Genomic DNA, 333354 nt, shown 5'->3' with positions numbered 1-333354 from the left:
CCGACTGAGCCGACTGAGCCGACTGAGCCGACTGAGCCGACTGAGCCGACTGAGCCGACTGAGCCGACTGAGCCGACTGAGCCGACTGAGCCGACTGAGCCGACCGAGCCGACTGAGCCGACTGAGCCAACGGAGCCAACGGAGCCAACGGAGCCAACGGAGCCAACGGAGCCGACTGAGCCGACCGAGCCGACTGAGCCGACTGAGCCGACTGAGCCGACTGAGCCCACTGAGCCGACTGAGCCGACTGAGCCGACTGAGCCAACCGAGCCAACCGAGCCAACCGAGCCCACGGAGCCGACTGAGCCCACCGAACCAACAGATCCCACCGACCCGACGGATGATGGCTCCGGCCTGATCACCTCGGTCAACGGCGTGCTGGCAACGGTTGCCGGCGGGACCGTGGTCGAACCGCTCACCAACCTGCTCGACAGCCTGCTCAACCCTGGCGATGGCACACTCTCGGCCGTCACTGGCATTCTGGAGGATCTGAGCAACACGGAGGCGGGCGCGCTCGGTCCATTGACCGAACTGGTCAATGGCCTGACCCTGATCCAGGACGAAGCGCTCAACCCGCTGCTGCTGACCCTCAATGACCTGCTGTCGGGTCTGAGCGGCAACAACCCGGGCGGCATCGGCGACGTTGTCGATGGCGTGCTGGGTGAAAACGGCCTGCTGGGCGGCCTGCTCGGCGAGAACGGCTTGCTCGGCGGGTTGCTGGCCACTGTGGGTGGATTGCTTGGCGGACTGCTGGGCGGCGGCTCCAGCCCCGCGCCTGACAATGGCTCCGGTCTGGTCACCAGCGTGCAGGATGTCGTCGACAGCCTGCTGGGCGGCACTGTGGCTGCGCCGGTCGGCGAGCTGCTGGACAACCTGCTCAACCCCGATACGGGGACACTGGCGGCCGTCACCGGGGTGCTCGAAGACCTCACCGCCGTCGATGGCGGCCCGCTGGGCGTACTCACCGAACTGGTCGCCGGCCTGACGCTGGTCGAGGACACGGCCCTGGAGCCGGTCATTGCCACCCTCAATGACCTGATCGCCGGTCTGGCCAATACCAACGGCGCCGGCGGCCTGCAGGATCTCGTCAGCGGCCTGCTCGGCGGTCTCATTCCCGGCGGCGGCGCAACCGATGGTTCCGGCCTGGTCACCAGTGCGCAGGATGTCGTCGACAACCTGCTGGGCGGCACTGTGGCTGCGCCGGTCGGCGAGCTGCTGGACAACCTGCTCAACCCCGATACGGGGACACTGGCGGCCATCACCGGGGTGCTCGAAGACCTCACCGCCGTCGATGGCGGCCCGCTGGGCGTGCTCACCGAACTGGTCGCCGGCCTGACGCTGGTCGAGGACACGGCCCTGGAGCCGGTGATTGCCCCCCTCAATGACCTGATCGCCGGTCTGGCCAATACCAACGGCGCCGGCGGCCTGCAGGATCTCGTCAGCGGCCTGCTCGGCGGCCTCATTCCCGGCGGCGGCGCAACCGATGGCTCCGGTCTGGTCACCAGTGCGCAGGATGTCGTCGACAACCTGCTGGGCGGCACTGTGGCCGAACCCGTGACACAACTGCTCGATGCCCTGCTCAATCCCGACGCAGGCGCGCTGGCGGCCGTCACCGGCGCGCTCGAAGCACTCACCAGTGTGGATGGCGGCCCACTGGGCGTGCTCACCGAACTGGTCGATGGCCTGACGCTGGTTGAAGACGTCGCCCTGGAGCCGGTGATTGCCAGCCTCAATGGTTTGCTGACTTCGCTGAGCGTCGACGGTCTGCTCGATGGTCTGCTTGGCAGCAACGGCGGTCTGCTCGCCGGCCTGCTGGGTGAGGAAGGCCTGCTCGGCGGCCTGCTGGGAGGCCATGGCGATCTGCTCGCCGGCCTGCTGGGCGACGACGGCTTGCTCGGCGGCCTGCTGGGAACAGGTGGCCTGCTCGGCGGATTGCTTGGCGGCAATGGCGACCTGCTGGCCGGCCTGCTGGGTAACGAAGGACTGCTTGGCGGCCTGCTCGGCGAGGATGGCCTGGTTGGCGGATTGGCGGGAAGTAATGGCGACCTGCTCGCTGGCCTGCTGGGCGACGATGGCCTGCTCGGCGGCCTGCTGGGAACGGGTGGTCTGCTCGGCGGATTGCTCGGCGGCAACAGCGACCTTCTCGCCGGTCTGCTGGGTGACGAAGGTCTGGTCGGTGGCTTGCTCGGCGAGGATGGCCTGGTCGCCGGACTGCTCGGCGGCAACAGCGACCTTCTCGCCGGTCTGCTGGGTGACGAAGGCTTGCTTGGCGGACTGCTGGGAGCGGGTGGGCTGCTCGGTGGCGTACTCGGTGGCGGCTCCGGCGGTCTGCTCGATGGCGTGCTGGGCGATGACGGCCTCGTCACCGGCCTGCTCGACACCGTGGTCGGCGAGGATGGCCTGGTCCCGGGTCTGCTCGGCGGCGGCACTGGCGGCCTGCTCGATGGCGTGCTCGGCGATGACGGCCTCGTCACCGGTCTGCTCGACACCGTGGTCGGCGAGGATGGCCTGGTCCCGGGTCTGCTCGGCGGCGGCTCCGGCGGCCTGCTCGATGGCGTGCTCGGCGATGACGGCCTCGTCACTGGCCTGCTCGACACCGTGGTCGGCGAGAGCGGCCTGCTCGGCGGGCTGCTGGGCGGCCTGCTCGGTGGCGCCAAGGCATCGGCCGCGACGCTGGCGCTGCCAATCAGCACCGCAGCCGATGCCGCGGCGGCCGAGCTGCAGCCCATCGCCCTGTCCATCGGCAGCCTGGCCGATAGCATCGCCGATGGCGCGCTGGGCACATCGCTGACGGAGCAGCTGCAGCACCAACTGGTGTGATCGAACCCGGGCGCGGCCTGTGGCCGCGTCCGCCATCCCGGCGCCGCGCGCCCATCCGGCCAGCTGCGATGCCCCGTTCCCCAAAGGAGAATTCCATGCCAACAACATCCCTGCGCTTGCTGGCACCGGTGCTTGCAGCCCTGCTGCTGGCGGCCTGTGCCTCCCCGCATGGCGGCAACAGCCGCGCCGAGCACCACTATGCCTTCGGCCAGCCGGCCGCACCCGCTTCAGGCGTGGCGCCCGTGGTGACCACCACCCCACAAGGTGTGCCAGGCCCGCAGCATCTGGCACAGCTGGTGTATTTCGACTATGACTCTTACTCCATCCGCACGCAGGACCGCAGCCTGATCGAAGGCCATGCGCAATGGCTGCGCCAGCATCCGGAGCGTTCGGTGCTACTGCGCGGCCATACCGACGTGCGCGGCGGCGCCGAATACAACCTGGCGCTGGGGCAGAAGCGTGCCGACGCCGTGCGCAATGCCCTGCAACTGCTCGGCGTTGCGCCAGCGCGCATCGAAGCCGTCAGCTACGGCAAGGAACAGCCGGCCGATCTCGGCACCAGCGAGGATGCCCATCAACGCAACCGTCGCGTCGAGTTCGACTACCGCTGATCGCGCATCGCCTTCGCCTTGCCAGTCCTGCCTGTCGCCGCGCCCATGTCCGCCCCGTCGCCCAGCTCCCGGCCCCGTCAGCCATCACCTGCGGACCAAGCACCCAGGAACTGGCCAATGGACGCGAGGCGTGCCGGGCCAAGCGCGGCCGAGAGCGCCCTGTCGCAGCAACTCGCCCAATGCCGGGATCATGTCGCGCGTCACGTCGAGCGGCTGCCCGAGCCCTATCCGGGCTGCGTGCTGTTCTTCAGCGTAGCCGCCGATGACGAGGATGCGCTTGTCTTCCATGTGCGCGGTACCACACCCGAATCGGCCTGGCGCGAAGGCGCCACCCGCATACGGCAGTGGGCCTGGGCACGCCAGAGCCATGCGCTGGCGCTGCGGGTGGACTGGGTGGAGGACATCACCTCGCTGCCCGTCCCGCCAAGGAGCGGCGCGCAAAGCTGCTTGCTGGCCATGGACGCGGCATTGGCGCTGGCCGATGCCGGCCTGGAGACAGCCGAGCTGCTGCACCGGCAATTGCTGGCACGTACCGCGCGAGCCTGGCGGCCCTTGTCCGGCAAGGTCGTTCAGGCCTGGCCTCAGCCCAGCCATCGCCCCTTGTTCGGTGGTGCATCCACGCCCGCGCTGCTGCTGCACCTGCGCGGCATCTTCAGCATGGACGGGCAGGCCCCGATATCCGTACCGGTACCGCATAGCCCATGGGCCAGCCCTGGCGCAGCGTGCCGCACTGCCTTCGTGGGGGCTGACGCGCCGGACACCGCAAAGCCGCACGGCTGCCTGTCTGCCGCGCGCCAGCTGCTGCTGCGCCAGCAGTCCGGCGGCGTCTGGCACAGTGCCCCTGCGCTGCGCGATCACCTCGGCATCACCTGCGCGTTGCTGCTGGCGCAGCAACATGCGCCAGATCCGGCGGGCCAGGCAGGCGTTCTGGCGGCACTGACGGCACTGGACGACATGCAGCCCCAGGAGCGGCAGGATCCACAGGATCCACTGACGGACAGCATGACGCTGCTGACCATCACGCAATGCATCCGCCATGCCCGCGTGGCTCTGGCCATTCCTTTCGACCAAGCGGCACGCCTGCAAACGCAGGCGGTGCGGCTGACGCAACGGCTGCAGTCCTGGCTGGCACGGCAGCCGACGCTGCCGAATACCGCGGAGCACGTCCCCACACTGGCTTGGGTGCGGCTGGCCCTGCATGGCGCGACGCCGCAGCCGCCCTGCGGCCACGACACCGGCACCCCGCCGCTGGTCTTCATCGCGCCGCTGATGCGCCAATGGCAGGCCAGCCCAGCATGCCTGAACGACACCTGGCTGTCCATGGGCCTGCACGCATGCGTGCAGGAGCTCGGCGGCAGCACCCTGCAAGACGGCATCGATCCGCACACGCTGACGCAGTGGCGAGCCTTCGTGCGGGAGCGGCTGGCGCGACTGCGTCAGAACACGCTGCGCCCCGAACTGGCCATCTATCTGCCCGCCCGCCTGCGGGGACAGGCCGTCTTCCTCGATACGGAAGACATGATGGAAGACATGGGCACGCGCGCAGCGCAAGTGCCCTCGCTCGTCCGCACCGCGGAGGGCACTGCCAGGCGTCTGCTGGCGCAACTCGCCAGTGAACGACTGCTGGCACTGCTGGAGCAGGCGCTGGAGCAACCGCCCGCGGCGGCCGGGCGCACTGGTACGCCCGCCACACAGCAGACCGGCAGCCTGGAGCCGCCGGCACAGCCGCCCATGCACTGGAGCGCCGAGGCGCTGGCCAGGCACCTGGGCGGACAGTGGGTGGCGACCGCCCCGCCCCAACAGCCTGCCGGTTGCCGCGGCATCGACACGACACGGGCACACCATCACCCTGGGGCGGCCGTGCTGGTACGCCGTGCCGGCGAAGCCTGCGGCGTTCCGCCCGCAGCCTTGCCCGCGCTGCAACCGGCGCTGCTGGTCAGCAGCAGTCCACAGGCCCTGCCGCAAGCGCCATGGCCGCTGCTGCATGTGCCTGCGCCGCGGTTGCCAGCCGGCCTGCGCGCCCTCGCTGCGGCGGCCCGCCAGCGCATCCACGCCCCGGTCATCGCGGTCACCGGCTGTGCCGGCAAGACATCCACGGCACGCATGATCGCGCACTGCCTGGGGGCCGATGCCTCCGCTCGCGCCGCCGCACTGCTGGCACAGGACACGGCGATCCAGATGATCAACTGGAGTGAAGCGGCCCCCTGCGCGCTGGTGGAACTGCCACTGCGCGATCTGGCTGCGGACCTGCCGCTGATTGCCCCCGATGTGCTGATCATCACCAATCTGCCAGAACCTGTGCCGGCCCCGGAAGGGATGCAGGCGGCAGATGCGCCGCTGCTGGCCATCCCGCCGGCGGCAACGGAGAATGGTGCCGCAACATGGCTGGCCCTGGCCGCCAGCCTGCTGCCGCAGGCCGCCACGCTGGTCTTCGAACTGCGGCCGGAACTGGCCGGCGCGCTGCCGGATGCGCAGGCCGGCGGCTGCCGCAGCATCACCTTCGGGACGCATCCGCAGGCGCGGCTGCGCCAGCTCCGTATCGAGGCGCGGCAACTGCATATCCAGACCGACGGGCAAACCCATGCCATCACGCTGCAGGCGCATGGCCGGCACATGGCACGGGACGCACAGGCCGTGCTGGCCGCCCTGCGGGCGCTCGATCGGCCGCTCGAACAAGCCATACCGCAGCTGGCCTACTGGCAACCCCTGCCCGGCAACGGTCAGCCAGAGCGGCTCGGCCACGGCATGGTGCTGCTCGACCACAGCGGCCATGGCCACCTGCTGTCGATCCAGGCCGGCCTGGCCCAGCTGGAGACACTGGCACCGCAAGCCCCACACCGCCTGGTGGTGCTGGGCAGCATGCAGGGCGATGACCACGGCACGGACGCGGCCATGCGTCTGCTGGCCGCCCTGGTGCGCAAGACACCGGCGCGACGGGTCCTGCTGCATGGCGAAGTTTGCCGCGGGCTGGTCTGCGCACTGGCGGATCTGCTGCACGTCAATTGGTATGAAGACCTCAACCAGTTGGTCTGCTCGCTGCTGCGGACCATGCGCGCCGGCGATGTGGTGCTCGTCGCCGGCGGTCCGGCAGCCAATCTCTGCATCGCAGCGGATGCCGTGCGCGACAACATCCACGCCGGTCAACCGCAAGAAAGTCATTCACAGCAATCCAGATGACTCCTTGATCCATGTCAAATTTTTATTTCAGTTGACATTTTTTTGATATATTTAACATACAAATTGACAATGTATTACATTCTGAGACAAGCTGGTTCTACCCCACGACACGACGCGCCATGATCAAGTACCTGCTGCCCAGCCGTCTGTTGCCGCAGCAGCCCTCCGAACAGGAGGCTGCTGCGGCGGGGGTCTATGCGGGTGCCATCGCAACGGCCTGCCACAGTGCCTGGCAGCACCTGCGCCGCGCCGCCTGGCTGTCGCTGCCCATCAGCCTACTGGGGCTGCTGCCTTCGATCTTCCTGCTGCAGGTCTACAACCGCGTCATCGCGCGCGGCGGCACCGCCACCCTCACCGCCATGGTCGCCGGCGTGCTGTGCTTCCTGGGCATCGAATGGTGGCTGCGGCGCCGGCGCGCCCGCGCATTGCGGGAGGCCGGTGCCGCCATCGACCACGACGTCTCGCAGGCCCTGATGCACTCGATGCTCCAGCGCCCGCTGCTGGCGCTGGAGCAGCGCCCGGCCAGCCAGTGGCTGCAGCTGTTCCGCGATGTTGGTGCGATGCGCGCAAGCATCACCGGCGGCCTTGCCAGCGCCATGCTGGACCTGCCGATGGCCCTGCTGGCGCTGATCGTCATCGGCATCATCGCCTGGCCGGTGCTGCCGGTGATCCTGGTGGCCATGCTCATCCTCGGCGTGCTGGCATGGTGGTGGGCCGACGAGGTGCGCAGCGGCCGCGTCGAGGAGATCGCCCAGGCCCGCAGCCTCGACCGCAACACCGCCGAGGTCTGCAACGCCCGCGCCACCCTCAAGGTGCTGGGCTACGACACCGCCGTGCGCCAGACCTGGCAAAGCGGCTACGACCACTGGCTGGCCGAGAGCTTCGCCAAGAACGGCGAGCTGGAGAATGCCCGCGAGGCCAGCCACATCTTGCTGACCTTCTTCTCCATTGCCGTCATCACCGTCGGCGCCATTGCCATCAACGCGCAATGGATGAGCATCGGCAGCCTGATGGCCGTCAACCTGCTGGCCAGCAAGGCACTGGCACCGATTGCGCAACTGGCGGGCAACTGGCGGTCGCTGGCGCGCTCCAACGAGGCCACGCAGCGCCTGCAAGCCGTGCTGGAGGAGCCCGTCGAACAGGCCAGCCAGGACCTGCAGCTGCCGCGCCCCAAGGGCCGGCTGCGGCTCGACCAGGCCAGCTTCCACTATCCCGATGGCCGCGCCACGCTCGAACAGGTGTCGCTGGACATCGGCCCCGGCGGGCTGCACGCCATCCTGGGGCGCAACGGCGCGGGCAAGTCCACGCTGGCCAAGCTGCTCGCCGGCCTCTACCGGCCCACCGAAGGGCGCGTATTCATCGACGAATACGACCTCGCGCAATTTCCCCGCGCCACGCTCGGCCAGTGGGTCGGCTGCCTGGCCCAGCAGGTCTACTGGTTCAGCGGCCCCATCATCGACGGCCTGCGCATGGTCAACCCCGAGGCGACCGACCAGCAAATCGTCACCGCCACCCAGCTCGCTGGTGCGCATGCCTTCGTCAGCCGGCTGCCGCAGGGCTACCAGAGCGTGGTGGGCGAAGGCGGGGCGGGCCTCTCGGCCGGGGAACTGCGCAAGCTCGCGCTGGCGCAGCTGTTCCTGCGCAACCCTTCGGTGCTGATCCTCGACGAGCCCAGCAACGACCTCGACTTCGACAGCGAAACAGCCCTGCTGCAGACGCTGCGCCAGATCGCCCGGCGCCACACCGTGATCGTCGTGACGCACTCGCTGCGCGTGGCCTCGGCGGCGCAGCACATCTACCACGTGCGCGGCGACGGGCACGTCGAGCAAGGCGGCCCGCAGCAAATGCTGCCGCGCCTCTTCGGCACCGCCCGGGCAGCCACGGGTGATTCCGGCGTCAGCGCCGAAGCTGGTGCAGACGCCGACACGGACGCAGACACCCTGCCCAGGGAGCTTGCCGCATGAAGCCACAGGCCCCACGCCGCACGGCCGACCTGCCGCAGGTACTGCACGCCCCTGGCCGCGCCGCGCCGCAGAACGGCGCAACGGCCAGCGCCCACCCGGGCAGCCGCTGGACGGCATGGCTGGCGCGGCCCGCCGGCCGCCGCGTGCTGGTGGCCGCGCTGGTGCTGCTGGTGCTCACCGGTCTGCTCTACCCGGTGGAGAACGTCGTCGTCGCCGCCGGCCAGGTCATCCCCTCCGACCGGGTGCAGTCCGTGCAGCATCTCGAAGGCGGCATCGTCACCGCCGTGCATGTGCGCGAAGGGCAGACCGTCAGCGCCAGCCAGCCGCTACTGGAGATCGACCTGGGCGGCAACAGCCTCAACCTCGAACAGCTCACCGCCCGCCAGGCCAGCGCGCGCGCTGCCAGGCTGCGCCTGACGGCAGAGAGCCTGGGCGAGCCGCTGGCCGCCGAGGATTTCCCGACCGAACTGGACCGCCAGATCGTGCGCGCCGAACTGGGCGCCTTTGCCGCACGCGCGCTCGAACACCAGGGCAGCCTTGCCGCCGCCCGCGCCGCCCTCGCGCAGGCGCAGGGCGAGGTGGCACAGGCGCAGGCGCGCATCCAGGGGCTGGAGACCAGCTTGCGCCTGCACCAGGAAGAAGCCGGCATTGCCAACCAGCTCGCGGCCGAGCAGCTCATCGGCCAGCTCGAAGTCATCGACAAGCAGCGCGCGCTCGAACAGGTGCGCACCGAACTGGCCGCCACGCGCCAGGGCCTGGCAAGCCACCACGCCAAGGTCGAACTGGCCAGGGCCAAGGTGCTGGAGACGCAGGGCGGCTACCAGCGCCGCGCCAGCGAAGAGCTGGCCGAAGCGGAGCGCGAGCTGCTCAGCCTCGCCGAAGACCTGGCGCGCGCACAGAACCAGCGCACCCGCACGGTGGTGCTGGCGCCCACCGACGGCATCGTCAAGGGCCTGCGCAGCGGCGGCGCCGGCTGGGTCGTCAAGCCCGGCGAGCCCATTCTGGAGATCGTGCCCGACAAGGACGAGATCATCGTCGAGGCGCGCCTGAACCCCTCCGACCGCGGCTACGTCCACGAAGGGCAGGACGCCAAGGTCAAGATCAGCGCCTACGACTTCCTGCGTTACGGCGCCGTGCCCGGCAAGGTGCGCCTGGTCGCGCCCGATGCCGACCAGGACCCCAACCAGCCCGGCACGCCCTCGTACTTCCGCATCCAGACCAGCCTGGCGCAGCCCTGGGTGGGCCGCACCGACAACCGCATCACCACCGGCATGCAGGCCGAGGTCGACCTGCTGCTGGGCCACGAGCCGTTCATCTGGTATCTGCTGCGGCCCGTGCTGCGCATCCAGAGCGAAGCCTTCCGGGAGCCATGAGCATGCACGGCCGCACACTCCCGCCCCCGACACCCCGCCGCCGCGCCAGGGCCTGGCTGGCTGCGGCCCTGCTGGCCGCCGGCCTGCCCGCCATCGGGCAGAGCATCCCGAGCACGCCACCGCCCGGGGCGCGCACCATCGCGCTCGCCCCGGCCAGCCTGCAACTGGCGCAGCAGCTCACCGCCACCAGCCTGGCGGACAGCGGCGCACGGCGGCGCCTGCTTGACGCGCTGCACGCCATGCTCACCGAGCACCCCGAGGTGCTCAAGGCCCGCGCCGCCTTCGATTCGGCCGGCCACGACCTGAACACGGCACGCGGCGAGCGCTGGCCCCGCCTGAAGATCGGCACCAACTCCGGCAGCGCCGACCGCAGCGGCAACCGCGAAAACTACAACGCCCTCAACGCCGAGGTGCGCATGAGCCTGCTCGACGGCGGCGCCATCGGCGCGGGCATCCGCTCGGCCGAATTCCAGCAGGCCGCGCAGGCCGAGGTGCTGCACGGCACGCGCCAGAACGTGCTGCTCGAAGCCCTCACCGCGCTGCTGGAGCTGCAGCGCTTCGAGGCCAAGGCCCGTATCGCCGGCGAATCGGCCGGCATCATCGCCCAGCTCGCGCGCATCGAGGAGCGCCGCGCCGAGCTCGGCGCCGTCGGCCGCAACGACCTGCGCCAGGCCGCCTCCCGCCAGGCCGGCGCGCGCGCCCAGCAGCATGCGCTGGAATCGCGGCGCGCCGAGGCCCTGGCACGCTTTACCCGCTACTACGGCTTTGCGCCGCGGGCCGAGGGCCTGCCGGCGCTGCAGGTGCCCGGCCACTGGTTTCCGCAGGGCGAGGCGCAGGCCCTGCAGGCGGCCGAGGCCAGCAGCACCGAACTGCAGGAAATCGCCCGCCAGGTCGAGCGTGCCCGCGCCGAGGTCGATCGCAGCAAGGCCCAGCGCCTGCCCACGCTGGACGCCGTGGTGGCGCGCAGCCACGACCCCAAGGGCGTGCTCTACAACGATGGCACCCGTTACGGCGTGGAACTGAACTGGAACTTCGGCAACGGCTTCGAGCTGCGCGACCGCATCCTCAAGGCGCTCAGCGAACTGCAAAGCCAGGAAGCGCAACAGGAAGCCGTGCGCCGCCAGGTGCAGGAGGCCGCCTCGGCCGCCTGGGGCCGCGTGGAATCCGGCCGCCAGCGCGAGGCGCAGCTCGCCGACGCCGTGCAGGAAGCGCGCGCCGCCTTCGAGGGCCGCCGGCGCCTGCTGGAAGTCGGCCGCGGCAGCCTCGCCCAGGTGCTCGACGCCCAGCTCGACATGCAGAACCTGATGCTCGACGAGGCCGATGCCGCCTACGACCAGCGCATCACCGAACTGCAGCTGGTGCGCACCACCGGCCAGCTGCTGCCCCCCGAGGTGGATGGCCAGTGGCTGGACGTGCTGTTCGCCCAGGCTCCGGAACCCGCTGACGGCGACACCGCCCCGCTGACATCCCCGATACCCGCCGCCGGCGCCGTGGCGCAGGCCGCCCCGCTCCCGCACCAGGCCCGGCGCCTGCAACTGCGCGCCGAACGCCAACTGCAACTGCCGCAAGGCGGCGCCACGCTGCTGGCGCGAGGTGGCTGGTAGCGAACACGTTTCCCGCAGCCGGCCGGTTTGCCCATCACCAGCCGCTGCTTCATGACCGATGGGTGTGTTTCAACCGAAAGGAAGATGCCATGACCGACATCATCAAGAACTTCTGGAATGACGAAGAAGGTGCTACGGCTATTGAGTATGGGCTGATTGCGGGGTTGATTGCGGTGGCGATTATTGCCACTGTCACGACCCTCGGAGGCAATCTAAATAGCATTTTTGAATGGATTAGCAATGCCCTAGGTGAGGTGGAAGAGCCGAGCTGAGGACCTTTCAAAGTATGTTTCTTGGACTTCCGTTCTTGGCATGGCTTATATGGCTAGCCGCCATTGCAGCTACAGACCTGCGTCTGCGCAAGGTGCGCAACTGGATGGTGCTGCTCGGCCTGGCAACGGGCCTGGCAGCGCTGTTCAGCAGCGCGCAGCCATTCCAGGTTTCGCCCTGGGGTGGCTTGCTCGGCGCAGTCGTGGCGTTTGCCGCGCTGCTGCCGTTCTATGCGCTGGGGTGGATGGGAGCCGGGGATGTCAAGTTTGCCGCCGTCGCCGGGCTGTGGCTGGGGTTCTCCCCCGCCCTGCTCGCGGTCTGGCTCATCGGCAGCCTGCTGGCTGGCGCCCACGGCCTGGCCGTGGTGCTCTGGCGTGCCCTGCAGCAACGGCCCGTGTGGCTGTGGCTGCAGGCGCACATCACCCCGCTGGGGCGACTGACCCCGCCGGCGTCGCTGCAACTCGATTTCACCAGCCGTCACCGCAGCCGCTCGATTCCATATGCCGGTTACATGGCCATCGCCGCCATCGCGCTGGTGTTCTGGAAAGGCGGAATGCCATGACGCAGCGACGCCATCGACCACACGCCGCATCCCCCATCCGAAGCCTGTGCCTTGCTGCCAGCGCCCGTGCATGTACCGCACAGGCCCTGACAGGAACGCACCGGCGGGAGGCCGAGCCGGAAGCCTTCCAGGCAAACGCATGCAGGAGAACATGACATGAACCTCACCAAGATCATTGCCGGCCTGCTGGTGGCACTGGCCATCGGGCTCGCCATTCTGGCCTGGATGCTCGGGCGCCAGCCGCAGCGCCCGGTGGCGCCACCGCCCTCGGCCGCACCCGCCATCACGCTGACGCCACGGCAGGAGCCCGCCCCCACGCATGACGTGGTGGTGGCCGCGCAGCCCATTGGCGCCGGGCATCGCCTCGCCGCCGAGGACCTCAAGGTCGTGCCCATGGGCGCGGCGGTGCCCGGCAGTTTCGGCAAGGTCGATGCGCTGCTGGGCCACACCACCGCGCTGGCGCTGCCGGCAGGCGCGCCGCTCTTCGAGCAGCACCTGCTCAACGGACTGGCGCTGCAACTGGAGCCGGGCCAGCGCGCCGTCTCGATCGCGGTCAATGAAGGCATGGCCGCCGGCCACCGCGTGCGCCCCGGTGATTTCGTCGACGTGTTCTTCACGCTCGACGGCAAGAAGGACGATACCCCCGTCGACACCCAGACGCGCCTGCTGCTGGCCCGCAGCCGCGTGCTGGCCTATGGCGGCGCCAGCGTGGAAAACCCGCCCTTGACCGACGCCCAGCGCCAGCAGCAGCAAGAGGAGCAGGCCAGGCAGGAGAGCAGCGCCGGCCTGGGCAGCGGCAATCGCCGCGCCAATGCCACGCGCGAAGACCCCGCGCAGCGCCCCGAGAACGCCAAGACCGCCGTGCTGGCCGTGCCGCTGGACGACGTGGAGCGCCTGGCGCTGGCCGAGAAGTACGGCCAGCTCACGCTGGCGCTGCGCCACCCGGACGACCTGGCGCAGCCCGACCCGGCGCTGTTTGCCGCCCTGCCCGCCGTGCTGCAGCCCGCCGCCGGCCGCCTCGCCAAGGGGGAGGCACTGCAGGGCATCGACCGCTCGGTGGCCGGCCTGCGCTTCGATGACCTGGCCACCGGCGGCGACGACAAGAACCGCAAGCGCGCCGCGCCGCCGCTGCTGCCCGCACCGAAGGTGCCGCAACCGCTGCAGGCGGCCCAGCAGCGCCGCCTGCAGGACGTCGAGATCCACCACGGCGCCAACGTGCAGATGGTGCGTTACTGAGTGATTGAAGAAAACCCGAGCGCGACGCAGGAGTGCCAGCATGACCCACACCATCCATCCCCCATCGGCATCAAAACTGGCGTCAGGACCCACATCAGGACCGGCATCCGTACCGACATCGGCGGGCGCCGGGCTCGCGGCAGTCACGCCACCGGCATTGCGCCATGCCCTGCGGCTGATGGCCGGCGGCGCGGTCACGCTGACGCTGGCAGTCTCGTCGCCCGGCACGCTGGCAGCGCGGGAACTCGCGCAGCCAGCCAGCCTCGCGCCATTGACCGAAACCGACCTGCGTGCGCAGGCCGTGCCGGTCGCGGAGACGCCAGCGCACGCCGGTGAAGCCTTCGACGGCCCGACGCTGCAGCTGACGGCGGGCCGCCAGCGCCTCTTGCAACCCGGTCATGCAGTGGGCCGCATCGCGGTGGGCGACCCGAACGTGCTGGACGTGAAAGTGCTGCGCGCCGCCCCCTCCGGCAACGGCAGCGCGGCCGGCAATCCCGGCGGCCCCGCCGCGGAGCTGCTGCTGACGGCCAGGACGCCAGGCAGCACCACGCTGGTGGTCTGGCCCGCCAGGGCCGGCAGCCTGCCGCAGAGCTGGCAGGTGCAGGTGCGCGCACAGCAGCTCATTCTGGAGCGGCAGCTGGCTTCGGTGCCGCAACATGCGCAGGCACTGGCCGAGCTGCGCCTGGCGGCCCCGCCCGAGACGGCCTTGCTCGATCGTTCGCAGATCGAGGTCAGGAGCAACACCGTGCAGGTGGACGTGCAGGTGGTGGAGTTCAAAAAATCGGCACTCAAAGAAGCGGGCATCAATATCTTCAGCGGTGGTCGCAATAACCACGGCTTCAGCTTCGGGGTATTTCAGCCTGGCACAAACACCACAGGCAGTTTCAGCACCGGAAATGCATCAGCAGGGATTGGTGCCAACGGCACATCGAACCAGTATTCGGGTAGCGGGCAAATATCCGCCTCTGTCGTAAGCGCCATGAATCTGGTACTCGGATTTGGCAAGGCATTCAATGGCGCAGGCATCGGCGTGCAAATGGGTTTCCTGGAAGGGAATGGCTTGGCTCGCGTTTTGGCACGTCCCACCTTGCTGGCGCACTCCGGACAAAGCGCCAGTTTTCTCGCCGGAGGTGAAATTCCAGTTCCAGTGCCCAGCAATGACGGCAACATCGCCATCGAGTACAAGGAATTCGGCGTCAAGCTGCAGCTCACACCCACCATCCTCTCCAATCAACGCATTGCGCTGAAAGTGGCTCCAGAGGCCAGCGATCTCGACTTCAGCTCTGGAGTTGCTGTCGGAGGAGTCTCTGTTCCAGCGATTCGTACCCGCCGCGCCGACACCATGGTGGAACTGGGCGATGGCGAGAGCTTCGTCATCGGTGGCCTCGTCAGCCGTTCGACCTCTTCCTATGTAGACAAAGTCCCCGTATTGGGCGACCTGCCGGTGCTGGGCGCCTTCTTCAAGAACATGAGCTACTCGCAGGAAGAGACCGAGCTGGCCATCGTCGTCACGCCCAGCCTGGTGCACCCGCTGCCTGCCGGCACCGACTTCGAGCGGCTGCTGCCCGGCGCCACGTCCGAGCGCCCGAATGCCTCGCAGGTTTGGGAGCCGTTCGTCGCCGGCGCGCTCAAGCCGGATGCTGCGCTGCCCGGCTTCTCCTACTGATGGATCGCGCCACGCCATGAACAAGCCCGTCACCTCGCCCCCAACGGCCGGTGCGCCCAACCATCCGGCACCGGACAGCGCCGCCACCAGCCCGCTGGCATCGCTGGAAACCCTGCTCGCCGCCCGGCCGGCGGCGGCATCGCCACTGGCCGCACCCGCGCAGACGGGCGATGCCCGCCCGCGCCCGCTGGAAGTGGTGCAGGCCAGCGCGGTACGCCCACCGGCCTGCCCCGACCTGGATGCCGATCTGCTGCTGGTCCATGCCGGCACGCCCGAGGGCGCGCTGGCGCAGACCTGGACGCGCCGCGTACTCGACGGCGCCCGGCTGCACACCGCCCGTTTCCAGGAGAACGTGGGCGAACAGGTGCAGCTGTTGCTGCCGCAGGTCGTGCTGATCCAGTTCGAGGCACCGGTGCTGGACCTCGCCACCCACCTGGTCGAGCGCCTGCGCATCTCGCACCCGCACCTGCCGCTGGTGGCCGTGGGCTGCATGAAGCACCCGCAGGCCACGCTGGCGGCCCTGCGCGCCGGCGTGCAGGACTTCATCGACCTCGACGGCAACGCGCAGGCGGCGCAGCAGGCCGTGCAGGAGCTGGTGCGCCGCACGCCCGCCACCGCCCAGGATGGGCACGACAGCGCGCCGCTGACGGCCATCCTCTCTGCGCGCGCCGGGCTGGGCAGCAGCCTGCTGGCCACGCACCTGGCCTGGTACCTGCAGCAGCGCATCGCCGGCGCCGGCACAGCGGCCAATGCCACCTCCGGCCTTGACGAGGGCGACGCCGCGCTGGAGACGCTGCTGATCGACCTGGGCAACCCGAGCGGCGACGACTCGCTGTACCTGGATGTCGGCAACGAATTCGACTTCATCGAGGCGGTGCACAACCTGCGGCGTTTCGACCGGCGCATGGCCTCGGCCGGCCTGGCCCGCCACGCCAGCGGGCTGCGCCTGCTGGGCCTGCCGCGCCAGCCGGGCCGGCTGCGCGAGATTTCCTACGCCGACGTCGATCTGCTGGTGCTGCGGCTGCGGCAGTACTTCACGCACGTGATCGCCGACCTGGGCGCGGTGCTGCAGACCAGTCTGGCGACCCGCGTGGCGCTGCGCGCCAGCCAGGTCTGGGTGGTGTGCGACCAGAGCGTGACCAGCGTGGTATCGACCGCGGAGCTGCTGGCCCAGCTGAGCGAGCAGAAGATCGAGCGCGGCCGCGTGCAGCTCATCGTCAGCCGCCATGACGCCCGGGTCGAGCTCGATGCCCAGCAGATCGCCCGGCAGCTGCAGCTGCCGCTGCTGGCAGTGATTCCGGAGCGGCGCGCGGCGCTGGCGCAAGCCATCAACCAGGGCCGGCTGCTGCCGGCCACGCTGCGCCGCGAGCCCTACGTGCAGGCAGTCGACCAGCTCGCCGGGCAACTGCTCGCCAGTCAGCACGGCCAGCACAACAAGGCCGGACCGCCGCCACCGGCCGGCGGCGGCACCGGTGGCCTGGCCCGATTCATCCAACGCCTGAGGAGCTGAGCGCCCCATGACTACCGAGGCATATTCCCCCCCCCTGGCAAACGCCCAGTCCAGCGCGTTCGAGAACAGCCCGCTGTACGCGGAGCTCAAGGACCGCGCCCACGAGCACCTGCTCAGCCGCATCGAGGAGCTGGGCGCCGAGTTCGGCCGCTGGTCGCAGGCGGCCATCGCCCAGTTCGTGCTGCTGGAGCTCGACAGCTTCATCCGCCTGCACTCGGTGCCCGTCAACGAACAGGAGGCGCTGCTGGTGGCGCGCGCGCTCACCCGCGAGCTCACGGGCCTCGGGCCGCTGCAGGACCTGCTCGAAGACCCGGCGGTCGAGGACATCCTGATCAACGGCCACGCCAACATCTATGTCTCGCGCGGCGGCATGCTGCAGCGCGAGAGCGTGCGCTTCAAGGACGACGAGCATGTGCTGCGCATCGTGCGGCGCATCCTCGCGCCGCTGGGCCGGCGCCTGGACGAATCGAGCCCGATGGTCGATGCGCGCCTGCCCGATGGCGGGCGCATCAACGTCATCATCGGGCCGCTGGCGATCGACGGGCCCTCGGTCTCGATCCGCAAGTTCAGGAAGGACCCGCTGACCCCCGCCGAGCTGGTGCAGCTGGGCACCTTCAACGAGGACATCTGCCGCATCCTGGAGATGGCGGTGCAGTCGCGCTGCAACATCCTCGTCAGCGGCGGCACCAGCTCGGGCAAGACCTCGCTGCTCAACGCGCTGGCAAGCTTCATCCCGGGCAGCGAACGCATCGTCTCCATCGAGGACACGGCAGAGCTGTCGCTCAACCACAGCCACGTGGTGCGCCTGGAGAGCCGCCCCGGCGGCTTCGACGGCACCGGCCTGGTGAGCATCCGCGACCTGCTGCGCAACAGCCTGCGCATGCGGCCCGACCGCATCATCGTCGGCGAAGTGCGCGGCGGCGAGGTGCTCGAATTGCTGCAGGCCATGAACACCGGCCACGACGGCTCGATGGGCACCATCCACGCCAGCTCGCCGCGCGAATGCCTCTATCGCGCCGAGATGCTGGCCGGCTTTGCGGGCTTCCAGGGCAGCGAGGTCAGCCTGCGCCGCCAGATCGCCAACGCGGTGGACTTCATCGTGCAGATCGGCCGGCTCTCCAACGGCCGCCGGCGCCTGCTCTCGCTGACCGAGGTCACCGGCATGACCGACAACATGATCTCCATGCAGGAGCTCTACCGCTACGAGCCCTACGTGGGCGCGGACGGGCAGGAGCAGGACCAGTGGGTGTCGCTGGGCATCTCGCCGCATTCGCCCAAGCTGCAGGCCTGGTGGCGCATGCAGCAACAGGCCGGCGGCGCCCGTTACTGAAACCGCGCGCAGTTGAAACCCCACACAGCAACCCATGAGGCCCTGAGACGATGACCCGCATTCACCCCGCCGTGCTGCTGATGCTGGCGCTGGCCCTGCTGCTGCTGGGCCTGGCGGTGTGGCTGTTCGGCCGCGCGCGGCGCCAGCAGCAGCTGCAGTCGGTCTCCAGCCACCTGCAGCGCAGCATCCACCAGCGCGCCATGGCCACGCCGGCGGGCGGCGCCAGGGTGGCCCAGCAACCGGTGCCGGGCCCGGGCCTGGGTCCGTCCATGCCACGCGGCAGCGCCACCGGGGCTCCGGCCGGCTGGCAGGCACGGCTGACCGAGGTGCTGGGGCTGGGCGCATGGGGCATCTCCAGCACCACCGTGCTGCTGCTCGCCGCCGTCGGGCTGGCAGTGCTGATCATCGGCGCGGCCCTCGCCGGGCCGACGGCGGCCATCCTGCTCACGGCCATCCATGCGCTGGTGACGGGCTTTTTCATCTGGCGCCGCGCCAGCGCGCGCCGCCAGCGCCTGCTGCAGCAGCTGCCGGGCTTCCTGGACAACATGGTGCGGCTGATCTCCATCGGCAACTCGCCGCATGCGGCCTTCCAGCTCGCCGTCGGCAATGTGCCCGCACCGCTGGGCGACGCGCTGCAGCAGGCCACCGCGATGCTCAGCGCCAACCCGGACCTGGGGCAGGCCATGGCACAGCTCGAAGGCCACTGGCGCCTGCCGGAGTTCGGCCTGCTCGCCGCCGTGTTCCGCATGAGCGTGCGCTACGGCGGCCGCGCCGACCTGGTGCTCGAGCGGGTGGCCGCCTACATCCGCGACCGCCAGGCGGCCGAGCAGGAACTGCATGCGCTGTCGGCCGAGATCCGCCTCTCGGCCTGGGTGCTGGCACTGCTGCCGATTGCCGTGGGTGCCTTGATCATGGTGCTCAATGCCGGCTATTTCCTGCGCATGTGGAACGACCCCAGCGGCCAGAAGATGATCCTGGTTGCCGCGGCGCTGGAAGCCTTCGGCGCCTTTTTGCTGTACCGGCTGGCACGCCTGAAATGAGGCGATGAGCACGCAATGGCAGGAGCACACCCCATGAACACCCCCGCATGGCGCCGTCCCCACCGGCGCATCGCATCGGCCTGGAGGCGGCGGCCATGACGCCCCGGCAGCTTTTCATCCTCAGCCTCGGCCTGGCGGCGCTGGGCGTGGCGCTGTGGGCCGCTGCGCTGCTGTGGCGCCTGTGGCGCTCGGCCAGGGCATCCGCGCACATCGGCCAGACCCTGCAGGCTCGCGAACAGGCAGCCCTGGCGCAAAAGGCCGCCGCGCTGGCCACCCCTTCGGGCGCCGCGCGCGACCAGCAACTCCTCAACCCGCTGGCCAGCGCCCGGGCCCCCGCCGGCGCCGCCGCAGGCCCCGAACTGGCTACCGGCCTGCAGCCACCGGCCTGGCTCGACAGTGGCGTTGCCCGCGCCTTGCTGGCCGAGGAGGATCGCAAGCTGCTCGACCAGGCCGGCATTTCGCCGCGCAATGGCAGCATGCTGTATGTGGCCAGCCGCGCCGTGCTGGCCGTCGCGCTGCCGCTGCTGGCCGTTGCCGTGCTGCAGCCCGGTGGCATGAAGGCCTTGATGGTGGGATTCTTCGGCTTCGGCATCGGCCTGATGGCGCCGAAATGGTATGTGCAGAACAGGGCCTCGCGCCGCCGCGAACAGGTGGTGGAGGAGTTGCCGCTGTTCGTCGACCTGCTGCGCCTGTTGCAGGGAGTGGGCCTGAGCATCGACCAGAGCCTGCAGATTCTCGCCAGCGAATTCGGCAGCGTGCTGCGCGTGCTCGGCGGCGAGCTGGCGCTGGCCAACCAGCTCTATGCCAGCGGCCGCAGCCGCGAGCAGTCCTTCCAGCGCCTGGCCAACCTCAGCGCCGACGACGACATGACCGCCGTCGTCAGCCTGCTGGTGCAGGTCGACCGGCACGGCGGCGCGGTGCAGGAGCCGCTCAAGCAATTCAGCATGCGCCTGCGCGAAAAGCGCCAGGCCGCGTTCAAGGAGAAGATCGGCAAGATCACCGTGAAGATGACCGGCGTGATGGTGCTGACCCTGCTGCCGGCGCTGCTGGTCATCACCGCCGGCCCCGGCTTCATGGCGGTGATCCGCTCGCTTTCGAAGATGGGAGGCAATGGATGATGCGACCGGCACACTCGACCTCAAGCTCGACCCGGTGCGGCACCGGCCTGGGCCTGCTGGCAGCATCCAGCGTGCTGCTGCTGGCTGGCTGCGCCGCCAGGGCGCCACAGGGCTATGGCGTGGCCCCCGAGCACAATACCGCCGCCCAGGCCCAGCAGCAACTGCAGGCCGCCGAGCAGGCCGCCAGGGTGGACACCGAACAGACCTACCTCGACCTGATCGTGCAAATGCAGCAGGCCGGTCAATGGTATGCATCACTGGCGCACACCGATGCCTTCGAGCAGCAGTACGGCCCGCGCCCCGAGGCGCGGCTGCTGCGCGCCGATGCGCTGCGCAACACGGGCCAGGCCGAGGCTGCCCGCACCACCTATCTCGGCCTGCTCGAAGGCGCCACCGCCGCCCGTGCGCGGCGTGGCCTGGGCCTGCTGCTGGCAGCGCAAGGCCATTACGCACAGGCCGTGCAGCAACTGGAGCTGGCACGCCGCCTCAACCCCATCGATGCCACCGTGCTCAGCGACATCGCCTATGCGCACATGCTCGATGGCCGGCTGGATGCCGCCCGCATCCCCATCCAGCAGGCCGCGCAACTGGCCCCGAACAACGCCCGCGTGCAGCTCAATCTGGCGCTGTTCTGGCTGGCCAGCGGCCATCAGGCAGAAGCCACCGCGCTGCTGCAGCGGCTCTCGCGCCCGCAGGGCAAGGGCGCCGCGCCGCTGATCGACCCGAACAGCCTGCCGGTGCTGCAGCAGCAACTGGCCCAGGTGCAACTGGCCGCGCAGGCCCGCTCGGCGGGTGTGGCGGGCGCAACAGGTGCGGCCAAGGCCGAGATCGCCGCAGCGGCCCCTGCAGCCCCCGTGGCCCCGGCCATCCGGGAGGCCAGCGCCGATGCCGATGGCGGCGGTGCAAACGCCGTGGCAACGAATGAATGACGCACGACGATCAAGGAGAACACCATGACCCATGCCACCTGCCGCCCGCTCCCCCACGCCTTGTCCCGTCCACAGGGCTTTGCGCCGAGCCTTGTCCTGGGCCTTGCGCTGTTGCTCGCCGGCACCGGCGCGCAGGCACAGCCGGCAGACCCGGCCGAGCCCTCCACCACGGCGGCGGAAGCGGCACTGACGCACTGGCCCGCCGCCGGTGACAGCGATGCCACCGCCGCGGCCACCCCCATCACGCAGCGCGCACCTTCCGAACGCACGCAGGTCGGCCGGGCCACCGACCACCTGCTGGCCATGCAGCGCGCCTCCCAGGGCAGCCAGCCGCGCCCCATCGACGGCGAACAGGCCAGCCGCAGCTACCAGCGCTACCTCCAAAGCTTCGAGACCAGGATTCCGGAGCACTACGAAACCGGCGTCGACACCGGCGTGGGAGACTGATGCCGCGCCCGAGCCCGGCAGAAAGCGAGTCGCACATGGCCTGCCAGAATCCGCCGCCCCTGCGGGGCACCCCTTCCCTTTCACTGCCAAACCTTCCACAGCAAGGGGCGGGGGCCGCTTCGTGGCCGCGCGCCGTGCGGGAGCGCGCTGGCGGCACCAGAGGCGGACCGGCTCGCGGACGCCAGCGCGGCGTCTATGCGCTGGAGTGGGCCATCATTTTTCCGGTGTTCTTCATGCTGCTGTATGCCATCATCAGCTATGGACTGGCGTTCCTGGTGCGCGAATCGATGCAGTTCGCCGCCGAGGATGGCGCCCGCGCAGTCCTGCGCTACCAAAGTGACCGGAACGCCCGTCTGGACACGGCCAGAGCCGTCGTGATCAGCCGCCTGGGCTGGCTGCCTGATGCCCTGCGGCCCACCACCGACACCATCAGCGTCAACATCTGCCACGTCGGCAACGCGGCCAGCTGCGCCCCTTCCCTGACCTGCGGCACCACGATCGCCGAACGCTGCATGGTCCAGCTCGACTTCAGCATCGCCTATGGCTCGGCGCCGCTGGTGCCGGGCCTAAGCCTGCTGGACATGGACATCCTCAATCCCGCCACGCTGTCGGCCAGCGCCAGCATCCTGGTCGACCGGGGAGGCTTCTGAGATGACCCGCAACGCCGCCCCATCCAACCGGAGGCCGCCACGCCAGCGCGGCGTGGCGGCCATCGAATTCGCCTTCATCGCCGCCTTGATGGCCCTGATGCTGCTGGGCCTGCTGGTGTACTGGCGCGTGCTGCAGGCGCAGCAATCGGTGACACGGGCCGCCGGCGATGGCGCGCGCATCGTGCAGAACCTGATTTATGGCGCGCTGCCCGGCCATGACATCACCGTCCCCGCCAGCATCCAGGCGGCCGCCGACGACGTGGTGAAAAGAAGCCTGCAGCACAGCGGCATTCCCGGCAACCCGCTGCAGGACACCACCGTCACGCTGACCGTCGGCACCGATGAAGCACGCCTGAACGTCAGCTACCGGCTGCCAGCGCTTTTCGGCAACACCGATGCAGATCCCCGGCCCATCCAGTTGGGCCACTGGGCACTGACGGAGCCGGCCAGCCTGCAGGCCAGCGCCCTGGTCTCGTTCACGCTGGCCACAGGAGGAGCGCCATGACCCATCGATACGCCCCTTCGGCACCTGTCCTGCGCCAGCTGCGACAGGGCCCGGCAACAGGCCAAGGCGGCTCCATCCTGGTCCAGTTCGCGCTGATCCTGGCCGTGCTGGTCGCCATCCTTGGCACCGTCGACATCGGCTACATGTATTACGCCAAGCGCGACCTGCAGCGCATCGCCGATCTGGCCGCCATCGAGGCGGTGCAGAACATCGATTACCAGAGTGGCGCCGGCGCCGGCAGCTGCATCGCCGCGGGCAACACCAGCATCCAGAACAACTGGCCCATCGCCGTGACCCGTGACGATGGCCAGACGAGCGTGACCTGCGGCAACTGGAACCCTGGCGAACATGCCGAACCACGCCATTTCGCTGCAGTCACCGCAGCCGGGCCGCTCAATGCCGCGCACGTCGTGGTGCAAGGCACCTCGCCGACCATTCTGCCTGGCCCCTGGAGCCGCACCATCGTGGCCGAAGCAGTGGCCAGGCGCAACGAACCGGTGGCGGCGTTTCAGGTCGGGGCGCAACTGCTGCGTTTCGACGAGGATGCACTGCTCGGCAGTCTGTTGGGAGCCGTCGGTCTCAGCATCGACGACCTGCGCCTGCTGGATTCGGACGGCCTGGCCAGCGCCAGGATCTCGCCGTCCGGCCTGCTGGATCTGCTCGGCGTGGATCTGGGCATCGGCGGCGTGGGCGTGCTGACACCCGATGGCGTCGCGGACATCGACAACATCACGCTGCTGAACATTCTGGATGCCTCGCTCGCTGCAGCCACCGACGACGCGCTGAACCTCGATCTTCAGGCGTTGCGCACCCGCATTCTCCAGCTTGGCCTGGGCAATGTCGTCATTCCCCTGGGCAGCAGCGAAAACACATCCGGTCTGTTTGCGTTTCTCGGCATAGGACGCGACGATCCGCTCGATGCCGCACTGGACGTGCAAATCGGCCTTGGAGACCTGATCAAGACAGCGATCGGCATCGCCGCCAACGGGCATGCGATCGAAGTGCCGGATCTCAACGTGGCCGGGCTGGTGCAAGCCAAGGCGAGCATTGTGGAGCCACCCACCATTGCGATCGGCCCTGTGGGAACCAAAGGCTACAGCGCACAGGTGCGCCTGTTCCTCGACGTCGATACGCAGAATCTGCTGGGCGGGGCCCTGAACTGGCTCCTGGAGGGCATTCTCGGAATCCGCGTCCATCTGCCGATCGCCGTCGATGTCGTATCCGCACAGGGGGAACTCACCGATATCCAGTGTCGCCGAATCCCCCAGACCATCGACATCGCCGTTGACTCGGCGGTTGCCAATGTCTGCGTCGGCAACATGTCCGAGGACAACATCATGTCGAACACCAATCGCTGCGACAGCTTCCTGGGCGAGGAACAGCTCGTCAAACTGCTGCATGCCCCCATTCTTTCGGGCAAGCTGCACATCCCGGCATTGAGCTACGTGGACGACACCACCGGCCTGGACATGCAAGTGGGCGACGAACGCGCAACACGGCCCAACGCGCTGGCATTGGGCGATACCGTCGACAACGTCGTGACAGGCTTGCTGAACCTGCTCAGCGGTCTGTTCCGGGATCCGGCGCCCACCATGGTCGGCGATTGGGAAGGGGCGCCATACAACGCCCAGAACACGATCGCGCTGATGGCGGAATTCTATTTGGAGGCCAGCAAGGACTCGGCCGGGTTCTATAACGTCGCCAATGTCTCGAATCTGGTGCTGTCAGGCTCTGGAAGTCCTGACCAGGATGGCTATATGCCACCACTGCTGACCTCGAATTTCGAGTTCAACAATGCCGTGGCAACGACGTGCCTGCTTGTTGCCTGCCCATCAGCCTGGTGGAACCGGGGCTCGTTCACGCAAGCGCTGCAGTCCTATACCAGCGTACCAGGAAGTCTCCTGGACCTGCTGGGCATCTCCACTTTTGACAACGGCTACCGAAGCTGCGCGGGCCTGCTCAGTTCATTGCTGAACTGGAATGGCTGCGTCAAGCACAACCTGACCCGGCTGCTTCAAAGCCACCAGGGCAGTCTGCATCCATTGAGCCCGAACAGTGCCACCATCGATTCGCTGATGGATCCGAACAGCAGCGCCGTCGCCTGCAACGGCGCGCTCTGCCTGCTGCTCAAGCCCGTTCTGCAAACCCTCAAACCCGTGCTCAACGGTGTTGGCGGTTTGTTGACGACCATACTGGACGATGCGCTCGGCCTCGAACTGGGCCGCACGGACATCAAGGCCCTGGCCATCGAATGCGACACCGCCCAACTGGTCTATTGATGACCCCCACAGAGAACACATGACAGAACGACAAGGAGACCCGCAGTGAATCTCGACGAACTGGTGATCTATGTCTGGGAAGGCCAGGCGGACATTGCCGAGCGGGTCGAGCGCTGCGTGCTCAACCTGGGCGTCGACGTGATCCGCGCCGACAGCCTGAACCTTCCCGCCGATTCCAGCGAGCTGGGCAACGCCATCGCCGTGGTCAGCGTGTCGGTGCTGGAGGGCGCACGCTTCACGCGCCAGGGCATCGAAGGCACCTTCGGCATGCCGGTGCTGTGGGTCAGCGCCAACCAGCGCGAAGTCAGCCCCGGCAGCTACGCGACGGAGTATTCGCACGTGCTGCCGTTCGACTTCACGGGCGCGGAGCTGCGCGCCATGCTGGTGCGCATCCTGCAGCGGCTGCAAAGCAACCGCCGGCAGGTGCAGCGCTCGGGCGACATCATCGCGGTCGCCGAATGCATGCAGCGCCTGCTGCACGACGTGGACACCTTTGCCGACTGCGAACACAGCGTACTCGTCATCGGCGAGACGGGCGTGGGCAAGGAGCGCATTGCCGAGCGGCTGCACGAGCGCAACAGCCGCTACGGGCAGGGCCCTTTCATCGTGGTCAATTGCGGTGCGATTCCGGACGGGCTGTTCGAGTCGCTGTTCTTCGGCCACGCCAAGGGCTCGTTCACCGGTGCGGTGGCGGCGCACAAGGGCTACTTCGAGCAGGCCAATGGCGGCACGCTGTTCCTCGACGAAATCGCTGATCTGCCGCTCTACCAGCAGGTCAAGCTGCTGCGGGTGCTGGAGGAGCGCACCGTCGCCCGGCTCGGCTCGGCCTCGCAGGTGCGGCTGGATTTCCGGCTCGTGGCCGCCACCAACCGGCCATTGCGCGAGATGGTGCGCGAGGGCGCGTTCCGCGCCGACCTGTTCTTCCGTCTGGCGGTGATCGAGCTGGCCATCCCCAGCCTGGATGAACGCGGCGAGGCCGACAAGCTGGCGATCTTCCGCAGCATCCTGCACCAGGTGATGGGTGAGGAGCTGCTGCAGGCGCTGGGCGAGCCGCCGTTCTTCATCCTCGATGCGGTGGCGCAGATGTACTTCCCCGGCAATGTGCGCGAGCTGCGCAACCTGGCCGAACGCATCGGCGTGACGGCGCGGCAGACGCGCAGCTGGACGGAGGGCGGCGCCATCCAGCGTCTGCTGGACCTGGCCCAGAACCTCGGCGCGCATCCGCTGGCGGCCTCTCCGGGCCATGAGCCGCTGCTGGCCGACCGCAGCAACTGGGACCTGGAGGAGCGCAACCGCATCATCGCCGCGCTCAACGCCAACGACTGGAAGCGCCAGAACACCGCGCAGCACCTGGGCATCAGCCGCAAGGTGCTGTGGGAGAAGATGCGCAAGTACCAGATCAGCGATGGCGAGCCGGAAGTGCCACTGCCGAATTGAGGATGGCCGGCGCGCACCCTGCGGCTCACACCCCGCGACTCACGCCCGGCGATTCACCCCTGCCGCTTCCTACGCATCCGGAAGCGGTGACTGCCCGTCCCGGCCCCGTCCCACACCACTGCCATGCCCGCACACCAACCCGTCATCGTCTTCGCCAGCGCCGTCTACCCCAGCCAGTACAGCCTGTTGTGCCGCCACCTGCGCGCCAGCGGCCAGGCCCGCAGCTGGTTCATGACCATGCCCGGCCATGCCAAGCGGCACGCCGCGGAATGCGAGCACCTGCTGGCATTCCGCCCGGACGGCAACATCGTCAAGCCGCAGGGCTATTACTACAGCGACAAGGTGGAACGCTCGGCGCGCATCTGCCGCGGCCTGCTGCAGGCGCTGCATGCCTTCGAGAAGCAGCACGGCCGCATCGACTGCCTCGTCACCCATTCGCTGTGGGGCGCGCCCAACTGGCTGTATGGCGAGCTCGATGCGGCGATCGTCAGCTACATCGAGTTCCCGAGCTACCGCGCACACGGCTGGGACGCCGCCTACCCGCCCGATGCCGGGCAACGCATGGCCGACCGCAACATGGAGATGCTGCATTTCCACCAGGTGCTCGGCAGCGACCTGACCATCGTACCCAGCGCCCATGCGCGCAGCCTGTTTCCACCGCTGCTGCAGGAGCGCATCGCGGTACAGTTCGAGGGCTTCGACATCCAGCCGCAGGAGGCCGGCACGCAGAGCGAAGAATGTGCCCGCAAACCTGCCGGAAACCATACCGGCAAACGGACGGACAAAGACTTCACGATCGGCTTTGCCGCGCGCGATCTCTCCAGCGCCAAGGGTTTCGAGACCTTCATGCGGCTGGTGGACCGGCTGGTGCGCGAGGGCGATGGAGAGGGTGTCCGCTTCCTGGCGCTGGGCGATCCCACCGCCGTCACCTATGGCTACGAGCAGCAGTGGGTGCAGCGGCGCTACAAGGGTGCGGTCGCCAGCTTTCGCGATCATCTGCTGAAAATCCATCCGGCCGCCAGCGTCGTGGAATTCCCCGGCCGCCTGCCCTATGCCGAGTTTGCCCGCACGCTGGCCACGATCGACCTCTTCCTCTACCCGCTGCGGCACGGCGTGGCCAACTGGGGCCTGATGGAAATCCTGGCGCGCGGCGGCTGCGTCATCGGCTCGAACTGGGGCTACGTGCCGGAACTCGTGCAGCACGATGTCAATGGCCTGCTACTGCCCGATGACGACGATGCCTGGCTGGCCGCCATTCGCGCACTGCGTGCCGACCCGGCCCGGCGTGCGCGCTATGCCAGCGCGGCGCGCGAGACCGGCCGGCGCTTTCACATCGACACCGTGGCCCCGCGCTTCATGGATTTGTTCCAGTTGGCCATGGCGAGGCACCGCACTCGGCGCCAGGAGCCATGACCCTGACGGCCTGCCAGACATCCGCGCCAGTATGCAATGTCTGGCCCATTCAACGAAAATCGGGTCACCTGATCGTGCGCTGCAAGGCACTGGCCGGAGTCGACGGCCGCACCCAGCCTGCGTTTTCCTACACCTTGTGCCGGAGTCTTTGTCATCATGAATACCCATCATCCCAATACCAGTCCGCCACGCCGCTGGCCCATCTGGATCGCCAGTTCACTGGTGCTGCTGTTCGGCCTGTTCCTCGGCATCGGGGGCGCCTATCTCGCCTATCTGGGCGGCAGTTGGTACTTTGTCCTCAGCGGGCTGGGCCTGCTGGTCTCGGCCGTGCTGATGTTCGGACGCCGCACTTCGGGCGCCTGGCTGTTCGCGCTGGTGATGGTGCTGACCATCGTCTGGGCCGTGGCGGACGCCGGGCTGACGTTCTGGCCCCTGGTCTCGCGCCTGTTCGCCTTCGGCGTGCTCAGCCTGCTGGTGGCGCTGGCCTGGCCGTCACTGGCGCGCGCCGCCGGTGCCACGGCAGTGGGACGCGGCTGGCTGGGCGTCTCGGCCCTGCTGCTGCTGGCGCTGGTGATCACGGCCGGCTATGCCTTCATGCCCGCGCCCATCATCGCCGCCACGCAGGCCGTGCCCGCCCCCACGCCCGTGGCCCCGGGACAGGCGCAGACCGAATGGCGCCACTGGGGCGGCACCACGGCCGGGGACCGCTTCGCGGCGCTCGACCAGATCAACAAGGACAACGTCAAGGACCTGCAGGTGGCCTGGACGGCACACACCGGCGACATTCCGCAAAGCACCGGCGCCGGCGCTGAGGACCAGAACACGCCGCTGCAGATCGGCGACACGCTGTACGTCTGCACCCCCTACTCCAAGGTCATCGCGCTGGATGTGGACACCGGCGCCGAACGCTGGCGCTTCGACGCCAAGGCCAAGGCGCCGAGCTGGCAGCGTTGCCGCGGCCTGGGCTACTACGAGGACGCCGGCGCACCGCCCTCGCCGCACGTCTCGGGGGTGTCGGTCGACATCGACAACGCCCAGCCGGGCGCCTGCTCGCGCCGCCTGCTGCTGCCGACGCTGGATGCGCGCCTGATCGCCATCAGCGCCGACAACGGCCAGCCCTGTGCCGGCTTCGGCAACCAGGGCACCGTCCATCTTTCGGCCGGCATGGGCGAGATCCCGTTCGGCTGGTACCAGCAGACCTCGACACCGCTGATTGCCGATGACCTGGTGGTGGTCGGCGGCCGCGTGGCCGACAACTGGTCCACCGACGAGCCCTCGGGCGTGGTGCGCGCCTTCGACGTGCACAGCGGCGAACTGGTCTGGGCCTGGGATTCGGGCAACCCCGAAATCACCGGGCTGCCGCCCGAAGGCCAGACCTATACGCGCGGCTCGCCCAACGTCTGGGCCGCCATGGCCTTCGACCCCGAGCTGGACCTGATCTACCTGCCCACCGGCAATTCCACACCCGACTTCTGGGGCGCCCAGCGCACGCCGGAGGAGGAGAAGTACTCCTCTTCCATCGTGGCCGTCGAGGCCAGGACGGGCCGGGTGCGCTGGCACTTCCAGACCACCCACCACGACCTGTGGGACTTCGACCTGCCAGCCCAGCCGCTGCTCTATGACGTGCCCAACGCCAACGGCGGCACCGATCCGGCGCTGGTCCAGGTCACCAAGCAGGGCGAAATCTTCATGTTCAACCGCGCCACCGGCGAGCCGCTGGCCGAGATCCAGGAGTTGCCGGTGCCGCAGGGCAAGCTCGAAGGCGAGCGTTATTCGGCTACGCAGCCGTTCTCGGTGGGCATGCCCTCCATCGGCAATGAAACGCTGGTCGAATCCGACATGTGGGGTGCCACGCCGCTCGACCAGTTGCTGTGCCGCATCAAGTTCAAGAGCCTGCGCCACGAAGGCGTCTACACGCCGCCGGGCCTCGATCCGGCGCTGCAGATGCCCGGTTCCCTGGGCGGCATGAACTGGGGCGGCGTTTCGGTGGACAAGACCACCGGCTACATGTTCGTCAACGACATGCGCCTGGGCCTCTTCAACTACCAGATTCCGCGCGAAAACATGCCCAAGAACGCCAGCGGCATCGAGATGGGCGCAGTGCCGATGGAAGGCACGCCATACGGCGCAATGCGCCAGCGCTTCCTGTCGCAACTGGGCGTGCCGTGCCAGAAACCGCCCTTCGGCACCATGACCGCCATCGACCTCAAGACCCGCCAGATTGCCTGGCAGGTGCCTGTGGGCACCGTCAAGGACACCGGCCCGCTGGGCATTCGCATGGGCCTGCCGATCCCGGTCGGCATGCCGACGCTGGGCCCCTCGCTGGCCACGCAGTCCGGCCTGGTGTTCTTCGCCGGCACGCAGGACTTCTACCTGCGCGCCTTCGATGGCGCCACCGGCCAGGAAATCTGGAAGGCCCGCCTGCCGGTGGGCAGCCAGTCCGGCCCGATGACCTACGTCTCGCCCAAGACCGGCAAGCAGTATGTGATCATCAACGCCGGGGGCGCGCGCCAATCGCCCGACCGCGGCGACTACATCATCGCCTACGCACTGCCCGGGCAGTAAGCGCCTTCCCATCGGGCGCGGCACGCGGCAGCTCCATGCCACGCCCCTCGCCCCTCCCCCTCCGACAACGCGGCGCCATGGCAGCCGCGTTTTTTTGCGCCGCCACTGCCCCCTGTCACCTGCGGGCGGACAGCACCATGGGCGGCTGCTAGTGTCGCGGGAATCATCACAAGGAGAGCACCGCCATGCCGCCCCGCTATCCCGACATGCCGCCCGCGCAAACCATCCACAGCAATGGCGTGCCCTTCTCGGTCCACGTCGCCGGCACGGGCCTGCCCGTGATACTGCTGCATGGCTTTCCGGAGCTGGCCTATTCGTGGCGCCACCAGATCGCCCCGCTGGTACAGGCGGGCTGCCAGGTCATCGTGCCGGACCTGCGCGGCTATGGCCACACCGGCACGCACGGCGCTTTGCATGACTACCGCATGGCCAATCTGGCACTGGACGTGACAGGCATTCTCGACGCACTGGGCGCAGCGCGCGCGGTGGTGGTCGGCCATGATTTCGGCGGCGCGCTGGCCTGGACGCTGGCGCGCGACCATGCCGACCGGGTGCTCGGTATCGCCTCGCTGAACACGCCCTACACCCGGCACACCGATACCGACCTGCTCGAGACGCTGAGGGCTCACAAAGGCCCAGGCAATTACATGGTGTTCTTCCAGCAGCCTGGCGCCGCCGAAGAATTGCTCGGCCGTGACGTGTACCAGACCTTCTCGGGCATGATGCGCCGCCCGGCCCTGTCGCTGCAGGCCTTCCGGCAAGGACCGGCGCATTGGCAGGCCTTGCCGGCCACGATTCTCGGCCAGGAGCCCGCACTCTGGGGCGAGCCTTTTCTGGATGCGCAGGAACTGGCGGTCTATGTCGACACCTACCGCGTGACCGGCTTCACCGGCGGCCTCAACTGGTACCGCAATCTGCGCCAGAACTGGCTCGATGGCGCGGGCACCGACGACCGGGTGCGCGTTCCGGCGCTGATGGTCAGCGCCGACCGCGATTTCGTGCTGCCGCCAGAAACCACGCGTGGCATGGAGCAGTACGTTCCCGATCTGGCGCGCCACACCATCGCCGACTGCGGCCACTGGACGCAGCACGAGCGCGCCGATGAAGTCAGCAGCACGCTCCTCGGCTGGCTGCGCCAGCGCCAGTGGCTGGCACCAGCCTGATGCGCTGGCTTCGACAGGTGTCAGGAAGGCCGCTGTTGCCTGGCAGGGCGCGGGCCCACAAGGGCTCCTTTCTCCAGCATCCTGGATTGCCGCTGGATGCCATGTGCTGGACGATGCAAGAACTGCGGCGATGACGCAGGGCAATATCGCCTCCACACCTGGAGCCAGGCCTCACAACCGCATCCGGATTTTTCTGGGCTGCCGATGCCTCACAGGCAGCCCAGAAACGCATCGGCGGAATGCCCCGATCCCCGAGCGCCAGCTGCCGCACAGGCAGCAGGGCAAGAACCGCGCAGGCCGCTGTTGCATCACTGGAACGAGACTGCAAGGGGACAGGCAGCAGTTCGATGTTTCAATCTCCAGGGGGCTGGCAACGCTCTGTCAACGCTGATTGAGCGGAGATCGCAATTCCAGGTCGATCCCAGGTGCGCAGCGACATGGGCACAAACGGGCCGCAAACCTTGCTGGAGATACAGATGATGTGTCCAGGTTGCTGATGCCCGGCAGCAAGAGGATCACCGAGAGGCATGCAGGACTATAGCCACCAAATTGAAGGCCGTCAGACAGCTTCGGCCTGAACGGATGCGCGACACATTGCGTGGACACGCCGCCAATACCTGCGACGCGAATCACGCAAGTATTTGATCTTCAAGATGGTGCCCGGGGCCGGAATCGAACCGGCACGCCTTGCGGCGGGGGATTTTGAGTCCCCTGCGTCTACCAATTTCACCACCCGGGCAGGCGTCAAGGGAGGCGATTATATGGCACATTTACGCCTATGCAATTCTCGACCATCGAAGACGCCATTGGCAACACACCGCTGGTTGCGCTGCAACGCATCGACATCGATGTCTGCCGCGCGCGCGGCAACACCATCCTCGCCAAGCTCGAGGGCAACAACCCGGCCGGCTCGGTCAAGGACCGCCCCGCGCTCTCCATGATCCAGCGCGCCCAGGAGCGCGGCGACATCCAGCCCGGCGACACGCTGATCGAGCCGACTTCGGGCAACACCGGCATCGCGCTGGCGATGGCCGCGGCCATCAAGGGCTACCGCATGATCCTGATCATGCCCGAGGACCTCTCCATCGAGCGCGCGCAGACCATGAAGGCCTTCGGTGCCGAACTGATCCTCACGCCCAAGAGCGGTGGCATGGAGGCCGCTCGCGATCTGGCCGACGCCATGGCGGCGCAGGGCAAGGGCGTGATCCTCAACCAGTTCGCCAACCAGGACAACCCGCGCATCCACTACGAGACCACCGGCCCCGAGCTGTGGCAGCAGACCGGCGGCACCATCACCCACTTCGTCAGTGCGATGGGCACCACCGGCACCATCACCGGGGTGTCGCGCTTTCTCAAGGAGAAGAACCCGCGCGTGCAGATCATCGGCGCGCAGCCGTCGCCGGGCTCGCGCATTCCCGGCATCCGCAAGTGGCCCGAGGAGTACCTGCCCAAGATCTACGATCCCAGCGCGGTCGACGAACTGGTGTCGGTGACGCAGGACGATGCCGAGGACATGGCCCGCCGCATGGCGCGCGAGGAAGGCATCTTCGGCGGCATTTCGGCCGCCGGCGCGCTGTGGGTGGCGCTGCAGATCAATGCCCGCGTGAACGGTGCCACCATCGTCTTCGTGGTCTGCGACCGCGGCGACCGCTACCTCTCCACCGGCGTCTTCCCCGCCTGATTTTTCCGGTCTGAATTTTGCGGGCTGATCCCCGCTCCCCGACAAAGCATGGAATACCAAGTCCGATACTGCACCCATTGCGCCACCGCGCTGCAATGGGTGACGGCCATGGAGGACAGCGGCCCGGTGCAGCGCCTGCGCTGCCCGGCCTGTGGCTGGACCCACTGGAACAATCCGACCCCGGTGCTGGCGGCCATCGTCGAGTATCAGGGCAAGGTGCTGCTGGCGCACAACGCGCTGTGGCAAGACCGCTTCTTCGGCATCATCACCGGATTCATGGAAGCGGGCGAATCACCCGAGCAGGGTGTCGCGCGAGAGGTCAAGGAAGAGACCAACCTCGACGTGCAAAGCACCGAGCTGGTGGGTGTCTGGGACTTCCAGCGCAAGAACCAGGTGCTGATTGCCTACCATGTTCTCGCCACCGGCGAGGTGCGCCTCTCGCCCGAGCTGACCGAGTACCAGCTGATCGAGCCGGCCCAGGTGCGCTGCTGGACCAGCAGCGGCACTGGACTGGCGCTGCAGAAATGGCTGCGTTCGCGCGGCTTCGAGCCCGAGGTGTTCGAGCGCAAGCCGCTGCGCATCAAGGAGGAGGGGCAGACCTCATGACCGATGCCGCCCTCGAAGTCGACGCCACCGGCCTGCGCTGCCCGCAGCCGATCCTGCGCGCCAAGCGGGCACTGAACACCCTGCAAAGCGGCCAGCGGCTGCTTGTGCTGGCCACCGATCCCGGCTCGCTGCAGGATTTCGCCGCTTTCGCCCGGCAGACCGGCAACACCTTGGTGGAGCAATCCACCGATGCCGCGGGCGTGCACCGCTTCGTGTTGCAGCGCCGCTGAAACCGGTTGCCTGCAGGCCTGCGGCCTGTCCATGTGGCACACGGCCCGCTCCCTGCCATCCCTGCTTCTGCCTGTGCCCTGGGTTCCGCCCCTGCCAACGCCAGCCCCTGCGCCCGGCAGCCAGGCCGGCGGCTTTGCGCCGCATCCCATCCCTTTTCGTTACAGAGATTCTTCATGTCTTCATTCCTGCACCCGCTTGTCCGACTGTTCCATCGCACCAACCTGGTCTCGCGCATTCTGATCGGTCTGGTGCTCGGCATCGCGCTGGCCTGGCTGGCGCCGCAGGCGGCATTGCAGGTCAGCCTGCTCGGCGAGCTGTTCGTGCTGGCGCTCAAGGCCGTCGCGCCCGTGCTGGTGCTGGTGCTGGTGGTGTCGTCGCTGTCGGCACACCAGTATGGCCAACCCTCCCACATCAAGCCGGTGCTGCTGATGTACCTGGTCAGCACCTTCTGCGCCGCCGCACTGGCAGTGGTGGCGAGCTTCCTGTTCCCGACCAGCCTGGAACTGGACATCGGCCCCGCCGAAGGCAATCCGCCGGGCAGCATCACCGAGGTGCTGCACGATCTGTTGGTCAATATCTTCATCGGCCCGGTGCAGGCCCTGAACACCTCCAACTACATCGCCATCCTGGCTTGGGCGGTGGCGCTGGGCCTGCTGCTGCGCCATGCCGCGCCCGCCACCCGCACCATGCTGCAGGATGTCTCCAAGGCCTTCACCGGCGTGGTGCAGGGGGTGATCGCGCTGGCGCCGATCGGTATCTTCGGGCTGGTGGCCAGCACCCTCGCCGCCTCGGGCTTTGACGCCCTGCTCGACTATGCGCGCCTGCTGGCCGTGATGATCGGCTGCATGCTCATCGTCACCTTCGTCATCAACCCGCTGATCGCCTACGTGAAGCTGCGCCGCAACCCGTACCCGCTGCTGATGATCATCCTGCGCGAGAGCGCCGTAACGGCCTTCTTCACGCGCAGCTCGGCCGCCAACATCCCGGTCAACCTGCGGCTGTGCGAGCGGCTCGGACTGGACAAGGACATCTACTCCATCACCATTCCGCTGGGCGCGACCATCAACATGGCGGGCGCAGCCATCACCATCTCGGTGATGGCGCTGGCTACCACCCACACGCTGGGCATCCCGGTGGATCTGCCCACCGCATTGCTGCTGTGCGTGGTCTCATCGCTGGCCGCCGCCGGCGTCTCCGGCGTGGCGGGCGGCTCGCTGCTGCTGATCCCGATGGCCACCAGCCTGTTCGGCATCGACGCAGAGATCGCCATGCAGGTCGTGGCCGTGGGCTTCGTCATCGGCGTGGTGCAGGACTCGTTCGAGACCGCGCTCAACTCGCACACCGATGTGGTCTTCACCGCCGCCGTCTCATACGCCAACCAGATCGCCGAAGTGCAGCGGGAAACAGCGCCAGGCGCCGCCGGGCAGACCGACTGAAGAGCGATTGACCGATTGACCGGGGTTCATGGCGAAGGCGGCTGCTCCTCCTGCCGGCCGGCCAGCCACTGGGGCACCTGATGCGGCGGCAGGGCCGCGGAGAACAGGTAGCCCTGCAGCACCGGGCAGCGGTGCTGCAGCAGCAGACTGCGCTGCGCTGCAGTCTCCACGCCTTCGGCCACCACCACCAGCCGGAGCTTGCGCCCGATCTCGATGATCGACGCCACCAGCGACTGCAGGCGCGGCGTCTCCAGGCTCTGGTCGATGAAGCTGCGGTCGATCTTGACCTCGGTGACCGGCAGTGCCACCAGGTTCGACAGGCTGGAGAAACCGGTGCCGAAATCATCCACCGACAGCCCCACCCCAAGCGCGCGGATGCGCCGGGCGACATCGATCATCTGCACATCCATGGTCAGCATGGAGTTTTCGGTGATCTCCACGGTCAGGCTGCTGCCCGGCAGGCCATGTTCGGATAGCAGGCCGGCGATGAAATCAGGCAACGCCGCATCGCGGAAATGGTGTGGCGAGAGATTGACAGACACCGACGGAATCGCCAGCCCAACGGCGCGCCATTGCGCCAGTTGCAAACAGGCTTCGCGCAGCGCCCAGTGGTCGATGGCCTCGATCAGGCCGAGGTCCTCGGCCAGTTCGATGAAAACCTCGGGCGAGACCTCACCGACGCTGTCGTCATGCCAGCGCGCCAGCGCCTCCATGCCGTGGAGCAAACCACTGCCGGCATGGACCTGCGGCTGGTAGTGCAACCGCAGCGTCTGCTGCGCAATGGCACGTCGCAGTGCCGCGCCCAGCTGCAGCCGGGTCTGCAGCATGCGGTCCTGGTGCGGACAGAAGAACTGGCTGCGGTCGCCACCGGCACGCTTGGCCCGGTACATGGCGGCTTTGGCATTGGCCAGCAGGTCCTCGCGATTGGCACCTCCATCGGGGTAATGGCTGATGCCCATGCTGACCGTGAGGTTCAGCTCCTGCTCAGCCACCTCGATGGGCTGCGCCAGCACATGGCGAATCTGGTCGGCCCGCAGCGCCGCCCCGTGCGCATCACAGTCGCCCAGCACCACGATGAACTGATCGCCTTCGGTGCGCGAGACAAATTCGCCAGCACCCAGGCAGCCTTGCAAGCGATTGGCCAGCTCGACCAGCACCCGATCGCCATGCGCATGGCCCAGCAAGTCGTTGACATCCTTGAAGCGGTCGACGTCGAGGCAGAAAAAGGCCATCTTGCTGCCACGCGGCGCGGCCAGCCACTGGTCGACCTGCTGGAGCAGGCGGCTGCGGTTGGGCAGGCCGGTCAGGCTGTCGAACTGCACCAGGCGCGCCATCTGCTGGCGCTGCTCCTCGCGCTCGACGGCCAGCGCGCACGGATCCAGGCACGCACGCACGACGCGCTCATGGAAAGCACTCGGACCACCACACTGCCGGGAATAAAGAGCCAGCGTGCCGGCCACGCTGCCGTCACGGCGCTTGACCGGATACGACCAGCAGGCCCGCAAACCGTGCTCCAGCAGGTGCGGCGCCAGCCCGCTCCAGAGCGGATCGCTGGCGATGTCCGGCGAGAGCACGCGCGCGCGCCGGGCCACTGCGGCGCCGCAACTGCCCACAGTGCTGCTGACCACCATGCCGGTGGTAGCTGCCACAAAAGGCGCAGGCAGCATCTGCACCGCCCAGGGCTGCAGGCAATGATCGGCGTCGACGCTCAACAGCGAGACCAGCACATCGGGCACGATGCCCTGGATGGCCTTGCAAAGGCGCTCGCCCCAGTCATCGAACGAGAGGTTGCTGACCAGCGCCTGGAACACATCGGCGCTCAGTTGCCGGATCTGCCGCTCCTCGGTGATGTCCGTGAGCATGTCGACCGAATAGCCATGCAGACCTGCCGCGGCATCCTCACAGCCGGGACATGTCATCGGCGCGGTGGCGATGCGAATCCAGATGTCCCGGCCGCTCTTGGTGCAGACCTGCATCTCGGCCTGAAAGCGGGTCTGTCCCCACGGCAGGCTGGCGTGCCTGACCCACTCCTCAGGCGGCAGGTTCCCGCTGAGCATCGTGCTCTCCGGATTGCGGCCCCGGACTTCCTCCAGCGTGTAGCCGAACATGCTGGTGAAGCTCGCATTCACATACACGATGCGGCGCCGCTCATCGAGCACCACCACCGGCTGTTCGCTGTGCTCCACGGCCATTCGCAACAGGCGCTCGACCATGCCTGCCGCACTGACGGCGTCCGGCTCGGCAGGCTGCAGCACCAGCAGGTCAAGACGGCCCGCGCCGGCACCAACAGAGATGATGGCAACGGAAACCACCTGCGGCACCGCCTCCTGCTGCCACAAAGGCACTGCCCTGCCACTGGCCAGCAGCGCGCGCGTCTCACTCCAGGTGCGAACGCCAGCGGCATCGGACAAGACCAGCCAGTCCTGCAGGCAGCGCCCCTGGAGGGCTGCCGCTGCATCACCCAGCAACCGGCAGGCCGCCCGATTCGCCTGTTGGATGTGACCGCCGCCGTCCAGCGCCAGCGCCGCCACCCCCAATCCATCCAGCGCCCGCAGTGCAACGCCAAGCCCGGTACCCCCGGGCAAAAGAACATCCATCTCCTCGGCCCCATCCTTTTCCTTGGACAGTCATCGCTGTCGGTATATAAGCAGCGAGTGCGCGCCGCCACGGAGGGCTCTTGCCCGCGCATGGCTCATGCCGCAGCGGCTCCACCAGGGCATGCGCCCCAGGCCGTCACGGACCATGCACCTCGCGGGTTTCGATTATCAATGCATTGACAATTGATGCACGAAAAAAAGCGTGCTTTCCTGCGTCTCTCATGCCAGAGAACCTGCAACGCCTGCAGGCATGGGCCCGTGCCTGCCCGAATTCAGCGTTTGCCAGTGTTGCGACCAGTGTGCAAGCGTGTATGCTTGCCAGTTACACATGGGCTGTGCATCCGGGCTGCCCGGCGTGCCGATGCGCCGCCGGTACCCGGAACCGCACGTCGCCCTACTTTTTTCCGCGAAAACCCAGGAGATTGTCATGACCCTCTTCCGACTGAAAAACATTGCTTCCGCACTGGCCGTCTGCGGTCTGTTCGCTGGCGCAGCCCATGCCGACACCATCAAGATCGCGGTCGTCGGCCCGACCACCGGCCCCGTCACCCAATATGGCGACATGGTCAAGGAGGGCATCCTGACCGCCGTCGAGCAGATCAACGGCGCCGGCGGTGTGCTGGGCAAACAGTTCGAGACCGTCAACATCGACGATGCCTGCGAACCCAAGCAAGGCCCGGTGGCGGCCAACCGCGTGGTCAACGACAAGATCGGCTTCGTGGTCGGTGGCGTCTGCTCGGGCGCCACCATCGCCGCCGCGCCTGTCTACAACGACGAAGGCGTGCTGATGGTCACCCCGTCGGCCACCGCGCCGGCCCTGACCGATGGCAAGGACTACGAATTCATCTTCCGCACCATCGGCCGCGACGACCAGCAAGGCCCGGCCGCCGCGCAGTTCATCATCGAGAAGATCAAACCCGCCAAGGTAGCCGTGCTGCACGACAAGCAGTCCTACGGCCAGGGCATCGCCGCGGCCGTGCGCGACGCGCTGCAGAAGGCGAACATCCCGGTGGCGATCTTCGAGGGCATCAACGCTGGCGACAGCGACTACTCCTCGGTGGTCACCAAGCTCAAGTCCGAAGGCGCGGATTTCGTCTACTACGGCGGCTACCACCCCGAGTTGGGCCTGCTGCTGCGCCAGTCGGCCGAGCAAGGCATCAAGGCCCGTTTCATGGGCCCCGAAGGTGCCGGCAACCCGGACATCAACGCCATTGCCGGTGACGCCGTCGAAGGCCTGTTGCTGACGCTGCCGGCCGACTTCTCGGCCGATCCTAAGAATGCCGCCATCGTCAAGGCCTTCGAAGCCAAGCAGCGCAACGCCAGCGGCGCTTTCCAGCTGACCTCCTACGCCGCCGTGCAGGCCATCGCCGAAGGCATCAAGGGTGCCGGCAGCGAGGAGCCGGAGCAAGTCGCCGCCTGGCTCAAGGCCAACTCGGTCGACAGCCCCATCGGCACCATCTCGTGGAATGAACAGGGCGACCTCAAGGCGTTCAACTTCGACGTCTACACCTGGCACAAGGACGGCAGCAAGAGCATCGCCAAGTAAGCCGCCGGCATGGCAGCAGCAGGCGCGGCACACCGCATGGTCTGCCCACCTGCACCCATCGCCACTCAAACAGGGCATATGGCCCTGTTTTTTTGCAGTTGACGCACCATGCCGCATCCATGCGATCCGCATGGGATGGCACGCTTATTGCGCAAAAGAGCTGTGGCGTATTGAATTGAAACAATGATTGCACCAATATGGTGCAATCAGGGTAATCCAGCCGGTGACACATCACACGGCGCCCCGCACAATACGCCCCACCGTTGTGCATTCCGCATCTGACTGCATCTGTTACAGGTTCCTTCTGGTGCATCCGGTCCCGTTTTTCAACACAGGAGTTCATGCCATGAAACTGACTCGCTTCGTTCCGACCCTCCTCTCCCTGGCTGCCTTGAGTATGGCCGGCGCGGCTTTCGCCGCCGATCCGATCAAGATCGGCATCCCGCAGCCCATGACGGGTCCCAACAAGCAGTACGGTGACCAGATCCAGGCCGGTGCGCTGACCGCCATCGACACCATCAACGCCGCCGGCGGCATCGATGGCCGCAAGCTCGAGCCGGTGCTGATCGACGATGGCTGCGAGCCCAAGCAATCCGTTCCGGCCGCCAACCAAGTGGTCAAGTCCGGCGCCAAGTTCGCCGTCGCCCACGCCTGCTCGGGCACGACGATTCCGGCCGTGCCGATCTACGAGGAAGAGCAGATCGTCGCCATCACCCCGGGCGCCACCAACCCGGCCGTGACCGACACCACCAAGCCGCACTTCTTTTTCCGCACCATCGGTCGTGACGACCAGCAGGGCCCCTTCGCCGCCCAGTACATTGCCGATACGCTCAAGCCCAAGAGCGTGGTGGTGCTGCACGACAAGCAGACCTATGGCTCCGGCGTGGCCACGCAGGTGCGTGACGCGCTGCAGAAGCTGGGCGTGAACGTGGCGCTGTTCGAGAGCATCAACGTCGGCGACAGCGACTACTCGGCCGTCATCACCAAGCTCAAGACGCTGAGCCCGGACCTGGTCTACTTCGGCGGCTACCACCCCGAGCTGGGCCTGCTGCTGCGCCAGGCTCGCGAGCAAGGTCTGAACGTGCAGTTCATGGGCCCCGAGGGCACGGCCAACCAGGATCTGGTGGCGATTGCCGGCCCGGCCATCGAAGGCCTGCTGGTGACGCTGCCGGCCGACTTCACCAAGCGCCCCGAGAATGCCGCCATCGTCAAGGCCTTCCATGATGCCAAGCGCGACCCGGATGGCGCCTTCCAGATGCCCGCCTACGCCGCCGTCGAGCTGATCGCAGCGGGCATCAAGGCGGTCGGTGACGACCCCGAGAAAGTGGCCGACTACCTGCACGCCAACAGCTTCGACACCTCCATCGGCAAGGTCGAATTCGACGCCAAGGGCGACTTGAAGGACTTCGAGTTCGCCGTCTTCCAGTGGGACAAGGACGGCGGCAAGAAGCAGCTCTGATGCGCTTTCCGATTGTCGGCGAGGCCGCGCTTCGCTGATAATCGCCCCCTCGTCCGGCGCTGCGGCACATTCCAGACTGTCCCGCAGCGCTGTTTCGTTGACCGGCAGGCCGCCGGCGCCACCCGCCAGCACCTCATGCTCGGAGCCGAAACCACCATGTCCGAACTCCCCCAAATCATCCAACAGATCTTCAATGGCCTCTCACTCGGAGCCATTTATGCATTGATCGCCATCGGCTACACCATGGTCTACGGCATCATCGGCATGATCAACTTCGCCCATGGCGAGATCTACATGATCGGAGCCTATGTCGGCCTCGTCACGCTGACGGCCATCGGCACCCAGAGCGGATTGCCGATTCCGCTCGTCATCGCGGCCATGCTGGTCGTGGCCATGGCCGTCACCGGCGTCTATGGCTTCACCGTCGAGCGGGTGGCCTACCGGCCGGTGCGCGGCGGCCCGCGCCTGGTGGCGCTGATCTCCGCGATCGGCATGTCGATCTTCCTGCAGAACTGGGTGGCGCTGGGCCAGGGCGCGCGCGACCAGGCCGTGCCCTCGCTGATCTCGGGTGCCGCGCAGTTCCACATCGGCGACTTCGAAGTCACCTTCCCCTATTCGCGCATGCTCATCATCGGCGTGACGGTGGCACTGATGATCGCTCTGACGCTCTTCATCAAGAATTCGCGCATGGGCCGCGCCTCGCGCGCCTGTTCGCAGGACATGAAGATGGCCTCGCTGCTGGGCATCGACACCAACCGCGTGATCTCCTTCACCTTCATCCTGGGTGCGATGCTGGCAGCCGTCGGCGGCGTACTGATCGCCATCACCATCGGCAAGCTCAATCCGTTCATCGGCTTCATCGCCGGCATCAAGGCCTTCACGGCGGCGGTGCTCGGCGGCATCGGCTCGATCCCCGGCGCCATGCTCGGTGGCGTGCTGCTGGGCCTGGCCGAGACCTTCGCTGCCGCCTACATTTCCTCGCAATACAAGGACATCGTGGCCTTCGGCCTGCTGGTGCTGATTCTGCTGTTCAGGCCCACGGGGCTGCTGGGCAAGCCTGAGGTGGAGAAAGTCTGATGCGCGATACGATCAAGAATGCCTTCATCGCGGCGTTGATGACCGCCGTCATCATCGTCCCCGTCTTCGGCCTGCAACTGGTCCGCCAGGGCTCGCAGACCCAGCTCGAATCGCACTGGGGCCTGGTGGCGCTGGGCTGCGCCATCGTCTTCGTGCTGCAGCTCATCAAGCCCGCGCTTGGCAAGATATTCGGGGGCCTGCGCCTGCCCAAGGCGCCCCCGCTGGCACCCAAGGGCCAGAAGATCTTCGGCGTGCTGCTGATCGTGCTGGCGATCAGCTGGCCGTTTCTCGGCCAGATCGTGCCCGGCTGGGGCGTGGGCACGCGCAGCCAGGTGGACATTGCCACCCTGGTGATGATCTACGTGATGCTCGGCCTGGGCCTGAACATCGTGGTGGGCTTCGCCGGCCTGCTCGACCTAGGCTTCGTGGGCTTCTACGCCGTGGGCGCCTACACCTATGCCCTGCTCTACCACTGGGCCGGCTGGAGCTTCTGGGAAGCGCTGCCGCTCTCGGGTGCGATGGCCGGGCTGTTCGGCTATGTGCTGGGCTTTCCGGTGCTGCGCCTGCGCGGCGACTACCTGGCCATCGTCACGCTGGGCTTTGGCGAGATCATCCGATTGCTGCTGATCAACCTGACGCAGTGGACGGGCGGGCCCGACGGCATCTCGGGCATTCCCAAGCCCACCGTGTTCGGCTACGAGATGACGCGCCGCGCCAGCGAGGAAGGCGGCCAGACCTTCCACCAGCTGATGGGCTGGGCCTTCAGCAACCAGCACATGGTGATCTACCTGTACCTGATGGCGCTGTCGCTGGCGCTGATCACGCTCTACGTCTCCAACCGCCTGATCCGCATGCCGATCGGCCGCGCCTGGGAGGCGCTGCGCGAGGACGAGATCGCCTGCCGCTCGCTGGGCCTGAACCCGACCAACATCAAGCTCTCGGCCTTCACGCTGGGAGCGACCTTCGCCGGCTTCGGCGGCGCGTTCTTCGCGGCGCGCCAGGGCCTGGTCAATCCCGAGTCGTTCACCTTCATCGAATCGGCACTGATCCTGGCGGTGGTGGTGCTCGGCGGCATGGGCTCGCAGATCGGCGTGATCCTCGCGGCCATCGTGCTGACGGTGCTGCCGGAGGTCGCGCGCGAATTCGCCGAGTACCGCATGCTGCTGTTCGGCCTGGTCATGGTGCTGATGATGATGTGGCGGCCGCAGGGCCTGTTGCCCACCAAGCGTCCGCACGTGGAGATTGCGCAATGACCGAGACGAACAAGCACACTGCATCCACCCCGCTGCTGCAGGTCAAGGACCTGACCATGCGCTTTGGCGGCCTTCTGGCCGTCGACCATGTGTCCTTCGAGGTCGGCCGCAACGAGATCTTTGCCATCATCGGCCCCAACGGCGCCGGCAAGACCACCGTGTTCAACTGCGTGGGCGGCTTCTACCGCCCCACCTCGGGCCAGGTGCACATGGATGGCAAGGACATCGCCGGCCTGCCCAGCCACAAGGTGGCGCGCCACGGCCTGGTGCGCACCTTCCAGAACGTGCGGCTCTTCAAGGAGCTGACGGTGGTCGAGAACCTGCTGGTGGCACAGCACACGCAGGTCGAGAGCAACATGCTCAAGGGCCTCTTCAAGCTGCCCTCCTACCGCCGCGCCGAGAAGGAGGCGCTCGATCGCGCCGTCTGGTGGCTGGATTTCATGGGCATCCGCGCCTTCGCCAATCGCGAGGCCGGCAACCTGGCCTACGGCCACCAGCGCCGCCTGGAGATCGCCCGCTGCATGATCACCAAGCCGCGCCTGCTGATGCTCGATGAGCCCGCCGCCGGCCTCAATCCGCAGGAGAAGGTCGAACTGCAGCACCTGATCGACCAGTTGCGCCGCGAATTCGACGTGGCCGTGCTGCTGATCGAGCACGACATGAGCCTGGTGATGAACGTCTCCGAACGCATCCTGGTGATGGAGCACGGCAAGCCCATCGTGACCGGCACGCCGGACGCGGTGCGCAACGACCCGCGCGTCATCAAGGCCTACCTGGGAGAAGAATGATGAACATCATCATCAAGGAACGCATCACCATCGCGGCGCGCGTCGAGGACGTGGCCACGCCCGCAGCCAGCCAGCCGATGCTGCAGCTCGAGAACATCCACACCCACTACGGCGCCATCCAGGCGCTCGGCGGCGTCTCCATCCACGTCAACCAGGGTGAGATCGTCACGCTGATCGGCAGCAATGGCGCGGGCAAGACCACCATGCTGATGACCATCTGCGGCAACCCGCGCGCCAGCACGGGCCGCGTGCTGTTCGAGGGCCGGGACATCACGCGCCTGCCCACGCACAAGATCATGCAGAACGGCATCGCCATCTCGCCCGAGGGGCGGCGCGTGTTCCCGGACCTGACGGTGGTCGAGAACCTCAAGATGGGCGGCTTTTTTCTCGATGCCGACGCCATCGGGGAAGGCATCGAACACGTCTTCGCGCTGTTTCCTCGCCTCAAGGAGCGCGCCAACCAGCGCGCCGGCACCATGTCCGGCGGCGAGCAGCAGATGCTGGCCATCGGCCGCGCGCTGATGAGCAAGCCGCGCCTGCTGCTGCTCGACGAGCCCACGCTCGGCCTGGCGCCGCTGATCATCGCGCAGATCTTCGAGATCATCCAGACCATCCGCGCCGAGGGCGTGACGGTGTTCCTGGTCGAGCAGAACGCCAACAAGGCGCTGCAAGTCGCCGATCGCGGCTACGTGCTCGAGACCGGCAAGGTGGTGCTCGAGGACACCGGCGCCAACCTGCTGGGCAACCCGGACATCCGCAAGGCATATCTGGGGGCGTGACTCCCTGCAAAGTCTGGGCGTGGGACTGCCCCAAAAGGCCATGAAAGCGGCCTTGGTCCATGCCAACCACAACCGGAAAAACGCCCACTGCCAGTCGAGATGGATGCCGAAACCCGTCTCGCCTGGCGCAAGCTCGTCGCGCAATGCCAACTCCGGAATGCGATAGTCGCCGCCATTCTGCTTGCGAAACGGCAAGGGCGCGGTCGTTCCAGGCGCATCCAGCCGCTGCCCCAATGCCGCGCAGGCCTCCGCGAATCCGGCATCGTCGATCTTGCCGGTGCGGTAGATCACATGTGGCGGTAGCACGTCGAAGCCGGGATAGAACAGCATGCCATGCTGGATGGGGAACAGCACGTCGTCGATGGGCCCGTTGATGCCGCGCGGTCCATAATGTGGCGCCCAGCCGCCAATGGTCACCACCAGCATCGCGCGCTTGCCTGCCAACGTGCCTTCGCCATAGCGATCGCCCCAATGGGTATCGGAGTGCTCTCCCACTCCGTACGCAAAGCCACAGGCATACACACGGTCGATCCAGCCTTTCAGGATCGCCGGCATCGAAAACCACCACAGTGGAAACTGCAGGATCACCGCATCCGCCCAGCGCAGCTTGTGCTGCTCGCGCGTGATGTCGGGGCTTTGCGTACCACGCTCGAATGCCCTCCGCGAATCCTCGACCACGTCCAGACGCGCGCCAGGCGCAAGACCGGTGTAGTCGTGCGCATCCAGCGCAGCCTTCCATTGCATCGCATACAGGTCCGATGACTGCACCGCATGGCCGGCGCGCTCCAGGCGCACCACCGCGAAATCCCTGAGCGCGCCGTTGAGGGAGCGAGGCTCGGGATGGGCGTAGACGAGTAGGACATTCATGGCACAACCTCCATCAGTGAAAGGCTGCACGATAGTGCCTGTCACGATATAGTTGAAATGAATTTCTCTGATACTGGGTATTACTTTGAAAAATTCCTTGAGACACCTGGATCTGAACCTGCTGGTCACGCTGGACGCCTTGCTGGTCGAACACAACGTGACGCGCACGGCCGCGCGCTTGCATCTGTCCCAGCCAACCGTCAGCGTGCAACTGGCCAAGCTGCGTGAGGCTTTCGGCGATCCCTTGCTCCTACCAGGCCCACGCGGCATGCGGCCCACCGCACGCGCCAACGAACTGCGCGAGCCGTTGCGCGATGCCTTGCAGGCGTTGGCGCAGGCGGTTGCGCCCTCCACGCCATTTGCCCCGCAGCAAGCCACGAACACCTGGCGAATCGCTGCTTCGGACTATGTCGAGTCGGCCATCGTATTGCCTGCGCTGGCCGGGCTGCGGGCCGCCGCGCCAGGCACGCGCCTGGCCATCACGGAGCTGCGGCCATCCACACTGGTGCAACAGACCGAGCAGGGCCAGATCGACCTGGCGTTCTTCATCAGCGCAGAAACTCCCACCGGCCTGCGCCGCCGCGCCATGTTCACCGACCGCTACGTGCTGGTCGGCCGGGCCGGCCACCCGAAGCTGAAACGCCGCCCGACACTGGCCCAGTTCTGCCAACTGGAGCATGTAATCGTCTCACAGGACGGCGGTGGCTTCCACGGCGTGACGGATACCGCGCTCGCGCGACTCGGCTTGAACCGGCGCGTGGTGCTGTCGGTACCGCACTTCCTCTTTCTTGAGTCGGCACTGGCCAACACGGACTTGGTCGCGCTGGTGCCGTCGCGACTGGTGCGCAACCGCGCCACGCTGCGGGTCGTGGAGCCACCGCTGGATGTGCCGGGCTTCGAAACACTGATGATCTGGCATGAACGCGTGCACCGGGACCCGGCCCACCAATGGCTGCGTGAGCACTTCGCCCATTCGGTAACGCGAACCAGCGCCTCTTCTGTCACTGATTCACACTGATACCTGCGGCGCAGGCATGGCAACCGGCGCACCCAAAACCCAAAGCCCAACGCGGCAGTCAATCCGGTTCAAACCATCGAGGCAGTTGCTCGGCCATGCGCGCGAACACGGCGTCCAGAGAAGGCACGTCCGCACCGAACAAGGCCTCGATGACACTGGCGTTCTCGAACAGCCCATGCAGGTAGCAGCCCAGCACGTTGCCTGGCTGATTGGCCCAGGCCACGGATGCAATGGCCGTCTGCAAACCCGCTCCGGCGTGCACCATGGCCTGATAAGGCATGGTCTGGCCCTGGTGGATTTCGTAACCTTCGACGGTCACGCCGGACAATCCATGCCAGGGCCCCTCCAACATGCCGAGCCGGTGTGTGACGCGCCGCACGGTCTTGACCGGCTCGAAACCCGTCACCAGCGGCAACAACCCCAACCCTGGCTGATTGCCCTGCACATCTCCTGGATCGACCAGGCTCTCGCCCAGCATCTGCAGGCCGCCGCAAATGCCCAGCACTGGCCGGCCGGCCTGCGCGTGACGCGCCACCGCGGCATCCAGGCCTTGTGCGCGCAACCACAGCAAATCGGCGATGGTGGCTTTCGAGCCCGGCAGGATGATCCAGTCCGCGCCGCCCACATCCGCCACCGCGCGCGCCCACACCAGCCGCACGCCCGGCACGTTCTTCAGCGGCTGGAACTCATCGAGGTTGCTGATGCGCGGGTAGGCGATGATGGCAATGGTGCGCAGACCATGCGACGCACCAGCCACCGCGCATACGCTGCTGCGGTCATCGAATACGCCATCCTCTTCGGGCAGACCGTGGTCGTGCACCATCGGGATCGTGGCTACCACCGGCACGCCGGTGAGCTGCTGCAGCATCTCTGGCGCTGGTGCCAGCAGCGCCGCATCGCCGCGGAATTTGTTGAGCACGAAGCCCTGGATCAGCACGCGGTCCTGCGCTGCCAGCAAGGCCCAGGTGCCATACAAATGCGCAAAGGCGCCGCCGCGGTCGATGTCCGCGACCAGCAGGCAGTGCGCCTGGCAGTGGCGCGCCACGCGCATGTTGACCACGTCGCTGGCGGCCAGGTTGATCTCGGCGGGCGAGCCGGCGCCCTCGATCACCACCACGTCGTATTCAGCGCGCAGGGCATCGAGTGCATCGGCAATCACCGGCCAGACCTGGGCACTGCGCTCGCGCCAAGGCATGGCCGTCAGTCGCTCGTCGACCTCGCCCAGCAGCACGACCTGGCTGCGCGTATCCGCCTCGGGCTTGAGCAGCAGCGGGTTCATGCGCACATCCGGTTCGACACCCGCCGCCAGCGCCTGGAAATACTGCGCACTGCCGATCTCGCCATTACCCCCATCGGGCCGGGGCACCACGCGCGCGTTGTTGCTCATGTTCTGCGCCTTGAAGGGCGCCACCCGAAAGCCCTGGCGCGCATACCATCGGCACAGCGCGGTGGCCAGCCAGCTCTTGCCGGCACCGCTGGAAGTGCCCAGCACCATCACGCACAGCGCCCCGCTGGCACCAGGAGTGGGCAATGGCAGGCGGACGGCGTGTGGATCGGTCATGGGAGCAGGCTTGTGCAAGCGGGTGTGGCGAATGGAACGGGTGGGACGGTCGAGACGGCTACGGCAGACATGCCGGCAGGGCCCGGGCCCGCATCATCGCATGGCTGCGGGCAGGCTTTGCCAGGCGGCCCGCAAGGCCTGCTGCGAGGCCGGCGGCCGCACGCCCAGCCGCACATGGCCGGGCAAGCCCATCGAAGTGGTATCGCGCAGCTTGATACCCGCCGTGCGCAAGCTCTGCAGCAGCGCCGGCCAGTCGGGCCTGCCCGCCTGCGGCACGGCAGCGACGAAGTAATTGGCCAGGCTGCCGGGCCACACCTGCCAGCCCAGGGCCTCGCAACAGGCCTGCTGCTGCCGCTTCCAGCCCAGCAGGATCTGGCGGCTATGCGCCAGCCATTGCTGCACCGACGGGCGCTGCCAGGCCTGCAGCATGGCCACGCCATGCACGCCCAGCGGCCAGGACGGCGCAAGCGCCTGCAACTCGGCCACCGCGCGCTCTGCCATCGCCCCCGCGTCCGAGCTGGACTGGCCCGGCGGCGGGCATGGCGCAATCGCATAGGCACCGCGCACCCCCGTCATGCCCAAGGCCTTGTTCGGCGAGAAAAGCTGCCAGCAGGCGTGCCGCTGGCCCGCGGCCTGCTGCAGCCAATCCAGCCCAGCGCCACTGCCGCCATCGAGCACCAGCGGGGCATAGGCCATGTCGAGCACCCGCAGCAAAGGCGCAGGCAGGGCATCCGGTGTGTGTGCCCGCCAGGCCTGCGCATCCGCAGCGGCCAGCCACGGTGCGAGTTGCGGGTCTGCGCGTCCGGCCGGGCTGGATGGCTGGCAGGCCCAGCGCAGGGCCCCGAAATCATGCTCCGGCGGCGGCTCCCGTGTTGCCGGCGCCGAGGCCACGGTCAGCCCCAGCGCCTGCGCCTGGCGGGCGTAGTCACCGTAACAAGGGCTGGGCACCACCACCTGTTCCGCGCCGCGCCGCAGGGCCCAGAGGCTCAGGCGGTGGATGCATTCACTGGCGCTGGCGGCCAGCAGGATTTGCCAGGGCGCCACGCCATGCCAGGCAGCCAGCGCCTCGCGCAAAGCGGTGTAGTGCGGGTCCGGATAATGGCGCACTTCGGCCGCCTGCACGGCCTGCAAGGCCTCGGGACACGGGCCGCAGGCATTGCTGTTGGTCGAGAAATCATGCGCGGCCGTGCCCAGCGCATCGGTGCCGCCATGCTCCTGGGACACCGGCCATGCACTTCCACCGGTCATGACCACGCTCCAATCGGCAGTGCCGGCAACAAGGCCACGGCCAGCCCGAGCAGCAGCGCGCGCCGGGCACAGCGGCTGGCCTGTGCAACGGCATCGGGGCCGGGCTCGGCCGCTCCGGCATTGAGCACATAGACGCCGGGCTTGCCGAGCCGGCAGCCCAGCAGCAAGGCCATCGCCGCCATCGGCCAGCCGCCATTGGGCGATGGTGTCAGTCCGGCCTGCCGCCGCAGCGTCTGCCAGTGGCCCAGGCCGCTGTTGGCCAGCAGCAGCATGGCCGCCGTCAGGCGTGCCGGTAGCCACGACAGCACGTCGTCGGCGCGTGCGGCCCATTTGCCGGCCCATTGCCAGTGATAGCCGCCGCGCCAGCCGGGGTAGCCCCACATGGCATCGGCCGTGTTGGCAAAGCGGTACAGCACCGCGCCGGGCAAACCGAGCAACAGGAACCAGAACAGCGGCGCCACGACCGAATCATTGAAATTCTCGGCCAGCGTCTCGACGGCACTCTCGCGCACCTGCCCGGCATCGAGCAGGGTGACGTCACGGCTGACCAGCCGCGCCAGCTGCCGGCGCCCCTCGCCCAGCGAGCGCTGCAGTGCCGCCTCGACCTGCAGGCTTTCGCTCCGCAACATGCGCCAGGCCAGCATCGGCTTGAGCAGCACGGCCAGCAGCAGCGCCTGCCCCCACCATGGCACGGGTTGCAACAGCCGCGCCGCCAGCACCGCCAGGGCCATCCAGCCGGCGGCCAGCAGCAGCCAGGCCAGTGCGCCAAGCGTGAACAGCAACCAGGCCGGCCGTGCCGGTACGGTGGGCACCACAGCTGCATGGGCCGGGCTGGCCGCATGGGCGGCCGGCTTGCCAAAAACCAGGCGCTGCGCCAGGGCCAGCGTGCGCCCCATCCACACCACCGGGTGCAAGGCGGCGGGCGGCTCGCCCGGCCATCGGTCCAGCAGCAGGGCCAGCACCATGGCCAGCCACAGGCCCAGGCCCGGCAGCAGGACCAGCGCCAGGTGCCCTTCGTCCGGGAGGGTCGGCATCAGCACGGCAGCGCCCTCAGGGCGTCAATCCTCGATGCCACGCTGGGCCGGCACGCCCGCCTGGTAGGCGTGCTTGACCAGGTGCATCTCGGTGACGGTGTCGGCGATGGCAACCAGCTCCTCGGGGCAGCGCCGGCCGGTGAGCATGACGTGCACGTGCGCGGGGCGCTGCTGCAGCGTCTCGACCACCTCGGCCAGCGGCAGCCAGCCGTAGATCAGCGGGTAGGTGACCTCGTCGAGCACGACGAGGAAGTGGTCGCCCGAGAGGATGTCGGCGCGCGCCTGCTGCCAACCCTGGCGGGCCAGTTCGGCCGAATGCTCCATGTCGCGGCTCTTCCAGGTGAAACCATCCCCCAGGCCCTCGATGGGCACGCCCAGCGTCTCGAACGCGCGATGCTCGCCAAACCGCGCCGAAGGCACCTTGAGGAACTGGTAGATCTTCACCGGCTTGCCACGGCCATGCGCGCGCAGCGCCAGCCCGAAGGCCGAAGTGCTCTTGCCCTTGCCATCACCGGTGTTGATGAGGATCAGGCCGCGCCGTTCGCCCTGGGGCTTGTCGGCCTGGCGGTCCACGGGAGGTTGTTCGATCTGCATGGGAATGCTCCTGTCTGCTTCAAGTCTTGGAATGCACGTTGGAATGGATGCTGGAATGGAGATTGGGAATCGCCGTCCATTGACCCTCGACCTCGCGCACCGCGATGCGGTGGCGAAACACCGCCTCGACGGCCGCGCGCGTGGCGGCATCGCCGCTTTCGCCATGGTGCAGCACGCGCCCGGCGTCGAGCACCAACAGCTCGTCGGCCTGCAGGGCGATGGAGACCTCGTGCAGCACGCTCACCAGCGTGACGCCGCGCGCCAGCAGCGCGCGCATGTCCAGCAGCCACTGGGTCTGGTGCGGTGGATCGAGGTTGGCCAGCGGCTCGTCCATCAGGAGCAGCGGCGCCCGCACCGCCAGCGCCCGCGCCAGCAGCACGCGCTGGCGCTCGCCGCCCGAGAGCTCGGCGAGGCTGCGCCCGCGGAACGCCCAGGTCTGCGTGCCCTGCATGGCTTCGCGCACGATGCACTCATCCTCGCGCGTCGTGGTGGCCAACCAGCCCTGGTGCGGCATGCGGCCAAGCATCACGGTGTCGTAGGCCGTCAGCTCGTCGAGTGCGCGCTCGCCCTGGCCCAGCCAGGCCAGCTGCTGCGCACGGGTGCGCGCACCGATGGCCGCGAGTGGCTGGCCGGCCAGCCACACCTGGCCGCCACTGGCCGGCAACAGGCCCGCCAGCGCCTTGAGCAGGGTGGACTTGCCAGCGCCATTGGGGCCGACGATGCTGGTCCAGCGCCCGCGCGCAAAAACCACGTTCACGCCCTGCAGCACCGGCTGGCCGCCCAGGCAGACCGTCAGGTCCACCGCCTGCAGCGCGGCGGTGCCATCCGGTGCACCCGCGCCAGCATCATCGGACAGACCACTTTGCCGATCATTTTGCCTATCACCTGGCATGGCGCGCATCAGCCTTCCCCCTGCCCCAATGGGCTGCGGCTGCGCTGGCGGTGCATCAGCCACAGCAGGTAGCCACCACCCAGCAGCGCGGTGAGCACGCCCACCGGCAGTTCCTGCGGCGCCACCAGGCCACGCGCGAGCAGATCGGCCGCGCACAGCAGCACGCCACCCATCAGCGCCGACAGCAGCACCAGCCGGTTGTGGCGCACCCGCACGATGGAACGCACCAGGTGCGGCGCGGCGAGACCAACGAAGGCCAGCAGGCCGGTCTGCGCCACGGCGGCGGCAGTCGCCAGCGACAGCACGCCGATCAGCGCCGCCTGCATGGCCGGCAGCGGCAGACCCAGCGAGCGCGCCGTGGCCTCGCCCAGCGCCAGGCCATCGAGCACGCGACTCAGGCTCCAGGCCGCCAGCAGGCACAGCAGCAGCACCAGCGCCATGATGACGCAGGCCGTCCAGCCGATGAAGCCGGTACTGCCCAGTTCGTAGGACTGCATGGCCTGCAGAATGTCCTGGTGCGTCAGCAGGATCACATCCTTGCAGGCGCCCAGCACCACGCCGACGATCACGCCGGCGAGCAGCAGGCGCAGGCCCCCTTGCACGCCGCGCGCCAGCGTCAGCGTCAGCAGCACGGCCAGCACCGAGCCGATGAAGGCCACGCCGGTCATGCCCAGATGCACCAGCCAGGGCAACACCAGCGACGACGAACCCGAGAGCATCATGGCCAGCGCCACGCCCAGCGAAGCACCGGAGGCACTGCCGAGCAGATAGGGATCGGCCAGCGGATTGCGGAACAGGCCCTGCGCCACGCAGCCGGCCAGTCCCAGCAGCGCGCCGGCCAGCAGTGCGCCCAGCGTGCGCGGCAGGCGGATGTCCCAGACGATCTGGCGCGCCACCGCATCCTGCAGCATCGTCCGCACGCTTTCGAGACCCTGGCTGCCCACCCCCAGGCCGATGCCGCACAGCAGCAATGCCAGCACCAGCAGCGCCAACACCAGCCAGCGGCTGCGGCGCAACTGCTGGTTGTCGGGCGCGGCATCGGCGTCAACGGCGGGGCGCGGCATGGCGGGCGACTGCGTCATTCGTCGCGGTCCTGCATCTTGCTGCGAATGCAGTCGGCCATCAGGCGCGCGGCCAGATCCATGCGTGGGCCGGGGCGCACCAGCACGTTGGAGTCCTCGGCGTCGAACAGGCACAGGCGCTGCGCGCGGATGGCGCGCATGTTGTGCCAGCCGGGATAGGTGTAGTCGGCCTGCATGCTGCGGTTGCTGATGAGGATCACATCCGGGTCGGCGCGCAGCACGTATTCGGGACTCAGGCGCGGAAACGGGCCCAGCTCGGCCGGCACGACGTTCTGCACGCCCAGGCGCTGCAGGGTCTGGCCGATGAAGGAGTCGGGCCCGGCCGCATACGGGCCGCGGCTGACTTCCAGATAGACACGCCACTGCGCCGCCGCCGGCGGCAGGCTGGCCGCTGCGGCATCGACACCATCGTTGATGCGCCGCCACAGCCCGGCCGCCGTGGGCGCAGCCTCAGCGCCGTGCCGGCCCTCGTGCGCCGGCACTTGCAGCAGCGCCTCGAGCAGTTGCAGCACGCGCTCGACGTCGGCATGCGTCTTGGGCTCGAGCACCACGGTGCGCAAGCCCAGCGCCTCGAGCCGCTCGGTGGCCCGCGAGGCCGCCGAGATCAGCACCACATCCGGGCGCTGCGCCACCACCGACTCGATGCTCGGGTCCAGTCCGCCGCCGGCCTGCGGCAGTTGGCGCACCTCGGGCGGATACTCGGAATAACGGTCCACCGCCACCAGCCGGCCGCAAGCTCCCAGCGCGCAGACACTCTCGGTCAGCGACGGCAGCAGGCTGACGATGCGCATTGGCGCCTGGTCGAAGTGCTGCGGGCGGCCGCGGTCGTCGGTGACGGTGACGCCCGCCTCGGCCACGGTTTGCGCCGGCGCCGCCACATCCGCAGCCCGCACCGGCATGGCCGCCGACATCAGCAACATCAGCAGCGCCTGCAGCAGGGCCGCCAGCCGCCGGATGGCCGCCCCTCCTCCCCATGTTCGATGGCCGATTGCACGACTTTCCATCACGGCCCTCCATCCGGTGTATCCGGCTGTTTCAGCATCAGCGGCAGGCCGGCCGCCATCAGCACCACGGTAACGCATTGTGCCGCCAGCTGCTGGTTGAGCAGGCCCAGCGCATCGACAAAGACCCGTACCTCGCGACCGAGCGGGATCACGCCCCAGCCGATCTCGTTGCTGACCATCAGCACCGGCCCGGGCGCCGCATCCAGAGCCTGCCGCAGCGCCGCGCACGCGCCCTGCCAGGCAGCCCGGCGTTGCGCCAGCGCGGCATCGCCATCGTGATCACCACCGTCATGCTGGCTCGCGTCGGCCGGCATCAGCCAGTTGGTCAGCCACATGCCCATGCAGTCGACCACGAGCAGCACATGAGGCTGGCTGTGGCGGGCAATGCAATCGGCCAGTTGCAGTGGCTCCTCCACCGTGCGCATGGCCGGCACGCGGCGCAGGCGGTCCTGCTGATGGCGAGCGATGCGCGCGCGCATCTCCGCATCCCAGGGCCGGGCCGTGGCCACCAGCACCGCCTCGTGCGCCCGGTCCCGCGCCAGCCAGCGGGCGGCCAGCGTCTCGGCATGGCGCGACTTGCCGCTTTTCTGGCCGCCCAGCACCAGGGTGTGGCGGGAGCAAGGCATGGACGATGGGATATTCATGCGGCCCCACTCCCGCCAGCACTTCCCAGCAGCGTGGCCACGGCCAATGGGCTGGACGGAAACCACGCATGGAAGTAACTGGCCCGCAGGCTGCCGAGCTGGTAGAGCGCCTCGCCCGCATCGGGCGTGCGGCGCGGCACCGGCCGCGCGGTGCGCGCCACCACCGGCGCCTCGCTCGCCAGCGTGGAATAGTGGAAGGTGTGGCCGCGCAGCGGCGCCTGCCTGGCCGCGCCCCGGCCACAGACGGCGGGCAGCTGCAGTTGCTGGTGGCCGAGGCCAGCCAGGCGCGGCTGCATCCGGGCCTGGCCCGGCAGCAGGCCCCAGAGCGGCTCGCACTGGCCGTTGGTGTGCTGCACCGATTCACACAGCGCCAGCATGCCACCGCACTCGGCCCACAACGGCTTGCCGGCCGCCAGATGGGCGGCGAGATCGGCGCGCAGCGTCGTGTTCGCGCTCAGTGGCGCGGCGTGCAGCTCCGGGTAGCCGCCGGGCAGCCAGACCGCATCGCAGGGCGGCAGGCGGTGGCCGGCCAGCGGCGAAAAGAACACCACGCGTGCCCCCAGCGCCTCCAGCGTGGCGAGATTGGCCGGGTAGATGAAGGCAAAGGCGGCGTCGCGCGCCACCGCGATCTTGCGGCCCCGCAGGCGCTGCGGCAGCCGCTCGGCCGGTGCCGGCACGGCCTCGAAAGGCACGCTCCAGCGGCGCTGCCACTCGGGCCAGTCGAGCTGGCCCAGCGGCGTCTGCGCCAGCGCGTCGGCCGCGGCATCGAGGCGCTGCAGGGCGTCCTGCATCTCGGTGGCCGGCACCAGGCCCAGGTGGCGCTCGGGCAGCAGGCTGCTCTCTGCCGGTGCCTTCGCCGCCACATCCTCCGATTCGCCTGCCGCCGATTGGGGCACGGCCAGGCGCGGCAAGGCGCCCAGCCAGTCGCCCTGCTCCAGCAGCGCCTCGCGCAGCAAATCGGCATGGTGCGCGCTGGCCACTCCATTGGCCAGCACACCGGCCCAGCGCAGGCCGGCACGATAGTGCCTGAGGCCATGCGCGACCGCGCCGATCGACTGCGCCATGCTGCCGGCGTGCAGCACCGGCAGCACCGGGATCTGCAGCAGTTCGGCCAGATCGGCCACGCTGGGCTTGCCATCGAAGAGGCCCATCACCCCTTCGACCAGAATCAGGTCGGCCTGCCCGGCGGCTTCGTGCAGGCGCGCGCGGATGTCGGCCTCGCCGGTCATCCACAGATCGATGGTCTGCGCCGGCGCGCCACTGGCCAGTTCGTGCCAGAGCGGGTCGAGGAAATCCGGCCCGCATTTGAAGACCCGCACGCGCCGGCCCTGGCGCGCGTGCAGGCGCGCCAAGGCCGCCACCGTCAATGTCTTGCCCTGGCCCGAAGCCATGGCGGTAATGAGCAGGGCGGGACAGTGCAAGGTCATGGCCGGGGAGCGCGAAGTCAAGGGGGACGCGAGTTTACTGGCCCGGCGCCCACTTCAGGCCGACATAGAAGGTGCGGCCCGCCGTGGCATAGGTACGGGCCAGCTCATACTGCTTATCGGTGAGATTGTCGAAACGGGCAGTGAGCAGCCAATCCTTGGCCAATGGCCGGCTGACCGTCAGGTTCCAGAGCGTGTAGCCCCCCAGGCGATTGACGTTGGCAGCATCATCCCAACGCGCAGCCGAGGTCTGCATTTCGGCACCGAGCAGCCAGCCGGCGGCATTCCAGTCCGCGCCCAGCATGGCGTGGCGCTTGGCACGGCGCGCCAGTTGCTTGTTCGTGTCCAGGTCCTTGGGGTTCTGCACATCGACCGAGCCGTGCAGCCGCACCCCGGCCAGCTCGGTGCCGCCGGCAATCGTGATGCCCTGGTAACGTGCTCGGGCTGTATTCGCGTAACACCCCCTGTCCGAAGCACAGGCACTGACACCGCCGGTATTGCTGACGTAAGAGATGAGGTTCCGCACGGTATTGCGGTAGACCGTGATGGAGAGGTGGCTGCTGCCCTCCGAATAGACCAGTCCCGCTTCGACGTTGCGGCTGGTCTCCGGCACCAGCGATGCCACGCCATAGTCGCTGAAACGCTGGTACAACGTGGGTGCGCGGAATGCCTTGCCCACCGAAGCGCGCGCGCGCCAGTTCGGCGTGATGGCCAGTCCATAGGCCAGCGAACCGGTGGTTTCACCACCGAACTCGCTGTCGTCGTCATAGCGCGCATTGGCCTGCAGGCTGTGGGCGCCCAGTTGCACGCCATAGCCCAGTGCCAGTGCGTTCTGGTGACGACTGCGGTCGATCGGATCGTTTTCCAGATGGTCCTCGCGCCGCTCCAGTGCCGCCGTCAGCAGTTGTGCGCCCAGGCGATACTCATTCTGGAACAGATAGCTGCGTATCCGCGTATCGGTGAGATAGGGATTGGGTGTGGTTTCATAGCGCGCCGTCGAATCGCTGACGCTCAGGGTGCTGCCGTAGCGCTCGCTCCACTGCGCATTCCAGGCCAGGTTCAGCGTGTGCAGGCGGTTCTTGGCGCGATCGTCGCGCGTGCGGTTCGTGGTGTCGTAGCCGGCATTGACGTGACTGCTCAGCAGCGAACCCTGCAGGCGCTGCCCCTGGCTGAACTGGTAGCCGAGCTTGGCATGCGCGGAACTGCGCCGGTAGCCGTCGTCGTCCGGGTTGGCGGTCGGTGTATCGGGCCGGGCATTGAAGCCGCGGCTGCGCTCATGGCTGGCACTGACCGCATAGTCCCAGCCATGGGCCGCACCGCTGACACCACCGGCCACGTCCCAGGTGCGCTGGTTGCCCGCTCCCACCGAGACATAAGGCTGGTAGCCGGCCTGGCCCTTGCGCGTGAAGATCTGGATCACCCCGCCAATGGCGTCCGAGCCATACACGGCGGCGGCCGGGCCACGCAACACCTCGATGCGCTCGATCATCGACAGCGGCATCGCCTCCCATGGAGCGCCGCCGGTCGATTGCGAATCGACCCGCGCCCCATCGATGAAGACAGCGGTATGGCTGGTGTTGCCGCCACGCAGAAACACGCTGGTGGTGGCACCCGGCCCGCCATTGCGCGAGATCTCGACGCCCGGCAGGCGCGCGAGCACATCAGCCACTCCGGTCACGCCGCTTTGCTCGATCGCCTCGCGGTCAAGCACCGACACATCGGCCAGCGTGTCGATCAGGCGCTGCTCGGTGCGGGTGGCGGTGACCACCACCTCATCGAGCATCGGGTTCTGCGCCATGGTGGCGCCGGACGCGCCCAGACCTGCAGAGAGGATCAACGGGATCACGGCGGCGCGCGTCAGGTTGGAGGGAGCGTGGCCGGACTGGCGGCCAGGTACGGCATGCGGGTGCGTGCATGCAAGAGGCATCGTGTGGAGCGACATGGCAGGACAATGGGATGAGGCGCCGAACCGACCTCCCCGTCAGTCACGGCCAAACAGTGGCGCACGCCCGTCAGTCAAAGAGACAGGTATCACACCACCACTGCTGCAGGCCGGTATCCGGGCTGGCGGATGGACATTCCAGGCCTTCCCAGCGTCGCCTGGACGCCAGTGGCCGTGGATTGGAATGCTGGGACTGCTTGCCAGTCCCCTCCGCTCACCGTTGCGGGGGCAGCGCAGGCTGGGCGCGGCGGCCACTGGGGCTCCGCGCCGTTCTGCTTCCCGTTGAACTGCGCACGCCAGAGCGGCATGCGCGAGCACCTTCAGCGACCGCCATTGTAGGGCCTGCCGGCCTGCGCACCACCGGGACACCACCAGCACACCACCAGCACGTCCAGCCAACGTCACGATTCTGACACATTGCGTTTCTACGATGGCGGGCTTGCCAAGAACCGTGAAACAGGAATCCAAACGCCCATGTCCATGATCGAGTTGCGCGGCATCTCCAAGGCCTGGGGTGACGCTGTGGCGCTGCATGCCATCGACTTGCGCATCGCGCCCGCCTCCTTCTGCGTGCTGCTGGGGCCTTCGGGCTGCGGCAAATCCACCACACTGCGCATCATTGCCGGGCTGGAGACGGCCACGGCCGGCCAGGTGCTCATCGGCGGCGCGGACGTCACCCACCGCCCGCCCTCGCAGCGCGGCATCGCCATGGTGTTCCAGAACTACGCGCTGTTTCCGCACCTGTCGGTGGCCGAGAACATCGGCTTCGGGCTGGCCGTTCGCAAGACGCCCAAGGCCGAGGCGCGCCAGCGCGTCGAGGAAGCCGCCGCGCTGCTGGGGCTCTCCCAGTTGCTGCAGCGCAAGCCGGGCCAGCTCTCGGGCGGGCAACAGCAGCGCGTGGCACTGGGCCGGGCGCTGGTGGCGCGCGCCAGCGTGTGCCTGATGGACGAGCCGCTCTCGAACCTGGATGCGCAGTTGCGCCAGGAAATGCGCCACGAGTTGCGCGAGCTGCAGCAGCGCCTGGGTCTGACGGTGGTCTATGTCACCCACGACCAGACCGAAGCCATGAGCATGGCCGACCAGGTCGTGCTGCTGAGCCAGGGCCGCATCGAACAGAACGACGCGCCGCGCCGCGCCTACGCCCGGCCGGCTTCGCTGTTTGCCGCGCGCTTCATCGGCACGCCACCCATGAACCTGCTGCGCCTGGATGCGCAGGGCCACATCCTCGGCAGCGCCGTGGCCACCGGCGCGCCAGCCGGCGCCGCGCACCTGGGCGTGCGGCCCGAGTGCGTGCGGCTGGCCCCTGCAGACCAGACCGCCGCGCTGCGCGCGCGCGTGCTGAGCTTCGAATATCTGGGCGCCGACCTGGTGCTGCGCTGCGAGGTCGGCAGCGAGGCGCTGACTCTGCGCGTGGACGGCCAGCAAAACCTGCAGGTGGGCGACGAACTGGCGCTGCAATGCGCTGCGGGCGACCTGCACTTCTTCGACGCCACGGGCCGGCGCATGGACACAGGCGCCACCGCGGTGCCCGCCACAGACACGGGCGACGCCCGCCTGCCCGCCAACGCGGCCCTGGCGCAGCGCGCCGCCGCCTGACACGAAGCAAAAAAGCCAAGAAGCGGCCGCCCCCCATCGCCAGGCCCTGGCCTGCCCTGATTGCCCCCCCTTTTCCCCCAACCGGACCCCACAGGAGTTCACCATGCAACGCAAGACCTTTCTGAAGACGCTCGCAGCCACTGCCGCGACCGCGCTGGCCTGGCCGCTCGCGATGACGGCCGCACAAGCCCAGACCGCCGTGGACGTGCCGTTCTTCTACCCCGTCAACGTCGGCGGCCCGATCAACAAGCTGATCGACGCCTATGCGGAAGACTTTGGCCGCGCCCATGCCGGCACGCAGATCAAGCCGATCTACTCGGGCAATTACCAGGAAACCCTGGTCAAGGCACTGACGGGCTTCAAGTCCGGCACGCCGCCCGTGACGGCGGTGCTGCTGTCGACCGACATGTTCACGCTGATCGACGAAGAGGCCATCGTGCCCTTCGACGAGTTCATCAAGACCGACGAGGACCGCGCCTGGCTCCGCAGCTTCTACCCGGCCTTCCTGAAGAACAGCCAGACCGATGGCAAGACCTGGGGCATTCCGTTCCAGCGCTCCACCGTGGTGATCTACTGGAACAAGGAACTCTTCAAGGAAGCCGGACTGGACCCGGAGCGCGGCCCCGCCAACTGGCAGGAATTGCGCGAGTACGCCCAGAAACTGACGAAGAAGGACGCCAATGGCAACGTCACCACCTGGGGCGTGCAGATTCCGTCGAGCGGCTTTCCCTACTGGCTGTTCCAGACCCTGACCACGCCCAATGACGTGATCCTGGCCAACGACAAGGGCACGGCCGTCAACCTCGACGATCCCAAGGCCATCGAGGCGCTGGAATACTGGGTGGGCCTGGCCAAGGACGGGCTGCACCCGGCCGGCGTGGTCGAGTGGGGCACCACCCCCAAGGACTTCTTCGAGAAGAAAGCCGCCATCGTCGTCACCACCACCGGCAACCTGACCAACATCCGCAACAACGCGGGCTTCGAGTTCGGCGTCGGTCCCATCCCCGGCCATCGCCTCAAGGGCGGCTCGCCCACCGGCGGCGGCAACTTCTACATCTTCAAGAAAACCTCGCCCGAGCAGCAGCAGGCGGCGTTCGAGTTCATCCGCTGGATCACCACGCCCGAACGCGCCGCCCAGTGGAGCATCGACACCGGCTATGCCGCCACCTCGCAGGCCGCCTACGACACGCCGGCGCTGAAGAAATATGGCGAGGAGTTCCCGCCCGCCCTGGTGGCACGCGACCAGCTGCCGATCTCGGTGGCCGAGTTCTCGACCTTCGACAACCAGCGCGTGACCAAGGTGCTCGATGACGCGCTGCAAGCCGCGCTGACCGGCAAGAAGACGCCGGCCCAGGCCCTCCAGGACGCCCAGCAGGAAGCCACCCGCCTGCTGCGCCCCTATCAGTAATCGGTAAGAGCAGGCACTCAGGGGATTCGTGCCGGCGCTGCCCTTGCGCAGCGCCGGCACACCCCCTTCCCCGAATCCCTCCATGTCTTCCCCGACTCCATCGTCGCCGCAGCGCACGCTGACGGCCGTGTATGCCTGGCTGCTGCTGCTGCCGGCCATGCTGATCCTGCTGGCCTTCACGCACCTGCCCACCATCACCACGCTGATCGACAGCTTCTACTCCACCCCCAAGGGCCGGCGCGCGGCCAGCTGGGTCGGGCTGGAGAACTACGCCGTGATGGCCGCCGACCCGATCTTCTGGAAGGCGCTCTTCAACAACCTCTGGTATGCGCTGGCCAGCATCCCGCTGTCGATCGGCCTGGCACTGCTGATGGCGCTGTGGGTCAACGAGAAACTGATCGGCCGGGGCTTTCTGCGCCTGGCCTTCTTCACGCCAACGGTGCTGCCGATGATCGCGGTGGCCAACATCTGGCTGTTCTTCTTCACGCCGCAATATGGCCTGCTCGAGCGCCTGATGCTGGCACTGGGTTTCGGCTCGCACAACTGGCTGGGCGACCCGTCCACCGCGCTGGCCTGCGTGATCCTGGTGGCGGTGTGGAAGGAAGCCGGGCTTTTCATGATCTTCTACCTGGCCGCGCTGCAGTCCTTCAATCCCAGCCTGCGCGAGGCCGCCGCCATCGAAGGCACGCCGCGCTGGACCTTCTTCTGGCGCGTGCAGTGGCCGCTCTTGATGCCCACCACGCTGTTCGTGCTGGTCAATTCGGTCATCAACGCCTTTCGCACCGTCGATCACCTGTTCGTACTCACGCGTGGCGGACCGGACAACGCCTCGACGCTGCTGCTCTACCGCCTCTATGAAGTCGGCTTCAAATACTGGGACACCGCTGGCGCCGCCGCGCTGACCATGGTGCTGGTGGTGCTGCTGGTGGGAGTGACGCTGCTGCAGTTCTTCACCGTCGACAAGAAGGTCCACTACCAATGAACGCCCCCGCCTCCCGCGCCGCACCGGCTGCGACAAGGCCTTCGCGCGGCCTCTATGCGCCGGGCCGGCTCGACACCACCGCGGCCTGGCTGCTGGCGCTGCTGTGGATTCTGCCGCTGCTGTTCGCAGTGTGGACGGCCTTTCATCCGCCCGAATATGCCGCCCGCTTCGACTGGCGCGCACCGCTGACGCTGCAGAACTTCCGCGATGCCTGGCAGGCCGCGCCCTTCGCGCGCTATTTCCTCAACACCACGCTGCTGGTGATCATGGTCCTGGCCGTGCAACTGGTGCTCAGCACGCTGGCCGCCTATGCCTTCGCGCGCTTTGCGTTTCCCGGTCGCGACCTGGCCTTCGCGCTGGTGCTGGTGCAGCTGACCGTGATGCCGGACCTGCTGCTGGTCGAGAATTACCAGACCATCACCCGGCTGGGCCTGGTCGACAGCATCTTCGCCATCGGCCTGCCCTACTTCGCCTCGGCGCTGGCCATCTTCCTGCTGCGCCAGACCTTCATGGGCGTGCCCAAGGAACTGGTCGATGCCGCCCGCGTCGAGGGCGCCAGCGCGCTGCAGATCCTGCTGCGCATCTACGTGCCGCTGGCGCGCCCGATCTACGTGGCCTTCGGACTGGTCTCGGTGAGCTACCACTGGAACAACTTCCTGTGGCCGCTGATCGTCACCAACAGCGTGCAGTCGCGCACGCTCACGGTGGGCCTGCAGGTGTTCTCCTCGGTCGAACAGGGCGTGGACTGGGCCATCATCAGTGCCGCCACACTCATGACCTCGGCACCGTTGCTGCTGGGTTTTCTGCTGTTCCAGCGACAATTCGTGCAAAGCTTCATGCGCGCGGGCATCAAGTAAGACCGGGAAAGCCCGCATTCCGGAATCCACCCCAAGCTGCCATGCAAATCCTCACCTGGAACACCCAGTGGTGCTGTGGCCTTGACGGCATCGTCAGCCCGCGCCGCATCATCGAGCATGCCCGCAACATGGCCGACTTCGACGTGCTGTGCCTGCAGGAAATCGCCAGCAACTGGCCCATGCTGCAGGGCGAGGCCGGCATCGACCAGGCCGCGCAGATCGCCGCGCTGCTGCCGGGCTTTCAGGTCTTCTTCGGCGCCGCGCTGCAAACCTGGGACGCGGCCGGCCAGCCGCAGCACTTTGGCAACCTGATTGCCACGCGCCTGCCGGCCCTGCAGGTGCAACACCATGCGCTGCCCTACCCGCCCGACCCGGCGGTGGAGAGCATGCCGCGCATGTGCACCTGCGTGACGGTGGATGCGCCAGGCCTGGGCCCGCTGCGCGTGCTGACCACGCACCTGGAATACTATTCGCGCAGCCAGCGCAGTGCCCAGGCCGCTGCGCTGCGGCAATTGCTGGCCGAATATGCCGGACATGCCGCGCGGCCGCCGCAACCGGGCGAGGCCGGCAGCCCCTTCCAGGCCCGCGCGCAGGCGCGCCATACACTGCTGTGCGGCGACTTCAACCTCGAGGCGAGTGACGCCGACCATGCGCTGATCCAGCAACGCTGCGATGGACTGGACGAAGGCTGGCACGATGTGTGGCAGCATCTGCATCCGGGCCAGCCGCATGCGCCCACCTTCCGTCTGTTCGACCGGCGCTATGGCCCGCTGCCGGTCGCCTGCGACTTCTTCTTCGCCAGCGGCTCGCTGCTGCCGCACCTGACGGCGCTGCGCGTCGATGGCCAGACCCAGGTCTCGGATCACCAGCCGGTGCTGCTCGAACTGGCACCCTGAACGGCTCCGTTCTCGGAACCTGTTCTCAGAACCTGTTCTCAGAGTTGCACCAGATAGGGTTCGAGCTGGCTTTGGTTCTCGTCGACGCGCAGCGGCTTGCCGATCGGCGGAAAGGCGCGCTGCATGCAGGCCTCGCGCTCGCACACCTTGCAGCCCATGCCGATGGGTACGGCCGCCTCCGGGTCGTGCAGGTTCAGGCCCTTGGAGTACACCAGCTCCTCGGCGTGGCGGATGTCGCAGCCCAGCGCCACCGAAAAGGTCTTGCCCGGCCGGCCCCAGCCCGGCCCCTCGCTGCTGACGGTGCGCGCCACCCACAGATAGGTGCGGCCATCGGGCATGCGCGCGACCTGCACCATCACCCGGCCGGGCTGCGCAAAGGCTTCATAGACGTTCCACAGCGGGCAGGTGCCACCGATCTTGGAGAAGTGGAAATGCGTGGCCGACTGCCGCTTGGAAATGTTGCCGGCCCGGTCCACGCGGATGAAGAAGAACGGAATGCCGCGGTGGTGCGGGCGCTGCAGCGTCGAGAGGCGGTGGCAGATGGTCTCGAAGCCCACGCCGTACTGGCGCGACAGCCATTCGATGTCATAACGGCACTGCTGCGCCTCCTGCAGGAAGGCGGTGTAGGGCAGCAGCAGCGCGCCGGCCACGTAGTTGGCCAGGCCGATGCGCGCCAGGCTGGGCGCCTGCGCGGAGGCCAGTTGCGCGCCGTGCACCAGTTGGCGGATGGGCCCGTCCATCTCCAGCAGCGCGAATTGCGTGGCCAGCTGGAAGGCGCGCTGGCCCGGCGTGAGGCTGGCCTGGATCGTCAACGTGCGGCTGGCCGGCTCGAAGCGCCGCACCACCTCCAGCGCCTGGGTCGCTGACGGCGTGCGCGCGCCGGCCAGCTCGGAGTGATACACGGTGTGCACGCCATGGCGCTGCTGCAGGTGCTGGACCAGCGCGGCCTCGGCGCCCGCGCCGGCCGGCAGGCGCCACTGCCGTGCAAAGGCCTCGGCGGCATCGTCGAGCCGGGCAAAATGGTTGTTGTTGACGAAGAAGAAGTTGCGCACCTCCTCGTAGGCTTGCGGCTGGGCCTGGAGCAGGCTGGCGACGGCTGGCCCCTTGCCGGCCACATCGGTGGGGCCACGCGCGGCCGGGCCATCGCCCAGGCGCTCGCCGTCCATTTGCTGCGCCAGCGCCTCGAGCTGTTCCATCAGCTGGCGCCGCTGGTTGTGCAGGTTGACCAGTGCCCGCGCCACGCCGGGCATGTTGGCCACCAGTTCCTTGATCTCGGCGAGCGCGATCTCGCCGCTGGCGCCCTGGCCGGCGCCGGTAGGCAGGTCGGTGGAGATCTCGCGCAACTCGGCAATCAGGTGGGCGGAATCGTCCTCGGCAAAGCGCTGGATGTCCTCGCCGAAGACCGCGTTGATCTTCAGCAACACCGCCACCGTCATCGGCCGCTGATTTTGCTCGAGCTGGTTCAGGTAGCTGGGCGAGAGCTCCAGCGTCCGCGCCAGTGCCGCCTGCGTCAGCCCTTTTTCTTCACGCAAGCGCCGCAGGCGCACGCCCATGAATGTTTTACGCATGATGAATGTGGAGCGCGGGGAAGGCCATCGTTCGGGATGGCCCATTATGGGTCAAAGCGGCCGCGATCGGCAGTCGCCAGTCAGCGATCAGCGGTTGGTGCCCGCGCTCGCGGACGCCCCACCAGCCTGCGGCACGTCGGCATCGAGCTGCCAGAATATCCCGGCCGACAGCATCGTCACCACGCCAATGCAGACGAAAGCCCCGCGGAAGGCCTGCAGGCTCTGGTGCGGATCGGGTGTGCCCAGCCACTGCTGGAAAGCCGCGATCAGCGCCGCCGCCACCGCCACGCCAAACCCCATGCCCAGCATCTGCACCATCGACAGCATGCTGTTGCCGCCGCTCGCCTGATGTGGCCCCAGGTCCTTGAGCGTGACGGTATTCATGCTGGTGAACTGCATCGAATTGACGGCGCCGAACACCATCATCTGCGCCACCCGCAACCACAGCGGCTGTCCGGGCGTCATCAGCGCGAAGCCGATGATCAACAGGCCCAGCAGCAAGGTGTTGGCAATGAGCACGCGCCGATAGCCGTGCCGGTGGATCAGGCGCGTCACCAGTGGCTTGCTGGCCATGCTGGCCAGCGCCATCGGCAGCATCAGCATGCCGGCCTGGGCCGGGCTGTAGCCCATGTTCAACTGCATCAGGAGCGGGATCATGTAGGGCATGGCGCCCGAGCCGATGCGCGCGAACAGGTTGCCCAGCATGCCCACGCGCAGGCTTTGCACCGCAAACAGGCTGGGCGCGAACAGCGGCCTGGGCGCACGCGCCGCATGCAGCCAATAGGCCGCCAGCGCCAGCAGGCCCGCCAGCAGCAGCACCAGCACGGTGACATGGCGAAAGCCCAGCCCGCCCAGGCCATCGACCGAGAGCGATATGCACACCATCGCCATCGTCAGCATCGCGAAGCCGGCCAGGTCCAGCGCGCCGCTGGTGCCATCGCGCAGGTCGGGCATCCAGCGCGTGGCGGCCCAGGCCCCCAGCAGACCGACCGGCAGGTTGATGAGGAAGATCCAGTGCCAGCTCAAGGCCTCGACCAGCCAACCACCCAATGCCGGGCCGAGGAGCTGCCCCATCAGGCCGGGAATGGCCACGAAGCTCATGGCCTCGAGGAACTTCTCGCGCGGAAGGCTGCGCAGCACCGCCAGCCGGCCCACCGGCAGCAGTAGCGCCCCGCCCAGCCCCTGCAGCACGCGCGCGGCCACCAGCCAGCCCAGGCTGGGCGCGAGCGCGCAGGCCAGCGAACCGAGCGCGAACAGCAGCGCCGCCAGCGTGAAGATGCGCCGCGTGCCGAAGCGGTCGGCCAGCCAGCCCGAGGCCGGAATCAGCGCCGCCATGGTCAGCGCATAGGCCACCACCGCCGACTGCATGCGCAGCGGGCTCTCGGCCAGGCTGGCGGCAATGCTGGGCAGCGCGGTGTTGACGATGGTCGCGTCGAGCGACTGCATGAAAAAGCCCAGTGCCACCAGCCACAGCAGCAGGCGTTCCTCGGTCGTGAAGCGAATGGGGGACATGGCAGACGAACAGGGCTTCGGGGCGGAAAAGCCGCTGCGGATCGGTGATGGATGGGCCCGCATTATGGCAAGGCATGGCGCAGGGCCTGCCTCCGGCATGGCAGCGCAGACACCCGCATCACCAAAGTTGGCAGACAATAGCGCCCTTGTTCTTGTCCTCATGCAGGAGAAAACGGTGCCCATCGAAACCGACACGCCACAGGCCATGCGCCGCCTCTTCATCGCCATCGGCATCTGGCTGGCGCTGATCATGCTGGCGGTGCTCTTTGCCACACCCGAGCAATTTTCCATTCTGTTCAATGAGCAGGGCCCGATCGAAGGCCTGAGCACCCCCGCCTGGATCATCCTGGGCGCCTGGTGCCTCGACCCCTGGCATCCGCGCGTCAAGCCGCTGCTGACCTGCGGCGTGATGGCGCTTTTCGGCGGCATGCGCGAGGCCGACTGGCAGCACAGCGAGATCACCCACTCGACCATGCTCAAGGTCTCCTTCTACATGAACCCGCTGCCGCCCATCTGGCACAAGCTGCTGGCAGCCATCTTCACGCTGGCGCTATTGGCCACCGTGGTGGTAGGCCTGCGCCAGTTGCTCGCCTATGTGCGCGCCAGCGGCAGTGTGCGCGCCGCACTGCAGCCGGCCTGGGCCAGGGTCTTCGTGACCGGCTTTTTGCTGACGGCCTTCTCCAAGTTCCTCGACCGGCTGATCAATGGCCTGGTCGAATGGGGCGGCCCCCACATCGATGGCCTGGCCGGCCGCTTCATCGGCGGCTACGAGGAAGGCATCGAACTGCTGCTGCCCTTTGTTTTCGCCTACGCGCTGTGGCTGTTCCGCCGCCAGCAGCTCGCCGCAAAGCGCTGAATCACTGAGCCTGTTATCAGAACCGCCTCTCAGAACCTGTTCACCGGCCCGACTGCGGTTTGCGGTTTGCGCCTTGCATCGCATCGCCTGCGAGGGCGACGTGGCCCGCGAAAAGATCGTAAACAGGTTCTCACAGCTGCGGGATGTGGGCATAGCGCCGGCTCAGCCAACCGGAGCCCAGGTCCAGCGAAGCGCAGAACAGGTAATAGATCAGCGCCACGGCCAAGAAGATCTCGGCCGGATAGACCATCACCCGATTGCTGACCTGGGTGGCCACGAAGGAGAGTTCGGCCACGCCGATCACATAGGCCAGCGAGGTGTCCTTGATCAGCGACACCCATTGGTTGATGAAGGATGGCGCCATCATCGGCAGCGCCTGCGGCAGCAGCACCAGCCGCAGCACCTGCCAGCGCGTCATGCCCAGCGCGGCAGCGGCCAGCCACTGGCCCGCCGCCAGGCTCTGGATGCCGGAATACACCGAATGCGCCAGATAGGCGCCACCGACCAGCGACAGCGCCACCACCACCGTGAACAGTTTGGGCACGTCCAGGCCAAAGGCCACCGGCAGCAGGAAGTAGACCCAGAAGATCAGCAGCAGCACCGGGATGGCGCGAAAGAACGCCAGCACAGCGAGCACCGCCGCGTGCAGCCAGCGGTTCCGCACCAGTGCCAGTGCAATGCCCAGCACCAGTCCGACGCTGGCGGCCGCCAGCCCCGAGAGCGCGCTCAGCACCAGCGTGAGCGCCGCGCCGCCCAGCGGCCCGTCGGGCCAGGCGCCCAGCAGCAGATAGGGCAGGTTGTCCCGGACGACACCGAAGTTCATGCTGCCCCTCCCTGCGCGCCCAAGCGGCGAAAGCGCCGGCGCCGCTGCCAGGCCTGCGCGCCCAGCTCGATCAGCACGATCAGCAGCAGATACAGCAACGTGGCAATGCCAAAGGCCTGGAAGGTCTTGAAGGTCTGCGTCTCGACCTGGCGCGAGGCATAGGACAGCTCGGCCAGGCCGATGGCCATGGTCAGCGAGCTGTTCTTGACCGCATGCATGTATTGCCCCACCAGCGGCGAGAAGGCATTGCGCAAGGCCTGTGGCAGGATGATCCAGCGCCAGGCCTGCCAGCGCGTCAGGCCCACGGCGGCCGCCGCGCTGTACTGGCCCGCGCCGACGCCCTGCACGCCGGCGCGGAATTCCTCGGCGATGAAGGCGGTGGTGAACAGCGTCAGGCCGAAGAAGCCGGCGATGAATTCGAACGATGGCCAGCGCAATGCCAGGCCCGGCAACTCGATCTGGCGCGGCGTGTTGAGCCAGGGCAGAAAGCCTTCGGGCAGAAAGCTGGCGGCACCGAAATACCAGAAGAACAGCTGCACCAGCAGCGGCGTGTTGCGAAACACCGAGAGATAGGCGCGCGCGGCCCAGCCGACCGGGCCGCGCCCCTCCATGCGCGCCACGCACAGCAGAAAACCGCCCACGGTGGAGACCACGCAGACGCACAGCGACAGGCCGATGGTGACCAGAAAGCCATCCCAGAGCCAGCGCAGGTATTTGGGTGCGAGCAACTCGCCGAAAACATCCATCTTCGCCCCACTCATTCAATGCGCGCACCGACGCGCCGCACCGTGCCGCCACCGCCGGTTGCTGCCACGATGGCGTCGCGGCACCGGCGAGGCTGGCCCTGCGTCCGCGATGCGCGACACCCGCGCATCATGGACAGCGGCCCGACGCCACCAAGGCCACGGCAGCGCAGGACGGGGAAAAACCGGGCAGCCCGGCCAGGCGGTTCAGCCTGATCGGGCCCTGGTCAGTGCATCGTCAGTGCGTCACTTCGCCTCGATCTTGCCATGACCGATCTTGTAGAGGCGCTCCAGCGGCGTCTTGGTGTCGGGACCGAACCAGGTGTCGTAAATCTGCTCGGCCTTGCCGCTGTCCTCCAGCTCCTGCAGGCTGCTGTCGACGAACTGCTTGAGCGCCGTCTCGCCCTTGGGAATACCGACGCCGATCAGGTCGTCCGAGACGGTGAAGGGCGGCACCTCATACTTGTCGCGGTCGGGCACATTGGCCAGCAGGCCGATCAGCTTGGGGCCATCCTGGGTGATGGCCTGCACATTGCCATTGCGCAGGGCGGCAAAGGCGAACGGCGTATCGTCATAGGCCACCACGGTGGCACCGGGGTACTTGTCGCGGATCACCCCCTCGTTGACCGTGCCCTTGTCCACCCCGACGCGCAACTGGTTGATGTCCTCCGGCTTCTCGAGCCTGGTGCCCTTCTTGATGATGAACTGCTGGCCCGACGCGAAATACGGGATGCTGAAATCGACCTGCTTGGCGCGCTCTTCGGTGATGGTGAAGTTGGCCAGCACCAGATCCACCTTGTTCGAGACCAGCAACGGCACGCGGTTGGCGGGGTTGGTGGGCACCACCTCCAGCTTCACGCCGAGCTTGTCGGCCAGCGCCCGGGCAAAGTCCACGTCCAGCCCCTCGATCTTCTTGCTCTTGGCATCGACGAAGCCAAATGGCGGGTTGCTGTCGAACGAGGCAACCGTGAGCACGCCTTTCTCCCTGATGTCGTCCAGCCGGTCGGCATGGGCCAGGCCAGCGCTCAAGGCCAGCGCGGCGGCAACGATGGTGGACCAGTTCTTCATTGTCTTCATTGCAAACTCCCTGTGAAAATGATTGGTGCGGCCTGTGGGGCCAAGCGTCGAAGATGGGCGTATCAGATCACTGCGCGCTTATTCCAGGAACGACTTTTTCAAAATACGAATAGCACCAGAAGAAATAAGAAATCTGGTAGCGGACCAGGGCGCCACCGGCCCGCCTGGCGAAATCGGCCACCCATCGCGATGCGCCTAGAATGGCGCCAGTTCCAGTCCAGTCACCCCCGCCTTCAACGCTGCATGCCGCATCCGATTCCATCTCCCCTCGTCATCGCCACCCGTGAAAGCCGCCTGGCCCTCTGGCAGGCCGAGCATGTGCAGCAACGGCTGCAGCAGCTGGGCCACCAGGTACGGCTGCTGGGCATGACCACCCGGGGCGACCAGATCCTCGACCGCAGCCTCAGCAAGGTCGGCGGCAAGGGGCTCTTCGTCAAGGAACTGGAGACGGCGCTGGCCGAAGGCCGCGCCCAGCTTGCCGTGCATTCGCTCAAGGATGTGCCGATGGAGCTGCCCGAGGGGTTTGTGCTGGCCTGCGTGCTCGAGCGTAGCAATCCCCGCGATGCCTTCGTCTCCAACGACTACGCCAGCCTGGCGGCCTTGCCCGCGGGCAGCGTGGTCGGTACCTCCAGCCTGCGCCGCCAGGTGCTGCTGCAGCACCTGCGCCCGGACCTGCAGATCGAGCCGCTGCGCGGCAACCTCGACACGCGCCTGCGCAAGCTCGACGAAGGCCAGTACAGCGCCATCGTGCTGGCCGCCGCAGGCCTGGAGCGCCTGCAGATGCCCGAACGCATCCGCATGCAATTCGATACCGAGCAAATGCTGCCGGCGGCTGGCCAGGGCGCGCTGGGCATCGAGGTGCGCGCCGACCAGACCGCGCTGATCGAGACCCTGCAGGCACTGGCCCACATGCCCAGCTGGCTGGCCACCGCGGCCGAACGCGCCGTCAGCCGCAGGCTGGGCGGCAGCTGCTCGGTGCCGCTGGCCGCGCACGCCCGCTGGCAAACCGGCGACACCGGCAATGGGGATGACGCACAACTGCTGCTGCAGGCGGCCTGGGGCGACCCTGCGGGCCAGGCCGCGCTGATCCTCGCGCAGCACCAGACGACCGTGCGCACGCTGGACGAGGCCCAGGCGCTGGGCCAGCAAGTGGCCGAACAACTGCTGGCCGCAGGTGCCCAGCCAGCCGCTGGCCCACACTGACCGACAGGAAAGCCAGGAGGCCGGGACGCCGGTGGTCCCTGCTCCTGCCGCGGTAGCGGATCGGGACGAATCCGAACCATCCGAACCATCCGAACTATTCGAACCGATCAGCCGGATCGACGGGCCACTGCAATGCCCTCGTGCTCTCGAACACCCGTTCGGCGCCGCTCACCGGATCCCGAAAGCGCAGGCGGCGCGCCAGCAGCTGCAGCGGCCGGCTGTAGTCGCCAGACGGCGGATCGTTGATCTCCGGATAGAACGGATCGTGACGGATCGGCACGCCCAGCGCGGCCATGTGCAGGCGCAGCTGGTGCTTCTTGCCGCTGACGGGCTGCAGCCGGTAGCGCGCCCACGGGCCGGCGCGCTCGGCGATCTGCAGCAGGGTCGCGCTGTTGGGTTCGCCCGGCACCTCGCACATGGTGAAAAAGCGCGGCCCGCCCTCCTCCATGCGGCTGCGGTGCCAATAGGGCTGCTCGAAACGCGCGTCATGGGCGGCCACCGCCTCGTATTCCTTGTGCACCTGCTGCTCGCGGAACAAGCGGTGATAGGCATTGCTGGTGGCAGGATTGGCCGAGAGCAGCACCAGCCCGGCCGTGTCCTTGTCGAGCCGGTGCAGTGGCGCCAGTTGCGGCAGGCCCAGCGCGTGCTGCAGACGCCGCAGCAGGGTCTGCTCCAGGTACAGGCCGGCCGGCGCCACCGGCAGGAAGTGCGGCTTGTCGGCCACCACGATGTGCTCGTCCCGGTGGAGCACCCGCGCCTCGAACGGAATCGGGGTCTCGTCGCTGAGCCAGCGCTGGTAGTACAAATGCCCCAGGCCGGCCACCGGCGCCCCGGCCGCCAGCGGTTCCCCGTCCGGGCCGCGCACCTGCCGGCGGGCGATGCGCTCCTGCCAGTCGGTGCGGGCGATGTGCGCGAAACGCGCCGCCAGGAAATCCAGCGCCGTGCCGTGCGCGGCAGCAGGCACGCCCACGCGGCTCCAGTCCGGCGGGCGCTGCCAGCGGGTTGCCACCGCCCCGCTCATGCCCCTTCACCACCGTTCTCGCCGCCGCTCTCGCCGCCGTTCTCGTCCATGTCGCCGGCTTCGCCCTCTTCATGGACCTGACCGGCCTGCTGCGTCTGCAACCAGCGCGGCAGCCACTGCCACAGCAGGGGATTCTGGCTGAAGGCGACATTGAAGCGCAGCCAGCCGGTGGGCTGGGCATCGACCCAGAAGAGCTGCCCGAGTCCGAGCAGAATGCCCTGGCGTGCCGCCGTGTCGACCGCCACCATGCCATCGGCAATGGCCGGGTGGCGCGCCCACAGGTACATGCCTTCGCGCGGCTCGCAATAGAGTTCGAAGCCCAGTTGCTGCAGACGCTGGCCGACATCGTCATGCGCCTGCGCCAGCCGCTCGCGCAAGGCCTTGAGGTGCTTGCGCCAGCGCCCGTCCGTCACGACGTTGTAGACCAGTTGCTCGGACACCTCCGAGCTGGTCAGGCCCGAGAGCATCTTGAGCTTGACCAGCCGTTCGAGCGCCTGCGGATGCGCCAGCAGGTAGCCCACGCGCAGATTGGCGGAGACGGTCTTCGAATAGGTGCCGATGTAGATGACACGGTGGAGCTGGTCGAGGCTGGCCAGCGAGGGCTGGTGGCTGGCGTCCATGTCGGCGTAGATGTCGTTCTCGACCAGCATGAAATCGTACTGGCCGGCCCATTGCAGCAGCTGGTGCAACTGCGGCAGGCTGGCACGCGTGCAGGTCGGGCTTTGCAGGCGCGGCTGGGTGAAGAAGGCCTTGGGCCGCACGATGGCCAGCAACCGCTCGAGCTCGGCCATGTCGTAGCCCTCGGGCGTGCGCGGCACGCCGATGAGTTGCGCGCCCTGGTGGCGCAGCATGCTCATCACGTTCGGGTAGCCCGGATCGTCGACCAGCACCACGTCACCGGGCTGCACCAGCGTGCGCGCGGCCAGGTCCAGCGCATGGCTGGAGCCGTGCGTGAGCAGCACCTGCTCGGCACTGGCGCGGATGAGCTGGTCCTGCGCCAGGTTCTGCGCGATCACCGTGCGCAGCGCCGGCAGGCCTTTCGGATCGCCATAGCCGCTCAGCGCCAGGCCTTCGCTGGCGAGCTTGCGCAGGCCGCGGCGCACGCCATCGGCAAACATCCAGTCGTCGGGCAGCCAGCCGCAGCCGGGCTGGATCGGCCAGTCGCGGTTCTCGAAGATCTGCCGCAGGTACCAGGCCGCATCGAAGACGGGCTTCTGGCGCTGGGGCTCGCCGCCTTCCGGCGCCTGGCCGGCGGCATCGAGCGCGCGGCTGACGAAGAAGCCGGCATTGGCGCGGCTGGTCAGAACGCCCTGCGCCACCAGCCGGTCGTAGGCCTCCACGACGGTGAAGACGCTGACCGCATGCGCCGCCGCGAACGCCCGGATCGAGGGCAGCTTGGTGCCGGGCTTGAGCGTGTGCTCAGCCACCAGCGCGCGCACGCCCGCGATGATCTGGGCGACCAGCGGCGTGGAGGAGTCGTGTTGGAGCTGGAGCATGATGGGGACAAAAAAATGCAAATGCGCCCTTCAGGGCGCGCGGGACACATCCTGGCCGGGCATCACCCGGATGGCCGGCCTGTGGAGAACGGTCGCCAAGGGGATGGATGAGCAAGCCGCATGCCAGGCATCAGGGTAACCACCATCAGGGTTTCCATGTACAGGCCGGACATGCAGCACAGTGCAGCAGACCTGCACGGCCAACTGTACATGGACGGCCACCGTGTGAATTTCATACATTCGGCGAGCCGCCAAGGCTCCGACCTTCGCGCAGATACCCTGCGCACAGCCTTGGCATTGTGGAGATGCCATGAACAGCCCAGTCGAGAACTTTATCACCAAGCCTGCCGCCCAGGATAACGCCACGCTGCTGGCGCGCCGCCAGGCCGCCCTGCCGCGCGGCGTGGGCCAGTCCCATGCGATTTTCGCCTCCCACGCACGCAATGCCGAGGTCTGGGACGTCGAAGGCCGCCGCTTCATCGATTTCGCCGGCGGCATCGCCGTGCTCAACACCGGCCATGCGCACCCGGAGATCACCGCCGCCGTGCAGCAGCAGGTCGAGAAGTTCAGCCACACCTGCTTCCAGGTCGTCGCCTATGAATCCTACGTCGAGCTGGCCGAGCGGCTCAACGCGCTGGCGCCCGGCCAGGCGCCCAAGAAAACCCTGTTCCTGACCACCGGTGCCGAGGCCGTGGAGAACGCCGTCAAGGTCGCCCGTGCCTACACCAAGCGGCCCGGCATCATCGCCTTCGGCGGCGGCTTTCATGGCCGCACCAACCTGACCATGGCGCTGACCGGCAAGGTCGCGCCATACAAGATCGGCTTCGGTCCCTTCCCGGGCGACATCTACCACGCCAAGTACCCCAACCCGCTGCACGGCGTGAGCGCCGAGGATGCGCTGGAATCGGTCAGGGCGCTCTTCAAGTACGACATCGAGGCCGAGCGCGTGGCAGCCTTCATCATCGAGCCCGTGCAGGGCGAAGGCGGCTTCTATGCCGCGCCGGCCGAATTCATCAGCGGCCTCAAGGCCATCGCCGATGCGCACGGCATCCTGCTGATCGCCGATGAGGTGCAGACCGGCGCCGGCCGCACCGGCACCTGGTACGCCAGCGAGCAATGGCCCGTGGCGCCCGACCTGGTGACCACCGCCAAATCGCTCGGCGGCGGCTACCCGATCTCGGCCGTCACCGGCCGCGCCGAAGTGATGGACGCCCCCGCCCCCGGCGGCCTGGGCGGCACCTATGCCGGCAGCCCTGTGGCCACGGCCGCGGCGCTGGCGGTGCTGAAGGTGTTCGAGCAGGAGAAGCTGCTCGAACGCAGCCAGGCCCTGGGCGAGCGCCTGCAGGCCGGCCTGCGCCGCATCGCCGAGCGCCACCCCGAGATCGTCGACGTGCGCGGCCTCGGCGCCATGGTGGCCTTCGAGCTGGGCAAGGGTGGCGACATCCACAGCCCCGATGCCGAGACGACCCGGCGCATCGTCGCCGAAGCCACCACGCGCGGCCTGATCCTGCTCTCCTGCGGCACCTATGGCAATGTGATCCGCATCCTGGTGCCGCTGACGGTCTCCGACGCCGTCGCCGACGAGGGCCTGACCATCATCGCCGACAGCGTGGCGGCCGCACTGGCCTGAACGGCCTGAACGGCCCGCACCGCCTGCGCTGCCTGCGCGATGACTGGCCGGCGGCACCGGTGCCTCGGCACCGGCCGCGCAGGCCCGATGCGCCTTCTTGCCCGCGCGCCAGACGCCAGCAGAGTCTGCCGCGCCCTGCATCCGCCCTCGGCGGATGCGCCACTCCCTGGATTCCCGGCGAATCCATGCCGTGCCTGCGCCTCGCCCCGGCGATGATGGCGCATGCTCTCGACAACCAGTCCGCAACCGCTGCCTGCAGCGGCCTTGAAGGAGCCCACCATGCAGACTGACACCACCCCCTCCGCGGCCGACGGCCACAACCAGCTCAGCAGCGCCCTCAAGACCCGTCACCTGACGATGATGTCGATCGCCGGCGTCATCGGCGCCGCACTGTTCGTCGGCTCGGGCAGCGTCATTGCCCAGGCCGGCCCGGCCACCATCCTGGCCTATCTGGCCGGCGGCATCCTGGTCATCCTGATCATGCGCATGCTCGGCGAGATGGCGACCTCCTCGCCCGACACGGGCTCCTTCTCGACCTACGCCGAGAAAGCCATCGGCCGCTGGGCGGGCTTCACCATCGGCTGGCTGTACTGGTGGTTCTGGACCCTGCTGATGGCCTGGGAGGCCTATGTGGCCGGCCTCATCCTCCATGACTGGTTTCCCGCCATCGGCATCAACGCATTCACCGCCATCGTGACGGGGCTGCTCATCATCGTGAACTTCCTGCAGGTGAGGAGCTACGGCGAATTCGAGTTCTGGTTCGCGCTCATCAAGGTGGTGGCGATTGCCTGCTTCATCGCGCTGGGCGTGCTGGCCGTGCTCAACCTCTGGCCCTGGGGCGAGAGCCGTGGCATCGCCAATCTGACGGCCCACGGCGGCTTCATGCCCAATGGCATCGAGTCGGTGGCAGTGGCGCTGCTGGGCGTGATGTTCGCCTTTCTGGGCGCCGAGATCGTCACGATCGCCGCATCGGAAGCCAAGAACCCGGCCGAGCAGATCGTGCGCGCCACCAACTCGGTGGTCTGGCGCATCTGCCTCTTCTACATCGGCTCGATCTTCCTGATCGTCTGCCTGGTGCCCTGGAACGACCCCCTGCTGGGCCAGTCCGGCTACGGCTCCTACCGCCGCACGCTGGAGCTGCTGGGCATACCCGGCGCGCAGTGGGTGATGAACTTCGTGGTGCTGACCTCGGTGAGCAGTTGCTTCATCTCCGCGCACTACACCTGCTCGCGCATGCTGTATTCGCTGGCGCGGCGCGGCGACGCACCGGCCTTCCTGCAGCAGACCCGCGCCAATGGCACGCCGGTGTATGCGGTGATCGCCTCCTGCGCGGTGGCGGTCCTCATCGCCATCCTCAACTTCTTCGAATCGCTGCGGCCCAAGGACATCCTCGACCTGCTGATGAACACCACCGGCATGATCGCGCTGCTGGTCTATCTGGTGGTGGCTTTCTCGCAACTGAAGATGCGCCGCAAGCTGGAGGCGCAGGGCCGCGAGATCCGCCTGAAGATGTGGCTGTTCCCCTGGCTGACCTATGCCACCATCGTCTTCATCATCGCCTCGCTGGTGGTGATGCTGTTCGTCGACCAGTACCGCCCCATCGTGCTCTCCACCGGTGCCGCCGCGCTGGTCGTGGTGATCGCCGGCATCGTCGTGCACCTGCGCGAGGCGCGCCGCCAGCGCCATGCGGCCAACCGCACCGACAGCGCCGGCAGCGCTGACATTGACGCCACCGTGACAGTGCAGAAGGCCTGAGCGGCTGGCACAATCGAAAAACCACCTCCTTCCATTCCCATCATCCGAGGTTCAACCATGTCCAGTTCCAACGCCCCCCTTGCCCTGCTCAAGGATCCATCCCTCCTGAAAACCGGCAGCTTCATCAACGGCGACTGGGTCCAGGGCACCGCCAGCTTCGCGGTCGAGGATCCCGCCACCGGCGCCCACCTGGCCGATGTGGCACGGCTCGGCCGCAGCGAGGCCCGGCAAGCCATCGACGCCGCCAACGCCGCGCTGCCGGCCTGGCGCGGCAAGACCGGCAAGGAACGCCACGCCATCCTGCTCCAGTGGTTTCGCCTGCTGATGGAGAACCAGGAGGACATCGCCCGCATCATGACGGCCGAGCAGGGCAAGCCTTTTGCCGAGGCCAAGGGCGAAGTCGCCTACGGCGCCAGCTTCGTCGAATGGTTTGCCGAGGAAGCCAAGCGCACCAACGGCGAGACGCTGCCGCAGTTCGACAACAACCGGCGCCTGCTGGTCATCAAGCAGCCCATCGGCGTGTGTGCGGCCATCACGCCGTGGAACTTCCCGCTGGCCATGATCACCCGCAAGGTCGCGCCCGCGCTGGCCGCTGGCTGCACGGTGGTCATCAAGCCGGCCGAATTGACCCCGCTGACCGCGCTGGCCGCCATCGAACTCGCGCAGCGCGCCGGCATCCCGGCCGGCGTGCTCAACATCGTCACCAGCGATGCGCAGGGCAGCATCGACATCGGCAAGGAACTGTGCGAGAACGACACCGTGCGGCACCTGAGCTTCACCGGCAGCACCGAGGTCGGCCGCATCCTGATGCAGCAGTGCGCGCCCACCATCAAGAAGCTGGCGCTGGAACTGGGCGGCAACGCCCCCTTCATCGTGTTCGACGATGCCGACATCGACTCGGCCGTCGAGGGCGCGATTGCCAGCAAGTACCGCAACGCCGGCCAGACCTGCGTGTGCGCCAACCGCCTCTACGTGCAGGACGGCGTGTATGACCGCTTCGTCGAGAAATTCGCCGCCAGGGTCGCCGCCTTCAAGGTGGGCAATGGCTTCGAGGACGGCGTGGTGCAGGGCCCGCTGATCGAGCCGGCCGCGCTGGACAAGGTGCAAAGCCATGTCGACGATGCCGTCGCCAAGGGCGGCAAGGTGCTGACCGGCGGCCAACGCCTCGAAGGCCAGTTCTTCGAGCCCACCGTGATTGCCAACGCCACCGCCGACATGAAGGTCGCGCGCGAGGAAACCTTCGGCCCGCTGGCGCCGGTGTTCCGCTTCCAGACCGAGCAGGAAGCCATCGACGCGGCCAACGCCACCGAATTCGGCCTGGCCAGCTATTTCTACAGCCGCGACGTCGGCCGCATCTTCCGCGTTGGCGAAGCGCTGGAGTACGGCATGGTCGGCATCAACGTCGGCATCATCGCCACCGAACACGTGCCTTTCGGCGGCGTCAAGCAATCGGGCCTGGGCCGCGAAGGCTCGCACCACGGCATCGACGAGTACCTGGAACTCAAGTACCTGTGCCTGGGCGATATCCAGAAGTAAGGCTCGGCAGCACGGAAGCGTTCTGCCGCTGAACCGCATATCCGCATATCCGGTGGATGCGCTGCAGGGCGCATCCACCTTTTTCATGGTCCGGCCGATGGCAGGCAGGCCCGGCCAGCCGCCCTTCCGCCCTTCCGCCTTTTGGTCTTTTGGTCTTTTGGTCTTTTGGTCTTTTGTCTCGGCAACCCCTTTGTCTTTTGTATTTGTTCGGCAAATCCAATGAAAAAATGAGAATCATTCTGGCATCCGGATAGAATCGCCGGTCGGGCCGTTCGCTGCCGGCCGCCATGCATGGCGCGCGCCGCACGGTGCATGCCCGTCCCGCCAGATCCCGCCGGTGCCGGGCCGGGTCCGCCAAGAGCCGGCCCACATGGCTCAGCTTCCTTGCCTCCCCCGCTGTCGATTGCGCCGGCCTGCTCCTTTGTCCATGGATCCGATCACCCGCTTCTTCATCCGCCGCCCCGTCGCCAGCGTCATGCTGGCAATCGCGGTGATACTGGCGGGCCTGCTGGCCTGGCGGCTGCTGCCGGTGGCGCCGCTGCCGCAGGTGGATTTCCCGGTGATCGAAGTGCGCGCCAGCCTGCCCGGCGCCAGCCCCGAGAGCATGGCCAGCACCGTGGCGGCGCCGCTCGAGCGTGCGCTCGGCGGCATTGCCGGCGTCACCCGCATCAGCTCCAGCAGCAACCAGGGCGCCACCCGCATCGCGCTGCACTTCGAGCTCGACCGCAACATCGACGCTGCCGCGCGCGAGGTGCAGGCGGCCATCAATGCCGCGCGAGGCCAGCTGCCCGCGGGCATGACGGGCAACCCGACCTACCGTAAGATCAACCCCTCCCAGGCGCCGATCATGGCGCTGGCGCTGAGCTCGCCGGTGCTGCCGCCCTCGGTGCTCTACGACAACGCCTCGACCGTGCTGGCCCAGAAGATCGCCCAGGTCGTCGGCGTCGGCGATGTGACCATCGACGGCGCCTCGCTGCCGGCCGTGCGGGTGCAGCTCGATGGCGCGGCGCTCACGCACCTGGGACTGTCGATGGAGGACGTGCGCCGCGCCATCGGCACGGCCAACGCCTGGCGGCCGCTGGGCGTGCTCGAGGAGGACGGCCTGCGCTGGCAGATCGGACTGTCGGCCGCCATGCGCACGGCCGATGAATTCCGGCAGCTGGTGGTGCACCACCAGGACGGGGCCATCATCCGCCTGGGCGACGTGGCAACCGTCTCCGACTCGGTGGAAAACCGCTACACCGGCGGCTTCCACAACGACCGGGCCGCCGTGGTGATGTACATCAGCCGCCGCGCCGACGCCAACATGGTGCAGACCATCGATGCCATTCACGCGCAGATGCCGCAGCTGCGCGCGCTGCTGCCGGCCGATGCGCAGCTGTCCGTGGTGATGGACCGCTCGCCCGGCATCCGCGCCACGCTGGCCGAGGCGCAGTGGACGCTGGTGCTGGCCTGCCTGCTGGTGATCCTGGTGGTATGGGCCTTCCTGGGGAGCGCGCGCACGGCGCTGATTCCCGCCCTGGCGCTGCCGGTGTCGCTGATCGGCGCCTTCACAGTGATGTGGTGGCAGGGCTTCTCGCTCAACAACCTCAGCCTGATGGCATTGATCGTCGCGGCCGGCCTGGTGGTGGACGACGCCATCGTCGTGCTGGAGAACATCCAGCGCCACGCCGAGCAGTACCGCCGGCTCGGCCCGCCCGGGCGCAGCCGATTCGGCCTCTGGCGCGCCGCCATGCGCGGCGCCGGCGAGGTGGGCTTCACGCTGCTGGCGATGAATGTCTCGCTGGTGGTGGTGTTCGTCGCCATCCTGTTCATGGGCGGCGTGATCGAGAAGCTGTTCGGCGAGTTCTCGGTGACGCTGGCAGCAGCCATCGTCATCTCGCTGCTGGTATCGATCTCGCTGACACCGGCGCTGTGCGCGCATGCGCTGCCCAGGGGGGCGGCGGCGCCGGCCGGGCGCATCGCCCGCCTCGGCCAGGCCGTGTTCGCCGACCTCCAGCTGGCCTACGCCCAGACCCTGGCCTGGACACTGCGCAACGCCGCCCTCATGCTGCTGCTGCTCGGCGGCGTGGTGGCGCTGACCGTGTGGCTCTACATCAGCATCCCCAAGGGCATGCTGCCCACCCAGGACACCGGGCAGCTCAGCGGCTTCGTGCGCGGCGACGACGGCTTCTCGTTCCAGGTCATGCAGCCCAAGATCGAGGCCTACCGCCAGCACATCCTGCGGGACCCGGCGGTGGCCGACGTCACCGGCACCAGCGGCGGCAGCGGCGGCATCAGCAACTCGCGCCTGGACATCCGCCTCAAGCCGTTGGCCGAGCGGGGCGTCTCGGCCGCCGAAGTGGCGGCGCGGCTGCGCGGCACTGCGCCACCCCAGGCTGGCGGCGTGCTCAACATCAATGTGGAGCAGGACATCCGGCTCGATGGCGGACCCGGCAGCTTCAGCCAGGGCGAGCAGCAACTGGTACTGCGGTCCGATTCGCTGGCGCTGCTCAACCAGTGGGGCCGGCCGGTCGGCGAAGCCATGGAACGCCTGCCCGAGCTGGTCGATGTGCGGGTGCCCAACACGGAGGATGCCCAGCAGGTGGAGCTGCACATCGACCGCGAGGCCGCCCGGCGGCTGGGCGTGACCATGAGCAGCATTGCCTCGGCGCTCAACAACGCGTTCTCGCAGCGCCAGGTGGCCACGCTGTACGACGACCTCAATCAGTACCGCGTGGTGATGGAACTCGATCCGCTGTTCGGCAACGACCCCACCGCGCTGGCGCAGACCCAGGTGATCGGCCAGAGCGGCCACCCCGTGCCGCTGACCGCCTTCGCAAGCTGGGGCTACGGCCTGGCGCGCGACCGCGTGCAGCACGAAGACCAGTTCGCCTCCATCGGCATCGACTATGGCCTGGCCCCCGGCGTGACGCTGCCGCAGGCGCAGGTGGCCATCGCCCACGCGCTGGCCGAGCTGCGGCTGCCTTCTGCCATCTTCACCGGCGCGCGGCAGAACGACCCCAACAGCATCGAGGCCACGCTGGCCCGCCAGCCCTGGCTGATCCTTGGCGTGCTGGTGGCCGTGTACCTGGTGCTGGGCATGCTGTACGAGAGCCTGCTACACCCGCTGACCATTCTCTCGACCCTGCCCGCCGCCAGCGTGGGCGCGCTGCTGGCGCTGCGCCTCTCGGGGACCGAGTTCAGCCTGATCGCCCTGCTGGCCCTGTTCCTGCTGATCGGCATCGTCATGAAGAACGCCATCCTGCTGATCGACTTCGCGCTGCAGGCGCAGCGCCAGCGCGGCCTCGATGCCCACGCGGCCATCGCCGCCGCCGCGCAGAAACGCCTGCGCCCCATTCTGATGACCAATCTCGCCGCGCTGCTGGGCGCCGTGCCGCTGGTGCTGGGCTTCGGCGAGGGCTCGGAAATGCGGCGGCCGCTGGGCATCGCCATCATCGGCGGACTGGCCGTCAGCCAGTTGCTCACGCTCTACACCACGCCCGCCGTCTACCTGTGTCTCGAGCGGCTGCGTCAGCGCCTTGGCCGCCACGGCCGGCAGCCACCCCACCAGGCCGACAACCCGCCCCGGCCCCACCCCGAAGCCCACTCCGCCTGACCCCTCCCCATGTCCACGCGATTCGCCCCCCGCCCGGCCGTCCCGCCGGCAACGCCTCCCACCATCGGCCGGCGTCTGCCGGCCGCCTGGAGCTGCGCCCTGGCGGTCCTGCTGGCCGCCTGCGCGGCCACGCCGCCCCATCCGGCGCCCGAGCTGGCCCTGCCCGGCCATTACCTGCACCAGCAAGGCTGGCAGACCGCCACGCCGGCCGCCGTCGCCGCAGCGCAGCGGCAAGGCAGCGAGGCCACGGACGGACCCGCCGCCTGGTGGCAGGTCTACCAGGATGCCGCGCTGGACGCCGTGCTGGCGGAAGTCACGCTGCGCAACGCCACGCTGGAGCAGGCAGCCGCGCAGTGGCGCCAGGCCGAGGCCGCCGTGGCCGCCGCCCGCGCCAGCCGCTACCCGCAACTCGATGGCACCGCGTCGGCCAACCGGTCGGGCAGCTCGGGGCGCTCCGCCAGCGCCGACGGCGCGCCGCAGAGCCGCTTTGCCGCCGGCCTGTCGGCGAGCTGGATGCCCGATGTCTGGGGCCGCCTGGCGCTCGGGCAGCAGGCCGCGCAGGCCAGCGCCGATGCCGCTGCCGCCGAGCTGGCCGCCGTGCGCCTGGCCCTGCAGCTGAGCGCGGCCGAACAATACGTAAGCCTGCGCCGCCTGGAGCTGGACGCACGCCTGCTGGCGCAAACCCGCACCGCCTACCAGCGCTCGCTGCTGCTGACGCGCAACCAGTACGACTCCGGCTTCGTCGCCCGCGCCGATGTGATCCAGGCCCAGATCCAGCTCGAATCCGTGCAGGCCCAGATCGCCGCCAACCAGCACCAGCAGGCGCTCGCACGCAACGCGCTGGCACTGCTCGCCGGCAGCACCCCCGGCCAGTGGCAGGCTCCGGGCAGCCATGATGTGCCACTGCAGGAGCCCCCCGCCATCCCCGCCCGCATCGTCTCGGCACTGCTGCTGCAGCGCCCGGACATCGCCGCGGCCGCCGGGCAGCTGGCCGCCGCCAACGCCCAGCTGGGACTGGCGCAAACCGCCTGGCTGCCCGATCTCAGCCTCAGCGCCAGCGCCGGCCTGCAGGCCAGCCGCTGGAGCGATTTCATCGATGCGCCGCTGCGGGTCTGGTCGCTGGGTCCGGCGCTGGCGGCCAGCCTGTTCGACGGCGGGGCCCGCCGGGCCGCCACCGCACAGGCCGAGGCAGCCTACCAGGCCCGTGCCGCCGCCTGGCGCGCCAGCGTGCTGCAGGCCGTCCAGGAGGTGGAGGACGCCCTCGCCGCCGCGCAATGGCTGCAGGCCCAGCACACGCACCAGCTGACCTTGCTGCAGCTCGCCGACGAGAACCTGCGCGTGGTGCAGAACCAGTACGAGGCCGGCCTGGTCAGCTACCTCGACGTGGCGACCGCCCAGAACCTGGCGCTGGGCAGCCAGCGCAACGCCCTGGACCTGCAGGCACAGCGCCTGCAGGCGAGCATGCAGCTCATCGCCGCGCTGGGCGGCGGCTGGCAGGTCCCGCGCACGGCATCCATCCATCCCTGACTCCGACCACCTCCGGCCCTCCACAACCCCATTCCTGCCCGCACCGATCGCCATGCCCTCCCCTGCCCCTGTTTCCCCACCCTCCGCCCACGGCAGCAGCAAGCGCCTCCTGATCTGGCTCGTCGTCATCATCGCGGCGCTGGCGCTGCTGTGGTTCTTCCTGCTGCGCAACACCAAGCCGCCGGTGCCGGCCGGCCCCAGCCCCTTCGCTCAGCCGGTGGCGGTGCTGGTGGCCCCGGTCGAGCAAGGCGACTTCACCGTGCAGGTGCAATCCATCGGCACCGTCACGCCATTCAATGCCGTCACGGTGCGCTCGCGCGTGGCGGGCACGCTGCTCAAGGTGCATGTGCAGGAAGGCCAGACCGTCAAGCAGGGCCAGCTGCTGGCCGAAATCGACCCCGAACCCTATCGGGTGGCGCTGGCGCAAGCCAAGGGCCAGCAGCAGCAGAACCTGGCCCAACTGCGCAATGCGCAGAACGAACTGGCGCGCTACCAGCGCCTGTTCCAGCAGGACTCGATCGCCCGGCTCGAACTGGAGCGCCAGCAGGCCCAGGTGCAGCAACTGCAGGGCACCGGACAGGCCGACCAGGCGCAGGTCGACGAGGCCCAGCTGCAACTCTCCTACACCCGCATCACCGCGCCGATCTCCGGGCGCGTGGGCATGCGCCGCGTCGATGCCGGCAACCTGATCGGCGCCAATGACGCCGACGGTCTCTTCACCATCGTGCAGACCCAGCCCGTCTCGGTGCTGTTCACCGTGCCCGAGCCGCAGGTGACCAGCGTGCGCCAGGCCCACGCGGGCGCGACCCCGCCACTGGTGCAGGCCTGGGACCGCGACAACCGCCGCCTGCTCGCCAGCGGCGTGCTGGACACGCTGGACAACCAGATCGACATCGCCACCGGCACGCTGCGCCTGAAGGGACGCTTCGAGAACGCCGACGACACGCTGTTTCCGAACCAGTTCGTCAACACCCGGCTGGCGCTGCAGACCTTGCAGGACGTGCTGACGATCCCGGCCGATGCGGTGCAGTTCGGCAGCATTGGTACCTATGTGTACGTGATCGAGGATGGCAAGGCCAGCCGGCGCGTGCTGGAGCTGGGCCCCTCCAGCGACGGCCGCACCGTAGTGCTAGCGGGCCTTGAGGCAGGCCAGAGCGTGGTGCTCGAAGGCATCGACCGGCTGCGCGAGGGCCGGGCCGTGACCATGGTCAATGCCGACCAGGCGCCGGCTGGCGAGGCCACGCCAGCGGCAGAGCCACCGCGTCGCGGCCAGCCCGGCGGCGGCGCCGCGACAGGTGGCTGAACATGCAGATCTCCCGCCCCTTCATTCTCCGTCCGGTGGCCACGTCGCTGCTGATGCTGGCCGTGCTGGTGGCCGGTCTGCTGTCGTGGCGGCAATTGCCGGTGGCGGCACTGCCGCAAGTGGACTACCCGGTCATCCAGGTCTTCACCTTCTATCCCGGTGCCAGCCCGGACGTCGTGGCCCGCACCGTCACCGCGCCACTGGAGCGCAACCTGGGGCAGATTCCCGGCCTGCAGCAGATGTCCTCCACCAGCTCGGGCGGCGCCTCGGTGCTGACGCTGCGCTTTGCGCTGCAGGTCGACATGGGCGTGGCCGAACAGGAGGTGCAGGCCGCCATGAACACGGCCTCCAGCCTGCTGCCCGATGACCTGCCGGCTCCGCCGATCTACCGCAAGGTGAATCCGGCCGACACCCCGATCCTGACACTGGCGGTCAGCGCCGAATCCATCCCGCTGCCGGCACTGGCGGACATGGTCGAGACGCGCATGGCGCAGAATATCTCGCGCATCGCCGGTGTCGGCATGGTCAGCGTCACCGGCGGCCAGCGGCCGGCCGTGCGCGTGCGTGCCAACATGGGGGCGCTGGCCGCGCACGGCCTGGGCCTCGAAGACCTGCGCAGCGCCATTGCCGCGGCCAACGTCAACCAGCCCAAGGGCAGCTTCGACGGCCCGACGCGATCGACCATGCTGGATGCCAACGACCAGTTGCGCACCCTGCCCGAATACCGCGACCTGATCGTGGCCTGGCGCGCCGGGGCGCCACTGCGCCTGGGCGACGTGGCCACCATCGAGGATGGCCCGGAGGATCGCTTCCTCGCCGCCTGGGCCGGCAGCGGCTGCCAGCACCGCGCCGCCGGCACAGACACGGCGGCCGCATCTGCGGAGCCTGGCCGGGCCACCCGCTGCGCCGCCCAGCCGGCGCTGCTGCTCAACATCCAGCGCCAGCCCGGCGCCAACGTGATCGAGGTGGCCGACCGCGTGCACGCCATGCTGCCCGAGCTGGCGGCCACGCTGCCCGCCTCGGTGAGCGTGCAGGTCCTCACCGACCGCACCGAGAGCATCCGTGCCTCCATCCGTGGCGTGCAAAAGGAAATGCTGTTCGCCATCGCGCTGGTGGTCATCGTCACCTTCGTGTTCCTGCGCACGCTGCCGGCCACCATCATCCCCAGCATCGCGGTGCCGCTGTCGCTGATCGGCACCTTCGCGGTGATGGCCTGGCTGGGCTACTCGCTCAACAACCTCAGCCTGATGGCGCTGACCATTGCCACCGGCTTCGTGGTGGACGACGCCATCGTGATGCTGGAGAACATCGCCCGCCACCGCGAAATGGGCCGCCCGCCGCTGCAGGCCGCCCTCAAGGGCGCGCAGGAAATCGGCTTCACGCTGGTGTCGCTGACCGTCTCGCTGGTGGCGGTGCTGATTCCCCTGCTGTTCATGGGCGACGTGGTGGGCCGGCTGTTCCACGAGTTCGCCGTCACACTGGCGGTGGCCATCGCCATCTCGCTGCTGGTCTCGCTGACGCTCACGCCGATGATGGCGGCGCGCATGCTCGGCGCCGCGCCGCACCGCCAGCCGGCGCATGGCGACAACGCGGACGGCGATGTCGGCGGTGCTGCCGCCGCCGAGGAGCGGCCCGGCCACGCCGGCGAACACTTGCAGGGCGATTGGCTGGACGGCACCATCCGCGCCTATGCGCGCGGACTCGACTGGGTGCTGCGGCATCGCATCGCCACCCTGCTGGTCATGCTGGCAACGCTGGTGGCCACCGCGCTGCTGTACCTGGCCGTGCCCAAGGGCTTCTTTCCGGTGCAGGACAGCGGCGTGACCCAGGTCGTCACCGAGGCGCCGCAAAGCATTTCGTTCGCTGCCATGGGCGAGCGCCAGCAGCAACTGGCCAACGCGCTGCTCGATGACCCCGATGTCGCCAGCCTCTCGTCCCACATTGGCGTCGATGGCAACAACGCCACGCTCAGCAGCGGCCGCATGCTGGTCAATCTGGTGCCGCATGGCCAGCGCAGCAGCAACGCCAGCGACATCCAGCGGCGCCTGCGCGAGCGCGCCGCCGGCGTCGAGGGCATCACCGCCTGGCTGCAACCCGTGCAGGAGCTGGGACTGGAAGACCGCATCAGCCGCACGCAGTACCAGTTCACCATCAGCACGCCCGAGCGAGCCTTGCTGCAGGAGTGGAACGAGCGACTGCTGGCGCACCTGCGGGCCCAGCCGGCGCTGCAGGACGTCGCCAGCAACCTGCAGAACAGCGGCCTGCAGGCCTGGCTGGAAATCGACCGCGACGCCGCCGCGCGCCTGGGCGTGAGCGCCGGCGACATTGCCAATGCGTTGCAGAGCGCTTTCGGCCAGCGCCAGATCAGCACCATGTTCACCCACGCCAGCCAGTACCGCGTGGTGCTGGAGGCCGACCTGCCGCCCGGCGATGGCCTGGACGCGCTCTCGCGCGTCTACGTCGGGAGCACAGGCAGCACCGATGGCACCAGCGCGCCGGTGCCGCTGTCGGCGCTGGTCAGCGTCGTGCAGCGCCAGGCGCCGCTGGCCATCGAACACCAGGGCCAGTTTCCGGCGGCCACCCTGTCCTTCAACCTTGCTCCCGGCCATTCGCTGGGCGAGGCCGTCGCCCTCATCGAGGCCGCGCCGGCCGCCATCGACATGCCCGCCTCGGTGGAGCTGAGCCTGCAGGGGGCCACACAGGCCTTCAGCGCCTCGCTCGCCAACACCCTGTGGCTGATCCTGGCGGCGGTGGTGGTGATGTACCTGGTGCTGGGCATGCTCTATGAAAGCGCCATCCACCCCATCACCATCCTCTCGACGCTGCCCTCGGCCACCGTCGGGGCGCTGCTGGCACTGCTGCTGACCGGCCGGCCGCTGGACATGATCGCCATCATCGGCATCGTGCTGCTGATCGGCCTGGTCAAGAAGAACGGCATCATGATGGTGGACTTCGCGCTGCACGGCCAGCGGGATCTGGGGCTGCCTCCGGTGCAGGCCATCCGCCGCGCCGCGCTGCTGCGCTTTCGCCCCATTCTGATGACCACGCTGGCGGCACTGTTCGGCGCCATCCCGCTGATGCTGGCCAGCGGCTCCGGGGCCGAGCTGCGGCAACCGCTGGGCATCGTGATGGTGGGCGGCCTGATCATGAGCCAGTTGCTGACCCTGTTCACCACGCCGGTGGTGTATCTGCTGTTCGACCGCGCCGACGCGCGGCTGGCGCGCCGTGCGTCAGGGGTAGCGGAGCGCGCCCAAAATCCCTTGCGCTTCTCGCGGCAGGACCGCTGACGGCAATGCCGTATTCAGCACCATTGCAATGCCATCACCGGCCAGCGCATGCCACGGCTGACAACCACAAAACCACAAAGCCGCCAATCCTTCAGCCCCAGCCCCGCAGCCGCATGGTCGCGCGGGTGATGCGTTCCTGCTCGCTCTCGACCTCGAGCAGGTTGTCGCGCACCGACAGCACATGCTCGCGCGCGGCGCGCCAGGCGGCATCGGGTTTGCGCTGCTCGATGGCGCGGAAGATGCGCAGGTGCTGCCGGTCGATCTGCTGCTTGTAGAGCGGCCGGCTGTAGAGGTGGCTGACGGAGGCATAAACGCTGCCGAGCATCAGCTCGCTGAGGAATTCGAGCGTGTGCACCAGCACCGGGTTGTGCGCGGCCTCGGCGATCGCGCGGTGGAAGGCATGGTCGCGGCGTGCCTGCTCTGCCGCTTCCAGCGGCGGCTCGCCCGGCTGGGTGCGCAGCGCCTGCGCCGCCTGCCAAGCCTCGAAATGGCGCCGGATCAGCACCATGTCGGCCGTGGTGGCGCGCGAGGCGGCCAGCCGCGCGGCTTCGGCTTCGAGCAGCACGCGCACTTCCAGCAGGTCGAACAATGTGCGCGGCTGCGATGCGAAAAGGTGCAGCAGCGGTCCGGCATCGCGCGCCGGACTGGTCGCCGCGACGAACGAGCCACGGCCGTGCTCGGTGCGGATGATGCCGCGCCCGCGCAGGATGCGCAGGCCCTCGCGCAGGGCCGAGCGCGAGCAGCCGAGCCTGTCCATCAGGCGCCGCTCCGAGGGCAGCGCCTGTCCCACCCTGAGCACGCTGTCGACGACCAGCCGCTCGATGTGCTCTGCCACGAGATCGGCCACCTTGCGGTGGTTGAGACCGGCTGCGGCAGGTGCCTGGGCAGGCCTTGATTCACTGGTCATTTCACTGGTCATACCAGACCATCCCCTTCAAGAAATGCCTTGAAAATATGCATTGAATTCAAGGATTATCCGTCATCACAGGGAAAACCATCAGTCATAAACTGGTATGACCACTAGACAACCTGCTTGAGACAGATGGAACCCGATCGCATAATGCGCGGACATTCCAACCATACCCTGCCGGTCCCGCCCAGCCGGCCTGCCGACGATGAACATCCTGTACGACGAACGCGTCGATGGCGCCCTGCCCGACGTGGACAAGGGCGCCCTGCTGGCCGCGCTGCGCGAGGCCGAGCCGGCGCTGAAAATCCTGCACCAGCCCGAACAGCTGCGCCCCTACGAGTGCGACGGCCTCTCGATGTACCGCACCACGCCGCTGCTGGTGGTGCTGCCCGAGCACATCGAGCAGGTCGCCGCAGTGTTGCGCATTTGCAAGGAGCGCCGGGTGCCGGTTGTCGCACGCGGCGCCGGCACCGGTCTCTCGGGCGGCGCGCTGCCGCTCGAGAAAGGTGTGCTGCTGGTGATGGCCAAGTTCAAGCGCATTCTGGAGATCCATCCCGAAGGCCGCTTTGCCCGCGTGCAGCCGGGCGTGCGCAACTTGGCCATCTCGCAGGCCGCCGCGCCCCATGACCTGTATTACGCGCCAGACCCGTCCTCGCAGATCGCCTGCTCGATCGGCGGCAACGTGGCCGAGAACGCCGGCGGCGTGCACTGCCTGAAGTACGGGCTGACGGTGCACAACGTGCTGAAGGTGGAGATGCTCACCATCGACGCCGAGCCGGTCACGCTCGGCAGCGACGCCCTGGATGCCCCCGGCTTCGATCTGCTGGCGCTCTTCACCGGCTCCGAAGGCATGCTGGGCGTGGTGACGGAAGTGACCGTGCGCCTGCTGCCCAAGCCGGTGGTGGCCAAGGTGCTGATGGCCAGCTTCGACGACGTCGAAAAGGCCGGCCGCGCGGTCGGCGACATCATCGCCGCCGGCATCATCCCCGGCGGGCTGGAGATGATGGACAAGCTCTCCATCCACGCCGCCGAAGACTTCATCCACGCCGGCTACCCGCTCGATGCCGAGGCCATCCTGCTGTGCGAGCTCGACGGCGTCGAGTCCGACGTGGACGAGGATTGCGCGCTGGTGCGCGAGGTGCTGACCAGGGCCGGTGCCACCCAGGTGCAGCAGGCCAGGGACGAGGCCGAGCGCGCGCGTTTCTGGGCCGGCCGCAAGAACGCCTTTCCGGCGGTGGGGCGCATCTCACCCGACTATTACTGCATGGACGGCACCATTCCGCGGCGCGAGCTGCCGCGCGTGCTGCAGGGCATCAGCGACCTCTCCGAAGAGTACGGCCTGCGCGTGGCCAACGTGTTCCACGCCGGCGACGGCAACATGCACCCGCTGATCCTCTTCGATGCCAACACGCCTGGCGAGCTGGCCCGGGCCGAGGCGCTGGGCGGCAAGATCCTGGAACTGTGCGTGCAGGTGGGCGGCAGCATCACCGGCGAGCACGGCGTGGGCCGCGAGAAGATCAACCAGATGTGCGCGCAGTTCGGCAGCGACGAAATCACCTTCTTCCACGCCGTCAAGGCCGCCTTCGACGCCGAGGGCCTGCTCAACCCCGGCAAGAACATTCCCACGCTGCACCGCTGCGCCGAGTTCGGCGCGATGCACGTGCACCACGGCCAGTTGCCCCACCCGGAACTGGAGCGATTCTGATGAACCACGCCGCTACCCTCCCATCGACTCTCGCCGCCATACCCAGCCAGGACCGCAGCCGCGAACTGCTCGAGCAGGTGCAGGCCGCCATCGCCTCGCGCACACCGCTGACCATCGCCGGCAGCGGCAGCAAGGCTTTCCTGGGGCGCCAGCTGCAGGATGCGCGCCTGCAGGTGTTGGACGTGCGCGGCCACCGCGGCATCGTCTCCTACGACCCGACCGAGCTGATCATCACCGCCCGTGCCGGCACGCCGCTGACCGAGCTGCAGGCCGCGCTCGATGCCGGTGGCCAGATGCTGGCCTGCGAAGCGCCACACTTCGGCCCCGGCGCCACCGTCGGCGGCATGGTCGCCGCCGGGCTTTCGGGCCCACGCCGGCCCTGGGCCGGCGCGGTGCGCGACTTCGTGCTGGGCACCCGCCTCATCAGCGGCCTGGGCACGCAGTTGCGCTTTGGCGGCGAAGTCATGAAGAACGTCGCCGGCTACGACGTCTCGCGCCTGCTGGCCGGCAGCCTCGGTTGCCTGGGTGTCATCACCGAGGTCTCGTTCAAGGTGCTGCCCAAGCCGCGCTGCAGCGTCAGCGTGCGGCAAGCCATCCCGCTCGATCGCGCGCTGGCGCGGCTGCGCGAATGGGGCCAGCAGCCGCTGCCCATCAGCGCCGCCAGTCACGACGGGGATTTCCTCAGCCTGCGCTTCGAGGGCAACGAGGGCTCGGTGCGGGCCGCGCAGGAACGCATCGGCGGCGAGGAGATCGACCCCGCGTGGTGGGATTCCCTGCGCGAACAGCGCCTGCCGTTCTTCGACACTGCCGCCGATGCGCAGCCGCTGTGGCGCCTGTCCGTGCCGGCCTGGGCCGCGCCGCTGGACATGCCCGGCACGCAACTGATCGACTGGGGCGGCGCGCAGCGCTGGCTGCGCAGCGATGCGCCTGCCGATGCCATTCGCACCGCCGCAGCGGCCGTGGGCGGCCATGCCAGCTGCTTCACGGCCGGCCACGCCGAAGTACCGCTGCACCCGTTGACGCCCGCCGTGCTGCGCCTGCACCAGAACCTGAAGAAGCAGCTCGACCCAAGCGGCATCTTCAACCCCGGCCGCATGTACGCCGAACTCTGAGTCCCCATTCAAAGAACCTCCCCACGAGAGATTTCCCATGCAAACCAACCTCAGTGAAGCCGCCAGGGCCCTGGAGCATGCCGCCGAGGCCGAGCGGGTGCTGCGCACCTGCGTGCACTGCGGCTTCTGCAACGCCACCTGCCCGACCTACCAGGAGCTGGGCAACGAGCTCGACGGCCCGCGCGGCCGCATCTACCTGATCAAGCAGTTCCTCGAACACGACGCCGTCAGCGAGACCACGCAGGAGCATCTGGACCGCTGCCTGTCCTGCCGCAACTGCGAGACCACCTGCCCGTCGGGCGTCGAATACCACAAGCTGCTGGACATCGGCCGCTCGGCCATCGAGGCGCGGGTGCCGCGCCCGGCCAGCGAGCGCGTGCTGCGCGAAGGCCTGCGCCAGGTGCTGCCACGCCCCGCCGTCTTCAAGGCCTTGTTCAAGACCGGCCAGGCACTCCGGCCCATCCTGCCGCCACGCCTGGGCAGCAAGATGCCGCGCCAGATCGCCCCGCCCGGCCAGCGCCCCGCGCCCCGCCATGCGCGCCGCATGCTGATGCTCGAAGGCTGCGTGCAGCCCAGCCTCTCGCCCAACACCAACAGCAGCACCGCGCGCGTGCTCGACCGGCTGGGCATCAGCATCGAGCCGGTGCGCGAGGCCGCTTGCTGCGGCGCCGTGGACTACCACATGAATGCCCAGGAGGTGGGCCTGGCGCGCGCGCGCCGCAACATCGACGCCTGGTGGCCGCAGTTGCAGGCCGGCGCCGAGGCCATCATCCAGACCGCCAGCGGCTGCGGCGCCTTCGTCAAGGAATACGGCTACATCCTGCGCGACGACCCCCAATATGCCGAAAAGGCCCGCATCGTCAGCGAGCGCGCCCGCGATCTGCTGGAAGTGCTGGCCGCCGAGGACCTCGAGTCGTTGCGCATCGAATCGGACCAGAAGGCCGCCTTCCACTGCCCGTGCACGCTGCAGCATGCGCAGAAACTCGGCACCGTGGCGCAGCAGGTGCTCACGCGGCTGGGTTTCAACCTCACCGCCGTGCCCGACGCGCACCTGTGCTGCGGCTCGGCCGGCACCTACTCCATCACCCAGCCGGAACTCTCGAAGAAGCTGCGCGACAACAAGCTCGACGCGCTCGAGAGCGGCAAGCCCGACCTCATCGTCACCGCCAACATCGGCTGCCAGACCCATCTGGACGGCGCCGGCCGCACGCCGGTGCGGCACTGGATCGAGGTCATCGACGCGGCGCTGCAAGGCCAGCCGGTCTGAAAGCCTGTTGACGAGGCGCTGGGACCGGCACACGCTGGCCGGCCCGCCCTGCCTTCATCGCGCCGGTGGCGGTGGCCCGGCGTCTTCTTCCAGCACCGGCAGTTGCAGCCCGTACTTGAGGCGGCGCAGCACCACCGAGGTCTTGAAGTGGCGCACGTTGTCGTCGCCCTCGAAGAGGCGGCGCGCCAGCGCATCGTATTCCTCCATTGACGGCAGGGTGATGACCAGCAGGTAATCGGTCTCGCCAGTGACCGAATAGCACTGCTGCACGGCCGGTTCGGCAGCGATGCGGCGGTACAGCGGCGCGCGCAGTTCCGGTTTTTCGCTCTCGAGCTGCACCTGCACCATCAGCATCAGCGGACGCCCCACCTTGGCGGGGTCGAGCACCGCCACCTGCCGGGCGATCACGCCACTGTCCTCGAGCCGACGGATGCGCCGCTGCACGGCCGGCGCCGAGAGGTTGACGCGCTCGGCGATCTCGCGTTGCGGCATGCGGTTGTCGCGCTGCAGCAGGTCCAGGATCGCCAGATCAAAGCTGTCGAGCGCATGTGTCTGTTTGGGCATGTTCATAGAGCGGAAATTGCGCAAAACCCTTCGAAAAACAGCTTTTGAATCCATGGTTGCGCAATATATTCTCGCCCATGTTGCTGCAAGCCTCCATCCGCCACCATCCTTTCCTGTTGCCCGTGCTCGCCGTCATCGGCGCGGTGACCTCGCTGGCACTGGGCACCTCGCATGCCAAGCAGCTCTTCCCGCTGATTGGCGCGCAGGGCACCAGCGCGCTGCGCGTGGGCCTCTCCGCACTGGTGCTGCTGATGCTGTGGCGCCCGTGGCGCTGGCCGCTGGGCCGCGTCGATGCCATCACCGTGCTGCGCTACGGGCTGACACTGGGCGTGATGAACCTGCTGTTCTACATGGCCATCCGCAGCATCCCCTTCGGCGTCGCGGTGGCCATCGAGTTCACCGGGCCGCTGGCCGTGGCACTGTATTACTCGCGCCGCCGGCTCGACTACCTGTGGGTGCTGCTGGCGGTGCTGGGCCTGCTGCTGCTGCTGCCGCTGGGCGATGCATCGGCCGCGCAGCTCGACCCGGTCGGCATCGCCTATGCGGCCGGCGCGGCCGTGTGCTGGGGCACCTACATCGTGTTCGGCAAGCGCGCCGGCCATCTGCACGCGGGCCAGACCGTCTCGCTGGGGATGCTGGCCGCCGCCATGGTGGTGGTGCCGGTCGGCGTGGCCCATGCGGGCACGGCGCTGCTGCAACCGCAGGTGCTTCTGATCGGCCTGGGCGTGGCCATCGTCTCCAGCGCCATTCCGATCTCGCTGGAGATGTATGCGCTCAAGCGCCTGCCGCGCGAGACCTTCGGCATCATGGCCAGCATGGAGCCGGCCGTGGCGGCGCTGGCCGCCATGCTGTTCCTCCATGAGGTGCTGGACCTGCAGCAATGGCTGGCAATCGCCTGCATCATGATGGCCTCGATCGGCAGCATCGGCGCTGCCAGCCGCCAGCCTGCCGGGCAAACCCGGCAGGCCTGAGGACCTTGTCCACGTTATGTGGACGTTACGCGGATGACCCTTGCGGCGGCCGGCGCTGCCGGATGCAGCAGCGCGCCAGCCCGACGGCGCAGGCGGTGCCCTCCAGCACCGGCTGGCCGAGCCGCTCGGCCAGCGCTGGCCCGTAGCCACACAGCACCGCCCCGGCCAGTACCACGCTGCTGGCACCCTGCTGCAGCAATGGCTGGGCTGCCTGCGCCAGGGCCTGTAGCAGGCTGACCTGCACCCCCATCTCGGCCGGGTCGAAATCGTCCGGCCACTGCGCGGCCGCCACGCCAATGAGCCGGCCGGCCAGGCCGAGCTCGGCGATGTGAGCGGCATAGAGCGGCACCATGTCCTGCCCCAGCGTCAGCACGCCAAAGCGTTCACCCTGCAGACAGGCCACCAGGCAGGCCGCCTCGGTCATGCCGATGACCGGCCGCGGCCGCATGGCATCGCGTGTAATCCGCAGGCCACTGTCGAGCGACATGCCCACGATCAGCGCGTCATGCGCCCCGCCATGCGCCTGCGCCAGCTGCAGCACGGTCTGCGCGGCCTGCCGGGCCTGCTCCGGCGACTGGATCACGGCTGGGCCCTGACTGGCGGTACAGGTTGCCAGATGCTCGCCGGGCAGCAGCGCCGCCCGCGCAGGCACCGCCATGCGCTCGGAAATGCTGGCGGAGGTATTGGGATTGATCAGCAGAATCCGCATGGCCGGCGTCATCGCGCAAAGACGGCGTCGAGGTCGACGTCGGTGCCGTCGCGGTGCAGCACCAGGCCTTTTTCGATGTGGGCCAGGTGTTCAAGCATCAGGGCACATGCCCGCTCCTCGTCATGCTGTTCGATGGCATCGATCAGCCGACCATGCTCGTCGGCCCGGCAGGTGGTGCGCGTGGGCGAGTCGTACAGGGCGATGATCAGCACGGTCACCGTGCACAGGCGGTTCATCGACTGGATCAGCGCCGAATTGCCAGCCAGTTCGGCCAGCAGCGTATGGAATTCGCCCGAGAGGCGGATCACCGCGTGCTGGTCGTCGCGTACCCTGGCATCCATTTCACGGGCCACGTGCGCGCGCAGGCTTTGCAGGTGCTCATCCGAGAGATGCTGGATGAGGCGGCGAATCACCGCCGGCTCGATGAGGCGGCGTGCCTCGAAGACGTGCATGGCCTGCTCGGGCGTGGGGCGTGCGACGAATGCGCCGCGCTGGGGAAACAGCTCGACCACCTGGTCGTAGCCCAGCCGCGCCAGGGTCTGGCGGATGCGAGCGCGGCTGACACCGAATATGCCCGCCAGCCGGTCCTCGCCGAGCTTCGTGCCCGGCGGCAGGCGGCGCTCCAGAATCGCCGCGTGGATCTTCACATAGATGTCGTCTGCCGCGCCTTGCGCACCGGCGGCATCGGATGAAGGGGTTGCATGGGACTTGGGCATCAGCATTGTGGCCGGTCAGGCCTGTCGTCGTTCTTGTCTTGTTCAGTGTGGCACGGGTATGGGAGACACAGGCAGGAACTGCGCCAGCTCCACGGTGATGCGCTGCCGGAGCCGGCCTCCCGGTCCACCGGTGCGCATCTCATTCCATTTCCAGATCGATCGTGAACGCGAAGGCAAAGCGCAGACATTACGTGCGTAAGGCAAGCGAAGCCGACAAAGTGCACGATTGATCTGGAAATGGAATCACTTCCAGCCATACAGCGCCCCCCAGCCCTGTACGCCCGCCGGATCGCCGCCGGCAGCCCGCAGCATGCCCCAGACCGTGGTGCTGACGGTATCGAGCAGCGGAATGCCGTGCCGGGCTTCGAAAGGCACCGCCAACTGGGCGGCGTGCAGGTTGGTGCAATAGGTCACCACGGCCTGCGGCGCGGCGGGCACCGTGCCCTCCATGCAGGCCAGCAGGCGTTGCGGCGGAACCTGTGCAAAGGCGTGATTGTCGCGGATGTTCTCGTGCGTATGCGCCACCACCTCGATGCCCTCGCGCCGGTAGTTGTCGATGATGCGCTGCTGCACATCCGCCGTGTAGGGCGAGACGATGGCGATGCGCTGCATGCCGCGCAGCCGCAGCAACTCGTTGACGGCCAGTATGGCGGTGGTGGCGACGATGCCGGTGTGCGCCTGAATGCGCGCGGCCAGTTGCCGATCCTTCTCGAAGCCCAGCCAGCCGGCGGCCGTGCCGCTCCAGCCGATCACGTCGACCTTGGCATCGGCCAGCAGCTCCGCCGCCGCCAGGATCTTGCTGTCGTCGAACTGCCCCAGGGCCTGTTCGCTCAGCGCGATCTCGGTGACCTTGAAGCGCGAGAAATGCGCGCTGGCGCCGGGAATCGAGGCCACGATGGCACTGGTCAAGGGCTCCAGTGCGGTGTTCGAGGAGGGCGTCAGCACTCCCAGGCGCAGGGGTCGGGTCATCCGAGTTTCCTTTGTCATGGATTCAGTTCCGCTTCATTCAGTTCGGCGCTTCTTGCTGCCTTCATCCACCCGCGGGCTGAAACAGCACACGGCTTTGTGGGCATCCGATGCATGGTGTACCGCCTCGATCTCCGCACCAACATGGAGCAATCATCGACCCAATACGGTGCAAGGCACGCATCAAAACAGATCGTAAACAATGCATTTTGTCATTGTCGACAATTTAAAGCACTTTTGATGCCAGCAACCAACCATCAATCACCAGCCTCATAGGAATAGCTGTGATTTTCCGTCAATTCTGGCACGTTCCTTGCTGACAAACCCGCTCATCCTCTATCTCTTTTCCTGAAAATCATCCATTTTTTTGTAGACAGTAATGTCAACAAAAAGGAAAAGGAAAAGAGATTTCGCTCAAGACAAAGGACAGCATGGTTCAGCCTTTCGATCTGGTGTTGCGCAATGCCCGTGCGGTCACGGCCAGCGACACCTTCCTGACCGACATCGCCATCCAGGATGGCCGCATCGTGCAACTGGGGCTGGGCCTGGGCGTGGCGCGTCGTGAGCTGGACGCGGCCGGTCGCACGGTCACGCCCGGCGGTGTCGATGCCCATTGCCACCTCGACGAAATCACCAGCGGCCCGGTGCGCATGGCCGACGATTTCGACAGCGGCACGCGCAGCGCCGCCTGCGGCGGCACCACCACTGTCATCCCGTTTGCGGCCCAGCGGCGCGGCCATTCGTTGCGGGCGGCGGTGGAGGCCTACCGGCAGCGCGCCGAGGGTCTCGCGCACGTGGACTACGCCTTCCACCTCATCGTCACCGACCCGACCCCCGCCGTGCTCGAGGAAGAGCTGCCGGCCCTCATTGCCGAGGGTTTCACGTCGTTCAAGATCTACATGACCTACGACGACATGAAGCTGGACGATGGCCAGATCCTCGACGTGCTGGCGGTGGCCCGCCGCCATGGCGCGCTGGCCATGCTGCATGCCGAAAATGCCGACTGCATCCAGTGGCTGACACGGCGCCTGCTCGCCCAGGGCCACAGCGCGCCGCGCTACCACGCCCAGGCACGCCCGATGCTGGTCGAACGCGAAGCCACCCATCGCGCCATAGCGCTGGCCGAGCTGGTCGACGTGCCGATCCTGATCGTGCATGTCTCGGGACGCGAGGCGGTCGAGCAGATCCAGTGGGCCCGCACGCAGGGCCTGCAGGTCTTTGCGGAAACCTGCCCGCAATACCTATTCCTGACCGCCGAGGATCTGGGCATCGACGAGAGCTACCATGGCGCGCGCTGCGTGTGCAGCCCGCCGCCGCGCGACCGCGCCAACCAGGACGTGATCTGGCAGAACCTGCGCAACGGGCTGTTCACGGTGTTCTCCTCCGACCATGCACCCTTTCGCTTCGACGGCACCGAAGGCAAGCAGCCCGGCGGCCAGCAGGTCTCGTTCGACCACATCCCCAATGGCATCCCGGGCCTGGAGACGCGCCTGCCGCTCTTGTACTCGGAAGGCGTGCTCGGCGGGCGCATCAGCGCCAACCAGTTTGTCGAACTCACATCCACCAACCCGGCCAAGGCCTACGGCCTGCATCCGCGCAAGGGCAGCATCGCCATCGGCAGCGACGCCGACCTGGTGGTCTGGCAGGAAGGCCGCCACGTCATCCGCAACCAGGCGCTGCACCACAACGTGGACTACACACCCTATGAAGGCATGGAGCTCAAGGCCTGGCCGGCGCTGACGCTGGCGCGCGGCGCCATCGTCTGGGACGGCCAGTTCCATCCGCAGCGCGGCCACGGCCAGCTGCTGCGCTGCGGCCTGCACAGCCTGCTGCCGCGCCCGCCCGTGCCGTGAGCGGCCAGGCTCTCCGGCAACTCGCAGCCCCCGCCCCCTTTTCCTCTTTTCCTCTCCCCCGCCACCACCCCAACCTCAGGAGTTTCCACATGTCCCGCACCTCCCGCCCTGTTCGCCGCCTGCTTGGCATCGCCGCCACCGTGTTCTCGATGACCGCCGCAGGCCAGGCGCTGGCACAAGCGCCCATCACCTACAAGGTCATCGGCCAGCCCGCCGCCACCGGCCTGGTCCAGAAGAACTACGAGCGCCCCTTCTTCGAGGAGTTCGCCCAGCGCACCGGCCTGAACATCAATGCCGACTACAAGCCGGTGGACCAGCTCGGCATCAAGGACACCGAGCAACTGCGCGTGATGAAGGCCGGCCTCTTCGACATCGTCTCGCTGCGCGTGTCGCAGAACTCGCGCGATGAGCCCACGCTGCTCGGCCTCGACCTGGTGGGCGCCGCCCCCGACTACGCCACTGCCCGCAAGGTCTACGAGGCCTACCTGCCGGTGCTCGACGAGCGCCTGCAGAAGCAGTTCCGGATCAAGCTGCTGGGGGCCTGGCCATTCGGCCCGCAGATTCTGTTCTGCAAGAAGCCGGTCACTTCGCTGGCCGACCTCAAGGGCCTGAAGGTGCGCACCTACGACCAGAACCTGGCCAAGTTCATGGAAAGCGTGGGCGCCTCGCCGGTGCCGCTGTCCTTCACCGAAGTGCACCAGGCGCTGTCGCTGGGTGTGGTCGACTGCGCCATCACCGGCCCCAGCTCGGCCAACAGCTCGGGCTGGCCGGAAGTGGCCACGCACCAGTATGGCCTGGGCGTGCAGATGGCCATGAATGCCTATGGCATCGGCCTCAACCAGTGGAACAAGCTCAGCGCCGAGGAACAGGCCAAGCTGCAAGCCGCCTTCACCAAGCTGACCGATGACATCTGGACCTATTCCGAGGAGTTGACCGCCGATGCCATGGCCTGCAACGCCGGCAAGGACAGCTGCGAGATGGGCAAGAAGTACCACCTGATCGACTCGCCGCTGCAGGACGCCGACCGTCAGGTGCTGACCGAAGCCGTCGCGAAGATCTCCGTACCGACCTGGGCCGAGATCTGCGACAAGGCCAACAAGAGCTGCTCGGCCGACTGGAAGGCCACTGCCGGCAAGGTCATCGGCATCGAATAAGCCGCCGCCGCCCGGCCACGCCCAAGCGGACCGGGGCCGGGCGGCACCTGCCATCGATCCACAGGAATCGACCATGAAAGAAAAACTGGAACAAGTCCTCTCGACCCTGTTCGGCCTGATCTTCATCGCGCTGTCGCTGGTTGTCGCCGTCGAGACGCTGATGCGCAAGATCTTCAACGTCTCCATGCAGGGTGCCGACGAGCTGGGCGGCTATGCGCTGGCCATCGGCAGCACGCTGGCCTTCACGGTGGCGCTGCTCGGGCGCAGCCATGTGCGCGTGGACGTCTTCTTCGCGCACTTTCCCAAGCGCCTGCGCACGCTGATCAACTGGCTCTCGGCCGTGATGATGATGGCGTTCGCACTGCTGCTGGCCTGGCTGGGCTGGGAGTCGCTGCTCGATTCCTATGACTACAAGAGCGTCTCGCAGACGCCCTGGGCCACGCCGCTGGTCTACCCTCAGTCGATCTGGGTGCTGTGCCTGGCGATCTTCGCGCTGGCCGCAGCGGCATATGCGGTACTGGCGACCATCTGGCTGCTGCAGGGCAAGTACAAGAAGATCGACGCCATGCTGGCGCCCAAATCCACCCAGGACGAGGTCGAGGAAGAGCTCGAAGACCTGCAGGCCCGCCAGCAGGATGAGCCCGCACCGGCCATCGCCCACCCCATCCACCCTGAACGAGGTGCCCAATGAGCTTTACCGCCTATATCATCGTGGGCTTCGCCGGCATGCTGGGCATGATGCTCATCGGCCTGCCCATTGCCACCTCCATGGCCTTCGTCGGCATCCTGGGCGGCTTGGCCGCCTATGGCATGCCGTTCATAAACTCCATTGCCCCGGTGGTCTGGGGCGTGCACAACGACAGCCTGCTGACAGCCATCCCGCTCTTCGTGATGATGGGCGAGCTGCTGCTGCGCTCGGGCATCGCCGACCGCATGTTCGGCGCCATCGGCGCCTGGTTCGGACGCCTGCCCGGCGGCCTGCTGCACGCCAACATCGGCTGCAGTGCGCTGTTTGCCGCCACCTCCGGATCATCGGTGGCCACCGCCGCGACCGTGGGCACAGTGGCCTTGCCTTCGCTGCACCAGCGCGGCTACCGCATGAGTTCGGCGCTGGGCTCGATCGCCGCCGGAGGCACCCTGGGCATTCTCATCCCGCCCTCGGTCAACCTGATCGTCTACGGCTCGCTGACCGACACCTCGATCGGCCAGCTCTTCATGGCCGGGCTGATTCCGGGACTGCTGCTGGCGGGCTTCTTCATGCTGTGGGTGCTGATCCAGGCGCTCTGGGACGGCAACACCCAGCGCGAGCCGCTGGTGCCGCTGGCCGAACGACTGCGCCTGCTCAAGGACCTGGTGCCGCCCGGCGTGGTGTTCATCGTGGTCATGGGCAGCCTCTACAGCGGCATGGCCACCGCCACCGAATCGGCGGCGCTGGGCCTGACCTGCGCGCTGTTCTTCTGCTGGCGCTCGGGCCGCCTCAACTGGGCGCTGCTGCAGAACTGTTTCATGCAGACCGCGCGCACCAGCGGCATGATCCTGCTGATAATGACCGCGGCCTTCATCCTCAACCTGACCATCGGCCTCACGGGCGTGGCCGAGGCGATGACCGAATGGGTCACCTCCTTCGGCCTCTCGGCCACCGCCACCTTGCTGATGCTGCTGGCCTTCTACCTGATCGTCGGCATGTTCATGGACGTCATGAGCCTGATGGTGGCCACCGTGCCCATCACCTTCCCCATCGTCAGCGCGCTCGGCGTCGATCCGGTGTGGTTCGGCATCTTCATCGTGCTGATGTGCGAGCTGGGCCTGATCACGCCGCCGGTGGGCATGAACCTGTTCGTGGTGCACGGCATCCGTCCCGACAAGGGCTCGATCAACGACGCGATCATCGGCGCCGCACCCTACGTGGTGGTGCTGCTGCTGTTCTCGCTGCTGATGATTGCCTTCCCCTCGCTGGCCACCTGGCTGCCGCAGGCGATGCGATGACCCGCCCGCTCCCGCCTCTCTGGCAATACTCCGCGCAAGAGCTGCAGGTCGCCTATCGCGCACAGGAGTGCTCGCCGGTCGACGTGCTGCAGGCCTGCCTGGCGCGCATCAACCAGGTACAGCCGCGCATCGGCGCCTTCACCGCGCTGCGGGCCGGGGCCGCCATGGCCGAAGCGCACGCCAGCGCCAAGCGCTGGCGCGGCGGCACGCCGCTCTCGGCACTCGACGGCGTGCCAGTCTCGATCAAGGACAACCTCCTCACCCGCGACATGCCCACCACCTGGGGCTGCCCGGCGCTGGCGACCTACCAGCCGCCCGGGGAGGAACTGGCGGTCACCCGCCTGCGGCAGGCCGGCGCGCTGATCGTCGGCAAGACCAACGTGCCGGAATTCACGCTGGAAGGCTATACCGACAACCCGTTGTTCGGCCCCAGCCGCAACCCATGGGACCTGGCGCTGACGCCGGGCGGCTCCAGCGGTGGGGCGGCCGCCAGCGTGGCGGCAGGCTGCACGCCGCTGGCCATCGGCACCGATGGCGGCGGCTCCACGCGCCGGCCCGCCGCGCACTGCGGCCTGGTCGGACTCAAACCCTCCATCGGCACCGTGGCACGCAGCGCCGGCCTGCCCAGCCTGTTGCTCGACTTCGAGGTCATCGGCTTGCTCGCACGCGACGTGGCGGACGTCCAGCTGGCTCTGCACGTCCTCGGCGGCCCTGACCCGGCCGACCGGGAGTCCTGGGCCGCCCAGGCGGTACGGCAGGCCCAGGCCGGGATGCAGGCAGCGACACCGGCACCAGAATCCTTGCGCATCCTTTACGTCCCGGCGCTGGACGACTGCCCGGTCGATCCGCAGGTGGCCCGCCAATGCGCCGCTGCCATGTCGGTACTGGAGCAACTCGGCCACCGCGTCACCCGGGGCGAGCTCCCGCTGGACCTGACGGCCATCAATGCCAACTGGCCGTACGTCTCGCAAATCGGCCTGGACCATCTGTTTACCCAGCATCCGGCATGGCGCGAGGGCGCTTCAGCCAAATACCAGGCCATGGCTGCCGAAGGTGCGGCCCAGCCTGGCCGGCGCCTCTGGGAAATCTGGACACAGGTGCGGCAGCTGCGGCAGGACTGCGCCGGCCTGTTCGCGCAATGGGACTGCATCGCCATGCCCAGTGCCGCAGCACTGCCGTGGCCGGCCGCGCAGGCCTGGCCCGCCGAGATCGCCGGCCAGGCGGTGGGCCCGCGTGGTCATGCCGCCTTCACCGGCTGGGTCAACGCAGCCGGCCTGCCGGGCCTGTCCGTACCCACTGCGCCGGCCGATGGTGGCCCGCATGCCGGCCTCTCGACTGGCCTGCCCATTGGCCTGCAGCTCATCGGGCCATTCGGTACCGAAGACCGGCTGCTGACCTTGGCGGCCGGCTATGAAAGCCTCTTGCCATGGCGCGCCCGCCGACCGCCGCTCTGATCAGCCCCGGCAGCCCCTGCTGCTCACAGCTGCACCAGAGCGGAGCCAATGCCGTCGAAGCTGGCCTCGACCAGATCGCCCGGTTGCGCCCATGGCATGCCGATCCAGGTGCCGGTGGTCACCACCGTGCCCGCTGCCAGCGTGCCAAAACGCTGCGTGGCATGAACCAGCCATTGCGGCAGCAGCCAGGCCGGATCCTGCAGCGAATGCGTCCCTTGCCGCTCGATGAGCGGTTGCGAGCCGATGCGCACACGGCAGACCTGGGCCTGCCAGTCACGCGCCTCGAACGGCACCCATGGGCCGAGCACCAGCGCGCCATGGGACTGCAGATCGGCGAGCTTGAGCCATTCGTTCGCACCGGCCTGCTGCTGCCAGCGGAAATCCACCAGTTCGATGGCCACCGCCATGGCATCGACCAGCTCGGTGGCCTGCGCATGATCCAGATGCTGCGCCTGCGCGGGCGTTACCGCCTGGCCGAGCCGCAGCGCGATCTCCGCCTCGATGCCATGCACGTGCGCCGGCCAGTGCCGTGCATCGGCCGGGCTGGGCCAGACGCCGCCTGGCGGCAGCGGCGCATGCACCAGCGCCGCAGCGCGGCCGGGGCCACCGGCCTTCCAATGCATCGGGGCCGCGTCCTTCTGCCACCAGGCGAGCCGCTGCGCCACGGCGTCCTGCACCGCATACGCATCATCCGCACCCTGCAATGTCAGCTCCAATCCACTCGCATCGGCCTGCCGGCCTTGTTCGCGCGCTGCGCAGAGCAGCTGCACCATCTGTTCGACTTGCGCCGTCATTCCCATGGATCTCCCCAAAAACCGTTCCCAACCCACGGCCTTCCCAGAGAAGGCCGCGGCACCTGCGCGATTGTGCCGCAGACCGCTCCTCGCTCAGCAGCTGTTTCCGAAAGGTTCGCACCATGACACCCACCAACCCCGACTCCGAACTTCTCCGGCGCTTTGCGCCGCAGGCACAGCAACTGGACTGGCGCTGGCCCGGCGGGCGCGGGCTGGCCATCTCGTTCGTGCTGAACATCGAGGAAGGGGCCGAGCTGGCCATTGGCGCGGGTGACTCCATCAACGAGGCGGTGCACGAAGTCACCCACGCCATCGCCGACGTGCCCGACCTGTGCATGCAGACTCACTTCGAATATGGCGCTCGGGCCGGTTATGCACGCATCGCCAGCCGCTTCATCGCGCACGGTCTGCCGCTGACGCTCAACGTCTGCGGCCGCGCGCTCGAGCACACACCGTGGGTGACCGCGGATGCGCTTGCCCATGACTGGGAGCTGTGCGGCCATGGCTGGCGCTGGGAATCGCCCGCGCATATGGACGAGGCCACCGAACGCGCCACCATTCTTCGCACCATGGACAGCATCGGGCGCCACTGGGGCCGGCGTCCAACTGGCTGGCATTGCAAGTCGTCAGCGTCGCTGCGAACCCGCACGCTGCTCCAGGAGCTGGGCTTTCTGTACGACAGCAACGACTATGGCGGCGAGGTGCCCTGCACCATGCGGCGCGGCGACGGCAGTCCCTATGTGATCCTGCCCTATGCCTTTGACACCAATGACATGCGTTTCTTCGGCCAGGGCGCCTTCGTGCAGGCCGACGACTTCGCCCGCTATGTGATCGAAGCCATCGAGGTGCTGCAGGAGGAAGCGCGGCAGGCGCCGCGCCTCTTGACCATCGGCCTGCACACGCGCATTCTGGGGCGCCCGGCGCGCATCCGCGCGCTCGACCGGATCCTGCAGCATGTGCAGGCCCAGGCACAGCGGCAACCCGCCTGGGTGGCCACGCGCGAGGCCATGGCCCGGCACTGGCTGCAGTTGGAGCAGCAGCGCCAAACTGCGTAGCGAAGCGGTGGTATCAGAACCTGTTGACGATCTTTTCGCGGGGCACGCAGGAGATCAACAGGTTCTCAACCCTGGCTGGGCGCGGGCGTCGCCAGCAGGATCTCTTCCAGCGTGGTCGTGCCATCGGCGATGCGCTGGGCGCCGCCCAGGCGCAATGGCCGCATGCCGGCGGCCACCGCCTCGCGGCGCAGGATCGGCAGGCTGAGCTTCTGGTGGATCTGGTCGCGCACTGCCTCATTGACGGTGAGCAACTCATACAGGCCCAGGCGCCCGCGGTAGCCGCTCATGCGGCAGGCGATGCAGCCCACCGGCTTGTAGGCCGAGCAGCTTTTCTCGGCGAGGTTGATCTTCCAGGGCCGTACGGCCTCCTCCAGGGTGTGCAGGTCGAACTGGAGATCCGGCTGCTTGCAGCTCGGGCACAGCGTGCGCACCAGCCGCTGCGCCAGCACGCCCAGCAGGGTGGCATTGATCAGGTAAGCCGGCACGCCCAGTTCCATCAGGCGGGTGATGGCCGAAGGCGCGTCGTTGGTGTGCAGGGTGGAGAACACCAGGTGCCCGGTGAGCGCCGCCTGGATGGCCATCTCGGCGGTTTCCAGGTCGCGGATCTCGCCGACCATGATGATGTCCGGGTCCTGGCGCATCAGCGCGCGCAGGCCCTCGGCAAAGCCGAAGTCGATCTGCGGCTGCACCTGGGTCTGGTTGAAGGCCGGCTCGATCATCTCGATCGGGTCTTCGATGGTGCTGACGTTGACCTCGTCGGTGGCCAGGCGCTTGAGCGTCGAGTACAGCGTGGTGGTCTTGCCCGAGCCGGTCGGCCCGGTGACCAGGATGATGCCGTGCGGGCGCTTGACGAGTTGCTCCCAGCGCTTCGCATCGTGGCTGGAAAAACCCAGGTCGCCGAGGTTCTTGATGGTGGTGTCCGGATCGAAGATGCGCATCACCATCTTCTCGCCGAAGGCGGTTGGCAGCGTCGAGAGACGCATCTCGATCTCATCGCCACGCGGGTTGCGGGTCTTGATGCGGCCGTCCTGCGGACGGCGCTTTTCCACCACGTCGATGCGGCCGAGCAGCTTGATGCGCGCGATCATCGCGTTGAGCACACCGATCGGCATCTGGTAGACGGTGTGCAGCACGCCATCGATGCGGAAGCGGATGGCGCCCTGCTCGCGGCGCGGCTCCAGATGGATGTCGCTGGCGCGCTGGTCGAACGCATACTCCCACAGCCACTCGACCACCCGCACCACGCCCTGGTCATTGGCATCGAGCTGGCGATTGGAGCGGCCCAGTTCCACCAACTGCTCGAAGCTCGCCAGCGAGCCGCCAGCGCTGCTGCTGCTCTTCTGCGCCGAGCTGATCGAGCTGGCCAGTGCGTAGAACTCGCCAATATAGCGTTTGAGGTCGAGCGGATTGGTCATCACCAGCCGCACCGAGCGGCGCACCTGGCGCTCGATCTCTGGCACCCAGTCAGTGATGAAGGGCTCGCAGGTGGCAATCACCACCTCGCGCGGCTGCACCTGCAGCGGCAGCACGCCGTAGCGGCTGGCGTAGGCCGCGCTCATCACCTCGGCCACGCGCCCCACATCCGCCTTGAGCGGGTCGATGCGCACGCACTCCATGCCGGCGCGGCGCGCCACGAATTCCGCCAGGTCATCGAGACTGAGTGTGCCTGCCCCGTCGGCACGCTGCAGGGCAATGCCAGCCAGCCGTACCAGCGGGTTCTGCGAACTCTCGGCCCGCGAAAAGCGCGCAATGGTGCGCTGCGCCTCCTCGGGCGAGATCAGCTCGGCCGCATGCAGCCACTGCACCACATGCAGCCAGTCGAGCGGGCCGCTGAAATGCGCAACCTGCGGTTGGACGCCATCACCCTGGCCGGTCTCCAGCGCAATGCTGCCGCCCAGACCATGTGCACCCGCCTGGGTGTCGATGGATTCGGTGAGCGGCTGGGCCGGGTACTTGCTTTTTTCCATGGAGCGGCTTTCGTTTCGATGTGAAGGAAGCGCGTGCGATTGCAAAGAGTCCTCTCGCCGCCTCATGCGGCCGGTGCATGCAGGCCCCGCTTGGCCGCCTCCCACTCGCCAGCAACGAGGTGCTCCAGCACCTGCTGCGAACGGTCGCAGGCCGCGTCGATGGCCGCGCGCTCGTCGGCTGGCGGCTTGCGCAGCACCCAATTGATCACTTCGGACTTCACACCGGGATGGCCAATGCCGATGCGCAAGCGCCAGAAGGCCGCCGAGCCCAACTGCGCCTGGATGTCCTTGAGCCCATTGTGTCCGGCGTGGCTGCCACCCTGCTTGAGCCGCACGTCCCCGGGCAGCAGATCCAGCTCGTCATGCACCACCAGGATCTGCTCGGGCTCGATGCGGTAGAAGCGCGCCAGCGCCGCCACGGCCTGCCCCGAGCGGTTCATGAAGGTCATCGGCTCGAGCAGCCACAGCGGCTGGCCTGCCACCTGCGCCTTGCCGACCAGGCCAAAGTAGCCCTTCTCCGGCGCCAGCCGGGCACCATGGCGCGCCGCCAAGGCATCGATCCACCAAAAGCCCGCGTTGTGGCGGGTCTGTGCGTATTCAGGCCCGGGATTGCCCAGGCCAACCAGTAGTTTCAGCATATGCGGGCATTATCGCCAAACCGGACTGGTACCGCACCGCCAGCAGCCATGGTGGCTGGCATTCTTTGGCACCGCCGGCTTTGCCGTGCCGCGTGGCACCATGGGTACCCTGTGACAAAAAAAAGCCTGTCGTCTCGTCAACGACAGGCCTTTTGCGGGATGCCTGGGGGACATGCCCCATGCACGCGAGCGGCATGCGGCACATCGGCATCGTCACTGCGCGCATCAGCGCAGGGCACATCACTCGGCGGCGGGTTCTTCCGTCGCGGCAGACGCGGCAGCTTCCTCAGCCGGAGCCGGCGCAACGGAAGCGAGCACCGGGTTGATGGCCAGCAGGCGCTTGGAGGCAGCCACGCCACGCGGCAGCTTGACATCGCGCAGGCGCACCACGGCGTTCTTCTTCAGGCCGCCCAGATCGACCGTGATGGCTTCGGGCAGATCGGCCGGCATGCAGCTGACCTCGATTTCGGTGGTGACCACGTTGAGCAGCTGACCATCATCCTTGACGGCCGGCGATTCCTCGGCGTTCACGAAGTGCAGCGGCACGCTCATGTGCAGGCGGGTGCGCTCGTCGACGCGCTGGAAATCCACGTGCAGCACCAGCTGCTTGTACGGGTGGTACTGCACGTCGCGCAGCAGCACTTTCTGTTGGCTGCCGTCGACCTCCAGATCCAGCACGCTGGAGTGGAAGGCTTCCTTCTGCAGCGCAAACCACAGCGGGTTGTGATCGAACTCGATCAATTGCGGCTCGGCCGAGCCACCGTAGATGATGCCGGGCGTGCGGCCCGAATTGCGCAGACGGCGGCTCGCACCCGTGCCCTGCTTTTCACGCTTGAATGCATTGATTTGCATGTCTTCTCTCCTGTCTGGGGCGGGCCGCGACCAGCTCCGCTCCGGTTGAAACAACATGGCCCAAGGCGGTGTGCCTCAGGCCATGCCACTGAAAAAATGATGCGCTCAGGACGACGCGTGGTCTTCCTGGAACAGGCTCATCACCGAGTCGCCACGCGCGATGCGCTGGATGGTCTCGGCGATCAGCGGTGCCACCGACAACTGCCGGATCTTGCTGCAGGCGCGCGCCGCCTCGGAAAGCGGAATCGTGTTGGTGACGACGACCTCATCGAGCGCGTCGCCGCCGGAGATGCGGTCGATGGCCGGACCCGAAAAGATCGGGTGGGTGCAATAGGCGTGCACACTCTTGGCACCACGCTCCTTGAGCACCTCGGCAGCCTTGACCAGCGTGCCGGCGGTATCGATCATGTCGTCCATCACCACGCAATTGCGCCCGTCGATGTCGCCGATGACGTTCATCACCTCGCTGACATTGGCCTTGGGGCGGCGCTTGTCGATGATAGCCAGATCGCAGCCGAGCTCCTTGGCCAGCGCACGGGCACGCACCACGCCGCCGACGTCGGGGGAGACGACGATCAAATCCTCGTACTGCTTCTGCGCGAGGTCATTGAGCAGCACCGGCGAGGCATAGATGTTGTCCACCGGGATGTCGAAAAAGCCCTGGATTTGGTCGGCATGCAGGTCCATGGTGAGCACGCGGGCCACACCGACGGTCTGCAGCAGATTGGCCACCACCTTGGCCGAGATCGGCACGCGGGTCGAGCGGGGTCGGCGATCCTGGCGGGCATAGCCGAAATACGGGATGACGGCGCTGATTCGCTCGGCCGAAGCGCGCTTGAGCGCATCGACCATGATCAGCAGTTCCATCAGGTTTTCGTTGGTCGGGGCACAGGTGGACTGCACCACGAACACGTCACGCGCCCGAACGTTCTGCTTGATCTCCACGGTCACTTCACCATCGGAAAAGCGGCCCACATGGGCCGCTCCCAGACTGATGCCAAGGTGGGTGGCGATCTCTTCGGCCATGCACGGATTGGCATTGCCGGTAAACACCAGAAAGTCGGGATGATTGCAGGAATTCATGGGACCGCCGCAGTACGTGGGGATAAAAGCGGATCAAAAGCGGTGACAGACGCAAACGCTGCGCGTCCTGTGCGAAGGTGATTGGATGAAAGCTAGGCCAATCAATGGCAGGGGAGGAAGGATTCGAACCCTCGAATGCCGGAATCAAAATCCGGTGCCTTAACCAACTTGGCGACTCCCCTACGCAAGACAGGACATATTGTCCTGTCTCAAAAACCGTTTTCTGCCCGATCCCACATGGGATGCACGGAAAGCCCTTGGCATATCCGCACCAGCCAGTCCGGCTCTGCATCTGCAATGATTTCCTGCAGTTGAAGACTTGAAAAGTCTTCAGGAATTCTTGCAAACACTGCGCTTCCTGAGCCTGTCATTCTAGCATGAAATCCGCGAGCATTGAGCCAATCGATGACTTTTTTAACTGGCGGGCAGATCAACTCTGCAACAGGCTGCAGGTCGTTTCTTCCGAACCCATACGCTGCAGCAGTAAAGCGCGAGATTGTAGCAGCATCTGTTTCGCGTTGCAGCGCCGGATGCGAAAAAATTTCCGCCGTCGCCAGGCCCACCGGCGGCTTGACGACGAGGAAGCGCGCTGGCGGCAATGCCGCCTCCCCCTCTAGGGGCGTGATCGCCTCGCCAATTCCTTCCACCCAGGCATTGTGTCCACCCAGGAAGAAGGGAACATCGGCACCCAATTGCAGGCCGATGGCCTGCAATTGGGCCGGCGCCAGGTGCAGGCCCCACAGGCGGTTGAGGGCCATCAGCGTGCTGGCCGCATCGGAAGAGCCGCCGCCCATGCCGGCCTGGCTCGGAATGCGCTTGTCGATCTGGATGTGCGCCCCCTGACGGCAGCCGGTGGCCTGCTGCAGGACGCGCGCGGCCCGCACGATCAGATCTTCGGCCGGCAGCGGCTCGCCCAGGTCCTCGCGGCTGATGCGCGCATCGCGCGGGCGGGTCTCGAAGTGCAACACGTCGCACCAGTCGATCAGCACGAAAACCGATTGCAGCAGGTGGTAGCCATCGGGGCGGCGACCGGTGATGTGCAGGAACAGGTTCAGCTTGGCTGGTGCCAACACATCGCGCAGATGCAAAGGTGCGCCTGCGGCCGGTGGCAAGGCTGCTGTCACAGCACCTCTTCCTCGCCATCGCCCGACTGCAGCACGATGCGCATGCGCGCCACGGGCAGCGGCTGCTGGCGCACCGCATCGATGCGACCACGTCCGTAACGGCTCAGGTCGACCTGCCAGCCGTCTTCCTCCACCGCATCCCCGGAGAGCCAGGCGAACAGCGCACGCACCGGAATCGGCGTGCCGAACACGTCGCGGACCAGGTTATCCAACGAGGCGTCGGCATATTCCTGCGAGCCGGCACGCAGATGCGCCAGGCGCTCGTTCCATTCCAGCCGGGCCATGATGGAGCCCAGCGGGTTGTAGACCTCCAGCGCGCCCTGTGCGGCACTGCCGCGCAGGTAGAAGCTGGCAATATAGGATTCGCTGCGCTCTTCCTCGGTGTGAATGGAGATGCGGCCGCGCCAGATGCCCTGATGCAGCACATAGGGCCGGCGCGGCCCGAACAGCTCACAGCCCGCCAGCAGCACCGCGCCACCGGCGGCCACCCCGGTGCGCAGCCAGCGCCGGCGCGACCAGCCGGCCGCCGCAGGTGCCAGCGCTGCGCTTCCAGCACGATCGCCAACACGCATCACGGCGCCTCCTGCTGCAGCAGCTCGCCCGCTCCCAGGCGCTGCACGGTCTCACGCAGCGTGGCGTTGTCGCGATTGAGCTTGAGGCCCTCGGCCCAGATGGCACGCGCCGCGTCGCGCTCCTGCAGTTGCCAGAGCACTTCGCCCAGATGCGCGGCGATCTCGGCGTCGGGCTGCTGCCCAAAGGCCTGTTGCAGCAACTCGCGCGCGCGCGGCAGGTTGCCTTCGCGAAACTCCAGCCAAGCCAGGCTGTCGGTGATGTAGGGATCGCCAGGCGCAGCCTGCAGGGCCTTTTCGATCAACCGGCGTGCCTCGCGCAGGTGCACGCCCCGGTCGGCGTAGGAGTAGCCCAGCGCATTCGAGGCATGGTGGAAATCGGGCGAGCGGCGGATGATGGTGCGCAGCATGCGCTCCATGCTCGGCACATCGCCGATGCGCTCAGCCAGCATGGCCTGGTCATACAGCAGCTCATCGTCATCGGGATCGGCCTCGACCAGCTTGCTCTGCAGCGCATAGGCATCCTGATACAGGCCATGCTGACGCAGCAGTTGCACCTCGGCCTGGGCCTTGAGACGCTCGGTCTCGGCATCGTCCGCAGGCACGCTGCGGATCAGCGCACGCGCGGCATCCATCTGGCCGCTGCCGGCCAGCAGCGAGGCGCGGCGCAACTGGGCACGCAGTATCTCGGCCGGATCGTCCACCAGGTCGAGCCAGCGCGAGGCTTCCACCGCGTCGTTCTGCTGCTCGGCGATCTGCGCACGCAGCAGATAGGACTCGTTCATGGCCCGGCTCTTGAGCGTGGTATCCGGCACGTTCTCCATCAGCATCTCGAAGTGGTCCAACGCCAGCCCGGCCTCGGCGAACTGCCCCAGGCCCGTGTGCAAGGCACCCTTGGCCAGCCAGGCCTCGGGCATGCCGGCATCGCGCTCGGTCAGCTTGTCCAGCACCAAGAGGGCCTGCTGGCTGTCCTGCTGCGCGATCAGGAGCCGCGAATACGCCAGCAGGAACTGGGGCGTGGGCGCCTCGCTGGCGGCATAGGCCCGCAGGATCGGCTCGACCTGCTGCTGCCCCTGCGCCAGCAGTTCCATGGCCAGGAAAGCGACGCCGGAGGACTGCGGGTTCAGCGCATGGGCTTCCTGCAGGGTCTGCAAGGCCTTGGCGCCATCGCCTGCCTGCAGCTGGAGGCGACCGACCACAGCGAGGGCATCGGCGCGCCAGGGCGAGCCTACCGCCAGTTCGCGCTCGAGCGCGGCCTCGACCACCGTGAGCACCTGGTGCTTGTCGGGCGCACGCTGGTAGACGAACGGGATGGCGTACAGGCTCTCGGCCTTCTCGTCGTCGGGCATCAGAAACAGCTCGTGCTTGAGATGCCACTGCGTCTGCGGAATCTGGTTGAGCGCCAGCAGCACCTGCAGCACCGCCTTGTTGGCGTCGCGGGAATCCGGGTCGGACTGCTGCCAGGCCTGCGTGGCGCGCAGCGCGCGCTGGCCATCCTGCGCATGGAACGCCGCCTCGGCGGCACGCTCGAACAGGTCGGGCTGCCCCAGGGTCTGCGCCGCGCGCATCAACAGCTCGTAGCTGGAGACGTAGTCGCCGGATTGGCCCAGCAGTTCAGCCACCAGCACCTCATAGAACGTCTCGGCTGCCGCTCTTGGCGACAGCGCCCGCGAGGCCACCGCCTGCTCGACGGACTGGCCGGATTCGACCACGGCCTGCGGCGCGGTCGTGGACGTTGCCGCAAGCAGCGGCGATGAGGCCTGGCAGCCGCTGCTGAGCAGCACGGCGCCCAGAGTCAAGGACAGGAGAAGGGGGTGATGGTGTGCGCGCATCCGAAGATAATAATCGGAAACGCACCCATCGGCGGGTGAGCCGCCAGCGTACGCACGGGTCTGCACGGACTTGATGCCACGGCCGTCGCCCACACATGAAGGGCAGTCATCCAACCCACCGCCCCCTTGCCATGCCAGAACTCCCGGAAGTCGAAGTCACCCGCCTGGGCATTGCCCCCGCCGTCACCGGCCAGCGGCTCGAAGCCCTGCGACTTGGCAAACCGCTGCGCTGGCCGCTGGGTTGCGCGCCGGAACAGCTCGCCGGCAGCACCATCGAAGGCGTGCGCAGGCGCGGCAAATACCTGTTGTTCGATCTCGATGGCGGACGCCTTCTGATGCTGCACCTGGGCATGTCCGGCAGCGTGCGCATCCTGCCCAGGAACCTGCCCTTTGGCCCGCACGACCATGTGGACATGGTGTTTGCCGGGTATCTGCTGCGGCTGCATGACCCGCGCCGCTTCGGTGCCCTGGTGTTTGCCGAGAGTGCCGATGCGCCACTGGTGCGCAAACTGCTTGCCGGCCTGGGCGTCGAGCCCCTGAGCGAAGACTTCACCGTCGAGGCCCTGGCCCGCGGCCTGCGCCAGCGCAGCCTCAGCATCAAGCAGGCGCTGCTGGCCGGCGATGTGGTGGTGGGCGTGGGCAACATCTATGCCAGCGAGGCACTGTTCCTGGCCGGCATCCGCCCCACCACGCCCGCCGGGAAAATCAGCCGCCTGCGGCTCGCTCGCCTGCATGCAGCCATCGTTCAGGTGCTCTCCGAGGCGGTGCGCAGGGGCGGCAGCAGCCTGCGCGATTTCACGGCCGCCGATGGCAGCCACGGCCACTTCCAGCTCAGCGCCAACGTCTATGGCCGCCAGGGACAGCCTTGCCGCCAGTGCGGCAGTCCCATCCGCCAGATCGTGCAGGGCCAGCGCAGCACCTATTACTGTCCACATTGCCAGCGCTGATCCGCTGATCCGCTGATGCGTGGCCGCGCGGCGGCCACGATCGGCACGTAATCAGGCCCCCACCGCCACTGGGCGGGCCGGATCGCTGCACCACTCGCTCCAGCTGCCGGCATAGAGTGCGCTGCCGGAGAGGCCGGCGCGCTCCATCGCCAGCAGATTGACGCAGGCCGACACCCCGCTACCGCACTGGTGTATCACCTGCCCGGACGCGCGGCCGGCCAGCAAGGCCTCGAACTCGCTGCGCAGCTGCCCGGCCGGTTTGAAAAGGCCGGCCTCCAGGTTGTCGGTGAACGGCCGGTTGACGGCGCCGGGAATGTGGCCCGCCACCCGATCGAGCGGCTCGACCTCGCCGCGGAAGCGCTCGGGCGCGCGCGCATCGAGCAGATACTGGCGCCCATCACCGAGCGCCTGCAGCACCGTGCCGGCATCGCGCAGCATGCCGGTCTGCACATCCGGCACGAAATGCGCGGGCGCCGGCGCCTTGGGCGTGCCGATCTCGATCGGCCGGGCCTCGCGCTGCCACTGGGCGGAGCCGCCATCGAGCACCTGCACGGCCGTGTGCCCGAGCCAGCGCAGCATCCACCACAGGCGTGCGGCAAACATGCCAACGCCCTGGTCGTAGGCAACCACATGGCTGTCATTGCCAATGCCCGCGCGGGCCAGCGTCTGCGCGAAGGCCTGCGGCGTGGGCAACGGATGGCGCCCATTGCGGCCATCCGGCGCGGCCGACAGATCATCGTCGAGCGAGAGGAAGATGGCGCCCGGGATGCGCCCCTGCCGGTAGGCCTGGCGGCCCCAGGCCGGATCGGCCAGCTCGTGGCGGCAATCGACCAGCACCAGGCGGCGCGCCACGCCATGGGCCTGCCACTCGGCCAGTTCCTGGCAGCTGAGCACGGGGGAAACGGGGCTGGGCATCGGTTGGAGTCCTTAGAACCTGTTGACGATATTTTCGCGGGCCACGTTGCCCCGGCAGGCGATGCGATGCAAGGCGCAAACCGCAGTCGGGCCGGTGGCCCGGCGAGGATTTGTCACACCGCAGCGCGCGCCTGCCGGGACAACCCGAAGGGCAGGAGGTCAAAAATGCATCAGGCGGCGTTGCCCACTGCATTTTTGACCTCCTGCGTGACCCACGAAAATATCGTCAACAGGTTCTTATGGAATGCGTGCGGTTCGCCACGCATGATACAGGCCGGACAAGACATTCCAGCTGTCGGCATGCCCTATGCATCCGCGCTGCGATCCGTGTCATCATGGCACCTTGAACACCGGTTCAAAGTATTTTCACGGATTGCGCACCCAGTCCCTCACACCACATGCAGACACGACCCGAACTCTCGGATGAAGACCTGATGCTGGCTTACGCGGCAGGCGACATGGCCGCGTTCGACACCTTGTACGCGCGCCACGAAACCGGCATGCTGCGTTTCGTCGCCCGCCTGCTGGGCCGCCCGCTGCAGGCGCAGGTCGAGGAAGTCTTCCAGGAAGCCTGGCTGCGCATCGTCACCGCACGCGCCAGCTTCCAGCCGCAAGGGGCACGCTGGCGCACCTGGGCCTTCACCATCGCCCACCATGCCAGCATGGACTGCCTGCGCCGCACCGGCCGCCAGCGCCAGGTGGAAGTGGCACTGCCCGATGTGCATGCCGATGATGCCCAGTGGGGCCAGACACCCGAGGAGCAGGCCATGCGCCTTGACCCCGCGGCGCTGCAGCAGGCCCGAGCCTGCTCGACCGAGGAGTGCGTGTTCTGGCGCGCCGCCGGCCAGCGGCTGATGCATTGTCTGGAGGAACTGCCCGAGGAGCAGCGCGCCGCCTTCCTGCTGCGCCACCAGGAAGACTGGAGCCTGCAGGAACTGGCCGAGCACCTGAACCTCGCTTTCGAGGCCGTGCGCAGCCGCCTTCGCTATGGCAACCAGAAGCTGCGCCATTGCATGCGCAGCTACCTGCAGGCGCTGGAGGGCGTGGCATGACTGAACGCCCTGCCCCGCCCGAGCGGGACCACGCTGCGCCAACGCTGGATGGCGCCCAGGAAGCAGCGCTGCACGCGTTCTGGCGCCAGGCACTGGCCAACGCCCCGGCACCCGAAGGGCTGCCAGCCCCCGATGCAATGCCCGCCATGCGCGCTCGCATCCATGCCGCGGCACGGCAGGCCCTGGCAGCGGAACCTGCGGCACCGAATGCTCCCGCCGCGTCCTCCCGGACACCACTACCGCCGCTCTGGCAACGATGGCGCCAATGGCTGCGACCATCCGGTCATGGCTGGGGCCAGCCTTTCACCGCCAGCCTGGCCACGGTGGCACTGGCCAGCCTGGTCCTGCTGCTCTGGTATGAGCGCAAGCCACCGCAACCATGGTCGGAGGCTGCGCCGGAACGGCAGGAAGCCGAACCCGCCATGGCGGCGGCCAGCGCCCCTGCCCCGGTCATCACGCCTTTCGCCAAGGCCGATGACACGGTACGACAGGCGCCTGCCGCGCGCGCGCCGGCCGCCGTTGCGCAAGTCACGTCACCCATGGCTGCGCGCATGCCGGCGCCAGCGGCACCAGCAGCAGCCACGCCGCAACTCCGTCTGCTGCCCGCCATCGTGCAATCGGCCACTGCCATGCAGTGGCGGCCGCCAGATTCCGGTCCAGCCGCAAAACAACCGGTACCGGCGGACTCGCTGGAGGCGATCCGGGCCGGCTTGCTGGCTGCGCTCGAAACAGCCCAGCCGGGGACATCACAGGCACTAGAGACAGCCTCGGCCCCGCAGGTCGGCAACAACAGAACGGAGGGGCATCCATCCAACCGGGGCGCCGCACCTCCGGAGCGCGAGTCGGCAGGCCCCACCATCGAACTTCAGTCACCGCATGGACTGCTACAGGCGCACATCGGGCTGCAAGCCATTCTCTGGCAGCGCCCCGGGCTGGAGCAGGCGTGGATTTCACCACTGACACCCGGAGCCCGCCGCAAGCTGCTCGAAGCACTCGTACCGGACCATCCACTGCCCGCCCTGGAGCCAGCGCCGTGAAAACACCCGTTCATCGTTCATGATCGGCGCATGAACGGGCCTGCGGAGCAGGTCCCAAAAAAAGAAAAGAAAAAGGCGCCGCGGTCAGCAGCGCCTTTGCCCTGGATCCTGTGGGTGCTCAGTCTTCCAGTCGCACTTCCACGCGGCGCGCCTCGGCAGCGTTGCCGGTGCCCGTCAAGGCTTCGGGCTTGCGCAGCTCCAGACGCTCGGCGGGAACGCCCAAAGCCACCAGTTGCTCGCGCACGGCTTCGGCGCGTTGCTTGGCCAGCGCCTCGTTGATCTCGGCATTGCCGCTGGCATCGGTGTAGCCGGAGATGATGGCGCGCTTGCCCGAATTGGTGGCGGTGATCACGTCCAACAGGGCCTCGGCGGCACCGGGGGCGATGTCGGCCTTGCCCACGGCGAAGTAGAACTTGACGACGCCATCCTCGACCACCACGCGGGCCTCGTCATCGGCTGCGGCAGTTTCGCCAATTTCGGCGGTTCCGGCCGCCGGGACAGCAACGGCCACCGTTTCGCTGACATCCACGGCGGATTGTTCGCCGGCAGCCACCTGGGTGATGTCCACTTCCTCACGCTCGACCACCACCGCCCCCGTCGGCGTCGTGCCGACGGTCTCGACCACCACGGTCTCGGTGCCGGTGCTGCCAGCCGGCTGCTTGCCCACGACCGTGGAAGCGCCAAACCAGACCACGCCACCGACCACCGCGGCAATCAGGGCCGAGACGAGCAGCAGAGCCACGCGTGTTTCACTGTCCTTTTGTTCTGCCATTCTTGCAAATCCCCATCTGTGTGTTCATGAAAAATCCTGGCCGGCATTGTATGCGCTCGCGCCGCGCCCGCCCGATTCTGGGACATGGCGGCGCCGCGCCTGCCGGGCAAAGGCCGGCCGGTGGGGATTTCATGCACAATCGCCTCCTTCGGTGCCCTGCGGCACCCACCGCCTGAAACTATGCAAACACCTTATGAATGGTCCATGGGCTGGCGCTACACCCGTGCGGGACGCACCAGCCGCAGCAAGGGCCTGCTCTCTTTCGTGGCCAGCATCTCGGCCATCGGCATCGCGCTGGGCGTTGCGGCGCTGATCATCGTGCTCAGCGTGATGAACGGCTTCCAGCGCGATGTGCGCGACCGCATGCTCAGCGTCGTCTCCCACATCGAGATATTCGCACCCGCCGGTGGCGTGCTGCCGGACATCGAACGCACCACCCGCCAGGCCCTGCAGAACCCCGAAGTGGTGGGAGCGGCGCCCTTCGTCTCGGCGCAGGGCCTGATCGCGCACGGCGAGGACATGCGCGGCGTGATGGTGCGCGGCATCGACCCGGCGCTGGAGCCGCAGGTCACCGACCTGGCCACCGCCATGCCGTCCGAGGTGCTGCAGCGCCTGCAGCCGGGCACCTTCAACATCGTACTCGGCAAGGTGCTGGCCGAGCAACTCGGCGTCAAGGAAGGCGCCAAGGTCACGGTGGTCGCCCCTTCGGGCCAGGTCACGCCGGCCGGGGTGATACCGCGCCTCAAGCAGGTCACGGTGGTGGGTACCTTCGACTCCGGCCACTACGAGTACGACTCCTCGCTGGCCATGCTGCACTACGAGGATGCCCAGCGCATCTTCCGGCTGGAAGCTCCAACCGGCATCCGTCTCAAGCTCCGGGACCTGCACAAGGCACCGCAGGTCGTGCAGCAGCTGGCCCAGACGCTGACCGACCCGCTGCTGCTCAAGGACTGGACCATGCAGAACCGCAACTGGTTCGTCGCCGTGCAGCTGGAAAAACGCATGATGTTCATCATCCTCTCGATCATCATCGCGGTCGCCGCCTTCAACCTGGTCGCCACACTGGTGATGACGGTGGCCGACAAGCGCGCCGACATCGCCATCCTGCGCACACTGGGCGCCACCTCCGGCTCCATCATGGCGATCTTCGTCGTGCAGGGCGCGATGGTCGGCATCATCGGCACATTCGCCGGGCTGCTGCTGGGCCTGCTGGTGGCTTTCAACATCGACGTCATCGTGCCCTTCATCGAACGCCTGCTGGGCTTCCAGATCCTGCCCCAGGACGTCTACCTCGTCAGCGAGATTCCCAGCGCCCCGCAGCTGGGCGACATCGTCTCGATCTGCCTGGTGGCACTGGTGCTGTCCTTCATCGTCACCCTGTACCCGAGCTGGCGCGCCAGCCGCATCAACCCGGCGGAGGCGCTGCGCTATGAGTGAGAAACCCGTCATCCTCTCCGCCCGCAATGTCGTCAAGCGTTTCGTCGAGGGGCCACTGGACGTCACCGTGCTCAAGGGCCTGAGCCTGGACGTGCATGCCGGCCAGACACTGGCCATCGTTGGCGCCTCCGGCTCGGGCAAGAGCACGCTGCTGCACATTCTCGGCGGCCTGGACAAACCCACTTCCGGCAGCGTGCAACTGCAAGGCCAGGCCCTCGAGGCCATGAACGCCAACCAGCGTGGCGTGATGCGCAACCGCAAGCTCGGCTTCGTCTACCAGTTCCACCACCTGCTGCCCGAACTGACGGCGCTGGAGAACGTTGCCATGCCGCTGCGCATCCGCCGCGCCAGCCACGAGGAGTGCGTGCGCAAGGCCAGCGCCATCCTGCAGAAGGTGGGCCTGGGCGAGCGCCTGCAGCACCGCCCCGCCGAACTCTCCGGAGGCGAGCGCCAGCGCGTGGCCCTCGCCCGCGCGCTGGTGACCGAGCCGATCTGCGTTCTGGCCGACGAACCCACCGGCAACCTCGACCGCGAGACCGCCGATGCCGTGTTCGCGCTGATGCTCGAACTCGCGCGCGACCACGGCACCGCTTTCGTGCTGGTCACCCATGACGCGGATCTGGCCGCCCGCTGCGACCGCCAGTTGCGCATGGCCTCGGGTGTTCTCGGCGAGGCGCACTGAAAACCCGCCGCTGCCACAGTCCAAGGGAAGCTCTGCTATCTTCGGACTTTTGAATCTGACAAGGATACAGGCATGCGAATCGGAGTCATGGGAGCGGGCGCCGTCGGTTGCTATTACGGTGCGCTGCTGGCACGCGCCGGCCATGCGGTGACTCTGATTGGTCGTCCGGCGCTGGTCACGGTGGTGCGGCAGGAAGGCCTGCGGCTGCAGCGCGCCGATCTGGATGTGCAGGTGGCCATGCAGGCTTCGCAGGAGCCCGCCGCGCTGGCCGACGCGGAACTGGTGCTGTTCTGTGTCAAGTCCAGCGATTCGGAAGCTGCCGCACGGGCCCTCGAGGATACGCTCGCCCCGCAGGCGGTGGTGTTGTCGCTGCAGAACGGGGTGGACAATCCCGAGCGCATCCGCGCCATCCTGCCCAATCCGGTGGTGCCCGCGGTGGTCTATGTGGCCACCGAGATGGCCGGCCCCGGCCACGTGCTGCACCATGGCCGGGGCGAACTGATTGCCGGGCCCTGGGAAGGCTGTGATGCCGCGCAGACGCAGTTTGCTGAAGCGGGCATCCCGCTCGCCATCGACGCCGAGGTGGTGCAAAGGCAGTGGCAGAAGCTCATCATCAACTGCGCCTACAACGCGCTCTCGGCCGTCGCCCAGGTCAACTACGGGCAATTGGTACAGACCGAAGGCGTGGCCCGGCTCATGCAGGACGTGGTGGACGAGTGCCTGGCCGTCGCTGCCGCCCAGGGCCTGGCACTGACCCACCCCGGCATGGATGCGGTGCTGGGCCTGGCGCGCGGGATGGCGGGGCAGCACTCCTCCACCGCGCAGGATCTGGCACGCGGCAAGCCCACCGAGATCGAGTACATCAACGGCCACATCGTCCGCCTGGGCGAACGGCTGGGCGTGGCCACGCCCGCCAACCGGGCGCTGCTGGTGATGGTGCGCGTGCTTGAGAACAAGGCCGTGCACTGAGCGTCACAGCAGAACGCCATCTCCCCGTTGCCATGCCCTGGATCGATACGCACTGCCACCTCGATGCCGCCGAGTTCGATGCCGACCGCGCGGCCGTGCGCGACGCTGCGCGTGCGGCAGGCGTGGCCTGCTGCGTGATTCCGGCCGTGGCCGCCAACAGCTTCGAAGCGGCTGCACAAACGGCCCATGCCTTTGGCGATGCCTATGCACTGGGCATCCACCCGCTCTACACACCCGCCGCGCGCGATGACGACCTGCAGACGCTGCAGCAGCAGCTTGCCGCCCGGCAGGGCGATGCCCGGCTGGTGGCCGTCGGCGAGATCGGGCTGGATTATTTCGAACCGCTCGACAATCCCCGCCAGGAGCGCTTCCTCCGCGAACAGCTGCGCCTGGCCAAGGCACAGCGCCTGCCGGTCATCCTGCATGTGCGCCGCTCGGTGGACAAGGTACTCAAGTACCTGCGGGAAGCGCATTTCGACGGAGGCGGCATTGCCCACGCCTTCAATGGCAGCCGGCAACAGGCCCAGGCCTTTCTGGACCTGGGCTTCAAGCTGGGTTTTGGCGGCGCCGTGACCTATGACCGTGCCCTGCAGTTGCGCCGGCTGGCGGCCGAGCTGCCGGCCGACGCCATCGTGTTGGAGACCGATGCGCCGGACATTCCGCCGCACTGGCTGTACGTGGCGGCACATGCGCGCGCGCAGGGCCTGCCGCAGGGCCGCAACAGCCCCGCCGAGTTGCCGCGCATTGCGCGCACCGTCGCCGGGCTGCGCGGCGCCGACACTGAAGAATGGATGCAGCAGACCGCGCGCAATGCGCTGCAGGCGCTGCCCCGCCTCGCTGCGCTGTTTGCCACCCCATGATCGTGCACCCATCCACTGCGCCCATCGCATCCCCCGCGTCCGCCGCCCTCAGCGGCCTGGCGCCGGTGGCCGATATCCATACGCGCATCCTGATCCTCGGCAGCTTTCCCGGCGCCGCCTCGCTGGCGGCACAGCAATACTATGCACACCCGCGCAACCAGTTCTGGCCCATTCTCGCGGCACTGTGGCCCCAGTTCCCACAGCCGCTCGACTATGCGGGCCGCTGCGACTGGCTGCGGCAGCGGCGGCTCGGGTTGTGGGACGTGTATGCTGCCTGCGAGCGCGAGGGCAGTCTCGACAGCGCCATCCGCAACGCCCGCGTCAATGACCTTCCCGCCCTGCGCGCGCAATGTCCCGACCTGCAATTGATCGCCCACAATGGCGGCGAGAGTTGGCGCCATGCCCGCATCACCCGCCAGCTCGGCGTGCCCGTGGTGCGCCTGCCTTCGACCAGCCCGGCCAATGCGAGCTGGAGCTTCGAGCGCAAACTGGCCGCCTGGCGCGCAGCTTTTGAACCGGCTCTTGCTGCCTGATCGCAAGGGCCGGGACAACCCATGAACCCCGCGAAAGGATTTCCCGCGTGAAGAACGCCTCTCCTGCCGGCAGCGAACTGCCCGGCGTCAGCATCTCCGAGGAAGACGGCGTGCGCCACCTGCACCTGGATTCGCCCTGGATCCAGGGCTCGATGCGCATTGCCAAGCCCGTCGACATCGAACTCGAATACGTGCAACGCATGATGGCCTGGCTGCTGTTCTTCGAGCCCGATGCCGTTCCCGATCTGCATGCCATGCAGCTCGGGCTGGGCGCTGCGGCGCTCACCAAGTTCTGCCACAAGCGCCTGGGCATGCGCACCACCACCATCGAACTGAACCCGCAGGTGGTCGCTGCCTGCCTGCGATGGTTTCGCCTGCCCGACAACGACGAGCGCCTGCAGGTGCTGCTGGCCAACGCCGAGGAGGCGGTGCAGGACCCCGACTGGCTCGGCAGCGTCGATGCGCTGCAGGTCGACCTCTACGACCACGAGGCGGCCGGCCCGGTACTCGACAGCGCCGAATTCTATCGGCACTGCCATGCCATGCTCAGTCCCGAAGGCTGCATGACCGTCAACCTGTTCGGTCGCCACGCCAGCTTCGAGCGCAACATGCAGAACATCGCCAGCGCCTTCGGCGCCGATGCCGTCTGGCACTTCAAGCCTACCCGCGAGGGCAACACCATTCTGCTGGCGCGCAAGTCCCCCGGAGCCTTCGACCTGCCGCTGCTGCGTCACCGTGCCGAAGTGATCGAGCAGCGCTGGAAGCTGCCGGCGCGCCTGTGGGTGCATGCACTGCAGGACTGGCGACCAGAGGGTTTGGCCTGATCTTCCCGGAACCTGGTCACAGCCAGAGCAGGCAGGCACTGCCCAGTGCCAGACCGCCCAGCACCACCGGCAAGATCGGCAGGAACAGCGCGCGCCCGCCAACCACGCCAACCAACCCGAGCTTGACCAGGCTGTTGCTGACCGCGGCCAGGAAAATGCCGCGCACGGCCACCGCCGCATCCAGGTTGCCCAGCGCGCTGCGCGAGAGCGAGAGGGTGATGGCATCCACATCCGTCAGGCCCGCCAGCAGCGCCACCACGTACACCCCGGCATCGCCCAGATAGTGGCGTCCGGCCTGCACCAGCAGCAGTATCAGCGTCAGCAGTGCAGCAAAACGCAGCGCCGGCCACAGCTCGAAAGGGTTGTTCAATGGCGCCTGGGCGGCGGCCTGTGGCGCGCTGCTGCGGCTGGCGCGCAGCCAGAACACCAGGCCGCCCGCGATATAGACCGCCGTGCACGCCAGCAACGGCAGCGCCAACGCCGGCAGCAGGCCGTGGTTGATCACCGCCACCGCCAGCAGCATGCGCACGAACATCAGGCCCGAAGCCACCAGCAGCCCGGCAGCCAGCACCCAGCGCAGTTCCCTGCGCTCGCCCATCTTGGAGAGCGTGAGCGTGATCGCCGTGGAGGAGACGATGCTGCCGAGCACGGCCGTCAGCATCAGCCCGTAGCGCTCGCCCGCCACGCGGATGGCCACATAGGCGGCAAAGCCCAGCGCCGCAATCAGCACCACCATCCACCAGATGGTGTAGGGGTTGAGCACCTGCCAGGGCCCATAGCCTTCATTGGGCAGCACCGGCAACACCACCAGCGAGATGAAGAGCAGCTTGAAGGCTCCCGTCAATTCGCTCGCCTCCATGCGCTGCAAGGCCTGGTGCAGGCGTTCCTTGAGACTCAGCAGGATGGCCAGGACCACCGCACAGCCAGCCGCAAGCAATGGCATGCCGGCCATCGCCAGGCTGCCCAGCGCGAAGGTCGTCAGCAAGGCCAGCTCGGTGGTCAGGCCCACGTCCCCGGTGATCCGGCAGTGCGCCACATAGCCGGCCAGCGCCAGAATGCCCACGACCAGCAGCACCGCGGCCCAGGCGGCCGCGCCCAGTTGCGGGCCCAGGCCCTGCGCCAGCAGCACCGCCACGCCACCGAGCAGACCGGCGATGGAGAAGGTGCGAATGCCCGCGCTCTGACGCGCATCGTCCTCGGCGCGCTCGCGCCAGCCGCGCTCGGCGCCCACCAGCAGGCCGATGCCCAGCGCCACCGCCAGGTTGAAGAAATGGCTCAACTCGTCGGGAAGATGCATGGCCGTCTGGTGTGCTGGTTTCGTCAATGAACAGGAAGAAATGCAGCGGATGGACTCCTGCCCGGAAAGGTACTGGTGGCCCGATGGTCTTCAGGCCGCCCCTGTGCTCTCCCATGCGCTGATATGCGCCGATATGCGCTGATACATGCTCATATGCGCACCTGGAGACCGGGCCGCGAGGGTTCATCAGCGCCGATAATGGCCGCCATGCCATCCAGAGGAGAATCCGCGTCGGTGATCATCGCACAAAGCCGCACGGCGCCGCGGCTCCGCAAAATCCACAGCAGCGGCAATGCCATGCCCAAAGCAGGCCTGCGCCCGTTACAGTGCAGGGCAGACACCATGACGATGCACCATGACCGAGTCTTCGGCACCTCCGCCTTCCCCGCCTGAGCACGCGCCGGCCCCAGCCGAAGCACGGTCTCCGGCTGGCGGCCCTGAGTGCGCTGACATGCCGCCGCCGGCGCGCGCGGCCCGTCCGCGCGAGAGCCGCATCGAGCGTGCCATCCTCTATCTGCTGGCCATGGTCTTCCTGGCGCTGGGCATCATCGGTGTGTTCGTCCCCGGCCTGCCGACCACCGTGTTCATCCTGATGGCGGCCTGGGCCGCGGCACGCAGTTCACCCCGGCTGCACCAATGGCTGCGGCGCCACCGGCTGTTCGGTCCGATGCTCGTCAACTGGGAGGCCGGCGGCTACGTCAGCCGCAAGGCCAAGCGCAGCGCCTCGCTGGCCATGCTGGCCTGCATGCTGGTCATGGCCGTGTTCCGGCCACCTGTCTGGGCGATGATACTGGCCGCCAGCTGCATGGCCGGCGTGGCCATCTGGCTGTGGCAGCGACCGGAGCCGCCTGCCGGCCGTTGAGGCATGGACTTGGCCACGCCCCCCGCCAGGTCGGCACCAGCGCGTCCGGTCGAGGTGCATGAAGGGGTCGCGCACAGCCACGTGCCGGATCGCCCGCTGCCCCTGGCGCCCCCCGATCAGCATTCAACGATGTTCACCGCGAGACCGCCGCGCGAGGTTTCCTTGTACTTGGTCATCATGTCCGCACCCGTCTCGCGCATGGTCCTGATGACCTGGTCGAGGCTCACGTGGTGCGTGCCGTCGCCGCGCAGCGCCATGCGCGCGGCGTTGATCGCCTTCACCGCCGCGAGCGCGTTGCGCTCGATGCAGGGGATCTGCACCAGGCCGCCCACCGGGTCGCAGGTCAGGCCCAGGTGGTGCTCCATGCCGATCTCGGCTGCGTTCTCCACCTGCTCGGGCGTGCCGCCGAGCACGGCGCACAGGCCCGCCGCCGCCATCGAGCAGGCCACGCCCACCTCGCCCTGGCAGCCCACCTCGGCGCCGGAGATGGAGGCGTTCTCCTTGTAGAGGATGCCGATGGCACCGGCGGTGAGCAAGAAGTCGACCACGCCCGCGTCGTCCGCGCCCGCGACGAAGCGCCGGTAGTAGTGCAGCACCGCCGGCACGATGCCCGCCGCGCCGTTGGTGGGTGCGGTGACCACGCGGCCGCCGGCGGCGTTCTCCTCGTTCACCGCGAGCGCGAACAGGTTCACCCAGTCGATCACCTGCAGCGGGTCCTCGGACGGCTGCGGCCCGCCCTGCAGCGCCTGATGCAGCGCGGGCGCGCGCCGGCGCACCCTGAAGCCGCCGGGCAGCACGCCGCCGGTGCCGCAGCCGCGCTCCACGCAGGCCTGCATCGCGCGCCAGATCGCGAGCAGGCCGGCGTCGATCTCGGCGTCGCTGCGCCAGTGGCGCTCGTTGGTGCGCATCACCCGCGCGATCGAGCCGCCGTGGGTGCGCGCCTGGGCCAGGAGCTGCCCGCCGCTGTGGAACGGCAGCGGCAGCACCGTGGTGTCGGGCGCGATCTGCGACTGGCGCGCGGCGTCGGCGGCGGCCTCTTCGCTCACGATGAAGCCGCCGCCGACCGAGTAATACACCTGCGCGTCGAGCAGCCCGCCGACGGCATCGAAGGCCTCGAAGCGCATGCCGTTGGCGTGCAGGGGCAGCGTAGTGCCGGGCACGAGCAGCAGGTCGGCCGCCTCGTCGAAGGGCACCGCGGGCCCGTCGGCCAGCGGCAGCACGCGCTGGCTGCGGATGCCGTCGATGATGCCGTCGATGGCATTCACGTCCACCGTGTCGGGCGCATGCCCGGCCAGGCCCAGCAGCACGGCCCGGTCGCTGGCGTGGCCGCGCCCCGTGGCGCCCAGGGAGCCGTAGAGCGCGCTGCGCACCCGCGCCACCGCGGGCAAATGCCCGTCGCGCGCCAGGCGCTGCACGAAGAGCCGGGCCGCGCGCATGGGCCCCACGGTATGCGAGCTCGACGGCCCGATGCCGATCTTGAACAGGTCGAAAACGCTGACGGCCATGGCGGCTCCGGTCGTGGGAATAGATGGGGATCCGTGCGGCCGCATTGTGCGGCATGGGGTGCCGCTGCCGGCGCGCCGCCTACTCCACGCCGAGCAGGTCGTAGATGCGCTGCACGTAGCTGCCGAAGGCCGGGCTGGTCTTGACGTGCAGGGTGCGCGGCTGCGGCAGGCTGATGTCGAAGCACTCGGCCATGCGTGCGGGGCCGGCCGTCAGCACCGCGCAGCGCGAGCCCAGGAACACGGCCTCCTGGATGCTGTGCGTGACCACGATGAAGGTCTTGCCGGTGCGTTCGCGGATGCGCAGCATCTCCAGGTTCATCTTCTCGCGCGTGAGCGCATCGAGCGCGCCGAACGGTTCGTCCATCAGCACCAGCTTGGGGTCGTGGATCAGCGCGCGGGCGATGGCGGCGCGCTGCTGCATGCCGCCCGAGAGCTCGTAGGGCATCTTGTCGGCGAAGCCGGCCAGGCCCACCATCTCCAGGAGGGCCAGGGCGTGCTCGCGCGCCTGGCGCTTGTCGATCTTCAGGATGTCGGCCGGCAGCAGCACGTTGTCGAGGATGGTGCGCCACTTCAGCAGCAGCGGCTGCTGGAACACCATGCCGACGTCGCGGCCCGCGTCGAAGGCCGCGTGGCCCGCGCCGCCGATCTCCAGCGTGCCGCCGTCGTGGCCGTGCAGGCCTGCCAGGATCTTCAGCAGCGTGGACTTGCCGCAGCCCGACGGCCCCACCAGCGAGACCATGTCGCCGGGGAAGACGTCCATGGTGACGTCGGAGACGGCCAGGAAGTCTTCGCCGCGCTTGCGGTACACCTTGCGCAGGTTGCGCATGCGGATCAGCGGCGCCGCATCCGGTGCGGTCGGCGTGGCCGGGGAAAGCGCTGGCGCTGCGGCGCTCATGACAGCCACCGTGCCAGGTTCTCGCGCACGAAGGCGTCGTCCGCCAGGTCGCCGTGCGCGGCGTACACGCGGTCGATCTCGGCGGACTGGCCGGGGCCCAGGCCTTCGGCCGGGTCCAGGCACCAGATGCCTTCGAGCAGCCCCTGGCGGCGCAGCACCTCGTGGCAACCGGCGATGCAACCGTGAAAGTTGTTGCGCACGTCGAAGAAGGCGGCGTTGCAGTCGGTCACGCGAGCGTCCAGCGCCAGCACCTCGGGCGGCAGCGCGCCGCCCTGCGCCGCGATGGCGGCCTTGATCTGCGCCAGCTGGCGCACCGCGCTGTGCGTCCAGACCGACCAGTGGCCCAGCAGGCCGCCGCGAAAGCGCACCGTGACCGGCTCGCCGCCGCGCATGGCGACGAAGGGCAGCGCGAGGTCGAGCACAATGTGGTCGTCGTTGCCGGTGTAGAGGAACACCCGCTCCTCCGCGCCCGCATCGACCAGCCCGCGCACCACGTCGATGGTGCGGTAGCGGTTGAACGGCGCCACCTTGATGGCCAGCACGTTGGGAATGAGAGCGAAGCGCCGCCAGAAGTCGCTCGACAGCACCGGCCCGCCCACCACCGTCTGCAGATAGAAGCCGACGAGCGGGATCTCCCCGGCCACGGCCTCGCAGTGCGCGATGAGTTCGTCTTCCGAGGCCCCGGCCAGCGCGGCCAGGCTCAGCAGCCCGGCGTGGTAGCCCAGCGCCACGGCCGTGCGAGCCTCGGCCCGCGCCTGCGCGGTCGGGCCGCACAGGCCGGCCACCATGGCCATGGGCCGGTCGCTCCAGGCCAGCCGCGCTTCCATCGCGCCGCGCAGCACGGTCTCGTACAGGCCACGCTCGCGGATGGCGAACTGCGTGGTGTGCACTCCCACGGCCAGGCCGCCGGCGCCGGCGTCCACGTAGTAGCGCGTGAGGGCGCGCTGGCGCCGCGCATCCAGCTGGCGGTTGGCATCCAGCGCCAGCGGGTGGGCGGGAATCACCGCGCCCTGCGCCAGCAGCGCCAGCACGTCGTGGGGCAGATCGTTTCGGTTCAAGGACATCGGGGACTCCTGCGGGGCTTGGTGGCCGGTTGCTTGCGATGGTGGATGGCTCCGGCCTCAGTAGCGGCCGTCGCGCGATTCGAACTTGGTGGGCTTGCCGTACAGGCGCTGCTCGCGGCGCGTCCAGTCGGTCACCCAGAGCATGAGCTGCGACAGCGGAACGCGCGGGTAGCCGAACAGCCGCTCCGCCTCGCCCGTGTTCATGAGCCAGGCCGTGGGCGCTTCGGCGCCGGTGATGGTGGCAGGCCGCTCGAGCAGGCGGGCGAACTCCTCGGCCAGCCAGCGCACGGAGGTGGTCTCGGGGCCGCTCACGTTGATCGGCGAGGTCGGCACCGTGGCCGCCGCCAGGCAACGCAATGCCTGGGTGTTGGCATCGCCCTGCCAGATCACGTTGACGTGGCCCATGGTCACGTCCACCGGCTCGCCGCGCCAGACCTTGGTGGCCACGTCGGCCAGCACGCCGTAGCGCAGGTCGATGGCGTAGCTCAGGCGGAACAGCCGGCCGGGGGTGCCGTGCAGCTGCGAGAAGTGCTCGAACAGGCGCTCGCGCCCGACGCAGGAATTGGCGTATTCGCCGGGCGGCGCGAGCGGGGAATCCTCGGCCGCACCCTGGCCCGTGACCGGCACGAACGGGTACACACAAGCCGTGGAGAACGCCACGATGCGCGAGCGGGCGAACGTTTCAGCCACCAGCGCGGGCACGTAGGCATTCATGGCCCAGGTGAGCGGCATGTTGCCGCCCGCGCCGAACTTGCGTCCCGCCATGAACACCACGTTGGCGCATTGGGGCAGTTGCGCGAGCGCGGCCCGGTCCTGCAGATCGCAGGCAATGGTCTCGATGCCGTGCGCCTCCAGCTGCTCGCGCACGCCGGGTTCCGAGAAGCGCGCCACGGCGATCACGCGGCGCTCCGGCGCCATGGCGTTGCGCGCCAGGCGCGCCAGGGTGGGTCCCATCTTGCCACCCACACCCAGGATGAGCAAATCCCCCTCCGTGCGGGCCATGTCGCGCACCAGGTCGCTCGTGGGGGTGGAGAGATAGGCTTCCAGCGCCTCTTCGGTCTCGAAGCAGTCGGGCAGCGGCAGGCCGTCGAGCACGGCGGGGGAGAATTCAGCGGTCATGGTGGATGTCGTGGTGGTCATTGGATGCGGGCGTCCTGGGTGATGAAGAACCGCTCCAGCAGCAGAACCAGCAGGTAGAGCAGCACGCCGATGGCGGTGATGAGCAGCACCGCCATGAAGACAGCGGGAGTGTCGAGCGCGGCCTGCACCTGGATCATCAGGTAGCCCAGGCCCTTGTCGGAGGCAATGAATTCCCCCACGACGGCGCCCGCCACGGCCAGGATGGTCGCCACCTTCATGCCCGAGAAGACGTAGGGCAGCGAGCCAGGCAGCTGGATGTAGCGGAACAGCTGCCAGCGCGAACCCTTGAGCGAGCGCACCAGATCCAGCAGGTCGGGCTCCGTCTCGTTCAGACCCCGGATGGTGGTCATCAGGATGGGAAAGAAGCACAGGCTGAAGGTGATGAGGATGTTCGGCCCGATGCCGTAGCTGAACCACACGATGAGCAGGGGCCCGAGCGCCACTTTCGGAATCATGTTGAGCGTGACCAGCACCGGAAACACCAGCAGCATCAGCCGCTTGCTGGTCACGAACAGCAGCGCGCAGAGGATGCCCAGCACCAGCCCCAGCACATAGCCGCCGAACACCTCGACCGCCGTCACCGCCGTGTTGGACACCCAGGCGTACTGCGGGTTGGCGAGCGTGGCCAGGACCGCCGACGGCGCGGGCAGCAGGAACGGCTGGATCGCGAAGATGCGCACCACCGCTTCCCACAACGCGATGCCCGCGGCATGCACACCGATGATCGTGGCCCAGCGGCCCCAGGGCCAAGGGTCACGCCGCGGGGGCGGGGCGGCGTGGAGCGGGCTGGCCGCGGCGGCGGGGGTGTGCGCTGTCATGCAGATGCCTTCGTGGGAGTCGTCTGCTTTGCATCATAGGCGCGAATTGACTTTTGTCAACCAGTTGGTTGATATTTGGCCGTAATGCGTTTCATGGTCAGTCCAGGGCCAGTTCAGGGCCGCAAGGCGTTCAGTACGAACGCGATCACATGCCTGCGCCGCTGCAGCAAGGCGCTGGGGGCATCCAGCGAGCGCCCGAAGATGGCAGACAAGGTATGGTTGTTGGAGAAGAAGAAGTACGACACGCCCGCCATGGAGATGTACAGATTCACGGCGTCGTACTCCGCGCGGAACACGCCCGCCTCCACGCCTCGGCTTAGTGTGGCCTCCAGCATCTCGATGAAGGGTGAGTGCATGGTCTTGAGCCGGTCCGACGCAAGGATGTAGCGCCCCCGGTTGCGGTTCTCATCGGTCAGCAAAGAGATGAACTCCGGGTGTTCGGCCAGATAGTCGAACGAGAAGCCAACCAGTTCCGACATGGCTTCGAGCGGGCCCATGGCATCGAGCGACAGCGCCTTCTCCTTCTCGCGAATCTGCGCATACACCGACTCCAGCGCCACCAGATACAAGCCTTGCTTATTCTCGAAGTAGTGGTAGACGAGTTGCTTGTTCACGCCTGCCACCCCGGCGATTTCATCGACGCGCGCTCCAGCGAAGCCCTTTGCCGCGAATTCCCCGATGGCGGCGGCAATCAACGCATCGCGCGCCGAGGCACTGGAAACCTGGCGCCGGGTGCTGGCGCTCTTGCTCTGGGAGGGGGGGGTGGATGTGGTGGTCATGTCTTGCGCTCTTCTGTTGCCAGCCATCATGCAGGCTGGCATTGCCTAGTAACCAAACAGTTGATATTATAAATGCACTACTAGATGACGGCCCATGCAGCCAACACGTCTCCAGGAGGCCTGCATCACCTCGGCGGCAAGCCAGGGCCGTTGTCGCGGCAGTTGCAGTGCAAGGAGATTCTTGCTATCAGCAGCGCTGCCGTTGGCTACAAGAATCCACAAGGCACAGCGCCGCCAGAACAGATCCCAAGGCGTCGCGGTCTCGCAGGCTTTCACTGGAGAAGCTATCACACACCCGCCCTCTTCCTTCCTTTTCCTGGAGCGAACACCGATGCGCATCCGACCCATTGCCCTACTGTCCATCCTGGGCACTGCCCTGGCCCTGCCCCACGCTGCGTTGGCCGACGAGCGCATGAATCTCATGCTCAACTGGACGCCCACCGCCGACCATGCCCCTCTCTACTATGCCAAGGCACAGGGCTGGTATGAGCAGGCCGGCATCAACCTGAGCATCGAGGCTGGACGCGGCTCCGCAGCCTCCGCACAGCGTGTTGGAGCCGGCGGCGCGCAAGTCGGCATTGCAGACTTGCCCACCGCCATGCAGGCGCGCTCCAAAGGCGCCGACCTCAAGGCCGTGATGGTGATCTACGCCAACAGCCCCCAAGGCTTCTACTGGCGCAAGTCTGCCGGCATCGGCAGCCCCAGGGATTTCGTGGGTCGCAAGATCGGCAACCCGCCCGGCGATGCCGCCCGGCTGATGTGGCCGGCCTTCGCCAAGAAGGTGGGCATCGACCCCTCCTCCGTCACGTTCGTGAACCTGAGCCCCCAGGCCAAGGTGGCGGCACTCAAGTCAAAGTCGGTGGACATCATCAGTGACTTCTACAACGAGCACGACATGAAGGTGCGCGATTTCGGCGACGACCTGGGCTTCGTCGCGTGGCGCGACGTGGGGGTGAACGTGTATGGCAACTCATTGGTGGTCAACGGTGCCTACCTCGACGCCAAACCCGAGGTGGTGCATCAGTTCACAGCCACCACGCAACGTGCTTATGAAGTCTGTGTCAAGGACTTCGAACCCTGCCTGAAGGCACTGACCGATGCCGCAAGCGGGCTGAACCCCGACAACCTGCGCGACCAGTGGGGCCGCATCAAGCAGCTGATGCGCGACGATACCACCACCCAGGTTGCGCTGGGCGCCTTCTCGCCCGAGCGCGTGAAGGCCGACTATGACTTGGTGCAGTCCTTGATCGGACTCGACAAGCCGCTCGACCCCGCCACGCTGTTCACCAACGAGTATCTGGACACCAGCGTGCGAATGCCGGCAGACTGACGATGTTCGAGTGGATCGATTGACCTCCTGCCCCTTCGGATTGCCCCGGCAGGCGCGCGCTGCGGTGTGACAAATCCTCGCCGGGCCACCGGCCCGACTGCGGTTTGCGTCTTGCACCGCATCGCCTGCCGGGGCAACGTGACCCGCGAAAAAACTGTGAACAGGTTCTCAGGCCAATCCCAAAGGGAGCGTGTTGAACCACGCCCTTCTCTCAACCCGCTTGAAGGTCAAAACCGACTTCACCGACGACCGCCAGGCACCGGCGCTGCCGAGCTTTGTGGCCTTGTATTGGCCAAGCGCGTGCGGTGTCAGCGGCGGTTCAGGAAGCCCGAGCCGAGCTTGAGCAGATCGCCCATGTCGAGCTTGCCATCTCCATTCTGATCCAGCACGGCCGACAGCAGCCCGCCGGCGAGGCCGCCCTGCTGCGCGGTCTGCTGACGCTCCTTGCCCAACAGCGAGCCGAGCTGGTCTGCCGACTGCGCCTGGCCGCTGGCCACTTGCTTGCCCAGGTAGCTCATGACGATGGGCGCGAGCATCAGCAGCAACTTCTGCACGCTGGCTGCATTGAGTCCCGTGGCCTGGCTCAAACCGCTTTCGGCTTGGCCCTGCTTGCCACCCAAGATGTGCCCGAGGATGGCTTCCGCATTGAACTGCGGGGCCGCCGCAGCACCTTTGCTGCCAGTCCCAGTGCCAGTCCCACTGCCCAGCAGCGAACCGAGCAGGCCGCCCAGATCCAGGCCGCCGGCCAGGCCCTGTGCCTGCTGCCCGGCAGCGGGCACATGGTCGCGCTCGATGGCGCCGAACAGCGCCTGCGCGCCACCGGGCTGCTGGGCGTTCTGTGCCAGCGCGCCCAGCAACAGCGGCAGCGCCGCGCTGATGGCCTGCTCGGTCTGTTGCGTGTCGGTACCCAATTGCTGGGCCATCTGGTTCAGCGAGCCGCCACGCAGCTGGCTGAGGATTTCTTCGGAAATGGGTTCACTCATGTTGGCTTCTCCTCGTCGGGTTGAATGTACTGGATGGCCATTCTATGCCTGCGGTTGGCTGCGCTCGCGGCGCCAGCGCAGCAGCTCGGCCAGCAGCATGCCGGCGACGCCAACGCTGATGGCCATGTCGGCCACGTTGAAGGCAGGGAAATGGCGACCCTGCCAGTGGAAATCGAGGAAGTCCACCACGTAGCCGTGCATCAGGCGGTCGATCACATTGCCGATGGCGCCGCCCATGATGCAGGCCAGCGAGAAGGACGCCAGCTTCTGCCCGCCATGCGCCCTGAGCTGCCACAGGATGAAGAGCGTCGCAGCAGCAGCCACCAGCACGAAAAACCAGCGCTGCCAGCCGCCATGGTCTGCCAACAACGAGAACGCCGCGCCGGTATTGTGCGCCCGCACGATGTTGAAGAAGCCGGTCACGACACTCGCATCGCCCCACTGGTAATGCTGCAGGATCCAGTACTTGGTCGCATGGTCAAGCGCCACCACCAGCAGTGCCACCATCAGCCAGCGCCAGAAAGGCTGACGCGCGGCCGCCCGGGAGAGGGAAGAATTCGGAAGGTTTGGAGACATAAAGGGGGCACAACATCGACATGGCCACGCAGCGCGGCCGCCAGAGGCCCGCACGATAGCACAAGCCTGCGGCCGCCAGGCCCTGATGCGGAGCGGCGCCGCCGCAGGCCAGGGACTGTGCGCTTTTCACACCGTCATCACACGGGCTTCACAGTGGGTCCTGGCACTTCAAGCGCAGTTCACGGGCGGCCGGCATCGTGGCGGGCATGTTCCCCCTGTCACTTCGATTGGAGCCTTCCATGCCCGCCTACAGCGCTGACACCATCCGCCGCGATGCCACCTCCCGCCCTCTGCCTCCCCGGCTGCGCCGCCATGCCGCATCGGCCATGCAAGCCATGGTGTCTACAGCACCGAGAACCGCCCATGACGTGGACGGTCCCCGGGCCGAGACCTTCATCCTGGAGCTGCTGCGCCTGCACGACCAGTGCCGGACAGCCGCACGGCAGCTCGGCCGAGCCGCCGCCATGGCGGGGCTGGTCTTCATCGGCTGGGCCTGCCTGCCTGCGGCCACTCAGGCGGGAGGTGCTGGCACCGGCCAGGCCGAAAGTCCCTACTTCTATCTGCCCCATGCCGACCCGGCACTCGATGCGCTGCCCCTCAAGGCCACCGAGGTGGACGTGCATGTCGCCGGTGTGATCGCCAACGTGAGGGTGCGGCAGACTTACCGCAACGAGGGCAGCCGGGCCATCGAGGCACGCTATCTGTTTCCCGGCTCGACGCACGCGGCCGTGCATGCCATGCAGGTGCGGCTGGGCGAGCGGCTGATCACCGCGCAGATCCGCGAGAAGCAGCAGGCCCGCGTCGATTACGAGGAAGCTCAGCGCGCGGGCAAGACCGCCGCGCTGCTGGAGCAGCACCGCCCCAACGTGTTCCAGATGAACGTGGCCAACATCCTGCCGGGCGACACGGTGCAGGTCGAGCTGCGCTACACCGAACTGCTGGTACCCAGCGATGGCCGTTACCAGTTCGTGTTCCCCACGGTCGTCGGCCCGCGCTACAACAGCCCCGCTGCCGCGCAGGCCCTTGACACGCCCATCGCCCAGCCCGTGCTCGCCACGGCCGCCGGCGCCACCACCCCGGCCGATGCCTTCACACTGGCGCTGCGGCTGGATTCGCCGATCCCCATCAAGGCCATTGAATCTCCCAGCCATGCCCTTGAGACGCACATTGATGACAACGGTCGCCGGGCCAGCCTGCGCCTCGCCGCCGACGCCCAGGGCCGTCCGCCGCACAACCGCGACTTCATCCTCGACTACCGGCTAGCAGGTGATCGGGTCGAGGCCGGCCTGCTGGTCTCCCACGGCGGCGACGCGGGCAACGGCGGCGGCGATGACGAGAACTTCTTCCTCGCCATGATCGAGCCGCCCAAGGCCGTCCCCAGCGCGCAGATCAGCCCGCGCGACTACATCTTCGTCGTCGATGTCTCCGGCTCGATGCACGGCTTTCCGCTGCAGACCGCCAAAACCATGCTGCGCGAGCTCATCGGCGGCCTGCGTCCCACCGACACTTTCAACGTGTTGTTGTTCTCCGGCAGCAACCGCGTGCTGCACGAGCGCTCGGTGGCAGCCACGGCCGAGAATATCCAGCGCGCCATCGACACCATCGAGCATTACCAGGGCGGCGGCGGCACCGAGCTCATGCCGGCGCTGCGGCGCGTCTACCGCCTGCCCAAGGCACCACAGCTCTCGCGCAGCGTGATCGTCGTCACCGACGGCTACGTCTCGGTCGAGCGCGAGGCCTTCGCACTGGTGCGCGAGCACCTCAACGAGGCCAATGTGTTCGCCTTCGGCATCGGCTCTTCGGTCAACCGCCATCTGATGGAAGGCCTGGCGCGTGCCGGCATGGGCGAGCCCTTCATCATCACCGACGCCCGCCAGGCCCGCAGTGAAGCCGAGCGCTTTCGCCGCATGGTCGAGACGCCGGTGCTCACCAGCGTCAAGGCAGTGTTCGACGACATTGATGCCTACGACGTCGAGCCGCCGCAACTGCCCGATGTGCTCGCCCAGCGCCCCGTGGTGCTGTTCGGCAAATGGCGCGGGACGCGCGAAGACCTGCCGGCGGGCAGCCTGCGCCTGCAGGGCCACACCGCCGAGCTGCGCTATGAACAGCGCCTGCCCTTCGCCCAGACACCGCCGGTGCCGCCAGGCGCCACACCCGCCGCCGGAAATGCCGATGCAGACACCAATGCGGATGCAGCCGCCCTGCACCAGGCCCTGCGGCACCTGTGGGCGCGCCACCGCATTGCCGGCCTCTCCGACCAGGAAGCCCTGCTGGGCGACGATTCACAGCGCCAGGCCATCACCGCGCTGGGCCTGCAGTATGGCCTGCTGACCGACTACACCAGTTTCATCGCCATCGACCAACTGGTACGCAGGGCAGCCGACGCGGTGAGCGCGCCAGTGGATCAACCCACGCCACTGCCCGAGGGCGTCAGCCCCTTGGCCATTGGCGCTGCCGTGCCCAGCACGCCGGAACCCGCCACCTGGGGCGCGGCCTTGCTGGTGCTGTCGCTGCTGGCCCTGCTGACGCGCCGCCAGCATCGCGCAGGACGCCAGCGCTGGACGCGCTGATCCCCCATCTGTCCCATCCCACCAGCCAGCCAGTGCCATGACCACTCCCACGCAAGCCTCGACATCCACCACGGCCATGCCCGCGCCCGCATCAAGCCGGAAATCACGGATCCGCACCATGGCATGGGGTCTGGCGTTGCTGGCAGCGGCGCTGTGGCCTCAGGCGCTGTGGATGCTGGCCCGCCTGCGCGACGGATCGGACGAGCCGCTGGGCATCCTTGCACTGCTGGCACTGCTGTGGCTGGGCCTGGCACAGCGGCAGCCATGGCGGCGCCAGGCCGATGCCCGCTGGCTGATGGCCGGCGCGCTGCTGACGCTGCTGGCCATGCTGGCCCATGCGCATGGGCCGGCCCTGCTTTCGGCGCTGCTGGCCATGCTGGCAGTCACCGCCTGTCTGCTATCGGTCCGGCCGGTCAAGCTGGCCAGCGCCCCGCTGCTGGGCCTGGCCGTGCTCTCGCTGCCGCTGCTGGCCTCGCTGCAGTTCTACCTGGGCTATCCGCTGCGCGTGCTGGTGGCCGAAGCCTCGCGCTGGTTGCTGAGCAGCCAGCATGTGGTCGCGCGCAGCGGCGCCAGCTTGCTGGTCGATGGGCAGTTGGTCCTCGTCGATGCCGCCTGCTCCGGCGTACAAATGGCCTGGTGGGGCTACTTCGTCGCCTGCCTGGCGGCCCTGCACGCCGGCGCGGGCAACCGCCGCTTTCTGCGCCGGCTGCCGCTGGTAGGCGCGCTGGTGCTGGCGGGCAACATCGTGCGCAACACCGTGCTGGTAGCCTGGCAGTCCCAGGGAGAACCACTGGCCCCCTTCTGGCATGAGGGCATCGGGCTGGCCGTGCTGCTGCTGGTTTGCGCCGCCGTCTGGAGGCTGATGCAGCCCAGCAGTGCAGCCTCTTTGGCGCACCGGCCGGTGCTGACAGCCTCCGCGCCAACGGTCTTGCCGCCGCGCCGCGCAGCCACTGCGCTGTGGCTGCTCGCCGGGCTGTGCGCGGCCTGGCAACTGATGGCTGCGGCGCCAGGGCCTTTTGCGCAGGACGGCCACCCATCCCGCCCCTCAGCCCATGCTGCCGTCGAATGGCCGGTCGACTGGCAGGGCCGACCTCTGCGCCCGCTCGCACTCGGTGAAATCGAGGCCCGGTTTGCAGCGCAATTCCCCGGCCGCATCGAACGCCTGAGCACTGGCCGCGAGGTGCTCGTCTGGCGTTATGTGCTGCGCCCCACGCGCATGCTGCATCCGGCCGCCGACTGCTTCCGCGGCATTGGCTACCGGGTGCATGGCGAACGCCTGGAACAGCAGGCGGGCGGGCACACCTGGCGCTGCTTCATCGCCGAGCGAAATGGTGAGAAACTGCGGGTCTGCGAACGCATCGAGGATGCCGCCGGGCACGGTTTCACCGACACCTCGGCCTGGTACTGGGCTGCGCTGCTGGACCAGACACAGGGCCCCTGGCAGGCCGTGACGGTGGTCAGCCCGCTGTAGGCGCACGTGAAACAGCGGCTGCGCGCATGCCATAGACCCGACGTACGACGCAGCCCACCAAAAAGACCATGGACAGATTCCCCCAATGCCACTCTTGAAGAACGCCCTGCGCTGGACGGCCATGGCCGCCGCCATGGTGCTGGCCGGTGGCCTGGCCCTGGCCACCGGGCTGCTGTGGTACCTGCACCCGCAGCCCGGCGACTGGCAACTGAGACTGCCTCTTTTGCGATTGGCCGACCAGCGCTTCGATGCCCCCGTGAGCATCGCCGCCGCAGTGCGGTTGCTCAGCCAGCCTGGCGTCGGTCGCCTGCTCGATGGCAGCACATGGCAAACCCCGGCCGGGCTGCTCCACATCCGCTGGGACGCCGCGCAGCAGGCCCAGCAACTGCGTTGTGCGCCTTGCCGCCTGCTGCTGCCGGCCCTGGGTAGCGCGCCCCTGGAACTGCCTGAACTGGAAGTCTCGCTGCACGGCCAAACCCAGGGGCAAGGCCATGACGCCGTGGAGCAACTGCGCGGCCAGTGGCGCGCCAACGGCATCCATGGCCAATGGCAAGGAACGCTTGACGCCCATGCGATCGAAGTCGAACTGCACCTGCAGGACCAGCCGCTGCAGGAGGCGTTCGCGCTGTTCGGCGGCGCCATTCCCGAACTGGCCCACGCACACATCGAAGGCAGCATCACCCTGAATGCGCAGGCCCGCTGGCCGGCCGGCGCATTCAGCGTTGATCCCGCACTCAGCGGCTTTGCCGTCAGCGGCTTGGACACCCGGAGGCTGCTGCAAGCCCCCCATCGCTGCCAGACCGATGGCGCTCCGCCCATCGCTACGGATGGACTGCTGGCCCGCGCAGTCATCGCCGCGGAAGACCAGCGCTTCTTCGAGCACCCGGGCTACGACCTGATCGAGTGGCAGCACAGCCTGCGCCAGAATCAGCAAGCGCGCGCAGACGGACGCCCCAGCCGCCTGCGCGGCGCCAGCACCCTGACGCAACAATTGGCCAAGCTGGCCTTCACCGGCGATGACCGCACGGCGCTGCGCAAGATCCGCGAACTGCTGTATGCGGTGGAGATGGAGCAAAGCCTGGGCAAGGCACGGATCCTGCAGCAATACCTGCAGCGCGTGCCCTGGGGCGAGGGTCAGTGCGGCGGCCAGGCCGCGGCGCAGCACTACTTTGGCGTGGACGCGGCTGATCTCAACCCGGCCCAGGCGGCCTGGCTGGCCGCCATGCTGCACCGGCCCGACTACCACGCCAGGCAATGGCGCGGCACCGGCCAGATCGACCTGACGCGTGCCCGCTGGGTGCTGGACCAGTTGCGCGCCCGCCCGCGTGACCTGACGCCACGCCAACGCGCCCAGTGGCAAGGCCGGCTCGAACAGTTGGGCAGGCCGCGCCCTCAAGGCAAGGCCGGATAGGCCGCCACTCAGGCGAACCTGCCAACCGAGCGGCCCCTACGGGAGGACAACAAAGGTTTACGCGCCGCTTACCGTCGCCCCGCGCAATGCTTACATGGCCTGGCAATACTGACATCACCGTCACTGCCGCGCCGCCAAGGCCTGCAGTGTCCCCTTGATCCACCCACAGGAGAGACACCATGTCATTGAAAGCCACCCGACTGCACGCTGCAATCCTGGGCAGCCTCGCGCTGGCCATTGCCGGCACCACATTTGCCGCTGATGACGCGCAGCCATCATCATCGCCACGTCCCCACGAGACGCGGGGCCCCGGCGCCGATGGCGGCCCCCGCCAGGGACCGGACCATGCGCGTTTCGGTGAGCGCCGGCTCGCGGCCCTCAAGGAGAAGCTGCAGCTCAGCAGCGCCCAGGAGGGTGCGTGGCAGACCTGGCAGCAAGCCATGCGCCCTCCTGCCAGGCCCGCCCCTGCCGAGGGCGATGCCAAGCCGCAGGATGGCGGCCCCCAGTCCCTGGCCAAGCTGACGACACCGGAGCGCATCGACCTGCGCAATGCGCACAAGGCGCGCATGGACCAGCTCCAGGCCGAACGCGATACCGCCACCAAGACGTTCTACGCCAGCCTGACGGCCGAGCAGCAAAAGATCTTCGATGCAGAGACCCTGCCACGCCCACCCCAGGGCCCGCGCGGCCCCCAGGAGCACAGAAAGGGTGATGGCCACCGCCCTGACGCGCCCAGGCCACCGGCACCGCCTGCGGACCAGCTTCCCGCAGCCCCCGCCAGCGGCACCTGAAGCGCCTGAAGTGCGCTAAGCCTCGGTGGCTGCCGCACCGAGGCTTCAACCTGCCACACACGCACCAACGACGGGCAATGAAAAAGCGCTGCAGACGCAGCGCCTTTTTCATGTCCGCAGCCCGGCCGCTTCCACCGCGGCCAGTTGCCTGGGCGACCAGGTTCAGGCTGTCACGCCCTTGGCGACGTCCGCATACTCCTCGATCTGGTCGAAGTTCATGTAACGGTACACGCTGGTCTTGTCGGCATCGATCACACCCATTTCCTTGAGGTATTCCTCAGGTGTAGGCAGATAACCCAACCGCGAGGCGATGGCTGCGAGTTCGGCCGAGCCCAGGAACACGTTGGTGTTCTTGCCCAGACGGTTCGGAAAGTTGCGGGTCGACGTGGAAATCACCGTCGCGCCTTCGCGCACCTGCGCCTGGTTGCCCATGCACAGCGAGCACCCCGGCATCTCGGTGCGCGCGCCGGCGGTGCCGAACACGTTGTAGTGGCCTTCCTTGATCAGCTCGTTCTGGTCCATCTTGGTCGGCGGCGCGACCCACAGCTTGACCGGGATGTCGCGCTGGCCGCCCAGCAGCTTGGCCGCGGCGCGGAAGTGGCCGATGTTGGTCATGCACGAGCCGATGAAGGCTTCGTCGATCTTGGTGCCGGCCACTTCGGAGAGGAACTTGGCATCGTCCGGGTCGTTCGGGCAGCAGACGATGGGCTCCTTGATGTCGGCCAGGTCGATCTCGATGACGGCGGCGTACTCCGCATCCTTGTCGGCTTCGAGCAGTTCGGGCTTGGCCAGCCAGGCTTCCACCTTCTCGATGCGGCGCTGCAGGGTCTTCGCGTCGGCATAGCCATCGGCGATCATGTTTTTCATCAGCACGACGTTGCTGGTGAGGTATTCCTTGATCGGCTCGGGGTTGAGCTTGATGGTGCAACCGGCGGCCGAGCGTTCGGCCGAGGCGTCCGAGAGTTCGAAGGCCTGTTCGACCTTCAGATCCGGCAGGCCTTCGATTTCCAGCACGCGGCCCGAGAAGATGTTCTTCTTGCCAGCCTTGGCCACCGTGAGCAGACCGGCCTTGATGGCGTACAGCGGAATGGCGTGCACCAGATCGCGCAGCGTCACGCCCGGCTGCAGTTCGCCCTTGAAGCGCACCAGCACGGATTCAGGCATGTCCAGCGGCATCACGCCGGTGGCCGCGCCGAAAGCCACCAGGCCCGAGCCGGCCGGGAAGCTGATGCCGATCGGAAAGCGCGTGTGGCTGTCGCCGCCCGTACCCACGGTATCCGGCAGCAGCAGGCGGTTGAGCCAGCTGTGGATCACACCGTCGCCCGGGCGCAGCGCCACGCCGCCACGGTTGGAGATGAAGGCCGGCAGCTCACGGTGCGTGCGCACGTCCACGGGCTTGGGATACGCGGCGGTGTGGCAGAAGGACTGCATCACCATGTCGGCCGAGAAGCCCAGGCAAGCCAGGTCTTTCAGCTCATCGCGCGTCATCGGGCCGGTGGTGTCCTGGGAACCCACGGTGGTCATGCGCGGCTCGCAGTAGGTACCGGGGCGAATGCCCTGGCCTTCAGGCAGACCGCAGGCGCGACCGACCATCTTCTGCGCCAGCGTGAAGCCGGCCGTGGATTCGGCGGGCGGCTTGGGCAGGCGGAATTCGGTCGAAGCGGGCAGGCCCAGTTCCTCGCGCGCCTTGGCGGTGAGCGAACGGCCGATGATCAGGTTGATGCGGCCACCGGCCTGCACTTCGTCGAGGATGACTTCGCTCTTGAGCTGGAAGTCGGCAATCTGCTCGCCGTTCTTCTCGATCTTGCCTTCATAGGGGAAGATGTCGATGACGTCGCCCATCTCCATCTTGGAGACGTCGACCTCGATCGGCAGCGAACCCGAGTCTTCCTGCGTGTTGAAGAAGATCGGCGCGATCTTGCCGCCCAGCGTCACGCCGCCGAAGCGTTTGTTCGGCACGAAGGGGATGTCGGCGCCAGTGGCCCAGATCACCGAGTTGGTGGCGGACTTGCGCGAGGAGCCGGTGCCGACCACGTCGCCCACGTAGGCCACCAGATGTCCCTTTTTCTTCAGATCATCGATGAACTGGATCGGGCCGCGCTTGCCGTCCTCCTCGGGCTTGAAGGCCGCATCGGGACGGGTGTTCTTGAGCATCGCCAGGTAGTGCAGCGGGATGTCCGGACGGCTCCAGGCATCGGGCGCGGGCGAGAGGTCGTCGGTATTGGTTTCGCCAGGCACCTTGAAGACGGTGACGGTAATCTTCTCGGCCACCTTCGGGCGGCTGGTGAACCACTCGGCATCGGCCCAGCTCTTGAGCACTTCCTGCGCCTTGGCATTGCCGGCCTTGGCCTTGGCTGCCACGTCGTTGAAGAAGTCGAACATCAGCAGCGTCTTCTTCAACGCCTCGGCGGCCACGCCGGCAACCTCGGCGTCATCGAGCAGCTCGATGAGCGGATGGACGTTGTAGCCGCCCACCATGGTGCCCAGCAGCTCGGTGGCCTTGGCCTTGGAGATCAGACCGACCTGAATGTCGCCATGCGCCACGGCGGCCAGGAAGCTGGCCTTGACCTTGGCGGCATCGTCCACCCCTGGCGGCACGCGGTGCGTGAGCAGGTCGAGCAGGAACGCATCCTCTCCGGCAGGCGGACTCTTGATCAGCTCGATCAGCTCGGCGGTCTGCTGAGCGTTGAGCGGCAGCGGCGGGATGCCCAGCGCAGCGCGCTCTTGAACATGTTGGCGGTATTCAGTCAGCATAGTTTTCTCCGGGGGGCTTATGGACAGTCAGTGGGGTCTAACACGGTGCGCCATGCCGCGGCTGATTCCGGCAGGCACACTGGTGGCCAGCTGCCACCGGCATGCGAACACGCGGCAGCAACTGGACTTCCATCATTTCTTCTTGGCAGCAGCGGCCCTGGTGGTGGCAGCCGCCTTGCTGGCCTTCTTCGGCGCTGCCTTGGTGGCCGTAGTCACCGGCGCGGTCTGTGCCACCGGCGCGACAACCGGCGGCTGATAAGCTTCATTGAAAGCCGTCTGCTGCGGACTGACGCAGGCATCGGCCAAGCGCTTGCCGACCTTCTGGTTCATCAGCATGGACTTGGTGGCCACCTGCAGCCAGATCACACCGCCATCGGCGTCTTCGAGGCGAATCGCTCCGGTGGTGGTGGTCACCGGCTTCATGCGGTATTTGAAGCCCTGCCCTTCAAGCAGGAATTCGCGCGCGTTGTCGGGGTCGACGCTCACCGTCACATGGGTATTGCCGCTGCAGGGGAAGCGCCCCAGCTGCACTTTGCTGATGACGTAATCGACACCGGTAAGCTGACGGGTCTGCGCGGCAGCCAGCGCCGTATCGGCGGTCGCGGAAGTGGCCTGCGGCGGCGCCTGCACCAGTGCGGGGGCCTGGGGCTCGGCCGCGGCCTGCGTGGTGATGACGGGGTCGTCCGTCTTGCGGGTGAAGGCCAGCAGCGACGAGGAGTCGCAGCCTGTCAGGGCCAGTGCCAGAAGTGTGATTGCGGGGATGCCAGTACCAAATCGCATATGAGTCCTGCTGTGGGGGGTAAAACGCGGTGTTCCGTCCATCGGATTCAGGGAGCGGGCGAATCGTTCAACCAGTGCCGCACCAGCGTTGGCAGCGGCTGGCCCGTACGCCAGGCCCGCTCGAGCACCTGCCAGTAATAACGGTAGCTGGCACGATCGTGCAGCACCCCCTGAAAACTGATGGGCGCCCATTGTGCCGCATGGGCAGCTTCGATGATTTGCACCGCCTCGTCAATGGCCTGTTGCCGTGGCGCAAAAGCCGCGAGAATGGGCCGGATCTGCGCCGGGTGAATGCTCCACATGCGGGTATAGCTCAACTGCCGGGCCTGCTGCGCGGCATGGCGTATCGCCTGCGGATCGGCAAACTCGGTAACCACGCAATGCGAAGGCGTCTTGCCATGGGCATGGCATGCCGCTGCCAGCGCGAGCTTCGCGCGCAGCACCATCGGGTGCTGGAACTGCCCTTGCGAGTCCATGGCCTCGGCATCAATGGCGCCGCCATGGGCCGAGACGAAATCCATCAACCCGAAACTGAGCGACTGCACCCGCGGGTGCGCTGCGATCTCGAAGGCATGGTGCACTGCCAGCGGCGACTCGATCAGCACATGCAGCGGCAGTGCCTGGCCGCCAGCCTGATCCACCAGCTGTGCTGCCCGTGTCACGTCGTCCGGCCCCTCCACCTTGGGCACCATCACATGGCACAAGTGCGCGGCGGCTTCGCCGACGATGGTTGCCACATCGTCCTCGAAGGCGACATGGCCCGGGGCATGCACACGCACCGCCACCCGCATGCCTGGCCGCGCCTGGCGGGCCAGTGCGGCCACTGCCTGCGCGTGCGCATGCTCGCCACCAACCGGCGCGCCGTCCTCGCAGTCGAGCGTGACGTCGAACATGCAGGTGCCACCGAACTCCTCGGCCAGCTCGGCCTGCAGGCGCAGGCTTTTTTCCATGCGTGCCGGCACGCCACTGTAGTGGTCGCACACCGGCAGCACCATGGCAGCGGCCTGCGCGCCCAGCAGCACGGCTCGGGGATGGTCACTGGCGAACGACATGGTGGCGATGGTGGGCAGAAAGACAGCTACTGGGGCGGCAGGGGTTGAGAGGCCATTGCAAAACGGGGCGCCAGCGGCGCCCCGGCTGCATGTCTTACAGCAAGTGCTTGACGCCGTCCTGCTCACCGAGCAGTTCGGCCAGCGTCTTGTCCAGGCGCTCCTGGCTGAAGGCGTCGATGTCCAGGCCTTCGACGATCTTGTACTTGCCGTTCTCGGTGATGACCGGGAAGCCGAAGATCACGTCCTTCGGAATGCCGTATTCACCATTGGAAGGCACGCCCATGGTGACCCAGTGGCCGTTCGAGCCCAGGGCCCAGTCATGGATGTGATCGATGGCGGCGTTGGCAGCCGAGGCGGCCGAAGACAGGCCGCGCGCCTCGATGATGGCGGCGCCGCGCTTGCCGACGGTGGGCAGGAACACGTTGGCGTTCCATTCCTGGTCGTTGATCAGGTCCTTGACCGACTTGCCGCCGATGGAGGCGAAACGGTAGTCGGCATACATGGTGGGCGAGTGGTTGCCCCAGACAGTGAGTTTCTCGATCTCGCCAACCTTGCCGCCGGTCTTAGCGGCGATCTGGCTGGCGGCGCGGTTGTGGTCCAGGCGCAGCATGGCGGTGAAGTTCTCGCGCGGCAGGCCAGGCGCACTCTTCATCGCGATGTAGGCATTGGTGTTGGCAGGGTTGCCCACCACCAGCACCTTGACGTCGCGGCTGGCGACCTTGTCCAGCGCCTTGCCCTGGGCCGTGAATATCTGGGCATTGGCAGCCAGCAGATCGGCACGCTCCATGCCAGGGCCGCGCGGCCGGGCACCGACCAGCAGCGCGTAGTCGGCGTCCTTGAAGGCCACTTCCGGATCGCCAGCGGCAACGATGCCCTCGACCAGCGGGAAGGCGCAGTCTTCCAGCTCCATGATCACGCCCTTGAGCGCCTTCTGAGCCTTCTCATCCGGGATTTCCAGCAATTGCAGGATGACGGGCTGGTCCTTGCCCAGCATCTCGCCGGATGCGATACGGAACAGCAGGGCGTAACCGATCTGCCCGGCTGCGCCGGTAACGGCAACACGGACGGCTTTTTTGCTCATAGGGATCTCCACAAAGGATTGAGATGAAAGAAACATGAACGCTTGCACCGGATCGTTCGGACGCCACCGCCAGACTGGCCTGAAGGCGCTGCCCAATGCGACCGCAACTCGCCACCACGGCTGGCAAGCGCTTGAGGGGAAACCGGTCGCGCATTCTACTCGGTTTTTTCCACGACGCCAACTTGTCTTATGTCTTATATAAGATGTTGCTTTCCCCTTGCCGATTCCTTAGAATCGCCGACATTGTGACGTGCTGCGCGCAGATTCAACTGCCTGCCAGGCACCCCTCCTCCATCCATTGCCGGCCACAACACCCGCTCCACAACCGATCTCGTCAGGCCGCCACGTTTGATGTGGCCGCCGCCCCCGCACCATGGCCGAAGCCCCCGGAATCAGCAAATCCATCGAAGACGCCAGCAATGGCACCAGCGCGCCGCTGGCCGTGCCCGCCTTCAGCCCGCTGTATCGCCAGATCAAGGGGCTGCTGCTGCAAAGCCTGCAATCGGGCCAGTGGCAGCCGGGCGAAGCCATTCCCAGCGAAATGGAGCTGGCGCAGCAGTTGCGCGTCAGCCAGGGCACGGTGCGCAAGGCCATCGACGAGTTGGCCGCCGAGCACCTGCTGGTGCGCAAACAGGGCAAGGGCACCTTCGTTGCCACCCACACCGAACGGCATGTGCAGTACCGCTTCCTGCGGCTGCGCCCGGACGCCGGCGGGCTCGACGAGGAAGGTCCGGCCCAGCGCCACATCCTGCACTGCCGGCGGTTGCGCGCCAATGCCGAGATGGCCCAGCAACTGGCGCTGCGCAGCGGCGATGCCGTCATCCACATCCGCCGCACGCTGTCAATGCAGGGCACGCCCACGGTGCTCGAGGACATCTGGCTGCCCGCCCATGCTTTCAAGGGCATCAGCGCCGCCCAGATCACCGACTACCAGGGGCCCACCTACGCCTTGCTGGAGAAGGAATACGGCGTGCGCATGATCCGCGCCAACGAGAAGCTCAAGGCCATTGCCTGTGCCGATGAAGCCACTGCGGCATTGCTGCAAGTCGCGGTCGGGACGCCGCTCCTGAGCGTCGAGCGCACCACCTATACCTACAACGATGTCCCGATGGAGGTGCGGCGCGGCGTCTACCGCACCGACACCCATCACTACCACAATGAAATCAACTAGATATATCGTCCGCGGCGCGTCTTCCTGAACCCGGGTCGCCCCGGCACGGACAGCATTTGGAGCCAATGTCGGGCCGCCCCCGGCACATTCGCCGAGCTTGCGACTAAAATCCGGTCGTTTGTCCTGATCGAAAGTATCCAGCCCCCAGCCTCAGAAAGCACAACACTCCCATGAATGAAGTCGCAAAGAAACGGCCAGAGTTCCGCAACATCCACCTCCTCAACGATGTGCGCGGCTACCGCATGCCTCCGGCAGCCATCCTCTCGATCCTGCACCGCATCAGCGGTGTCATCATGTTCGTCCTGCTGCCATTCGTGCTGTGGATGTTCGACCGCTCGCTGGCCTCGCCACAAAGCCACGCCGAGCTCACCAGCATCTTCCGCGAGGGGCTGTGGATCTTCCCGGGCTTTCTGGTCAAGCTGGGCGCGCTGGTGCTGATCTGGGCCTACTTGCACCACATTTGCGCCGGCCTGCGCTTTCTGTGGCTGGACATCGATCACCACGCCGTCAACAAGCAGACCGGACGCAGTTCGGCGCTGGCTTCGTTCGCCATCAGCCTGGGCCTGACGGTCGTCCTCGGCGCCAAACTGTTTGGCCTGTATTGATCACGCACATCGCAAGGAGAACACAATGGCAGTCAATTACGGTTCGCGGCGCCTGGTCGTCGGTGCCCACTACGGCCTGCGCGACTGGCTGAGCCAGCGCATCACCGCCGCCCTGATCGTGGTCTACACCCTGGTGCTGCTGGCCCAGGTGCTGATCGGCAGCGGCCCGCTCGACTACACCGCCTGGCATGCGATCTTCAGCAGCCAGTGGATGCGCATCCTGACCTTCGTGGTGGTGGTTGCGCTGCTCTGGCACGTCTGGGTGGGCGTGCGCGACATCTGGATGGACTACGTGCAGCCAGTGGGCCTTCGCCTGGCACTGGACGTATTCACCATCGTCTGGCTGATCGGCTGCGCCGGCTGGGCCTTCCAGACCCTCTGGCGTCTCTGAGCCCCGCCCCAGGGCGGCCGGCCAAGCGTGCCGCGCCACCCCACCGACCAAGCCCCCACGTTGAAGCATCCATTCACTCCAATACCATGAGCTATACCAAAGCCAACATCATCACCCGCAAGTTCGATGCCGTCATCATCGGCGCGGGTGGCTCGGGCATGCGCGCCGCGCTTGAACTCTCCAGGGCCGGCCTGTCGGTCGCATCGCTCTCCAAGGTCTTCCCGACGCGCTCGCACACGGTGGCGGCGCAGGGCGGCGTCTCGGCATCGCTGGGCAACATGAGCGAAGACAACTGGCACTACCACTTCTACGACACCATCAAAGGCTCGGACTGGCTGGGCGACCAGGACGCCATCGAGTTCATGTGCCGCGAGGCACCCAACGTGGTGATCGAGCTGGAACATTTCGGCATGCCGTTCGACCGCAATCCGGACGGCACCATCTACCAGCGCCCGTTCGGTGGCCACACCGCCAACTATGGCGAGAAGCCCGTGCAGCGCGCCTGCGCTGCGGCCGACCGCACCGGCCACGCCATGCTGCACACGCTCTACCAGCAGAACGTCAAGGAGAAGACCAACTTCTTCGTCGAGTGGATGGCGCTGGACCTGATCCGCGATGCCAGTGGCGACGTGGTGGGCGTCACCGCCATCGAGCTGGAAACCGGCGATCTCTACATCCTGCAGGCCAAGGCCGTACTGCTGGCCACCGGTGGGGCTGGCCGCATTTTCGCCGCCTCGACCAACGCCTTCATCAACACGGGCGACGGCCTGGGCATGGCCGCGCGCGCCGGCATCCCGCTGCAGGACATGGAGTTCTGGCAGTTCCACCCGACCGGCGTGGCCGGAGCCGGTGTGCTGCTGACCGAAGGCTGCCGCGGCGAGGGCGCCATCCTGCGCAACAGCGATGGCGAGCGTTTCATGGAGCGCTATGCGCCGACCCTCAAGGATCTGGCGCCGCGCGACTTCGTCTCGCGCTCGATGGACCAGGAAATCAAGGAAGGCCGCGGCTGCGGTCCCAACAAGGACTACATCCTGCTGGACATGACCCACCTGGGCGCCGAGACCATCCACAAACGCCTGCCTTCGGTGGAGGAGATCGGCCACAACTTCGCCAACGTGGACATCACCAAGGAGCCGATCCCCGTGGTGCCCACCATCCACTACCAGATGGGCGGCATCCCCACCAACATCAACGGCCAGGTCGTCATCAAGACGGCCGCCAGCAATGCCGACGTGGTGCACGGTCTCTACGCCGTGGGCGAATGCTCCTGCGTGTCGGTGCATGGCGCCAATCGCCTGGGCACCAACTCGCTGCTGGACCTGCTGGTGTTCGGCAAGTCGGCCGGCAAGCACATCGTGCAGACCGTCAAGGCGCAGCACGAGCACAAACCGCTGCCCGCCGATGCGGCGGATCGCACGCTCGCGCGCCTGAACCGCCTGCAGGAATCCAACAGTGGCATCTACTCGCAGGACATCGCCGGAGAGATCCGCCAGAGCATGCAGCAGCACGCCGGCGTGTTCCGCACCCAGAAGGGCATGGACGAGGGCGTCATCAAGATCAACGCGATCCGCGAGAAGGTCGCCGAGGTCACGCTGCAGGACAAGTCCAAGGTCTGGAACACCGCCCGCATGGAGGCGCTGGAAGTCGACAACCTGATCGAGGTCGCCCAGGCCACCATGACCTCGGCAGCGGCGCGCCACGAATGCCGTGGCGCCCACACGGTGTACGACTACGAGCACCCTGCCGATCACCCTGACTTCCCGCTGGGCCGCAACGACAAGGAATGGCTCAAGCACACGCTGTGGTACAGCGAGGGCAACCACCTGGACTACAAGCCGGTCAACCTCAAGCCGCTGACGGTGGACTCCGTGCCGCCCAAGGTCCGCACCTTCTGATCGACCGCCGCAAGAAGCCCAGCCTCACGAGAGAAGACCACCATGACTATTCGCCAATTCAAGATCTACCGCTACGACCCGGATGTCGATGCCAAGCCGTACATGCAGGATGTCGAAATCGAGCTCGACGGCCATGAGCGCATGCTGCTGGACGCGCTGGTCAAGCTCAAGGCCAAGGACCCGTCGATCGCCTTCCGCCGCTCCTGCCGCGAAGGCGTCTGCGGCTCCGATGCAATGAACATCAACGGCAAGAACGGCCTCGCGTGCCTGACCAACATGAACACGCTCAAGGGCACCATCGTGCTCAAGCCGCTGCCGGGCCTGCCGGTGATCCGCGACCTGATCGTGGACATGACGCAGTTCTTCAAGCAATACCACAGCATCAAGCCCTACCTCATCAGCGAGCACCTGCCGCCCGAGCGCGAGCGCCTGCAGTCGCCCGAGGAGCGCGAGGAACTCAACGGCCTGTACGAGTGCATCCTGTGTGCCAGCTGTTCGACGAGCTGTCCGAGCTTCTGGTGGAACCCCGACAAGTTCGTCGGCCCGGCAGGCCTCCTGCAGGCCTACCGCTTCATCGCCGACAGCCGCGACGACGCCACCGGCTCGCGCCTGGACAACCTGGAAGATCCGTACCGCCTGTTCCGCTGCCACACCATCATGAACTGCGTCGACGTCTGTCCCAAGGGCCTGAACCCGACGCGTGCCATTGGCAAGATCAAGGAACTGATGGTGCGCCGCGCCGTCTGACTCCATCCCTCAACCAGCAGCCGCGAGCCGATACGCCATGCCAGAGAGCACAAGCACCAACGCCGAGCGCCTTCTCACGGACCTGGAGTTGCGCAAGCTGCACTGGCGCAGCCGCCGAGGCCTGCTGGAGAATGACCTGCTCATCGAAAAGTTCTTTGCCGACCACGGCATCCGCCTCAATCTTGCCCAGGGCGATGCCGTGACGGCTTTGATGAACCTTGCCGACAACGACTTGCTCGACTTGTTGCTCAGACGCAAGGAATTGCAAGGAGACCTCGATACGCCCCTCGTCCAGCAGGTGCTGGACTGGATGCGACCTCCTCCGGTCGCATCGGGTGCGCATCGCAGTGCATAGCCTTCACCCCGTCCGGAAGCCGCCTTCCCCCAGCCAGCCGCCCTGCGCGGCACAGCCACTGCGAAGCCCGGCCCCGGCCAACCCTTTACGACATCCCGGCCCACGCAGGGCAGCCGCCCGAACGACAGAGGCCATATCAAAGGAAGGTAAACATGAAGCTCTCAGATAACAAAGCGACGCTGTCATTCAGCAACGGCAAAAGCCCTGTCGAACTGCCGGTTTACGAGGGTACCGTCGGCCCGGACGTCATCGACATCCGCAAGCTGTACGGTCAGACGGGCATGTTCACCTATGACCCGGGCTTTCTCTCCACCGCCTCGTGCCAGTCGGCCATCACCTACATCGACGGCGACAAGGGCGAACTGCTCTACCGCGGCTACCCGATCGAGCAGCTCGCCGTCAACTGCGACTACCTGGAGACCTGTTACCTGCTGCTCTACGGCGAGCTGCCCAACGCCGCGCAGAAGGAAGAGTTCGACCAGCGCGTCACGCGCCACACCATGATCAACGAGCAGATGCAGTTCTTCCTGCGTGGCTTCCGCCGGGATGCGCATCCGATGGCCATCCTCACCGGCCTGGTGGGCGCGATGTCGGCCTTCTACCATGACAGCACCGACATCAACAACCCCGAGCACCGCGACATCGCCGCGATCCGCCTGATCGCCAAGCTGCCCACGCTGGTGGCCATGGCCTACAAGTACGGCGTCGGTGCGCCCTACCAGTACCCGCAGAACAACCTCAGCTACGCCGGCAACTTCCTGCGCATGATGTTCGGCAACCCCTGCGAGGAATACAAGGTCAACCCGGTGCTCGAGCGTGCCATGGACCGCATCTTCATCCTGCATGCCGACCACGAACAGAACGCCTCGACCTCCACCGTGCGTCTGTGCGGCTCCTCGGGCACCAACCCGTTCGCCGCCATCGCCGCCGGCGTGGCCTGCCTGTGGGGCCCGGCCCACGGCGGTGCCAACGAGGCCTGCCTGAACATGCTCGAGCAGATCCAGGCCAGCGGCGGCGTTGCCAAGGTCGGCGAGTTCATGGAGAAGGTCAAGGACAAGTCCTCCGGCGTCAAGCTGATGGGCTTTGGCCACCGCGTCTACAAGAATTACGACCCGCGCGCCAAGCTGATGCAGGAAACCTGCAACGAAGTGCTGGCCGAGCTCGGCCTGGAAAAGGACCCGCTGTTCGCACTGGCCAAGCAACTCGAGAAGATCGCACTGGAAGACGACTACTTCGTGCAGCGCAAGCTCTACCCGAACGTCGACTTCTACTCCGGAATCGTGCAACGCGCCATCGGCATCCCGGTCAACCTCTTCACCGGCATCTTTGCGCTGGCCCGTACGGTGGGCTGGATCGCCCAGCTCAACGAGATGATCTCGGACCCCGAGTACAAGATCGGCCGTCCACGACAGCTCTTCACCGGCCACACCACCCGCACCGTCAAGCCGCTGGCCGAACGCGGCTGATCGATCCGCTCCAATCAAAGGGCTGGTCGCTCATCCCCAGGGACCAGACCCTGCCGCACCAAAGACAAGGGCGCCCAATGGGCGCCCTTGTCTTTGGCTGCCACTACCGCTACTTGCTTCTTGCGTTGCATCGGGCGTTTTCAATTTTGGAGACGGGTGCGGCCTCTCCTGATAGTGTAGATCTGTACGGACTGGCGAACCACCCGGGCCGCTTGGGCCAGGTCGGCGGAACGGTGCAGCAGGAACGCTTTCTTCCGGATCGCGTTGGCCCGCTCGGCCTGCGCGTTCTGATAGCAGTCGTAGCCGTCGGTCATCGAGCAGGCCATGCCGTGACGTCGGTGGATATTCTGGTAGTCGTGGGAACAGCACTGGATACGTCGCCCAAGTGATGCACCAGCGCCTGTTGCGTCTGCCGGCCTTTCAATGCCGCCCCCAGCGCGGCTGAGCTGCGCGGCATGCAAGCTGTCGTGCAGATGCTGACCCACGATCTTGCGCGACCACCGACAGCTCAAAGCCAGCGTGTAGTCACGCTGTGTGCGTTCGACATCTGATTCCATCGACTCGCTTTTTCTTACAGGAAAAGGTGTCAACCCTGGGTATAGGACGGGTCATCGCCATGAAAAAAGCCCGCAAACACAAGGTTTGCAGGCTTTTTCGTGTTCCAGGAGCCGGCTGAATCCGTCCGGGAAGATGCGCGGCGACTCAACCGCCGCGGCGCATCATGTCGAAGAACTCGTGGTTGTTCTTGGTCTGCTTCATGTTCTTGAGCATCAGCTCCATGGACTCGATCTCGTCCATGTTGAAGAGGAACTGGCGCAGGATGCGGGTCTTCTGCAGCACTTCCGGAGCCAGCAGCAGCTCCTCGCGGCGTGTGCCGCTCTTGGAGAGGTCGATGGCCGGGAACACACGCTTCTCGTAGAGACGGCGGCTCAGGTGGATTTCACTGTTGCCGGTGCCCTTGAACTCCTCGAAGATCACCTCGTCCATGCGGCTGCCGGTGTCGACCAGCGCAGTGGCGATGATGGTCAGCGAACCACCCTCCTCCACATTGCGGGCCGCGCCGAAGAAGCGCTTGGGCCGATGCAGCGCATTGGCATCGACACCGCCGGAGAGCACCTTGCCCGACGAGGGCACAACATTGTTGTAGGCGCGCGCCAGCCGGGTGATGGAATCCAGCAGGATCACCACGTCCTTCTTGAGCTCGACAAGGCGCTTGGCGCGCTCGATCACCATCTCGGCCACGTGCACATGGCGCGCGGCGGGCTCGTCGAAGGTCGAGGCGATGATCTCTCCGCGCACCGTGCGCTGCATCTCGGTGACTTCCTCGGGGCGCTCGTCGACCAGCAACACCATCAGGTGCACGTCCGGATTGTTGGCAGTGATGGCATGGGCGATGTGCTGCATCATCATGGTCTTGCCACTCTTGGGCGGAGCGACGATCAACGCCCGCTGGCCGCGGCCGATCGGCGCGATGATGTCGATGATGCGGCCGGTGATGTTTTCCTCGCTCTTGATGTCGCGCTCGAGCCGCATCTGCTCCTTGGGGAACAGCGGCGTGAGGTTCTCGAACATCACCTTGTGCTTGTTCTGTTCGGGCGGGCCGCCATTGACGGCATCGAGCTTGGTCAGCGCGAAATAGCGCTCACCATCCTTGGGCGTGCGCACTTCGCCCTCGACCATGTCACCGGTGTGCAGATTGAAGCGGCGCACCTGGCTCGGCGAGATGTAGATGTCGTCGGTGCTGGCGGTAAAGCTGGTGTCGGGGCTGCGCAGAAAGCCGAAGCCGTCGGGCAGGATCTCGAGCACCCCATCGGCAAACACCTGTTCGCCAGCCTTGGCGCGCTTTTTGATGATGGCGAACATCAGCTCCTGCTTGCGCATGCGACCCGTGTTCTCGATGCCCAGGTCTTCGGCCTGCTTCAATACTTCGGACACGTGCAGTGCCTTGAGCTCGTTCAAGTGCATGAATTGGTTCTCCAGAGAGGAGAGAGGATGGTGAAAGAGGGAAAGGGGATTGGCCGGTGGAACCTGCGGATGCAGTTCAGAGGCGCCTGAAGTGTGCGGGGCCTGGGCCAACCTTCAGGAAAACGCCTGTCGGGGAGACAGGCTGCGGTTCAGATTATGGCAGGATTTGCCAGCCAGGGGCAAGGTGTTGCGAAAAATTGCCCTCGGGCCGGGCCTTTGTGGCGAAAAGCCCGCAAGCATGAACAGCGACAGGAGGCTGTTCAGGATTCTTCCTGCGCCGTGACAGACCGTGAGCGGCGCCCAAGCCGTGTGCCACAGCGGCACACGGCCCACGTAGCGGACCAGGGCGGTACGGGCTTCCACAGGTCCCGGCCGCATGCTGCGGCCAGCCCGTGGGGAACCATCAGCTCAGCGCGCCGTCGATGAAAGCTTGCAGCTGCGCCTTGTTGGATGCGCCGACCTTGGTGGCCACTTGCTGGCCATCCTTGAAGAGGATCAGCGTGGGAATGCCACGGATGCCGAACTTGGCAGGCACGTCCCGGTTCTCATCGACGTTGATCTTCTTGATGGCGAGCTTGCCCTGATAGGCCGCTGCCAGTTCTTCAAGCGTCGGCGCGATCTGGCGGCACGGGCCGCACCATTCGGCCCAGAAATCCAGCAGCACGGGGGTGGACGACTGCAGAACGTCAGCGTCGAAGCTGCTATCGGTGATGTGGGTGATCAGGGAACTGGACATAGACGAATCTCGCAGGAATCTCGCAGAAATGGAAAAAGCGGATCGCATGGATGCATGCGCTTTGCCGAATTCTGACAGAAGTTCGCCAAGACCGCAGGCAAGCGGCGACAGCGACGCACCCGCAAAAAGGCTGTGAACCCGGTTTCGACAGGCTGCGGCGACGCGCCGACCGCACACAACCGGACTCAACGCCCCCGCAGAAACAGCTGATCCAGCGCCGACATGGACAGTTGCCGCCAGGTCGGCCGACCGTGGTTGCACTGGTCCGAGCGAGGCGTCGCCTCCATCTGGCGCAGCAGCGCATTCATCTCGGCGAGCGTCAGCTGCCGGTTGGCCCGCACCGAGCCATGGCAGGCCATGGTCCCCAGGATTTCGTCGCGGGCACGCTGCAACACGGTGCTCTGTTCATGCTGGGCCAGTTCGGCGAGCACGCTGCGCGCCAGCTCGACAGGATCGGCCTGGCGCAGCTCGGAAGGCACGGTGCGCACCGCCAGCTTGGCCACCGACAGCGCCGTCACCTCCACGCCCAGCTGGCGCAACACTTCGGCATGCTTTTCCGCCGTGGCGATCTCCAGTGCCGTGGCCATGAAGGTGGCGGGGATCAGCAGCGGTTGGCTGGGAATGTGGCGTGCCTGCATCAAGGCCTTGAGGCGCTCATAGACGATGCGCTCGTGGGCGGCATGCATGTCCACCACCACCAGGCCCTGGCGGTTCTGCGCAAGTATGTAGACGCCGTGCAATTGTGCCAGTGCCCGCCCAAGCGGCCAGTCGGTCGCCGCAGCATCGTCCGCTGCAGGCACTGGCGATGCCGCAGCCGGCAGTACTGCCGTATCGGCAGCCCCAGCCCACTCTGGCAGGCGCTCGCTCGCCTGGGCGGGCGATGCCGTGGTAGAAGCATAGGTCAGGCCATGCGCGTCATCTCCATCCGCATCGCCGGGCTCTCGCGGTGCGGCGCGGAACCCATCCTGCACCGCTGCCTGTGCGCCACTATCGCCACTATCGCTACCGTCCTCGGCTGCCCCCCAGAGCGCAGCCAGGGCACGACGCGTCTCGGCAATACCGGCGCCAAAGCCCAGGCGCTGCTGCGCGCCTTCCACGCGCCAGGGCGCCGCGCTGGCCGGTACCACACCTTCACCTTGCCCCGGCAGGAAGGCCGGCTGCTGGTCACCGGCCGGGGCTGGAATGCCAGCACCGTCGTCGGCAGGCAGGGCGCGTGAAGGCGCCAGCGCCAGGTCGAGCGCATGGCGCACCGCCTGGTGCACCAGGCGGCCATCGCGAAAACGCACCTCGATCTTGGTGGGATGCACGTTCACGTCCACCTGCGCCGGATCGATCTCGACGAACAGCACGTAAACCGGCTGGCGCTGGCCATGCAGCACATCCTCATAGGCAGAGCGGGCTGCATGGGCAATGGTTTTCTCCCGCACATAACGGCCATTGACATAGCTGAACTGCTGGTCGGCGCGGCTGCGCGAGGCCGTGGGCATGCCGGCTCGGCCGTAGACGCGCACACCAGCCTCCTGATGATCGACCGGCACCGAATGCTCGATGAAATCCGCCCCCATCACTTCGGCGATGCGCTTGTCCAGGCTGGCCTGGGCGATCTCGGCATGGTCGGCAGCCGTGGCATGCGCGAGTGCGCGCCATTGCTGCTGCAACTTGCCGCCATGCCAGATGGCAAACCCAACGTCCGGGCGCGCCAGCGCGTGGCGACGCACGGCCTCCAGGCAATGGGCGAATTCGGTCTGCTCGGACTTGAGGAACTTGCGGCGCGCCGGCGTGGCAAAGAATAGCTCCTTGACCTCGACCGTGGTGCCCACGGCCCGGGCGGCGGGCTCCAGCTCGCCGCTGCGGGCATCGAGCAGCAACGCTGCCGTGGCCTCCCCGGTGCGCGAGACCAGCCGCAACTCGGCCACCGAGGCAATGGCGGCCAGCGCCTCGCCACGAAAGCCCATGGTCTCGACCGATTCGAGGTCATGCAACGAGCGGATCTTGCTGGTGGCGTGACGACGGATCGACAGCCGCAGATCGCGCTCGCCCATGCCGCGGCCATCGTCCTCGAGCGCGATCAGGCGCACGCCTCCGGCAATCAGGCGCAGCCGGATGTCGGTAGCGCCGGCATCGAGCGCGTTGTCGAGCAGTTCACGCACCACCGAGGCCGGACGCTCGATCACCTCGCCGGCGGCGATCTGGCTGATCAATTCGTCCGGCAATTCCTCGATGGGACGGACGGGGCTGATGGCAATGCGCATGGGAACTTCCGGATGGGGCGAACGCAAAACGGACGCGAAAGAGGGTATGAGCATCGATTGTAGGGAGATCGCGCGGAAGCATCACAAACGCCCATCACCGGCATGGACTCCAGCACCTTTTGCCGACGAGGCGCCAAACGGGCTGCATCCTGGCACGAATCTCGCATGAATCCGGCATGGGTCTGGCTTGTGGGTGTGGTCTTGCGCATAATCCGCACCAGAGACCGCCGCGATCACCGCGGCTACCGCTTTCACTTGCCCACCGTTCGTCCTACCATCCCCGATCCGCACGTCCCACCGCACCTGAGCGACCAGGAACCCGCATGAACTTCCCTGCATACACCCCCTCCGCAACCGATACCGCCGCCGGCCTGAACCTCCAGGCCCACTGGATGCCCTTCAGCGCCAACCGCAACTTCCACAAGGATCCGCGCCTGATCACCGCGGCCGAGGGCAATTGGCTGATCGATGCACAGGGGCGCAAGGTCTTCGATGGCCTCTCGGGCCTGTGGTGCTGCGGCGCCGGCCATGCGCGGCGCGAGATCCAGGAGGCCGTGGCGCGCCAGCTCGGCACGCTGGATTATTCGCCGGCCTTCCAGTTCGGCCATCCGCTGTCCTTCCAGCTGGCCGAGCAGGTCGCCGCGCGAATGCCCGAGCCGCTGCAGCACGTATTCTTCACCAACTCCGGCTCGGAGTGCGCCGACACCGCCGTGAAGATGGCGCGCGCCTACTGGCGCCTCAAGGGCCAGCCTGCCAAGACCCGGCTGATCGGCCGCGCCCGTGGCTACCACGGCGTCAACATCGCAGGCACCAGCCTGGGCGGCATCGGCGGCAACCGCAAGATGTTCGGCCCCTGGCTGGACGTGGACCACCTGCCGCACACCCTGCAACCGGAGCTGGCCTTCACGCGCGGACAGGCCGAGACCGGCGGCGTGGCGCTGGCCAATGAGCTGCTCAAACTCATCGAGCTGCACGATGCCTCGAACATCGCCGCCGTCATCGTCGAGCCGATGTCCGGATCGGCCGGCGTGATCGTGCCGCCGCAGGGCTATCTGCAGCGCCTGCGCGAGATCTGCGACCAGCATGGCATCCTGCTGATCTTCGACGAGGTCATCACCGGCTTCGGTCGTCTGGGCAAGGCCAGCGGCGCGGAGTATTTCGGCGTCACGCCCGACCTGATGAACGTCGCCAAGCAGCTCACCAATGGCGCCATCCCGATGGGCGCGGTGATCGCCTCACGCGAGATCTACGACACCTTCATGCAGCAGTCCTCGCCCGAGCACCTCGTCGAGTTCGGCCACGGCTACACCTATTCGGCGCACCCGGTGGCCTGTGCGGCGGGCCTTGCCACGCTGGAGCTGATGCAGCGCGATCAGTTGATCGAGCGCGCCGCAGCCCTGGCGCCGCATTTCGAGTCGGCCCTGCATGGCGTGCGCGGCGCCCGCCATGTCATCGACATCCGCAACTGCGGGCTGGCCGGTGCCATCCAGATCGCGCCGCGCGACGGCGATGCCGCCATCCGTCCGTTCGAGGCCGGCCTGGCGCTGTGGCGCAAGGGCTTTTACGTGCGCTTTGGTGGCGACACACTGCAGTTCGGCCCCACCTTCACCAGTTCGCCCGCCGAGCTCGACCTGATGTTCGACGCGGTGGGCGAAGCCCTCAACGCCGTGGCCTGAGGATCGTTTCACGGCTTTGGGTGGCTCGATCCGTCACGGCCGTCCATCAGCGCAGGTGGACGGCCATCTGTCCGAGAATCTGTTCCGAGTGCCTGTTCTGAGCGCGCTTCAGCGCTCGATCGGCAGTGCCAGGGTCTCCTTGACTTCTTCCATCACCACATAGCTGTGGGATTCGGCCGCCACCGGCAGCTTCTTGAGAATGTCGCCGAGCAGGCGCCGGTATTCGCGCATGCCGCCCAGCCGCGCCTTGACCAGGTAATCGAAACCGCCGGAAACCAGGTGGCATTCCTGCACATCCGGCACGTGCAGCAGTTCCTTGCGCACCTGCTCGAACACCTCGGCCGACTTGGACGAAAGCTTGATCTCGACGAACACCAGCAGCGTCTTGCCCAGCGCCTGCGGCGACACGCGGGCGAAGTAACCGGTGATCACACCCGTGCGCTCCATGCGCCGCACCCGCTCCGAGCACGGTGAGGTCGACAGCCCGATGCGTTCGGCCAGCTCGGTCATCGAAATACGGCCTTCGCGCTGCAGGATGGCGAGAATCTTGCGGTCGATCCGGTCGATCCGGTCGATCCGGTCGATCCGGTCGACCTTGGCGCCCGCCTCCATGCCGGCGGACACATGATTTTCACTTCGGACTGGCACGAAATCTCCACAAAGAAAGATAAAACAGCTGATCAATCGATAAAAAACAGTGAATATTACTGCCATCCAATCCATAAACTTCCATATTCATTGGCATATCAGGCAGAAAACGATGGAAGTCATTGTCCTTGGTGGTGGCGTCATTGGCGTCACGAGCGCGTATTACCTGGCCCGCGCGGGCATGCAGGTCACTGTGATCGAGCGCGAGTCCGCGCCTGCGGAAGAGACCAGTTTCGGCAACGCCGGCCAGGTCTCGCCCGGCTATTCCACGCCCTGGGCCGCGCCCGGCATTCCGCTCAAGGCCATCCAATGGCTGTTCAAAAAGCACGCGCCGCTGGCCATCCGTGCCGATGGCAGCCTGTTCCAGCTGCGCTGGATGGCACAACTGCTGCGCAACTGCTCGGCCGAACGCTATGCCATCAACAAGGAGCGCATGATGCGCGTGGCCGAGTACAGCCGCAGCTGCCTGCAGCAGTTGCGCGCGGACACCGGCATCGAGTACGAGCAGCGCACCGGCGGTACGCTGCAGCTCTTTCGCTCCCAGGCCCAGCTCGATGCCGTGCAGCGCGACATTGCCGTGCTGGAGGAATGCGGCGTGCCCTACCAGTTGCTCGGCCGCGACGAACTCGCCAGCGTCGAGCCGGCGCTGGCACAGGCGCGCGAACGCTTGGCTGGCGGATTGCGCCTGCCCCACGATGAAACAGGCGACTGCCGCCTGTTCACCCGTGCTCTGGCCAGCATGGCCAGCCAGTTGGGCGTGCACTTTCGCTTCGAAAAAAGCGTCGACGGCCTGTGTACCGAGGGCGGACGCATCACCGGTGTGCGCCTGGCCGATGGCGAGGTGCTGCGCGCCGACCGCTACGTCATGGCTTTCGGCAGCTATTCGCGCGCGGCGCTGCTCCCGCTCGACCTCGATCTGCCGGTCTATCCGGTCAAGGGCTATTCGCTGACCGTGCCGCTCATCAATCCGGACCTGGCTCCGCAATCGACGGTGCTCGACGAAACCTACAAGATCGCCGTCACTCGCTTCGACCAGCGCATCCGCGTCGGCGGCATGGCCGAGCTCGGCGGCTTCGACCTGCGGCTCGATCCACGCCGCCGCGCCACGCTGGAGATGGTGGTGGCCGACCTTTTTCCGGGCGGCGACATTCCCAGCGCCACCTTCTGGACGGGTCTGCGCCCGATGACGCCCGACGGCACGCCCATCATCGGCGCCACGCGCTACCCCAACCTGTTCCTCAACACCGGCCACGGCACGCTGGGCTGGACCATGGCCTGTGGCTCGGGCCGCCTGCTCGCCGATCTGGTCAGCGGCCGCCGTCCCGAGATCAGCACTGCGGGCCTGGGCGTCAAGCGCTATGACCGGCACCGCCAGACCGGTGCGGCCCACCAGCCGGCAGCGCCCGCAGCCTGAAGAGGCTGCGCACCAGCGGGCCCCGCCTCAGCAACACGGAGACGGACACGGATTCGGATGCCATCTTTGCACCGCATTCATTCATCGCAATAGAATAGAGAATAGTTTTCATTTAACGCACTATTCACGCGACGTCTTCGCATGTCCTCCCTGATTGCCGCCGAGCCCGACATCGAAAGCATCTACCAGCACCACCACCGGTGGCTGGTGGCATTGCTCAACAAGAAGGCCGGCAACCGCTTTGATGCCTGCGAACTGGCGCACGACGTGTTCGTGCAATTGCTGCGAAAACCCCGCCAGTTCGACAGCTTTGACGGCACCCGCAACTACCTCAGCCGCATGGCACACGGCCTGTGCACCGACATGCAAAGGCGCCGCGCGCTGGAACAGGCGTGGCAGCAAGCCGTGGCCCTGCGCCCGCCCGAGATGGTGCCATCGCCGGAGCAGCGTGCCATCATCCTGGAGACGCTGGCGGATGTCGCCGCCATGCTCGAGCGCCTGCCGGCAAAGGCCGCCCGCGCGTTCGTGCTGGTACACGTGGAAGGACTGCGCTACGGGCAGGTGGCCGGGGAGCTGAAAGTATCCGAACGCATGGTCAAGAAATACATCGCGCAGGCCATGCTGCACTGCGCGCTGATGCGCGGTGAACTGCTGGCGGCCCTGCCCGGCTGAGGCGTTGCCAGGATGAAGATCGACCAGCAAAGCCTGCAATCGGCCGCCGAATGGTATGCCACGCTGCTGGCGGACGATGCCAGCGCCGCCGACCAAACCCGCTGGCGGGCCTGGCTGGCACAAAGCCCGGTCAACCGCCAGGCCTGGGCGGAAATCGAGGCCATCGCCCGGCAATTCCAGTGGCTGCAGCAAGCCCCGGCGCAGCGCCAGACGGCGTCGAGCACCCTGCAGGCCGTGCACCGCATAGGTCGGTCTGCAGGCTCGCGCCGCAAGGCCTTGCGCAGCCTGGCATGGCTGGCCGGCTGCGGCCTGACGGGCTGGTTGGCCTGGCGGCACACGCCGCTGCAGCACGGCATCGTCGCCCGCCTGGCCGATCACCATACCGAGGTGGGCGAGACTCGCGCGCTGCGGCTGGCCGACGGCACCCGCGCCTGGCTCAACACGGCAAGCGCACTGGATGTGCGTTATTCGGCGACGCAGCGCGACCTGCTCCTGATGGCTGGCGAGGTCCTGATCGAGACCGCCGCCGATCCGGACCGCACCTTCATGCTGCACACCCCGCACGGGAAGATGCAGGCATTGGGTACCCGTTTTGGCGCCCGTCTGCTCGACAACAGCACCCAGCTGGCCGTGTACGAAGGAGCGGTGCGCATCCACACCAGCGCCACGCATGCCACCACCACGCTGCAGGCAGGCCAGCAGGCGCAGTTTGACCGCCAGGTCATCGGTGCCGCCAGGGCCGTGCCCGCCGACACGCCATCATGGCCGAGCGGCATGCTGATCGCACACGACATGCCGCTGGCGCAGTTGGTGGCGGAACTTGCGCGTTACCGCCGCGGCCGCATCAATGTGGCGCCGGAGGTCGCCAGCCTGCGCGTGCTCGGCACTTATCCGCTGGGCGATACGGAGCTTGCATTGCAGCTGCTGGAGAAATCGCTGCCCATCCGCATCAGACGCACGCTGCCGTGGTGGGTGTCGATCGTTGCGCCCTGAAGAACAGGCTGCCCGCGGGCAAAGCCGGTCTTTGGCGTGGCAGCAAAAGACACAAAAAATTACACAATCTCCGCCGCGAGCCGTTCCCTTTTCCGGCATTCGTTCGATTCGGTAGTGAAAGCGAAACATTTTCACCACCATCCCGGGAGCAGCCTCGCATGCATGCCTCAATTCCGCACCGCCGCACGGCTCGGCACGTTCTGTCCATGGCCGCGCGCCTCGTCTGCACCAGCGGCCTGCTGGCCGCGCCGACACTCGCACCGGCCAGCCCGCCCACCGTGCCAAAGATCCTGCTGACACAGGCTCCGGAGGCCACCGTGCCGACCCGGACCTTCAACGTGGCAGCCGGACCGCTGGCACAGGCCATCAACCAGTTTGCCCAGCAGGCGGGCGTATTCGTTTCCGGCATTTCCGAGCTGGCGCAGGGCCGGCGAAGCGCGGGGCTGCGCGGTGATTTCACCGTCGCGGGCGGCTTCGAAGCCTTGCTGCAAGACACGGGTCTGGAGGCCATCGACCAGGCCAACGGCGGCTTCACGCTGCGCCACATGCGCACCGAGCCATCGTCGCGTGGCGCGGCGAACACCCTGCCCGAAGTGGTGGTGACGACAGCCGCACCAGGCAATGCGGGCACCCTGCCGGACGTCTATGCCGGCGGGCAGGTCGCCACCGGCAGCCGCATCGGGCTGCTGGGCAACCGGGATGTCATGGACACGCCCTTCAGCGTGACCAGCTACACCTCGGAGTTCATCGCCAACCAGCAGGCCCGCTCGGTGATGGAGGCGCTGCGCAACGAGCCCAGCGTGCGCGACATCTTCCCCGAAGGCGGGCTGGGCGAGTACTTCAACATGCGCGGCTTCTACATGCAAAGCCACGAGTTCGCATGGAACGGCCTCTATGGGCTGGTGCCGCACAACCGGACCTCCACCGAACTGCTCGAACGCGTGGAGGTGCTCAGGGGACCGGGCGCGCTGCTCAACGGCATGTCGCTGGGTGGCGGCGTGGGCGGCGTGATCAACCTGGTGCCCAAGCGCGCCGGGGACCTGCCGCTGACCCGCGTGACCACCGGCCTGGCCTCGGATGCGAACCTGAGCGTCCATCTCGACATGGCGCGGCGCTATGGCGACGAGCGGCAGTTCGGCGCACGGATCAATGTTCTCAAATCGCATGGCGATGCCGCAGTGGACAACCAGACCGAAGACCGCCAGCTCGGCGCCGTGGCGTTGGACTACCGCGGCAGGCAACTGCGCGCGGCCATCGACATCTACCACATCAAGGAAGAGCAAAGCGGCGGCTTGCCGCTGATGACGACGCTGGCCTCCACCGACATCCCGGCGGCGCCGGACCCGACCACCAACACCGTGCCGGGCGCCTACGGCATCTCGCGCAGCAAGGCCGTCGCCGGCTCCGTGGAATATGACTTCAACGATCAATGGACCGGCTTTGCCGCGCTGGGCACCAAGCGCCAGCGCGGCCAGGGCTACCTCAACAACGCGCTGGGCATGAACGCCCAGGCCTCGGGCGACTATGTGGGCGTGGGCATGAACGTCGACAACTTCTTCGACGTGGTTTCCGCCGATGCCGGGCTGCGCGGCCGTTTCGAAACCGGTCCGGTCGGGCACAGCCTGACGCTGAGCGCGAATGCCGTCGAGCAGAAATCCGGCGCGCTGGCCGGCAGAAGCATGTGGGCCTCGAACATCTACGTGCCGACGCTGCCGGTGGCCGCCGCCAGCCCGGGAACCGCCCCGAAATCCACCGAGACGACGCTCAGCGGCCTGGCCATTGCCGACACGCTCTCCTTCGCCCAGGACCGCTACCAGCTCACGCTCGGGCTGCGCCAGCAGCGCGTGCGCAGCCGCAACTTCAATGCCACCGGCGGCACCCGTTATGACAAGAGTGCCTTGACGCCCACCATCGCCGTCGTCGCCAGACCCTGGACGGCACCTGTTTCCGTGTATGCCAACTACATCGAGGGTCTGTCGCAGGGTGGTTCGGTCTCCGATGCCAGCGCCGACAACTATGGCGAGGTGTTTTCGCCCTACAAGAGCAAGCAGTTGGAGCTGGGCCTCAAGTGGGACACGGGCCGCTTCATGAACACCGTCAGCGTGTTCCAGATCAAGCGTCCCAGCGTCATCAAGAACCAGGCCACCAACACCTACGGTCCCGATGGCGAGCAGCGCAACCGCGGCATCGAGTGGAGCAGCGCCGGCGAGCTCGGCGATGGCCTGCGCCTGCTTGGCGGCGTCGCCCGCCTGCAGGCCGTCACGACCCGGACCAACGGCGGCACGCTCGACGGCAAGGATGCTTCCGGCATTCCCCACTGGCAGGCCAACCTCGGCGCCGAATGGGATACCCCCTGGCTGCCCGGCCTGAGCCTCTCGGCCACCAGCATCTACACCGGCAGCCAGTTCGCCGATGACGCCAACACCCAGAAGCTGCCGAGCTGGACGCGCTTCGACCTTGGCGCGCGCTATGCCACCCGCCTGGCCGGGAAGAACGTCGTGCTGCGCGGCAATGTCGTCAATGCCTTCGACAAACGCTACTGGTCAGGTGTGTGGAACGGCTACGTCTCCGTCGGCGCGCCGCGCACTTACCGGTTGTCCGTCCAAGTCGACTTCTGAACGCCGCCTCTGGCCTGGCCTCCTCCTGTCTTGACCCATTCAAGGATCCTCTCACATGACACACCCATTCCGTCTACACCCCATCGTAGCCACCTTCGCCGCCCTCTCCACGCTCCTGGGAGCCTGCGCCCACCAGAGCGCTGTGCCATCCTCGTCCACGCCGACACTGACCACTCCGCCGCAACACGCGCAGAAGCAGGCGCAAGCCCCAGAAGCGCAAGCACAGGTTCAGGTGCAGCGCCAGGCCGTCGCGCCGGCCCTTTATGAAATCGCCTATTCCGCCCGCCAGAACGCGATCTTCGTGGCATCGGCAGGCGGCATCATGGACAAGAATGGGCCAACGCCGCGCATCCTCCGCCTCGACCCGGCCACCCTTGCCGTCCAAGCGGAAATCCCGCTGGAGCGCCCTGGCCTCGGGCTGGTACTCGACGACCAGGCCAACCGGCTTTATGTCGGCAACGCCTTTCACGCCTCGGTCACCGTCGTCGACACGCAAACCAACCGGGTGACCGGCGTGGTGCAACTGGCCGAGAAGGTCCGGATGACCGACTTCGATGGCAAACCAATCGAGCGCTACCCCCACAACCTGCGGGAACTGGTGCTGGACAAGGCCAACGAACGCCTGTTTGCCCCCGGCATCTGGATCAGCGACAGCGCCCTGTACGTCATGAACACCCGAACCCTGGCGCTGGAAAAAACCATCCCGGGCCTGGGCTTCGGCGCCGCCGGGACAACGCTGGACGCGCCAGCTGGCAAGCTCTACGTCTCCAACATGCAGGGACAGCTCTTCACCGTCGACACCCGGACCCTGGCGCTTGAGAAGACATCCGAAGTCGCTGCGGACCAGCTCTTGAATCTGACGCTCGACCGGCAGAAACGGCTGATACTGGCCACTGACCAGGGCTCGGACAATCCCAACATGGTGCGCGAAAAATTCGCCAAGCTGGCCTATCAGATTCGCGGCGAAGGCAATCGCGTCGTCGTCATCGATCCGGCCGACGGACAGGTGCGGCAAAGCGTCCCGACCGGCCGCCACCCGGTCGCGCTGCTGATCGATGAAGCCCGCCACCGTCTCTATGTGACCAACCGCGGCTCCGGCTCCGTGACCGTGCATGACAGCCGCGACTACCGGCTGCTGCACACTTTCGAGCTGCCTGCGCACCCCAACAGCCTGGCGCTGGACCCAGTCACAGGGGCGGTCTTCGTCACCATCAAGAACGGCGAGCAAGATCCCAAGGGCAGCGATGAAAGCGTAGCCCGCATCCAGTTCTGAACGACCCTGTCGCCACGCGCCCAGCGGATCAGGAGACCGAAACAGACATGAACATTGACATGGGCATGCATTACTCCAAAACGAAGTCCAGCCTGCTGGCTGGCGCAGCGGCCGCCCTGCTCTGGAGCGCCGCCGACATGCTGCTGGTCGGCTTCGTGCCGCAAGCGGGCAAACACCTGCTGTTCTCGCAGGTCCTGGCCGGACAGATCAATGCCGAACTGGCCCTGCTGATGCTGGACGCCCCCGCCTGGCGACTGTTCTGGGGAGTCTACCTGGCCACCTTCAGCGTCTTTCTCTACCTGCTGGCGGTATACGGTATCTACCGCCTGCTGCGGCCAGGGCGGGTCAGCCAGCTCACCGCCTTGCTGCTGCTGCTGGGCTATGCGCTGTCCCCGCTGGGTCATGCGGGCTTCGCCTACATCGGGCTGCTGGCACAAGGCATGCAGCATGCCAGCGGCGCGGCCCTGGAGGCCCAGATCGTGGCCTTCCTGCAGTTCGAGCATTTGCTGCAAGTGCATTGGGCCGCTTCCGTCGGTGCCAGTGCGCTGGGCTGGGCGCTGCTGCTGGCACAGGTTCTGGCACGGCGCACGGCGCTGCCGCGCAAGGCGGCATGGCTCAACCCTCTGCTGCTGGCACCATGCATCGGCCTTGCCTGCCTGCCGTTCTCCGACCGGCTGGTGGCCGTGCTGATCGGCTGCGCCAGCCTGAACATCGCCCAGCTGGCCTTCTTCCTGGGTGTGCAGTGGTTCCTGCGCCAAAGCAATGCGGGGGCGCGAAGCGGCGGGCATTGAGCAACCGCAAAAGCCGCCCCGCTACCTGGCCCTGGTAGCCAGCCAACAAAGAATCGAGCCTGCGCACACCATGGCCGCGCCCTGCCAGAATGCCTGCGACAGCGGCGCGCGCAGCACCAGCGCGGCCAAGGCCGCCGACAGCACCGGGATGAAGTACGAGGCACCGGCGAGCACGGTCACGTTGCCGTGCAGGATACCGAGGTTCCAGGCCGCGTAGCCGAATCCCATCGCCGCCGCTGCCAGTGCCACTTGGGTGCAGGCTGCGGCACTGAACGCCATGGCGCCGCCGCCCATGATCAGGTACTTGGCCCACAGCACGGCAGCGGTCAGCATGAAGAACAGCGTGACGCCATTGCTTCCCTTGGCGATTCTCGCTGTGACAGTGCAATAGGTGGCCCAGATCAGTGCGCCCGAGAAGGCCAGCCCGTAACTCAATGGATTGTCCTGGATGTTTGCCCACATGCCCGACAGATCCCATCCCTGCTCGCCACCGAGCACCCGGCAAACGCCAGCGACAGCCACGACAAAGCCTGGCACGACCAGCCAACTGGATTTCTGACCGTTGAAGACAATGGCAAAAACCATGGTCAGCGCCGGCCACAGGTAGTTGACCATGCCAACCTCGATGGCCTGCCTGCCGGTGTTGGCATATCCGATGGAAAGCGCCAGGCACAGCTCATAGGCGACGAACAGCACACCACCGCAGATCAGGTATGGCCTGGGAAACTGACGGACCTTGCTGGGCCCGAGCGTCAGCAAGAGCAAGGCCGAACCGGTGGTGTAAATCAGCGCGGCGCCGCCAGTGGCGCCGAAATGCTCGCTGACGCTGCGGATCAGGCCGACGATCGAACTCCACAATAGGACAGAGGTGAGGCCGATCAAGGTGGCATGCTTGCTGTTCATGGTGTTTGCTGCCCATCTCTGGACACGATGCAATGCGCATTCCCGGCGCCGACGATCATGCGCACCGCCGGTTGTCTGTTGCCTGTTACCAGGCCGGCTGCAGGCCTTTTCCCATGCAGATCCCTGCCAAGCCGTCCCGCCTGCGGGTTCTTGCGGATACCGGCCAAGCCCATTCATCCGGTCCGCAGCCAACATTGGCGGGGATTAGCTCCATCCTCGGGCCAAGCTGGCCGGACTGCAGCATGCGCGAACGGCATGGCACCGCCGTCCAGGCGGAACAGCCGGCGTCCGCCTGCAGTTGGACACCCACGGAACCCGGCGCACAAGACGGCAACGAAAAAAGGAGCCGAAGCTCCTTTCCCCTGCGTTCCATGGATTCCCGTGGATGTCCATGGATCAATACCTGGAGCGGGAAAACGGTCTCGAACCGTCGACCTCAACCTTGGCAAGGTTGCGCTCTACCAACTGAGCTATTCCCGCATTTTGAATGCGCGGCATTGCCGTCACATCAAGCGTAGAATTCTAGCACATAAATTGAACACTTTTGAAAAACTGCCAACGCCTGGCAAGCACCACCACCAGCCCTCCCGCATGCCCCGCCAGAAGAACGCCCAGAACTCCCGCCTTGCCGCAGCCGCCCACGCGACATCCCCTGATGAAACCACCACCATGCGTCTGGACAAATGGCTGTGGTGTGCGCGCTTTTTCAAGACGCGCGGCCTGGCCGTGGAGGAGATCGGCAAAGGCCGCGTAATGGTCAACGGCCAGCTCGCCAAGGCCGCCCGCGAAGTGCGGGCCGGCGACCTGCTGAGCATCCGCCAGGGCACTGCACTGCGAGAGGTCCGCATCGAAGCCCTGAGCAACTACCGCGGCCCGGCGCCGGTGGCGCAGCAACTCTATGCCGAGACGCCCGCGAGTCAGGCCAGGCGCGAGGAGCTGGCCAAGCAGCGTCAGCTGGCGCCCGAACCGGCCGACGAATTGCGTCATGGCCGTCCCACCAAGCGGGACCGACGCCAGATCGACCAGTTGCGCCAGCAGCCCACACTCGATGCGCGCTGGTCCGCCATCCATGGGGGCGGCGACTGATACGGCCGTTTCTGCCCTGCCGGTGAGTCCGATACCAGAGCGCGGCGGCATGGCGCTTGGCAGCGCTTGGTGTGGCAACAGCCCAGCACGTACAATCGTGTCGGTCCGTTCATCGCCCCCACGATCACAGCCTCTGGATAAACACCATGAAACGCTGCCGCCTTTTCCCCGGCCCCGCCCCCCTGCTTGGTGGCCTGCTGCTGGCGCTGGCCAGTGCAGGTGCCGTGCTGCCCGCGCACGCGCAACAGAACGCCTCGGCCACGCCGTCCATCACCAGCGCCCGCACCTTCCCCGCCAATGCCTTGTATGGCACGCTGGTCGTCGGCCAGGGCCGTCAGGCCAGCCTCAATGGCAAGGACATCGTCATGGCCCCCGGCATGCGGGTCTTCAACGAAACCAACCGCCTGATCCCGGCGCAGCGCCTGCAGGGCCAGAAGCTGCGCGTGAACTATGTCATCGAGGCCTCCACCGGCCGGCTGCTGACCGCCTGGCTCCTGCGTGACTCGGAAGTGCCGCCGCGGCGCCTGCTGGGGCTGATCGGCCCCAAGGAAGAATCCGCGGCACAACAGCCCTAGCGCGCCAACAGCACCCCTTGAGCCGCAACGGCACATTCTGCCCAGGCGAAGCCAAGCCACCGTGGCGGGCGCTCCGCTTTCCGCGGTGCACCGTCCTCCGTCCTAATCGCCAGACAGCACGCAAGCGGCCTCCCCCTGTGCAGGCCATGCTGCCCGCAGCGTTCAGGCAGCGTTGAACAAGCCTTGCCGCCCGGTCAAAGACCGCTGGCAGCTCGCCAGCCTCCCCCAGACAACACATCCGCGAGACCCCACGCACCATGTCGAAAAAAGTCTTCATCAAAACCTTTGGCTGCCAGATGAACGAGTATGACTCGGACAAGATGGCCGATGTGCTCGGCGCCGCCCAGGGCTACGAGAAAACCGACAACGTCGAGGAGGCCGACCTGATCCTCTTCAACACCTGCTCGGTGCGCGAAAAGGCGCAGGAGAAAGTCTTCAGCGACCTCGGCCGCGTCAAGCACCTGAAGGCTCGCGGCGTCAAGATCGGCGTGGGTGGCTGCGTGGCCAGCCAGGAGGGCGAAGAGATCATCAAGCGCGCGCCCTTCGTGGACGTGGTGTTCGGCCCGCAGACCCTGCACCGCCTGCCCCAGCTGCTGGCCGAGCGAGAGGCGCAGGCACGCCCGCAAGTGGACATCAGCTTTCCCGAGATCGAGAAGTTCGACAACCTGCCGCCGGCGCGCGTCGAAGGCGCCAGCGCCTTCGTCTCCATCATGGAAGGCTGCAGCAAGTACTGCAGCTACTGCGTCGTGCCCTACACGCGCGGCGAGGAAGTCAGCCGCCCCTTCGAGGACGTGCTGATCGAGGTGGCCGACCTGGCCAGTCAGGGCGTCAGGGAGATCAACCTGCTGGGCCAGAACGTCAACGCCTATCTCGGCAAGATGGCCGGCAGCGGCGAGATCGCCGACTTCGCACTGCTGCTCGAATACGTGGCCGAGATCCCCGGCATCGAGCGCATCCGCTACACCACCAGCCACCCCAACGAATTCACGCCCCGGCTGATCGCCGCCTATGAAAAAATCGACAAGCTGGTCAACCACCTGCACCTGCCGGTGCAGCACGGCAGCGACCGCATCCTGATGGCGATGAAACGCGGCTACACCGCAATGGAATACAAGAGCACGGTGCGCAAGCTGCGCGCCATTCGCCCCGACCTGGCCATGAGCAGCGACTTCATCGTCGGCTTCCCGGGCGAGACCGATGACGACTTCAACAAGCTGATGAAGCTGATCGACGACATCGGCTTCGACAACAGCTTCAGCTTCATCTACAGCCCGCGCCCCGGCACACCTGCCGCCAACCTGCACGACGACACGCCGCACGAGGTCAAGCTGGGGCGCCTGCAGACCGTGCAGGCCGCCATCAATGCCAACCTCAAGCGCATCAGCGAAGAGCGCGTGGGTACCGTACAGCGCATTCTGGTCGAGGGCACATCCAAGCGCGACGAGGCCGAGCTGATGGGCCGCACCGAGTGCAACCGCGTGGTCAACTTCGCCGGCGACCGCCGGCTGATCGGCCAGCTGGTGGACGTGCGCATCACCGAGGCCATGACCTACACGCTGCGCGGCGAGGTGCTGACCCGAGAGCTGGCCTGACAACCCACCGGGGTCCGAACACCAGCCTGCCGCAGCGGCCGGTGCCGCTCGCCACCGTCCATCTGTCACCTTTCATGTTGCACTGCACACGGGGGCACTGAATAATCTCTGCCATGCCATCGACCACCGCCCCCGCCTCTTCCCTGATCCAGCCACTGCCCGAAGGCCCGCTCGACATCGTCGGCGACGTCCATGGGGAATGGGGCGCCCTGCAGGCGCTGCTGGCACACCTGGGCTACGACCGACAAGGCCACCACCCGCAGGGCCGGCGGCTCGTGTTCGTCGGCGACCTGTGCGACCGCGGCCCCGATACACCTGCCGTCATGGACTGGTTCTGCGATGCCCTTGCGGCCGGCCATTGCCTGGCCGTGCTGGGCAACCACGAGGTCAACCTGATCCGCGAGGATGCCAAGGACGGCGCCGGCTGGTACTTCAGCGAGCGCTTCGAGCGCGACCAAGTCAAGTACGCCCCTTTCGCCGTGGCCACGCCCGCGCAACGGCAGCGCTATGTGGAGGTCTGCCAACAGTTGCCCATGGCGCTGGAGCGCCCCGACCTGCGCGTGGTGCATGCCGCCTGGCATGAACCGGAAATCAGCCGCGCCCGCCAACTTCCGCTCGGCAGCGCCCTGCAGAACTACGACGCCTTCGAGACCGATGCGGCCCGGCTGGCGCGCGATGGCGACCTGCTTGCCCGCATGCAGGCCGAAAAGCAGCGCTGGCCTTTCGACCTGGAAGACGGCGCCGAGCACCCGCCACTACTGCCCGCGCACGGCGAGCGCGAACTGCTCAAGCAAATGCGCAACCCGCTCAAGGTACTCACCACCGGCGTCGAGCAGGCTGCCGCCGCACCGTTCTATGCTGGCGGCAAATGGCGCTTCACCGAGCGGGTGGCGTGGTGGAACGCCTATGACGAGGCCACGCCCGTGGTGATCGGTCACTACTGGCGGCGCTTTGTCTTGCCGGCGTCGCAACCGGTGCCCGGCACCGGCATGAGCATGACCGGCAACACCGAGGCAGCGCTGTTCGCTGGCCTGCCCGGCACCCGCTGGCACGGCAAGCGCCACAACGTGTTCTGTGTGGATTTCTCGGTAGGTGCCCGCTGGAGCGAACGCCTGCGCGGCATCACCAACCCGGCGCAAAGCCAGATGCATCTGGCCGCCATGCGCTGGCCAGAACGCACGCTGGTGCTCGACAACGGACAGCAATACCCGACCACGACGGCATGACGGCCTGGGCGCCGCCCATCAGCGCCCCGGACTCAATCGAACAGATCCCGCTGCACCGGATCTGAGCCTGATGTCAAAGGCTTCGGTTTTGCCAACTTGCGGGCCGGTGATGCCGCAGAACGCCGGCGCGCCAATGGCGCGGCCTGTTGTTCCAGCCAGTGCATCAGCACCTCGACCACCCGCGCCTGCTCGGCCGCATCAAGCGGACGGCCCCGCGGCAGGCCATGCCACTTGGCCAGGCAGCCTCGACAGCAGGTCGCGGTGGCGTGCTGGGCAATGAAGACCGGGTGCCCGCGCATCGGCGTCTGCTTGCCGTCATGGGGCGGCTCTGCCGGTGCCAGCCGCGCCGCGATGAAATCGGCCGCATGGCGGCGAATCAGCTCCGACCCCTTCTCGCAGAGATAGTCCCACTCCTTCGGGCCCAGCCTGAAACGCCTGCGGAAGTCCGACTGCGCCAAGCGCGCGAACAGCGCGCGCATGGTCTCTTCATGGGCCGAATCAGCCTGATCACCGGCACCGGGTTCGGAAATTGAATCGCTTGCCATCACAAGAGCAGGTTGGCACTTGCAGCGCCAATCGGTCATTGGAACGCCGGACGTCGATCAGTCTCGGTCAGACGTTGATCAGACGTTGAACAAGAAATTCATCACATCCCCATCCTGCACCACGTATTCCTTGCCTTCGGAGCGCATCTTGCCGGCGTCCTTGGCACCCTGCTCGCCCTTGTAGGCGATGAAGTCGTCGAACGCGATGGTCTGGGCGCGGATGTAGCCGCGCTCGAAGTCGCCGTGGATGACGCCGGCGGCCTGCGGGCCGGTGTCGCCGATGCGGATGGTCCAGGCGCGCACTTCCTTGACGCCGGCGGTGAAGTAGGTCTGCAGACCCAGCAGCTTGAAGGCGGCGCGGATCAGGCGGTCCAGGCCAGGCTCTTCCTGGCCGATTTCGGCGAGGAACATCTTCTTGTCCTCGTCATCCATGTCGGCCAGTTCGGCTTCGATCTTGGCGCAGATGGCCACCACCGGAGCATTCTGTTTGGCCGCATACTCGCGCAGGCGGTCCAGGTAGGGGTTGTTGTCGAAGCCGTCTTCGCTGACGTTGCCGACGAACATCGCCGGCTTGGCGGTGATGAGCGAGAAGCTCTTGACCAGCGGCCGCTCTTCCTTGCTGAACTCCAGCGCGCGCACCGGGATGTTCTCGTTGAGAGCGGCCTGACAGCGTTCGAGCAGGCCGACCAGCTTCTGCGCGTCCTTGTCGCCGGAGCGCGCCACCTTGGTGTGTCGGTGCAGCGCTTTCTCCACGGTGCCGAGGTCGGCCAGGCAAAGTTCTGTCTGGATGACCTCGATGTCGGAGATCGGGTCGACCTTGCCGGCAACGTGGATGACGTTGGGGTCCTCGAAGCAGCGCACCACGTTGACGATGGCGTCGGTCTCGCGGATGTGGGCCAGGAACTTGTTGCCCAGGCCTTCACCGGTGCTGGCACCGGCGACCAGGCCGGCGATGTCGACGAACTCGACGATGGCCGGCACGATGCGCTCGGGGTTGATGATGGCCGCCAGTTGGGCCAGGCGCGGGTCTGGCACTTCCACCACGCCGACGTTCGGCTCGATGGTGCAGAACGGATAGTTCTCGGCGGCGATGCCGGCCTTTGTCAGGGCGTTGAACAGGGTGGACTTGCCGACGTTGGGCAGGCCAACGATGCCGCATTGCAGACTCATGGTGTAGGGTTCCTGTGTGTGTGTGAGGGGCCGCATGGCCCGCGCGCCCATGCTGGAGTGCATGCCGGGGCAATGCACCCCGCCGACGCAAACCGCCAATTTTAGGCGCTGTTGGTCTGCCGGCGTGCGCTGGCAGTGTTCGGCCCTGTCCGGCCGCCACCGGCACCGGGCCTTGGCATGCCTTACTTTACAATCGGCCGCCATGTCGTCCTCTGATTTTGATGTGTGCATCCGCGGCGCCGGCATTGTCGGCCGCGCACTGGCCCTGCAACTGGCCCGCGCCAAGCTGCGCATCGCCCTGGTCGATGCCCCACCGGCGCCTCCCGGCGGACGCGGCGTGCGCGAAGTACGCGACGTACGCGCCTATGCGCTCAACCAGAGCTCGCGCCAGCTGCTGCAGGCACTGCGCTGCTGGCCCGAGGGCACGGCCATCACCCCTGTGCGCCACATGCGCGTCAGCGGCGATGCCGGCGGCCATATCGATTTCGACGCACCGCCAGAGGCTGGCGATGACGAATCCCTGGCCTGGATCGTCGATGTGCCGGCACTGGAGGACATGCTCGCTGCGGCGCTGCGCTTTCAGCCTTCGGTGGAACTGGTGGACGAGGCGGTGGCAGCGCCACTGACGGCCATCTGCGAAGGCCGCTTCAGCAGCAGCCGCGCCGCCCTGCGCATCGACACCCAGGCCCTGCCCTACCCGCAGCACGCTGTCGCGGCCCGCGTGCGCGCCAGCGAGCCACACCGCGGCACCGCAAGCCAGTGGTTCACCGGTCCGAACATCGTTGCCCTGCTGCCACTGGGAGGCCCCGATGGCGACGAATACGCACTGGTGTGGTCGACCGAACCTGAACTGGCCCGCGAACTGCTGACCCTGGATGCAGAGGCCTTTGCCGGGCGACTCGAAGCGACCATCGCCAGCGCCGCAGCCAGCGGCAACGCCACGGCGGCGGCGACTGATGCCGCCGTCACGCCCCGGACACGCCTGAGCCTCACGGCCCAACCGGCGCGCTGGCCGCTCAAGCTGTCGCAAGCCAGCCGCTGGAGCGGCCCGCTGGATGCATCCCAGCCGCAGGCTGGCAGTTGGGTGCTGGTTGGGGATGCGGCGCACACCGTGCACCCGCTGGCCGGCTCGGGCCTGAACCTGGGCCTGGGCGATGTAGCGGCGCTCAGCCGTGAATTGCTGAACCGCCCGGCCTGGCGCCCGGTCAATGACCGCCACCTGCTGCGGAACTATGAGCGCGAGCGCAAGTCTGCCCTATGGCCGTATGTGGCGGCCACCGATGGCCTGCAATGGCTGTTCTGGCAAGAGCAGCCCTGGCTGCAGTCGCTGCGCAACTGGGGCATGAATGGCTTTGCCAACAGCGGTCCCATCAAACAGTGGCTGGCACGCCAGGCCATGCGCACAGGCTGAGGCAGCGCAGATGCACTGGCCGGAGCCTGCCTCGAGCGGTGCGCCCGAGCAGCCATGCAGCCCACGATTTTTGTTCGATCATTCTTTTCCAGGAATCCCATGTCCGCACCCGTATCCGCCTCCAGCGCCCTCTCCCATTCTCCGCTCCACAAGCGTCCGGCGCCGGCAACCGCCCTGCTGGCGGCGCTGATGGTCACGCTGGTGCCGCTGGCCGCCCAGGCTGCGGATGACGCCCAGCCATCCACCGAGGCGCTGCGCGCCACGCTGGGCCAGCGCATTCCGCAGCTGCAGGGCATCGATCAGGTCAGCCCGACGCCGATGTCCGGCCTCTACGAAGTGCGCGTGGGTACCGATGTGTTCTACACCGATGCCACGGGTGACTTCCTGATCCAGGGCGAACTGTTCGACACCCAGGCCAAGCGCAACATCACCGAAGACCGCATCCGCGCGCTCACGGCCATCGACTACCAGAAGCTGCCTTTCGAGGACGCCTTCACCGTGGTGCGCGGTGATGGCAGCCGCCAGATCGCCGTGTTCGAGGACCCGAATTGCGGCTACTGCAAGCGCTTCGAGCGCGACATGCTCAACCTCGACAACATCACCGTCCACGTGTTCCTCTACCCGATCCTCAGCCCGGATTCATTCGAGAAGTCGCGCGACATCTGGTGCGCCAAGGACACCGCCGCGGCCTGGAGCCAATGGATGCTGGGCGACACCAAACCCAGCGCGGAAAAGGGCAGCTGCGAGAACCAGGACGCCCTGCAGCGCAACCTGGCATTCGGGCGCCAGTACAAGATCACCGGCACACCCACCATCATCTTCGAGGATGGCACCCGCGTGCCGGGCGCCGTGCCGGCGCAGCAGATCGAGCAAAAGCTCCAGAATCTGGACAAGGCGTCCTGACCGCCCGGTTGCGCCGCCCCCCACCACGCCACAAAGCCAGTGCCTGCTCCGCCGCGCACTGGCTTTGTGCCTTGAGAAATGCCAGCGAGCCAGCCGTCCTCATCCTGTCCGCCACACCGTTCCAGACCCATGCCCGACCGCCACACCGCCAACGCCCGGCACAGCGCACCGCCAGCCATTCACTACCGCATCAGCGCCACCGAACCGTACGCGCACATCTACCACGTGCAGCTGACGGTGGCGCACCCTGCCGCTGGCCAGCAACTGGCGCTGCCGGTCTGGATCCCGGGCAGCTACTTGGTGCGTGAGTTCTCCCGCAACCTGCACAGCCTGCAGGCCACGCAGGATGGCCGGCCCGTCACCGTCACGGCCCTGGCCAAGAACCGCTGGCAGACCGACTGCACGGCCGATGCCCCGCTGGTGCTGGAATACCGCGTGTATGCGTTCGACAACTCGGTGCGCACCGCCTGGCTCGATGATGCACGCGGCTTCTTCAACGCCACCAGCCTGTGCCTGCGCGTGCTGGGCCAGGAAGATGCGCAGCACGTGTTGCTGGTGCCGCCGCCATCGCAACATGTCGCAGCAGCGGAAGGCGGCACCGCCTGGCAGCTCGCCACGGCACTGCAGCCGGTCTCCATCGATGACCGTGGCTTTGGCGAGTACCGTGCCGGTGGCTATGACGAACTGGCCGATTCGCCCGTCGAAATGGGCGCGTTCTGGAGCGGCAGCTTCGAGGCCTGCGGCGTGCCGCACCGCTTCGTGGTGGCCGGCGCGGGCCCGCGTTTCGATGGCGAGCGGCTGCTGGCCGACGCCCGCCGCATCTGCGAGACCGCCATCCGCTTCTGGCATCCGGACATCGATCAGGGCGGCCAGCCACCGCACGACCGCTACGTCTTTCTGCTCAACGCCGTGGGCAGCGGCTATGGCGGTCTGGAACACCGTCACAGCACCGCCCTCATCTGCAGCCGCGCCGACCTGCCGCGCCAGGGCGACGCGCCGCAACCCGATGGCTATGGCACGTTGCTGGGCCTCATCAGCCACGAATACTTCCACACCTGGAACGTCAAGCGCATGCGGCCGACACAGTTCGCCCGCTACGACTACGACCAGGAGAATTACACCGAACTGCTATGGTTCTTCGAGGGCTTTACCAGCTACTACGACGACCTGCTGCTGCGCCGCGCCGGCCTGCTCGACGACGCCGGCTACCTCAAGCTGCTGGGCAAAACGCTGCATCAGGTGGCGCAAACACCCGGCCGCCAGGTGCAAAGCGTGGCCCAGGCCAGCTTCGATGCCTGGGTCAAGTACTACCGGCAGGACGAGAACACCGCCAACCTCACGGTCAGCTACTACACCAAGGGCGCACTGGTGGCGCTGTGCCTGGACCTGAGCCTGCGCCAGCAGGGCCGCACCGACCTCGATGCCGTGATGCGCGCGCTGTGGCAGCGCAGCCAGGGCGGACCGATCAGCGAGGACGACGTGCTGCAGGCGCTGCAGGCCCTCAGCGGCCAGGACTGGCGTGCGCCGTTGGCGGCCTGGGTGCATGGCACCGACGAGCTGCCGCTGGGCCCATTGCTGGCCCGGCAAGGCATTACGCTGGGCCACAAGACGCCCGGCTGGGCGCTGCGGCTGGGCATCCAGGTGCAGGAACGCAGCGGCGCCAGCCCGGTGCTGCGGCGCATCCAGTCCGGTAGCCTGGCCGAGCAGGCGGGCTTGGCCGTCCATGACGAGTGGCTGGGCGTGCGCCTGCCGGGCGGCAGCCAGGATGCCGCCGATAACGGCAGCCAGGCATGGCGCCTGACTGCGCTGGACGATCTGGAGACGCTGCTGCCGGCCGGGACTCAGCGCTTCGATGCACTGCTGGCGCGCGATGGCCGCCTGCTGTGGCGGACCGTGGCCCTCGATGGCCTTGACGCCCCCGACATTCCCGGCAGTGCGGCTGCGGCGCAGGGTGAGGTGGAACTGGGCATCGCCGATGCCGGCCGGCTCCAGGACTGGCTCGGCAAACCCGCTGCTGCGCGCTGAAGGGCCGGGCAGCGCATGCCCGAGGCAGCGAGGCACTTGGCCAGGCTGTCTGGCCACCGCTTTGCCTTATAGTGGCAGCGCCGCCCCGCCAATGCCGCCACCAGCGGCTGCGGCCACTGCGGGCAATGGCGAACAGACGAGACAACAGGCAAGGAGATTCCCATGGCATACGAAACCATCGATGTGCGCACCGAGGCCGACAAGGTCGGCATCGTCACGCTCAACCGCCCAAAGCAGCTCAACGCCCTCAACGAACAGCTGATGAACGAGCTGGGCGAGGCCCTCAAGGCCTTCGATGCCGATGAGCGCATCGGCTGCATCATCGTCACCGGCAGCGAAAAGGCCTTTGCGGCCGGCGCGGACATCCCGGCCATGGCGAAGTACAGCTTCGTCGATGCCTACAAGGGCGACTACATCACGCGCAACTGGGAGACCATCCGCAGCGTGCGCAAGCCGGTCATAGCCGCCGTCAGCGGCTACGCGCTCGGCGGCGGCTGCGAGTTGGCGATGATGTGCGATTTCATCATCGCCGCCGACAATGCCAAGTTCGGCCAGCCCGAGATCAAGCTCGGCGTCATCCCCGGCGCCGGTGGCACGCAGCGCCTGCCACGCGCAGTCGGCAAGGCCAAGGCCATGGACATGGCACTGACGGGCCGCATGATGGACGCCCAGGAAGCCGAGCGCGCCAGCCTGGTCAGCCGTGTCGTCCCGCTCGACAAGCTGATGGAGGAAGCCATCGGCGCGGCCCTGCTGATCAGCAGCCACTCGCTGATCGCCACGATGGCCGCCAAGGAATCGGTCAACCGGGCATTCGAGAGCGGCCTCTCCGATGGCGTGATGTTCGAGCGCCGCCTGTTCCACGCGCTGTTTGCCACGCAGGACCAGAAGGAAGGCATGGATGCTTTCATCAACAAGCGTCCGGCGGCCTTTGCCAACCGGTAAGAACCTGTTCACGATCTTTTCGTGGGTCACGCAACCATGCCATCCACTCAATCGCCCGGCAACAGGCCGCGCAGCGTGGCGCGCTCCTGCCAGTAGGCGGGCAGCCAGTCGAACAGCGGCGTCGGGTCGCGCTGCAATTGCGGCTGCGAGACCGGCGCCGCCAGCTGCGGCAGCTCGCCACTGAAGTCCATCAAGGCCAGCTCCCGCATCCAGACGACGTTGATGCCGCCATCGGCGGCCGGGCGCGAGAGGATCAGCTGCAGCATGTTGCGCGCCGCCGCATTGCCCTGCTGCGCCGCCAGGCGGTACAGGCGCAGCGCCTCGGAGTAATTGGCCGGGCCCTGCGTGCCGCGGTGTGCGCGGTGGGCGGCTTCGAGCTCGCGCCCGCCCGCCTGTGCGGCAGCCCCCCCTTGCTGCTGGCGTTGCCGCACGGCATCGAGCATGGTCAGGTTGGCCCGGGCAGCCGGCGATCCGTGCGCTGCGGCACGAAAATGGGCCCGCGCCTGCGTTTCCTGCCCCTGGTTGAAGGCGTCGATGCCCAGCTCGACATGCGCATGCACGTCGCCCGCCCGGGCGGCCTCCCGCAGCAGCGCCGGCTGGGGCACTTGCAGACGCTGCCCGCCACCCGAGTGGCGCGGCGCCGGCATCATGATCAGCGGGGACTGCTGCAACGCCAACGCCCATTCAAGAAAGGCGGCACGGCCGGGCTGAATGCCACGCAGACGGGTGATCATCTCCCTGGCGGCATCCGCATCGGGCGGCAATTGGCAGCCCTGCAGATAGCACCAGGCCATAGCCCCCACGGCGCGCCCCTGCGGCTGCAAGGCCAGCGCCTGCTCGAACCATTGCTGCGCCACCCCGGCATCAACCGGCACGCCGCTGCCATGCAAGTGGATCAGCCCCAGCTCCAGCGCCGCCTGCGCGGCCTGCTGGACGGTGGCCCGGCCCTGCGCCTTGGAAGCCGCTTCGAGCTGCCGTGCCTGCGCCTGCAAGATGCGCAGGCGGTGCCGCAACTCCTGCTCGGCCTGGGGGTTGGGAAGAGCCTGCGGGCCTTCGTCGGCATCGAACAGACTGCCCGCGCCGTCGCCGGAAAAGCCGGCCCCGGGCAGCGCAGGTGACAGCGGCTGCGGCGCCGGAATCAGCAGGTTCTCGTCGTTCATCGGGGCGGCAATGTCCTCGTCATGCCAGACCGCGCGGGGCTGGGCCCGGGCCGGAGTGCTGGCACCCAGCAGCCCCGCCAACAGCGCCACCAGCAGGACGAGCGACACCACGCGTCCCCGCTCCAGGCCGCCGCCCGATACTCGCACAGTCATTTGCAGCACAGCAGACTCCTTCCCGTTCCCGTGATCGTTGGGCCGGCCCCGGCCGGCGCTCCAGCCTTTACAAGCGGCAGGTCGGACGCCTGTCAGCGCGCGCCGCCACTTGCGGGCGGTGACGATGGCGCCGCGGGTGGTGCCACGGAGGGTGCAGCAGGTGCCGGCGCAGCCTGCATGGCAGGGCCTGCTGGCAGCACCTGCCACTGCACCCGCTGGCTGGCGAACTCACCCTCGCCCAGTGCCTGCGTAAAGGCCTGCTGCACACCATCGATGCCCTGCACACCGCCCAGCAAGGACAGCGCGGGCGGCTCGGTCAGCCCCGGCAGCAGCCCGGCCATGTCGCGCGTGCTGGCAAAACAACCCACGGTTTCGGTGCCGGGCTGGCCGGCATCGAGCAGGAAGCCGGGGTTGGGCGACATCCAGTCGGGAATGCGCACGGTCTGGTTGGCCGAGAGCAGCGCATGCGGCATGGCGGCATTGGGCAGCAGGCGAATCACCTGACCGTGGCCATTGGACATGAAGCAGTAGAGGTGGGCGCTGCGGCTGAGCGAGGACGAGAGGTAGATCGGCGTGCCGCTCTCGAAGCGGGTGCGGTCGATGACGGGGTTCTCCACCTGCAGGTCGATGGCCAGGTGCTGCGTCTGCGGCGGCCAGCCCGTGGCCCTGCCGCCCGTCTCCCAGCCGATGCGGGTAAAGCGCCCTTCCTCGTCGATCTCGACGAACTGGCGCAGGGCGCGCTCGTAGGTGGTGAAGTCGACCCGGCCGGTGACCACCATGCCATGGTCGGCTTGGAAGCGCGCCACGGCCAGGCGCAGTTCCTGGCTGTCGCTCTCGCGCAGCGGCACATCGGCGGGCAGATAGCCCTGGCTGGCCAGCGAACGCTGCACCAGGCTGCGGTGCTGGCTGGCATTGCCGGCGTTGTACCAGTCGCGCAACTGGCGCTGGAAGTCCGGGTGCGCCTGGTCCAGCGTCAGACACTGCCAGTAGGGCAGCCGGGCCCATTTGCCCAGCAGCTCGATCATGGCCAGCTCCACCAGCGTGCGGGTGGCAATGCCGACGCCCTGCGTGTAATCGCGCCCGACGTTGAAATGCACGCCATAGTCGCTGATGCGGCCGGCCAGATCGAGGCCCTGGCCTCCATTGGCGATGATGATCTCGTTGGAGGAATCGAGACCGGGGATGAAGGTGCGGGTGCGGAAATCGCCCAGGTGCATCTCCAGGCCCAGCAGCGTAGCGTTGCGGTTGGCGCTGTAGCCCGTCTCCAGCCGCGAGGCGGAAGTGCCCATGTCCCAGCGGTTGTTGATGACGTTCTGGTCCACGAAGGCGATCGCGCCCGAGAGATACAGCGCCGGGCGCTGCAGGCGCAGCTGGTTGTTGTTGAGCAGGATGGTGGTGAGGTTCTGCACCGTGTCCTGGCGCGTCAGCTCCACCTCGAAGTCGACGTAGCGGAAGGCATTGCTCACGCGCGACATCTGCGAGAGCGCGGTGATGATCATGTCCTTGGTGGCCACCGAGACGCGCCCCGAGTAATCGGGGATGTACTTGCTGGTGATCAGCGTGGTGGGCATGTCGGCCGCGCGCAGCATGTGGTCCATGCAGGTGAGCGAATCCGAGAAGCTGGTGAAGGAGCGCACTGGCCGGTGCGTGGGCCGGTTGTGCACATGCGCGTTGGACTGGAACTCCCGGTCCTTGCGGGCGTCCAGCGGCGTGGCGCAGCCGCCCAGCCAGCTCGCCACTGTGATGACCACGCCCAGCATGGATGCCCGCGCGGATTGCCTGTTGGTGTGCTGCATCTTGCCCCCCTCTTGAGCCATTGCCGGCATCGCTTGCCATTGACCTGGCATGGATCGGACACTCTGCGCGCCCTGCTCCAGCGCGTCAGAACAGGCCGGCATGCGCGCCGGCCGGCATCCGCCATGTCATCCCGCTATCGACAGACATTCACCAGATCACCACGCAGCACCACGATCTGATCGCGGCCATTGGCGGGCGTGACCATGCTGCCCGACGCGGTGGTGTTCGATGCGACCTCCTGGACGCACACCTTGCGCAAGCCCTGGGTGGCTGCCGTCGTCACCACGTCGTTGTCGGTATAGACGCTGGAGTGAATGCCATACGCCTGCGCCTCGAAGCGCGAGACGCGCGCGCGCATCCACGCAGGCAGGTCGCTGGACGGGTCGAGCCCGCCGGATGCGGCGCCGCCGTAACCCGGAAACTGCTGATATTGCAGTGGCGACTGGATGACCAGTGGATCCTCGCCCGGTATCGGCTGCGCCCAGGCAAGCGATGCCAGCCATGCGGAGAGGGCACCCACGCCGCCCATGCGCAGAAAGAACAGATATGGCATATGCGACATATGCGCCTCCGTTGCCGGTTCAGCCCGGCCGACCGAATGGAATGAACCGATCGCCAGCGCGGGCAAAAGGCCTCGCGCTGGCGATCGACGGCAAGCTCTCAGGCAGCCGCGTCAGTACTTGCCGCCGCCCTTGCCGCTGGGCACGCACTGCACGCAGGCGTTGTTGCTGGAGACGTTCTGCACGGCCTTGCTGTTGTCGGTGGCCTTGTTGTAGAAGCCCGAGTTGGTGGCCGCAACGATCTGCAGCGAAGCGCCATTGACCGTCACCTCGCCCAGATTGCTGGCCAGGCTCTGCACGGCATAGGCCTCGTCATCCGCGTAGTTGGACACGGTGGTGTCACGCAACGCGCCGATCTGCACGGAGGCGCCATTGATCGTCACCTCGCCGGCATTGGAGGCGATGTTCTGCAGCGCATAGCCTTCGTCCTCGGCCTTGTTGGACACCGTGGCCCAGATGGCCGAGGTCGCCTGGATGGACAGGCCGTTGATCACGATTTCACTGCCGGACGACGAAGGCCCGCCGGCGAATGCCAGGCCCGTTGCGAAGACAGCAGTAGCAAGCAATACCTTTTTCATGATGATCTCCAAATGGCTCTCGATGGGTTGGACCGGCATGGCGTCGTTGCGACACGTCCGCCCGGTGGACAGGGCCGCAAGCCTGATCAGCCCTTGTCTGTTGGGCAGTATCGGAACGAACCCCCATCGCGTGAATCCCCATTCGGAATACCTTGAAAAGGGTATTCAAATTGGCCTGGAAAGATACCTTGAATGCATTCATCCAATGGAATGAATCACTTGCGCGCTGTGCCATGACAGAAAGCCATTACCTATATTCAGGTAGTTGCCATTCGTGATCAATGTAACTCTTTGAAATTTAAAGAACTACCCGCCTGTAACTCCTTAACATTCCGCAAAATGGCCGTCCTCCACTGCAATGCCATGCGCCACAGCCCATCGCCGTTCGCAGGGAAGAGTGTCAATAATAAGTTAATCAGGCATGCGCTGCCAGACATGCCAAGGGTTTGTGCTGATTCTCCTGAAGAAAAAATCTTTCGGGAATGGCTTTTCCCCATCTGCATAAAAACACACAGGCCAAGGTGACAGAGGAGAATTCCATGACGATCAGGCGCGAAGAGGCTCTCTTATGTAACAAGCATCAGGGCAACAGCTGTTTCACTCCATCACAATTCGCGCGTTCATCGATATTCGATCCGCCCGCGGCATCGCAGGCATCCCCGCAAGCCCGCGCGACACGGATTCTCGTCGTCGATGACGATGCCTGGGTGCGTCAGGCCATCCTCGCCGAGTTCGAGCGGCACCCTGACGTCATGGTGGTGGGCGAGGCCGACAGCCACGCGCGGGGCGCAGCGCTGATCCGCAGGACCAGCTACGACATCCTGCTGGTCGATCTCAATCTTGGCGATGGCTCCGGCTTCGAGCTGCTGGCGCTGAGCAAGTCGGTGCGTCCCATCAGCGAGGTCGTGATCATCTCCGTCATGGAGGATCTGGAACACGCCTTCCATGCATTCGAGCTTGGCGCCACCGGCTATCTGGTCAAGAACGGCTGGATCGGCAACTTCACCGAGGCCGTGCTGCAGGTCGCGCATGGTGGCGCGGCCATCTCGCCCAATCTGGCACGGCGCATCATCAAGCACATGGGGGCCCAGGCAGCCTCGGCGCAAGCCACTGCGCCAGTCGCCAGCGCGACCGAACGGCCGGTGTCGCCCATGTCCCCCATTCCTTCCATGCCACCCATGTGGCCGGCGGGACAGGCCATCAGGCAACCGGCCCACGCACCGCAACCGCAGGCCGCGGAACAGACGCTCTCCGGCCGCGAGCAGGAAATCCTGCGCCGCATTGCCGAAGGCCTCTCGTACGCGGAAATCGCCCAGGCCTTGGCCATCTCGACGCTGACGGTCAACACCCACATCAAGAACATCTACCGCAAGCTGCAGGTCAACAGCAAGACCAAGGCGATTCGCCACGCCATGCTCCACGGCCTGGTCTGACAGAGCCGGCACGCCATGCCGCCCATGCCGAATCAGCCGCTCAGCGCACCATCGCGGTTTCCGCACAGCTTCTGGATGCTGGGCCATGCCTACCCGAACGGCCGCGGTGGCCGGGCCCGCCCGGGCAAGGTCACGGCGCTGGCCATTTTGCTGCTGCTGACGGTCGCGGCCATCGTGCTCGGCAGCACCTGGTACGAGCGCCACCTGATCGCGAACTCGAAACTGGTGCCCGTCACACGTGTGCTGGCCTTGCCGGACAGCCAGGGCTTTGGCGCCCCTTCCGGACAGGTCGGGCCAAGCTGGCAGGCCCTGGACTGGCAGAACGTCGAGCTGCCCCATGCCTGGCGGCGGGACTGGCCCGGCCATGAGGGCCACGCCTGGTATGGCATCAGCATCCAGATTCCACAGAACTGGAGCGGCGACGACCTGGCGCTGATGGTCTCCTCGGCCTCCATGGCGCACGAGGTCTTCTGGGATTCGCAGCTGATCGGGCGCGACCTCTCGCTGGAGGAGCCGCTCTCGCGTTCATGGAACCACCCGTCCTACTGGCGCCTCAAGACTTCCGCCGGCCAGCAGCACCACCTGCTCATCGGCGTGACCGGCTATGCTCGTCACGGCGGCGGCCTCGGTACGGTATACGTGGGCGATGCGCTGGACGTGCTGCGCCTCTACCAGCTCACCGAATGGAAGCGCCAGCAGTTGCAGCAATTCAGCCTGGGCATGCTGCTGGCACTGTGCGTGATCTTCACGGTCATCTGGTTCAACTGGCCGCTGCATGCCTACTACGGCTGGTACAGCCTGATGCTGCTGGGCTGGGTCGGCTATGGCTACAACTACATTGCCGCAGCCCCTGGCTGGTTCGGCAGCACCCGTGCCTTCCACGGCTTTCTGATTGCCACGCTGCTGGTCTTCATCGGCGCGCTGTGGATGTTCAGCTGGACACTGCTGCGCCGCAGCAGCCTGCGCAAGAGCATGGCGCTGTGGGCGGGCCTGGGCACGCTGATGGCACTGCTGCTGGGCGTGCCCAGCGACACGCGCTGGCAGGACGACATCCAGCTTGCCGCGTTGCTGGTATGCATGCTCATGGGCGTGCTCTCGATGCTGCAATGGCTGGCCTTCGCCTGGCACACCCGCACGGCCGAGAGCGTGATCCTCTCCAGCGCCGTCTCGCTCGTCGGGCTGACCGTCATCCACGAGGTGGCAGCCATGCAGGGCTGGCTGCACTCGCCGCGCTACTTCACGCTGCTGCTCTCGACCATGATGCTGATGGGCATCGGTTTCGTGCTGGCGCAGCGCCTGGCCCGCTCGCTCGAGCGCGAGCACCATTACAAGCAAGAGTTGCAGACCCAGATCGAGGAGGCCGAGGAGCGCCTGCGCCAGGCCATGCTGCAAAACCGCGAGCTGGAGATCCAGAAGGCCCGCCTGGAAGAGCGCGGGCGCATGGTCCGCGACCTGCATGACGGCCTGGGCAGTACCCTCACCGGCTCGATCGCGCGCTGGAGCACCTGGCCGAGCGCCGCCGTGCGCGCCGACGAGGTGGTGGACGTGTTCCAGCAGATCCACAACGAACTGCGGCTGATTCTGGAGACCGGCACCATCACCGATCCGCATGACTTCATGGCGCTCTTTGCCAACACCCGGCTGCGGCTGCAGCGCGCGCTGGAGAATGCGCAGATCCGTTCACAATGGCGCACCGAGGGCCTCGAGGCGCTGTGCCTGAAGCCGGAAAAGGCCCTGCCGATCCTGCGGCTGCTGCAGGAAGCCCTGACCAACGTGATCAAGCACAGCGCCGCCACCATCGTGCAGATCCAGTTGATTCAGCGGGCCGGCCAGTTGCACCTGCATGTGCGCGACAATGGTGCGGGCATGGCCTTGGGCAGGATGACCTCGGAAGAAATGACCACTGATGGAAGGGCTCGTGGCATGGGCCTGGCCGGCATGCGCCAGCGCGTGCGGGAACTGGGCGGCGCCTTTTGCATCGATACCGCCCCCGGCGAGGGCTGCCATGTCCATGTCAGCATCCTGCTGGAATCGCCTGCGGGCGCCGTCCCATCGCAGCCCCCCGCCCAGTCAGGGTGGACCTAGGCCGAGTCGACACATCCACAGGCCGCCATGGCGGCCCGGGAAGCGAAGCAAGGCAGCGTCAGGCCATCGCACCCGCGGCGATGTCCAGCACGATGCGCCCTTCGATCTGGCCCTTGTGCATGCGCGCGAAGATGTCGTTGATGTCCTCGATCCTCTCGGCCTTGACGGTGGCCTTGACCTTGCCCTGGGCCGCGAATTCCAGCGACTCCTGCAGGTCCAGCCGCGTGCCGACGATGGAGCCGCGCACCGTGATGCCCTTGAGCACCATCGAGAAGATCGGCAGCGGGAAGTCGCCCGGCGGCAGGCCATTGAGCGAGACCGTGCCGCCGCGCCGCACCGTGCCCAGCGCCTGCTCGAAGGCCTTGGGCGAGACGGCCGTCACCAGGATGCCGTGCACGCCATCGACCTCTTTCTGCAGATGCTCGGCCGGATCGGTGTGCCGCGCATTGACCACGATGCTGGCACCCAGCGCGCGCGCCAGGTCCAGCTTCTTGTCGTCCACGTCGATCGCCGCCACGTTGAAGCCCATGGCCTTGGCGTACTGCACCGCCAGGTGACCCAGACCGCCAATGCCCGAAATGGCCACCCAGTCGCCCGGCTTGCAGCCCAGCACCTTCAGGCCCTTGTAGACCGTCACGCCCGCACAAAGAATGGGCGCGACCTCGATGAAATCCAGCCCCTTGGGAATGTGCCCCACGTAACTGGGGTCGGCCAGCGCATAGTCGGCAAAGCCGCCGTTGACCGAGTAGCCGGTGTTCTCCTGCTTTTCGCACAGCGTTTCCCAGCCACCCAGGCAGTGCACGCAATAACCGCAGGCGGTGTGCAGCCAGGGCACGCCGACGCGATCGCCCTCCTTCACATGCTTGACGTTCTTGCCCACCGCCGCCACATGGCCCACGCCCTCGTGGCCGGGAATGAAGGGTGGATTGGGCTTGACGGGCCAGTCGCCATCGGCGGCGTGCAAGTCGGTGTGGCACACGCCGGAGGCGGCGATCTTGACCAGCACCTGATCATCCGAAGGCGTTGGCACCGGCACTTCCTCGATCTGCAGCGGTTTGCCGAACTCCCGCACCACGGCGGCTTTCATGGTCTTGCTCATTGACGGTCTCCTGGTTGCATGAAAAAGAAACGCACGGGCTCCGGCATCCTGCCAGGCCCCACCCGCCGGCGCGGGTGCCATCGCGGCCCCTGCCGGCGATGGGTGCCGGAAAAGCGGCGCTGGCCATCGGGACACACCCGCCGGCCCGGCCCCGCGCCGCCCAAGCGCCAGGTGTGCTCCGTGCAGCTGGATTGGCCGCACGGAGCGGCAGCTCAGAAAAAGCCCAGCTTGTTGGCGCTGTAGCTCACCAGCAGGCACTTGGTCTGCTGGTAGTTGTGCAGCGCCACCTTGTGGGTTTCACGGCCGATGCCCGATTGCTTGTAGCCACCGAAGGCGGCGTGGGCCGGGTAGGCGTGGTAGCAGTTGGTCCAGACGCGGCCCGCCTGGATGGCACGGCCGGCCCGGTAGGCCTGCGTGCCGTTGCGGGTCCACACGCCGGCACCCAGGCCGAATACCGTGTCGTTGGCGATTTCCATGGCCTCGTCCAGGTCCTTGAAGGTCGTCAGCGCCGCCACGGGGCCAAAGATCTCTTCCTGGAAGATGCGCATCTTGTTGTTGCCCTGCAGGATGGTCGGCTTGACGTAGTAGCCGCCATCGAGCTCCTGGCCCAGATTGCTGCGCTCACCGCCGATCAGTGCCGTGGCGCCCTCCTGGCGGCCGATGTCGATGTAGTTCAGGATCTTGTCGAGCTGCAGCTTGGAGACCTGCGCGCCCACCATGGTGCTGGTGTCCAGGGGATGGCCGGTCTTGATCTTGGCCACGCGGGCCTTGGCGCGCTCGATGAACTGCTCGGCGATCGACTCCTGCACCAGGATGCGCGACGGGCAGGTGCAGATTTCGCCCTGGTTGAGCGCGAACATCGCCAGGCCTTCGAGCGCCTTGTCGAGGAACTCGTCGTCCTTGTCCATCACGTCGGCGAAGAAGATGTTGGGGCTCTTGCCGCCCAGCTCCACCGTCGAGGGGATCAGGTTGTCGGCAGCGGCGTGCAGGATGCGCTGGCCCACCGGCGTCGAGCCGGTGAAGGCGATCTTGGCGATGCGCTTGCTGGTCGCCAATGCCTCGCCGGCTTCCTTGCCGAAACCGTTGACGATGTTGACCACGCCCGGCGGCAGCAGGTCGCCGATGATCTCCATCAGCACCAGAATGGAAGCCGGCGTCTGCTCGGCCGGCTTCATCACCACCGAGCAGCCTGCCGCGAGCGCCGGGGCCAGTTTCCAGGCCGCCATCAGCAGCGGGAAGTTCCACGGGATGATCTGGCCGACCACGCCGATGGGCTCCTGGAAATGGTAGGCCACGGTGTTCTCGTCGATCTCCGAGAGCGCGCCCTCCTCGCCGCGGATGCAGCCGGCGAAGTAGCGGAAGTGGTCTACCGCCAGCGGCAGATCGGCCGCCAGCGTCTCGCGCAGCGGCTTGCCGTTGTCGATGGTCTCGGCCACCGCCAGCGTCTGCAGGTTCTGCTCGATGCGGTCGGCGATCTTCAGCAGCAGGTTGGAGCGCTCGGCCACTGAGGTCTTGCCCCACCTGGCCTGGGCGGCATGGGCCGCATCCAGCGCGCGCTCGACGTCTTCGGCGTCGGACTGCGCGATCTTGGTGAAGGGCTTGCCGGTGATCGGCGAAAGGTTCTCGAAGTAGCGGCCAGCAGAGGGAGGCACCCATTGGCCGCCGATGTAGTTCTCGTACTGGGTCTTGAACGGATAGACCAGGTCGAGGTTGAAGCGCTTGAGCTCGAAGGGATCTGCCATGGTGTTGTCTCCTTTGGGGTTGCAGTCAGGCCACCTGCCCCTTCGGCCATTGGGGCTTTTCAAACCTGGGGTGCACGGTGGCGCAGTCGGGCGCGACAGAACAGGTTTCTGTGCAGTTCCCGTCATTCAAACTTCATGCCAACCAACGTCATTTTCAAGCCATTGATTCAAAACATAAAAAAATCAGGATCAGGAGATTCATACCGACACCGTGGCAATCCGGAACATGTCACCTGTCTCGTTTTTCAACAGTGCGTCAATGGCTCACGGGTGGGACCGCTGCGGGTGAGGCAGCAAAGGATCGACTCCTATAATGGGCCGGACCGCATGCACATGCGCGCATCGACTGCCTGACCCGCCATGGTTCCCGCGACTGACGCACCGAGCCCATGGCAGCGCCGGCAGGCCCGAGAAAAAAGGAGACATGCATGAGCCTTGGTACCCACCACAGTCTGCAGCAGGCCCGCAACCATTTGCTCGAGCACGGCACCTGTCCGCCCGGTGCGCTCGACGAACGGCTGGCCCAATCCTGGCAACGCAGCCTGCACGCCGGCCTGCGACCGCTGGGGATCGAGGACATGGCCGGCCCGGTCAGCAACGCCCATCTTCAGGAGATGCTTCACGGCAATGCCGAACTGCTGGCGCATGCGCGCCCGGTGATGGACTTCCTCTACGGCCAGATCCGCGGCAACCACAGCATGGTGGTGCTCGCCGATGCGCAATGCACGCTGCTGCATACGCAGGGCGACCGGGCGTTTCTCAACAAGGCCCAGCGCGTCGCCCTCAGCCGGGGCGCGAGCTGGCACGAGGCGCAGCGCGGCACCAACGCCATCGGCACCGCGATGGCCGAGCGCATGCCGCTGCGCGTGCGCGGTGGCGAACACTTTCTCGAACAGAACCGCTTTCTGCACTGTTCGGCCGCGCCGATCTTCTCGGCCCAGGGCGAGGTTGCCGGCGTCATCGACATCTCTGGCGACCAGTACGCCTCCCAAAGCCATGCGCTGGGCCTGGCGAGCACGGCCGCGCGCATGATCGAGAACAGCTGGCTCAAGGCCCGCTACCCGCACCTGCCGCGCATCCACATGCACGCCCAGGCCGAAGGCCTGGACACCTTGGCCGAGGGCATTCTGGTGATGACCGAGGACGGCTTTCTGGTGGGCGCCAACCAGGAGGCCATGCGCCTGCTGCGGCTGCACCCTGCGGACTTTTTCGCGCTGCGGCTCGAAGACCGGCTGCAGCAGCGCCTGGGCCAGTTGCTGCGGCAGCCCGGCGAGGCGCCGCAAGCGCTGCGCCTGCCCAATGGCCGCCGGCTGTACCTGCAGATCCACCACCGTCCCCGCGCCGGAGGCACAACCGTCGCTGCGTCGGCTCCGGCCACTCCGGCCGGGCCGACCGCTCCGGCCCATGCACCGGCCGATCCACTCGCCGCCCTGGATACCGGGGACCTCCAATGGCGCGCCGCCACGCACAAGGTGCGCCGCATCCTCAGCAAGCCGATCGCACTGCTGATCCAGGGTGAATCGGGCGTTGGCAAGGAAGTGTTCGCGCGCGCCGCGCACGACAGCGGTCCGCGCCGGGGCCAGCCCTTCGTCGCCATCAATTGCGCGGCCATTCCCGAGGCGCTGATCGAGGCCGAGCTGTTCGGCTATGCGCCGGGCGCCTACACCGGTGCGCAAAAAGGCGGCAGTCCCGGCCGCATCCGCGAGGCGGATGGCGGCACCCTGTTCCTCGACGAGATCGGCGACATGCCGCTGGCGCTGCAGACACGCCTGCTGCGCGTCCTGCAGGAACGCAGCGTCACACCGCTGGGCGGCAGCCCGGTGGCGGTGGATTTCGCCCTCATCAGCGCCACCCACTGCCCGCTAGACGAAGCCGTCGAGCAGGGACGCTTCCGCCGCGATCTGTACTACCGCATCAACGGCTTCAGCGTGCACCTGCCGCCACTGCGCGCACGCGGCGATTTCGATGCGCTGGTCGAGCGTCTGCTCCGGCAATTCGGCGCCCCCGCTGGCGTCGGCCTGGGTGCCTCGCTGCACCAGGCGCTGCGCCGCCACGACTGGCCGGGCAATCTGCGCCAGCTCGCCAGCACCCTGCAGACCGCCTGCGCGCTGCTCGAAGCACACGAGACACACATCGACTGGCACCATCTGGCCGACGACATCGTGCACCGGCTGCGCCATGGCGTCGCCCTGCTGCAGGCCGGCGGCCTGGCTCCGGCCCAGGCCGCACCAGCCGGCATGCCGGGCGCTGCCATGCCCACGCGCAGCCTGCGCAGCCTCTCGCGCAGCGCGGTGCTGCAGGCCCTGCAGCAATGCAGCGGCAACATCAGCCAGGCGGCGCGGCAACTGGGCATCAGCCGCCAGACCGTGTACCGGCACCTGCGCGCCGTGGGCTGAACTCCGGCGCTCTTAAAACCTGTTCACCATCTTTTCGTGGATCGCGAAAAGATGGTGAACAGGCTCTTACAAGGCCTGCAGGAAGGCCCGCAGCGCGGCGCGATCGGCTTCGCTCAGCGTCAGCGGCCGCAGTTGCCCGGAGGCGCGCACCGCGAAGCGGTAGAGCGGCGCCGCCGCCTCCTGCGCATTGCGCGCCCACACCTCGCCACCACCGCGCTCGTAGAGGCGGATCACGCCATCGAGGCTGTCGAACAGGCCGCTGTGCATGTAGGGCGCGGTCTCTGCCACGTGGCGCAGGCTGGGGGTGCGAAATGCCCCCGCGTCCTGCGGCTGGCCGGTCACGCCATAACGCCCCAGGTCCTCGGCCGGTTCGCCGAACGAGGCGATCTTCAGGTTGTGGAACCGGCCGTCGCTGAGCAGCGGCCCGAAGTGGCAGTTGGCGCAGCGCGCACGGGTGCGGAAAAGGTGCAGCCCCCGGATTTGCTGGTCGCTCAGCGCCGTGTGCTGGCCCTGCATGAAGCGATCGAAAGCCGACGGCTTGTCGAGGCTGCCCAGAAAGGCCGCCAGCGCATCGCCCAGCTGCGCGGCATCCGGCCGCGCCGGGCCGTCGCCGCCCGCGCTGCCAGCGCCAGGCCCATAGGCCGCGGCAAAGCGGGTTGCATAGTCGGCATCGGCGGCCAGCCACGCCAGCACCGGTTCGAGCGAAGGATTGGCCATCTCGTCAGGACGCGTCAGCGCCAGCAGCGACTGCGCCCCAAGGGAGGTGCTGCGGCCGTCCCAGCCGAACACCCGGTGGCCGGCCACCGCATGCAGCGCGGGCGGGTTGCGCCGCCCCAACTGACCTGCATGGCCAATGCCCACCGCGGTGCCGCTGCTCCAGCCCCGCGCCGGCTGATGGCAGCTGGCACAGGAGACCTCTCCCGCCACCGACAGGCGCGCATCGAAGAACAGGGCGCGCCCGAGCGCCACCCTGGCCACCATGGCAGCGCCAGTCGTGCCGGTGGCATCGGCAACGGGTGGCGGCTGCCATGCCCCGAGCTCCTGGTAGGCCACGCCGTCATCGATCCAGGCTGGCGGCCACTGGCTGGCATCCTGCTGGTACCACTGGCGCAGCAGCGCCGCCTCATGCAAGGCCCAGGCCGCCCGGGATTCGGCTCCGGCCTGCCGCAACGCCGAGCCCAACCCCATCAGCAGACAGACCAGCCATGGCAGGGTCAGTGCCAGCCAGCACACACGCCGCTCCTGCCCCGCCGACTGCGCGAACATCAATGGCAATCCGGCCCGATCTGGTCGAAGTAGACCTCGAAGGCCACGTCCGCCGCCCATTGACGCACCCGGGCGTCCCATTGCGCGGGACTGCCCAGTTCGGCCAGCACGGGCTGCAGGCGTGCCGCCCAGGCCTCGGCGCCGTCACCGGCATCGTCATCCGCGCCATCCTCTGCTCGGCCCACCGCCAGCCACAGTGCCTGTGGCTGCTGGGGGGGCAGCGTGGCGGAAAACTTGCGCCACTCCTGCCGCTCGAACAAGGCCTGCAACTGCGCCTGGTTGCCCAGCGCCGCGTCGCACTGGCCGGTGCGCACCTGCGCCAGCACCTGTGCCGGCGCATCCAGCCAGTGCAGGCGCGCGCCCAGCCCTTCCAGCCACGCATGCGCCCGGGCGCTGGCATGCGTCAGGCACACCGTGCGGCCCTCCAGGTCCCGCCAGTCGCGCACATCGGTGTCCGAGCGCATCGCCACGCTCAGCGGCGTTTCGAACCCGGTGGGCAGCAAGGCGGTAACGGCCTCGCCATCGAACGCTGGCGGCCTTGCCGCGGATGCCTGCAGCAGTGCAACATCGACCTGTCCCTGCTGCAACGCGGCCTGTTCACCGCCGGCCGGCAGCGGCAGCAGTTCGGCCCGCATGCCCAGGCGCTCGGCCAGTGCCAATGCCAGCGCAGCCTCCAGCCCTTCTTCGGTGTAATCGCGCTGGCTGCTTTGCAGGGGCATGGCCTGGGCCGGTAGGCCAATTTTCAGGGTCTGCAAGCTCCGCGGGGTCTGCGGAGTCTGGGGCACGGGGCTGTCTCTGGTGCCAGCCGCCAGGGGCGCCACGCCGCCACCAATCGCATGCGTGGCCACCAGCACAGTCGCGCATGCCCACCGCGCCGCCGCCTTGGACCACTGCCACCGCAATCGGTCCAGCGGGATATTCAGTCGAATATGCATAAACAAATATGAATTTCTTATTTGAAGCCCGTTCATCCGGCATTCGAAAGAAACACCAAAACCTGAAACACCAACTAAGCTAACACGAAGCGCATTTTCATTGGTATAAATTTTTCGCATTTATTAATGACAAAGCATTCGTTCATCACACGCCCGTCCATCCATAGAATCACTCCACCCTGCAACCACCATGCCATATTCCACCGGATGAATCGCGCATGCCGATATTCGGTGGAACAGCCATGGTGCTGCCTCATTCCCCTTTTGCAGGATCCGTGATTCATTCATCCGCCCCCGACAAGGAGCTTTTCGCATGCCGACCCTTTCCTCTCCCCACAGCAGCAGGCACGGCCTGCGTTCCCTGCGCACCCTGAGCCTGGCGCTGGCCGGTCTGCTCGGCAGCGTGTCCTCGTTTGCTGCCGAGGTGCTGCCCAGCATCAACCTGCAGCTCTCGCCGTGGACGGTGGTGGCACGCGAGAAGGGCTTCTTCAAGGAGGAGTTCGACAAAATCGGCACCACCAAGGTGAACCTGATCGCGGCGGGCTCGGCCGACCTGCTGGGCGCCGAGGCGGCGGCCGTGGGCGGTGGCGCCATCGCCATTGCCCAGCGCATGATCTACCCGGCCACGGTGCACCGCGCCAACGGGCTGGACGGCGTGATCATCTGGGCCTCGGAGCCCTCCAACCGCTACCGCGCGCCCATCCTCGCGCGGGCCGACAACGACGAGATCAACAGCATCCAGGACCTGGACGGCAAGAAGTTCGGCAGCAGCCGCATCAGCTGCTACTGGTCCTCGCCGTTCGAGATCGCCGTCAAGGCAGGCCTGCCCTTCGACTCGCGCGAGAAGAAGGGCCGCATCCGCTACGAGTCGATCGACAACTCGGCCGTGGCCATCTCGGCGGTGCTCTCGGGCGCCAGCGACGCCACCACCGCCCACCTGGCGGCCGGCGCCTTCACCGGCGCCTGGCTGTCGGGCAAGCTCAAGGTGGTGGACCGCTCGCCCGACGATGGCATCTACGTCAACAACGCCGGCCGCGTGACCTACTTCGCGCGCCGCGATTTCGCCGAGAAGTACCCGGATGTCATCAAGGCCTTCCTGGCCGCGCGCGAACGCACGCGCGAATGGGCCAAGGACAACCTCGACGATGCCGCCGAGATCGTGGCCAAGCAAACGCGTGTGCCGCTGGAGGTCGCCAAGTTCCAGCTCTCGCACGTGGCCGAGTGGGAATTCATGGCCGGCGAGCCCAATGCCGACCGCGCCCGCAACGCCATCAAGACCTTCCAGGAGTGGTACATCGCCAACGGCGACGACATCCTCAACGAGCGCCAGCTGACCAACGAGCAGATCGACGCCTTCGTCGATGGCCGCTTCTTCGTGGGCGGCAGCCACTCGATCTACAACTGATCCCACGGCGAGCCATGGCCGGCGGCGCATGAGCGGGCCTTGGCCCGCAGCCTGCATCCGGCCTGCACCATGCGCTGGCGGCCGCGGCAGCTCCGCCGCCGCACCCCTTCATCCAACACGAAACGAGACATGCCATGAGCAGCAGTTCCGCCAATGCCATTCCGACGCCCGCTGCCCTGCCCGCTCCCGCTGGCGGCCAGGCCAGGCCGGGCCTCTGGGGCCAGTTCATCGCCGCGGCGGGCCGGCAGAACTACATCGGCCTGATCCTGCCGGCCATCATCCTGGCGCTGTGGCAGGCCTCGGCCAGCTTCGGCTGGGTCGACAAGGTGTTCCTGCCCGAACCCGCCAAGGTGGTGACGGCCTTCTGGACCATGCTCACCAAGCAGTATCTGGCCCAGGACTTCCTCTCCAGCGTCAGCATCGTCGGCCAGGCCTTCATCTACGGCTCGCTCGCCGCCCTGGTACTGGGCGTCGCCGCCGGTCTCTCGCAGAAGGTCGAGCAGTTCTTCGGCCCGACCTTCGACACCATCCGCCACATTCCGGGCATCGCCTGGCTGCCACTGATCGTGCTGTGGCTGGGCATCGGCGCGCCGGCCAAGATCCTGGTGATCGCCAAGTCGGTGTTCTTTCCGGTGTTCCTCAACACGCTGCAGGGCATCCGCAACGTCGACAAGAACTACATCGAGCTCTCGCGCGTGCTCACGCTCACCCGCGCGCAGTTGGTGCGCAAGATCATCCTGCCGGCAGCCGCGCCCAACATCATGGTGTCGCTGCGCTATGCGGCTGGCCTCGCCTGGGCGCTGGTGGTGGTGGCCGAGGGCTTGAGCGGCCTGGAGGGCCTGGGCTTTCTGATCTTCCGCGCCCAGGGCCTGCTGCTGACCGACCAGCTGATGGTCTGCATGGCCATCATCGGACTGGTGGGCTTTGCCATCGACCGCGGCATGTTCTGGCTCCAGCGCCGCGTGCTGCGCTGGAAGCAGGGCTACGACGGCTGAGCGGCGCGCCTCGACAGACACGCGAAAACACGCAGATACGCGAGCCCGAAACCCGCGCCATCCGACCACCGGCCGGCACCGGCATACACCCCAAGGAACACCCCATGGCAACCCCTGGCACACTGAGCATCCGGAACGTCTCCAAGCGCTACGACGTCGAGGGCCGCGATCCCCTGCAGGTGCTGACCGACGTCAACTTCGACGTCGAGCCCGGCTCCTTCGTCTCCATCGTCGGCCCCAGCGGCTGCGGCAAATCGACCATCCTGCGGCTGATCGCCGGGCTGGACCCGGACTACAAGGGCAGCATCCAGCAGGGCGCGGTGCCGATCACCGGCACCAGCCTCTCGCGCGGCATCGTTTTCCAGGACCACCGGCTGCTGCCCTGGCTGACGTTGCAGCAGAACATCGAACTGGCGCTGCTCAACAGCCGCTGGACGGCGCACCAGAAAGCCAAGGCGATCCGCGAGCACATCGAGCTGGTGGGCCTGGCCGGTTTCGAGACCGCCTTTCCGCACCAGCTCTCGGGCGGCATGGCGCAGCGTGCGGCAATCGCGCGCGGCCTGGTCAGCCAGCCCGAGATCCTGCTGCTGGACGAGCCGCTGGGCGCGCTCGACGCGCTCACCCGCATCCGTCTGCAGGAGGAGTTGCTGCGCATCTGGCGCGCCGAAGGTGTCACCATGATTCTCGTGACCCATGACGTGGACGAGGCCATCTATCTCAGCGACCGCATCTTCGTCATGAATTCCCAGCCGGGCCGGATCGTGCGCGATGTCAAGGTGCCGCTGCCCCGTGTGCGCGACCGCGCCAGCGCGGCCTTCACGGCCATCAAGCGCGAGGTGCTGGCCGCCATGGGCGAATACGAGAACCAGCTGGAGGTCGCCGCATGAGGGCAGGCGCCCACGCGGATTCCCTTCGCGCCAAGAGACAAGGGCGGCAAAGGCCGGCGCAGCCGCTCGCAGCCGGGCTGCTCGCCTCCTGGCTGCTGGCCTGGCAGGCTGCGGCCATGGCAGCCGACACCGCGCCGCTGGCCGATCTGCCGGACCTCGCGCCGATTCGCGCGCAGGTCTACTCCGCCGAGTACGACAAGGCCGCACAGGCGCTGCGCCAGCTCATCGAACAGGCCGGCGACAACGCGCACCCCGACGTCTACAACCTGCTGGGCTTCAGCCTGCGGAAGCTCCAGCGCTACGACGAGGCGGCACACGCCTACCAGCGCGCGCTGTACTTCGACGCCACGCATCGCGCCGCGCTCGAATACCAAGGGGAGTTGTTCATTGCCACCGGCGACATCGATGCCGCCCAGAAGAACCATCGCTACCTGAAGATCCTCTGCGGCGCCGGGGACTGCCCCGAACGCCAGCAATTGGCCACCGCCCTGCGCGAGGCCGGCCAGGCCCCGCAGGAGGGCGACTGAGAGCGTAGCCTGGAGCGCTTGTCAGAGACATGCGGCCCGGCTCAGACCTCAGACCGGCTCAAACCGGCATCTGCGCCGTCACCAGCGCGCCGCGCACGGCATCGCCCTGCCCCGCGTGGCGATGCCGCAACAGGGTCTGCCGCCGCAGCCGCACATGGGCAAAGCCCGCTTGGCGCAGCAGGCCCAGCACCTGCTGGGGCTGGTGGACATAGCGGCCGCCGGGCTGCAGCCCGGCAATGTCCTGAGCCCCTGTCTCGATGGAAAAGAACAGCAAGCCCCCGGGTCGCAGGACCCGCGCCGCCTGCGCCAGACACGGCTGCAGATCACCGATGAACGGAAACAGTTGCAGCGCGGCAACGCAATCGAACTGCCGTGCACCGATCGCCCGCAGACCATCGAGCGCCTCGGCCTGCTCCAGGCTGTCGTACACCTGTCGCCCGCTGGCCTGCTGCAGCATGGCCGGCGCGATGTCGATGCCATGGCAGCGGCCCTCGATGCGCCCCAGGTGCTGGCCCAGCAAGCCGGTGCCACAACCGAGATCCAGCAGGTCGAAGCGCCGCTGCGGGAACAGCGTTTGCAGATGGGCAGCCAGGCTACGCGGCAACGCGTAGCCCTGGCGCAACTGCATGCGCACGTCGTCATGCGCGGCCTCGGCGTCTCCCAACCACTGCAGCCAAACCTGCGGCAGTGTCGGTGGCGTCTGCCCTGCCAGCCACTGTGTGTAATGGGCCACAACCGGGTCATCGGGAGCGAGCGAATGCAAGGCCGCCAGTTCGGCCTGCAGGCCCTGCCGGTCGCCAGCCTGACGCAGCAGATGCAGACGCGCCCAGCGCGGCTGCGGCGCCTGTGGCGCCAGTTGACTCAACCGGGCCCAGGTCTGCAGCGCGTCGGCGGTGCGGCCCAGATGCGTCTGGTCCCATGCCAGCGCCAGCAGCAGTTGCAGTTGCGGTTGCGGTTGCGGCTGAATCCCCTGCCGCGCCAGCAGGCGCTCCAACAGTTCGATGGCGAAGGGCAAATCGGCCGCGGCATGGGCCATGTCCAGCAGGCTCGTCAGCGCATAGCCATCGTTCGGTGCCATCTGCAGCACGATGCGTGCCTGTTGCATGGCGCCCGCATGGTCGGCATGCCGCGACAACAGGGAGGCCTGGGCGAGCCGCGCCATCCACCAGCTCGGCGACAGGGCCACGGTCTGCTCCATGGCCGCATGCGCCTGCGGCAGGTACCCTGCCGCCTCATGCAGCAGCGCCTGTGCCAGATGCACGCGGGCGTCGCGTGGCGCGAGGCGATGCGCCTGCGCCAGGGTCTGCGCCGCTCCGGTCAGTTGCCGATCAGCCAGTTGCTGCTGGGCCGCTTCGATCAGCGGAGCGATGGGGTCGTGCGACTTGCGCGTCAATGTCATGGCCAATATTGTCGCGCAGCCCGCACAGCGTCCGGCCGCCGCACAAGGTCTTTTCATGGGCGGCGCCAGCCAGGCCTGTCAGCAACAGCGGCACGGCCGGCGCCGGCCGTGCCGAACCACCCATGCGCCCTGCGCCCCATGCCGATAATCAGAACGATAACGAAATGGAATATGAATATTCGGCTTCCAGCCAATATGCATATCGAAAAATAGTATTTCAAATAAAAAGGAATATCCCGAACAATCCAGAACCTTCAGCCATTCACCGCATCACCCGCTTTCCACCACCGGCCTCACCGAATGAGAAATGTGTTCAGACTGGATAATGTTTCCAAGACATTCGAGCGCGCCGGCGAGCGCGTGCAGGCACTCAGCGAGGTTTCGCTGGACATTCCGGCCGGATCGTTTTTCGGCATCGTCGGCACATCGGGCGCGGGCAAGAGCACGCTGCTGCGCCTGCTGAATCTTCTCGAGAAACCCAGCGCGGGCACCGTATGGTTTCGGGACCAGCCCATCCACGACCTGAAGGGCACGCCGCTGCGCAACTACCTCAGCCGGGTCGCCACCATTTTTCAGCACTTCAACCTGTTCCATGGCCAAACCGTGCTGGAGAACATCGCATTCCCGCTGGCCGTGCGCGGCGTGGCCAGGCCCGCGCGCAGGAAGAAGGCGCAGGAGCTCATCGAGCTGGTCGGCCTGCAAGGCAAGGAGAATGCCTACCCCTCCCAGCTCTCGGGCGGCCAGAAGCAGCGCGTGGGAATCGCCCGTGCGCTGGTCTCGGACGCCGAGGTGCTGCTGTGCGACGAAGCCACCAGCGCCCTCGACTCGGAGACCACCACGGTCATCCTCGACCTGCTGCTGCGGCTCAGAAGGCAGCTCAAGCTCACCATCATCCTCATCACGCACTCCTGGGACGTGGTGCGCTATGCGGCCGATTCCGTCACCCTGATGCAGGGCGGCAGGATCATCGAGACCGGGGATGTGCGCGATCTGCTGCACGATGCCGATTCCTACCTGGGCCGCCAGCTGCTGCCCGCACCGGACCTGGGGCGTGGACCCGAGCTCGGCTGGATCCGCTACGACCTGCTGCTGGCCGACGTGCGCGCGCAAAGCACCTTCTTCTCGGAAGCGGCGCAACGGCTGGACGTGACCACCGCGCTGGTCTCTGGCGGCGTCGAGCGCCTGGGTGGCATCGAGGCGGCGCGCTTGAAGGTCGATTTCGATCTGCGCGGCAAGGCGCCAGCGGTGCTGGAGGCCTTGTCATCCATCCTGCGGGAAAAGAGCATCGTGCTCGGCAAGGCGGCCTGATGAAACCGCGCGACTGGACGCAATACCTCCCCGACTTCTGGGAGGCGCTGGGGCAGACGCTCTACATGACGGCGCTCTCCGGCCTGCTGGTCATTACGCTGGGCATCGCCATCGGCCTGGTTCTCTACCTCACCGCGCCGCACTCATGGCGCCCCAATCCCGTCATCTACCACACGGTCAACACGGTCGTGAACATCGGGCGCTCCATCCCGTTCATCATCATGATCGTCATCCTCATCCCGGTCACCCGTGTGATCGTGGGCACGCCGCTGGGGCCGGCCGCCGCGCTGGTGCCGCTGACGGTGGGCTTCACGCCGTTCTTCTCGCGGCTGATCGAGGCCAATCTGCGCGAACTCGACCAGGGCCGGATCGAGGCGGCCAAGGTCATCGGCGTGACCACGCCGCAGTTCGTGTTCCGGATCCTGCTGCCCGAATCCCTCTCCGGAATCATCGGCTCGGCCACCATCATCCTGGTCGGCCTGGTCGAGGGTACCGCCGTGGCCGGCGCGATTGGCGCCGGTGGCGTGGGCGACTTCGCGCTGACCTTTGGCTACCAGCGCTGGTTCACCGAACTCATCGTGATCGCCGTCGTGGCCATGGTGATCCTGGTGCAGGTCATCCAGATCAGCGGCGACGTCTGGATCCGGCTGAGAAAGCACAAGCGCTAGGCCGGTGGCCAGGACCTGCTGAGACCCGGACATACGCCACCGAACCACCTTCCCCTCCCATTCATGACCAAGATGACCAAGGAAATCTCCATGCCCCAGACACCCCGCGCAGCCCGGCGCAAAACCCTCGTCGCGGCCTTCGCCATCGCCACCGGCATGCTCGCTGCCAGCGTGCTGGCGGGCCCTGCACAGGCCGACACCCGGGTCCCCGGTGAGCCGCTGAGGGTCTACGTCACCCCCACGCCGCAAGGAGACATCCTGCGCTACGTGCAACAGCTGGCCGATGCCGATGGCAGCGGCCTCAAGCTCAAGGTCATCGAGAGCAGCCAGGGGCTGGATGCCAACCAGCTGCTGCTCAAGGGCGATGTCGATGCCAACCTGTTCCAGCACCGCCCCTATTTCAATTCCTGGATCGCCGCCCACCCCGAGGGCAAGGACAAGCTGGTGAACGCCGCCACGCTGCTCGTCAACGTATTCGGGCTGTATTCGTCCAAGTACCGGTCGCTCGAGGACATCCCCGAGGGCGCCTCTTTCCTGGTGCCCAACGAGCAAACCAATCTGCCGCGCGCGCTCTTCATCCTGCAGAACGAGGGGCTGCTGCGGCTGAGCCATCCGCAGTCGGACGGCTCCGCGTCGGCCGTTGCCATCGACGAGAAAAGCATTGTGGCCAATCCGAAGCACTTCAAGTTCATCCCCACCGAGACGCGCCTGCGCGCCAAGTCGCTGCCGGACGTCGAGGCCTCCTTCATCAACGGCGACATCGCGTTGACGCACGACATCAGCCCCGAGAGCGCGCTCGCGCTCGAGGACAAGGCCAACAACCCGTACGCCAATGTGCTGACCACCCGCAGCGAGCTGGTGGGCGACCCGCGCATCCGGTTGCTGGTGGACTACCTCACCGGCGAAAAGGTGGCCGGCTTCATCGACGACAACTACCGGGGCTTCGTCGCGCCGGTGCAGCAACGCCTGATTCCCTGACCGGCCCCCGCCTGACGGACCCGCCGACACCATGACCGCCGCCGCCCCTCCCCGCCGCCTGCACCTGAACGTCAACGCCTGGCTGCAGGGCTTCGTGCCCTCGGCCTGGCGCGTGCCGGAAAACGACCCGCTGGGTTTCGTCGACGTGCGGCACTACGTGCGTGTCGCCCAGATCGCCGAGGCCGGCAAGTTCGACGCCATCTTCCTTGCCGACAGCGTCTCCACCGACGGCCTGGCCACCGGGCCGGTCACCGCGCTGGAGCCCACGCTGGTGCTCACCGCCATTGCCGGCGCCACCACGCACCTGGGCCTGATCGGCACGGCCTCCACGAGCTACAACGAGCCCTACAACATCGCCCGGCGCTTCGCGTCGCTGGACCTCATCAGCGGCGGGCGGGCCGGCTGGAACATCGTCACCACCGCCGACCTCTCATCGGCGCGCAACTACGGGCACGCCAACGTGCTCGGCCATGCCGAGCGCTACCGCCGCGCGGCGGAATTCACCGATGTGGTCAAGGCCCTGTGGAACAGCTGGGAGGACGACGCGCTGATCGGCGATCCGCACAGCGGCCGCTTCGCAGACCCTGGCAAGCTCCATCCGGTGGCGCACCAGGGCGAATTCTTTGCCGCCCACGGCATCCTCAACCAGCCGCGCTCCAGGCAGGGCCACCCGGTGCTGGTGCAGGCCGGCGGCTCGGCCGATGGGCAGGCGCTGGCCGCGCGCCACGCCGAGGCGGTATTCTCGCTCTCGCAGTCCCTACCCGAAGCCGTGGCCTATGCGCAAGGCCTCAAGCAAGGCGCGCAGGCCCTGGGTCGCCAGCAAGGCAGCCTCCTGGTCTTCCCCGGCCTGGGCACCTTCATCGGCGGCACCGAGGCCGAGGCCAGGCACCGCCACCAGGAGCTGATCGCGCTGGTGCCCATCGAGCACAGCCTGCGCCGCCTCGCCGGCCGGCTGGGCGTGGCACCGGAGCGGCTCGACCTCGACAAGCCCTTGCCGCAGGACCTGCCGCTGCCCAACCACGGCAACGGCGGCCACACCTTCTTCAAGGGCATCCTGGCGCGCTCGCGCCAGCACGGCCTGACGCTGCGCCAGTTCCTGGGCGAATTCGCCGCCGGCGGCGGCCACCGCGAGATCGTCGGCACCCCCGAACAGGTTGCCGATGACATCGAGCACTGGTTCAAGGCCGGTGCCGCCGATGGCTTCAACCTCATGCCCGGACTGCTGCCCAGCGGCCTGCAGGACTTCGTCGAGCAGGTCGTGCCGATCCTGCAAAAACGCGGACTGTTCCGCACCGACTATGAAGGCAGCACGCTGCGCGAGCACCTGGGGCTGGCACGGCCTGGGCGCGCCGCCACCCGCGTGCCCTGAACACTGCGGCAGGAACGGCAGCCTTCACAGCCCCCATTCAACCCGCCGGAGACACCATGAACCACTTCGCACGCACCATCCCGTCAACGCCCGCAGCGCACACCCACACCGCCTGGGGCGCGCCGCCCAGCGGCCGCTACGAGGCACTGGCGCAACCGCTGCGCCCCATTTTTGCGCGCATCCGGGCCACGGCCGTCGAGCGCGACGTGCAGCGCCACCTGCCCCATGAGGAAATCGCCTGGCTGCGCGAGGCCGCGCTGCCGCGCGTACGCCTGCCGCAGGACCAAGGCGGCGCAGGCGCGAGCCTGCCCGAGCTTTTCGGGCTGCTGATCGAACTGGGCGCGGCCGACACCAACGTCGTCAATGCCTTGCGCGCCCACCTGGGATTCACCGAAGAGATCCTCACCACCGAGGCCGGCCCATGGGGCAGCCACTGGCGCGCGCAGCTCGCCGCCGGCGCATTGGTTGGCGCGGGCCTCTCGGAAGCCGGCAGCGCCAAGGTCGGCACCTTTGCCACCACCCTCACGCGCAGCGACCAGGGCCTGCGCCTGAACGGGCAGAAGTTCTACACCACCGGCTCGCTGTTCGCCGACTGGATTGCCGTGGCCGCGCAGGACGGCGACGACACGGCCTACCTGCAAGTGCCGCGCCATGCGCCGGGGGTCGAGGTCGTCGATGACTGGGACGGCTTTGGCCAGGCGCTGACGGCCAGCGGCACCGCGCGTTTTCACGACGTGGCCATCGAGCCCCTGTGGGTCAAGCCTTCCTCGGCACGGTTTCCCTACGCGGTCGCCTTCTACCAGCTCGTGCACCTGGCATCGCTGGCGGGCATCGGCCGCGCACTGGCCACCGACCTGGCCAGCCGCGTGCAGCAGCGCGACCGCGTCTACAGCCACGGCAACGCCGCGCGCGTGGCCGAGGACCCGCAGATCCTGCAGGTCGTCGGCCGTGTGCACGGCGCCGCCTACGCCGCCGGCACGCTGACGCTGCAGGCCGCCGCCGCCCTGCAGCGCAGCTTCGAGGCGCACACCGATCCCCAATCGGATCAGGCCCGGCGCCTGCTGGCCGATACCGAAGCCCACGTCGAGGTGGATCAGTCCGTCTCCGTCATCACACGGCTGATCCTGGACGCCAGCACCGAGCTGTTCGATGCACTGGGCGCTTCGGCCACGCTGCGCACCGAAGGCCTGGACCGCTACTGGCGCAATGCCCGCACGATTGCATCGCACAACCCGCGCATCTACCGCGAGCGCCAGGTGGGCAACTTCGCCGTCAACGGCGCCCCACCACCGACGATCTACCGCGTGGGCCGCAGCGGCTCATGAGGCGGTCGCGCTCAGCTCCAGTCCTCGGACGAACAGGTCGATCGTCGATCTGACCAGGTCGGCACGGGGCTGGGCCGGGGCGATGCCCGCCTCGTCGATCAGCAGCACGGACAGGCCATGCACCAGCGACCAGGCGGCGACGCAGGCCGCTTCGCACTGCCGCGGCCCGGACGTGCCGCCGACGACCATGGCCACCGCATCGCGCAGCTGCGCATAGGCTGACGCCGCGGCATTCGGCGCCGCCGGCGCTGCAGGCGCCGGTGGTTCCGACGACCCCGATGGCACCGCCGGATGGGATGCCGGAGCGCGCATGCCGGCGCCAAACATCAGACGAAACAGCGCCGGCTCCTCCAGCGCGAACGTCACATAGGCCTCGCCCAACACCCGCAACCGCGCCGGCGGCGTTGCCACACATTGCGCGCACTGCGCAAACCGTTGCTGCAGCAACAGAAAGCCCTGTTCGGAAACCTCGGCCAGCAATGCCGCCTTGTCGGCAAAGTGGCGATAAGGAGCCGCCTGCGAAACCCCCGCCGCACGGGCGATGCCACGCAGACTCAGCGCCTCCACACCTTCGCGCCGCAGGATGCCGATGGCCTCGGCGACCAGCGCCGCACGCAAGTCACCGTGGTGAAAAGTCTGTTTGCCCGTCATTTCTGAACCTCGCCTCCGTCCCCGTCCGCCCGGCCGAACCGACCGGATGTTCCCCCCGCCCGGATGCAGGGCTGCATACCGGCACACATCCCGCATGCACTGGATTGCACACCAATGTTAACAGTGTTAGCATGACCGAATCCATGGATGCAAAGGACAGCTTCGATGGTCTTCGTTCACCTGATTGCGGCCACCTTCGCGATCCTGACGGGCCTGGCCCAATTGCTGCGCCCCAAAGGCACGGCGCGGCACCGCCGCACCGGTCACGTCTGGACGCTCGCCATGACCGTGGCCTGCCTGTCCTCGTTCGGCATACCGGGCACGCCCCGCCTGATCTTCGGGCTCGGGCCCCTGCATGTGCTGTCCGCCTGGACTTTGGCGTGCCTTGCCATTTCGATCACCGCCGCGCGCCGGGGCCGCATGGCCTTGCACAGGAATTTTGCCATCGGCGCCTTCACGGGGCTGTTCATCGCAGGCATGGCCGCCCTTGCCATGCCAGGCCGGCTGCTGCATGGCTGGTTGATCGGTTGAGGAGGAGATTTCCATGTCGTTTCTTTTTTTGATGGCCTTGCTGGCGGCACTGGCCTGGTGTGCCGACAGGCTTTACGCAGCGCTCACCCGGGGCAGCGGGCCGCGCGGCAGGCGGCTCGACCTGCGCGACGCCATGCGCTGGGGCGCCGGACTGGCCTTCCTGCTGACCGGCACCGACCATTTTCTCCATGACCAGACAAGGTATCTGCCAATGATTCCGGAGTTCTTCAGTGCGGCGGCGCTGCCGCTGGTCTGGCTCACTGGTGCGGCCGAAATGGCCGGGGCGATCGGCCTGCTGCTGCCCTTGCGCTGGAACCGCGCCCTGGGCTGGCCGGCCATGCGCCAAACAGCGGGCGCATGCCTTGGCGTGCTGCTGTGCTTCCTGGTCATCGCCAACATCCACGTGGCGGTTCAGGGCAGTTCCGTGCAAGGACTGCCGTTCGGCATCTGGTACTTCTGGCTGCGGCCGCTGTTCCAGCCGCTGATCATCGCCTGGGTGCTGTTTGCGGCGGGCATTCTGCTGCCGCGCCAGCCTGGCCCATGACGGCTCGTCAGCGCGTCATCGGCGCACCAGGGATTTCAGCCACCGGCTGAAGGTCGGGATCTTCGGCCAATGCCAGTCGGACAGGGGGCAGACGCAGTCATGCTGCTCGCATTTGAGCCCCCCCCCTGTCCGGGACTGGCGCGATCCCCTCACGCCAAGTCCCGGTGCTTTTTGCACCAGCCGCTGGTGGCCCCTCGTCACGCGGGCATGGGACATGGGGCATCGCCCGGCGAAGCCGCACTGGCATCCGCAAACCATCCGACGTCCTGATGACAGTTTGGCAGAAAATGTGCGATCAATGGCGTTGCTGCCAATGACCATGGCATGCACACTGCGGGCATGCGCAAAGTACCAAACCCCGTCCAGCGGACCCACGCCGCCCAGCCGCCCCTCCAGGCAAAGGCAAAGCCGGGTCCATCGCGCCCCCCATCGCATCCTTGGGGTCACCGCATCATTTGCATCGCCTATCCCGGCGCGATGAGTCTGGACATCACCGGCCCGATGCAAGTTTTTGCCACCGCCAATGACTTGCGCCGGCAACAAGGCATGCGGCCGCATTACCGGCTGGTGTTCGCTGGCCTGCAGGCCGGGCCTGTGACCTTGTCGTGCGGCTTGTCCATCATGGCCAGTCTTGGCCTGGCGCAACTGCGCGCGAGCCGCCTGGATCGCCACAGCACCGTGCTGATCCCCGGCGGGGATGGCGTTGACGCTGCGCAGCACGATGTGCCGTTGCGCGCGTGGGTGCAGCGCATGGCGCCACGCGTGCAACGCATGGGCTCCATCTGCTCCGGCGCATTGATCCTGGCGCGTGCCGGTTTGCTGGATGGGCTGCCAGCCACCACCCATTGGTGCCGCCTGCAGGAATTGGCGGACCTGGCGCGCGACATCCGCATCGACGGCGACCGTCTGCACACCTATGACGCCAGCGATCCGCGGCAGGCGCATGTGTTCACCTCCGCGGGCGTGACCTCGGGCATTGATTTGGCCATCAGCCTGGTCGAGGCTGATCTCGGCCGTGCCATGGCCCTGGCGGTGGCGCGCCACCTGGTGATGTTTGTGCGCCGGCCCGGCGGCCAGGCGCAGTTCAGCGCCATGCTGGCGGCAGAAACCCGGCACACCCCACGCCTGGCGCAATTGCTCGACTGGATCCCCGGTCATCTGGGCAGCGACCTGGGCGTGCAGCGTCTGGCCGAACAGGCCTGCCTGGCACCGCGCACCCTGGCACGGGTTTTTCAGAAAGAACTGGACACCACCCCCGCCAAGTACGTGGAGCGTGTGCGGCTGGAAGCGGCCACCGCCCTGCTGAGCCAGCAGCAGGCATCGGTGGCCACCGTCGCGCGCCTGTGCGGCTTCGGCCATCCGGAAAACTTGCGCCGCAGCTTTCACAAGGCCCTGGGCGTGAGCCCGCAGGCTTTCGCGCAGCGCTTTGGCACCGGGTAGGCAGCCAAAGGATGAGGCAGCGCCTGCCCGGGCTGCTCCGGCGCCAGGCCGGAAACGACCATGCCGAACCCGGGCATCGTCTGTCACCCCCGCCACGGCGCCAACAAGCGGAAGTCCAAACCCTTTCTTCCCAACCACCCTCTGCCGCTCAACCTCTGCCACTCAACTTCTTCCGTTCATCCCATGCTGCTCAAACGCCATCCCCAATTGCTCACCCTCAGCATCGCGCAAGCGCTGTACTGGTCATGCGCCATCATCGGCATCGCGCTCACGGGCTTGGCGGGCCAGCGTCTCGCGCCGTGGCCTGTGTTGGCCACCTTGCCCCTGACCTTGCTGGTCGCGGGCAATCTGCTGGCCATTGGCCGCCTGGCGGGATGGATGCAGCGCCTGGGCCGCGCACGCGGCTTGCAGTATGGCGCCGCGATGGGCATTGCCGCTGGCTTGCTGGCGGCCTGGTCGGTGGCGCACGCGCAGTTCTGGCCATTCTGCATCGCCATGCTGCTGCTGGGCGGCTACCAGGCATCGGCCGGCTTTTACCGTTTTGCCGCGCTGGATGGTGTGGATGCGCAGCACAAGGGCCGCGCGGCCGCATGGGTGCTGGCAGGCGGCATTGCCGCTGCGCTGCTGGCGCCCAGCCTGGCCATCCACACCTCGGCGGCGTTTGACACCCCCATGGTGGGCGCGTACCTGGCACTGGCGGCGCTGGCCACATTGGCCATCCTGCTGTTGCAGGGCCTGCCTGCCAGCTTGCACGCGCCGATGACCGTGCCGGCGAATGCTGTGGCCATCACCCGCCGCAGGCTGTGGCAACGCCCGCCCATTCGGCAGGCCATCGTGCTCAGCGCCTGCGGCCACGGCCTGATGATTCTGGTGATGAACGCCACGCCGCTGGCCATGCACGGGGCAGGACATACGCTGGCCAGTTCCACCCACGTCATCCAATGGCATGTGCTGGGCATGTTCATGCCTGCCCTGGTGGCTGGCAAGGCGGTGGACCGCTTCGGTGCCATCCCCATTGCATGGCTTGGCGCGGCACTGCTGGCAGCCAGTGCCGGCGTGGCCTTGACGGGCTTGCAGTTCTGGTCGTTTCTCCTCAGCTCGCTGCTGCTGGGCGCGGGCTGGAACCTGCTGATCCTGGCGGGCACCACCTTGCTTGCCAAGGCCTGCACACCGCCGGAGGCCTCCCAGGCGCAAGCCTTGATGGAGTGGGCCAACAACGGCAGCGCGGCCGCCATGTCGTTCAGTTGCGGTGTGCTGATCCAGACCCTGGGCTGGCACGCGGTGAATGTCTTGATGTTGCTGGTGCTGCTGGTTCTGGCGATCGTGTTGGTGCGTGGGCCCAAGCGATGAACGCTGCCGGTGGAGCGCGTCTGCCGAGGCGTGGCCGACCTCAATGACGACCGGCTCAACTGCTCGCCAGGGCCTGGAGCCACCGGGTGAAGGCTTCGATCTTCGGCCATTGGCGGTCAGACAGGGTGCAGACGTAATAGTGTTGCTCGCATTTCAGTTCCATGTCCGGAAAGGGCGTGATCAACTGCCTGCTGTCCAGCAGCCTGCGCACCAGGCGCCTGCGCCCCATGGCGACTCCCGCGTGGCTGGTGGCGGCCAGCACCGCGAGGTCCGAGCGGTCGAATCCCAGCCCGGTGGAGACATCCAGGCTCACGCCGAAATGCTGCGCCCAACCGTGCCATTCGTCGGTGCCGCTGTCGTAGCTCCAGGCCTGTTGATCGTGCAGCAGGGTGCAGCGCGCGAGCCTGCCCGGCTTGCCTTCCAGGTCGAACTGGCGGGCATAGCCCGGGCTGCATACCGGGATGATCGTTTCATCCATCAGATGCTGATGGTGCAGTTGAGGCGATGGAGTGGCATCGAAGTAGACGGCCAGATCGATGCTGGCGCGATGGAAGTTGACGTAGTCGTTGCCCGTCAGCAGGCTCAGGTTGATGGCGGGAAAGCGGCGTGAGAAATCCGCCAGTGAGGGCACGATCCAGGCCTGGGCGATGGAAGGGCGGGAATAAACCGTGAGGTTGCCCGACAGCGCCTGGTTCTTGATGTCCAGGATTTCCTGGCTCAGGCTCTGCAAGGAGGATTGCAGTGCCCAGAAAAGCCGCTTGCCTTCGGCGGTGAGCTCCACCTTCCGATGGGAGCGCACAAAGAGCTGGATGCCCAACTGTGCTTCGATCTGGTTGATGCTATGGCTCACGGCGCTGGGCGTGAGGGACAGTTCATCCGCGGCTTTCGCGAAGGATTCGTGCCGCGCCGCCACTTCGAAGGTATGGAGCTTGGACAGTTGCCATCCATTGAGCGAGCGATGCCGGGCGGCCGTCAGTGGCTGGCTTGCTGCCATCGTTGCAATCTCCAGGGCTGAAATGCTTGCATTGAAACGGGTGTGATGCCGGATTCTCGCAAATTGAGATGAATTGATCGAATCTCATGACATCGAATTTCTGTTGGAACCAGTAAAAACCCTCATATTGATTCAATTTCACTCATGTGAAAAGCAAGATTCATCGTTTGTCAGCCACGCCGTGCTTGCCTTTAATACGGTTCCATTCACCACCCGAAGGAGATGGCCATGGGCTCGCACACCTGGATCGCAACGACGTTGATCGCAAGCATTGTTCTCGTGATCGTGACCATCGTGAAGTGCAGGCTTCACCCGTTCCTCGCCCTGTTGCTGGCCAGTTTCTTCGTCGGCTCGATGATGGGCATGGACCCGATCGACATGGTCGACGCCATCGAGACCGGCATTGGCGGCACCCTGGGCTTTCTGGCGGCCGTGATCGGCCTGGGGACCATCCTGGGCAAGATGATGGAGATAACGGGAGCCGCCGAGCGCATTGGCCTCACACTGCATCGCTGTCGCTGGCTGTCGCCGGACGTGATCATGGTGCTGGTCGGGCTGATCTGCGGCATCACCTTGTTTGTCGAGGTGGGGGTGGTGCTGCTGATTCCGCTGGCATTCTCGATTGCCAGGAAGACCGGCACATCCCTGCTCAAGCTGGCCATCCCGCTGTGCACGGCGCTGATGGCGGTGCATTGCGTGGTGCCACCACACCCGGCCGCGCTGTTCGTCACCAACGCGCTGGGCGCGGATGTCGGCATGGTCATCGTCTATGGCCTGCTGGTGGGGCTGGCCGCGTCCCTGGTCGGCGGCCCCCTGTTTCTCAAGCTGCTGGGCCGGTGCCTGCCGTTCAAGCCGGTGCCTCCCGAATTCTCGGCGCTGGAGGTGCGCGAGGAGCACACCCTGCCCTCGCTGGGCGCGGCCCTGCTGACCATCCTGCTGCCCATCGGGCTGATGCTGGCCAAGACCGTGGCCGAGCTGACCATAGACGAAACAAACAGCCTGGTGCGCTTCATGGCCTTCATCGGCAACCCGATCACGGCGATGTTCATCGCGGTGTTCGTGGCGTATTACCTGCTGGGTCTGCGCCGTGGCATGGCGATGAACAGCTTGCTGCACCATACCGAGGGCGGCTTTTCTGCCATCGCCAACATCCTGCTGATCATCGGTGCGGGCGGCGCATTCAACAGCATCCTCAAGGCCAGCGGGCTGGCCGACGGCCTGGCCGTGATCCTGTCGGGCCTGCATCTGCACCCCATCCTGCTCGCATGGCTGGTGGCGCTGGTGCTGCACGCGGCCGTGGGCTCGGCCACGGTGGCAATGATGGGCGCAACGGCCATCGTCATGCCCATGCTGCCGCTGTATCCGGGCGTCAGCCCCGAGATCATCGCCATCGCCATCGGCTCAGGAGCGATTGGCTGCACCATCGTGACCGATTCGCTGTTCTGGCTGGTCAAGCAATACTGCGGGGCCACGCTGAACGAAACCTTCAAGTACTACACCACGGCCACCCTGATCGCCTCGCTGACGGCGTTGGGGGCGACCTTCCTGCTTTCCCATGTCATCTGATATCCGCCATATTCCGATTGGATCCCTCTGCGACTTGACCCCTCAGAAAGACCCTGCCATGACGACAACCGACATCGACACACTGATCGCGCAGCATCCGCTGGTCGCGGATCTGATCGCCCTGAAGGAAACGAGCTGGTTCAACCCGGACTTCACTTCCCTGCAGGAAGGGCTGCCCCACGTCGGCCTCGGCCAGCAGGACATTGCCGATGCGCACGCCCGGCTGCTGCGCTTTGCGCCGTATCTCGCGCAGGCCTTCGACGACACGGCGGCCAGCGGCGGCATCATCGAGTCCCCGCTGGTGGCAATACCGGCCATGCAGCGCGTGCTGGAGCTGCGCGGCGGGCAGCCCATCGATGGCGCGCTGTGGCTCAAGAAGGACAGCCATCTGCCGATCTCCGGCTCCATCAAGGCCCGCGGCGGCATCTATGAGGTGCTGACCCATGCCGAAAAGCTGGCCCGGGAGGCCGGGCTGCTCGACGAAGGCGACGATTACGCCCAACTGCTCTCCCCGGAATTCCAGGCCTTCTTCGGCCAGTACCGCATCGCGGTGGGCTCCACCGGCAATCTTGGGCTGTCCATCGGTATCATGAGTGCGCGCCTGGGCTTTCATGTGACCGTGCACATGTCGGCCGATGCCAGGGCGTGGAAGAAAGCCAAGCTGCGCGCGCACGGCGTCACCGTGGTCGAGTACGAAGATGACTATGGCGTGGCCGTCGAGCAAGGGCGCCGGGCAGCCGAGGGCGACCCGCGCTGCTTCTTCATCGATGACGAGAATTCACGCACCCTGTTCCTGGGTTACGCCGCGGCCGGCGAGCGCGTGAAGGCCCAGCTGCAGGCGCAAGGCATTGCGGTGGACCGCGAGCACCCGCTGTTCGTCTACCTGCCCTGCGGCGTTGGCGGCGGCCCCGGCGGCGTGGCCTTCGGCCTGAAGATGGCCTTGGGCGACCACGTGCACTGCTTTTTCGCCGAGCCGACGCACTCCCCCTGCATGCTGCTGGGCATCGCCACCGGGCTGCACGATGCGATTTCGGTGCAGGAGCTTGGCATCGACAACCAGACGGCGGCAGATGGCCTGGCCGTGGGCCGTGCCTCGGGCTTTGTCGGCCGCGCGATGCAGAGGTTGATCGACGGCTGCTACACGCTGAGCGACCAGGCCATGTACGACATGCTGGGCTGGCTCAGCCAGGCCGAGGACATCCAGCTCGAGCCCTCGGCGCTGGCCGGCATGGCCGGGCCGCAGCGCATCTGCGCCAGCGCGGCCTACCAGCAGTTGCACGGGCTGACGCCGCCACGGATGCGCCATGCTACCCATCTGGTCTGGGCCACCGGCGGCGGCATGGTGCCGCCGGACGAGATGGCACAGTATCTGGCCAAGGGCAGGCAGTAAGAACCTGCGCAAAGCCGCCGGAAACTGCGGCGCGGCGCGGCGCCGCCTGCAGGTCCAGCGGCGCGAGGAACGCGGTATCAGACCACGCAGTCGGCAAAAAAGCGCTTGTTGCCGTCGGCATCCTTCTCGACCACCAGACCGTGGATGTCGGTCTCGAAGCCCGGCAGCTGCTTGGCGAATTCGCGCGCGAACTTGAGGTAGTCGACGATTTTCTTGTTGAACACCTCGCCGGGGATCAACAGCGGAATGCCGGGCGGGTAAGGCGTGACCAGACCCACGGTGATACGCCCTTCCAGATGGTCGATCTCGACGCGCTCGGTCTTGCGGCGGGCGATGTGGGCATAGGCATCGGCCGGACGCATCGCCGGGGTCAGGTCGGACAGGTAGATCTCGGTCGTCAGGCGCGCAATGTCGTGCTTGGCATAGAGCTGGTGCACGTGCTGGCACAGATCGCGCAGGCCCATTTTCTCGTAGCGGCGGTGCTGCGCCGAGAACTCCGGCATGATGCGCCACAGCGGCTGGTTCTTGTCATAGTCGTCCTTGAACTGCTGCAGAGCGGTCAGCAGCGTGTTCCAGCGGCCCTTGGTGATGCCGATGGTGAACATCACGAAGAAGCTGTAGAGACCGGTCTTCTCCACCACCACGCCATGCTCGGCGAGGAACTTGGTGACGATGGAAGCCGGAATGCCGCTCTTGTGGAACTTGCCGTCCAGGTCCAGCCCCGGCGTGACGATGGTGGCCTTGATCGGGTCGAGCATGTTGAAGCCGTCGGCCAGGTTGCCGAAGCCGTGCCAGCTGCTCGAGGCCTTGCGCGACCTGCTGCCGTTGCTGCGGATGATCCAGTCGGCCGAGCGGCCCACGCCCTCGTCGGCCAGGTGCTCGGGGCCCCAGACCTGGAACCACCAGTCGTCGGCACCGAACTCGGCCTCGACCTTGCGCATGGCGCGGCGGAAATCCAGCGCCTCGAGCAGGCTTTCCTCCACCAGCGCCTCGCCGCCGGGCAGCTCCATCATGGCGGCAGCCACGTCGCAGCTGGCAATGATGCTGTACTGCGGGCTGGTCGAGGTGTGCATCAGGTAGGCCTCGTTGAAGAGCGCCTGGTCGAGCTTGGTCTCCTGCGAATCCTGCACCAGCACGTGACTGGCCTGGCTGATGCCGGCCAGCAGCTTGTGGATCGATTGCGTGGCATACACCACGCTCTGCCGGGGCCGTGCGCGCTTCTTGCCCATGGCATGGTAGCTGCCATAGAACGGATTGAAGGCCGCGTGCGGCAGCCAGGCTTCATCGAAATGCAGGTTGTCCACGTAGCCGTCGAGCATCTGCTTGATGGTTTCGGTGTTGTAGAGCACGCCGTCGTAGGTCGATTGCGTCAGCGTCAGTATGCGCGGCTTGATCTTCTTGGCATCCACGCCCGCCAGCAGCGGATTGGCCTTGATCTTCTTCTGGATGCTGGCCGGCTCGAACTCGCTCTTGTGGATCGGGCCGATGATGCCGTAGTGGTTGCGCGTGGGCTTGAGGAACACCGGTATCGCCCCCGTCATGATGATGGCATGCAGGATCGACTTGTGGCAGTTGCGGTCCACCACCACCACATCGCCGGGCGCCACGTTGTGGTGCCAGACGATCTTGTTGGAGGTGCTGGTGCCATTGGTGACGAAGAAGCAATGGTCGGCATTGAAAATGCGCGCGGCGTTGCGCTCGGATTCGCCGATGGCGCCGTTGTGGTCGAGCAACTGGCCCAGTTCCTCGACCGCGTTGCACACGTCGGCGCGCAGCATGTTCTCGCCATAGAACTGGTGGTACATCTGGCCGATGGGCGACTTCAGGAAGGCCACGCCACCGGAGTGCCCCGGGCAGTGCCAGGAGTACGAGCCGTCCTCGGCGTAATCGAGCAGTGCCTTGAAGAACGGCGGCTGGATGCTCTCGAGGTAGTTCTTGGCCTCGCGGATGATGTGCTTGGCAACGAACTCCGGCGTGTCCTCGAACATGTGGATGAAACCGTGCAGCTCGCGCAGGATGTCGTTGGGCAGGTGGCGCGCCGTCTTGGTCTCGCCATGGATGTAGATCGGCACCTCATCGTTGCGGCGCCGCACCTCGCCGATGAAATCGCGCAGGTTGCGGATCACCTCCGGCTCGTCGCCATTCTCGCCGCCGGTCAGCTCCTCGTCGTCGATCGACAGAATGAAGGCGCTGGCGCGGCTTTGCTGCTGGGCGAACTGGCTCAGGTCCCCGTAGCTGGTCACGCCCACCACCTCGAAGCCCTCGGTCTCGATGGCCTGCGCCAGCGCGCGAATGCCCAGGCCCGAGGTGTTCTCCGAGCGGTAATCCTCGTCGATGATGATGATCGGAAAGCGGAATTTCATGGGGCGGCACTCCAGGCCAGCAAGGCCATCGCAGGGGCAGGTTCGGGGGCAGATGAAACAGCGCCCGCCATGGAAGATGCGTCGAACATGCTTTCAAGGCGGGCCGAAAATCCGCGCAGTGTAAACAAATCGTGCGGCAGCTGCGTGAAAAACGCCCATCTGCGCACTGGCAATGCAGGCTTTGCGGCGCTGCAGCTACAGCCAGCCTTCCTGCTCGGCTTTGCGGCCCAGACGCCGCATCGCCTCGCACAGCCTGCGCAGCTCTGGCGGCAGCCCGGCGTCGGCCAACAGGCGCTCCAGCAAGGCATGGTCGTAGGCATTGAGCGGCCAGAGCTGGCGCGCCGCCTCCAGATCGGCCTCGTCCATGTGACTGCAGCGCCACTCCAGGCCCTGCCGCTGCCACAGCCGTCCCATGGTCAGTGCCATATCCACCCCGGCCGGATCGATATCGGCACTGATGCGCAAAGGTGCGGGCGCCAACCTCAGCAAGTGGGCCATGGCTCGCTGCCAACCGGGTGACGGGCGCCCGGGCAGCCAGACGATGCAGGCGCCGGGCTGCGCACGCTGCAGACACTGGCGCTCGAAGCTGGCGCGGTTCTCGATCAGCCACCAGCACGTGGGCGCGGTACATGCCGTCAGTGCCAGCACGTCCGCCAGCGGCAGCGCCAGCAGCGAAACGGCCGGCAAATCAATGCTGCCCGCCGTGCTCTGCAGCCGTCCGGTGCCCGACAGGCTCAGCAGGGGAAGAAAAGCACTGACGCCCAGCGCCTCCAGCGCAAAGAACTGCTCCAGCCAGCGCCAATCGGCGGCGCCGATGCCTTTGGTGCGGTCCGCCGCCTGCAGGGCAAAGTCTCGTCGCGTGCCCTGTTCACCGCGTTCGCACCAGCCGCGCAGCGCCTGCAGCAAACCGAGGCGCCGTTGCAACGTGGCCACCTGGATGGCCGCCTCCTGCTCCAGCGCATCGATGGCCTGGGCCATGGCAGCACCCAGCGCCGCGTCGCCCACCTGCGGCAACCATGCCCTGGCTTGGCACAGCGCCTGCCCACGGTACTGCTCGCGTTGACTGCGACTGCCCACACCCAGCAATTGCTTGAGGCCGCCAAGATCAAGCCAGATGATGGCCTCCCATTGCCAGCTGCCGCCCACCAGCCGCTCGCGACGCGCAATCCAGCCTTCACGCAGGAGCCGGTCACACAAGGCCTCCGCCTGCTCGAGCCCAGTCGCGCCGGCCGCCTCCAGCAAGGTCTGCCGCTTCGACGTCTGGTTGTCGCGGCGCAGCCATGCCTTGAGCAGATCCCGGTCTTCGCGCCCCAGCAGTCCCAGCGCCTGCGGCACTTCGCCGGCACGCCGACGCACCCGCGTGCCGCGTCGCGGCCCCGCTTCATCCATCCATTCCAGCGGCCGATCGGTGTGCATGTGGCCGGCCCTATGCCACGGCCTGGCGCCGCTGCAGTACGCCGATCGGCGGGGCCCAACGTGCGCCGGGCGGCTTCTTGGCGGTCACCAGCGTGATGTCGGCCGGCTCGAAGACCTCGACGTTGTGCGTGATCGGCGTGGTCAGCACGTACTGCGCGCGGGTGGACTTGAGGAAGTGGCCGACCAGCTGGATGTTGCGCACGTCCAGGTGGGCGAAGGGCTCGTCGATGAACACGAAGCCGCCGGGCAACTCGTCGTCCTTGAGCAGGCCGACCAGCAAAATCAGCGACTTGATGACCTGCTGGCCGCCGGAGGCCTCGCCGTCGTTGAGGCCGATCTGGCCCTTGCCGTCGAAGTTGAAGCGCACCTTCAGCTCAGCCTGGCGCAGCGCGGTGTCGTCGTTGTCCAGGTGCGGCAGTTCGGCCTGCACCTCGACGCCGGCGAGCTCGCCCAGTTCGGTGATGTTCTTGCGATAGCGGCGCACGGTCGAGCGCATCACGTCGATATAGCGCTCGCGTGCGTTGTCCACCGCCACGCGCGCCATCTCGTTGCTGGCCTCGCGCTGTTGCAGTTGCTGCTTCTGGCCGCCGACCTGCGCGAGCATCAGCGTGTGGCGCTCCTCGATGGTGGCATCCTGCTCCCATTCGCCTTGCTGCAACTCGGTTTCGATGGCCTCGGCGCGCAGGCGGGCCTGCGTGGCGTTGGTGTAGTGCTGGCGCAGCGCGGCAATGGCAGCCGGCGCGATCCAGCGGACCGGGAACTGCCTGCGCTGGCGGCGCGATTGCGCGCTGCGGGCGGCCAGATCGGCCTTGCGCGCGGCCCACTCCCTGCCGAAGCGGCTGGCCGCGGCCTCGGCATCCTGCAGACGTTTCTGCGTATCGCGGTACTGCGCCTCCAGCTCGCGCTGCTGTTCGCCGAGTTGCCGGTGGCGGCCATCGAGTTCGCTCCAGCGCCGGCCGGCGTCGATGCGGGCCTGGCGCAACTGGTCGAGCTGCTGGCGCGCCTGCGCGAATTCCTCGGCGCGGCGCGCCAGTTCCTCGGCGGCGCGGTGACCCTTGGCGGCCTCCCTGGCGGCGCGCAGCTGGCGTTCGACCTCGCTCTGCTGCTGGGCGATGCGCTGCAGTTGCCCATCCAGCGCGGCCAGGCGCGCCTCGATGGATTCGCGCCGTGCGGCCAGCGCGGCAGCGCCGAACTGGTGCTGCTCGGGGCTGACCCAGACGCTGCGCCCGCCCCGCCCGTCGCGCCAATAGGCCTTGGGGGTGATCCATTCGCCTCCGGCGGCGTAGCCGGCGTCGGTGTCGTCCACCCGGCGGATGGCCGAGAGCGTCCGGAGCAGCCAGGCCGGCAGGCGATCGGTCACCTTCAGCACTGCCAGCAGGCTGTGCGCGGGCGCCTGGGCCGGCGCGGCAACCGCTTCAGCCACGAGATAGTGGCGGTAGCGCTCCTGCTCGGCCAGCTGCGCGGCGCGGCGCTCGTCGGAGGGATCGCCCAGCACCACCACCCAGCGCGAGGCGGCCAGCACGCCCTCGGCGGCGTCGCGCCAGCGCGCATCGGTGATCTCGATGACATCGGCCACGAAATGGTGCGCGATCTGCTGGCGCCGCAGCGCCTGGCTGAAGCGGTTGACGTAGTCCGGGCGGGGTGCCACGCGCTCGCTCTGCAGGCTGGCCAGCGCCGCCTGCGCGGCGGCGCGTTCCTGCCGCTTGCCATGCCATTGGCTGTCGAGTGCCTGCTTGCCTTCCTCCAGGGTCTGCAGGCGCTCGCTCAACTGCTGGGCATCGGCCTCGACGCTGGCGAGTTCGCGCAGTTCGTCTGCTTCCTTGACCTTGGCCTCGACCGGCGTTTCCGCGCCACGGGCCTCGGAGAGCGCTTCCTGCGCCTGCAGGCGCTGCTGCTCCAGCACCTGCAGTTGCCCGCCCAGCGCCTCGCGCTGCTGCGCCAGCCCGTGCAGCAAGCGGCGGTCCTCGCGCTGGCGCAGCATGCTCTGGCGGTCATCGAGCCGCTGGCGGTGCAGTTCGCGCACCTTGCCGGTCAACTCATCGCGCGCATCGCGCCATTCGAGCACGGGCACGACCTCGGTGCCCAGCTTCTCACGCTCGCGCAGCTTGGCCTGGTACTGGCGGTACAGGTTCAGCCGCGCCTCGACATTCGCCAGCTGGGCTTCGCTGCGGGTCAGTTCCTGCCGGGCGGTCTCGACCTCGTCGGCCACGTCGCGCTGGTGGCGCCGCGCCTCCTCATAGCGGTCAAGCACTTCCTGGTCGCCGAACACGTCGAACACCAGCCGCAGCAGCTCCTTGGGCGAGTATTCGCAGAGGCGGTCGGTCTGGCCCTGCTCCAGCGCCAGCACGCGGGCGATGGCGCGGGAGAGGCCGGCGTACTCGAGCCGCTTGCGCCAGTGCTCGATGCCCAGCCAGTCTTTTTCGGGCACGTCCAGCAGGGTCTCGACCGGCACGTCGCCCTCGACCATGCAGTAGCGCCGCTGCCAGTCGCCACCGTTGCGCTGGATGCGGCAGGCCAGCGTGACCTGGTCGGCATACAGCAGGCAGCGCGCAAACGGACGGCTGGAGGTCTGGCGCGTCTGCGGCCGGTTGTCCACCACCGCGCGCAGCCAGGAGGCGTCGGCATTGGCGTGGCGCGCATAGGTCTTGTAGCTGCGCCCGCCCGAGCATTCGAGCCCGAGCAGCGTGCGCATGGCATCGAGCAGCGTGGTCTTGCCCGAGCCGTTGGGGCCGGCCACGGTGATGATGGCGCCGTCGAGCGGCACCGTCAGGCGCTGGCAGTAGTCCCAGTGCAGCAGTTCCAGGGTTTGCAGGTGGAACATGGTTCAGCGCTCCTGGGATTGAGGCGCAGCAGCGCCGGGTTCGGCTTCGGACGCCGCGGTGGATGTCTGCGGCGGCTGCCCTTCGGACGCAGGCGCGGGCGCCGGCACGGCCTCGGTTTCCGCCTGGGCCGTCTCGGCCCGCGCGCGCTCGAGCACCGCCGCCAGCGTGCCGTCGAGGATGCGCGGCGCCAGGATGTCGTAGTCGAGCAGCAGGTCCAGCAGCGGGCCTTCGGCAATGTCGTCGCCGCGGCGCACGATGAAGCCATGGTTTTCCAGCCGCTTGAGGTTGCCGTCCAGCCGGGTCTTCTTGCCGAGCTGGTTGCCGAAATCGGCCAGCAAGGCCTTGTACGAAATGGTCGGGCTGACGCTGGCCGCACGCGGCATGGGCCGCGCCTCGCCGAACATCTCGCCCTGCGCCTCCTCGTCCTCGCGCGCCGCCTGGCGCTCGCGCTTGGGCAGCACGATCAGTGCCCAGAGCACCACCAGCAGCGAGACGCCATCGCGCGGCAGATCGAAGTTGCTGTGGCTGCCAAGGCCGGTTTCGCCGAACACGGCGTGCTCGGTGCCTCGCAGCAATGCGGTGGTGACATGGTCGGCATGGATGTTGTCGACCAGCCGCAGGCCAATCTGGGCCAGGCGCGCCTCCACGCCCTGCCACAGCTCGGCATCGACCAGGGCGCGCTTGACGCGCGGGTGCTGGCGCGGCAGCCAGCGCCGCGCCAGCAGCTCGGCCACCAGCAGGGCGGCTTCATCGGGTGCATTCATGGTGTGTGTTCCGGATTCGATTCTGGGGTGAGGCCGGCCGCGCCGGGGTGGCGCAGGCGGCCCTCGCTCATGGCAGCCACCGCGAAGTGGTCCACCGGCACGATCTCGGCACGGAGCTCGGCCTGCCAGCCCGAGCGGGCCAACTCGCCGGTACGGCCCTTGAGGGTCTGGGCCTGCCGGTCGCCCAGCAGCGGCAGCAACTGCATGCGGTAGGCCGCCTGGGCGAAGCGGCCACCCAGCACCGCCTCGGCCAGCGGGTGATCCGGCGGCTGGTCCGATGGCTGGTGTGCGGCGGACGGGTCTTGCGCATCGCGGCCGGGCACGGCCTGCCACTGCTGCAGCAGGCCGATCAGCTCGTGCAACTCCTGCGGCAGGCTGGGCACATCCAGTGCGCCATCCGCGGCGGTTGCCGGCGGCGGCAGGCCGGCGCTGCGCGCCGGATCGGGGCGGTCGCGCTCGAATTCGGCCTCCGCCACATCCAGCATGTCGTGCGGGCTGATGAAGACAGGCCGGACGCTGCCCGCCAGCGCGCCATTGAGCAGGCGGTGCAGCGCCGTCTGCGTCCCCAACCAGGCACGCACATCGGAGCTGGTCACGCCGGTGCTGCCCAGCGTGACGCGCTGACGATCGAGCTGCTGCATGGCGCGCGTGAACTGGCTGGCCATGGCCAGCAGCCGCGCCTGCGCATGGCCCAGCGCACGCGCCTCGCGTTCCAGGCGGGCATCGTCGCCATCGGCGCGGATCAGCGCCGTCAGTGCCTGCCCGGCGCGGTCGACCAGCGCCAACGCGCGCTCGAAGCGCGGCTGCACCTCGCGCAGCCGTGCCTCCGAGCCGCTGGCAATGGCCTCGGCGAACTCATCGTGCAGGCGTGCCAGCTGGGCATGCAGATGCTGCAACTGGCTGGCGTCGGCCAGGCCCAGCGCCTGCGCGCCGGCCACCTGCGCCAGGATCGCGCCGAGTTCGTCGTCCTCGCCGGAGACATGGCTCAGCGGCACCAGCAGCCCATGCACCTGCCGGGCCACGGCTGAGAGCGTGTAGTCCTGCAGGGTCACGTCCCAGACCAGCAGCCCGGCATCGCGCAGGCGCTTGAGCACATGCTCGAGCGCCTGCGGCTGCAGGGCGTGGAAAAGCTGGTTCAGGTCGTCGCGGCCAATGCGGCCCTTGGGCAGGCCGGCCAGTGCCAGAAAGCACCACAGCCGCAACTGCGCCCAATGGCGTGGCCCGGAGAACAGACCGCGCAATGCATCGAGCAGTTCCAGCCGCTGGCCCAGCACCCAGGCCAGGTGCGACTCGGCCGCCAGTTCCGGGCTGCGGAAATGGGACTCGAAGCTGCCTCCCTCCTCGTTGCGGGCCTCCTGGTCCCCGGCATCATCGTCTTCGTGATCGCGTGTTGATTCCATCGCGCCGATTATGCCCAGTCTCGGAGCCGGTTCCGGCGGCCCTGGCGGCAGGCTGCCGGTCTATGCCGTCGGCCGCGGCAGCCGCCATTGCGGCGGTCTGCACCGGAGGCTCAGGAGGCGTGCAGGAGGCCCCAAAAAATGCAGTGCGCAAGACACTCGTCGCAGCCCAGAGTGCCGGTCCGGGCAAGGCGGGCACCGCCACCCGGTGCGTTATCGACCTCCTGCCCTTCGGGGTGTCCGGGTGCGCTGCGGTGTGACACACAAACCCTCGCCGGGGCAACGTGGCCCTCGAACAGATCGTGAACAGGTTCTGAGAGCCCCGCCTCGGGCCGCCTGCGACCGCTACAGGAAATCGCCGTCCACGTAGAGCCACTGCCCCGCTTCGAGGACGAAACGGCTGCGCTCATGCATGCGCACGGCGCGGCCCTGCTGGCGGTAGCGGGCCACGAATTCGACCTCGGCATGCGTCGCATCGATGACCTGGTGGCGGCGCACTTCCAGGCCCAGCCAGCGCACCGGCTCGCCCAAATCAAGGTTCGCCGGACGCGTATCCGGGTGCCAGGTGCGCAGCAGGTAATCACCCAGCTCCAGCACATAGGCGGTGTAACGCGAGCGCATCAGCTTCTGGGCATCGGGCGCCACCGGTACAGCCCGTATAGCTTGTGCCGCCGGCAGCAGAAACCGGCCACAGCAAGCGCCGAACGCCAACGCATGCGGCTTCCTGCCACTGCTCTGCTGGCCACAGGGACAAGGGGCTTCCGGCGCAGGCATGGCGGCGAGGCGGGCTCCGGGTGCCTCATTCATGGGTGCTCACCCATGTTCAGCCGCGCTTGAGCTGGCGCAGCGCCGCCTCGACATCGGCCTGCTGCTGCGGGCGCACCAGTTCGGCCACCACCTGTCCGTCCCGCAGGAAGAACAGGGAAGGCCAGAGCTTGACGCCAAATTCCCGGCCCAGCCGCCGCCCCTTGCCATCCTCGATGCGAATGTGCCGGACCCCGGGGGTGCCGCGCAGCGCGGCATCCACGACGGGCCGTGCGGCATTGCAGATGCTGCACCAGTTGGCGCCGAAATCGAGCACCACGGCACCGGGCAGCTGTTCTGCCTCGGCGCGGCGCATGGTCTCTGGCTGGTAGTCATGGTCGGACATGTCGAGTTCCTTTTTCCTTCAAGCGGAGCCGGCGCCATCGCTGATCACTGATCACAGCTCTGGCGATGCGGATCAGGCGCCTCCGTACAAGCGCCGCAGGCCGGGCAGATGCACTGCCGCGCCGGTGCGCCGGGTGCACGCAGTTGCCTCGCACGCGCGAGCGCCACAGGCGCAATGTGCGCCTGCATGCACCAGCACTGCGCGGGCGCCAGACCGGCGGCCACGGCGCACTGGTTGGGCTGGCCGCACAGCGGGCACTGGCCGGCCCCGCTCGCCGTCATGCCGGCGCGCCCCAGTAGTAGCGCACCACATGGAAGAAGATGGGTGCGGCAAAGCAGATGGAGTCGAGCCGGTCGAGCATGCCGCCATGGCCCTCGATCATCGAACCCCAGTCCTTGACGCCACGGTCGCGCTTGATGGCCGACATGACCAGCCCGCCGGCAAAGCCCAGGAAGGTCACCAGCAGCGCCAGCAGCAACGCATGCCAGGGCGAGAACGGCGTGATCCAGTACAGCGCCGCACCCAGCAGCGCGGCCAGCGCGACCCCGCCGACGAAGCCTTCGACGGTCTTCGAGGGCGAGAGCGCCGGGGCGATCTTGTGCCGCCCCAGCAACTTGCCGCACACGTACTGCAACACATCCGAGCTTTGCACCACCAGCACCAGCCAGGCGATCAGTAGCAGGTTGCGGCCCTCGTAGCCGGGAATGTTCAGCAGCATCAGCGAAGGCACGGCCGAGATGCAATAGACGGCGATCATCACGCCCCACTGCACGGTGGAGGTGCGCTCCAGAAAGCGCGTGGTGTCGCCGCCCAGCGCCGCGAAGATCGGCAGCAGCAGAAAGCCATAGACCGGAATCAGGATGGACAGCAGGCCGTACCAGTCGATCGCGATCAGCCAGTACTGCAGCGGCAGCGCCACGTAGAAGGCGATCAGCAGCGCGAAATAGTCGCCCCGGCGCGTGGGGGCCAGCGTGATGAATTCGCGCAGCGCATAGAAGGAGATGCCCAGGAACAGCAGGATCACCGCCGTGCGTCCCAGCGCAAAGGCCAGCCCCAGTACCGCGATCATGACCCACCAGGCCTTGATGCGCGCGTTGAGGTTGTCGATCACCGCGTGTGGCGCGAAGTCCGCGCGCATCTTCAGCACAAAGCCCACCACCGAGGCCAGCACCAGCAGGCCCAGGATGATGGACGACAGAATCAGCGTATCGTGGGCCATCAGTGCGCCTCCTTGCCGGCCAGATCCAGCAGCGCCTGACGCGCACGCGCCAGAAAGGCGTCCTTGCCCTCCTGCGGCTGCACCTGCAGCGGTTCGCCAAAACTCACCGTGCACAACAGCGGCAGCGGCACCAGCCGGCCCTTGGGCATGACGCGGTTGAGGTTGCCCAACCACACCGGCACCAGCTCGACGCCCGGGAACGCCTGCGCCAGGTGGTAGATGCCGCTCTTGAACGGCAGCAGCCCTTCGTCCATGTTGCGCGTGCCTTCCGGGAAAATGATCAGCGAGTCGCCCGCGGCCAGCGCTTCCTTGAGCGGCTCCAGCGCATCATGCCGCGGCGCCTGCCCATCGGCGGCGGCACCGGCATTGGAATCGGTGGCAAGCGGCGTGGCCTTGGCACCGCCCCGCTCGACCAGCACGCCATGGAACACCTGGTCGATGATGTAGCGGCGCAGCCACCCCTGGCTCCAGTAGTCGGCACCGGCCACCGGCCGGGTGCGCCGGCGCAGCTGCGCCGGCAGCGAAGCCCACAGCAGCACGAAATCACTGTGGCTGGAATGGTTGGCAAAGTAGATGCGCTGCGCGGGCACCGGCGCGCAGCCTAGCCACAGGCTGCGCGCACCGGTCAGCGCCCGCGCCAGCCCGGTAATGGCACTGGCGCAAAGCTGGGCGGAAAGACTCATATCGTCGGGACTGCTCGAAGGCCATGAAACCGGCATTTTGGCATGCCGCCCGCCGGTGCGCGGCACTGGCACCACGGGTGACAGACACCTGTGCAACAAGCTCCGGCGCTGACCGCGATGCCGTCAGCCGCTCTGCAGCAGCCCCGACGGCACAGCGCTACACTGGCGGCCGCGCCTCGCCATGCCAGCCACTGCTCCCCCGCCCTCTTCCACCGTCGCCACCATAGCGCCGCACACGCCGGATTTCACCAAGGCGGTGCTGGCGCTGTTCTGCGCCGGTTTCGCGACTTTCTCGATGCTGTATTGCGTGCAGCCCCTGCTGCCACTGCTGGCGCGGCACTTCGGCATCTCGGCGGCCGCCAGCAGCCTGGCGCTGTCGCTGAGCACGCTGAGCCTGGCCCTGGCGCTGCTGCCGGCCGGCGCGCTGGCCGAGACCGTCAACCGCAAACACATGATGAGCGCCGCGCTGGCGCTGGCCTGCGGCGCCGCGCTGCTGTGCGCCATGGTCGATTCCTGGCCCTTGCTGCTGGCGCTGCGCGTGCTGTTGGGGCTGGTGCTGGCAGGCCTGCCGGCGCTGGCCATGGCCTATGTCAGCGAGGAGTTCGAGAAAGGCTCGGTGGCCTCGGCCATGGGCCTCTACATCGGCGGCACGGTGCTCGGCGGCCTGCTCGGGCGCACGCTCTCGGCCCTGCTCGCCGACCTGGGCGGCTGGCCCGCGGCGCTGGGCGGCATCGGCCTGCTGGCGGTGCTGGCACTGCTGCTGTTCGCCTGGCTGCTGCCACCTTCGCGCCTCTCCAATGCGCGGCAGGCACAGGCGCGGCAGGCGCGTGCTCCACAGGCCCCGCCACTGGGGGATACGCTGCTGGGCAACTTCGGCCGGCACCTGCGCAACCGGGCCCTGCGGCGGCTTTTCATGCAGGGCTTCCTGCTGATGGGCTGCTTCGTGGCCATGTTCAACTACGTGGGCTTTCACCTGGAGGCACCGCCCTTCTCGCTGCCCGCCAGCGCCTCCGGCCTGCTGTTTCTCACCTACGCGGGCGGCATCCTCAGTGCCGGCTGGGCCGGCCGCCTCAGCCGGAGGCTGGGCAGCCGGCGGGCGCTGTGCGGCGCAATCGCGGCGATGCTGCTGGGCGTGCTGCTGTGCGCCATCGACTGGCTGCCGTTGCTGGTGCTGGGCGTGACGCTGTTCACCATGGCCTTCTTCGCCGCCCACTCGATGGTCAGCAGCCTGGTGGGCGCGCGCGCCGAAGGCGCCAAGGCACAGGCCTCGGCGCTCTACCTGTGCTTCTATTACCTCGGTTCGAGCGCCGTCGGCTATGCCGCCGGCTACCTGTGGCAGCACGGCGGCTGGCTGGCGCTGCTGGCCCTGCTGGGCGCCCTGCTGACGGCAGCGGGCATGGTGGCGCGGCGTATTTGAATGCGGCTCGTCAAGGCCGCGTAAAATAGCCCGCTTTTCCATCGCTGGTTCCCTCACCCAGTCTTCAAAAAGGATTCACATGACTGCCCTTCAAGCCCCGCCGCAACGGGTGCCGTTCTACCTTGCCCTGCTGGTGGCGTTCCACATCGCCGTCATCATCGCCAGCAACTATCTGGTGCAGCTGCCGATCAATCTGTTCGGTTTCCACAGCACCTGGGGCGCCTTCAGTTTTCCGTTCATCTTCCTGGCCACCGATCTGACGGTGCGGCTGATCGGCAAGACCGAGGCGCGCCGCGTGATCGCCCGCACCATGCTGCCGGCGCTGCTTGCGTCCTACATCGTCTCGGTGCTGTTCCAGGAGGGCCGCTTCAACGGCTTCGCCTCGCTGGCCGAGTTCAACCTGTTCGTGTTCCGCATCGCCTTCGCCAGCTTTGCCGCCTATGTGCTGGGGCAGCTGCTGGACATCCAGGTGTTCGACCGCATCCGCCGCAGCGCCGTGCCCTGGTGGGTGGCGCCGGCTGCTTCCTCGGTGTTCGGCCAGGCGCTGGATACCGCGGCGTTTTTCTCGATCGCCTTCTGGCACAGCAGCGATCCGTTCATGGCGGCCCACTGGGTCGAGATCGCCATCGTCGACTACGTCATCAAGCTGGCCGTCAGCCTGCTGTTCTTCGTGCCCGCCTACGGCGTGGTGCTGGCGGCGATCCTGCGCGCGGCCCGCCAGCGCACGCTGGCAGCGCCGGTGGCATGACGATGCGCATGGACGCGCTGCAGCCGCGGCGTGCGCTGGTGCTGCTCTCGGGCGGGCAGGATTCAGCAACCTGCCTGGCCTGGGCGCTGGCGCGCTACGCGCATGTCGAGACCATCGGTTTCGACTATGGTCAGCGCCACCGTGTCGAGCTCGACTGCCGCACCCGGCTGCGCGAGGGCATGGCAGCGCTGCAGCCCAGCTGGACCGAGCGCCTGGGCGAGGATCACCTGCTCACGGTGGATGTGCTCGGCCAGCTCGGTGGCACCGCCATGACGGAGAACGTGGCGATTGCCATGCAGGCCGACGGCCTGCCCAACACCTTCGTGCCCGGCCGCAACCTGCTGTTCTTCACGCTGGCGGCGGCACTGGCCTACCGGCGCGATCTGGAGGTGCTGGTCGGCGGCATGTCGCAAACCGATTATTCCGGCTACCCGGACTGCCGCGACAACACCCTCAAGGCCCTGCAGGTGGCGCTGAGCCTGGGCGTGGAACGCCCGCTGACACTGGAGACGCCGCTGATGTGGCTGGACAAGGCCCGGACCTGGGAACTGGCCTGGCAGCTGGGCGGCACGGCGCTGGTGGAACTGGTGCGCACCGACAGCCACACCTGCTACCTCGGCCTGCGCGGGCCGGGCCACCTGCACGCCTGGGGCCATGGCTGCGGCAGTTGCCCGGCCTGCGAACTGCGGGCCCAGGGCCATGCGCGCTGGCTGGCAGCGCAAGCAGCCCACCAGGGCATGCCGCAGGCCTGACCATCAGTAACCATCATTCAGCAAGACAAAGGGCCGCTCAGAAAGCGGCCCTTTGCTCGTTGGCTCGTTGGCTCGTTGGCTCGTTGGCTCGTTGGCTCGTTGGCTCGTTGTTCACGTCACCGCATCCAGATGCGATGCATCTGGAGCGATGGCGGCAAGGCATCACAGCCCCGTTTCGGCCTTCGTGGCGTCCTCGTGCAGGGATTCGTTGAGTTCGTCGACGATGAGCGCCCAGGGGGCGTCGGCCTTGAGCTGTTCAGTGATGAACTGGCGCTGCGCCTCGTCCCAATAAGGCGCATCGCCGATGGTGACATCTGCCGGCAACTGGTGCGTCTTGATGAAGGCGGCAATGGCTTGCGGACTGGCGTCCAGGCCGAGCTGGAGGAACAGGTTGGTCATGCGGGGTTGTGCTTCGTTCATGGCGGGCTCCTTGCAGAATTCGGTTGGGACTGGCCGCGACTGCCCCGTCGGGCATGGGCGCGGTTCAACGGCCCATTATGCCGTGGCCTCCGCCGCCAACGCCGCCTCCAGCGTGGCGAAGCGGAACGCGAAACCGGCCTCGCCAAGGCGTGTCGGCAACACCCGCTGCCCATCCAGCAACAGGGTGGCCAGCTCACCCAGGCCCAGGCGCAGCAGCGCCGCCGGCACCGGCAGCAGCGCGGGCCGGGCGCACGCCGCCGCATAGGCGCGGGTGAACTGCGCATTGGTCACAGGCACCGGCGCGGTCAGGTTGACCGGGCCGGTCAGCGCCTGCGCGGCATCGCCCTCGGCACCGTCGAGGTGCGCGTGCAGCAGCCAGAGGACGGCTGCCACCCAGTCCTGCAGCGCAATCCAGCTCAGGTATTGCCGGCCGTCGCCCAGGCGCCCTCCCAGGCCCATGCGAAACGGCAGCGCCAGCCGTGCCAGCATGCCGCCCGAAGGGTGCAGCACCACGCCCGTGCGCAGCAGCGCCACCGGCACGCCGTGCTGCTGCGCGCACAAGGCGGCCTCTTCCCATTGCGCGCACAGGCGGTGTGCGAACTCGTCGTGAAAGCCGCTGCGTTCATCGAGCAGCACATCGCCCTGGTTGCCATACCAGCCGGTGGCCGAGCCGCTGAGCAGCACGCGTGGCTTGCGGTGTGTAGTGGCCAGCCAGTCGAGCAGCGCCTGTGTCGGCACGAGCCGGCTTTGCAGCAGCCTTTGCTTGCGCGCGGCGCTCCAGCGGCGGTCGGCAATCGGCGCTCCCGCCAGGTTGATGAGCGCATCCCATTCATCGTCCGGGCGCAATTGGTCGTAGCCGCGCACCGCGATGCCCGCTGGAACCTTGCCGCACGCGGCTTCGGGGGCATGCGAGAGCCAGCACACCCGGGCGCCGGCGGCGAGCAGCCGCGCGCTCAGCGCCTGCCCGAGAAAACCACTGCCACCCGTCAATGCCACACGCATCACATTCCCCCTGCCACCAGCGGCGGCGCAACCCACGCAAAGATCGTGAACAGGTTCTCAGTGCCGGCGGGCGGCAAACCACACCCCGCAAGCCACCAGCGCACAGACCATGATGGCCAGCACCATCGGATAGGCCGTGCCATTCTGCGTTGCGGCCACCGTGCTGCTGACGATGAAGGCCAGGCTGAACTGCATCAGCCCGATCAGGCCCGAACCGCTGCCGCCATGCCGGCCCGTGGCCCCCATGGCCACTGCCGCGCCATTGGCACCGATGAAACCCAGCGTGAGGATGAACAGCCACAGCGCCGGCACGAAAACCATCAGCGGCGCCGCGGTGCCGACCACCGCCAGCAGCACCAGTCCCAGCGCGCCATGCGCGGCCAGCGCCATGCCCATGATGCGCTCGACCGGCCAACGCAGCAGGCAGCGCCGGTTGATCAGGTTCGCCAGGATGATGCCAAAGGCATTGAAGGCGAACAGCGCGCTGTATTGCTGCGGCGTCAGGCCATGGAGCTGGATGAACACGAACTCGGAGCCGGTGATGTAGGCAAACATGCTGGCCATGGCCAGCCCGGCCGCCAGCGCCGGCACCACGAAGGCCGCCTGGCCAAGCAGGCTGCGGTAGGCCTCGAAGGTGCTGGCAAAGCCCAGCGGCTGGCGACGCGCGGGCGGCAGGCTCTCGGGCACGCACCACAGCGCCAGCGCCACGCACAGCAGGCCATAGCCGAACATGAACCAGAAGATGCTCTGCCAGCCCAGGTGCACCATCAGCCAGCCGCCCGCCAGCGGTGCGATGATGGGCGCGAGCATCATCACCATCATCATCAGGGACAGCACCCGTGCCGTCTCGGTCCTGTCGAACAGGTCGCTGATGATGGCGCGCACGATCAGCATGCCTGCCGCGCCACCGAGGGCCTGCAGCAGGCGCAGCGCGATGAACATCTCCACGCTGCTGGCCCAGGCACAGGCGAGCGCAGCCAGCGTGTAGATGACGGTGCCTGCCAGCAACGGCGGCTTGCGGCCGAATCGGTCGCTCAGCGGTCCGTAGATGACCTGGCCAATCGCCAGGCCCAGGAAGAACACCGACACCGTGGCCTGCATGCGGCCCGGCGTGGTCTGGAATGCGCCCTCCATCAGGCTCATGCCGGGCAGGTACATGTCGGTGGCGAAGGGGGCGAAGGCCGTCAGAATGGCCAGCACGGTCACCAGCACGCCAAAGGGCACTGGCCGTCGAAGAATGGGCATGGGCAAGGAATCCGGAAAAAACGAGGAAAATCCATGAGCGACGATGCGCTGCCGGAGGACAAGAAAGCAGGCTCAGGGGCGGCCGTGCTCAGCGCCAGCCCAGGCCGGGCGCCACGTGCGTGAGGATGGCCTCGATGAGGTGGGCGTTGTAGTCCACGCCCAGCTGGTTGGGAATGGTCAGCAGCAGCGTATCCGCCTCGCGGATCGCTTCGTCGCCTGCCAGCTGCTTGATCAGCACGTCGGGCTCGGCCGCGTAGCTGCGCCCGAAGATGGCGCGCGTGCTGGCATCGATGTAGCCGATCTGGTCGTTCTGCTCACCGCCGCCGCCAAAATACAGCCGGTCGCGCTCGTCGACGATGGCGAAGATGCTGCGGCTGACCGAGACGCGCGGCTCGCGCGCATGGCCGGCCTCCTTCCAGGCCTGGCGGTAGGCGCGGATCTGCTCGGCCTGCTGCACATGGAAAGGCTGGCCGTTCTCGTCGTCCTTGAGCGTCGAGCTCTGCAGGTTCATGCCGAGCTGGGCCGCCCAAACCGCCGTGGCATTGGATCCCGCCCCCCACCAGATACGCTCGCGCAGGCCCTCGGAATGCGGCTCGATGCGCAGCAGCCCCGGCGGGTTGGGAAACATCGGCGTCGGGTTCGGCTCGGCAAAGCCTTCGCCGCGCAGGATGTCCAGAAACACCTGCGCATGGCGCCGGCCCATGTCGGCGTCCGTCTCGCCCTCGGCCGGCTGGTAGCCGAAATGCCGCCAGCCATCGATCACCTGCTCGGGCGAGCCGCGGCTGATGCCCAGTTGCAGGCGCCCGCCGGCAATGAGGTCGGCCGCGCCGGCATCCTCGGCCATGTAGAGTGGGTTCTCGTAGCGCATGTCGATGACGGCGGTGCCGATCTCGATGCGGCTGGTCTTCGCGCCCACCGCCGCCAGCAGCGGAAACGGCGAAGCCAGCTGGCACGCATAGTGGTGCACCCGAAAGTACGCGCCATCCGCGCCCAGCTGCTCGGCGGCCACGGCCAAGTCGATGGATTGCCTCAGCGCATCCGAAGCCGAACGCACCTGCGATTGGGAAGAAGGTGTCCAGTGCCCGAAAGAGAGAAAGCCGATTTTTTTCATCTGATCACCACCAGAAGTGGGTTAACGAGAACACGCCTTCACCGCGCAGAAACCACCCATTGGCCTCATTCAGGAAAGGCGTCCTGCAACTCGTCGCGCGACATGGAGTGCCAACGTTCAACCATGGGGTTGTCGCAACCCAGTGCACGGGATCTCTTCATGTGCTCCATGACTCGCAGCGCCGATTCGAGAGATTCCCCCGCGTTTTTCATGGTTGCCAACGCCAGCAAGTAATAGCCCTCGCCACGAAAATCTTGATAGGACATCCGTGCCACCTGCATCAAGGTGTCGGCATACCCACAGCCCGGAGCCCGAAACGCCAGTGGATAGTACTGCACGTACGGGTCTGCAACGGCCTGCAGTTGCACCTCCATCCGCGTCAAGAGCGCGGCAGTCGCCTCATCAGTCATACCGCTGCCGGGACCGGAGAAATAGCTTGTGCATCTGCGCAGGTACAGAACGCTGGCAGCCAGCAGCCCCTGCGCGGAGGCATCGGAGAGCCGTTGGCATTGGCCGGACCCAGGGACGCCCATCGGCACATCCCAATAAAAGGTCCAATAGACGGCGACGGGATGCCCCAAGGCCTCAGCTTGTGCCAGTTGCCCACGCAAGCGCTTCATCAGCATCGGCAATTCGGCGATGGCGCTAGCACGATCAGCCTGGCGGCCCACTTCGTTCTCTTGGATCAACGTGGCAATCGACTGCATGTCCTGCAAGGCCGCAGCAAGATGCCGGTCGGCCTCTGATGCATAAACCAAGCCAGCCAGCATGGCAGCACCAGCCACCAGAATCTTCTTCACGTCAAGCGCCATGCTTCATGCCTGTCCTTGAAAAGTCGAACCGGTATTCAACCAACCCACTTGCGCGCATTGCGCCAGATCCGCATCCACGGGCTCTTGGCGGCGATGCCTCCGGTGGCGGCCAGGTCCGTCCAGCTCATCTGCGCGTTGCGGAACACGCGCTCGGGGTGCGGCATCATGGCGGTGAAGCGGCCGTCGGCGGTGGTCACCGCAGTGAGGCCGCCGGGGCTGCCGTTGGGGTTGAGCGGGTATTGCTCGGTGGCCTGGCCGTGATGGTCGACATAACGCATGGCCGCCAGCACCTGCGCGGCATCGCCCTGGCGGCTGAAATTGGCAAAGCCCTCGCCATGCGCCACGGCGATCGGCAGGCGGCTGCCGGCCATGCCCTGCAGGAAGAGGCTCGGCGAGTCGAGCACCTCGACCAGGCTCAGGCGCGCCTCGAAGCGCTCGCTGCGATTGGTGGTGAAGCGCGGCCAGTGCCCGGCACCGGGGATGATGGCGGCCAGCTCGGCAAACATCTGGCAGCCATTGCACACGCCCAGGCCGAAGGTGTCGGGGCGGGCGAAGAACTGCCCGAACGCGTCCGAGAGGCGCGGGTTGAAGGTGATGGAGCGCGCCCAGCCGACGCCGGCGCCCAGCGTGTCGCCATAGCTGAAGCCGCCGCAGGCGACGATGCCCTTGAAGTCCTCCAGCCGCTCGCGGCCGGCCTGCAGGTCGCTCATGTGCACGTCCACCGCGTCGAAGCCGGCTTCGCTGAAGGCATAGGCCATCTCGACGTGGGAGTTGACACCCTGCTCGCGCAGGATGGCGACCTTGGGCCGCGCCTTGCCGATGTAGGGCGCGGCGATGTCCTCCGCCGGATCGAAGCGCAGGGCCAGATGCAGGCCCGGGTCGTCGGGTCGGCCGGCGGCGGCATGCTCCTGGTCGGCGCAGGCCGGGTTGTCGCGCTCGCGGGCGATCTTCCAGCTCACGCTGTCCCAGACCTGGAACAGGTCGAACAGGGTGGCGCTGAAGACGTTCCTGGTGTCGCGCCAGACCTGCAGCTGGCCCTTGCCGTCGTCGAGCGGTGCCTGCGGCGGGCGGGTCTTGCCGATGAAGTGGCTGTGCCTGGAGAGGCCATGCGCGCGCAGCGTCTGCATGACCTCATTGCGCTCGGCCGTGCGCACCTGCAGCACCACGCCCAGTTCCTCGTTGAACAAGGCTTCGAGCGTCAGCTCCTCGCGGCGCGCGCCGATCTGCTGTGCCCAGTTCTTGGCGTCGCCATACTCGGCGCGGCTGTCGCTGATGCCGTCCCCTTCGGTGATGAGGATGTCGAGGTTGAGCGCCACGCCGACGTGACCGGCAAAGGCCATTTCGGCCACCGTGGCCAGCAGGCCACCATCGCTGCGGTCGTGGTAGGCGAGGATGCGGCCCTGCGCGCGCAGCGCATTGACGGCATCGACGAGGCGGATGAGATCCTGCGGATCGTCCAGGTCGGGCGTCTCGCCGCCAGGCTGGCCGAGCACCTGCGCCAGCAGGCTGCCGCCCATGCGGCGGCGGCCCTTGCCCAGGTCGATGAGGATCAACGTGGTATCGGCCTCGCTGGCATCGAGCTGCGGCGTGAGCGTGCCGCGCACGTCCGCCAGGGTGCAGAAGGCGCTGGCGATCAGCGTGACCGGCGAGGTGACCTTGCGCGCCTCGCCTTCATGCTGCCAGACGCTGCGCATCGAGAGGCTGTCCTTGCCCACCGGAATGGAAACGCCCAGCGCGGGGCACAGCTCCATGCCCACGGCCTGCACGGTGCGGTAGAGGTCGGCGTCCTCGCCAGGCTCACCGCAGGCGGCCATCCAGTTGGCCGAGAGCTTGACACGGCCGAGTTCGATGGGCGCGGCCAGCAGGTTGGTGATGGCCTCGGCAATCGCCAGCCGCCCCGAAGCCGGTGCGTTGATGGCGGCCACAGGGCTGCGCTCGCCCATGCTCATGGCCTCGCCGGCCAGGCCCTGGTAGTCGGCCAGCGTCACGGCCACGTCGGCCACCGGCACCTGCCAGGGACCGACCATCTGGTCGCGGTGCGTGAGGCCGCCGACGGCCCGGTCGCCGATGGTGATCAGAAAGCGCTTGCTGGCCACCGTGGGGTGGCTGAGCACGTCGATGACGGCCTTTTGCAGATCCACTCCCGTCACGTCCAGCGGCGGAACCTCGCGTGCGATGCTTTGCACGTCGCGGTGCATCTTGGGCGGCTTGCCCAGCAACACGTCCATGGGCATGTCGACGGGTTGCGGCGCCTGCGGGTTCTCGGCATCGACCAGTTCGAGCTGGCGCGCCTCGGTGGCCACGCCGATCACCGCGAACGGACAGCGCTCGCGCCCGGCCAGTTCGGTGAAGGCCTCCAGCGATTCAGGCGCAATCGCCAGCACGTAGCGTTCCTGGCTCTCGTTGCTCCAGATTTCCTTGGGCGAGAGGCCCGACTCCTCCAGCGGCACCTTGCGCAGGTCGAAGCGCGCGCCGCGGCCGGCGTCGTTGGTCAGCTCCGGAAAGGCATTGGAGAGGCCGCCTGCGCCCACGTCGTGGATCGCCAGGATGGGATTGGCCGCGCCCTGCTGCCAGCACTGGTTGATGACCTCCTGCGCCCGGCGTTCGATCTCGGGGTTGCCGCGCTGCACGGAGTCGAAGTCCAAATCCGCCGCGTTGGTGCCGGTGGCCAGCGAACTGGCCGCGCCGCCGCCCATGCCGATGCGCATGCCCGGTCCGCCGAGCTGGATCAGCAGCGTGCCGGCGGGGAACTCGATCTTCTTCGTCTGGTCGGCCGCGATCTGGCCAAGGCCGCCGGCGATCATGACGGGCTTGTGGAAACCGCGCTGCACGCCGGCGATGTCCTGCTCGTACTCGCGGAAATAGCCGGTCAGGTTCGGGCGGCCGAATTCGTTGTTGAAGGCGGCGCCGCCAAGCGGGCCCTCGATCATGATCTGCAGCGGGCTGGCGATGTGGCCGGGCTTGCCACCGGGCTGGTCCGAGAGCCCGCCCCACAGCCGCGAGACCGTGAAGCCCGTCATGCCGGCCTTCGGCTTGGAGCCGCGGCCGGTGGCGCCTTCGTCGCGGATCTCGCCGCCCGCGCCGGTGGAGGCGCCGGGAAACGGCGAGATGGCGGTCGGGTGGTTGTGCGTCTCGACCTTCATCAGGATGTGGTGCAACGCCCCTTCGCGCGTGTAGTGGCGCGGGTTCCCCTCGGCACTGGCGCTGGCTGCAAAGCGCTCGATGCGATGGCCTTCCATCACCGAGGCATTGTCCGAATACGCCACCACGGTGTGCTCGGGGTGCAGCTGGTGGGTGTTGCGGATCATCGCGAACAGGCTCCTAGCCTGCGGCTCGCCGTCGATGGTGAAGGCGGCATTGAAGATCTTGTGGCGACAGTGCTCGCTGTTGGCCTGCGCGAACATCATCAGCTCCACATCCGTTGGATTGCGTCCGAGCTGCGTGAACGCCGTGACGAGGTAATCGATCTCGTCATCGGCCAGCGCCAGGCCCCAGGCGCGGTTGCTGGCCTCGAGCGCCGCGCGCCCGCCGCCCAGCACGTCCACCGTCTCGATGGGCGCGGCCGGCAGGGTCTCAAAGAGCGCCGGCACCGCCTCGCGGCCCGGCAGCACCGACTCGGTCATGCGGTCGTGCAGCAAGGCTGCCAGCTGCTGCCACTGCGCATCGGACAGCGACTCGGCCTTGCCCAGCAGGCCTTTTTTCAGCTGGATGCGGTATTCGACGGCGCGTTCGATGCGCTTGACGGCCAGGCCGCAATTGTGCGCGATGTCGGTCGCCTTGGACGCCCAGGGACTCAGCGTGCCGACGCGCGGCGTGACCAGCACGGTGGCCACTGCGGCGCCTTCGACGAACGGCTCGCCATATTCCAGCAGGCGCGCCAGCTGCCCGGTCAGCTCCGCATCGGGCGCGGCCTCGGTGGCCACCAGATGCAGGTAGCGCGCAGCGATGGCCTCGATCTTCGGGTGGATGGCCTGCAGCAGCGGCAGGAGTTTCTGGGCGCGGAAGTCGCTCAGGGCGTTGCCGCCCTCGAACTGGGAGATGAACAAAGACACGGGGCTGCCTTGTGGAGATGACGGGCGGTGCGGAAGCAAGAGGGCTGCCAGCCGGCAGGCGGCCACAGGCTCTGCCGATGGAAGTGCGCCATTTTAAGGCAACGATGACAAGTCTGGCTCCCGCAGCGAGCGGGAACGCCCGTGCCTGCCGCAGCCACAGGCGCGGCTGCGCGAGCAGCCCGCCTCAGGACCTCGTCAAGCGGCCAGCTCGGCCAGGCTGGCGCGGATCCTGGCGGCAATCACCTCGAGCGCGGCGGGATCGGCCATGCGTGCGGCATCGGCATGGTTGCGGCGCGGCGCGCCAGGCACATGGGGCACGATGTGGAAATGGCAGTGCGGCACGGTCTGGCCGACATCGGCGCCGTTGAACTGCGCCACCCGCACTCCGGAGGCGCCCATGGCATGCTTGACGGCGATGGTCAGGCGCCGGGTCGTGGCGATGGCGGCCTGAGCGCCGGCCTCGGAGAGCGCCAGCAGATCTTCGGCAGGCTCCTTCGGGATCACCAGCACGTGGCCATCGGCCTCCGGCATGATGTCCATGAAGGCCAGCGTGTCGGCGTCCTCGTAGATGCGCACCGCGGGCGCCTCGCCACGCAGGATCTTGGCAAAGATGTTGTTCGGGTCGTAGCTCATGGCGGAAAATTCCTTCAACGGTCAACGCGCACCATTGTGCCTGCATCTGCGTGCGCGACTGACCGGCGCAGTGACTGGCGCGGCCGGCCAGTCGCACGCCACGGCGGGGTTTTGGCGGGGCTGCCTTTTGTTGGGATAATGCCCCGTTCCACTGCCTTCGGCGCTGCCTGCCCGCAGCCTCTGCCATGTCCCAACACAAAGTCCTGTTCGGCTTCCACGCCGTCACCGTCCGCCTCAAGACCGCGCCGGCCTCCATCGTCGAGGTGCTGTTCGACGGCACACGGCGCGACGCGCGCATGAAGCAGTTCCTCGAGCGTGCCCGCGAGGCTGGTGCACGCCTGATCGAGGCCGACTCGCTGCGCATCGCCAAGCTGGCCGGCAGCCACGGCCACCAGGGCGTGGCCGCGCGCGTGACCGAGGTGCCGCTGGCGCACTCGCTCGACGACCTGCTCGACGGCCTGAACGTGCCGCCGCTGCTGCTGGTGCTCGACGGCGTGACCGATCCGCACAACCTCGGTGCCTGCCTGCGCGTGGCCGATGGTGCCGGCGCACACGCCGTCATCGCCCCCAAGGACCATGCCGCCGGCCTCAACGCCACGGTGGCCAAGGTGGCCAGCGGCGCGGCCGAGACGGTGCCCTACTTCATGGTCACCAACCTGGCGCGCACGCTGGGCGAGCTCAAGGAGCGCAGCATCTGGATCGTCGGCACCAGCGACGATGCGCCCAGGACGCTCTACCAGCAGGACTTCACCGGCCCCACCGCGCTGGTGCTCGGTGCCGAAGGCCCCGGCATGCGGCAGTTGACGCGCAAGACCTGCGATGAACTGGTCAGCATCCCGATGCAGGGCGCCGTCGAGAGTCTCAACGTCTCGGTTGCCAGCGGCGTGTGCCTGTACGAGGCGCTGCGCCAGCGCAGCAGCGCCGGCTGAGATACCGCCGCAAGACACCGACAGTGGCCATGCTGCGCTGGCGTCTTCTTCTGGGTCCGTTGGCGGCGTGTGGCCTGTGGCTGCACGCGTCGGCCGATGACCTGCAGGAGCCAGGGCCCACGCTGCTGGAGCCCGGGCTGTACCGGATCGAGCCGCAGGGCCATTTGCAGCCCGATGCCAGCCTGCCCCTCCCCCGCGGCGAGAACGAGATCTGGGCAGAGGAATTCGCCCATGCCGTCCCCGCGCAGGCGCAGGTTCGCTACGCCATCGTCTCGCGCAGCACCGATGATCCGCTCGGCCCTGGCTTCGGGCCACTCAACAAGCTGCTGTTCCTCACGGACGAGGCATACCGGTACGATGTCAACAGCGCCAACCGGCTTTGCCCCGCCTATGCGTTCCCGGGCTGGAACTACCATTCCAGCGCCCAGCCTTTCTGCCGCACCGGCATTGGCAGTGACGAAGCCATCCTGGCATGGCAGGCCGCGGCCTTCAGCCTTTCCTGGGCGCCACAAAAAGAGCAGACCGAGGTCCGGCTGCGCCCGGCCACCGTCCCGCCCGAGCAGGCTGCCACCGCCGCTTGCCGCCGTGACTGGCAATGCCGCCGCGCCGCCGAGCCACAGGTCGAGGTCCATTACCGCATCACGCACCGCACCGACCATTTTCAGCTGGAACGGGCACGCCCTTACCGGGATGTGCTGTATGTCGACTCCGCCACGCCCCTCCATGCGCGGCCACGGCCGGATGCCGCGCAGACCGGCATGCCAGGGCCGGCGTTCTACGCCGTGCTGGCCCGCGACGACCAGTGGTACGAGGTGGATGCCTGGCGCCCGGACGGCAGCCACGGGCATGGCTGGCTCAACCGCGATGTGCTGGAGGGCAATGCGTGGGTACCCCAGCAGGCACAGACCGGGCGGTTCCGCTTCCGCGCCGGTTTTCCGCCCGCCGCGACGGAAGGCGACGACGCCCCCTATGACGAGGGCGTGGCACTGTGGGCCATCGAGGTCATCGACCGCCCAAGCGGCCGGCGCCACCAGGTGCTGCGTGACTTCGGCTCGGACCGCGGCTATGGCACGGACCCGCAAAGCCAGGCGCATGCCGTGCAACTGGTGGATGCCAATTTCGATGGTCAGCCGGACCTGATCGTCAATGGCTACTCCGGCGGCGCCGGCCCCAACAGCACCGACAACGTGTTCCTGTATGTGCCTGAGCAGGGCCGCTTCGTCTGGGACGAACGCCTCTCCGGGATGACGCAGCTGGAGATCGACCCGGCCACGCAAACCATCTCAACCCATGCGCGCGGCGGTTGCTGCAGCCATGCCAGCGAAACCTACCGCTACATCGATGGCCAGCTGACGCTGGTCCGGAGTTGGGATGAAAGTCTGGTCGGCGACGAAGTCGTCACCACCACCGGCGAGTTCGTCAACGGCGTGTTCGAAGTCCGCGAAGTCCGTGAGGCCGCGCCCGAACCGGTGCCGGAACCGGCGCCCGAGCCAAAGCCAAAGCCAAAGCCAGCTCCAGGGCCATGACGGGTGCGGGCCCGCCCCCGCGCAGGCGCCGCCCGGCACAACCGGCCGCACCGGGACGAAAAATGGCACACTCGTGCCCATGGTCCCGGCAGGCACCGTCCCGCCAGTGCGCAAACATTCACCATTCCGGTGTATGGTGTTCCCACGTTTTCCGTTCGAACGAGGCCCATCATCATGACCACCAGCAGCGCTTCCAATGCCAGTGCGCCCACCACCATCCTGCAGCCGGGCACCCCGGCGCCGGATTTCTCGCTGCGCGCCACACCCGACCAGAGCCTGCGCCTGAGCGAGTTGCGCGGCCGGCCCGTGGTGCTGGTGTTCTACCCGGCCGACTGGAGCCCGGTGTGCAGCGACGAACTGGCCATCTTCAACGAGGCACTGCCGCTGTTCCGGAAGAAAGAGACCCAGGTGCTGGGCATCTCGGTGGACAGCGTCTGGAGCCACCAGGCCTTCATCAAGGCGCGCGGCCTGCATTTCGACCTGCTGGCCGATTTCGAGCCCAAGGGCGCCGTCTCGCGCGCCTATGGCGCCTATGACGAAACCGTCGGCAGCAGCCGGCGCGCGCTGTTCCTCATCGACGCCGAAGGCCAGATTGCCTGGAGCTATCTCTCGCCCGTGGCCGTCAACCCCGGAGCCGATGGCGTGCTCGATGCGCTGGACGCGCTCTGATCCCCATTCCCCGCACCCCTCCACTGAAACGGAAACCACCATGTCCACCCTGCGCATTCCCGTTGGCAGCCATGACCACGTCACCGGCAATCCCGAGGCCTCGATCGTGCTGGTCGAATACGGCGACTACCAGTGCCCCTGGTGCGGCCAGGCCTTCCCGGTGGTGCAGCGCCTGCTGGCGCGGCATGGCCGCGACGTGGCCTTCGCGTTCCGCCATTTCCCGCTCACAGAGGCACATCCCGAGGCCTACAACGCCGCCGTGGTGGCCGAGTATGCCGGGGCGCAGGGCCACTTCTGGCAGGCGCACCGTGCATTGTTCGAGAATCAGGATGCGCTGGGCCCCGAGCTCTACGCCGAGCTTATCCAATCGCTGGGCCTGGACGTGACCGGCCTGCAGCAGGCACTGGATACCGATGCCTTCGATGCACGCATCCGCAACGACATGGAGGGCGGCATCCGCAGCGGCGTCAATGGCACGCCCAGCTTCTTCCTCAATGGCCAGCGTTTCGATACCGGCGACGATTTCGGCACCTTGCTCGATGCCGTCGAACAATTGCTGCAGTCGCGCTGACTGGCGCCGCGCCGCGTGCGGCGCGCGCCCATCACCTGTTTGGCTTCACCCCTGCCCTGCCTCCCATGCGCGGATTGCTTGACTTCACTTCCTGGTCCACCATCCTGACCACGCTGCTTGGCCTGCTCCTGATGACCCTGGTGATGGTCGGGGTTCGCCTGGCGTTCATGCAGACCTTCCAGCGGCGGCGCGAGCGCGAGAACCGGCAGATCAACGAACGGCTGAAAGTGCTGATCGCCGCCTACAAGACACTGGGCGGCTCCTTCACCGGCGAGCTGATCGTCAACCCCACCCATCTGCGCGAACTGCGCCAGCAGGCCGGGCCGGACGATGACATCGACAGCATGGCCAGCACCTCGGAACGCCGCCGCCGCATCCGCGATGCCGTGGAGGCGGCCCTCTCGGACATCATTCTGCTGGGCACCGAAGAACAGGTGCGACTGGCCGCCCAGGCCGCCTGCGAAATGGTGGCCGGGCGCGACATCGAGACGGCCGCGCTGGTCGTGTCATTGCGCGACTTCATCCGCCAGGCCCTGGGGCTGACACCGATTCCGGCCCAAACCACCATCCCCAACCAGGGACCACTGCGCGTGAACACCGGCGGCGGCGCGGGCAAACGCGGCGACAGCGCAGGTGGCCGCGCCAATGGTGGCGGTGGCGGTGGCGGTGGCGGTGGAGGCGGCAGCGGTGGCGGCATGGGAATGGCAGGCATCGGGGGCGGCGCGGCCCTGGCCGGCGCCAACCAGTCCGGCGAGACGCACTGAACCTGCTCGTACATCAAGCCGCTGTCCGGCGCATGGCGCTCGGGGGGCTACAGAACCTGTTCCCGATCTTTCCGTGGGACACGCTGCCCACTGCATTTCGACCTCCCGCGTGGCCCACGAAAAGATCGTGAACGGCTGATCAGGCAGTCTCGGCCTGTACCCGCCCGAGCAAATCCCCCGCTGCCACCATGCTGCCTTCTGCGCCGCTGCGCTGCAACACGCCGGCCATCGGCGCGGTGACCTGGGTCTCCATCTTCATGGCCTCCATCACCGCAACCACATCGCCAGCCTTGACGGCCGCGCCATCAGCCGCCTTCCAGGCCAGCAGCGTGCCAGTGATCGGCGCTTTGATGGCGCCTGCATCAGCGGCGGCTGCCAACCCGCCAGCCGGTGCGCCCGCTGCCGCGGCCGGTGCTGCTGCGGCCAGCGGCGCGGCCACGGTGGCGCCAGCCCCTTGCAGCAAACCCGCCGGCAGACCCAGCGCCATGCGCTTGCCATCGACCTCGATGAAGCTGCGCACCAGGGGCTGTGCTTCGTGCGGCTCGGGGCGCGGTGCCAGCGTGATGCGCTGCGCGAACTCGGTCTCGATCCAGCGCGTGTGCACCCGAAAGCTTTGCTCGCCGGTGAAGTCGGCATCCTGCAGCACCGCGCGGTGGAAGGGCAGTACCGAGGCCACGCCCTCGATGCGGAATTCGGCCAGCGCCCGGCGCGCCCGCGCCAGCGCCTGCTCGCGCGTGGCGCCGGTGACGATGAGCTTGGCCATCATTGAATCGAAGCTGCCGGGCACCAGCGAGCCACTGGCCACGCCGCTGTCGATCCGCACGCCAGGGCCGGCGGGCGGTGTGAACCCGGTGATCAGTCCGGGCGTGGGCAGATAGCCGCGGCCCGGGTCTTCGGCATTGATGCGGAACTCGATGCTGTGGCCACGCGACGCGGGCGTCTCCCGCAGCGCAAGCGGCAGGCCGTCGGCAATGCGCAGTTGCTCGACCACCAGGTCGATGCCGGTGGTTTCCTCCGTGACCGGGTGCTCGACCTGCAGACGGGTATTGACCTCCAGAAAGGAAATCTGGCCGCTGCCGCTGAGCAGGAACTCCACGGTGCCGGCACTCACATAGCCGGCCTCGGCGCAGATGGCATGCGCCGCGGCATGGATGCGCTGGCGCTGTGCGTCGGTCAGGAAGGGCGCGGGCGCCTCCTCCACCAGCTTCTGGTTGCGGCGCTGCAGCGAGCAGTCGCGCGTGCCCAACACGACGACATTGCCGTGCGTGTCGGCCAGCACCTGCGCCTCGATGTGGCGGGGCTTGTCGAGGAACTGCTCCAGAAAGCATTCGCCGCGCCCGAACGCGGCAGTGGCCTCGCGCACCGCCGACTCGTACAGCTCGGCCACCTCATCCATGCGCCAGGCCACCTTCAGGCCGCGCCCGCCGCCGCCGAATGCGGCCTTGATGGCAATGGGCAGGCCATGCTGCTCGGCAAAGGCCAGCACCTCACCCGCGCTTTGCACCGGCTCGGCGGTGCCGGCAACCAGCGGCGCGCCGACTTTCTGCGCGATCTTGCGCGCCGCCACCTTGTCGCCCAACGCCTCGATGGTCGCGGGGTTCGGGCCGATCCAGGTCAGGCCCGCATCGATCACGGCACGGGCGAACTCGGCCCGCTCGGAGAGAAAGCCATAGCCGGGGTGCACGGCGTCGGCGCCGCTGCGGCGCGCGATCTGCAGCAACTTGTCGATGTCCAGGTAGGTATCGGCCGGACGCTGACCCTGCAGCGCCCAGGCTTCATCGGCCATCTGCACATGCAGGGCGTCGGCATCGGCATCGGCATACACCGCCACCGAGCGCACGCCATAGTCGGCGCAGGCGCGGGCGATGCGGACGGCGATCTCGCCCCGGTTTGCGATCAGAACTTTTTTCATCACTTCACCATTCCTGCCCATACAACCACCGTCATGGCGAGATCGCCGTCGCCCGCTGCGCAGGCACGGCGTTCTGCAGAAGCCACCGCTGCGCGGCGGCTTTCGCCCCGGTTTGCGATCAGAATTTTTTTCATCACTTCACCATTTCCTTCAAGAATCAATCCGTTGACGCCGCTGTCAGCGCCACAGTCTGCTGGGCAGGCCGTACCTCGGCAAACGGCGCCAGCACCCGAAAGCGCAGCCGTGCGCCGACCGGGATCTGCGCGCAGCGGTCGAGGTCATGGCTGGCCACGGCGCCAATCACCGGGTAGCCGCCGGTGAGCGGATGGTCGGCCAGGAACAGCACCGGCTGGCCGCTGGCAGGCACCTGGATGGCACCGGCGACCGTGCCCTCGCTGGGCAGTTCGGCTGTGGCAAACGCGGCGCGGCGCGTCAGCGGTTCGGTGCCGGCCAGACGGATGCCGACGCGGTTGGACTGCGGCGTTACCACCCACTCCTGTTCGGCCAGCCGGGCCAGCGCCTCGGGCGCGAACCAATCGGTGCGCGGCCCCAGCACCACATCGAGCGTGACGACTTCGCCAGGCCGCGGCAGCGCCGCCGTCGCCTCCGCCGAAGCGATATCCGAAGCCGGCGGCACTGCCTGCAGTTGCGATGCGGCGATAGCTTCGCCCACGTGCAGCACATCGCCGGCACGCAGCGGCGCGGGGCCGATGACGGCCAGCGTGTCGCTGGCGCGGCTGCCCAGCACCGGCGCGATGTCCAGTCCGCCACGCACGGCCAGGTAGACGCGCACACCGGCCTGGAGCGCGCCTATCTCCAGCACGTCACCGGCATCGAGCGCCAGCGGCGCCCCGATGCCCGCCTGCAGGCGCTGGCCAGCGGCGGTGACGATGCTCACCGGCACCTGCGCGCCACTGATGCCGACCACGGCCGCGCCCGCTGCGCATTCCAGGCGCAACTGGCCCAGCGCGTTCTCCAGCACCGCGGCGTCGCTGGGGTTGCCCACCAGGCGATTGGCCGCGCGCAGCGCCGCGCGGTCGAGCGCGCCGGAGACGGAGACGCCCATGCCGGTCTTGCCAAAGCGGCCCAGATCCTGCACCAGCGTCTGCAGCCCGGCGGACTGCACGCGCAGTTGCGCGGACCATGGCACGGCGCGGGGCCGAACCTGCGGTGCCTCGGCCTGCTTGCCGGCGACCCCGATGGCTTCTCCGGCAGCACCGGGCAAAGTCACCGGGACCGGAGCCGGCGCCTGCACCTCGCCCGGCAGGTGGATGCCGCGCCCTGCTCCGGCCTGGTCGACGAAGCGCACCCGGAACCCCGGCTGCACCAGTGCCGGTTCGGCCCGGCGCATGTCCCACATTTGGCAGGGGGTGATGCCGAGGAGCTGCCAGCCACCCGGGCTGTCCTTGGGATAGACGGCGCTGAAGTCGCCGGCCAGCGCCACCGAGCTGGCCGGCACCCTCGTGCGCGGCGTCAGGCGACGGGGGATGGGCGCGCCGAACGGGTTGCCCGCCAGGTACACGAAGCCGGGTGCAAAGCCCGCAAAGGCCGCCTGGTATTCAAAACCGGTATGGCGCTCGATGAGCTGGGCCGGCGTCAGACCCAGCTGGCTGGCGAGGTCTTCCAGGTCCTCGCCACAGTAATCGACGGGAATCTCCACCAGCCGCCCGGCCGGTTCGGCCTGGCGGCCTGACCGCATCCCGGCCAGTCGCGACGCACGTTGCTGCAACTGGGTGGCCAACTGCGCAGCACTGGTCCGATGCGGATGGAATTCCAGCAGGATGGTGCGCGCCGCCGGCACGGCCTCGTGCACGCCGGCCAGCGGCGCAGCCTGCAAGGATTCAAACAGTGCCAGCGTCTCGTGCAGGTCGGCCAGTTCCACCAGCAGGGCCGTATCGCTGGCGGGCAGAAATCGCATGCTCATCTTTGCACCGGTCGTCAGTTCGCCAATGCATCCACGAACGGCCGCAGCGGCACGCCGGCTTCCTCCAGGCGCTCACGCAGGCGGCGCGCCATGGCCACAGCGCCAGGGCTGTCGCCATGCACGCAGATGGAGTCGGCAGCCAGGCGCACCCGCGCCCCGCTGATGGTTTCGATCTCACCGGTCTCCACCAGTCGCAGCATGCGTTCGGCCACTTGCTCGGGGTCGTGCAGCACGGCGCCTTCGGCACGGCGCGAGACCAGCGTGCCTTCTTCGGTGTAGGCACGATCGGCAAAAGCCTCGGCGGCGGTGCGCAGGCCGCGCTCGGCCGCCCATTCGAGGATGGGCGTGCCTGCCAGCCCCATCAGCACCAGGCCGGGGTCGATCTCCAGAATGGCGGTGATCACGTCGGCGGCCTGGCGCGCATCGTGGGCGATGGTGTTGTAGAGCGCGCCATGCGGCTTGACATAGCGCACCTCGGTGCCGGCCGCCTTCGCCAGGCCCTGCAGCGCGCCGATCTGGTAGATCACGTCAGCCACCAGCTCGGCGCTGCTCGGGTCCATGTTGCGGCGGCCGAAGCCGACCAGATCGGGGTAGCCCACATGGGCGCCCACCACCACACCATTGGCCGCGGCCTTCTTCAAGGTCTGCAGAATGCCGGCCGGATCGCCCGCGTGGAAGCCGCAGGCCACGTTGGCGCTGGTAACGATGCCCAGCATGCTGGCGTCGTCGCCCATGCGCCAGAGGCCCAAACTCTCACCGAGGTCACTGTTCAAGTCCATGTCAATTCCTTACCATTCACACCGATTGAGAAAATCAAAAAAGTGCACCTGGATTGTTGAGCAATCCCCGTGCCAAAAAACATTCTGCCGCCATTGCGGCCCGTTTCACCATCCATTGCCGCTCAGCCTGTCCCGACATGCCCTCCAGACACTATCCTGCCCCCGCCGCCAGTGCCAGCACCAGCCTGACCGACACGGTGGCCGAGACGATCCGCCAGCAACTCATCCACGGTCAGTTGCGCGCCGGCCAGCGCCTCTCCGAGGCGCAGCTGGCAGAGCAGCTCGACATCTCGCGCAACACGCTGCGCGAGGTGTTCCGCACCCTCATCAAGGAGGGGCTGCTGCACCATGAACCCAACCGCGGCGTCTCGGTGGTGGTACCCACCATTGCCGACATCATCGACATCTACCGCGTGCGCCGCCTCATCGAGGGCCAGGCGCTGGCGCAGGCCTGGCCGCGCCATCCGGCCCACAAGCGCATGCAGCAGGCCATGACCCAGGCCTACCAGGCGCGCGACGCCGGCGACTGGCTGGCGGTGGGCTCGGCCAACATGGCCTTCCACGCCGGCATCGTCGCGCTGGCCGACAGCGAACGCCTCTCGGCCATGTTCTCGGACATCTCGGCCGAGCTGCGTCTGGCCTTCGGCCTGCTCGATGATCCTGAATTCCTGCATGCTCCGTATGTCGATCAGAACGCCCAGTTGCTGGAGCTGTTCGAGGCCGGCCAGACCCAGACAGCCGCCCAGGCCCTTGAGAACTACCTGATCCAGTCCGAGCGCATGGTGCTCTCGGTCTATGCACGGCGGCTGGAGTAGCCGCCAGCCGTCCATCGGACAGACTGCCCCGCCCACCCATTGCACTACAAAAAGGCATGGAATGCACCAGATTGAACCAATAATGATTGAACAATCTACATTACATGCACCAACACAATGCAAATATAGCAACTACAAAATTTATTGCATTGTTGATTACCCTGATACCCTTCGTTCTATAAAAGTGCTAATTTCCGGCACGACACTTGCTGTGTTCGAGCATGTCCACACTTGGCATGGTCTTTGGGCCGTGCCGGGCAGGAAACGCTGACCCGTGCCACCCCGGCCATCCGCCGGTCCCTGCCGGCCATGCGTCCGGGCAGCATGGATTCATGTTTCCTGGGCGGCTTGCATGGACAGTCTTCGTGGCTGCCTGGCGTGAGCGCCCTGGTTTTCTTTTCGTCATCCGTTCTTCAGGAGTCCCTCATGAAACGTCGCACCCTTCTTGCCGCTGCCACCCTGGCCGCCAGCCTCGGCCTGGCTGCTGGCGCCCAGGCCCAGACCAAATGGGATCTGGCCTCGGCCTACCCGGCCTTCAATTTCCACTCGCAGAATCTGGTGCAGTTCACCAAGGATGTCGATGAGGCTTCCAATGGCGTGCTGAAGATCACCGCACACACCGGCGCCTCGCTCTTCAAAGCGCCCGAGATCAAGCGCGCCGTGCAAGGCGGCCAGGCCCAGGCCGGCGAGTTCTTCATGGTGAGCTTCCAGAACGAGTGGCCGATCTTCGGCGCCGATGGCCTGCCATTCCTGGCCAGCAGCTATGAAGACGCCTTCAAGCTCTATCAGGCGCAAAAACCGCTGCTGGAGAAGAAGCTCGACCAGCAGGGCATGGTGCTGCTCTACTCGGTGCCCTGGCCACCGCAAGGCATTTACACCAAGAAGCCGATCAACTCGGCGGCCGATCTCAAGGGCCTGAAGTGGCGCGTCTACAGCCCAACCACCGCCCGCATCGGCGAACTGGTGGGCGCGCAGCCGGCCACCATCCAGGAGGCCGAACTCTCGCAGGCGCTGGCCACCGGTGTGGTCGAGGGCCTGATCACCTCCAGTGCCACCGGCGCCGACAACAAGCTCTATGAAAACCTGAGCTACTACTACAACGTGCAGGCCTGGATTCCCAAGAATGCCGTGGTCGCCAACAAGCGTGCCTTCAATGCGCTAGATGATGCCGCCAAGGAAGCGCTGCGCAAGGCGGCGGCCGCAGCCGAGGAGCGCGGCTGGAAGGAATCGCAGGCCGTCGATGCCAAGTCCATCGAGACGATGCGCGCCAACGGCATGAAGATCGAAGAGCCCTCCGAGCAGCTCAAGGCCGATCTGGCCAAGGTTGGCGAGACCGTGCTCAAGGAATGGAGCGACAAGGCCGGCGCCGAAGGCAAGGAAATGCTGGACGCCTACCAGGCCAGCAAGTAAGCCCGGAGGCTCTGGGGCCCGCCGGCTCGTCTGCCCATGGCGGGCGCCACCGGCACACCATGCAACCAGCCGCAACGCGCAGACCGCACCGGCTGGTTGCTGCATTCAGAACCTGCTCAGACTGGAACCGAAGGAACGCGAACCATGCGTAAATTTCTCGATGGGCTGTATGCCGCCAGCGGCTGGCTGGCCGGCCTTTCCATGATCGGCGTGCTGCTGATGGTGCTGCTGACGATCTTCAGCCGCTTCTTCGGCTTTGCCGCTCCCGGCACCGACGCCTATGCCGGCTACGCCATGGCCGGCGCCGGCTTTCTGGCTCTGGCCAGCACCCTCAAGAAGGGCGAACACATCCGCGTGACGCTGGTGCTCGGCATGCTGGGAGGCAAGGCACGCAAGGTGCTGGAGCTGGCCGCACTGCTGGTGGCGGTGCTGCTGTCGGGCTTTCTGGCCTTCTACTCGGCCCGGCTGGTCTGGCAGTCCTGGGAGTACCACGACATCTCGGTAGGCATCGATGCCACGCCGCTGTGGATTCCACAGATCGTGATGGCCGTGGGCACCCTGATCTTCTTCATCGCCTTCGTCGATGAGTTCATCCTGGAAATTCTGGGCCGGCGCCAGGCTGCCCCTACCGGCGAAGAGGAGCCGCATCATGAGTGAAGTCACCGTCAGCATTCTGCTGGTCGTCGTCCTGTTCGCGCTGCTCGGCGGCGGCGTCTGGGTAGGCCTGACGCTCGCGGGCGTGGCGCTTTTCGGCATGGAAATGTTTTCCAGCCGGCCCGCCGGCGACGCCATGGCCATGACCATATGGGGTTCGGCCAGCAGCTGGACACTCACCGCGCTGCCGCTGTTCGTCTGGATGGGCGAGATCCTGTTTCGCACCAACCTCTCCGAAAGCATGTTCCGCGGCCTGGCACCCTGGGTCAATGCGCTGCCGGGGCGCCTGCTGCACACCAATGTGATTGGCTGCACCATCTTCGCTTCGGTGTCGGGCTCGTCGGCAGCCACATGCGCTACCGTGGGCAAGATGAACATCCCCGAACTGAAGAAGCGAGGCTACCCGGACGCCCAGATCATCGGTTCGCTCGGCGGCCCGGCCACGCTTGGCCTGCTGATTCCGCCCTCGATCATCCTGATCGTCTACGGCGTGGCGGCCGAGGCCTCGATCGCCAAGCTCTTCATGGCCGGCGTGCTGCCGGGCCTGCTGCTGGCGGCACTGTTCTCCGGCTGGATAATGGTGTGGGCGCTGCTCAACCCCGAGAAAGTGCCCAAGGCCGACACCAACATGAGCTTCCGGGAGAAGATCTACGAGTCACGTCACCTGATCCCGGTGGTCGTGCTGATCGCCAGCGTGGTCGCCAGCATCTACACCGGCATTGCCACCGCCACCGAGGCCGCCGCCATCGGCGTGGTGGGCGCCTTCATCCTCTCGGCCTCGCAGCGCGCTCTGACCTGGCAGACCTTCCGCGACTCGCTGCTGGGCGCCACCCGCCTCTACTGCATGATCGCGCTGATCCTCGCCGGCGCGGCCTTCATGACGCTGTCGATGGGCTACATCGGCCTGCCGCGCCAGCTCGCCGAATTCGTCGGCGGCCTGAACCTCTCGCCAGCCATGCTGATCCTGGTGCTGGGCTTCTTCTACATCCTGATCGGCTGCTTCCTCGACGGCATCTCCACCATCGTGCTGACCATGGGCGTGGTACTGCCCATCATCCACGCTGCCGGCATCGACCCGATCTGGTTCGGCATCTTCCTGGTCATCACCGTCGAGACCGCACAAATCACGCCGCCGGTGGGCTTCAACCTGTTCGTGCTGCAAAGCATGACGGGCAAGCAGGTCACCTACATCGCCCGCGTCTGCGCGCCCTACTTCTGCCTGATGGTGGCGGCGCTGGTGATCCTGTGGCTTTTCCCTGGCATTGCCACTTGGCTGCCGAACAAGATGTGAACGGAGAAATGCAGGCGCGCCGGCCATCGCAGGCCCTGCAACGGCCGGCGCGCGGTGCTATGATGGCGCCCTGTCGGGGAAGTAGCTCAGCTGGGAGAGCGCGTCGTTCGCAATGACGAGGTCGGGAGTTCGATCCTCCTCTTCTCCACCAGACACCCGCAAAAAAGCCAGGCTCTGCCTGGCTTTTTTGCGTGGGAAGAGCCCTTCGGCAAGCGAACATGCAGACGGTGTGACCCACCCCATATCACCAGAGGTAATGTCAATAGAGGAAATGATTCGTTCCATCGGGAGGCCACGGCTCCGACAATCGGAGTTTTCGAACTCCAGAGGAACGAAGATGAGTGCAAACACCACCCTGCGGCTGGGCGACAAGGCCCCTGACTTCACCCAACACTCCAGCCAGGGCGACATCCACTTCTACGACTGGGCCGGCGACAACTGGGTGCTGCTGTTCTCGCACCCGGCCGACTTCACGCCGATCTGCACCACCGAGCTGGGGCGTACCTCCGCCCTCAAGGGCGAATTCGCCAAGCGCGGCGTCAAGCCGATCGCCATCAGCGTCGATCCGGTCGAATCGCATCAGAAATGGATCGGCGACATCAACGAGACGCAGAACACCGAGGTCACCTTCCCCATCCTCGCCGATGCCGACCGCAAGGTTGCCGAGCTCTACGACCTGATCCACCCCAACGTTTCGGCCACCAGCACGGTGCGCAGCGTGTTCTTCATCGACCCGAAGAAAACCATTCGCGCCACCATCACCTATCCGCCCAGCACCGGCCGCAACTTCGACGAGATCCTGCGCGTGATCGACTCGCTGCAACTGGCTGACAGCCACAAGGTGGCCACCCCCGCCGACTGGAAGGACGGCGACGACGTGGTGATCCTGCCAAGCGTGCAGGACGAAGAGGAAATCAAGAAGCTATTCCCCAAGGGTTACAAGGCCGTCAAGCCCTATCTGCGCGTGACGCCGCAGCCCAACAAGTAAACCTCCAGACCCTTCGATAAAGGCGATATGCCAGGGGGCGAACGCCCGTCTAGCCCTCTCCACACGATTCATGCCAATCACCAGTGGCGGGACAATATTCCCGCCTTGCCTCCAAGCACGCTTGCCAGTTACCAGTACAATCCGCGGCTTGCCATCGTGCTGGCCGATCTGGGAGGAGCGGCGCTGGAGAGGCAGTGGGGCGTTAGCTCAGTTGGTTAGAGCAGAGGACTCATAATCCTTTGGTCGCTGGTTCGAGCCCAGCACGCCCTACCATGTGACAACAAAAAAGGCCTGGGACCGAAGCCCCAGGCCTTTTTCTGTTTTGCAACCGCGCGAAAGCATCTGCCTCCCGCGGCATTCCATGGCCATGGTCAGCGGTGGATACTCACGCTCATCGAAGCGCTACTTCGGGCTGCTGAGCGCATTGGTCAGCAAGCGCGAGGTGATGTCGACGATCTGCACCATGCGCTCATAGGGCATGCGCGTGGGACCGATGACGCCCAGCGTGCCAACAACCTGACCATCGATTTCGTAGGGTGCGCTGACGATGGAAAGCTCCGAGACCGGCACGATCTTGCTCTCGCCACCGATGTAGATCTTCACGCCTTCGGCCTGTCCCGTCACATCCAGCAGTTGCAGGATCTGGTTCTTCTGCTCGAAGAGGTCGAAGGCGCGGCGGATGCTGTCCATGTCGCGCGAGAAGTCGCTGACGGCCAGCAGATTGCGTTCGCCAGAGATCACCACATCCTTTTCCGGCGCCTCGCCCTGCGGATCCGACTCGGTCATGGCCGCCTGCATCAGATCGGTGATCTCGGCTCGCAGGCGATTGACCTCGGTACGCAGGCGCTCGCGCACCTGATCGATGGAGAGGCCCGAGTAATGCGCATTGAGGTAGTTGCTGGCCTCGGTGAGGTGCGACTGGGAGATGTCGGCATCGGTCAGCACGACCCGGTTTTGCACATTGCCGTCGGCCGAGACCATGATGACCAACACCCGCTGCGATGACAGCCGCAGGAACTCGATGTGGTGGAACACCGTGCTCTTCTGCGGCGCCACCACCACGCCGACGAACTGCGAGAGGCTCGATAGCATCTGCGCGGCGTTGGCGATAACCCTTTGCGGCTGGTCGGGGCTGAGTGCCGGCGCCCGCATCTGCAACTGCTCGCGCTGGACGGTCATCATGCTATCGACGAACAGACGGTAGCCGCGCGGTGTGGGGATGCGTCCGGCAGAGGTGTGCGGGCTGGCGATCAGCCCCATTTCCTCGAGGTCGGCCATGATGTTGCGGATTGTCGCGGCCGACAGCTCCAGCCCCGAGGATTTGGCCAGCGTGCGCGACCCCACTGGTTGCCCGTCCTCAATGTAACGTTCAATCAGTGTGGTGAGCAGAACCTTGGCGCGATCATCCAACATGGGACTATTTTATGACTGTTACAGGGATTGAAGGGCTCGGCATCGAGTTTGACCGAACCTGCCAGACAGGCCATGCCCATCACCCCATCAAGCGGCCGTGCAATCCTCAGTCAATATATGTCCCTTATTTATTTCATAGGCAAAAGAGAAATAAAAAATAAATATACGACCCCATTTTATTTGCTTGAACAGGCCGTTCCATCGCAGTATGCTTGCGCGCCCTGCGAAACCGGACGAAGGAGGCGGCGGCTGACAAGCCACGTGGATGCAGGCGCGGGCAAGCATCCCGGTGCTGCCCAAGGCGCCCTGATCCATGCTCCGTATGGTCCGCCACACCCTACCGACCATCAGGATCGAGAAGGAAACGGTGATGCAGGGTTCTGGCGCTCGCGCCAGAGTTGGCCAACCCGGTGCACACAGGAGTGACCCCATGAACGATTCAGCCCCGCAAACCCTCGGTCTGTACGACCCCGCGCAAGCCTCGGACAGTTGCGGCGTCGGCTTCATCACCCGCAAGGACGGCGCGCAGACGCACGAGGTGCTGCGGCTCGCGCACGAGGCGCTGTGCACGGTGCCGCACCGCGGCGGCATGTCGGCCGAGGGTGTGGGCGACGGCGCCGGCGTCAACGTCGATCTGTCGCTGGCGTTTTTTCGCAAGCTCACCGGCCAGCCGCTGGAGGCCGGCCGTTTCGGTGTCGGCAACTTCTTCGTGCCCAGGGATGCAGCGCCGCGCGCCCATGCCGAGCAGTTGGTCGACGAGGTGCTTGCGCAGCACGGCCTGCCGGTCATCCTCCAGCGCGAGATGCCTCTGGCACCCGAGGTGGCGCGACCTGCGGCGCAAAAGTTCCAGTTGCCCATCGTGCAGTGGATCTTCGGCGCGCCCGGCGATGCCGCCGATCAGGATGCGTTCGAGCGACGAATCTATCGCGCGCTGCTGGACATCGAGGCACGTGCTTTCACCGAAGATCAATTCGGCGGCCTGTACCCGCTGTCCCTCTCCTCACGCACGCAGGTATTCAAGGGCCGGCTCAATTCAAACGAGGTCATCCCGTATTTCAAGGATCTGACCGATCCCGACCACGCGGTGCGCGACCTGTTCTTCCACACGCGCTTTTCGACCAACACCGACCCGCACACCACGATGGCGCAGCCGTTCCGGCTGATGGCGCACAACGGCGAGCTCAACACCGACCGCAAGAACCGCATCGCCGAGAACGCGCTGGCGCTGGCGCGCGGCAAGACCATCGTGCGGCCCAAGGGGCAGTCCGACAGCGCCCGCCTCGACCAGACGTTGCACAGCCGCCTGATGGAAGATGGTCTGGACCTGATCGAGGCCGCTGTCTCGATGATGCCGCCGGCATGGGAGAACGACGAGTCGTTGTCGCCCGCGGTGCGCGCCATGCTCGAATACTTCTCGCTGTACGAGGAAAAGAACGACGGCCCGGCCGCCTTCATCTTCGGCAACGGCCAGGTGATCGGCGCGCGCCTGGACCGCCTGGGCCTGCGCCCGCTGCGCTCGGTGGAGACGGCCGAGTACATCGGCGCCATGTCCGAGGCCGGGCAGATTGCCTTCCCTCCCGAGACGGTGCTGAGGCGCGGACGCATCGAGGCCGGCGGCATGCTGTACTTCGACCACCGTGAGGGCCGCAGCTACGGCACAGCGCAAGCGCTGGAGAAACTCGCCGCCGAAAAGGACTACCCGGCACTGTTGGCCGCTGCCCGCGTCACCCTCGCCGAGTTGCCGTCGATCCCCGCCGAGCAGCAGGGTTCGCCGCTGCGCTATGGCGGCGATCTGAGCCGCTACCAGCGTTTCGTCGCCTACTACTACAACCAGGAGAGCTTCAAGTTCATGATGGACCCGATGCTCGCCAGCGGCGCCGAGAAGATCTCGGCCATGGGCTACGGCAACGCCATCAACGCCCTCTCCGACCACGAAGGCGGCGTGGCTCACTACTTCTCGCAGCGCTTCGCGCAGGTCACCAACCCGCCGCTGGACTCGATCCGCGAGGCCGATGGCATGACGCTGCGTGTGGCGCTCGGCGCCAAGCCGCACCTGGGCCGCAGCAAGGGTCGGCAGATCATCGTGCCCAGCCCCATCCTCACGCACCTGGACATGCTGCGCCTGCGCGAGCAGCGCGTCGCACCCTACGAACGCTTCGAGATGCTGTACGCACCGGTGGCGGGAACCGACGCCGCCAGCCGCGCCGCCAATGCGCGGGCGCTGGAACAGGCGATCGATGCGCTGGCCGATGCGGTGGTGGACTTCGCGCGCCAGCAAGGCGGCATCGCGGTGATCACCGATCGTCATGTTTCTTCCACGCGCGCGGCCATGCCGATGCTGATCGTGGTCTCGGCCATCAACCAGCGGCTGGTGCAGGAGGGCCTGCGGCTGGACGTGTCGCTGGTGATCGAGAGCGGCCAGAGCATCTCCTCGCACCACGTGGCCGCCGCACTCGGTTTTGGTGCCTCGGCCATCTACCCGTTGGGGGTGCAGATGCGCGCCGAGGAAAAGTTCGGCGAGGGCGAGGAGGCGGGCAAGGCCTTCAAACGCTATGCCAAGGCGGCCGAGAAGGCCCTCATGAAGACCATGGGCAAGGTGGGTCTGTGCACGGTGGAGAGCTATTCCTGTGGCGAATTCTTCGAGCCCAACTTCCTCGACACCAGCGACCCGGTGCTGAAGAAGTACTTCCCCAACCTGAAGACGCCGGTGGGCGGCGCACGCTTTGCCAACATCGCGCAGATGGTTGCCGATTGGCACACCAGTGCGCTCAAGGTCAGGAGCGAATCGGATGTCCCACTGCTGGGCCTGTTCAAGGAGCGGTCCGAAGGCGCCGGCCACTCCTATGGCACCACCGCCGTGCGCGGCTTCGTGGACATGACCGAGCGCCCGCTGCGCTTCGCCGGCCAGGCACGCGAGGAAGACGAGTTCCTGCGCCTGTTGACCGTGGCCCGGCTCGACGATGCCTTCGCGCTCAAGCCGGCGGCCTATGCCGCCAGCAGCTTCGGCCGCATCCCGGCCGAGGTGATCGATGCCTTTCGCATCACCCCCGACTACCGCGAGTTCTCCAGCCTGATGCTGGCGGAGCGCAAGCGGCGGCCAGCCGCGCTGCGCGACATCCTGGCCTTTCCGGCCGACCTCACCCATGTCGACAGCGCGGCCGAGTTCGGCCGCAAGCTGGGCCGCTTCGCGTTGCTCAACAACGGCTTCGCGGTGCGCGGGCTGGCATGCGAAACCATCGAGGCAGGCCGGCACTACCGGCTACGCCTGACCGAGCACATCGAAGGACTCAAGGATGCGGCCACCCGCCTGGCCGCGCTGGCCGAGGCGCTGCAAGCCCGCTTCGGGACGGACATTCTCCGCACCGAGGTCAGCAGCGATGCCCTGCTCATAGAGGCCCAAGGCCCTGCCGCCGACTACCTGGGCCGCATCTTCGCCGCGCCGCGCAGCCTGCCTCTCGCCGAGGTGCAGCCGGCCAGCGAGATCACCCGCAGCTTCGCCTCTGGCGCCATGAGCCACGGCGCGCTGGTCGCGCCCGCGCACGAGGCGGTGGCGCACGGCACCAACATGGTCGGCGGCATGAGCAACTGCGGCGAAGGCGGCGAGCACTACTCGCGCCACGGCACCATCCGGGCCTCGCGCATCAAGCAGCTGGCTTCGGGCCGCTTCGGCGTCTGGGCCGGCTACCTGGCCGACCCGATGCTGGAGGAGCTGGAGATCAAGATCGGCCAGGGCGCCAAGCCCGGTGAAGGCGGGCAATTGCCTGCGCCCAAGGTCACCGTGGAGATCGCCGCCGCGCGCGGCGGCACGCCGGGCGTCGAACTGGTCTCGCCGCCGCCGCACCACGACACCTACTCGATCGAGGACCTGGCCCAGCTCATCCACGACTGCAAGGCGGCGCGCGTGCGCGTCATCGTCAAGTTGGTCTCCAGCGAGGGCATCGGCACCATCGCCGTGGGCGTGGCCAAGGCCGGTGCCGACGTCATCAACGTCGCCGGCAACACCGGCGGCACCGGCGCCGCCTCGGTGACCAGCCTCAAGTACACCGGCCGCGTGGCCGAGATCGGCATCGCCGAGGTGCACCAGGCGCTGTGCGCCAACGGCCTGCGGGACAAGGTCGTGCTGCGCTGCTCGGGCGCGCAGCAGACCGGCAGCGACGTCATCAAGTCGGCGCTGCTGGGCGGCGACAGCTTCGAGTTCGGCACCACCGCGCTGATGATGCTCAAGTGCGTGATGGCCAAGAACTGCAACGTCAAGTGCCCGGCGGGTCTGACCACCAATGCCGAGGCCTTCGACGGCGACCCGCGCCAGCTCGCCCAGTACTTCATGAACGTGGCGCACGAGGTGCGCGAGATCCTGGCGCGCATCGGCCTGCGCTCGCTGCGCGAGGCGCGCGGGCGCGCCGACCTGCTGCACCTGATGGAGCATCCGCACGAAGTCGGCCGGCTCGACCTGCGCGCCATGCTGGCCGTGGTGCCCGAGGTGAAGATCGCCAACCCGGTTTACCTGGAAAAGGATTTCACGCTCGATGATGCCTGGCTGGCGCCACTGCACGCGGCGTTGATCGGGCAAGGCGCCGAGCGCGTGCGGCTCGGCGATGGCGTGGTGCTCAACAACCGCAACAAGAGCGTCGGCGGGCAACTCGCCATCGACATCGAGCGCATGCTCAACCACGAACTCACGGCCGAACAACTGGCGGCCATGCCGGCGGTGCTGGCGGACGACCGAGGCCGGCATTACCTGCAGGCCGGCAGCGTGGCCATCACCACCCGCGGCGCGGCCGGTCAATCGTATGGCGCCTTCTGCAACGACGGCATGGTGATGCGCCACAGCGGCACCTGCAATGATGGCGTCGGCAAGGGCCAGTGCGGCGGCGAGCTCATCGTGGTCTCGCCCGGTGGCGGTTCGCCCGAACCGGGCGGCAACGTGCTGGTCGGCAACTTCGCGCTGTTCGGCGCCACCGGTGGGCGCCTGTTCGTGCAGGGCCAGGCCGGCGACCGCTTCGCCGTCCGCAACTCGGGCGCCACCGCGGTGGTCGAGGGCGTGGGCGACTTCTGCTGCGAATACATGACCAACGGCGCGGTGCTGAACCTCGGCGCCTTCGGCAAGGGCTTCGGCAACGGCATGAGCGGCGGCTTCGCCTACCAGTACGACCCCTACGGCACGCTGGCGCAGCACGCTGCGGGCGACTCGGTGCTGTTCGGCTCGATCGCCGAGGACAGCGAGATGGCCCGCGTGCACGAGCAGGCCGTGCGGCAACTGCTGCAATGGCATCTGGAGGCCACGGACTCCGAGCGCGCCGCCTGGCTGCTGGCCAACTGGGAGGCCGAACGCCAGCACTTCGTCTATGTCATGCCGCGCGCGCTGCTGCTCTACCAGGACGCCCGCGCCATCCTCCAGGCCAAGCCGCGCAAGGAATTGCTGGAGGAGTTGGCCACCGCGCTGGCCACGCACCAGGTTGCCAAGTTCAAGCGCGCATGGCGCGACGGCACGCCGATTGCCGCCGGTGCGGTGCCCGCCTATGGCGAGACCGACACGGCCGAAATGCTGGTGCTGCTCAACAACTACACGGTGCTGAGCAACGCCCAGCAGCTCGCGCTGGCGCGCCTGCCCAAAGGCTCGGCCGTCGAGGAGCCCGCCGTGCAGAAAGCCGTGCGCAACCTCGTCATGACCGAGGACTTCGCTCTGATGAGCCGGCTGCAGCGCCACGCCCGTGCCGCCATCGAGCACTACGGCGACGAGCAACTGGCCGCACTGATCGCCGCCAAGCGCCTGGCCGACTACAAGACGGCGCTCGCCCAGCGCAACATCCGCTCGATCGATGCGCCGGCCACCTACGGCTGGATCCTCGACCAGGACCGCCGCAATGTCGCCGCGCTGGGCCGCCTGCCCGATTTCGAGGAGCTGTTCGCGCGTGCCGCGCTGCCCGACCTGGCAGCCGCCGTCGGCAAGCTTTGAGGGCCAGCCTCCAGTCTACGGATCAAGAATACGGATCAAGAAGAGAAACGACATCCAATGAAAGTCCCCTACATCCCCGAAGACGCCCCCTTCAGCGCCGACCAGAAATCCTGGCTGGCCGGCTTCCTCGCCGGCCTGCACTCGCGCCTGCTGGTGCTTGAAGGCCATGGCCAGCAAGCTGGTGCCAGTGCTGGCGCAGGCACCGCCGCCAAGGTCCACATCCTCTACGGTTCGCAGACCGGCAATGCCGAAGGACTGGCGCAAAGCGCCGCCGCCGTCGCGCGCTCGCAGGGCCTGGCGCCCGTCGTGCAGGCGCTGGGCGAAGTGGATCTCGAGGTCTTCGCCACCATGCGCCATGTGCTCATCGTCACCTCCACCTATGGCGAAGGCGAGATGCCCGACAACGCGCAGCTGTTCTGGGACGCCATCTCGGCCAGCACCGCGCCGCGCCTGGAGCAGATGCACTTTGCCGTGCTGGCCATCGGCGACACCGGCTACGACGGCTTCTGCCAGGCCGGCAAGGTCATCGACATGCGGCTGGAACAGCTCGGCGCCAAACGCCTGGCCGAGCGCGTCGATTGCGACGTCGAATACGAGGAAGCCGCCAGCGCCTGGATCGCCAGCGCCATGCCCCGGCTCGCCAGCAGCGCCGGCAGCAGCGGCAGCGCGCCGGCCGACATCGCCGCGGCGCCCCCGGCCAAGCCCGCCATCCCCGGCTCCAGCCGCAAGAACCCCTTCTCCGCCGCGCTGGTGGCCAACCGGCGCCTGTCGGGTGAGGCATCGGCCAAGGACATCCGCCATTTCGAGTTCGACCTCGAAGGCAGTGGCCTGCACTACGAAGCCGGCGATGCGCTGGGCGTCATCCCCGTCAATGACCCGGAACTCGTCGGCCTGCTGCTGGCGCGACTGAACGTGGCCTACGACACGCCGGTGCCCGGCCACGACCAGAGCCTTGGTGACCTGCTGACCCACCAGTTCGAGATTTCCGAGCCCTCGCGCAAGCTGGTCGACTTCATCGGCGGGCACACCGCCAATGAAGAGCTGCGCCACATCCTGCAGCACGACGACAAGGACACGCTGGCAGCCTGGCTGTGGGGCAAGGACGTGCTCGACCTGCTGCTGCTCGACCCGGCCCGCCCCATCGGCGTGCAGGAGCTGGTGGCGCAGCTGCGCCCGCTCCAGCACCGCGCCTACTCGATCTCATCGAGCCAGAAGGCGTACCCCCGGCACGTGCACCTCACGGTGGCCGCCGTGCGCTACCAGAGCGGCGGCCGCGCACGTGGCGGCGTCTGCTCGACCTACCTGGCCGACCGCGTCGGACGCGGCGAGAAGCCCGCCATCTTCATCTCGCCCAACAAGTCCTTCCGCGTGCCACAGAACGGCGACGCGCCGCTCATCATGGTCGGTCCCGGCACCGGCATCGCGCCTTTCCGCGCTTTCCTGCAGGAGCGCGCCGCCACTGGCGCCAAGGGCCGCAACTGGCTGCTCTTCGGCGACCAGCACCGCGTGCACGATTACATCTACGAGGATGAACTGGCCCAGTGGCACCAGGGCGGCCACCTGAGCCGGCTGGACCTGGCCTTCTCGCGCGACCAGGCCGAGAAGATCTACGTGCAGACGCGCATGCGCGAGCACGGCGCCGAACTCTACGCCTGGCTGCAGGAAGGCGGCCACTTCTACGTCTGCGGCGACGCCACCCGCATGGCCAAGGACGTGGACGAAGCGTTGCACCAGCTCATTGCCGAACATGGTGGTACCTCGGAGGAGAAAGCCGCCGATTACGTCAACCAGCTCAAGAAAGAGAAGCGCTACCTGCGCGACGTGTACTGATAGACCACGCAACAGGCCCGCATTGAAAAGGGCGGACTTGCCAGATGGCGAGCCGCCCTTTCTTGCACGTCCATGTACGTTCTTGTACTGGCCCTGTCCCAGGATTTCGGACCGCTCAGTAACAGAACGGCCGGCATGCGGAACTTCCGAAATGCCGTCTCGGATTTCCGTGGCGGTCAGCGTGAACCGCGCGCCACTGCCAGCAGAACACCGAAGCCGACCAGCAGCCCGCCGAAGGCACGGTCGATCCAGTGGCGCACCGCCAGCAGCCGATCGCGCACGACCCCGGCCGAGAAGCACAAGGCCACCAAAGTGAACCAGGCCATGTGCGCCACCGAAATGAAAGCGCCATAGCCGATCTGCACCGCCAGCGGTGTGTCGGGCCGCACCACCTGCATGAACAGGCTGACGATGAACACCGTGGTTTTCGGGTTCAGCGCATTGGTCAGGAAGCCGGTGCGCAGCGCCGCCGCATCCGATAGCGGTGCCACGACGCTGTCGGCCAACGCGCCGGCGGGCTTGGCGCGCAGCATCTTCACGCCGAGATAGACCAGATAAACGGCACCGATCAGCTTGATGGCGTTGAACAGCCAGAGCGATTGCTGGATCAACAGGCCCACGCCAACCAGCGTATAGGTGACGTGGACGAGCACGCCGAGGCCGATACCCAGGGCCGTCAGCACGCCCGCCCGGCGCGACAGCATCAGGCTGTTGCGTGTGACCATTGCAAAGTCCGGCCCTGGACTGATGACGGCGAGCAAGGTGATTGTGATGACGGCTATCAGCTCTGGCATGGCGTATCCTGTCGAACAACATCGAATTGTCGAGATGCTACCGACGAAAATCCCCGGTGAATAACGATGCTTTTTGACAAGAATGGTGAGCTGGAATCACCATCGACCGATGCGCGCCTGCCTTCGCTGCTGGCCCTGCGCTGCTTCGAGGCAGCGGCCCGCCTGGAGAATTTCAGCCGGGCCGCCGAGGAACTGCACCTGACCCACGGCGCGGTCAGCCGTGCCGTGCGCCTGCTCGAAGACGAGCTGGGCGTGGCGCTGTTCGAGCGCCGCAGCCGGCGCGTGTTCCTGACCGATGGCGGGCGCACCCTGGCGCGCGCCGTGGGCAATGGCCTGGATCTGATGCGGCAGGCCGTCGGCGAACTGCGCGCCAGCGCCCGCGAGGGGCGACGCTGGGTGTTGTCGTGCGAGCCGACCTTGCTGATGCGCTGGCTGATCCCGCGCTGGCCGGACTTCCAGGCCCGGCATCCGGGGGTCGACGTGCATCTGGTCGCGGGCGGCGGGCCGTTCTCCTTCGCCAGCGGCATCGACCTGGCGATCCGCCGCGACGACTTCCCCTGGCCCGAAGGCTATCACGCCGAACCCCTGTTCGCGGAGAAGGTCGGCCCGGTCTGCCGTCCCGGCAAGGCGGCGGCCTGGTTCAGCACGAAGAAGGCCGGCGCCGCGCTCAAGACCGGCGCACCACGCCTGCACACGCGCACGCGGCCGGGCGCATGGCCGGAATGGGCGATGGCCGCAGGCCAGCCCGTACCGGACGCGCCGGGACAAACCTTCGAGCACTTCTATTTCAGCTTGCAGGCGGCCGTGGCCGGCCTGGGCGTGGCGATCGGCCCCTGGCATCTGGTGCGCGACGATCTGGACAGCGGCGTGCTGGCCGCGCCGCTCGGCTTCATCGAAGACGGCTCGCGTTACTGCCTGCTGTCGCCACAGCCCCTGCCGCCCGATGGCCCGCAGGCCGACTTGCTGGCGTGGCTGCGAGCGATGGCCTGAACGAACAACGGGCGCAGCAAAAAGGGGCCGAAGCCCCTTCAGTCGGAGCAGGCCGCGTTCGGCAAAGTGTGCCATCCAGCCAGTTGCGGTGCGCGTGTTTCCCCGGTGGCGGTGGCGTATGCGGCCGTCCAGCGCGGCCAGGGGCCGGCACGACATGGCGGCGATTGCCGCGCGGACGTCGCAGCACGGGCGAAGCCAGTTCGGCAAGCAGGACACCGGCCTGTCCGCCAATCTGCAGGGCGCGCTGCGCGATCGGCATGGCGGCTCCGGGCATGGCCGGGCGGGAGGTGGTGCAGGCGGGGATTGGTACGTGGGCGAGGCTTCCTTTTCTTGCGGCATCGGGTCTGGACAGATGCGCGTCAAGGCAGTGGCGGCCAACCAAATACCGTCCCCGATATTTTCAATAAATATCAAGAAAAAAATAAAACATACCTGACCCTTTTTTATTTTCTTGCAAGCCCCCTCTGACCGGCGTATTCTTCCGATCTGCGCGCATGTATGCATGCTGCCGTGCATGCAATACAACGCCATGGCTGCGCCACGACAGCCGGATCGCGCACGAAGCCCTCACGATAGAAACCACGACAAGGAGTACGCCATGACCAAGGCGTCCGAAATCCAGCACCTGCAGGAGCAAGGCCTTTACGCCGGCGCCAACGAACACGACGCCTGCGGCGTCGGCTTCGTTGCCCACATCAAGGGCGTCAAGCGCCACGACATCGTCACGCAGGCGCTGCAGATTCTCATCAACATCGACCACCGCGGCGCCGTTGGCGCCGACCCGCTGATGGGCGATGGTGCCGGCATCCTGATCCAGATCCCCGACCAGCTTTACCGCGAGGAGATGGCCGCCCAGGGCATCGAGCTGCCGCCGGCCGGCGAATATGGCGTGGGCATGATTTTCCTGCCCAAGGAGAATGCGTCCCGCCGCGCCTGCGAGCAGGAGCTCGAACGCGCCGTCAAGGCCGAGGGCCAGGTGCTGCTGGGCTGGCGCGACGTACCGGTCAACCGCGACATGCCGATGTCCCCCGCCGTGCGCGAGAAGGAGCCGGTGCTGCGCCAGCTCTTCATCGGCCGCGGCAACGACGTGATCGTGCAGGACGCGCTCGAACGCAAGCTCTACGTGATCCGCAAGACCGCCAGCGCCAACATCCAGGCCCTGGGGCTCAAGCACAGCAAGGAATACTACGTGCCGAGCATGAGCACGCGCACGGTGGTCTACAAGGGCCTGCTGCTGGCCGGCCAGGTTGGGGAGTACTACCTGGACCTGCTCGATGCGCGCTGCATCTCGGCCATCGGCCTGGTGCACCAGCGCTTCTCGACCAACACCTTCCCCGAGTGGCCGCTGGCCCACCCATACCGCTACGTGGCGCACAACGGCGAGATCAACACCGTCAAGGGCAACTACAACTGGATGCGCGCGCGCGAGGGCGTGATGTCCTCCCCGGTGCTGGGCGAGGACCTCAAGAAGCTCTACCCGATCAGCTTTGCCGACCAATCGGACACGGCCACTTTCGACAACTGCCTGGAACTGCTGACCATGGCTGGCTACTCGATCAGCCAGGCCATGATGATGATGATCCCCGAGCCCTGGGAGCAGCACGAGGCGATGGACGAGCGCCGCCGTGCCTTTTATGAGTACCACGCCGCGATGCTCGAACCCTGGGACGGGCCGGCCTCCGTGGTGTTCACCGATGGCCGTCAGATCGGCGCCACGCTGGACCGCAACGGCCTGCGCCCGTCGCGCTACTGGGTCACCGACGATGACCTGGTGATCCTCGGCTCCGAGGCCGGCGTGCTGCCCATCCCGGACAACAAGATCGTGCGCAAGTGGCGCCTGCAGCCGGGCAAGATGCTGCTGATCGATCTGGAGCAGGGCCGCATGATCGACGATGACGAGCTCAAGGCCAACATCGTCAACACCAAGCCCTACAAGCAGTGGAACGACAACCTGCGCGTCAAGCTCGACAGCGTCGAGGCCGAGGCCGGCGCCATCGAGGCAGTGGCCGATGCCGATGCGCACCCGGTGCCGCTGCTCAAGCGCCAGCAACTCTTTGGCTTCACGCAGGAGGACATCAAGTTCCTGCTTGCGCCGATGGCCAGGAACGGTGAGGAAGGCATTGGCTCAATGGGCAACGACAGCCCGCTGGCCGTGCTCTCGAACCGCAGCAAGCCGCTCTACAACTACTTCCGCCAGCTCTTCGCCCAGGTCACCAACCCGCCGATCGACCCGATTCGCGAGGCCATCGTGATGTCGCTGGTGTCCTTCATCGGCCCCAAGCCCAACCTGCTCGACATCAACCAAGTGAACCCGCCGATGCGGCTGGAGGTTACCCAGCCGGTGCTGGACTTCGCCGACATGGCCAAGCTGCGCAACATCGAGCGCTACACCCACGGCAAGTTCAAGAGCGCGGTGATCGACATCACCTACCCGCTCGACTGGGGCAAGGACGGCGTCGAGGCCAAGCTGGCCTCGCTGTGCGCCCGCGCGGTCGACGCCGTCAAGGACGGCGCCAACATCCTGATCGTCAGCGACCGCGATGTCTCGGCCGACCGCATTGCGATCCCGGCACTGCTGGCGCTCTCGGCCATCCACCAGCACCTCATCCGCACCGGCCTGCGCACCTCCACCGGTTTGGTGGTGGAGACCGGCAGCGCCCGCGAAGTGCACCACTTCGGCGTGCTGGCCGGCTATGGCGCCGAGGCCATCCACCCCTACCTGGCGCTGGAGACCCTGCAGGCCATGCACCAGGACCTGCCCGGCGAGCTCAGTGCCGAGAAGGCCATTTACCACTACATCAAGGCGGTGGGCAAGGGTCTCTCGAAGATCATGTCCAAGATGGGCGTCTCGACCTACATGAGCTACTGCGGCGCGCAGCTCTTCGAGGCCGTGGGCATCAATGCCGAGACGGTGGCCAAGTACTTCACCGGCACTGCCAGCCGGGTGCAGGGCATCGGCGTGTTCCAGATCGCCGAGGAAGCCATTCGCCTGCACAAGTCGGCCTTCAGCGACGACCCGGTGCTGGAGAACATGCTCGATGCCGGTGGCGAATACGCCTGGCGCGCGCGCGGCGAGGAGCACATGTGGACGCCCGACGCCATTGCCAAGCTGCAGCACAGCGCCCGCGCGAACAATTTCAACACCTACAAGGAATACGCGCAGATCATCAACGACCAGAGCCGCCGCCACATGACGCTGCGCGGGCTGTTCGAGTTCCGCATCGATCCGAGCAAGGCCATTCCGGTCGAGGAAGTCGAGTCCGCCAGCGAAATCGTCAAGCGTTTTGCCACCGGGGCCATGTCGCTGGGCTCGATCAGCACCGAGGCGCATGCCACGCTGGCGATCGCGATGAACCGCATCGGCGGCAAGAGCAACACCGGCGAAGGCGGCGAAGACCAGCGCCGCTACCGCAACGAGCTCAAGGGCATCCCGATCCAGGCCGGCGAAACGCTCAAGAGCATCATCGGCGCCGAGAACATCGAGGTCGACACGCCACTGCAGGCGGGCGACTCGCTGCGCTCGAAGATCAAGCAGGTTGCCTCCGGGCGCTTTGGCGTCACGGCCGAGTACCTCAGCAGCGCCGACCAGATCCAGATCAAGATGGCCCAGGGCGCCAAACCCGGCGAAGGTGGCCAACTGCCCGGCGGCAAGGTCTCCGACTACATCGGCAAACTGCGCCACTCGGTGCCGGGCGTGGGCCTGATCTCGCCACCGCCGCACCACGACATCTACTCGATCGAGGACCTGGCGCAGCTCATCCATGACCTCAAGAACGTCGCGCCACACGCCTCCATCTCCACCAAGCTGGTCTCGGAAGTCGGCGTGGGGACCATTGCCGCGGGCGTGACCAAGTGCAAGAGCGACCACGTGGTGATTGCCGGCCATGACGGCGGCACCGGAGCCTCGCCCTGGTCGTCCATCAAGCACGCCGGCGGGCCCTGGGAAATTGGCCTGGCCGAGACGCAGCAGACGCTGGTGCTCAACCGCCTGCGCGGCCGCATCCGCGTGCAGGTCGATGGCCAGCTCAAGACGGGCCGCGACGTGGTCATCGGCGCGCTGCTGGGCGCCGATGAGTTCGGCTTCGCCACTGCGCCGCTGGTGGTCGAAGGCTGCATCATGATGCGCAAATGCCACCTCAACACCTGCCCGGTGGGCGTGGCCACCCAGGACCCGGTGCTGCGCCGCAAGTTCTCCGGCAAGCCCGAACACGTCGTCAACTTCTTCTTCTTCGTCGCCGAGGAAGTGCGCCAGATCATGGCGCAACTGGGCATCCGCAAGTTCGACGAACTGATCGGCCACGCCGAACTGCTCGACATGAAGAAAGGCATCGCGCACTGGAAGGCCCAGGGCCTGGACTTCTCGCGCCTGTTCGCCCAGCCGGCCGTGCCAGCCGAAGTGGCGCGCTACCACGTCGAGGGGCAGGACCACGGCCTGGCTGGCGCGCTGGACAACAAGCTGATCGAGCGCAGCCTGCCAGCCATCGAGCGCGGCGAGCGCGTGCGCTTCATCGAGGCTGCGCGCAACGTCAACCGCACGGTCGGCGCCATGCTCTCTGGCGCGGTCACCCGCGCCCACCCGGACGGACTGCCCGACGACACCATCCACATCCAGCTCGAAGGCGTGGGTGGCCAGTCGTTCGGCGCCTTCCTCTGCCCCGGCATCACGCTCTACCTGATCGGCGAAGCCAACGACTACACCGGCAAGGGCCTCTCGGGCGGCCGCGTGGTGGTACGCCCGAACCTGGAGTTCCGTGGCGATGCGGCCAAGAACACCATCGTCGGCAACACCGTGCTGTTCGGCGCCACCACCGGCGAAGCCTACTTCAGCGGCGTGGCCGGCGAGCGCTTTGCCGTGCGCATGTCCGGTGCCACGGCAGTCGTCGAAGGCGTGGGCGACCACGGCTGCGAATACATGACCGGCGGCACCGTCGTCGTGCTCGGCAAGACGGGGCGCAACTTCGCCGCCGGCATGAGCGGCGGCGTGGCCTACGTCTACGACGAGGATGGCCAGTTCGCCAAGCGCTGCAACACCACCTCGGTCACGCTCGAGCCCGTGCTGCCGCACGAGCAGCACCTGCAGACCGTGGCGCGAGGCATCTGGCACCGCGACCAGACCGACGACACGCAACTGCGCGCCATGCTCGAGGCCCACAACCGCTGGACCGGCAGCCGCCGCGCCCGCGAACTGCTCGACAACTGGCAGGTGGCGCGTCAGAAGTTCGTCAAGGTCTTCCCCAGCGAATACAAGCGTGCGCTGGCCGAGTTGTACGAGCGTCGCCAACTGCGCGAGGAAGGTGCTGCCGTGGCCATCGTCCCGGCGATCGAAGCCGAGGCCGCTGTGGCCCCGGCCGCCGCTCCCGCAGCGGCCACGGCCAAGTCAGCCACCGCCAGCCGCCGCAAGAGCGGCAAGTCGGACGGGACGCTGACACCGGCCAAGTAACAACCATCACCCACCACCAGGGCCCGCCGCCGCCCCGCGCCACACAGCGCCCGGCCGGCTGCCCGCCCCCTCACGATGAATGCACGAGGATTCGAACCATGGGAAAGACCACAGGATTCCTGGAATACGACCGCATCGAAGAGTCGTACCTGCCCGTCGACAAGCGCCTGAAGAACTACAAGGAATTCGTCATTGGCATCAATGACAGCCAGGCCAAGATCCAGGGCGCGCGCTGCATGGACTGCGGCACGCCGTTCTGCAACAACGGCTGCCCGGTCAACAACATCATTCCGGACTTCAACGATCTGGTCTACCGCCAGGACTGGCGCGCCGCCATCGAAGTGCTGCACAGCACCAACAACTTTCCGGAGTTCACCGGCCGCATTTGCCCCGCCCCCTGCGAGGCCGCCTGCACGCTGGGCATCAATGACGATCCCATCGGCATCAAGAGCATCGAGCACGCCATCATCGATCGCGCCTGGGAAGAAGGCTGGGTCGCGCCCAAGCCCGCCGAACACAAGACCGGCCGCAAGGTCGCCGTCGTCGGCGCCGGCCCTGCGGGCCTGGCCGCCGCGCAGCAACTCGCCCGTGCCGGCCATGACGTGACCCTGTTCGAGAAGAACGACCGTGTCGGCGGCCTGCTGCGTTACGGCATTCCCGACTTCAAGCTCGAGAAAAGCCACATCGACCGCCGTGTCGAACAACTCAAGGCCGAGGGCGTCACCATCCGCACCAGCGTGCTGGTGGCCGGCAAGGATGGCCTGGGCAAGGACAGCAAGGTCACCAACTGGGCCAATGAAACCGTCGCCCCCGATGCCTTGCTGGCCGACTTCGACGCCGTGCTGCTGACCGGCGGCTCCGAGCAGTCGCGCGACCTGCCGGTGCCCGGACGCGAGCTCAGCGGCGTGCACTTCGCGATGGAATTCCTGCCGCAGCAGAACAAGGTCAATGCCGGCGACAGGCTCAAGGGGCAGATCCGAGCGGACGGCAAGCACGTCATCGTCATCGGCGGCGGCGATACCGGCAGCGACTGCGTGGGCACCAGCAACCGCCACGGCGCCCAGAGCGTCACCCAGTTCGAGCTGCTGCCGATGCCGCCCGAGCACGAGAACAAGCCGCTGGTCTGGCCCTACTGGCCCATCAAGCTGCGCACCAGTTCCAGCCACGAGGAAGGCTGCACGCGCGAGTTCGCCATCGCCACCAAGGAGTTCATCGGCGAGAAAGGCAAGCTCACCGGCGTCAAGACCGTGCGCCTCGAATGGAAGGACGGCAAGATGAGCGAGGTGCCCGGCAGCGAGCAAATCCTCAAGGCCGACCTGGTGCTGCTGGCCATGGGCTTCGTCAGCCCCGTGCAAAGCGTGCTCAAGGCCTTTGGCGTGGACACCGACCCGCGCGGCAATGCCCGCGCCAGCACCGACTTCAGCGGCGGCTATGCCACCAACGTGCCCAAGCTGTTCGCCGCCGGCGACATCCGCCGCGGCCAGTCGCTGGTGGTCTGGGCGATCCGCGAAGGTAGGCAGGCGGCGCGTGCCGTCGATGAGTTCCTGATGGGTTACTCCGAACTGCCCCGTTGAACCATGCGGATCGCCCATTCGGGCGGGTGAACATGAAGCGCAGCCTCACCGGCTGCGCTGCGCGAAGGTAGGCAGGCGGCGCGTGCCGTCGATGAGTTCCTGATGGGATTCAGCCAACTTCCCCGCTGAGCCACGCGGATCGCCCATTCGGGCGGGTGAACATGAAGTGCAGCCTCACCGGCTGCGCTGCGCGAAGGTAGGCAGGCGGCGCGTGCCGTCGATGAGTTCCTGATGGGATTCAGCCAACCGTCCCGCTGGACCATGCCAATCGCCCATTCGGGCTGGCGGACAACAGGCAAAGGAAAAGGGCGCTGCTTCTCACGAGGCAGCGCCCTTTTTCCGTGGACGCGATCGCATCGATGGTGCCAAATCAGTCATCCAGCAGCGCGACATCGCGCACCGCGCCCTTGTCGGCCGAAGTCACCAGCTTGGCATAGGCCTTGAGCGCCGTGGAGACCTTGCGCGGACGCGGCCTGGCGGGCTTCCAGCCCTTGGCGTCCTGCTCCACGCGCCGGCGCGCCAGTTCCTCATCGGACAGCAGCACGTCGATGGTGCGGTTCGGGATGTCGATGCGGATGCGATCGCCATCGCGCACCAGCCCGATGGCTCCGCCAGCGGCGGCTTCCGGCGAGCAGTGGCCGATCGACAGGCCCGAGGTGCCGCCCGAGAAACGCCCGTCGGTCAGCAGCGCGCAGGCCTTGCCCAGGCCCTTGGATTTGATGTAGCTGGTCGGGTAGAGCATCTCCTGCATGCCGGGGCCGCCCTTGGGGCCTTCATAGCGCACGATGACGATGTCGCCGGCCTTGACCTTGCCCGCCAGGATGTTCTCCACCGCCTCGTCCTGCGATTCGGTGACGTGGGCCGTGCCCTCGAACACCAGGATGCTTTCGTCGACACCGGCGGTCTTGACCACGCAGCCGTCGAGCGCAATGTTGCCGGTGAGCACGGCCAGGCCCCCTTCCTTCGAGAACGCATGCTCGTAGGAGCGGATGCAGCCTTCGGCGCGATCCAGGTCCAGACTGGGCCAGCGGGTGTTCTGGCTGAAGGCCGTCTGCGTGGGGATGCCGGCCGGGCCGGCCAGGTAGAAATGCCGCACCGCCTCGTCCTGCGTGCGGGCGATGTCCCACTGCGCCAGCGCATCGCCCAGCGTCTTCGCGTGCACGGTGGGCACATCGGTGTGCAGCCGGCCGGCGCGATCGAGCTCGCCCAGGATGGCCATGATGCCACCGGCGCGGTGCACGTCCTCGATGTGGTACTTGTTGGTGTTGGGCGCAACCTTGCACAGTTGCGGCACGACGCGCGAGAGGCGGTCGATGTCGGTCATCGTGAAGTCGATGCCCGCCTCGCGCGCGATCGCCAGCAGGTGCAGGATGGTGTTGGTCGAACCACCCATGGCGATGTCCAGCGTCATCGCGTTCTCGAAGGCCTGAAAGCCCACCGAGCGCGGCAGGATGGAGTCATCGTCCTGCTCGTAGTACTGGCGGGCCAGCTCGACGATGCGGTGGCCTGCGCGCTTGAAGAGCTGCTCGCGGTCGGCGTGCGTGGCCACCACGGTGCCGTTGCCCGGCAGCGAAAGGCCCAGCGCCTCGGTCAGGCAGTTCATCGAGTTGGCAGTGAACATGCCCGAGCACGAACCGCAGGTCGGGCAGGCCGAGCGCTCGACCTCGGCCACGTCGGCGTCGGAGTAGTTCTGATCGGCCGCGATCACCATGGCATCGACGAGGTCGAGCTTCTTGAACTCCATGACCTTCGTGGTGGGATTGGCCAGGCGCGTCTTGCCCGCTTCCATCGGGCCGCCGGAGACGAAGATCACCGGGATGTTCAGCCGCATCGCAGCCATCAGCATGCCGGGAGTGATCTTGTCGCAGTTGGAGATGCACACCATCGCATCAGCACAGTGGGCGTTGACCATGTACTCGACCGAGTCGGCGATGATGTCGCGGCTGGGCAGCGAATACAGCATGCCGTCGTGGCCCATGGCGATGCCATCGTCCACGGCGATGGTGTTGAACTCTTTCGCCACACCACCGGCCGCCTCGATCTCGCGGGCGACCAGCTGGCCCAGGTCCTTGAGGTGCACATGGCCGGGCACGAACTGGGTGAACGAATTGACCACCGCGATGATGGGCTTGGAGAAGTCGTCGTCCTTCATGCCGGTGGCACGCCAGAGGGCGCGCGCGCCGGCCATGTTGCGGCCACCGGTGGAGGTTTGGGAGCGGTATGCGGGCATCGTGGTTGCAGGAAGTGTTATCGCAAGAGGAAAAACGGGCCGAGGCAGTCAAGGCCTGCGCACGTCCATCCAGGCAGGCGCCAGGACAATCTTTGATTATCCTCCATTCCCCGAAAACGGATGGTCCCGGGGTTTCCAGGCAGGAGGGCTCAGCGCACGGCCTCGGCCGCCACCAGCCGGAAAGCCTGCACCAGCGGCTCGCGCGGCCCGGCTCTTTGCCACAGCACACCAAAGGCCCGGGGCGGTGGCGGGTCCGGCAAGGGGATGTGCACCGTGTGCAAGGCGGCCGTCAACGGTGAATCGATGCGGGGCACCAGCGAAACGCCCAGGCCGCGATCGACCATCATCGCAATGGCCAGCAGGGAGCTGAGTTCGATGCGCTCTTGCGTGACAATGCCATGGGCCCGCAGGTAGGCATCCGCCTGCCTGCCACCGCCAAGGCTGCGGTCGTAGCGGATGAAGGGCTGCCGCTGCAGCAGCTCCAACGGGTCGCCCGCCGCCAGGCTGGCGGGCGCCAGCACCATCAGGGGTTCCTCGCGCAGCGGGGCCCAACCCAGGGTCTTGGGCAGCTCGAACTGCGGGTGCAGGCACATGGCGACATCCAGCCGGCCTTGCTGCACCTGTTCGAGCAAGGGCTGCGACATGCCGGCATGCACCAGCAGCCGCACCTGGGGGTAACGCTGGGCAAAGCGCTCCAGAACGGCGGCAAAAACCGTGTGCAACACCGTGTTGATGGCGCCCACGTTCAATTGGCCTTCATAGGAAGGGCCCTGCACGGCGCTGCGCAGTTGCATCACCTCCGTCAGCAGTGGACGCACCCGCTCGAGCAAACGGTGCCCGGCAGCCGTCGGCAGCACCGTGCGCCCGGAACGCACCACCAGCGCAGCTCCCAGCGACAGCTCCAGCGACCGCACCTGGTGCGCCACCGCGGCCGGCGTGATGTCGAGGCTGCGCGCCGCCTGGGCCATCGACCCCAGTTCCGCCACACGCAGCAGGGTCCGCAGGAAATCCGTTTCCATGGCCATCCCAAAATAAAAGATAGAAATTTTATCTTCTGAAGAAAAAACAAGGTACTTCTTTTAAACAACAGCAATTTCTACACTGCGCCATCCTTCTCACCCTTTTTCGCCATGCGCAGCAAACTCTTTGTCCCCGGTGACCGTCCGGAACTGTTCGAAAAGGCCTATCGCAGCGAAGCCGATGCCATCTCGCTGGATCTGGAGGACGCGGTTGCCCCGGCGCGCAAAGCACAGGCCCGAGAGAACGTGCGCCAGTGGCTGGCCCAATGGCGACAGATGCCCGAGCGCCATGCCGGCAAGATCACCATCGTGCGCATCAACGCGCCGGGCAGCGACTGGTTCGAGCAGGATCTCGATGCCATGGTCCAGCCGGGCGTGGACATGATCAACCTGCCCAAACCCACCGACGCCGCCAGCGTGGCCGCCATCGCCGAGACCATCCGCAAGCTCGAACGCGCGCGCGGCCTGACCACGCCGGTGCGATTGCTCCTCAATATCGAGACGCCAGCGGCATTGCGCAACGCCGCTTCGCTGGCCTGCGCAGCCCCCTGCGTGGCCGGCCTGCAATTGGGTCTGGCCGACCTGTTCGAGCCCAATGGCATTGACCGCAGCGAACGCCTTGCCCTCGCGCAGGTGCTGCTGCAGGTGCGTCTGGCGGCCAGCGAGGCCGGCGTCGATGCCTACGATGGCGCCTTTGCCGACATCCGCAACCCCGCCGGCTTCGAGGAAGAGGCCGCCCTGGCCCGGCGCTTGGGCTTCGCAGGCAAGACCTGCATCCATCCCAGCCAGGTGGCGCTGGCCAACGCCGCCTTCCAGCCCACCACAGCCCAGATCGAATCCGCCCAGAAAGTCCTGCTGGCCGCGCAGCAGGCGCAGTTGCAGGGCAACGGCGTCTACGTCGTCGACGGCAAGATGGTGGACGCCCCCTTCGTCGCGCGGGCGCAGGCAACCGTGACGCTGGCGCAGCGCCTGGGGCTGCTGACTTGAGCGAGACGGTCCATCGCCATCCAATGCACCTGCCCCATTCACCCGCCATCGCATCCATCACCGAGCCCGGACCCGCCTCCATGCCCGCCTCCACACCATCCTCTTCAACCGACTTGGCCGCCCTGCCCTCGCGCCAAGGCCCGGCCGGCCCGCTCACGGGCGTGCGCGTGCTGGACCTGAGCGCCTACATCGCGGGGCCCTATGGCTGCACGCTGCTGGCCGACCAGGGCGCGGAGGTCATCAAGATCGAGCCCCCCGCGGGCGACAACCTGCGCAAATATCCCTCGACACTCGAAACGGAGAGTCGCGCCTTTCTGGGCGTCAACCGCAGCAAGCTCGGCGCTGTGCTCGACCTCAAGCAGGACGAGGACCGCCAGCGTCTGCAGGCGCTGGCCCGCACGGCCGATGTGCTGGTGCACAACTTCCGCCCCGGAGTTCCCGAGCGGCTGGGCATCGCCTACCCGACGCTGGCAGCCGAACACCCGCGCCTGATCTACTGCGCCATCACCGGCTACGGAGACAGCGGCCCGCTCAAGGACAAGGCCGGCTACGACCAGGTGCTGCAGGCGATGACCGGCATGTGTGCCATGCAGGCCAAGCGCGATGGCCCGCCGGAAATTCTCTACGGCTCGGTGGTGGACTATTACGCATCGACACTGGTGGCCGCCGGCGTTGCATCGGCACTGTTCGAGCGCGAGCGCAGCGGCCTGGGCCAGTATCTGGGCGTGTCGCTGCTGCGCGCGGCACTGGCCATGCAATCGGCCCGGCTGGTCTGGGCGGCCAGCGAAGGGCGCGAGGTCGGCCGCGACATGCGCTCGGGCGGCATCACCGGCATCCACCCCACCCGCGAAGGGCACATCTACATTTCCGCCAACACGCCCCACTTCTGGCAGGCGCTGTGCGAGAAGACCGGCCTGGCCGCACTGTTGTGCGAACGCTATGACTCGGTGCGCAAGCGGGCCGCCCTGCGGGACGAGATCCTGCCGCTGCTGCGTGCGGCACTGGCCCGCCGCAGCGCGCTCGAATGGGAAGCGCTGTTTGGTGACACCGTGCCCTGCGCTGCCGTTCGCAGCGTGGAGGACATGTTCGACTTCCCGCAGGTGCGGGAACAAGGGCTGATCCACGACTTCGAGCACCCGGTCGCGGGCCCCTATCGTGGTTTCACCGCTCCGATCGCATTTAGCCGCACCCCTGGTCCCGCGCCCTTCGCGGCACCGGCACTGGACCAGCACGGCGCCGACATCCGCGCCGCGGCCGACCGTCTGCGGGAGAGCGGCAATGACTGAATGGCCGCCCCTGCCGCAGCCGCCACATTCCGCCGCCGGGCGCAGCCCCCGCCTGGTGGTGCCGGCGAATGCCTGCGATGCCCATCTGCACATCTACGACGCCCGGTTTCCCCACACCCCGGACCTGCCAGCCAATGCGGACGTTGCCGCCTATCGGCAACTGCAAGCGCTGCTGGGGACCAGCCGGGCCGTGGTGGTACAGCCTCGCGTGCATGGCACCGACAACCGCGTCACGCTCGAAGCGATCGCTCAGCTGGGGCGCGGATGCACCCGCGGCATTGCCGTCGTCGCCCCGGACATCGACGATGCCAGCCTGATGCGCCTGCATGAGGGTGGCATCCGCGGCATCCGCCTGAGCCTGCACGCCCCGAATCAGAACACCGCCGGCTTTGCCGAAATGCGCGCACTGGCCCATCGCATTCGCGAAATGGGCTGGCACCTGCAGTTGCACTGGAGTGCCGAACAAATCGTCGCCCACCAGGACATGCTGGCCGACCTGCCCGTCGATGTGGTGTTCGACCACATGGCCCGCCTGCCTGTGACGCAGGGCACCAGGCACGCCGCATTCGACATCGTGCGGCGGCTGCTCGCGCGCGAGCGCGCCTGGCTGAAGATCAGTGGCTTCTATCTGGACGCTCCAGCGCGCGACGGCAGTTGGCCGGACGCCTTGCCGATTGCCACGGCTTGGATAGAGGCCGCCCCGCAACGCCTGGTCTGGGGCAGCGACTGGCCCCACATCACCGAGGGCGACGCCAGGCCGGACGCCGCCGCGCTGCTCGAACTGCTGGCCGCCGCGTGCGGGGACCGCGCAACGCTCACCCGCATCCTGGTCGACAACCCGGCCCGGCTCTACCAGTTCGAGCGCTGACGCGCGCCGCCTTTCCCAGACCGATTCCCTTACCGCTTTTCCCTGACCAATTATTCAACAAGGAGACCACCACCATGTCCAAGGCATTCAAGCTGCTGGCCATTTTCACCACCGCCCTGGCGATCTGCGTGCCCGCCGCGGCAGACGACTATCCAAGCAAGCCCATCACCCTCGTGGTGCCCTATGCCGCCGGCGGGGGCGCGGACAATGCCGCGCGCATCATCGCGCAAAGCATTTCCGCCCTTGCCGGGCAATCCGTGGTGATCGAGAACCGCGGCGGCGCCAGCGGCTCCGTGGGCGCCTCGCAGGTCGCCCGCGCCAAGGCCGACGGCTACACGCTGCTCTACGATGCATCCTCTTTCAGCATCAACCCGGTGCTGCGCCGCCTGCCCTACGATGCACGCAAGGACTTCATCGCCATCTCCCAGGCCGTGGCCGTGCCCAACATCCTGGTGACCGCACCGAACTCCGGCATCGACAACCTGCCCGGTCTGCTCGATGCCGCGCGGCAGCAGCCCGAACACTTCACCTATGCATCCTATGGGCCGGGCAGCCTGGCACAGATGGCAGGCGAACTGCTCAAGAAGGAAGCCGGTGTGAACATGCTGCACGTGCCCTACAACGGCGGCGCGCCAGCCCTGGTGGACGTGATGAGCGGGCAGGTACACATCTACTTCGCCAATGCCGCATCCAGCCTCAACTACGTCAACACCGGCAAGCTGCGCGCACTGGCGGTCAGTTCCCTGACGCGCATGCCGGAACTGCCTGACGTTCCCACCGTGGATGAAGCGGCCGTCAAGGGCTTCGATGTGGAGGAATGGAATGGTTTCTTCGCGCCGCGCGGCACGCCCGAGGAGCGCATCCGCAAACTGGAATCACTGATCCAGCAAGCACTGCAACAGCCCGAAACCCGGGAGCGCCTGGCCAAGCTCGGCCTGAGCACCGTGGGCAGCAGTTCCGCCGAATTCACCCAGTTCGTCGACTCGGAGATTCAGCGCTGGACCGATGTGGTCAAAAGCAACGGCATCGTGCTGCAGGACTGAGCACAGTGCCCACGCCGGAGATGTGCCGCATCGCCCGCCCCTTTCCATCAGGAGATCACCGATGACCCGTCCCTTCGCACCCTCGAACCCCGAGCTGTTCGAGCGGGGCCTGCAGACTCGCCGCGAGGTGCTGGGCACGGCCCACGTCGACGCGGCGCTGCAGAGCGCCACCGACTTCAACATCGACCTGCAGGAGCTGATAACCCAGTATTGCTGGGGAGACATCTGGAATCGCCCCGGCCTGGACCGCAAGACCCGCTCCATGCTCAATCTGGCCATGATCATGGCCCTCAACCGCCCGCACGAACTCAAGCTGCACGTGCGCGGAGCCCTCAACAACGGCCTGCGTCCGGAGGACATCCGTGAGGTACTGCTCCATGCCGCCCTCTACTGCGGCCTGCCGGCAGCCGTCGATGCATTCAGGGTCGCTTCCGAAGTGCTGGACGAGGCGGGCATCGGACCCGACTCCGACGCGGCCACCTCGCCAGGCTGAGCACCTGTCGGCGGCTCAGGCCGCCAGCGCGTCGTGCAGGTGGCGCAGGCTGCCAAGCGTCGCCGTGCAGGCTTCGGCGGCTTCCTGTCCCTTCTTCACGAAATGCTCGCGGAAGAACTGCTCGTGTTCGGCGTGCCCGTGAAACTGGTGCGGCGTCAGTACCACCGAGAACACCGGCACGTCGGTGTCCAGTTGCACACGCATCAGGCCATCGATCACCGCGGTGGCCACGAAATCGTGCCGGTAGATGCCCCCATCGACCACCAGCGCGCAGGCGACGATGGCGTCATAGCGCCCCTTCTTGGCCAGGGCCTTGGCATGCAGCGGGATCTCGAAGGCGCCCGGCACCTCGAACCGATCGACGATGGCGCCAGGCATGCGCTGCGCCAAGCCATCGGCGCAGGCATCCACGGCTTTCTGCACGATGTCGGCATGCCATTGCGCCGCCACGATGGCAATGCGCGCAGCGCCACCCGGCAAGGCCCGCGACAGCACTGAGAGAGGGGGATTCGAAGACTGATTCATGATGACTCCAAAGGAAATGAAGAACAGGAATCAGGGCAGGAAGCGGACGTGCCCGCAACAACCAGCAGACGCCATGCCAGCGGCAAGCGGGCACGGGGCATGTCACGTGGAATGTGCATGGGCAGCATCGCGGTTCTCTTTCATCCGGACTGTGACCGTCGGTTCTGGATTCACACCAGATCTGCTGACCTGCGGGAACTGGATGGCCCCGCAGCGCTCGCGGACTTCGCCTCGGCCAGGCAGCGCCAGGCCAACACGTTACCGCCGGTGGGGACTTTCACCCCGCCCTGAGAACAAGGCCCGTCAACTGTCAATTAATTGCCAAGCCGCCTCGATTATAGGCAAGCCGGCCCAGACCTGGCGGGGTGAGCTGACACAGGCGTTACATGGGCTTGCAGTGCCTGCGCCGCCAAGATGCACAATCGACCCTGCCCTGCCCTTGGCTGTCCAGCACCATGCCCACATGCCCCATCTGCGCCATCGACCCCATCGCCGCCACCGCCTGATCCTGCGACGGCTTGCCTGTACCCTCACCCAGGTGTCGCGACAACTGATGCTGGTCGCGACACTGGGGCTCGCCGCCAGCGCAGCTGCAGAAACCGCCCCTGCCATTCAGCCCGAAGATGGCCGCTGGGGCTGGACGGCCGGCACCGCCCGCAGCAGCGCCGGCTGCATGCCCGGCATGGCCGAGACCTTGCTGCAGCTGCTGCCACAGCAAAAGACCGGGCTGGTGACGTTCGAGCGGCCTTTTCATCCACGCGACATCATCGACCACCCCGCGGTGCAGTGGCAGCAACGCGGCCCCAACCATTTCGTGGCCGTTGCGCGCGGCGCCTCGCTGGCCTCCTTTCCGCTGCCGCTGGATGTCGAGTACCACCTGCGGGTGCAAAGCCCCACGCATCTGCACGCCGACGGCACGGTGGCGCTGGGCTTTCCGCAGCCGTGCTCGGTCTCGGCGCCCTTCGAGTTCCGCCGCCAGGCAGGGCCGGCGGCCCCGGGCCGCTAGTCCCCGCAACCTTCGGAGGTCTCCGCCACTGGCGCCGGGCAGTCATCCTATAATCGCAATTTCCCCCACCACTCCAAGACATGACCAAATTTGTCTTCGTCACGGGCGGCGTCGTCTCATCCCTGGGCAAGGGGATTGCGGCCGCCTCGCTGGCTGCCATTCTGGAATCGCGCGGCCTCAAAGTCACCCTGATCAAGCTCGATCCGTACATCAACGTCGATCCGGGCACCATGTCCCCCTTCCAGCACGGCGAGGTGTTCGTCACCGACGACGGCGCCGAGACCGATCTGGACCTGGGCCACTACGAACGCTTCATCGAAACCCGCATGAGGCAGGCCAACAACTTCACCACCGGCCGCATCTACCAGTCGGTGCTGGAGAAGGAACGCCGCGGCGACTACCTGGGCAAGACCGTGCAGGTGATCCCGCACGTGACCAACGAGATCCAGGAATACGTCAAGCGCGGCGCCGGCATCGGCACGCCCGATGCGGTCGATGTGGCGATCGCCGAGATCGGCGGCACGGTGGGGGACATCGAGTCGCTGCCATTCCTCGAGGCGGTGCGCCAGCTCAGCCTCAAGCTCGGCCCCAACAATTCCGCCTTCGTGCACCTGACCTACCTGCCTTTCATTGCCACGGCTGGCGAGCTCAAGACCAAGCCGACGCAACACACGGTGCAGAAGCTGCGCGAGATCGGCATCCAGCCCGATGCGCTGCTGTGCCGCGCCGACCGCACCATTCCCGAAGAGGAAAAGGCCAAGATCTCGCTGTTCACCAATGTGCCGGAATGGGGCGTGATTTCCATGCCCGACGTGGACACCATCTACAAGGTGCCACGCCTCCTGCACGAGCAGGGCCTGGACGGCCTGATCTGCGACAAGCTGCGCCTGAACACGCCGCCGGCCAACCTCAAGCGCTGGGACGACCTGGTCTGGCGCACCGAGCACCCGCAGGGCAAGGTGCGCATCGCCATGGTGGGCAAGTACGTCGACCTCTCGGACAGCTACAAGTCCGTCAACGAGGCGCTGCGCCATGCCGGCCTGGTCAACCATGTGCAGGTCGAGATCACCTATGTGGACTCGGAGACCCTCAACCCCGAGAGCGTGAGCCAGCTCGCCGCATTCGATGGCATCCTGGTGCCCGGCGGCTTCGGCTCGCGCGGTGTCGAGGGCAAGATCTGCGCGGCGCGCTTTGCGCGCGAGCACGCGACCCCCTACCTGGGCATCTGCCTGGGCATGCAGGTGGCAACCATCGAATATGCGCGCCACAAAGCCGGCTTGGCCAAGGCCAACAGCACCGAGTTCGACCCCCAAACGCCCGAGCCGGTGATCGCCCTGATCGAGGAGTGGAAGGACAAGGACGGCAGCATCCAGAAGCGCGATGCCCACTCCGACCTGGGCGGCACCATGCGCCTGGGCGCGCAGACTTCCGACGTGCGGCCGGGCACGCTGGCACACCAGATCTATGGCGACACCGTCACCGAGCGCCATCGCCACCGCTACGAGGCCAATGTGCAGTACCTCGACCAGTTGCGCGAGGCGGGCCTGGTGATCTCGGCGCTGACGCAGCGCGAGCAGCTCACCGAGATCGTCGAGCTGCCGCAGAGCGTGCACCCCTGGTTCATCGGCGTGCAGTTTCACCCGGAATTCAAGTCCACGCCCTGGGCCGGCCACCCGCTCTTCAACTCCTTCATCAAGGCCGCCATGCGCCACCATGCGCAGGACGGCCAGGTCACCGCCACCGCAGCCAAGGCGCCAGCCATCAAGGCCTGACCACCCCCCTATCAACCATCCCAAGGAAATCCCATGAGTGCAATCGTCGATATCGTCGGCCGCGAGATTCTGGACAGCCGCGGCAACCCCACGGTGGAATGTGATGTTCTGCTTGAATCGGGCGTGATGGGCCGCGCCGCCGTGCCCTCGGGCGCCTCCACCGGCGTGCGCGAGGCCATCGAGCTGCGCGACGGCGACAAGAGCCGCTACCTCGGCAAAGGCGTGCTCAAGGCCGTCGAGCACATCAACACCGAGATCTCCGAGGCCGTGCTGGGCCTGGACGCTGCCGAACAGGCCTTCCTCGACCGCACGCTGATCGACCTCGACGGCACCGACAACAAGAGCCGCCTGGGCGCCAATGCGCTGCTGGCCGTCTCGATGGCGGTGGCGCGCGCCGCCGCCGAGGAATCGGGCCTGCCGCTGTACCGTTACTTCGGCGGCATGGGCGGCGTGACGCTGCCGGTGCCGATGATGAACGTCATCAACGGCGGCGCCCACGCTAACAACAGCCTGGACCTGCAGGAGTTCATGATCATCCCGACCGGCGCGTCGAGCTTTCGCGAGGCGCTGCGCTGGGGTGCCGAAGTGTTCCACGCGCTCAAGAAGATCATCCACGACAAGGGCATGAGCACCGCCGTCGGTGACGAAGGTGGTTTCGCGCCCAGCGTCGAGAACCACGAAGCGGCCATCCAGTTGATCCTGCAGGCCATCGAGGCCGCCGGCTACACGCCGGGCACGCAGATCGCACTGGGCCTGGACTGCGCCTCCAGCGAGTTCTTCAAGGACGGCGTCTACACGCTGGCCGGCGAAGGCGGCCTGCAGCTCAGCGCCACCCAATGGACCGACATGCTGGCGGCGTGGTGCGACAAATACCCCATCATCAGCATCGAGGACGGCATGGCCGAAGGCGACTGGGAGGGCTGGAAGATCCTCACCGACCGCCTGGGCAAGAAGGTGCAGCTGGTGGGCGACGACCTGTTCGTCACCAACACCAAGATCCTGGAAGAAGGCATCGAGAAGGGCATCGCCAACTCCATCCTCATCAAAATCAACCAGATCGGCACGCTGAGCGAGACCTTCGCCGCCATCGAGATGGCCAAGCGCGCCGGCTACACCGCGGTCATCAGTCACCGTTCGGGCGAAACCGAGGACTCGACCATCGCCGACATCGCCGTGGGCACCAATGCCGGCCAGATCAAGACCGGCTCGCTCTCGCGCTCGGACCGCATGGCCAAGTACAACCAGCTGCTGCGCATCGAGGAAGACCTGGGCGACGTTGCCTACTACCCCGGCCTGAAGGCGTTCTACAATCTGCGCTGACGCGCCACCGCAGCGGGCGCCCTGCCCGCTGCGGGTGGTGATGCCATCACCCACACCCCATGCGCCTGCGCTACGTCACCACGCTCATCCTGCTGGCCCTGCTGGCCTGGATCCAGCTGCAAATCTGGTCCGGGCGCGGCAGCTATCCGAACGTGGAGATCATGCGGGCGGAGATCGAGGTGCAGCACGCCTCCAACGAGCTGATGCGCCAGGACAATGCACGGCTGAACAATGACATTGCCGACCTGCGCGATGGCCGCGAAATGATGGAAGAGATCGCCCGGCAGGAGTTGGGCATGATCAAGCCCAACGAGATCTTCGTGCAGTACACCAAGCCCTGATGCGGGGCCCTGCGCCACCGAAGGCAGCGGGAATGACGGTCATCGGCACGCATCACCATGTCTGGCCCGGACCGCTCGCGCCGATGTTCAGCCCTCCTGCCCGCTGTTGGCGATGATCTTCTGCAAGGCGGCGCGCAGCGTGGCCTGCTCCTGCTCCGAGACGCCCTGCAGATAGCGCTCCTCCAGTTCCAGCACATACGACAGGATTTCGCCAAAGGCCTTGCTGCCCTCGGCGGTCAGATAGACGGACGTGGCCCGGGTGTCCTTGCGGCAGCTCTTGCGCGTGACGTAGCCCTTCTTCTCCAGCAGTTGCAGCGAGCGCGACAGCGTCGACTGCTCGGTCATGGTGTTGCGCCCGAGTTCGCCAATGTTGAGCCCATCCTGCTTCGAGAGAAACGCCAGCACCCGCCAATGCGTCAGGGTCAGGCCGTGCTGCGCGAGGAACGTGGTGATCTGGCCATTGATCGCCGTGGCGGTACGGTTGATCAGATACGGGATGAAGAGGCCATGGCCCGGATAATTGGACACCATCATTGATTGGATTGTTTGGTTTCTGTCTGCGGCCCTTCCAGGGCGCCGGTCCGCTAATCACAGGTTCTTAGCCGATTCGGAAGAATCCGATTCCCCGGCTCAGGGCGAGCCCGATCAGCGAGATCAGGACCAGCGGAACGAACATGTCGACCACCTGGTACGAGCGTGCCGCCACGATCATCAGATGGCCCAGCCCGTCGGTCGAGGAGATCATCTCGGCGAGGAACACGTTGATGCAGGCGATCACCAGCGCAATGCGGCAACCCGTCAGGATCGAGCCCCAGGCCGATGGCAGCAGCACCGTCAGGACCTGCGCTATTTTGCCCGCTCCGGCCGCCTGTGCCGACCACAGCAGCTTGGGCTGCACGGCGCGCACGCCATGGAAAGTGGCCAGGATCAACGGGAACACGGCATCGGCCACCACCAGCCCGATCTTCGAGGCATGCCCAAAGCCCAGCAACAGCACCAGGGCAGGATAGATGGCGATCTTCGGGATCGGCGCCAGCAGCCGCACCAGCGGCATCAGCCAGGCCTCGCCCCCCAGCGCCATGACCACGCCCAGCGCAACGCCGATCACCAGCGCGATCGCGAAGCCGCACAGCAGGCGGATCAGCGTCTGGCCGATGTGGAACTGGAAGCTGCGCTCGCCCAGTTGCTCGCCAAGGTGCGCGAAGATCGCCAGCGGCGAAGGCAGTAGCCGGGCATCAACCAGCCCGAGACCGCTCACGGCCTGCCAGAGCACCAGCAGCGCGGCCACGCTGGCGATCGACCACCACAGCGCCGGCGCCAGCCGCGCCTCCAGCCATTTCATTGCATGTATCGGTGTGTTCATGCCCCTGTGTCCTCTCATTGCCATTCGTTGCCACTCATGGCCACTCATGGCCGATGACAACGGCGCCGGAAACTATCCCGCCGCGCCCTGCGCATCGGTCCAGTGCGTGAGCCTGCGGCGCGCCCACTCGACCAGCGCATCCAATGTCAGCCCGATCACCGCGATGATCACGATCATCGCGTAGACCTCCGTATAGACGGCCATGTCCAGCGCATTGAACAGCAGGTCGCCGGCGCCGCGCTGCCGCGCGATCATCTCCGAGCTGATCATCGTGATCAGGGCCATGGACACGGCGACGCGGCAGCCCAGCAGGATTTCCGGCAGCGCAGCCGGCAGCACCACCCGCAGCATGCCGCGCACGGCGCCCATGCCCATGGCCCGGGCCGACCACCACAGCTTCTCGTCCACCTGCAGCGCGCCCTGGTAGCTGTGGTAGAGCAACGGCAGGCTCACCCCCAGAAAGATCACCAGGATCTTCGAGAGATCACCGATCCCGAACCAGAGCATGATGATGGGCATCAGCGCCGCCTTCGGAATCGGGTAGGCCAGCGCCGCCAGCGGATTGACGACGCGCGCCAGTCGCTGGCAACGCCCCATCGACAGCCCCAGCGGCACCACCATCAGCAATGCCAGCACATAGCCGATGGCCATGCGCCGCAGCGAGGCCAGGATGCTGCCCACATCCTCCCCGCTCGAGAGGATCTGTGGCACCGTCTGCAAGGCCTGCCACGCGCCTGGCAGCTCCTCCATGTCCAGTGCCATGGCCAGCAACTGCCAGCCGCTCAGCAGCGCCAGCACCGGGGCCACACGACGCAGGATTCGGCCGGCCGCACGCGGCATGCCGGCCCGCATGGCCTGCACATGCCCTCGCGTGACACCGCGCTTGCCATGGCAGGCCTGCGTCATGCCGCACTCCGCACATGCCGGGCATGGTCGAGCATGTTCTCCAGCTCCAGCACGTATTGCTGGTAGCGCAGGTTGGTCAGCAGTTCCGCGCGGATCCGCGGCCGTGGCAGGTCGATGTCGACGATGCGGTGCAGGCGCCCGGGCGAGCCGCTCAGCACGAAAACCCGGTCGGACAGATAAACCGCCTCATCCACGCCATGGGTGACGAACAGTACCGTCTTGCGATCGCGCTCCCAGATGCCCAGCAGCTCGTTCTGCAGGTTGGTGCGGGTATGCGCGTCGAGCGCGCCGAAGGGCTCGTCCATCAGCAGGATGCGCGGCTGGTAGGCCAGCGTGCGCGCAATCGCCACGCGCTGGCGCATGCCGCCCGAGAGCTGCCTGGGGTAGAAGCCGGCATAGTCCGACAGTCCCACCATCTCCAGCAGCACCTCGGCGCGCTCGCGCGCCTGCGCCGCCGGCACCTTCTGCACACGCAGGCCATACATCACGTTGTGCAGCACCGTCTTCCAGGGAAACAGCGCGAACTCCTGGAACACGGGACCACGTTCCGGCGCTGGCCCCTGGACCGCCCGGCCATCCACCAGGATCTGCCCTTGCGACGGCTTGACGAAACCGCCCACCATGTACAGCAGGGTCGATTTGCCGCACCCCGATGGCCCCAGCAGCGACACGAACTCCCCTTCGCGCACGCCCATGTCGATGCCATCGAGCGCAAGGTGCGCGCCGCGCCCCGGCACCTCGAAACGCTTGGAGAGCCCCTGGATCTGGATGAAGTCGCTCATGCTCCGGTCCTCTTGGTTACTGCAGCGGTGCCATGAGGTCAGGGCGCACCAGCGTGCCGGCGTCCAGGCGCCGGCTCAGCATTCCCAGCTCGGCGTACTGGTCGAGCATGGCCTGGATGGCCTGTGTATCCGGGCGCATGTCGGCGCTGCGGGCGAAGTCGCTGGGCGTCATCAGGTACCCGGCGAGGGCCTCTACCGGCGCCCGTGTGACCTCGGAAACCACCGCGATCGTTTCCTCGCGCCGGGCCATGGCCATCTGCATGGCGCGCGTGAGATCGCGCACATAGTGCCTGACCAGATCCGGATGGCTGTCCGCGAAGTCGGCCTTGCAGACCTCGATGACATGCACGGTGTTGGGCATGAGCTGCTGCAGCGAGAACAGCTTGCGGATACCGCCCTTGGCCTCAGCCCGCGCGGCAAACGGCTGCACGAACACCGCCGCATCCACGCGGCCGCCACGCAGCGCCGCCTCGGAGCCCGGGAAGCCCGTCTCGACCAGTTGCACGTCCTTGGCCGGATCCAGGCCACTGTTCTTGAGGATCATGGCCATCTGGCCATGCACGCCCGAGCCGTAGACGTTCACGCCCACCGTCTTGCCCTTGAGGTCTTCCGGCCGCTTGATCGGATCGGCCTCGCGCACGCCCCAGTACACCGAGAACGATGACGGACTCTCACCAGCGTGCTGCGCGATCACGTAGGCTTTCAACTGGCCGTTGATGACGCCCTGCCCCAGCGACAGCGGCGCCTGCGACGAGCAATCGAGCGCGTTGGACAGCATGGCCTGCACCATCGGCGCGGTGCCCTGGAACTGCGTCCACTCGATGCGATAGCTCTTGCCCAGTTCCGGAAAGGCGTCCGGGCGGCGCATCATCCAGTATTTGGCCTCCTCGGCGGGGATGGTCCAGCCGACACGGATGGTGGGAATGTCCTGCGCCAGGGCCCCTGCGCCTGCGCTCGCGGCCAATGCCATGGCCAGAACCTTTTTCACTCGAAGTGCGAAAGCCATACGTCAAACTCCTGTGTCCAGAGAAACGAAAGAAAATCCCGGCATGCAGCCGACCCCCGGCACGCTCAGCCGCAGGGGCGAGGCAGGGCCGTGCCGGTGTCCACCTGCTGCGCGTCCAGGAGTCGCACCATGCGCTCGAGTGCCTCCTGCTGAAACTGCTCGGCCTGCTCGGCATTCCACGCGTAGAGCCCCTGGCCGGTCTTGATGCCCAGTTCGCCGCGCTGCATCTTGGCCTGCACGATCGGCGGGCTGGCATAGCGGGAATCGGCCAGCCGATCCGCCAGATAGGCACTGGCGTGATAGAGGATGTCCAGGCCACCGAAGTCGACGAATTCGGCCACCCCCATCGATGCATAGCGAATGCCGAATCCATAGCGGATCGCCACGTCGATGTCGGCAGCGCTGGCCGTGCCGTCCTCGATCATGCGGGCCGCCTCGTTCATGATCAGCACCTGCAGGCGCGGCACGATGTAGCCCGGCCGGTCGTGGCAGACCACCGGCTGCTTGCCGGCCTGGCGCAATACCGCCAGCAGCCGTTCGAGCACCGCGCCTGCCGTGGCGGCATGCGGCGACACCTCCACCAGCGGAATCAGATACGCCGGATTGAGCCAGTGCGCATTGAGAAAGCGCTCGGGATGGGGCACCAGCGTGGCGAGTTCGCCAGCCAGCATGGTCGACGATGTCGATGCCACCAAGGCCTGCTCCGGCAGATGCGCGCCGGCAAAGCCAAGCGCCTCGCGTTTGGCCTCCATCGTCTCGGGCACCGCCTCGAACAGCACGTCCACGGCCGGCAGGGCGGCGGCCACCTCGGTGGCACGCAGCAACCGGATGCGCCTCAGCGCCTCGGCCGCGCCCACCGCATCGAGGCGCCCGAGCCGGCACAGGCGCGCCAACATGGCCTGCAGGTCGCTGGCGACCTCGGCCTCCAGCTTCCGCCAGGCCTCGTCCGTGCGCTGGCGCAGGTCCATCAGCAGGAAGTCGGTACCAGCCAGTGCAAAGGCCACGCCAATGCTGCGCCCCATCCGCCCGGCCCCGATCACCCCCACCAAGCCGCCCGCCCCGGATGGACCAGCCACCGGCGGCTGGCGCATTCCCTCGGCACTCATGCGACCGCTCCCGAATGCAGCCGCTCGCGCAGCTGCGCTGGCGTCAACTCGGCCAGGCCCAGCGTTGCCAGGGCACGCGGGCCCTGCCCCAGGTCACGCCCGCACACCCCCGAAGCAATCGCCAGCAGACCACGGGCAATCGGTGCCTGGGCACCGCACCAATCCGCCACCGACACCAGGAATGCGAGCCCGTACTGGACGTCCTCCGTCATGTAGCGGTGCGCGTGCAGGTCGATCTTCTCGCGCCAGTCACCGCTGTCGACCAGCCGCTGGTGGGCATCGCCGTACATCCATTGGTCATTCTCGTAATGGTCCCGCAGCGGGAAATGAGGGGCGCCATAGCCGAGTGTCTCGCGCACATGGATGCGCTCGAGGTCCAGCGCATTGGTCACGGCGCGGATCGATGGCTGGGTGCCTTCGTTGTGGATGTCCCAGGCCGGGAAATGCTCGAGCGGGCCGGCATTCATCAGAATCAACGGCGGGTGGATGATGGGGCCGGCGTTCATCAGCGCTCCAGAGAGGGCATCCTCCAGCGGCTCCACGCTCGGATAGGCCTGCCGCAGCACCTCGAACGCATGCTCGGACAGGCGCGCGGGCAAGACCCCCGTGGGCAATCTGGTGGCGTAGCTGGTGATGCGCACCCGCGCCTCGCCATGCTTGCGCGCCAGATAAGGCAGGGTTCCCGTCTCGCAGAAGGCCACATCGGCCGTGCAGCCGGCCTGCCGCACTTCCTTGAGCATGACCCATGAGCCGAAAGTGCCGGGCGGCAGGAAAACGACCTGGCCGTCCGCCAGGTGCGGCGCCAGGCGGCGTGCGATGTCCTGCTGGGCGAAAGCCGGCGTTGGCAGCACGATCAGCGCGGCGTCTGCCACTGCTTCGGCCAGGTCGGAGGTCAGCAGGCTCACCGTCGCCGTGGACGCGCCCTGCCCATCCTCCACGTCAATCGTGTAGGCGGGCGTACGCTGGGCCTGGCGACGCCACAACCTCACCTCATGGCCCTGTCTTGCAAGATCTGCCGCAGTGGCATAACAGCCATGCCCGCCGCCGAGGATCGCTACTTTCATCTGTGTCCTTTCTTCGCTGAAGCCAGCACCGCATGGCTTGCCATGGATAGGGGTGAATCAAAATATATGCATGCTCATGCAAATATCATGCCCAGAATTTTTGCACTTCCATCGCCCCTTGATGGAGCTGCCTACACAGGGTGAAGCCCCATGCCCCAGGACGCAATGGCCCGGACTCGAACCCGCAGACACGCCGTGCCTGCCAGCCACTGGGCATGGGCTTTGCACTCCATGCACCAGCATGGCACCTTGCGCACCATGACGCGACAGCGGGCGCCACCCGCGGCATGCACATGTGCAAGCGCGCCCGGAACGCAACAAGCCCCGGCATGGCTCTCCCATGCCGGGGCTTGTGATCCAAAGAGGCCGTCAACCAGCGCGGCAGCCCACATCAACCCATCAGCGCCAGGGCACGGCCTCGCCCTGCAGTTCCTGCATCGCCCCTGTGCCCACGCCGGCCCCCAGCGAGGCGCCCAGGCGGTTGGCCAGTTGATCCGCCAGGTTGCGCTTGTAGCTGTAATCGATCAGCTTTTCGGCCTGGACCACGTCACGCGCCACCGAGTGCACCGAGCCGTAGGCATCGGCCAGCCCCAACTGGATCGACTCCTCGCCGGTCCAGAACAGGCCCGAGAACATCTCGGGCGACTCCTTCAGGCGCTCGCCCCGCCCTTCCCGCACCACCGTGATGAACTGCTGGTGAATCTGCCGCAGCATCTGCTTGGCGTGTTCGACATCGCTGGCCTGCATGGGGCTGAACGGATCCAGAAAGCCCTTGTGCTCGCCGGAGGTCAGCAGGCGGCGCTCGACGCCGAGCCGGTCCATCGCCTCGGTGAAGCCGAAGCCGTTGAGCAGCACGCCGATGCTGCCAACCAGGCTGGCCTTGTCCACATAGATGCGGTCGGCCGCCACGGCGATGTAATAGGCAGCGGAGGCGCCAGCGTCGCCGATGACGGCATAGACCGGCTTGCCGTGCTTGGCCTTGAGGCGCAGGATCTCGTCGTGCACGATGCCCGCCTGCACCGGGCTGCCACCGGGCGAATTGATGTTCAGCAGCACGGCTTGGGACTGCGACTGCTCGAAGGCCGCGCGCAGCGCCGGCAGCAGGTAGCGTGCGCTGGCGGGCTTGTCCTCGGCGATCACGCCCTGGATGTTGACCATGGCGGTGTGCAGGCCGCGCGCAGGCTCGCTCGTCCACTGCGTTCTGGAGAGAAACAGCCAGGCCAGGAACACCAGATAGGCGAGAAACAGAAAGCGCAGCAGAATGTTCCAGCGCCTGCGGGCGCGCTGCTCCTTGAGGCTGGCAAAGGCCAATTTCTCGAGCACGCTGCGCTCCCAGCCCGGCTCCTTGCCGACGCCATCGTCCTTGTCGCCAGCGGCCGGCTTTCCCGAGCGGCGGCCACGACCGGGCTGCTCATCAGCAGCGGCACGTGCCTGGCCAGGCCGCTCGGCCCACAGGTCGCGCTCTTCACCGGTCCGGGACGTTGGCTGGCCCGTCGATGGGCCCTTTGCCGGGCCGGAAGAATCCTCACCAGATTGCATTGTCAAAACTCCACAGCTTGCAGTTATAGCCTCGGTTGTCCAAGTATCTGAGCGCCGGCCATCAGGTCGTCGGAAAAGGCATGGCGAATCTGCTCGGACCTATCAGGACCTGTTTACGATCTTTTCATGGCTCGACCCGCGTGGCCAGCCACTGCCGCAGTTGCGCGACGGACTCCATCACGCCCAGCGGCTCGTAGGCATGCAGGCCCTCGCCGGCATGGGCGCCATAGGCCACCCCCAGGCTGGCGGTGCCGGCATTGCGGGCCATTTGCAGGTCGTGGCTGGTGTCACCGATCATCAGCACCTGCGCGGATGGCACGGCATGGGCCTGCATCAGCTCCTGCAGCATCAGCGGGTCGGGCTTTCCGGCGGTTTCGTCGGCGGTGCGCGAGTCGTCGAACAGGCCCTGCAAGTCATGGCTGGCCAGCACGTGATCGAGGCCGCGCCGGCTCTTGCCGGTGGCCACCGCGAGCACAAAGCCGCGCGCCTTGAGCTCGTGCAGCAGGTCCAGCGCACCATCGAAGAGCACGATGTCGTCCTGGTGCTGCAGGTAGTGGTAGCGGTAGCGTAGGCCCAGCTGCGGATAGGCCGCAGGCGGCACGTCCGGCGCAGCCTTGGCCAGCGCCGCGCCCAGCTCCATGCCGATCACCCAGCGCGCCTGCTCGTCGTCCGGTGGTGTGCCGCCGACGTCGCGCACGGCTTCCTGGATGCTGCGGGCAATGATGGCGGTGGAATCGAACAAGGTGCCGTCCCAATCGAAGGCCAGCAGGCGGAAGTGCTGCGGCTGCAGGGCGGCATCGGACGCCGCGGTGCGGCGCTGCGGCAGGTCGGTGGTCATGGCTGGCATGTCTGGCTGTCGGGCATCTGGATGGGCTGGCAGGGTTCGGAAGGAAGCTCAATATGGGTCGTCGCCGCCCATGGCCAGGTTCTCGAAGCGGGTCTGGTCTTTCTGGAAGAACAGCTTGACGCTGCCAGTGGGGCCATTGCGCTGCTTGCCGATGATGATCTCGGCCACATTGGGCTCCTTGCTCGCTTCCTTGTTGTAGTAGTCGTCACGATAGATGAACATGATGACGTCGGCATCCTGCTCGATGGCGCCCGATTCGCGCAAGTCGCTCATCATCGGGCGCTTGTCGGTGCGTTGCTCCACGCTGCGGTTGAGCTGCGAGAGCGCGATCACCGGGCAACCCAGCTCCTTGGCCAGCATCTTCAGGCCACGCGAGATCTCGCCGAGTTCGGTGGCGCGGTTCTCGTCCGAGGAGTTGCCCGAGCCGCTCATCAGCTGCAGGTAGTCGACCACGATCAGGCCGAGCTTGCCGTACTGGCGCGCCAGCCGGCGCGCGTTGGCGCGCAGTTCGGTCGGCGTCAGGCCCGGCGTCTCGTCGATGTGCAGCGAGACGTTGCGCAGCCGTTCGATGGCTTCGGTCAGGCGCGGCCATTCCTCGTCGTGCAGCTTGCCGGTGCGCAACCGCCCCTGGTTGATGCGACCAATCGAACCGACGATCCGCACCGCCAGCTGAGCCGCGCCCATTTCCATCGAGAAAATCGCCACCGGCAGGCTTTCGTTGAGCGCCACATGCTCGGCGATGTTGATCGCAAAGGCCGTCTTGCCCATCGAAGGACGCGCGGCCAGCACCACCATGTCGCCCGGCTGCAGGCCGCTGGTCATGCGGTCGAGATCAGCAAAGCCGGTGGAGACGCCGGTGATGTCCGACGGGTTCTGTGCCATCTCCTCGATCTGGTCCATCAGGTCGACCACCAGTGTCTCCAGCGACTGGAAGCCCTGTTTCATGCGCGAGCTTTCCTCGGCGATGCTGAAGACCTTGGCCTCGGCCTCATCGAGGATTTGTCCTACCTCGCGCCCGCGTGGGCTGAAGGCGGCCGTGGCGATCTCGTCGCTGGCGGTGATGAGCTTGCGCAGGATGGCGCGCTCGCGGATGATTTCCGCATAGCGGCGAATGTTGGCGGCGCTGGGCACATACTGTGCCAGCATATTGAGATAGGCGATGCCGCCAATCTCCTCGGCCTTGCCGATGCCGCGCAGGTGCTCGAAGACCGTCACCACGTCGGCGGGTTTGCCGCTCTCGACCAATGCGGCAATGGCCGCGTAAATCAACTGGTGCTCGCTGCGATAGAAGTCGCCCTGCTTGAGCAGGTCCGAGACGCGCTCCCAGACCTGGTTGTCCAGCAGCAGGCCGCCGAGCACGCTTTGCTCGGCCTCGACAGATTGCGGCGGCAGGCGCAGATCGGCGATCTGTGGGTCGGCCATCTCCTCGGGGCGCCGGCTCGGAAAGGACCGTACGTCTGAATCCATTGTGTGCATCACTTCCTTCAAACCATCATCTTACCCGGCATGCCCCGCCCCCTGGCGTTACCGGGAAGAGCGCAGGTGGTCTGGCCGACACGCCGCGCAGGATACGCCGTCGCGGCCATGAAAAAACCGCCATGACTGGCGGTTTCTAGGAGTGTGGGGCTGCGCGTCAGATCGCAGTCGCCACCTCAGACGCTTTCGCCGTAGACCGCGACGGTGATCTCGGCATCGACGTCGGTGTGCAGGGCCACCACCACGGCGGTGTCGCCCACCACCTTGATCGGGCCATTGGGCAGGCGAACCTGCGCCTTGTGCACGTCGTAACCTTGCTTGCTCAACTCGGCGGCGATGTCATGGTTGGTCACGGAGCCGAACAGTCGGCCATCGACACCGGCTTTTTGCGACAGACGCACCGTGGTGCCAGCGAGCTTCTCGGCGATCGCCTGGGCGGCAGCCAGCTTCTCGGCAGCAGCCTTCTCCAGTTCGGCGCGGCGCGCCTCGAATTCGGCCTTGGCAGCTTCGGTGGCGCGACGGGCACGGCCAGTCGGGATCAGGAAGTTGCGGGCGTAGCCGTCCTTGACGGTGACGATGTCACCCAGATTGCCCAGGTTGACAACCTTTTCCAGAAGAATGATTTGCATGAGTGGGCTCCCTGTCAGATTTTGTGCTGGTCCGTGTACGGCAGCATGGCCAGGAAGCGGGCACGCTTGATGGCGGTGCTGAGCTGACGCTGGTAAATGGCGCGCGTACCGGTCAGGCGGGCGGGAATGATCTTGCCATTCTCGGCGACGAAGTCGCGCAGGGTGTCAATGTCCTTGTAGTCGATTTCCTCGACGCCAGCGACGGTGAAGCGGCAGAAGCGCTTGCGCTTGAACAGCAGGTTCTGGTTGTTGCGCTTCGGACGGCGATCTTTGTTGAAACGTTTTGGTGCAGCCATGGTCGGCTCCTGATCAAATCTTGGGGTGAATGGAAAAACGTGCAGGCACTGTGCAGCGCGGCATCAGCCGTTCTGCGCCTGTTCGGCTTGCGCAGACTTGCGGGCCTCTTCACGCTCGACCGTCTTCATCATCGACGAAGGTGCCGTATCGGCCTTCTTCTTCTGCACCGTGAGCTGGCGCAGCACGGCGTCATTGAAGCGGAAGGCGTGCTCGAGCTCGTCCATCACTTCCTGACCGGCTTCGATGTTCAGGCACAGGTAGTGCGCCTTGACCAGCTTGTTGATCGGGTAGGCCAGTTGGCGGCGGCCCCAGTCCTCTTCGCGGTGGATCTTGCCACCGGCTTCGGTGATCATGCCTTTGTAGCGCTCCAGCATGGCGGGCACTTGCTCGCTCTGATCCGGATGGATCAGCAAAATGATTTCATAGTGACGCATCGTGATTACTCCCTTGTGGAATGGACTGCCACCCGCAGCGTCAAACAGCGGCTGTGGCAAGGAAACCGCGCATTATAGAGTAAGCCGGTCAATTTTCCAAGAACGGGTTCATGCGCACCAGCCAAAGCAACAGCACCCCGGGCAAAACCGGTGGCCTTGATGCACGTCACACGAATGCCTCTCGATACGGCCGACAATGGGAACGGGCAGACCTGCCTGGTGGCGTCCGCCCCTGCGCACGGCGCGAGCGGCTCGCCGAGAAGCAACACATACCTAATACCTATATAGACAGAGAGGAAGAATTGATGAGTGCCCAAGCCTCCCCCGCAAACACAGCGCCCGCAGGCAGATCCGGCTTTCCGTTCGGTCTGCTCATTGGCGTCCTGGCCATGGTGGCCGTGCTGCTGCTGCCCACCCCGGAAGGTCTGTCGACCGCCGGGCACCGCATGCTGGCAATCCTGCTGTTCGCCGTCATCGTCTGGGTGACCGAGACCGTCAGCTATGAAGTCAGCTGCATCACGATCATGACGCTGATCGCGCTGCTGGTGGGCTTCTCACCCACCTTTACGCTCGATGCGGCTTCGAAGGCCTTCCTGAGCCAGAATCCGGAGACGCTGGTGGGCACGAGCCGCGCCATGGGCATGGCGCTGGCGGGCTTCTCCAACACCGCCTGGTCGCTGGTGGCGGGCGCCACCTTCCTGGCCGCAGCGATGAGCTACATCGGGCTGGACCGGCGCATCGCGCTGGTCATTCTCAACATCGTCGGCACCAGCACCAAGCGCATCCTCATCGGCGTGGTACTGGTGACCATCGTGCTCAGTCTCTTCGTGCCCAGTGCCACCGCGCGCGTGGCCTGCATCGTGCCAATCATGACCGGCGTGGTGGCCGCCTATGGCGTCGAGAAGCGCTCGCGCATCGCCGTCGGCATCTTCATCATGGTGGCCCAGGCCACCAGCGTATGGAACGTGGGGATCCAGACGGCGGCGGCACAGAACCTGCTGACCACCGGCTTCATGCAAAGCCACATCGGCCACCAGGTCTCATGGTTCCAGTGGCTGATTGCCGGTGGGCCGTGGTCCATCCTGATGTCGGTGGTGCTGTTCTTCCTGGTGCTCAAGATCCTGCCGCCCGAGGCCGACGAAGTGCCCGGCGGCAAGGAAGCCATTGCGGCCGAACTCAAGGCACTGGGGCCGACCCCGGCCAACCAGTGGCGGCTGCTGACCATCACCTTCGTGCTGTTGAGTTTCTGGGCCACTGGCGGCGGCCTGCTGCACAACATCGACACCACCACCGTCACCGCCGTGGGCCTGACGCTGCTGCTGCTGCCCATCGTCGGCGTGATCAACTGGAAGGAAGTGCAAAAGCGCGCGCCCTGGGGCACCATCCTGGTGTTCGGCGTCGGCATCAGCCTGGGCACCACCATGCTCAACACCGGCGCCGGCAAGTGGCTGGGCGACTGGGTGGTGCAAGGCGCCGGACTCGAAGGCATGTCGCCCTTCATGATCTTCGCGGTAATGGCCGCCTTCCTGATCGTCATCCACCTGGGCTTTGCCAGCGCCACGGCCATGGCCTCGCTCTTCATGCCGATCATGATCGTGATGTTCCACGTGATCGGCGAGACCAACGCGGCACTGACGCCACAGGTGCAACTGGGCCTGTCGATGCTGCTGGGCTTCGCCATCAGCTACGGCTTCATCCTTCCGATCAACGCGCCGCAGAACATGGTGTGCCTGGGCACGGAGACTTTCAACGCCAAGGAATTCGCCAAGGTCGGCATTCCGCTCACCATCATTGGCTACCTGCTGATGCTGGTGATGGCCATGACCTACTGGCCGATGCTGGGCTGGTTGTAAAAGTCCAGGATGGAGTCATCCCCGAGTCTGAAGTCATAAAGTGCATCGGGGGACTGGCCCAACGCAGCGCAGGCGATGCTGCGCTTGAGTTCGCTGAACTCGCCTGCGTGCTTTCCAGGTGCACCCGCAAGCAGTTCGAAGAAACGCGGCGGCAACACGCCGGGACGCAGGATGGCCCGAACATGCCGCATCTGGGCGGTCAGCACGAAGCTGTACGACCGGCTGCGGGACGGGTCATGGCGCGCCCATGGCAAGTCTGTGTCAACACAGTAACGCTCTCGCGTCACGGCCCGCGTGACACATTCGAATGCATCGCGGACACCTGGACCGGGGTGTCCGCTCAACACGTCCAGATCGGCACGGGCAACTGGACGGCCGGCGACTTCCAGGCACCGGATCGCGCCACTCAGCCCCTGGTAAGTCAGCGCGAGCATGGCCAAGGCTGCGTGGCCATGGTAGGCGCGGACCGCCTCGAACGGGACATGCAATGGCCCCTCTTCCGCCAGGATGCAGATGGCGGGGCTGTCCGGAAAGGAGCCGACAACTGGCTCATGCTGGGGATCGACAAGTATGCTCATGGGAATGTAAGGCTGTGTTTGCACGACATGGACCACCGCTGGAGAGTGGTAAAGGGAAAGGCTGCTGTCGGTCACCGCGGTGGCGGCAAGCCCTTGAGCCAAGGCAGGAAGCCGCGGAGAAACCGCGTGGTGGCCGGCATGAAGTGACTGCCGTGGTGGTACATCGGGTCCAGCGAAGTGACAATCAGGCGTCCCGGCGTGCTGACGGCATCCTCGTACAGCACCGAACCCACGCCTTGCTTGTCTATCAGCGAGACCGCGCCCGGCGGCGGAACGAAGGCCCCGTGTTGGTGCCAGGTGGCATCCGCCAGTGTGATGTACTGGAACAGGCTGTGATCCGGAACGCACAGGCGTAGGCCGGAATCGGTGCCGGGCTCCTTCCACCACCAGAAGTTGACGGCGCTTTCCACCCATTGCACGCCATCGAGCCAGCGATGCGCCGAGTTCGCGCCCATCGCCACCAGCGTGCGCCCGCTGGCCAGGAAGCGGGCGAACAGATCGCGCTGCGCAACCAGCATCTCCAGCGGAGAAGTGCAGGAAACGATCAGCACATCGCAATCCGCGATGGCCTGTTCGTCGAGTTCCCGCAGGTAGATGACGTGATCAATGCAACGCCGCAGCTCGGGCGTATGAAAAGTACGGTGATGGTAATAGGTGCCGGCATCCAGCGCGGCGACCACGGTCTGGCCTTGCAGTTCGTTCATTTCCGCTCCTCCTCCAGCCAGTCCAGCAGTTGTGGCAGGATGCGGGCGGCCGAGTCATGGCCGCCCGCGAACATCCAGAGGTCGTTGCCGGAATGCACCAGCAGGCGCCCGCCGCCGGGCAGCTCCAGCAGCCAGTCGATGGGCAGGCGCTCCGGCCCCAGTGTGTTCAGCACCAGCGCGCCGTGCGGCACCGGATTGGCGCCTCTGGCGTAAAACCCCGCCACGCCACGGCGAAAGGTCATGTGCTCTGCGTCCACGCCGGCAAAGATCGGATGAGGCGCGGCGCGATGGACCCGCAAGCCCTCCAGCCCCAGGGCCGGCGCGGCCTCGAAGGGCTGCAGCCAGCACAGGAACGGGTACGCCACGTGGCCATTGACCACCAACGTACCGCCATTGAGCAGATAGCGCTCCAGATGCGGCCGCCGGGACTGCAGAAAGCGCTGATCCACATGGCAGGGAACCAGGATGGCACGCCATTGCTGCAGAGCATCGCCAGGCAGTGTCTCCAGGTCATAAAGGCGCAGATTGGTCACGCGCGGCGGATGTCCGCCGGTCAGGGCGGGAGGGCCGTCGCCGCCGCCGAAGTTCAGGAATGCCAGAGATGGGGTCATGAGAGGCAACGTGCTCCTTGAGAAAGGAAAACCGGATTTGTCAGTGAAACAGCGGCACCGCGCCATGCACGCTGCGGCCATCCCCGGACTGGACTTGGCAAGTCCGCACCGGCAAACGGTACATGCGGCTCAAGCGCGCATCCGTGCACATGCTGGCGGTGACTCCCACCTCATACGCATCGGGATGCATCAGCAAGGTTTGCTCGGCAATGTGCTGGGCGTGCTGCGGTTGATGGGTAGAAAAAACGATGGTCAGATTCTGTTCACGCGCCAAGCGCCGCAGAATGGCCAGCACGATGTCCTGGTTGTACAGGTCCAGCGCAGCCATGGGTTCATCCAGCACGATGATCGGGCTGGCGCTGGCGATGGCGCGGGCGATGTAGACGAGTTGCTTCTGGCCGCCGCTGAGCGAGTGGAAGTCGCTGCCTGCCAGATGTTCCAGTTGCACCGCGCGCAGGCTGTCCCGCGCCAAAGCCATGTCCCTGGCGCCCGGTGAGGCATACCAGCGCAGATGGCGCGCGCGCCCCATCGTCACCATGCTCAGCACATCGTAGGGAAACAGCGTATCGGTCTGCTGCGGCACATAGGCGGCATGTCCACCCAACCTGACCACACCAGCCGCCGCGGGTTGCAAACCCAGCAGCGTACGCAGCAAGGTGGTCTTGCCGCGGCCATTGGGGCCCAGCACCGCCAGAATGCCACCGGCGGGCACCTGCAGGCTGATGCCTTCCAGCAAGGTGCGCCCACCGGCCTGGATGGCGAGGTCTTGCATTTCAATCATTGCGCCACCCCCTTGCGTGCGTGCGGCGCAGCAGCCAGGCAAAAACCGGCGCGCCAATCAAGGCGGTGATCACACCCAGCGGAATCTCCGCGCTGGTGGCGCTGCGCGCCACGGTATCGACCAGCACCATGTAAGCCCCGCCTACCAGCGCAGACGCAGGCAGCAGTACGCGGTGATCGGCCCCCACCAGCATGCGCGCAAAATGCGGCACCACCAGCCCGACCCAGCCCACCGTGCCGGAGACGGCCACGCTGGCCGATACCACCAGCGTGACACACACCAGCAGCGCCCAGCGCAGCGGCTCCACGGCAATGCCCTGGGCGCTGGCCTGCTCGTCGCCCAGCGACAGGACGTTGATGCGAAAGCGCAGCGCAAACAGCACCGCCATGCCCGCCACGATGGGCAGCACCACCGCGGCCAGCTTGAAGTAGGAAGCGGTGGCAAAACTGCCCATCAGCCAGAAGACGATGGCGGGCAAAGTGTCGCTGGGATCGGCGAAATACGTGACCAGCGAGATCAGCGCGGCAAAGAAGGCGCTGGTGACCACCCCGGCCAGCACCAGCATCAGCATGGTGGTCTTGCCTTGCGAGCGGCTCAGAAAATAGACGATCGCCACGGCAATCAGGCCACCGGCGAATGCGCAGGAGAGAATCAGCGGCAGCGAGGTGAACAGCAAAATCGCAACGCAGCCGCCCAGCGCGGCACCGGAGGAGATGCCCAGCATCTGCGGCCCCACCAGCGGGTTGCGAAACGCCCCCTGCAAGGCCGCGCCGCATGTGGCCAGGCTGGCCCCCACCAGCACGGACAGCAGTATGCGCGGCATGCGCACCTGCCAGACCACGCGCCGCTGCACATCCGTCACACCGGCCACATCGGCCAGCCATGCGTGCGGCATCAACGGCTCCAGCAAAATGGCCACGGCCCGCAAAGGCGGCAGGCCATAACGGCCTGTGCACAGTGCCCAGAGCATCATGCCCAGCAGCAGGGCCAGCATGGCCGGCCAAATCCACCGGACAGGCTTTGCCATGCTGCGGCCCCAGCGCTTTGTTCGTGTGCCCTCACTCATTTCTTGAAGCGCTCATACAGGTGGGCAGAGGCATTGAGCTCGGTGTGCAGCACGAAATCGACATCCTCTTCCGATGCGCTGTAACCATAGAGACTCTGGTAGTTCTGGCGGATCAGATCGCGCAGCTTCCAATCGAACTTGTCCGGATGCAGGATCACGCTGAGCCACTGCCAGTACAGCGGCGACTCCTGGTTGGGCGGGTCCCAGCGGTAGCCGCCAGCAGGTATCTTGTAGACCCGGTGGTTGCGCACGGCATCCAGCCCGGCGAGCATCGGATCGTTGTAGATGGTCTCGGGCGTGAGTTGGTCCTCGAAGTTGTTGAGCAGGATGACCTCCGGGTTCCAGGCCAGGATCTGCTCGATGTTGACCGTATTGGCATTGCCCACGCCAGCGGCCACATTGCGACCGCCCGCCAGGTGAATGTCATATTGGAAATTGCCGTTTCCACCTGCCACCTGATAGCTTGGGAAATAGCGCGAAAAGTGCATGACGCGCGGTCGCTCATCTTCCTGCAGATGGCTGGTGACACCGCGGATGGATTGCTCCACCTGGCTGCGCCATGCGAGCTGCGCGGCAGCCTGCTCCTCTCGCCCCAGCGATGCGCCCATCAGCCTGATCCAATCCTTTACACGCTCTTCCGTGCCATAGAGCAGCGCGGCCACGGGCAGGCCCGCATTGCGCAGCGGCGCAACCAGGTCATCGCCCAAGTGGCCCCATTGCCAAATGAGGTCCGGCTGGATTTGCAACAAGGTTTCCACGTTCGGCGCAAAACCGGCGCGCGTGACATCGGAGCGGATGTGCGCAGTCTCCGGAAAAATGCGCCCCAGCATGCCCCGCTGCATATACGCATGCGAGTTGGGATTCATGCCCGCCAGTTTCCCGGCGTCGCCTGCCAGCGACAGCAGCATGGCGCTGGCAGGCATGGGGATGGTGACGGAGCGCTCGGCGGGTTGCGCCAGTTCGACACGCTGGCCCAGCATGTCCTGCAGCACCACGGGTTGGTCGCGCTGCGCCTCTGCCTCGCCCGTTGCCAGCATTGCCGCGCAGAGCCCCAGCAAGCGCCAAAGCGTGCAAAGCCAAGCTTGCCATCGATGAAACACACACATGGACATGGACATGGACATGGACATGGACATGGACATGGACATGGACATGGCTTAGAACCGGGTGCGCAGCGTCAGGTTGACACTGCGGCCGGGCGAGAGCAGCGGGTTCAGCTCCGACATGGGCCGGCTCATGGTCGAGCCGGTGCTGGCCGAGCGGTATTCCTTGTCAAACAGGTTCGTCACACCCAGCACCAGTTGCGTGTTCTGCAACTGCTCGAAGCCCAGCCGGTCCAGTTGCAACTGCGCATAGAGGTTGACCACGCCATAGCCGCCGGTGCGGTACTCGGTGGCGGGATCCCAGCGGTTCTGGCCTTTGGCGAACTGCACCTCGCCGGTGACGGCCCAGGCGTCATTGCCGCCCACGTACTGTGCGCCAACCAGCCCGCTCCACGGTGCCAGGCCGCTGACCGGCGCGCCGGTCAGGCGGTTGGTGCCACGCACATAGGCCGCGTTGCCGTGCAGGTTGACCCGGCCGGTCAACTGCCACTTGCCGGCCAGTTCAAGGCCTTTGGTATGCACCTTGCCAAGGTTCACCGTCTGCGTCGCAGGCTGGCCCAGGTAAGTACTTTGCACCGTGCCAAGGTAGTTGCGATAGCGTGTATCGAACACGGCAAAGTCCACGAAGGCTTTCGGCAAATGCAGACGCGCGCCGACTTCCGCGGTGATCGACTCCTCCGGCTTCAGATTGGGGTTGGGGATGGTATAGGTTGTGCCATTCCAGCCCGAGCTGAACATCTCCGAATGCCATGGCATGCGAAAGCCCGTGCCATAACTGGCTGTCAGCTCCACCGTTTCGTTGACGAAGTACGAGGTGCCGATGCTGCCGGTCCAGTGCGTGGTACTGGTGTCCTGGGCGGCCTCGAACAAGGGGCGCAGGTCTTCACTTTCCAGGAAGGCCACCTCGGTATCGGACAGGTAGTAGTCGAAGCGGCTGCCCGCATTGATGCTCCAGCCCGGGCGCAGTTCCCAGTCCGCCAGCGCGAACAGGCCGGTGTTGAACTGGGTGAACTTGCGTCCGGTACGCGGGTTACCGTTGTCCGTCCAGGAGTCGGTGGCAACATCCTGGGTCTCGATGCGCGTCTTGCCGCCCAGCCAGTGGTCATTGGCGAAGTCCAGCCCGAATGCCCATTCCAGCCCGCGCTCGTCGCGCGGCGTCTCCACCGTCAGGTGGCCGCCGAAAATGTTCGGCCCGCGCACGTTGTTGGTCTGGCGGCGGAAAGTGTTGCCGTTGTTGCTGATGGTGTTGGTCTCCAGCAGCGACTCGAAGATATTCAGATACAGGCTGGCATCGATGCGGCTGAACCAGCGGTCTTCGAACGTGCCTTCATAGCCAAGACGCCCCTGGTGGATGTTCAGCGGCACGCGCCGCCCCCAGTTGTTCTCGGTGGTCGTGGCGTTGGAGGAGCCATCGCGGATTTCCCCGTAGCGGTAGCTCAGCTCGTAGCGCTCGTTGGCGTTGGGCATCCAGCCGGCGGCAAAGCCCGCGCCGGCGGTCTTGTAGTCGCTGTTGCGGATCTCCCCGGCAGGGGTGTCGTATTTCTGCGACTGGCGCGCCATGGCGTAGGCGCGGAAATCGACGTTGTTGCCTGCGGCCTCCACACTCACATTGCCCTGCAGGCCATTGCCGTTGGAGCGGTAGGTCACATCCAACTGGCCGCCCTGCAGCGTGAAGCGCTCGCCCAGCGTGCCCTTGGGCTTCTTGGTGACGAAATTGACCAGCCCCGAGAGCCCGTCGCTGCCGTAGCGGATCGAGGCGGGGCCGCGGATGACCTCGACGCGTTCGAGCTCGGTCGGACTGATCATCATGAACTGGAAGGCCGGGCGGCCACGGAAGCGGTCGCCATTGATGAACATCGGCACCCGGAAGTTGCTGCTGTTCTGGCCGCGCAGCACGATGGTGCCGTCCAGGCTGCCGGTGCGCGTCACCGTCACGCCGGGCAGGCGCTCCATCACGTCCAGCGTGTTCATGGCGTTGACCATGTTGAGCTCGTCCTCGGTAATCACCGAGACGTGCTGGGAAGACGTCGTCTCCAGTGTGACCTCCTCGGGGGAGCCGCCCCTGGCCCGCACCCGCGACTCGCTGCTGCGCAGCTTCTGCCAGTTCGGCTGTTCGCTTCCCGCATAGACATTGACGGCATCGAGCGTCCGGACCTGCGCCAGGGCCGGGGTTGCAAGACACGCCAACGCGGCCACCGCCGTGACGGCAGCCCATGTCGTTTTACGCATTTTTTTCCTCATCAAGAAAGAGCCGCATCGCTCAGAATTCAAGCCCCGTCGGGCAGACCCCCCACCCGACAAACAAACGTCATTGCTTCTACAATTCGAACGTAATGCAAATCAGTATCCTTAATTTTCCAGGACCATTCCTTTTCATCAAATGACTTTGGTCAATCGCGAAAACGCCGAACATGCTCAACTGCCGCACCTGGAAGGCCTCGCCTGGTTCGCCGGCCTGGACGCGCTGGCCCTGGGACAATTGACCCGTGAAGCCCGCCCCCTGTCGTTCAAGGCAGAAGAGAAAATTTTTTTGCATGGTCAGCCTTGCCGAGACTGCCTGCTGGTCTGTTCCGGCGAGTTGCAAGGGCTGCGCTACACGCCCGAAGGCGACGAGAAAATCTTCGGGCACATCCGGCCTGGTGCCTTTGCCGCGCTGCCATCGATCTTCGCCCAGCCCCAATTGCACTGGCATACCATCCGCGCCAGCACCCCTGGCCGGGGTTGGCTGTTCAGCGATCGCTGCCTGCGCCGGTTCTGCCAGACCCAGCCGGAATTCGCCCTGCGCGTCATCAGCAACAGCGCATGGCTGCTGCATCACCATACGGAACAGATCGACTGGCTGACCTCCAGCACGGCGGAACAGCGCCTGGCCGAATACGTGCTGAGGTTCGGACGTCCGCGCAATGCCAATCCGGTCCGGTTGCCGCTATCCTGGATGCACGTGGCGACCAAACTCGGCATACGCGCCGAAACCGTCAGCCGCATCCTCTCGAAATGGCAGCGCAAGGGCCTCATCCTGCGGGACCGCTCCGGCCTGCATATCCTGAACATCGCCTCACTGGAAGGCATGGTGGATGCGCATCGGCGGATCTGATACAACCCCGGTTCTTGAAACTTGGCAGGCTGCCCCCAGATGCCGTGTGATAAAGCACGGCCATGGTGCCATCTGCCATTGCCGTGCCGCCGCATTCAACCCACCATCCCAAGCCATTCCGAACATGTCAGAAACCGAGAAAACCACCGCAGCCTCCCATCAGCCCGGCAATACGCCAGACCAGTTCCAGGCCCGGCAGACGGAACCGGACGTCAATGAGGAACTGGCCGGTCTGCACGCCGAAGTCGAAGCCCTCAGGACACAGCTCGGAGAGCAGCAAGCCCTCAAGGCCCAGAACACCGAACTGTCCGAGCAATACCTGCGCGCCAAGGCCGATGCCGAGAATGCCCGCCGCCGCGCCGAGGAGGATGTCTCCAAGGCCCGCAAGTTCGGCATCGAATCCTTCGCCCACGACCTGCTGGCCGTGGCCGACAGCCTCGATGCCGCGCTGGCGATCGAATCGGCCAGCGCCGAGCAATTGCTCGAAGGCACCCGCGCTACCCAGAGCCAGCTGCAATCGGTGTTCGAGCGCCACAAGCTGCACACCATCGCTCCCGCGGTCGGCGACAAGTTCGATCCGCACCACCACCAGGCCATCAGTGCCGTGCCGGCCGACCAGGCCCCCAACACCATCGTTGGCGTGCTGCAAAAGGGCTATGCCATCGGCGAGCGCGTGCTGCGCCCCGCCCTGGTGACGGTGGCCGCCGAGCGGTGAGCCGTGCCCCGGTGGGGAGCGTCGCCGCGGCGCGCGAATCTTTTCGCGCCGACCGCCCTTGAATCCTCCGCCACGGGCCACACATAGCGAGCATTCCCATATTCACGCAGTCTAAGGAGAAGAATCAAATGGCAAAAATCATCGGTATCGACCTGGGCACCACCAACAGTTGTGTGGCGGTGATGGAAGGCAATTCCACCCGCGTCATCGAGAACAGCGAAGGCGCCCGCACCACGCCGTCGATCGTCGCCTACCAGCAGGACGGCGAAATCCTGGTCGGTGCCTCGGCCAAGCGCCAGGCCGTCACCAACGCCGCGAACACCATCTACGCCGTCAAGCGCCTGATCGGTCGCCGCTTCGAGGACAAGGAAGTGCAGAAGGACATCGAGAAGATGCCCTTCAAGATCATCAAGGCCGACAACGGCGACGCCTGGGTCGAGGCCCGCGGCCAGAAGCTCGCGCCCCAGCAGGTCAGCGCCGAGATCCTGCGCAAGATGAAGAAGACCGCCGAGGACTTCCTGGGCGAGACCGTCACCGAAGCCGTCATCACCGTGCCGGCCTACTTCAACGACGCCCAGCGCCAGGCCACCAAGGATGCCGGCCGCATCGCCGGCCTGGAAGTCAAGCGCATCATCAACGAACCCACCGCCGCAGCCTTGGCCTTCGGCTTGGACAAGGCCGGCAAGGGCGACCGCAAGATCGCCGTGTATGACCTCGGCGGCGGCACCTTCGACGTCTCGATCATCGAAATCGCCGACGTGGACGGCGAAAAGCAGTTCGAAGTACTCTCGACCAACGGCGACACCTTCCTGGGTGGCGAGGACTTCGACCAGCGCATCATCAACTACATCATCGACGAGTTCAAGAAAGAGCAAGGCGTCGACCTGTCCAAGGACGTGCTGGCCCTGCAGCGCCTGAAGGAAGCCGCCGAAAAGGCCAAGATCGAGCTTTCCAACAGCACGCAGACCGACATCAACCTGCCCTACATCACCGCCGATGCCTCGGGCCCGAAGCACCTGAACATCAAGCTCACGCGCGCCAAGCTGGAATCGCTGGTGGAAGACCTGATCGTCCGCTCGATCGAGCCCTGCCGCACCGCCATCAAGGATGCCGGCGTGAAGGTCTCCGACATCGACGATGTGATCCTGGTCGGCGGACAGACCCGCATGCCCAAGGTGCAGGAAAAGGTCAAGGAATTCTTCGGCAAGGAACCGCGCCGCGACGTCAACCCTGACGAAGCCGTGGCCGTGGGCGCCGCCATCCAGGGCCAGGTGCTCTCGGGTGACCGCTCCGACGTGCTGTTGCTCGACGTCACCCCGCTGTCTCTGGGTATCGAAACCCTGGGCGGCGTGATGACCAAGATGATCAACAAGAACACCACGATCCCGACCAAGCACGCGCAGACCTACTCCACCGCCGACGACAACCAGCCGGCCGTGACCATCAAGGTCTACCAGGGCGAGCGCGAAATCGCCAGCGCCAACAAGCTGCTGGGCGAGTTCAATCTGGAAGGCATCGCACCCGCTCCACGCGGCACGCCGCAGATCGAGGTGAGCTTCGACATCGACGCCAACGGCATCCTGCACGTCTCGGCCAAGGACAAGGGCACCGGCAAGGAAAACAAGATCACCATCAAGGCCAACTCGGGCCTGTCGGAGGACGAGATCCAGCAGATGGTCAAGGACGCCGAGCTCAACGCCGCCGAGGACAAGAAGAAGCTCGAAGTGGTGCAGGCCAAGAACGAGGGCGAAGCCACGCTGCACAACATCCGCAAGTCGCTGGCCGAACATGGCGACAAGCTCGATGCCGCTGACAAGGAAGCCATCGAGAAGGCCGCTGCCGAGCTGGAAGAAGCCCTCAAGGGCGAGGACAAGGATGCCATCACCAGCAAGTCCGCCGAGCTGCTGACGGCCAGCCAGAAACTGGGCGAGAAAGTCTATGCCGAAGCCCAGGCCGCCGCCCGCAACGCCGAAGGCGGTACCGCAGCCGCCGGTGGCGCCGAGCAGGCCCAGCCCGCCCAGGACGATGTGGTGGATGCCGAAGTCAAGGAAGTCAAGAAGGACTGATCCGGCTGAATGGGGGTGGCGACATGCGGCCACCCGGCATCCTGGCATCGACATTGCGTGCGGCATCGCACTGCATCGAGCCGCCGCACCGGGCCCGTGGCCCAGTGCGGCGTTGCTGCTTTCATGAACGACGATGATGAGCCCGCTCCGGGCGGGTTGACCAACACGATGGCTAAACGCGACTACTACGAGGTTCTGGGCGTTCCCAAGAACGCTGGCGAGGACGAGATCAAGAAGGCCTACCGCAAGCTGGCCATGAAGCATCACCCGGACCGCAACCAGGGCGAGGCATCCAAGGGCGCCGAAGAAAAGTTCAAGGAAATCAAGGAAGCCTACGAGATCCTCTCCGATCCGCAGAAGAAGGCCGCCTACGACCAGTACGGCCACGCCGGCGTGGACCCGAACATGCGCGGCGGCTTCGGCGGCGGCGCAGAGGGCTTTGGCGGCTTCGCCGAGGCCTTTGGCGACATCTTCGGCGACATCTTCAACCAGCAGCGCCGTGGCGGCGGCGGTGGCGGACGCCAGATGTACAAGGGCAACGACCTCTCCTACGCCATGGAGATCAGCCTGGAGGAAGCCGCCGAGGGCAAGGACGCGCAGATCAAGATTCCCTCCTGGGAAGACTGCAGCACCTGCCACGGCAGCGGCGCCAAGCCCGGCACCGACGCCAAGACCTGCCCGAGCTGCCACGGCAACGGCGTGGTGCAGATGCGCCAGGGCTTCTTCAGCGTGCAGCAGACCTGCCCGACCTGCCACGGCAGCGGCAAGATCATCCCCGAGCCCTGCGCGGCCTGCCATGGCCAGGGCAAGATCAAGACGCAGAAGACGCTGGAGATCAAGATCCCGGCCGGCATCGACGACGGCATGCGCATCCGCAGCAGCGGCAATGGCGAGCCCGGCACCAATGGCGGCCCGGCCGGCGACCTGTACATCGAGATCCGCATCCGGCCGCACGAGATCTTCGAACGCGACGGCGACGACCTGCACTGCACCGTGCCCATCGGCATGACCACGGCCGCGCTGGGCGGTGAAATCGAGGTGCCGACGCTGGCTGGCAAGGCCCTGATCGATATCCCCGAGGGCACCCAGCCGGGCAAGCAGTTCCGCCTGCGCGGCAAGGGCATCAAGGGCCTGCGCTCGAGCCTGGCCGGAGACCTCTATTGCCACATCGAGGTGGAAATCCCGGTCAAGCTCACCGAATTCCAGCGCAAGACGCTCAAGGATCTGGACGACTCGCTGAAAAAGGGCGGCGGCAAGCACTCGCCCAGCAGCCAGTCGTTTGCCGACAAGTTCAAGCGTTTCTTCAGCTGAAGATTCGCTGAGTCATTCGCTTGGCCGGGCCGCACCCGCAGGGCGCTCTCCTGGCGTGGGCTGCAGCCTGTTCCGGCAATTCCTCATGCCTTTCCACGGCATGCATGAGGCAGGGCCCGGCAACGCATCGCCGGGCGCGCTGACCGTTGCCGCCGGCGCTCCACGAGTGCCCCGATGGCGTCCACGCGCAGCGGCAGGCGCGCGGCCCACAGCAGGTCGGCCCGGCGGTACCCGAGATCACCCAGCAAATCATCGCCGAGCGTCAGCAGGGGCAAGAGGTGGCGCCGGAACAAACGCCGCCGGCGATAACGCCACACGGCCATCCCAATCACATGCATGAGCCCGAACGCGGGCGGCACAGGCATCGGAGTGCGCGGCAGCGGCTGTTTCGGGGACTGCGGGCAGCCGGCCTTGCTACCCAGTTGCAGAGTCCGCGCGTGTCTATCTTGGTCATCCATCATGGGGTGGTCCTCCTGCCGGTCATTGAAAAAGAAGGCACCATGGCAACGGTGCCGAGAGACACTGTGCCGAAGGATGATTGATCAGTAAAACGAAAAATACTACACTTTAATTTCAATTTTTCTTAAAGGTTTAACGCATGGACGACGCCGATTGTCATCTGGCGCGACGGGCCTTGCCGTTGCTGGAGACCGAGGTGTTGCGCACCTTCGTGACGATTGCCGAAAGCGGCAGCTTCACCCGTGCGGCCCAGCAGCTGTTCCGCACGCCTTCGGCCTTGAGCATGCAGATCAAGCGAATGGAGGAGATGCTCGGGCAGGCGCTGTTCATCCGCGAGGCCCGGCACGTCAGTCTCACCGGGGAAGGCGAGCTGCTGCTGGGTTACGCCAGGCAGTTGCTCAAGATCAATGCCGAGGCGGTCGGGCGCTTCCGGGCGCCGGCACTCGAAGGCCGTGTGCGATTCGGCGCCACCGACGACGTGGTCGAGCGCGTCCTCTCCTCCGTGCTCGCGCATTTCTCGCGCACCTTTCCGGCGGTCGAGATGGATGTTTCCGTCGCCACCAGCGCCACCCTGTTGCCGCGCTTCGATGCCGGCGAACTCGATCTCGTGCTGATCACGCGCGGACGACTGGACCTGAATGGACGCGGCGAGATCGTCCACAGCGAACCCCTGGTATGGGCAGGCAGGGATGGCGGGGTTGCCGGCCAGCGCTCGCCGCTGCCCTTGGCACTGGCGCAACCAGGATGCCCCTGGCGCGCCATGGCGCTGGATGCACTCGATCGCACCGGGTGGCGCTACCGCATCGTCTATTCGTGTGACCATTGCGCGGGGCAGCGCGCCGCAATGCTGGCGGATCTGGCGGTGGCCCCGTTCCCGGAGAGCCTGGTGCGCCCACCACTCAAGCGCCTTGATGATGCAGGCCTGCCGGAGCTCGGAGCGTATCAGTTGGTTCTGATGAAACGGCCCAATGGCGGCGCGATGGAAGACGCACTGGCAGCGCAGGTGATGGCGGCATTCCGCGGCCGCTGAGCCGCAGGCGGTATTGATATTGATGGCAACTGGTCACCGCGCCGGCCCATCCACCTGGCCCTGGACGAATGGCTACAACGCCTATACTGCCAGCCCCGGGAAATGCCTTCGACAGCACCTTGTTCATGCCCAACACATCCATCCCCCACCCTGCGCCGCGCCGCCGCACGGCATGGCGGCTGGCCCTGCTTGCCGCCATCGGCCTTGTCCTGGCGCTCGCGACCTTATTCTGTGCCCACATCAGCCGGCAGTGGGGTGACCGCCCGACCTCGCTGCGGCTCTCGGCGCTGGAGCAATCCGGCCCGCTGGACCTGCCTTTCGGGGCCGCTGAACGCTGGCTGTACTTTCCGATGTACGAGGGGGACACGGCCCACGCCGTGGACCTGGGCGCGCTGCGCTGGCGCAGCGACCAGCTGCTGGCATCGGCCACGCGCTATCCGCGCCATGGCGGCGAAGACTGGCCCGAACAGCTCTACCAGACCGCCCATTTCGAGTATGTGACCCGCCTGATCGACTGCCAGAGCGGCGTGTTTGCCGATCTGACCGAGGCGCTGACCGATGACAGCGGCAAACCACTGATCGAGCGGCCCATGGCGCTGCGCCACAACAATCCCCGCCGCGCCGGCGGCGGTGGCGAGGAGTGGCCGGACCGTTCGGAAATCGGCATGGCCTGTCTGGCCGCCGCCAATCCCGAACTGCTGCCGGCCCGGCGCCAGCAGGCCGGCATCACCCCTGCGCCGCTGACATACCTGCCAACCATGGCCATCCTGCAGGAAGACTCGCAGGCGCTGCTGGAGCAGCATGAGTTCGCGCCCGATCTGGCCGCCATCACCGCCAGCACCACGGCGGCCACCCCGCGCGACGTGCTTGCCGCGGTGGCCTTGCAACGCGCACAGTGGCGCCGCAACCGGTACGGCCCGGGCACCCCGCAGGAGACGCCTTTTCCCTGGCCGCACGAGGCCGAGGCCCTGGCCCGCGTGGAGCAGGCCGTCAACCGCCAGTACCTGCGCTTTGGCCAGCGCACCGCGCCGATTCTGCACCTCCTCGAAGGGGGCTTCTACACGCTGCAGGTCATGCCGCGCACCGACATCCATCCACCTCCGGAAGGCGTCGATGCCTACGACGATGAGCAGATCGACACCGTGATGGGCCACTGCGGCATCGAGATGCAGGTGCTGAGCGGGCACCACTGGGAAGACCCGCAAGGCCGGCAGGTGGCCGAGCAGCAGCCCGATCGCACGGCCATGCTGCAATCGCTCGAACCGATCTGGTACAACGCCAACCCGTGCCCGGATATTGCCGAGGCCACCGCCACCGGGGCCGGGGATGCAGACGCCGCTGCCCACCCGCGTCTGCGTCTGCAACCGCCGCTGACCATCCATGCAGCGCCGGCGGCCATCGCCTATGCGGAGCCCCTGCCCCGCCACCGTCCCGAGAATGCCAGCGCCGACACGCCGGCCGTGGCCGATGCCGCACGCGCCATCCTGAGCCAGCGCGAGGAGACCCGCCGATGAATCGTCCACACCTTCCGGCATGCCACCGCCACGGCGCATGGAAGCCGGCCCGGCCCGCTTCCATGCTCCGCCTCGCCATTGCCCTGGCCTCGGCAAGCACCCTGGCCTGCACTGGCCTGCTTTGGCCGGCTGCCGGTCTGGCGTGGACCTCGCACACCATCGACTGCTTCTCGCCGGCGCCTGGCACGGAATCGGCCATCAACCGCATTTGCCCGATGCAGGAGCAACTGGCGGCATTCCAGCTCGGCCGGCAATGGGGCTACCTGAATGCGACGGGCGTCGTGGCCATCGAGCCGCGCTTCGCCGAGGCCGGCCGTTTCAGCGAGGGCCTGGCACCGGTGCAGCAGGGCGAGAATGGCCCCTGGGGCTACATCGATGCGCAGGGCCGCTGGGTGATCGAACCACAGTTCATGTTCGCGGACGCCTTCCACGAAGGACGCGCGCTGGTGCATGCCAGCGGACCCGGCAAGGGCTACGCCGGCTACATCGACCGACAGGGCCAATGGGTTGCCAAGCCCGACTACAGCGACGCCGGGCCCATGGTGGGTGGGCGGGCGCTGGCCAGGATTCCGGATGGGCCACAGGTCTTCATCACCCATGCGGGGCAGGAGCAGGCCCTGCCGGCACTGCCTGCCGACGCGCCCGCCGGCACCACCATGCGCATCAGCGGCGCACGCGCCGAGCCGCAGCGCTGGTTCGCCGAATTTTCGCTGCCCGACTTCTGGCTTTCGCCGTCGGGACAGCGCGTGCCGGTCACCCCTGACCTGGATATCCAGCGCCCGGCCAGCCCGCATGCCGTGGTCGCACAGCTGCGCCACGAGAATTACGCACAGCGCCACTGGGGCATCTGGAGTGCAGAAGGCCGCTGGCTGGCACAGCCCGTCTATACCACCATCGGCGAGTTCCAGCAGGGCGTGGCGATCGCCGGCCTCAAAGTCCCTGGCCCCGCACCGGCGCAAGCCGCTGCGGCCACTGCCGCCAGCCAGATCGATCATCCCGCGCCGCCGCCACCACCCGCGCCGCCGGGGCTGATCTGCGACGGCGCGCACTGCAGCGTTGATCGACAGGTGCTGCTCGATGCCAGCGGACGGCGCCTGAGCGATGGCTCGCACCGGCGCATCACGCGCCTGGGCCTCTTTTATCTGGCCGTGCGCGAGTCGGCAGCGGCGGAGTTGCTGGATGCGCAAGGCCGCCCGCTCGCGCGCCTCGCCTGTGACGACCAGGGCCGTGGGCGGGCGGTAGAGACCGTCTATGGTCTGCCAGAATCGTCGGGCTGGTCGGCCGTGAACGGCTGCGATGGCCGCCACTGGATCAGCAGCCCCTCCGGTCAGCACTGGTCCGGCCAGGGCCGCATCCAGCGCGCCTGGGCCGATGCGCGCCATCTGACCCTCCTCACCGAGCCGGCGACCCAAGCCGCCACGGCCAGCGCCAGCACCGACCGGGAGCCGCAATGGCAGATCTTCAGCCAAGATGGCCAGGCCCTGCTCGGCGTCGACATGCTCAGACAGCTCGAAGGCAGGCTGCAGGAAGTCCAACTGCTCGAAGAGGCGCCAGAGGGCGCGGCAACGCAGCGTCCCCCCATCATCCTGAGCACGCGCGGCGATGACTACCGGGAACGCTTCTACCTGATCACCCGAACGGGCCGGCTGGTGCACGAGCCGCAGTGGCGATCGCTGCGCTTTCAGCGCACGGGCCTGGACGGGGCCGCGCCTGCCCTCTGGCCCCTCGTCCTGGTGCGCACCGCCGATGGCGATGGTGCACTGGATGTGAATGGCGCCTATCTGGTCCGGCCCGCGCCGGACCAGGTGGTGTTCGACCTGAGCAACGGCTGGCTGGCCACCACCCCGGTGCGGCCCACGCCCAAGGCGCGCCCATTCTGGCTGGGCCCGCAGACCGAGGAGCTGCAAGAGCCGCCGCGCTACACCCTGGTGGGCAGCCAGGGCCAGCGCATCGCCGAGCTTCCCGGCTTCGATCATTCGGCCCCGTCCATCCGCGTGGCGCCAGGCCTCCTGTGGCTGCAGACCGCTTCCGGCTGGTTTGCCGTCAATGCCGCCGACCCCCACGCGGCCACGGCACGGCCGCTGCCGGAGCTGGGCCAACTGGACGGCTTGGCCAGCACGGTCCACGACGGCCACGTGCGTTTCACGCGTCCGGTGGCAGGCGAGGAAGGCTTCTCGGACTTCGCCATTTTTGCGGCGGATGGCCGCCGCACCAGCGACTGGCTGCGGCTGGAGGCCATCGGCCCCATGCTGGACGGACAGCAACGCCTGCAGGGCTGGCAAGCCTTCTACCGCACCCCGGCCGGCCACCGCCACCTGGCGCTGCTGGCCCCCGATGGCACGCAGCGCAGCGGCATCATGGCCGGCGACCTGGAGCCCCCGCGCGGCGACTCCTCCTGGCTGCGCCTTTCCAGCCAGGGTCTGCATGGCCTGGTGGACCTGCATGGCCGCACCACGCTACCGGTGGCGTTCGAGCGCATCGAAACCCGCGACGACGGCTGGGTCAAGGTCTCCAGCGGCACGCGCCATGCCTTGCTCGATGCCCGCAACCGCTGGCTGACACCGCTGCTGGCCGTGCGCGATGAAAACCTGTTCCGCAAATGGGCCGACTCGGATGCGCTGGTGCTCGGCTGGATCAGCGGCCAGCAGTTCACTGCCGTGGACATCAATGGCCGCGTACTGCAGATGGCACCGGCCACATTCACGGCCCATGCCCCGGGCGGACCCGGACCCGCGCCCGGATCGCCATGGCAAGTGCTGCAGCATGCCTCCCCGCTGCCGCTGGCCGAGCAGACCCCGATCGACGATGCAGCGCCCGACAACTGGCTGCCGGTGCCACACGCCGGCAGCGAGCGAAGCGCCATCTTCGTCGACATGCAGGGGCGGGAGCGGCTGCAACTGGCCGACTGGCTCTCGCCGTCGGAGGGCTTCCAGCACGGCGTGCTGGCGCTGCCGCGTGCCGAAGGCACCGCGCTCTATGACGCTCAGGGCCGGCCCATCACCGGCGCCGGACTGCAGCCGGGCGATACGGTGCGCGTGCTCGGCAGTGGCCAGCTGGTGGTGGCCCGCCAAACGCCGCTGCCGCCCGGCCACCCGCTGGCACGCCCCGCTGCGCGCCGCGCCATCGGTCAGGAGGTGGCGACTGCCCCAGCAGCGGATCAGGCGGCCATGTTGCCCCAGTATGGTTTTGTCAGCCTGGGCGGCCAACCCGCCGCAGCGCCGCGCTTCGATGCGGTGGCCAAAGACTTCCAGGACGGCCTCATCGCCGTCAGCGCCATGGGCAACCTCGGCCTGGCCCAGGCGGATGGCACGCTGCTGATGCACAGTGCCTGGCGCTGCGGACAGACGCCGGTGGTGCTGGATCGCCATGGCGAGATCAGCTGGCCCGCCGACCTGCGCGGCCAGGCCAGGGCGGCCTGCCCCAGGCCATGAAACGGACCATGACACGGGTCATGATGCAGGCCATGGAGCGGGCCAGGCGCCATTGCGGCAGCGCGTCTGCCGCTGCACACGGAGCTGCCGCTGCGGTGGGATAATCGCGCCATGCCCATCGACATCAAAACCGAAGCGGACCTGCCAGGCCTGCGCGAAGCCTGCCGCCTGGCCTCCGAAGTTCTCGACTACATCACCCCCCACGTCAAGCCCGGCGTCTCTACCAAGGAGATCGACCGACTCGCTGCCGAATGCATGGCCAGACAGGGCACGCGCTCGGCCTCGCTGGGCTACCAGCCCTCTCCGGATTACCCGCCCTACCCGGGTTCGGTCTGCACCTCTCCGAACAACGTGGTCTGCCACGGCATTCCGAGCGACAAGCCGTTGAAGAAGGGCGACATCCTCAACGTCGACGTCACCATCATCACCAAGGATGGCTGGTATGGCGACAACAGCCGCATGTTCGAGGTCGGCGAGGTCTCGATCGCCGCCAAGCGGCTGTGCCGCCTGACCTTCGAGGCCATGTGGATGGGCATCCTGGAGGTCAAGCCCGGCGCCACGCTGGGCGATGTTGGCCACGCCATCCAGAAGTTCGCCGAGGGCAATGGCCTGTCGGTGGTGCGCGAGTTCTGCGGCCACGGCATCGGCCGGCGCTTCCACGAAGAGCCTCAGGTGCTGCACTATGGCCGCCCCGGCACCATGGAGGTGCTCGAGCCCGGCATGGTCTTCACCATCGAGCCCATGCTCAACCTCGGCCGCAAGGAAATCAAGGAACACGGCCGGGACGGCTGGACCATCGTCACCAAGGACCACAGCCTGACCGCGCAGTGGGAGCATCAGCTCATCGTCACGCCCACCGGCTACGAAGTGCTGACGCTCTCGGCCGGTTCGCCGCCGCTGCCCGATTTCGTCAAGGCCACCAAGACCTGACGCACCCCTTTGATCTTCGCCCCCAAGCGCCCGACTCTCCCCATGCCGCTGTCCGATTGCACCGCCTCCCTCGCACCCGGTGAGCCGCTTGCCGCCCTGCGCAGCCAGTACCAGCAGCAAAAACAGGCGGTGGTGGCCGAGCTGCTGCAGCCGGGCCATCAGCGCAGGCGCATCCACACCCTGCTGCACACCCTGGCGCAGCACGCCGATGACATGCTGCGCCTGCTGTGGCAACGTGCCGGGCTGCCCGGCGAGCTGGCACTGCTGGGCGTAGGTGGCTTCGGACGCGACACGCTCTTCCCCGCCTCCGACGTGGACGTGCTGCTGCTGACGCCCGCGGGCCAGCCCATCGACGGCGATGACCCGCTCAAGCAGTGCATCGAGGGCTTCGTCAGCAGCTGCTGGGATGTGGGCCTGGAGATCGGCTTCAGCCTGCGCAGCATCGACGAGGCGCTGGCCGACGCGCAGGAGGACATCACGGTACAGACCGCGATGCTGGAATCGCGCTGGATCTGTGGCGACCGGGCGCTGGCCGCGCGTTTCGAGCAGCGCTTCATGGCCACGCTCGATCCACTGGCCTTTCTGCACGCCAAGACGCTGGAGATGCGCCAGCGCCATGCCCGTTTCGACAACACGCCCTACGCGCTCGAGCCCAACTGCAAGGAGTCGCCTGGCGGGCTGCGCGACCTGCACGTGATCCTCTGGGTGGCGCGCGCCGCTGGTCTGGGCAACAGCTGGGCCGAATTGGCCAAGAACGGCATTGCCACACCGCTGGAAGTGCGCGCGCTGCGCCACTGCGAAGCCGAACTAAGCCTGATCCGCGCGCGCCTGCACGCCATCTCGGGCCGCCATGAGGACCGGCTGATCTTCGACCTGCAGACCAGCGTCGCCGAGCTGTTCGGCTACCGCTCGGAGAACACGCAGGGCTCTCGCCTGCCGATGCGCGCGAGCGAGCAGTTGATGCGCCAGTACTACTGGTGCGCCAAGGGGGTGACACAACTCAACCAGATCCTGCTGCTGGACATCGAGGAGCGTCTCAATCCCGGCGTGCACCGGTTGCGGCCCATCAACGAACATTTCTTCGACAAGGGCGGCATGATCGAGGTCGCCAGCGACGACCTCTACATCAAGCACCCGCACGCCATTCTGCAGACCTTCCTGCTCTACGAGACGCAGGTCGGCCTCAAGGACCTGTCGGCGCGCACGCTGCGTGCGCTCTACAACGCGCGCAACACCATGAACGCGGCGTTCCGGCGCGACCCGGTCAACCGCCAGCTCTTCATGCAGATCATCCAACAGCCCGCCGGCATCACCCATGCGCTGCGGCTGATGAACCGCACCTCGGTGCTGGGACGCTACCTGTGGCCGTTCCGCCGCATCGTCGGGCAGATGCAGCATGACCTGTTCCACGTCTACACGGTCGACCAGCACATCCTGATGGTGGTGCGCAACATGCGCCGCTTCTTCCTGGCCGAGCACGCGCACGAGTACCCCTACTGCTCCAGCCTCGCGGCAGGCTGGGACAAACCCTGGCTCCTGTATCTGGCGGCGCTGTTCCACGACATCGGCAAAGGCCGCGGCGGCGACCACTCCGAGATCGGCGCGCGCGAGATGCGCAAGTTCTGCCGCCAGCACGATATCGCCAAGGCCGACACCGACCTGCTGGTGTTCCTGATCCGCGAACACCTCTCGATGAGCCAGATCGCGCAGAAGCAGGATCTGAGCGACCCCGAGGTCATCGCCGCCTTCGCGCAGCGCGTGGGCAGCGAGCGCTACCTCACTGCGCTCTACCTGCTGACCGTGGCCGACATCCGCGGCACCAGCCCCAAGGTCTGGAACGCCTGGAAGGGCAAGCTGCTCGAAGACCTGTACCGCGCCACCGCCCGCATGCTCGGCGGCACCGCGCCCGACCCGCAGGCCGAAACCGAACTGTGCAAGGGCGAGGCGCGCGTGCTGCTGTCGCTCGATCCGCTGCCCGCCAGCGCGCTCGAGACCTTCTGGCGGCAGATGGACTTTGGCTACTTCCTGCGCCACAGCGCCGACGAACTGGCCTGGCACGCCCGTCATCTGGCCGGGCACAGCCACGCCCCCGACGCACCTCCGCAAGTGATCGCGCGCAAATCCGTCATTGGCGAGGGCATCCAGGTCACCATCTACGCATCGGACCGCGCCGACCTGTTCGCACGCATCTGCAGCTACTTCGACCAGGCCGAATACGAAATCCTCGACGCGCGCATCCACACCACACGCGATGGCTATGCACTCGACACTTTCCAGGTCGCGCTGGAGTTCCAGGACAAGACGCCCGAAGAGACCGCCCACTTCATCGAGGGCGACCTCAGCCACTACCTGCAGCAGAACACCCCGCTGCCCGAGCCGCGCGCGCGCCGCGTCTCGCGCCGGGTGCGCCATTTCCCGGTCAACACCCGCATCCGGCTCGAACCCGACGACAAGGCCCAGCACTGGCTGCTGACCCTCTCGGCCTCCGACCGCCCCGGCCTGCTCTACTCGATCGCCTGGACGCTGGCGCACTTCCACCTGGGCGTGAACCTGGCCAAGATCACCACGCTGGGCGAGCGCGCCGAGGACAGTTTCCTGATCGAAGGCAGGGGCCTGCGCGAGGACAGCCTGCAGCAGGCCCTCGAGCGCGAACTGATGCGCCGCTGCGCGGCGCTGCAGTAGCCGCGCGCCGTCTCATTGGCCCGGGTACTGCGGGCACAGATAGCCGACGAGTCGCCGCAGTGCCACATGGCCCGCCTCGCGCCGCCGCAGGCACACACGCAGATCGCGCCACGCCCAATCGTCGCGCAAGGGCACGATGGCCAGAGCCATGCCGTGCTGCGCGCGCCGCGCGGTGGTCTCAGGCACGATGCCGATGCCCACACCGGCCTGCACCATCAGGCAAATGGCATCGAAGCTGCGCAACTGCACCCGCAGGCGCAGCCGGCATCCCTCGCGCCAGGCCCGCTCGGCCAGGAAGCGCTGCAAGGCGCTGTCACGATCGAGGCCGATGAAGTCGCGCCCCAGGATGCTGGCGAAATCCACGCTGGCGGCACCTGCCAGCGGATCCCCGGGCGGCGCCACCACCACAAAGCGGTCGGCGCGAAACGGCAATGTCTGCAAGGCACCGGTATCGACCGTGCCAGCCACGATGCCCACATCGGCCGCGCCTTCGGCCACCAGCCCGACGATCTCATCGCTAAGCAGCTCCCGCAGATCCAGCGTGGTGCCCGGATGATCGGCCAGAAAGCGGCCCAGCACCTGTGGCAGAAACTCGGTCAACGCGTTCGTGTTGGAGAGCAGCCGGATGTGCGAGCCGCGGACACCGGAGAAAGTCCCCAGTTCCTCGTGCATGCGCTCGGCCTGTACCAGCAGTTCGCGGGCATGGCCCAGCAGCACATGGCCGGCCGGCGTCAGCGCCACCCCCTGGCGGCTGCGCTCAACGAGGCGTGTGCCGACAGCCTCTTCCATGCCGCGCAGCCGCGTGCTCGCCGCCGCCAGCGCGGTATGGGCGCGCAACGCGCCTCCGGTGATGCTGCCCGCCTCTGCGATGTGGCGAAACAGGCTGAGGTCCGAGAGATCAAGTCTGGGGCGTGTCATCGGTCATCCTTCGCTTTTCGTGAAGGATGCCATGAAAAATTACGGATTCCCTCGATGGACATGACGGCACTATCCTTCGCACCACAACAAGCATCAGCATATCCCCGGAGACACCATGACCCCAAGCACCTGGCTGGTCGCCGCGCTCGCTGCGGCAACGATCGGCCTGTGGGCCACCGCCCGCCTTCCCGAATACCTGGTGGCACTGCTGTTCTTTGCGACAGCGGCCGTTCTGCAACTGGCGCCATCGGACATCCTGTTCTCCGGCTTTGCCTCGGCGGCATTCTGGCTGATCCTCAGTGGCTTCGTCCTTGGCATGGCGATCCGCAAGGTGGGTCTGGCCGATCGCATCGCCAGCGGCCTGGCACCGCACCTGACAGGCTCCTGGCCGCGCATGGTCGGCGGCGTGGTGCTGCTGGCCTATGCACTGGCCTTCGTCATGCCCTCCAACATGGGGCGCATCGCGCTGCTAATGCCCATCGTCATGGCACTGGCCGACCGCGCCGGCCTGTCCGAAGGCAGCCGTGGCCGCATCGCGCTGGCCCTGGCGGTGGGGTTTGCCACTTTCCAGCTCTCTGCCAGCATCCTGCCGGCCAACGTACCCAACCTCGTCATGGCCGGTGCTGCCGAAAGCGCCTACGGCATCCACCTGTCCTACCTGCCCTACCTGTTGCTGCATGCGCCGGTGCTGGGCCTGCTCAAGGGCCTGGCGCTGGTGGCATGCCTGTGCCTGCTGTTTCCGGCATCTCCGCGGCGCGTCGCGCCAGCGGCGGCATCGGCGCAACCGCTCAGCGCTGCGGAAAGGCGCCTGCTCGTGCTGCTATTGGTCACGCTGGCACTGTGGATGAGTGATGCGCTGCATGGCATCTCCCCAGCCTGGATCGGCCTTGCGGCTGCCTGCCTGTGTCTGTTGCCGCGGGTGGGCTTTCTCGGCAGCGACGAGTTCGCCACCGGCGTCAACTTCCGCACCTGCATCTACATTGCCGGCATCCTGGGCCTGGCCGCGCTGCTGGACCATTCCGGGCTGGGAGCCCGCATCGGAGCAGCGCTGCTGCAGTGGCTGCCGCTGGATCCGGACAGCCCGGCGCGCAACTTCGGTGCGCTGGTGGCCTTGACCAGCGTGCTGAACTTCACCGTCACCGCCAACGGGGTGCCGGCACTGCTGACGCCATTGGCGCAATCACTGGCCGACGCCTCGGGCCTGCCACTCATGACCGTGCTGATGGTGCAGGTGATCGGCTATGCCACGCCGCTGCTGCCCTATCAGGCCTCCCCCATCGTGGTGGCCATGGGCATGGGCCGGGTGCCAGCAGGCGATGGCATCCGGCTGTGCCTGTGGTTGGCCGCCATCAGCCTGCTGGTGCTGGTGCCGCTGGACTATGGCTGGTTCCGGCTGCTGGGCTGGATTCCGCGCTAGTGGCTAGTGTCGTGAATTGGAAGTCCGTTGAATCAATAAAGATGTCGAAATCGTTGTCAGGCAAGGCGCAAACCGCAGTGATAGCCATCGCTATCATGAGGATTTGTCACGCAGCATGGCGACGATTCTCGGCATCTTTATGAGACGAACTTCTGATTCACGACACTAGCCATGGCGGCTCAGCCCAGATGCCAGTTCAGCAGCAGGCTCACCAGCGGCAACAGGGCCAGGTTCATCAGGCCGGCAAGGATCATCACCAGCCCGGCCACCGTGCCCTCCTGCACGCCCAGTTCCTGGGCGCGGGCCACGCCGGCGCCGTGCGCACCCATGCCGAACAGCGCGCCACGCGCAATGCCCGAGCGCAGCCGCAGGTAGCGCAGCAGGCCGCTGCCCAGCGCCGCGCCGCACAGGCCCGTGGCGATCACGAAGGCGGAGGTCAGATCGGGCATGCCGCCGAGCCGGTCGGAAACCGTCACGGCAAACGGGGTGGTCACCGAGCGCGGCATCAGGCTGCGCTGCAACTGCGGCGAGAGATCCAGCCCGCGCGCCAGCAGCCAGGCACTCAGCAACGAGACGCTGCTGCCCACCAGCGCCCCGAGCAGCAGCACGGCCCAGTAGCGGCGCAGCAGTTCGCGCTGCTCGTAGATCGGCACGGCAAAGGCCACCGTCACCGGCCCCAGCATGAGGATCAGCCAATGCGTGCCACGGATGTATTCGCCGTAGCTCACGTGCAGCGCCAGCATCACCAGCATCAGCACTGCGGGCGCCAGCAGCAGCGGCGAGGTCCACCAGCGCGGCATCACCAGATAGATGCGCCGGGCCACGAAATACACGGCCAGCGTCAAAACCGACCAGAGCAGGATGTCAAGCCACATCACGGCCTCCTTGCGGCGCCAGCGCCAAGCGCTGACGGCGCAGGCGCTGCATGGCTTGGCGGTGCCGGTGCAGGCGCAGGCACCACTCGATCGACAGGGCCGTGCAGGCCATCACCACCACCGTGCCGAGCACGATCACCAGGAACAGCTTGACGCCGATCCAGCCCATCAGCTCGCGGTGGTCCAGGATCACCAGCACCGCCGGGATGAAGAACAGCAGCATGTGACGGATCAGCCAGTTGGCACCGGCACGCACGCTGGCCAGCGGCACCCAGTTGTTGATCAGCGCGATCCACAGCAGGAACATGCCGGCGACGCCGGCAAGCTGGGCCAGGCCGGCCAGCCGCATCAGCAGCAGCGCCCCCCACCAAAGTCCTACCAGCAGCAGGATCTGGAACGGCACACTGGCACGCAGTGCATGCCACAGACCGGCGGCCGAGCGATCCTCGGGCCAGTGCCAATCCTGCCAGGACGCCATCAGACGCCGGCGAAGCGAAGAAAAATGTTGCATGGCAACAAAGATACTCCTGGCTCATTTATTCTCATAGAGAATAATATTCATAACATCAATTCGATATTGGAATGCATCATGCGCCTGCGTCTTCTGCACATGTTCTCCGAGGTGGTTCGCACCGGCAGCTTCACTGCCGCCGCGACTACCAGCCACGCCAGCCAGTCGACCGTCAGCAAGGCCGTGCACCAGCTCGAGGAGGAACTGGGCGTGGTGCTGCTCGAGCGCAGCATGACCCCGCTGCGCCCCACCAGCGCCGGGGAACTGGTGTTGCAGCATGCCCGCAACATGCTCGAAGAGGCCCAGCGCATGCGCGACGAACTGGCCGAGTTGCAGGGGCTGCAGCGCGGCGTGCTGCGGCTGGGCCTGCCGCCGCTGGGCAGTGCCAGCCTGTTTGCACCACTCTTCGTGACCTTCCGCCAGCGCTATCCGCAGATCGACATCCAACTGGTCGAGCAAGGCAGCCGCCGCCTGGAGGAATTGTTGCTGCGCGGCGACATCGAGCTGGCCGCCACGCTGCTGCCCGTGCCCGAGGCGCTGGAGGCCCAGTTCGTCTTCCAGAGCCGGCTGGTGGCCGTGCTGGCCACCGACCACCCGCTGGCGGGCTGCCAGGAGATCGCGCTGGCCGAGCTGGCCGAGACGCCGTTCATCTTCTACGAGGCTGGCTTCGCCCTCAATGCCCAGTTGCGCCATGCCTGCATGCAGCAGGGTTTCGAGCCGCGCGAGGCCACGCACAGCGGCCAGGTGGACTTCGTCATCGCGCTGGTGGCGGCCGGCTACGGCGTGGCCTTTCTACCGGAGCTGATGGTGCCCCAGCAGGCCCAGCGCCAGACGCGCTTCATCCCGATCCGCCAGGACGAGGGCACGCTCTGGCAGCTCGCGCTGGCCTGGCCGCGCCAGCGCACGCTCTCGCCGGCGGCGCTCAAATGGCTGGAGTTGAGCCGCGAGAAACTCGGCGGCGGCCCGGCCGGGCTGCTGCCGACGCCGTAGCGGGAGCTCATGTAGGGCGGCCCCGGATGGGTCGCCTTCATGTGCTCGACGCAAGTGCCGTAGTCCGGCATACCGACCATCATGCGGACGGCCTGCCCGAGGTAGGCGCCCACGCTGCGCAACTGCCGGAGGTTGCTGAACATATGCGCTGGCTCCTCTTCTGCGCGTTCCGCGCTCAGGCCGCCTCGCCCGGGATGGGCTGGAACGGTGTTTCGCGCTCGATGCGGCCCTGCGCGACGAAGCCCGTCTCCGGGTTCGGATCGAGCAGCGTGATCAGCGCCGCCGCCTGGGTGCACAGCACCAGCCAGAGCGCATTGATGCTCTCGCCGCGGCGCAATGCCACGACGCCGAGGCCCATGCCTCCCAGAAGTGCCAGCGGGAACCAGCCCAGGTGGCCGAGCCCCCGGTTTTCGTCCGTGTTGACCTTGCTGTCTCCCGCGAAGATCTTGTTCTGCGCAGCGCCCCGCTATGGTGCGTCGCGCCCGCCGAGCGTATGCCTGCGCCAGCACAGGCGGTTGCAGCCAAAACCAGTGTTTCCCCTAGAAAAGGCCCGCGAAACCCGTGTCACCGCGTGAACCCGCGCCTTCCGGCCGGGTCTTGCTGACCTTCCCTCGTTTCACACCGATCGCGTCGCAGCTGCGCAACGCCCGCCCGATGGCGGTGCGATGCACCTTTGACGTGCATCAATACACGATTGCGGCAAATGGACATTCACGCATCTGAAACTAATTATCATTCCAAGTCGTGATTCCGAGCGCTAGAATCCATCCTGATTCAACCGGCTACCACTCTTTGGCGCGACAGGAACGACACCAGGCGGTTGAAGCAGATTGCCTGCCAACCATGCAGGCAGAGGAGCCAGCCGAGGCCCACCAATGATCGACTGGCATGGAAAAGTCCGTGGCAAGACCACGCCAATCGTTCATTCAGTCATGAAAAACCGCTCCCTCGTATCGGCCATCGCCGTGATGGCCCTGTGTGGCGCCCATTCCGCCTGGGCCCAGAGTTCCGTCTCCATCTATGGCCGCGTCAACACCACCGCCGAGCACGTCAAGCTCAGCGGCAGTTCGGCCCACAACGAACTGCGCAACAACGGCTCGAACCTGGGCTTCCAGGGCGAGGAAGACCTCGGCAGCGGCCTCAAGGCCGGCTTCCTCTTCGAAATGGACATCGACAGCACCAGCGGCGCCGCCGATGGCTTCGGCAGCCAGTCCGAGGTTTGGTTGGGTGGTGGCTGGGGTCGGGTGCGCCTGGGCAACTACGGCGGGCAGTCGTTCAAGACCATCGTCGAAGAAATCAGCCTGCACAACGACAACGTCGGCACCTCGGCCGACTGGCTGTTCGCCGACATCATGCCGGCCGATCACCACATCGGCTACGTCTCGCCGGAATTCGGCGGCCTCGTGCTGGAGCTGGGCCTGAGCAGCAAGGACGACCGCCTGCAGCAGGATGGCGTCAAGAAGAATGCCTACGAGCTGATCGCCAACTACGATGTCGGCGACCTGTCGCTGGCGGCTTCGTATGTCGACTATGACCAGGCCGACCAGGTCAGCCTGCGCGCCCTCTACTCGCTGGGCGACTTCCAGTTCGGCGGCTACTGGCAGCGCGACAAGAACGGCTGGGTCGACGACGGCGGCCAGCGCAACAACTACCGCCTGGTCGGCATCTACAACCTGGGCAACTCGGAGTTCCATCTCAACGTCGGCCACGCCGACAAGTACAAGAAGGTGGCCGGCAGCGCCGCCACGCAATGGACGCTGGCCTGGAATTACAACTTCAGCAAGCGCACCAAGGTCTATGCGCTCTACACCGAGCTCGACAACGGCCGCAACGCCTTCTACGGCGAGGACGCCGGTGTGGCGCGCGCCGGCCAGGACCTCAAGGCCTTCGCGATCGGCCTGCGCCACTACTTCTGAGCCCGGGGCATAGCCCCGCCACCGCGGCGGCAACGGCGCGCCGCCCCATCCACGGGACGCTGCGGCACGGCGCCCGCGGCCTGCGCCACCATTCTTAGGACCACACGACATGCTGGCACCATTTCTCATCATGCTCAGGGAAGGGCTGGAAGCAGCGCTGATCGTCGGCATCATCGCCAGTTATCTGCGCCAGACCGGCCGCACCCAGTGGCTGCCGGCCGTCTGGGTCGGCGTGCTGCTGGCCATCGCGCTGTCGCTGTTCGCCGGCGCGGCGGTGCTGCTGGCAGGGCGCGAGTTCCCGCAGCAGATGCAGGAGCTGTTCGAGGCCATCGTCGGCCTGGTGGCCGTGGTGGTGCTGTCGTGGATGGTGTTCTGGATGCGCGGCGCGGCGCGCTCCATCAAGGCCCAGCTGTACGATTCGATGGACGCGGCCTTTGCCCATGAGAGCCGCACGGGAACAGGCGCGACCTGGGCACTGGTCGGCATGGCCTTTTTTGCAGTGGCGCGCGAGGGTCTGGAATCGGTCTTCTTCCTGCTGGCCATCTTCCAGCAAAGCAGCAGCAGCGCGGTGCCGCTCGGCGCCCTGGCCGGCGTCGGCGTCGCGGTGCTGCTGGGCATCGGCATCTACTACGGTGGCATCCGCCTCGACCTGCGGCGCTTCTTCCGCTGGACCGGGATCTTCATCCTGTTCGTCGCCGCCGGCCTGCTTGCAAGCGTGCTGCGCAACCTCCACGAGGCGGGCATCTGGAACCTGCTGCAGACGCGCGTGTTCGACTGGAGCGAGGTGCTACCCAACGCCAGCGTGGCCGGCACGGTGCTGTCGGGCTTGCTGGGCTACCACGAATCGCCCACGCGCGGTGAACTGCTGGCCTGGCTGCTTTATCTGGTGCCTGCGCTGGTGCTGTTCCTGCGCCCGCACGCCAGCGCGGCCCCGGCACCCCAACAACAACCCCAAAGCGCCGGCGCTTCGGCCGATGCGCAGTGAGATCGACCGCCATGACAACGCCCCACCACGACACCCCATCCGCCACCCAGCAGCCTCGCGACAAAGCCCCTTCCGCGCTGGTGCCATGGGCCCTGGGCCTGGCCCTGCTGCTGGTGCTCGCCGGGCTGGCGCTGTTCTACTACGCCACCCGCACCGCTACCGGGCCGCAGCGCGGCAGCATCCACAAGGTGGTGGTCGGCGACAGCAGCTGCGAGCCGGCCGATTTCAAGCTGCCGGCCGGCCTGACCACCTTCGAGATCCACAATGCCTCGCGCCGTCCGCTGGAATGGGAAATTCTCGATGGCGTGATGGTGGTGGCCGAGCGCGAGAACATCGCGCCGGGCTTCCACTCGCTGCTGACGGTCAAGCTCAGGCCCGGCAGTTTCGCCATCACTTGCGGGCTGCTCTCCAATCCGCGCGGCACGCTGGAAGTCACGCCCACCACATCCTCCGAGGCCGAACGCCTGCGTCCGCCGCTGCAGTCCTTCATCGGTCCGCTGTCGGAGCAGCGCGTGTTCCTCATCATGCAGGGCAATGCGATGGAGCGCGAAGCCCAGGCACTGGCCGCGGCGGTGGAGGCCGGCGATCTGGACGCCGCGCGCGCGCATTGGCTGGCGGCCCGCCTGCCCTACAAACGCATCGAGGCCGTGGCCGGCCGCTTCGCCGACCTGGAGTCCCGCATCGACCCGCAAGCCGACTACCTGCAAGGCCGCGAGGAGGATCCAGGCTTCACCGGCTTTCATCGCCTCGAGAAGGCCTTGTTCGAGCAGCACACGCTCGATGGCCTGGCGCCGGTGGCGCAGCAGCTGGCGGAAGATGCCGGGCAGCTCAAGGGGCGCATCCGCGCGCTGCAGCAAAAGCCCGAAGACCTCGCCGGCAGCGCGCTGTGGCAGGCCGAGCGCCTGCGCGACGGCGCGCTCGAGCATGGTCAGAACCCCTACGCGCAAAGCGATCTGGCGGACCTGCAGGCCAACCTGGAAGGCATGGCGAAAAGCGTGTTGCTGCTGGGCGAACTGCTGCAGGGCGCCAGTGCCGAGCTGGCCACACGGGTACGCGCCGACTTCGACGGCCTGGACAAGGCCCTGCAGTCATTGCAGGTGAATGGCGCTTTCCCGGCCTACCGCGAAATCGCCCCGGCGCAGCGCGCCGAACTGGACCGGCGGCTGGAGCAGTTGGCGCAGGGCATCGCACAGGTCAACCCGGCGCTGGGGCTGGAGTGACCCAGGCCCGACAGGGATTGACAAGGCACGACATGCCGCACGCCGCCCCAAACCAAGAACAGAGAGCCACGACGATGAAAAAGACCATTACTCCCCACCCCGGCGCAGTCGCCCCCGTCCAGCGCAGGCAAGTCCTGCAGGGCATGGGATTCGGCTGCCTTGCCATCGGCGGCCCGCTGCTCGGCCTGCCGGCCTGCAGCAGCGTGCCGCAGCACGCCACGCCGCACGGCAGCAGCGCCACCAATGCGCCGGTGGCCGATGCCGCCTCGGTGCATGACCGCGTCGCCTTCTTCGGCCCGCACCAGGCCGGCATCACCACGCCGCGCCCGGCCAACGGCATGGTGGCCAGCTTCGCCGTGCTGGCCGAAACGCCCGACGCGCTCGAGCGCCTGTTCCAACGACTCACCGAGCGCTGCATCTTTCTCACGCAGGGCGGCACGCCGCCGCCGTACGATCCGCGCCTGCCGCCGGCCGATTCCGGCCTGCTGGGCCCGCAGGTGCTGCCGGACGCGCTGACCATCACGGTCTCGCTGGGCAGTTCGCTGTTCGACGACCGCCCCTGGCTGGCGCCCCTCAAGCCACGGCACCTCGTGCGGATGACACGCTTTCCGAACGATGCGCTGGATGCCGCGCTGTGCCACGGCGATCTCAGCCTGCAGATCTGCGCCAACACGCAGGACACCACCATCCACGCGCTGCGCGACATCCTCAAGAACCTGGCCGACCAGCTGGTGCTACGCTGGAAGCAGGAAGGCAATGTGCCGCTGATCCAGCCCCTGCCCGACGGCCGGGTCGAGAGCGCGCGCAACTTCCTCGGTTTCCGCGACGGCTCGGCCAACCCGGATGCCGGCGACGCCGCCCTGATGGACCGCATCGTCTGGGTCGGCCCCGGCCATGCCGAACCCGGCTGGGCGGATGGCGGCAGCTACCAGGCGGTGCGCATCATCCGCAACTTCGTCGAGCGCTGGGACCGCACACCGCTGCGCGAGCAAGAGCAGATCATGGGCCGCACCAAGATGAGCGGCGCGCCGCTCGACCAGGCCCATGCCAGCGAATTCGAGCTACCCGACTATGTCAAGGATCCCGCCGGCGAGGCCACGCCGCCCGATGCGCATATCCGGCTGGCCAATCCACGCACCGGTGAATCCGACGCCAACCTGATGCTGCGCCGCCCGTTCAACTACTCCAACGGCGTCACGAAGAACGGCCAGCTCGACCAGGGCCTGCTGTTCATCTGCTACCAGGCCGATCTCGAACAAGGCTTCATCACCGTGCAGCGCCGGCTCGATGGCGAACCGCTGGAGGAATACATCAAGCCCGTCGGCGGCGGCTATTTCTACGCACTGCCCGGCGTGAGCGGCCCCGATGACTACCTGGGCAGCGGCCTGATCGCCGCCGCCCGCGCCACCTTTTCGTCTACCACCACAGGCTGATACAGCCAGGAGAAGCACCATGACCCTCAAGAACCTCATCACCATTGCCGCACTGGCCGCCAGCGGCGCCGTGATGGCCCAGGACAGCGCCAAGCTCGATCTGGTCGCGCCGATTGCCGAGTACAAGATCTACGTCTCCGAGAACGTCGAGCAGCTCGTCAAGGACACCACCGCTTTCGTCGCTGCCGTCAAGGCCGGCGAGATCGACAAGGCCAAGGCCTTGTACGCGCCGACCCGCGTGTCCTACGAACGCATCGAGCCGATCGCCGAGCTCTTCAGCGATCTTGACGTGTCCATCGATTCGCGCGCCGACGACTACGAGCATGCGGAGAAGGACCCGGCCTTCCCGGGCTTTCACCGCATCGAATACAGCCTGTGGGTCGGGAACAGCGCCGCTGACGTCAAGCCGGTGGCCGACAAGCTGCTGGCCGACGTGCAGGAGCTGCAGTCGCGCATCGCCAAGCTGACCTTCCCCCCCGAAGTGGTGGTGGGCGGCGCCGCCGTGCTGATGGAGGAAGTGGCCGCCACCAAGATCTCCGGCGAGGAAAATCGCTACAGCAAGGTTGACCTGTGGGACTTCAAGGCCAACACCGATGGCTCCTACAAGATCGTCGAGCTGGTGCGCCCGCTCATCGAGAACAAGGAACCGGCCTTCCTCGCCGAAGTCGACAAGAATTTCAAGACTGTCTACGACATCCTGAAGACCTACGAAGCCGCCGACGGCAAGGGTTATGTTTCCTATGAGAAGCTGACCGACAAGGACCGCACCACGCTGGCCGCCGCCATCAACAAGCTGGCCGAAGACCTCTCGACGCTGCGCGGCAAGCTCGGCCTCGACTGAAGCCTGAAGCCGGCGCGACGGCACGCCGTGCCGTTTCAGCGGTTCCTTCTCACACCACGCCATTGCCGCGCAACGCGGCAATGGCATCCGCATCCAGCCCCAGCTCGGCCAGAATCTCGTCGGTGTGCTGGCCCAGCAGCGGTGGCGGCAGGCGGTTCTCCACCGGCGTGGCCGACAGCCGGATCGGGCTGGCCACCTGCGGCACCTGGCCGGCGGTGGGGTGCGGCATCGCCAACTGCACGCCGCGCGCGCGCACCTGCGGGTCGGCAAACACCTCGGAGAGCCGGTTGATCGGACCGCAAGGTACGGCCTTGGCTTCCAGCGCGGCAATCCACTCGGCGGTACTGCGTTGCACCGTGAGCCCGCGCAGCAACGCAATCAGCGCGGCGCGGTGCTGCACCCGCTGGGCATTGGTGGCAAAGCGCGCATCGCTGGCCAGCTCGGGCTGCCCCGCCTCCTGGCAGAAGCGCTGGAACTGCCCGTCATTGCCGATCGCCAGGATCATGTGGCCATCGGCGGTCGGAAAATCCTGGTAGGGCACGATGCTCGGGTGGGCATTGCCCAGGCGTGGCGGGTTCTGGCCCGTGGCCAGGTAGCCCAATGCCTGGTTGGCCAGGCACGCCACCTGCACGTCCAGCAGTGCCATGTCGATGTACTGGCCCTGCCCGCTTTGCTCGCGCCAGGCCAGCGCAGCCAGCACGGCATTGCTGGCGTAGAGGCCGGTGAGGATGTCGGTGAGCGCCACGCCCACCTTCATCGGCCCGGCGCCGTCCTCGCCATCGGGGCGGCCCGTCAGGCTCATCAGGCCGCCCAGGCCCTGGATCAGGAAGTCGTAGCCGGCCCGCGCCGCATACGGCCCGGTCTGGCCAAAGCCGGTGATGGAGCAATAAACCAGGCGCGGATTGACCTCGGCCAGCGAGGCGTAGTCCAGCCCGTATTTCTTGAGGCCGCCAACCTTGTAGTTCTCCAGCACCACGTCCGACTCGGCCGCCAGCTTCTTCACCAGCGCCTGCCCTTCGGGCTGCGTGATGTCGATGGTGATGGAGCGTTTGTTGCGGTTGGCGCAGAGGTAGTAGGCGGCGATGTCGGTCGGCTCGCCGGCCTCGTCCCGGACCCAGGGCGGGCCCCAGCGGCGCGTGTCATCGCCTTCGCCGGGGCGCTCGACCTTGATGACGTCGGCCCCCAGGTCGGCCAGCAACTGGCCGGCCCAGGGTCCGGCGAGGATTCGGGAGAGATCGAGTACGCGGATGTGCGAGAGCGCGCCTGCCATGATGGTGAGCCTGTGCTGTGAAAAGGGGAGATGCGTTGCCGGCCGGCGGGGCGGTTCGCGCCACCGGGCCGAGACCGGATCAGCCGGCCCGCCTCAGTCGATCAGTCGATCCATCGATCCATTGATCAATGGATGCATGGATCAATTGGCGAACGCCGCAATGCCAGTGATGGCGCGGCCGATAATCAGCGCGTGCACATCGTGCGTGCCCTCGTAGGTGTTGACCACCTCCAGGTTGACCAGATGGCGCGCCACGCCGAACTCGTCGCTGATGCCATTGCCGCCGAGCATGTCGCGGGCCTGGCGGGCGATGTCGAGCGCCTTG

At 67.0% G+C, this 333354-nt stretch carries 278 protein-coding genes, 5 tRNA genes, 2 pseudogenes and 2 riboswitches (1 of these 287 only partly in view); of the genes and pseudogenes, 161 read left to right on the top strand and 124 right to left on the bottom strand.

Features of this window, described 5'->3' with window-relative positions; genetic code table 11:
- The first annotated feature begins 375 nt into the window (after positions 1–375).
- From EV687_RS14135 to EV687_RS14025, 23 genes are all read left to right on the top strand, one after another.
- On the top strand, positions 376–2820 hold the full coding sequence (locus tag EV687_RS14135; protein WP_165392831.1) for a hypothetical protein: 2445 nt from the start codon (positions 376–378) through the stop codon (positions 2818–2820).
- Between the two features lie 95 nt (positions 2821–2915).
- Entirely contained in the window at positions 2916–3431 is a 516-nt protein-coding gene (pal, locus tag EV687_RS14130; RefSeq protein ID WP_122227313.1) for a peptidoglycan-associated lipoprotein Pal, read from the top strand.
- Positions 3432–3548: 117 nt separating this feature from the next.
- Positions 3549–6608 (top strand): UDP-N-acetylmuramoyl-tripeptide--D-alanyl-D-alanine ligase, encoded by a 3060-nt coding sequence (locus tag EV687_RS14125; RefSeq protein ID WP_122227315.1) that lies wholly within the window; start codon positions 3549–3551, stop codon positions 6606–6608.
- A 119-nt stretch (positions 6609–6727) separates the two neighbouring features.
- Positions 6728–8572 carry a peptidase domain-containing ABC transporter gene (locus tag EV687_RS14120; RefSeq protein WP_122227318.1) on the top strand — a complete coding sequence of 615 codons (1845 nt, stop codon included), beginning with the start codon at positions 6728–6730 and terminating at the stop codon, positions 8570–8572.
- Positions 8569–9945, top strand: coding sequence for an HlyD family type I secretion periplasmic adaptor subunit (locus EV687_RS14115; protein WP_122227321.1), 1377 nt, complete (start codon positions 8569–8571; stop codon positions 9943–9945). The genes EV687_RS14120 and EV687_RS14115 overlap by 4 nt, the downstream gene beginning before the upstream one ends.
- A 2-nt stretch (positions 9946–9947) precedes the next feature.
- Positions 9948–11549, top strand: coding sequence for a TolC family protein (locus EV687_RS14110; protein ID WP_242612644.1), 1602 nt, complete (start codon positions 9948–9950; stop codon positions 11547–11549).
- Between the two features lie 89 nt (positions 11550–11638).
- Positions 11639–11821 (top strand): Flp family type IVb pilin, encoded by a 183-nt coding sequence (locus EV687_RS14105; RefSeq protein ID WP_122227327.1) that lies wholly within the window; start codon positions 11639–11641, stop codon positions 11819–11821.
- Positions 11822–11856: 35 nt separating this feature from the next.
- The gene (locus tag EV687_RS14100; protein WP_242612643.1) at positions 11857–12381 is read left to right on the top strand and encodes an A24 family peptidase; all 525 of its coding nucleotides are present in this window, start codon (positions 11857–11859) and stop codon (positions 12379–12381) included.
- Positions 12382–12537: 156 nt separating this feature from the next.
- On the top strand, positions 12538–13617 hold the full coding sequence (gene cpaB / locus EV687_RS14095) for a Flp pilus assembly protein CpaB (RefSeq protein ID WP_122227333.1): 1080 nt from the start codon (positions 12538–12540) through the stop codon (positions 13615–13617).
- Positions 13618–13657: 40 nt separating this feature from the next.
- Positions 13658–15283 carry a type II and III secretion system protein family protein gene (locus tag EV687_RS14090; protein WP_242612642.1) on the top strand — a complete coding sequence of 542 codons (1626 nt, stop codon included), beginning with the start codon at positions 13658–13660 and terminating at the stop codon, positions 15281–15283.
- A 16-nt stretch (positions 15284–15299) separates the two neighbouring features.
- Positions 15300–16793, top strand: coding sequence for a P-loop NTPase family protein (locus tag EV687_RS14085; RefSeq protein ID WP_122227339.1), 1494 nt, complete (start codon positions 15300–15302; stop codon positions 16791–16793).
- Positions 16794–16800: 7 nt separating this feature from the next.
- Positions 16801–18123 (top strand): TadA family conjugal transfer-associated ATPase, encoded by a 1323-nt coding sequence (locus EV687_RS14080; RefSeq protein WP_122227342.1) that lies wholly within the window; start codon positions 16801–16803, stop codon positions 18121–18123.
- A 50-nt stretch (positions 18124–18173) separates the two neighbouring features.
- On the top strand, positions 18174–19163 hold the full coding sequence (locus EV687_RS14075; RefSeq protein WP_122227345.1) for a type II secretion system F family protein: 990 nt from the start codon (positions 18174–18176) through the stop codon (positions 19161–19163).
- Between the two features lie 95 nt (positions 19164–19258).
- The gene (locus EV687_RS14070) at positions 19259–20281 is read left to right on the top strand and encodes a type II secretion system F family protein (RefSeq protein ID WP_122228900.1); all 1023 of its coding nucleotides are present in this window, start codon (positions 19259–19261) and stop codon (positions 20279–20281) included.
- Positions 20278–21210, top strand: coding sequence for a tetratricopeptide repeat protein (locus EV687_RS14065; RefSeq protein ID WP_242612641.1), 933 nt, complete (start codon positions 20278–20280; stop codon positions 21208–21210). The genes EV687_RS14070 and EV687_RS14065 overlap by 4 nt, the downstream gene beginning before the upstream one ends.
- A 24-nt stretch (positions 21211–21234) precedes the next feature.
- Positions 21235–21657, top strand: a complete 423-nt coding sequence (locus tag EV687_RS14060; RefSeq protein WP_122227348.1) for a DUF3613 domain-containing protein — start codon at positions 21235–21237, stop codon at positions 21655–21657.
- Between the two features lie 134 nt (positions 21658–21791).
- Positions 21792–22307, top strand: coding sequence for a TadE/TadG family type IV pilus assembly protein (locus EV687_RS14055; protein ID WP_242612639.1), 516 nt, complete (start codon positions 21792–21794; stop codon positions 22305–22307).
- Position 22308: 1 nt separating this feature from the next.
- Positions 22309–22812: a TadE/TadG family type IV pilus assembly protein gene (locus EV687_RS14050; protein ID WP_122227354.1), complete on the top strand. Its 504-nt coding sequence runs from the start codon at positions 22309–22311 to the stop codon at positions 22810–22812.
- Complete coding sequence (locus tag EV687_RS14045) at positions 22809–25091, top strand: pilus assembly protein TadG-related protein (protein ID WP_122227357.1); 2283 nt, start codon at positions 22809–22811, stop codon at positions 25089–25091. The genes EV687_RS14050 and EV687_RS14045 overlap by 4 nt, the downstream gene beginning before the upstream one ends.
- Before the next feature lie 45 nt (positions 25092–25136).
- Entirely contained in the window at positions 25137–26528 is a 1392-nt protein-coding gene (locus EV687_RS14040; RefSeq protein WP_122227360.1) for a sigma 54-interacting transcriptional regulator, read from the top strand.
- Between the two features lie 123 nt (positions 26529–26651).
- Complete coding sequence (locus tag EV687_RS14035; RefSeq protein ID WP_122227363.1) at positions 26652–27941, top strand: glycosyltransferase; 1290 nt, start codon at positions 26652–26654, stop codon at positions 27939–27941.
- 156 nt (positions 27942–28097) lie between these two features.
- Positions 28098–30506: a glucose/quinate/shikimate family membrane-bound PQQ-dependent dehydrogenase gene (locus EV687_RS14030; RefSeq protein ID WP_122227366.1), complete on the top strand. Its 2409-nt coding sequence runs from the start codon at positions 28098–28100 to the stop codon at positions 30504–30506.
- Between the two features lie 185 nt (positions 30507–30691).
- Positions 30692–31669 (top strand): alpha/beta fold hydrolase, encoded by a 978-nt coding sequence (locus tag EV687_RS14025; RefSeq protein WP_122227369.1) that lies wholly within the window; start codon positions 30692–30694, stop codon positions 31667–31669.
- A 654-nt stretch (positions 31670–32323) separates the two neighbouring features.
- Here EV687_RS14025 and EV687_RS14020 read toward each other — a convergent pair.
- Positions 32324–32408: transfer RNA gene (locus EV687_RS14020), tRNA-Leu, on the bottom strand.
- A gap of 39 nt (positions 32409–32447) precedes the next feature.
- On the opposite strand from EV687_RS14020, the gene cysM reads away from it, so the two are divergent.
- The 4 genes from cysM to sstT all read left to right on the top strand — a co-directional run bounded on the left by cysM (position 32448) and on the right by sstT (position 35623).
- Positions 32448–33350 carry a cysteine synthase CysM gene (cysM, locus tag EV687_RS14015; RefSeq protein WP_122227372.1) on the top strand — a complete coding sequence of 301 codons (903 nt, stop codon included), beginning with the start codon at positions 32448–32450 and terminating at the stop codon, positions 33348–33350.
- 48 nt (positions 33351–33398) lie between these two features.
- Positions 33399–33956 (top strand): NUDIX hydrolase, encoded by a 558-nt coding sequence (locus EV687_RS14010; RefSeq protein WP_122227374.1) that lies wholly within the window; start codon positions 33399–33401, stop codon positions 33954–33956.
- Entirely contained in the window at positions 33953–34186 is a 234-nt protein-coding gene (locus EV687_RS14005; RefSeq protein ID WP_122227378.1) for a sulfurtransferase TusA family protein, read from the top strand. The genes EV687_RS14010 and EV687_RS14005 overlap by 4 nt, the downstream gene beginning before the upstream one ends.
- Positions 34187–34360: 174 nt before the next feature.
- A complete protein-coding gene (sstT, locus tag EV687_RS14000) occupies positions 34361–35623 on the top strand; it encodes a serine/threonine transporter SstT (RefSeq protein ID WP_122227382.1) in 1263 nt (420 codons plus the stop codon).
- A gap of 26 nt (positions 35624–35649) precedes the next feature.
- On the opposite strand, the gene EV687_RS13995 is transcribed toward sstT, so the two are convergent.
- Positions 35650–38220, bottom strand: coding sequence for an EAL domain-containing protein (locus EV687_RS13995; protein ID WP_122227385.1), 2571 nt, complete (start codon positions 38218–38220; stop codon positions 35650–35652).
- A gap of 427 nt (positions 38221–38647) precedes the next feature.
- Here EV687_RS13995 and EV687_RS13985 point away from each other — a divergent pair, with 427 nt between their 5' ends.
- The 6 genes from EV687_RS13985 to EV687_RS13960 all read left to right on the top strand — a co-directional run bounded on the left by EV687_RS13985 (position 38648) and on the right by EV687_RS13960 (position 45122).
- Positions 38648–39766, top strand: coding sequence for a branched-chain amino acid ABC transporter substrate-binding protein (locus EV687_RS13985; protein ID WP_122227392.1), 1119 nt, complete (start codon positions 38648–38650; stop codon positions 39764–39766).
- Between the two features lie 346 nt (positions 39767–40112).
- Positions 40113–41225 (top strand): high-affinity branched-chain amino acid ABC transporter substrate-binding protein, encoded by a 1113-nt coding sequence (locus tag EV687_RS13980; RefSeq protein WP_122227395.1) that lies wholly within the window; start codon positions 40113–40115, stop codon positions 41223–41225.
- 156 nt (positions 41226–41381) lie between these two features.
- On the top strand, positions 41382–42302 hold the full coding sequence (gene livH, locus EV687_RS13975; protein ID WP_122228902.1) for a high-affinity branched-chain amino acid ABC transporter permease LivH: 921 nt from the start codon (positions 41382–41384) through the stop codon (positions 42300–42302).
- Positions 42302–43555 carry a high-affinity branched-chain amino acid ABC transporter permease LivM gene (locus EV687_RS13970; RefSeq protein WP_122227398.1) on the top strand — a complete coding sequence of 418 codons (1254 nt, stop codon included), beginning with the start codon at positions 42302–42304 and terminating at the stop codon, positions 43553–43555. Before livH ends, EV687_RS13970 begins: the two co-directional genes overlap by 1 nt.
- Positions 43552–44343, top strand: a complete 792-nt coding sequence (livG, locus tag EV687_RS13965) for a high-affinity branched-chain amino acid ABC transporter ATP-binding protein LivG (RefSeq protein ID WP_122227402.1) — start codon at positions 43552–43554, stop codon at positions 44341–44343. The genes EV687_RS13970 and livG overlap by 4 nt, the downstream gene beginning before the upstream one ends.
- A 77-nt stretch (positions 44344–44420) precedes the next feature.
- On the top strand, positions 44421–45122 hold the full coding sequence (locus EV687_RS13960) for an ABC transporter ATP-binding protein (RefSeq protein WP_122228904.1): 702 nt from the start codon (positions 44421–44423) through the stop codon (positions 45120–45122).
- A gap of 96 nt (positions 45123–45218) precedes the next feature.
- Here the strand turns inward: EV687_RS13960 and EV687_RS13955 are convergent.
- Positions 45219–45989: pseudogene (locus tag EV687_RS13955) on the bottom strand (NAD(P)H-dependent oxidoreductase); the annotation flags it as partial.
- A gap of 85 nt (positions 45990–46074) precedes the next feature.
- On the opposite strand from EV687_RS13955, the gene EV687_RS13950 reads away from it, so the two are divergent.
- A complete protein-coding gene (locus EV687_RS13950; RefSeq protein ID WP_122227405.1) occupies positions 46075–47007 on the top strand; it encodes a LysR family transcriptional regulator in 933 nt (310 codons plus the stop codon).
- Positions 47008–47065: 58 nt separating this feature from the next.
- Here EV687_RS13950 and EV687_RS13945 read toward each other — a convergent pair whose 3' ends face one another.
- The 10 genes from EV687_RS13945 to EV687_RS13900 all read right to left on the bottom strand — a co-directional run bounded on the left by EV687_RS13945 (position 47066) and on the right by EV687_RS13900 (position 58417).
- Positions 47066–48568 (bottom strand): cobyric acid synthase, encoded by a 1503-nt coding sequence (locus tag EV687_RS13945; RefSeq protein ID WP_242612638.1) that lies wholly within the window; start codon positions 48566–48568, stop codon positions 47066–47068.
- A gap of 93 nt (positions 48569–48661) precedes the next feature.
- Positions 48662–49816: an aminotransferase class I/II-fold pyridoxal phosphate-dependent enzyme gene (locus EV687_RS13940; protein ID WP_122227408.1), complete on the bottom strand. Its 1155-nt coding sequence runs from the start codon at positions 49814–49816 to the stop codon at positions 48662–48664.
- Positions 49813–50850, bottom strand: coding sequence for an adenosylcobinamide-phosphate synthase CbiB (cbiB, locus tag EV687_RS13935; RefSeq protein WP_122227411.1), 1038 nt, complete (start codon positions 50848–50850; stop codon positions 49813–49815). The genes EV687_RS13940 and cbiB overlap by 4 nt, the downstream gene beginning before the upstream one ends.
- A gap of 24 nt (positions 50851–50874) precedes the next feature.
- Positions 50875–51444, bottom strand: coding sequence for a cob(I)yrinic acid a,c-diamide adenosyltransferase (gene cobO / locus EV687_RS13930; protein ID WP_122227414.1), 570 nt, complete (start codon positions 51442–51444; stop codon positions 50875–50877).
- A 19-nt stretch (positions 51445–51463) separates the two neighbouring features.
- On the bottom strand, positions 51464–52336 hold the full coding sequence (locus EV687_RS13925; protein ID WP_122228908.1) for an ABC transporter ATP-binding protein: 873 nt from the start codon (positions 52334–52336) through the stop codon (positions 51464–51466).
- Between the two features lie 8 nt (positions 52337–52344).
- Positions 52345–53400: a FecCD family ABC transporter permease gene (locus EV687_RS13920; protein WP_207226457.1), complete on the bottom strand. Its 1056-nt coding sequence runs from the start codon at positions 53398–53400 to the stop codon at positions 52345–52347.
- A gap of 14 nt (positions 53401–53414) precedes the next feature.
- A complete protein-coding gene (locus tag EV687_RS13915) occupies positions 53415–54317 on the bottom strand; it encodes an ABC transporter substrate-binding protein (RefSeq protein ID WP_242612656.1) in 903 nt (300 codons plus the stop codon).
- 104 nt (positions 54318–54421) lie between these two features.
- On the bottom strand, positions 54422–55048 hold the full coding sequence (locus tag EV687_RS13910) for a bifunctional adenosylcobinamide kinase/adenosylcobinamide-phosphate guanylyltransferase (protein WP_207226456.1): 627 nt from the start codon (positions 55046–55048) through the stop codon (positions 54422–54424).
- A 14-nt stretch (positions 55049–55062) separates the two neighbouring features.
- Positions 55063–56493, bottom strand: a complete 1431-nt coding sequence (locus EV687_RS13905; protein ID WP_122227424.1) for a cobyrinic acid a,c-diamide synthase CobB — start codon at positions 56491–56493, stop codon at positions 55063–55065.
- Positions 56494–56527: 34 nt separating this feature from the next.
- Positions 56528–58417 carry a TonB-dependent receptor domain-containing protein gene (locus tag EV687_RS13900; RefSeq protein ID WP_122227427.1) on the bottom strand — a complete coding sequence of 630 codons (1890 nt, stop codon included), beginning with the start codon at positions 58415–58417 and terminating at the stop codon, positions 56528–56530.
- A gap of 106 nt (positions 58418–58523) precedes the next feature.
- Positions 58524–58769: riboswitch (cobalamin riboswitch) on the bottom strand.
- A 137-nt stretch (positions 58770–58906) separates the two neighbouring features.
- On the opposite strand from EV687_RS13900, the gene EV687_RS13895 reads away from it, so the two are divergent.
- From EV687_RS13895 to EV687_RS13875, 5 genes are all read left to right on the top strand, one after another.
- Positions 58907–60028: an ABC transporter ATP-binding protein gene (locus EV687_RS13895; RefSeq protein ID WP_122227430.1), complete on the top strand. Its 1122-nt coding sequence runs from the start codon at positions 58907–58909 to the stop codon at positions 60026–60028.
- Positions 60029–60131: 103 nt separating this feature from the next.
- Positions 60132–61436, top strand: a complete 1305-nt coding sequence (locus tag EV687_RS13890) for an ABC transporter substrate-binding protein (protein WP_122227433.1) — start codon at positions 60132–60134, stop codon at positions 61434–61436.
- Positions 61437–61518: 82 nt separating this feature from the next.
- Positions 61519–62418 carry a carbohydrate ABC transporter permease gene (locus EV687_RS13885; RefSeq protein WP_122227436.1) on the top strand — a complete coding sequence of 300 codons (900 nt, stop codon included), beginning with the start codon at positions 61519–61521 and terminating at the stop codon, positions 62416–62418.
- Positions 62415–63275, top strand: coding sequence for a carbohydrate ABC transporter permease (locus EV687_RS13880; RefSeq protein WP_122227439.1), 861 nt, complete (start codon positions 62415–62417; stop codon positions 63273–63275). The genes EV687_RS13885 and EV687_RS13880 overlap by 4 nt, the downstream gene beginning before the upstream one ends.
- 41 nt (positions 63276–63316) lie before the next feature.
- Complete coding sequence (locus tag EV687_RS13875; RefSeq protein ID WP_122227442.1) at positions 63317–64171, top strand: endonuclease/exonuclease/phosphatase family protein; 855 nt, start codon at positions 63317–63319, stop codon at positions 64169–64171.
- Positions 64172–64209: 38 nt separating this feature from the next.
- On the opposite strand, the gene EV687_RS13870 is transcribed toward EV687_RS13875, so the two are convergent.
- Positions 64210–65739 carry a short-chain fatty acyl-CoA regulator family protein gene (locus tag EV687_RS13870; RefSeq protein WP_122227445.1) on the bottom strand — a complete coding sequence of 510 codons (1530 nt, stop codon included), beginning with the start codon at positions 65737–65739 and terminating at the stop codon, positions 64210–64212.
- Between the two features lie 87 nt (positions 65740–65826).
- Entirely contained in the window at positions 65827–67314 is a 1488-nt protein-coding gene (gene mdtD, locus EV687_RS13865; RefSeq protein ID WP_278044261.1) for a multidrug transporter subunit MdtD, read from the bottom strand.
- A gap of 112 nt (positions 67315–67426) precedes the next feature.
- Between mdtD and EV687_RS13860 the strand changes: the two genes are divergently transcribed.
- On the top strand, positions 67427–68107 hold the full coding sequence (locus tag EV687_RS13860; RefSeq protein ID WP_130466524.1) for a hypothetical protein: 681 nt from the start codon (positions 67427–67429) through the stop codon (positions 68105–68107).
- Between the two features lie 130 nt (positions 68108–68237).
- On the opposite strand, the gene EV687_RS13855 is transcribed toward EV687_RS13860, so the two are convergent.
- From EV687_RS13855 to EV687_RS13845, 3 genes are all read right to left on the bottom strand, one after another.
- On the bottom strand, positions 68238–68930 hold the full coding sequence (locus EV687_RS13855) for an amino acid ABC transporter permease (protein ID WP_122227457.1): 693 nt from the start codon (positions 68928–68930) through the stop codon (positions 68238–68240).
- Positions 68927–69691 (bottom strand): amino acid ABC transporter permease, encoded by a 765-nt coding sequence (locus tag EV687_RS13850; protein WP_242612637.1) that lies wholly within the window; start codon positions 69689–69691, stop codon positions 68927–68929. Before EV687_RS13850 ends, EV687_RS13855 begins: the two co-directional genes overlap by 4 nt.
- A 228-nt stretch (positions 69692–69919) precedes the next feature.
- Positions 69920–70741: an ABC transporter substrate-binding protein gene (locus tag EV687_RS13845; RefSeq protein ID WP_122227463.1), complete on the bottom strand. Its 822-nt coding sequence runs from the start codon at positions 70739–70741 to the stop codon at positions 69920–69922.
- 252 nt (positions 70742–70993) lie between these two features.
- Between EV687_RS13845 and hemC the strand changes: the two genes are divergently transcribed.
- On the top strand, positions 70994–71953 hold the full coding sequence (hemC, locus tag EV687_RS13840; protein ID WP_122227466.1) for a hydroxymethylbilane synthase: 960 nt from the start codon (positions 70994–70996) through the stop codon (positions 71951–71953).
- 94 nt (positions 71954–72047) lie between these two features.
- Here hemC and EV687_RS13835 read toward each other — a convergent pair whose 3' ends face one another.
- Together EV687_RS13835 and EV687_RS13830 are read right to left on the bottom strand one after the other, a co-directional pair.
- Positions 72048–72974, bottom strand: a complete 927-nt coding sequence (locus EV687_RS13835) for a pseudouridine synthase (protein WP_122227470.1) — start codon at positions 72972–72974, stop codon at positions 72048–72050.
- On the bottom strand, positions 72971–74470 hold the full coding sequence (locus EV687_RS13830; RefSeq protein WP_122227473.1) for an aminotransferase-like domain-containing protein: 1500 nt from the start codon (positions 74468–74470) through the stop codon (positions 72971–72973). The genes EV687_RS13835 and EV687_RS13830 overlap by 4 nt, the downstream gene beginning before the upstream one ends.
- Before the next feature lie 310 nt (positions 74471–74780).
- Between EV687_RS13830 and gabT the strand changes: the two genes are divergently transcribed.
- The 7 genes from gabT to EV687_RS13795 all read left to right on the top strand — a co-directional run bounded on the left by gabT (position 74781) and on the right by EV687_RS13795 (position 89106).
- Entirely contained in the window at positions 74781–76100 is a 1320-nt protein-coding gene (gene gabT / locus EV687_RS13825) for a 4-aminobutyrate--2-oxoglutarate transaminase (RefSeq protein WP_122227476.1), read from the top strand.
- A 279-nt stretch (positions 76101–76379) separates the two neighbouring features.
- A complete protein-coding gene (locus EV687_RS13820; protein WP_122227479.1) occupies positions 76380–77855 on the top strand; it encodes an amino acid permease in 1476 nt (491 codons plus the stop codon).
- A gap of 57 nt (positions 77856–77912) precedes the next feature.
- The gene (locus EV687_RS13815; protein ID WP_122227481.1) at positions 77913–79391 is read left to right on the top strand and encodes an NAD-dependent succinate-semialdehyde dehydrogenase; all 1479 of its coding nucleotides are present in this window, start codon (positions 77913–77915) and stop codon (positions 79389–79391) included.
- A 427-nt stretch (positions 79392–79818) separates the two neighbouring features.
- Positions 79819–82989: an efflux RND transporter permease subunit gene (locus EV687_RS13810; RefSeq protein ID WP_122227484.1), complete on the top strand. Its 3171-nt coding sequence runs from the start codon at positions 79819–79821 to the stop codon at positions 82987–82989.
- A 9-nt stretch (positions 82990–82998) separates the two neighbouring features.
- Complete coding sequence (locus EV687_RS13805) at positions 82999–84516, top strand: efflux transporter outer membrane subunit (RefSeq protein WP_122227487.1); 1518 nt, start codon at positions 82999–83001, stop codon at positions 84514–84516.
- A gap of 52 nt (positions 84517–84568) precedes the next feature.
- Positions 84569–85819 (top strand): efflux RND transporter periplasmic adaptor subunit, encoded by a 1251-nt coding sequence (locus EV687_RS13800; protein ID WP_122227492.1) that lies wholly within the window; start codon positions 84569–84571, stop codon positions 85817–85819.
- A gap of 2 nt (positions 85820–85821) precedes the next feature.
- The gene (locus EV687_RS13795) at positions 85822–89106 is read left to right on the top strand and encodes an efflux RND transporter permease subunit (protein ID WP_122227495.1); all 3285 of its coding nucleotides are present in this window, start codon (positions 85822–85824) and stop codon (positions 89104–89106) included.
- A 91-nt stretch (positions 89107–89197) separates the two neighbouring features.
- On the opposite strand, the gene glcC is transcribed toward EV687_RS13795, so the two are convergent.
- Complete coding sequence (glcC, locus tag EV687_RS13790; RefSeq protein WP_122228912.1) at positions 89198–90013, bottom strand: transcriptional regulator GlcC; 816 nt, start codon at positions 90011–90013, stop codon at positions 89198–89200.
- 208 nt (positions 90014–90221) lie between these two features.
- Between glcC and glcD the strand changes: the two genes are divergently transcribed.
- From glcD to glcF, 3 genes are read left to right on the top strand one after another with little or no spacing between them, the layout of a single operon-like run.
- A complete protein-coding gene (gene glcD / locus EV687_RS13785) occupies positions 90222–91721 on the top strand; it encodes a glycolate oxidase subunit GlcD (protein ID WP_122227498.1) in 1500 nt (499 codons plus the stop codon).
- On the top strand, positions 91721–92833 hold the full coding sequence (gene glcE / locus EV687_RS13780) for a glycolate oxidase subunit GlcE (RefSeq protein ID WP_122227501.1): 1113 nt from the start codon (positions 91721–91723) through the stop codon (positions 92831–92833). The genes glcD and glcE overlap by 1 nt, the downstream gene beginning before the upstream one ends.
- Positions 92834–92870: 37 nt before the next feature.
- Complete coding sequence (gene glcF / locus EV687_RS13775) at positions 92871–94100, top strand: glycolate oxidase subunit GlcF (protein WP_122227504.1); 1230 nt, start codon at positions 92871–92873, stop codon at positions 94098–94100.
- 54 nt (positions 94101–94154) lie between these two features.
- On the opposite strand, the gene EV687_RS13770 is transcribed toward glcF, so the two are convergent.
- Positions 94155–94664, bottom strand: coding sequence for an Lrp/AsnC family transcriptional regulator (locus EV687_RS13770; RefSeq protein WP_122228914.1), 510 nt, complete (start codon positions 94662–94664; stop codon positions 94155–94157).
- Between the two features lie 77 nt (positions 94665–94741).
- Here EV687_RS13770 and EV687_RS13765 point away from each other — a divergent pair, with 77 nt between their 5' ends.
- Positions 94742–95635, top strand: coding sequence for an EamA family transporter (locus tag EV687_RS13765; RefSeq protein ID WP_122227507.1), 894 nt, complete (start codon positions 94742–94744; stop codon positions 95633–95635).
- Between the two features lie 25 nt (positions 95636–95660).
- Here the strand turns inward: EV687_RS13765 and EV687_RS13760 are convergent, their stop codons facing one another.
- From EV687_RS13760 to EV687_RS13750, 3 genes are all read right to left on the bottom strand, one after another.
- A complete protein-coding gene (locus EV687_RS13760) occupies positions 95661–96344 on the bottom strand; it encodes an aspartate/glutamate racemase family protein (RefSeq protein WP_130466523.1) in 684 nt (227 codons plus the stop codon).
- Positions 96345–96352: 8 nt separating this feature from the next.
- A complete protein-coding gene (locus EV687_RS13755; RefSeq protein WP_122228916.1) occupies positions 96353–97060 on the bottom strand; it encodes a GntR family transcriptional regulator in 708 nt (235 codons plus the stop codon).
- A 243-nt stretch (positions 97061–97303) separates the two neighbouring features.
- Entirely contained in the window at positions 97304–98029 is a 726-nt protein-coding gene (locus EV687_RS13750; protein ID WP_122227513.1) for a maleate cis-trans isomerase family protein, read from the bottom strand.
- A 428-nt stretch (positions 98030–98457) separates the two neighbouring features.
- Here EV687_RS13750 and hydA point away from each other — a divergent pair, with 428 nt between their 5' ends.
- The 5 genes from hydA (at position 98458) to EV687_RS13725 (ending at position 104473) form a co-directional block, all read left to right on the top strand.
- Positions 98458–99879: a dihydropyrimidinase gene (gene hydA / locus EV687_RS13745; protein WP_122227516.1), complete on the top strand. Its 1422-nt coding sequence runs from the start codon at positions 98458–98460 to the stop codon at positions 99877–99879.
- Between the two features lie 89 nt (positions 99880–99968).
- Positions 99969–101033 (top strand): TRAP transporter substrate-binding protein, encoded by a 1065-nt coding sequence (locus tag EV687_RS13740; protein ID WP_122227519.1) that lies wholly within the window; start codon positions 99969–99971, stop codon positions 101031–101033.
- A gap of 73 nt (positions 101034–101106) precedes the next feature.
- Positions 101107–101724 (top strand): TRAP transporter small permease subunit, encoded by a 618-nt coding sequence (locus EV687_RS13735; protein ID WP_122227522.1) that lies wholly within the window; start codon positions 101107–101109, stop codon positions 101722–101724.
- Positions 101721–103019 carry a TRAP transporter large permease gene (locus EV687_RS13730; protein WP_122227525.1) on the top strand — a complete coding sequence of 433 codons (1299 nt, stop codon included), beginning with the start codon at positions 101721–101723 and terminating at the stop codon, positions 103017–103019. Before EV687_RS13735 ends, EV687_RS13730 begins: the two co-directional genes overlap by 4 nt.
- A complete protein-coding gene (locus tag EV687_RS13725) occupies positions 103016–104473 on the top strand; it encodes an amidase (RefSeq protein ID WP_122227527.1) in 1458 nt (485 codons plus the stop codon). Before EV687_RS13730 ends, EV687_RS13725 begins: the two co-directional genes overlap by 4 nt.
- Positions 104474–104496: 23 nt before the next feature.
- Here the strand turns inward: EV687_RS13725 and EV687_RS13720 are convergent, their stop codons facing one another.
- The gene (locus tag EV687_RS13720; RefSeq protein WP_122227530.1) at positions 104497–105267 is read right to left on the bottom strand and encodes a fumarylacetoacetate hydrolase family protein; all 771 of its coding nucleotides are present in this window, start codon (positions 105265–105267) and stop codon (positions 104497–104499) included.
- A gap of 122 nt (positions 105268–105389) precedes the next feature.
- On the opposite strand from EV687_RS13720, the gene EV687_RS13715 reads away from it, so the two are divergent.
- Positions 105390–106322, top strand: coding sequence for a polysaccharide deacetylase family protein (locus EV687_RS13715; RefSeq protein WP_162846570.1), 933 nt, complete (start codon positions 105390–105392; stop codon positions 106320–106322).
- 65 nt (positions 106323–106387) lie between these two features.
- On the opposite strand, the gene tfpB is transcribed toward EV687_RS13715, so the two are convergent.
- The 8 genes from tfpB to EV687_RS13675 form a co-directional block, all read right to left on the bottom strand.
- Complete coding sequence (gene tfpB / locus EV687_RS13710) at positions 106388–108289, bottom strand: type IV pilus assembly ATPase TfpB (RefSeq protein ID WP_122227536.1); 1902 nt, start codon at positions 108287–108289, stop codon at positions 106388–106390.
- A gap of 62 nt (positions 108290–108351) precedes the next feature.
- Entirely contained in the window at positions 108352–108927 is a 576-nt protein-coding gene (gene pth, locus EV687_RS13705; RefSeq protein WP_122227539.1) for an aminoacyl-tRNA hydrolase, read from the bottom strand.
- 240 nt (positions 108928–109167) lie between these two features.
- The gene (locus EV687_RS13700) at positions 109168–109779 is read right to left on the bottom strand and encodes a 50S ribosomal protein L25/general stress protein Ctc (protein ID WP_122227541.1); all 612 of its coding nucleotides are present in this window, start codon (positions 109777–109779) and stop codon (positions 109168–109170) included.
- Positions 109780–109884: 105 nt separating this feature from the next.
- Positions 109885–110862 carry a ribose-phosphate pyrophosphokinase gene (locus tag EV687_RS13695; protein ID WP_122227543.1) on the bottom strand — a complete coding sequence of 326 codons (978 nt, stop codon included), beginning with the start codon at positions 110860–110862 and terminating at the stop codon, positions 109885–109887.
- 105 nt (positions 110863–110967) lie between these two features.
- Positions 110968–111044 (bottom strand) — tRNA-Gln (locus EV687_RS13690).
- A 27-nt stretch (positions 111045–111071) separates the two neighbouring features.
- Entirely contained in the window at positions 111072–111950 is an 879-nt protein-coding gene (gene ispE / locus EV687_RS13685; protein WP_122227546.1) for a 4-(cytidine 5'-diphospho)-2-C-methyl-D-erythritol kinase, read from the bottom strand.
- Between the two features lie 32 nt (positions 111951–111982).
- Positions 111983–112558 (bottom strand): lipoprotein insertase outer membrane protein LolB, encoded by a 576-nt coding sequence (locus EV687_RS13680; protein ID WP_122227550.1) that lies wholly within the window; start codon positions 112556–112558, stop codon positions 111983–111985.
- Positions 112558–114354, bottom strand: a complete 1797-nt coding sequence (locus EV687_RS13675; protein ID WP_162846571.1) for a tetratricopeptide repeat protein — start codon at positions 114352–114354, stop codon at positions 112558–112560. Before EV687_RS13675 ends, EV687_RS13680 begins: the two co-directional genes overlap by 1 nt.
- 164 nt (positions 114355–114518) lie before the next feature.
- Here EV687_RS13675 and mutM point away from each other — a divergent pair, with 164 nt between their 5' ends.
- On the top strand, positions 114519–115334 hold the full coding sequence (gene mutM, locus EV687_RS13670) for a bifunctional DNA-formamidopyrimidine glycosylase/DNA-(apurinic or apyrimidinic site) lyase (RefSeq protein ID WP_122227556.1): 816 nt from the start codon (positions 114519–114521) through the stop codon (positions 115332–115334).
- 51 nt (positions 115335–115385) lie between these two features.
- Here the strand turns inward: mutM and EV687_RS13665 are convergent, their stop codons facing one another.
- Positions 115386–116249: a sulfurtransferase gene (locus EV687_RS13665; protein ID WP_122227559.1), complete on the bottom strand. Its 864-nt coding sequence runs from the start codon at positions 116247–116249 to the stop codon at positions 115386–115388.
- A gap of 398 nt (positions 116250–116647) precedes the next feature.
- Between EV687_RS13665 and EV687_RS13660 the strand changes: the two genes are divergently transcribed.
- Together EV687_RS13660 and EV687_RS13655 are read left to right on the top strand one after the other, a co-directional pair.
- The gene (locus EV687_RS13660) at positions 116648–117301 is read left to right on the top strand and encodes a sigma-70 family RNA polymerase sigma factor (protein ID WP_122227563.1); all 654 of its coding nucleotides are present in this window, start codon (positions 116648–116650) and stop codon (positions 117299–117301) included.
- The gene (locus tag EV687_RS13655) at positions 117298–118338 is read left to right on the top strand and encodes a hypothetical protein (RefSeq protein ID WP_122227565.1); all 1041 of its coding nucleotides are present in this window, start codon (positions 117298–117300) and stop codon (positions 118336–118338) included. The genes EV687_RS13660 and EV687_RS13655 overlap by 4 nt, the downstream gene beginning before the upstream one ends.
- Positions 118339–118456: 118 nt before the next feature.
- Here the strand turns inward: EV687_RS13655 and EV687_RS13650 are convergent, their stop codons facing one another.
- Positions 118457–119110 carry an OmpA family protein gene (locus tag EV687_RS13650; protein ID WP_122227569.1) on the bottom strand — a complete coding sequence of 218 codons (654 nt, stop codon included), beginning with the start codon at positions 119108–119110 and terminating at the stop codon, positions 118457–118459.
- A 180-nt stretch (positions 119111–119290) separates the two neighbouring features.
- Here EV687_RS13650 and EV687_RS13645 point away from each other — a divergent pair, with 180 nt between their 5' ends.
- The 6 genes from EV687_RS13645 to EV687_RS13620 all read left to right on the top strand — a co-directional run bounded on the left by EV687_RS13645 (position 119291) and on the right by EV687_RS13620 (position 124415).
- A complete protein-coding gene (locus EV687_RS13645; protein ID WP_122228918.1) occupies positions 119291–120547 on the top strand; it encodes a lipoprotein-releasing ABC transporter permease subunit in 1257 nt (418 codons plus the stop codon).
- Positions 120540–121229, top strand: a complete 690-nt coding sequence (gene lolD / locus EV687_RS13640) for a lipoprotein-releasing ABC transporter ATP-binding protein LolD (RefSeq protein ID WP_122227572.1) — start codon at positions 120540–120542, stop codon at positions 121227–121229. Before EV687_RS13645 ends, lolD begins: the two co-directional genes overlap by 8 nt.
- 72 nt (positions 121230–121301) lie before the next feature.
- Positions 121302–122198 carry a ketopantoate reductase family protein gene (locus EV687_RS13635; protein WP_122227574.1) on the top strand — a complete coding sequence of 299 codons (897 nt, stop codon included), beginning with the start codon at positions 121302–121304 and terminating at the stop codon, positions 122196–122198.
- Between the two features lie 32 nt (positions 122199–122230).
- Positions 122231–123058, top strand: a complete 828-nt coding sequence (locus EV687_RS13630; protein WP_122227577.1) for a TatD family hydrolase — start codon at positions 122231–122233, stop codon at positions 123056–123058.
- Positions 123055–123591, top strand: coding sequence for a DNA-deoxyinosine glycosylase (locus EV687_RS13625; RefSeq protein ID WP_122227581.1), 537 nt, complete (start codon positions 123055–123057; stop codon positions 123589–123591). The genes EV687_RS13630 and EV687_RS13625 overlap by 4 nt, the downstream gene beginning before the upstream one ends.
- A 47-nt stretch (positions 123592–123638) precedes the next feature.
- Positions 123639–124415: a class I SAM-dependent methyltransferase gene (locus EV687_RS13620; protein WP_122227584.1), complete on the top strand. Its 777-nt coding sequence runs from the start codon at positions 123639–123641 to the stop codon at positions 124413–124415.
- A gap of 16 nt (positions 124416–124431) precedes the next feature.
- On the opposite strand, the gene EV687_RS13615 is transcribed toward EV687_RS13620, so the two are convergent.
- Both EV687_RS13615 and EV687_RS18980 read right to left on the bottom strand, forming a co-directional pair.
- Positions 124432–125712 (bottom strand): MgtC/SapB family protein, encoded by a 1281-nt coding sequence (locus EV687_RS13615; protein WP_122227586.1) that lies wholly within the window; start codon positions 125710–125712, stop codon positions 124432–124434.
- A gap of 149 nt (positions 125713–125861) precedes the next feature.
- Positions 125862–126011, bottom strand: coding sequence for a hypothetical protein (locus EV687_RS18980; RefSeq protein ID WP_162846572.1), 150 nt, complete (start codon positions 126009–126011; stop codon positions 125862–125864).
- 152 nt (positions 126012–126163) lie between these two features.
- Between EV687_RS18980 and EV687_RS13610 the strand changes: the two genes are divergently transcribed.
- Positions 126164–126574, top strand: a complete 411-nt coding sequence (locus EV687_RS13610; RefSeq protein ID WP_242612636.1) for a YbaN family protein — start codon at positions 126164–126166, stop codon at positions 126572–126574.
- A gap of 116 nt (positions 126575–126690) precedes the next feature.
- Here EV687_RS13610 and EV687_RS13605 read toward each other — a convergent pair whose 3' ends face one another.
- The 6 genes from EV687_RS13605 to EV687_RS13580 form a co-directional block, all read right to left on the bottom strand.
- Complete coding sequence (locus EV687_RS13605) at positions 126691–128079, bottom strand: L-serine ammonia-lyase (protein ID WP_122227592.1); 1389 nt, start codon at positions 128077–128079, stop codon at positions 126691–126693.
- A 79-nt stretch (positions 128080–128158) separates the two neighbouring features.
- Positions 128159–128974 carry an ABC transporter ATP-binding protein gene (locus EV687_RS13600; RefSeq protein ID WP_122227595.1) on the bottom strand — a complete coding sequence of 272 codons (816 nt, stop codon included), beginning with the start codon at positions 128972–128974 and terminating at the stop codon, positions 128159–128161.
- On the bottom strand, positions 128971–130038 hold the full coding sequence (locus EV687_RS13595; protein ID WP_122227598.1) for a dihydrodipicolinate synthase family protein: 1068 nt from the start codon (positions 130036–130038) through the stop codon (positions 128971–128973). Before EV687_RS13595 ends, EV687_RS13600 begins: the two co-directional genes overlap by 4 nt.
- Before the next feature lie 57 nt (positions 130039–130095).
- Positions 130096–131157: an NAD-dependent epimerase/dehydratase family protein gene (locus tag EV687_RS13590; RefSeq protein ID WP_242612635.1), complete on the bottom strand. Its 1062-nt coding sequence runs from the start codon at positions 131155–131157 to the stop codon at positions 130096–130098.
- Positions 131158–131174: 17 nt separating this feature from the next.
- Positions 131175–131996 carry an ABC transporter permease gene (locus EV687_RS13585; protein ID WP_122227604.1) on the bottom strand — a complete coding sequence of 274 codons (822 nt, stop codon included), beginning with the start codon at positions 131994–131996 and terminating at the stop codon, positions 131175–131177.
- A gap of 113 nt (positions 131997–132109) precedes the next feature.
- Positions 132110–132775, bottom strand: coding sequence for a TetR family transcriptional regulator (locus EV687_RS13580; RefSeq protein ID WP_122227607.1), 666 nt, complete (start codon positions 132773–132775; stop codon positions 132110–132112).
- A gap of 331 nt (positions 132776–133106) precedes the next feature.
- On the opposite strand from EV687_RS13580, the gene EV687_RS13575 reads away from it, so the two are divergent.
- Positions 133107–134105 carry an ABC transporter substrate-binding protein gene (locus tag EV687_RS13575; RefSeq protein WP_242612634.1) on the top strand — a complete coding sequence of 333 codons (999 nt, stop codon included), beginning with the start codon at positions 133107–133109 and terminating at the stop codon, positions 134103–134105.
- Between the two features lie 308 nt (positions 134106–134413).
- On the opposite strand, the gene EV687_RS13570 is transcribed toward EV687_RS13575, so the two are convergent.
- On the bottom strand, positions 134414–135088 hold the full coding sequence (locus tag EV687_RS13570) for a DUF937 domain-containing protein (RefSeq protein ID WP_122227610.1): 675 nt from the start codon (positions 135086–135088) through the stop codon (positions 134414–134416).
- 42 nt (positions 135089–135130) lie between these two features.
- Positions 135131–135664 (bottom strand): signal peptidase II, encoded by a 534-nt coding sequence (gene lspA, locus EV687_RS13565; protein ID WP_122227613.1) that lies wholly within the window; start codon positions 135662–135664, stop codon positions 135131–135133.
- Positions 135665–135903: 239 nt separating this feature from the next.
- Between lspA and EV687_RS13560 the strand changes: the two genes are divergently transcribed.
- The 4 genes from EV687_RS13560 (at position 135904) to EV687_RS13545 (ending at position 141907) form a co-directional block, all read left to right on the top strand.
- Positions 135904–138234 (top strand): VIT and vWA domain-containing protein, encoded by a 2331-nt coding sequence (locus tag EV687_RS13560; protein WP_242612633.1) that lies wholly within the window; start codon positions 135904–135906, stop codon positions 138232–138234.
- A gap of 118 nt (positions 138235–138352) precedes the next feature.
- On the top strand, positions 138353–139705 hold the full coding sequence (gene xrtQ / locus EV687_RS18975) for an exosortase Q (RefSeq protein ID WP_162846573.1): 1353 nt from the start codon (positions 138353–138355) through the stop codon (positions 139703–139705).
- Positions 139706–140462: 757 nt separating this feature from the next.
- Positions 140463–141116, top strand: a complete 654-nt coding sequence (locus EV687_RS19430) for a biosynthetic peptidoglycan transglycosylase (protein WP_423201094.1) — start codon at positions 140463–140465, stop codon at positions 141114–141116.
- 179 nt (positions 141117–141295) lie between these two features.
- Positions 141296–141907: a Spy/CpxP family protein refolding chaperone gene (locus tag EV687_RS13545; RefSeq protein ID WP_122227624.1), complete on the top strand. Its 612-nt coding sequence runs from the start codon at positions 141296–141298 to the stop codon at positions 141905–141907.
- A gap of 162 nt (positions 141908–142069) precedes the next feature.
- On the opposite strand, the gene acnB is transcribed toward EV687_RS13545, so the two are convergent.
- The 4 genes from acnB to EV687_RS13525 all read right to left on the bottom strand — a co-directional run bounded on the left by acnB (position 142070) and on the right by EV687_RS13525 (position 147574).
- Entirely contained in the window at positions 142070–144661 is a 2592-nt protein-coding gene (gene acnB, locus EV687_RS13540; RefSeq protein WP_122227628.1) for a bifunctional aconitate hydratase 2/2-methylisocitrate dehydratase, read from the bottom strand.
- A 132-nt stretch (positions 144662–144793) separates the two neighbouring features.
- Positions 144794–145441, bottom strand: coding sequence for a hypothetical protein (locus tag EV687_RS13535; RefSeq protein WP_122227631.1), 648 nt, complete (start codon positions 145439–145441; stop codon positions 144794–144796).
- 47 nt (positions 145442–145488) lie between these two features.
- Positions 145489–146493 carry an HpcH/HpaI aldolase/citrate lyase family protein gene (locus EV687_RS13530; protein WP_122227634.1) on the bottom strand — a complete coding sequence of 335 codons (1005 nt, stop codon included), beginning with the start codon at positions 146491–146493 and terminating at the stop codon, positions 145489–145491.
- 94 nt (positions 146494–146587) lie between these two features.
- Positions 146588–147574: a malate dehydrogenase gene (locus EV687_RS13525; RefSeq protein ID WP_122227638.1), complete on the bottom strand. Its 987-nt coding sequence runs from the start codon at positions 147572–147574 to the stop codon at positions 146588–146590.
- Positions 147575–147947: 373 nt separating this feature from the next.
- Between EV687_RS13525 and EV687_RS13520 the strand changes: the two genes are divergently transcribed.
- From EV687_RS13520 to EV687_RS13490, 7 genes are all read left to right on the top strand, one after another.
- On the top strand, positions 147948–148745 hold the full coding sequence (locus EV687_RS13520; RefSeq protein ID WP_122227640.1) for a GntR family transcriptional regulator: 798 nt from the start codon (positions 147948–147950) through the stop codon (positions 148743–148745).
- Between the two features lie 170 nt (positions 148746–148915).
- Positions 148916–149350, top strand: coding sequence for a succinate dehydrogenase, cytochrome b556 subunit (gene sdhC, locus EV687_RS13515; protein ID WP_122227643.1), 435 nt, complete (start codon positions 148916–148918; stop codon positions 149348–149350).
- A gap of 25 nt (positions 149351–149375) precedes the next feature.
- Complete coding sequence (gene sdhD, locus EV687_RS13510; RefSeq protein WP_122227646.1) at positions 149376–149741, top strand: succinate dehydrogenase, hydrophobic membrane anchor protein; 366 nt, start codon at positions 149376–149378, stop codon at positions 149739–149741.
- Positions 149742–149827: 86 nt separating this feature from the next.
- Positions 149828–151636: a succinate dehydrogenase flavoprotein subunit gene (sdhA, locus tag EV687_RS13505; RefSeq protein WP_122227649.1), complete on the top strand. Its 1809-nt coding sequence runs from the start codon at positions 149828–149830 to the stop codon at positions 151634–151636.
- A 42-nt stretch (positions 151637–151678) separates the two neighbouring features.
- On the top strand, positions 151679–152383 hold the full coding sequence (locus tag EV687_RS13500; protein ID WP_122227652.1) for a succinate dehydrogenase iron-sulfur subunit: 705 nt from the start codon (positions 151679–151681) through the stop codon (positions 152381–152383).
- A gap of 37 nt (positions 152384–152420) precedes the next feature.
- On the top strand, positions 152421–152738 hold the full coding sequence (locus tag EV687_RS13495; RefSeq protein WP_122227655.1) for an FAD assembly factor SdhE: 318 nt from the start codon (positions 152421–152423) through the stop codon (positions 152736–152738).
- A 152-nt stretch (positions 152739–152890) separates the two neighbouring features.
- Positions 152891–154204 (top strand): citrate synthase, encoded by a 1314-nt coding sequence (locus tag EV687_RS13490; RefSeq protein ID WP_122227658.1) that lies wholly within the window; start codon positions 152891–152893, stop codon positions 154202–154204.
- 140 nt (positions 154205–154344) lie between these two features.
- Here the strand turns inward: EV687_RS13490 and EV687_RS19425 are convergent, their stop codons facing one another.
- From EV687_RS19425 to mutL, 4 genes are all read right to left on the bottom strand, one after another.
- Positions 154345–154761, bottom strand: coding sequence for an integrase core domain-containing protein (locus EV687_RS19425; RefSeq protein ID WP_122227661.1), 417 nt, complete (start codon positions 154759–154761; stop codon positions 154345–154347).
- Positions 154762–154906: 145 nt separating this feature from the next.
- Complete coding sequence (rho, locus tag EV687_RS13480; RefSeq protein ID WP_122227664.1) at positions 154907–156169, bottom strand: transcription termination factor Rho; 1263 nt, start codon at positions 156167–156169, stop codon at positions 154907–154909.
- Between the two features lie 403 nt (positions 156170–156572).
- Positions 156573–156905 (bottom strand): thioredoxin TrxA, encoded by a 333-nt coding sequence (gene trxA / locus EV687_RS13475; RefSeq protein ID WP_122227667.1) that lies wholly within the window; start codon positions 156903–156905, stop codon positions 156573–156575.
- Between the two features lie 185 nt (positions 156906–157090).
- Positions 157091–159157, bottom strand: coding sequence for a DNA mismatch repair endonuclease MutL (gene mutL, locus EV687_RS13470; protein ID WP_122227670.1), 2067 nt, complete (start codon positions 159155–159157; stop codon positions 157091–157093).
- A 323-nt stretch (positions 159158–159480) separates the two neighbouring features.
- Between mutL and aptA the strand changes: the two genes are divergently transcribed.
- Positions 159481–160833, top strand: coding sequence for an omega-aminotransferase AptA (aptA, locus tag EV687_RS13465; RefSeq protein ID WP_122227673.1), 1353 nt, complete (start codon positions 159481–159483; stop codon positions 160831–160833).
- Positions 160834–160941: 108 nt separating this feature from the next.
- Here aptA and EV687_RS13460 read toward each other — a convergent pair whose 3' ends face one another.
- Positions 160942–161409 (bottom strand): winged helix-turn-helix transcriptional regulator, encoded by a 468-nt coding sequence (locus tag EV687_RS13460; protein ID WP_122228924.1) that lies wholly within the window; start codon positions 161407–161409, stop codon positions 160942–160944.
- A 169-nt stretch (positions 161410–161578) separates the two neighbouring features.
- On the opposite strand from EV687_RS13460, the gene EV687_RS13455 reads away from it, so the two are divergent.
- The 6 genes from EV687_RS13455 to EV687_RS13430 all read left to right on the top strand — a co-directional run bounded on the left by EV687_RS13455 (position 161579) and on the right by EV687_RS13430 (position 169242).
- Complete coding sequence (locus EV687_RS13455) at positions 161579–162895, top strand: D-amino acid dehydrogenase (RefSeq protein ID WP_341273266.1); 1317 nt, start codon at positions 161579–161581, stop codon at positions 162893–162895.
- Positions 162896–163036: 141 nt separating this feature from the next.
- Positions 163037–163567 carry a sigma-70 family RNA polymerase sigma factor gene (locus tag EV687_RS13450; protein ID WP_122227679.1) on the top strand — a complete coding sequence of 177 codons (531 nt, stop codon included), beginning with the start codon at positions 163037–163039 and terminating at the stop codon, positions 163565–163567.
- Between the two features lie 12 nt (positions 163568–163579).
- On the top strand, positions 163580–164560 hold the full coding sequence (locus EV687_RS13445) for a FecR domain-containing protein (protein WP_130466522.1): 981 nt from the start codon (positions 163580–163582) through the stop codon (positions 164558–164560).
- Between the two features lie 158 nt (positions 164561–164718).
- Positions 164719–167178 (top strand): TonB-dependent receptor, encoded by a 2460-nt coding sequence (locus tag EV687_RS13440; protein ID WP_165392830.1) that lies wholly within the window; start codon positions 164719–164721, stop codon positions 167176–167178.
- A gap of 55 nt (positions 167179–167233) precedes the next feature.
- A complete protein-coding gene (locus EV687_RS13435) occupies positions 167234–168451 on the top strand; it encodes a YncE family protein (RefSeq protein ID WP_130466521.1) in 1218 nt (405 codons plus the stop codon).
- A gap of 47 nt (positions 168452–168498) precedes the next feature.
- The gene (locus EV687_RS13430) at positions 168499–169242 is read left to right on the top strand and encodes a DUF6796 family protein (protein ID WP_122227689.1); all 744 of its coding nucleotides are present in this window, start codon (positions 168499–168501) and stop codon (positions 169240–169242) included.
- Positions 169243–169263: 21 nt separating this feature from the next.
- On the opposite strand, the gene yddG is transcribed toward EV687_RS13430, so the two are convergent.
- Both yddG and EV687_RS13420 read right to left on the bottom strand, forming a co-directional pair.
- Positions 169264–170145 (bottom strand): aromatic amino acid DMT transporter YddG, encoded by an 882-nt coding sequence (gene yddG, locus EV687_RS13425; RefSeq protein WP_122227691.1) that lies wholly within the window; start codon positions 170143–170145, stop codon positions 169264–169266.
- A 404-nt stretch (positions 170146–170549) separates the two neighbouring features.
- Positions 170550–170625, bottom strand: a tRNA-Gly gene (locus tag EV687_RS13420).
- 189 nt (positions 170626–170814) lie between these two features.
- On the opposite strand from EV687_RS13420, the gene EV687_RS13415 reads away from it, so the two are divergent.
- From EV687_RS13415 to EV687_RS13400, 4 genes are all read left to right on the top strand, one after another.
- Complete coding sequence (locus EV687_RS13415) at positions 170815–171231, top strand: RNA-binding S4 domain-containing protein (RefSeq protein WP_165392829.1); 417 nt, start codon at positions 170815–170817, stop codon at positions 171229–171231.
- A 146-nt stretch (positions 171232–171377) separates the two neighbouring features.
- Positions 171378–171806 (top strand): hypothetical protein, encoded by a 429-nt coding sequence (locus tag EV687_RS13410; protein WP_122227698.1) that lies wholly within the window; start codon positions 171378–171380, stop codon positions 171804–171806.
- A gap of 257 nt (positions 171807–172063) precedes the next feature.
- The gene (miaB, locus tag EV687_RS13405; RefSeq protein WP_122227701.1) at positions 172064–173398 is read left to right on the top strand and encodes a tRNA (N6-isopentenyl adenosine(37)-C2)-methylthiotransferase MiaB; all 1335 of its coding nucleotides are present in this window, start codon (positions 172064–172066) and stop codon (positions 173396–173398) included.
- A 113-nt stretch (positions 173399–173511) separates the two neighbouring features.
- Positions 173512–174624, top strand: a complete 1113-nt coding sequence (locus EV687_RS13400; RefSeq protein ID WP_122227705.1) for a metallophosphoesterase — start codon at positions 173512–173514, stop codon at positions 174622–174624.
- Between the two features lie 32 nt (positions 174625–174656).
- On the opposite strand, the gene EV687_RS13395 is transcribed toward EV687_RS13400, so the two are convergent.
- Positions 174657–175208 carry a DUF4186 domain-containing protein gene (locus EV687_RS13395; protein ID WP_242612632.1) on the bottom strand — a complete coding sequence of 184 codons (552 nt, stop codon included), beginning with the start codon at positions 175206–175208 and terminating at the stop codon, positions 174657–174659.
- 39 nt (positions 175209–175247) lie between these two features.
- Complete coding sequence (gene ychF / locus EV687_RS13390) at positions 175248–176339, bottom strand: redox-regulated ATPase YchF (RefSeq protein ID WP_122228930.1); 1092 nt, start codon at positions 176337–176339, stop codon at positions 175248–175250.
- Positions 176340–176541: 202 nt separating this feature from the next.
- Between ychF and EV687_RS13385 the strand changes: the two genes are divergently transcribed.
- From EV687_RS13385 to EV687_RS13370, 4 genes are all read left to right on the top strand, one after another.
- A complete protein-coding gene (locus EV687_RS13385; protein WP_122227708.1) occupies positions 176542–177750 on the top strand; it encodes an FAD-dependent monooxygenase in 1209 nt (402 codons plus the stop codon).
- A 189-nt stretch (positions 177751–177939) separates the two neighbouring features.
- Positions 177940–178653: a DsbC family protein gene (locus EV687_RS13380; protein WP_122228932.1), complete on the top strand. Its 714-nt coding sequence runs from the start codon at positions 177940–177942 to the stop codon at positions 178651–178653.
- A 129-nt stretch (positions 178654–178782) separates the two neighbouring features.
- Positions 178783–180678 carry a M61 family metallopeptidase gene (locus EV687_RS13375; protein ID WP_122227710.1) on the top strand — a complete coding sequence of 632 codons (1896 nt, stop codon included), beginning with the start codon at positions 178783–178785 and terminating at the stop codon, positions 180676–180678.
- Between the two features lie 162 nt (positions 180679–180840).
- Positions 180841–181620, top strand: a complete 780-nt coding sequence (locus EV687_RS13370) for an enoyl-CoA hydratase (protein WP_122227713.1) — start codon at positions 180841–180843, stop codon at positions 181618–181620.
- Between the two features lie 47 nt (positions 181621–181667).
- Here the strand turns inward: EV687_RS13370 and EV687_RS13365 are convergent, their stop codons facing one another.
- From EV687_RS13365 to EV687_RS13350, 4 genes are all read right to left on the bottom strand, one after another.
- Complete coding sequence (locus EV687_RS13365; RefSeq protein WP_122227716.1) at positions 181668–182933, bottom strand: SEL1-like repeat protein; 1266 nt, start codon at positions 182931–182933, stop codon at positions 181668–181670.
- A 92-nt stretch (positions 182934–183025) separates the two neighbouring features.
- The gene (locus tag EV687_RS13360; protein ID WP_341273263.1) at positions 183026–184729 is read right to left on the bottom strand and encodes a DUF4384 domain-containing protein; all 1704 of its coding nucleotides are present in this window, start codon (positions 184727–184729) and stop codon (positions 183026–183028) included.
- Positions 184730–184863: 134 nt separating this feature from the next.
- Positions 184864–185292 (bottom strand): hypothetical protein, encoded by a 429-nt coding sequence (locus tag EV687_RS13355; protein ID WP_242612631.1) that lies wholly within the window; start codon positions 185290–185292, stop codon positions 184864–184866.
- A gap of 111 nt (positions 185293–185403) precedes the next feature.
- Entirely contained in the window at positions 185404–185868 is a 465-nt protein-coding gene (locus tag EV687_RS13350) for a hypothetical protein (RefSeq protein ID WP_130466518.1), read from the bottom strand.
- Between EV687_RS13350 and EV687_RS13345 the strand changes: the two genes are divergently transcribed.
- From EV687_RS13345 to EV687_RS13335, 3 genes are all read left to right on the top strand, one after another.
- Positions 185867–186082 carry a hypothetical protein gene (locus EV687_RS13345; RefSeq protein WP_130466517.1) on the top strand — a complete coding sequence of 72 codons (216 nt, stop codon included), beginning with the start codon at positions 185867–185869 and terminating at the stop codon, positions 186080–186082. The two genes, EV687_RS13350 and EV687_RS13345, sit on opposite strands and share 2 nt — an antisense overlap.
- A 325-nt stretch (positions 186083–186407) precedes the next feature.
- Entirely contained in the window at positions 186408–187301 is an 894-nt protein-coding gene (locus EV687_RS19210) for a LuxR C-terminal-related transcriptional regulator (protein ID WP_242612630.1), read from the top strand.
- Between the two features lie 24 nt (positions 187302–187325).
- Entirely contained in the window at positions 187326–189386 is a 2061-nt protein-coding gene (locus EV687_RS13335; RefSeq protein ID WP_130466516.1) for a sensor histidine kinase, read from the top strand.
- A 58-nt stretch (positions 189387–189444) separates the two neighbouring features.
- Here the strand turns inward: EV687_RS13335 and adhP are convergent, their stop codons facing one another.
- Complete coding sequence (gene adhP, locus EV687_RS13330) at positions 189445–190485, bottom strand: alcohol dehydrogenase AdhP (protein ID WP_122227727.1); 1041 nt, start codon at positions 190483–190485, stop codon at positions 189445–189447.
- Between the two features lie 212 nt (positions 190486–190697).
- Positions 190698–192227, bottom strand: coding sequence for an acetaldehyde dehydrogenase ExaC (exaC, locus tag EV687_RS13325; RefSeq protein ID WP_122227730.1), 1530 nt, complete (start codon positions 192225–192227; stop codon positions 190698–190700).
- A gap of 428 nt (positions 192228–192655) precedes the next feature.
- Between exaC and EV687_RS13320 the strand changes: the two genes are divergently transcribed.
- Entirely contained in the window at positions 192656–194623 is a 1968-nt protein-coding gene (locus EV687_RS13320; RefSeq protein WP_122227733.1) for a sigma-54-dependent Fis family transcriptional regulator, read from the top strand.
- A 66-nt stretch (positions 194624–194689) separates the two neighbouring features.
- On the opposite strand, the gene EV687_RS13315 is transcribed toward EV687_RS13320, so the two are convergent.
- A complete protein-coding gene (locus tag EV687_RS13315) occupies positions 194690–195889 on the bottom strand; it encodes a cytochrome-c peroxidase (RefSeq protein ID WP_207226455.1) in 1200 nt (399 codons plus the stop codon).
- Positions 195889–196608, bottom strand: coding sequence for a type 2 periplasmic-binding domain-containing protein (locus EV687_RS13310; protein WP_162846575.1), 720 nt, complete (start codon positions 196606–196608; stop codon positions 195889–195891). The genes EV687_RS13315 and EV687_RS13310 overlap by 1 nt, the downstream gene beginning before the upstream one ends.
- Positions 196609–197137: 529 nt before the next feature.
- Here EV687_RS13310 and EV687_RS13305 point away from each other — a divergent pair.
- The 4 genes from EV687_RS13305 to EV687_RS13290 all read left to right on the top strand — a co-directional run bounded on the left by EV687_RS13305 (position 197138) and on the right by EV687_RS13290 (position 200638).
- Positions 197138–198229: an ABC transporter substrate-binding protein gene (locus tag EV687_RS13305; protein ID WP_122227739.1), complete on the top strand. Its 1092-nt coding sequence runs from the start codon at positions 197138–197140 to the stop codon at positions 198227–198229.
- Between the two features lie 134 nt (positions 198230–198363).
- The gene (locus tag EV687_RS13300) at positions 198364–199224 is read left to right on the top strand and encodes an ABC transporter permease (RefSeq protein WP_122227741.1); all 861 of its coding nucleotides are present in this window, start codon (positions 198364–198366) and stop codon (positions 199222–199224) included.
- Between the two features lie 104 nt (positions 199225–199328).
- Complete coding sequence (locus EV687_RS13295; RefSeq protein WP_122227744.1) at positions 199329–200111, top strand: ABC transporter ATP-binding protein; 783 nt, start codon at positions 199329–199331, stop codon at positions 200109–200111.
- A complete protein-coding gene (locus tag EV687_RS13290; protein ID WP_122227746.1) occupies positions 200108–200638 on the top strand; it encodes a tetratricopeptide repeat protein in 531 nt (176 codons plus the stop codon). Before EV687_RS13295 ends, EV687_RS13290 begins: the two co-directional genes overlap by 4 nt.
- A gap of 58 nt (positions 200639–200696) precedes the next feature.
- Here the strand turns inward: EV687_RS13290 and EV687_RS13285 are convergent, their stop codons facing one another.
- Positions 200697–202037, bottom strand: a complete 1341-nt coding sequence (locus tag EV687_RS13285; RefSeq protein ID WP_162846576.1) for a methyltransferase domain-containing protein — start codon at positions 202035–202037, stop codon at positions 200697–200699.
- A gap of 309 nt (positions 202038–202346) precedes the next feature.
- Between EV687_RS13285 and EV687_RS13280 the strand changes: the two genes are divergently transcribed.
- From EV687_RS13280 to EV687_RS13260, 5 genes are all read left to right on the top strand, one after another.
- Complete coding sequence (locus EV687_RS13280) at positions 202347–203345, top strand: methionine ABC transporter ATP-binding protein (protein ID WP_207226454.1); 999 nt, start codon at positions 202347–202349, stop codon at positions 203343–203345.
- The gene (locus EV687_RS13275) at positions 203345–204013 is read left to right on the top strand and encodes a methionine ABC transporter permease (RefSeq protein ID WP_122227752.1); all 669 of its coding nucleotides are present in this window, start codon (positions 203345–203347) and stop codon (positions 204011–204013) included. Before EV687_RS13280 ends, EV687_RS13275 begins: the two co-directional genes overlap by 1 nt.
- 90 nt (positions 204014–204103) lie before the next feature.
- Positions 204104–204991, top strand: coding sequence for a MetQ/NlpA family ABC transporter substrate-binding protein (locus tag EV687_RS13270; RefSeq protein ID WP_162846577.1), 888 nt, complete (start codon positions 204104–204106; stop codon positions 204989–204991).
- Positions 204992–205022: 31 nt separating this feature from the next.
- Complete coding sequence (locus tag EV687_RS13265; protein WP_122227758.1) at positions 205023–206360, top strand: LLM class flavin-dependent oxidoreductase; 1338 nt, start codon at positions 205023–205025, stop codon at positions 206358–206360.
- Between the two features lie 56 nt (positions 206361–206416).
- Positions 206417–207685 carry an acyl-CoA dehydrogenase family protein gene (locus tag EV687_RS13260; protein WP_122227761.1) on the top strand — a complete coding sequence of 423 codons (1269 nt, stop codon included), beginning with the start codon at positions 206417–206419 and terminating at the stop codon, positions 207683–207685.
- On the opposite strand, the gene EV687_RS13255 is transcribed toward EV687_RS13260, so the two are convergent.
- A complete protein-coding gene (locus EV687_RS13255) occupies positions 207680–208336 on the bottom strand; it encodes a TetR/AcrR family transcriptional regulator (protein ID WP_122227764.1) in 657 nt (218 codons plus the stop codon). The two genes, EV687_RS13260 and EV687_RS13255, sit on opposite strands and share 6 nt — an antisense overlap.
- Before the next feature lie 165 nt (positions 208337–208501).
- Between EV687_RS13255 and EV687_RS13250 the strand changes: the two genes are divergently transcribed.
- The 4 genes from EV687_RS13250 (at position 208502) to EV687_RS13235 (ending at position 212201) form a co-directional block, all read left to right on the top strand.
- The gene (locus EV687_RS13250; protein WP_207226453.1) at positions 208502–208867 is read left to right on the top strand and encodes a DUF2306 domain-containing protein; all 366 of its coding nucleotides are present in this window, start codon (positions 208502–208504) and stop codon (positions 208865–208867) included.
- A gap of 13 nt (positions 208868–208880) precedes the next feature.
- Positions 208881–209411 (top strand): DoxX family protein, encoded by a 531-nt coding sequence (locus EV687_RS13245; protein ID WP_130466515.1) that lies wholly within the window; start codon positions 208881–208883, stop codon positions 209409–209411.
- Between the two features lie 450 nt (positions 209412–209861).
- A complete protein-coding gene (locus EV687_RS13240) occupies positions 209862–210851 on the top strand; it encodes a GlxA family transcriptional regulator (protein WP_278044264.1) in 990 nt (329 codons plus the stop codon).
- 183 nt (positions 210852–211034) lie between these two features.
- Positions 211035–212201 carry an MFS transporter gene (locus tag EV687_RS13235; protein ID WP_122227773.1) on the top strand — a complete coding sequence of 389 codons (1167 nt, stop codon included), beginning with the start codon at positions 211035–211037 and terminating at the stop codon, positions 212199–212201.
- Positions 212202–212256: 55 nt separating this feature from the next.
- On the opposite strand, the gene dsdC is transcribed toward EV687_RS13235, so the two are convergent.
- Entirely contained in the window at positions 212257–213195 is a 939-nt protein-coding gene (gene dsdC, locus EV687_RS13230) for a DNA-binding transcriptional regulator DsdC (RefSeq protein ID WP_122227776.1), read from the bottom strand.
- Positions 213196–213423: 228 nt separating this feature from the next.
- Here dsdC and dsdX point away from each other — a divergent pair, with 228 nt between their 5' ends.
- Together dsdX and EV687_RS13220 are read left to right on the top strand one after the other, a co-directional pair.
- Entirely contained in the window at positions 213424–214761 is a 1338-nt protein-coding gene (gene dsdX, locus EV687_RS13225; RefSeq protein ID WP_122228944.1) for a D-serine transporter DsdX, read from the top strand.
- A gap of 58 nt (positions 214762–214819) precedes the next feature.
- On the top strand, positions 214820–216151 hold the full coding sequence (locus EV687_RS13220) for a D-serine ammonia-lyase (RefSeq protein ID WP_122227778.1): 1332 nt from the start codon (positions 214820–214822) through the stop codon (positions 216149–216151).
- 77 nt (positions 216152–216228) lie between these two features.
- Here EV687_RS13220 and EV687_RS13215 read toward each other — a convergent pair whose 3' ends face one another.
- From EV687_RS13215 to EV687_RS13170, 10 genes are all read right to left on the bottom strand, one after another.
- Positions 216229–218514, bottom strand: coding sequence for an arginine/lysine/ornithine decarboxylase (locus EV687_RS13215; RefSeq protein ID WP_122227781.1), 2286 nt, complete (start codon positions 218512–218514; stop codon positions 216229–216231).
- A gap of 195 nt (positions 218515–218709) precedes the next feature.
- Positions 218710–219930 (bottom strand): DUF2399 domain-containing protein, encoded by a 1221-nt coding sequence (locus EV687_RS13210; protein WP_242612628.1) that lies wholly within the window; start codon positions 219928–219930, stop codon positions 218710–218712.
- 10 nt (positions 219931–219940) lie between these two features.
- Positions 219941–222751, bottom strand: coding sequence for an ATP-binding protein (locus tag EV687_RS13205; protein ID WP_122227784.1), 2811 nt, complete (start codon positions 222749–222751; stop codon positions 219941–219943).
- A 3-nt stretch (positions 222752–222754) separates the two neighbouring features.
- Positions 222755–223516, bottom strand: a complete 762-nt coding sequence (locus tag EV687_RS13200; protein WP_122227787.1) for a hypothetical protein — start codon at positions 223514–223516, stop codon at positions 222755–222757.
- On the bottom strand, positions 223513–224916 hold the full coding sequence (locus EV687_RS13195; RefSeq protein ID WP_122227790.1) for a hypothetical protein: 1404 nt from the start codon (positions 224914–224916) through the stop codon (positions 223513–223515). Before EV687_RS13195 ends, EV687_RS13200 begins: the two co-directional genes overlap by 4 nt.
- A 342-nt stretch (positions 224917–225258) precedes the next feature.
- Positions 225259–225534, bottom strand: coding sequence for a YchJ family protein (locus EV687_RS19420; RefSeq protein ID WP_423201088.1), 276 nt, complete (start codon positions 225532–225534; stop codon positions 225259–225261).
- A 202-nt stretch (positions 225535–225736) separates the two neighbouring features.
- On the bottom strand, positions 225737–226063 hold the full coding sequence (locus tag EV687_RS13185) for a thioredoxin family protein (protein ID WP_122227796.1): 327 nt from the start codon (positions 226061–226063) through the stop codon (positions 225737–225739).
- A gap of 44 nt (positions 226064–226107) precedes the next feature.
- Positions 226108–226344, bottom strand: coding sequence for a cysteine-rich CWC family protein (locus EV687_RS13180; RefSeq protein WP_122227800.1), 237 nt, complete (start codon positions 226342–226344; stop codon positions 226108–226110).
- The gene (locus tag EV687_RS13175) at positions 226341–227282 is read right to left on the bottom strand and encodes a phosphatidate cytidylyltransferase (protein WP_122227803.1); all 942 of its coding nucleotides are present in this window, start codon (positions 227280–227282) and stop codon (positions 226341–226343) included. Before EV687_RS13175 ends, EV687_RS13180 begins: the two co-directional genes overlap by 4 nt.
- A complete protein-coding gene (locus EV687_RS13170) occupies positions 227282–227965 on the bottom strand; it encodes a lysophospholipid acyltransferase family protein (protein ID WP_122227806.1) in 684 nt (227 codons plus the stop codon). The genes EV687_RS13175 and EV687_RS13170 overlap by 1 nt, the downstream gene beginning before the upstream one ends.
- 181 nt (positions 227966–228146) lie before the next feature.
- Between EV687_RS13170 and EV687_RS13165 the strand changes: the two genes are divergently transcribed.
- From EV687_RS13165 to queC, 3 genes are all read left to right on the top strand, one after another.
- Positions 228147–229382, top strand: a complete 1236-nt coding sequence (locus tag EV687_RS13165) for an MFS transporter (RefSeq protein ID WP_122227809.1) — start codon at positions 228147–228149, stop codon at positions 229380–229382.
- 79 nt (positions 229383–229461) lie between these two features.
- Entirely contained in the window at positions 229462–230130 is a 669-nt protein-coding gene (locus tag EV687_RS13160; RefSeq protein ID WP_122227812.1) for a 7-cyano-7-deazaguanine/7-aminomethyl-7-deazaguanine transporter, read from the top strand.
- A gap of 8 nt (positions 230131–230138) precedes the next feature.
- Positions 230139–230882: a 7-cyano-7-deazaguanine synthase QueC gene (queC, locus tag EV687_RS13155; protein WP_207226465.1), complete on the top strand. Its 744-nt coding sequence runs from the start codon at positions 230139–230141 to the stop codon at positions 230880–230882.
- 162 nt (positions 230883–231044) lie between these two features.
- Here the strand turns inward: queC and EV687_RS13150 are convergent, their stop codons facing one another.
- The 7 genes from EV687_RS13150 to EV687_RS13120 form a co-directional block, all read right to left on the bottom strand.
- Complete coding sequence (locus EV687_RS13150) at positions 231045–231302, bottom strand: DUF2789 domain-containing protein (RefSeq protein WP_122227818.1); 258 nt, start codon at positions 231300–231302, stop codon at positions 231045–231047.
- Positions 231303–231377: 75 nt separating this feature from the next.
- Positions 231378–232304, bottom strand: a complete 927-nt coding sequence (locus EV687_RS13145) for a TIGR01777 family oxidoreductase (protein ID WP_122227821.1) — start codon at positions 232302–232304, stop codon at positions 231378–231380.
- A gap of 57 nt (positions 232305–232361) precedes the next feature.
- Complete coding sequence (locus tag EV687_RS13140; protein WP_122227824.1) at positions 232362–233549, bottom strand: Bcr/CflA family multidrug efflux MFS transporter; 1188 nt, start codon at positions 233547–233549, stop codon at positions 232362–232364.
- Between the two features lie 88 nt (positions 233550–233637).
- Positions 233638–234660 (bottom strand): LLM class flavin-dependent oxidoreductase, encoded by a 1023-nt coding sequence (locus EV687_RS13135; RefSeq protein WP_122227827.1) that lies wholly within the window; start codon positions 234658–234660, stop codon positions 233638–233640.
- 65 nt (positions 234661–234725) lie between these two features.
- Positions 234726–235472, bottom strand: a complete 747-nt coding sequence (locus tag EV687_RS13130; protein WP_122227830.1) for a hypothetical protein — start codon at positions 235470–235472, stop codon at positions 234726–234728.
- A gap of 35 nt (positions 235473–235507) precedes the next feature.
- Positions 235508–239524 (bottom strand): phosphoribosylformylglycinamidine synthase, encoded by a 4017-nt coding sequence (gene purL / locus EV687_RS13125; RefSeq protein WP_122227833.1) that lies wholly within the window; start codon positions 239522–239524, stop codon positions 235508–235510.
- Between the two features lie 195 nt (positions 239525–239719).
- A complete protein-coding gene (locus EV687_RS13120) occupies positions 239720–240157 on the bottom strand; it encodes an HIT family protein (protein ID WP_122227836.1) in 438 nt (145 codons plus the stop codon).
- Positions 240158–240342: 185 nt separating this feature from the next.
- Between EV687_RS13120 and rlmB the strand changes: the two genes are divergently transcribed.
- The 5 genes from rlmB to EV687_RS19040 all read left to right on the top strand — a co-directional run bounded on the left by rlmB (position 240343) and on the right by EV687_RS19040 (position 244616).
- Entirely contained in the window at positions 240343–241086 is a 744-nt protein-coding gene (rlmB, locus tag EV687_RS13115; RefSeq protein WP_122227839.1) for a 23S rRNA (guanosine(2251)-2'-O)-methyltransferase RlmB, read from the top strand.
- Between the two features lie 29 nt (positions 241087–241115).
- Positions 241116–242612, top strand: a complete 1497-nt coding sequence (locus EV687_RS13110) for an XAC2610-related protein (protein WP_130466514.1) — start codon at positions 241116–241118, stop codon at positions 242610–242612.
- A 174-nt stretch (positions 242613–242786) separates the two neighbouring features.
- On the top strand, positions 242787–243281 hold the full coding sequence (locus EV687_RS13105; protein WP_122227845.1) for a redoxin domain-containing protein: 495 nt from the start codon (positions 242787–242789) through the stop codon (positions 243279–243281).
- A gap of 40 nt (positions 243282–243321) precedes the next feature.
- Positions 243322–243852 carry a DsbA family protein gene (locus EV687_RS13100; protein ID WP_122227848.1) on the top strand — a complete coding sequence of 177 codons (531 nt, stop codon included), beginning with the start codon at positions 243322–243324 and terminating at the stop codon, positions 243850–243852.
- 65 nt (positions 243853–243917) lie between these two features.
- Entirely contained in the window at positions 243918–244616 is a 699-nt protein-coding gene (locus tag EV687_RS19040; RefSeq protein ID WP_207226452.1) for a hypothetical protein, read from the top strand.
- 139 nt (positions 244617–244755) lie between these two features.
- Here EV687_RS19040 and EV687_RS13090 read toward each other — a convergent pair whose 3' ends face one another.
- From EV687_RS13090 to EV687_RS13080, 4 genes are read right to left on the bottom strand one after another with little or no spacing between them, the layout of a single operon-like run.
- Positions 244756–246528 carry an acetyl/propionyl/methylcrotonyl-CoA carboxylase subunit alpha gene (locus tag EV687_RS13090; protein WP_122227852.1) on the bottom strand — a complete coding sequence of 591 codons (1773 nt, stop codon included), beginning with the start codon at positions 246526–246528 and terminating at the stop codon, positions 244756–244758.
- Positions 246528–246662, bottom strand: a complete 135-nt coding sequence (locus tag EV687_RS19300) for a hypothetical protein (RefSeq protein WP_278044259.1) — start codon at positions 246660–246662, stop codon at positions 246528–246530. The genes EV687_RS13090 and EV687_RS19300 overlap by 1 nt, the downstream gene beginning before the upstream one ends.
- A 23-nt stretch (positions 246663–246685) precedes the next feature.
- Positions 246686–248446 (bottom strand): 5-oxoprolinase subunit B/C family protein, encoded by a 1761-nt coding sequence (locus tag EV687_RS13085; RefSeq protein ID WP_122228948.1) that lies wholly within the window; start codon positions 248444–248446, stop codon positions 246686–246688.
- A 20-nt stretch (positions 248447–248466) separates the two neighbouring features.
- The gene (locus EV687_RS13080) at positions 248467–249237 is read right to left on the bottom strand and encodes a LamB/YcsF family protein (protein ID WP_122227855.1); all 771 of its coding nucleotides are present in this window, start codon (positions 249235–249237) and stop codon (positions 248467–248469) included.
- Positions 249238–249368: 131 nt separating this feature from the next.
- Between EV687_RS13080 and EV687_RS13075 the strand changes: the two genes are divergently transcribed.
- The 7 genes from EV687_RS13075 to EV687_RS13045 all read left to right on the top strand — a co-directional run bounded on the left by EV687_RS13075 (position 249369) and on the right by EV687_RS13045 (position 254662).
- On the top strand, positions 249369–250046 hold the full coding sequence (locus tag EV687_RS13075) for a GntR family transcriptional regulator (protein ID WP_122227858.1): 678 nt from the start codon (positions 249369–249371) through the stop codon (positions 250044–250046).
- Between the two features lie 426 nt (positions 250047–250472).
- Positions 250473–251456, top strand: a complete 984-nt coding sequence (locus tag EV687_RS13070) for a TRAP transporter substrate-binding protein (RefSeq protein WP_122227861.1) — start codon at positions 250473–250475, stop codon at positions 251454–251456.
- A gap of 144 nt (positions 251457–251600) precedes the next feature.
- Positions 251601–252113, top strand: coding sequence for a TRAP transporter small permease (locus EV687_RS13065; RefSeq protein ID WP_122227863.1), 513 nt, complete (start codon positions 251601–251603; stop codon positions 252111–252113).
- Positions 252106–253401, top strand: a complete 1296-nt coding sequence (locus tag EV687_RS13060; protein WP_122227866.1) for a TRAP transporter large permease — start codon at positions 252106–252108, stop codon at positions 253399–253401. The genes EV687_RS13065 and EV687_RS13060 overlap by 8 nt, the downstream gene beginning before the upstream one ends.
- A 75-nt stretch (positions 253402–253476) precedes the next feature.
- Positions 253477–253552, top strand: a tRNA-Ala gene (locus tag EV687_RS13055).
- Between the two features lie 186 nt (positions 253553–253738).
- Positions 253739–254389 carry a peroxiredoxin gene (locus EV687_RS13050; RefSeq protein WP_122227869.1) on the top strand — a complete coding sequence of 217 codons (651 nt, stop codon included), beginning with the start codon at positions 253739–253741 and terminating at the stop codon, positions 254387–254389.
- A 196-nt stretch (positions 254390–254585) separates the two neighbouring features.
- Positions 254586–254662: transfer RNA gene (locus EV687_RS13045), tRNA-Ile, on the top strand.
- A 129-nt stretch (positions 254663–254791) separates the two neighbouring features.
- Here EV687_RS13045 and hrcA read toward each other — a convergent pair.
- Positions 254792–255802, bottom strand: a complete 1011-nt coding sequence (hrcA, locus tag EV687_RS13040) for a heat-inducible transcriptional repressor HrcA (protein WP_122227872.1) — start codon at positions 255800–255802, stop codon at positions 254792–254794.
- A 430-nt stretch (positions 255803–256232) separates the two neighbouring features.
- On the opposite strand from hrcA, the gene EV687_RS13035 reads away from it, so the two are divergent.
- Positions 256233–261758: a glutamate synthase-related protein gene (locus tag EV687_RS13035; protein WP_122227875.1), complete on the top strand. Its 5526-nt coding sequence runs from the start codon at positions 256233–256235 to the stop codon at positions 261756–261758.
- A 57-nt stretch (positions 261759–261815) separates the two neighbouring features.
- Positions 261816–263588: a sulfite reductase subunit alpha gene (locus EV687_RS13030; RefSeq protein WP_122227879.1), complete on the top strand. Its 1773-nt coding sequence runs from the start codon at positions 261816–261818 to the stop codon at positions 263586–263588.
- A 176-nt stretch (positions 263589–263764) separates the two neighbouring features.
- Here the strand turns inward: EV687_RS13030 and EV687_RS13025 are convergent, their stop codons facing one another.
- Positions 263765–264382, bottom strand: a complete 618-nt coding sequence (locus tag EV687_RS13025; RefSeq protein ID WP_122227882.1) for a LysE family translocator — start codon at positions 264380–264382, stop codon at positions 263765–263767.
- Between the two features lie 66 nt (positions 264383–264448).
- Between EV687_RS13025 and EV687_RS13020 the strand changes: the two genes are divergently transcribed.
- The 4 genes from EV687_RS13020 (at position 264449) to EV687_RS13005 (ending at position 272386) form a co-directional block, all read left to right on the top strand.
- Positions 264449–265372 carry a LysR family transcriptional regulator gene (locus EV687_RS13020; RefSeq protein WP_122227885.1) on the top strand — a complete coding sequence of 308 codons (924 nt, stop codon included), beginning with the start codon at positions 264449–264451 and terminating at the stop codon, positions 265370–265372.
- Between the two features lie 154 nt (positions 265373–265526).
- Complete coding sequence (locus tag EV687_RS13015) at positions 265527–265808, top strand: hypothetical protein (protein WP_130466513.1); 282 nt, start codon at positions 265527–265529, stop codon at positions 265806–265808.
- 162 nt (positions 265809–265970) lie between these two features.
- On the top strand, positions 265971–270812 hold the full coding sequence (locus EV687_RS13010; RefSeq protein ID WP_122227891.1) for a glutamate synthase-related protein: 4842 nt from the start codon (positions 265971–265973) through the stop codon (positions 270810–270812).
- Positions 270813–270910: 98 nt separating this feature from the next.
- Entirely contained in the window at positions 270911–272386 is a 1476-nt protein-coding gene (locus EV687_RS13005) for a glutamate synthase subunit beta (protein WP_122227894.1), read from the top strand.
- A 370-nt stretch (positions 272387–272756) separates the two neighbouring features.
- Here EV687_RS13005 and ilvD read toward each other — a convergent pair whose 3' ends face one another.
- Together ilvD and EV687_RS12995 are read right to left on the bottom strand one after the other, a co-directional pair.
- Complete coding sequence (gene ilvD, locus EV687_RS13000; RefSeq protein WP_122227897.1) at positions 272757–274616, bottom strand: dihydroxy-acid dehydratase; 1860 nt, start codon at positions 274614–274616, stop codon at positions 272757–272759.
- 149 nt (positions 274617–274765) lie between these two features.
- The gene (locus EV687_RS12995; RefSeq protein WP_122228950.1) at positions 274766–275635 is read right to left on the bottom strand and encodes a LysR substrate-binding domain-containing protein; all 870 of its coding nucleotides are present in this window, start codon (positions 275633–275635) and stop codon (positions 274766–274768) included.
- A gap of 111 nt (positions 275636–275746) precedes the next feature.
- Between EV687_RS12995 and EV687_RS12990 the strand changes: the two genes are divergently transcribed.
- The 5 genes from EV687_RS12990 to EV687_RS12970 all read left to right on the top strand — a co-directional run bounded on the left by EV687_RS12990 (position 275747) and on the right by EV687_RS12970 (position 280312).
- Positions 275747–276622: an HpcH/HpaI aldolase/citrate lyase family protein gene (locus EV687_RS12990; RefSeq protein ID WP_122227900.1), complete on the top strand. Its 876-nt coding sequence runs from the start codon at positions 275747–275749 to the stop codon at positions 276620–276622.
- Positions 276623–276702: 80 nt separating this feature from the next.
- Positions 276703–277908: a CaiB/BaiF CoA transferase family protein gene (locus EV687_RS12985; RefSeq protein WP_207226451.1), complete on the top strand. Its 1206-nt coding sequence runs from the start codon at positions 276703–276705 to the stop codon at positions 277906–277908.
- Positions 277901–278776, top strand: coding sequence for an amidohydrolase family protein (locus EV687_RS12980; RefSeq protein WP_122227906.1), 876 nt, complete (start codon positions 277901–277903; stop codon positions 278774–278776). The genes EV687_RS12985 and EV687_RS12980 overlap by 8 nt, the downstream gene beginning before the upstream one ends.
- Positions 278777–278850: 74 nt before the next feature.
- Positions 278851–279819 (top strand): Bug family tripartite tricarboxylate transporter substrate binding protein, encoded by a 969-nt coding sequence (locus EV687_RS12975; RefSeq protein WP_122227909.1) that lies wholly within the window; start codon positions 278851–278853, stop codon positions 279817–279819.
- A gap of 61 nt (positions 279820–279880) precedes the next feature.
- Positions 279881–280312 carry a carboxymuconolactone decarboxylase family protein gene (locus EV687_RS12970; protein WP_122227912.1) on the top strand — a complete coding sequence of 144 codons (432 nt, stop codon included), beginning with the start codon at positions 279881–279883 and terminating at the stop codon, positions 280310–280312.
- Positions 280313–280327: 15 nt separating this feature from the next.
- Here EV687_RS12970 and EV687_RS12965 read toward each other — a convergent pair whose 3' ends face one another.
- Positions 280328–280837, bottom strand: a complete 510-nt coding sequence (locus EV687_RS12965; protein ID WP_122227915.1) for a 6,7-dimethyl-8-ribityllumazine synthase — start codon at positions 280835–280837, stop codon at positions 280328–280330.
- Positions 280838–280965: 128 nt separating this feature from the next.
- Positions 280966–281136, bottom strand: a riboswitch (FMN riboswitch).
- 239 nt (positions 281137–281375) lie between these two features.
- On the opposite strand from EV687_RS12965, the gene EV687_RS12960 reads away from it, so the two are divergent.
- The 4 genes from EV687_RS12960 to EV687_RS12945 all read left to right on the top strand — a co-directional run bounded on the left by EV687_RS12960 (position 281376) and on the right by EV687_RS12945 (position 285276).
- Positions 281376–281843, top strand: coding sequence for a hypothetical protein (locus EV687_RS12960; protein WP_165392828.1), 468 nt, complete (start codon positions 281376–281378; stop codon positions 281841–281843).
- A gap of 80 nt (positions 281844–281923) precedes the next feature.
- Positions 281924–283615 (top strand): CTP synthase, encoded by a 1692-nt coding sequence (locus EV687_RS12955; protein WP_122227921.1) that lies wholly within the window; start codon positions 281924–281926, stop codon positions 283613–283615.
- 33 nt (positions 283616–283648) lie between these two features.
- On the top strand, positions 283649–284935 hold the full coding sequence (gene eno / locus EV687_RS12950; protein WP_122227924.1) for a phosphopyruvate hydratase: 1287 nt from the start codon (positions 283649–283651) through the stop codon (positions 284933–284935).
- Between the two features lie 59 nt (positions 284936–284994).
- Entirely contained in the window at positions 284995–285276 is a 282-nt protein-coding gene (locus EV687_RS12945; protein WP_122227927.1) for an FtsB family cell division protein, read from the top strand.
- Positions 285277–285363: 87 nt separating this feature from the next.
- On the opposite strand, the gene EV687_RS12940 is transcribed toward EV687_RS12945, so the two are convergent.
- The 13 genes from EV687_RS12940 to rpsF all read right to left on the bottom strand — a co-directional run bounded on the left by EV687_RS12940 (position 285364) and on the right by rpsF (position 296725).
- On the bottom strand, positions 285364–285810 hold the full coding sequence (locus EV687_RS12940; protein WP_122227931.1) for a MarR family winged helix-turn-helix transcriptional regulator: 447 nt from the start codon (positions 285808–285810) through the stop codon (positions 285364–285366).
- A gap of 64 nt (positions 285811–285874) precedes the next feature.
- Positions 285875–286639: an ABC transporter permease gene (locus EV687_RS12935; RefSeq protein ID WP_242612627.1), complete on the bottom strand. Its 765-nt coding sequence runs from the start codon at positions 286637–286639 to the stop codon at positions 285875–285877.
- Between the two features lie 72 nt (positions 286640–286711).
- The gene (locus EV687_RS12930) at positions 286712–287545 is read right to left on the bottom strand and encodes an ABC transporter permease (RefSeq protein WP_242612626.1); all 834 of its coding nucleotides are present in this window, start codon (positions 287543–287545) and stop codon (positions 286712–286714) included.
- Positions 287542–288327 (bottom strand): ABC transporter ATP-binding protein, encoded by a 786-nt coding sequence (locus EV687_RS12925; protein WP_122227937.1) that lies wholly within the window; start codon positions 288325–288327, stop codon positions 287542–287544. Before EV687_RS12925 ends, EV687_RS12930 begins: the two co-directional genes overlap by 4 nt.
- Positions 288328–288343: 16 nt before the next feature.
- The gene (locus EV687_RS12920; protein WP_122227940.1) at positions 288344–289333 is read right to left on the bottom strand and encodes an ABC transporter substrate-binding protein; all 990 of its coding nucleotides are present in this window, start codon (positions 289331–289333) and stop codon (positions 288344–288346) included.
- Positions 289334–289398: 65 nt separating this feature from the next.
- Complete coding sequence (locus EV687_RS12915) at positions 289399–290439, bottom strand: 3-hydroxyacyl-CoA dehydrogenase NAD-binding domain-containing protein (RefSeq protein WP_242612624.1); 1041 nt, start codon at positions 290437–290439, stop codon at positions 289399–289401.
- On the bottom strand, positions 290436–291503 hold the full coding sequence (locus tag EV687_RS12910; RefSeq protein ID WP_122227946.1) for an NAD/NADP-dependent octopine/nopaline dehydrogenase family protein: 1068 nt from the start codon (positions 291501–291503) through the stop codon (positions 290436–290438). Before EV687_RS12910 ends, EV687_RS12915 begins: the two co-directional genes overlap by 4 nt.
- 399 nt (positions 291504–291902) lie before the next feature.
- Entirely contained in the window at positions 291903–293042 is a 1140-nt protein-coding gene (locus EV687_RS12905; RefSeq protein ID WP_122227949.1) for a S49 family peptidase, read from the bottom strand.
- A 124-nt stretch (positions 293043–293166) separates the two neighbouring features.
- On the bottom strand, positions 293167–293880 hold the full coding sequence (locus tag EV687_RS12900; protein WP_122227952.1) for an HAD family hydrolase: 714 nt from the start codon (positions 293878–293880) through the stop codon (positions 293167–293169).
- Positions 293881–293937: 57 nt separating this feature from the next.
- A complete protein-coding gene (gene dnaB / locus EV687_RS12895) occupies positions 293938–295356 on the bottom strand; it encodes a replicative DNA helicase (protein ID WP_122227955.1) in 1419 nt (472 codons plus the stop codon).
- A 185-nt stretch (positions 295357–295541) separates the two neighbouring features.
- Positions 295542–295994: a 50S ribosomal protein L9 gene (gene rplI / locus EV687_RS12890; protein ID WP_122227958.1), complete on the bottom strand. Its 453-nt coding sequence runs from the start codon at positions 295992–295994 to the stop codon at positions 295542–295544.
- A 14-nt stretch (positions 295995–296008) separates the two neighbouring features.
- The gene (rpsR, locus tag EV687_RS12885; RefSeq protein WP_122227961.1) at positions 296009–296290 is read right to left on the bottom strand and encodes a 30S ribosomal protein S18; all 282 of its coding nucleotides are present in this window, start codon (positions 296288–296290) and stop codon (positions 296009–296011) included.
- A gap of 63 nt (positions 296291–296353) precedes the next feature.
- Entirely contained in the window at positions 296354–296725 is a 372-nt protein-coding gene (gene rpsF / locus EV687_RS12880) for a 30S ribosomal protein S6 (RefSeq protein WP_122227964.1), read from the bottom strand.
- A gap of 305 nt (positions 296726–297030) precedes the next feature.
- Between rpsF and EV687_RS12875 the strand changes: the two genes are divergently transcribed.
- Entirely contained in the window at positions 297031–298578 is a 1548-nt protein-coding gene (locus tag EV687_RS12875) for a DASS family sodium-coupled anion symporter (protein ID WP_122227967.1), read from the top strand.
- Here EV687_RS12875 and EV687_RS12870 read toward each other — a convergent pair.
- The 7 genes from EV687_RS12870 to EV687_RS12840 form a co-directional block, all read right to left on the bottom strand.
- The gene (locus EV687_RS12870) at positions 298551–299231 is read right to left on the bottom strand and encodes a hypothetical protein (RefSeq protein ID WP_242612623.1); all 681 of its coding nucleotides are present in this window, start codon (positions 299229–299231) and stop codon (positions 298551–298553) included. The two genes, EV687_RS12875 and EV687_RS12870, sit on opposite strands and share 28 nt — an antisense overlap.
- A complete protein-coding gene (locus EV687_RS12865; protein ID WP_122227970.1) occupies positions 299228–299860 on the bottom strand; it encodes a hypothetical protein in 633 nt (210 codons plus the stop codon). The genes EV687_RS12870 and EV687_RS12865 overlap by 4 nt, the downstream gene beginning before the upstream one ends.
- Positions 299857–300471: a hypothetical protein gene (locus EV687_RS12860; RefSeq protein ID WP_122227973.1), complete on the bottom strand. Its 615-nt coding sequence runs from the start codon at positions 300469–300471 to the stop codon at positions 299857–299859. Before EV687_RS12860 ends, EV687_RS12865 begins: the two co-directional genes overlap by 4 nt.
- Positions 300472–300511: 40 nt before the next feature.
- Positions 300512–301252 (bottom strand): ABC transporter ATP-binding protein, encoded by a 741-nt coding sequence (locus EV687_RS12855; RefSeq protein ID WP_122227975.1) that lies wholly within the window; start codon positions 301250–301252, stop codon positions 300512–300514.
- Positions 301245–302246 carry a FecCD family ABC transporter permease gene (locus tag EV687_RS12850; protein WP_122227978.1) on the bottom strand — a complete coding sequence of 334 codons (1002 nt, stop codon included), beginning with the start codon at positions 302244–302246 and terminating at the stop codon, positions 301245–301247. The genes EV687_RS12855 and EV687_RS12850 overlap by 8 nt, the downstream gene beginning before the upstream one ends.
- Before the next feature lie 68 nt (positions 302247–302314).
- Positions 302315–303355, bottom strand: a complete 1041-nt coding sequence (locus EV687_RS12845; RefSeq protein ID WP_242612622.1) for an ABC transporter substrate-binding protein — start codon at positions 303353–303355, stop codon at positions 302315–302317.
- A 120-nt stretch (positions 303356–303475) separates the two neighbouring features.
- The gene (locus EV687_RS12840; RefSeq protein WP_162846579.1) at positions 303476–305650 is read right to left on the bottom strand and encodes a TonB-dependent receptor; all 2175 of its coding nucleotides are present in this window, start codon (positions 305648–305650) and stop codon (positions 303476–303478) included.
- 151 nt (positions 305651–305801) lie between these two features.
- On the opposite strand from EV687_RS12840, the gene EV687_RS12835 reads away from it, so the two are divergent.
- The 4 genes from EV687_RS12835 to dnaJ all read left to right on the top strand — a co-directional run bounded on the left by EV687_RS12835 (position 305802) and on the right by dnaJ (position 310607).
- Positions 305802–306515: a Crp/Fnr family transcriptional regulator gene (locus tag EV687_RS12835; RefSeq protein WP_122227984.1), complete on the top strand. Its 714-nt coding sequence runs from the start codon at positions 305802–305804 to the stop codon at positions 306513–306515.
- Between the two features lie 124 nt (positions 306516–306639).
- Positions 306640–307230, top strand: coding sequence for a nucleotide exchange factor GrpE (gene grpE / locus EV687_RS12830; RefSeq protein ID WP_122227987.1), 591 nt, complete (start codon positions 306640–306642; stop codon positions 307228–307230).
- 98 nt (positions 307231–307328) lie between these two features.
- Positions 307329–309296: a molecular chaperone DnaK gene (gene dnaK / locus EV687_RS12825; RefSeq protein ID WP_278044263.1), complete on the top strand. Its 1968-nt coding sequence runs from the start codon at positions 307329–307331 to the stop codon at positions 309294–309296.
- 168 nt (positions 309297–309464) lie between these two features.
- Complete coding sequence (dnaJ, locus tag EV687_RS12820; protein ID WP_122228958.1) at positions 309465–310607, top strand: molecular chaperone DnaJ; 1143 nt, start codon at positions 309465–309467, stop codon at positions 310605–310607.
- Positions 310608–310690: 83 nt separating this feature from the next.
- On the opposite strand, the gene EV687_RS12815 is transcribed toward dnaJ, so the two are convergent.
- The gene (locus EV687_RS12815) at positions 310691–311068 is read right to left on the bottom strand and encodes a hypothetical protein (RefSeq protein ID WP_122227993.1); all 378 of its coding nucleotides are present in this window, start codon (positions 311066–311068) and stop codon (positions 310691–310693) included.
- Between the two features lie 137 nt (positions 311069–311205).
- Between EV687_RS12815 and EV687_RS12810 the strand changes: the two genes are divergently transcribed.
- From EV687_RS12810 to EV687_RS12790, 5 genes are all read left to right on the top strand, one after another.
- The gene (locus EV687_RS12810; RefSeq protein WP_122227996.1) at positions 311206–312096 is read left to right on the top strand and encodes a LysR family transcriptional regulator; all 891 of its coding nucleotides are present in this window, start codon (positions 311206–311208) and stop codon (positions 312094–312096) included.
- Between the two features lie 125 nt (positions 312097–312221).
- On the top strand, positions 312222–313610 hold the full coding sequence (locus EV687_RS12805) for a hypothetical protein (protein ID WP_130466511.1): 1389 nt from the start codon (positions 312222–312224) through the stop codon (positions 313608–313610).
- 62 nt (positions 313611–313672) lie between these two features.
- Entirely contained in the window at positions 313673–317041 is a 3369-nt protein-coding gene (locus EV687_RS12800; RefSeq protein ID WP_162846580.1) for a WG repeat-containing protein, read from the top strand.
- A gap of 111 nt (positions 317042–317152) precedes the next feature.
- Entirely contained in the window at positions 317153–317971 is an 819-nt protein-coding gene (gene map, locus EV687_RS12795) for a type I methionyl aminopeptidase (RefSeq protein WP_122228005.1), read from the top strand.
- Between the two features lie 42 nt (positions 317972–318013).
- The gene (locus EV687_RS12790) at positions 318014–320653 is read left to right on the top strand and encodes a [protein-PII] uridylyltransferase (RefSeq protein ID WP_122228008.1); all 2640 of its coding nucleotides are present in this window, start codon (positions 318014–318016) and stop codon (positions 320651–320653) included.
- A 12-nt stretch (positions 320654–320665) separates the two neighbouring features.
- Here EV687_RS12790 and EV687_RS12785 read toward each other — a convergent pair whose 3' ends face one another.
- Positions 320666–321571, bottom strand: a complete 906-nt coding sequence (locus EV687_RS12785) for a LysR family transcriptional regulator (RefSeq protein WP_122228011.1) — start codon at positions 321569–321571, stop codon at positions 320666–320668.
- 115 nt (positions 321572–321686) lie between these two features.
- Between EV687_RS12785 and EV687_RS12780 the strand changes: the two genes are divergently transcribed.
- Complete coding sequence (locus tag EV687_RS12780; protein ID WP_122228014.1) at positions 321687–322988, top strand: SLC13 family permease; 1302 nt, start codon at positions 321687–321689, stop codon at positions 322986–322988.
- Positions 322989–323167: 179 nt separating this feature from the next.
- On the opposite strand, the gene EV687_RS12775 is transcribed toward EV687_RS12780, so the two are convergent.
- Positions 323168–323863, bottom strand: a complete 696-nt coding sequence (locus EV687_RS12775) for an LrgB family protein (RefSeq protein ID WP_122228017.1) — start codon at positions 323861–323863, stop codon at positions 323168–323170.
- Positions 323853–324374 (bottom strand): CidA/LrgA family protein, encoded by a 522-nt coding sequence (locus tag EV687_RS12770; RefSeq protein WP_122228019.1) that lies wholly within the window; start codon positions 324372–324374, stop codon positions 323853–323855. Before EV687_RS12770 ends, EV687_RS12775 begins: the two co-directional genes overlap by 11 nt.
- 78 nt (positions 324375–324452) lie before the next feature.
- On the opposite strand from EV687_RS12770, the gene EV687_RS12765 reads away from it, so the two are divergent.
- Entirely contained in the window at positions 324453–325364 is a 912-nt protein-coding gene (locus EV687_RS12765; RefSeq protein WP_122228960.1) for a LysR substrate-binding domain-containing protein, read from the top strand.
- An 11-nt stretch (positions 325365–325375) separates the two neighbouring features.
- Here the strand turns inward: EV687_RS12765 and EV687_RS12760 are convergent.
- Positions 325376–325507 (bottom strand): annotated as a pseudogene (locus EV687_RS12760) (CstA-like transporter-associated (seleno)protein); the annotation flags it as partial.
- A gap of 32 nt (positions 325508–325539) precedes the next feature.
- Positions 325540–325707, bottom strand: a complete 168-nt coding sequence (locus EV687_RS18970; protein WP_165392827.1) for a hypothetical protein — start codon at positions 325705–325707, stop codon at positions 325540–325542.
- Positions 325708–326296: 589 nt separating this feature from the next.
- Between EV687_RS18970 and EV687_RS12755 the strand changes: the two genes are divergently transcribed.
- From EV687_RS12755 to efeO (EV687_RS12735), 5 genes are all read left to right on the top strand, one after another.
- Positions 326297–327280, top strand: a complete 984-nt coding sequence (locus EV687_RS12755; protein WP_122228025.1) for a porin — start codon at positions 326297–326299, stop codon at positions 327278–327280.
- Between the two features lie 109 nt (positions 327281–327389).
- Positions 327390–328265 (top strand): iron uptake transporter permease EfeU, encoded by an 876-nt coding sequence (efeU, locus tag EV687_RS12750; protein ID WP_122228028.1) that lies wholly within the window; start codon positions 327390–327392, stop codon positions 328263–328265.
- 11 nt (positions 328266–328276) lie between these two features.
- Entirely contained in the window at positions 328277–329485 is a 1209-nt protein-coding gene (gene efeO / locus EV687_RS12745; RefSeq protein ID WP_122228031.1) for an iron uptake system protein EfeO, read from the top strand.
- Between the two features lie 74 nt (positions 329486–329559).
- On the top strand, positions 329560–330918 hold the full coding sequence (gene efeB / locus EV687_RS12740) for an iron uptake transporter deferrochelatase/peroxidase subunit (RefSeq protein ID WP_122228034.1): 1359 nt from the start codon (positions 329560–329562) through the stop codon (positions 330916–330918).
- A 19-nt stretch (positions 330919–330937) separates the two neighbouring features.
- On the top strand, positions 330938–331759 hold the full coding sequence (gene efeO / locus EV687_RS12735) for an iron uptake system protein EfeO (protein ID WP_122228037.1): 822 nt from the start codon (positions 330938–330940) through the stop codon (positions 331757–331759).
- Between the two features lie 49 nt (positions 331760–331808).
- Here the strand turns inward: efeO (EV687_RS12735) and EV687_RS12730 are convergent, their stop codons facing one another.
- Both EV687_RS12730 and EV687_RS12725 read right to left on the bottom strand, forming a co-directional pair.
- Positions 331809–333029 carry a CaiB/BaiF CoA transferase family protein gene (locus EV687_RS12730; protein WP_122228040.1) on the bottom strand — a complete coding sequence of 407 codons (1221 nt, stop codon included), beginning with the start codon at positions 333027–333029 and terminating at the stop codon, positions 331809–331811.
- Between the two features lie 141 nt (positions 333030–333170).
- On the bottom strand, positions 333171–333354 hold the 3' portion of the coding sequence (locus EV687_RS12725) for an acyl-CoA dehydrogenase (RefSeq protein WP_122228044.1). The gene runs 1004 nt beyond the window's last position; only the last 184 of its 1188 coding nucleotides appear in the window; the start codon falls outside the window, past its right edge — the gene reads right to left on this strand; it ends in the stop codon at positions 333171–333173.

This window comes from Corticibacter populi, from assembly GCF_004217315.1.
Classification (GTDB): domain Bacteria; phylum Pseudomonadota; class Gammaproteobacteria; order Burkholderiales; family Burkholderiaceae_C; genus Lampropedia; species Lampropedia populi.
The sequence above is the reverse complement of the archived record's forward strand: the minus strand, read 5'-3'. Positions and strand labels throughout refer to the sequence as shown.

Excerpts from the sequence above, each read along its gene's own strand:
- EV687_RS13850 (WP_242612637.1), bottom strand. The coding sequence starts at position 69,691 with ATGAGTGGGGCGAAGATGGATGTTTTCGGCGAGTTGCTCGCACCCAAA.
- EV687_RS13575 (WP_242612634.1), top strand. The coding sequence starts at position 133,107 with ATGCGCATCCGACCCATTGCCCTACTGTCCATCCTGGGCACTGCCCTG.
- EV687_RS13625 (WP_122227581.1), top strand. The coding sequence starts at position 123,055 with ATGATCGTGCACCCATCCACTGCGCCCATCGCATCCCCCGCGTCCGCC.
- EV687_RS13035 (WP_122227875.1), top strand. The coding sequence starts at position 256,233 with ATGAACGATTCAGCCCCGCAAACCCTCGGTCTGTACGACCCCGCGCAA.
- EV687_RS13255 (WP_122227764.1), bottom strand. The coding sequence starts at position 208,336 with ATGACGGGCAAACAGACTTTTCACCACGGTGACTTGCGTGCGGCGCTG.
- EV687_RS13365 (WP_122227716.1), bottom strand. The coding sequence starts at position 182,933 with ATGACTGTGCGAGTATCGGGCGGCGGCCTGGAGCGGGGACGCGTGGTG.
- grpE (WP_122227987.1), top strand. The coding sequence starts at position 306,640 with ATGTCAGAAACCGAGAAAACCACCGCAGCCTCCCATCAGCCCGGCAAT.
- EV687_RS13755 (WP_122228916.1), bottom strand. The coding sequence starts at position 97,060 with ATGCCCAAGTCCCATGCAACCCCTTCATCCGATGCCGCCGGTGCGCAA.
- EV687_RS12945 (WP_122227927.1), top strand. The coding sequence starts at position 284,995 with ATGCGCCTGCGCTACGTCACCACGCTCATCCTGCTGGCCCTGCTGGCC.
- EV687_RS12875 (WP_122227967.1), top strand. The coding sequence starts at position 297,031 with ATGAGTGCCCAAGCCTCCCCCGCAAACACAGCGCCCGCAGGCAGATCC.
- EV687_RS12790 (WP_122228008.1), top strand. The coding sequence starts at position 318,014 with ATGCCGCTGTCCGATTGCACCGCCTCCCTCGCACCCGGTGAGCCGCTT.
- EV687_RS13090 (WP_122227852.1), bottom strand. The coding sequence starts at position 246,528 with ATGAAAAAAGTTCTGATCGCAAACCGGGGCGAGATCGCCGTCCGCATC.
- EV687_RS13720 (WP_122227530.1), bottom strand. The coding sequence starts at position 105,267 with ATGACGGCGCAAGTCGAACAGATGGTGCAGCTGCTCTGCGCAGCGCGC.
- sstT (WP_122227382.1), top strand. The coding sequence starts at position 34,361 with ATGTCTTCATTCCTGCACCCGCTTGTCCGACTGTTCCATCGCACCAAC.
- EV687_RS13520 (WP_122227640.1), top strand. The coding sequence starts at position 147,948 with ATGGCCGAAGCCCCCGGAATCAGCAAATCCATCGAAGACGCCAGCAAT.
- livG (WP_122227402.1), top strand. The coding sequence starts at position 43,552 with ATGACCGAGACGAACAAGCACACTGCATCCACCCCGCTGCTGCAGGTC.
- EV687_RS13765 (WP_122227507.1), top strand. The coding sequence starts at position 94,742 with ATGTTGCTGCAAGCCTCCATCCGCCACCATCCTTTCCTGTTGCCCGTG.
- EV687_RS13320 (WP_122227733.1), top strand. The coding sequence starts at position 192,656 with ATGAGCCTTGGTACCCACCACAGTCTGCAGCAGGCCCGCAACCATTTG.
- EV687_RS13815 (WP_122227481.1), top strand. The coding sequence starts at position 77,913 with ATGTCCAGTTCCAACGCCCCCCTTGCCCTGCTCAAGGATCCATCCCTC.
- EV687_RS12940 (WP_122227931.1), bottom strand. The coding sequence starts at position 285,810 with ATGATGGTGTCCAATTATCCGGGCCATGGCCTCTTCATCCCGTATCTG.
- EV687_RS12840 (WP_162846579.1), bottom strand. The coding sequence starts at position 305,650 with ATGCGTAAAACGACATGGGCTGCCGTCACGGCGGTGGCCGCGTTGGCG.
- EV687_RS13020 (WP_122227885.1), top strand. The coding sequence starts at position 264,449 with ATGCTTTTTGACAAGAATGGTGAGCTGGAATCACCATCGACCGATGCG.
- EV687_RS13680 (WP_122227550.1), bottom strand. The coding sequence starts at position 112,558 with ATGCGTGTTGGCGATCGTGCTGGAAGCGCAGCGCTGGCACCTGCGGCG.
- EV687_RS13770 (WP_122228914.1), bottom strand. The coding sequence starts at position 94,664 with ATGCCCAAACAGACACATGCGCTCGACAGCTTTGATCTGGCGATCCTG.
- EV687_RS12730 (WP_122228040.1), bottom strand. The coding sequence starts at position 333,029 with ATGGCAGGCGCGCTCTCGCACATCCGCGTACTCGATCTCTCCCGAATC.
- EV687_RS13905 (WP_122227424.1), bottom strand. The coding sequence starts at position 56,493 with ATGACCTTGCACTGTCCCGCCCTGCTCATTACCGCCATGGCTTCGGGC.
- EV687_RS13165 (WP_122227809.1), top strand. The coding sequence starts at position 228,147 with ATGCCAGCCACTGCTCCCCCGCCCTCTTCCACCGTCGCCACCATAGCG.
- EV687_RS12860 (WP_122227973.1), bottom strand. The coding sequence starts at position 300,471 with ATGACCCCATCTCTGGCATTCCTGAACTTCGGCGGCGGCGACGGCCCT.
- EV687_RS13970 (WP_122227398.1), top strand. The coding sequence starts at position 42,302 with ATGCGCGATACGATCAAGAATGCCTTCATCGCGGCGTTGATGACCGCC.
- EV687_RS13145 (WP_122227821.1), bottom strand. The coding sequence starts at position 232,304 with ATGCGTGTGGCATTGACGGGTGGCAGTGGTTTTCTCGGGCAGGCGCTG.
- EV687_RS13005 (WP_122227894.1), top strand. The coding sequence starts at position 270,911 with ATGGGAAAGACCACAGGATTCCTGGAATACGACCGCATCGAAGAGTCG.
- EV687_RS13360 (WP_341273263.1), bottom strand. The coding sequence starts at position 184,729 with ATGCAGCACACCAACAGGCAATCCGCGCGGGCATCCATGCTGGGCGTG.
- EV687_RS13410 (WP_122227698.1), top strand. The coding sequence starts at position 171,378 with ATGAAACGCTGCCGCCTTTTCCCCGGCCCCGCCCCCCTGCTTGGTGGC.
- EV687_RS13075 (WP_122227858.1), top strand. The coding sequence starts at position 249,369 with ATGCCCTCCAGACACTATCCTGCCCCCGCCGCCAGTGCCAGCACCAGC.
- EV687_RS12920 (WP_122227940.1), bottom strand. The coding sequence starts at position 289,333 with ATGGCTTTCGCACTTCGAGTGAAAAAGGTTCTGGCCATGGCATTGGCC.
- EV687_RS13140 (WP_122227824.1), bottom strand. The coding sequence starts at position 233,549 with ATGCCCATTCTTCGACGGCCAGTGCCCTTTGGCGTGCTGGTGACCGTG.
- queC (WP_207226465.1), top strand. The coding sequence starts at position 230,139 with ATGGACGCGCTGCAGCCGCGGCGTGCGCTGGTGCTGCTCTCGGGCGGG.
- EV687_RS12900 (WP_122227952.1), bottom strand. The coding sequence starts at position 293,880 with ATGACCACCGACCTGCCGCAGCGCCGCACCGCGGCGTCCGATGCCGCC.
- EV687_RS13135 (WP_122227827.1), bottom strand. The coding sequence starts at position 234,660 with ATGAAAAAAATCGGCTTTCTCTCTTTCGGGCACTGGACACCTTCTTCC.
- efeO (WP_122228031.1), top strand. The coding sequence starts at position 328,277 with ATGACAACGCCCCACCACGACACCCCATCCGCCACCCAGCAGCCTCGC.
- EV687_RS13875 (WP_122227442.1), top strand. The coding sequence starts at position 63,317 with ATGCAAATCCTCACCTGGAACACCCAGTGGTGCTGTGGCCTTGACGGC.
- EV687_RS13180 (WP_122227800.1), bottom strand. The coding sequence starts at position 226,344 with ATGACGGCGAGCGGGGCCGGCCAGTGCCCGCTGTGCGGCCAGCCCAAC.
- cysM (WP_122227372.1), top strand. The coding sequence starts at position 32,448 with ATGCAATTCTCGACCATCGAAGACGCCATTGGCAACACACCGCTGGTT.
- EV687_RS12970 (WP_122227912.1), top strand. The coding sequence starts at position 279,881 with ATGACCCGTCCCTTCGCACCCTCGAACCCCGAGCTGTTCGAGCGGGGC.
- EV687_RS13885 (WP_122227436.1), top strand. The coding sequence starts at position 61,519 with ATGTCTTCCCCGACTCCATCGTCGCCGCAGCGCACGCTGACGGCCGTG.
- EV687_RS13235 (WP_122227773.1), top strand. The coding sequence starts at position 211,035 with ATGCTGCTCAAACGCCATCCCCAATTGCTCACCCTCAGCATCGCGCAA.
- EV687_RS13370 (WP_122227713.1), top strand. The coding sequence starts at position 180,841 with ATGGCATACGAAACCATCGATGTGCGCACCGAGGCCGACAAGGTCGGC.
- EV687_RS13490 (WP_122227658.1), top strand. The coding sequence starts at position 152,891 with ATGAAGCTCTCAGATAACAAAGCGACGCTGTCATTCAGCAACGGCAAA.
- EV687_RS13735 (WP_122227522.1), top strand. The coding sequence starts at position 101,107 with ATGAAAGAAAAACTGGAACAAGTCCTCTCGACCCTGTTCGGCCTGATC.
- dsdC (WP_122227776.1), bottom strand. The coding sequence starts at position 213,195 with ATGGCAGCAAGCCAGCCACTGACGGCCGCCCGGCATCGCTCGCTCAAT.
- EV687_RS14010 (WP_122227374.1), top strand. The coding sequence starts at position 33,399 with ATGGAATACCAAGTCCGATACTGCACCCATTGCGCCACCGCGCTGCAA.
- EV687_RS13645 (WP_122228918.1), top strand. The coding sequence starts at position 119,291 with ATGCAAACACCTTATGAATGGTCCATGGGCTGGCGCTACACCCGTGCG.
- EV687_RS12910 (WP_122227946.1), bottom strand. The coding sequence starts at position 291,503 with ATGAAAGTAGCGATCCTCGGCGGCGGGCATGGCTGTTATGCCACTGCG.
- EV687_RS14080 (WP_122227342.1), top strand. The coding sequence starts at position 16,801 with ATGACTACCGAGGCATATTCCCCCCCCCTGGCAAACGCCCAGTCCAGC.
- EV687_RS13630 (WP_122227577.1), top strand. The coding sequence starts at position 122,231 with ATGCCCTGGATCGATACGCACTGCCACCTCGATGCCGCCGAGTTCGAT.
- EV687_RS13895 (WP_122227430.1), top strand. The coding sequence starts at position 58,907 with ATGTCCATGATCGAGTTGCGCGGCATCTCCAAGGCCTGGGGTGACGCT.
- EV687_RS13355 (WP_242612631.1), bottom strand. The coding sequence starts at position 185,292 with ATGTCGCATATGCCATATCTGTTCTTTCTGCGCATGGGCGGCGTGGGT.
- lspA (WP_122227613.1), bottom strand. The coding sequence starts at position 135,664 with ATGTCTCCAAACCTTCCGAATTCTTCCCTCTCCCGGGCGGCCGCGCGT.
- EV687_RS13600 (WP_122227595.1), bottom strand. The coding sequence starts at position 128,974 with ATGAGCGCCGCAGCGCCAGCGCTTTCCCCGGCCACGCCGACCGCACCG.
- lolD (WP_122227572.1), top strand. The coding sequence starts at position 120,540 with ATGAGTGAGAAACCCGTCATCCTCTCCGCCCGCAATGTCGTCAAGCGT.
- cpaB (WP_122227333.1), top strand. The coding sequence starts at position 12,538 with ATGAACCTCACCAAGATCATTGCCGGCCTGCTGGTGGCACTGGCCATC.
- EV687_RS13010 (WP_122227891.1), top strand. The coding sequence starts at position 265,971 with ATGACCAAGGCGTCCGAAATCCAGCACCTGCAGGAGCAAGGCCTTTAC.
- EV687_RS13350 (WP_130466518.1), bottom strand. The coding sequence starts at position 185,868 with ATGAAAAAGGTATTGCTTGCTACTGCTGTCTTCGCAACGGGCCTGGCA.
- EV687_RS12850 (WP_122227978.1), bottom strand. The coding sequence starts at position 302,246 with ATGCTGGCCCTGCTGCTGGGCATGATGCTCTGGGCACTGTGCACAGGC.
- EV687_RS12810 (WP_122227996.1), top strand. The coding sequence starts at position 311,206 with ATGGACGACGCCGATTGTCATCTGGCGCGACGGGCCTTGCCGTTGCTG.
- aptA (WP_122227673.1), top strand. The coding sequence starts at position 159,481 with ATGAACTTCCCTGCATACACCCCCTCCGCAACCGATACCGCCGCCGGC.
- EV687_RS13725 (WP_122227527.1), top strand. The coding sequence starts at position 103,016 with ATGACCCGCCCGCTCCCGCCTCTCTGGCAATACTCCGCGCAAGAGCTG.
- mutM (WP_122227556.1), top strand. The coding sequence starts at position 114,519 with ATGCCAGAACTCCCGGAAGTCGAAGTCACCCGCCTGGGCATTGCCCCC.
- EV687_RS12835 (WP_122227984.1), top strand. The coding sequence starts at position 305,802 with ATGACTTTGGTCAATCGCGAAAACGCCGAACATGCTCAACTGCCGCAC.
- EV687_RS13335 (WP_130466516.1), top strand. The coding sequence starts at position 187,326 with ATGCCGAATCAGCCGCTCAGCGCACCATCGCGGTTTCCGCACAGCTTC.
- EV687_RS13700 (WP_122227541.1), bottom strand. The coding sequence starts at position 109,779 with ATGCAAATCAATGCATTCAAGCGTGAAAAGCAGGGCACGGGTGCGAGC.
- EV687_RS12815 (WP_122227993.1), bottom strand. The coding sequence starts at position 311,068 with ATGATGGATGACCAAGATAGACACGCGCGGACTCTGCAACTGGGTAGC.
- dnaJ (WP_122228958.1), top strand. The coding sequence starts at position 309,465 with ATGGCTAAACGCGACTACTACGAGGTTCTGGGCGTTCCCAAGAACGCT.
- EV687_RS18980 (WP_162846572.1), bottom strand. The coding sequence starts at position 126,011 with ATGGCATTGCCGCTGCTGTGGATTTTGCGGAGCCGCGGCGCCGTGCGG.
- EV687_RS13665 (WP_122227559.1), bottom strand. The coding sequence starts at position 116,249 with ATGCCCAGCCCCGTTTCCCCCGTGCTCAGCTGCCAGGAACTGGCCGAG.
- EV687_RS13910 (WP_207226456.1), bottom strand. The coding sequence starts at position 55,048 with ATGCCTTGCTCCCGCCACACCCTGGTGCTGGGCGGCCAGAAAAGCGGC.
- EV687_RS14070 (WP_122228900.1), top strand. The coding sequence starts at position 19,259 with ATGACGCCCCGGCAGCTTTTCATCCTCAGCCTCGGCCTGGCGGCGCTG.
- exaC (WP_122227730.1), bottom strand. The coding sequence starts at position 192,227 with ATGGCAGATCCCTTCGAGCTCAAGCGCTTCAACCTCGACCTGGTCTAT.
- EV687_RS13750 (WP_122227513.1), bottom strand. The coding sequence starts at position 98,029 with ATGACCCGACCCCTGCGCCTGGGAGTGCTGACGCCCTCCTCGAACACC.
- sdhC (WP_122227643.1), top strand. The coding sequence starts at position 148,916 with ATGAATGAAGTCGCAAAGAAACGGCCAGAGTTCCGCAACATCCACCTC.
- hydA (WP_122227516.1), top strand. The coding sequence starts at position 98,458 with ATGGTTCAGCCTTTCGATCTGGTGTTGCGCAATGCCCGTGCGGTCACG.
- EV687_RS13270 (WP_162846577.1), top strand. The coding sequence starts at position 204,104 with ATGCCCCAGACACCCCGCGCAGCCCGGCGCAAAACCCTCGTCGCGGCC.
- EV687_RS13940 (WP_122227408.1), bottom strand. The coding sequence starts at position 49,816 with ATGACCGGTGGAAGTGCATGGCCGGTGTCCCAGGAGCATGGCGGCACC.
- EV687_RS13920 (WP_207226457.1), bottom strand. The coding sequence starts at position 53,400 with ATGCCGCGCCCCGCCGTTGACGCCGATGCCGCGCCCGACAACCAGCAG.
- hrcA (WP_122227872.1), bottom strand. The coding sequence starts at position 255,802 with ATGTTGGATGATCGCGCCAAGGTTCTGCTCACCACACTGATTGAACGT.
- EV687_RS12990 (WP_122227900.1), top strand. The coding sequence starts at position 275,747 with ATGCGCAGCAAACTCTTTGTCCCCGGTGACCGTCCGGAACTGTTCGAA.
- ychF (WP_122228930.1), bottom strand. The coding sequence starts at position 176,339 with ATGAGTCTGCAATGCGGCATCGTTGGCCTGCCCAACGTCGGCAAGTCC.
- EV687_RS13580 (WP_122227607.1), bottom strand. The coding sequence starts at position 132,775 with ATGACCACCACATCCACCCCCCCCTCCCAGAGCAAGAGCGCCAGCACC.
- EV687_RS12845 (WP_242612622.1), bottom strand. The coding sequence starts at position 303,355 with ATGCTGGCAACGGGCGAGGCAGAGGCGCAGCGCGACCAACCCGTGGTG.
- EV687_RS13585 (WP_122227604.1), bottom strand. The coding sequence starts at position 131,996 with ATGACAGCGCACACCCCCGCCGCCGCGGCCAGCCCGCTCCACGCCGCC.
- EV687_RS13120 (WP_122227836.1), bottom strand. The coding sequence starts at position 240,157 with ATGAGCTACGACCCGAACAACATCTTTGCCAAGATCCTGCGTGGCGAG.
- EV687_RS13285 (WP_162846576.1), bottom strand. The coding sequence starts at position 202,037 with ATGACATTGACGCGCAAGTCGCACGACCCCATCGCTCCGCTGATCGAA.
- dnaB (WP_122227955.1), bottom strand. The coding sequence starts at position 295,356 with ATGGATTCAGACGTACGGTCCTTTCCGAGCCGGCGCCCCGAGGAGATG.
- EV687_RS13295 (WP_122227744.1), top strand. The coding sequence starts at position 199,329 with ATGGCAACCCCTGGCACACTGAGCATCCGGAACGTCTCCAAGCGCTAC.
- EV687_RS13610 (WP_242612636.1), top strand. The coding sequence starts at position 126,164 with ATGCCGCCGCCGGCGCGCGCGGCCCGTCCGCGCGAGAGCCGCATCGAG.
- glcD (WP_122227498.1), top strand. The coding sequence starts at position 90,222 with ATGAACATCCTGTACGACGAACGCGTCGATGGCGCCCTGCCCGACGTG.
- acnB (WP_122227628.1), bottom strand. The coding sequence starts at position 144,661 with ATGCTGACTGAATACCGCCAACATGTTCAAGAGCGCGCTGCGCTGGGC.
- EV687_RS13170 (WP_122227806.1), bottom strand. The coding sequence starts at position 227,965 with ATGAGTCTTTCCGCCCAGCTTTGCGCCAGTGCCATTACCGGGCTGGCG.
- EV687_RS13915 (WP_242612656.1), bottom strand. The coding sequence starts at position 54,317 with ATGCCGGTGCGGGCTGCGGATGTGGCGGCGCCGGCGCAAACCGTGGCC.
- hemC (WP_122227466.1), top strand. The coding sequence starts at position 70,994 with ATGCCGCATCCGATTCCATCTCCCCTCGTCATCGCCACCCGTGAAAGC.
- EV687_RS13310 (WP_162846575.1), bottom strand. The coding sequence starts at position 196,608 with ATGCCCCTGCAAAGCAGCCAGCGCGATTACACCGAAGAAGGGCTGGAG.
- EV687_RS14065 (WP_242612641.1), top strand. The coding sequence starts at position 20,278 with ATGATGCGACCGGCACACTCGACCTCAAGCTCGACCCGGTGCGGCACC.
- EV687_RS14115 (WP_122227321.1), top strand. The coding sequence starts at position 8,569 with ATGAAGCCACAGGCCCCACGCCGCACGGCCGACCTGCCGCAGGTACTG.
- EV687_RS13100 (WP_122227848.1), top strand. The coding sequence starts at position 243,322 with ATGTCCACCCTGCGCATTCCCGTTGGCAGCCATGACCACGTCACCGGC.
- EV687_RS13980 (WP_122227395.1), top strand. The coding sequence starts at position 40,113 with ATGAAACTGACTCGCTTCGTTCCGACCCTCCTCTCCCTGGCTGCCTTG.
- EV687_RS13085 (WP_122228948.1), bottom strand. The coding sequence starts at position 248,446 with ATGCGATTTCTGCCCGCCAGCGATACGGCCCTGCTGGTGGAACTGGCC.
- rpsF (WP_122227964.1), bottom strand. The coding sequence starts at position 296,725 with ATGCGTCACTATGAAATCATTTTGCTGATCCATCCGGATCAGAGCGAG.
- EV687_RS13985 (WP_122227392.1), top strand. The coding sequence starts at position 38,648 with ATGACCCTCTTCCGACTGAAAAACATTGCTTCCGCACTGGCCGTCTGC.
- EV687_RS14085 (WP_122227339.1), top strand. The coding sequence starts at position 15,300 with ATGAACAAGCCCGTCACCTCGCCCCCAACGGCCGGTGCGCCCAACCAT.
- map (WP_122228005.1), top strand. The coding sequence starts at position 317,153 with ATGCCCATCGACATCAAAACCGAAGCGGACCTGCCAGGCCTGCGCGAA.
- EV687_RS13440 (WP_165392830.1), top strand. The coding sequence starts at position 164,719 with ATGCATGCCTCAATTCCGCACCGCCGCACGGCTCGGCACGTTCTGTCC.
- pth (WP_122227539.1), bottom strand. The coding sequence starts at position 108,927 with ATGCTGAAACTACTGGTTGGCCTGGGCAATCCCGGGCCTGAATACGCA.
- EV687_RS13605 (WP_122227592.1), bottom strand. The coding sequence starts at position 128,079 with ATGGCCGTCAGCGTTTTCGACCTGTTCAAGATCGGCATCGGGCCGTCG.
- EV687_RS14090 (WP_242612642.1), top strand. The coding sequence starts at position 13,658 with ATGACCCACACCATCCATCCCCCATCGGCATCAAAACTGGCGTCAGGA.
- EV687_RS14120 (WP_122227318.1), top strand. The coding sequence starts at position 6,728 with ATGATCAAGTACCTGCTGCCCAGCCGTCTGTTGCCGCAGCAGCCCTCC.
- EV687_RS13635 (WP_122227574.1), top strand. The coding sequence starts at position 121,302 with ATGCGAATCGGAGTCATGGGAGCGGGCGCCGTCGGTTGCTATTACGGT.
- EV687_RS12905 (WP_122227949.1), bottom strand. The coding sequence starts at position 293,042 with ATGCAATCTGGTGAGGATTCTTCCGGCCCGGCAAAGGGCCCATCGACG.
- EV687_RS14105 (WP_122227327.1), top strand. The coding sequence starts at position 11,639 with ATGACCGACATCATCAAGAACTTCTGGAATGACGAAGAAGGTGCTACG.
- EV687_RS13495 (WP_122227655.1), top strand. The coding sequence starts at position 152,421 with ATGCCAGAGAGCACAAGCACCAACGCCGAGCGCCTTCTCACGGACCTG.
- efeB (WP_122228034.1), top strand. The coding sequence starts at position 329,560 with ATGAAAAAGACCATTACTCCCCACCCCGGCGCAGTCGCCCCCGTCCAG.
- EV687_RS13210 (WP_242612628.1), bottom strand. The coding sequence starts at position 219,930 with ATGCACACCGATCGGCCGCTGGAATGGATGGATGAAGCGGGGCCGCGA.
- EV687_RS12935 (WP_242612627.1), bottom strand. The coding sequence starts at position 286,639 with ATGAACACACCGATACATGCAATGAAATGGCTGGAGGCGCGGCTGGCG.
- EV687_RS13760 (WP_130466523.1), bottom strand. The coding sequence starts at position 96,344 with ATGCGGATTCTGCTGATCAATCCCAATACCTCCGCCAGCATTTCCGAG.
- miaB (WP_122227701.1), top strand. The coding sequence starts at position 172,064 with ATGTCGAAAAAAGTCTTCATCAAAACCTTTGGCTGCCAGATGAACGAG.
- EV687_RS13415 (WP_165392829.1), top strand. The coding sequence starts at position 170,815 with ATGCGTCTGGACAAATGGCTGTGGTGTGCGCGCTTTTTCAAGACGCGC.
- EV687_RS13560 (WP_242612633.1), top strand. The coding sequence starts at position 135,904 with ATGCCCGCCTACAGCGCTGACACCATCCGCCGCGATGCCACCTCCCGC.
- rlmB (WP_122227839.1), top strand. The coding sequence starts at position 240,343 with ATGTCCCAACACAAAGTCCTGTTCGGCTTCCACGCCGTCACCGTCCGC.
- EV687_RS12755 (WP_122228025.1), top strand. The coding sequence starts at position 326,297 with ATGAAAAACCGCTCCCTCGTATCGGCCATCGCCGTGATGGCCCTGTGT.
- mutL (WP_122227670.1), bottom strand. The coding sequence starts at position 159,157 with ATGCGCATTGCCATCAGCCCCGTCCGTCCCATCGAGGAATTGCCGGAC.
- EV687_RS13830 (WP_122227473.1), bottom strand. The coding sequence starts at position 74,470 with ATGCTCCAGCTCCAACACGACTCCTCCACGCCGCTGGTCGCCCAGATC.
- EV687_RS13845 (WP_122227463.1), bottom strand. The coding sequence starts at position 70,741 with ATGAAGAACTGGTCCACCATCGTTGCCGCCGCGCTGGCCTTGAGCGCT.
- EV687_RS19300 (WP_278044259.1), bottom strand. The coding sequence starts at position 246,662 with ATGAAAAAAATTCTGATCGCAAACCGGGGCGAAAGCCGCCGCGCAGCG.
- EV687_RS13395 (WP_242612632.1), bottom strand. The coding sequence starts at position 175,208 with ATGACCGATTGGCGCTGCAAGTGCCAACCTGCTCTTGTGATGGCAAGC.
- EV687_RS13660 (WP_122227563.1), top strand. The coding sequence starts at position 116,648 with ATGCAGACACGACCCGAACTCTCGGATGAAGACCTGATGCTGGCTTAC.
- EV687_RS13015 (WP_130466513.1), top strand. The coding sequence starts at position 265,527 with ATGGCGGCGATTGCCGCGCGGACGTCGCAGCACGGGCGAAGCCAGTTC.
- EV687_RS13070 (WP_122227861.1), top strand. The coding sequence starts at position 250,473 with ATGAAACGTCGCACCCTTCTTGCCGCTGCCACCCTGGCCGCCAGCCTC.
- EV687_RS13110 (WP_130466514.1), top strand. The coding sequence starts at position 241,116 with ATGCTGCGCTGGCGTCTTCTTCTGGGTCCGTTGGCGGCGTGTGGCCTG.
- EV687_RS13925 (WP_122228908.1), bottom strand. The coding sequence starts at position 52,336 with ATGCCAGGTGATAGGCAAAATGATCGGCAAAGTGGTCTGTCCGATGAT.
- EV687_RS12985 (WP_207226451.1), top strand. The coding sequence starts at position 276,703 with ATGCCCGCCTCCACACCATCCTCTTCAACCGACTTGGCCGCCCTGCCC.
- EV687_RS12765 (WP_122228960.1), top strand. The coding sequence starts at position 324,453 with ATGCGCCTGCGTCTTCTGCACATGTTCTCCGAGGTGGTTCGCACCGGC.
- EV687_RS13445 (WP_130466522.1), top strand. The coding sequence starts at position 163,580 with ATGAAGATCGACCAGCAAAGCCTGCAATCGGCCGCCGAATGGTATGCC.
- EV687_RS14030 (WP_122227366.1), top strand. The coding sequence starts at position 28,098 with ATGAATACCCATCATCCCAATACCAGTCCGCCACGCCGCTGGCCCATC.
- EV687_RS19040 (WP_207226452.1), top strand. The coding sequence starts at position 243,918 with ATGCGCGGATTGCTTGACTTCACTTCCTGGTCCACCATCCTGACCACG.
- EV687_RS12915 (WP_242612624.1), bottom strand. The coding sequence starts at position 290,439 with ATGAGTGCCGAGGGAATGCGCCAGCCGCCGGTGGCTGGTCCATCCGGG.
- EV687_RS13265 (WP_122227758.1), top strand. The coding sequence starts at position 205,023 with ATGACCGCCGCCGCCCCTCCCCGCCGCCTGCACCTGAACGTCAACGCC.
- EV687_RS13450 (WP_122227679.1), top strand. The coding sequence starts at position 163,037 with ATGTCCTCCCTGATTGCCGCCGAGCCCGACATCGAAAGCATCTACCAG.
- EV687_RS13805 (WP_122227487.1), top strand. The coding sequence starts at position 82,999 with ATGTCCACGCGATTCGCCCCCCGCCCGGCCGTCCCGCCGGCAACGCCT.
- rpsR (WP_122227961.1), bottom strand. The coding sequence starts at position 296,290 with ATGGCTGCACCAAAACGTTTCAACAAAGATCGCCGTCCGAAGCGCAAC.
- EV687_RS13200 (WP_122227787.1), bottom strand. The coding sequence starts at position 223,516 with ATGAATGCACCCGATGAAGCCGCCCTGCTGGTGGCCGAGCTGCTGGCG.
- EV687_RS14075 (WP_122227345.1), top strand. The coding sequence starts at position 18,174 with ATGACCCGCATTCACCCCGCCGTGCTGCTGATGCTGGCGCTGGCCCTG.
- EV687_RS14045 (WP_122227357.1), top strand. The coding sequence starts at position 22,809 with ATGACCCATCGATACGCCCCTTCGGCACCTGTCCTGCGCCAGCTGCGA.
- EV687_RS13245 (WP_130466515.1), top strand. The coding sequence starts at position 208,881 with ATGTCGTTTCTTTTTTTGATGGCCTTGCTGGCGGCACTGGCCTGGTGT.
- EV687_RS13800 (WP_122227492.1), top strand. The coding sequence starts at position 84,569 with ATGCCCTCCCCTGCCCCTGTTTCCCCACCCTCCGCCCACGGCAGCAGC.
- EV687_RS12770 (WP_122228019.1), bottom strand. The coding sequence starts at position 324,374 with ATGCAACATTTTTCTTCGCTTCGCCGGCGTCTGATGGCGTCCTGGCAG.
- EV687_RS13525 (WP_122227638.1), bottom strand. The coding sequence starts at position 147,574 with ATGAGCAAAAAAGCCGTCCGTGTTGCCGTTACCGGCGCAGCCGGGCAG.
- EV687_RS13595 (WP_122227598.1), bottom strand. The coding sequence starts at position 130,038 with ATGTCCTTGAACCGAAACGATCTGCCCCACGACGTGCTGGCGCTGCTG.
- EV687_RS14060 (WP_122227348.1), top strand. The coding sequence starts at position 21,235 with ATGACCCATGCCACCTGCCGCCCGCTCCCCCACGCCTTGTCCCGTCCA.
- EV687_RS13535 (WP_122227631.1), bottom strand. The coding sequence starts at position 145,441 with ATGCGATTTGGTACTGGCATCCCCGCAATCACACTTCTGGCACTGGCC.
- EV687_RS13260 (WP_122227761.1), top strand. The coding sequence starts at position 206,417 with ATGAACCACTTCGCACGCACCATCCCGTCAACGCCCGCAGCGCACACC.
- EV687_RS12975 (WP_122227909.1), top strand. The coding sequence starts at position 278,851 with ATGTCCAAGGCATTCAAGCTGCTGGCCATTTTCACCACCGCCCTGGCG.
- glcE (WP_122227501.1), top strand. The coding sequence starts at position 91,721 with ATGAACCACGCCGCTACCCTCCCATCGACTCTCGCCGCCATACCCAGC.
- rplI (WP_122227958.1), bottom strand. The coding sequence starts at position 295,994 with ATGCAAATCATTCTTCTGGAAAAGGTTGTCAACCTGGGCAATCTGGGT.
- EV687_RS19420 (WP_423201088.1), bottom strand. The coding sequence starts at position 225,534 with ATGCGCTCGCGTTACACCGCCTATGTGCTGGAGCTGGGTGATTACCTG.
- ilvD (WP_122227897.1), bottom strand. The coding sequence starts at position 274,616 with ATGCCCGCATACCGCTCCCAAACCTCCACCGGTGGCCGCAACATGGCC.
- cbiB (WP_122227411.1), bottom strand. The coding sequence starts at position 50,850 with ATGCCGACCCTCCCGGACGAAGGGCACCTGGCGCTGGTCCTGCTGCCG.
- EV687_RS13130 (WP_122227830.1), bottom strand. The coding sequence starts at position 235,472 with ATGGCGCTTGACGTGAAGAAGATTCTGGTGGCTGGTGCTGCCATGCTG.
- EV687_RS13400 (WP_122227705.1), top strand. The coding sequence starts at position 173,512 with ATGCCATCGACCACCGCCCCCGCCTCTTCCCTGATCCAGCCACTGCCC.
- EV687_RS14050 (WP_122227354.1), top strand. The coding sequence starts at position 22,309 with ATGACCCGCAACGCCGCCCCATCCAACCGGAGGCCGCCACGCCAGCGC.
- sdhD (WP_122227646.1), top strand. The coding sequence starts at position 149,376 with ATGGCAGTCAATTACGGTTCGCGGCGCCTGGTCGTCGGTGCCCACTAC.
- EV687_RS12930 (WP_242612626.1), bottom strand. The coding sequence starts at position 287,545 with ATGACGCAGGCCTGCCATGGCAAGCGCGGTGTCACGCGAGGGCATGTG.
- EV687_RS13375 (WP_122227710.1), top strand. The coding sequence starts at position 178,783 with ATGCCCGACCGCCACACCGCCAACGCCCGGCACAGCGCACCGCCAGCC.
- EV687_RS13250 (WP_207226453.1), top strand. The coding sequence starts at position 208,502 with ATGGTCTTCGTTCACCTGATTGCGGCCACCTTCGCGATCCTGACGGGC.
- EV687_RS13315 (WP_207226455.1), bottom strand. The coding sequence starts at position 195,889 with ATGTTCGCGCAGTCGGCGGGGCAGGAGCGGCGTGTGTGCTGGCTGGCA.
- yddG (WP_122227691.1), bottom strand. The coding sequence starts at position 170,145 with ATGAACAGCAAGCATGCCACCTTGATCGGCCTCACCTCTGTCCTATTG.
- EV687_RS13820 (WP_122227479.1), top strand. The coding sequence starts at position 76,380 with ATGCAGACTGACACCACCCCCTCCGCGGCCGACGGCCACAACCAGCTC.
- EV687_RS13290 (WP_122227746.1), top strand. The coding sequence starts at position 200,108 with ATGAGGGCAGGCGCCCACGCGGATTCCCTTCGCGCCAAGAGACAAGGG.
- EV687_RS13500 (WP_122227652.1), top strand. The coding sequence starts at position 151,679 with ATGACTATTCGCCAATTCAAGATCTACCGCTACGACCCGGATGTCGAT.
- EV687_RS19425 (WP_122227661.1), bottom strand. The coding sequence starts at position 154,761 with ATGGAATCAGATGTCGAACGCACACAGCGTGACTACACGCTGGCTTTG.
- EV687_RS13185 (WP_122227796.1), bottom strand. The coding sequence starts at position 226,063 with ATGTCCGACCATGACTACCAGCCAGAGACCATGCGCCGCGCCGAGGCA.
- EV687_RS14110 (WP_242612644.1), top strand. The coding sequence starts at position 9,948 with ATGCACGGCCGCACACTCCCGCCCCCGACACCCCGCCGCCGCGCCAGG.
- EV687_RS13175 (WP_122227803.1), bottom strand. The coding sequence starts at position 227,282 with ATGGCCCACGATACGCTGATTCTGTCGTCCATCATCCTGGGCCTGCTG.
- EV687_RS13650 (WP_122227569.1), bottom strand. The coding sequence starts at position 119,110 with ATGGCAGAACAAAAGGACAGTGAAACACGCGTGGCTCTGCTGCTCGTC.
- EV687_RS13880 (WP_122227439.1), top strand. The coding sequence starts at position 62,415 with ATGAACGCCCCCGCCTCCCGCGCCGCACCGGCTGCGACAAGGCCTTCG.
- EV687_RS13160 (WP_122227812.1), top strand. The coding sequence starts at position 229,462 with ATGACTGCCCTTCAAGCCCCGCCGCAACGGGTGCCGTTCTACCTTGCC.
- adhP (WP_122227727.1), bottom strand. The coding sequence starts at position 190,485 with ATGAGCAAGACCATGAAAGCCGCCGTGGTGCGGGAGTTCGGCAAACCG.
- tfpB (WP_122227536.1), bottom strand. The coding sequence starts at position 108,289 with ATGGAAAAAAGCAAGTACCCGGCCCAGCCGCTCACCGAATCCATCGAC.
- EV687_RS12980 (WP_122227906.1), top strand. The coding sequence starts at position 277,901 with ATGACTGAATGGCCGCCCCTGCCGCAGCCGCCACATTCCGCCGCCGGG.
- xrtQ (WP_162846573.1), top strand. The coding sequence starts at position 138,353 with ATGGCATGGGGTCTGGCGTTGCTGGCAGCGGCGCTGTGGCCTCAGGCG.
- EV687_RS13695 (WP_122227543.1), bottom strand. The coding sequence starts at position 110,862 with ATGAATTCCTGCAATCATCCCGACTTTCTGGTGTTTACCGGCAATGCC.
- eno (WP_122227924.1), top strand. The coding sequence starts at position 283,649 with ATGAGTGCAATCGTCGATATCGTCGGCCGCGAGATTCTGGACAGCCGC.
- EV687_RS12865 (WP_122227970.1), bottom strand. The coding sequence starts at position 299,860 with ATGAACGAACTGCAAGGCCAGACCGTGGTCGCCGCGCTGGATGCCGGC.
- EV687_RS13305 (WP_122227739.1), top strand. The coding sequence starts at position 197,138 with ATGCCGACCCTTTCCTCTCCCCACAGCAGCAGGCACGGCCTGCGTTCC.
- mdtD (WP_278044261.1), bottom strand. The coding sequence starts at position 67,314 with ATGCGGGCCCATCCATCACCGATCCGCAGCGGCTTTTCCGCCCCGAAG.
- EV687_RS13570 (WP_122227610.1), bottom strand. The coding sequence starts at position 135,088 with ATGAGTGAACCCATTTCCGAAGAAATCCTCAGCCAGCTGCGTGGCGGC.
- EV687_RS13740 (WP_122227519.1), top strand. The coding sequence starts at position 99,969 with ATGTCCCGCACCTCCCGCCCTGTTCGCCGCCTGCTTGGCATCGCCGCC.
- EV687_RS12955 (WP_122227921.1), top strand. The coding sequence starts at position 281,924 with ATGACCAAATTTGTCTTCGTCACGGGCGGCGTCGTCTCATCCCTGGGC.
- EV687_RS13655 (WP_122227565.1), top strand. The coding sequence starts at position 117,298 with ATGACTGAACGCCCTGCCCCGCCCGAGCGGGACCACGCTGCGCCAACG.
- EV687_RS13835 (WP_122227470.1), bottom strand. The coding sequence starts at position 72,974 with ATGAGCGGGGCGGTGGCAACCCGCTGGCAGCGCCCGCCGGACTGGAGC.
- EV687_RS13810 (WP_122227484.1), top strand. The coding sequence starts at position 79,819 with ATGGATCCGATCACCCGCTTCTTCATCCGCCGCCCCGTCGCCAGCGTC.
- EV687_RS13385 (WP_122227708.1), top strand. The coding sequence starts at position 176,542 with ATGTCGTCCTCTGATTTTGATGTGTGCATCCGCGGCGCCGGCATTGTC.
- rho (WP_122227664.1), bottom strand. The coding sequence starts at position 156,169 with ATGCACTTGAACGAGCTCAAGGCACTGCACGTGTCCGAAGTATTGAAG.
- EV687_RS12995 (WP_122228950.1), bottom strand. The coding sequence starts at position 275,635 with ATGGAAACGGATTTCCTGCGGACCCTGCTGCGTGTGGCGGAACTGGGG.
- glcF (WP_122227504.1), top strand. The coding sequence starts at position 92,871 with ATGCAAACCAACCTCAGTGAAGCCGCCAGGGCCCTGGAGCATGCCGCC.
- EV687_RS12775 (WP_122228017.1), bottom strand. The coding sequence starts at position 323,863 with ATGTGGCTTGACATCCTGCTCTGGTCGGTTTTGACGCTGGCCGTGTAT.
- EV687_RS13300 (WP_122227741.1), top strand. The coding sequence starts at position 198,364 with ATGAGCAGCAGTTCCGCCAATGCCATTCCGACGCCCGCTGCCCTGCCC.
- EV687_RS12780 (WP_122228014.1), top strand. The coding sequence starts at position 321,687 with ATGACCCCAAGCACCTGGCTGGTCGCCGCGCTCGCTGCGGCAACGATC.
- EV687_RS14025 (WP_122227369.1), top strand. The coding sequence starts at position 30,692 with ATGCCGCCCCGCTATCCCGACATGCCGCCCGCGCAAACCATCCACAGC.
- EV687_RS13275 (WP_122227752.1), top strand. The coding sequence starts at position 203,345 with ATGAAACCGCGCGACTGGACGCAATACCTCCCCGACTTCTGGGAGGCG.
- livH (WP_122228902.1), top strand. The coding sequence starts at position 41,382 with ATGTCCGAACTCCCCCAAATCATCCAACAGATCTTCAATGGCCTCTCA.
- EV687_RS13715 (WP_162846570.1), top strand. The coding sequence starts at position 105,390 with ATGACACCCACCAACCCCGACTCCGAACTTCTCCGGCGCTTTGCGCCG.
- EV687_RS13530 (WP_122227634.1), bottom strand. The coding sequence starts at position 146,493 with ATGTCGTTCGCCAGTGACCATCCCCGAGCCGTGCTGCTGGGCGCGCAG.
- EV687_RS12800 (WP_162846580.1), top strand. The coding sequence starts at position 313,673 with ATGCTCCGCCTCGCCATTGCCCTGGCCTCGGCAAGCACCCTGGCCTGC.
- EV687_RS13730 (WP_122227525.1), top strand. The coding sequence starts at position 101,721 with ATGAGCTTTACCGCCTATATCATCGTGGGCTTCGCCGGCATGCTGGGC.
- EV687_RS13205 (WP_122227784.1), bottom strand. The coding sequence starts at position 222,751 with ATGTTCCACCTGCAAACCCTGGAACTGCTGCACTGGGACTACTGCCAG.
- EV687_RS13430 (WP_122227689.1), top strand. The coding sequence starts at position 168,499 with ATGAACATTGACATGGGCATGCATTACTCCAAAACGAAGTCCAGCCTG.
- trxA (WP_122227667.1), bottom strand. The coding sequence starts at position 156,905 with ATGTCCAGTTCCCTGATCACCCACATCACCGATAGCAGCTTCGACGCT.
- EV687_RS13870 (WP_122227445.1), bottom strand. The coding sequence starts at position 65,739 with ATGCGTAAAACATTCATGGGCGTGCGCCTGCGGCGCTTGCGTGAAGAA.
- EV687_RS12785 (WP_122228011.1), bottom strand. The coding sequence starts at position 321,571 with ATGACACGCCCCAGACTTGATCTCTCGGACCTCAGCCTGTTTCGCCAC.
- EV687_RS13215 (WP_122227781.1), bottom strand. The coding sequence starts at position 218,514 with ATGAAATTCCGCTTTCCGATCATCATCATCGACGAGGATTACCGCTCG.
- EV687_RS13345 (WP_130466517.1), top strand. The coding sequence starts at position 185,867 with ATGATGATCTCCAAATGGCTCTCGATGGGTTGGACCGGCATGGCGTCG.
- EV687_RS12805 (WP_130466511.1), top strand. The coding sequence starts at position 312,222 with ATGCCCAACACATCCATCCCCCACCCTGCGCCGCGCCGCCGCACGGCA.
- EV687_RS13945 (WP_242612638.1), bottom strand. The coding sequence starts at position 48,568 with ATGACCGATCCACACGCCGTCCGCCTGCCATTGCCCACTCCTGGTGCC.
- EV687_RS13195 (WP_122227790.1), bottom strand. The coding sequence starts at position 224,916 with ATGGAATCAACACGCGATCACGAAGACGATGATGCCGGGGACCAGGAG.
- sdhA (WP_122227649.1), top strand. The coding sequence starts at position 149,828 with ATGAGCTATACCAAAGCCAACATCATCACCCGCAAGTTCGATGCCGTC.
- EV687_RS13545 (WP_122227624.1), top strand. The coding sequence starts at position 141,296 with ATGTCATTGAAAGCCACCCGACTGCACGCTGCAATCCTGGGCAGCCTC.
- EV687_RS13105 (WP_122227845.1), top strand. The coding sequence starts at position 242,787 with ATGACCACCAGCAGCGCTTCCAATGCCAGTGCGCCCACCACCATCCTG.
- glcC (WP_122228912.1), bottom strand. The coding sequence starts at position 90,013 with ATGACCAGTGAATCAAGGCCTGCCCAGGCACCTGCCGCAGCCGGTCTC.
- EV687_RS12925 (WP_122227937.1), bottom strand. The coding sequence starts at position 288,327 with ATGAGCGACTTCATCCAGATCCAGGGGCTCTCCAAGCGTTTCGAGGTG.
- EV687_RS13150 (WP_122227818.1), bottom strand. The coding sequence starts at position 231,302 with ATGAACGAAGCACAACCCCGCATGACCAACCTGTTCCTCCAGCTCGGC.
- EV687_RS13615 (WP_122227586.1), bottom strand. The coding sequence starts at position 125,712 with ATGCATCTTCCCGACGAGTTGAGCCATTTCTTCAACCTGGCGGTGGCG.
- EV687_RS13065 (WP_122227863.1), top strand. The coding sequence starts at position 251,601 with ATGCGTAAATTTCTCGATGGGCTGTATGCCGCCAGCGGCTGGCTGGCC.
- EV687_RS12965 (WP_122227915.1), bottom strand. The coding sequence starts at position 280,837 with ATGAATCAGTCTTCGAATCCCCCTCTCTCAGTGCTGTCGCGGGCCTTG.
- EV687_RS13890 (WP_122227433.1), top strand. The coding sequence starts at position 60,132 with ATGCAACGCAAGACCTTTCTGAAGACGCTCGCAGCCACTGCCGCGACC.
- EV687_RS13590 (WP_242612635.1), bottom strand. The coding sequence starts at position 131,157 with ATGACCGCTGAATTCTCCCCCGCCGTGCTCGACGGCCTGCCGCTGCCC.
- EV687_RS14005 (WP_122227378.1), top strand. The coding sequence starts at position 33,953 with ATGACCGATGCCGCCCTCGAAGTCGACGCCACCGGCCTGCGCTGCCCG.
- cobO (WP_122227414.1), bottom strand. The coding sequence starts at position 51,444 with ATGCAGATCGAACAACCTCCCGTGGACCGCCAGGCCGACAAGCCCCAG.
- EV687_RS13795 (WP_122227495.1), top strand. The coding sequence starts at position 85,822 with ATGCAGATCTCCCGCCCCTTCATTCTCCGTCCGGTGGCCACGTCGCTG.
- EV687_RS14125 (WP_122227315.1), top strand. The coding sequence starts at position 3,549 with ATGGACGCGAGGCGTGCCGGGCCAAGCGCGGCCGAGAGCGCCCTGTCG.
- EV687_RS13220 (WP_122227778.1), top strand. The coding sequence starts at position 214,820 with ATGACGACAACCGACATCGACACACTGATCGCGCAGCATCCGCTGGTC.
- EV687_RS13380 (WP_122228932.1), top strand. The coding sequence starts at position 177,940 with ATGGTCACGCTGGTGCCGCTGGCCGCCCAGGCTGCGGATGACGCCCAG.
- EV687_RS13995 (WP_122227385.1), bottom strand. The coding sequence starts at position 38,220 with ATGGATGTTCTTTTGCCCGGGGGTACCGGGCTTGGCGTTGCACTGCGG.
- EV687_RS13900 (WP_122227427.1), bottom strand. The coding sequence starts at position 58,417 with ATGCCTCTTGCATGCACGCACCCGCATGCCGTACCTGGCCGCCAGTCC.
- EV687_RS13435 (WP_130466521.1), top strand. The coding sequence starts at position 167,234 with ATGACACACCCATTCCGTCTACACCCCATCGTAGCCACCTTCGCCGCC.
- EV687_RS13960 (WP_122228904.1), top strand. The coding sequence starts at position 44,421 with ATGCTGCAGCTCGAGAACATCCACACCCACTACGGCGCCATCCAGGCG.
- EV687_RS12855 (WP_122227975.1), bottom strand. The coding sequence starts at position 301,252 with ATGATTGAAATGCAAGACCTCGCCATCCAGGCCGGTGGGCGCACCTTG.
- efeU (WP_122228028.1), top strand. The coding sequence starts at position 327,390 with ATGCTGGCACCATTTCTCATCATGCTCAGGGAAGGGCTGGAAGCAGCG.
- EV687_RS13855 (WP_122227457.1), bottom strand. The coding sequence starts at position 68,930 with ATGAACTTCGGTGTCGTCCGGGACAACCTGCCCTATCTGCTGCTGGGC.
- efeO (WP_122228037.1), top strand. The coding sequence starts at position 330,938 with ATGACCCTCAAGAACCTCATCACCATTGCCGCACTGGCCGCCAGCGGC.
- EV687_RS14035 (WP_122227363.1), top strand. The coding sequence starts at position 26,652 with ATGCCCGCACACCAACCCGTCATCGTCTTCGCCAGCGCCGTCTACCCC.
- EV687_RS13030 (WP_122227879.1), top strand. The coding sequence starts at position 261,816 with ATGAAAGTCCCCTACATCCCCGAAGACGCCCCCTTCAGCGCCGACCAG.
- dsdX (WP_122228944.1), top strand. The coding sequence starts at position 213,424 with ATGGGCTCGCACACCTGGATCGCAACGACGTTGATCGCAAGCATTGTT.
- gabT (WP_122227476.1), top strand. The coding sequence starts at position 74,781 with ATGAACAGCCCAGTCGAGAACTTTATCACCAAGCCTGCCGCCCAGGAT.
- EV687_RS19210 (WP_242612630.1), top strand. The coding sequence starts at position 186,408 with ATGACGATCAGGCGCGAAGAGGCTCTCTTATGTAACAAGCATCAGGGC.
- EV687_RS13060 (WP_122227866.1), top strand. The coding sequence starts at position 252,106 with ATGAGTGAAGTCACCGTCAGCATTCTGCTGGTCGTCGTCCTGTTCGCG.
- pal (WP_122227313.1), top strand. The coding sequence starts at position 2,916 with ATGCCAACAACATCCCTGCGCTTGCTGGCACCGGTGCTTGCAGCCCTG.
- EV687_RS13025 (WP_122227882.1), bottom strand. The coding sequence starts at position 264,382 with ATGCCAGAGCTGATAGCCGTCATCACAATCACCTTGCTCGCCGTCATC.
- EV687_RS13050 (WP_122227869.1), top strand. The coding sequence starts at position 253,739 with ATGAGTGCAAACACCACCCTGCGGCTGGGCGACAAGGCCCCTGACTTC.